The organism is Clostridium sp. TJA085 (assembly GCF_058310235.1).
Genome location: NZ_JBZEEZ010000001.1, coordinates 173014 through 634386, shown reverse-complemented (window position 1 = coordinate 634386; position 461373 = coordinate 173014). Strand labels below are relative to the sequence as shown.

General features: G+C 26.5%; 501 protein-coding genes, 2 tRNA genes, 5 pseudogenes, 3 riboswitches and 3 other annotated features (2 of these 514 cut by a window edge). Of the genes and pseudogenes, 154 read left to right on the top strand and 354 right to left on the bottom strand.

All coding sequences use genetic code 11. The features are described from left to right. From phoU to AC4FQW_RS03290, 24 genes are all read left to right on the top strand, one after another. Positions 1-147, top strand: the end of a protein-coding gene (gene phoU / locus AC4FQW_RS03405; protein ID WP_491147232.1) for a phosphate signaling complex protein PhoU. Its footprint begins 510 nt before the window's first position; only the last 147 of its 657 coding nucleotides appear in the window; its start codon lies off the left edge, out of view; the stop codon is at positions 145-147. 167 nt (positions 148-314) lie between these two features. Next, positions 315-1646 (top strand): DUF512 domain-containing protein, encoded by a 1332-nt coding sequence (locus AC4FQW_RS03400; RefSeq protein WP_303126981.1) that lies wholly within the window; start codon positions 315-317, stop codon positions 1644-1646. A 4-nt stretch (positions 1647-1650) separates the two neighbouring features. Next, positions 1651-2967 carry a ribosome biogenesis GTPase Der gene (der, locus tag AC4FQW_RS03395; RefSeq protein WP_303126983.1) on the top strand — a complete coding sequence of 439 codons (1317 nt, stop codon included), beginning with the start codon at positions 1651-1653 and terminating at the stop codon, positions 2965-2967. 2 nt (positions 2968-2969) lie between these two features. Beyond that, positions 2970-3965: an NAD(P)H-dependent glycerol-3-phosphate dehydrogenase gene (locus AC4FQW_RS03390; RefSeq protein ID WP_303126984.1), complete on the top strand. Its 996-nt coding sequence runs from the start codon at positions 2970-2972 to the stop codon at positions 3963-3965. A 124-nt stretch (positions 3966-4089) separates the two neighbouring features. Next, on the top strand, positions 4090-5568 hold the full coding sequence (spoIVA, locus tag AC4FQW_RS03385) for a stage IV sporulation protein A (protein WP_303126986.1): 1479 nt from the start codon (positions 4090-4092) through the stop codon (positions 5566-5568). Positions 5569-5688: 120 nt separating this feature from the next. Continuing rightward, positions 5689-6084, top strand: coding sequence for a PBECR3 domain-containing polyvalent protein (locus tag AC4FQW_RS03380; RefSeq protein ID WP_491147229.1), 396 nt, complete (start codon positions 5689-5691; stop codon positions 6082-6084). 210 nt (positions 6085-6294) lie between these two features. After that, positions 6295-7293 carry an asparaginase gene (locus AC4FQW_RS03375; RefSeq protein WP_491147227.1) on the top strand — a complete coding sequence of 333 codons (999 nt, stop codon included), beginning with the start codon at positions 6295-6297 and terminating at the stop codon, positions 7291-7293. Between the two features lie 104 nt (positions 7294-7397). Beyond that, positions 7398-7495, top strand: a riboswitch (purine riboswitch). A 75-nt stretch (positions 7496-7570) separates the two neighbouring features. Beyond that, on the top strand, positions 7571-8935 hold the full coding sequence (locus AC4FQW_RS03370) for an NCS2 family permease (RefSeq protein WP_303126992.1): 1365 nt from the start codon (positions 7571-7573) through the stop codon (positions 8933-8935). A gap of 181 nt (positions 8936-9116) precedes the next feature. Then, positions 9117-9998, top strand: coding sequence for a YicC/YloC family endoribonuclease (locus AC4FQW_RS03365; protein WP_303126994.1), 882 nt, complete (start codon positions 9117-9119; stop codon positions 9996-9998). A gap of 14 nt (positions 9999-10012) precedes the next feature. Further along, positions 10013-10282: an extracellular matrix/biofilm regulator RemA gene (remA, locus tag AC4FQW_RS03360; protein ID WP_039316141.1), complete on the top strand. Its 270-nt coding sequence runs from the start codon at positions 10013-10015 to the stop codon at positions 10280-10282. Continuing rightward, positions 10282-10914: a guanylate kinase gene (gene gmk / locus AC4FQW_RS03355; protein ID WP_303127000.1), complete on the top strand. Its 633-nt coding sequence runs from the start codon at positions 10282-10284 to the stop codon at positions 10912-10914. The genes remA and gmk overlap by 1 nt, the downstream gene beginning before the upstream one ends. Beyond that, entirely contained in the window at positions 10895-11107 is a 213-nt protein-coding gene (gene rpoZ / locus AC4FQW_RS03350) for a DNA-directed RNA polymerase subunit omega (RefSeq protein ID WP_303127002.1), read from the top strand. Before gmk ends, rpoZ begins: the two co-directional genes overlap by 20 nt. Before the next feature lie 4 nt (positions 11108-11111). Beyond that, positions 11112-12302, top strand: coding sequence for a bifunctional phosphopantothenoylcysteine decarboxylase/phosphopantothenate--cysteine ligase CoaBC (gene coaBC / locus AC4FQW_RS03345; protein WP_303127004.1), 1191 nt, complete (start codon positions 11112-11114; stop codon positions 12300-12302). A gap of 54 nt (positions 12303-12356) precedes the next feature. Next, a complete protein-coding gene (gene priA, locus AC4FQW_RS03340) occupies positions 12357-14552 on the top strand; it encodes a primosomal protein N' (protein ID WP_491147222.1) in 2196 nt (731 codons plus the stop codon). A 17-nt stretch (positions 14553-14569) separates the two neighbouring features. Further along, positions 14570-15013: a peptide deformylase gene (def, locus tag AC4FQW_RS03335; RefSeq protein WP_303127008.1), complete on the top strand. Its 444-nt coding sequence runs from the start codon at positions 14570-14572 to the stop codon at positions 15011-15013. A 25-nt stretch (positions 15014-15038) separates the two neighbouring features. Next, positions 15039-15968, top strand: coding sequence for a methionyl-tRNA formyltransferase (fmt, locus tag AC4FQW_RS03330; RefSeq protein WP_491147220.1), 930 nt, complete (start codon positions 15039-15041; stop codon positions 15966-15968). An 11-nt stretch (positions 15969-15979) separates the two neighbouring features. Next, on the top strand, positions 15980-16669 hold the full coding sequence (locus AC4FQW_RS03325; protein ID WP_303127012.1) for a zinc metallopeptidase: 690 nt from the start codon (positions 15980-15982) through the stop codon (positions 16667-16669). Positions 16670-16691: 22 nt separating this feature from the next. After that, positions 16692-18005 carry a 16S rRNA (cytosine(967)-C(5))-methyltransferase RsmB gene (gene rsmB / locus AC4FQW_RS03320; protein ID WP_491147218.1) on the top strand — a complete coding sequence of 438 codons (1314 nt, stop codon included), beginning with the start codon at positions 16692-16694 and terminating at the stop codon, positions 18003-18005. 14 nt (positions 18006-18019) lie between these two features. Further along, positions 18020-19051 (top strand): dual-specificity RNA methyltransferase RlmN, encoded by a 1032-nt coding sequence (gene rlmN, locus AC4FQW_RS03315; protein ID WP_491147216.1) that lies wholly within the window; start codon positions 18020-18022, stop codon positions 19049-19051. Positions 19052-19063: 12 nt separating this feature from the next. Further along, on the top strand, positions 19064-19783 hold the full coding sequence (locus AC4FQW_RS03310) for a Stp1/IreP family PP2C-type Ser/Thr phosphatase (RefSeq protein ID WP_303127018.1): 720 nt from the start codon (positions 19064-19066) through the stop codon (positions 19781-19783). Next, positions 19780-21768, top strand: coding sequence for a Stk1 family PASTA domain-containing Ser/Thr kinase (gene pknB / locus AC4FQW_RS03305; RefSeq protein ID WP_491147214.1), 1989 nt, complete (start codon positions 19780-19782; stop codon positions 21766-21768). Before AC4FQW_RS03310 ends, pknB begins: the two co-directional genes overlap by 4 nt. A 118-nt stretch (positions 21769-21886) precedes the next feature. Then, complete coding sequence (gene rsgA, locus AC4FQW_RS03300; RefSeq protein WP_303127022.1) at positions 21887-22750, top strand: ribosome small subunit-dependent GTPase A; 864 nt, start codon at positions 21887-21889, stop codon at positions 22748-22750. Between the two features lies 1 nt (position 22751). Continuing rightward, positions 22752-23402, top strand: coding sequence for a ribulose-phosphate 3-epimerase (gene rpe / locus AC4FQW_RS03295; protein WP_303127024.1), 651 nt, complete (start codon positions 22752-22754; stop codon positions 23400-23402). A 3-nt stretch (positions 23403-23405) separates the two neighbouring features. Further along, on the top strand, positions 23406-24044 hold the full coding sequence (locus AC4FQW_RS03290) for a thiamine diphosphokinase (RefSeq protein WP_303127026.1): 639 nt from the start codon (positions 23406-23408) through the stop codon (positions 24042-24044). Positions 24045-24257: 213 nt separating this feature from the next. Here the strand turns inward: AC4FQW_RS03290 and rpmB are convergent, their stop codons facing one another. Further along, complete coding sequence (gene rpmB / locus AC4FQW_RS03285) at positions 24258-24449, bottom strand: 50S ribosomal protein L28 (protein WP_024614610.1); 192 nt, start codon at positions 24447-24449, stop codon at positions 24258-24260. Between the two features lie 197 nt (positions 24450-24646). Here rpmB and AC4FQW_RS03280 point away from each other — a divergent pair, with 197 nt between their 5' ends. The 6 genes and pseudogenes from AC4FQW_RS03280 (at position 24647) to AC4FQW_RS03255 (ending at position 30422) form a co-directional block, all read left to right on the top strand. Next, positions 24647-24997, top strand: coding sequence for an Asp23/Gls24 family envelope stress response protein (locus AC4FQW_RS03280; RefSeq protein WP_024614611.1), 351 nt, complete (start codon positions 24647-24649; stop codon positions 24995-24997). A 14-nt stretch (positions 24998-25011) separates the two neighbouring features. Then, positions 25012-26649 (top strand): DAK2 domain-containing protein, encoded by a 1638-nt coding sequence (locus AC4FQW_RS03275; RefSeq protein WP_491147210.1) that lies wholly within the window; start codon positions 25012-25014, stop codon positions 26647-26649. A 74-nt stretch (positions 26650-26723) separates the two neighbouring features. Continuing rightward, entirely contained in the window at positions 26724-28754 is a 2031-nt protein-coding gene (gene recG / locus AC4FQW_RS03270) for an ATP-dependent DNA helicase RecG (protein WP_491147208.1), read from the top strand. Positions 28755-28821: 67 nt separating this feature from the next. Beyond that, a pseudogene (gene rsmD, locus AC4FQW_RS03265) lies at positions 28822-29388 on the top strand (16S rRNA (guanine(966)-N(2))-methyltransferase RsmD); the annotation flags it as partial. Beyond that, complete coding sequence (gene coaD, locus AC4FQW_RS03260; protein ID WP_303127033.1) at positions 29388-29873, top strand: pantetheine-phosphate adenylyltransferase; 486 nt, start codon at positions 29388-29390, stop codon at positions 29871-29873. The pseudogene rsmD and the gene coaD, both read left to right, overlap by 1 nt. Positions 29874-29882: 9 nt before the next feature. Beyond that, positions 29883-30422: an ATPase gene (locus AC4FQW_RS03255; RefSeq protein ID WP_303127035.1), complete on the top strand. Its 540-nt coding sequence runs from the start codon at positions 29883-29885 to the stop codon at positions 30420-30422. On the opposite strand, the gene spoVV is transcribed toward AC4FQW_RS03255, so the two are convergent. Then, complete coding sequence (spoVV, locus tag AC4FQW_RS03250) at positions 30419-31603, bottom strand: dipicolinic acid transporter SpoVV (RefSeq protein ID WP_491147205.1); 1185 nt, start codon at positions 31601-31603, stop codon at positions 30419-30421. The two genes, AC4FQW_RS03255 and spoVV, sit on opposite strands and share 4 nt — an antisense overlap. A 48-nt stretch (positions 31604-31651) precedes the next feature. Beyond that, a complete protein-coding gene (locus AC4FQW_RS03245) occupies positions 31652-32857 on the bottom strand; it encodes a nucleotidyltransferase (protein WP_491147203.1) in 1206 nt (401 codons plus the stop codon). Between the two features lie 222 nt (positions 32858-33079). Here AC4FQW_RS03245 and AC4FQW_RS03240 point away from each other — a divergent pair, with 222 nt between their 5' ends. From AC4FQW_RS03240 to rnhB, 20 genes and pseudogenes are all read left to right on the top strand, one after another. Beyond that, on the top strand, positions 33080-33355 hold the full coding sequence (locus tag AC4FQW_RS03240) for a phosphate acyltransferase (protein WP_491148145.1): 276 nt from the start codon (positions 33080-33082) through the stop codon (positions 33353-33355). Continuing rightward, positions 33336-34277: pseudogene (pta, locus tag AC4FQW_RS03235) on the top strand (phosphate acetyltransferase); the annotation flags it as partial. The gene AC4FQW_RS03240 and the pseudogene pta, both read left to right, overlap by 20 nt. Positions 34278-34334: 57 nt before the next feature. Continuing rightward, complete coding sequence (locus AC4FQW_RS03230) at positions 34335-35531, top strand: acetate kinase (RefSeq protein WP_303127043.1); 1197 nt, start codon at positions 34335-34337, stop codon at positions 35529-35531. A gap of 178 nt (positions 35532-35709) precedes the next feature. Next, positions 35710-36216 carry a YceD family protein gene (locus AC4FQW_RS03225; RefSeq protein WP_303127045.1) on the top strand — a complete coding sequence of 169 codons (507 nt, stop codon included), beginning with the start codon at positions 35710-35712 and terminating at the stop codon, positions 36214-36216. 3 nt (positions 36217-36219) lie between these two features. Next, a complete protein-coding gene (rpmF, locus tag AC4FQW_RS03220; protein ID WP_024614622.1) occupies positions 36220-36402 on the top strand; it encodes a 50S ribosomal protein L32 in 183 nt (60 codons plus the stop codon). A 65-nt stretch (positions 36403-36467) separates the two neighbouring features. Further along, positions 36468-37457: a phosphate acyltransferase PlsX gene (plsX, locus tag AC4FQW_RS03215; protein ID WP_491147201.1), complete on the top strand. Its 990-nt coding sequence runs from the start codon at positions 36468-36470 to the stop codon at positions 37455-37457. Between the two features lie 76 nt (positions 37458-37533). After that, complete coding sequence (gene acpP, locus AC4FQW_RS03210; RefSeq protein ID WP_303127050.1) at positions 37534-37764, top strand: acyl carrier protein; 231 nt, start codon at positions 37534-37536, stop codon at positions 37762-37764. A 121-nt stretch (positions 37765-37885) separates the two neighbouring features. Continuing rightward, positions 37886-38584, top strand: a complete 699-nt coding sequence (rnc, locus tag AC4FQW_RS03205; protein ID WP_491147198.1) for a ribonuclease III — start codon at positions 37886-37888, stop codon at positions 38582-38584. Next, complete coding sequence (locus tag AC4FQW_RS03200; protein WP_491147196.1) at positions 38577-39590, top strand: elongator complex protein 3; 1014 nt, start codon at positions 38577-38579, stop codon at positions 39588-39590. The genes rnc and AC4FQW_RS03200 overlap by 8 nt, the downstream gene beginning before the upstream one ends. A gap of 173 nt (positions 39591-39763) precedes the next feature. Further along, on the top strand, positions 39764-43321 hold the full coding sequence (gene smc, locus AC4FQW_RS03195) for a chromosome segregation protein SMC (protein WP_491147194.1): 3558 nt from the start codon (positions 39764-39766) through the stop codon (positions 43319-43321). A 19-nt stretch (positions 43322-43340) separates the two neighbouring features. After that, a complete protein-coding gene (ftsY, locus tag AC4FQW_RS03190) occupies positions 43341-44258 on the top strand; it encodes a signal recognition particle-docking protein FtsY (protein ID WP_303127057.1) in 918 nt (305 codons plus the stop codon). Between the two features lie 95 nt (positions 44259-44353). Continuing rightward, positions 44354-44683 carry a putative DNA-binding protein gene (locus tag AC4FQW_RS03185; RefSeq protein WP_303127198.1) on the top strand — a complete coding sequence of 110 codons (330 nt, stop codon included), beginning with the start codon at positions 44354-44356 and terminating at the stop codon, positions 44681-44683. 16 nt (positions 44684-44699) lie between these two features. Beyond that, positions 44700-46055: a signal recognition particle protein gene (gene ffh / locus AC4FQW_RS03180; protein WP_303127059.1), complete on the top strand. Its 1356-nt coding sequence runs from the start codon at positions 44700-44702 to the stop codon at positions 46053-46055. A gap of 34 nt (positions 46056-46089) precedes the next feature. Then, positions 46090-46335, top strand: a complete 246-nt coding sequence (rpsP, locus tag AC4FQW_RS03175) for a 30S ribosomal protein S16 (RefSeq protein WP_024614630.1) — start codon at positions 46090-46092, stop codon at positions 46333-46335. 50 nt (positions 46336-46385) lie between these two features. Then, the gene (locus tag AC4FQW_RS03170; protein ID WP_491148143.1) at positions 46386-46613 is read left to right on the top strand and encodes a KH domain-containing protein; all 228 of its coding nucleotides are present in this window, start codon (positions 46386-46388) and stop codon (positions 46611-46613) included. 84 nt (positions 46614-46697) lie between these two features. Continuing rightward, the gene (gene rimM, locus AC4FQW_RS03165; protein ID WP_491147190.1) at positions 46698-47195 is read left to right on the top strand and encodes a ribosome maturation factor RimM; all 498 of its coding nucleotides are present in this window, start codon (positions 46698-46700) and stop codon (positions 47193-47195) included. Then, entirely contained in the window at positions 47185-47901 is a 717-nt protein-coding gene (trmD, locus tag AC4FQW_RS03160; RefSeq protein WP_303127063.1) for a tRNA (guanosine(37)-N1)-methyltransferase TrmD, read from the top strand. The genes rimM and trmD overlap by 11 nt, the downstream gene beginning before the upstream one ends. 178 nt (positions 47902-48079) lie before the next feature. Then, positions 48080-48430, top strand: a complete 351-nt coding sequence (gene rplS / locus AC4FQW_RS03155; RefSeq protein WP_303127065.1) for a 50S ribosomal protein L19 — start codon at positions 48080-48082, stop codon at positions 48428-48430. Between the two features lie 71 nt (positions 48431-48501). Next, positions 48502-49344 carry a ribosome biogenesis GTPase YlqF gene (ylqF, locus tag AC4FQW_RS03150; protein ID WP_303127067.1) on the top strand — a complete coding sequence of 281 codons (843 nt, stop codon included), beginning with the start codon at positions 48502-48504 and terminating at the stop codon, positions 49342-49344. 19 nt (positions 49345-49363) lie between these two features. Beyond that, a complete protein-coding gene (gene rnhB, locus AC4FQW_RS03145; protein ID WP_303127069.1) occupies positions 49364-50167 on the top strand; it encodes a ribonuclease HII in 804 nt (267 codons plus the stop codon). Between the two features lie 33 nt (positions 50168-50200). On the opposite strand, the gene AC4FQW_RS03140 is transcribed toward rnhB, so the two are convergent. Beyond that, positions 50201-50566, bottom strand: a complete 366-nt coding sequence (locus AC4FQW_RS03140) for a YraN family protein (protein ID WP_491147188.1) — start codon at positions 50564-50566, stop codon at positions 50201-50203. Positions 50567-50674: 108 nt separating this feature from the next. Here AC4FQW_RS03140 and AC4FQW_RS03135 point away from each other — a divergent pair, with 108 nt between their 5' ends. The 37 genes from AC4FQW_RS03135 (at position 50675) to AC4FQW_RS02955 (ending at position 92281) form a co-directional block, all read left to right on the top strand. Further along, complete coding sequence (locus AC4FQW_RS03135; protein ID WP_491147186.1) at positions 50675-52201, top strand: YifB family Mg chelatase-like AAA ATPase; 1527 nt, start codon at positions 50675-50677, stop codon at positions 52199-52201. A 14-nt stretch (positions 52202-52215) separates the two neighbouring features. After that, positions 52216-53265 carry a DNA-processing protein DprA gene (dprA, locus tag AC4FQW_RS03130; protein ID WP_491147184.1) on the top strand — a complete coding sequence of 350 codons (1050 nt, stop codon included), beginning with the start codon at positions 52216-52218 and terminating at the stop codon, positions 53263-53265. A 41-nt stretch (positions 53266-53306) separates the two neighbouring features. Then, positions 53307-55403 (top strand): type I DNA topoisomerase, encoded by a 2097-nt coding sequence (gene topA, locus AC4FQW_RS03125; protein ID WP_491147182.1) that lies wholly within the window; start codon positions 53307-53309, stop codon positions 55401-55403. 173 nt (positions 55404-55576) lie between these two features. Further along, complete coding sequence (codY, locus tag AC4FQW_RS03120) at positions 55577-56353, top strand: GTP-sensing pleiotropic transcriptional regulator CodY (RefSeq protein ID WP_303127079.1); 777 nt, start codon at positions 55577-55579, stop codon at positions 56351-56353. Between the two features lie 215 nt (positions 56354-56568). Beyond that, positions 56569-57270: a 30S ribosomal protein S2 gene (gene rpsB, locus AC4FQW_RS03115; RefSeq protein ID WP_303127081.1), complete on the top strand. Its 702-nt coding sequence runs from the start codon at positions 56569-56571 to the stop codon at positions 57268-57270. A gap of 94 nt (positions 57271-57364) precedes the next feature. After that, on the top strand, positions 57365-58273 hold the full coding sequence (tsf, locus tag AC4FQW_RS03110) for a translation elongation factor Ts (RefSeq protein WP_303127083.1): 909 nt from the start codon (positions 57365-57367) through the stop codon (positions 58271-58273). 72 nt (positions 58274-58345) lie between these two features. Continuing rightward, positions 58346-59056, top strand: a complete 711-nt coding sequence (gene pyrH / locus AC4FQW_RS03105; RefSeq protein WP_303127085.1) for a UMP kinase — start codon at positions 58346-58348, stop codon at positions 59054-59056. A 16-nt stretch (positions 59057-59072) separates the two neighbouring features. After that, a complete protein-coding gene (gene frr, locus AC4FQW_RS03100) occupies positions 59073-59630 on the top strand; it encodes a ribosome recycling factor (RefSeq protein ID WP_303127087.1) in 558 nt (185 codons plus the stop codon). Between the two features lie 62 nt (positions 59631-59692). Beyond that, entirely contained in the window at positions 59693-60454 is a 762-nt protein-coding gene (gene uppS / locus AC4FQW_RS03095; protein WP_491147178.1) for an undecaprenyl pyrophosphate synthase, read from the top strand. Positions 60455-60473: 19 nt separating this feature from the next. Next, positions 60474-61268 (top strand): phosphatidate cytidylyltransferase, encoded by a 795-nt coding sequence (locus AC4FQW_RS03090; protein WP_303127091.1) that lies wholly within the window; start codon positions 60474-60476, stop codon positions 61266-61268. 88 nt (positions 61269-61356) lie between these two features. Further along, entirely contained in the window at positions 61357-62319 is a 963-nt protein-coding gene (locus tag AC4FQW_RS03085) for an AI-2E family transporter (protein WP_303127093.1), read from the top strand. A 21-nt stretch (positions 62320-62340) separates the two neighbouring features. Beyond that, positions 62341-63498 (top strand): 1-deoxy-D-xylulose-5-phosphate reductoisomerase, encoded by a 1158-nt coding sequence (dxr, locus tag AC4FQW_RS03080; protein ID WP_491147175.1) that lies wholly within the window; start codon positions 62341-62343, stop codon positions 63496-63498. An 11-nt stretch (positions 63499-63509) separates the two neighbouring features. Then, positions 63510-64523, top strand: a complete 1014-nt coding sequence (rseP, locus tag AC4FQW_RS03075; protein ID WP_491147173.1) for an RIP metalloprotease RseP — start codon at positions 63510-63512, stop codon at positions 64521-64523. Between the two features lie 11 nt (positions 64524-64534). Next, positions 64535-65584, top strand: coding sequence for a flavodoxin-dependent (E)-4-hydroxy-3-methylbut-2-enyl-diphosphate synthase (ispG, locus tag AC4FQW_RS03070; protein ID WP_303127099.1), 1050 nt, complete (start codon positions 64535-64537; stop codon positions 65582-65584). A gap of 87 nt (positions 65585-65671) precedes the next feature. Then, positions 65672-70009, top strand: coding sequence for a PolC-type DNA polymerase III (locus tag AC4FQW_RS03065; RefSeq protein WP_491147171.1), 4338 nt, complete (start codon positions 65672-65674; stop codon positions 70007-70009). Positions 70010-70245: 236 nt separating this feature from the next. Further along, on the top strand, positions 70246-70704 hold the full coding sequence (rimP, locus tag AC4FQW_RS03060) for a ribosome maturation factor RimP (RefSeq protein ID WP_303127103.1): 459 nt from the start codon (positions 70246-70248) through the stop codon (positions 70702-70704). Positions 70705-70719: 15 nt separating this feature from the next. Further along, complete coding sequence (nusA, locus tag AC4FQW_RS03055; protein WP_303127105.1) at positions 70720-71826, top strand: transcription termination factor NusA; 1107 nt, start codon at positions 70720-70722, stop codon at positions 71824-71826. Between the two features lie 14 nt (positions 71827-71840). Further along, on the top strand, positions 71841-72107 hold the full coding sequence (gene rnpM / locus AC4FQW_RS03050; protein ID WP_303127107.1) for an RNase P modulator RnpM: 267 nt from the start codon (positions 71841-71843) through the stop codon (positions 72105-72107). Next, entirely contained in the window at positions 72100-72417 is a 318-nt protein-coding gene (locus AC4FQW_RS03045; protein WP_303127109.1) for a ribosomal L7Ae/L30e/S12e/Gadd45 family protein, read from the top strand. The genes rnpM and AC4FQW_RS03045 overlap by 8 nt, the downstream gene beginning before the upstream one ends. A 14-nt stretch (positions 72418-72431) precedes the next feature. After that, positions 72432-74474 carry a translation initiation factor IF-2 gene (infB, locus tag AC4FQW_RS03040; RefSeq protein WP_303127111.1) on the top strand — a complete coding sequence of 681 codons (2043 nt, stop codon included), beginning with the start codon at positions 72432-72434 and terminating at the stop codon, positions 74472-74474. A gap of 17 nt (positions 74475-74491) precedes the next feature. Beyond that, complete coding sequence (gene rbfA, locus AC4FQW_RS03035) at positions 74492-74842, top strand: 30S ribosome-binding factor RbfA (RefSeq protein ID WP_303127113.1); 351 nt, start codon at positions 74492-74494, stop codon at positions 74840-74842. A gap of 3 nt (positions 74843-74845) precedes the next feature. Beyond that, positions 74846-75832, top strand: coding sequence for a DHH family phosphoesterase (locus AC4FQW_RS03030; protein WP_303127115.1), 987 nt, complete (start codon positions 74846-74848; stop codon positions 75830-75832). Beyond that, a complete protein-coding gene (truB, locus tag AC4FQW_RS03025) occupies positions 75820-76695 on the top strand; it encodes a tRNA pseudouridine(55) synthase TruB (RefSeq protein WP_491147167.1) in 876 nt (291 codons plus the stop codon). The genes AC4FQW_RS03030 and truB overlap by 13 nt, the downstream gene beginning before the upstream one ends. Positions 76696-76719: 24 nt before the next feature. Then, on the top strand, positions 76720-77634 hold the full coding sequence (locus AC4FQW_RS03020) for a bifunctional riboflavin kinase/FAD synthetase (RefSeq protein ID WP_491147165.1): 915 nt from the start codon (positions 76720-76722) through the stop codon (positions 77632-77634). Between the two features lie 116 nt (positions 77635-77750). After that, positions 77751-78014 carry a 30S ribosomal protein S15 gene (gene rpsO / locus AC4FQW_RS03015; protein ID WP_491147163.1) on the top strand — a complete coding sequence of 88 codons (264 nt, stop codon included), beginning with the start codon at positions 77751-77753 and terminating at the stop codon, positions 78012-78014. 81 nt (positions 78015-78095) lie between these two features. Then, on the top strand, positions 78096-80204 hold the full coding sequence (locus tag AC4FQW_RS03010) for a polyribonucleotide nucleotidyltransferase (protein WP_303127123.1): 2109 nt from the start codon (positions 78096-78098) through the stop codon (positions 80202-80204). 45 nt (positions 80205-80249) lie between these two features. Further along, the gene (locus AC4FQW_RS03005; RefSeq protein ID WP_491147161.1) at positions 80250-81554 is read left to right on the top strand and encodes a M16 family metallopeptidase; all 1305 of its coding nucleotides are present in this window, start codon (positions 80250-80252) and stop codon (positions 81552-81554) included. Between the two features lie 58 nt (positions 81555-81612). After that, positions 81613-81903 carry a YlmC/YmxH family sporulation protein gene (locus tag AC4FQW_RS03000; protein ID WP_303127127.1) on the top strand — a complete coding sequence of 97 codons (291 nt, stop codon included), beginning with the start codon at positions 81613-81615 and terminating at the stop codon, positions 81901-81903. 18 nt (positions 81904-81921) lie between these two features. After that, positions 81922-83121 carry an aspartate kinase gene (gene dapG, locus AC4FQW_RS02995; protein WP_303127129.1) on the top strand — a complete coding sequence of 400 codons (1200 nt, stop codon included), beginning with the start codon at positions 81922-81924 and terminating at the stop codon, positions 83119-83121. A 57-nt stretch (positions 83122-83178) separates the two neighbouring features. Then, positions 83179-83871, top strand: a complete 693-nt coding sequence (locus AC4FQW_RS02990; RefSeq protein WP_491147158.1) for a ClpP family protease — start codon at positions 83179-83181, stop codon at positions 83869-83871. Positions 83872-83972: 101 nt separating this feature from the next. Further along, complete coding sequence (locus AC4FQW_RS02985; RefSeq protein ID WP_491147156.1) at positions 83973-86354, top strand: FtsK/SpoIIIE family DNA translocase; 2382 nt, start codon at positions 83973-83975, stop codon at positions 86352-86354. Positions 86355-86452: 98 nt separating this feature from the next. Then, on the top strand, positions 86453-87799 hold the full coding sequence (rimO, locus tag AC4FQW_RS02980) for a 30S ribosomal protein S12 methylthiotransferase RimO (protein ID WP_303127135.1): 1347 nt from the start codon (positions 86453-86455) through the stop codon (positions 87797-87799). Then, positions 87783-88373: a CDP-diacylglycerol--glycerol-3-phosphate 3-phosphatidyltransferase gene (pgsA, locus tag AC4FQW_RS02975; protein ID WP_491147154.1), complete on the top strand. Its 591-nt coding sequence runs from the start codon at positions 87783-87785 to the stop codon at positions 88371-88373. Before rimO ends, pgsA begins: the two co-directional genes overlap by 17 nt. A gap of 152 nt (positions 88374-88525) precedes the next feature. Further along, positions 88526-89572, top strand: coding sequence for a recombinase RecA (gene recA, locus AC4FQW_RS02970; RefSeq protein WP_491147152.1), 1047 nt, complete (start codon positions 88526-88528; stop codon positions 89570-89572). 296 nt (positions 89573-89868) lie between these two features. Continuing rightward, positions 89869-91413 (top strand): ribonuclease Y, encoded by a 1545-nt coding sequence (gene rny, locus AC4FQW_RS02965; protein ID WP_303127141.1) that lies wholly within the window; start codon positions 89869-89871, stop codon positions 91411-91413. 185 nt (positions 91414-91598) lie between these two features. Beyond that, on the top strand, positions 91599-91859 hold the full coding sequence (locus AC4FQW_RS02960) for a stage V sporulation protein S (RefSeq protein WP_024614742.1): 261 nt from the start codon (positions 91599-91601) through the stop codon (positions 91857-91859). Between the two features lie 161 nt (positions 91860-92020). Then, positions 92021-92281, top strand: a complete 261-nt coding sequence (locus AC4FQW_RS02955) for an HPr family phosphocarrier protein (RefSeq protein WP_024614743.1) — start codon at positions 92021-92023, stop codon at positions 92279-92281. A gap of 70 nt (positions 92282-92351) precedes the next feature. Here the strand turns inward: AC4FQW_RS02955 and AC4FQW_RS02950 are convergent, their stop codons facing one another. After that, a complete protein-coding gene (locus tag AC4FQW_RS02950) occupies positions 92352-92564 on the bottom strand; it encodes a DUF378 domain-containing protein (RefSeq protein WP_303127146.1) in 213 nt (70 codons plus the stop codon). A 178-nt stretch (positions 92565-92742) separates the two neighbouring features. Between AC4FQW_RS02950 and purB the strand changes: the two genes are divergently transcribed. The 9 genes from purB (at position 92743) to AC4FQW_RS02905 (ending at position 101222) form a co-directional block, all read left to right on the top strand. After that, a complete protein-coding gene (gene purB, locus AC4FQW_RS02945; RefSeq protein WP_303127148.1) occupies positions 92743-94173 on the top strand; it encodes an adenylosuccinate lyase in 1431 nt (476 codons plus the stop codon). Positions 94174-94276: 103 nt separating this feature from the next. Further along, on the top strand, positions 94277-95431 hold the full coding sequence (locus AC4FQW_RS02940; protein WP_303127150.1) for an MFS transporter: 1155 nt from the start codon (positions 94277-94279) through the stop codon (positions 95429-95431). A 58-nt stretch (positions 95432-95489) separates the two neighbouring features. Further along, positions 95490-96590 (top strand): nicotinate-nucleotide--dimethylbenzimidazole phosphoribosyltransferase, encoded by a 1101-nt coding sequence (cobT, locus tag AC4FQW_RS02935; RefSeq protein ID WP_491147147.1) that lies wholly within the window; start codon positions 95490-95492, stop codon positions 96588-96590. A gap of 23 nt (positions 96591-96613) precedes the next feature. Beyond that, on the top strand, positions 96614-97174 hold the full coding sequence (locus tag AC4FQW_RS02930; protein ID WP_491147145.1) for a bifunctional adenosylcobinamide kinase/adenosylcobinamide-phosphate guanylyltransferase: 561 nt from the start codon (positions 96614-96616) through the stop codon (positions 97172-97174). Further along, entirely contained in the window at positions 97161-97913 is a 753-nt protein-coding gene (locus tag AC4FQW_RS02925) for an adenosylcobinamide-GDP ribazoletransferase (protein WP_491147143.1), read from the top strand. Before AC4FQW_RS02930 ends, AC4FQW_RS02925 begins: the two co-directional genes overlap by 14 nt. 11 nt (positions 97914-97924) lie before the next feature. After that, positions 97925-98302 (top strand): bifunctional adenosylcobinamide kinase/adenosylcobinamide-phosphate guanylyltransferase, encoded by a 378-nt coding sequence (locus AC4FQW_RS02920; protein WP_303127158.1) that lies wholly within the window; start codon positions 97925-97927, stop codon positions 98300-98302. Beyond that, positions 98295-98909, top strand: coding sequence for a histidine phosphatase family protein (locus tag AC4FQW_RS02915; protein WP_491147140.1), 615 nt, complete (start codon positions 98295-98297; stop codon positions 98907-98909). The genes AC4FQW_RS02920 and AC4FQW_RS02915 overlap by 8 nt, the downstream gene beginning before the upstream one ends. 104 nt (positions 98910-99013) lie before the next feature. Continuing rightward, on the top strand, positions 99014-99658 hold the full coding sequence (locus AC4FQW_RS02910) for a Dph6-related ATP pyrophosphatase (protein ID WP_303127162.1): 645 nt from the start codon (positions 99014-99016) through the stop codon (positions 99656-99658). A 22-nt stretch (positions 99659-99680) separates the two neighbouring features. Continuing rightward, positions 99681-101222 (top strand): cobyric acid synthase, encoded by a 1542-nt coding sequence (locus AC4FQW_RS02905; RefSeq protein ID WP_491147138.1) that lies wholly within the window; start codon positions 99681-99683, stop codon positions 101220-101222. A 455-nt stretch (positions 101223-101677) separates the two neighbouring features. On the opposite strand, the gene AC4FQW_RS02900 is transcribed toward AC4FQW_RS02905, so the two are convergent. After that, a complete protein-coding gene (locus tag AC4FQW_RS02900) occupies positions 101678-102703 on the bottom strand; it encodes a branched-chain amino acid aminotransferase (RefSeq protein ID WP_491147136.1) in 1026 nt (341 codons plus the stop codon). Positions 102704-102885: 182 nt separating this feature from the next. Then, positions 102886-103695 carry a mechanosensitive ion channel family protein gene (locus AC4FQW_RS02895; protein WP_303127169.1) on the bottom strand — a complete coding sequence of 270 codons (810 nt, stop codon included), beginning with the start codon at positions 103693-103695 and terminating at the stop codon, positions 102886-102888. Positions 103696-104346: 651 nt separating this feature from the next. Between AC4FQW_RS02895 and AC4FQW_RS02890 the strand changes: the two genes are divergently transcribed. Then, positions 104347-105048, top strand: coding sequence for a radical SAM protein (locus AC4FQW_RS02890; protein WP_491147133.1), 702 nt, complete (start codon positions 104347-104349; stop codon positions 105046-105048). After that, positions 105041-105505, top strand: a complete 465-nt coding sequence (locus AC4FQW_RS02885) for a QueT transporter family protein (RefSeq protein ID WP_491147130.1) — start codon at positions 105041-105043, stop codon at positions 105503-105505. The genes AC4FQW_RS02890 and AC4FQW_RS02885 overlap by 8 nt, the downstream gene beginning before the upstream one ends. Before the next feature lie 33 nt (positions 105506-105538). Here AC4FQW_RS02885 and AC4FQW_RS02880 read toward each other — a convergent pair whose 3' ends face one another. Further along, on the bottom strand, positions 105539-105841 hold the full coding sequence (locus AC4FQW_RS02880) for a rhodanese-like domain-containing protein (protein WP_491147128.1): 303 nt from the start codon (positions 105839-105841) through the stop codon (positions 105539-105541). A gap of 345 nt (positions 105842-106186) precedes the next feature. Between AC4FQW_RS02880 and AC4FQW_RS02875 the strand changes: the two genes are divergently transcribed. Then, positions 106187-106675, top strand: a complete 489-nt coding sequence (locus AC4FQW_RS02875; RefSeq protein WP_303127176.1) for a QueT transporter family protein — start codon at positions 106187-106189, stop codon at positions 106673-106675. 294 nt (positions 106676-106969) lie between these two features. Further along, the gene (locus tag AC4FQW_RS02870) at positions 106970-107725 is read left to right on the top strand and encodes an exodeoxyribonuclease III (RefSeq protein WP_491147125.1); all 756 of its coding nucleotides are present in this window, start codon (positions 106970-106972) and stop codon (positions 107723-107725) included. A 309-nt stretch (positions 107726-108034) separates the two neighbouring features. Here the strand turns inward: AC4FQW_RS02870 and AC4FQW_RS02865 are convergent, their stop codons facing one another. Continuing rightward, positions 108035-108319: a hypothetical protein gene (locus AC4FQW_RS02865; protein WP_491147123.1), complete on the bottom strand. Its 285-nt coding sequence runs from the start codon at positions 108317-108319 to the stop codon at positions 108035-108037. 145 nt (positions 108320-108464) lie between these two features. On the opposite strand from AC4FQW_RS02865, the gene AC4FQW_RS02860 reads away from it, so the two are divergent. From AC4FQW_RS02860 to AC4FQW_RS02850, 3 genes are all read left to right on the top strand, one after another. Further along, a complete protein-coding gene (locus AC4FQW_RS02860; RefSeq protein WP_491147121.1) occupies positions 108465-108851 on the top strand; it encodes an NUDIX domain-containing protein in 387 nt (128 codons plus the stop codon). 62 nt (positions 108852-108913) lie between these two features. After that, complete coding sequence (locus AC4FQW_RS02855) at positions 108914-109318, top strand: hypothetical protein (protein WP_491147119.1); 405 nt, start codon at positions 108914-108916, stop codon at positions 109316-109318. Between the two features lie 17 nt (positions 109319-109335). Continuing rightward, the gene (locus tag AC4FQW_RS02850) at positions 109336-109989 is read left to right on the top strand and encodes a cysteine hydrolase family protein (protein WP_491147117.1); all 654 of its coding nucleotides are present in this window, start codon (positions 109336-109338) and stop codon (positions 109987-109989) included. 7 nt (positions 109990-109996) lie between these two features. Here AC4FQW_RS02850 and AC4FQW_RS02845 read toward each other — a convergent pair whose 3' ends face one another. Next, positions 109997-110851 (bottom strand): LD-carboxypeptidase, encoded by an 855-nt coding sequence (locus tag AC4FQW_RS02845; protein ID WP_491147115.1) that lies wholly within the window; start codon positions 110849-110851, stop codon positions 109997-109999. A gap of 102 nt (positions 110852-110953) precedes the next feature. Between AC4FQW_RS02845 and AC4FQW_RS02840 the strand changes: the two genes are divergently transcribed. The 4 genes from AC4FQW_RS02840 (at position 110954) to AC4FQW_RS02825 (ending at position 114821) form a co-directional block, all read left to right on the top strand. Next, positions 110954-112876, top strand: coding sequence for an ABC transporter ATP-binding protein (locus AC4FQW_RS02840; RefSeq protein ID WP_491147114.1), 1923 nt, complete (start codon positions 110954-110956; stop codon positions 112874-112876). 17 nt (positions 112877-112893) lie between these two features. Beyond that, positions 112894-113076 (top strand): hypothetical protein, encoded by a 183-nt coding sequence (locus tag AC4FQW_RS02835; RefSeq protein ID WP_491147113.1) that lies wholly within the window; start codon positions 112894-112896, stop codon positions 113074-113076. 641 nt (positions 113077-113717) lie between these two features. After that, positions 113718-114320: a hypothetical protein gene (locus AC4FQW_RS02830; protein ID WP_491147111.1), complete on the top strand. Its 603-nt coding sequence runs from the start codon at positions 113718-113720 to the stop codon at positions 114318-114320. Positions 114321-114323: 3 nt separating this feature from the next. Next, a complete protein-coding gene (locus AC4FQW_RS02825; RefSeq protein WP_491147109.1) occupies positions 114324-114821 on the top strand; it encodes an RNA-guided endonuclease TnpB family protein in 498 nt (165 codons plus the stop codon). Positions 114822-115702: 881 nt separating this feature from the next. Here AC4FQW_RS02825 and AC4FQW_RS02820 read toward each other — a convergent pair. Then, positions 115703-116143 carry an MFS transporter gene (locus AC4FQW_RS02820; RefSeq protein WP_491147107.1) on the bottom strand — a complete coding sequence of 147 codons (441 nt, stop codon included), beginning with the start codon at positions 116141-116143 and terminating at the stop codon, positions 115703-115705. A 685-nt stretch (positions 116144-116828) separates the two neighbouring features. On the opposite strand from AC4FQW_RS02820, the gene AC4FQW_RS02815 reads away from it, so the two are divergent. After that, a complete protein-coding gene (locus AC4FQW_RS02815; protein WP_491147105.1) occupies positions 116829-117821 on the top strand; it encodes a tyrosine recombinase XerC in 993 nt (330 codons plus the stop codon). A gap of 60 nt (positions 117822-117881) precedes the next feature. On the opposite strand, the gene AC4FQW_RS02810 is transcribed toward AC4FQW_RS02815, so the two are convergent. Together AC4FQW_RS02810 and AC4FQW_RS02805 are read right to left on the bottom strand one after the other, a co-directional pair. Beyond that, positions 117882-118439: a hypothetical protein gene (locus AC4FQW_RS02810; protein ID WP_491147104.1), complete on the bottom strand. Its 558-nt coding sequence runs from the start codon at positions 118437-118439 to the stop codon at positions 117882-117884. A 94-nt stretch (positions 118440-118533) separates the two neighbouring features. Then, positions 118534-118959 carry a hypothetical protein gene (locus AC4FQW_RS02805; RefSeq protein ID WP_491147102.1) on the bottom strand — a complete coding sequence of 142 codons (426 nt, stop codon included), beginning with the start codon at positions 118957-118959 and terminating at the stop codon, positions 118534-118536. Positions 118960-119107: 148 nt separating this feature from the next. Between AC4FQW_RS02805 and lexA the strand changes: the two genes are divergently transcribed. Then, positions 119108-119713 (top strand): transcriptional repressor LexA, encoded by a 606-nt coding sequence (gene lexA, locus AC4FQW_RS02800; protein ID WP_491147100.1) that lies wholly within the window; start codon positions 119108-119110, stop codon positions 119711-119713. Positions 119714-120219: 506 nt separating this feature from the next. After that, positions 120220-120447 (top strand): hypothetical protein, encoded by a 228-nt coding sequence (locus AC4FQW_RS02795; protein WP_491147098.1) that lies wholly within the window; start codon positions 120220-120222, stop codon positions 120445-120447. A gap of 36 nt (positions 120448-120483) precedes the next feature. Here AC4FQW_RS02795 and AC4FQW_RS02790 read toward each other — a convergent pair whose 3' ends face one another. The 14 genes from AC4FQW_RS02790 to AC4FQW_RS02725 all read right to left on the bottom strand — a co-directional run bounded on the left by AC4FQW_RS02790 (position 120484) and on the right by AC4FQW_RS02725 (position 136876). Further along, positions 120484-121770 carry a methionine gamma-lyase family protein gene (locus AC4FQW_RS02790; protein ID WP_491147096.1) on the bottom strand — a complete coding sequence of 429 codons (1287 nt, stop codon included), beginning with the start codon at positions 121768-121770 and terminating at the stop codon, positions 120484-120486. A 54-nt stretch (positions 121771-121824) separates the two neighbouring features. Continuing rightward, positions 121825-122067: an RNA chaperone Hfq gene (hfq, locus tag AC4FQW_RS02785; RefSeq protein ID WP_024613663.1), complete on the bottom strand. Its 243-nt coding sequence runs from the start codon at positions 122065-122067 to the stop codon at positions 121825-121827. A 47-nt stretch (positions 122068-122114) separates the two neighbouring features. Beyond that, positions 122115-123047 carry a tRNA (adenosine(37)-N6)-dimethylallyltransferase MiaA gene (miaA, locus tag AC4FQW_RS02780; protein ID WP_491147095.1) on the bottom strand — a complete coding sequence of 311 codons (933 nt, stop codon included), beginning with the start codon at positions 123045-123047 and terminating at the stop codon, positions 122115-122117. Between the two features lie 28 nt (positions 123048-123075). Next, positions 123076-125070, bottom strand: a complete 1995-nt coding sequence (mutL, locus tag AC4FQW_RS02775) for a DNA mismatch repair endonuclease MutL (protein ID WP_491147094.1) — start codon at positions 125068-125070, stop codon at positions 123076-123078. A gap of 13 nt (positions 125071-125083) precedes the next feature. Beyond that, on the bottom strand, positions 125084-127726 hold the full coding sequence (gene mutS, locus AC4FQW_RS02770) for a DNA mismatch repair protein MutS (RefSeq protein WP_491147093.1): 2643 nt from the start codon (positions 127724-127726) through the stop codon (positions 125084-125086). 222 nt (positions 127727-127948) lie between these two features. Next, on the bottom strand, positions 127949-129283 hold the full coding sequence (gene miaB, locus AC4FQW_RS02765; protein WP_491147091.1) for a tRNA (N6-isopentenyl adenosine(37)-C2)-methylthiotransferase MiaB: 1335 nt from the start codon (positions 129281-129283) through the stop codon (positions 127949-127951). 96 nt (positions 129284-129379) lie between these two features. Beyond that, a complete protein-coding gene (locus AC4FQW_RS02760) occupies positions 129380-130234 on the bottom strand; it encodes a GNAT family N-acetyltransferase (protein ID WP_303130540.1) in 855 nt (284 codons plus the stop codon). Positions 130235-130300: 66 nt separating this feature from the next. Beyond that, positions 130301-132205: a bifunctional 4-hydroxy-3-methylbut-2-enyl diphosphate reductase/30S ribosomal protein S1 gene (locus tag AC4FQW_RS02755; RefSeq protein WP_491147090.1), complete on the bottom strand. Its 1905-nt coding sequence runs from the start codon at positions 132203-132205 to the stop codon at positions 130301-130303. Between the two features lie 19 nt (positions 132206-132224). After that, a complete protein-coding gene (gene cmk, locus AC4FQW_RS02750; protein ID WP_491147089.1) occupies positions 132225-132884 on the bottom strand; it encodes a (d)CMP kinase in 660 nt (219 codons plus the stop codon). A gap of 71 nt (positions 132885-132955) precedes the next feature. Further along, a complete protein-coding gene (locus AC4FQW_RS02745; protein ID WP_491147088.1) occupies positions 132956-134170 on the bottom strand; it encodes a BaiN/RdsA family NAD(P)/FAD-dependent oxidoreductase in 1215 nt (404 codons plus the stop codon). 97 nt (positions 134171-134267) lie between these two features. Further along, on the bottom strand, positions 134268-135167 hold the full coding sequence (locus AC4FQW_RS02740; protein ID WP_491147087.1) for a MurR/RpiR family transcriptional regulator: 900 nt from the start codon (positions 135165-135167) through the stop codon (positions 134268-134270). Between the two features lie 142 nt (positions 135168-135309). Next, positions 135310-135852 carry a tRNA 5-(aminomethyl)-2-thiouridylate-methyltransferase MnmM gene (mnmM, locus tag AC4FQW_RS02735; RefSeq protein ID WP_303130533.1) on the bottom strand — a complete coding sequence of 181 codons (543 nt, stop codon included), beginning with the start codon at positions 135850-135852 and terminating at the stop codon, positions 135310-135312. Between the two features lie 24 nt (positions 135853-135876). Beyond that, the gene (locus AC4FQW_RS02730; protein ID WP_491147086.1) at positions 135877-136587 is read right to left on the bottom strand and encodes a pseudouridine synthase; all 711 of its coding nucleotides are present in this window, start codon (positions 136585-136587) and stop codon (positions 135877-135879) included. Between the two features lie 121 nt (positions 136588-136708). After that, on the bottom strand, positions 136709-136876 hold the full coding sequence (locus AC4FQW_RS02725) for a hypothetical protein (RefSeq protein ID WP_303130530.1): 168 nt from the start codon (positions 136874-136876) through the stop codon (positions 136709-136711). Positions 136877-137006: 130 nt separating this feature from the next. On the opposite strand from AC4FQW_RS02725, the gene AC4FQW_RS02720 reads away from it, so the two are divergent. Then, positions 137007-137396, top strand: coding sequence for a PadR family transcriptional regulator (locus AC4FQW_RS02720; RefSeq protein ID WP_303130529.1), 390 nt, complete (start codon positions 137007-137009; stop codon positions 137394-137396). A gap of 21 nt (positions 137397-137417) precedes the next feature. Here the strand turns inward: AC4FQW_RS02720 and AC4FQW_RS02715 are convergent, their stop codons facing one another. Beyond that, positions 137418-138020 carry a hypothetical protein gene (locus tag AC4FQW_RS02715; RefSeq protein WP_491147085.1) on the bottom strand — a complete coding sequence of 201 codons (603 nt, stop codon included), beginning with the start codon at positions 138018-138020 and terminating at the stop codon, positions 137418-137420. A gap of 338 nt (positions 138021-138358) precedes the next feature. On the opposite strand from AC4FQW_RS02715, the gene AC4FQW_RS02710 reads away from it, so the two are divergent. After that, a complete protein-coding gene (locus tag AC4FQW_RS02710; RefSeq protein WP_303130526.1) occupies positions 138359-138787 on the top strand; it encodes a divergent PAP2 family protein in 429 nt (142 codons plus the stop codon). A 47-nt stretch (positions 138788-138834) separates the two neighbouring features. On the opposite strand, the gene AC4FQW_RS02705 is transcribed toward AC4FQW_RS02710, so the two are convergent. The 4 genes from AC4FQW_RS02705 to AC4FQW_RS02690 all read right to left on the bottom strand — a co-directional run bounded on the left by AC4FQW_RS02705 (position 138835) and on the right by AC4FQW_RS02690 (position 143088). Then, complete coding sequence (locus AC4FQW_RS02705) at positions 138835-139857, bottom strand: 3'-5' exonuclease (RefSeq protein ID WP_491147084.1); 1023 nt, start codon at positions 139855-139857, stop codon at positions 138835-138837. A gap of 18 nt (positions 139858-139875) precedes the next feature. Next, a complete protein-coding gene (locus AC4FQW_RS02700; RefSeq protein ID WP_491147082.1) occupies positions 139876-140790 on the bottom strand; it encodes a hypothetical protein in 915 nt (304 codons plus the stop codon). A gap of 104 nt (positions 140791-140894) precedes the next feature. Further along, complete coding sequence (locus AC4FQW_RS02695; protein WP_491147081.1) at positions 140895-141929, bottom strand: DUF6398 domain-containing protein; 1035 nt, start codon at positions 141927-141929, stop codon at positions 140895-140897. Between the two features lie 292 nt (positions 141930-142221). Then, complete coding sequence (locus AC4FQW_RS02690; RefSeq protein ID WP_491148141.1) at positions 142222-143088, bottom strand: SDR family oxidoreductase; 867 nt, start codon at positions 143086-143088, stop codon at positions 142222-142224. A gap of 172 nt (positions 143089-143260) precedes the next feature. Here AC4FQW_RS02690 and AC4FQW_RS02685 point away from each other — a divergent pair, with 172 nt between their 5' ends. After that, the gene (locus tag AC4FQW_RS02685; protein ID WP_303130519.1) at positions 143261-143497 is read left to right on the top strand and encodes a hypothetical protein; all 237 of its coding nucleotides are present in this window, start codon (positions 143261-143263) and stop codon (positions 143495-143497) included. 29 nt (positions 143498-143526) lie between these two features. Here the strand turns inward: AC4FQW_RS02685 and AC4FQW_RS02680 are convergent, their stop codons facing one another. Next, complete coding sequence (locus AC4FQW_RS02680; RefSeq protein ID WP_303130518.1) at positions 143527-143868, bottom strand: hypothetical protein; 342 nt, start codon at positions 143866-143868, stop codon at positions 143527-143529. Between the two features lie 60 nt (positions 143869-143928). Further along, positions 143929-144219: pseudogene (locus tag AC4FQW_RS02675) on the bottom strand (FAD-dependent oxidoreductase); the annotation flags it as partial. A gap of 167 nt (positions 144220-144386) precedes the next feature. On the opposite strand from AC4FQW_RS02675, the gene AC4FQW_RS02670 reads away from it, so the two are divergent. Further along, on the top strand, positions 144387-144860 hold the full coding sequence (locus tag AC4FQW_RS02670) for a CPBP family glutamic-type intramembrane protease (protein WP_491147080.1): 474 nt from the start codon (positions 144387-144389) through the stop codon (positions 144858-144860). An 81-nt stretch (positions 144861-144941) separates the two neighbouring features. On the opposite strand, the gene AC4FQW_RS02665 is transcribed toward AC4FQW_RS02670, so the two are convergent. The 39 genes from AC4FQW_RS02665 to AC4FQW_RS02475 all read right to left on the bottom strand — a co-directional run bounded on the left by AC4FQW_RS02665 (position 144942) and on the right by AC4FQW_RS02475 (position 173770). Beyond that, the gene (locus AC4FQW_RS02665) at positions 144942-145901 is read right to left on the bottom strand and encodes an alpha/beta hydrolase (protein ID WP_491147079.1); all 960 of its coding nucleotides are present in this window, start codon (positions 145899-145901) and stop codon (positions 144942-144944) included. Positions 145902-146228: 327 nt separating this feature from the next. After that, positions 146229-146366, bottom strand: coding sequence for a hypothetical protein (locus AC4FQW_RS02660; protein ID WP_491147078.1), 138 nt, complete (start codon positions 146364-146366; stop codon positions 146229-146231). A 125-nt stretch (positions 146367-146491) separates the two neighbouring features. Continuing rightward, positions 146492-147400 (bottom strand): GH25 family lysozyme, encoded by a 909-nt coding sequence (locus AC4FQW_RS02655; protein ID WP_491147076.1) that lies wholly within the window; start codon positions 147398-147400, stop codon positions 146492-146494. Between the two features lie 86 nt (positions 147401-147486). After that, positions 147487-147774 carry a phage holin family protein gene (locus tag AC4FQW_RS02650; RefSeq protein WP_491147074.1) on the bottom strand — a complete coding sequence of 96 codons (288 nt, stop codon included), beginning with the start codon at positions 147772-147774 and terminating at the stop codon, positions 147487-147489. Positions 147775-147800: 26 nt separating this feature from the next. Further along, positions 147801-148031, bottom strand: coding sequence for an iduronate sulfatase (locus AC4FQW_RS02645; protein WP_491147073.1), 231 nt, complete (start codon positions 148029-148031; stop codon positions 147801-147803). Between the two features lie 78 nt (positions 148032-148109). Beyond that, on the bottom strand, positions 148110-148301 hold the full coding sequence (locus AC4FQW_RS02640; RefSeq protein ID WP_491147072.1) for a hypothetical protein: 192 nt from the start codon (positions 148299-148301) through the stop codon (positions 148110-148112). 18 nt (positions 148302-148319) lie between these two features. Further along, on the bottom strand, positions 148320-148784 hold the full coding sequence (locus tag AC4FQW_RS02635; protein ID WP_491147070.1) for a hypothetical protein: 465 nt from the start codon (positions 148782-148784) through the stop codon (positions 148320-148322). A gap of 359 nt (positions 148785-149143) precedes the next feature. Continuing rightward, on the bottom strand, positions 149144-150541 hold the full coding sequence (locus AC4FQW_RS02630; protein WP_491147069.1) for a BppU family phage baseplate upper protein: 1398 nt from the start codon (positions 150539-150541) through the stop codon (positions 149144-149146). A gap of 14 nt (positions 150542-150555) precedes the next feature. Then, the gene (locus AC4FQW_RS02625; protein WP_491147067.1) at positions 150556-152259 is read right to left on the bottom strand and encodes a hypothetical protein; all 1704 of its coding nucleotides are present in this window, start codon (positions 152257-152259) and stop codon (positions 150556-150558) included. Positions 152260-152308: 49 nt separating this feature from the next. Beyond that, positions 152309-154561, bottom strand: coding sequence for a phage tail spike protein (locus tag AC4FQW_RS02620; protein ID WP_491147065.1), 2253 nt, complete (start codon positions 154559-154561; stop codon positions 152309-152311). Between the two features lie 3 nt (positions 154562-154564). After that, the gene (locus AC4FQW_RS02615) at positions 154565-155206 is read right to left on the bottom strand and encodes a distal tail protein Dit (RefSeq protein ID WP_491147063.1); all 642 of its coding nucleotides are present in this window, start codon (positions 155204-155206) and stop codon (positions 154565-154567) included. A 34-nt stretch (positions 155207-155240) separates the two neighbouring features. After that, a complete protein-coding gene (locus tag AC4FQW_RS02610; protein WP_491147062.1) occupies positions 155241-158129 on the bottom strand; it encodes a phage tail tape measure protein in 2889 nt (962 codons plus the stop codon). A gap of 15 nt (positions 158130-158144) precedes the next feature. Then, positions 158145-158489, bottom strand: a complete 345-nt coding sequence (locus tag AC4FQW_RS02605) for a hypothetical protein (protein ID WP_491147060.1) — start codon at positions 158487-158489, stop codon at positions 158145-158147. A gap of 161 nt (positions 158490-158650) precedes the next feature. Further along, positions 158651-158956 (bottom strand): phage tail assembly chaperone G, encoded by a 306-nt coding sequence (gene gpG, locus AC4FQW_RS02600; RefSeq protein ID WP_491147058.1) that lies wholly within the window; start codon positions 158954-158956, stop codon positions 158651-158653. 51 nt (positions 158957-159007) lie between these two features. Then, on the bottom strand, positions 159008-159613 hold the full coding sequence (locus AC4FQW_RS02595) for a major tail protein (protein ID WP_491147057.1): 606 nt from the start codon (positions 159611-159613) through the stop codon (positions 159008-159010). Positions 159614-159625: 12 nt separating this feature from the next. Next, positions 159626-159853, bottom strand: coding sequence for a tail completion protein gp17 (gene gp17, locus AC4FQW_RS02590; protein WP_491147056.1), 228 nt, complete (start codon positions 159851-159853; stop codon positions 159626-159628). Positions 159854-159985: 132 nt separating this feature from the next. Then, positions 159986-160441, bottom strand: a complete 456-nt coding sequence (locus AC4FQW_RS02585) for an HK97-gp10 family putative phage morphogenesis protein (RefSeq protein WP_491147054.1) — start codon at positions 160439-160441, stop codon at positions 159986-159988. Beyond that, positions 160441-160812, bottom strand: a complete 372-nt coding sequence (locus tag AC4FQW_RS02580; RefSeq protein WP_491147052.1) for a phage head closure protein — start codon at positions 160810-160812, stop codon at positions 160441-160443. The genes AC4FQW_RS02585 and AC4FQW_RS02580 overlap by 1 nt, the downstream gene beginning before the upstream one ends. Next, positions 160805-161068, bottom strand: a complete 264-nt coding sequence (locus tag AC4FQW_RS02575; protein WP_491147051.1) for a head-tail connector protein — start codon at positions 161066-161068, stop codon at positions 160805-160807. Before AC4FQW_RS02575 ends, AC4FQW_RS02580 begins: the two co-directional genes overlap by 8 nt. Before the next feature lie 7 nt (positions 161069-161075). Beyond that, positions 161076-162227: a phage major capsid protein gene (locus tag AC4FQW_RS02570; RefSeq protein WP_491147049.1), complete on the bottom strand. Its 1152-nt coding sequence runs from the start codon at positions 162225-162227 to the stop codon at positions 161076-161078. A 19-nt stretch (positions 162228-162246) separates the two neighbouring features. Then, positions 162247-162882 carry an HK97 family phage prohead protease gene (locus AC4FQW_RS02565; RefSeq protein ID WP_491147047.1) on the bottom strand — a complete coding sequence of 212 codons (636 nt, stop codon included), beginning with the start codon at positions 162880-162882 and terminating at the stop codon, positions 162247-162249. Then, complete coding sequence (locus tag AC4FQW_RS02560) at positions 162857-163987, bottom strand: phage portal protein (protein ID WP_491147045.1); 1131 nt, start codon at positions 163985-163987, stop codon at positions 162857-162859. Before AC4FQW_RS02560 ends, AC4FQW_RS02565 begins: the two co-directional genes overlap by 26 nt. A 41-nt stretch (positions 163988-164028) precedes the next feature. Then, positions 164029-165654: a terminase large subunit domain-containing protein gene (locus AC4FQW_RS02555; protein ID WP_491147043.1), complete on the bottom strand. Its 1626-nt coding sequence runs from the start codon at positions 165652-165654 to the stop codon at positions 164029-164031. Further along, positions 165644-166144 carry a P27 family phage terminase small subunit gene (locus tag AC4FQW_RS02550; protein WP_491147042.1) on the bottom strand — a complete coding sequence of 167 codons (501 nt, stop codon included), beginning with the start codon at positions 166142-166144 and terminating at the stop codon, positions 165644-165646. Before AC4FQW_RS02550 ends, AC4FQW_RS02555 begins: the two co-directional genes overlap by 11 nt. Before the next feature lie 160 nt (positions 166145-166304). After that, complete coding sequence (locus AC4FQW_RS02545; protein ID WP_491147040.1) at positions 166305-166613, bottom strand: HNH endonuclease; 309 nt, start codon at positions 166611-166613, stop codon at positions 166305-166307. Positions 166614-166769: 156 nt separating this feature from the next. After that, a complete protein-coding gene (locus AC4FQW_RS02540) occupies positions 166770-167318 on the bottom strand; it encodes a site-specific integrase (protein WP_491147038.1) in 549 nt (182 codons plus the stop codon). Beyond that, on the bottom strand, positions 167315-167521 hold the full coding sequence (locus AC4FQW_RS02535) for a hypothetical protein (protein ID WP_024615829.1): 207 nt from the start codon (positions 167519-167521) through the stop codon (positions 167315-167317). The genes AC4FQW_RS02540 and AC4FQW_RS02535 overlap by 4 nt, the downstream gene beginning before the upstream one ends. A gap of 195 nt (positions 167522-167716) precedes the next feature. Beyond that, positions 167717-168190: a DUF722 domain-containing protein gene (locus AC4FQW_RS02530; RefSeq protein WP_491147036.1), complete on the bottom strand. Its 474-nt coding sequence runs from the start codon at positions 168188-168190 to the stop codon at positions 167717-167719. A gap of 203 nt (positions 168191-168393) precedes the next feature. After that, positions 168394-169134: a phospholipase D-like domain-containing protein gene (locus AC4FQW_RS02525; RefSeq protein WP_491147035.1), complete on the bottom strand. Its 741-nt coding sequence runs from the start codon at positions 169132-169134 to the stop codon at positions 168394-168396. A gap of 245 nt (positions 169135-169379) precedes the next feature. Continuing rightward, on the bottom strand, positions 169380-169778 hold the full coding sequence (locus AC4FQW_RS02520; RefSeq protein ID WP_491147034.1) for a single-stranded DNA-binding protein: 399 nt from the start codon (positions 169776-169778) through the stop codon (positions 169380-169382). Continuing rightward, positions 169771-170031: a MazG nucleotide pyrophosphohydrolase domain-containing protein gene (locus tag AC4FQW_RS02515; protein ID WP_491147033.1), complete on the bottom strand. Its 261-nt coding sequence runs from the start codon at positions 170029-170031 to the stop codon at positions 169771-169773. Before AC4FQW_RS02515 ends, AC4FQW_RS02520 begins: the two co-directional genes overlap by 8 nt. A gap of 18 nt (positions 170032-170049) precedes the next feature. After that, entirely contained in the window at positions 170050-170238 is a 189-nt protein-coding gene (locus AC4FQW_RS02510) for a hypothetical protein (protein WP_491147032.1), read from the bottom strand. 11 nt (positions 170239-170249) lie between these two features. Continuing rightward, positions 170250-170417: a hypothetical protein gene (locus AC4FQW_RS02505; RefSeq protein WP_491147031.1), complete on the bottom strand. Its 168-nt coding sequence runs from the start codon at positions 170415-170417 to the stop codon at positions 170250-170252. Positions 170418-170419: 2 nt separating this feature from the next. Then, on the bottom strand, positions 170420-171721 hold the full coding sequence (gene dnaB / locus AC4FQW_RS02500) for a replicative DNA helicase (protein ID WP_491147029.1): 1302 nt from the start codon (positions 171719-171721) through the stop codon (positions 170420-170422). A 15-nt stretch (positions 171722-171736) separates the two neighbouring features. Further along, positions 171737-172498, bottom strand: a complete 762-nt coding sequence (locus AC4FQW_RS02495; protein ID WP_491147027.1) for a conserved phage C-terminal domain-containing protein — start codon at positions 172496-172498, stop codon at positions 171737-171739. Positions 172499-172544: 46 nt separating this feature from the next. Beyond that, positions 172545-172676 carry a hypothetical protein gene (locus tag AC4FQW_RS02490; RefSeq protein ID WP_491147025.1) on the bottom strand — a complete coding sequence of 44 codons (132 nt, stop codon included), beginning with the start codon at positions 172674-172676 and terminating at the stop codon, positions 172545-172547. Between the two features lie 153 nt (positions 172677-172829). Next, positions 172830-172988, bottom strand: a complete 159-nt coding sequence (locus AC4FQW_RS02485) for a hypothetical protein (protein ID WP_491147024.1) — start codon at positions 172986-172988, stop codon at positions 172830-172832. 49 nt (positions 172989-173037) lie between these two features. Next, a complete protein-coding gene (locus AC4FQW_RS02480; RefSeq protein ID WP_491147023.1) occupies positions 173038-173532 on the bottom strand; it encodes a phage regulatory CII family protein in 495 nt (164 codons plus the stop codon). A gap of 52 nt (positions 173533-173584) precedes the next feature. Beyond that, positions 173585-173770, bottom strand: coding sequence for a helix-turn-helix transcriptional regulator (locus AC4FQW_RS02475; RefSeq protein WP_491147021.1), 186 nt, complete (start codon positions 173768-173770; stop codon positions 173585-173587). A gap of 167 nt (positions 173771-173937) precedes the next feature. On the opposite strand from AC4FQW_RS02475, the gene AC4FQW_RS02470 reads away from it, so the two are divergent. From AC4FQW_RS02470 to AC4FQW_RS02450, 5 genes are all read left to right on the top strand, one after another. Next, the gene (locus AC4FQW_RS02470) at positions 173938-174291 is read left to right on the top strand and encodes a helix-turn-helix domain-containing protein (RefSeq protein ID WP_491147019.1); all 354 of its coding nucleotides are present in this window, start codon (positions 173938-173940) and stop codon (positions 174289-174291) included. Positions 174292-174445: 154 nt separating this feature from the next. Further along, positions 174446-176008, top strand: a complete 1563-nt coding sequence (locus tag AC4FQW_RS02465; RefSeq protein WP_491147018.1) for a ParB/RepB/Spo0J family partition protein — start codon at positions 174446-174448, stop codon at positions 176006-176008. A gap of 69 nt (positions 176009-176077) precedes the next feature. Then, a complete protein-coding gene (locus AC4FQW_RS02460) occupies positions 176078-176935 on the top strand; it encodes a DNA adenine methylase (RefSeq protein WP_491147016.1) in 858 nt (285 codons plus the stop codon). A gap of 99 nt (positions 176936-177034) precedes the next feature. Beyond that, positions 177035-177532 carry an ImmA/IrrE family metallo-endopeptidase gene (locus tag AC4FQW_RS02455; protein WP_491147014.1) on the top strand — a complete coding sequence of 166 codons (498 nt, stop codon included), beginning with the start codon at positions 177035-177037 and terminating at the stop codon, positions 177530-177532. After that, positions 177513-179075, top strand: coding sequence for a recombinase family protein (locus tag AC4FQW_RS02450; protein ID WP_491147013.1), 1563 nt, complete (start codon positions 177513-177515; stop codon positions 179073-179075). Before AC4FQW_RS02455 ends, AC4FQW_RS02450 begins: the two co-directional genes overlap by 20 nt. Positions 179076-179134: 59 nt before the next feature. Here AC4FQW_RS02450 and AC4FQW_RS02445 read toward each other — a convergent pair whose 3' ends face one another. Together AC4FQW_RS02445 and AC4FQW_RS02440 are read right to left on the bottom strand one after the other, a co-directional pair. Then, the gene (locus AC4FQW_RS02445; RefSeq protein ID WP_491147012.1) at positions 179135-180676 is read right to left on the bottom strand and encodes an RNA-dependent RNA polymerase family protein; all 1542 of its coding nucleotides are present in this window, start codon (positions 180674-180676) and stop codon (positions 179135-179137) included. Positions 180677-180766: 90 nt separating this feature from the next. Beyond that, positions 180767-180988 (bottom strand): annotated as a pseudogene (locus tag AC4FQW_RS02440) (FAD-dependent oxidoreductase); the annotation flags it as partial. A 47-nt stretch (positions 180989-181035) separates the two neighbouring features. On the opposite strand from AC4FQW_RS02440, the gene AC4FQW_RS02435 reads away from it, so the two are divergent. After that, the gene (locus AC4FQW_RS02435) at positions 181036-181260 is read left to right on the top strand and encodes a helix-turn-helix domain-containing protein (protein WP_491148139.1); all 225 of its coding nucleotides are present in this window, start codon (positions 181036-181038) and stop codon (positions 181258-181260) included. Between the two features lie 141 nt (positions 181261-181401). On the opposite strand, the gene AC4FQW_RS02430 is transcribed toward AC4FQW_RS02435, so the two are convergent. The 4 genes from AC4FQW_RS02430 to AC4FQW_RS02415 all read right to left on the bottom strand — a co-directional run bounded on the left by AC4FQW_RS02430 (position 181402) and on the right by AC4FQW_RS02415 (position 183557). Beyond that, positions 181402-182073, bottom strand: a complete 672-nt coding sequence (locus AC4FQW_RS02430) for a manganese catalase family protein (protein WP_209796520.1) — start codon at positions 182071-182073, stop codon at positions 181402-181404. A gap of 76 nt (positions 182074-182149) precedes the next feature. After that, positions 182150-182431, bottom strand: a complete 282-nt coding sequence (locus tag AC4FQW_RS02425; RefSeq protein WP_491147011.1) for a spore coat protein — start codon at positions 182429-182431, stop codon at positions 182150-182152. Positions 182432-182433: 2 nt separating this feature from the next. Continuing rightward, positions 182434-182649, bottom strand: a complete 216-nt coding sequence (locus tag AC4FQW_RS02420) for a hypothetical protein (RefSeq protein WP_491147010.1) — start codon at positions 182647-182649, stop codon at positions 182434-182436. A 209-nt stretch (positions 182650-182858) separates the two neighbouring features. Then, positions 182859-183557, bottom strand: coding sequence for a PH domain-containing protein (locus AC4FQW_RS02415; RefSeq protein ID WP_491147009.1), 699 nt, complete (start codon positions 183555-183557; stop codon positions 182859-182861). 303 nt (positions 183558-183860) lie between these two features. Here AC4FQW_RS02415 and AC4FQW_RS02410 point away from each other — a divergent pair, with 303 nt between their 5' ends. Both AC4FQW_RS02410 and AC4FQW_RS02405 read left to right on the top strand, forming a co-directional pair. Further along, complete coding sequence (locus AC4FQW_RS02410; RefSeq protein WP_491147008.1) at positions 183861-184334, top strand: CPBP family glutamic-type intramembrane protease; 474 nt, start codon at positions 183861-183863, stop codon at positions 184332-184334. A gap of 217 nt (positions 184335-184551) precedes the next feature. After that, on the top strand, positions 184552-185907 hold the full coding sequence (locus AC4FQW_RS02405) for a putative bifunctional diguanylate cyclase/phosphodiesterase (RefSeq protein WP_491147007.1): 1356 nt from the start codon (positions 184552-184554) through the stop codon (positions 185905-185907). Between the two features lie 66 nt (positions 185908-185973). Here AC4FQW_RS02405 and AC4FQW_RS02400 read toward each other — a convergent pair whose 3' ends face one another. The 41 genes from AC4FQW_RS02400 to AC4FQW_RS02200 form a co-directional block, all read right to left on the bottom strand. Continuing rightward, a complete protein-coding gene (locus tag AC4FQW_RS02400) occupies positions 185974-186888 on the bottom strand; it encodes a GH25 family lysozyme (protein ID WP_491147006.1) in 915 nt (304 codons plus the stop codon). A gap of 44 nt (positions 186889-186932) precedes the next feature. Next, positions 186933-187349: a hypothetical protein gene (locus tag AC4FQW_RS02395; RefSeq protein ID WP_491147005.1), complete on the bottom strand. Its 417-nt coding sequence runs from the start codon at positions 187347-187349 to the stop codon at positions 186933-186935. A gap of 48 nt (positions 187350-187397) precedes the next feature. Beyond that, on the bottom strand, positions 187398-187808 hold the full coding sequence (locus AC4FQW_RS02390; RefSeq protein WP_491147004.1) for a phage holin family protein: 411 nt from the start codon (positions 187806-187808) through the stop codon (positions 187398-187400). 47 nt (positions 187809-187855) lie between these two features. After that, a complete protein-coding gene (locus tag AC4FQW_RS02385; protein ID WP_491147003.1) occupies positions 187856-193120 on the bottom strand; it encodes a hypothetical protein in 5265 nt (1754 codons plus the stop codon). A 36-nt stretch (positions 193121-193156) separates the two neighbouring features. Further along, positions 193157-193537, bottom strand: a complete 381-nt coding sequence (locus AC4FQW_RS02380; RefSeq protein ID WP_491147002.1) for a hypothetical protein — start codon at positions 193535-193537, stop codon at positions 193157-193159. A gap of 65 nt (positions 193538-193602) precedes the next feature. Then, positions 193603-193866: a hypothetical protein gene (locus AC4FQW_RS02375; RefSeq protein ID WP_491147001.1), complete on the bottom strand. Its 264-nt coding sequence runs from the start codon at positions 193864-193866 to the stop codon at positions 193603-193605. Between the two features lie 16 nt (positions 193867-193882). Next, complete coding sequence (locus AC4FQW_RS02370; protein ID WP_491147000.1) at positions 193883-194236, bottom strand: DUF6711 family protein; 354 nt, start codon at positions 194234-194236, stop codon at positions 193883-193885. A gap of 3 nt (positions 194237-194239) precedes the next feature. Then, positions 194240-197440: a phage tail tape measure protein gene (locus AC4FQW_RS02365; protein WP_491146999.1), complete on the bottom strand. Its 3201-nt coding sequence runs from the start codon at positions 197438-197440 to the stop codon at positions 194240-194242. A gap of 44 nt (positions 197441-197484) precedes the next feature. Further along, a complete protein-coding gene (locus AC4FQW_RS02360) occupies positions 197485-197772 on the bottom strand; it encodes a Gp15 family bacteriophage protein (protein WP_491148137.1) in 288 nt (95 codons plus the stop codon). A 34-nt stretch (positions 197773-197806) separates the two neighbouring features. Continuing rightward, positions 197807-198175, bottom strand: coding sequence for a hypothetical protein (locus AC4FQW_RS02355; RefSeq protein ID WP_491146998.1), 369 nt, complete (start codon positions 198173-198175; stop codon positions 197807-197809). A gap of 12 nt (positions 198176-198187) precedes the next feature. Next, complete coding sequence (locus AC4FQW_RS02350) at positions 198188-198649, bottom strand: phage tail tube protein (RefSeq protein ID WP_491146997.1); 462 nt, start codon at positions 198647-198649, stop codon at positions 198188-198190. A gap of 10 nt (positions 198650-198659) precedes the next feature. After that, the gene (locus tag AC4FQW_RS02345; RefSeq protein ID WP_491146996.1) at positions 198660-199046 is read right to left on the bottom strand and encodes a phage tail terminator protein; all 387 of its coding nucleotides are present in this window, start codon (positions 199044-199046) and stop codon (positions 198660-198662) included. Continuing rightward, positions 199046-199429, bottom strand: coding sequence for a hypothetical protein (locus AC4FQW_RS02340; protein WP_491146995.1), 384 nt, complete (start codon positions 199427-199429; stop codon positions 199046-199048). The genes AC4FQW_RS02345 and AC4FQW_RS02340 overlap by 1 nt, the downstream gene beginning before the upstream one ends. Next, positions 199429-199755 (bottom strand): hypothetical protein, encoded by a 327-nt coding sequence (locus AC4FQW_RS02335; protein ID WP_491146994.1) that lies wholly within the window; start codon positions 199753-199755, stop codon positions 199429-199431. Before AC4FQW_RS02335 ends, AC4FQW_RS02340 begins: the two co-directional genes overlap by 1 nt. A gap of 2 nt (positions 199756-199757) precedes the next feature. Then, a complete protein-coding gene (locus AC4FQW_RS02330) occupies positions 199758-200120 on the bottom strand; it encodes a head-tail connector protein (protein WP_491146993.1) in 363 nt (120 codons plus the stop codon). Position 200121: 1 nt separating this feature from the next. Then, a complete protein-coding gene (locus AC4FQW_RS02325; RefSeq protein WP_491146992.1) occupies positions 200122-200409 on the bottom strand; it encodes a hypothetical protein in 288 nt (95 codons plus the stop codon). Positions 200410-200423: 14 nt separating this feature from the next. After that, positions 200424-201386 (bottom strand): major capsid protein, encoded by a 963-nt coding sequence (locus AC4FQW_RS02320; RefSeq protein WP_491146991.1) that lies wholly within the window; start codon positions 201384-201386, stop codon positions 200424-200426. 37 nt (positions 201387-201423) lie between these two features. Beyond that, positions 201424-202026 carry a phage scaffolding protein gene (locus AC4FQW_RS02315; protein ID WP_491146990.1) on the bottom strand — a complete coding sequence of 201 codons (603 nt, stop codon included), beginning with the start codon at positions 202024-202026 and terminating at the stop codon, positions 201424-201426. Between the two features lie 95 nt (positions 202027-202121). Beyond that, a complete protein-coding gene (locus tag AC4FQW_RS02310; RefSeq protein ID WP_491146989.1) occupies positions 202122-203360 on the bottom strand; it encodes a phage minor capsid protein in 1239 nt (412 codons plus the stop codon). Then, positions 203341-204855: a phage portal protein gene (locus AC4FQW_RS02305; protein ID WP_491146988.1), complete on the bottom strand. Its 1515-nt coding sequence runs from the start codon at positions 204853-204855 to the stop codon at positions 203341-203343. The genes AC4FQW_RS02310 and AC4FQW_RS02305 overlap by 20 nt, the downstream gene beginning before the upstream one ends. Positions 204856-204857: 2 nt before the next feature. After that, the gene (locus AC4FQW_RS02300; RefSeq protein WP_491146987.1) at positions 204858-206207 is read right to left on the bottom strand and encodes a terminase large subunit domain-containing protein; all 1350 of its coding nucleotides are present in this window, start codon (positions 206205-206207) and stop codon (positions 204858-204860) included. Further along, positions 206200-206625 (bottom strand): terminase small subunit, encoded by a 426-nt coding sequence (locus AC4FQW_RS02295; protein WP_491146986.1) that lies wholly within the window; start codon positions 206623-206625, stop codon positions 206200-206202. Before AC4FQW_RS02295 ends, AC4FQW_RS02300 begins: the two co-directional genes overlap by 8 nt. Further along, positions 206618-206911: a hypothetical protein gene (locus tag AC4FQW_RS02290; RefSeq protein ID WP_491146985.1), complete on the bottom strand. Its 294-nt coding sequence runs from the start codon at positions 206909-206911 to the stop codon at positions 206618-206620. Before AC4FQW_RS02290 ends, AC4FQW_RS02295 begins: the two co-directional genes overlap by 8 nt. Positions 206912-206970: 59 nt before the next feature. Next, positions 206971-207183 carry a hypothetical protein gene (locus AC4FQW_RS02285; protein ID WP_491146984.1) on the bottom strand — a complete coding sequence of 71 codons (213 nt, stop codon included), beginning with the start codon at positions 207181-207183 and terminating at the stop codon, positions 206971-206973. Between the two features lie 361 nt (positions 207184-207544). Then, positions 207545-208018, bottom strand: a complete 474-nt coding sequence (locus AC4FQW_RS02280) for a DUF722 domain-containing protein (RefSeq protein WP_491146983.1) — start codon at positions 208016-208018, stop codon at positions 207545-207547. A 127-nt stretch (positions 208019-208145) separates the two neighbouring features. Then, entirely contained in the window at positions 208146-208670 is a 525-nt protein-coding gene (locus AC4FQW_RS02275) for a cysteine hydrolase family protein (RefSeq protein ID WP_491146982.1), read from the bottom strand. A 256-nt stretch (positions 208671-208926) separates the two neighbouring features. Continuing rightward, entirely contained in the window at positions 208927-210180 is a 1254-nt protein-coding gene (locus AC4FQW_RS02270; protein WP_491146981.1) for an erythromycin esterase family protein, read from the bottom strand. A 56-nt stretch (positions 210181-210236) separates the two neighbouring features. After that, positions 210237-210596: a helix-turn-helix domain-containing protein gene (locus AC4FQW_RS02265; RefSeq protein ID WP_491146980.1), complete on the bottom strand. Its 360-nt coding sequence runs from the start codon at positions 210594-210596 to the stop codon at positions 210237-210239. Between the two features lie 400 nt (positions 210597-210996). Beyond that, positions 210997-211281: a hypothetical protein gene (locus AC4FQW_RS02260; protein ID WP_491146979.1), complete on the bottom strand. Its 285-nt coding sequence runs from the start codon at positions 211279-211281 to the stop codon at positions 210997-210999. A 252-nt stretch (positions 211282-211533) separates the two neighbouring features. Next, a complete protein-coding gene (locus AC4FQW_RS02255; RefSeq protein ID WP_491146978.1) occupies positions 211534-212010 on the bottom strand; it encodes a Holliday junction resolvase RecU in 477 nt (158 codons plus the stop codon). A 4-nt stretch (positions 212011-212014) separates the two neighbouring features. Next, positions 212015-212302 (bottom strand): hypothetical protein, encoded by a 288-nt coding sequence (locus AC4FQW_RS02250; protein ID WP_491146977.1) that lies wholly within the window; start codon positions 212300-212302, stop codon positions 212015-212017. A gap of 82 nt (positions 212303-212384) precedes the next feature. Continuing rightward, positions 212385-212537, bottom strand: coding sequence for a hypothetical protein (locus AC4FQW_RS02245; RefSeq protein ID WP_491146976.1), 153 nt, complete (start codon positions 212535-212537; stop codon positions 212385-212387). A gap of 1 nt (position 212538) precedes the next feature. Further along, positions 212539-212841, bottom strand: coding sequence for a hypothetical protein (locus AC4FQW_RS02240; protein ID WP_491146975.1), 303 nt, complete (start codon positions 212839-212841; stop codon positions 212539-212541). 7 nt (positions 212842-212848) lie between these two features. Then, a complete protein-coding gene (locus tag AC4FQW_RS02235) occupies positions 212849-213223 on the bottom strand; it encodes an HNH endonuclease (RefSeq protein ID WP_491146974.1) in 375 nt (124 codons plus the stop codon). After that, a complete protein-coding gene (locus AC4FQW_RS02230; RefSeq protein WP_491146973.1) occupies positions 213223-213948 on the bottom strand; it encodes a hypothetical protein in 726 nt (241 codons plus the stop codon). The genes AC4FQW_RS02235 and AC4FQW_RS02230 overlap by 1 nt, the downstream gene beginning before the upstream one ends. 15 nt (positions 213949-213963) lie before the next feature. Continuing rightward, on the bottom strand, positions 213964-214866 hold the full coding sequence (locus tag AC4FQW_RS02225; RefSeq protein WP_491146972.1) for a DUF1351 domain-containing protein: 903 nt from the start codon (positions 214864-214866) through the stop codon (positions 213964-213966). A gap of 12 nt (positions 214867-214878) precedes the next feature. Next, positions 214879-215556 carry an ERF family protein gene (locus tag AC4FQW_RS02220; protein ID WP_491146899.1) on the bottom strand — a complete coding sequence of 226 codons (678 nt, stop codon included), beginning with the start codon at positions 215554-215556 and terminating at the stop codon, positions 214879-214881. 2 nt (positions 215557-215558) lie between these two features. Then, positions 215559-215744 (bottom strand): hypothetical protein, encoded by a 186-nt coding sequence (locus AC4FQW_RS02215; protein WP_491146898.1) that lies wholly within the window; start codon positions 215742-215744, stop codon positions 215559-215561. A 3-nt stretch (positions 215745-215747) separates the two neighbouring features. Beyond that, entirely contained in the window at positions 215748-215990 is a 243-nt protein-coding gene (locus AC4FQW_RS02210) for a hypothetical protein (protein WP_491146971.1), read from the bottom strand. A 184-nt stretch (positions 215991-216174) separates the two neighbouring features. After that, positions 216175-216300 carry a hypothetical protein gene (locus AC4FQW_RS02205; RefSeq protein WP_491146970.1) on the bottom strand — a complete coding sequence of 42 codons (126 nt, stop codon included), beginning with the start codon at positions 216298-216300 and terminating at the stop codon, positions 216175-216177. Further along, positions 216300-216536 (bottom strand): hypothetical protein, encoded by a 237-nt coding sequence (locus tag AC4FQW_RS02200; protein ID WP_491146969.1) that lies wholly within the window; start codon positions 216534-216536, stop codon positions 216300-216302. Before AC4FQW_RS02200 ends, AC4FQW_RS02205 begins: the two co-directional genes overlap by 1 nt. A gap of 121 nt (positions 216537-216657) precedes the next feature. On the opposite strand from AC4FQW_RS02200, the gene AC4FQW_RS02195 reads away from it, so the two are divergent. Further along, positions 216658-216897, top strand: a complete 240-nt coding sequence (locus AC4FQW_RS02195) for a hypothetical protein (protein ID WP_491146968.1) — start codon at positions 216658-216660, stop codon at positions 216895-216897. Here the strand turns inward: AC4FQW_RS02195 and AC4FQW_RS02190 are convergent. The 5 genes from AC4FQW_RS02190 to AC4FQW_RS02170 all read right to left on the bottom strand — a co-directional run bounded on the left by AC4FQW_RS02190 (position 216894) and on the right by AC4FQW_RS02170 (position 218514). Next, positions 216894-217085: a hypothetical protein gene (locus AC4FQW_RS02190; protein WP_491146967.1), complete on the bottom strand. Its 192-nt coding sequence runs from the start codon at positions 217083-217085 to the stop codon at positions 216894-216896. The two genes, AC4FQW_RS02195 and AC4FQW_RS02190, sit on opposite strands and share 4 nt — an antisense overlap. Positions 217086-217104: 19 nt before the next feature. Then, the gene (locus tag AC4FQW_RS02185) at positions 217105-217281 is read right to left on the bottom strand and encodes a hypothetical protein (protein WP_491146966.1); all 177 of its coding nucleotides are present in this window, start codon (positions 217279-217281) and stop codon (positions 217105-217107) included. Positions 217282-217289: 8 nt separating this feature from the next. Then, positions 217290-218021, bottom strand: coding sequence for an ORF6C domain-containing protein (locus AC4FQW_RS02180; protein ID WP_491146965.1), 732 nt, complete (start codon positions 218019-218021; stop codon positions 217290-217292). Between the two features lie 67 nt (positions 218022-218088). Beyond that, positions 218089-218247, bottom strand: a complete 159-nt coding sequence (locus AC4FQW_RS02175; RefSeq protein ID WP_491146964.1) for a hypothetical protein — start codon at positions 218245-218247, stop codon at positions 218089-218091. 60 nt (positions 218248-218307) lie between these two features. Then, positions 218308-218514: a helix-turn-helix transcriptional regulator gene (locus tag AC4FQW_RS02170; RefSeq protein ID WP_491146963.1), complete on the bottom strand. Its 207-nt coding sequence runs from the start codon at positions 218512-218514 to the stop codon at positions 218308-218310. Positions 218515-218736: 222 nt separating this feature from the next. Here AC4FQW_RS02170 and AC4FQW_RS02165 point away from each other — a divergent pair, with 222 nt between their 5' ends. From AC4FQW_RS02165 to AC4FQW_RS02155, 3 genes are all read left to right on the top strand, one after another. Further along, the gene (locus AC4FQW_RS02165) at positions 218737-219090 is read left to right on the top strand and encodes a helix-turn-helix transcriptional regulator (protein ID WP_491146962.1); all 354 of its coding nucleotides are present in this window, start codon (positions 218737-218739) and stop codon (positions 219088-219090) included. 24 nt (positions 219091-219114) lie between these two features. Continuing rightward, positions 219115-219582 carry a hypothetical protein gene (locus tag AC4FQW_RS02160; RefSeq protein WP_491146961.1) on the top strand — a complete coding sequence of 156 codons (468 nt, stop codon included), beginning with the start codon at positions 219115-219117 and terminating at the stop codon, positions 219580-219582. A gap of 83 nt (positions 219583-219665) precedes the next feature. Beyond that, positions 219666-221381, top strand: a complete 1716-nt coding sequence (locus tag AC4FQW_RS02155) for a recombinase family protein (protein ID WP_491146960.1) — start codon at positions 219666-219668, stop codon at positions 221379-221381. On the opposite strand, the pseudogene AC4FQW_RS02150 reads toward AC4FQW_RS02155, so the two are convergent. The 3 genes and pseudogenes from AC4FQW_RS02150 to AC4FQW_RS02140 form a co-directional block, all read right to left on the bottom strand. Beyond that, positions 221364-222149 (bottom strand): annotated as a pseudogene (locus tag AC4FQW_RS02150) (FAD-dependent oxidoreductase); the annotation flags it as partial. The gene AC4FQW_RS02155 and the pseudogene AC4FQW_RS02150 sit on opposite strands and share 18 nt — an antisense overlap. Further along, the gene (locus AC4FQW_RS02145; protein WP_303130833.1) at positions 222146-223135 is read right to left on the bottom strand and encodes a sulfide/dihydroorotate dehydrogenase-like FAD/NAD-binding protein; all 990 of its coding nucleotides are present in this window, start codon (positions 223133-223135) and stop codon (positions 222146-222148) included. The pseudogene AC4FQW_RS02150 and the gene AC4FQW_RS02145, both read right to left, overlap by 4 nt. 114 nt (positions 223136-223249) lie before the next feature. Continuing rightward, on the bottom strand, positions 223250-224335 hold the full coding sequence (locus AC4FQW_RS02140; RefSeq protein WP_303130830.1) for a D-alanyl-D-alanine carboxypeptidase family protein: 1086 nt from the start codon (positions 224333-224335) through the stop codon (positions 223250-223252). Positions 224336-224436: 101 nt separating this feature from the next. On the opposite strand from AC4FQW_RS02140, the gene AC4FQW_RS02135 reads away from it, so the two are divergent. Then, a complete protein-coding gene (locus AC4FQW_RS02135) occupies positions 224437-224988 on the top strand; it encodes a DUF2953 domain-containing protein (protein WP_491146959.1) in 552 nt (183 codons plus the stop codon). Continuing rightward, positions 224985-225458, top strand: coding sequence for a GerW family sporulation protein (gene ytfJ / locus AC4FQW_RS02130; RefSeq protein ID WP_303130824.1), 474 nt, complete (start codon positions 224985-224987; stop codon positions 225456-225458). Before AC4FQW_RS02135 ends, ytfJ begins: the two co-directional genes overlap by 4 nt. Positions 225459-225517: 59 nt before the next feature. Here the strand turns inward: ytfJ and scpB are convergent, their stop codons facing one another. The 44 genes from scpB to AC4FQW_RS01910 form a co-directional block, all read right to left on the bottom strand. Next, on the bottom strand, positions 225518-226111 hold the full coding sequence (scpB, locus tag AC4FQW_RS02125) for an SMC-Scp complex subunit ScpB (RefSeq protein WP_303130821.1): 594 nt from the start codon (positions 226109-226111) through the stop codon (positions 225518-225520). Next, a complete protein-coding gene (locus tag AC4FQW_RS02120; RefSeq protein ID WP_491146958.1) occupies positions 226098-226853 on the bottom strand; it encodes a segregation/condensation protein A in 756 nt (251 codons plus the stop codon). The genes scpB and AC4FQW_RS02120 overlap by 14 nt, the downstream gene beginning before the upstream one ends. A 107-nt stretch (positions 226854-226960) precedes the next feature. Then, complete coding sequence (locus AC4FQW_RS02115) at positions 226961-228142, bottom strand: D-alanyl-D-alanine carboxypeptidase family protein (protein ID WP_491146957.1); 1182 nt, start codon at positions 228140-228142, stop codon at positions 226961-226963. A gap of 140 nt (positions 228143-228282) precedes the next feature. Further along, complete coding sequence (locus AC4FQW_RS02110) at positions 228283-229161, bottom strand: tyrosine-type recombinase/integrase (protein ID WP_303130817.1); 879 nt, start codon at positions 229159-229161, stop codon at positions 228283-228285. A gap of 77 nt (positions 229162-229238) precedes the next feature. After that, positions 229239-229874 carry a stage II sporulation protein M gene (gene spoIIM / locus AC4FQW_RS02105; protein WP_303130813.1) on the bottom strand — a complete coding sequence of 212 codons (636 nt, stop codon included), beginning with the start codon at positions 229872-229874 and terminating at the stop codon, positions 229239-229241. A gap of 114 nt (positions 229875-229988) precedes the next feature. Next, on the bottom strand, positions 229989-230507 hold the full coding sequence (locus tag AC4FQW_RS02100; protein WP_303130811.1) for an NUDIX hydrolase: 519 nt from the start codon (positions 230505-230507) through the stop codon (positions 229989-229991). A 64-nt stretch (positions 230508-230571) separates the two neighbouring features. Then, positions 230572-231669, bottom strand: a complete 1098-nt coding sequence (locus tag AC4FQW_RS02095; protein WP_491146956.1) for a DUF1002 domain-containing protein — start codon at positions 231667-231669, stop codon at positions 230572-230574. 573 nt (positions 231670-232242) lie between these two features. After that, complete coding sequence (locus tag AC4FQW_RS02090; protein WP_491146955.1) at positions 232243-232602, bottom strand: site-specific integrase; 360 nt, start codon at positions 232600-232602, stop codon at positions 232243-232245. Positions 232603-232760: 158 nt separating this feature from the next. After that, on the bottom strand, positions 232761-233579 hold the full coding sequence (gene spo0A, locus AC4FQW_RS02085) for a sporulation transcription factor Spo0A (RefSeq protein WP_303130436.1): 819 nt from the start codon (positions 233577-233579) through the stop codon (positions 232761-232763). Between the two features lie 304 nt (positions 233580-233883). After that, complete coding sequence (gene spoIVB, locus AC4FQW_RS02080; protein WP_491146954.1) at positions 233884-235068, bottom strand: SpoIVB peptidase; 1185 nt, start codon at positions 235066-235068, stop codon at positions 233884-233886. A gap of 161 nt (positions 235069-235229) precedes the next feature. Beyond that, positions 235230-236921 carry a DNA repair protein RecN gene (recN, locus tag AC4FQW_RS02075; protein ID WP_491146953.1) on the bottom strand — a complete coding sequence of 564 codons (1692 nt, stop codon included), beginning with the start codon at positions 236919-236921 and terminating at the stop codon, positions 235230-235232. Between the two features lie 15 nt (positions 236922-236936). After that, entirely contained in the window at positions 236937-237389 is a 453-nt protein-coding gene (locus AC4FQW_RS02070; protein WP_303130432.1) for an arginine repressor, read from the bottom strand. Positions 237390-237411: 22 nt separating this feature from the next. Continuing rightward, the gene (locus AC4FQW_RS02065; RefSeq protein ID WP_303130430.1) at positions 237412-238239 is read right to left on the bottom strand and encodes an NAD(+)/NADH kinase; all 828 of its coding nucleotides are present in this window, start codon (positions 238237-238239) and stop codon (positions 237412-237414) included. A 13-nt stretch (positions 238240-238252) separates the two neighbouring features. Next, complete coding sequence (locus AC4FQW_RS02060) at positions 238253-239062, bottom strand: TlyA family RNA methyltransferase (RefSeq protein ID WP_491146952.1); 810 nt, start codon at positions 239060-239062, stop codon at positions 238253-238255. Positions 239063-239064: 2 nt separating this feature from the next. Further along, on the bottom strand, positions 239065-240939 hold the full coding sequence (gene dxs / locus AC4FQW_RS02055; RefSeq protein WP_491146951.1) for a 1-deoxy-D-xylulose-5-phosphate synthase: 1875 nt from the start codon (positions 240937-240939) through the stop codon (positions 239065-239067). Positions 240940-240957: 18 nt separating this feature from the next. Further along, positions 240958-241827 carry a polyprenyl synthetase family protein gene (locus AC4FQW_RS02050; protein ID WP_303130425.1) on the bottom strand — a complete coding sequence of 290 codons (870 nt, stop codon included), beginning with the start codon at positions 241825-241827 and terminating at the stop codon, positions 240958-240960. Next, positions 241817-242038, bottom strand: coding sequence for an exodeoxyribonuclease VII small subunit (locus tag AC4FQW_RS02045; RefSeq protein ID WP_303130424.1), 222 nt, complete (start codon positions 242036-242038; stop codon positions 241817-241819). The genes AC4FQW_RS02050 and AC4FQW_RS02045 overlap by 11 nt, the downstream gene beginning before the upstream one ends. Before the next feature lie 12 nt (positions 242039-242050). Further along, positions 242051-243247, bottom strand: a complete 1197-nt coding sequence (gene xseA / locus AC4FQW_RS02040) for an exodeoxyribonuclease VII large subunit (RefSeq protein ID WP_491146950.1) — start codon at positions 243245-243247, stop codon at positions 242051-242053. Continuing rightward, positions 243237-244085, bottom strand: a complete 849-nt coding sequence (locus tag AC4FQW_RS02035) for a bifunctional 5,10-methylenetetrahydrofolate dehydrogenase/5,10-methenyltetrahydrofolate cyclohydrolase (RefSeq protein ID WP_491146949.1) — start codon at positions 244083-244085, stop codon at positions 243237-243239. The genes xseA and AC4FQW_RS02035 overlap by 11 nt, the downstream gene beginning before the upstream one ends. A 9-nt stretch (positions 244086-244094) precedes the next feature. Beyond that, positions 244095-244499 carry a transcription antitermination factor NusB gene (gene nusB / locus AC4FQW_RS02030; RefSeq protein ID WP_303130420.1) on the bottom strand — a complete coding sequence of 135 codons (405 nt, stop codon included), beginning with the start codon at positions 244497-244499 and terminating at the stop codon, positions 244095-244097. 106 nt (positions 244500-244605) lie between these two features. Further along, on the bottom strand, positions 244606-244989 hold the full coding sequence (locus AC4FQW_RS02025) for an Asp23/Gls24 family envelope stress response protein (protein ID WP_024615037.1): 384 nt from the start codon (positions 244987-244989) through the stop codon (positions 244606-244608). An 86-nt stretch (positions 244990-245075) separates the two neighbouring features. Then, complete coding sequence (locus tag AC4FQW_RS02020; RefSeq protein WP_303130419.1) at positions 245076-245585, bottom strand: SpoIIIAH-like family protein; 510 nt, start codon at positions 245583-245585, stop codon at positions 245076-245078. Positions 245586-245653: 68 nt separating this feature from the next. Further along, positions 245654-246256, bottom strand: a complete 603-nt coding sequence (gene spoIIIAG / locus AC4FQW_RS02015; RefSeq protein WP_491146948.1) for a stage III sporulation protein AG — start codon at positions 246254-246256, stop codon at positions 245654-245656. Positions 246257-246268: 12 nt separating this feature from the next. Further along, a complete protein-coding gene (gene spoIIIAF / locus AC4FQW_RS02010) occupies positions 246269-246859 on the bottom strand; it encodes a stage III sporulation protein AF (RefSeq protein WP_491146947.1) in 591 nt (196 codons plus the stop codon). A gap of 8 nt (positions 246860-246867) precedes the next feature. Then, positions 246868-248070 (bottom strand): stage III sporulation protein AE, encoded by a 1203-nt coding sequence (gene spoIIIAE, locus AC4FQW_RS02005; RefSeq protein WP_491146946.1) that lies wholly within the window; start codon positions 248068-248070, stop codon positions 246868-246870. A gap of 9 nt (positions 248071-248079) precedes the next feature. After that, complete coding sequence (spoIIIAD, locus tag AC4FQW_RS02000; RefSeq protein ID WP_303130413.1) at positions 248080-248463, bottom strand: stage III sporulation protein AD; 384 nt, start codon at positions 248461-248463, stop codon at positions 248080-248082. A gap of 8 nt (positions 248464-248471) precedes the next feature. Further along, positions 248472-248669, bottom strand: coding sequence for a stage III sporulation protein AC (gene spoIIIAC, locus AC4FQW_RS01995; RefSeq protein ID WP_303130411.1), 198 nt, complete (start codon positions 248667-248669; stop codon positions 248472-248474). A gap of 15 nt (positions 248670-248684) precedes the next feature. Continuing rightward, positions 248685-249203: a stage III sporulation protein SpoIIIAB gene (gene spoIIIAB, locus AC4FQW_RS01990; RefSeq protein WP_303130409.1), complete on the bottom strand. Its 519-nt coding sequence runs from the start codon at positions 249201-249203 to the stop codon at positions 248685-248687. After that, a complete protein-coding gene (spoIIIAA, locus tag AC4FQW_RS01985) occupies positions 249191-250099 on the bottom strand; it encodes a stage III sporulation protein AA (RefSeq protein WP_491146945.1) in 909 nt (302 codons plus the stop codon). Before spoIIIAA ends, spoIIIAB begins: the two co-directional genes overlap by 13 nt. 145 nt (positions 250100-250244) lie before the next feature. Next, positions 250245-250607 carry a CD1247 N-terminal domain-containing protein gene (locus AC4FQW_RS01980; protein ID WP_491146944.1) on the bottom strand — a complete coding sequence of 121 codons (363 nt, stop codon included), beginning with the start codon at positions 250605-250607 and terminating at the stop codon, positions 250245-250247. A 64-nt stretch (positions 250608-250671) separates the two neighbouring features. Beyond that, complete coding sequence (gene efp / locus AC4FQW_RS01975; protein ID WP_303128974.1) at positions 250672-251229, bottom strand: elongation factor P; 558 nt, start codon at positions 251227-251229, stop codon at positions 250672-250674. Positions 251230-251416: 187 nt separating this feature from the next. After that, positions 251417-251791, bottom strand: a complete 375-nt coding sequence (locus AC4FQW_RS01970; protein ID WP_491146943.1) for a hypothetical protein — start codon at positions 251789-251791, stop codon at positions 251417-251419. Positions 251792-251793: 2 nt separating this feature from the next. Next, positions 251794-252186: a hypothetical protein gene (locus AC4FQW_RS01965; protein WP_303128977.1), complete on the bottom strand. Its 393-nt coding sequence runs from the start codon at positions 252184-252186 to the stop codon at positions 251794-251796. Position 252187: 1 nt separating this feature from the next. Next, entirely contained in the window at positions 252188-252739 is a 552-nt protein-coding gene (locus AC4FQW_RS01960) for a hypothetical protein (RefSeq protein WP_491146942.1), read from the bottom strand. Positions 252740-252744: 5 nt separating this feature from the next. Continuing rightward, entirely contained in the window at positions 252745-253251 is a 507-nt protein-coding gene (locus tag AC4FQW_RS01955; RefSeq protein ID WP_303128981.1) for a hypothetical protein, read from the bottom strand. Next, positions 253242-253736 carry a hypothetical protein gene (locus AC4FQW_RS01950; protein ID WP_303128983.1) on the bottom strand — a complete coding sequence of 165 codons (495 nt, stop codon included), beginning with the start codon at positions 253734-253736 and terminating at the stop codon, positions 253242-253244. Before AC4FQW_RS01950 ends, AC4FQW_RS01955 begins: the two co-directional genes overlap by 10 nt. Continuing rightward, positions 253733-254167 carry a hypothetical protein gene (locus AC4FQW_RS01945; RefSeq protein ID WP_303128985.1) on the bottom strand — a complete coding sequence of 145 codons (435 nt, stop codon included), beginning with the start codon at positions 254165-254167 and terminating at the stop codon, positions 253733-253735. The genes AC4FQW_RS01950 and AC4FQW_RS01945 overlap by 4 nt, the downstream gene beginning before the upstream one ends. Next, positions 254148-254591, bottom strand: a complete 444-nt coding sequence (locus tag AC4FQW_RS01940; protein WP_491146941.1) for a prepilin-type N-terminal cleavage/methylation domain-containing protein — start codon at positions 254589-254591, stop codon at positions 254148-254150. The genes AC4FQW_RS01945 and AC4FQW_RS01940 overlap by 20 nt, the downstream gene beginning before the upstream one ends. Beyond that, positions 254588-255619: a type II secretion system F family protein gene (locus AC4FQW_RS01935; protein WP_491146940.1), complete on the bottom strand. Its 1032-nt coding sequence runs from the start codon at positions 255617-255619 to the stop codon at positions 254588-254590. The genes AC4FQW_RS01940 and AC4FQW_RS01935 overlap by 4 nt, the downstream gene beginning before the upstream one ends. Continuing rightward, entirely contained in the window at positions 255591-256163 is a 573-nt protein-coding gene (locus AC4FQW_RS01930; RefSeq protein WP_491146939.1) for an ATPase, T2SS/T4P/T4SS family, read from the bottom strand. The genes AC4FQW_RS01935 and AC4FQW_RS01930 overlap by 29 nt, the downstream gene beginning before the upstream one ends. Before the next feature lie 141 nt (positions 256164-256304). Beyond that, entirely contained in the window at positions 256305-256466 is a 162-nt protein-coding gene (locus AC4FQW_RS01925; protein ID WP_491148135.1) for a DUF4352 domain-containing protein, read from the bottom strand. A gap of 137 nt (positions 256467-256603) precedes the next feature. Next, the gene (locus AC4FQW_RS01920) at positions 256604-257296 is read right to left on the bottom strand and encodes a hypothetical protein (RefSeq protein WP_491146938.1); all 693 of its coding nucleotides are present in this window, start codon (positions 257294-257296) and stop codon (positions 256604-256606) included. A 320-nt stretch (positions 257297-257616) separates the two neighbouring features. Further along, entirely contained in the window at positions 257617-258174 is a 558-nt protein-coding gene (locus AC4FQW_RS01915) for a YcxB family protein (RefSeq protein ID WP_491146937.1), read from the bottom strand. A gap of 267 nt (positions 258175-258441) precedes the next feature. Then, the gene (locus AC4FQW_RS01910) at positions 258442-258807 is read right to left on the bottom strand and encodes a hypothetical protein (protein ID WP_491146936.1); all 366 of its coding nucleotides are present in this window, start codon (positions 258805-258807) and stop codon (positions 258442-258444) included. Between the two features lie 311 nt (positions 258808-259118). Between AC4FQW_RS01910 and AC4FQW_RS01905 the strand changes: the two genes are divergently transcribed. Next, positions 259119-259589, top strand: coding sequence for a CPBP family glutamic-type intramembrane protease (locus tag AC4FQW_RS01905; protein WP_491146935.1), 471 nt, complete (start codon positions 259119-259121; stop codon positions 259587-259589). 479 nt (positions 259590-260068) lie between these two features. On the opposite strand, the gene AC4FQW_RS01900 is transcribed toward AC4FQW_RS01905, so the two are convergent. The 19 genes from AC4FQW_RS01900 to AC4FQW_RS01810 form a co-directional block, all read right to left on the bottom strand. Continuing rightward, positions 260069-260539 (bottom strand): hypothetical protein, encoded by a 471-nt coding sequence (locus AC4FQW_RS01900; protein WP_491146934.1) that lies wholly within the window; start codon positions 260537-260539, stop codon positions 260069-260071. A gap of 24 nt (positions 260540-260563) precedes the next feature. Next, positions 260564-261556, bottom strand: a complete 993-nt coding sequence (locus AC4FQW_RS01895) for a hypothetical protein (protein WP_491146933.1) — start codon at positions 261554-261556, stop codon at positions 260564-260566. A 207-nt stretch (positions 261557-261763) separates the two neighbouring features. Further along, positions 261764-262579: an N-acetylmuramoyl-L-alanine amidase gene (locus AC4FQW_RS01890; protein ID WP_491146932.1), complete on the bottom strand. Its 816-nt coding sequence runs from the start codon at positions 262577-262579 to the stop codon at positions 261764-261766. A gap of 48 nt (positions 262580-262627) precedes the next feature. Beyond that, positions 262628-263116, bottom strand: a complete 489-nt coding sequence (locus AC4FQW_RS01885) for a coiled-coil domain-containing protein (RefSeq protein WP_491146931.1) — start codon at positions 263114-263116, stop codon at positions 262628-262630. A gap of 20 nt (positions 263117-263136) precedes the next feature. Further along, the gene (locus tag AC4FQW_RS01880; protein WP_491146930.1) at positions 263137-263430 is read right to left on the bottom strand and encodes a hypothetical protein; all 294 of its coding nucleotides are present in this window, start codon (positions 263428-263430) and stop codon (positions 263137-263139) included. A gap of 49 nt (positions 263431-263479) precedes the next feature. Then, positions 263480-268888: a phage tail spike protein gene (locus tag AC4FQW_RS01875; protein WP_491146929.1), complete on the bottom strand. Its 5409-nt coding sequence runs from the start codon at positions 268886-268888 to the stop codon at positions 263480-263482. 36 nt (positions 268889-268924) lie between these two features. Continuing rightward, entirely contained in the window at positions 268925-269305 is a 381-nt protein-coding gene (locus AC4FQW_RS01870; protein WP_491146928.1) for a hypothetical protein, read from the bottom strand. A 65-nt stretch (positions 269306-269370) separates the two neighbouring features. Then, positions 269371-269634 carry a hypothetical protein gene (locus AC4FQW_RS01865; protein ID WP_491146927.1) on the bottom strand — a complete coding sequence of 88 codons (264 nt, stop codon included), beginning with the start codon at positions 269632-269634 and terminating at the stop codon, positions 269371-269373. Positions 269635-269650: 16 nt separating this feature from the next. Beyond that, positions 269651-270349, bottom strand: a complete 699-nt coding sequence (locus AC4FQW_RS01860) for a phage distal tail protein (protein ID WP_491146926.1) — start codon at positions 270347-270349, stop codon at positions 269651-269653. A 3-nt stretch (positions 270350-270352) separates the two neighbouring features. Beyond that, on the bottom strand, positions 270353-273058 hold the full coding sequence (locus AC4FQW_RS01855) for a phage tail tape measure protein (RefSeq protein ID WP_491146925.1): 2706 nt from the start codon (positions 273056-273058) through the stop codon (positions 270353-270355). Positions 273059-273060: 2 nt separating this feature from the next. Next, the gene (locus AC4FQW_RS01850) at positions 273061-273201 is read right to left on the bottom strand and encodes a hypothetical protein (protein WP_491146924.1); all 141 of its coding nucleotides are present in this window, start codon (positions 273199-273201) and stop codon (positions 273061-273063) included. Positions 273202-273371: 170 nt separating this feature from the next. Further along, positions 273372-273671 carry a hypothetical protein gene (locus AC4FQW_RS01845; protein ID WP_491146923.1) on the bottom strand — a complete coding sequence of 100 codons (300 nt, stop codon included), beginning with the start codon at positions 273669-273671 and terminating at the stop codon, positions 273372-273374. A gap of 21 nt (positions 273672-273692) precedes the next feature. Then, complete coding sequence (locus AC4FQW_RS01840) at positions 273693-274250, bottom strand: hypothetical protein (RefSeq protein WP_491146922.1); 558 nt, start codon at positions 274248-274250, stop codon at positions 273693-273695. A gap of 1 nt (position 274251) precedes the next feature. Next, positions 274252-274626 carry a hypothetical protein gene (locus AC4FQW_RS01835; RefSeq protein WP_491146921.1) on the bottom strand — a complete coding sequence of 125 codons (375 nt, stop codon included), beginning with the start codon at positions 274624-274626 and terminating at the stop codon, positions 274252-274254. Beyond that, positions 274626-275045 carry an HK97-gp10 family putative phage morphogenesis protein gene (locus tag AC4FQW_RS01830; RefSeq protein ID WP_491146920.1) on the bottom strand — a complete coding sequence of 140 codons (420 nt, stop codon included), beginning with the start codon at positions 275043-275045 and terminating at the stop codon, positions 274626-274628. Before AC4FQW_RS01830 ends, AC4FQW_RS01835 begins: the two co-directional genes overlap by 1 nt. Further along, on the bottom strand, positions 275038-275346 hold the full coding sequence (locus tag AC4FQW_RS01825) for a phage head completion protein (RefSeq protein ID WP_491146919.1): 309 nt from the start codon (positions 275344-275346) through the stop codon (positions 275038-275040). Before AC4FQW_RS01825 ends, AC4FQW_RS01830 begins: the two co-directional genes overlap by 8 nt. A 4-nt stretch (positions 275347-275350) precedes the next feature. Then, positions 275351-275656: a phage head-tail connector protein gene (locus AC4FQW_RS01820; protein ID WP_491146918.1), complete on the bottom strand. Its 306-nt coding sequence runs from the start codon at positions 275654-275656 to the stop codon at positions 275351-275353. A 42-nt stretch (positions 275657-275698) separates the two neighbouring features. Then, complete coding sequence (locus AC4FQW_RS01815; protein WP_491146917.1) at positions 275699-276514, bottom strand: N4-gp56 family major capsid protein; 816 nt, start codon at positions 276512-276514, stop codon at positions 275699-275701. Positions 276515-276531: 17 nt separating this feature from the next. Then, positions 276532-277152 carry a phage scaffolding protein gene (locus AC4FQW_RS01810; protein ID WP_491146916.1) on the bottom strand — a complete coding sequence of 207 codons (621 nt, stop codon included), beginning with the start codon at positions 277150-277152 and terminating at the stop codon, positions 276532-276534. Positions 277153-277335: 183 nt separating this feature from the next. On the opposite strand from AC4FQW_RS01810, the gene AC4FQW_RS01805 reads away from it, so the two are divergent. Then, positions 277336-277521, top strand: coding sequence for a hypothetical protein (locus AC4FQW_RS01805; RefSeq protein WP_491146915.1), 186 nt, complete (start codon positions 277336-277338; stop codon positions 277519-277521). A gap of 25 nt (positions 277522-277546) precedes the next feature. Here the strand turns inward: AC4FQW_RS01805 and AC4FQW_RS01800 are convergent, their stop codons facing one another. The 24 genes from AC4FQW_RS01800 to AC4FQW_RS01685 all read right to left on the bottom strand — a co-directional run bounded on the left by AC4FQW_RS01800 (position 277547) and on the right by AC4FQW_RS01685 (position 291399). Next, positions 277547-278320, bottom strand: coding sequence for a minor capsid protein (locus AC4FQW_RS01800; protein ID WP_491146914.1), 774 nt, complete (start codon positions 278318-278320; stop codon positions 277547-277549). Beyond that, positions 278310-279734, bottom strand: coding sequence for a phage portal protein (locus AC4FQW_RS01795; protein WP_491146913.1), 1425 nt, complete (start codon positions 279732-279734; stop codon positions 278310-278312). The genes AC4FQW_RS01800 and AC4FQW_RS01795 overlap by 11 nt, the downstream gene beginning before the upstream one ends. A gap of 14 nt (positions 279735-279748) precedes the next feature. Beyond that, positions 279749-280963 (bottom strand): PBSX family phage terminase large subunit, encoded by a 1215-nt coding sequence (locus tag AC4FQW_RS01790; RefSeq protein ID WP_491146912.1) that lies wholly within the window; start codon positions 280961-280963, stop codon positions 279749-279751. Next, a complete protein-coding gene (locus tag AC4FQW_RS01785) occupies positions 280953-281834 on the bottom strand; it encodes a terminase small subunit (protein WP_491146911.1) in 882 nt (293 codons plus the stop codon). Before AC4FQW_RS01785 ends, AC4FQW_RS01790 begins: the two co-directional genes overlap by 11 nt. A 16-nt stretch (positions 281835-281850) precedes the next feature. After that, positions 281851-282627: a hypothetical protein gene (locus AC4FQW_RS01780; RefSeq protein WP_491146910.1), complete on the bottom strand. Its 777-nt coding sequence runs from the start codon at positions 282625-282627 to the stop codon at positions 281851-281853. A 335-nt stretch (positions 282628-282962) separates the two neighbouring features. Next, the gene (locus AC4FQW_RS01775; protein WP_491146909.1) at positions 282963-283439 is read right to left on the bottom strand and encodes a DUF722 domain-containing protein; all 477 of its coding nucleotides are present in this window, start codon (positions 283437-283439) and stop codon (positions 282963-282965) included. Continuing rightward, positions 283429-283782 carry a hypothetical protein gene (locus AC4FQW_RS01770; RefSeq protein ID WP_491146908.1) on the bottom strand — a complete coding sequence of 118 codons (354 nt, stop codon included), beginning with the start codon at positions 283780-283782 and terminating at the stop codon, positions 283429-283431. Before AC4FQW_RS01770 ends, AC4FQW_RS01775 begins: the two co-directional genes overlap by 11 nt. A 2-nt stretch (positions 283783-283784) precedes the next feature. Then, positions 283785-283973 carry a hypothetical protein gene (locus tag AC4FQW_RS01765; RefSeq protein ID WP_491146907.1) on the bottom strand — a complete coding sequence of 63 codons (189 nt, stop codon included), beginning with the start codon at positions 283971-283973 and terminating at the stop codon, positions 283785-283787. Positions 283974-284044: 71 nt separating this feature from the next. Continuing rightward, the gene (locus AC4FQW_RS01760; protein WP_491146906.1) at positions 284045-284980 is read right to left on the bottom strand and encodes a DNA cytosine methyltransferase; all 936 of its coding nucleotides are present in this window, start codon (positions 284978-284980) and stop codon (positions 284045-284047) included. Positions 284981-285023: 43 nt separating this feature from the next. Next, entirely contained in the window at positions 285024-285422 is a 399-nt protein-coding gene (locus AC4FQW_RS01755; RefSeq protein ID WP_491146905.1) for a RusA family crossover junction endodeoxyribonuclease, read from the bottom strand. A 2-nt stretch (positions 285423-285424) separates the two neighbouring features. After that, positions 285425-285712 (bottom strand): hypothetical protein, encoded by a 288-nt coding sequence (locus AC4FQW_RS01750; protein ID WP_491146904.1) that lies wholly within the window; start codon positions 285710-285712, stop codon positions 285425-285427. Positions 285713-285791: 79 nt separating this feature from the next. Then, complete coding sequence (locus tag AC4FQW_RS01745; RefSeq protein WP_491146903.1) at positions 285792-286094, bottom strand: hypothetical protein; 303 nt, start codon at positions 286092-286094, stop codon at positions 285792-285794. Between the two features lie 7 nt (positions 286095-286101). Next, positions 286102-286476, bottom strand: coding sequence for an HNH endonuclease (locus AC4FQW_RS01740; protein WP_491146902.1), 375 nt, complete (start codon positions 286474-286476; stop codon positions 286102-286104). Further along, entirely contained in the window at positions 286476-287192 is a 717-nt protein-coding gene (locus AC4FQW_RS01735) for a hypothetical protein (RefSeq protein WP_491146901.1), read from the bottom strand. The genes AC4FQW_RS01740 and AC4FQW_RS01735 overlap by 1 nt, the downstream gene beginning before the upstream one ends. Before the next feature lie 14 nt (positions 287193-287206). Further along, positions 287207-288109, bottom strand: a complete 903-nt coding sequence (locus AC4FQW_RS01730) for a DUF1351 domain-containing protein (protein ID WP_491146900.1) — start codon at positions 288107-288109, stop codon at positions 287207-287209. Between the two features lie 12 nt (positions 288110-288121). Continuing rightward, positions 288122-288799: an ERF family protein gene (locus tag AC4FQW_RS01725; protein WP_491146899.1), complete on the bottom strand. Its 678-nt coding sequence runs from the start codon at positions 288797-288799 to the stop codon at positions 288122-288124. A gap of 2 nt (positions 288800-288801) precedes the next feature. Continuing rightward, positions 288802-288987 carry a hypothetical protein gene (locus AC4FQW_RS01720; RefSeq protein ID WP_491146898.1) on the bottom strand — a complete coding sequence of 62 codons (186 nt, stop codon included), beginning with the start codon at positions 288985-288987 and terminating at the stop codon, positions 288802-288804. 3 nt (positions 288988-288990) lie between these two features. Continuing rightward, entirely contained in the window at positions 288991-289233 is a 243-nt protein-coding gene (locus tag AC4FQW_RS01715; RefSeq protein WP_491146897.1) for a hypothetical protein, read from the bottom strand. Between the two features lie 95 nt (positions 289234-289328). Continuing rightward, positions 289329-289544: a hypothetical protein gene (locus tag AC4FQW_RS01710; protein ID WP_491146896.1), complete on the bottom strand. Its 216-nt coding sequence runs from the start codon at positions 289542-289544 to the stop codon at positions 289329-289331. Continuing rightward, entirely contained in the window at positions 289544-289780 is a 237-nt protein-coding gene (locus AC4FQW_RS01705; protein ID WP_491146895.1) for a hypothetical protein, read from the bottom strand. The genes AC4FQW_RS01710 and AC4FQW_RS01705 overlap by 1 nt, the downstream gene beginning before the upstream one ends. A 20-nt stretch (positions 289781-289800) precedes the next feature. Then, a complete protein-coding gene (locus AC4FQW_RS01700; RefSeq protein WP_491146894.1) occupies positions 289801-289986 on the bottom strand; it encodes a hypothetical protein in 186 nt (61 codons plus the stop codon). 43 nt (positions 289987-290029) lie between these two features. Further along, positions 290030-290356, bottom strand: a complete 327-nt coding sequence (locus tag AC4FQW_RS01695) for a helix-turn-helix domain-containing protein (RefSeq protein ID WP_491146893.1) — start codon at positions 290354-290356, stop codon at positions 290030-290032. Between the two features lie 13 nt (positions 290357-290369). Beyond that, positions 290370-291149: a phage antirepressor KilAC domain-containing protein gene (locus AC4FQW_RS01690; protein WP_491146892.1), complete on the bottom strand. Its 780-nt coding sequence runs from the start codon at positions 291147-291149 to the stop codon at positions 290370-290372. A gap of 19 nt (positions 291150-291168) precedes the next feature. Beyond that, positions 291169-291399, bottom strand: a complete 231-nt coding sequence (locus tag AC4FQW_RS01685) for a helix-turn-helix domain-containing protein (protein WP_491146891.1) — start codon at positions 291397-291399, stop codon at positions 291169-291171. Positions 291400-291623: 224 nt separating this feature from the next. Between AC4FQW_RS01685 and AC4FQW_RS01680 the strand changes: the two genes are divergently transcribed. From AC4FQW_RS01680 to AC4FQW_RS01670, 3 genes are read left to right on the top strand one after another with little or no spacing between them, the layout of a single operon-like run. Next, positions 291624-291971, top strand: a complete 348-nt coding sequence (locus AC4FQW_RS01680) for a helix-turn-helix domain-containing protein (RefSeq protein WP_491146890.1) — start codon at positions 291624-291626, stop codon at positions 291969-291971. Between the two features lie 28 nt (positions 291972-291999). Next, a complete protein-coding gene (locus AC4FQW_RS01675; RefSeq protein WP_491146889.1) occupies positions 292000-292467 on the top strand; it encodes an ImmA/IrrE family metallo-endopeptidase in 468 nt (155 codons plus the stop codon). A gap of 50 nt (positions 292468-292517) precedes the next feature. Continuing rightward, positions 292518-293576 (top strand): site-specific integrase, encoded by a 1059-nt coding sequence (locus tag AC4FQW_RS01670; protein WP_491146888.1) that lies wholly within the window; start codon positions 292518-292520, stop codon positions 293574-293576. Between the two features lie 56 nt (positions 293577-293632). Here the strand turns inward: AC4FQW_RS01670 and AC4FQW_RS01665 are convergent, their stop codons facing one another. The 3 genes from AC4FQW_RS01665 to dapF all read right to left on the bottom strand — a co-directional run bounded on the left by AC4FQW_RS01665 (position 293633) and on the right by dapF (position 296452). Further along, positions 293633-294502: a GspE/PulE family protein gene (locus AC4FQW_RS01665; RefSeq protein ID WP_491146887.1), complete on the bottom strand. Its 870-nt coding sequence runs from the start codon at positions 294500-294502 to the stop codon at positions 293633-293635. A gap of 93 nt (positions 294503-294595) precedes the next feature. Beyond that, entirely contained in the window at positions 294596-295612 is a 1017-nt protein-coding gene (locus AC4FQW_RS01660) for a hypothetical protein (protein ID WP_303128993.1), read from the bottom strand. A 21-nt stretch (positions 295613-295633) separates the two neighbouring features. Next, a complete protein-coding gene (gene dapF / locus AC4FQW_RS01655; protein WP_491146886.1) occupies positions 295634-296452 on the bottom strand; it encodes a diaminopimelate epimerase in 819 nt (272 codons plus the stop codon). A gap of 94 nt (positions 296453-296546) precedes the next feature. Here dapF and AC4FQW_RS01650 point away from each other — a divergent pair, with 94 nt between their 5' ends. After that, entirely contained in the window at positions 296547-298277 is a 1731-nt protein-coding gene (locus tag AC4FQW_RS01650; RefSeq protein WP_491146885.1) for an Rqc2 family fibronectin-binding protein, read from the top strand. A gap of 41 nt (positions 298278-298318) precedes the next feature. On the opposite strand, the gene AC4FQW_RS01645 is transcribed toward AC4FQW_RS01650, so the two are convergent. From AC4FQW_RS01645 to rsmH, 19 genes are all read right to left on the bottom strand, one after another. Next, a complete protein-coding gene (locus AC4FQW_RS01645; RefSeq protein WP_491146884.1) occupies positions 298319-299479 on the bottom strand; it encodes a THUMP domain-containing class I SAM-dependent RNA methyltransferase in 1161 nt (386 codons plus the stop codon). A 24-nt stretch (positions 299480-299503) separates the two neighbouring features. Then, positions 299504-300046, bottom strand: coding sequence for a bifunctional pyr operon transcriptional regulator/uracil phosphoribosyltransferase PyrR (pyrR, locus tag AC4FQW_RS01640; protein WP_303128999.1), 543 nt, complete (start codon positions 300044-300046; stop codon positions 299504-299506). Between the two features lie 10 nt (positions 300047-300056). Then, positions 300057-300974 carry an RluA family pseudouridine synthase gene (locus AC4FQW_RS01635; protein WP_491146883.1) on the bottom strand — a complete coding sequence of 306 codons (918 nt, stop codon included), beginning with the start codon at positions 300972-300974 and terminating at the stop codon, positions 300057-300059. A gap of 109 nt (positions 300975-301083) precedes the next feature. Further along, positions 301084-301683 carry a DivIVA domain-containing protein gene (locus tag AC4FQW_RS01630; RefSeq protein ID WP_303129003.1) on the bottom strand — a complete coding sequence of 200 codons (600 nt, stop codon included), beginning with the start codon at positions 301681-301683 and terminating at the stop codon, positions 301084-301086. A gap of 16 nt (positions 301684-301699) precedes the next feature. Next, the gene (locus AC4FQW_RS01625; protein ID WP_491146882.1) at positions 301700-302467 is read right to left on the bottom strand and encodes a YlmH family RNA-binding protein; all 768 of its coding nucleotides are present in this window, start codon (positions 302465-302467) and stop codon (positions 301700-301702) included. Between the two features lies 1 nt (position 302468). Further along, positions 302469-302744, bottom strand: a complete 276-nt coding sequence (locus AC4FQW_RS01620; protein WP_491146881.1) for a YggT family protein — start codon at positions 302742-302744, stop codon at positions 302469-302471. Between the two features lie 14 nt (positions 302745-302758). Further along, on the bottom strand, positions 302759-303232 hold the full coding sequence (locus AC4FQW_RS01615; RefSeq protein ID WP_303129007.1) for a cell division protein SepF: 474 nt from the start codon (positions 303230-303232) through the stop codon (positions 302759-302761). Positions 303233-303243: 11 nt separating this feature from the next. Then, positions 303244-303906, bottom strand: a complete 663-nt coding sequence (locus tag AC4FQW_RS01610; RefSeq protein ID WP_491146880.1) for a YggS family pyridoxal phosphate-dependent enzyme — start codon at positions 303904-303906, stop codon at positions 303244-303246. A 106-nt stretch (positions 303907-304012) separates the two neighbouring features. Then, on the bottom strand, positions 304013-304744 hold the full coding sequence (locus AC4FQW_RS01605; protein ID WP_303129010.1) for a DUF881 domain-containing protein: 732 nt from the start codon (positions 304742-304744) through the stop codon (positions 304013-304015). Beyond that, positions 304741-305097 (bottom strand): small basic family protein, encoded by a 357-nt coding sequence (locus AC4FQW_RS01600; RefSeq protein ID WP_303129012.1) that lies wholly within the window; start codon positions 305095-305097, stop codon positions 304741-304743. Before AC4FQW_RS01600 ends, AC4FQW_RS01605 begins: the two co-directional genes overlap by 4 nt. Then, positions 305097-305834, bottom strand: coding sequence for a DUF881 domain-containing protein (locus tag AC4FQW_RS01595; protein WP_491146879.1), 738 nt, complete (start codon positions 305832-305834; stop codon positions 305097-305099). The genes AC4FQW_RS01600 and AC4FQW_RS01595 overlap by 1 nt, the downstream gene beginning before the upstream one ends. A gap of 16 nt (positions 305835-305850) precedes the next feature. Continuing rightward, a complete protein-coding gene (locus AC4FQW_RS01590) occupies positions 305851-306624 on the bottom strand; it encodes a cell division protein FtsQ/DivIB (RefSeq protein ID WP_491146878.1) in 774 nt (257 codons plus the stop codon). A gap of 137 nt (positions 306625-306761) precedes the next feature. Further along, on the bottom strand, positions 306762-307910 hold the full coding sequence (spoVE, locus tag AC4FQW_RS01585) for a stage V sporulation protein E (RefSeq protein WP_303129018.1): 1149 nt from the start codon (positions 307908-307910) through the stop codon (positions 306762-306764). 25 nt (positions 307911-307935) lie between these two features. Then, a complete protein-coding gene (mraY, locus tag AC4FQW_RS01580; protein ID WP_491146877.1) occupies positions 307936-308916 on the bottom strand; it encodes a phospho-N-acetylmuramoyl-pentapeptide-transferase in 981 nt (326 codons plus the stop codon). Between the two features lie 46 nt (positions 308917-308962). Beyond that, positions 308963-310321, bottom strand: a complete 1359-nt coding sequence (locus tag AC4FQW_RS01575) for a UDP-N-acetylmuramoyl-tripeptide--D-alanyl-D-alanine ligase (RefSeq protein WP_491146876.1) — start codon at positions 310319-310321, stop codon at positions 308963-308965. Positions 310322-310334: 13 nt separating this feature from the next. After that, a complete protein-coding gene (locus tag AC4FQW_RS01570; RefSeq protein ID WP_491146875.1) occupies positions 310335-311792 on the bottom strand; it encodes a UDP-N-acetylmuramoyl-L-alanyl-D-glutamate--2,6-diaminopimelate ligase in 1458 nt (485 codons plus the stop codon). Positions 311793-311897: 105 nt separating this feature from the next. Continuing rightward, the gene (locus tag AC4FQW_RS01565) at positions 311898-314093 is read right to left on the bottom strand and encodes a stage V sporulation protein D (RefSeq protein WP_303129024.1); all 2196 of its coding nucleotides are present in this window, start codon (positions 314091-314093) and stop codon (positions 311898-311900) included. Between the two features lie 88 nt (positions 314094-314181). After that, positions 314182-314616 (bottom strand): cell division protein FtsL, encoded by a 435-nt coding sequence (gene ftsL, locus AC4FQW_RS01560; protein ID WP_491146874.1) that lies wholly within the window; start codon positions 314614-314616, stop codon positions 314182-314184. A 40-nt stretch (positions 314617-314656) separates the two neighbouring features. Continuing rightward, positions 314657-315589: a 16S rRNA (cytosine(1402)-N(4))-methyltransferase RsmH gene (gene rsmH / locus AC4FQW_RS01555; protein ID WP_491146873.1), complete on the bottom strand. Its 933-nt coding sequence runs from the start codon at positions 315587-315589 to the stop codon at positions 314657-314659. Positions 315590-315863: 274 nt separating this feature from the next. On the opposite strand from rsmH, the gene AC4FQW_RS01550 reads away from it, so the two are divergent. Further along, positions 315864-315960: transfer RNA gene (locus AC4FQW_RS01550), tRNA-Sec, on the top strand. A 68-nt stretch (positions 315961-316028) separates the two neighbouring features. Here AC4FQW_RS01550 and ychF read toward each other — a convergent pair. After that, entirely contained in the window at positions 316029-317126 is a 1098-nt protein-coding gene (ychF, locus tag AC4FQW_RS01545; RefSeq protein WP_303129028.1) for a redox-regulated ATPase YchF, read from the bottom strand. Between the two features lie 162 nt (positions 317127-317288). On the opposite strand from ychF, the gene pdaA reads away from it, so the two are divergent. Continuing rightward, the gene (gene pdaA / locus AC4FQW_RS01540; protein WP_491148134.1) at positions 317289-318092 is read left to right on the top strand and encodes a delta-lactam-biosynthetic de-N-acetylase; all 804 of its coding nucleotides are present in this window, start codon (positions 317289-317291) and stop codon (positions 318090-318092) included. A gap of 26 nt (positions 318093-318118) precedes the next feature. Here the strand turns inward: pdaA and AC4FQW_RS01535 are convergent, their stop codons facing one another. The 17 genes from AC4FQW_RS01535 to ytxC form a co-directional block, all read right to left on the bottom strand. Next, positions 318119-318763 (bottom strand): cyclodeaminase/cyclohydrolase family protein, encoded by a 645-nt coding sequence (locus AC4FQW_RS01535; protein ID WP_303129030.1) that lies wholly within the window; start codon positions 318761-318763, stop codon positions 318119-318121. 24 nt (positions 318764-318787) lie between these two features. Next, positions 318788-319888: a tetratricopeptide repeat protein gene (locus AC4FQW_RS01530; RefSeq protein ID WP_303129033.1), complete on the bottom strand. Its 1101-nt coding sequence runs from the start codon at positions 319886-319888 to the stop codon at positions 318788-318790. Between the two features lie 425 nt (positions 319889-320313). Next, on the bottom strand, positions 320314-320916 hold the full coding sequence (locus AC4FQW_RS01525; protein WP_303129035.1) for a 50S ribosomal protein L25: 603 nt from the start codon (positions 320914-320916) through the stop codon (positions 320314-320316). 77 nt (positions 320917-320993) lie between these two features. After that, complete coding sequence (locus tag AC4FQW_RS01520) at positions 320994-321431, bottom strand: 2-thiouracil desulfurase family protein (protein ID WP_303129036.1); 438 nt, start codon at positions 321429-321431, stop codon at positions 320994-320996. 59 nt (positions 321432-321490) lie between these two features. Further along, complete coding sequence (locus AC4FQW_RS01515; RefSeq protein WP_303129038.1) at positions 321491-322441, bottom strand: carbohydrate kinase family protein; 951 nt, start codon at positions 322439-322441, stop codon at positions 321491-321493. A 172-nt stretch (positions 322442-322613) separates the two neighbouring features. Beyond that, complete coding sequence (locus tag AC4FQW_RS01510) at positions 322614-324974, bottom strand: endonuclease MutS2 (RefSeq protein ID WP_303129039.1); 2361 nt, start codon at positions 324972-324974, stop codon at positions 322614-322616. 3 nt (positions 324975-324977) lie between these two features. Further along, a complete protein-coding gene (locus tag AC4FQW_RS01505; RefSeq protein ID WP_491146872.1) occupies positions 324978-327320 on the bottom strand; it encodes a U32 family peptidase in 2343 nt (780 codons plus the stop codon). A 115-nt stretch (positions 327321-327435) separates the two neighbouring features. Continuing rightward, positions 327436-328713, bottom strand: coding sequence for a cell division protein ZapA (zapA, locus tag AC4FQW_RS01500; protein ID WP_491146871.1), 1278 nt, complete (start codon positions 328711-328713; stop codon positions 327436-327438). Positions 328714-328860: 147 nt separating this feature from the next. After that, positions 328861-331245, bottom strand: a complete 2385-nt coding sequence (pheT, locus tag AC4FQW_RS01495; RefSeq protein WP_491146870.1) for a phenylalanine--tRNA ligase subunit beta — start codon at positions 331243-331245, stop codon at positions 328861-328863. 31 nt (positions 331246-331276) lie between these two features. Then, complete coding sequence (gene pheS, locus AC4FQW_RS01490; RefSeq protein WP_303129044.1) at positions 331277-332296, bottom strand: phenylalanine--tRNA ligase subunit alpha; 1020 nt, start codon at positions 332294-332296, stop codon at positions 331277-331279. A 58-nt stretch (positions 332297-332354) separates the two neighbouring features. Continuing rightward, positions 332355-332585 (bottom strand) — a binding site (T-box leader). Positions 332586-332637: 52 nt separating this feature from the next. Further along, the gene (locus AC4FQW_RS01485) at positions 332638-333414 is read right to left on the bottom strand and encodes a TrmH family RNA methyltransferase (RefSeq protein WP_491146869.1); all 777 of its coding nucleotides are present in this window, start codon (positions 333412-333414) and stop codon (positions 332638-332640) included. A 17-nt stretch (positions 333415-333431) separates the two neighbouring features. After that, positions 333432-334097, bottom strand: a complete 666-nt coding sequence (locus AC4FQW_RS01480; RefSeq protein WP_303129046.1) for a potassium channel family protein — start codon at positions 334095-334097, stop codon at positions 333432-333434. 12 nt (positions 334098-334109) lie between these two features. Further along, positions 334110-335456 carry a TrkH family potassium uptake protein gene (locus AC4FQW_RS01475; protein WP_303129047.1) on the bottom strand — a complete coding sequence of 449 codons (1347 nt, stop codon included), beginning with the start codon at positions 335454-335456 and terminating at the stop codon, positions 334110-334112. A gap of 194 nt (positions 335457-335650) precedes the next feature. Then, the gene (gene rplT, locus AC4FQW_RS01470) at positions 335651-336010 is read right to left on the bottom strand and encodes a 50S ribosomal protein L20 (protein ID WP_024614981.1); all 360 of its coding nucleotides are present in this window, start codon (positions 336008-336010) and stop codon (positions 335651-335653) included. A gap of 27 nt (positions 336011-336037) precedes the next feature. Continuing rightward, positions 336038-336235: a 50S ribosomal protein L35 gene (rpmI, locus tag AC4FQW_RS01465; protein WP_024614980.1), complete on the bottom strand. Its 198-nt coding sequence runs from the start codon at positions 336233-336235 to the stop codon at positions 336038-336040. A 22-nt stretch (positions 336236-336257) separates the two neighbouring features. After that, on the bottom strand, positions 336258-336779 hold the full coding sequence (gene infC, locus AC4FQW_RS01460) for a translation initiation factor IF-3 (RefSeq protein ID WP_491146868.1): 522 nt from the start codon (positions 336777-336779) through the stop codon (positions 336258-336260). Between the two features lie 21 nt (positions 336780-336800). Further along, positions 336801-336923, bottom strand: a sequence feature (ribosomal protein L20 leader region). Positions 336924-336962: 39 nt separating this feature from the next. Then, a complete protein-coding gene (gene ytxC, locus AC4FQW_RS01455; RefSeq protein WP_303131229.1) occupies positions 336963-337850 on the bottom strand; it encodes a putative sporulation protein YtxC in 888 nt (295 codons plus the stop codon). A 146-nt stretch (positions 337851-337996) separates the two neighbouring features. On the opposite strand from ytxC, the gene AC4FQW_RS01450 reads away from it, so the two are divergent. Next, complete coding sequence (locus AC4FQW_RS01450) at positions 337997-338698, top strand: DUF6873 family GME fold protein (protein ID WP_491146867.1); 702 nt, start codon at positions 337997-337999, stop codon at positions 338696-338698. A gap of 81 nt (positions 338699-338779) precedes the next feature. Here AC4FQW_RS01450 and AC4FQW_RS01445 read toward each other — a convergent pair whose 3' ends face one another. Further along, positions 338780-339412, bottom strand: a complete 633-nt coding sequence (locus tag AC4FQW_RS01445) for an HD domain-containing protein (RefSeq protein WP_491146866.1) — start codon at positions 339410-339412, stop codon at positions 338780-338782. A gap of 111 nt (positions 339413-339523) precedes the next feature. On the opposite strand from AC4FQW_RS01445, the gene AC4FQW_RS01440 reads away from it, so the two are divergent. After that, positions 339524-339598 (top strand) — tRNA-Cys (locus AC4FQW_RS01440). Between the two features lie 37 nt (positions 339599-339635). Here AC4FQW_RS01440 and hslO read toward each other — a convergent pair. The 3 genes from hslO to AC4FQW_RS01425 all read right to left on the bottom strand — a co-directional run bounded on the left by hslO (position 339636) and on the right by AC4FQW_RS01425 (position 341611). Continuing rightward, on the bottom strand, positions 339636-340517 hold the full coding sequence (hslO, locus tag AC4FQW_RS01435) for an Hsp33 family molecular chaperone HslO (RefSeq protein WP_491146865.1): 882 nt from the start codon (positions 340515-340517) through the stop codon (positions 339636-339638). Between the two features lie 3 nt (positions 340518-340520). Continuing rightward, positions 340521-341267, bottom strand: a complete 747-nt coding sequence (locus AC4FQW_RS01430) for a class I SAM-dependent DNA methyltransferase (protein WP_491146864.1) — start codon at positions 341265-341267, stop codon at positions 340521-340523. Between the two features lie 92 nt (positions 341268-341359). Further along, on the bottom strand, positions 341360-341611 hold the full coding sequence (locus AC4FQW_RS01425; RefSeq protein ID WP_303127476.1) for an alpha/beta-type small acid-soluble spore protein: 252 nt from the start codon (positions 341609-341611) through the stop codon (positions 341360-341362). 202 nt (positions 341612-341813) lie between these two features. On the opposite strand from AC4FQW_RS01425, the gene AC4FQW_RS01420 reads away from it, so the two are divergent. The 3 genes from AC4FQW_RS01420 to dapB are packed head-to-tail and all read left to right on the top strand — an operon-like array spanning position 341814 to position 344465. Further along, positions 341814-342803, top strand: coding sequence for an aspartate-semialdehyde dehydrogenase (locus AC4FQW_RS01420; RefSeq protein ID WP_303127478.1), 990 nt, complete (start codon positions 341814-341816; stop codon positions 342801-342803). Positions 342804-342825: 22 nt separating this feature from the next. Beyond that, entirely contained in the window at positions 342826-343698 is an 873-nt protein-coding gene (dapA, locus tag AC4FQW_RS01415) for a 4-hydroxy-tetrahydrodipicolinate synthase (RefSeq protein WP_303127676.1), read from the top strand. A gap of 11 nt (positions 343699-343709) precedes the next feature. Beyond that, positions 343710-344465, top strand: a complete 756-nt coding sequence (dapB, locus tag AC4FQW_RS01410; RefSeq protein WP_491146863.1) for a 4-hydroxy-tetrahydrodipicolinate reductase — start codon at positions 343710-343712, stop codon at positions 344463-344465. A 39-nt stretch (positions 344466-344504) separates the two neighbouring features. On the opposite strand, the gene AC4FQW_RS01405 is transcribed toward dapB, so the two are convergent. The 8 genes from AC4FQW_RS01405 to AC4FQW_RS01370 all read right to left on the bottom strand — a co-directional run bounded on the left by AC4FQW_RS01405 (position 344505) and on the right by AC4FQW_RS01370 (position 352934). Next, on the bottom strand, positions 344505-344996 hold the full coding sequence (locus AC4FQW_RS01405) for a GNAT family N-acetyltransferase (protein ID WP_303127482.1): 492 nt from the start codon (positions 344994-344996) through the stop codon (positions 344505-344507). Between the two features lie 86 nt (positions 344997-345082). Next, on the bottom strand, positions 345083-346774 hold the full coding sequence (locus tag AC4FQW_RS01400) for a peptide ABC transporter substrate-binding protein (protein WP_491146862.1): 1692 nt from the start codon (positions 346772-346774) through the stop codon (positions 345083-345085). 74 nt (positions 346775-346848) lie between these two features. Beyond that, positions 346849-347832, bottom strand: a complete 984-nt coding sequence (locus AC4FQW_RS01395; protein ID WP_491146861.1) for an ABC transporter ATP-binding protein — start codon at positions 347830-347832, stop codon at positions 346849-346851. Beyond that, a complete protein-coding gene (locus AC4FQW_RS01390) occupies positions 347819-348838 on the bottom strand; it encodes an ABC transporter ATP-binding protein (RefSeq protein ID WP_491146860.1) in 1020 nt (339 codons plus the stop codon). Before AC4FQW_RS01390 ends, AC4FQW_RS01395 begins: the two co-directional genes overlap by 14 nt. Positions 348839-348851: 13 nt before the next feature. After that, positions 348852-349793: an ABC transporter permease gene (locus tag AC4FQW_RS01385; protein ID WP_303127488.1), complete on the bottom strand. Its 942-nt coding sequence runs from the start codon at positions 349791-349793 to the stop codon at positions 348852-348854. A gap of 13 nt (positions 349794-349806) precedes the next feature. Beyond that, positions 349807-350733, bottom strand: coding sequence for an ABC transporter permease (locus AC4FQW_RS01380; RefSeq protein WP_303127489.1), 927 nt, complete (start codon positions 350731-350733; stop codon positions 349807-349809). Between the two features lie 519 nt (positions 350734-351252). Next, positions 351253-352389: a pyridoxal phosphate-dependent aminotransferase gene (locus tag AC4FQW_RS01375; protein ID WP_491146859.1), complete on the bottom strand. Its 1137-nt coding sequence runs from the start codon at positions 352387-352389 to the stop codon at positions 351253-351255. Then, the gene (locus AC4FQW_RS01370; protein ID WP_491146858.1) at positions 352389-352934 is read right to left on the bottom strand and encodes a cob(I)yrinic acid a,c-diamide adenosyltransferase; all 546 of its coding nucleotides are present in this window, start codon (positions 352932-352934) and stop codon (positions 352389-352391) included. Before AC4FQW_RS01370 ends, AC4FQW_RS01375 begins: the two co-directional genes overlap by 1 nt. A gap of 146 nt (positions 352935-353080) precedes the next feature. Here AC4FQW_RS01370 and dapD point away from each other — a divergent pair, with 146 nt between their 5' ends. Beyond that, entirely contained in the window at positions 353081-353791 is a 711-nt protein-coding gene (gene dapD / locus AC4FQW_RS01365; RefSeq protein ID WP_303127492.1) for a 2,3,4,5-tetrahydropyridine-2,6-dicarboxylate N-acetyltransferase, read from the top strand. A gap of 39 nt (positions 353792-353830) precedes the next feature. Here dapD and AC4FQW_RS01360 read toward each other — a convergent pair whose 3' ends face one another. Together AC4FQW_RS01360 and AC4FQW_RS01355 are read right to left on the bottom strand one after the other, a co-directional pair. Continuing rightward, positions 353831-354484, bottom strand: a complete 654-nt coding sequence (locus AC4FQW_RS01360) for a single-stranded DNA-binding protein (protein WP_303127495.1) — start codon at positions 354482-354484, stop codon at positions 353831-353833. A gap of 109 nt (positions 354485-354593) precedes the next feature. Beyond that, positions 354594-355352 (bottom strand): polysaccharide deacetylase family protein, encoded by a 759-nt coding sequence (locus AC4FQW_RS01355; RefSeq protein ID WP_491146857.1) that lies wholly within the window; start codon positions 355350-355352, stop codon positions 354594-354596. Positions 355353-355471: 119 nt separating this feature from the next. On the opposite strand from AC4FQW_RS01355, the gene AC4FQW_RS01350 reads away from it, so the two are divergent. After that, positions 355472-356008 (top strand): DUF4364 family protein, encoded by a 537-nt coding sequence (locus tag AC4FQW_RS01350; protein ID WP_303127505.1) that lies wholly within the window; start codon positions 355472-355474, stop codon positions 356006-356008. Here the strand turns inward: AC4FQW_RS01350 and AC4FQW_RS01345 are convergent. Beyond that, positions 356005-356895, bottom strand: coding sequence for a YncE family protein (locus tag AC4FQW_RS01345; RefSeq protein ID WP_491146856.1), 891 nt, complete (start codon positions 356893-356895; stop codon positions 356005-356007). The two genes, AC4FQW_RS01350 and AC4FQW_RS01345, sit on opposite strands and share 4 nt — an antisense overlap. A gap of 125 nt (positions 356896-357020) precedes the next feature. Between AC4FQW_RS01345 and AC4FQW_RS01340 the strand changes: the two genes are divergently transcribed. Continuing rightward, positions 357021-357269: a TIGR03905 family TSCPD domain-containing protein gene (locus AC4FQW_RS01340; RefSeq protein ID WP_303127509.1), complete on the top strand. Its 249-nt coding sequence runs from the start codon at positions 357021-357023 to the stop codon at positions 357267-357269. An 18-nt stretch (positions 357270-357287) separates the two neighbouring features. On the opposite strand, the gene AC4FQW_RS01335 is transcribed toward AC4FQW_RS01340, so the two are convergent. After that, positions 357288-358577 (bottom strand): bifunctional folylpolyglutamate synthase/dihydrofolate synthase, encoded by a 1290-nt coding sequence (locus AC4FQW_RS01335; RefSeq protein WP_491146855.1) that lies wholly within the window; start codon positions 358575-358577, stop codon positions 357288-357290. Positions 358578-358781: 204 nt separating this feature from the next. Here AC4FQW_RS01335 and AC4FQW_RS01330 point away from each other — a divergent pair, with 204 nt between their 5' ends. Beyond that, complete coding sequence (locus AC4FQW_RS01330) at positions 358782-360035, top strand: FprA family A-type flavoprotein (RefSeq protein WP_303127512.1); 1254 nt, start codon at positions 358782-358784, stop codon at positions 360033-360035. Positions 360036-360137: 102 nt separating this feature from the next. Here AC4FQW_RS01330 and AC4FQW_RS01325 read toward each other — a convergent pair whose 3' ends face one another. Together AC4FQW_RS01325 and AC4FQW_RS01320 are read right to left on the bottom strand one after the other, a co-directional pair. After that, positions 360138-362783 carry a valine--tRNA ligase gene (locus AC4FQW_RS01325; protein WP_491146854.1) on the bottom strand — a complete coding sequence of 882 codons (2646 nt, stop codon included), beginning with the start codon at positions 362781-362783 and terminating at the stop codon, positions 360138-360140. A gap of 125 nt (positions 362784-362908) precedes the next feature. After that, positions 362909-363134, bottom strand: a binding site (T-box leader). 58 nt (positions 363135-363192) lie between these two features. Continuing rightward, on the bottom strand, positions 363193-367431 hold the full coding sequence (locus AC4FQW_RS01320) for an acyl-CoA dehydratase activase-related protein (protein WP_491146853.1): 4239 nt from the start codon (positions 367429-367431) through the stop codon (positions 363193-363195). Positions 367432-367707: 276 nt separating this feature from the next. Here AC4FQW_RS01320 and AC4FQW_RS01315 point away from each other — a divergent pair, with 276 nt between their 5' ends. Then, positions 367708-368061 (top strand): tetratricopeptide repeat protein, encoded by a 354-nt coding sequence (locus AC4FQW_RS01315; protein WP_303127520.1) that lies wholly within the window; start codon positions 367708-367710, stop codon positions 368059-368061. A 25-nt stretch (positions 368062-368086) separates the two neighbouring features. Here AC4FQW_RS01315 and AC4FQW_RS01310 read toward each other — a convergent pair whose 3' ends face one another. Genes AC4FQW_RS01310 through AC4FQW_RS01300 form a run of 3 tightly spaced genes read right to left on the bottom strand, consistent with a single transcriptional unit; the run spans position 368087 to position 371039 of the window. Beyond that, positions 368087-369145 (bottom strand): transglutaminase-like domain-containing protein, encoded by a 1059-nt coding sequence (locus tag AC4FQW_RS01310; protein ID WP_491146852.1) that lies wholly within the window; start codon positions 369143-369145, stop codon positions 368087-368089. A gap of 1 nt (position 369146) precedes the next feature. Next, positions 369147-369785, bottom strand: coding sequence for a recombination regulator RecX (recX, locus tag AC4FQW_RS01305; protein ID WP_491146851.1), 639 nt, complete (start codon positions 369783-369785; stop codon positions 369147-369149). A gap of 9 nt (positions 369786-369794) precedes the next feature. Continuing rightward, positions 369795-371039, bottom strand: coding sequence for a M16 family metallopeptidase (locus AC4FQW_RS01300; RefSeq protein ID WP_491146850.1), 1245 nt, complete (start codon positions 371037-371039; stop codon positions 369795-369797). 145 nt (positions 371040-371184) lie between these two features. Between AC4FQW_RS01300 and AC4FQW_RS01295 the strand changes: the two genes are divergently transcribed. Beyond that, positions 371185-371856: a response regulator transcription factor gene (locus tag AC4FQW_RS01295; RefSeq protein WP_491146849.1), complete on the top strand. Its 672-nt coding sequence runs from the start codon at positions 371185-371187 to the stop codon at positions 371854-371856. After that, positions 371856-373370, top strand: coding sequence for a sensor histidine kinase (locus tag AC4FQW_RS01290; protein WP_491146848.1), 1515 nt, complete (start codon positions 371856-371858; stop codon positions 373368-373370). Before AC4FQW_RS01295 ends, AC4FQW_RS01290 begins: the two co-directional genes overlap by 1 nt. A gap of 3 nt (positions 373371-373373) precedes the next feature. Here the strand turns inward: AC4FQW_RS01290 and ymfI are convergent, their stop codons facing one another. From ymfI to glyA, 4 genes are all read right to left on the bottom strand, one after another. After that, positions 373374-374111, bottom strand: coding sequence for an elongation factor P 5-aminopentanone reductase (ymfI, locus tag AC4FQW_RS01285; RefSeq protein ID WP_491146847.1), 738 nt, complete (start codon positions 374109-374111; stop codon positions 373374-373376). A 5-nt stretch (positions 374112-374116) separates the two neighbouring features. After that, the gene (locus AC4FQW_RS01280) at positions 374117-375058 is read right to left on the bottom strand and encodes a dipeptidase (RefSeq protein WP_491146846.1); all 942 of its coding nucleotides are present in this window, start codon (positions 375056-375058) and stop codon (positions 374117-374119) included. A 55-nt stretch (positions 375059-375113) separates the two neighbouring features. Further along, the gene (locus tag AC4FQW_RS01275) at positions 375114-376025 is read right to left on the bottom strand and encodes a metallophosphoesterase (protein WP_491146845.1); all 912 of its coding nucleotides are present in this window, start codon (positions 376023-376025) and stop codon (positions 375114-375116) included. Between the two features lie 94 nt (positions 376026-376119). Then, positions 376120-377355 (bottom strand): serine hydroxymethyltransferase, encoded by a 1236-nt coding sequence (gene glyA / locus AC4FQW_RS01270; protein ID WP_491146844.1) that lies wholly within the window; start codon positions 377353-377355, stop codon positions 376120-376122. Positions 377356-377540: 185 nt separating this feature from the next. Between glyA and AC4FQW_RS01265 the strand changes: the two genes are divergently transcribed. Both AC4FQW_RS01265 and AC4FQW_RS01260 read left to right on the top strand, forming a co-directional pair. Beyond that, positions 377541-378305: a threonine/serine exporter family protein gene (locus AC4FQW_RS01265; protein WP_303127543.1), complete on the top strand. Its 765-nt coding sequence runs from the start codon at positions 377541-377543 to the stop codon at positions 378303-378305. A 4-nt stretch (positions 378306-378309) separates the two neighbouring features. After that, complete coding sequence (locus tag AC4FQW_RS01260) at positions 378310-378771, top strand: threonine/serine exporter family protein (protein WP_303127545.1); 462 nt, start codon at positions 378310-378312, stop codon at positions 378769-378771. 495 nt (positions 378772-379266) lie between these two features. On the opposite strand, the gene AC4FQW_RS01255 is transcribed toward AC4FQW_RS01260, so the two are convergent. The 47 genes from AC4FQW_RS01255 to AC4FQW_RS01025 form a co-directional block, all read right to left on the bottom strand. Next, positions 379267-380592, bottom strand: a complete 1326-nt coding sequence (locus AC4FQW_RS01255) for an APC family permease (RefSeq protein ID WP_303127547.1) — start codon at positions 380590-380592, stop codon at positions 379267-379269. 91 nt (positions 380593-380683) lie between these two features. Further along, a riboswitch (Lysine riboswitch) is annotated at positions 380684-380855 on the bottom strand. A gap of 49 nt (positions 380856-380904) precedes the next feature. Next, a complete protein-coding gene (locus tag AC4FQW_RS01250; protein WP_491146843.1) occupies positions 380905-381243 on the bottom strand; it encodes a hypothetical protein in 339 nt (112 codons plus the stop codon). Positions 381244-381266: 23 nt separating this feature from the next. Then, positions 381267-381749: a flavodoxin family protein gene (locus AC4FQW_RS01245; protein WP_491146842.1), complete on the bottom strand. Its 483-nt coding sequence runs from the start codon at positions 381747-381749 to the stop codon at positions 381267-381269. Positions 381750-381839: 90 nt separating this feature from the next. After that, positions 381840-382289 (bottom strand): hypothetical protein, encoded by a 450-nt coding sequence (locus AC4FQW_RS01240; protein ID WP_303127554.1) that lies wholly within the window; start codon positions 382287-382289, stop codon positions 381840-381842. Between the two features lie 162 nt (positions 382290-382451). Continuing rightward, positions 382452-382688 carry a TIGR04540 family protein gene (locus AC4FQW_RS01235; RefSeq protein WP_303127557.1) on the bottom strand — a complete coding sequence of 79 codons (237 nt, stop codon included), beginning with the start codon at positions 382686-382688 and terminating at the stop codon, positions 382452-382454. 77 nt (positions 382689-382765) lie between these two features. Next, positions 382766-383107, bottom strand: a complete 342-nt coding sequence (locus AC4FQW_RS01230; protein ID WP_491146841.1) for a hypothetical protein — start codon at positions 383105-383107, stop codon at positions 382766-382768. Positions 383108-383315: 208 nt separating this feature from the next. Further along, the gene (locus AC4FQW_RS01225; RefSeq protein WP_303127562.1) at positions 383316-384767 is read right to left on the bottom strand and encodes an aminoacyl-histidine dipeptidase; all 1452 of its coding nucleotides are present in this window, start codon (positions 384765-384767) and stop codon (positions 383316-383318) included. A 178-nt stretch (positions 384768-384945) separates the two neighbouring features. Further along, positions 384946-386451, bottom strand: a complete 1506-nt coding sequence (locus AC4FQW_RS01220) for a cobyric acid synthase (RefSeq protein ID WP_491146840.1) — start codon at positions 386449-386451, stop codon at positions 384946-384948. Positions 386452-386463: 12 nt separating this feature from the next. Continuing rightward, positions 386464-387597, bottom strand: a complete 1134-nt coding sequence (locus AC4FQW_RS01215; RefSeq protein ID WP_303127565.1) for a hypothetical protein — start codon at positions 387595-387597, stop codon at positions 386464-386466. After that, a complete protein-coding gene (gene cobD / locus AC4FQW_RS01210; protein WP_491146839.1) occupies positions 387587-388666 on the bottom strand; it encodes a threonine-phosphate decarboxylase CobD in 1080 nt (359 codons plus the stop codon). Before cobD ends, AC4FQW_RS01215 begins: the two co-directional genes overlap by 11 nt. After that, positions 388663-389610 (bottom strand): adenosylcobinamide-phosphate synthase CbiB, encoded by a 948-nt coding sequence (cbiB, locus tag AC4FQW_RS01205; protein ID WP_491146838.1) that lies wholly within the window; start codon positions 389608-389610, stop codon positions 388663-388665. The genes cobD and cbiB overlap by 4 nt, the downstream gene beginning before the upstream one ends. A 10-nt stretch (positions 389611-389620) precedes the next feature. Beyond that, entirely contained in the window at positions 389621-390391 is a 771-nt protein-coding gene (locus AC4FQW_RS01200; protein WP_491146837.1) for a cobalt-precorrin-6A reductase, read from the bottom strand. After that, a complete protein-coding gene (gene cobJ, locus AC4FQW_RS01195) occupies positions 390391-391116 on the bottom strand; it encodes a precorrin-3B C(17)-methyltransferase (protein WP_491146836.1) in 726 nt (241 codons plus the stop codon). Before cobJ ends, AC4FQW_RS01200 begins: the two co-directional genes overlap by 1 nt. Beyond that, positions 391117-392103, bottom strand: a complete 987-nt coding sequence (gene cbiG / locus AC4FQW_RS01190; RefSeq protein ID WP_491146835.1) for a cobalt-precorrin 5A hydrolase — start codon at positions 392101-392103, stop codon at positions 391117-391119. Positions 392104-392105: 2 nt separating this feature from the next. Beyond that, the gene (gene cobM, locus AC4FQW_RS01185; RefSeq protein WP_491146834.1) at positions 392106-392852 is read right to left on the bottom strand and encodes a precorrin-4 C(11)-methyltransferase; all 747 of its coding nucleotides are present in this window, start codon (positions 392850-392852) and stop codon (positions 392106-392108) included. A gap of 13 nt (positions 392853-392865) precedes the next feature. Beyond that, positions 392866-393531, bottom strand: a complete 666-nt coding sequence (locus AC4FQW_RS01180; protein ID WP_491146833.1) for a cobalt-factor II C(20)-methyltransferase — start codon at positions 393529-393531, stop codon at positions 392866-392868. After that, complete coding sequence (gene cbiT / locus AC4FQW_RS01175; protein WP_491146832.1) at positions 393524-394108, bottom strand: precorrin-6Y C5,15-methyltransferase (decarboxylating) subunit CbiT; 585 nt, start codon at positions 394106-394108, stop codon at positions 393524-393526. The genes AC4FQW_RS01180 and cbiT overlap by 8 nt, the downstream gene beginning before the upstream one ends. A gap of 16 nt (positions 394109-394124) precedes the next feature. Beyond that, entirely contained in the window at positions 394125-394727 is a 603-nt protein-coding gene (cbiE, locus tag AC4FQW_RS01170; protein ID WP_303127586.1) for a precorrin-6y C5,15-methyltransferase (decarboxylating) subunit CbiE, read from the bottom strand. Between the two features lie 12 nt (positions 394728-394739). Next, entirely contained in the window at positions 394740-395822 is a 1083-nt protein-coding gene (cbiD, locus tag AC4FQW_RS01165) for a cobalt-precorrin-5B (C(1))-methyltransferase CbiD (protein WP_491146831.1), read from the bottom strand. A 5-nt stretch (positions 395823-395827) separates the two neighbouring features. Then, the gene (locus tag AC4FQW_RS01160) at positions 395828-396454 is read right to left on the bottom strand and encodes a precorrin-8X methylmutase (RefSeq protein WP_303127591.1); all 627 of its coding nucleotides are present in this window, start codon (positions 396452-396454) and stop codon (positions 395828-395830) included. Positions 396455-396483: 29 nt separating this feature from the next. Continuing rightward, positions 396484-397788, bottom strand: a complete 1305-nt coding sequence (locus AC4FQW_RS01155) for a cobyrinic acid a,c-diamide synthase CobB (protein ID WP_491146830.1) — start codon at positions 397786-397788, stop codon at positions 396484-396486. An 11-nt stretch (positions 397789-397799) separates the two neighbouring features. Further along, on the bottom strand, positions 397800-398633 hold the full coding sequence (locus AC4FQW_RS01150) for a sirohydrochlorin cobaltochelatase (RefSeq protein WP_491146829.1): 834 nt from the start codon (positions 398631-398633) through the stop codon (positions 397800-397802). A 144-nt stretch (positions 398634-398777) separates the two neighbouring features. Next, positions 398778-398964: riboswitch (cobalamin riboswitch) on the bottom strand. Positions 398965-399032: 68 nt separating this feature from the next. Then, positions 399033-400079, bottom strand: a complete 1047-nt coding sequence (locus AC4FQW_RS01145) for an aldose epimerase family protein (RefSeq protein WP_303127603.1) — start codon at positions 400077-400079, stop codon at positions 399033-399035. A gap of 437 nt (positions 400080-400516) precedes the next feature. Next, the gene (locus AC4FQW_RS01140; protein WP_491146828.1) at positions 400517-401920 is read right to left on the bottom strand and encodes a glycoside-pentoside-hexuronide (GPH):cation symporter; all 1404 of its coding nucleotides are present in this window, start codon (positions 401918-401920) and stop codon (positions 400517-400519) included. Between the two features lie 3 nt (positions 401921-401923). Beyond that, positions 401924-403327 (bottom strand): glucuronate isomerase, encoded by a 1404-nt coding sequence (uxaC, locus tag AC4FQW_RS01135; protein WP_491146827.1) that lies wholly within the window; start codon positions 403325-403327, stop codon positions 401924-401926. A 22-nt stretch (positions 403328-403349) separates the two neighbouring features. Continuing rightward, positions 403350-404399 carry a mannonate dehydratase gene (gene uxuA, locus AC4FQW_RS01130; protein ID WP_303127609.1) on the bottom strand — a complete coding sequence of 350 codons (1050 nt, stop codon included), beginning with the start codon at positions 404397-404399 and terminating at the stop codon, positions 403350-403352. A 14-nt stretch (positions 404400-404413) separates the two neighbouring features. After that, entirely contained in the window at positions 404414-405022 is a 609-nt protein-coding gene (eda, locus tag AC4FQW_RS01125) for a bifunctional 4-hydroxy-2-oxoglutarate aldolase/2-dehydro-3-deoxy-phosphogluconate aldolase (RefSeq protein ID WP_303127612.1), read from the bottom strand. Positions 405023-405033: 11 nt separating this feature from the next. After that, the gene (locus tag AC4FQW_RS01120) at positions 405034-405885 is read right to left on the bottom strand and encodes an SDR family oxidoreductase (protein ID WP_303127614.1); all 852 of its coding nucleotides are present in this window, start codon (positions 405883-405885) and stop codon (positions 405034-405036) included. 268 nt (positions 405886-406153) lie between these two features. Next, complete coding sequence (locus AC4FQW_RS01115) at positions 406154-406849, bottom strand: GntR family transcriptional regulator (RefSeq protein ID WP_303127616.1); 696 nt, start codon at positions 406847-406849, stop codon at positions 406154-406156. 210 nt (positions 406850-407059) lie between these two features. Further along, on the bottom strand, positions 407060-408859 hold the full coding sequence (gene uidA, locus AC4FQW_RS01110) for a beta-glucuronidase (protein WP_491146826.1): 1800 nt from the start codon (positions 408857-408859) through the stop codon (positions 407060-407062). A 44-nt stretch (positions 408860-408903) separates the two neighbouring features. Then, positions 408904-410658: a glycoside hydrolase family 3 protein gene (locus AC4FQW_RS01105; protein ID WP_491146825.1), complete on the bottom strand. Its 1755-nt coding sequence runs from the start codon at positions 410656-410658 to the stop codon at positions 408904-408906. A 21-nt stretch (positions 410659-410679) separates the two neighbouring features. Continuing rightward, positions 410680-411702: a PfkB family carbohydrate kinase gene (locus AC4FQW_RS01100; RefSeq protein WP_491146824.1), complete on the bottom strand. Its 1023-nt coding sequence runs from the start codon at positions 411700-411702 to the stop codon at positions 410680-410682. Between the two features lie 240 nt (positions 411703-411942). Further along, positions 411943-412794 (bottom strand): HAD family hydrolase, encoded by an 852-nt coding sequence (locus tag AC4FQW_RS01095; RefSeq protein WP_491146823.1) that lies wholly within the window; start codon positions 412792-412794, stop codon positions 411943-411945. Positions 412795-413066: 272 nt separating this feature from the next. Beyond that, positions 413067-413747 carry a pseudouridine synthase gene (locus AC4FQW_RS01090; RefSeq protein ID WP_303127628.1) on the bottom strand — a complete coding sequence of 227 codons (681 nt, stop codon included), beginning with the start codon at positions 413745-413747 and terminating at the stop codon, positions 413067-413069. Between the two features lie 18 nt (positions 413748-413765). Next, the gene (locus tag AC4FQW_RS01085; protein WP_491146822.1) at positions 413766-414980 is read right to left on the bottom strand and encodes a BaiN/RdsA family NAD(P)/FAD-dependent oxidoreductase; all 1215 of its coding nucleotides are present in this window, start codon (positions 414978-414980) and stop codon (positions 413766-413768) included. 197 nt (positions 414981-415177) lie between these two features. Next, a complete protein-coding gene (gene gloA, locus AC4FQW_RS01080) occupies positions 415178-415558 on the bottom strand; it encodes a lactoylglutathione lyase (RefSeq protein ID WP_303127633.1) in 381 nt (126 codons plus the stop codon). A 60-nt stretch (positions 415559-415618) separates the two neighbouring features. Continuing rightward, positions 415619-416233 (bottom strand): manganese efflux pump MntP, encoded by a 615-nt coding sequence (locus tag AC4FQW_RS01075; RefSeq protein ID WP_303127635.1) that lies wholly within the window; start codon positions 416231-416233, stop codon positions 415619-415621. 192 nt (positions 416234-416425) lie between these two features. Continuing rightward, entirely contained in the window at positions 416426-417262 is an 837-nt protein-coding gene (locus AC4FQW_RS01070) for a Cof-type HAD-IIB family hydrolase (RefSeq protein ID WP_303127637.1), read from the bottom strand. A 206-nt stretch (positions 417263-417468) separates the two neighbouring features. Then, positions 417469-418869 carry an FAD-binding oxidoreductase gene (locus AC4FQW_RS01065; RefSeq protein WP_303127640.1) on the bottom strand — a complete coding sequence of 467 codons (1401 nt, stop codon included), beginning with the start codon at positions 418867-418869 and terminating at the stop codon, positions 417469-417471. Between the two features lie 2 nt (positions 418870-418871). Next, complete coding sequence (locus AC4FQW_RS01060; RefSeq protein ID WP_303127643.1) at positions 418872-420062, bottom strand: electron transfer flavoprotein subunit alpha/FixB family protein; 1191 nt, start codon at positions 420060-420062, stop codon at positions 418872-418874. A 13-nt stretch (positions 420063-420075) separates the two neighbouring features. Beyond that, positions 420076-420864, bottom strand: a complete 789-nt coding sequence (locus AC4FQW_RS01055; protein ID WP_303127646.1) for an electron transfer flavoprotein subunit beta/FixA family protein — start codon at positions 420862-420864, stop codon at positions 420076-420078. A 69-nt stretch (positions 420865-420933) separates the two neighbouring features. Then, positions 420934-421863, bottom strand: coding sequence for a glycyl-radical enzyme activating protein (locus AC4FQW_RS01050; protein WP_491146821.1), 930 nt, complete (start codon positions 421861-421863; stop codon positions 420934-420936). Positions 421864-421923: 60 nt separating this feature from the next. Then, on the bottom strand, positions 421924-424335 hold the full coding sequence (locus AC4FQW_RS01045) for a glycyl radical protein (RefSeq protein ID WP_491146820.1): 2412 nt from the start codon (positions 424333-424335) through the stop codon (positions 421924-421926). 56 nt (positions 424336-424391) lie between these two features. Then, positions 424392-425912: an L-lactate permease gene (locus tag AC4FQW_RS01040; RefSeq protein ID WP_491146819.1), complete on the bottom strand. Its 1521-nt coding sequence runs from the start codon at positions 425910-425912 to the stop codon at positions 424392-424394. Between the two features lie 221 nt (positions 425913-426133). Further along, complete coding sequence (locus AC4FQW_RS01035; RefSeq protein WP_303127657.1) at positions 426134-426826, bottom strand: FadR/GntR family transcriptional regulator; 693 nt, start codon at positions 426824-426826, stop codon at positions 426134-426136. A 211-nt stretch (positions 426827-427037) separates the two neighbouring features. Then, the gene (locus AC4FQW_RS01030; protein ID WP_303127659.1) at positions 427038-428015 is read right to left on the bottom strand and encodes a calcium/sodium antiporter; all 978 of its coding nucleotides are present in this window, start codon (positions 428013-428015) and stop codon (positions 427038-427040) included. Between the two features lie 25 nt (positions 428016-428040). Then, a complete protein-coding gene (locus AC4FQW_RS01025; protein WP_303127662.1) occupies positions 428041-428331 on the bottom strand; it encodes a metal-sensitive transcriptional regulator in 291 nt (96 codons plus the stop codon). Positions 428332-428492: 161 nt separating this feature from the next. On the opposite strand from AC4FQW_RS01025, the gene AC4FQW_RS01020 reads away from it, so the two are divergent. After that, entirely contained in the window at positions 428493-430049 is a 1557-nt protein-coding gene (locus tag AC4FQW_RS01020) for an ABC-F family ATP-binding cassette domain-containing protein (protein WP_303127673.1), read from the top strand. 37 nt (positions 430050-430086) lie between these two features. On the opposite strand, the gene AC4FQW_RS01015 is transcribed toward AC4FQW_RS01020, so the two are convergent. The 10 genes from AC4FQW_RS01015 to AC4FQW_RS00970 form a co-directional block, all read right to left on the bottom strand. Further along, positions 430087-430743 carry an ABC-2 transporter permease gene (locus AC4FQW_RS01015; RefSeq protein ID WP_491146818.1) on the bottom strand — a complete coding sequence of 219 codons (657 nt, stop codon included), beginning with the start codon at positions 430741-430743 and terminating at the stop codon, positions 430087-430089. 2 nt (positions 430744-430745) lie between these two features. Next, positions 430746-431345 carry an ABC-2 transporter permease gene (locus tag AC4FQW_RS01010; RefSeq protein WP_491146817.1) on the bottom strand — a complete coding sequence of 200 codons (600 nt, stop codon included), beginning with the start codon at positions 431343-431345 and terminating at the stop codon, positions 430746-430748. A gap of 3 nt (positions 431346-431348) precedes the next feature. After that, positions 431349-432218 carry an ABC transporter ATP-binding protein gene (locus tag AC4FQW_RS01005; protein ID WP_491146816.1) on the bottom strand — a complete coding sequence of 290 codons (870 nt, stop codon included), beginning with the start codon at positions 432216-432218 and terminating at the stop codon, positions 431349-431351. 11 nt (positions 432219-432229) lie between these two features. After that, the gene (locus AC4FQW_RS01000; RefSeq protein WP_491146815.1) at positions 432230-432601 is read right to left on the bottom strand and encodes a GntR family transcriptional regulator; all 372 of its coding nucleotides are present in this window, start codon (positions 432599-432601) and stop codon (positions 432230-432232) included. 751 nt (positions 432602-433352) lie between these two features. Beyond that, on the bottom strand, positions 433353-434981 hold the full coding sequence (locus AC4FQW_RS00995) for an NADH dehydrogenase subunit 6 (RefSeq protein WP_491148132.1): 1629 nt from the start codon (positions 434979-434981) through the stop codon (positions 433353-433355). A 191-nt stretch (positions 434982-435172) separates the two neighbouring features. After that, positions 435173-436366 carry a hypothetical protein gene (locus tag AC4FQW_RS00990; protein ID WP_491146814.1) on the bottom strand — a complete coding sequence of 398 codons (1194 nt, stop codon included), beginning with the start codon at positions 436364-436366 and terminating at the stop codon, positions 435173-435175. A 122-nt stretch (positions 436367-436488) separates the two neighbouring features. Continuing rightward, positions 436489-438240: a C40 family peptidase gene (locus AC4FQW_RS00985; protein ID WP_491146813.1), complete on the bottom strand. Its 1752-nt coding sequence runs from the start codon at positions 438238-438240 to the stop codon at positions 436489-436491. A gap of 144 nt (positions 438241-438384) precedes the next feature. Continuing rightward, positions 438385-439167 (bottom strand): dimethylarginine dimethylaminohydrolase family protein, encoded by a 783-nt coding sequence (locus AC4FQW_RS00980; RefSeq protein WP_491146812.1) that lies wholly within the window; start codon positions 439165-439167, stop codon positions 438385-438387. A gap of 40 nt (positions 439168-439207) precedes the next feature. Beyond that, positions 439208-439876 (bottom strand): PHP domain-containing protein, encoded by a 669-nt coding sequence (locus AC4FQW_RS00975; protein WP_491146811.1) that lies wholly within the window; start codon positions 439874-439876, stop codon positions 439208-439210. Positions 439877-439990: 114 nt separating this feature from the next. Continuing rightward, positions 439991-440437 carry a hypothetical protein gene (locus AC4FQW_RS00970; protein WP_491146810.1) on the bottom strand — a complete coding sequence of 149 codons (447 nt, stop codon included), beginning with the start codon at positions 440435-440437 and terminating at the stop codon, positions 439991-439993. Positions 440438-440575: 138 nt separating this feature from the next. On the opposite strand from AC4FQW_RS00970, the gene AC4FQW_RS00965 reads away from it, so the two are divergent. Continuing rightward, positions 440576-440950, top strand: a complete 375-nt coding sequence (locus AC4FQW_RS00965) for a hypothetical protein (RefSeq protein ID WP_303128606.1) — start codon at positions 440576-440578, stop codon at positions 440948-440950. A 45-nt stretch (positions 440951-440995) separates the two neighbouring features. On the opposite strand, the gene aspS is transcribed toward AC4FQW_RS00965, so the two are convergent. The 17 genes from aspS to AC4FQW_RS00880 form a co-directional block, all read right to left on the bottom strand. Continuing rightward, complete coding sequence (gene aspS / locus AC4FQW_RS00960; protein WP_491146809.1) at positions 440996-442789, bottom strand: aspartate--tRNA ligase; 1794 nt, start codon at positions 442787-442789, stop codon at positions 440996-440998. 52 nt (positions 442790-442841) lie between these two features. Then, the gene (gene hisS / locus AC4FQW_RS00955; protein WP_491146808.1) at positions 442842-444092 is read right to left on the bottom strand and encodes a histidine--tRNA ligase; all 1251 of its coding nucleotides are present in this window, start codon (positions 444090-444092) and stop codon (positions 442842-442844) included. 11 nt (positions 444093-444103) lie between these two features. After that, positions 444104-445531 (bottom strand): coproporphyrinogen III oxidase, encoded by a 1428-nt coding sequence (locus AC4FQW_RS00950; protein ID WP_491146807.1) that lies wholly within the window; start codon positions 445529-445531, stop codon positions 444104-444106. A gap of 9 nt (positions 445532-445540) precedes the next feature. Continuing rightward, a complete protein-coding gene (locus AC4FQW_RS00945; RefSeq protein ID WP_491148131.1) occupies positions 445541-446140 on the bottom strand; it encodes an MBL fold metallo-hydrolase in 600 nt (199 codons plus the stop codon). A gap of 20 nt (positions 446141-446160) precedes the next feature. Next, the gene (gene dtd, locus AC4FQW_RS00940; protein ID WP_303128618.1) at positions 446161-446610 is read right to left on the bottom strand and encodes a D-aminoacyl-tRNA deacylase; all 450 of its coding nucleotides are present in this window, start codon (positions 446608-446610) and stop codon (positions 446161-446163) included. 17 nt (positions 446611-446627) lie between these two features. Further along, complete coding sequence (locus tag AC4FQW_RS00935; RefSeq protein ID WP_491146806.1) at positions 446628-448811, bottom strand: RelA/SpoT family protein; 2184 nt, start codon at positions 448809-448811, stop codon at positions 446628-446630. 115 nt (positions 448812-448926) lie between these two features. Then, the gene (locus AC4FQW_RS00930) at positions 448927-449445 is read right to left on the bottom strand and encodes an adenine phosphoribosyltransferase (RefSeq protein WP_303128625.1); all 519 of its coding nucleotides are present in this window, start codon (positions 449443-449445) and stop codon (positions 448927-448929) included. A gap of 54 nt (positions 449446-449499) precedes the next feature. After that, positions 449500-450357 (bottom strand): DHH family phosphoesterase, encoded by an 858-nt coding sequence (locus AC4FQW_RS00925; RefSeq protein WP_303128717.1) that lies wholly within the window; start codon positions 450355-450357, stop codon positions 449500-449502. Positions 450358-450498: 141 nt separating this feature from the next. Continuing rightward, the gene (gene secF, locus AC4FQW_RS00920; RefSeq protein ID WP_491146805.1) at positions 450499-451368 is read right to left on the bottom strand and encodes a protein translocase subunit SecF; all 870 of its coding nucleotides are present in this window, start codon (positions 451366-451368) and stop codon (positions 450499-450501) included. Between the two features lie 4 nt (positions 451369-451372). Next, positions 451373-452623: a protein translocase subunit SecD gene (secD, locus tag AC4FQW_RS00915; protein ID WP_303128629.1), complete on the bottom strand. Its 1251-nt coding sequence runs from the start codon at positions 452621-452623 to the stop codon at positions 451373-451375. A gap of 233 nt (positions 452624-452856) precedes the next feature. Continuing rightward, positions 452857-453138 (bottom strand): preprotein translocase subunit YajC, encoded by a 282-nt coding sequence (yajC, locus tag AC4FQW_RS00910; RefSeq protein ID WP_303128631.1) that lies wholly within the window; start codon positions 453136-453138, stop codon positions 452857-452859. 113 nt (positions 453139-453251) lie between these two features. Continuing rightward, positions 453252-454394 carry a tRNA guanosine(34) transglycosylase Tgt gene (gene tgt, locus AC4FQW_RS00905; protein WP_303128633.1) on the bottom strand — a complete coding sequence of 381 codons (1143 nt, stop codon included), beginning with the start codon at positions 454392-454394 and terminating at the stop codon, positions 453252-453254. A gap of 36 nt (positions 454395-454430) precedes the next feature. Continuing rightward, positions 454431-455456 (bottom strand): tRNA preQ1(34) S-adenosylmethionine ribosyltransferase-isomerase QueA, encoded by a 1026-nt coding sequence (queA, locus tag AC4FQW_RS00900; RefSeq protein ID WP_491146804.1) that lies wholly within the window; start codon positions 455454-455456, stop codon positions 454431-454433. A gap of 22 nt (positions 455457-455478) precedes the next feature. Beyond that, on the bottom strand, positions 455479-456501 hold the full coding sequence (ruvB, locus tag AC4FQW_RS00895; protein ID WP_303128637.1) for a Holliday junction branch migration DNA helicase RuvB: 1023 nt from the start codon (positions 456499-456501) through the stop codon (positions 455479-455481). A gap of 9 nt (positions 456502-456510) precedes the next feature. Next, complete coding sequence (ruvA, locus tag AC4FQW_RS00890) at positions 456511-457116, bottom strand: Holliday junction branch migration protein RuvA (RefSeq protein WP_303128639.1); 606 nt, start codon at positions 457114-457116, stop codon at positions 456511-456513. A 134-nt stretch (positions 457117-457250) separates the two neighbouring features. Beyond that, positions 457251-457853 (bottom strand): hypothetical protein, encoded by a 603-nt coding sequence (locus tag AC4FQW_RS00885; RefSeq protein WP_303128641.1) that lies wholly within the window; start codon positions 457851-457853, stop codon positions 457251-457253. A 70-nt stretch (positions 457854-457923) separates the two neighbouring features. Then, positions 457924-458934: a tyrosine-protein phosphatase gene (locus AC4FQW_RS00880; RefSeq protein ID WP_491146803.1), complete on the bottom strand. Its 1011-nt coding sequence runs from the start codon at positions 458932-458934 to the stop codon at positions 457924-457926. A gap of 222 nt (positions 458935-459156) precedes the next feature. On the opposite strand from AC4FQW_RS00880, the gene AC4FQW_RS00875 reads away from it, so the two are divergent. Both AC4FQW_RS00875 and AC4FQW_RS00870 read left to right on the top strand, forming a co-directional pair. Further along, positions 459157-460662 carry an ABC transporter permease subunit gene (locus tag AC4FQW_RS00875; RefSeq protein WP_303128645.1) on the top strand — a complete coding sequence of 502 codons (1506 nt, stop codon included), beginning with the start codon at positions 459157-459159 and terminating at the stop codon, positions 460660-460662. Between the two features lie 10 nt (positions 460663-460672). After that, on the top strand, positions 460673-461373 hold the 5' portion of the coding sequence (locus AC4FQW_RS00870; RefSeq protein ID WP_491146802.1) for an amino acid ABC transporter ATP-binding protein. The gene runs 37 nt beyond the window's last position; 701 of the gene's 738 nt are visible here — the first part of the coding sequence; it begins with the start codon at positions 460673-460675; its stop codon lies beyond the right edge, outside the window.

Genomic DNA, 461373 nt, shown 5'->3' with positions numbered 1-461373 from the left:
ATAAAGAATGATGAAAATAGTATAGAAGAGGGAACAAGATTATTATTTGTAGCTAAATATTTAGAAAGAATAGGTGATCATGTTACAAATATTTGTGAATGGATAATTTTTAGTAAAACAGGAGAATATGTAGATTTAAATATATAAATAAAAACCACACAAAGTATTTAGTGTGGTTTTTAATTGCATAAAATTAATTAAATTAATTTTGAATTTATAAAAATTTCCTTTTTGACGAGTTTTGTTGACTAACTACATATATTAATGTAATATAACAAAAGATACACTAGTTTATAAAAAAGGGGAGTGAAAATATGAAGAACTTAATAAAAAGTGTACTTCCTGATAGTATTGCAGAAGAGGTTGGAATAGAGGCAGGCGATTTTCTTATTTCAATTAATAATAAAGAAATAGAAGACATTATTGATTATAGATTTTTAGCTGTTGATGAAGAGTTAACTATACAAATTGAGAAATCTTATGGTGAAGTTTGGGATATAGAAATAGAAAAAGATTATGGTGAAGATATAGGCCTTGAATTTCAAGGTGGTATAATGGATAAAGCAAAAAGTTGCAGTAATAAATGTATTTTTTGCTTTATAGATCAGCTTCCTAAAGGAATGAGAAATACTCTTTATTTTAAAGATGATGATTCAAGATTATCATTTTTACAAGGTAATTTTGTAACATTAACAAATATGAAAGAGGCTGATATAGATAGGATAATTAGATACAAAATAAGTCCTATAAACATATCTGTTCACACAACAAATCCAGAGCTTAGAGTAAAAATGCTTAACAATAGATTTGCAGGACAAATATATGATAGAATGAAAAGGCTTAAAGAAGCAGATATTTATATGCATGCTCAAATTGTATGTGTTCCAGGTATTAATGATGGAGAAGAACTTAAAAGAACTATAAATGATCTTTATAATTTGTACCCACAAGTTAATAATGTGGCAGTTGTGCCAATTGGAATAACAAAATTTAGGGAAAACTTAGCTCATGTAAATACATTTACTGAACAAACTTCAAAAGAAACAATAGAAATGGTTAATGAACTTCAAGAAAAGTTTATGAAAGAAGTATCAGAACCTTTTGTAAGATTATCAGATGAATTTTATTTAGTAGCAAAACAAGATGTTCCAGAGGAAGAATTTTATAATGGTTTTGAACAGTTAGAAGATGGAGTTGGAAGTGTTCGTTATTATAGAGAAGCTATAAAAAGAGATTTGGAATTTTTAGATACAAATAAAAAAGGAAATTATACTGTAGTAACAGGTGCATTAGCTTATGATGAAATAAAAAATGCTATGGATAGTATAATGAAAAAAAATGATAATATAAAAATAAATGTTAAAAAGATAGTTAATAACTTTTTTGGAGAAACTATTACTGTTGCAGGACTTTTAACTGGTACAGATATAATAGAGCAGTTAAAGGATGAAATAGATACACCATATCTTATAATGGCAGATAATATGTTTAGAAGAGGTTATGAATTAGCTCCAGAGGAACTTATAATGTTAGATGACACAACAATCGATATGTTAGAAGAGGCTTTAAATGTTAAAGTTTTAGTTTGTGATTACTCAGGAGATGGTTTTATAGATTTAATAAATAATTATAACGAGGAGGAATAGGAATATGGCAAAACCTATTGTTGCAATGGTTGGAAGACCAAATGTAGGAAAGTCTACATTATTTAATAGATTAGCAGGAAAGAGAATATCAATAGTCCAAGATACACCAGGGGTTACAAGGGATAGGGTTTATGCAGAAGCAGAATGGCTTAACTATAAATTTACTATGATAGATACAGGTGGTATAGAACCAGAAAGAGATGACATTATAGTAAAACAAATGAGAAGACAAGCAAATATAGCTATAGAAACTGCTGATGTAATAGTATTTATAGTAGATGGTAAAGAAGGCTTAACAGCAGCAGATAGAGAAGTCGCAACTATGCTTAGAAAAAGCAAAAAGCCTGTAGTTTTAGTTGTTAACAAAATAGATTCATTAAAAGAAGAAGATAATGCTTGGGAATTCTATAATTTAGGTATAGGAGATCCTGTAACAATATCAGCAGCTCAAGGTTTAGGACTTGGAGATATGTTAGATGAAGTAGTTAAGCATTTTGATGCTTTAAATACAGAAGAAGAGGAAGATGAATACATAAGAATAGCTATGATTGGTAAACCAAATGTAGGTAAATCATCTCTTATAAATAAGCTTTTAGGAGAAGAAAGAGTTATAGTATCTAATGTTCCAGGAACAACAAGAGATGCTATTGATTCATATTTAGAAACTGATCAAGGTAAATTTATTCTTATAGATACAGCTGGACTTAGAAGAAAAAGTAAAGTAAAAGAAGAAATAGAAAAATATAGTGTTGTAAGAACTTACGCAGCTATCGAAAGAGCAGATGTATGTATATTAATGATAGATGCAGAAGAAGGAATTACAGAACAAGATGAAAAGATTGTAGGATATGCTCATGAATTAAATAAGGCTATAATGGTTGTAGTTAATAAGTGGGATCTTATAGAAAAAGATGATAAAACTCTTGATAAATATAAGAAAGAATTACAAGGAAAACTTAAATTTTTAAGTTATGCACCTTATCTTTTCATATCAGCACTTACAGGACAAAGAACACAAAAAGTTTTAGCAATGGCTAGAATGTGCTACGATAACTATTCAAAAAGAATATCAACAGGTATATTAAATGATGTAATAAGTAAGGCTGTTCTTATGAAAGAACCTCCAATAGTAGGACTTAAAAGAATGAAAATCTACTATGCAACTCAAGTAGCAAGTAGACCACCTAAGTTTATATTCTTTGTTAATGATAAAAATGCAACACATTTTTCATATGAGAGATATTTAGAAAATCAACTTAGACAAAGTTTTGATTTTGAAGGAACTGGTATAGAAGTAGAATATAGAGAAAGGAAAATGTAGTTATGAGTAAAGTAACATTTATTGGCGGCGGGAGTTTTGGTACAGCTTTAGCAATTCAACTTGCCAAAAAAAATAATTGTGTAAATATATTTGATAGAGATATTGAAGTTTGTAATGATATTAATATAAGAAAAAGAAATAGTAAATATTTAAAAGAACTTGAAATTCCAGAAAATATAAAGGCATATAACAATTTAGATAAGGCAATACATGATGCAGAATATATAGTTTTAGCTGTTCCATCGCACGTTATAAGAGATGTTACTAGATTATTAAAAGGTAAGATAAGTGAAGATACTATAATAATTTCTATTGCAAAGGGAATTGAACAAGGTACAAATAAAAGATTATCAGAAGTTATAAGTGAGGAAATTCCAGAAAATCCAGTAGTTATTTTATCAGGACCAAGTCACGCTGAAGAAGTTGCTATCGAAATTCCAACAACTTTAGTTTCTACATCAACTAACATGAAATATGCAGAAAAAGTTCAAGAGTTATTTATGACACCAAATCTTAGAATATATACAAATGAAGATATAATAGGTGTTGAAATTGGAGGTGCAGTAAAAAATATTATTGCACTTGCAGCTGGTGTTGGTGATGGAGTTGGATATGGAGATAATACAAAGGCAGCACTTATGACAAGAGGAATGAAAGAGATTTCAAGAGTTGGAATAGCACTTGGCGGTAAGGAAGAAACATTTTTTGGACTTACAGGAATGGGAGATTTAATAGTTACATGTACATCAATGCATTCAAGAAATAGAAAAGCCGGAATTTTAATAGGTAAAGGATTTTCATTAGATGATGCTTTAAAAGAAGTAGGAATGATAGTTGAAGGTGTAAAAGCGTGTAAGGCATTCCATGAATTAAATAGCAAAATAGGAGTTAGTATGCCTATAACAGATGGACTTTATGATGTATTATTTAATGAAAAGTGTCCAAAAGAAGTTGTAAGAGAATTAATGCTTAGAGAAAAAAAGAATGAAACCCATTAAAAAGCAACCTTTTTAGGTTGCTTTTTTATTTATAAAATTATAAGAAAAATATTTTATAAAATAGTATATAAATTTTAAATTTAGAATATATATATACTGTTACAGATAGTTAGGAGGGGATTTCTTGGACAACTTTAAAATTTATAAAGATATATCAGAAAGAACCCAAGGAGACATATATGTAGGAGTTGTTGGACCAGTTAGAACTGGTAAGTCAACTTTTATAAAAAAGTTTATGGATCTTATGGTAATACCAAAGATAGAAAATGAATTTAAAAAAGAAAGAGCTAAAGATGAATTGCCACAAAGTGGATCAGGAAAAATGATACACACTACTGAACCAAAATTTGTACCTAATGAGGCTATTGAAATAAGTCTTGATGAGGAGATAAAATTCAAAGTTAGAATGGTAGATTGTGTAGGTTATATAGTAAAAGAAGCTTTAGGTTATATTGAGGGCGAAAACTTAAAGATGGTAAATACACCTTGGTATGATTATGAAATTCCATTTGAAGATGCAGCTGAAATTGGAACAAGAAAAGTTATAACAGATCATTCAACTATAGGATTAGTTATAACAACAGATGGAAGTATAACTGGTCTTAATAGAGAAGATTATGTTGAGGCAGAAGAAAGAGTTATATATGAATTAAAGGCAATTAATAAGCCGTTTGTAGTAGTACTTAACAGCTCAAGAGGAGAGTCTAAAGAAACAGAAGAAATTAGAAAAGAAATGGAAGAAAAATATGATGTAGAAGTTCAAATTATGGATATTGCTAACATGAATGAAGAAGATGTAGAAAAATTATTTAAAAATGTATTAAAAGAGTTTCCAGTAAAAGAAGTAAATATTGATATGCCAGAATGGCTTGAAAATTTAGAGCCTGAACATTGGCTTAAAAAAGATTTCTTTAACATAATAAGAAGTATGAGCAAAAACATATCAAAAATAAGAGATATAAAAATGTCTCTTGAAACTTTATGTGATGAAGAATTTTTAGGAGAAACTTTAGTAAAAGAAATAGATTTAGGTGTTGGAACAGCAAATGTTTCAATGAAACCTAAAGAAGGAATTTTCTATAAAGTTTTAAGTGAAGTGTGCGAATTAGATGTGTCATCAGAAAATGATTTATTATCAATAATAAAAGAATTAAATGTGGCAAAAAAAGAGTATGATAAAGTAAAAGATGCATTAAAAGATGTTAATGAAACAGGATATGGACTTGTTGCACCTCAACTTAAAGAAATGAAATTTGAAGAGCCAGAAATAGTTAAACATGGTTCACAATATGGAGTTAAATTAAAAGCTAGTGCACCTTCATTACATTTTATTAAGGCTGATATTCAAACAGAAATTAGTCCTATAATGGGATCAGAAAAAGAATCTGAGGATTTAGTAAAATCTTTATTAGAGCAGTTTGAAAATGATCCAGCAACATTGTGGCAAAGTAATATGTTTGGAAAATCATTAGAAGTATTAGTTAAAGAGGGGCTTCAAAACAAACTATATAAAATGCCTGAAGATGTTCAAGTGAAAATCCAAAAAACCCTTCAAAAAATAATAAATGAAGGCAATGGAGGATTAATCTGTATAATCTTATAAAAATATACGGTTAGTATAAAAAGTTGAATACTAACCGTTTAATTATATTATCATATTAAATTAAATTGGAATAATATATATTGAGATATTTAATATAATAAAAAGGCATGGTGAGGTAACATGATTGAAAAATATAAAACTTATAAAAAGGTTGGCTCTATAAATAAAGAAATTGCACAAGGCATAGGGTTTGAGTTTTATGGAAATGTCTATGCTTCACCAGGTGTATTAAAACACATAAAAAAGAAACACGGAAAGCAACTTACTAGAAATATAAAAGATAATTTAACGATAATTATTGAAAGAATAATAAGCAATCCAGATTTTATTGGAATGAATAAGAAAAGAAAAGAATCGGGAGCTTTAGAATTAGTAAAAAAAATAGATGCTTATATTATGCTTATATTGGAAGTCGATTTAGATAATAATTATATTTATGTTTCTAGCATGTATCCTGTAACAAAAAGTAAAATGAGAAATAAAATATATAGTGGAAAGCTTAAAGTTGCAGTATAAATTAAATAGTAATACCTACTTGAAAAATATTTAAATAAATATGTATAATAATATTGATAAAGTTTTTGAGGTGAGAAAAGGCTCCTCATGCGCTAATTTTATTTAGTAAACAGAGATGTAGGATAAATGCCGACCTACCAAAAACTTATTAAAACTTTTGGTTTAATCCAAAAGTTCTTTTTATTACAAAAGAAAGTTGGAGGTATTACTATGAAAAAAGTAGCTGTTATTTTTAATGGTGGAACAATTTCAATGAAAGTTGATGATAGAATAAAGGCAGCAGTGCCAAGTCTTAGCGGAGAAGAGATTATGTCTATGGTAACGGGTATAGAAGGTTATGCTGAAGTTATAAATTATAATTTTTCTTCTTTACCATCTCCTCATATAACTCCGAAACTTATGCTTGAATTATCACATTTTGTTCAGGAGTTGGTAGATAGAGAAGATATTGCAGGTGTAGTTATAACTCATGGAACTGATACATTAGAAGAAACTGCATATTTTTTAGATTTAGTAGTTAAAACTAAGAAGCCTGTAGTAGTTACTGGGGCTATGAGAAGCAGTTCAGAACTTGGTTATGATGGACCATTTAATTTAGCTACTTCAATATGTACAGCTACGGCTGAAGAATCTATAGGAAGAGGAGTAATTGTATGTTTTAATGGTGAATTAAATGATGCTAGAGAGGTTACAAAGGCAAACTCTATGGCTTTAAATGCTTTTAGAACTCCTAATTTTGGACCTGTTGGAATTGTAGATAATAATAAAGTAATTTTTTATAGAAAGGGTAAGAAGGGAGAAAAATTAAATCCCAAAAAAATGGACAAGGATGTGGCGCTTATAAAATGTGTTGCAGGAATGGATTCTTCTTATTTAGATTTTGCAATAGAAAAAGGTTTTAAAGGAATAGTTATAGAAGGTATGGGAAGAGGAAATATACCTCCAGAAATGGTTGATGGAGTTAAGAGAGCTATAGAAAGTAATATCCCTGTTGTTCTTGTGTCTAGATGTTTTGAAGGTAGAGTTTTTGAAAGCTATGGATATGAAGGTGGTGGAAAGCATCTTATGAATTTAGGGGTAATATTTGGAGATAATATGCCAGGACAAAAAGCTAGAATAAAATTATTAGTAGCTATAAACTCTGATAAAAATCAAGATGAAATAAGGGATTTATTTGAACAAGGCTTATATGAGCACGAGCAAATTTAAAAAAGTTATTAACGATTATTAATTAAATTTATAAAAAAATAGTTCGAAAATATATGAATTTTATAATTAAAAACTATTGACTATGTTCGTTAAAATAGGTAAAATTCATATTGTAAATATTAACTCATATATGATGAAAATATGGTTCATCGTTTCTACAAGATACCTTAAATATCTATCTATGGGGAATTTATTTTAATTAATAATTAAAATAAAACTGTTATGAGGTATCTTTATTAAAAATCATAACAGTTTTTTTATTTGTGGGGGGATAAAATTGAAAAAAGAGAAAAAGTTTTTTGAAATCTTAGAGAACAAAAATGTTGACTTTAAGAGAGAAATTATAGCTGGATTTACAACATTTTTAACTATGGCTTATATAATAGCTGTTAATCCTAATATTTTAAGTGCAACAGGTATGGATCAAGGTGCACTTGTAACAGCTACTTGTTTAGCAGCAGCTTTTTCAACTATACTCATGGGAGTTTTTGCAAATCTTCCATTTGCTTTAGCATCAGGTATGGGACTTAATGCATATTTTGCATTTTCTGTTGTTATTGGTAAAGGGATATCATGGGAAATTGCATTAACGGCAGTTTTTGTAGAAGGTATAATATTTATTTTAATGTCACTTTTTAAGATTCGTGAAGCTGTAGTTAATGCCATACCTATGAATATGAAGTATGCAGTTACTGCTGGTATAGGTTTATTTATAGCCTTTATAGGACTTACAGGTAGCAATATTGTAGTAGCTAATAAAGATACTTTTTTAGCTTTAGGAGATTTTAATAATCCAACAGTATTAATTGCATTAATTGGAGTTACAGTAATAGCTATATTAGATAAAAAAGGTGTTAAAGGATCCATATTATATGGTATATTAATATCAACAATTATTGCTTGGGGGTATGCTTTATTTAATAGAGAATATGCTGCAAGTCTTGGGATATTTCTTCCTAATGGATTAATAAAATTTGAAAGTATAGCACCTATTGCTGGTAAATTGGATTTTGGGTATATTATGAATCCGAATAATATAGGGACTTTTATAACTATAGTTTGTACATTCTTATTTGTAGATTTTTTTGATACTATAGGTACATTGGTTGGTGTATCATCAAGAGCTGGAATGCTTGATGAAAAAGGAAATATTCCTAATGCAGGAAAAGCACTTATGGTTGATGCTATAGGAACAACTGCTGGTGCAGTTATGGGAGTATCAACAGTTACAACTTTTGTTGAGAGTTCTACTGGTGTTTTAGCAGGCGGAAGAACAGGGTGGACATCTGTAACAACAGGATTATTATTTTTAGTTTCTATGTTTTTTTCACCTATATTTATAGCGATACCTTCTTGTGCAACAGCACCTGCATTAATGTATGTTGGTTATTTAATGCTTGGAGCATGCAAAAATATTGAATTCGAAGAAATTACAGAAGGGTTTCCTGCATTTATAACAATTATAGCTATGCCATTAACTTATAGCATAGGTGATGGATTAACTTTAGGAGTATTATCTTACGTATTTATAAATGTTTTATATAATGTATTTTTTATAAAAGATAAAAAGAATAAGAAAAAAGTATCAATTGTAATGATTGCTTTAGCTGTTATATTCTTATTTAAATTATTCTTTTTATAAATTTAAAATAATATTTTAAATTTTAGGCTGATAGTATTTTGCTATCAGTCTTTTTGTTGAAAAGAATTATAAAAAATATAAATGTTAATATTATGTAAACAAAGTATTGACTTTAATATTATACTAAAATAATATGTATTTATGCTAATTGAAATATTATTAGTAATGAGGAGGCTTAGAAATGGTTAAGAGTATGACAAGCTTCGGAAGATCAAGAAGCGAAGAAGGATTAGAGAGAATATTTTCAATAGAAATGAAAAGTGTAAATCATAGATATTTAGATATGAACATAAGAATGCCAAAGTCAATGTTTCCACTTGAAGAAAGAATTCGTAAAATTATAAGCGGAAGATTAAATAGGGGGAAAGTTGATGTTTATATAAATATTAAAAATTTTCACAAAGGTGATTCTGTTGCAGAACTTAACGAAGCACTTGCTAAAAGTTACTTTGAATGTTTACAAAAACTTTCAGATGAATTAGGAATAGTAAATGATATAACTACTACAAAAATAGCTAGATTTCCTGACGTTATTTCAATAGTTGAAAAAGAAGAAAATATTGAAGAAATATTTAATGAAATAAAATCTCTTATTGAATCATCATTAGATAAAATGGTTGATATGAGAATAAGAGAAGGAGAAAAATTAAAAGAGGATATATTAGATAAGCTTCTTGTTATAGAAAACTTTGTTGATTCTATAGAAAAAATTGCAGATTTAATTCCAATTGAATATAAGTCAAGATTAGAAGAAAGAATAAAAGAATTGACTTCAGGAGTTGAAATAGATAAAAATAGAATAGCTGTAGAAATTGCTATTTTTGCAGATAAAGCTACAGTCGATGAAGAAATCATAAGACTTAGAAGTCATATAGAACAAATGAGAAATACATTAGAATTAGATGAACCAATAGGAAGAAAGCTAGATTTTATAGTTCAAGAAATGAATAGAGAGGCAAATACAATTGCTTCAAAATCAAATGATATGAAAATGACAAATATAGTCATTGATATAAAAAATCTAATTGAAAAAATTAGAGAACAAGTGCAAAATATAGAATAATTAGGAGGAAGTACATGGGTATAAAATTAATTAATATTGGTTTTGGAAATATAGTATCAGCTAATAGATTAGTTGCTATTGTAAGTCCAGAGTCTGCACCAATAAAAAGAATAATCCAGGAAGCTAGAGATAGAGGAATGCTTATTGACGCAACTTATGGAAGAAGAACAAGAGCTGTAATTATTACAGATAGTGATCATGTTATTTTATCAGCTGTTCAACCTGAAACAGTAGCTCATAGATTATCAAATAAGGATGATCATGAAGATGAGGTAGATGAATAATGAGCAAAAAAGGTGTATTATTAGTAATATCAGGTCCTTCTGGAGCTGGTAAAGGAACAATTTGCAAAGCTTTATTAGAAAAGCATAAAGAAATATATTTATCAGTTTCTGCAACTACAAGAGAACCTAGAAATGGCGAAGTAGAAGGAGTTAACTATTTCTTCTTAAAAAAAGAAGATTTTCTTCAAAAGGTTGAAGAAGGAGATTTCTTAGAACATGCTGAAGTTTATGGAAATTATTATGGAACACCAAAATCAAGTGTTCAAAAAATGATAGATGAAGGTAGAGATGTAATTCTAGAAATAGATATACAAGGAGCTCTTAAAGTAAAAGAAAACTGTGAAGAAGGAATTTTTATATTCATATTACCACCATCAATGGAGGAATTAAAACAAAGAATAATAAAAAGAGGCAGTGAAACACCTGAATCATTAATGAGAAGATTTAAATCAGCGTATAAAGAAATAAATTATATTTCAAAATATAATTATGCTGTAGTAAATGATGAAGTTGATACAGCAGTATCAAAAATAGAAGCAATAATAACTGCAGAAAAATGTAGAGTAGATAGAATGAAAAATAAGATATTAGATTCTAAGGAGGGTATTATACATGAACAACTCTATGATTAATCCATCAATAGTAGACTTATTAAATAAGGTAGAGGATAGATATTCACTAGTTATAGTAACTTCAAAGAGAGCTAGACAAATAATAGCTGGAAGTAATCCACTAGTAGAAATAGATTCACAAAAACCTTTAACAATAGCTATAAATGAAGTGAACGAAGGAAAAGTAACTTACGAAGCTTCAGAAGGAAAGTAATTAGATGTATAAGGATAAATGTGTTGTATTAGGAGTATGCGGAGGAATAGCAGTTTACAAAGCATTAGATGTTGTAAGTTCGCTTCGAAAAAAAGGAATTGAAGTAAGAGTTGTTATGACAGAGTCAGCAACTAAGTTTGTAACACCTCTCACTTTTCAATCAATAAGTCAAAATATGGTTATAACTGATATGTTTGCAGAACCAAAAGCATGGGAAATTCAACATATAAGTTTAGCACAAAAAGCTGATGTTATGCTTATTGCTCCAGCTACAGCTAATATAATAGGTAAAGTTGCAAATGGTATAGCAGATGATATGCTTTCTACAACTATAATGGCAACTAAAGCTAAGGTTATATTTGCACCTGCAATGAATACAAATATGTATGAAAATCCTATAGTTCAATCAAATATTAAAAAGCTTAAAAGTTTAGGATATGAGTTTATTGAGCCAGATTCAGGAAGACTTGCTTGTGGAGATGTTGGAAAAGGAAAACTTCCAAAACCTGATGTTATTTTTAAAAATGTTCTTACAGCATTACATCCGGTAAAGGATTTGCAAGATAAGAAGGTATTAGTAACAGCAGGCCCTACTAGAGCTAACATAGATCCTGTAAGATTTATAACTAATAAGTCAACAGGGAAAATGGGTTATGCAATAGCAGAAGAAGCAAGAGATAGAGGTGCGGTTGTTACACTTGTTACAGGAGCTAAAGGAATTGAAAGACCACATGGCATTAATGTTATAGAAGTAGAAACAAATTCTCAAATGAGAGAAGCTGTTATGAGTAACTTTGATGATTCTGATATAGTTGTAAAATCAGCTGCTGTTGCAGATTATAAGCCAAAAGAATATAGTTTTGAAAAAATAAAAAAAGGCGAAGGAAATTTAAACATTGAACTTGTAAGAGATAATGATATATTAAAGGAACTTGGCGATAAAAAAGATAAACAAATTTTAGTTGGTTTTGCAGCTGAAAGCAGTAATTTGATAGATAATGCAAAAGGTAAATTAAAGAGAAAAAATCTAGACTATATTGTAGCTAATGATATTACACAAGCAGAGACTGGATTTGGTAGTGATAATAATAAAGTATTTGTAATATCAAAAGAAGGTTCTGTTTTAGAATTAGATACAATGAGTAAAAGAGATGTTGCAAGTAATTTATTTGATGCTATTTGTAGAAAGCGCTAAATTGCGCTTTCTTCTGCTATATTGACAAATTTTAAGAAAGGGTGGATTTTATAAATGGAACTATATGCCGAAGTAATTGTAAATAGTGAAGCTGTAGAAATAGATAAGCCATTTACGTATAAAGTAAAAAAAGATTTTAATGATTTAATTAGCATCGGTCATAGAGTAAAGGTTCCGTTTGGAGTTTCTAATAAACTTATAGAAGGATTTGTAATTGCTCTTTCTACAGAGTTTAATGATAAATATAAAGTAAAAGAAATTAGCAAAACATGCGATGATGAGCCTATATTAACAAGAGAAGATCTATTAATGATAGAGTTTTTAAGAAGTAAAACATTGTGTAAATACATAGATGCAATAAGATTATTAATTCCAAAAGGAATTATAAAAGGAATTAAAAAGAAGAAGAAAAATGTTATAAAATTTAATAATGAATTAGATGATAATTTCAAAAAAAAAGAAAATTATTTAAATCTTATAAATTTTATAAAGGAAAATGATTGTATTTATACAAAATCAGAACTTAGTAAAAATTTAAAATTCTCTATATATACTATAAATAAAGCTATTGAAAAAGGATTTTTATCCTTAGAAGAACAGGTTGTATATAGGTATAATAGAAGAATTTATAAAGATAATGATATTAAAAATTTAACAGCTGAACAAATTGAAGCTATATCCAAAATTAAAAATTCTAACAATAAAGGCTTTCTTTTAAAAGGGGTAACAGGCTCAGGAAAAACAGAAGTATATATGAAGTTAGTTGAACATACTTTAAATGAAGGAAAAGGTGCTATAGTACTTGTTCCAGAAATAGCTCTTACACCTCAGATGATAGAACGATTTAAGGGACGTTTTGGGGAAGATGTTGCTTTATTTCATAGTAAACTTTCTGATGGAGAAAGATTTGATGAATGGTATAGAGTAAAAACAGGAAAGTGTAGACTTGTAGTGGGAGCTAGAAGTGCAGTGTTTTTGCCTGTTAATAATCTTGGAATTATAATAGTTGATGAAGAACATGAAGGCACTTATAAATCAGATTATAATCCTAAATATAATACTAAAGATGTTGTTGAGTTTTTAAGTTTTACAAAAGATTGTAAGTATGTTCTAGGTTCTGCAACACCATCAGTTGAAAGTTTTGCAGATGCTATGGTTTCAAAGATTGAACTTGTAACATTAAATAATAGAATAGATAATAAACCCCTTCCAGATATAGAAATGGTTGATATGAGGGAAGAACTTAGAGTAAAAAATTTATCTATGTTTTCAAGAAAGTTATACAAAGAAATAAAAGAAGCTTTAGAAAGAAAAGAGCAAATAATTTTATTTTTAAATAGAAGGGGATTTTCAACATTTGTTTCTTGTAGAAGTTGTGGTTATGTTTTTAAATGTCATAAATGTGACATATCTATGACATATCATAAAAATGGATATTTAATATGTCACTATTGTGGTAAAACAGAAAAGCAAATTCATGTGTGTCCAAAATGCAAGAGCAAGTATGTAAAGTTTTTTGGTGCTGGAACTGAAAAGGTAGAAAGTGAAGTAAAAAAATATTTTAAAGATGCTAAAGTATTAAGAATGGATAAAGATACAACAAGAAATAAAGGGTCTCATGAAAAAATATATAATTCTTTTAAAAATAAAGAAGCAGATATTTTAATTGGGACACAAATGATTGGAAAAGGCTTAGATTTTAAAGATGTAACAGTAGTAGGGATTTTAGCAGCTGATATGTCTTTAAATATACCAGATTATAGATCATCAGAAAAAACTTTTCAAATTATAACTCAAGTTGCAGGTAGAGCAGGTAGAGGAGACAAAAAAGGTAAAGTAATTATTCAAACGTATGATCCTGGAAATCCAAGTTTAAATTATGCAATTAACAATGATTATATTGGAATGTTTAAAGATGAGATTAGTTTAAGACAACAAATGGGGTATCCTCCTTTTGAAAAAATAATTTTAATAAGAGGTATATCTAAAGATGAAAAATCTCTAGAATGTTTTATGAAGGATATAACTAAAAAAATTAGAAGTTTATCAGAGGATAATGTAACTATTTTAGGGCCTACAAAATGTATAGTATCAAAAATAAAAGATAAATTTAGATGGCAAGTTATGATAAAAGGTAAATTTTCAGATGATTATTCTAAAAAAATTAGAGACATACTTTATGAAATGAATAAGAGTGTATATAATGAAATAAGAATAAATATTGATATTAATCCAAACAATTTTTTATAAACTAGGAGGAATTTTTTATGGCAATTAGAAATATAAGAAAAAATGGTGATGATGTATTAAGAAAGAAAAGTAAAGTTGTAGAAAAGATAGATAATAGAACTTTAACTTTAATTGAAGACATGATAGATACTATGTATGAAGCTGATGGAGTAGGACTTGCAGCACCTCAAGTTGGAATACTTAAGAGATTATTTGTTATAGATGTATACGACGGAGAAGGACCAAGAGTATTTATAAATCCAGAAATATTAGAAACAAGTGGAAGCCAAGTTGGCGAAGAAGGTTGTTTAAGTGTTCCAGGTGTATCAGAAGAAGTGGATAGACCAAACTTTGTTAAAGTTAAAGCTTTAAATGAAAAAGGTGAAGAATTTATATTAGAGGCAGAGGAATTACTTGCAAGAGCTGTTTTACATGAAAATGATCACTTAGATGGTATTTTATTTATAGATAAAGTTAAATAAGAAAAATAAAAAAGGAGGAATAGTTTTGAAGATAGTATTTATGGGAACACCAGATTTTGCTGTTCCATCTTTAAAAGCTTTAATAGACAAATATGGGGTTTATGCTGTATTTACTCAACCAGATAGACCAAAAGGAAGAGGAAAAAAATTAGCATTTTCACCTGTTAAAGAAGAAGCGTTAAAACATAATATAAAAATTTATCAACCTGAGAAGCTTAAGGATGAAAAAGAAATGATTCAAGATCTTAAAGATATGGAGCCGGATTTTATAATAGTTGTAGCATTTGGTCAAATTCTTACAAAAGAAGTATTAGACATACCAAAATACGGATGCATTAATTTACATGGATCAATACTTCCGATGTATAGAGGAGCTGCACCTATAAACTGGGCTATTATGATGGGAGAAAAAGTTTCAGGAAATACAACTATGCTTATGGATGTAGGATTAGACACTGGTGATATGCTTTTAAAAGATGAAGTTGAAATTACAGATAATATGACAGCAGGAGAACTTTATGACATATTAAAGGATAGAGGTGGAAATCTTTTAATAGAGACAATAGAAGGAATACTTAATAACACTATAAAGCCTGAAAAACAATCAGATGAAACTTTCTATGCAAAAATGTTAAATAAAAAATTAGCTCAAATAGACTGGAATAAAAGTGCATTAGAAATTCATAATATGATTAGAGGGTTAAATCCTTGGCCTATTGCACATACTTTATATGAAGGAAGTACTATGAAAATATTTGAAAGTGAAGTTTTAAATAAAAATAGTACTTTGGAAAATGGAAGAATAATAAATGTTTCTAAAAAGGGAATAGAAATTTCAACAGGGGATGGTGTTCTTTTAATTAAAAAGGTTCAATTCCCAAATTCAAAGCCTTTAATGGTAGAGCAATATATAAATGGTCATGATGTTAAAGATGGGATTATATTAGGAAAATAGGAGGTATAAATATGTATTATCCATTTTATTTTGATAGAACTATGCTTATATTAGTACCAGCACTTTTGGTTAGTATATGGGCACAAAGTAAAATTAGCTCAACTTACAATAAGTACAAAAAGGTAAGAACTATGAATGGATATACAGGTGAGCAGGTTGCGAGAATGATGCTAAATGAAGCGGGATTATCTTATGTAAATATAGAGGTTGTTAATGCAAATCTTGGAGATCATTATGATCCAAGTAGTAAAGTTTTAAGGTTATCACCTGATGTTTATAGTGGAACTTCAATTGCTTCAGCTGGAATAGCAGCACATGAAGTTGGTCACGCTATACAGGATAAAGAAGGATATAAACCTCTTATATTAAGAAATTCAATAGTTCCTGTTGTAAATTTTAGCTCAAGTATTTCTTGGATATTATTCGTTGTAGGTTTACTTATGGGAAATCATACTTTTGTTAATTTAGGAATTGTATTGTTTTCTGCTGTAGTAATATTTCAATTGATTACATTACCAGTAGAATTTAATGCATCTAATAGAGCGATAAATGTATTAAGCAATAGAGGAATACTTTATGGGGATGAGGTAAATGGAGCGAAAAAAGTTTTAGGAGCAGCAGCTATGACATACATTGCTTCAGCTCTTATGGCTATAGCTCAATTATTAAGATTAATTGCTATAAGCAATAGAGATCAATAAAAACTTAGAGAAGAGGTATTTTATGAACAGTAGAAGCATAGCTTTAAAAATACTAGATAGAGTATTAAATGAAGGTGCTTATTCAAATTTAGTATTATCAAGTGAATTAAATAATTCAGATTTAAATGATAAAGATAAAGGTTTGGTAACAGAAATTGTATACGGAACAATAAGAAGAAAAAATTCACTAGATATGCTTATATCTACTTTTGTTAAAGATATAAGTATAATGGATAAAAGAGTCTTAAACATATTAAGAATAGCAATATATCAATTAAAGTATTTAGATAAAGTTCCAAGTTATGCAGCATGTAATGAAGCTGTAGAACAAGCAAAAAAAATATCAGATAGATGGGGAAAACTTGTAAATGGTGTTTTAAGAACTTATGGTAAAAAAGGTGAATCAGGATTAAAATTCAACAATAAAATAACTGAATTAGAATATAAATATTCTTTTGAACCATGGCTTATAAGACTTTTTATTAAGCAATATGGAGAAAAAGATGCAATAAAAATACTTGATTCACTAAACTTTACACCAAAAGTAACTGTTAGAGTAAATTCTTTAAAATCAGATTATGATAGTGTGTTTGAAGAACTAGAAGAAAACGGATATAATATAGAAGAAGGATACATTTGCCCTGAGGCTATTTCTATAAAAGGTGGAAAAAATATTGAAGGCAATAAGCTTTTTAATGAAGGAAAAATAACAGTTCAAGATGAAAGTGCAATGTTAGTTGCCCCACTTTTAGATTTAAATAGTGGTGATATAGTACTAGACCTTTGTAGTGCACCTGGTGGAAAAACTACTCATATTGCAGAACTTCTTGAAAATACAGGAGAGGTATTAGCTTTTGATTTACATAAAAACAAGTTAGGTTTAATAGAGGAAAATTGTAAAAGACTTGGTATAAATAATGTTAAATTAGAAGAAATGGATGCTACAGAATTAAATGTTAATCTTATAGGCGTTGGAGACAAAATTCTTATAGATGTTCCTTGTTCAGGACTTGGTATAATAAAAAGAAAACCTGAAATTAAATGGAATAAAAATCGTAATGAATTAAAAGAAATAGTAAGAATTCAAAGAGATATTATGGAAAATGCTTGGCAATATCTTAAAAATGGTGGAACTTTAGTGTACTCAACATGTACTCTAAATAAAGCTGAAAATGAAGAAAATATTGAATGGTTTTTAGATAAACATAAAGACTGTACATTAGAAAATATATTTGTAGGAAATGGTGAAAATATAAAATATACTAATGGAATGGTAACAATTATTCCAAATGAATATATGGATGGATTCTTTATGGCTAAGCTTAAGAAAAGTTAATAGGAGAATTAATTATGGAAAATTTATTAGATTTTACACCAAAGGAATTTTCAAATTGGCTTAAAGAAAATGGTGAAAGTGCTTTTAGAGCAAAACAAGTATTTTCTTGGATTTATAAAGATGTGTGGAATTTTGATGACATGAGAAATATTCCAAAAACATTAAAAGAAAAGCTTAATGAAAAATTTGAAATATTAATTCCTAAAGTAGTAAGAGCTCAAGAGTCTTCAGATAAAAGCACTATGAAAATATTATTAGCTCTTAAGGATGGGAATTTAATAGAATGTGTTATTATGAAGTATAAGCATGGAAATACAATCTGTATTTCAACTCAGGTAGGATGCAGAATGGGATGTAAGTTTTGTGCTTCTACAATAGATGGAAGAGTTAGAAATTTAACATCTGGAGAGATACTTGCTGAGATTATGGTGGCACAAAAACTTTTAGGTGAAAGAATATCAAACATTGTTTTAATGGGAAGTGGAGAGCCACTTGACAATTATGATAATGTAATAAAATTTTTAAAAGAAGTAAATTCAGAAGATGGATTTAATATAGGTCAAAGACATATAACTTTATCAACATGTGGAATAGTTCCTAAAATATATGAATTAGCTGATGAAGGAATGACTATAACTCTTGCAATTTCATTACATGCATTTAATGATGAAAAAAGAAAAGAAATAATGCCGATAGCTAATAAATATACAATAAAAGAAATTCTAGATGCTTGTAAATATTATATTGATAAAACAAACAGAAGAGTAACTTTTGAATATGCCTTAGTTAAAGGAGTAAATGATGGAGCAGAAGATGCAAAAGCATTAGCACAATTGTTAAGAGGAATTTTGTGTCATGTAAACTTAATACCAGTAAATGAAGTAAAGGAAAATTCCTTTAAAAGATCATCAAACAAAGCAGTAGAAAATTTTGCAAATATTCTTAAAGATAGAGGTATAGAAGCTACAGTTAGAAGAGAAATGGGAAGCGATATTGATGCAGCTTGTGGTCAGTTAAGAAGAAGTTATTTAGAATCCCAAAATTAAGGGGGAATTAATATGGTAGGATATAAAAGTGATGTTGGAATAAAAAGAAAATTTAATGAAGATAGTGTAGGTCATTTTGAGTGTGATTCATATGGTATATATATAGTTGCTGATGGAATGGGTGGACACAATGCTGGTGAGGTTGCTAGTGAAATGGCAGTATCTAATGTTATAGAATTTGTAAAAAATAATATAAATTCACTTGGTGAGTGTGTTCTTGAAGATGCAATAGAAAATGTAAATAAAAAAATATATGAATATTCAGTTAGCAATCTTAAGCTTAGTGGAATGGGAACAACTATAACAGCTTGTTTAGTATATGATGGTAAAATAGTTATAGCTAATGTTGGAGATAGTTCATGTTTTGGAATTAATAGTAGTGGTTTATTTAAATTAACAAAAGATCACTCTTTAGTACAACAACTTATAGATTCTGGTAGTATATCAGAAGAAGAAGCAATTAATCATCCGAATAAAAATATAATAACTAGAGCGGTTGGAACTCATGAAGATGTTGAAGTTGATATTTTTAAGTTTGATATTGATGAATATGATAAATATCTAATGTGCTCAGATGGACTTACAAATGAAGTACCAATAGAAAGAATAACTGAAATTATACAAAAAGAAGATGATAATGAACTTGCTTGTTATGAGTTAGTAAATGAAGCTAACAAAAATGGTGGGAGAGATAATATTACAGTTATGTTATTTGGAGGAGAGAGCGTATGAATGGTGAAGTATTAGGCGATAGATATGAACTCCTTGAAAAAGTAGGAGAAGGTGGTATGGCTCTTGTCTATAAAGCTAGATGTAATAAGCTAAATAGATATGTTGCTGTAAAAATATTAAAAAGTGAGTATTCAGATAATAATGAAATAGTAAGTAAGTTTAAAAGAGAAGCAACTGCAATTGCTAAATTATCTCATAATAATATAGTTAATGTATTAGATGTAGGAACACAAGATGATATAAACTATATAGTTATGGAATATGTGGATGGAAAAACTTTAAAAGAAGTTGTAGAAGAATTTGGAATGATAAGTTGTGAAACAGCTTTAACTATTGCTATTCAAATTGCTAAAGCTTTAGAGTGTGCGCATAAAAATGGTATAATACACAGAGATATTAAACCACAAAATATATTAGTTACAAGTGATGGATTAGTTAAGGTAACTGATTTTGGAATTGCAAAGATAGCTGATTCTGCAACACTTACAAATACAAGTACTATACTTGGATCCGCTCATTACTTTTCACCAGAACAAGCAAAAGGTGGATTTATTGATAATAAAACAGATATATATTCACTTGGAGTAGTTATGTATGAAATGCTAACAGGAAAACTTCCTTTTGAAGGAGATTCACCTGTAACAATAGCTTTAAAGCATATTCAAGAAGATCCAGTTCCGCCAAAAGAATTAAATCCTAAAATTCCAGAAAGTCTTAATAAGGTTGTTTTAAAATGTATGGAAAAGGATGCAAGCAAAAGATATCAAGATATAAAAGAATTAATCTCAGATCTTGAAAAAATAAAGCAAAATCCTGATATTAAAATAGGGGAAGACATATCAAATGAAAATGATCAAACAGTAGAACATACAATAATTATGGCTCCTGTAAAGGAACCGGTTATTGAAGATTCAGAAGATTTAGATGATGAATATTATGATGATGACGAAGATGCTGAATATTATGATGATGACGACAATTATTATAATGATGCAGATGAAGCAGAAAATAAAGAAGAAAAAGCTAAATCTAAAAATAAAACATCAAGTAAAAAAGGAATAATAATTGGAATTGTTTCTGTATTAGTATTAGCACTTTTAGGTGTTGGAGGATATTTTATGATATCCGGTAATAAGGCTAAAGAAGTTGTAGTACCTAATTTTGTTGGAATGAATATAAAAGAAGCTCAAGAGAAAGCTAATAGTTTAAAAATAAATTTAAAAATAAAAACTGTAAAAAGTGATGAAAAAGAAGGCACAATAGTTAGTTCTAATCCAAAGGCAGGAGAAAAAATAAATGAAGGCTCAACAGTAGAGGTTGAAGTAAGTAGTGTGGAAAAAATTACTATGCCTAATTTAGTTGAAGATAGTTTAAGTGATGCTAAAGCAAAACTTGAAAGCCTTGGAATTAAAAATATTATAATAAATAAAGATTATAGTGATTCAATAGCAAAAGGAAATGTTATTTCTCAAACACCTGAACAAGGGGAAGAAATAACAAAAGAAGTATCAGTTACATTAACTGTTAGTGAAGGTAAAAGGGTTGAAACTGTTCAAGTACCAAATGTAAATGGATTGTCAGAAAGTGATGCTAGAAATAAACTATCAGGATTTAATGTAAATGTAGAAACTAAAGATACAACAGACAAATCATTGGATGGAAAAGTTATTGGTCAAAGTTTGAAAGCAGGAACTTCAGTAAATAAAGGAAGTACAATTATATTATCAATTGGAAAATATAAAGAAGAAAAGATAAATGTAGGCGATATTATATCAAATGGAATGAAAGGTTCAGAAGCTAAAGCTGCACTTGAAGCAAAAGGATTCAATGTATCGCTTGCAGGAGATGGAGCAGAAGGAAATGTAGTTTCTTGGACTCCTAATAATGCAACAAAAGGAAGTAATATTACTGTAACAACAAAAAAAGAAGTACAAAAACCTGAAAAAGAAGATAATGATAAACAGGAAAAACAAAATAAAAAATAAATTTAAAGAGCAAGGTGTATGAATTCACTTTGCTCTTTAAGTTTAATATAAATATTCTTGCAAAAAATAATAAAAAGTGTTTATATTAATAAGAGAGAAGAAAAAATTTGGAGGTAACATGAAAGGAAAAATAATTAAAGGTATAGGTGGATTCTATTATGTAAAAACAGATGAAGGAATAATAGAATGTAAAGCAAGAGGAAAATTTAGACATAAGTCACTTAAACCTATGGTTGGAGATAATGTTAAAATAAAAATAGAAAATGGAAAAGGTACTATAGAAGATATAGATGAAAGAACTTCAGAGCTTATAAGGCCAACAGTTGCAAACGTAACACAAGCTTTCGTTGTATTTGCTGTAAAAAACCCTGATTTAAATTTTGATTTATTAAATAGATTTTTAGTTTTATGTGAAAGTAATAATATAAAAGTAATAGTTGCATTAAATAAAATTGATTTAGTAAATGAAGAAGAAAAAGAAAATTTAAAGAAAAGGATTAACTCTATAGGTTATGAAGTTTTATTTATAAATGCTAAAAGAGGTATAGGTGTAGAAGATTTAAAAGAAAGATTAAGCAATAATGTTACTGTTCTTTGTGGGCCTTCTGGAGCTGGGAAATCAACACTTATAAATACTCTTACAGATAAAGAACATATGGAAACTGGTGAAGTAAGTGAAAAAATAGGAAGAGGTAAACATACAACTAGACATAGTGAACTTATTGAGGTTTCAGATGGATATATAGTTGATACTCCAGGTTTTTCTACTTTAGATGTAAACTTTATAAATAAAGAGGAATTAAGATATTGTTTTCCTGATTTTGAGAAGTTTAATAATAGTTGTAAATATAGAGGATGTCTTCATTATAAAGAACCAGGATGTGCAGTAAAAGATGCTGTAGAAAATGGGGAAATAAATAAATATAGATATGAATTTTATATAAGAACATTAGAAGAAATAATAAATGGGAGGAGATATTAAGATGATAAAAATAGCACCGTCAATTTTATCAGCAGATTTTTCAAAGTTAGGAGAAGAGGTTGAATTATTAGATAAAGGAGGGGCAGATTATATACATATAGATGTAATGGATGGAGCTTTTGTACCAAATATTACACTTGGAGCACCAATAGTTAAGGCTATTAGAAATAGAACTAATAAGGTATTTGATGTTCATTTAATGGTAGAAACACCATCAAGATACATAGATGATTTTATAGATGCTGGAGCAGATATAATAACTATTCATTATGAAGCAGAAAAACATATAGATAGAGCAATTCAATATATAAAATCAAAAGGAGTTAAAGCAGGGGTAGTATTAAATCCTGGAACTCCAACAATTATGATAAAAGATTTAATATCAAAATTAGATATGGTTTTAATTATGAGTGTTAATCCAGGTTTTGGAGGACAAAGTTTCATTGATTATTCTTTAGAAAAAGTTAAAGAAGTAGATGAAATGAGAAAGAAATATAATAAAGATTTAATAATAGAAATAGATGGTGGTATATGCGTAGATAATATAAAAGCTGCTAGAGAAGCTGGGGTTGATGTAGCTGTTGCAGGTTCTGCTGTTTATAAAAATGGTGAAGTTATGAAAAATATAAGTGAATTAAAGAGGAATGCTTAAGAAATGAGAGCGATAATAGTTACTGGAGGGAATGAACCTTCTTATGAATTGTTAAATTCATATATAAAGGAAAGTGACATTATAATAGGAGTAGATAAAGGGTGTAATATACTTAAAAAATACGAAATAATACCTAATATGATTTTAGGGGATTTTGATTCTATAGATAAAGCTGCAATTCAATATTTTAAAAATAGAAATGTACTTATAGAAAAGTTTAACCCGGAAAAGGATTATACAGATACTCATTTAGCCTATAACAAAGCAAAAGATATATTCAATGTAGATGAAATGATTATGTTTGGGGCAACTGGTACAAGGCTTGATCATACACTTGGTAATATAGGTCTTATGATTAATGCACTAAATGATAATATAAAATTAGAGATTGTTGATGAAAACAATAAAATTTTTGCTGTAAATAAAAGTACTGTTATAAAAAGAGAAGAAGGAAAAGTTATTTCATTTCATGCTTTGTGTGATGAAGTTAAAAATTTTAATATAACAGGTGGAAAATATAAATTAAAAAATTATAATATGAAAACATTAGAACCTAGAGCAATTTGTAATGAATTTTTAGAAGGAGATATTGAGATATCTTTTGATTCAGGAATTGTATTAGTTTTATATTCTAAAGATTAAATAAAATTAGAACCAATATTAACTATTTGCATATAATATAAATAGTAGTATTGGTTTTAATAATTTAATTGGAGGATTTATGAAAATAGTAGCTATTAAATTACCTAAATGTATCTCAAATATAATAAGATTTTTTAGGAGAAAGAAAAAAGATACATAAATTTAGACATAAAAAAAATGCATTGCTAGTGCAGTGCATTTTTTTTATTTGAACTATATTGCTCTTTCAACCTTACCAGATCTAAGACATCTTGTACAAACATGAACTTTTTTTGGAGTTCCGTTAACTAAAGCCTTTACTTTCTTTATGTTAGGAGCCCAAGTTCTCTTTGATTGACGATGTGAATGGCTGTATTGTACACCTGAAACAACGCCTTTATTACAAATTTCGCATCTTCTTGCCACTTGAAAACACCTCCTTGTTAAGTGAAGATATAATTCTCTTCAATAGGACAGAATTCATTGTACCATAACAAATAGGTATTTTGCAATAGTATATTTCAAAAAAATATATAATATTTTGGAAGATTATTATATAAATCTTGAATATTAAAGATTTCTAATATAAAATATATGTATGATATGTGTAAGGAGGAATCGTAATGGTAGGATTTTCAAGAGAAAATGGTAAGGTTCATTACTCAGAAGAAGTGTTAGCAAAAATTGTTGGACTATCAACAATGGAATGCTACGGTGTAGTTGGAATGGTTTCAAAGAATGCTACAGAAGGTCTTTGGGAGTTAATTGGAATAGAGCATTTTAATAAAGGCGTTAAGATAAATGTTAATGATGATGATAAATTAGATATTGAATTATTTGTAATGGTTGAATATGGAACAAAAATTTCTGTTATAGCAAATAACATAATTCAAAAAGTACGTTATAATGTAGAAAACTTTACTGGATTAAAAGTTTCATCAATTACAGTAAATGTTCAAGCGGTAAGAGTCTAGGAGGTAAAAAACTAATGGAATTTAATAAGATAAACGGCCGTGATTTTTATAACATGGTAGTAAATGCAAGTAACAGATTAGCTGAAAAAAGCGATTTTGTTAATGCTTTAAATGTATTTCCAGTACCAGATGGAGATACAGGAACTAACATGTCAATGACTTTTAAAGCAGCTGTTAAAGAAATTGAAAATATAGATTCAGATTCTATAGAAGTAGTATCTAAAAAGCTTGCAAAGGGTGCTCTTATGGGAGCAAGAGGAAACTCAGGAGTAATTCTTTCACAAATACTTAGAGGTTTTTCAAAGGGATTAGCAGGACATGAAGAAGTTTCAGTATCAGAGTTTGCAAATGCTATTCAAGAAGGATCAAATTCAGCATACAAAGCTGTAATGAGACCAACAGAAGGTACTATTTTATCAGTTATAAGAGCATCAGCAGAATCAGCAGTTAAGTCTAAAGCTAGAAATATAATAGAGCTTTTAGAAGAAGTTAATAAAGATGCTAAGATTATGTTAGATAAAACACCAGAATTATTACCAGCTCTTAAAAAAGCTAAAGTTGTAGATTCAGGTGGTATGGGTCTTTATATAATACTTCAAGGAATGCTTGAAGCTTTGAAAAATGGTATTGTTGCAGAAGTTAAAGATATAAAAATTGGTGAAGGTGGAGCAGAAGCTACTGGAGCAAAGACAACTCATGATGCGGATATAAAATTTGGATATTGTACAGAATTTATAGTTTTAGGTGATGCTACTAAATCAAACGAATTACAAAATGAAATAGAATCACTTGGAGATTCAATGATAGTAGTTGGGTATGACGATGTTATAAAGGTTCATATTCATACAAATGATCCAGGTTTAGTTTTATCAAAGGCTGTAAAGCTTGGAGAACTTTCAAAAATTAAAATTGATAACATGAGAGAAGAACATAGAGAAATTTTAGCAGCTGAAATGAGAGAAGACCAAGAGAAATCTAAAGAAGTAGAAGAAACTAAAAAATATGGATTTGTAACTGTAGCTATGGGAGAAGGAATTACAAACATATTTAAGGATTTAGGGGTTGATTATGTTATAGAAGGCGGTCAAACTATGAATCCATCAACTCAAGATATTTTAGATTGTATAGAAAAAATAAATGCTGAAAACATATTTATTTTACCAAACAACAAAAATATAATAATGGCTGCATCACAAGCAAAAGATATTTCAGACAAGAATGTTATTGTTGTGCCAACAACAACTATTCCTCAAGGAATAACTTGTGTATCTATGTTTAATAGAGATGCTTCTCCAGAAGAAAATGAAGAAGAATTAAAAGACCTTATGGAGTCAGTAAAAACTGGTTCAGTAACATATGCAGTAAGAGACACTGAAATAGATGGAATTGAAATAAAAGAAGGAAATATGTTAGGCCTAGTTGAAGGTAAAATAAAAGAAGTTTCAGATGATAAATTTGAAGCAGCTGAAAAAGTACTTGATAACATGGTTAATGAAGATAGTGAATTAATAACTATATTCTATGGTAAAGATGTTAAAGAAGAAGAAGCTAATGAATTTGTAGAAAAGTTAGAAGAAAAATATGAAGATTGTGATATACAATTATATAAAGGAGACCAGCCTTTATATTACTTCTTAATGTCAGTAGAATAATAAGTATAAAATTACGTATAATAAAAAGCACCGTAAGGTGCTTTTGCTATTTTACCTATAAAAGAGGTGATTAAATGGATATATATACTACAGTTAATAATATAAAAGGAGTAGGTAAAAAGTCTACAGAAAAGCTTAATGAAGTTCAAATATTTAGTATACTTGATTTGCTTTTATATTTTCCAAGAGATTATGAATTTGTAAATGGTAATAGTAAAATAAATGAGATAGATGAAAATGAAAAGCAAATATTAAAGTGTACTATGATTAAATTAAGAGGAGATTTTAGAACAAAAACTGGAAAAATAATAACAACAATAGAATTTGATTATAATAGTATTAGAGTTTTAGCAAAGTGGTTTAATCAACCATATATAAAAACCAAATTTAAATTTAAAGAATCATATAATCTTTTAGGAAAATACAAAAAAATATCTAATACTTTAGAAATAACAAATCCATTAATAGCATCAAATGAATCTTTAAAAAGTGAAATAATACCTAAATATTCTTTAAAAGGTGAACTAACTAATAATTTTTTAGTTAAAATAATTGGGGAAGTATTAGATAATATTTATGTTAATGAAAATTTACCAGAAGAAATAATAAGAAAATATAATTTAATCTCTTTTGATGATGCTATTCGAGAAATACATTTTCCAAAGGATAAAGAGATTTTAAAAAGATCTATAAATAGATTAAAGTTTCAAGAATTATTTACATATTCTATGAAATTACTTTTACTTAAAAAGAAATCTAGAGTAAAGGATGGAATTGGGTTTAATTGGAGTGAGGAACTTAATGATTTAAGAGAATCTCTTCCATTTTCTTTAACTAATGCACAATCTAGGGTTGTTAGAGCCATACTTAAAGATCAAGCATCTAAATATCCAATGAATAGACTTGTTCAAGGGGATGTTGGGTCAGGGAAAACTATAGTTGCTTTAATTGCTATTTTTAATGCATATAAAAATGGATACCAATCAGCTTTCATGGCTCCAACTGAAATATTAGCAAATCAGCATTATAAAGAAGCTAAAAATATTTTTAAAGGTTTTGATATTGATATTGAACTTTTAACTGGAAGTACTTCTAATAAAGAAAAAAAGAGAATAAAAGAGAAGATAAAGGAAAACAAACCTTTAGTAGTTATAGGGACACATGCTCTTATTCAAGAAGATGTAGAATTTAATAATTTAGCCTTAGCTATAACTGATGAGCAACATAGGTTTGGCGTTGGGCAAAGAAGTAAGCTTATAAATAAGGGTAAAAAAGCAGATGTTTTAGTAATGACTGCAACTCCTATACCTAGGACTTTAGCCTTGTATGTATATTCTGATCTGGATGTTTCAGCAATAGATGAACTTCCGCCAGGAAGAAAGAAAATAGATACAAGATTTTTTAAGGAAGAGGATAGAGATAATGCATATATGCTTGCTTATAATGAAATAGGAAAAGGAAGACAAGTTTATATAGTATGTCCTCTTATTGAAGAAGATGAAAATGAGAAATTAAATTCTGTAGAAAGTGTATATGAAAAATTAAGTCATGGTATATTTAGAAATATAAAGGTTGAATATTTACATGGGAAAATGAAGCCTAATGAAAAAGATGATATAATAAATAGATTTAAAACTGGAGAAACGAAAGTTTTAATATCAACTACAGTTATTGAGGTAGGGGTAAATGTTCCTAATGCTTCGGTAATGATAGTTGAAAATGCAGAACGATTTGGATTAGCACAGCTTCATCAGTTAAGAGGTCGTGTTGGTAGAGGAGAGTATGAATCATATTGTATTTTAATTGCAAAAGCAAAAAGTGAAGTGACTAAAAGAAGAATGGAAATATTAACGGAATCAACTGATGGCTTTTATATATCAGAACAAGATTTGAAGCTTAGAGGCTCTGGTGAAATGTTTGGGGTTAGACAAAGTGGAGATGAAGGATTTTTACTTGCTAATCTTTATGAGGATATGAACATACTTATTAAAGCAAGAGAAGAAGCAAATAATATATTATTTAATGAAACAAAAGAAAATTTAAAATTAATAAAAGAAATAGAGAATAATTTGGAAAAAAGCAGTAAGTATATTTGCTTTAATTAATTATAAATTGTATAAAAAAGTTGATTATGATAGAATGAAATATATATAACTACTTAAGGAGGACAAAAGAGTGAGAATAATAGCTGGAAAGGCAAGAGGACGTAAATTATTATCACCACCAACATATGAAACAAGACCGACTCTAGATAGAGTAAAAGAGGCTATGTTTAGTATGATTCAAGGATACATACCTGATGCTAGCGTTATAGATGTATTTGCTGGAACTGGTAGTTTAGGATTAGAAGCTGCAAGTAGGGGAGCAAAGGAATGTTATTTATTTGACAAAAGCAAGACAACATTTCCTTTACTTAAGAAAAATGTTGAAAATCTTAAATTCAATGATTTTTGTTTCCCGATGAATATAGATGCTTATGATGGATTAAGAAGTCTTGCAAGAAAAGGTAAAAGATTTGATTTAATCTTTATAGACCCACCATATTGTAAAGAAATGATTCCAGAAGCTATAAAAATTATAAAAGAAAATAATTTATTGCTTAATGATGGAATAATTGTAACGAAAATAGATAGTATAGAAGAAATATATGAAGGATATGAAGATATTAAGCTTTTAAAAAGTAAAAAATATGGAAATACAACAGTTTGCTTCTATGAAATAGAAGGAGAAGAGGATTAATGAAAGAAGCTATATATCCTGGAAGTTTTGATCCTATAACTAATGGACATTTAGATATTATAGAAAGAGGCGCTAAAATTTTTGATAAGATAGTTGTTGCTGTTCTTATAAATATAGATAAAAAAGGTTTATTTAATATAGAAGAAAGAGTTGAACTTATAAAACATGCAACTTCTCATATTAAAAATGTTGAAGTTATAAGTTTTGAAGGACTTCTTATTGATTTATTAAAAAAGAGAAATAGTAATCTTATAATAAAGGGGCTAAGAAATAATGTTGATTTTGATTATGAAGCACAGATGGCCCTTATTAATAAAAATTTAGATTCTGATGTTGAGACTGTTTTTATGATATCATCTCCTAACAACTCATTTATAAGTTCATCAGCAGTTAAGCAAATTGGTAAGTTTAATGGTAATATAGATAATTTAGTTCCTGAAAATATTAAAGAGTATATACTAAAGAAAATAAAAAATAATAAGTAGGGGGTATATATGGATAAACAAGAAGCTAACGTTTTAGAATATTTAGAATATTTATTAGATACTATAGAAAGAGCGCCAAAGGTTCCTATGAGCGGTAAAGTTATGGTAGATAAAAAAGAGTTTATGGAAACTATTGATGATATTATAAATTGTTTACCTGATCAATTTAAAAAAGCTCAATGGGTTATGAATGAAAGAGAAAGAATTTTAGCTGAGGCTAAAAGAGAATATGATTCAGTTAAAGAAGAAACTATGATTCTTATGAGACAAAATATTGAAAATCATGATATTGTTAAAGAAGCTAAAATAAGAGCTCAAGAAATATTAGCAACTGCAAAAAGAGAATCTAAAAACTTAAGAGTAAGTGCTAGAGATTATGCAGATGAAATATTAACTGATTTAGATGAACAAATGGAAAATAAAAAAATGGAGCTTATAAAATCGCTTCAAGTAAGCTTTGAGGATACAGCTAGGGAAATTGATGAAAACCTTACAAAAGCATGCTCCATTGTAAAAGAAAATATAAAAGAATTAAGATCTATGGATTAGTTTTTTAGCTTTTTTGAATTATTTTTAGCAATGTATTGAATAATAAAAATAATAATTAAAAATATTAATATTGGCAATAAGTAATTAAGTAAGTAATTAGAAACAAAAAAATTATTAGATGAATATGTTTCTATTGATTTAAATACTATATTTGACAATAAAAAAGTAAAAATAAAGCTAAAAATTCCTTGTATTAATTTTAAAAATACATATCTAAAAAAAGATACATTATGTTTTCCTATAAAGGAAAATGTTTGAGCTATTATAGATATGCCCGAGAATGAAGCTAAAAAGCTTATTATAGCTAATTTAAAGTGTATTGACATGGAACTAGATGAAATTATGCTACAACCATTTGTTAGTTCAATACTACCTAGAAATGTTCCGTACAACATATTTCTTGGTATATTGAATAAATTTTCTATATTAAAAAATATGTCTTTTATGAAGTTTATATTTTTTAATATAGATATAATTACAGAAAATGCTACAACGTACGAGCATACAGATAATGTTGTATTTAATGCATCTTTAATAGATTTATCTAATGCAACACTAAAACTTATTTCTTTAAAAGAAGTCTTCTGCGCATTAAATTGATGCATAGAGGACTTTTTCATTGTTATTATTGCAATGAAAAATATAGATAAATAATTACTTATAAGTAAAAAGTAGCCGTATTTTGGATCTCCAAGTAATGAAGCACCAACAGACCCTATTAAAAATATAGGTCCTGTATTTGATGCTATATTTATAAGCCTTATATAATCTTTTTTTTCAATATCACCATTTTCATATAAATTGCTACTAAATTTAGCTCCTAATGGATAACCACATAAAATACTACCAACTAAAGGAAAAGAACAATTTGATGGTAATTTTAATGGTTTGCATATAAGAGGACCTATTAATTTAGAATATGTTGATATTCCATCATAGCATATAAGTAAATTGCATATAAGAGAAAATGAAAATATAGTAGGAATTATAGCTTTAAAGCAAAGTCTTAATCCATCTAATGCTGCATTAATAGATGCTTCAATATTACTTACAAATAATATTATTAAAACAGTTATAAAAAAACAAAAAATATTGTTTTTATCAATATTACAAAACTTAAATAATAAAACTATAAAAATAAATATAAAGAAACATAAAATAAAAATATAAATATTATTCACGAAATCACTCCCATCAATAATATTTATATGCACATAATATAGCAAACTTTACTTATGTATATAAGGGGTTTTTAAATAATCTTCAATAGGAGATATTGATTTATTTAAAATTGAATAAGCTTTTGTACCAAGCAAGTTTATTTTTAAAATATCATCATCTATATGTTTTGGAATTTTATTTAATATTTTTAAATTAGATTTAGACTTAATTTCTTTTAATATTTTCATACCAGTAGAATTAAGAGCAAGAGGTCTTATAAATTTAAAATCATAATTTTTAATGTTAGTTAAATCATATTGCTCAAGTCCTATGAAGAAACTTGTAAGAATTCTATTTATTCTTGTATAAGTATATCTTTTACTTTTAATATTTAGTATAAGCTCATTTATACATTTAGAATTAATTATTTCTTTTTTTATTTTATTATCTAATCCTTCAGATAAATCATTTATGTTTTTTAATTTAGAATCATTAGTTAAGATTTTATATTTTAAAAATTCAAACATATCATTTTCAAATACAAAATTATAATTTTTATTAAATAAGTTTTCTAATTCTTTATATGTTTCTAAAGGTATAGAATTTTTTAAAATATTTAAATTCATATTTTCTTTTAAACATTTTCTTATAGAAGTAGCTGAAGAAAATGTTTTGCTCAAATTTAAGTCATTATAGTTATTACCTTCACGTTTAAGTGTAAAGGGCTTTATTTTGCTATCTAATTTTATAATAGATTTTATATATTCTATTGCTAATATATTATTTGAGTTTGATAAAATTTCATATACATTGTCATTTGGCAAAATAGAATTTAGAGAATTTGTTCTTGCTGTATGAAAAGGTATACCTTTTTTTATATTATCTTTTAAATTTTCTTTATATTTAGTAGATTCAAAAGCTAAAGAATGTGCTATTTTAAAAAGATTATTTAAATTTCCACTTTCACTTCCGAAATATATATTATTTATACAATTTAAACTGTTTAAAAGTTTGACTCCACCAAAAGCAAAATTTTCTGCAGAAGATAATGAATATACAAGTGGTAATTCTAAAACTAAATCTACACCGTTTAAAACAGCAATTTTAGCTCGTGTATATTTATCTATAATAGCAGGTGTTCCTCTTTGCATAAAATCTCCACTCATTACACAAACTATACCATCAGAATTTGTATCTTTTATTGCATTTTCAAGATGGTATTTATGACCTAAATGGAAGGGATTATATTCAGTTATAATACCTGTTAAATTCATATAAAATCCTCCTTTAATACTAAAATAATACTCATAGTATATCATATAATTTTTAAAGTGGCACTTTTAAAGGGGAGAGGATAAATATTCAGAAAATTTGCAGTATTTCAAATCTAATGAATTCAATGAAACGGCAAAAAAATGTCCTTTAAAGGTTGAAAATTTGCATCAATTAGGAGTATATTAATATGTGAAGATATACACGGATCTTTGAAAGGAGAAATGAACATGGAACTTATGAACAAAATATGGGAGGCTGCAAAGTCTGATAAAAAAAAGATAGTCCTTCCAGAAGGCGACGAGGCTAGAACGGTAGTTGCTGCTAGAAAAATATTTGATGAAGGAATAGCTATACCGGTTTTAATAGGTAATAAAGAAAGAGTATTACAATCTGGTAAAGAGCAAGGTGTTAATCTTGAAGGAGTAGATATAATAGATCCAGAGACATCACCTAAGCTTAATGAATATATAGAAGCNTCCAGAAGGCGACGAGGCTAGAACGGTAGTTGCTGCTAGAAAAATATTTGATGAAGGAATAGCTATACCGGTTTTAATAGGTAATAAAGAAAGAGTATTACAATCTGGTAAAGAGCAAGGTGTTAATCTTGAAGGAGTAGATATAATAGATCCAGAGACATCACCTAAGCTTAATGAATATATAGAAGCTTTTTATGAGTTAAGAAAAAATAAAGGTATGACAATGGAAAAAGCTGAAAGAATAGTTAGAGATCCTCTTTATTTTGCTACAATGATGGTAAAACTAGATGATGCTGATGGAATGGTTTCAGGTGCTGTTCATACAACAGGAGATCTTTTAAGACCAGGTCTTCAAATAATAAAAACTGCACCAGGAGTATCAGTAGTATCAAGTTTCTTTATAATGCTTGTACCAGGATCAAAATATGGAGAGCAAGGTATGCTTTTATTCTCTGATTGTGCTGTTAACCCAAATCCTAATTCAGATCAATTAGCTGCTATAGCAATTGCAACAGCAGAAACAGCTAAGAATCTTTGTAAAATGGAACCAAAGGTTGCAATGCTTTCATTCTCAACTATGGGTAGTGCAGATCATGAATTAGTTGATAAAGTTAGAACAGCAACAGAAAAAGCTAAAGAATTAAGACCAGATTTACAAATAGATGGAGAATTACAATTAGATGCAGCAATAGTTCAAAAGGTTGCAAATCAAAAAGCTCCAAACAGTAAAGTTGCAGGAAATGCAAATGTATTAGTATTCCCAGATTTACAAGCTGGAAATATAGGATATAAATTAGTTCAAAGATTTGCTAATGCAGAAGCTATAGGACCTGTATGTCAAGGTTTTGCAAAACCTATTAATGATTTATCAAGAGGATGTAGTTCAGAAGATATAGTTAATGTTGTTGCTTTAACAGCAGTTCAAGCACAAGCTTCAAAATAGTAATAGCAATTAGTAGTAGAAATTAGACGTTGATAAATTTTTAAGGGGGATCTCAAGATGAAAATATTAGTAATAAACTGTGGAAGTTCATCATTAAAGTATCAATTAATAGACATGACTAATGAAGTAGCATTAGCTCAAGGATTAGTTGAAAGAATAGGAATAAATGGTTCAATTTTAACTCAAAAAGTTGAAGGTAGAGATAAATATATAATAGAACAAGAAATGAAAGATCATAAAGATGCTATAAAATTAGTTTTACAAGCATTAGTTGATGAAAAACATGGCGTTATAAAATCAATGGATGAAATAGCAGCTGTTGGACATAGAGTAGTACATGGTGGAGAAAAATATTCAAAATCAGTGTTAGTTGATGAAGAAGTTATGAAATGTTTAGAAGATTGTGTAAAACTTGCACCACTTCATAACCCACCTAACATAATAGGTATAGAGGCTTGTAAGGCTTTAATGCCAAATACACCTATGGCTGTAGTATTTGATACTGCATTCCATCAAACAATGCCTGAAGAAGCATATATTTATGCTATACCATATGAATATTACAAAAATAATGGCGTAAGAAGATATGGATTCCACGGAACATCACATAAGTATGTATCACAAAAAGTTGCAGAAACTATGGGAAAAGATATAAAAGATTTAAAAATAATAACTTGTCACTTAGGAAATGGTGCATCAATTACAGCAATTAAAGATGGAAAATCAATAGATACATCAATGGGATTTACACCACTTGACGGAATAGTTATGGGAACAAGATCAGGAAGCATAGATCCTTCAATAGAAACTTTCTTAATGTCAGAACTAGGATATTCATCACAAGAAATAAATGATATATTAAATAAAAAATCAGGTATTTTAGGAATTTCAGAAGTAAGTTCAGACTTTAGAGATGTAAAAAATGCTGCTTATAATGAAAATAACAGCAGAGCGCAACTTGCATTAGATATATTTAGTTATAGCGTTAGAAAGCAAATTGGTGCATATGCTGCTATTATGGGTGGAGTAGATGTAGTAGTATTTACTGCAGGAGTTGGAGAAAACTCAATAGAAACTAGAGAAGATATAGTTAAGGGATTAGAATTCTTAGGAATTGAATTAGACACTGAAAAGAACAAAGTGTTTGGAGAACTTAAAGAAATATCAAAAGATGGTAGCAAAGTTAAGATATATGTTGTACCAACAAATGAGGAATTAATGATAGCTAAAGATACATTAGAGTTAATAAAATAGTTAATATTAATAAAAAATCTTGACTTTTTATGTCACCCTTTATATAATAAATTGTGTTTGTTCAGTAAATATTTTAAGCTAAGGGGTGAAAAAGAGCTTTCGCTCGAGCTATGTCGCTAGTTTAGTGATATAATGTGTCTTAGTGGACATGAGGATTTTTATCCAGAGCATGAAATTTATGAAATTACAATTTTCTAGTCTTTTTTCAAGAAAAGAAAGAGAAAAGAATTTTTCTTATGATTTTGATATGAAAAAATTTCACTTTGAAGGAGAAGTAGTTGAACCAGTATCTAAAGTTTTAGTTAATGGAACTATATATTCAAAGGAGAAAGAGATTGTAGTTAGACTACATGTAAAAACAGAGCTTAAGCTTTGTTGTTCAAGGTGTTTAGATACCTTCATCTATCCAATAGATTTTGAAATAGAAGAAAGGTTTACAAATGTTGACGATTCATTAGATAATGATGTAATATTTGTAAAGGGTGATGAATTAGACATCACAGATTTTGTTGAAAGAGAAATAATTTCAACCTTACCAATTAAAAAGCTTTGCAGTAATGAATGCAAAGGCCTTTGCCACAAATGTGGTAAAAATCTTAACATTGAAAATTGTACTTGTGACAATGATGATATTGATGTTAGATTAGCAGGTCTTAAGGCACTGCTTGAAAATAAGGAGGTGTAATCAATGGGATGTCCAGCAAGAAAAACATATAGAGCAAAGAGAGATTCAAGAAGAGCTCAAACTTTCAAAGCGAGCTTACCAGGAATAGTTGAATGCCCACAATGTCATGAAATGAAATTAGCTCACAGAGTTTGTAAGAGCTGTGGATACTACAAAGGTAAAGAAGTAGCAGCTTCAGAAGAATAAAAGAAAGTCTTATGACTTTCTTTTCTTTATATATAGAAAAATATATACAAAAAGGGGTGAGTTAATTGAGAATAGCAATAGATGGAATGGGTGGAGATAATGCACCTAAAGCTGTTGTAGAAGGTATTATAGATGCTTTGAGGGAATATAATGATATAGAAGTATATATAACAGGTCCTGAAGAGAAAATAAATGAAGAATTAAATAAATATTCTTATGATAAAAATAGAGTTAAAGTAGTTAATGCTACTGAAATAATATCTACAAATGAACATCCGGTTATGGCACTTAGAAGAAAAAAAGATTCTAGTATAGTAAAAGCATTAAACTTAGTGAAAGAAGGTAAATGTGAAGCTGTTATCTCAGGGGGAAGTACTGGCGCATTTTTAGCAGGATGTACTTTGATTGTTGGTAGAATAAAAGGAGTTGAAAGACCAGCTTTAGCTCCTATAATGCCAGGCAGAAGAGGTAAGTTTATGATAGTTGATGCAGGTGCAAATGTGGATTGTAAACCTAATTATCTTGTTCAGTTTGCTAAAATGGGTAAAATATATTATGAAAATGTATTTAATAAAAAAGATCCAACTGTTGGTCTTATAAATATTGGTGAAGAAGCTGAAAAAGGTAATGAACTTACAAAGGAAACTTATAAACTTTTAAGCAATGAATCATTAAATTTTGTAGGTAATGTTGAACCAAGAGATATACCAACTGGAGAAGTTGATGTTTTAGTTTGTGATGGATTTATAGGAAACACTGCTCTTAAATTATATGAAGGTGCTGCAATGAATTTACTTGGTATAATAAAGGATACTATAATGGAAGCATCTTTTATGCCTAAAATTGGAGCAGCTCTTCTTAAACCAGTTTTTAAGAAGCTTATGATTAAATTTGATTATAAAGAAGTTGGTGGAGCTCCTTTCTTAGGAGTAGATGGAATTTGTATAAAAGCTCACGGAAGTTCTGATGGAAAAGCTTTTAAAAATGCAATAAAACAGACTACAATTTTTTATAAAGGTAACGTAATAGAGAAAATAAAAGAAGAAATAAAATAAAAATTATTTTATTAGAATATTGACTGTATATTTAATATATAATATTATCTAAGGGAAGGATTCAGGAGGTGATAATATGTTTGAAAAGATTCAAGAGATAGTATCAGAAAAATTAAGCATAGATAAAGATGAAATAACAATGGATTCATCATTTATTGATGACCTTAATGCAGATTCATTAGATATAGTTGAGTTAATAATGGCATTAGAAGATGAATTAGATATGGAAATTCCAGATGAAGATGTTGAGGGATTCAAAACTGTTGGAGATGTTGTAGAATACGTTAAAAATCATGTTGAAGAATAGTAAAATCCCGCCTTTATTGCGGGATTTTATATTTAAAAATATAATAAAAGAATTAATGTAGTTTATTCTTGAATTTGTTTAAAGAGCAAACTGAAGAATAAACTTAGAGGAGTGAGGATATATGAATAAATTAAAGGTAAAAGAGTTCGAAGAAACTCTTGGAGTAAAATTCACTAACCTAAGTTATTTGAAAAAAGCATTAACACATAGTTCATTTGCTAACCAGTATAAGGATACAGAATATAATGAAAGATTAGAATTTTTAGGAGATTCGGTTCTTCAATTATGTATAACAGAATATTTATTTAAGAATTATACTGAAAAATCTGAAGGGGAGCTTACAAAAATCAGAAGTTTAATTGTTTGTGAAAATTCTCTTTTTGAAGTAGCAAAAGGATTAAATTTAGGTAATTACATAAGAATGAGTAAGGGAGAAGAACTTACAGGAGGAAGACAAAGAACTTCAATACAAGCGGATGCTGTTGAAGCTGTCTTAGCAGCTATTTATTTAGATAAAGGATTAGAATTTACAAGAGCATTTATTTTGAATAAATTTAAAGATATAATAGATAAAGCTATAAATAATGAAATAATATTAGATTTTAAAACTAAATTACAAGAACATTTACAAAAAAATGGTGAGGTTCAAATAAAATATGATTTAGTTAAATTTGAAGGTCCTCCACATAGAAGAAAATTTTACACTAGAGTTTTAATAAATGATGAGTGTATGGGAGAAGGTGAAGGATATTCTAAAAAGGAGGCAGAACAAGCTTCTGCAAAACAAGCCTTAGAAAAAATGGGGGTAATAAATGAGTAAAAATTATTATATTATACCTATTTTTGTTCCTCATGAAGGTTGTCCTCATAATTGTGTGTTTTGTAATCAAGATAGGATAACAGGTGTAAGAGATAAGGTTGATGGAACAAAAGTTAAGGAAATTATAGAAGAATATTATCGTACTATAAAAAATAAAGATGCAACTATCGAAGTATCTTTCTTTGGTGGTACTTTTACAGCTATAAAGGAAGAAAAGCAAAGAGAGTTATTATCTGTTGCTAAAAGATATAAAGATTTAGGAATAGTAGATAAAATAAGAATGTCAACTAGACCAGATTATATAAATGATTATATATTAACTTATTTAAAAGAATATGATGTTGATATAATAGAATTAGGAGTACAATCTTTAAATGATGAAGTATTAACTGCAGCTGGTAGGGGACATACGGTAGAAGATGTAATTAATGCATCTAAGCTAATAAAAAAGTATGGAATAGTATTAGGACATCAGTTAATGCCAGGATTACCTAAATCAAATAAAGAAAAAGATATAAATAGTGCTAAATTATCAATACAATTAAAACCTGAAATAGTAAGAATATATCCATCTTTAGTTATTAAAGATACTCCTATGGAAATTATGTATAATAGAGGAGAATATACTCCTTATACATTGGATTTAGCAGTAGATGTTAGTAAACAAATATATTTTATGTATAAAAAAGAAGGAATAAATGTTATAAGAATAGGACTTCAGCCTACAGATACTATAAATGAAGGTGGAGATATTATAGATGGTCCTTTTCATCCTGCATTTAGAGAGCTTGTAGAAAGTAGCCTTCTTATAGATAAAATAAAACAAGAAATTATAAGTGATAATTTGGAAATTTTAATTAATAATAGAGATGTTAGTAAGTTATATGCTAATAAGAAATATTATTTCAACAAGCTAAAAGAAGATGGTTATAATATTACTGTTAAGATAACTGATGATGTTGAAAAGGGAAAAGTATTAATTAGAAATATAGTAGAAAAAATATAGAAATTTAAATAAAACGAGGGTTTTGCTCTCGTTTTGTTTAAATATAATTAAATATAGAGGTGATATAATGAGAAAAAAAACTAGAGAAAAAATGCAAATTGCTCTTGCAGTTTTTTTAGTTTTGGTATTTTTAATATCCTTGATACCAATATTTATATAAAGGAGTGGAATTTGTGTTTTTAAAATCTTTAGAGTTAAGAGGATTTAAATCCTTTGCTGATAAAACAGAGTTGAAGTTTAAAGAGGGAGTTACAGCAATAGTAGGTCCAAATGGTAGTGGAAAAAGTAACATATCTGATGCTGTTAGATGGGTTCTTGGTGAGCAAAGTGTAAAAACTTTAAGAGGCGGAAAGATGGAAGATGTAATTTTCTCTGGAACACAATATAGAAAACCTGTTGGACTTGCACAAGTTTCTCTTACTTTAGATAATTCAAATGAGGTTTTACCAATTGATTATAATGAAGTAACTGTAACTAGAAGAATATTTAGATCAGGTGAAACAGAATATTTATTAAATAATAGTAAATGTAGATTAAAAGATATAAATAGTTTATTTATGGATACTGGTATAGGAAAAGAAGGGTATTCTCTTATAGGACAAGGTAAAATAGAAGCTATTTTAAGTGGTAGACCAGAAGATAGAAGAAATTTATTAGAAGAAGCATCTGGAATTGTTAAATATAAATTTAGAAAAAATGAAGCTGAAAAAAAGCTTTCAAATACAGAAGAAAATTTAATTAGAATAAGAGATATAATTTCTACATATGAAGAGCGATTAGAGCCTTTAAGAATAGAGAGAGAAAAGGCATTAAAGTTTAAAGACTTATCAAATGATTTAAAAGAAAAAGAGGTTTCTTTAATAGTAAATAATATTAAAATTATTGAAAAAGAAATTAAAGGATTTAATAAAGAATTAGATGATAAGAAAAATGAATTAAATGTAAAAAGAGAAGATCTAAATTTAAAAAAGCAAAAATTAAAAGATATAGAACAAAGTTTAGAAAAATTAGAAAGAAAAAGCACTGAAGAAAAGTTAGAGTATTTTAGAAAAAAAGAAGATATAACAAAGGCAAATAGTGATATTGAATTACATAATGAAAGAATTAATAATCTAAATAAAACTATTGAAAAAAATAAGTTTGAGAAATATGGATTAAACAGTAAGATTTTAGATATAAATAAAGAAAAAGAATTTCTAAAAAAAGAACTTTTAGAAAGAAAAGAAGAAGAAAAAATAAAATCATTAGAGATTGAAAAATTAGAAGATGATATTAAATCTATATCTTCAAAAGTAAAAGATATAGAATTAGAAATTAATAATTTAAAAAAGAGTGAATTAGATTTAATTAAAAATAATTCTTCAATAAATAATAAAATAACTGAAATAAAAGGTGAAATAAAATCTAAAGAAGAGAGAAAGTATAAAATTGATGAAGAAGTTAAAAGTATAGATAATAGCTTAGGCATTAATAGATCAACAATTAATGGATTAACATTAAAAATTGAAGCACAAGAAAAAGAATATGAAATACTAAATAATAAATTAGTAGAAAATAAAAATAATTTATTAAAGATAAATAGTTTAATAGCAAATAAAGAAAAAGAATCAAAGTTTTTAAGTATTTCATTAAGTAAATATGAAGCAAATAAATCTATGCTTGAAGACTTGGAAAATGGATATGAAGGCTATAATAGATCATTAAAGAACCTTATGGATAGAGTAGATAGGAAATTAACTCCTCATACTGAAGGTATAAAGGTGTTAGGTGAGGTATTTACTGTTCCTAAAGGATATGAAACTTCTATAGAAACAGCACTTGGATCTTCTATATCTAATGTTATTACAGAGACAGAAAATATAGCTAAAGATCTTATAAATTATTTGAAAAATAATAAATTAGGTAGAATAACATTTTTACCACTTAACATAATAAATGGTAGCAAGTTAGAGGTTAATGACAAAGTTAAAAATATAGATGGATATTTAGGTATTGCATCAGATATAGTTCATTTTAATCATAAATATACAAAAGTAATTAACTATTCTCTTGGTAGAACAATAATAGCTAAAGATATGGATAGTGCTTTCAAAATTGCTAAAATAATAAATTATAAATATAGAATTGTTACTTTAGAAGGAGAAATACTAAATGCTGGTGGAGCATTGACAGGTGGTAGTATAAAGGGAAAAACTACTAACATATTAAGTAGAAAAAGAGAAATAGAAGAAATACAAGAAAAAATAAAAGAAACTAAATTAAAATTAGATGAAACTTCAGATTATATAAAGGAAATCACTAAAAAGAGAAAAGATATAGATGAAGAGGTTTTAAATTTAACAGATAGTATGCATGCTATAAAAATAGAGCTTGCAACAAACAAAAACGAACTTATGAATTTAGAAAATCAGATTAAAAATCTAAAAGAGAATAATTTAAAAGCAAAAGATGAGAAAGATTTAATAGAAATAGATTTGAGTGATTTAAAACTTAAGCTTGAAGAATTAAGTAGTAGTATATTAAGCTTAGCAAGTGAAAATGAATTTAATAAACAAAAAGAATTAGAATTAGAAGAAACATTAAATAATAAAAAATTATATTTAAATAATCTTAATAATAAACTTACAGAAGTAAAGATAAGTATTGCATCGATAAATGAGCTTATTTCAACAAAAAGTGCTGAAATAATAAGAAAAGATTCTGATCTTAAAGAAATTAATTTGAAAATTGAAAAGATTAACGAGGAAAATTCAGAAGCTACTTCAAGTATTTCAATTAGTAAAGAAAAAATTCACTATAATATAGAATTAATAAATAAAAATAATGAAAGAATTGAAAACCTTGAAGAAATTTTTAAGAAAAACGATTTGAAAAGAGGTATGCTTAAAGAAGAATTTAGTAAAATAGATAGCTTAATAAGTGAAATAAGAGATGTTTTAACTAAAGAAGAAGGCGAACTTAATAAAAGAGAAATACTTAAAGCTAAAAGTGAAATGGAAATTGAAAATCATTATAAAAAGCTTAATGAAGAAATGAATTTAACATATGAAGAGGCAAAAGAAATAGCTAAACCTATAGAAGATTTAAGGAGTTTTAAAGATTTTATAAGTTCTATAAAGAGAAAAATATCAGCTCTTGGTATTGTAAATCTTGGTGCTATATCTGAATATGAAGAAGTTAGCGAGAAATATGAGTTTATGTCATCTCAAGAAGAAGATTTAGAAAAGTCAAAAAATGAATTGCTTTCAGTTATTGAAGAAATGACAGAAAAAATGAGAATTTTATTCAAAGAAAATTTTAAAATATTAAATAAAAATTTTAATGAAACTTTTAAAGAATTGTTTAAAGGTGGAAATGCTGAACTTATATTAGGGGAAGGTGATGAGCTTACAGCTAATATAGATATAAACGTTATGCCACCTGGGAAAAAGCTTCAAAATATAAATTTAATGTCAGGAGGAGAGAAGGTTTTATCTGCAATAGCATTATTGTTTGGTATACTTAAAATGAAACCTACTCCATTTTGCATATTAGATGAAATAGAAGCTGCCTTAGATGATGCAAATGTCTATAGATATTCAGAATTCTTAAAAAGATTTTCAGAAAAAGGAATACAATTTATAGTAATAACACACAGAAAAGGAACTATGGAAGTAAGTGATATAATGTATGGTGTTACTATGGAGGAAAAAGGAATATCAAAGGTACTATCAGTTGATTTAAATAAATAGTTATTATGGAGGTAAGATAATGTTTGGAAAATTATTTGATAAACTAAAAACTGGATTAACAAAAACTAGAGATGGGTTACAAGATAAAATAAATGAGGCTTTAAATTTAGCTGTAACTATAGATGATGACTTATATGAAGAATTAGAAGAAATTTTAATAATATCAGATATAGGTATGGACACAACTATAGAAATTATAGATAGATTAAAAGTGAAAATAAGAAAAGAAAAAATAAATGATCCTCAAATGGTAAAACCAGCTTTAAAAGAAGTAATAACAGATATGTTACTTGAAGGAAGTGAAGATGAAGAATCAAATGATTCAAATGAAAAAGAAGTATTATTAGTTATAGGTGTAAATGGTGTTGGTAAGACAACATCAATAGGAAAGCTTGCAGCTAAAAATAAAGCAGAAGGTAAAAAAGTATTATTAGCAGCAGCAGATACATTTAGAGCTGCTGCAATAGATCAATTAGAAGTTTGGAGTGAAAGAGCCTCTGTTGATATAGTTAAACAAAGTGAGGGTTCAGATCCAGCAGCTGTTGTTTTTGATGCAGTTCAAGCAGCAAAGGCTAGAAATGTTGATCTTTTAATATGTGATACAGCAGGTAGATTACATAATAAAAAGAATCTCATGAATGAACTTTCAAAAATAAACAGAATAATTGATAGAGAATACAGTGAAGCTAAAAAACAAACATTATTAGTGTTAGATGGAACAACAGGTCAAAATGCTGTTATACAAGCTAAGCAGTTTATGGAAGCTTGCCCTATAGATGGTATCATATTAACTAAATTAGATGGTACAGCTAAAGGTGGTGTTGTTATATCTATAAAACAAACTCTTAATATTCCAGTTAAATATATAGGAGTTGGAGAAGGTATAGATGATCTTCAGAAATTTGATGCTAAAAGCTTTGCAGAAGCACTATTTTAAAAAATAATAAAATTTTTTACAGGTGTTAAGTAAAAATACTTGACACCTATAAATTTATTTGGTATCATCTCTTTTGTGGTAAGGTGATTATTATGATGGAAGATAGGGTTGAGATTTCATTATTAATGGATTTTTATAAACCATTATTAACTGAAAAACAAAGAAATATTATGGAATTATATTTTGATGATGACTTATCCTTAGCTGAAATTGCTGAATTAAACAACACAAGTCGTCAAGCAATCCATGATCTAATTAAAAGGTGCTATAAGCAACTTTTAACCTATGAAAACAAATTGAACTTACTTCAAAAGAGTATAAATCGAGAAGAAAAAATTATAAAACTTCTTAAAAACTTTAAAGAAAAGTATTCTATTTCTGATAAAGAATATGATATGCTTAAGAAAGAGCTAGAAGATTTATAATATTAGGAGGTTTAGTATGGCTTTTGAGGGATTATCAGAAAAGCTTCAAAATACCTTTAAAAAATTAAGGGGAAAAGGTAAGCTTAATGAAAAAGATATAAAAGAAGCTATGAGGGAAGTAAAGCTTGCTTTATTAGAAGCAGATGTTAACTATAAAGTAGTAAGAAAGTTTGTTAAAAGTGTGAGTGAAAAGTGCGTTGGAAGTAATGTTCTAGAGAGCTTGACACCAGGACAACAAGTTATTAAAATAGTTAACGATGAACTTACTGAACTTATGGGAGGAAGCGAAAGTAAAATAAATTATTCAAGTAGTGGAACTACAGTTATAATGCTTGTAGGTCTTCAAGGGGCTGGTAAAACTACAATGTGTGGTAAATTAGCGTTAAACCTTAGAAAGAATAATAAAAAGCCGCTTCTTGTAGCGTGTGATATATATAGACCTGCAGCTATAAAGCAATTAGAAGTTGTAGGTAAGCAAATAGACATACCTGTATTTTCAATGGGAGATAAGGTTAAGGCTGTTGATATTGCAAAAGCTGGTATAAAGCATGCTAAAGATAATGGTAATAACGTAGTTATTATAGATACAGCAGGTAGATTACATATAGATGAAAGCTTGATGCAAGAACTTAAAGATGTAAAGTCAGCTGTTAATCCTTCAGAGATTTTACTTGTAGTAGACTCTATGACAGGACAAGATGCTGTAAATGTTGCAGAAACGTTTAATAATGACCTTGACTTAACAGGGGTTATATTAACTAAACTTGATGGTGATACTAGAGGTGGAGCGGCACTTTCAATTAGATCTATCACTGAAAAACCAATAAAATTCATTGGGGTCGGTGAAAAGATGAACGATTTTGAAGTTTTTCATCCAGATAGAATGGCCTCAAGAATACTTGGTATGGGAGATGTATTATCTCTTATTGAAAAGGCTCAATCTGCAATAGACGAAGAAGAAGCAGCAGATTTTACAAAGAAAATGATGAATCAAGGCTTAAATTTTGAAGATTATTTAACTGCAATGGAGCAAATGAAAAAGCTTGGACCGCTTAATAAACTTATGGAAATGATACCTGGAGTAAATTCAAAAGAGTTGCAAGGTATTGATTTTGATCAAGGTCAAAAGCAAATGGAAAAAGTTAAAGCAATAATTCTTTCAATGACATTAAAAGAAAGAAGAAATCCATCCCTTGTAATAAATAATTCATCAAGAAAAAAGAGAATTGCAAAGGGTGCAGGTTCAACAATTCAAGAAGTTAATAAACTTATTAAAGGATACGAAATGATGAAAAAGAATATGAAACAAATGAAATCATTGCAAAAGGGAGCCAAAAAAGGTCTCTTAGGTAAGTTACCTTTTATGAGTTAATATATAATTATTTTTTAAAGGAGGTGAAATTAACATGGCAGTAAAAATTAGATTAAGAAGAATGGGAGCTAAAAAAGCACCTTTCTATAGAGTAGTTGTTGCTGATTCAAGAAGCCCAAGAGATGGTAGATTCATCGAAGAGATCGGATACTACAATCCAGTTTCAGAACCAGCAGAAATAAAAATAAACGAAGAAAAAGCTAATAAATGGTTACAAAATGGTGCTCAACCAACAGATGTAGTTAAAAAGCTTTTCGTAAGAGCAGGCCTAAACAAGTAATACTAGGAGGTGAATTCTGCAACTTAGTATATAACTAGATGCAGGACACTATGAAAGAATTAGTAGAAGTAATAGCTAAGTCCCTTGTAGATAATCCAGATGAAGTTACAGTAAATGAGATTAAAGGTGAACAAACAATTATACTAGAACTTAGGGTTGCACAAGATGATATGGGCAAAGTTATTGGAAAACAGGGAAGAATAGCGAAAGCTATTAGAACCGTAGTAAAGGCTGCAGCAATAAAAGAAGAAAAAAGAGTAGTAGTTGAAATTATTTAAAGAGTTAGGTGAAGCCTAACTCTTTTTTATAATAAAATCATATAAAGTATAAAATTTTTAATTATAAAAAGAGGTGATAAAGATATGAGAGAATTTTTTAAAGTAGGGAAGATTGTTAATACTCATGGGTTAAAAGGTGAGGTTAAAGTTATACCTTCTACTGAAGATGTAAATAACTTTAAAAGATATGAAATTATTTTTATTGATGGAATAGAGAGAAAAATATTAGGTGTAAAATTTCAAAAAGATAGAGTTATATTGAAAATTGAAGGAATAGACTTCATAGATGATGCAGAAAAATATAAAAATAAAATTATAGAAGTACCAAGAGATATGGAACCAGAACTTCCAGAAGATACTTTTTATGCTAGAGATCTTATAGGAATTCATGTATTTGATACAGAAGGAAATGATCTTGGACCTATATATGATGTTATAGAAACTAAAAATAATGATGTATATTGGATAAGAGAACCAAAAGAATTATTAATTCCTGTACTTAAAGATATAGTTTTAGATATTAATTTAGAAGATGAAAAAATTATTATAAGACCTGTAGGAGAATGGTTAGATGAAGATTAGTATATTAACTCTTTTTCCAGAGATGTTTTCAATATTTAACCATAGTATTATAGGAAAAGCACAAGAAAAAGGACTTATAGAAATAGAAACTTTAAATATAAGAGATTATACTAAAAATAAGCATAAAAAAGTTGATGATTATCCTTATGGTGGTGGTGCTGGTATGGTTATGGCACCTCAGCCTGTAATAGATACTATAAGAGAATGTAAAAAAGAAAATAAAGGAAAAGTAGTTTTTTTAGGACCTAGAGGAAAGAAATTTAATCATGACCTTTCAAAAGAATTAGCAAAAGAAGATGAATTAATATTTTTATGTGGGCATTATGAAGGAATAGATGAAAGAATATATGAATACATAGATTTAGAAATTTCTATTGGAGATTTTATATTAACTGGTGGAGAAATGGCTGCTATACCAGTTATTGATTCTGTTTTAAGGCTAAAACCTGGAGTTTTAGGTAAAGAAGAAAGCTTTATGGATGAATCTTTTTCAAATGGATTATTAGAATATCCTCAATATACAAGACCTGAAGAATTTGAAGGAAAACGAGTTCCGGAAGTACTTTTATCAGGACATCATGAAAATATTAGAAAATGGAGAAGATTACAATCTTTAATCATTACAAGAGATAGAAGGAAAGACTTATTTGATAAAATAGAATTAACAAAGGAAGATAAAAAAATATTAAAAACTTATAATAAATAAATTATTATAAGTATGCATATTTTATAAAGAAACTATATTTAGGTATATATTTAATAAATAAATTATTGCAAAGAGATATTTTTTATGATAGAATATGCTTTGTGCTAGTACGGGCGGTCCTCTTCTGGATTTTAAGCTCCGGAATGAACGTCAAATTAATTTTAGGAGGGAATGCACAATGAACGAAATTTTAAGAGCAATCGAACAAGAACAAATAAGAAATGATTTACCAAGCTTCAACGTTGGGGACAACATAAAAGTTCACCAATTAATAAAAGAAGGTAACAGAGAAAGAATCCAAGTATTCGAAGGAACTGTTATTAAGAAGCAAAACGGTGGTTTAAGAGAAACTTTCACTGTAAGAAGATTAGCTTACGGTACAGGAGTTGAAAAAACTTTCCCAATGAACGCTCCAATGATTCAAAAAATTGAAGTGACTAGAAGAGGTAAAGTAAGAAGAGCTAAGTTATTCTACTTAAGAGATAGAGTAGGTAAGGCTGCTAAGGTTAAAGAATTATTAGTAAGATAATTAACCATAAAGAAGAGGCTTAGAAGTAAGTCTCTTTTTTTTCTATAAATAAATTAAAGGAGGAATTTTTTATGGCAATAAACTGGTTTCCAGGGCATATGAAAAAGACTCAAAGAGAAATAAAAGAGAATTTAAAAGTTGTAGATGCAGTTATTGAAATTAGAGATGCAAGAATACCAAAAAGTTCTGCTAATCCTGATATAGATAAATTAGTTGGAAATAAACCAAGATTAATACTTTTAAATAAAAGTGACTTAACTGAGTCTAAAGTTACAAGAGAATGGATGAAATCTTTAACAAAAGATAATGTTAAAGTATTAGAGGTAAACTGCTTAAAAGGAAGTGGACTTCAAAAAATAAAGCCTGCTCTTAATGAATTATTAAAAGAAAAACATGATAGACTTAGAGAAAAAGGATTAAAAACAATAATGACAAGGGTTATGGTAGTAGGTATACCTAACGTTGGAAAGTCAACATTTATAAATAAAATGGCTAGAAATAATATAGCACAGACTGGAGACAGACCAGGTGTTACTAAGAGTAAGAGATGGATAAAGACATCTATGGATGTTGAAATGTTAGATACACCAGGAGTTTTATGGCCTAAATTTGAGGATGATGAAACTGCATTAAATCTTGCTTTTACAGGAGCTATAAAAGATGAAATTATGGATATTGAAGATTTGGCATATAGATTAGTTGAAAGATTACAACAGTATTATCCAGATGAATTAATGGAAAGATATAAAATAGATACAATATACGATAATCCATTGGAGACTTTAGATGCTATAGCTATAAAAAGAGGTGCTATAATGAAGGGGCGCGAAATTGATTATAATAGAATAGCTGTTATATTATTAGATGAGTTTAGAGGCGGAAAAATAGGAAAGATATCATTAGAAAGACCTTAATAAAGGAGGTTTGAATTTTATGAATCTTTTAAAAGATAATTTATCAGAATTTAGTTATAAAGATATAAAAAGTGAATTTGATAATTTAGAACTTAATTTTAAAACAGATGATATAAATATTTTAAGTAAAATTTTATTAAATGATAAAAGAAAAAATGTTCAAAGTTTAGGTAATAAAATATTAAAAGAAAAAAAGAAATTAGAAGATGAATTTATAAGAGTAAAAAAAATGTATGATTTTGATAGAGGGTTTGCTAAAGGGAAAGTACTTGCAGGTGTAGATGAAGTAGGAAGAGGACCACTTGCTGGACCAATTGTATCAGCTGCTGTAGTTTTAGATTTAGATTCTTTAGATGATATTATACTTTACTTAAATGATTCTAAAAAATTATCTGAACATAAAAGAGAAGAACTTTCAGAAATAATAAAGGAAAAAGCATTAGCTTATTGTATTAGTGAATGTTCTAATGATGAGATTGATGAAAAAGGTATAGCTTATTGTAATAACAAAATATTTTTAGATGCAACTTATGGGCTTTCAGAAAGACCAGAAATAGTTTTATCTGATGGATACAATATAAAAGGTATAGAAATAGAAAATAAATTTGTTATAAAAGGTGATACTAAAAGTGCTAGTATAGCTGCAGCATCTATAATTGCAAAAGTTTATAGAGATAATCTAATGAAGGATATTTCGAAAAAATATCCAGAGTATGGATTTGAAAGCAATGTTGGATATGGAGCTAAGAAACATTTAGATGCATTAAAGGAATTTGGAGCTACACCTATACATAGAATGAGTTTTTTAAGGAATATACTATAAAAAGTAGTAATAGCAAAAGCTATTACTACTTTTTTATCTAAAAGCATCTTTTGTATAAATGATATTATAATTATTGTTTTTTGTATTAAAATAAACCTCTAAAACGTCAAATCTTATAAAAAAATTTTTATAATTATTACTTAATAGAAAATATTTTGTTAATTTTTTTATGTTTTGAGTTTTTTTATAAGTTATAGATTCTATAGCACTTCCATAATTTTTATTATATCTACTTTTAACTTCCACAAAACATAATATATCATCTTTTTTGCAGATTATATCTATTTCGCCAAATCTATTTGAATAGTTTTTGCAAATTATATTATAACCATTTTTAATTAAATATTCTTTTGCAATATTTTCACCATAATATCCTATTTTTTTATTAAAAGATTTCATATTAAAACACCTCAGTTATGTATTATTGACATGTTAGATTAGATTTATTAAATAAAATTTTGATTAAAAATTTTTTTGTTGTTAATAATCATCTATGAGGTGATTAAAGTGGCAATAAATATAAATAGTGCAACTAATATTGGAATAAATAGTTATGTTATAAATGTTGAAGTTGATATATCAAAGGGGATTCCTAGTTTTTCTATAGTTGGTCTTGCTGATGCTGCTGTAAGAGAAGCTAAAGAAAGAGTTAGAGCTTCTATAATAAATTCTGGATTTGAATTTCCTCTTGGTAGAATAGTTATAAATTTAGCGCCAGCTGATATGAGAAAGGTTGGTACACTTTTAGACTTACCTATAGCTATAGGTATATTAATGGAATCTAATCAATTACCAAAAAAGGACTTAAAAGAACATTTGTTAATTGGAGAATTATCTTTAAATGGAGAACTTAAAAGGAGTAAGGGAATAATTTCCATTTTACTTCAAGGATTAGATGATAACATAAGTAAATTTTTAATTCCTGAAGAAAATTTAAATGAAGTTTTAGAGGTAAGAAAAGGTAAAGTATACTTAATTAAGAATTTAAAAGAAGCAATAAATTATATAAATTATGAGGATATTTTGCCAGTTGATTATGGTGATTATAAGGAAGAAAAAGAAATAGAAAAATTTTTAGATTTTAGTTGTATAATTGGACAACAATCTTCAAAAAGAGCACTAGAAATTGCAGCTTCTGGAAGACATAATATAGCTTTATTTGGTAATCCAGGAAGTGGAAAAACAATGCTTGCAAAAGCATTAAACTCTATATTACCTCCTCTTACAGAAGAGGAAAAAATAGAGGTAGCTAAAATATATTCTATATTTGGAATGATAGATAAATATAAAAGTATAAATATACCATTTAGGCAACCTCATAACACTATAAGTAAAACTGCATTAATTGGTGGAGGAAAAGAAGTTAAACCTGGAGAGATTACTTTAGCTCATAATGGTGTTTTATACTTAGATGAAATTTTAGAGTTCAAGAGAGAAGTTTTAGAAGTTTTAAGAATTCCATTAGAAGAAAAAGTAATCAGAATAGATAGATTAAGTGATAGGATAGAAATGCCAAGCAACTTCCAACTTATAGCTTCTTATAATCCTTGTCCTTGTGGTAGAAAGTCTATATTAGGACATAATGATAAGTGTGAATGCAGCGAGTATGAAGTTAGAAGATATCAAAAAAGGTTATCAAAACCATTAAAAGATAGAATTGATATATTTAATTATGTTCCTTTAATTAATTTAGATGAATTTAATAAAGGAAAAACATCAGAAAATAGTAAACAAATTAGGGAGCGAGTTATTAAATCAAGAGAACTTCAAAATAAGAGATTAAAAAATACAAAATATAAATTCAATTCAGATATACAAGGAAAGGATATATTTGAATTGTGTAAGATAAATAAAAATGCAAAAAAAATACTAGAAGATTATTTTAGAATAAATACTCCTTCACTTAGAGGGTATGGGAAGGTAGTAAAAGTAGCACAAACCATTGCAGATATAGAGTTAGAAGAAGAAATAAAAAGTGAACATATTATAGAAGCAATAAATTATAGAAAGGATATAAATGGTGAGTTTATTTAAAGAGAGGTAGACAAATGGAAAAATATATATTATGGTTAATGTTAATGGAATGTACGAATCTTCAAAAAATTAAACTTATAAAAAAATATAAAGATGAGAAGATGATTTTTCTTCATTTTGATGAAATAAAAAGTGAAATTCCATTTAGTAATAAAAAATTTACAAATTATGATAAATATAAAGAATTAAATAAAACTGAGAAGCTAATTGAAAACTTAAAATTGCTTAATATAAGGTTTATTTCATTTAATGATAGTAATTATCCTGAAAGTCTAAAAAATATAAAGGAACCACCTTACATAATTTTTTATAAAGGGAATATAAATTTATTAAATGAAGAAATAGTTGCTATAGTTGGGGCTAGAAAAAATACTTCATATGGAGAAATGTCAACTAGACTAATAGCTAAAGATCTGTCTAAAAACAAGGTATGTATAGTTAGTGGAGGAGCACTTGGGGTAGATAAAATAGCTCATGATGAATGTTTAAAAAATGATGGAAAAACTATTGCTGTTTTAGGTTGTGGACTAGATATATGTTACCCTTTAAGCAATAAAGAATTATTAAAAAGAATAGAAGAAAACGGTTTAATAATATCGGAGTTTTTGCCAGGAACAAAACCTAATGCATATAATTTCCCAAGAAGGAACAGAATAATAAGTGGATTAGCAAAAGGGGTAATTATAACCGAGGCTAATAAAAAAAGCGGTTCATTAATAACAGCTAGTTGTGCATTAGATCAAGGAAAAGATATTTTAGTTGTTCCTCATGATATATTTTCAGACAGGGGATTAGGATGTAATCTTCTAATAAAAGATGGTGCTTATATATATACTTGCTTAGATGATATATATACTATATTTAAAATAGAAAAGAAGATAGAAAAAACTATAGCTAATTCTAGCAATATATTAAGCATGATTAAGAATGAACCTGTACATATTGATGACATATTTGTAAAATCACAGGTTGACAGAAATACTTTATATGGTTTATTATTTGAACTGCAAATTAAAAATGAAATATTAAGTTTACCTGGAAATTATTATGTAAGAATAACTTGAATCTAAGGGGGTGAAGACTCCAATAAAAATTGGAGTTAATTATGGGCCAAAAATTAGTAATAGTAGAATCACCAGCGAAGGCTAAAACAATAGGAAAATACTTAGGAAAAAATTATATTGTTGAAGCTTCTATGGGGCATGTTAGAGATTTACCTAAAAGTAAGTTAGGTGTTGATATAGATGATGATTTTGAACCTAAATATATTACAATAAGAGGAAAAGGAGATTTACTTAAATCTTTAAGGAAGGCTGCAAAGAAAGCAGATAAAATATATTTAGCTACTGACCCTGATAGAGAAGGAGAGGCAATCTCTTGGCATTTAGCTAATCTTTTAAAGATAGATGATTCCGAGGAATGCAGAATAGTATTTAATGAAATAACTAAATCAGCAGTTAAAAGCTCTATAAAAAATGCAAGAAAAATAAATCAAGATTTAGTTGATGCACAACAAGCAAGAAGAATATTAGATAGATTAGTTGGTTATGAAATTAGTCCAATTTTATGGAAAAATGTAAAATGGGGATTAAGTGCTGGAAGAGTTCAATCAGCTGCTCTTAAATTAATTTGTGAAAGAGAAGAAGAAATCAAAAGGTTTAAAGCAGAAGAATATTGGACGGTTGATTGCTTTCTTAAAAAGGGAAGAAAAAAATTCCCAATAAAGCTTTCAACTTATAAAAATAAGAAAATTGAATTGAAAAATGAAAAGGATTCTAATAAAGTAATAGAAGAATTAAATAAAGATGAATTTTTAGTTGCTTCAATAAAAAAGGGAAGTAAACTTAAAAATCCTTTAGCACCTTTTACTACAAGTACACTTCAACAAGAAGCTAGTAAAAAATTGAATTTTATGACAAAGAAAACTATGTCAGTAGCTCAGGTTTTATATGAAGGTGTAGAAGTTAAAGGATACGGAACAGTTGGTCTTATAACTTATATGAGAACAGATTCTGTTAGAATATCAAAAGAAGCGCAAGAAAGTGCTAAAAGCTTTATTTTAAATAATTATGGAGAGAAGTATTTACCTGAAGAAACAAGAGTTTATAAAGGAAAGAAAAATATCCAGGATGCTCATGAAGCTATAAGACCTACAAATATAGATATAACTCCTGAGGTAGCAAAAGCAAATTTATCACCTGAACAATATAAACTTTATACTTTAATTTGGAAGAGATTTGTTTCCTCTCAAATGGCATCTTGTATTTTAAATACAAATTCTATAGATATTTTAAATGGTGATTACAAGTTTAAGGCTACAGGATCAACAATAAATTTTGATGGATTCATGAAAATTTATGAATATGCTATAAATGAAGAAGATGATACATCTCTTCCAGAATTTGAAGAGGGAGAAGTGTTATCAGTAGCAAATATTGAAGGAAAACAACATTTTACTCAACCACCTGCAAGATATACAGAAGCATCTTTTGTAAAGTTGCTTGAGGAAAAGGGGATTGGTAGACCTAGTACTTACGTTCCTACAATTTCAACATTATTAAGTAGAGATTATGTAAATAGGGAAAAGAAAAATTTAATACCAACAGAATTAGGCTTTATAGTTAATAATATAATATGTGAATATTTTAAACAAATAGCTGATGTGGACTTTACTGCTAGTATGGAAAAAAATCTAGATAGTATAGAAGAAGGAAAAATTAAATGGAAATCTGTAGTTAGAGAATTTTTTGAACCACTTAAAAAATCACTTGATAAAGCTGAAAAAGAAATGGCAAAGGTCGTTATAGAAGATGAAGTTAGTGATGTGCAATGTGATAAATGCGGAAGAATGATGGTTATTAAAAAAGGAAGATATGGAAAGTTTTTAGCTTGTCCAGGATATCCAGAATGTAAAAATGCTAAACCAATAGTAGAAGAAATAGATGCACCTTGTCCAAAATGTGGAGGAAAAGTTTTAGCAAAGAGAAGTAAAAAAGGTAAGAAGTTTTTTGGATGCTCTAGATATCCGGATTGCGATTTTGTAAGTTGGAATGAACCAGTCAAAGAAAAATGTTCAGAATGTGGATCTTATATGGTGAAAAAATATTCTAAAAAATCTGGAGATTATATAGAATGTTCAAATCCAGAATGCAAACATAAAGAGGAACTAAAAATTAACAAAGAAGAAATTAAAGAAGATTAAACTAAAATAATATAAAAGCTTTGTCAAAAAAATTAGAATGATATTGAAATAGATAACTTGGTGTGATAAACTGTATTAGTATTACGGATTTGTTAAAAAATTAAAACAATTTTAAATATTCTAACAAATGACAATATGAATCTGAAATAGTTAGATATCAAGGAGGATTTTTAATGTCATCACTACTTAATAAAGCGAGAAAATTAAATAAAATACTGCAAAAGTCAGGAACTGAAGCAGTAGCATTTGAAGACATATGTGAACTTTTAAGTGATGTTTTAGCTTGTAATGTTTATATTGTTAGCAAAAGAGGAAAAGTTATTGGTCATAGTTTTGCAACTAGCTTTGAATGTGAAATAATGAAAGAGAAAGTTATAGAAGAAAAAAAGTTTCCAAATGATTATAATGAAAAGTTATTAAAGGTTTCAGAAACTTTAGCTAATTTACCAAACAAAGGTGAATGTGTCTTTGATGGAATAGGAATGTGCACTATGTCAGACAAGCTATCAACTATAGTACCTATTATAGGAAATAGAGAGAGGTTAGGCACATTACTTCTAGCAAGATTTGGAGAAGTATTTACAGATGATGATCTTGTTTTATGTGAATATAGCGCAACGATAGTAGGAATGGAAATGTTAAGAGCTAAACAAGAAGAACTAGCAGAAGAAACAAGAAAGAAAGCTGTAGTTCAATTAGCTATAGGAACATTATCATATTCAGAATTAGAGGCTGTAGAACATATATTTAATGAGTTAGGTGGAAATGAAGGATTACTTGTAGCATCAAAAATAGCTGATAAAGTTGGAATAACTAGAAGCGTTATAGTAAATGCTTTAAGAAAGTTTGAGAGTGCTGGAGTAATTGAGTCAAGGTCATTAGGTATGAAGGGAACTCATATAAGAATATTAAATGATAAATTACTTGATGAATTAAAAAAGATAAAGTAGTCAATAATACGAGTAACATTGAATTTTAGTTACTCGTATTATTTTATATAAAAATATAAAAAAAAATAAATTTATGTTGATAGAAAAATTACCTTATGATATACTATCTAAGGTAATAAAAATACACACATTATCGAAATTATGATATAGGTGCCTTTATTTAAGGTTTATTGTAATTATATCGATAGTGGAGGAAAAAACCAGGAGGTAACAATATGTCAGTTATATCAATGAAACAATTATTAGAAGCTGGTGTACATTTTGGACACCAAACTAGAAGATGGAACCCTAAAATGGCTCCTTACATCTTCACAGAAAGAAATGGAATCTATATTATAGATCTTCAAAAAACAGTTAAAAAGGCAGAAGAAGCTTATAACTTCTTAAGAGAAGTTTCAGAAGAAGGAAAAGAAGTACTTTTTGTTGGAACTAAGAAGCAAGCTCAAGAAGCTATTCAAGAAGAAGCTGTAAGATCAAACATGCACTTCGTAAACAACAGATGGTTAGGTGGAATGTTAACAAACTTCAAGACTATCAAAACTAGAATCAAGAGATTAGAAGATTTAGAAAGAATGCAAGAAGATGGAACATTTGATGTTCTTCCTAAGAAAGAAGTTATAAAATTAAAAGGCGAAATGGAAAAGCTTGAAAAGAACCTTGGCGGTATCAAGAATTTAGATTCAAAGAATATCGGAGCTATGTTCGTAGTTGACCCAAGAAAAGAAAAGAATGCTATTTCAGAAGCTAAAATATTAGGAATTCCAGTTGTAGCTATCGTAGATACAAACTGTGATCCAGAAGAAGTTGATTACGTAATTCCAGGAAATGATGATGCTATAAGAGCTGTAAAATTAATCGCAGCTAAAATGGCTGATGCTATAATCGAAGGAAGACAAGGTGAACAAATAGCTGAATAATATAGATGCTAAATAAAAGGTAGGTGAGGGTAACTTCATTTACCTTTTACCCTAGATGATAAGGGTTACTTTTAAAATTTAAGGAGGAATTATAATGATTACTGCAAAGTCAGTTAAAGAATTAAGAGATAAAACTGGTGCAGGTATGATGGACTGCAAAAAAGCTTTAACAGAAACTAATGGAGATATAGAAAAAGCTATCGAAGTATTAAGAGAAAAAGGATTAGCTGCTGCTGCTAAGAAAGCTGGAAGAATAGCTGCAGAAGGTATAGTTAAAACTTTTGTAACTGAAGATAAAAAGAAAGCTTCAATAGTAGAAGTTAACTGTGAAACAGATTTCGTTGCTGCTAATGAAGATTTCATAGCATTTGCTGAAAATGTTGCTAAATTAGTAGTTGAAAGCAATGCTACAACAGTAGAAGAATTATTAAACGAAAAAATGGGAGATGCTACAGTTCAAGAAACTCTTACTGCTTTAGTTGCTAAGCTTGGAGAAAATATGACAGTAAGAAGATTTGAAAGATTAGCATTAGAAAATGGTGCAATCGAAAGCTATATTCACGGTGGCGGAAGAATTGGTGTTTTAGTTGAAGTTTCAACTGAAGGAAATCAAGAAGTAGCTTCAGAAGTAGCTAAAGAAGTATGTATGCAAGTAGCTGCTGCTAACCCTCTATTCTTAAACAGAGATTCAGTAGATCAAGAATCATTAGAAAAAGAAAAAGAAATCTACAGAGTTCAAGCTTTAAATGAAGGAAAGCCAGAAAAAATCGTTGAAAAAATGGTTATGGGAAGAATTCAAAAATACTTCAAAGAAGTTTGTTTAGTTGACCAAGTATGGGTTAAAGATGGAGATAAGACAATAGCTAAGTTATTAGAAGAAAAGTCAAAAGAAGCAGGTGCTCCAATGACTATAACAAAGTTTGTTAGATTTGAAAGAGGCGAAGGAATCGAAAAGAAAGAAGAAAACTTTGCTGAAGAAGTTGCAAAACAAATGGGTAAATAGTGACCTACAAAAGAGAACACCTTGTGTTCTCTTTTTTTGAAAATCAACATATGAATATTTGGAGGGATTTAAATGGCAGATTGTAAATATAATAGAGTAATACTAAAATTATCTGGTGAGGCTCTTGCTGGAACTAATGGTTTTGGATTAGATTTTAATGTAGCGAAAAGAATAGCATTAGAAATAAAAGAATTAGTTAATTCAGGAGTAGAAGTTGGATGTGTAGTTGGAGGCGGAAACATCTGGAGAGGTAGAAGCGGCGAAGGTATGGATAGAACTACTGCTGACTATATGGGTATGATGGCTACTTGTATAAATGCTTTAGCTCTTCAAGATTCACTTGAGCAAGTTGGAGTAGATACTAGAGTATTAACTGCAATAGAAATGAAAGAAATAGCTGAACCTTTTATAAGAAGAAGAGCTATGAGACATTTAGAAAAAGGTAGAGTTGTTATATTTGCAGCTGGAACAGGAAATCCATATTTCTCAACTGATACTACAGCAGCTCTTAGAGCGGCTGAAATAGAAGCAGACGTAATTCTTCTAGCTAAAAAAGTAGATGGTGTTTACGACAAAGACCCTCATAAGTATTCAGATGCTAAAAAATATGATAAACTATCATATATAGAAGTTTTAGAACAAGGATTACAAGTTATGGATTCAACAGCGACTTCTTTATGCATGGATAATGAAATTCCTATATTAGTATTTGGTTTAGATGAACCAGGAAATATTCAAAAAGCAATTACAGGTGAAGAAATAGGTACATTAGTTTCAAAATAAAAAAAGGAGGATATTTATGACTAAGGCGATTTTCAAAACACTAGAAGAAAAAATGCAAAAAACAATAAATGTTTTACAAAGTGATTTATCAACAATGAAAGCAGGTAGAGCTAATCCTACAATGCTTGACAGAATTCAAGTTGAATATTATGGAAGTATGTGTCCTTTAAATCAAGTAGCTAACATATCTGCTCCAGAACCAAGAGTTCTTCAAATAACTCCTTGGGAATCAACTCTTTTAAAAGATATAGAAAAGGCTATTCTTACTTCAGATTTAGGTCTTAATCCTTCAAATGATGGTGCTGTTATAAGATTAATAATACCAGAATTAACAGAAGAAACTAGAAAAAATCTAGTTAAAAATGTAAAAAAAGCTGGAGAAGATGCTAAGATAGCATTAAGATCAATTAGAAGAGATTCAAATGATAAGATAAAGGCTCTTAAGAAAGATGGAGAGCTTACAGAAGACGAAATGAAAAAAGCTGAAGATAATATTCAAAAATCTACTGATAAATTTGTTAAGGAAATAGATAAGTTAATAGAAGCAAAAGAAAAAGAGATAATGTCAATCTAATTTAAACAAAAAACCTGCTCTTTAGCAGGTTTTTTACATAAATAAAGGTGGGGAGGAAACTCATGCTTAATTTTTTAAAAGGGGAAAAAGAAAATATAGATAATAACATAAATATTGATATGGGTAATATTCCTGAACATATTGCTATAATAATGGATGGTAATGGAAGATGGGCTAAAAAGAGAAAATTACCAAGAACTATGGGTCATAAAGCTGGTGTTGAAACTATCCGTAGAGTATTAAAAGAAGCAGATAGACTTGGGGTAAAGTATATGACTTTATACGCATTTTCAACTGAGAATTGGAAAAGACCAAAAGATGAAGTAAATGCACTTATGAAATTATTAATACAATATTTAAAACAAGAAATTAATGAGCTACATAAAAACGGCGTTAAAATAAATGTTTTAGGAGATATATCTAAACTTCCTATAGAATGTCAAAAAGAAATAAAATCATCAGTTGAAAAGACGGAAAATAATACAGGAATAACTATGAATATAGCTTTAAATTATGGTGGAAGAGATGAAATAATAAGAGCTACAAAATTAATTGTAGAAGATGTTTTAAATGGGAATATTAATTTAGAAGATATAAATGATGAGATTTTTGAAAAACATTTATATACAAAAGATATACCTGACCCGGATATTATAATAAGACCTTCTGGGGAACAAAGATTAAGCAATTTTCTTCTTTGGCAGTGTGCTTATTCTGAATTTTGGTATTCAGATATTTGCTGGCCTGATTTTAAAGAGGAAGATTTAAGAAGAGCCATTTATGATTTTCAAAATAGAGATAGAAGATTTGGTGGAATAAAATAATAAATAAGGAGGTTTTCTAGTGAAATCAAATAGCAGATATCTTGGTGCTTTAATGATTGCTCCGTTTATTATATTTGTATTTTTAGGTGGAATTTGGCTAGAATTATTTACTTTAATAATTTCTGCAATTGGTATGCATGAATTTTATAGTGCTTTAAAGAAAAAAGATTTTAATCCTATATCAATAATAGGATATTTAATGCTTTTATTATTTTATGCATTAAATAATAACTTTCAGTATCTAACATATTTAGTTGTATTTTCAACATTTATACTTTTGATAATTCCTGTTGTTAATTTAAAATATACTTTTATAGATGTTTCATTAACATTGCTAGGATTTATGTATGTTGGAATTTTATTTAGTTTTTTACATTTAGTAAATATAAAATATGGTGGTGAATTCCTTGTTTGGCTTATATTTATAGGCTCATGGATGACTGATACTGCAGCTTATTATTCAGGAAAGTTTTTTGGAAAACATAAATTATGTCCTAAAGTTAGCCCTAAAAAAACAATAGAAGGATCTATTGGAGGGATAATAGGAGCAACATTATTTTGTGGTTTATTTGGAATAGTTGTATCAAAATATATTTATATAATGCCAATTTATAATTATTTTATAATAGGTATTTTATGTGGAGTATTTAGTCAATTTGGAGATTTAGTTGCATCTTCAATAAAAAGATATGTTGGAATAAAAGATTATAGTAATTTAATACCAGGACATGGAGGTATATTAGATAGATTTGATAGCATATTATTTTCAGGACTTGTAGTATTTTATTATTTAACATTTATAGTATGTATATAAAGAGAGCTCTAATTTAAATTAGAGCTCTCTTTTTTAAATTCTAAGAGTTTTTTTTTTTGCATATAAATAAAAACAAAGGGGGAGGGTTATGGAATTAAAAAGAGAACATAAGAAGGTTATAGAAGCTATTTTATTATTATTTTTCATTGTTTTTTTTGTGTTTTTTATAAAAATGTATTTTACTCCTTTTTTATGGATATGCATAACATTGTTACTGTCAAATCCCATATATAATTTATTGTTAAAGTTTAAAATTAGTAATAAATTATCAGCTCTTTTAAGTTTGCTTTTATTAAATTTAACATTAGCATTAACTTTATATTACTTAGGTAGAAATATATTTGAATTATTAATGGATATTTATAGAGAAAACATAAATATAATGAATTATTTAATATTAGAATTTAATGATTTTTTGGAAAATGTATTTGGAAATGTAAATATAAGCAATGAAGCGTTAAAACTAATTAGTCCTGATTTTATAACAAAAGGTGCTATAAATACAGGTGAAGGGATAGTTAGTTATTTTATAGGAAATATTTGTACTTTTTTTATACTTGTAGACAAAAAAAAGATAATAAATTATATATTTAAAGCTGTTCCAAATAATACTTTAGAAAGAATTGATAATAGCAGAAAAAATATAAAAAAAATAATAGTTGTTCAATCTGTTCTTGTAATTACATCTACTATTATAACTATAATAGGATTTAAAATATTAGGAATTAAGGAGTCTATAATTCTTGGAATAATATGCGGTATATTAGATTTACTTCCATATGTGGGAACAATAATTGTATTTATACCAATAATAATATACAATATTATTATAAAAAATTACCTAATATCTTTTGGATTAATATGCCTTTATATATTAATACAAATTTTAAGAGAACTTTTAGAAATGAAATTATTAAGTAATAAATTAAATATGCATCCTTTAATAATGTTTATTTCTGTTTATATAGGAATAAAAGTATTTGGTATAATAGGTATAATAATAGGTCCTATATATAGTATTATGGTAAAAGATATATTTTGTAATAGCTAAATTAAATATGGAGGAAAAGATATGAAAAACATTTCGATATTAGGAGCAACAGGTTCAATAGGAACACAAACTTTAGATGTAATTAGAAAATCTAATAATATAAATTTAATTGGAATTACAGCAAATACTTCAGTAGATAAGGTAAAAGATATAATTGATGAATTTAATCCCAAATATGTAGGAATGATGGATAAAAAATCAAAAGATGAAATAGAAAAGTATGTTAAGGAAAAAAAGTTAGCTATAAACGTATTTGAAGGTATAGAAGGATTAAATAAAATAGCATCCTTAGATGAGATAGATGCAGTTGTAACATCAGTAGTTGGAATGATAGGCTTAGAACCAACTATTAATGCTATTAGAAGTAAAAAAGATATAGCTCTTGCTAATAAAGAAACTTTAGTTGTAGCAGGTGAGCTTGTTATGAAAGAAGCTAAAAAGTATGGTGTTAAAATTTTACCAGTAGACTCAGAACATAGTGCAATATTTCAAAGTCTTAGAGGAAATTCTATTAAAGAATTAAAAAAAATAATTCTTACTGCATCAGGAGGTCCATTTAGAGGTAAAAAGATTGAGGACTTAAAAAATATATCATTAGAAGAGGCTTTAAATCATCCTAATTGGAGTATGGGCAGAAAAATAACAATAGACTCATCAACTCTAATGAATAAAGGACTTGAAGTTATTGAAGCACATTGGTTATTTAATTGTGAATATGATAATATACAAGTTTTAGTACATCCACAAAGCATAATACATTCAATGGTGGAATATAAAGACAATAGTATAATAGCACAATTAGGATCAGCAGATATGAGGCTTCCTATTCAGTATGCGCTTAATTATCCAAGTAGAGAAAAATCTATTGCAAATGGAATAAATTTTTATGAAATAGCAAATCTTACATTTGAAAAGCCTGATATAGATACATTTAAATGTTTAAAATTAGCTTTTCAAGCTGGAAAGCATGGAAAATTAATGCCTACAATATTAAATGGAGCAAATGAAGAGGCAGTAGACTTGTATTTGAATAAAAAAATAAAATATCTTCAAATAGGAGATATAATAGAACACTGTATGGAGTATTTTAAGAAAGAAGGGGAAGGAGAAGTAACTTTAGAAAATGTTATTTCTCTAGATAAAAAAGTAAAGGAATATGTAAGGAAAAAATATAGCTAGGAGGAAATTAAATGTATATACTATATGCTATAATAGCATTTGGATTACTTATAATAGTTCATGAGTTTGGTCATTTTATCCTTGCCAAAATAAATGGGGTTAAGGTTGAAGAATTTTCAATAGGTATGGGACCTAAGATTTTTTCTGTAAATGGAAAAGAAACTAAGTATTCTTTAGGGTTATTACCTATAGGCGGTTATGTAAAAATGCTAGGGGAAGAAGAAGAAGTTAAAGATGAAAGAAGTTTTTCATCAAAATCTCCTTTAAGAAGAATTACTATTATATTAGCAGGAGCTATAATGAATTTAATACTGGCTATTGTTATATTTACTACAATTATTAGTAACTTTGGATATGCTTCTACAAAAGTTGATAAAGTTGCAGAAAATAGTCCAGCAGCAAAGGCTGGTATACAGTCAGGAGATAAATTTATAAAAGTTGATGGAGATAAAGTTCATTATTCAGATGATGTAACTTTTGCTATAGCTTTATCTAAAGGTAAGACTTTAGATTTAGAGATTGAAAGAAATGGAGAACTTTTAAATTTAAAAGTTAAACCAGAATATAATAAGGAAGAAAAAAGAGATATGTTAGGATTTTACTTTGAAAAAATAAAAAATCCTACTATAATAGAAAGCATAAAAGCTGGTTTATATAAAACAGTGTCTGTTGTAGATCAAACTTTTAATGGACTTAAGATGATATTTACTGGGGAAGCTAATCTTAAGACTGATGTTGGTGGCCCTGTTACTATCATAAAATTATCAGGTGCAGCGGCAAAGGCTGGTATATGGAATTTATTAAACTTAACTGCATTTATCAGTGTAAATCTTGCAGTATTTAATTTATTACCACTTCCTGCGCTAGATGGTGGATGGACAGTAATTCTTTTAATTGAATTAATAACAAAAAGAAAGGTTCCAGATAAAGTTGTTGGAGCGTTAAATTTTGTTGGATTTGCATTTCTTATGGGGTTAATGCTTTTAGTAACTGTAAAAGATATACTGTTCCCAATAAATTTATAGGAGAATAAAAAATGAAAAGAAAATTAACTAGAGTAGTAAATATAAAAGATTTGAAAATAGGTGGGAATAATCCTGTTATAATACAATCAATGACTAATACTGATACAAGAGATGTAAAAAGTACACTAGAACAAATAAATAAATTAGTAAGTGCTGGATGTCAAATGGTAAGATGTGCTGTTCCTGACATGGAAGCTTGTGAAGCACTTAAAGAAATTACAGAAAAATCACCAGTTCCAATAGTAGCAGATATTCATTTTGATTATAGATTAGCACTTAAAGCAATTGAGAATGGAGTTTCAAAACTTAGAATAAATCCAGGAAATATAGGTGATTACGAGAGAATAAGAGCTGTTGTTTCTAAAGCCAAAGAAAATGGAATTCCTATAAGAATAGGAGTAAATTCAGGATCTTTAGAAAAAGATATATTACAAAGAGATGGAAAGCCAACTGCTAAAGGATTAGTTGAAAGTGCATTAAGACATGTTAAAATATTAGAAGATTTAAATTTTTATGATATAGTAGTATCAATTAAATCATCAAATGTTCCTATGATGATAGAAAGTTATAGATTAATGAGTGATAAATGTAATTATCCATTACACTTAGGTGTTACAGAATCAGGCACTACATTTAAAGGAACTATAAAGTCAAGTATAGGAATAGGAACATTACTTGCAGAAGGAATAGGAAGTACTATAAGAGTTTCATTAACATCTGATCCAATTGAAGAAATAAAAGTAGCAAAAGAAATATTGAGAGATTTAGAATATACAAAGGAAGGAATAGAACTTATTTCATGTCCTACTTGTGGAAGAACAGAAATAAATCTTATAGGTATAGCTGAAGAAGTTGAAAGACGATTAGAAGGAATAAATAAGAATATTAAAATTGCAGTAATGGGTTGTGTTGTTAATGGACCTGGAGAAGCTAGAGAAGCAGATATTGGAATAGCTGGTGGAAAGGGCGTTGGAATAATATTCAAAAAAGGTGAAATAGTAAAAAAAGTAAAAGAAGAGAATTTAGTTGATGAACTTATAAACGAGATAAAATCTTTATAAGGTTTATAAATTTAAATTATCCCCCAAAATTATAATTGTTTTGGGGGTAATATTTTGAAAAAGTAATTAAGGAAAGGAGGAAATCCTTTGAGTGAAGAGTTTATAAAAAATATTAATAAAGAAATTAAGAAAAATGATACTTTAGAAGAAAAAGAAATAAAATTAAGTAGATTTCAATTTTATAAAAAAAGTAATATATTAAAAGTTGTAATAAAATCAAAATATGATTTATCAAATAGAGAAGAAGATTGGATTAAAGGATTAATAACAAAAAACTTAGGAATAAATATTAATATAGAGCTTTTAATATATAAAGATGTAGATGATGCTACAGCTTATGAAATAATAAAAAAATATTGGTCGGATGTAGTTTTAGATATAGTTAAAAAAAATCCATTATCTAAAAACGTCCTTTATTCAAAAAATAAAGAAGTAGTAGATAATAACACTATAATTATAAGGTATGGTAGTGAAGCTATTATAAATCATCTAAAGAAAAAAGATATAGAAAAAAAAGTATCTTACCAAATACGTGATATATTTGGTAAAAAAATAAGATTAGAGTTGATATATGATAGTTCTTTAGAAGATGAAAACTATGAAGAAAATAAAGCTAAAGAAAATAAAAAAATAGTTGATGATGTTCTTCAAGGAAGAATAGTTCAAAAAAGTGAAGTTCCTAAGGAAAGTAAAAAAGAAAAGAAAGAACATCAAAAGAAACAACAAAATGAAGGTTATCAAAAGTTTAAAAAAGAGCCTAAAGGTGAAAATACGATTCTTGGAAGAAATATAAGCCAAGAAGCTATAAATATAAGCGAAATTGATGAGACTTCTGGATATGTTGCAATTATAGGTGAAGTATTTAAAACAGAAATAATAGAAACAAGAACTGGAAAAATGATATTAACATTTTTTATAACTGATTATACAAGTTCGATTACAGTTAAATGTTTTTTAAGAGATAAGGATAAAGAAGAAGTTTTAGATAATGTAAAGAAGGGGCTTTACTGTAAAGTAAGAGGAGAAGCTATATATGATACATATGCAAGAGAAGTTGTAATAATGGGTAGAGATATAGTAAAAATGAAGAAAATAGAAAGAATGGATGGTTCAGAGGAAAAGAGAGTAGAATTACATCTTCATACTAATATGAGTACTATGGATGGAATGGTATCAGCAAGCAAAATGATAGAGAGAGCTTCTAAGTGGGGGCATGAGGCTATTGCTATAACAGATCATGGAGTTGTTCAGGCTTTTCCAGATGCTCAAAGTGCTTCTAAAAAATTTGGAGTTAAAGTTATATATGGAGTTGAAGGATATTTGGTTAATGATGGAATTCCTTTAGCTATAGGTGAAAATGGGGAATCTTTAGATGATTCTTATGTAGTATTTGATTTAGAAACTACAGGTTTTTCACCTAAAAATGATAAAATAATAGAAATAGGCGCTGTAAAAATCAGAGAAGGAAAAATAATTGATAGATTTAGTGAGTTTGTAAATCCAGAAAGAAATATACCATATAAAATAACTGAACTTACAGGAATTTCAGATAGTATGGTAGCTGAAGCAGAAACAATAGATACATTATTGCCTAAATTTTTGAAATTTTGTGAAGGAAGTGTATTAGTTGCACATAATGCAGCTTTTGATACTGGATTTATTAAATACAACTGTAGAAATAAATCACTTAAATTTTCTTTTACTATATTAGATACAGTTCCTCTTGCTAGATTTTTATATCCAGAATTAAAGAAGGTTAAGCTTAATATAGTTGCTAAACATTTAGGCATATCTTTAGAGAATCATCATAGAGCAGTAGATGATGCTGAAGCAACAGCGCAAATATTATTAAAATGTTTTGAAAAATTAAAAGAAGAAAAAGAGATATATGATTTAAAAAGTTTAAATAATCAGTTTTTATCTCATATTGATATAAAAAAGCAACCTACTAATCACATAATAATATTAGCTAAAACTCAAGAAGGACTTAAAAATTTATATAAATTAGTGTCTGAAGCACATCTAGATAACTTTTTTAAAAATGCTAGAACCAAAAAATCTAGACTTCAAGAAATGAGAGAAGGACTTATAATTGGTTCAGCTTGTGAAGCGGGTGAAGTATATAGGGCTATTTTAGATGGTAAAAGTGATGAGGAAATTATTGAAATATGTAGATTTTATGATTATCTAGAAATACAACCAATTGCAAATAATAATTTCTTAATTCAAAAAGGGAATGTAAATGATGAAGAAGAGTTAAGAGATATTAATAAGAAAATATATAATATAGGTAAAAAGTTAAATAAATTAGTTGTAGCCACTGGAGATGTTCATTTTTTAGATCCACAGGATGAGGCGTTTAGAAGAATTATAATGGCTGGTAAGGGATTTAAAGATGCTGATAATCAACCTCCTCTTTATTTAAAAACAACGGACGAGATGCTTAAAGAATTTTCTTACTTAGGTGAAGAAGAAGCAAAAGAAGTTGTTATTTTAAATCCTAAGAAAATAGCATCTGAAGTTGAAAATATAAAGCCAATACCAGAAGAAACTTTTCCCCCTAAAATAGAAGGGGCAGAAGATGAAATAAGAAATATGGTTAATAATAAAGTTCATAGTATATATGGTGAAAATTTACCAGATGTAATACAAAAAAGATTAGATAAAGAACTTAATTCAATAATAAATAACGGTTATGCAGTTCTTTACCTTATAGCACAAAAACTTGTTGCAAAATCTTTAGAAGATGGATATTTAGTTGGATCTAGAGGATCTGTTGGATCTTCTTTTGTTGCAACAATGTCTGATATTACTGAAGTTAACGGATTACCACCACATTATGTTTGTCCAAATTGTAAAAAATCCGAGTTTTTCCTAGATGGATCTATAAGTTCAGGAGCTGATTTGCCTGAAAAAAATTGTCCAAATTGTGGAACCCCTTATAAAAGGGATGGGCATGATATTCCATTTGAAACATTTTTAGGTTTTGAAGGAGATAAAGAGCCTGATATAGATTTAAATTTCTCAGGAGAATATCAGGGAGTAGTTCATAAATATTGTGAAGTTTTATTTGGAAAGGGTTATGTTTTTAAAGCTGGAACAATAGGTACAGTGGCAGAAAAAACTGCTTATGGATATGTAAGAAAATATTTAGATGAAAGAGGAATAAGAGCAACTAGTGCTGAAATTGAAAGATTAACAATAGGATGTACTGGTATAAAGAGAACTACTGGTCAGCACCCTGGTGGTATTATGGTTGTACCTAGCGATAATGAAATATATAATTTTTGTCCAATTCAACATCCTGCAGATGATAATGATACAGATATAATAACAACACATTTTGATTATCATTCAATAAGTGGTAGACTTTTAAAACTTGATATATTAGGTCATGATGATCCGACAGTTCTTAGAATGTTACAAGATTTAACTGGGCTTGATCCTAAAACTATTCCTTTAAATGATGAAAAAGTTCTTAGTTTATTTACTAAACCAGATGCTCTTGGAGTTACCAAAGAAGAGTTAAAATGTGAAGTTGGAAGTTATGGATTGCCGGAGTTTGGTACAAAATTTGTAAGACAAATGCTTGTTGATACCCAGCCAAAATCATTTGCAGATTTAGTTAGAATATCAGGGCTCTCACATGGTACAGATGTTTGGCTTAATAATGCTCAATATTTTATTAAAGAAGGCTATACAACTTTAAAAGATTGTATAGCAACAAGAGATGATATTATGGTTTACTTAATGTACCAAGGTGTTCCACCAAAGGCGTCATTTACCATAATGGAAAAGGTAAGAAAAGGAAAAGGGCTAACTGAGGATGATGAAAAATTAATGAGAGAAAACAATGTACCAGATTGGTATATAGAATCTTGTAAAAGAATAAAATATATGTTCCCAAAAGGACACGCTGTTGCATATGTTATGATGGCTGTAAGAATAGCTTATTATAAAGTTTATTATCCTGAAGCTTATTATGCTACATATTTTACAGTAAGAGCTGATGATTTTGATGCTGACCTTATATGTAAAGGTGAAGGAGCAATTGATGATAAACTACAAGAATTATATAGTTTAGGGAATGCAGTTACAGCAAAAGATAAGGGAATGATAACATCTTTAGAAATGGCATTTGAAATGTATAAAAGAGGATTTAAATTTTTAAGAGTAGATTTATATAAATCAGAAGCAACTAAGTTTATAATAGAAAAAGATGGATTAAGACCTCCTATAAATGCACTTCAGGGAGTTGGAGATAATGCAGCAAAAGCTATAGTTGAGGCTAGAAAAGATGGAGAATTTATATCAAAAGAAGATTTAAGACTTAGAGCAAAAATAACAAAAACTGCTGTAGAAACATTAGATAATCATGGATGCTTAGAAGGAATGTCTGAAACTAACCAGTTATCTTTATTTTAAAAGTTCATTATATTGACAATTTATTTAAAGATACTTGAAAAAAGATAGCTTATATGATAGACTTTATATGAAGAAGATTATTACTAATAGCTAGATTAAAGGAGTGGGAAGTAATTACCCGCTCTTTCTGTTTAGAACGCAACTTAATAATAGGTTGCGTTTTTACTTAGAAATAGAATTTTAGTGTATTGGGAATAATAAGAGCAAAAAATTGAATATGGAAAAGGAGGACAAATATGAAAAAAGATGCTTTAATCGAAAGAATAGAAGAATTAGTTATTCCAATAACTGATGATTTAGGATATGAATTATATCATGTTGAATTCGTAAAAGAAAATGGAGAAAATTATTTAAGAATATATATAGATAATGAAGATGGCATAACACTTACTGATTGTGAAAATGTTTCAAGAAGAGTTAGTGAAATGTTAGATATAGAAGATCCAATAAGTACTTCATATTATCTTGAAGTTTCTTCACCAGGAATAAATAGAAACTTATATAAAGAAGATCACTTTAATAGATTTATAGGTAAAGAAATATTTGTAAGATTTACAAAGACAACAAATGGACGTAAAAATATAAAAGGTATATTAAAATCATGTAAAGATGGTTTTATAGAAATAGATGGAGAAGAAACAGTAAGGATTGAACTTGAAAAGGTTAAATCAGCAAATTTAGAAGGAGAATTATAAAAGGAGGATAAACAGATGAACGAAGAGTTTATAGGTGCTCTTAAAGAGATAGTAAAAGAAAAAGGAATAAGTGAAGATTTAATATTTACAACAATTGAGGATGCAATGGTTGCAGCATATAAAAAAAATTATGCAAATCAATATACATCAGCTCAAAATGTCAAAGTTTCAATAAATAGAAATAATGGAGAAATAGGAGTTTATGCTCAAAAAGTTGTTGTTGATGAAGTTTATGATGAAGTAACTGAAATCAGTTTAGAAGAAGCAAAAGAAATAAATCCTAAATATGAAGTTGATGATGTTGTTGATATAGAAGTTACTCCAAGAAACTTTGGTAGAGTTGCAGCTCAATTAGCTAAACAAGTTGTTACACAAAGAATAAAAGAAGCAGAAAGAAATATAGTTTATAGTGAATATAAAGATCAAGAGTTTGACATAATAACAGGTACTGTTCTTAGAAAAGATAAAGGATTAGTATTCGTAAGCATAGGAAAACTTGAAGGAGTTATAGGACCTAATGAGCAAATGAAAGGTGAAGAATACAATTTCAACGAAAAGTTAAAACTATATATAGTTGAAGTTAAAAACACTTCAAAAGGAGCTCAAATAAATGTTTCAAGAACTCATCCAGGATTAGTTAAGAGATTATTTGAACTTGAAGTTCCAGAAATTTATGAAGGAATAGTTGAAATTAAGAGTATATCAAGAGAAGCAGGATCAAGAAGTAAAATTGCTGTATATTCAAATGATGAATCTGTAGATGCTATGGGAGCGTGTGTTGGCCCTAAAGGAGTAAGAGTTCAAAATATAGTAAATGAACTTAAAAATGAAAAGATAGATATAATAAAATGGAGTAAAGACCCAGCAGAATTTATAGCTAATTCTTTAAGTCCAGCAAAAGTTTTAAGTGTTACAGTTAATGAAGATGAAAAATCAGCAAAAGTTGTTGTAGATGATAATCAACTTTCTTTAGCAATTGGAAAAGAAGGTCAAAATGTTAGATTAGCAGCTAAATTAACTAATTGGAAAATAGACATAAAGAGTAAGACACAAGCTTTAAAAGAAGAGGAAGCAAATAAAGAAGAAGTTATTAATATGGATTCAGAAGAAATATCAGAATAGGAGAGATGTTTTTTATGAAGACTAAAAAAATACCTTTAAGAATGTGCACTGGATGTATGGAAATGAAGCCGAAAGTTGAACTTATAAGAGTTGTAAAATCAAAAGATGGTGAAGTTTCTGTAGATTTAACAGGAAAAAAGTCAGGTAGAGGAGCTTATATTTGTAGATCTACTGAATGTTTAAAAAATGCAGTAAAAACAAGAAGACTTAGTAGAAATTTAGACATTCAAATAGATGAGGCAATTTATGATAGGCTAAGGGAAGAGATGAAAGATGAATAAATTTTTAAATTTTCTAGGATTAGCTAAAAGATCAGGTAGCCTGATAGAAGGATATAGCAGATGCAATGAACTTAGAAATAAGACAAAAATATATCTTTTTGTAATTTCAAAAGATGCATCTGAATCAACTAAGAAAAAATTTAAAAAGCATTGTAATGAAAATGAAATAACATATATTGAAGACTTCTCTAAAGAAGATTTAGGGATTGGCATAGGAAAAGAAGAAATTAAAATTTTAGCAATTAAAGATCAAAATATGGCTAAAAAGTTATTATCTCTTTACGAGGAGGAAAATGTATGTAGAAATTAACCGGGGGTGACTGTATGTCAAAAATTAGAGTGTATGAATTAGCAAAGGAACTTAATATAAGTTCAAAAGATTTAATTGAATTATTAATGGATGAATTTAATATAGAAGTCAAGAATCATATGAGTGTAATAGAAGATGAGGATGCAGAACTTATAAAAGAACTTTTAGGAAACTCATCAGAAGGAACAGCAGAAATCGTAGAAGAATACGAGAAAATTGTTGACGAAGAAGTAAACAAAGGACCTAAGAAAAAGAAAAAAGGTAAGAGAAATTCAAATTCAAATGAAGATAATGATGGTGATGAAGCTAAAATTATTGAAGTTGGTGAAACTATTCTTGTAAAAGAATTAGCAGAAAAATTAAATAAACCATCAGCAGATGTTATAAAAACACTTATATTTACTGGTGTTATGGCTGGAATAAATCAAGAAATAGATTTTGCTACAGCAGAAAAAGTTTGTGAAAAGTACGAAGTTTTAATAGAGAAAAAAGAAGAATCAGCAGAGCTTGATAAATTAGAAATAGAAGATGAAAAAGAAGAAAATCTTCAAAAGAGACCTCCTATAATAACTGTAATGGGACACGTTGACCATGGTAAGACATCACTTTTAGATGCTATAAGAAAAGCTAAGGTTACTGCAACAGAAGCAGGTGGTATAACACAACACATAGGAGCATATACAGTAACAGTAAATGGAGAAGAAATAACATTTTTAGATACTCCAGGACATGAAGCTTTTACAGCAATGAGAGCAAGAGGGGCACAAATTACAGATGTAGTTATATTAGTTGTTGCAGCAGATGATGGAATAATGCCACAAACAAAAGAAGCTATAAGTCACTGTAAAGCAGCAGGGGTTCCTATGGTAGTTGCTATAAATAAAATAGATAGACCAGGAGCTAATATAGATAGAGTAAAACAAGAATTAACTGAGTATGGATTAGTTGCAGAAGACTGGGGTGGAGATACAATATGTGTTCCAGTTTCAGCTAAAGAAGGTCAAGGAATAGGTACATTACTTGAAATGGTTCTTTTAACAGCAGAAATGTTAGAATTAAAAGCTAATCCAAATAGAAAAGCTAAAGGAACTGTAATTGAAGCTAAACTTGATAAAGGTAGAGGGGCAGTTGCTAGTTTACTTGTTCAAAATGGTACTTTACATGTTGGAGATTCAATATTAGTTGGATCAACTTATGGAAGAATAAGAGCTATGTTTGACGATACAGGAAAGAAAATAAAATCAGCTGGTCCATCAATTCCAGTAGAAATTTTAGGCCTTTCAGAAGTTCCAGCAGCAGGAGACAGGTTTAATCAAGTAAAAGATGAGAAAACTGCTAGAAATATGGCTGAAAACAGAAAAGAAAAAATGAAAGCTGAAAGTCAAAATAGACATAGAGTTTCTCTTGAAGATTTATATAGTCAAATAAAAGAAGGTACTGTAAAAGAATTAAGTATTATAGTAAAAGCTGATGTTCAAGGTTCAGTTGAAGCTATAAGACAATCTTTAGAAAAATTATCAACAGAAGATGTTAAAGTAAGAGTTATACATGGAGGTGTTGGTGCTATAACTGAAACAGATATAACATTAGCAACTGCTTCTAATGCAATAGTAATAGGATTTAATGTAAGACCGGATAATAATGCTGTTTCAGCGGCTGAAAAAGATGGTGTAGATATTAAAACTTATAGAATTATATATGATGCAATAGATGATGTTAAATCAGCTATGATTGGAATGCTTGAGCCAGAATATAAAGAAGTTGTATTAGGTAAAGCAGAAATAAGAGAAACTTATAAAATATCAAATGTTGGTACAATAGCTGGATGTTATGTTACAGATGGAAAAATAACAAGAAATTCAGATATAAGAGTTATAAGAGATGGTATAGTAATATTCGAATCAACTTTAGCATCTTTAAAAAGATTTAAAGATGACGTAAAAGAAGTTAAGAGCGGATATGAATGTGGATTAAGTGTTGAAAAATTCAATGACATTAAAGAAGGAGACATTATTGAAGCATATACTATGGAAGCCATCGAAAGAAAAGAACTGTAATTAAGAGGTGAATTAACATGGCTAATTATAGAGGTGGAAGAATAAACGAAGAAGTTAAGAAAGTTGTAAGTAGTTTAATTCAAAATGAAATAAAAGATCCTAGATTAACAGCTATGATTTCAGTAACAGGCGTTGAAGTAACTAGAGATTTAAGTTATGCAAAAGTATTTGTAAGCATATTTGCAAATAGTGAAGAAGAAAAAGAAAGCAATCTAAAGGCTTTAAAAAGTGCAAGTGGGTTTATAAGAAGAGAAGTTGGGCGTAAGGTTAAATTAAGAGTTACCCCACAAATAATTTTTGAATTAGATGAATCAATCGATTATGGAATGAAAATTGATGGATTAATAAGAAAAGCTAAGGAGCAATAATATATGGCACTTAAGGATATTAAGAAAATTATCATTGAGGCTAATAAAATTGGAATAACATATCATACATCACCAGATGGAGATGCTATAGGTAGTGCCTTAGGTCTTCTTAATGGGTTAAGAGAACTTGGTAAGGAAGTGTATATAATATCTAAGGATACACTTCCTGAAGATTTCTCTTATCTTCATTATTCAGAAGAAATTAATGGTACAATTACAGAGCCAACAGAAGGAACGGACTTGGTAATTGTTTTAGATTGTGGGAATTTAGAAAGAATATCTGCAGATTTATCGCAATTTAAAGGAATGATAATTAATATAGATCATCATATGTCGAATGATAATTATGGGTTTATAAATTATGTTGATACTGAGGCGGCTGCTACAGCAGAAATAGTATTTTTATTATTAAAAGAAATGGGATATGACTTTTCAGTTAAAGAAGATATATTGCAAAAAATAGGAAATTGTATATATACATCTTTAGTTACGGATACAGGTTCTTTTAGACATTCTAATGTTACTAAAAGAACACATAATATAGCTGGGGATTTAATTGAAGTAGGAGTTAATAATTCAAGTATATACAATAATTTGTTTGATAATAGAAGTATAAATAAACTTAATTTGATGGGATATGTTTTTCAAAGAGCTAAACTTTATTTTGATGGTAAAGTTGTTTGTGCATCTATAGATGATAATATAATAAAAAAATTTGATGCTGAAAAAGAAGATACTTCAGATATAATAGGAACTCTTTTAAGTATAAAATCAGTTGAAATTGCTATTCTTTTAAAGGAAGTTGAAGAAGGTGTAAAAGCAAGTCTTAGATCAAAAAATGATTTTGATGTTAGAAAAATAGCAGAACAATTTGGAGGCGGTGGACATATAAAAGCTTCTGGACTAATGCAAAGAGGGGTTTTACTTAATGTAGCTAAAGATAATCTTTTAAAGTCTATTGAAAGAGAGTTAATGTCATGCAAGGAGTAATTAATATATTTAAAAACCCTGGAATGACATCTTTTGATGTTGTAAGAATTATAAAGAAGATTTCAAAAGAAAAGAAAGTAGGACATACAGGCACTCTAGATCCTGAAGCATGTGGTGTTTTACCAATTTGTCTTGGAAAAGCAACAAAAATAATAGATTATATAATGATAGCACCTAAAAGATATGAAGTTGAATTTTCTTTAGGATTTAAGACTACAACATATGATTTAGAAGGTGAGGTTCTAGATAAAAAGGATATTTCTCATCTTGAGGAAAATATTATATATAATGTCATAAAATCTTTTGAAGGAACTTATAGTCAAATTCCACCAATGTATTCGGCTATTAAAAAAAATGGTGTAAGATTATATGATTTAGCAAGACAGGGAATAGAAATCGAAAGAGAAGGTAGAGAAGTTACTATATATAACATAGATAATATAAAGATAGATTTACCTAAAATTACAATGTCTGTTAGGTGTTCTAAGGGAACATACATAAGAAGTTTATGCTATGATATAGGTGAAAAATTAGGTGTTTATGGAACTATGTGTAAGTTAAAAAGAACTGAAACATCAGTATTTAAAGAACAAGATAGTATAAATATAGATTTACTAAATGAAGATAATATTAGTGAATATTTAATACCTATAGAAAAAGCATTAAATGCATACCCTTCTGTAACTATAAATAATAAATTTAGAAATCTTCTTGTAAATGGAGCAAATGTATACGATAAGAGGATTTTTAAAAGTGATGTTGAGATAAATACTTTATATAGAGTTTTTGATGAAGATAATATGTTTTTAGGGCTTGGAAAGAAATATAAAGATGGCTTTAAGTTAGAAAAATTATTAATATAACTTAATAGGAGAGAATGCTAAAAGATGAAAGTAATTGATAAAAAAGATACTGGATATTATATTGCATTAGGAAGTTTTGATGGATTGCACAAAGGACATTTGTCATTAATAGAAAAGTGTATAGAGCTTTCTAAAATAAACAATTGCAATAGTATGGTATTTTCATTTAGTAATCATCCAAGAACTGTTATTAATCCAGATAAAAAAATAGAATATTTAATGAACAATAATGAAAAAATTAATATTCTAAAAAATGAGGGTATAGATAAGGTTGTTCTTAGAGAATTTAATAAAGAATTTATGGAATTATCAGCAGAAGGATTTATAGAGAAACTTTGCAATGAATATAATGTTAAAGGTATAGTAGTAGGTTTTAATTATAAGTTTGGACATAAAAATCTAGGAGATACAAAACTTTTAGAAAAACTATCTAAAATTTATAATTATGATTTAAAAATTATGGAACCACTTTTATTTGATGGATATCCTATAAGTAGTACTAGAATAAGAAAAGCAATAAGAGATGGTGAAATTGAATGTGCAAATAAGATGTTAACTAGACCTTATAGTATTACAGGAAAGATAATACATGGTAGACAGTTAGGTCGAACTATTGGATTTCCTACTGCAAATTTAAAAATGAATTTCAATAAAATTATTCCTTGCATTGGTGTATATTATAGCAATGTAAAGTGGAATAATAAAATATATAAGGGAATAACATCAGTTGGTAAAAATCCTACTGTTGAAGGTAAGAGTTTAACAATAGAAACATATATATTAGATTTTGATAAAGAAATTTATGGAGATGAAATAACTTTGTATTTTCTTGAAAGAATTAGAGGGGAAATAAAATTTAACTCTATATATGAATTAAAGAATCAATTAAAAGATGATGAAAAGTTTGCACAATTAAGAAGAATAAATCATATTATATAAATTTTATTTACAATAATAGATTGTTCTGCTATAATAAATAGCGGAAACCTAGTCCTACGTTATAAGGTGCCATCTTATTACGTGGAACTAAGGGGATATTTTACGGAGGTGTAATTATGGATAAGGCAAGAAAGCAAGAAATAATTAAAGAATTTGGAAGAAGTGAACACGATACAGGATCAGCAGAAGTTCAAATAGCTTTATTAAGCGAAAGAATTAACGAATTAACTGAACACTTAAAAGTTCACAAGAAAGACCACCACTCAAGAAGAGGATTATTAATGATGGTTGGACAAAGAAGAGGTCTTTTAAATTACTTAGCAAAGCAAGATATCGAAAGATATAGAGCTATAATTAAAAAATTAGGTTTAAGAAGATAGCTTAGAGCGGTTAAAACCGCTCTATTATTTTAAAATAATTAGAAAAATTTGTAAGAAAACAAGTCGAAAGGAGGGTTCCTTATGAGAAATACAATAGGTACAGTAATAGCTGGAAGAGAAATGAAAGTTGAATTTGGTGATTTAGGTATGTTATCAAATGCTGCTGTGTTAGTAAGCTATGGAGATACTGTAATATTAACTAATGTAAATAAGTCAGAAGAACCGAGAGAAGGTATAGATTTCTTTCCATTAAGTGTAGAATATGAAGAAAGATTATATGCTGTTGGAAAAATACCTGGAGGATTTATAAAGAGAGAAGGAAGGCCATCAGACAAAGCTATTCTTCATGGAAGAGCTGTTGATAGAACTATAAGACCTTTATTTCCAAAGGGATATAGAAATGATGTTCAAGTTGTATGTACTGTAGTTTCAGTTGAAAAAGATAATTTGCCTGAAATATTAGCTATAAATGCAGCTTCAATAGCTTTATGTTTATCAAGTATACCATATAATATTCCAGTAGCTGGAGTACAAGTTGGTTTAGTTGATGGCGAATTTATACTTAATCCTACATCAGAACAAAGAGAAAAAAGCATATTAGATCTTACTGTATGTGCTACTAAAGAAAAGGTTATGATGATAGAGGCTGGTGGAGATGAAATACCAGAAGATACAATGATAGAAGCAATAAACTTTGGATTTGAATCATGTCAACCAATAATAGCCTTTCAAGAAGAAGCTATGGCTAAGTTAGGAAAAGCTAAAGAAGAAGCCGTTCTTTATAGAGTAGATGAAGAAGTAGAAAGAGATGTTAAAGATTTTGCTTCAGATATGGTAAAAGATGCTATGTATATCATGGATAAAGATGAAAGAAATGAAGCTATGAGCAAAGTAAACGAAGCGGTTTATGCAGAGTTTTCTGAAAAGCATGAAGGTAAAGAAGGAGACATAAAAGAAGTTCTTTATACAATGCAAAAAGCAGTAGTTAGAAATATGCTTTTAAAGGATAAAAGAAGACCAGATGGTAGAGCTTTTGATGAAATAAGACCACTTGATTGTGAAGTTTCAATTTTACCAAGAACTCATGGTACTGGATTATTTACAAGAGGATTAACTCAAGTAATGACAGTTGCTACATTAGGATCAATTGGTGATATACAAATATTAGATGGAATAGACGAGGCAGAGTCTAAAAGATATATGCATCATTACAACTTCCCAGCATATAGTGTTGGAGAAGTAAGACCGCTTAGAGGTCCAGGAAGAAGAGAAATAGGTCATGGAGCTTTAGCAGAAAGAGCACTTGAACCTTTAATACCTTCTGAAGATGAATTCCCATATACTATAAGATTAGTTTCAGAAGTTTTAAGTTCAAATGGTTCAACATCACAAGCTTCTGTTTGTGGATCTACTTTAGCATTATTAGATGCAGGAGTTCCTATAAAAAGACCAGCGGCAGGTATTGCTATGGGACTTATAACATCAGAAGATTTAACTGAAGAAGAAGTATTAACTGATATCCAAGGAATAGAAGACTTCTTTGGTGATATGGATTTTAAAGTTGCAGGTACAGAAAAAGGTATAACATCAATACAAGTTGATACTAAGCTTAAAGGGTTAAGTTTTAATGTTGTAAATACTGCAATAAAAAATGCTAGAAAAGCTAGAATGACAATTTTAGAAAAAATACAAGAATGTATACCAGAGCCAAGAAAAGATGTTTCAATATATGCACCAAAAACATCAATTATAAAAATTGATCCAGAAAAAATCAGAGATGTAATTGGAGCCGGTGGAAAGGTAATTAACAAAATTATCGAAGATACTGGTGTAAAAATAGATATAAAAGAAGATGGAACAGTATTTGTATCATCAGTAGATCATGATGGAGTTAAAAAGGCTATTAGCATAATAGAAGGTTTAACTAAAGAGGTTAAAGCTGGAGAAATTTACTTAGGTAAAGTAACTAAGATAACAACATTCGGAGCTTTTGTAGAAATTCTTCCTAATAAAGAAGGGCTAGTGCATATTTCAAAATTAGATAAAAGTAGAGTAAATAAAGTTGAAGATATAGTTTCGGTTGGTGATGAAATCCTTGTTAAAGTTACAGAGATTGATAACCAAGGAAGAATAAATCTTTCAAGAAAAGATGCATTAGAAGATAATGAAGAAAAAGAAGATAAGGAATAATAAAAGGGCAATATAATTGCCTTTTTTTTACTAGAGGAGGCTTTTATGCATAAAATTTTTACACTAGAAAATGGGCTAAAAATTGTTACAGAAAAAATAGATGGGGTTAATTCGGTTAGTGTAGGAGTAATGATTCAAAATGGATCAAGAAATGAAGAATTAGAGGTAAATGGTATTTCTCATTTTATAGAACACATGTTTTTTAAAGGTACGAAAAATAGAACTGCAAAACAAATTGCAGAAGAAATCGAAAATGTAGGTGGGCAAATAAATGCTTTTACAAGTAAAGAGGTAACTTGTTATTATATAAAAACATTGCATACACATATAGATATTTCTTTAGATGTATTATCAGATATGATTTTAAATTCAAAGTTTGATGAAGAAGAAATTGAAAAAGAAAAAGGTGTAGTAATAGAAGAAATAAATATGAGTGAAGATAGTCCAGAAGATGTCTTAGATAATCTTCATTCAAAGGCAGCATTTGAAGGAAATACATTATCTTACACTATATTAGGCAGTATAGAAAAGGTTAAGGATTTAACAAGAGATGAAATTATAAAATTTATAGATGAAAAATATACACCAAATAATTCTGTTATATCTATTTGTGGTAAATTTGATGAAGATCAAATATTAAGGCTAGTAAAAAAGTTTTTTGGAGAATGGGAAAATAAAAGTAATTATTCTCCTAAATATGAACCTTTTGAAATAAAACAAAATTCATATTTTTTAAAAAAAGAAATCGAGCAACTTCATATAAATTTAGGTTTAAAGGGCTTACCAGCAAATGATGATAAAGGATATGCATTAGTATTATTAAATAATATATTAGGTGGTGGAGCATCATCTATATTATTTCAAAAAGTTCGTGAAGAACTTGGACTTTGTTACTCTGTATATTCATATATTCAAGCTTTTCAAGAAACTGGATTAATAAGTATATATATAGGTCTTAGTAAAGAATATGCTTCAAAAGCTTTACAAGTTATAAGAAGAGAAATAGAGAATTTGGTTGAAAATGGTATAACAGAAGAACAATTAAAAATAAATAAAGAAAAGATTAAAGCTAATTATATATTAGGTTTAGAAAGCACTAGTTCTAAAATGTTTGCTAATGCAAAATCATTGCTTTTAAGAAAAAATATTAGAACTGAAGAAGAAGTTATAGAAAAAATAGATAAAATAAGTAAAAATGATATAGATTATGTTATTAATAAGTGTTTTAAAGATGGAGTTATAAACACTGCTTATGTTGGTAGTGACATAGATAAGGACTACTTAGATTCATTTATATATAAATCAACAATAGCTTATAATTATAAAAATGAAGACAAATGTAAAATATAGTAATAAAAATAAATTATACTTCATATATTTATGTATAAATATATAGGAGGTCTTACTTATGTATGTTCAAGGAGATAAAAATATAAAATATCTTAGTGAACTTGAAAAATATGAGCTTATAAATATAAATGATGGTGAAAAATACGATTATCTTCAAAATAATGATTTAGTAATTGATGAAGAAGGAAATATAAGATATTTAATAGTTGATACTACAACTTCTAAGTTTAGTATTTTTGGTGGGGCGAGAGAAGTATTAGAAATAAATTGGAATGCAGTTCAAAAGGTTGGAGCAAAAACAATAATATTAGATGCTGATGAAAGAAGTATAAAACGAGCTAAAGTATAAATTTAAGGGGGAAACGTTATGAAAATTGTAGTACAAAAATTTGGTGGAACATCTGTATCTACAAAAGAAAGAAGACAGAAAGTAATAGAAAAAGTAAAGCAAGCTATTAATAAAGGATTTTCACCCGTTGTGGTAGTTTCGGCTATGGGAAGAAAGGGAGATCCTTATGCTACTGATACATTATTATCATTAATAGAAAAAGATTTTAAAGCAACAAATAAATTAGCTACAGATCTTTTAATGTGTTGTGGAGAAATAATAAGTTCAGTAGTTATGAGTAATGAGTTATTTAAATCAGGAATAGATGCAATTCCTTTAACTGGAGGTCAGGCTGGTATAAAAACTGATAATATTTATACAAATGCTAATCATATAGATGTTAAGCCAGATCAGATATTAGATGCAGTTTCAAAAGGAAGAGTTCCTGTAATAACAGGATTCCAAGGTATGACAGAAGATGGATTTTTCACAACTCTTGGAAGAGGAGGTAGTGATACGAGTGCAGCTATTATTGGAGCAGCATTAAATGCAAATCAAATAGAGATTTATACTGATGTAGATGGAATAATGACAGCTGATCCAAGAATAGTTCAAAATGCTTCAGTTATAAATGTTATAAGTTATAATGAAGTATTCCAATTAGCAGAACAAGGTGCAAAAGTAATACATCCAAGGGCTGTAGATATTGCAATGAAGAGTAATGTTCCTCTTTTAATAAAAAATACAATGAGTGATGCAGAAGGTACTCTTATAAATAATAATGGTGATATAAATAATGATAAAATAATAACTGGTATAACTCATAGAAATAATAGAATACAAGTAAATATAAAATTAAACGAAAATAAAGATAATCAAAAATATAGAGAGGTATTAAGTTTATTAGCAGCAAATAAAATAAGCTTAGATCTTATAAATATATTCCCAGATCAACAAATTTTTACTATAGATAATGAAAGCAAAAACAATTTAGAAAATATATTAAATTCAATTAATATAAAATATTCATTAAATGAAGGATGTAGTCAAATAGCTGTAATAGGATCAAGAATGGCTGGAATACCTGGAGTTATAGCTAAGATTGTTCAAACTTTAACTGATAATAATATTGAAGTTTTACAAACAGCAGATTCACATATGACTATATGGTGTTTAATAAAAACAGAAAAAGTATCTGAAGCTATTAATGCATTACATAAATCATTTGAATTATCATAAACTAAATAAATAGTATAAAATATTTACTCTTGTACAAAATAAAAATGTATAGGAGGAATGGTTATGAGTAATGATAATGAAAAAGATAAAGAAAAGTTAGATAAAAATATTGAGGCTATAAAAGAATTTGGAAATACTGGAATAGTAAATCCTAATGAAAGAATAAGGATATTACCAATAATAGGACAGATAGAAGGACATATTGTTTCACCAGCCCAAAATAAGGCTACGAAATATGAACATGTAATTCCACAACTTATAGAAATGGAACAAAATGAAAATGTTAAAGGCGTTCTTATAGTTCTAAATACAGTAGGTGGAGATGTAGAGGCTGGGCTTGGAATTTCTGAAATGATTAATTCAATTTCAAAACCGACTGTTTCAATAGTAATAGGTGGAGGACATTCTATAGGAGTTCCACTTGCAACTTCAGCAAGTTATTCATTTATAACTCCATCAGCCACTATGATTGTACATCCAATAAGAATGAATGGATTTATAATCGGAGTATCTCAAACTTTTGAATACTTTAAGAAAATGCAAGAAAGAATAAATGATTTTATAGTCAGAACATCTAACATAAGCAAAGAACATTTAGAAAAACTTTTAAAACAGCAAGGAGATTTATTAAATGATGTTGGAACTATATTAATAGGTAATCAGGCTGTAGAATGTGGACTTATAAATGAAGTCGGTGGTTTGAAAGAAGCGATTGCAAAATTAAATTCATTAATAGATGATAATGAGTAATTTTAAAAAATCAGCTATAATATCTTATGGCTGATTTTCTTATGTATTCATAAAGGGATTTTAGTATATTTGTAGAAAATAATAAAGTGAGGTGAGTAAATTTGGGGAAGACTAATAAAAAGAGAAATAGTAAAAATATTAGTAAGAATACAGATATAATTGGACTTATATATATATCTTTAGGAATTCTTCTATCGGTAGCAATATATACAGATTTTGTAGGAATATTATCAAGTATTTCACAAAGAATATTTCACTTTCTAGTTGGTATTGGTATATATGTATTACCATTATATATATTGTATCTAGGTTATCAATACATAAAAAATAAGGGAGTTTTAATATTAAGCAGAAAATTTTATGGAATTACTATATATTGTTTAATACTTATATTAATTTGTTCAACTATATATATTCAAATAAGTGATGATATAGTTTCGTTTAGCGATGGAATAAAAAATATAGCATCTATGAATAGTATACTTAATGGAGGAATAATAGGGTATATTTTTGCTTATCCATTATTTAAATTTTTAGGAGCTATTGGTTCTTATATAGTATATATATCATTATTAATAATAGCTACAATGTTAACTTTTGATATTACATTACATGATTTATGTAAAGAAGTTAAAAATAAGAGTAAAAAAATTAAGCCTATAGTAGATAAGAAAAAGGATGATAATGATTATATAGATGATACATTTATAAAAGTTGTAGAAAAAAATAATAATAAAAACAAAAATAAAGATGAATTTTTAAATGGTGTAAATAATAAAATAAAAATATTAGATTTTATGAAAAATCCAGAAGTTGATGATTTAGATGAACAAACATGCATATTTGATAATGATTATATAAGTAATGATAAAAGTAAAGAACCTTATAATTCAAAAAATTCAAAGATTCAAAAAGTTTCTTTGAATGATGAAAATAATAATAAATATAAAAATGAAAATACGGATAATTTATTTAATGAAAAAGTAAATAAAGAAATAGAAAACAATATAGAAAAAGCAACTAATAGTGAAAATAAGACATATGTATATCCAGGATTAGAATTATTAAAGATAAATAGTTCTACAAATTTAAATAATGATGACAAGCAAGAACTCATGGAAAGTGCTGATAAGCTTGAAAGTACATTAGAGAGTTTTGGAGTTGATGCAAGTGTTACTAGAGTTACAAAAGGTCCATCAGTAACTAGGTTTGAATTGCAACCAAGTCCAGGTGTTAAGGTAAGTAAAATAGTTAATTTATCAGATGATATAGCATTAGGTCTTGCAGCAACAGGAGTAAGAATTGAAGCACCAATACCAGGTAAAGCTGCAGTTGGAATAGAAGTACCAAATAGAGAGCAAACTCCAGTATTTTTAAGAGAAGTATTAGAGTCTGATGAATTTTTAAATACAAATAAAAAATTAGCTTTCTCATTGGGGAAAGATATAGGTGGAAAATGTGTTGTTGGAGATTTAAGTAAAATGCCCCATACATTAATTGCAGGGGCAACAGGATCAGGTAAAAGTGTTTGTATAAATACTTTAATTGTTAGTTTATTATACAAATATTCTCCAGATGAAGTGAAGCTTTTAATGGTTGATCCAAAAGTAGTAGAACTTAGTGTTTATAATGGAATACCACATTTATTAGTTCCAGTAGTTACAGATCCTAAAAAAGCAGCTGGAGCTTTAAATTGGGCAGTTAATGAAATGACTAGAAGATACAAATTATTTGCTGACTCAGGGGCTAGAAATATAGATTCTTATAATACTTTATTTGAAAAAGGAATAATAGAAGAGAAATTACCTTATATAGTAATTATAGTTGATGAGCTTGCTGACCTTATGATGGTATGTCCTAATGATGTGGAAGACTATATAGGAAGATTAGCTCAAATGGCGAGAGCTGCAGGTATGCATTTAGTTATAGCTACTCAAAGACCTTCAGTAGATGTTATAACAGGTGTAATAAAAGCAAATATTCCATCTAGAATATCCTTTGCTGTTTCATCACAAATAGATTCAAGAACAATATTAGACAGTGGTGGGGCAGAAAAGCTTTTAGGAAAAGGAGATATGTTATATTATCCAGTTGGATCTAGTAAACCTCTTAGAGTTCAAGGTTGTTTTATTTCAGAAGATGAAGTTGAGAGAGTTGTTGAATTTGTTAAAAATGAAGTAGAAAAAGTTGAGTATAAGGAAGAAATAATAGAACATATAAATAATGAATCAGATTCTTCCTTAAATAATATTAAAGATGAAGATAGTGATGAACTTATTGATGATGCAATAAATATTGTTGTAGAATATGGACAAGCATCCACATCTTTTTTACAAAGAAGATTAAGAATAGGTTTTAATAGAGCATCTAGAATAATGGATGAATTAGAAGAAAGAGGAGTAATATCTAAAAAGGATGGCAGTAGACCTAGACAGGTATTAGTTAAAAAAGAAGATTTAATTGCTACTGATAATTTAGAGTAACTTATTTAGAATATAGTTTTAATTAAAACTTGTAATAGGATAAAAACAGTTATAAAATAGTTAAGTAAAAGTATTTAAAAACGTAGGAGGAATAAGTTTTGGCAAAATATAAAGTAGGAATGGTTAGCCTAGGCTGCGATAAAAATAGAGTAGATTCTGAAATAATGTTAGGAATAATGAATAAAGAATATGAAATAACAAACAATCCTAAAGATGCAGATATAATAATTGTTAATACATGTGGTTTTATTGATAAAGCAAAACAAGAATCAATAGATACAATATTAGAGATGGCAAAATACAAAAAAGACTATAAATGTAAGATGTTAATTGCTACTGGTTGTTTAACTCAAAGATATGGAAATGAATTAAAAGAATTAATGCCTGAAATTGATATAATGCTTGGGGTTAATGATTATATAAAAATAGCTAAATTAATAAAGCAGTTTATGAATGAAAATGATACTAATTTAGGATTTACTGAAGTTGAGTATTCAGATGATAATATAAATGAAGGAGAAAGAATACTTACTACTAATAAAAGTACAGCATATATAAGAATAGCAGAAGGGTGTAACAATTTCTGTACTTATTGTATAATACCTAAAATAAGAGGAAAATTTAGAAGTAGAAGTATGGAAAATATACTAGAAGAGGCTAAAGCTTTAGTTAATAAAGGTGTTAAAGAATTAATTTTGATAGCTCAAGATACAACTCTTTACGGTAGCGATATATATGGAAAAAAGAGTCTTCATACACTTTTAAGTGAGCTTTCAAAAATAGAAGATTTAAAATGGATAAGAGTGTTGTATTGTTATCCAGAAGAAATATATGATGAATTAATAGAAGAAATTTCTGTTAATGAAAAGGTAGTAAATTACTTAGATTTACCTATACAACATATAAGTGATCACATATTAAAACTTATGGGCAGAAAAACTACAAAACTTGATATAACTAATAAAATAAATAAATTAAGAGAAAAAATACCTAACATAGCAATTAGAACATCTTTAATTGTCGGGTTCCCTAATGAAACAGAAGAAGATTTTAATGAACTTAAAGATTTCTTAATGGAATACAAATTAGATAAGGTTGGAGTATTTAAATATTCAAGAGAAGAAGGTACACCAGCTGCAATTATGGAAGGTCAAATAGAAGAAGATGTTAAAGAAGCACGTGAAAAAGAACTTATGATTTTACAAAGTAAAATATCAAAAGAAATAAATAGTTTGAAAATAGGTAATGTGTATGATATTCTTGTTGAAGGAAAAAATGAAGAATATTACTATGGAAGAAACTTTGAAATGGCACCAGATATTGATGGAAATGTATTCTTTACAAAACATTGTCCTGTAAGTATAGGAGAATTTGTAGAAGTAAAAATTGAGAAGAATACAGAGTATGATTTAATAGGAGTTGGTATGTGTGAATCTTGCAAATAAATTAACAGTTCTTAGAATGATATTAGTACCTGTATTTTTGATATTTATAGCTGTTAAAGGAATACCTTATGGTACATTTATTGCTACTTTTATATTTATTATAGCTTCAATTACTGATAAACTTGATGGATATATTGCAAGAAGTAGAAATCAGATAACTAATTTTGGAAAATTTATGGATCCATTAGCGGATAAATTATTAGTTACAGCAGCATTAATATCTTTGGTAGAGTATGGGGTCGTACCTAGTTGGGCAGCAGTTATAATAATAGCTAGAGAATTTGCTGTTTCTGGACTTAGAACTATAGCAGCTGCTGAAGGAAAAGTAATAGCAGCTAGTTGGTGGGGGAAAATAAAAACAGTAATACAAATAATTGCTTTAATATTACTATTAATTGAAGTTAATATAGCTCAAAGTACAGTTATGTATGAGTTTGTAGTAAAAAGCAATTTCTTAGTAAGCTTTTTTAAATATGTTCCTGATTTAGCTTTAGATTTAGCAGTATTAATAACAATAATTTCAGGATATGATTATTTTAGAAAAAACAAAAAAGTTATATCAACAAAAAAATAAGTTGATTTAAAAAAATAATATATGTCAATAATTATAAAAGTTCCTTCTATGTTAGTTGGAACTTTTATTTGCAGTTTTAGTTGACTATATAAAATATGTTATATATAATTATTTATAGAACATAAGTTCGATGAGAGGATGGTGTATTATTAATGAATATAGATGCAAATAAATTAAAAGCAATAGAAGCTGCTATGGGTCAGATAGAGAAACAATTTGGAAAAGGTTCAGTAATGAAACTTGGTGAGGAATCAACTCTAAATGTAGATTCAATATCAACAGGATGTCTAGACTTAGATATTGGACTTGGAATTGGTGGTGTTCCTAGAGGAAGAATAATAGAAATATATGGACCAGAAAGTTCAGGAAAAACTACGGTTGCACTTCATATAGTTGCAGAAGCACAAAAAAAAGGTGGAGCAGTTGCATTTATAGATGCAGAACATGCTTTAGATCCTGCATATGCAAGAAAAATAGGTGTAGATACAGAAAATCTTATAGTATCACAACCAGATACTGGTGAGCAAGCTTTAGAAATAGCAGAAGCTTTAGTACGTTCAGGAGCTATAGATGCTATAGTAGTAGATTCAGTTGCTGCACTTGTACCAAGAGCTGAAATTGAAGGAGAAATGGGAGATTCTCACGTTGGACTTCAAGCAAGGTTAATGTCACAAGCATTAAGAAAACTTGCAGGAACTATAAATAAAACAAATTGTGTTGCAGTATTTATAAACCAATTAAGAGAAAAGGTTGGTGTTATGTTTGGAAATCCTGAAACAACACCTGGTGGTAGAGCATTAAAATTCTATGCTTCAGTAAGAATGGATGTTAGAAGAATAGATTCAATAAAACAAGGTGAAAATATAGTAGGAAATAGAACAAGAGTTAAAATAATAAAAAATAAAGTAGCTCCTCCATTTAGACAAGCGGAATTTGATATTATGTATAATGAAGGTATATCAAAAGAAGGTAATATAATAGATGTGGGTGTTAAGGAAGAAATAGTTCAAAAAAGTGGTGCATGGTTCTCATATGGAGATATAAGATTAGGTCAAGGTAGAGAAAACGCTAAATCTTACCTAAAAGAAAATCCAGAAGTTGCATTAGAGATAGAAAATAAAATAAGAGAAAAACATAATTTACCATCATCTAGTCCTATTATAGAAAAAAATAATGAGATTGAAAATGAAAAAAAATAAATAAAAAAAACAAGATATATTAAAATATATCTTGTTTTTTTTACTATTAAATCTAAAAGTTAAAAGGTTTACTTAAGTTTTGAAAATTATATTATAAAAAGAGAAAAAAAGAGTATTTTAAAGAAAAATGAAAAAAATAAAAATAAAGTAATTAATATTGCTTAACTTGACATAAATTTATTTTTACTATACAATAATAACAAATACTGGTTTATCATATTCCAAAGATAACAGTGAGAAACAGTATGACACCTACTACGCTTTCTTTAAAGAAAAATAAGCTAGGGGGTGTTAATATGCAACAAATTATGCCGATAATTTTAATTGATATAATTGTGCTGTTAATATTAGGAATAGTACTTTATAAAACTATACAAAGTACATCAAGAAACAAAATAGAATCTCTTGAAAGAGATGCTGAAAAGTTAGTAGAAGATGCTAAAAAAGAAGCTGAAGCTATGAAAAAGGAAGCTATTCTTGAAGCAAAAGAAGAGGTTCATAGATTAAGAAGTGATTTGGAAAAAGATTCTCGTGAGAGAAGAAATGAAATTCAAAGGCTTGAAAGAAGAGTTTTACAAAGAGAGGAAGCTCTAGACAAAAAGAGCGATTTTCTTGAGAAAAAAGAAGAAATTATCAATGGTAGAGTTAATGAAATTAAACAGTTAGAAAAAGAAGCTAATGATCTTCACGAAAAGAGAAGAGAGGAACTTGAAAGAGTTGCTAATCTTTCAAGTGAAGAAGCACGTCAAATTTTACTAGATGAAGTAAAGAAAGAAGTTTCTCATGAATCTGCTTTACTTATAAAAGAAATTGAAAGTAAAGCTAAAGAAGAGGCTGATAAGAAGGCTAGAGAAATTATTACTACAGCTATACAAAGATGTGCAGCAGATCATGTTTCTGAATCAACTGTTCACGTTGTAGCATTACCAAATGATGAAATGAAGGGTAGAATAATAGGTAGAGAAGGAAGAAACATTAGAACCCTTGAAACTTTAACAGGAGTTGACTTAATAATTGATGACACTCCAGAAGCTGTAATTCTATCAAGCTTTGATCCTATTAGGAGAGAAGTTGCTAGAATGGCACTAGAAAAGTTAATAGTGGATGGTAGAATACATCCAGCAAGAATCGAAGAGATGGTAGAAAGAGCTCAAAAAGATGTTGAAAACGACATAAAAGAAGAAGGAGAACAAGCAACACTTGAAACTGCAGTTCACGGACTTCATCCAGAGCTTACAAGATTACTTGGTAGATTAAAGTATAGAACAAGTTATGGTCAAAATGTATTAAAACATTCCATAGAAGTTTCATACTTAGCTGGTTTGATGGCTTCGGAGTTAGGTTTAGATGTTACTCTAGCTAGAAGAGCAGGATTACTACATGATATAGGAAAGGCTGTAGATCAAGAACAAGAAGGACCACATGCTATTATTGGTTCAGACCTTGCTAAGAAATATGGAGAATCTAAATTAGTAGTAAATGCTATAGGAGCCCATCATGGGGATGTTGAAATGCAATCTTTAGAAGCAGTATTGGTTCAGGCGGCAGATGCTATATCAGCAGCTAGACCAGGTGCAAGAAGAGAAACATTGGAGGCATATATAAAGAGATTGGAGAAATTAGAAGAAATTTCAAACTCATATGAAGGTGTAGAAAAGTCATATGCCATTCAAGCTGGTAGAGAGATTAGAATTATGGTTAAACCAGAACAAATTGATGATGCTGGAGCAGTTGAGTTAGCTAGAAATCTTGCGAAAAGTGTAGAAGAACAATTAGAATATCCAGGTCAAATAAAAATCAACGTAATTAGAGAAACAAGGGCGGTTGATTTTGCTAAATAAATAATAAAGATAATTAAAATACATTTTGTTTTAAACAAAGTGTATTTTTTAATTTACTAAAAAATATAAAAAATTACAAGAAAATAAAAGGATTTTCAAAAAAAAAGTAGAATATTATACTTATACGAAAGTATATAAATTTAAAATGTAAACGATTAGTAATATATGTAGGAGGAATAATAAAAATGGAAGTATTAAAGGTTTCAACAAAATCAAATCCAAATTCAGTTGCAGGAGCATTAGCTGCAATAATAAAAGAGAAAAATATAGTAGAAATACAAGCTGTAGGAGCAGGAGCTATAAATCAAGCTATTAAAGCTATTGCTATTGCTAGAGGTTTTGTAGCTCCAAGTGGAAAGGATATAATATGTATACCTGCATTTACGGATATAGTTATAGATGGAGAAGAAAGAACAGCTATTAAATTAATAGTACAACCTAGATAAAATATTATTTTATCTAATATAAATATATTATTTAAAAAAATAATAATAATTTAAATTATTTAAAATAAAAGTATTGAATAGTTGAAATTTTACTAAAAAACATTTATAATGAAATGGTTAATAGGATATTAACTTAAAAAATAGTAAAGAGGTGTATTTACATGGTATCTAAAGAGGTTTTAGTTAAAAATGCTACTGGCTTACATGCTAGACCAGCAACTTTATTAGTAAAGAAAGCTTCTTCATTTAAATCAGACATAAGCTTAGAGTTTAATGGAAAGAAGGCAAATGTTAAGAGTTTAATCGGAGTTCTTTCATTAGCTGTTACTGCTAACTCAGTAGTAAACGTTATTGCTTCAGGAGATGATGAAGCTTTAGCTGCAGAAGAGATTGCAAAATTAATTGAAAACTTAGAAGATTAATTTTAAAGATTAAGGTTCCTAATTTAATTAGGAACCTTTTCTTTTATAATAAATTATGTATTATAATTTATTACTTCTGTACAAAATTACATCTAAATAATAAAGAAATTAGGTTTATTCCTGAAATGGCAACTAATACATATATTATTCTAGATATAATAGGTACACCTAAAGTTAAAAAAGTTACTAAGTTAAAATTAAGTAGTCCAACAAGTCCCCAGTTTAAAGCTCCTATTAACACAAGTAAGAAGGAAAGTTTGTCTAACCAAGTTATTTTACACATAAAAACTCCTTTAAATAAATATTATTTAAAATATATATATGAGGATATAATAAGAATAATTACTTAACTTAATGAGATTTATATAAAAATAAATAAAATGATGAAAATAAATAAAATTTATGTTATAATACGAACTATGTTAAAGTTTAATTATAATATATTCGTGTGGAGGAAAGATATGAGAAACTTATATAGTACACCTTTAAATTCAAGATATGCATCAAAAGAAATGAGTTATATTTTTTCTGATGATATGAAATTTATAACTTGGAGAAAGTTATGGGTAGCACTTGCGGAAAGTGAAAAAGAATTAGGATTAAATATAACAGAAGAACAAATTAATGAATTAAAAAAATATGTTAATGATATAAATTATGATGAAGCTATAAAAAGAGAAAAAGAAGTTAGACATGATGTAATGAGTCATGTGTATGCTTATGGACTTCAATGTGAATGTGCAAAAGGAATAATACATTTAGGGGCGACTAGCTGTTATGTTGGTGATAATACTGATGTAATAATAATGAGAGATGCGCTACTTTTAGTAAAGAAAAAAATAATAACAGTATTAGATAGATTAAGTAAGTTTGCACTTAAATATAAAGATATGCCAACATTAGGATTTACTCATTTTCAACCAGCTCAACTTACTACAGTAGGAAAGAGAGCGACACTTTGGATGCAAGATTTAGTTATGGATTTAGAAAATATAGATTTTGTATTAAGCACATTAAAATTAAGAGGGGTAAAAGGTACTACAGGAACTCAAGCAAGTTTTATGAACTTATTTAATAATGATGAAGAAAAGGTTAAGTTATTAGATAAAAAAGTTGCTGAAAAAATGGGATTTGAAAAAAGTTATGCTGTAACAGGTCAAACTTATCCAAGAAAATTAGATTCAATAGTTTTAAACACATTATCAGAGGTTGCTCAAAGTTGCTACAAGTTTAGTAATGATTTAAGATTACTACAAAGTATGAAAGAAATAGAAGAACCATTTGAAAAGCATCAAATAGGATCATCAGCTATGGCATATAAAAGAAATCCAATGAGAAGTGAAAGAATGGGTGCTTTAGCAAGATTTGTAATAGTAGATTCATTAAATCCAGCAATTACAGCATCTACTCAATGGTTTGAAAGAACTTTAGATGATTCAGCTAATAAAAGACTATCTATAGCTGAAGGCTTTTTAGCTTTAGACGGAGTTCTTAATTTATATATAAACATAGCTGAAAATATGGTTGTTTATGAAAAAGTTATAAAAGCTCATGTTAATAATGAATTACCATTTATGGCTACTGAAAATATAATGATGGAAGCTGTTAAATTAGGTGGAGACAGACAAGAACTTCATGAGAGAATTAGAATTCATTCAATGGATGCTGCAAAAAGAGTTAAAGCAGAAGGTCTTGATAATGATTTAATAAAAAGAATTATTAATGATGAAAATATAAAGCTTTCAAAAGAGCAAATAGAAAATATTATAGATCCTACTAAATTTATAGGTAGAGCGCCAAGTCAAGTTGTAGAATTTATAGATGAGTATGTAAATCCTATAATAGAAAAAAATAAAGATGCAGTTGATATAAAGAGTGAAATTACTGTTTAAAATAAAAAACTAGAAGTGTTTTGCTTCTAGTTTTTTCCTTTAATTATAATTAACTAATATGATATAATAATATTCGGTTTATTATAATTGGAAGGAGAAAAAAATGGATAAAAAAAATAAAATAATAGCTACAACTCTTATATATTTAGTTATGGTAATAGCAGCTATTGCAGAAGGTTTAATAAATATTTTTACTGTTCCAATAAAAAGTGAATTTAATATAACAGATACTAATTTATCAGTTATGTTTATGTTTGGAACATTGGCTTATTTAATATTTAATTATGTAGGTGGAGCTTTATGTGATAGAATAGGACAAAAAAGAATTATATTAGTAGGTTTGTTAGGAGCAATAATAACTAATTTAATTCAAGCTTGGTCTCCTAATTTTATAGTATTTACAATTTCTTTTGCACTTATACAAGCATTTTTAGCTTTAATGTCAATAGCTACTAATACTATAATTCCTGTAATATGGATAACAGGACAAGCTATAGCTATGAATTTGACACACTTTGCATATGGAGTAGGGCTTTCAGCCTCACAAAAACTATCAGGTATTTTAATGGTTGATGGGTTTTCATGGAGAAAAATATATATTGGATCTGCTATATTAACTTTAATAGTTTTTATAATATTTATGTTCATAAAACTTCCAATATATAAACAAGAAAAAGAAGATAAATTACCAATTACTATTATATTAAAAGATAAGTTAGTTTGGTTTTTCTTTGTAGGTCTTGGATTTTACATATTAGCAGAACAAGGAACTGGAAGATGGCTACCAACTTTTATAGAAAGTAGTTATAACAATATAAATGAATCAAAAATAGCATCATATGTGTCAATGTTCTTCTTATTATTAACTATAGGTAGACTTATAGGTGGATTTATAGTAGAAAAGATAGGGTCTATGACGGCTGTTAAATCTTTTTCTCTTATTGGTTCAATTATATTTATTATAGGATTATTTTTAGGGGAAAGTGGATTATACATTATATCAATAGCTGGATTTTTCTTTTCAATAATGTTTCCAACTGTTGTAGTAATAGTTAGTAATACATTTAAAAGAAGTACAGCTTATATTACAGGAATAATAATAGCTCTTGCAAGTGTAGTAAATATGATTGTTAATTTGTTTTTAGGGGTAGTATCAGACTTAATTGGAATAAAATTTGCAATATTTATAGTACCAATATCTATATTTATTACATTTATATTTTTATGCTTAGCTAGTAAAACAATAAAAGAAAGATAATTTATAGAGCTGAATATATTATATATTCAGCTAATTTTATTAAAAGGAGATAAATTCAATGAGTTTAAATGAAAAGAATTTTTATAATATAGTTAATAATATTAGTGAGATAGATGAAAATATAAAACATAAAACTAAAGAAAGGTTAGATTCTTTAGCTAAGCCTTTAGGCAGTTTGGGAAAATTAGAGAAAATAGGAATTAAAATATCGGGAATTACTGGTAATATAAAAAATAAATTTAATAAAAAATGTGTATTAATCTTTTGTGCGGATAATGGATTATTTGAAGAAGGAATTGCAAGTACACCTCAGTATGTAACAGTAGCGCAAACAATAAATTTTACAAAAGGGTTATCAGGAGTAGGTGTTATAGCAAAACAAAATGGTAGTGATATAGTTCCAATCGATGTTGGTATTAATAGTAATTTAAAAATAGATGGTGTAATAGATAGGAAAATAAGAAAAGGCACAAGTAATATAGCGAAAGGTCCTGCGATGAATAAAGATGAGTGTATTAAGGCACTTTTAGTAGGAATAGAAGCTGTAAAAAATGCTGTGGATAATGGATATGAATTAATTGGTGTTGGTGAAATGGGAATAGGAAATACAACAACAAGTAGTTCTATTTTAATAGCACTTACAAATTGTGATATGAATTTAGCAATAGGTAAGGGTTCTGGTCTTACAGATAGTGCATTTAAAAAGAAAAAGGAGGTTATAAAAAAAGCCTTAAATATAAATAAGCCAAATGGTTTAGATCCAGTTGATGTGTTACAAAAAGTTGGTGGGTTTGATATTGCAGCAATGACAGGAGCATTCATTGGAGCTGCTTATTATAAAGTTCCAATAGTAATTGATGGATTTATTTCAGCAGTTGCAGCAGTTACAGCTACAAAGTTAAATGATAAAGTAAGAGAATATACATTTGCATCTCATATAAGTAAAGAATTAGGATATATGAAAGCTATAGAGGAACTTGAATTAGAGCCTATGATTAATTTGGATATGAGACTTGGCGAAGGAAGTGGCTGTCCAATAGCATTTACAATTATAGATACAGCAAATGCTATTGTTAGTAATATGGCTACATTTGAAGAGTCTGGTATAGATTGCGAATACTTAGAGTCAATAAGAGATGAAAAGTGTTATAATATATAATTACTTATTAAAGGAGATAATTTATGAAAATCATTGTAATTGGAGGAACAAGGAGTGGAAAGTCATTTATAGCAGAAGAATTAAGTAAATTATTAAATGAAGAAAATAATATTTTATATTTAGCTACAATGAAACCATTTTGTTCTGAAGATAAAGAAAGAATAAGTATTCATGTAGAAAGAAGAAGAGGAAGTAAATTTAAAACAATAGAAGTATTTAAAGATATTTCTAGTATAAAAAATAAAATAAAGTATAATGATACTATTTTGTTAGATAGCATTACTACATTACTTAATAATGAAATGTTTGGTGAAGAAAAAATTAAAGAAAAAATCCATAAAAAAATATCTAAAGAAATATTGGAAATAAGTAAATTATGTAAAAACATTATAATAGTTAGTGATTATTTATTTAGTGATTCAATAATTTATGATGACTTAGTTATAAAATATACAAAAGAGCTTGCTTATATAAATAGAGAAATAGTTAAAGAGTTTGATTTAGTATTAGAATGTATTAGTAATAATTATATAATTCATAAAGGAAAAGAAGAAGGGAAGAAATTATTAAATGAAATATATTAGAAGTTTTTTTATGTCATTATCAATGTTCTCTGTAATTCCAGCACCTAAATATAAATGGGATGATAAAAATGTAAGACATATATTGAAGTTTTATCCACTTGTTGGTGTCATAATAGGAGTTCTTTGGTATTTGATTTATATGATATTAAATTATTTTTCTATAAGCTATATATTAATGTCAGCTATACTCGTTGCATTTCCAGTATATATAACAGGTATGCTACATTTAGATGGCTTTATGGATGTTAGTGATGCTATTTTATCAAGAAGAGATAGGGAAACAAAGATTAAAATTTTAAAGGATTCTTGTACTGGTGCATTTTCTGTAATAAGTTTAGTTATTTTAATAATGTTTGAGTATGCATCTGTGAATACAATTTTATTAGAAAAAAAAGAGATTATATTTATTATATTCATTCCTATAATATCTAGGAGTTTTTCTGCACTTATGATTTTAATAAATAAAGATCTTAAGGCAAGTACTCTAACTAAATTTTTTAAAGAAAATACAAATAAGTTTGACAGAATATTGCAAATAATAATTATTTCAATATTAATTATTATAATTTATTTATTATTAGGAATTAAATATGATCTTATTTTAATTATTATGTGCATTTGTATGTTTTATAAGACATATAAAAATGTAAAAGATTTAGACGGTATAAATGGAGATGTTGCAGGATATTGTCTTATAACTGGAGAGTTAGTTGGTTTAATAACATTAGCATTAATTTAGGAGGGTATTATATGTTAGTTTTAGGTGGGGCTTTTAACGGAAAGTTAAAATATGTGAAAGATAAATATAGTTTAAAAGATGAAGAAATTTATTACTGTAAATCAGATGAAATAAATCTTGAAAAAAAAGTTATTTCGGGTTTTCATATATTTATTAGAGAAATGCTAATAAATAATAAAGATGCAATAAAATATATTGAAGAGAATAAAGAATTACTTAAAGAAAAAATTTTAATAGCAGATGATATTAATTCAGGAATTGTTCCTATAGATAAATTTGATAGAAAATGGAGAGATGTAAACGGAAAAGCTCTACAAATATTATCAAAAGAAAATACTAAGGTTATAAGAGTATTTTTTGGTTTAGAGATGGTGTTAAAAGATGAATAATTTAGAGTTGTACATTATAAGACATGGAAAAACATATGGAAATGAAAAAAGATTGTATTGTGGAAAGACAGATTTAGATTTGTCTAAAAATGGAATAGAGGATTTATATATAAATAAGAAAATATATGATAATATTAAAAAACAAATTAAATTTGACGGATATTATACTACTGGATTAAGAAGAACAAACAAAACTATGAGTATACTTTTTAGTGATAACTATAATGTTGAAGAAAATTTCAGAGAATATAATTTTGGATCTTTTGAAATGAAAGGTTATGATGAATTAAAAGAAGATAATAATTATATATCATGGATAACAGATGAAATTGGAGATTTTGTAGTACCAAATGGAGAAAGTAAAAATGAGTATAGAAAAAGAATTAAAAAGGCATTTAATAATTTTATAAATAAAATATCATATGAAAATAAAAAAAGAGTTGTATTAGTATGTCATGGTGGTACAATAGGAACAATTTTAGAAGTATTTTATGATAATAGAAAAAGTTTTTATGAGTGGCAACCAGAATGCGGAAAAGGATATATATTAAGTATTAAATTTACTGAAAAAGGATTTAAAATAAATAATATAAAAAATATATACTAAATATGTATCTTTAGTAAATAAATAATAATAAACTTTTACTACTTTAAAATAACATGATAAAATAATTTATGAAATAATTAAAAATTAAGGAGAACAGTTTTAAGATGAATTTTGTATTATCATATAGTTGCGGTAAAGATAGCACATTAGCATTATATAGATTAATTAAAGAAGGTCACAATCCAGTAGGATTAATCGTTACAGTAAATAAAGATGAGAATAAATCTTGGTTTCATGGAATACCAAATGAAATTTTAGAAGAAGTTTCCAAATCACTAGAAATACCTCTAATAAAGGTAGAATGTATAGGCGATAATTATGAGGATGAATTTGAAATGGCTTTAAAAAAAGCTAAAAGTTTAGGGGCTACTAAATGTGCATTTGGAGATATAGACATAGAAGCTCATAAAAAATGGTGTACTGATAGATGTGATAATGTAGATATAGGTTATTTATTTCCCCTTTGGAATGAAGGTAGGGAAGATCTAACAAATGAATTTATAGATAGTGGATTTGAAGCTATTATAAAATGCTGCAATAATAAAGAACTAGATAGCAGTTTTTTAGGAAAAACTTTAACAAAAGATCTTGTATCACAAATAAAAAAAAGAGGTGCTGATCCTTGTGGAGAAAATGGAGAATATCACACTTTTGTTTGTAGTGGACCTATTTTTAAAAATTCAATAGAGTTTAAAATAGTAGATAGAGTTATAGGTAAAAATTATAATCATATATTAATTAGTAAATAGTTTATGAAAGGAGATTATAGCTTTGAAGAGAAATTTAATGATTTTAGGTACAGAATCAGGAGTTGGTAAAACAACTGTTTCAATAGCATTATGTAGGTATTTAAAAAATCAAGGTTATAATATAGCTCCATTTAAAAGTATAAGCATATGTAGAGAAGTTAAAAAAAATGATTTAGGAGAATATATATCAGTAGAAGAATTTGTACAAGCTGAAGCATGTGAAATAAATCCTAGAGGTATATTAAATCCTATATGTATAAAAGAAGATAGCAATAAAATACTTATAAATGGTAAGTTTTATAGAAATAAGGAAAACTTTAAATCAGACGAGCTAATAGAAGATTTTAAAGCCTTTATAACTGAAGATTTTGAAAAAGTATGTAAAGATTATGAATATAGAATAATAGAAGGAAATGGTTCAATATCACAAAAAGGATATGAATATAATTTTATATCTAATGACTTTACAAAAGAAATATCAGATTCTGATATTATATTATTATCTGATAATGAGAGAGGCGCAGCAATACCTTCATTATATGGAACTTTAATGATTATCGATGAGAATATTAAAAAATCTATAAAAGGTATTATAATAAATAAAAATAAAGATAATAGCGATTCTTTTAAAGAACAATTAAAACAATTTGAGGAATATTTCAACATACCGATTTTAGGTACTATACCATATGAAAATATAGAATTAGATAAAGAAAAAACAGTTATTAAAAAGATAAGAAGCACTAAAAGAAGTGGACTTAACATAGCAATAGTTAAATTAGATAATATATCTAATTTAACAGATTTTTATCCATTAGAGTTAGAGAAAAATATAAATATTAGATATGTTAGTTCAGAGAATGAAATAGAAGGTGCTCATTTAATAATAATACCAAGTACAAAAGATATACTAGGTGATTTAAATAAATTAAAAGAAAATGGAATGTATAATAAAATACTAGAATTACATAAAAATGGAGCAACTGTAATGGGAATTTGTAGTGGATTTCAAATGCTTGGAAAACATTTAATTGCTACAGAAGAAAAAATGCCAATAGAAGGTTTTGAAATGTTATCATTTAATACTAAGCTTTCATTAAATAAAAAAACTGCTATAGCACGAGGCATTGTTTGCCCAATGGAAAACGAATTAAAATCTTTATCTAATATAAAAATATATGGATATGAAATTCAAAATGGATATAGTGAGATGTTAGATGGTGGGGAAGTTTTTATTATAGATAAAAACAATAATATAGTTGGTTTATCTAATGAAACTGGAGATGTTTTTGGAACATATATTCATGGTATCTTTGAGGTGGAAGAATTTAGAAAAAAACTTTTAAATAGCCTTAAAGAAAAATATAATGTTGTTATTGAAAATAGTGTAGAAGAAAAAGAAAAATATAAAATTTATAGATTAAAACAATATGATAAATTAGCTAAATTAATTGAAGAAAATGTTGATTTACTTAAAGTAAAAGAATTTTTAGAAGACTCAGAAAATATTATAAATAAAGAGATAGAATTAGAAAATACAAAAGATAATAAGGAAGTAAGATAAATGAATTATGCGTTAAATGTTATATATATAGCTTTGATTTTTTATTTATTAGATTATATTTGGAGAAATAGTAAGGCTTTTAAAAAAATCTCATCTATAAAAGTATTAAACAAAAAATTAATAAAAGTATTATTAATAATTTTATCAATAATACTTATTATTGCCTGTATATATTTAAATAATATTTTAAGTACTTATTTATTAGAACAAAATATAATATCACTAATAATAAAGGGAATTAGTTTAATAATATTATATTTTGTTACATCTTTAATTTTTATTAATAAAACAAATAATAAAAAAGAAGTGGTATAAAGTGCCGCTTCTTTTTATTTTAATTATAAAATTATTTTATAATTAAAACGTATAATATCCTAAAAAGATTTCCTCGTAAATGATAATTAGAAATAATAAAAAAGACAATACTAAAATCAATTTAATATTGTCTAAAAATATTATTTAATCTTATATATCCAATCACTATGAATTGGATCAATATCACCAAATTGAATACCAATTAAAGTATCATATAATTTTTTAGTTATTGGACCAACTTCCGTTTCACTATAAAAAATATGTAAATTATCCTTGTAATATATACCACCTATTGGAGTTATTACTGCAGCCGTTCCACATGCACCAGCTTCTTTAAATATATTTAGATTATCAATAAATACATCTTCTTCTGAAGTTTCCATATTAAAATAATCTCTAGCAAGTTCTAAAAGAGAGTATTTTGTAATACTTGGAAGTATTGAAGGTGAAAGAGGAGTTATAAATTTATTATCTTTAGTAATTCCAAAAAAATTAGCTGATCCAACTTCTTCAATTTTTGTGTGAGTAGCCGGATCTAAGAATATTGCATCAGCAAATCCTAAGCTTTTAGCTTTTTTTTGTGCAATTAAACTACCGGCATAATTTCCTCCTACTTTTTGTGCTCCAGTACCATTTGGAGCAGCTCTATCATAATCAGATACCATAAAGTTTACTGGTTTCATTCCACCTTTAAAATAAGGCCCTACAGGTATACAAAATACTGAAAATATAAATTTATTTGCAGGTTTAAGGCCTATATTATCACCTACACCTATTAAAAAAGGTCTTAAATATAATGTAGCACCTGTTCCATATGGAGGAACAAAATGTTCATTAGCTTTAACAACTTGTATACATGCATCAATAAATTTTTCAACAGGCACTTCTGGCATTAACAATCTTTTGCAACTATTATTTAATCTTTCTGCATTTTTATTAGGTCTAAATAATTGTATATCTCCATTTTTTGTTCTATAGGCTTTTAAACCTTCAAAACATTGTTGACCATAATGTAAAGCTGGTGATCCTTCTTCAATTAAAAGTTTATTATCTTCTATTAACTTACCATCATCCCAGTTACCATTTTCCCATACAGATATATATCTATAATCTGTTTTAATATATTCAAAACCTAAGTTATTCCAATCTATATTTAATTTTTTCATAAAACTTATTATTTTAAGATGAAACTTAAAATAATTTCCTCCCTTCAAATTTTCAATATATTAAACATTATATTATAAATAAAATTTCAAATAAAGATAGAATATAATAATTTTAATTTGAATTTATAATACTATAAATAAAATTATAAATAAAAAGAGATAGAAAAAAATTCTATCTCTTTTTATTTATACATATGTATGTCCATTTGTGGAAAAGGAATTGAAATATTATTTTCATCAAATTTTAGTTTAACTTCTTCTAATAAATAAAAATGAACATTCCAATAGTCTTCTGTTTTACACCAAGCTCTAACTATAAAATCTATAGAACTTGCAGCTTGAGCACTTATAGCAACAAATGGCTCAGGGTCATTTAGTATTAAATTATTTTTAAGTGTTATATTATTTAATATATTTTTTACAGATTGTAAATCGCTTTCATATGCTACACTAAATGTTAAATCAACTCTTCTAATTGGTTTAGAAGAATAATTTATTAAACTTCCATTAGCTAATGCCCCATTTGGTATAAGTATTTCTTTATTATCTGAAGTAACTAAATGAGAATAAAAAATACTTATTTTTTCAACTTTACCTTGATAAGAAGCTGTTTCTATATAGTCTCCAACTTTAAATGGTCTTATAAGTAAAATTATTACTCCACCTGCAAAGTTTGATAAACTTCCTTGAAGTGCGAGACCTATGGCAAGTCCAGCAGATGCTAAAATGGCAGTAAAACTTGCAGTTGGTACACCTAAAAATCCAACGAAAGCTATTATCAATAATATTTTAAGAGCTACATCAGCAAATGCATTAAAGAAGGAAACTAATGTTAAATCAATATTTTGCTTTTTGAATAAAATGTTTAACCAAGCAATTAATTTATTAACAAGTTTCCATCCAATCCAAAGACCAATAAGGCCTATAATTAATTTTATTCCGTTTCTAGAAATCCAATTAAGTACTGAATCAAAAATTAATTCTAAGTTCAAAATACGTCCTCCTTAGTTAAATACATACCAAGCTATTATAATTGCCATTAGGATTTTTAACAATATTTTAAATGTAAAATGAATATTAATTTTATAGTAATAAATAGTTTACATATAATATAAGTACATATGGTAAAATATTCACATAATAAATATGGGGGTATAAGCGTATATGAAGGAGACTAAATTAATTCAAAAAATTGCATTAGTTGTATGTGTAATAATAGTAATAGCTTTTGTTATTATGTCATTTAGAGGAGTATTATTTTAAATATACAATTATGAAAACTAAATTATATTGATTATAAAAAGCTCGTAAAATAATGTATTTTACGAGCTTTTTAGCTTTAATATTCTGATATATTAAATTATATATAAAAGAGAAAAATATTAATTGATTATAAATCTAATAAGATATACTCGTAAATGATTATTTAAAATAAAAAAATAAATAAAAACAAAAACTTTTAAATATTGAAATTTATAATATTAATATATATAATAAAAATATAAATAAATGACAGTTCGTAAGCCTCCTGTCAAAAAACAAAACTAAGGCATCTTATAATATATAATAGATGGCTTTTTGCTGTCTTTTTTTATTGTTATTTTTGCCTTTTAATAACTAAAAATTAAGGAGAGTAATTTTAAATGCAAAGGTATAGTAAAATATTTGGAAAAAATAGTAGGGAAATGGTTATGTTAAAAGCATTTCCTTGTAAATGGGGAAGATGTAAATTTTGTGATTATATAGATGATAATTCTACAAAAACATCAGAAATTATAAAATTTAATCATAATATTTTAAAAAATATAACAGGTGAATTTGGAGTTCTTGATGTAATAAATTCTGGAAGTATATTTGAAGTTCCAGGTGAAACATTAGAAGAAATAAGAAATATTATAAATGAAAAGAAAATAAAATTATTATTTGTAGAATGTCATTGGTTGTATAAAGATAGATTAGAAGAAATTAGAGAGTTTTTTAATATTCCTATTGTGTTTAGATGTGGTGTAGAAACTTTTGATAATAATTTTAGAAATAATGTATTAAATAAAGGAGCAAATTTTAGAAGCTATGATGAAGTAAATAAATATTTTGATTCAATATGTTTATTAGTTGGAATAAAAGGACAAACTAAAGAAATGATTGAGAAGGATATATATATATTAGAAAATTATTTTAAAAGAGGATGTGTAAATTTATATATTGAAAATTCAACTAATATAAAAAGAGATGAAGAGTTAGTTAAATGGTTTATTAAAAAATATGATTATTTAAAAAATAATGAAAATATAGAAGTATTAATTCATAATACTGATTTAGGGGTTGGGAGCAAAGAGAATGAATAGGTCCTATAATCTAAATGTATTTATTAAATTATCATTAGTAGCTGCTGTTTACGTTGTATTAACTGTAGCAATTTCACCTTTAAGTTATGGTCCGATTCAAATTAGATTTTCTGAAATTTTGGTTTTGCTAGCATTTTATGATAAAAGATATATATCAAGTTTAACAATTGGTTGTTTAATAGCAAATTTATTAAGTCCTTTAGGTATAGTTGATATTATAGTAGGTACACTTGGAACTTTAATATCTACATATTTTATAAGCAAAAGTAAAAGTTTATTTATAGCTACATTATGGCCAACAATATTTTGTATTCCAGTGGTGTTTTTATTACATATATTACTTGGATTACCTTTTTGGTTTTATTTATTTGGATTTATGATTGGTGAATTTATTTCAGTTACATTAATTGGATATCCTATTGCTTTAATATTAAGTAAGAAAGTTGAATTAAATTAAATTAAAAATAGTATAGATGCAAAAGCATCTATACTATTTTTCTATTATACCATCCCAACAAAGCATTCCACCTTGTATATTTATTACATTTTCTATATTTAAATTATTTAGCAATGTAACAGCTCTAGCACTTTTATTTCCATGAGTACAAATAAAATAAACATCTTTATTTAATGGTATTTCATCGCTAAAATCTTCTATATCACATAATGGAATATTTTTTGCTGTTGGTATATGTCCAGAATTGAATTCACTTTTATCTCTAACGTCAATTAATAATAAGTCTTTTCCACTTTCAAAAATTTTTCTAAATTTATATGTTGAAATTTGTTTCATAATTCATCTCCTAAAAATAATATAATGATTTTATATTATAACATAATATATGTTAAGTTATTAATAATTTATATCAAATAATATTTAATTGCAATAGTTTTGTAAAAAATAATATAGCAAGAAAAGTTTTCTTTAAAGTAAAGAAGTTAATTAAAAAAATATGTTTTTAAATATACTATATATTTATATTAAAGTTGAAATTAAATAATGTAAATTGTATAATAGCTTTATAAATAAATAAGATGACAGTTCGTAAGCCTCCTGTCAAAAAACAAAACTAAGGCAAATTTTGTTTTTTTATTTGGAATTTGAACTGAAATCTGACTTGAAAAAGGAGAAGATTTCATGAATAAAACACTACAAAGAGTAATTTTATCAGGTATTATTGCAGCTATGTATGCAGTATTAACTCTAGTTTTAGCACCTATAAGCTATGGACCAATACAATTTAGAATTTCGGAGATAATGGTATTATTAGCATATTTCGATCCATTTTATATAATTGGATTAACATTAGGTTGCTTTATTGCAAATATTTTAGGTCCTAATGGATTATTAGATATTATATTTGGTACATTTGCAACATTTTTAAGTGTACTAGCAATATATTTAACTAGTAGATTGAAAATTAAGGATAAGTTTAATATTTTTATTGCTTCATTATGGCCAACAATATTTAATGGATTAATAATAGGCTTAATGCTTAGTTATTTATTAAATTTACCTAAGGGTTTAACTATACTTCAAGTAGGAATAGGTGAATTTGTAGTAGTATCAATAATAGGAGTTCCTATTTTTTATAAGTTAAGAAATGTTATAAGAAATAATATTTAATTAAAAAGAGTATTTTTTGTTGAGAAGAGAATATTAAAAATCTCTTCTTTATTAATATAACTTTAAATATATTAGATTTTTTATAATTAATAAGTTTGTCAAAAATAATTAGCTTAAAGCAAGTTATTTTTGACAAATTTTTTTATTTAAAAAGAAATATTTTTTATTATAATATTAACAAATTAAAAATTATTTTACTGTTAAAGTTAAATAATAAACTAATTTTTTTATGAATTTAAAAATACTATAATTAAATGATATAATTATAGTATTATAATTTGTGGAGGTAATTTTATGAAAAAATTTATTTCTTGGAATGTAAATGGAATAAGAGCTTGTGTTAAAAAGGGATTTTTAGATTTCTTTAAAGAAGTTGATTCTGATATATTTTGTATTCAAGAAACTAAGTTGCAAAAAGGTCAAATTGATATAGAACTTGAAGGATATTATCAATATTGGAATTATGCAGAAAGAAAAGGTTATTCAGGAACTGCTTTATTTACAAAGGAAAAGCCTTTAAGTGTATCTTATGGAGTAGGTGTAGAAGAACATGATAAGGAAGGTAGAGTAATTACCGCTGAGTTTGAAAACTATTATGTAATTACAGTTTATACACCTAATTCTCAAGATAAATTAGCTAGATTAGATTATAGAATGAATTGGGATAATATATTTAGAGAATATATAAAAACTTTAGAATTAACAAAACCTGTTATTATATGTGGAGATTTTAATGTAGCACATATGGAAATAGATTTAAAAAATCCAAAAACTAATAGAAAAAATGCTGGTTTTACAGATGAAGAAAGGAATAAATTCAGTTTATTACTAGAAAATGGCTTAATAGATACATTTAGATATTTAAATCCATCAACAGAAGGGGCATATACATGGTGGTCTTATAGATTTAATGCAAGAAAAAACAATGCTGGGTGGAGAATAGATTATTTTATTATTTCAGAGTCTTTAAAAGATAAATTGATAGATTCAAAAATACATACAGATATTTTAGGTTCAGATCATTGTCCTATTGAGATAAGAATAGATTAAGTTATTTTTTTTAGTAACTTAACTTATACAAAAACTATATTATATTATAAGCTATAATTATAGGGAATGATTATTGTGAAAAAAGTTAAAATTATAGTTTATAAATATATAATAATATTTACAATTATTTTTATAGGGTTTATAATTGCACCTTTTTTATTTAGTGGATTTTCATTTAATTATTTTAAGAGTTTAGTATTTTGGCTAGGGATATTTCCACTTATATTGATATTATCTATAATAATAATTGCTTTATTTGATAATAAAAATTAAGCTAAATGAATGCTAAAATAGCATTCATTTAGCTTTTTATAAATCTTTAAGTATAATATTTAAGTTATTATGAATTTCTTCATGCAGTACATTAAGAGAATTTAATTCATAACTATATTTATCTAACATAAGTTTTGAAAAATTTACACAATTAGTTATAAGCTTATAATATGATTCTAATGGCATAGCATCTAGTTTTTTAGAAATACCTATTGGAAAGTTATACTCATCCTCTATATTTTGGCCAAGCAATTCCTCTTCTTTTAATGAAAGCATAATTTCTTTTATTATAATTACTATTTCATTTTCAGTTAAATTCATATTAGAAAATCTCCTTTTTAATATTTAGCTTAAAGATATTATACCAAATTTAATATGCAAAAGAAGGATATTATATATTTTTGTAGAATTATATTAATGAAAACAGTTTTATATACAAAAGTTAAATATAGGAGGGTATTTAATAATGAGTAATACTATTGGTTGCTATATTATTTTAAAAGATGATTTTAATAATATATTAATAGAAAGAAAAGGTAAAAAATCAGATAAAACGTGGAAATGTATTGGTAGATTAAAAAAAGGAAGAGAAACAGATGAAAAATGTATTTCTAATTCAGTTAAAGAAGATTTAAATACATTAGTATTTGATTTAGAAAACTTAGGTGAAATTCAAATTGATACTAATAGTGATGATATAATAAAATTATACTCTGGTAAAATAAAAGAATATATTAACCTTGGTAAAAATGTTAATGAAATAAGTTGGATAAATGAGAGAACATTTGAAAATTATTTATTTTCAGATATTGATAAAAAAATACTTTTAAAGTATTTTAAAAATATAAAATAGAAAATTTTGAAAGCTAAGTGAATTGTTTCATTTAGCTTTTGTAGTTGTGTGAGGATTAATAAATGATAAAAATACGATTAGAAAAAAATAGACTAGGAGAACCAGAATTTAAAATCCGATTAGATGAAAATATTATTAAAAAAAATAGAATTTTATATAGAGGTGTTTTAGAAGGTAAAAAGATTCCAGGAATATATAATTATAAATTACCAATGAAGTACTTTTTGCCAATTTACAACAATTTAAATAAAGAAAAAATAGTACTAGATACGAGAAGTATTTTAAGTTATCTAGAATTTTCAGACGAAATTGAAGAAAATTATTATTACTCTATAATTGCAACACCCAATTATATGAAAAAGTGGAGAAATTTAAATTGTCAAACTATATATAAAATTACTATTGATAATACTACAAAAGAGCTAAAAAAAGAAGTTGCATTTAAAAAGTTAAAAATTAATTTATAAAGTAAAGGGGATAAGGTATGAGGGCTTTTATAGAAAAATTAATAGGAGAAAATGAAAATTTAAAAGAGATTAATTTATCAAGTATAAGTAATGATATAGCTAAAGATACTGTTATAATAGTAATTGATATGGTAAAGGGTTTTTGCACTGAAGGTATTCTTTCAACTAATAGAGCTAATAGTATAGTAGATCCTATATTAAATTTATTAAACAATATGAAAGAGAGTAATAAAATATTTTTCTTAGATAGTCATACAAAAGATTCTGTAGAATTAAATTCTTATCCAAATCATTGTATTTTAGGAACTATTCAAGAAGAGTTAATAGAAGAATTAAAAGATTTTTGTAAATATGATAATAAATCTGTGTTTATAAAGAAAAATTCTATAAATGGGTTTCATACAGATGAATTTAAGAATTGGTTAAAAAATAACAATAATATTAAAAATTTTATTGTAGTTGGTGTATGTACTGATATTTGTGTTGAAACATTTGTTATATCACTTAAAACATATTTTAATGAATATAATATAAATAAAAATATATATGTTCCTGTAAATTGTATTGAAACATTTGATTCTGAGAATCATAATGCAAACATTATGAATATAATATCAATTAATAAAATGAAATCTAATGGTATAAATATAGTAAAAAAAATAGAGGGTTAAAATCCCTCTATTTTTTTATGTCTAAATATTTGCCTATAGCTATTCCTTTAGAATCATTACTGTGTCCTATATTATCAGTTATAACTAATGAAATATTATTTTCATTACAAATTTTTTTCATAATATTTATTAGTTCATTATATTGATTTTTCATAGATAACTCTGTAAATTGACCAAGTATAATACCATTTATATTAGAAAATACATTCATAAGTTTATATTGAGCTAAAAATGTACGTATTTTAGTTAAATCACCACTATAGCTTTCAAGAAATAGTACTGAATTATTAAAATTAGGAAAATATTCTGTACCAGCTAATTTTAATGTGCAGCGTATATTACCACCTATAACTATACCATTTAAAGAACTACCTTCTATAAAGGTATAATTGGAGATATTAAATAAGGAATTAGAATCATTTACTATAAATGTATTATAAAAATCTTTAAAAGCATTTTCGTTAGTTATATTCTTTAAGTTATAATAATATGAAATTTTATTAGTTTTTTTATATATTGAATTAAGTAAAACTGATAAATCACTATAACCAAAATATATAGCCTTTGAATTTTTTATACAATTAAAATCTAGATAAGGAAGTATTTCATTACATAAATCACCACCTGAAATATCAAATATATATTTTATAGAGTCGTCTTTAAAGAACTTATTTAATTCTTTTCCACGTACCTCACCAGATGAATATTGTATATTTGTTTTAAAAATATTTTTTGAAACTAAAACTTCTATATTAAAGGAATTAAAGATTTTTATTATTTCTTTTATTTTATTCTTAGAAGAAATGTTTAGTTGATTTGAACATGCAACTAATGCAATTTTATCATTAAGCTTTAAATTCATATAAATCACCTCTTATTAATTTGATTATATACTAAAACTTTAATAATAGTCTTAAATTTGATAAAATTAGATTACTTAAAGATAAAAGGAGATAATAAAATAATGAATTTAGTTACATTAGAGAACATAAGTAAAAGTTATAGTGAAAAAACACTATTAAATAATGTATCATTAGGAATAAATGAAGGGGATAAGATTGGTTTAATAGGTATAAATGGAGCTGGTAAATCTACATTTTTAAAAATAATAGCAGGAAGAGATGACTTTTTTGATGGAAATAGAATTCAAGGTAAAAATGTAAGAATAGAGTATTTATCTCAAGATACTAATTTTGATAGTGAATCTACGGTGATTGAACAAGTATTTAAAGGTGATACTAAGGAAATGAAATTGCTTATAGAATATGAAGATATATTAAATAAAATAGAAAATGGGGAAAGTTCTCTTGATAATAAATTAATAGATGTTCAATCAAAAATAGATAATTTAAATTTATGGGCATTAGAAAGTGAAGCTAAAATAATATTAAATAAGCTTGGAATAAATAATTATCAAGAAAAAATGGGTAATTTATCAGGTGGACAAAAAAAGAGGGTATTTCTAGCATCAGCTCTTATAACTCCTTGCGAGTTACTTATTTTAGATGAACCTACAAACCACTTAGATTCAGATTCAATTGAATGGTTAGAAGAGTATCTAAATGCTAAAAATATCGCTTTAGTAATGATTACTCATGATAGATATTTTTTAGATAGAGTAGCAAATAAGATAGTTGAACTTGATAGAGGGAATATATACTTATATGAAGGAAATTATACAAAATATTTAGAAAAAAAAATAGAGCGTATTGAGATTGAAAAAAAGCAAGAATCAAAACGTCAATCATTAATAAGAAATGAGTTAAAATGGGTTAAGAGAGGAGCAAAAGCGAGAACAACAAAGCAGAAAGCAAGACTTCAACGTTTTGAGGAGCTTGTAAATAAAGAATATATTGAAGTAAAGTCTGATATAGAAATAAATTATGTTGGAAGAAGAATAGGCAAAAAGATTTTAGAAATTGATGGATTAAGTAAATCCTTTGGAGATAGAAAGTTAATTGATAAATTTTCATATAAAGTACTTAAAGAAGATAGAATAGGAATAGTTGGAAAAAATGGAGCAGGTAAAACAACCTTACTTAATATATTATTAGGAAAATTAGAACCAGAACAAGGAAAATTCGAATTTGGAGAGACAATAAAGGTTGGATATTTTTCTCAAGATTGTAGTGAATTAAATGATAGTGATAGAGTAATTGACTTTGTAAGAGAGGGAGGAGAATATATACCAACATTTGATGGAAATACTATTACTGCATCTACATTATGTGAAATGTTTTTATTTGACGGAACAATGCAATATTCTAAAATAGAAAAACTATCAGGAGGAGAAAAGAGGAGATTACAACTTCTTAGAGTTTTAATGGAATCACCTAATTTTCTTATATTCGATGAACCTACAAATGATTTAGATATAGAAACTTTAAAAATTTTAGAAGATTTTTTAGATAATTATTCAGGAATAGTTATGGTTGTATCCCATGATAGATATTTTTTAGATAGAATCTGCAATAAGATATTATCTTATGAGAGCAATGGTAAATTAAAGATTTATCATGGAAATTATAGTGATTATTTAATACAAAAAGATATAGAAAATCAAAATAAATGTAATGAAAAAGACAATAAAGATAATATAAATGAAAAAATAAAAAAAGAAAAACCTAAGAGTTTAAATAAAGTTCCTAAATTTTCATTTAAAGAGCAAAAAGAATTTAAAGAAATAGATGATATAATATTAAATCTAGAAAATAAATTAGAAAAAATACAAAAAGATATAGAGGAAAATTCAACTAATTATTCTAAACTTCAAGAATTAATAGAAGAGAAAGAAGAATTAGAAATGATTTTATTAGAAAAATATGAAAGACAAGAATATTTATATAACCTAAACATTCAAATTGAGGAATATAGAAATAAAAAATAAGGAGAAAAATATATTATATGAAAGCTAAAATTTCTATTAAAGGACAACGTGAATTTTTAAGAGTAGAAGCAGAAAGAATTGATATTTTAGATATCCAATTAAATGGAGTAGAATATAAGCAAATAAGAGTATTTGATAATAAGGGATCTAAATCTCAATATATTGAAAGCAATTTAATAAATTGGATAAAAGAAGAATAATAATGAATAAAAAAACAAGTAGATATATTTTACTTGTTTTTTATTTTTAATTTAAAATATATAAATTTGTATTAAAAATCAATATATTTATTAATAGTAAAATATTTATTTAAAATAGATTCAGAACATATGTTCTAAAAGCAAAAAATAGCACTTGCCTATAAAACTAGAAAAAATAAATTTATTTAAATTTAATTATTAAAAAATAATATAAATATATCTATAAAGATATGAAATAAAGGGAAAATTATTAAACTAAGAACATACATTCGTATCATTATGTATATAAATATAATCTTTTATTGCAACATAAAGCCTAGTTAATGTTATCCTAATTTGTAACTATTACTGTTAAAATAGAGTAGCATAATAGTAAATAAACTATTTGTAAATTTATTCAAATAATTTATTGATCTACTAAAATATAGAAATAAATGTTGTATAATATATTTAAAAATAACTTTGGAGAAAATTATGAATATAGTAAAAAAGATAAAGTTAAGAATAATAGATAATGACAAAGAATTATCTAAAAAGAATTTTTAGGATTTACAGAAGAACAAAAAAAGGACTTAATAAATAAACAATATAAATTTATAAGAGATTCACAATATGCACAATATTTAGGATTTAATAGAGCTATGGGTTTTTTAATGGCTGGATATTATGCTAATAATATGGATGTTAAATCAGAAGGGTTTAAAGAATATCAAAAAAATCTAACTAATAGTCTTTATATATTTGAAAATATTACATTTGGGGTTGGAATAGATAGTAAAAGTTTAATTGTACAAAGGGTAAAAAAGGATTTTTCTACAGCTTTAAAAAATGGATTAGCTAAGGGAGAAAGGTCTGTAACTAACTATAAAAGAACATATCCATTACTTACAAGGCATAGAAATATAAAGTTTTTATATGCTGAAAATGAATTAGATGTATATATAGACTGGGTTAATAAAATAAGATTTAGATGTGAGTTAGGAGATCATAAAAATTCTCTGGAATTACAGCATACTTTAAGAAAAGTTATAACAGGTGAATATAAAGTTTCTGATAGCTCTATAGAATTTAATAAAAAGAATGAATTAATATTAAATCTAAATTTAAATATTCCAGAAACAAAAACAGAATTTATTAAAGATAGAACATTAGGTGTAGACTTAGGTATGGCTATACCAGCATATGTTAGTATTTCAGATTCACCATATATAAGAAAAGGATTTGGAAGTTATGAGGAATTTTAAAAGGTGATAAATCAATTTAAAGCTAGAAGAAAAAGAATTCAAAGACAATTAGATTTAGCTAATGGTGGAAGAGGAAGGCGTAAAAAACTTCATAGTATGGAATTCTTAAAAGATAAAGAAAAGCAATTTGCTAAAACATACAATTATAATTTATCAAAAAGAATAATAGATTTTGCTTTAAAAAATGAGTGTGAGTATATAAATTTAGAAGATATTAAATCAAATAGCTTAGAAGATAGAATATTAGGACAATGGGGATATTATCAACTTCAAGAACAAATTGAATATAAATCAAAATTAGTTGGTATTAAAGTAAGAAAAGTAAAATCAGCATATACTTCGCAAATGTGTAGTGAATGTGGTAATATAGATAAAGAAAATAGAAAAAATCAATCTACATTTAAATGTACTAATGAAAAATGTAGATTAAATAAAAAAGCAATAAATGCTGATTGGAATGCAAGTATAAATATTGCAAGAAGTAAGGAGTTTGTAAAATAATTAAAATATTTAACGGTATATTCAAATGCCGAAGAAGGAGAGATGTTTGAATATAAATTAGTTAGGCTTAAAACCAAAAACTATAAATATCTACTCGTTAAAGGTTAATCCAGATGTTGTGTTACTGTCTGGCATCATATAAAAATAAACTATATAATTTGCAGTAAGTCTATATTTTAAATGAATTACCCTTAAAGCAGTTATAATCATGCTTTTCAGGATATTTTTATTTTATTAAAAAATATTACTGTAGGTTTACTGCAAATTATATAGTTTCAATAGAGAGTAAATGGCTTGGTTACTTTGTTTTGATACGGGGTTATAACTTAACTATAATTGATGTGAATTAAGTTTTACTACCCTTAATCCTATCCTCAAATAACGTTATAACTTAACTATAATTGATGTGAATTTATATTATGTGTGTACTATGTAATAGTACGTGATTGTTATAAGTTAACTGTAATTTTATTAAATGAAAAAAGAATGATAAATTAATATAATTTATTTACAAAGGATTATATATACATAAGAGAATAATAAGTTAAATATATTTATAGAAATATAGAGACGTATTATTTTCTTATTTTTGAAACTTTTATTAGTAAATAGGCATTTAAAATTATATATTTAAAGGAAAGTCTTTTATGACTTTCCTTTATTTTATTGATAAAACTATTTAATTAAAAATAATTATTCCTAAAAATATTATATGAATTTATATATTTAAGTGTATAGTTTTATTTCTCGGTTACATTTGATTTTATTAAACAATCAAATTTATAGAAATTATGACGAGTAAATATACTAATTAATAACATTAAAAATGATGCTAAATAAAATAGAAGATATATTTTACTTCCAATTTTATCAAATATAATTCAATATATGAACTGACATAAAGGGGTTGTACACATACTAACGCATACAAAGCATGATACTACTTTCCCAATTAAATCTTTAGGAGTTAAAATTTGTAGATATGACATTAGTTTAATTTGAAATATTGTTGATAATGCTATTAATAAACCGCAAACAATTAATAATATAATATAAATTTGTATTGCTCCTATTAAAACTTGTAGTGCAATTCCAACTAAAAGAATAGATAATTCAAATCCAATTAATATGAAGATACTTGACTTTGGTTTCAATTTCTTTGATAGTACTCCTGCTATTATACCTCCTAATATTGCATCGCCAGCAATTACACCTTGTGCATATCCATATACACGATTAGCGGTATTAGTTGTAAATCCTAAGTATTTTGTAATTAGGACTGGAACTGCAATGAAGAAGAATAAATTAATGATGATTTCCACAGAATTGGACGCTCTTTAAATATAAAAATAAAGATTTCTTTAATATCCAAAAAAAGATATTTTCTTTTACTTTCTTATTTTCAAATGGAATATTAAGAAAAGTTTCCATATATTCAATTATAAAGAATATTAAAATATAAATTCTAAAAAACTAAGCAAAAGATGAGTTGTATAGGGAAAATTTTTATTTTATAATAATATTTAATAATCTTTTTATACTGACCTTTACTGACTATTAATAATTTTTTGTGAAACATATTACAAATTTTATTAATTTTGTAATTTGAATTTATACAAAAAAATTATTTTCAAAATTAATCACATTATGTTTTTGTAAGGTAGATAAAGTTTTAAAAATAATTTAATTTAATAAATCGAAATATAAGTTTTAGACAAATAATATATTATAAAAAATAATAGTTTTAAAATATTGGTTATATATAATGATTTATTTAAAATAAATTATTATTTTATAATTGAAATAATTTAGTGTTTCATTAAATGAATTAAATATGTAATTAAAAAAACAAATTATTTCGCTAAATAATCATTTAGCGAAATAATTTAAGTAGATTTCTATATAATTTCAACAATCTTAAATAAAATATTCATTTAAAATTTAACTTTTAAATAAAATATAATTATGTTAGAATGAACTATAAAATATATTTAAGTAGGTGTAATTATGATTTACGATTTTACTGAGCTTAGGAAAACAAACGAACTCCCGCCTATTGTTATAGACTTTTTAAATTATTTAGAAACTATAAAGGGAAAATCAGAAAATACTATTGAAGCATATAAAATAGATCTTACTATGTTTTTTAGATTCTTGAAATTATATAGAAATGAGATTGAAAATAAAAATATAGAATTTGAAGATATTAAAATAAATGATATTAATGAAATTTCTATAAAAAATATAAAACTATCGGAATTATATGCATTTATGAGTTTTTTAGAAAAATATCGAAATAATAGCTCATATGCTAGAGCTAGAAAAGTTGCTAGTTTAAAGTCTTTTTTTAAGTTTTTGCAAACAAAATTAAAAATAATAGATGAAAATCCAACTTTAGAATTAGAATCACCTAAAATTAATAAAAGACATCCTATTTACTTAAATTTAAATGAAAGTATTCAATTATTAAGGTCTATAGATAACAAAAATAAAAATTATTATAGAGATTATTGTATAATAACTTTATTTTTAAATTGTGGAATGAGATTATCAGAACTTTGCAATATAAAGTTAGAAAAAATATCAGGTGATACATTAACTATCATTGGTAAAGGTAATAAGGAAAGAACAGTTTATTTAAATGATGCTTGTATTAAAGCTATTGATAATTATATAAAAAATAGAGATATTTCTAAAGTTTCAGAAGAAAATAAAAAATATTTATTTTTATCTAATAGAGGAACCCCAATAAATAAAAGAACTGTAGAAATAATGGTTAAAAACTATACAAAAAGAGCTGGTCTTAGAGATGAAAAGTATACTCCACATAAATTAAGACATACAGCCGCTACTCTTATGTATAAATATGGAAATGTGGATATAAGAGCTCTTCAAAATATACTAGGTCATGAAAATATTTCTACTACTCAAATATATACTCATGTAGATGATGATACATTAAGAGATGCTGTTAAATCTAATCCTTTAGCTAATATTTAGTTGTTTAAAATAAAAATGATATTCTATATTCATAGAATATCATTTTTATTTTATTTTAAACTATCCTATTACAGGCATTCCCATAATTTCATTTAAAACATTAATAATTTCTTTATTATCTCCATCATATACTACAACTACTCTGCCTTTACTATAAAAATGTGGTGATTTATTCCACTTTATATCTTCTCCACTTATTGTAGTTCCATTATTTTGAATTGAATTAAGATCATTTTTAAGCTTATCTTTTTGGTTTTTATCATATTCATAAACATATATTTCACCATTTTTTATTTTTAATGTTTTTCCATCAACAGAGAATATTTTTTTCATAGAATTACTATTTTTATCTTCTTCTTGTTTTGGTTCAAAACCTTTTGAGTTTAAAGTGTCTTTTAATGATTGTTTATCAAATTTCATTTCTTCATCATTGAATATATTATCTGCAAGATCCTTTGCTGAATCTACTCCTTCTTTTACTTTCTCTTTAGTTGCATCATAGCCTTGTTCCACTTTTTCTTTTGTATCTTCAACAGTTTGTTTAGGACTACAAGAAATAAATGATGAAAGTGATGTTGCTAATAATCCTATAATAATTAATAATTTAGTTTTCTTCATATAATATCTCTCCTATCATGTAAATTGCTACAATAATAGTATTTTATTAAAATGTATAAATTATACCAAAATAAAAGAAGCAACTAAATTTAATTTAGTTGCTTCTTTTAACCAATCTTCTTACTCCAGGAAATATTTCTTCTGTGTTATCTTCTAAAGAATCATAATCAAGGTTTGCTTCATCTAAATATTCTACAAACTCAAATGCATCTACATAATCTTCTTGCTCATCGCTTTTAGATATAGAATCGTCTAGTTGTCCTTGTATCATTGAATAAGCTTCTTTTAAAGCTTTTTCTAAGTCTTCTTTTTCTAAAGAAGGATCAATATTTTTAGCTTTAGCTATTGTATTTTTAAATTCTTCTTCAAGAAATTTATTTTCTTCTATATTTTTTGATATATCTTCTATTTTTATAGCTCTTATATCAACACCTTCATTTTCTAAACATTTACCGCAATTATCGCAAATTTTATTTTCATATAAATCGCAATAATCATCTTCGTTATATTTGTTTTTCATACATACACCACCTTCTAAAGTGCAAAATCAAATTACATTATAACAAATAAAAATGAATATAGCAAATGGAACTAATGTTCTTAGAACATAAGTTTGATATATTAATAATCATATGTTATAATTAATAAAAAACGTGAGGTGCTATGCAATGTTAGATGGTAAAGATAAACAAAGTCAAATATATGAATTCCTAAAAAATTATACTGAAAATAAAGGTTACCCACCATCTGTAAGAGAGATTTGTGAAGCGGTTAGCTTAAAATCTACATCAACAGTACATGGGCACTTAAAAAGATTAGAAAAAAAGGGGCTTATAAAGAGAGATCCTACAAAACCTAGGGCATTAGAAATCGTTGAATTCTTACAACCAAAACGTGAAATGATAAATATTCCTATAGTTGGAAATATAACAGCAGGCACTCCTATATTAGCTACTGAAAATATTGAAGATACTTTTACATTGCCACTTGATTTTATTAAGCACAACAATGAACTTTTTATGCTTAGAGTAAGCGGTAATAGTATGATAAATGCTGGAATTAATGATGGAGATTTAGCCATTATAGAAAAAACTCAACATGCTTCTAATGGTGATATAGTAGTAGCTTTAATTGATGACTCTTCAACTATTAAGAGATTTTTTAAAGAAAATGATCATATAAGATTACAACCCGAAAATGATGCTATGTTACCTATGATAGTTGATGATTGTAAAATATTAGGTAAGTTAGTTGGGATTTTTAGATCATATTAAGAATATATTAATTAAGAGGTTCATATATAAAAAGTATGAGTCTCTTTTTTATTTTATATTTATAAGGAGTATGAAAAGTGAAAATTTTAATAAAAGAAACTAATACCTATAAAGAAAATTATGCTTTCAATATAAGATTTTTTATATTTATATTAATGTTTTTTTATATTTTTTATTTATTAGGATATAATTTAATAAATTATAATGGAAAATTTATAATAACATTTATAACATATTTTAAATTAATACTACTCTATTCTATTTTATGTTTTATTATTAGAATATTTATAAAATATATTTTTTATTTTGATTTTAAAAATACTTATTTAATATTTTGGAAAGATAACTTACACATTTCTATTGCTAATACTAGAGAACTAAAAAAATATAGACATATTATATCTATTCTTTCTCCTATTATATTTTTAACTATAGTTCCTTTAATATTAGATTACAATAATTTATATATTATTTGTTTAATATCTGTAAATATATTATATTCATCTATGGATATTTATAATTTTATAGTTTTAATATTTTATAAAAAATCTAAATTTGTTTTTAATGGAGTAACTATAGTCAAAGAAGGTCAAATGATTAAAGAGGAAGAATTATATATAAATGAAAAATTAGATAATTTTAATAAAGAGTTTTATTTATTAAATAGAAATTTATTTAAAAATTATAAAGTTAAAATTTCAAATAAATCAGAACTTAAGATTTTAAATAAATAAAAGACTTAGTTTAAAAACTAAGTCTTTTACTTTAAGCTAACTATTTAAAACATTATTTAAAGCTATTAATATACCTATTTTAGCATGATCAAATGTAAGTCCACCTTGAATATATGCTATATAAGGTTCTCTTATTGGAGCATCAGCTGATAACTCTATTGAAGATCCTTGAATAAATGCTCCAGCTGCCATTATAACTTCATCTTCATATCCAGGCATTGGTGTTGGGATACAATGAACAAATGAATCTACAGGTGAACCGAACTGTATTCCTTTTATAAATTCAATTAATCTTTCTTTATTTCTAAAGATTATAGTTTGAACTATATCAGTTCTTTTATCAAAAGCTTTAGGCTTAGCTTCAAATCCTGCAAGTTCCATAACCCTAGCACAAAATATAGAACTTTTAACAGCTTCCATAGTAACATGTGGAGCTAAGAAAAAACCTTGAAATAATGTTCTCATTACACCTAAAGTTGCTCCGCATTCTCCACCTATTCCAGGTACTGTAAGCCTGTAAGATGCATTGTCAACCAAATTTTTTTTACCTACTATATAACCACCAGTTGGTGATATACCACCACCAATATTTTTTATTAATGAGCCTGCCATTAAATCAGCCCCAAAATCTGTTGGTTCTAATGTGTCAACAAATTCACCATAACAATTATCAACAAATATAATTATATTTTCATTTAAGCTTTTTACTAATTCTATAGCTTCTTTAATTTGAGAAAGCATTAAAGAATATCTAGTACTATAACCAGTACTTCTTTGAATATGTACCATTTTTATTGATTTATCATTTAAAATAGCTTTTTTTATTCCATCTAAATCAAAAAATTTATCTTCAATTAAATCAACTTGTGAATATTTAACTCCATACTCTATTAATGATCCCATTCCTCTTTCTTCTGTTAATCCTATAACACCATGAAGTGTATCATAAGGTTGTCCTGATATAGCTAATAGTGTATCTCCTGGTCTTAAATTTCCGAATAAAGCTGTTCCGATTGCATGAGTACCATTTACAAAATGAGGTCTTACAATAGCAGCTTCAGTATTAAATACTCTAGCATATACTTTATCTAATCCTTCTCTTCCAATATCATCATATGCATAGCCTGTAGAATTAGTAAAATGACAATCACTAATTCTTTCTTCTTGAAATGCTGTAAGAACCTTTAATTGATTGTATTCTCTAATTTCATCAAGCCCTTTAAATATTTCCTCAGTATCTTTTAATGCTTGTTTATAAATTTCAAATGCATTATTTTGAATACCGTAATTTTTTATTACTAATTCTTCTGTTGATTTTAACATAAAGTCCTCCTATATATATAAAAACAAAAATAAATAGGCATTTAAGCCTATTTATTAAATATTATTTAATTCATTATTTACAAATAAAATAGGTTTTAATGGAGTAATAGTTGTAATTGCATGTTTATAAACTAACATTTGTTTTCCATCACAATCTAATACAACAGTAAAACTATCAAATCCTTTTACAAAACCTTTAAGTTTATAACCATTTGTAAGATAAACTTCTACTGATATTTTATTTTTTCTAGCACCATTTAAGAAAATATCTTGCAAATTATTTTGTTGTTTATTCATAATATACCTCCTAAAGTTATCAATACACCTTTAGATTAATTATACAACTACTTTGGATTAATGTCATTAATTATTTTATCAATCATAGCCTCTTCTGTTAATATGTCTTTATTTAAAAATCTAACTCTAGGATCTCTTCTAAACCATGTTAATTGTCTTTTAGCATAATTTCTAGATCCTTTTTTTATTAACTCTATAGCTTCATTTAAATTCATCTTACCATCTAAATAATGAAAAATTTCTTTATAACCTATTCCTTGCATTGATTGCATAGATACAGTATACCCCATATTTTTTAAGTTTATACATTCATCAATTAATCCTTTGTTTATCATTATATCTACTCTTTTATTTATTCTATCATACAATTTATCTCTATCCATATTTAATACATAATAATAAATATTATAATTTGACTTATAAAAAGACTCACCTACATTAAATGAACTAAAAGGCTTACCTGTTAGCTTATATACCTCTAAGGCACGTATAACTCTTTTTCTATTATTATAATGTATTTGATTATAACTTATAGGATCTATATCTTTTAGCTTTTCATGTAAATATTCATTTCCATATTCAATTGCTTCTTTTTCTAAAGATTTTCTATATTCTTCATCAGTTTCAGCTTCTGTAAAGTCCATATTGCAAGTTAGTGAATTTATATAAAGTCCTGTTCCACCAACAATGATTGGAAGTTTTCCTCTTTTTATTATATCTTTAATTATTGTATCTCCAAGCTCTTTGTAGTTAGAAACAGAAAATGGAACATCTGGATTAATTATATCAATCATATGATGTTTTATTCCATCCATTTCTTTTAATGATACTTTTGCTGAACCAATATCCATATATTTATATATCTGCATTGAATCTGCAGATATTATTTCACCATTTAATATTTTGGCAAGCTTTATAGAAAGATCTGTTTTGCCAACTGCTGTTGGTCCACCTATAACTAAAATATTTTCTTTTTTCATTTTATGATACATCCTTTACTTATTTGTATTAAACAATTCTTCTAAACCTTTTATCTAGTTCTGTATTAGTAAATTTTATTATTGTAGGTCTACCATGTGGACAATGGAACGGATCCTCAATAAATCTTAATTCATCTATAAGTTTAATCATTTCTTTTTCTGTTAATGAATCATTAGCTTTAACAGCTTTTTTGCAGGCCATAGTAGCAATTTTATTATATTTAATATCTATTGTTTTACCAGTACCTAAACTTTTTAAATCATCTATTATATTTAAAAATAAATCTTTAGAGTCTATCTTTCCAAGGAAATATGGCACTTCTTTTAAAAATATAGAATTTCCACCAAAATCTTCAACCAAAAATCCTGCGTTTTTAAAAATATCTTTATTTTCTATATAATAAGCTAAATCATCAGTTGTTAATTCAATAATTGTAGGTACTAAAAGAGGTTGAACTACTAACGAACCATTTGCTATAGAATTTAAGTATTTTTCAAATAAAATTTTTTCATGTGCTGCATGTTGATCTATTAAATATAAAACTTCATTAAACTCTGCTATTATATATGTTTTATTAAATTGACCAATAATTTTAAGTGGAGGAAATTTTGCAATTTTCTCTTCTTGTTTTTTATTTATTTCTTTATAATTAGTATTAATATTATCTGAAATTTTTTCTACTTTATCATAAAGTACATTATAGTTATTATAAGTAGATTTATCATTTTCAGGTAATACTAATAATTCTTTAGAAGACTTTATATTAATATCATTGTCACTTAAATTATTAATTAATAAGTTATCTTTAGTAAATTTTTCTTTTAACCTATTAAATTCTTCCTTTTCCTTACTTATAGCATCTTTTATTTTTTCAGAATAATCTATAGATTTATCATTTATTATTAGCTTATCATTTTTTTCAAATGAATTAAATTTTATCTCGTTATCATTAAAATTTAAATCCATTTTAATATTTTCGCTAATAGAAGTATTTTTTACATTTTCTTCTTCAGGCAATTTAAAATTATCAAATATATCATTTTTTAATGCAGAGTGTACGGCATCAAAAATCATTTTAAATATTAATCTATCATCTTTAAACTTAATTTCAGCTTTTGTTGGATGTATATTAACATCTATATACTCAGGATATATATCAATAAATAAAGTAAAGAAAGGAAATTTATTAACTGTAGAAAAAGACCTAAATGCATTTTCCACGGCAACAGCTAATGTCCTATTTTTTATATATCTATTATTCACAAAAATACTTTGATTATTTCTAGAGCCTCTAGCTATTTCTTCTTTACCCACATATCCATAGATTTTTATATAGTCATTTTCATTTTCAAAGTAAAGTATATTATCAGTTATTTTTTTTCCGTATATAACTCTTAATACATCCTTTAAATTATTATTTCCAAATGTCTGAAGAACTTTTTTGTTGTTATTAAATAGCTTAAAGCCAATTTCAGGCTTAGAAATAGATATTCTATTTATAATATCATTTATTATAGAGCCTTCTCTAGTAAAGGATTTTAAAAATTTTTTTCTAGCAGGTACATTAAAAAATAAATCTCTAACTTCTATAGTAGTACCATTATTACAAGCACATTCATTTTCATAAATTATTTCGCCACCTTCAACTAAAATCTCTTTTCCAAATTCATCAGATGCTTGTTTAGTTTTTAAAGATACTTTAGATACAGAAGCTATAGAAGCTAATGCTTCACCTCTAAAACCTAAAGTATTTATAGAAAATATATCATTAACATCTTTTATTTTACTTGTGGCATGTGGCATAAATGCTTTTTTTAAATCATCTTTATGAATTCCATAACCATCATCTATTATACGTATTAAAGAGCATCCACCATCTTTTATTTCTATAGTTATATTTTTAGAATTTGCATCAATACTATTCTCAACTAATTCTTTAATAACTGATGAAGGTCTTTCAACAACTTCTCCTGCTGCAATTTTATTTGATGTATTTTCATCTAATAAATTAATTCTATTCAAGTTACATCAACTCCTAAATTAATTTTTTTGCATCTTTAACTAATTCGTATAATTTATTCATAGCCTCCATTGGATTTAAATTTAATATTTCAATTGATGATAAATCTTTTATAAAAGCTTCTTTTTCTATATAAGAAAAATCTAATTGCATATTATTACACTCTTTATTTTTAGAATTTTTCTCTTTTTTATTTATAGCTGAATAATTAATATTATTTTCAAGGGCAATTTCTTCATTTATTGTTACATTACTTGATTCTTTTTCTTCTAATGTAGATAAAATATTTTTAGCTCTATTTATTACACTTTCAGGTAATCCAGCAAGTTTTGCAACTTCAATTCCGTAGGATTGATCTGCACCACCTTTTATTATTTTTCTTAAAAAAATAATATTGTCAGATACTTCCTTAACTGCAACTGAATAATTTTTTACTCCTTCAATTTCACCTTCAAGCTTTGTAAGTTCATGATAATGTGTTGCAAATAGAGTATTACATTTTAAATTATTACTATTTGAAATATGTTCTATAACTGACCATGCAATACTAAGTCCATCGTAAGTCGAAGTACCCCTTCCTACTTCATCTAATAAAACAAGGCTTTTGGGAGTAGCATTTTTTAAAATATTTGATACTTCCCACATTTCTACCATAAATGTAGATTTACCACCAGCTAAATCATCTGAAGCGCCTATTCTAGTAAAAATTTTATCACAAATAGATATATTAGCTTCTCTAGCTGGAACAAAAGATCCAATTTGAGCCATTAATGTTATTAAAGCCACTTGTCTCATATATGTTGATTTACCTGCCATATTAGGACCGGTTATAAGTATAAGTCTATTATCCTTTTTGTTTAATAAAGTATCATTAGATACAAACTCTCCTCTACCTATTACCTTTTCAACAACAGGGTGTCTACCTTCTTTTATTTCAATTAAACCATCTTCATTTATATTTGGCTTAACATAATCATTTTCAAGTGCTATTAACGCTAATGTTGATAAACAATCTAAATTACTAACAATTCTAGCACTATTTTTTAATCTTGAAATTTCTTTAGATACACAATTACGTATATATTGGAATATTTCATATTCTAAATTTATAAGTTTTTCTTCAGCTCCTAATATTTTTTCTTCCATCTCTTTAAGTTCTTGTGTTATATATCTTTCTGAATTGGCTAATGTTTGTTTTCTTATATATCTTCCTTCTGGAATTGAGGAATAGTTAGCTTTTCTTATTTCAATAAAATATCCAAAAACTTTATTGTATCCTACCTTTAAAGATTTAATTCCAGTAACTTCTCTTTCGCTATTTTCTAAAGAAGCTATCCACTCTTTTCCGTGTAATTTAGCCTTTCTTAATTCATCAACTTCGTTTGAATATCCATCTTTTATTATATTACCTTCTTTTACACTAATAGATGGATCATTAGTAATTGAATTAAATAAAAGTTCCTTTATATCATTTAATATATCTAAAGAATTATAATACTCTTTTAATAATTTTGAATCGCAATTAGCTAAAAGTTCTTTTATATATGGAAGTTTTTCTAATGATGTTCTAAGTGATACTAAATCTTTTCCATTTACATTACCATTGGCAACTTTACCTACTATACGCTCTATATCATAAATATTCTTTAGTGCTGAAATTATATCTTCATTTAATGATATAGAATTAAATAATTCATCAACAGCATCTAACCTATTTATTATTTCTTCTTTAGATATAAGAGGTTCATCAATCCATTTTCTAAGAACTCTAGCCCCCATTGAAGTTGCAGTTTTATCCATAACCCAAAGTAAAGAACCTTTTTTGCTTTTTTCTCTTAAACTTTCAGTTAATTCTAAATTTCTTCTTGAGCTTCCATCTATAGTCATATAATTTATTATATTATATACTTCTAAGAAGTTTATATTAGAAAGACTCATTTTTTGTGTTTCATATATATACTTAAGTAAAACCCTACATGCTATTTTACTATGATTAGATAAAGAAGAAACTTCTGCATCACTAAATTGATTTATTAATTCATCTTCACTAACTTTAAATTCATTTAAATCTTTTTTTGTAATAAGTGCTTGGGTTATAGAATTTATATCATTTAATAATGATATATCTGTATTTATATCTACAATTATTTCTTTTGGATTTATTTTTGTAATTTCATCAAGCAATGTTGTTTTTAAAGAATTAAATGAAGTTGTTTTAAACTCACCAGTACTTATATCCGTTAAAGCTATTCCTATTGAATCAGATTCAGAGAAAATGGCCATTAGATATGTATTTAAATTATTTTCATTATTTTGATCTATATAAGTACCTGGAGTTATAACTTTTATTACATCCCTTTTAACTATTCCTTTTGCAGCACTTGGATCTTCTACTTGCTCACAAATTGCTACTTTAAATCCTTTAGTTACAAGTCTTGATATATATGAAGAAGAAGCATGGAATGGAATACCACACATAGGCGCTCTTTCATCAAGTCCACAATCTCTTCCTGTTAATACTAATTCAAGTTCTCTTGATGCTAACTTAGCATCTTCAAAGAACATTTCATAAAAGTCTCCTAATCTAAAAAATAATATACAATCTTTATAATTTTCTTTTATTTCAAAATATTGCTTCATCATTGGGGTTAAAGCCATACATTTTCACTTCCTTTAACTTTAAATATTAAATTTCTATATTAAGAATTACGACATTTTAAATATATTTTAATTACTTTTTTTCAATTTATTATATCTTATAAAATTAAATTTTAAAGACTAATTGATTATATTTACTTATATCTATACGATTATAACATAGGAGTTTATAATTTAAAAATAAGAAAACAAAAAGGCCTTATTTGGCCTTTTTTTATTTCATTATTTAATTAATTTACCTATAAGTGAAAATGGCTGTGCACGAACAATTTTTAAATCTACAAGAGTTCCAATTAAGGATTCATCTCCTTCAAAATTTACTAATTTACCATTTCTACTTCTTCCCATTAATTTAGTATCATCATTTTTACTTTTTCCTTCAACTAGTACTTCAAGTGTTCTACCTTCATATTTTTTATTGTTTTCTATTACGGCTTTATTAACAGCATCAACAAGTCTATTAAATCTTTCATGTTTAACAGAATCAGGTACTTGATTCTCCATTTTATCTGCCGGTGTATGGTTTCTTCTTGAATATATAAAAGTAAATGCTGAATCATATTTTACTTCATTTACAAGACTTAATGTATCTTCGAAATCTTCTTCTGTTTCACCTGGAAATCCAACAATAATATCTGTTGTTATAGTTACATCTGGAATTTCTTTTTTTATTTTTTCTATTAATCCCATGTAATGTTTTCTATCATAATGTCTATTCATTTCTTTTAATATTCTATCTGATCCACTTTGAACTGGTAAATGTATTTGCTCACAAAGTTTATCGCATTCTTTTATAGCTAAAATTACATCTTCATTTAAGTCTTTTGGATGTGAAGTCATAAATCTAACTCTTTCTAATCCTTCAACCTCATTAATCATTCTTAATAATTTAGCAAAATCAATATCTTCTTCTAAGCCTTTTCCATATGAGTTAACATTTTGACCTAATAATGTTATTTCTTTATATCCTTTGCTTACTAAATCTTTAATTTCTTTTAATATTTCTTCTGGTTTTCTACTTCTTTCTCTTCCTCTAACGTAAGGTACTATACAATATGTGCAGAAGTTATTACAACCATACATTATTGTAACATATGCCTTTACATCACTTTCTCTATCTACTGGAATACCTTCAACTATATCAGTTTCTTTATTAAAAATCTCTTTTACTTGTACACCTTCAGTTTTTACTCTATTTAAGTACTCTGGGAATTTATATGCGTTATGAGTTCCAAAAATTATATTAACATATGGAAATTTTGATAATATCTTATCTGCCATTCCTTTTTGTTGCATCATACATCCACAAATACCTATTATTAAATCTTTATTTTTTTCTTTAAGTTTTTTTAATGCTCCAAGATTACCAAAAACCTTATTTTCAGCATTTTCTCTAACACAACAAGTATTAAATAATATTATAGATGCTTCTTCTTTATTTTCAGTTCTTGTATAGCCAATTCTTTTAAGCATACCTGAAAGTTTTTCAGAATCCTCTTCATTCATTTGGCATCCCCAAGTTTCTATACAATATTTTAAATCTTTTGTATTTGACATAATAATCTCCTTTTCAATAAAAATCACTTGTTTAAATAGTCTTATATATTATATTAAATTTTATAATCAATTTAAAGCGTTTTTTAATTTTATGAATTAAGGTCTTATCCAAGTAGCATAATCTCCAATCATTTGAAAACCTATTTTTTTATAAAGATTAAACGCTTTAAAATTATTTTCTTCAACTCTTATAAATATTTCCGATATATTATTTTTATACGCTAAGTTTATTAGATAGATAAGTAAATCTTCACCATATCCTTTACTTCTATATTCACTAATTATACCTAGATTAACTATTGTATATATGTTGTTATTAAATATTATTTGTCCATAACCAATTTCATTATTATTAGAATCTAAAATAAAAATACAAAAATTTTCATTATAGTAAGATTGTTTTTCTTCAAAACGTATATCTTTAGGTTTTAAAGGAAGTCTAGATTTATCATAAAATATAGAATTTTGAATATTGCATCTTAGAAATTCATCTTTATTTTTATTAAATTTTCTAAAGCTAACATTGGAATTTATATTTAATTTAGTTTTTATATTATATTTTAATAATTTTGTTTGTTTAGAACGGATAAACAAATTTGATAATAAAATATTAGTTGTTAATTTATCTTCATATGTTTGATAAATTAATATTTTGCCATTAAGTTTAGGTATATCATTAAATTTTACTAAATCTACATAATTATTTTTTATATAAGTATCATTTATAATTATTGTATCTATATCGTTATAATCAAACCAAATATAACCAATATATTGTTTGTTCAATAAAATTAATATTAAGTTATTTTTAAGAAGTGATTTTTTAAATAAATTTGATTTGAAATAATATTTAATAAAGTTATTTTTATATTTATTAAAATTTAAAGATTCATTTATTAAAATTTCTAACTTAGAGAAATTTTTATTGCTTAATTTCTCATATTGTACCATATAAAAATATCCACCCCATAAATTATTATAAAATAACCCCTTTAATAAAGGGGTTATCATTTACTACTAAATATCTTTTATACTTAAGCTTATACGTTTATTTGATTCATCAACAGATAATATTTTAGCTTTTACATCTTCTCCAACTGATAATATGTCCTTTGGATGATCTATTCTATCATGACTTATTTTTGATATATGAACTAATCCATCAACACCAGGTTCTAATTCAACAAAAGCTCCAAAATCATTCAATCTTACTACTTTGCCTAAAACAATAGATCCTTCTGGATATCTTTCTGTTATATTGCTCCATGGTTCAGGAGTAAGCTCTTTAATACTTAAAGAAAGTTTTTTATTTTCTTTATCTAAATCAATAACTTTAACATCAATTATATCTCCACTCTTTAAATAATCTTGAGCTTTTTTTACATGATTCCAAGATATTTGTGAAAGATGTATTAAACCATCAACCCCATTTACTTCAGCAAAAGCTCCAAAATCAGTAAATCTTTTAACTTCAGCCTTTACAACATCTCCAACTTTTAGTGAATCAAAAACTAAGTTTTCTTTAGCTTCTTTTTCTAATTCTTGTACAATTCTACTTGATGCTACAACTCTTGAAGGATTTTCTTTGTTAAAATCTATTAATTTAACTTTTAAAGTTTTTCCTTTGTAAGATTCTTTATCATTAACAAATTTCATATCAATTTGTGATGATGGAATAAAAACACGTATACCTCCAAAGTAACCAACTAATCCTTTTTCTTTTATTTCTGAAATTTTTAATTCAAATGTAGATTTTTCATCAAACATTTTTTGAAGTGTATTTAGGATTTCTTCTTTTTCATATTCTAATCTTGATAGAACAACAAATCCATTATCATTATTAAGTTTTATAACTTTAGCTTTTAATTTATCACCAACATTTAAAGTTTTTGCATATTCTTTTGGATCTTCTTTAGCAGTTAATTCTTTAAATGGGATAACTCCATCTGATTTATATCCAGTAAGTGAAATAACTACTTCATCATTTAATATTGAAAGTATTTCACCTTCAATTTCACTTCCAGTAAATAATCTTTTATCGATTTCATTCATCAATTGTAATTGTTCGTTATTTGTATTTTCCATAACTTCAATAACCTCCCTTATTATCCATTCTGGTGTAGAAGCACCAGCAGTAATACCAATTTTTTTAAAGTTTTCATTATTTATAAAATCATTTGGTAATGCACTAACGTTTTCTATATGAATAGTATTAATACAATTTTCTTTTGAAATTTGGTATAACTTATTTGTGTTAGAACTATTTTTTCCGCCTATTACAATCATAGCATCTACTTCTCTTGAAAGTTCAAATGCACTTTTTTGTCTTTCTTCTGTAGCTAGACAAATGGTATTAAATTGTAAAAGGTTATCTGTCATTTTTTCTAGATTTGAAACAGTTTTATTCCAATTAGATTCCTTTTCAGTAGTTTGAGATACAACACAAGTTTTACCAAAATGATTTTTGCCTTCAGTAAATTCACCATTTTTCGTTATAGTAGCTTTATTATTACACCATCCATTTATACCAATTACTTCTGGGTGGTTTTTATCACCAAGTATAACTATATCATAACCTTCTTCAGAATATTTTTTAACCTTTTTTTGAATATTAGTAACAAATGGACATGTAGCATTTATAACTTTTAAACCTCTTTTATTTAATTCGTTTAAAGTTTCCTCTGAAACTCCATGAGATCTTATAATAATTACATCATTAGGAGCTAATTTATTAATATCTTCAATATTTATTGAAAATACATCGTTTTTTTCTAAAAATTTAACTACATCATTATTATGAATAAGAGGTCCTAATGTATAAATTCTCTTATTATAATTATTTTTTATTTCAATAGTTTTATCTACAGCTCTTTTTACTCCAAAGCAAAATCCAGAGTTTTTAGCTAGTATAATCTCTCTCATTTTAAATTCCTCATAAATTTTATTTATTAAAATTTTCTCTTATAAAATTATTTATTTTTTCTGTTACTTCTACTATGTTTAACCCAGTTGTATCTATTTCTATAGCGTCATCAGCTTTTCTTAATGGATCTGTAGCTCTATTGCTATCTTCATAATCTCGTCTAATTATGTCTTTTAATATTTCATTATATGAACAATCTATATTTCTATTTTTTAATTCAGTATATCTTCTATCTGCTCTTTCTTCTGGAGTTGCAGTTAAAAATATCTTAAATTTTGAATCTTTTAAAACAACAGTTCCAATATCTCTACCATCCATTATAACATTATATTTTTTAGACATATTTTGTTGAAGCTTTACAAGCATTTTTCTAACTTCAGGTATTGATGCATAAGCTGAAACTATAGAACTTATTTCTGGCATAGTTAGTTCTTCTTGAACATTTTTACCGTTTAAAATTAAATCATCATTTTCAAAATGCATTTCCATAGTTTTTATTAATTCGCATATTTTATCAATATCGTTTGGTTTTAAATTATTTTGTGAAGCTTTTAAAGCTACTGCTCTATACATAGCCCCTGTATTTATATACATCAAATCAAATTCTTTAGCTACTAACTTAGCTATTGTACTTTTTCCTGCACCTGCAGGACCATCTATTGCAACTGAAATTTTCAAAATTTCTCCACCTTTCTAATAAACAATTACAAAACTAATTATATAATTTTATTTATTTTATAACAAGTCTTTTAAATATTGCTACCCGCAACATATCCAGTAGATAAAGCTATTTGTACATTATACCCTCCAGTAAATGCATCTACATCAATAACTTCTCCTGCAAAAGATAGATTTTTTATAAGTTTACTTTTCATAGTTGATGGATCTATTTCTTTTGTATCTACTCCACCAGCAGTAACAATTGCTTCATCAATAGATCTTAATTTTTTTACATTAAGATTAAAATTCTTTATTAGAAAAACAAGACCTTTTCTTTCTTCTTTAATTATTTCATTTACCTTTTTATTTTCATCTATATTAGATAATCTAATTATTACAGGAATTAATTTTTTAGGTAATAGATCATCTAATGAGTTTTTAAAATCTTTGTTTATATATTTTTTAAAATCTTTTTGAACTCTTAAATCTAATTCTTTTTCAGTTAAAGCAGGTTTTAAATCTAAAGAAACCTTATATTTTTTATTATCCTTTATAAATCTACTACCAGTTAAAACTAAAGGACCTGATATTCCAAAATGGGTGAAAATCATTTCACCTATATTTTCATATACTTTTTTATTATCTTCGTAAATCTTCAAAGATATATTTTTTAAAGATAATCCCATTAATTCTGTGACGATAGGTTCTTTTATTTCTATTGGAACTAAAGATGGTTTTAATTCTTTTATATTATGACCAATATTTTTTGCAAATCTTTGGCCATCACCTTTTGAACCTGTTAACGGATATGAAGCTCCTCCTGTTGCTAAAATAAAATGATCTCCTAATATTTCTTTACCATTTTCTAATATAACGGAAACAATTTTATCATCTTTTTTTATTATATCTTTTACTAAACTATTTAACATTATTTTTATATTTTTATTTTGAAGTGCATTTTTTAAACCTTTTATAATATCTGAAGATTTATCAGATTTTGGGAAGACTCTCCCGCCTCTTTCAACTTTTAATTTTATACCTTCTTTTTCAAAAAAATTTATAGTATCTACATTTGTAAATGTATATAAAGCACTATAAAGGAAATAAGGATTTCCAGGTATGTAATCAAAAAATTCAGATATGTCTTTATTATTAGTTACATTACAACGACCTTTTCCAGTTATAAATAATTTTTTACCTAATCTATCATTACCATCTAATAAAATTACTTCATTACAATTACTTGCAGTTATTGCAGCCATCATTCCTGCTGGGCCTGCACCTATAACTACTACTTTTTTCATTTAATCAGCTCCTTAAATTATGCTAAAATCATTTTACTATACTAAAGCATATAAAAAAAGATGTGTACTAAAAAATACACATCTAAATTAAAAACTATTAATTATCATTGTCCCCAATTGTTTTATTATTGATTTGATATACATTATAGTCTTGCCATATAGCTTCTAATGATCCAAATATATCAGCTATATTTTCTTTTTCTCTCATTCCAACAGAAATAATTAAAGCATTAATAAGAGAAAGAGGCGCTACTAAAGAATCTACAAATGATGCCATATTACTTTGAGCAATCAATGTTAAATCAGCTTTAGCTGCTAATGGAGATATTAAGCTATCTGTTATAGCTACAACTTTTGCTCCTTTATTTTTTGAAAAATCAAGAGCAGCTATAGTTTTTGAAGCGTATCTTGGGAAGCCTATTCCTATTACTAAATCCCCCTGTTTAACATTTATCATCTGCTCAAAAATATCAGATATACCATATCTAACTGTTCTCACGTTTTGAAGTATTATATTTAAATAAAATCCTAAAAATTCTGCTACAGCAGTTGAACTTCTTAACCCTAAAATATATATATTGTTAGCTTTAAATATTTCATTTACAACTTCCTCAAATACATCTGGATTAATTTTTTCTAAAGTAGCTCTAATATTTTCAATATCTGCCTTTAAAACACCTTTTAATGAATCACTATCTGATATGTATTCATTAGATAATTCTAATCTTTGAACAGTAGTAAGTTTATTTTTTATTAATTCTTGAAGTGCTTTTTGTAACTTTGGATATCCACTAAATCCAAGTTCATTAGCAAATCTAACTACAGTTGATTCTGACACCCCAACAGATATTCCAAGTTTAGCTGCAGTCATAAAAGCTGCTTTATCATAATTATTTAAAATATATTCAGCTATTAACTTTTGTCCTTTACTTAATCTTTGAAACTTAATTTGTATTAATCGCATTAAATCTTTATTTTCATTCAAATTCTTATCCATAATTATCTACCTACTTATAACAATCTTTAGTCATATAATTTTAACATTAAATGATATATTTTTCAATAAAAATTTCATGTGTGTTAAGTTTATTATATAAAGTTCAAGTCGAATTATATGCTTAAAATTAAGTTTTTAAAAGTTATTTCTTTTCAACAATAACTAGCATTGGTGCAGTCTTGCTTCTGTTTAAGTATTTATGAATCATTACCCCAAACTCATTTTTAGGCAAATTTTCCAAGTAATCTAATATGCAAGTTTTTTCTTTTTTTCCTTCATCATGCCCAGTATATATACATATAGACATAATTCCATTGCTATTTAAAAGTTTTAATCCTATTTTTATACTAAGAAGAGATGTTTCATGCAATGTTGTTATATCTTTTGATGCTCCAGGTAAAAAACCAAGATTATACATTATACAATCTACTTTAGAATTTATATATTTGTCTAGTTTATGATGAGAATCACAAATTACAGTAACATTTGAAATTTTTTTATCTTTGTATCTATCACAAGCATTTTTTTGTATATCAAAAGAATATACACTGGAAAATTGGTCACTTAAAAAATCTGTATCATGTCCATTACCTAACGTAGCATCAATTGCTATATTTTTATTTGTTAAAAAGTTTTTTATTATGTAGTGTGATAGTTCACTAATATCAGATACGTATTTAAACATATTTAACACTTCTTTCTATAATAATTATAATGAATTTATGTAGTTTAATTCTTCTTCAGTTAAATCTCTATACTCTCCCGTTTTAAGGTAACCAAGAGAAATTTCTCCAATAGATACTCTTTTAAGATTTATAACATCATGTCCAAATGCAGAACACATCTTTCTTATTTGTCTATTTTTTCCTTCGTGAATTATTATTTCAACTGTGGAAATATTATTTTTAGAAGAGATTTCTTTGATAGAAGCATAAGAAGTTATATAACCTCCTATATCAACTCCATTACTAAATTTAATCATTTCTTCTTTTGTAAATTTACCCTTTACTGTTGCTATATATTTCTTATCTATAGAAACTCTTGGGTGTATTATTTTATTATATATATCTCCATCATTTGTAAGAATTAACAAACCTGAACTATCGTAATCTAATCTCCCTATTGGAAATATTCTTTCATTAACTTTAACTATATCTAAAATAGTTTTTCTTCCCTTTTCATCTTTTAATGAAGTTATATATCCAACTGGCTTATTTAAAGCAAAGTAAACTTTTTTTTCTTCAGGTACTATTATTTTATTATTAAATTCAACTTTGTCTTTATTTTCAATAATCTTTACTCCTAATTCATTTACAACTTTTCCATTTACTTTTACTTTACCTTCTAATATAAATTGCTCACATTTTCTTCTTGATGCAACACCGCATTTAGCCATAAATTTTTGTAATCTTTCTTCCATAAAATATCACTCCATCTTTCTATTCCTATATGATTATATATATTAAATTAAGGTTTTACAAGAAAATATAGTACTTTAATTAATAAACAAAGCTTAGGTGAAAAACACCTAAGCTTTTTATTTAAAAGAAAAATCCACCATTAAAAAATAATAACAATAACAATGGACTTATTCCACAACCGCCAAATCCACAACCTCTACCTCTACAGTTATTAAAATTATTATAGTTATTATTATATCCACATCTATTGCATCTGTTACAATTATAATTATTACAACATCTATTCATGAGTTTACCACTCCTTTTCTTCTGTTACTATATAATATTCTTTTTTTTCAATTTGTTGAGTAATTTATTTTTGTTTATTTATATATTTTGTTAAAATATAATTATATATTTAAATAAGGAGGTTTAATTTATGGACAAGCGTAATCGTATTATCGCTCCAAGAAATGTTGTTAATACAAAAATGTTATATATGCTTTATATATTAAAGGAACTTTCAAAAGGAGAAGTTGTTTTTGGAAATAAAATTCTTACAGATTTTAGAGATATGTTTGATTCAACTACTATGCCTTTCCCAGTATCTTCTAGTACTGTTTATGAAAGTTTATATGAACTAGAAGATAGAGAGTATGTAGTTTCTAAATGGAGTGGTGAAGATTTATCTAATAAAAGAAGTAAAAAGGTATATCATATAACAGATAGGGGATTAAATTTTTTAAATGCAAATTTAGATGAATATGTTCTCAATTTAGATAAAACGAAATCAACATTAGATAAACTAAAAAAAATGCTATTAAAATAGTACATATTAATATGTACTATTTTAGCATTTTTTTATTTTTGATGTTTTGCTTATAAATTTTTTTCTAAGTATAGCTTCTTCTTTACAGGAACAATCTAATTTAATAAAAATATTTTTATAACCTTCTTTTATGTATGAATTTTTATATAAATCTTCATAAGATAACTTTTCTATGTCTTCTTTTAAAATAGATAAATAATTATAGCCATATATTTTAAATAGTATATATTTAAATCCTAATAATATTTGTTCTTTATTTTTTTTATTTTCAATATCTAAGTTTAAAATATCATTATTTAATTTTTCAATAATTCCATATAATTGATATAGGTAACTAAGTTCTCTTATTGTGTATTTATCACTGAGAGATGCAACAGCACATGAAAAATTTTTATTTATTGGTATAGTGTAAATATAGCCTAATTCATTTTTATTTAATATTGTACGTATGCTTTGATAAATAGATGTACAAATATCTAATCTTATCGTATTAGCGTTTTCACATACTGCTTTTATTTTAAAAAGATTTTCATAATCTCTATTATAATTTATTAAATTAAGTTGTTCTTCTCTTTGAATTTTATGCATTTTATTATTTATAATCCAACTAAACCAAGCTCCCATTGCAGAACCAGCTAATATTGAACATGCAGAAATTATAGATGTAATAACTTGTATTTGTATATTTATCAGCTCCTTAAAAAATAATTCTATCTTATTATTAACTAAAAATATAAAAATATTATTTATAAAGATAAATTTTTTCTATAATTTCAAAAATATTATAATACTTATAAAACAATTAAATTAATTTTATATAGAAATTTTTTAATATAAGTTAACAATATATTGAAAAGTTTTCTTAATTAAATATTTATTTACATCGTTTAATTAAAATTTTATTTTAAAATCTATTATATTTATACTATAAAATTGTATAATAAATATATGGAGTGATAAGTATGATAATAAAAAATCAATTAATTATTTTAAGTGTATTATCTTTAATAATAGCTCAAGCATTAAAAATAGTATTTGGTTATTTTTACACAAAAAAATTTGATTTAAATAGGCTATTTGAAACTGGTGGTATGCCAAGTTCTCATTCAGCTTTTATAGTTTCTTTAGCAATTGGAATAGGAAGAATAAATGGTTTTGACTCATCAATATTTGCACTAGCTTTTGTATTTGCATCTATTGTAATGTATGATGCAATGGGAATAAGACGTGCTGCTGGTGAACATGCAAAACTTTTAAACTTGATTTTATCAAAAGATAATACATTTAAATTAGATAATAAAAAATTAAAAGAATTATTGGGTCATACACCTTTTGAAGTTTTAGGTGGGTTAATACTTGGAATTATAATTGGATGTTTTTATCCACTTTAAAATAAAAAACAAATGCTAATAATTGCATTTGTTTTTTATTTTAAAGTTTAAATCATAGAGTTTTTATATAATATAGATAAATTAATACTATCAAATAAAGAGTTATGTTGATTACCTAAGAATTCAATATTATATTTTGACAAAGCATTTTTTAAAGATAAAGCATTTTCAATTTCTAATAAATCTTTGCATAAAATTTCTTGAAAATCTAAGTTATTTTTTAAAATAGTTTGTAATATTTCTAAATTTGAATTATTTCTAGTTATATCATTTTTTAATACTTTTATATCATTTCCACCCCAGTATATAAATAATTTCTTTTTATTTCCACACCATATTGAAAATTTTTTAAACACTGTTTCAAAGTTATTTGCATTATCTATATCATTTTGATTTAATGATGTTATTTCTATACACTTTGAAGTTAATTTTGAAATATTTTTTGGTTTAATAAGCTCATAAAATTTAGAATTTATATTACCATAAATATGAGTTTTTACAGCACCAATACTTATTATCTCTACATCATTAAAATTTTCTAAGCAATTCATTTCAAAATCGAAAAATATAATTTCTTCTGAGGTTTCTATATTCTTTTTTAACATTACTAAAGTACTGTTTCTATTTATAAGTTTTTTGTAAGTTTTGCCTATGCATTTACATTCATTATATAATGAAAACGATACTCTTCTACTTTTTCTTATAATATCATATACATTTTTATTTAAAATTGCACTATAATCATATATTTGATTTAAGAAAAAGCTTATATATTCCAAATCTTCATTTAATGTAAAATAATTATTGTTTATTTTGTATATTATATCTTTATTATCTGTAAATAATTTTATTTTGCTATATTTATCTATTTTTTTTAGTTCTATTAAACAAACTATATCTTTTAAAATATAATATAATCCATGATAATGTGATGTTTTAAAAGAATCACTCTTTAATTTTTTTCTTATTTTCATTAAGGTTATATTATTAATATCTTTTATTAAATAGTATAATACAAATTTTTCATCAAGTTTTTTTATATGATAGTATATATTTATATAATTAATCATTTGTATAGTATCCTTTCTTTATATATACATACTTATTGGAATTACTTGAAAAGAATTTTCTGTACATTTTATTCTTGGACATTTAGGTGGAACTATACCTATATCTAATAAACAATCAAATTCTTTAATACATTTAGCAAGCATTTGTTCATTAAAACTTTGCTGTCCAGTTTTTCTTAAAAAGTGAATGTTATTATTATTAGAACATTTTTTAACTAATTTACCTAATATATTAACATTGCAATCTATATTATCAAATTTATTAGAATTATTATTAAAAAAATATGAGTTATTAACAGTTAATATAACATCTCTATTATTACATTGTACTATTAAATCAGTAGTATTATTAGCACTTAATTTACTTTGCATCTCAGAAAGGAATCTATCTATAATATTAAAGTCAATTATAGAATCTCCTTTTCTTATGCTATTTAGTTTATCTACACCAAAACAATCTATTATTAATTTAAGAGATGATATATACTCATATAATGACTCATGACATACAAGACCATTTAAACTTATATAGTCCCCCTCTATTATAGAATCATTACATAAGTTTTGAATAGTTTTTAATTGATTATTTTTAGAAAGATTATTTATTAACTTATTATGAAAGCTAAACAAAGTATAAATTCTTTTTTCTTCTTCTTCAATTCTAATTGCACCTCTATTTTCTAGTATTTCATCACTTTCTGATCCTACTGTTCTTGTATTTGCATCAGAATTCGTATATCCTTTATATCCTTCTCTTTTATCTTTTGAAAATCGGTCTTCATAATAATCACTTTCTTTATTTTCACAATGTAATCTTCCAGTTAATGATTTATCACATATTCTCTTACGTGAAAAAATTTCTATGTATCCCTCAGCTGTTATAGAAAAAATTCCTCTAAGCAATAATTCATCTAAATAAAGAAGAAAATCCAAATTATCTACCTCCAAAATTAACTCCTTTATATATATGTTTATGTATAAATGTAATAATATATTAAAGCATAAATAAAAAGCAAGATTTAAATCTTGCTTTTTATTTATTTTATTTTATTTAAAGCTTTAATAATCCATTTTCCTATTTTTTCGTTAGTCCATAATGGTAAACTATACTCTATACATAAACTAGCTTCTTCTAAACTACCTTTTCTATATGATGATATTTCACCATCAACTAGATTTATTTTTCCTACTAAACAATCTATAAAATAATGATTATGTTTTAAAGCTTTTTTTAAGGCTTTTCTAGCATTTTTTCTATCATTTGTATAGTAATAATATAATACTCTTCCATATTTAAAGAATATACAATCTTCATCACTATACTTGTCTAATATATAATTTGCAAATTCATAGTCTTTATTCATTAAAGCTCTAAACACTATTGAATGTCTTACATTTCTAGAATCATAATCATCTAAATTTAATATTTCTTTTTCTATATTAAAACTTCTATCATAATTACCTAAAGCAAATTCATAATTAGATAAAGTTGATAATATTGTTAAGTAAAAATCTCCTTCAGCAGAAAAGCCTATTTGACCTTTAAATTTATCAAAGTAGTCTTGTCCAAGTTGGGTTCTTAGAAGCTCTTCACATTTTCTAAGTTCACTTGCCCCTTTTTCTACATCATCTAATTTTAATGCATTATCGAACAAATCAATAACATTATTTTCAGAATTACATCCTGAACATTCAACATTTGAAGATAAATCTTCTATTTTCCATTCCTTTGAAGTTTTATCTATATTTAATAATTTTCTTATTTCTCTTGATTTAGTACCTATAGTTCCCTCTGAAACTTTAAAATAATCTGCTAATTCATCCATTCTTATACCTTTTTTATTAAGTGTATCATTTACAAAAAAGATTGCATGAAGCACTCCAGCAGACCAAGTATTAACTTTACCTCTTAATAATTTATTTTCATCAGTATTTGCTAAAAACTCTACTAATTTAATGCATTTTTTATAATAATCATCATTTAGTACATTATTACAAAAAGTATCTATACTAATTAACATTTCTTTTGCACGAGCTTCAAATTCAACTGGTACATTTATACTATATTTCATTTATACCTCCTAATAATTTATAGCTTCTGTAGTAAATCACATCTAATTATTATAACTTAAAATTAAAAAATTTTCATTAATAAATTAAATATTATTGAATCATAAATAAAAAAACGAAGAAAAATAACTTTTTCTTCGTTAATATAATCTAATATTGATTATGGTTGTTATTTGTTTTATTTTCATTATTATAATTTTCTCTGTAACTTTTAATCTTAGAATTTGATAATGCTCCACCTTTTTGTATATTCTTCTTATTTTTACCCATTATAAATCTCCTTTTAATGTAAATTTAATTATTAATCATTTCTCCACCATTAACATGTATAGTTTCTCCAGTTATAAAAGAAGCATTTTGACTAGCTAAAAAAACATATGCTTCTGCCAATTCAACTGGTTGCCCTGGTCTTTTTAAAACTGTATTAGCTCCAAAACTTTTAAATTGATCTTTTTTAAATGATGCTGGTATTAACGGAGTCCATATTGGACCTGGCGCAACTGCATTTACTCTTATTCCCATATCTGCTAAGCTTAATGATAAGCTTCTAGTAAGTGATGTTAATGCGCCTTTAGAAGCTGAGTAATCAATAAGTTCCTTGTGTCCATGATAAGCTACAACAGAAGTAGTATTTATTATACAACTTCCAGGACTCATATAAGAAAGAGCTTCTTTAATTAAATAAAAGGCTGAGAATACATTAATACTAAATGTTTTTATTAACTGATCATTTGTTAATTCTAATATTGACTTAACTGGATATTGTTGAGCAGCATTATTAACTAATATATCTATAATGCCATATTTTTCTGATACTGTTTTTATTACTTTTTTACAAAAATTATAATCAGCTAAATCACCTTGTATGCCTATAGAATTATTATTATATCTTTTTATTAAATTTAGTGTTTGGTCTGCATCTTCTTTTTCATTTAAATATACAATTACAACTGTTGCTCCTTCTCTTGCAAAAGCTAAACTAACAGCTCTTCCAATTCCACTATCACCGCCTGTTATTATTGCAATTTTTCCATTTAATCTTTTACCATTATTCATATAATCTTTATGTTCATATACAGGTTTTGGATTCATTTTTTGTTCAATTCCAGGTTGATTTAATTCTTCTTGTAAATCAAAAATTTTAGGAAAAGTATTATCAATCAAATAATCACCTCATTTTATTAAGTGTATTTCATGATTATTTTTTGTAAAACTTAAAATAATATTCTATATTATATTTATAAAAAATTGTGATGTATCATATGTTACAGAAAAAAGATTTAATTTTAAGTATAATAATATCATTATTTTAAAAATTAGGAGGAGATTTAAAATGTCTTGTGGATGTTCAACAATAAATAATGGAAAACAAGTTGCAGATTTAGTTAGAAGTAAGGGATTTGAAAATATGCAAACAAAGAAATTACATAATATAACTTGCTCTTGTGGAAATACTTTTATAATGGATAAGTTAATTTGTAAATGTAATAATTGTAATATGACTTACGCTGTTACACCATGTAGTTCTGATGATATAAATAGTATAAAAGAATGTGGAATTAATTATTAGTTTTTTATAAAGTAAATGAGTATAATTATTTAATTATACTCATTTATTATATCGTTGCTAAATTTTAAAATTAATTTATCATAATCTATTTCATTATACTTTTTTTCTAATATTTCTTTATTTTCTTCAAAATAAATTGCTTTTTCATTTATTATTTTATTTAAGCTATCTATATTAAAATCATTTATATTTTTAGTGTTTATTAATTCTTCTAAATAATTACTTATATTTTCTTTATGCCTGTTAATTTGATCATTTTTCATTGATTCCAAAGCTTCTTTCCAATTGTTAAAACCACCTATTGGCGTATCTTTTTCTTCTTCAATAGGTTCATTATTATAGGTATTTTTAAAAAAATTCATAAGTCCCATAATTTAATCCTCCGTACAATAATTATTTAATAATATTATATTACATTAATTTTTTATAATTTAAACTAATTTTTGATTAAATATATTATCTAAATTTAGTTTTTTAATTTTTTTATTTATTAAATCTATATCAGTTGTATATAATCCTTCTTCTTGCATTCTTTTAAAGTATATAGATCCTGCAAAAGTATATCTACTTTTTCTATCTTTACCTTCTGTAATTCTTTCATTTGAATAAGAAATTATATCACCTATTGCTAAACTTGTAGGTAAAGATAATAAAGGCATTCCCATAAAATATCTCACTGCATTATGACCTGCTAAAGAACCAGTACATATAGCTTCTGTATGATATTCTAAATTGCGATTAATTTAACTTATAGAAAATATATTTAATTTTAAACTATATATCAATACAAAAATATTTTAACATATACGAATATTTTATTTGTAAATAAAATATAAATGTAAATTTTTATAAGTTTATGTATAATTAGTTATATTAAGGGGGAACTAATTTGAATACATTTATAAAACTTAAAGACAAAATAAATAATTTATCTGATTTTAAATTCATTTTATTATCTGTTATATTATGTATGCTATCACACTGTATATTTATATTATTCTATAGTATATTAAATATTTCAAATTCATCTATTGGTGGACCAGTGATTGATTCAGTATATATGATTATTTCTGCTATATTAATAGGACCATTGATTGAAACAGGAATATTAATATTAATAGTAAAAGTGCTTAGAAAATTTATAAAGTATGATCTTTTAAATTGGGTGATTGTATCTTTAATATTTACTTTTCTTCATAACTATAGCATTTATTATATGATAGTAATATTACCTATATCATTTATTTTTAATTATGCTTATATATTTTATAAAAACAAGAAGTTATCTATTTATTGGATTATGGCAATTATACATATATTATGTAATTCAATAGCTATTTTAATTAATTATATTATTAAATAAAGAAAGAGCTATAAGGATAAATTACCTTATAGCTCTCTTTAACATTGTATTTATTATAAATTATTATATAAAATTTAATTATTAATTCTGTTTTTTAAAATAATTTTTAGTTGCATACTTAAAAGCTTTTAATAAAGCTTGAGTAGCATCCTTACTACATTGTGCTTTAGGACATACTATATCAAATCCATGATAGCAACCTTTAAATTTTTTAATATTTGCTTCTATACCTTTCTTTTTAAGGTTATTTATATATGTTATAGTTTCATCATGGAAAGGTTCTATATCTCCTACAAACGTGAAAGCTGGCGGTAAATTAGAATAATCTGTTTCTCTTGCTGGAGCTGCATACTTAGGTACGTTTTCTGTTTTAAACAATTTTCCTAAATATAATTTCCAACCTAAATAATTAATTTTTGAATTACAAATGGGAGCATTATTATCAATTGCTGATTTGGTATTCATTCTATCATCTATCATTGGATATAAAGGCATTTGAAATGCTATATTTACTTCTTTTTTATCTCTTGCATATAATGTTGTTGCTATTGCTAGTCCTCCGCCAGCACTTTCTCCTCCTATAAATAATTGTTCACTATTTATTTTAAGCTTTTTTGCATTTTCTTTCATCCAATATAAAGTTTCATAGCAATCTTCTAAAGCTGCAGGATAAGGTTTTTCTATTGATAAAGTATAATCTGGAGATAAAATTATACAATTTTCAGTTTTTATAAAATTTTCATAAAACCTTATATCTTGCTCAGGGTTTCCACCAAAATATCCACCACCATGAATCCATAATAACCCTGTTACATTTTCTTTTATATTAACAGGTCTATATATGCATACTCTTAATTTCTTTTTATTTCTTGTATTTATATATATTTCTTCAAAAGTAATATTCTTATACTTTTTTGGTGGTTTTATTTTTACTTTTCCTATCTTATATAGTAACTTCTCATTATATAAGATACCAACCTTAGAAAATAAAAATCCTTTAATTCGTATTTGTTTATTTATCATTTTATAATTAATTCTCATATTATTTATCTCCTTATTAAACTATTAAATATTAATAGTTTAATAAGGAGATAAATAATTTATACAATTAACGAAACCGTTAAAGCAAATGATAAACATACCGAAGTTGAGTTTTCTAATTATTCATTTACTACTCCTAAAAAGCCATGAATATATGGATATATTCTTGAAACAACTTGGGATGATAGTCATAATATTAGGTTTATTTTCAAACTTAAATGTAGATAATATTTTTGTATGATTTTCTGTAATACATGATAATATACCGTAAATAAAACAAAGGGAGCAAGATTTCTCTTACTCCCTAAGATAATTACTTAATAAATTCTATATTTCCTTATTTTTTTCATCATTTTTATTACTAGATATTATTGCGTATTTAATTATAAAAAATAACAATATACAATCTAAGACTTTTGGCAAAATCATTTCAAGTAGATCCTTTATAATAATAAATATATACATATTTATATTAACTCCTATAAATAAAATTAATATATTTTATATTGTATGCTTATTTTTTCCTATTATTAAAGTTTTTTCAATAAAGTTTATCCTATTACTATTATTTAATAATCTTTTATTCTTTATTATACACAATGACCATATTTTTTATTAGTAGATAAAACTCTTACAGCCATATATCTTCTTTTGCCACTAGCACCTATCCAACTAATCCATCTATAACCTTCATTGTCTACATAATAATCATATGTTACTTGTTCATCTTCATAATAAGCCCCTACTATATCGGAATCAGTTGAAGGTTCTTCTCTTATATTTAGTTTATCTACAACAATAGTACAAACCCCATTTTGAGGTATTAATTTAGGTTTAGAAGGTCTTGAAACTGGTGTACTTCCGTCTAAGTGATTTAATCCTGCTTCTCTTATTGCTTCAGCAAAACCTCTATATTCATAGTTCATATCTACGCTATTAGTTCCAATACCAGGTATGCTTCCGCTTTCACTATATTGCCATATTTGACAACCATACTCTTTAACTTGACTTTCTGTAGCTCCATACCATGCAAGCCATAAAGAATATCTCTTTAATTCGTCTTGATAAAATTTATTATTTATAAAGTCTGGATTAGCATAATTACCAGCCCAATAGTTAGCATTTTCTATAGTATTACAAAAAGTTTTTACCATATCTGTAGCAAGTCTTTTGCTTATATTTACTCCATTTTTTCTAGCATAATTAAGGGTATCATATTCTAAATCAAAAAAGATTGGATATTCTACTTTATATGGTTTTATAGCTTCTAATACATATTTAGCTTCTTGTCTTGCCATTTCAACTGTATATTCATAACTAAACCAATAAACTCCAACTGGTATTCCTAATCTATTACATTCTTTTATATTCCTTAAGAATTGTTTATCTATATTATTTCTTCCATATCCTGCCCTTAATATAGCAAAATCAATATGATCTTTAACCTTTTCCCAGTCTATTCTTCCTTGATGTTCACTAACGTCTATTCCTTTTAACATTTAATATTACCTCTTTCTTAATTTATTTTATATAAAAAGGTAATAAAAAAAAGACCTTATATGGTCCAGTTCTATTACCTTATCTTTTATTGTTGTTGAGTAGTTTCATCCTTCTTTTTATATTGAACTTTTAATTGATTAGCACCAACTGCTAAAATACCACATGCGGCACCTTGTAAGATTGTAATAACTTCAATATTATGTTGAATACCACAAGAGCATACAGCTCCAATAAGCATTAGAATATATGGAATGCTCCAGTCTTTAATCTTTGGTGTCATTTTTAAGTATGATCCTACTGCATAAAGTACTGCTGCTAAAATTGTTAATACCTCTGGTAAATGTGATTGTAAATAAGTTAAAATTTGTTCCATTGTTAAATTCCTTCTTTCTATTTATTTTATAAAATTTTATCTACTATTTTATCTACTTTATCTTCTAAAGTATCTATCTTTGCATTTATCTTTTCTGCTAATTTACTATTTGTTTCTGTTAACTGGCTATTTGTTTCTGTTATTTTATCTAATGTACTAGACATTTTATTGTACATTTTAGATATAAAAATAGCTAAAAATACACAAGCTGTAACTGGAAATCCAACTACACTTATAAATTCTTCTACTTCCTTCATTTACACTGTCCTCACCTTACTAGTATTTTGGACAATAAAAAAAGACTATCTAAAGTCCTCTAATATTGCCCTTATATTTTATTGTTGACTAACTATTTCTGTTGGTTGTACTGATATAGATTTTGGAGTAATTAATTCTGTTAGTTCTAAGTACTGCTCTTGTGTAATTTGATTAACTGCGAAAAATACATTTAATTTATTTTGCATATCTGCTTTCTCGTAGTTTCCTGTAGTAATCATTCTTTTTAATAATTCATAAATTGTGCTCATTTAAATTCCTTCTTTCTTTTATTTTAATTTTAATATTGCTATATCAGCTGTATTTGTAGTTATTTGTGGTATTAAAATTTCATCTAATAACTTATATATATCATTAATAGACTTAGCATTTTGTTGTATTATACTTCCTAAATTACTTGCTACTTTTAACTTAATATTTGGACTTATAGCATTATTAGAAAATACATAAGTTAAAGCGTTGTAAGTATCTAAAGATAACTTAGTATCAGATATTTTAGTTTCTATTGGTTCAGCTAACTCATAGTAAACTGTAACTGGATTTTGAGATAGCCATTTCTTTAATCCTTCTACATCTGGAGTTTCTAATTTTTCTTTTTTAATTCTAAAATTGAAATCTTCATCCGTAAAACATCCTTCATAATCTACACTACCTAATCCTGTGAAATATTGTACAAATTTATTATTTATAATTTTTGAATAAGATTTCATTCTATTTATTCTTGTAAAAAACATAATTGTTTCTTGTGAAGCATCATATTTATAAATAGTATAATTTTCTACTCCTTTTAAAGTTGTTAAACCTATATTTTTTCTTACATAACAACCATCATCTTTGTTGTATATCAGGTCTTTAGCTCCGTTTGGTAAGCCTTTTAAACCATCTGAAAATGGTAACTTAAGTTCTCTTTTATCATATTTATAAGGTTCAAATGGTATTTCAACATTGCTTATTACTAATTGTGATTTTTCTTTTTCGAAATCTAATTTAAAATAGTAAGAATCATTGGAAATTGTAAATGATTTACCATATCCATTATTTAAATCTATAAGACTCCAATAATCTATTAAATTTTTATTTTCATCGTAGTACCTTATATTATCTGGAATATCATTTTTTTACAAGTAAAAATAACCTTAGTACCTTTAGGAATAAATATTTTGTGAAATTCGTTACTTTTAATTTTTTCGTTCCATAAATTTTTACCACTACTTAAAATATTAATTTTATTTTCTTTTTCACCTGCACTTTTTATACCTTCAAAGTAAGGTTGAATATATTTATTTTTGTAATCTCCCTCTAAAACTAATAAATCAGCTATTTTTATCATTTTCCCATTAGCTGACGGACGTGTATAACTTTGCACTGTAGAAATTTCTGCATCTGGGGTAGTGAAAGTATCTACATATAACCCAGTTTTTGTAGGTGGATTTATGGTAGAATTTAATTTTCCAGGACCATCTCCCTCACCAACCATTAATAAAACAAAATCACTACTTGTCATTGTTATTTCTAGTATATTAGTTATAACAGTATAAGTGGTATTCGGTTTGAAAATAAAGTCTTTAAAGAAAAGGGTTATATATGCACTAGTCCCAGTTATCGTCATTATGCCATCACTAAAAACATAGTTATTTGGTAAATTTTCACATGATTTCCAACCAGATTTAATGCAATTCTGATAAGTCATACCCTCTAAAACTATGTCTTCTATTCTTCCATCTAGCGTATTTTCACATTTTAGATTAGTACCTTGATAGGCTAACTCTTGATTGCTCTTAAGTCCATTCTGTAATGTATCTAAATCCATACGAATTTGAGGTATGTTTTGGCTACCGTCTAATCCATTTATATATTTTTTAGCTTCTTCCAAACTATTATTAAGTGTTGTATTTTTTTCTTCTGCAGTAGCTGTATTTTTAACTAAAGTATCATCTATTGTAGTAGCTCTATTAGTATTAGTTTCTAAATCATTCTTTAAGTTACTGGCTTGGTTTATATCATTTTCCAATGAAACTTTTAATGCAGTACCATTAGTTACTAAAGGATTAAGGTCATTATTTAAATTTGTAGCTTTATCTAATAAAGAAATTAACTCTTTATAAGCACTATTTTCTAATAGTTCTCCACTAACTTTATCAAATATATTTTCTCTAACATATAAATTAAATGTACCAGTATGCTCTAAATAGCCAGTAGAATTATATATTGCAATTCCACAAGAATATAGACCATCTATTTTAGTTATTCGATTGGTAATAGGAAAATCTATTTCTCCTTGTGCTGCATTAGTTACTCTTAAATCATCTATAATATCTCCAAGATGGCTATCACTTTTAACAAAGGCAAATTTAATATTTTTATCTGTTAAATCTAGCCTTTTTTTATTTTCTGTGATAATTAATTTATATGATCCTGTTAAATTATCATTTTGTGTTACTTTTATTGTACTATCAGAGCCATTTACAACATCTATAAATATTTCTCTCATTTAATTGCTCCTTTCTAATAATTTATATCTACTCCCCCTACTATCAAGCATCTTACATCTGAGTTTCTAGGTAATTCACTAAGTTTTAGCCAAGTATTATTTCTACGAAATGCTATCCTTATAGTCTTACCATCTCCGTTTATATCAAAACAAACAGATACTCCTTCTCTAACTAAGTCCCAATCAGGTATTCCGAAGAATGAGGCTACACTATAAAATGGTGTTTTTAGAGTTAGGTTTATCTGATCATTATCTTTCTGAGTAACAGGTTCACTTTCGAACAAACTCTTAAGTGACTGACCTGAACCATTATCCCAGTTCTCAAATATCCATTGATTAGTAGAAGGATCACTATTAAGTTGCTTTAATGTGAATGCAAGAATTTTAGGAACAAGGCATTTAGAGCTATCAGAATTACGATAAATAGCATTATATAAACTGGGAGTGACAAAGTTTTGTGCTTCATTTGTTCTTATTGAATAAATTCTGTTGCTTCCATTATATCCAACTGCAAGATAAGGAGTAGCTCCATCTTTTACTAATGTTATACCTTCACTTTCACCTGCTTTTTTCACACTAAAATGTCCTAATATTTCATGACTTTCTATATTGATACAAGTAATTTTATTATTAGTATAGTAATAAAGAATTCCATTATAATATTCAAGACCTTGAGGAACTCCTTGATTAGCAATTTTAAATTGATTAGCTAAAGAATTACCATTAAAATCTAATATATTAAATATTATTTCTCCATTATCCCCTCTTGGAGAAGTATGAAGAATAAGTCTGTCATTATCGTTGTCTATTGCTAATAATGCAGAAGTTCCGTATTTCTCTAAATTTATATCTCTAGTAACTCTTTTATTATTGAAATCTACTTCATAAACATGAGTTGGGTTAGAACCTCCACCATTTGCTACATATATTCTCCCATTAGATTCTCTAAATCCTAATCCTGCTGCATGACCTATTCCAATGTTTCCAGTTGAATCAACTTTAACACCACTTTTAGTATATTTAACTATATCTCCTTGATTAGAGCCAACATCAAATCCAATATAAAAATGGTCTAATGCATATGTCAATCCTTGTTGATTTCTACTATCATCAACATAAAACATTAAATCCGCTTGAACTCCAGTATCAAAATCTATTAATTTTTTAGGAGCTAAATCGCAATTATCAAGCTTATTTGTTTTCTTTATAGCTGTATTATTTAGATTTATTAAACTTTCCTCTATTTTTTCTTTTTCAGAATTTAATGTTTCTTGAAACTCTACTAACTTACCATCGTATTGATCCATTGTCTTTAATGCTTCTTTAAAAGCTATAAATTCATTAGAACCTTCAATAGCACCATCATTATTTAATCTAGGAGCAACATTTAATCTCATTATTTTAGGTTTTAATTCACCTTGTTGACCAGTAATTTCTAATTGATATTCTGTAACTCCTGGAGTTAATAAAGCAGTAGTTAATTTTAACTGTGCTATTCCTCTTTTACTGTCTACTATAGTTAAGTCATTAAAAACTATATTGCATCTAGAAGTACTCGCATTAATTCTTACTTTACAGTCAGTTAAATCAATTATATTAGCTCCATTCTTAAATTTAAAATTAATGCATCTAGCTGTATCACCTTCCATTGCATATAGCTCTATAAGTTCATCTTCATCAATATCAACTACTTTTAATTTTTCATATAGTTCTTTCATTAAATACCTCCTTTCTAAATAAAAAAGAAGCTATAAAATATAACTTCTTTTAATTAATTAATGTTTCATTTTTATCTTCAAATCCTTTTCTTTTACCTTCTAATTTATATTTAAATTCCATTTCTCTATCACTTTCAATAACAAAATAACCAGGATAAGTTTTAACTTTGTAATCTCCAAACCCAAGTTTACTAATCCAAACATTATAAGATTCTGTAGTATTTATACATTCTTTTAGTAGTTCATTTATTTTAACTATACATTTGTAGCTACCGTTAGATTGTAATGTTGTTTTATAAACTTCATCTACTGGTGTTTTAGTTAAAAGAGAATTTATGTCCTCATTAGAATAAAAAGGTACTTTCCCATAATTTTTAGTTTCTTGTATACAGTTTTTATTACCTAGTACTTGCAAATCCTTCATAACTGACAATCTTCCATTATTAAAATATCCTATTAATTCTCCTCCAACTCTAAACGCCTGTAGTTTATCTGCATTTAAATCACAATTAACTAGATTAGCATTATAAATTTTATTCGTATACATTTCAACATCTTCAAAAATTTTAATAGGTGCTTTTGCTTTATTACTCATTATATTATATTTATCGAATCTTATATAAGGTGAATATATAATCGAATCTTTTCCATTTCTATATGAAATACTTAATGCACTATCTACATCATTGACAAGTGCTATTAAAGGTTTATTTGCATCATCACCTTTTATTAAAGATGTTAATGCTCCTATATAATCTCCATCCTTAGCCCAATTGTATAAATTTAAAGAGTTATTTTCTATTCTCATGGCTAATTTATTATCATTGTAAAAAGATGTTCCACCAGTGCTAGATAAATCTAACTTAAAGCTCCCATCGTAATTTTGTATTTTTATTGCTGTTAATATTCCTGCCCTAATTAAATCAGCATTTAATACTCCTGCAGTTATACAATCAGCTACAAATCCTTGTCCGCTTCCAAACGTTCTCCAATTCCAGTCCTTATCATCTAATGTTCTTTCAGATGCTATCATAAAACCCATGCTTCCTATTGCCATAGCTCCATAAGTTTTACTACCCTCAATCCTATCCTCAAATAACATTGCTCTAACGTGTTGTGGTTGTGCTACATCTCTAAGTGCTTTAAATTTAGTTTTTGTAGCATTCATAACACCTTCTAACATAGAAGGATTAATAGTACCATTTTGATTTAATATGTTATCTAATTGTTCTCTTGCTATATCTTGTTTAGCAAAGTAATTTACTTCTACATCACCAAACTCTACATTTTCATATTTCTTGGTAATTAAGTTCCAATCAATAGCAATAGCTCTAGTTTTCATATCTATGTCTATATCTTTATGTTTAACTATTACTGTATCTCCAATTCCAATGTTAACTAAGCCTTTAAAGTCTTTATACTCTATACTATTTTCTAGCATAGCCACTTTAACATTACCACTTATAGAAGGTTTATCCAATCCACCTTCATAAAGTTTTTTCATTCTTTCTCTCATAGCATTAAACAATTCTTCCTCTGTATCGAATCCTTCATCATCAGAAGTATTAGAATCTTTAAGCTTTAAATCACTCATATCAATATAGTTTTCACATATTATTGGATATTTATTTATAAGTGGGCTATCTATATACTTTTCAGGTAACATTATGCCATCGAAAGCTCTAGGATATGCTCTAGTTACAATATTATCCCTATCTATAACTAAATTAACATCTTCCATATTTCTACTATAATTAACTCTTACTCCATAGTTTCCACCTATTCTATTATTTATATAGATGTTAAAATTATCGAATAAAATTTCTCCACCCCAACGGTTTCTAAATGTATTATCATTATCTCCATTTATAGCTTGTACTATATTAGTAACACAAAAATAACAAGTATTAATTCTATTTATATCAGAATGTCCTTTATACTTAGTACCTTCTAATATCCTATCTAAAGCTTGTTGTCCATTGCAATCTACTGCTCTGGTATCTAATAAATTATGTTTTACTAAATCAAAAAAGATATGTCTTGCTTTTATCTTTAAGCTAAACATACCTTTATCTATGTTATAAATTCTATATAATTGTTTATTTTTAGAATAGAATACTTGTACTTTAATTACTCCCCATTCTTCTATTCTAGTCCATCTTTTTTCTTTATCATAAGGTAATTCAAATTCTATTTCATTAAGTCCAGTATTTAATTCTAATCTTAATTTACCGTCTATAGGTTGTAATTTTATATCTCCATTCTTAGAAAAATTATAGTTATCTATTTTATAATATTGCAACTATTACACCTCCCTCCACCTTGGTTTAATTTCTACCTTACTAAGATTACCACTAAAACTTATGTTATTTTCTCCATATTCTAACACAGGATAATCTCCAGTTTCTATATTTAAACAATCTGTTTTTTCTCTATATGCTATCTCTAATTCACTATCTATATAAAGATAATCTTTAACCATTACAGTAAATATATTGCCGTTTATATTAACAGCTATTTCTCCATTACCTTCTAAATATATTAATGGCTTAGCTTTATCATATTCATTGTAAAGCATATCTCCATTTTCTATATTTATAAAATTATCTCCATCTTCAAAGTATTGCCAACCCCTACAAATGAAATTAATAGTAAATTCACCTTTTCTTTTTAATTTAATATCCATTGTTCCTATTTCTATATCAACAACTTTATAAAACCATCTAGGATCATCTGTAAATATAAGCTTATTATCTTCTATATTATTTAACCAATGTGTAATTCTTCTAAAAACTTCTTTAGGATTATCAGCTATAAAGTTACATTCAACTGGTATTGTAATATCCTTCCTACCTTCTAAATCTTCGTATAAATCTCCATCACCACAAAGTCTATTAATTATATTTTTATTTTTAGAAGAATAGATGTAAGGGGAACGACTAATCATACTTACTCCAAAATCTTTTTTTAATCTTTTATTATTAAATATTAAATCTAGTTTTATTTATTCCACCCCCTCTTATTACTGATCTACTATTTGCATTTCCATCTAGTATATTTCCCATAGAATCTATAACTACTTTAGCAATAGGTTTACCATCAATAGGTACTATAATTTCAAAAATATTATTATGTTTATTATCTTTATTCTCCTTATTAGTATTAAGAACTTTTTCTACACTTCTAGTAACTATTTTATCTAATTTAGATAATGGTATAACTGCTTCATGTTCTTTTCCTTCTCCTACTAGAGCCATTGTAGCCTTAGTAACTATTCCACCTTCTGCAAGTGCTGGTATAGTTGGTAAGTTGATTCCAAAATGTGATCCTCCAATTCCAGGTACCCAACTTGGAACATCAAAACTTAATGTATTTACACCTCTAATAGCTGCATTAATACCACTTATTGCTGCATTAATTGGAGCTTTAATAATTCCAGCAATTGCACCAAAAATAGACTTAACTATATCGGCTAATCCTTGAAATGCTTGTCTCCAATTACCAGTAAATACTCCTTTAAAGAAAGTTATAAGTCCGTTAAATACACCTCTAACACCATTAAAAATTGCTTTAACTGTACCTAGAAAAGAATTTATAGGAACTCCTAAAAGTCCAAATGTTCTAGTCCAATCATGGCTAAATGAACCTTTGAAAAAGTTAGCAAAGCCTTTAAATACAGATTTAACTCCTGCCCATACTTTATTTACTCCATTTCTAAACCATTCGCATTTATTATAAAGTGTTATAAATGTAGCAGCCAAAGCAAGTAAAATTGTTATAACTAATCCTATTGGATTCATTCTCATAGCTAAATTAAGTGCTTTTTGTGCTACTGTCATTGCCTTTGTCGCTGCTGTTACTGCTAATTGAGCTGTTTTATAAGCTAACATTTTAACTTTACTAGCTGTCCATACTACTCCATTTTTAATTAATATAGCTGTATTTTTAATTAAAGATAATGTTAATTTTCCTAATTCTTTAACTACTAATAAAATACATTTACCAAATTCCACTACACCTTTTACAGCTGACTTAACTAAACTAACTGCAAATTTACCAACACTTTTTACACTATTCAAAATAACTTTATTAAATTTACCAATTATGCTAGTACCTTCTTTTGTTGCTTTAGCAAAGTCTTTTAATTTACCAGCACCATTCTTAAATGCTTTTGCTGTGTCTTTGGCAAATTTTATATTGTCTTTTAAACCTTTAGATAATTTAGCAAAACCACCTAATAGTAAATTTGTTCCTACAAATGTTGCTCCAAAACCAACTACTAAATTCTTTTGCCATCCAGACATATCTTGTAGTCCTTTTGTTAATGTACTCAATGCCTTAGCCCCTAGAGAAATAAAAGGTGCTAATACTTCTCCAAATCCAACTAAACTATTCTTAGCCATATTCAAAGAAGTCCTTAAATCATTACCAGTAGTAGTATTAATTTTCTCTAAAGCTTTATCTGTAGAACCTAAAGCATTATTCATAGCTTTTGTTTTATCCTTAAAGCTATTGAATTGTATTCCAGTAAGAGCTGTAACTGCTGTAAGTGCTTCTGTACTACTAAATAATTTACCTAATTTGTCAGATTGTCCACCAGTTTCTTTTTGTAGAATTTTTAAAACTCCAGTAAGACCTTTAGATTTTATCATTGCTTGTCCATTACTATAACCATATTTCTTTATTAGCTTTTGCATATCCGTAGTTGGTTTTATTAAGTTACTAAATACTGCTTTCATCTGTGTACTTACTTCAGCAGTATTACCTGTTACTCCTGTTAAAGTCGCCATAGATCCAAATAGTTCTTGCATACTAATATTTAATGTAGAACTTAAAGGAAATAAAGGTTTCATGCTTGATGCCATTTCTGGGAATGTTGTTACTCCAAGTTTAGCTGTTTGGAATGCTAAGTCAGAAATTTGTTTAGCTGTTTCATTATTTATCTTGTTATATCCTTTCATACCAGCACTAATTAAAGCAACTGCATCATTTGTTTCTGCTCCACCAGCTTTAGCACTCTTAGCCATAGTTTCAAATATTCTTGCGGTTTCTTCTCCACCGTCTCCAATAGAAGAAATACAAGTGTACATACCATCTGTTATATCTTCTAAACTTTTACCTGTATCATTAGAAACTTCTATAACTTTATTCTTATATCCATCAAGATGACTTTGATCATCTAATAATGTATTAATATTAGCAACTCCATCTTGAAATTTCATTTCTGCATATCCTGCCGCAGTTCCAAGTCCAGTTATTGCAATACTAGCTGGTTTCATCTTTTCAGATATTTTCCCAGCTTTTTCACCAGCTTTTTCTACACTCTTTGTAAACTTATCTAATTTACTTTGTCCTAACTCTTTATTAACTTCTTCTAATGCTTTTTTATTTTCTAGTAGTGCTTTCTTACTGTTATTAAGCTTAGTTTCTGCATTGTTAAGTTTAGTAGTGTTAGTCTCTATTGCTTTATTATTTTGTGCATAATCTTCTTTTAATCCTTTAAGCTCCTTAGCTAACTCTTTAGATTCTTTACTATTCTTACTAGTTGCCTCACAACTATCTTTGTATTTTTTAGTTGTAGATTCTATTTTGTTTGCTAATTCTTTTTGACGTGATTTTTGTTTATCTAAGTCACTATTTAATTTCTTAATATTAGTAACTTGAGTTTCTATCATTTTATTTTGTATTTTCATTTTTGCAGTGAGTTCAGCTTGTTTACTTTTAAGTACATCTGTACCATTACCAAACAATTTAGCTTGCGTATTTGCAACATTAAAGCTAGAACTAACTTTCTTTAATTCTTGTGTCATCTGTCGCATTTGCTTTTGAAAATCACTACTATTAGCACCAATCTTAACATTAGCTGCCATATATAATCCTCCTTTCTATTCTTCTATCTCCTCCTCACTTCTTTGATTTATACTAAATTCTATGTAATCTAATAAATCAAAGATATCCATGTTTAAAGTTGCTTCTAAACTATTTTTAAAGTTTTTAATAGAGTATTGTATTATATTATTTATTACGTTTAAGTAATTATCGTAAATATTTTCTTCTTCTAATTCCTCATCTAAATATCCATTTTTTTTGTCATAATCATCAAATGCACTTTTTTCAATTTTTATTTCTTCATTTCCTATAAATATTTCTCTTATTCTATCTTGTATTTTATTTACATACTTTCTAATAAAAATATAAGTTTCAAATAAATCGAATACTTCTAATTGCATTAATTCATTTCTACTTAAATTTAAAAAAATATTAGAAACGATGTTATAACATAGATCAATATCATCATTTTCATATTTTTTAGATAGTTTTATAAAGTCTACATAGTTTTTAACAGTAAATTTATCTAAGTAGTGGCAATTAATAGATAGATTATCAATTTCTATTTCTTGCCATTCGTAAAACCCTTTGTAATTTTTTCAACTTTCTTATTAACTTTTGTAGCTACTTCAAAATCTATAGCACTAAAATTAAATATAATATCACTTACTTCCATATCCTCATTTACATCATCTTCTGTAAATTTATTATCAAATACCTTTACGATTGCAGATACCATATCATCTAAATCAGAATCATCGAATATTTCTTTTTCATTTAACTTATTTCTAACTTTTATAAAATCACTATATTTTTTTCTATGCATTTTCCCACTTTCATACTTTTTCCCTTTAACAGTAATATCCATTGTTTTTCTCTCCTTTCAATATAAAAAGAAGGCAGATAATTCTACCTTCTGCTATTTCTCTGCTAATGGCTCTGGTACTTGAGTAAACCAAGATTCAATAGCACTCTTAGCATCTGAATTAGAATCTATTAAATAAGATTCATCAACTTCCACATGAGTATTTCCATCTTTTTCTCTTGCATAGAATGTACCTTTCATTTTAGCAGTTTGTGTTTTAATTTTATCTTGTTCTGTTTCATAATCTTCTGTCCAACCACCATTGAATTTACCACAATAATGCCATACAAATTCATATTTACCGTTTGTATTTTTAGCTCTCCATCCAATAGCAACCTCTTTAGCTTGATCATCTTTATTGTAAACTAACATTCCATTAATTAATTTAGCACCTCTAAGTATAGCCTTTTGTTCCATGCTTAATTTATTAACATCAAATTCTATTTCTGTTCCTTCATCACTTTCTATAACTTCTTCTACACTATCATCACTTCTAGTTTTCTCTACACTTTTCTTAACTGTTACCTTTGCACTAATAGATCTTCCTAATTTAATAGGCGTTTCTGCTTTATAGCTAGTTGCATTATTTTCTGTTACAACTGCTATAAAAATATCTTTAAGAGCTTTTCTTCTTGTTTTCAATACTGTTTTTTCAGGCATTAATTCCCCTCCTTACAACTGTTGTAAATATGTAAAGCGTAAAGCTTTATGATAAATTTTAGTGTCTTTTTCATAAAAATCTTGACCACTTTCATATTTAAACCCATTATCTTTTAATAATTTTCTTATTTCTTTTTTTAGAGTATAAGCTTCTAACGAATCCATACTCCAAACATCAATTTGTATATTATGTTCTAGCATACTAGCTTCATCATCTTGAAATTCTTCTTCTTGATCCAAATACTCATGTACCGTTATATGTGTCTTATTAAGTTCTTTATCATACCAACCTTCTATAACATCTACATTTAAACTAGATAATATTTCACTAACTAATGCTATAATATCTAATTCTTCCGTAATTCTTACCTCCTATCTTTCTAATTTTTTTATTAAGTTTTCATATTGTTTTTTTGCAATATTATCGTATTGCTTACGTAATATCTTATTAACTTTACCAAAACTATGATGTGGTGGTCTTTGACTAGATCCCCATTCTTCTATTTTCATGTACCAGTATTCACTGTTATCGCTTTTATCCCAACCAATAATTACATATTGCCTACCTTTAATTTTCTTAAATTTAGGTTGAGGAACATTATCAGCAGCATGACCTGGAGGCACTAATCTAGGACCTCCTTTATGTTGTGGTCCACTTTTGCTATTATCTTTACTCCTATGAATAAGAGATTTTACTGTTTTATAAGCTAAATCTCCACACTCTTTAAGAATTTTTTTATTTGTATCTTCAAGCTCCTTTTCAGTCCCTAACTCTTCACAAGTTTTTATAAGCTCATCCAAACCTTCAAAATCTATTTTTATATCCATTAATTGCTCCTATTTGCTTTTAATAAAACAAACTCTCTTGAATCATTCAAAAAATCAATTTTATAAAGCTTATATTCTTTATTATCAAAATAAATTCTAACTCTTTTTCTATTTTCTTCGCTTCTTAATTCTTCAAGTTTTTTAAAGTATCTTAATTCAAATACTAGCGTATCTTTAAGCCCTTCATGCATAGCCGAATAAAACTCTGTTGAATATAATTCTCTTACTCTTGAATAGCATAGTGCAAATTCTTTTTTTTCTTCACCTACACGTCTTCCATTTTTTATGACATCCTCAATTAGTGCAATTTTAATTTTTCTATCAAATATTTTTAATAAATCTTTTTTTCTTTCATTAAACTCTTTAAACATCTTTCTTCACCAAACTTCTTATTTGTAATTGAACTAGTTGACTGTTAAAATTAACTTCAAAATATTCAATAGCATTATTGTAAGTATATCTGCAATATTCAAATAACAACAATTTATTAAAAGAACTACTCTCAAAATCAAGAGTAGTTCCAGCAATTCCTTCTAAATATTCTTTTCCTGCTTCTATACTTCTAATTAATTCAGAATCTTTATCATCCCATGTTATTCCTAAGCGTTCTTTTAACTCTTTTAACATGATCTATTTATTTCCCTTTAGCTGATTTCGGAGCATCTGTGCTTAAATTTGATATATCAAATACTAAGAATGAATCATTATCTTTTGGGTATCCATTTCCGTATTGCTTTACTAAGTAAGTTCTTTCATCTTCTAAGAATTTATATTCATCTGAAAATTCTATTTTTTGAGCTGAACCAATACCCATAAAGTAATCTTTACCCATTCCAGCAACTAATTTACCTTTTGGTACTGCTACAGATTGAATTATTTTAGATGGTATAGGCATAATTCCAAATACATAAGTTCCTTGTTGAGTTAAAAATGTAGTTGCTGAGAATATTTTTTCCCAATAATCCAATGGATTAACTATTATTAGAACAGAAGGTACTGCTCTAGTTCCATTCTTAGTTAATGGAGCCATTATACTTTTACCTAATGTTGCAGGTGTTAAATCAGATAATGCTGTAGCATCTTTATCAGGATAAACTTGTTCTACAACAGCACCTTTTAAATTCTTCATCATTCCAATAGGTTGGTCTTTTCCTGTACCTGCAACTATTGCTAATTCTAAAGCTATTGAAACAGATTCACTTAATACAGTTCTAACAAATCTATCTAACCATTCAGGACCTAAATCAAGCATAGCTTTTGAAACTGGCATAAAGGCTGATAATTTATAAGTATCTGTCTTTGTTTTAGCAAATCCATTTTCTAATTCTTTCTTTATTGGATCTGTTAATTGTCCCCACCAAGCAGCTACACAATTTGATTTTCTTGTAACCCATTCTACTACTGCAGTAGTATTTTGAAAATCTATTTCTGCTAACAATGGATGATTTTGCTCTAAATCTTCAAAAACTCTATCAAATACTGTAGTTGGTAGAGTTACAGTTAAATCAGTAAATCCTCTTTTTTCGATTACTGCATTATAATATTTTCTTTCTTCAGAAGTTAAAGAGTTTATGCCCCTTTTATTTAAAACACTTCTATCATTAATTTCATTATTCATCATAGCTCTTGCTTCTTGTCTAGCTTCTTTTAATATATTATCTTGAATACCTTTAGCCATTCTTACTAAAGACTCTGTTATTTTTTCATTATCATTTCCTTGTAATGCTTCAGCAACTTGTGCTCTTATTTCTTCCATGTTTTGTTGTGTATTATCTAAGTTATTCATTTTTTATAATCTTCCTTTCTTATTTAAATGCATTAAAAAAAGCTGAAATAATTTCAGCACTTCTTTTTTCATTTATTGAGTTTTCTTTTTGACTTGTATCAGACTTATTTTCATTAATTACTTTTTCTCTCAGTTCTTTAATTGATATATCTGAAAGTTCTGAACGACAGTTTATTTCTGTATCTTCATATGCTGGTAGTGGTGTTGCTGTAACTTCAAATAAATCTACTTCTGTTATATCTCTATAGAAATTCCAATCATCATCCCAACGAGTTTTTTGATTCACTATATTAAACCCAAATGAACAACCACGAATTAATCCAAGTCTTACATTTTCTAATAAGTCATTACCATCACTTGTATTAGGTACATTTAATTCAAATCTTAATCCTTGACTATCTTCCTCTAAGGTTAAATTTGAATTTGTTCTACCTACAACCTTGTTCCAATCATGATTTATCAACATAAACTTATCTCTTGTTTTATCAGCAAGAGTTTTTAAAAATGCTCCTGGAGAAACTTTTTCATAAAAAGTATCACCCCATCTATCAGATAACTTAGTATAATCATCTGAAAATATTGCTGCATAACCTTCTAATTTTCTTTCTTCTAAATTTGCATTTCTAAATTCAAGATTTACTGTTCTTTGCTCCATTAGCTTCACCCCCTTTCGCATTTATATCAACTACAGATTGATAATTCTTTGTAACATAATGTTCCATAGACCACTTTTCTTTTAATGGTTCTCTTCCTATAAGTTCTAAATTATCATCAACAGAGTTTACTCCTATTCTAAATAGTAAATCAGCTGACTTTGATAATTTTTCTAAATCTACATTTCTAATTTTTTGTGTATTTACTTTTACATAAGTTCCATTTAAAAACTCTAATTTACTATAGACTTTTCTATTAAATTCAGATGTAATAAGAGTTGCAATTGGATTTATACAAAACATTAAAAAATTATCTGTTTGTCCTTCTACACCAGCTACATTACCTTTTACAATTCCAGTAGGTATATGAAATGCTGAAGAAACAAAATCAATAATATCATCTATTACGGCTCTGATATCTCTACTATCTTTTGTATTTATATTTTTACTTTCTTCAAATTTGTAGTTATTTGATAAAGGTAAAACAGCACTATCTGCATCAAGATACTTTTTAAAATCTTCTTGCATTAATTTATCAAATGCTTCTTTTGCTGGACCTTGTAATGGAGCTTGACCATTTATACCTAAAATTCCTTTTCTACCATTAGCTTTTCTATAAGCTGACATTGAAATACCTAATAACTGACTATAATCTTTGTATAATCCATCTATTAACGATTTAATATTTGCATCATTAAATTTTAAATATGCTACTTCAGATTCTTTAAAGATCTTATTTAAAGGTAAATCTCTTACTACAACATTTTTATATAAATCTTCATAATATACATACTTTGTTTGACTAAAAGAATCAGCAACATAAAAATCATTATCTAATTGAACTATTAAACATTCGTTTTCATATACAAGTTTTGAAATAACTTCAATCCAAAATTCAGTTGCATTTTGATTTTTGTTAGGTTGAATGTTAAAGGCATAATAATTATTTTTCTTAACTTTTTTACCTTTTTCAAAAGTTTCAAATTCTGATAACACTAAAGCCTTGGCCATAATAGATATACAAGACTGAATTGCATATTCTTTATAAAATAATTCTGCTTTTATATTACTTGTTATAGCTTCACCTTTCATTTCAGAACTAAACAAACTACTAAAAAAACTTCTTATCCCTATTGTAATCACCTCCTTTAATATTCATAACAGCCATAGGTTATTGTTTCACAAACACTTTGTGGAATATCTTCATCTTTAGATAAAGCATGAATAAAAGCAAAAAAGCCATCAGTTTTTCTTAACTTAGGCTCAATCTTTTTATAACTTTTATTTTCTTTTTTATCTGTATCTACATAAACGTTATTTGTATACCAACGCATCATAGGATCATCACCAAATATAATATTTTCATTTGCAAATAGCTGCTCTATAAGTGGAGCTAGTTTATTATGTGTAAGATATCCATTACCTACATCACTTAATGGAAGTCCAACTTCTTGAAAAGCACTTGCAAGTAAAGAGCGTCTATATCTATCAGCAACAATATCCAATATGTTATATTTACTGGCTTTTTCTAAAAACCATTCAGCTATATATTTAGGGTCTATTGTATCTTCTCTAAGAACAGTACATACTCCTTTTCTTTTTGCTAACTCTATATCAAATTTTATTTTTCTTCCTGGTATCTTCAAAGCTTTATGACATATAAAAGTATGATGAATCCAAATACGTTTTTCACCATATTTAAATAGTAATCCACATCCAACAAAATCCCTAATACTTGCATAGTCAACCCCACCAATACAAGAACATCCTTCTAATTCTGGAATCTCTTGATCTGTAGCTCTAATCTTTTCCCATTCTGCAACTACTGTATAAGAATCTTGTGCTGGTCTATTCATTCTTTTAGTCATAAAAGTTAGTGCAGTTTGTGGCTGAAATTCCATATCATTATATTCTTCTTCCATTTCTATTTGAAGATCTTTTAAATATCTCAATGATGGATTAGCTTTTTCCCACATTTCTTTGTTATGCACTTCTTCATTAGAATCTAATCTAAATAATAGTGGTAACATTCTAGTTGTTTTATTTTCACCTTTCAATATATTATCAGAAAGCTCTAAATAATCATCTAAAACTCCGCCTCTAACTTCTCCATTAGTTGTTATCATAAAAGTTCTTGAATTAGGCTTTTTACCTAAAGCTGATTTAAATACATTTATATTTTTATAATCTTCATATTCATGTATTTCATCAAAAATTATACAAGCTGGTCTTAAACCATCTTTTGTTTTAGCATTTGATGTTCTATATTTTATATATGATCTAGTTTTTTTAAAAACTATTTTTTCTTTCGTATAATAGAAAGCTCTTTTTAATTTTTTATTATCATCTATAATTTCATATACATCATTGAAACTTGTTTCTGCTTGATCCTCTGAATTAGCAACTATATCAACATTATACTTAGGTAATCCATGAAATTCAGTTGTTAGATACCATGCAACACCACTTATAAAACCATTTTTACCATTTCCTCTACCCATCATTATTAAAAAGGTAGTCCAAACTAGAGTGCCATCATCATAAAAACAATGTATTAATCCTATAACAAATTTTTCCCAAGGAAATAATTTATATTTAAAATATTCCTCTATCTTAGTTACAGCTTTTTCAATTTTCTCATTATCTATGAATACATTAGGCTGTGATAATTTTTCTTTAACTAATTTAATGCTACTTTTTATATCATTACAACTTTTCAATGTACCACTTTCAATAAGATTGATATATTCATCAATATATTTATTAAAGATCATAATCTCCATCACCATCCTTGAAAGATGGTCTTAATCCTAAATCATTTAAAATTTTAAGCATTTGAGCACTTGTTTTATTTAATTCTGAAATACTATCATTCTTTTTCTTTCCTGTTTGCTTTCCATTTTTCCATTCTACAGAAACACCACGCTCATTTACATCTTCTATAAGCCTATTTTTAATAATCCACAATGCCATATAGTCATTTACTAAATCCTCATAGTGTTTTCCATAGGTTTCATTTGATTCTAGTTGCTTTAATAAATCTTCTTTAATTTCATCATAAAGTTTATTTCCCAATTCTTGCACACTTTTTGATTTTGCACCCTTTTTTGTGTGCAAGTTGCGTTGCCAATTAAACCTCCTTTTCCACGACTTAATTGTATTTATAGATACATTATATTTGTCTGCTATTTCAGAATACTTTTTCCCCGAAACGTAGTCTTTATAAGCATTTTCACGAATTATTAAACTTTCCTTTTCATTCATTTTCACCACCTCATTTCTTAAAATAAAAATAAATTTTGCACCCTTTTTTTAAAGGGTGCATACCCCCCTCATGCGAATTTTAAAAAAAGTTCCGTTGTCTCTATCATTACCCGACCGATACAGGTTTTAAAATAATGGATTTTTTTAGAAGGGGGGCTTACTACCAACGTTCTTCATTACTGAATTTTTTCTTTTTAGTTCTATTTAAATGCTTATCATGTATCAGGTTATGGCATCTATTACAAAGGCTTACAAGATTGTTTATATCTAAAGCTAATTCAGGATAATGTTTAAGTTCCTTTTTATGATGAACACATTCAGCAGGATGAAACCTGCCTTCCTTCTTACATATCTGACATTCATAGTTATCTCTAAGAAGAGCTTCTTCTCTTTTCCTTTTCCACTTATAAGTTTTATAGAACTTATTTGTTTCTTCATCAACTATATATCTTTTAAATCTAATAGTCATTACATTCTTTCCTTTTCTAATTTTATAATATATTTAATCAATAATACCTCATAATACATATTGTGTGGCTTTTACTATATTTGCTTTATGCTTTATATAATCAATGTTTAAAGGCATATTAAAAAATAAATGACACCTTATTCTTTTATGTTACATTTAATAGATTTTAAAACCTTTAATCATTCTATTAATATGACTTTGTTCAACACCAATATAATGTAATGTTATTGATGGATCTGAATGATTAAATATTTTCTGAAGAGTGACTATATCTTTATATTGCATATAAAAATGATATCCAAATGTTTTTCTTAATGTATGAGTTCCTAAGTTAAATAATCCAAATATCTCACCAGTTTCTCTAAGAATTGTATAAGCTTGCTTTCTACCAATTGGATTATTATATCCCTTTTGAGATTTTATTAAGAATTCATCTAAATCTTTATCTGCACAATACTTCCTTAATTCTCTTTTTAAAATCGGAGTCATTGGAAATATCTTTTGTTTTTTAGTTTTCTTTTCTCGTATACATATAGTTTCCTTACCTTTTATATCTCTTACCCTAAGCTTTAAAATATCACTTATTCTAAGACCTGAGTTTATACCTATTAAAAACATTATATAGTTTCTTTCACTATATTTTCTTAGATAGTTTGCAATCTCTTGAACTTTTGAACTATCTCTTATGGGTTCAACGTAATTCATTTTTGTCTTAAAGCTCCATTAACTCTTTTAAAGCTGCTATGCTTCATGCATTCATTTATACCTTGGCAAGGATCATATATAACAATTTCTTCTTCACAATTTCCACATTTATAACCATTGCATAAAGGTGAGAAAAATGAACAAGCACATTTTAATCTATTTCCTTCCCACTTCATATACATTGGTAAATTTCTTTTTTTCATCTTCTCACCTCAATCTTAATATAAGTTAATTATATTTTTTATAAAAATAAAAAGCATTTAGACTAATCAATTTATTAATCTAAATGCTTATAAGGGGTTAGTGAAAAATCATAACTTGTACAATATAATAATAGCATCTATATACGTTTTTTTAGTGAACTCATTACGAATGAAAACAATAATAAATCCGTAACTCTAAAAATCTTCAAATTTAAACTGCTTATATGGATTTATAAATAACATATAGTACATATGATTAATAACTTTATTTCTTAATTTTGTTCTGCAATAATCTCCACTAAATCCTAAATTATAGCCTATTTGATCCCAACTAAGTTGATTAAAATTAAAGTATCTTAATCTTACTAATTTCTTTTCACTATCACTTAATATATCTAAGGCATTATCTATCATATTAATCATATTTTGATTAGATAGTAATTCCTTTTGTAATTTTTTTATTTTTCTTTCCTTCTCTAATAGTTCATTTTCTACTGAGGAGGTAATTTTATATGTAGGTCCAGTCTTTTCTTCATATGATATTGTAGAAGCTCCTTTATATGTTTTTGATATAATCTCTATTTCTAACAATTGATTTTTTATAGTTGCTTTTATTGTATTGTAATTACTTAATATATTTTCTACTTTTTTAAAATCTTTTTTATCCATAGTTACCTCCCTAATAGAAAATTATTATATTATTATATTCTGGCTAGGAGATACTATATAAAGTGATATGGGGGATATCACTTCCTTTCATGTTAGCGTTTCATTTCCTAGCCAGGTTGATTCAGATTTTCTGCCTATTGCGAACTAAAATTTAATAAAAAATACCGTATATTCTTAATTGAATAATACGGTATTAACTCAAATTATTTTTCTGTATATAATTTCATAAATTCATCTGCAAATTTTTTCACAAAATCTCTATCTAAAGCTATCGCTAAAGTCTCATTATTGTAAGCTGCAGATTTACTCCAATTATATGATCCATGCATTACAAATTCAAAATCTATTATACAGAACTTATCATGTAATCTATTAAAAAAATATTCACCTTTTAAAGGTATTTTTTTTACATCAAAGTTATCTTCAAGTTTATTTAGTATATACTTATTTGAATCTTCATCAGATGTAATAATCCTTATATTTACTCCAGCATCTTTTCTTAATAATAGCTCTTTAAATATTTCATCATCAGTAAACCAAGCCACAGCAGCCCAGATTGTATACTTAGCGTTTCTTATACCTTGAATTATAGTATCTTTTATTTCGTCGAAAACTACATCATGCTGAATAGTATCATCTATTTCAAGATCTACTGGTTTAGGTCTTATAAATAAACTATTTAAATCGTTATCTTTTGTTTCAATATAAACAAATCTCGCCAATCTTTCAAATTCATCTCTATATTCTTTTGCTTTTCTTAGCATTGGTATCGGAACTCTTAGTAAAATATTTTCCCAACACTGCCATGGTTTCGATGTAAATTTATTTGTTTTGTCATACGAAATCATTGATCTTCTCAGTATAGTCATCATCTCTTCTTTATTATCATAATCTTCATACTTAAGAGTCTCAATCATTGTTTTCAATAATCTTTCTTCGTTCATATAACTCTCCCCTTTATATTAAATTATGATTTAATTATATCATCTTAAGTTTATTGAGAATACCATAATATTCAATTTTAAAAGAACATTTTATTTCATATTTTCCTTATATTGCGAATTATATTGCGAATTAATTTTATTTTCCGATTTTATAATGGTTTCTTATTAATATTTTTTATGATATGTTTTGATTTTGTTTAAGTTTAATTATCATTTACGAGTATATTATATTAGAGTATAAAGTTTTAAAAAGGCATATCTCCATCATCTACTGGTGTCATATCGTCATCAAACTCCTTAAAATTATCAGTCTGATTTGAATTATCTGATTTATTATTCCCTATAAAATTAAATCTTTCTATAATCACATCTGTTGTATATCTTTTTATTCCATCTTTATCATAACTACCTGTTCTTATATTTCCTTCTATCGCTATTTGATTGCCCTTTAATAAATATTGTGCTATTGTTTCTGCTGTTTTACCAAATGCAACACAATTTATAAAGTCTGCTTCTTGATCTTTATCCTTTTGTTTTCTTCTATTAACTGCTAAAGTAAATCTAACTACTGCATTACCTGTATTTGGTGCAAATCTAAGTTCAGGATCTCTTGTTAATCTACCTATTAATATAACCTTATTCATTGTCTATCTCCTCCTTTATCCTTTCAATTTGTCTTTCCATCTTGTAAACTACAGTATCTGTGAATTTATCATAATCAAAAAATTCAAATTCTTTTAATTGCTCCATCATTATATAAACATCAGCCATTTCTTCTATGATTGCTTCTTTATCTTGATGAGCTATTGCTACTGCAAGCTCATTTAACTCTTCAATAGCTTTATGAGCTTGTGCTTCCTCCCCATAATGATTTACTATCTTTTTTATATTATTCATTAAACATCAACTCCTTATTTAATCAGCTATAAATACATGCACAGTATCTTGACAATAAATTTTTTTAACTTCTACATCTGATGCTTCAAGAACATCTCTAAGTTTCTTTTCAGCATTACTCCATGATGATGCAATAACATAGCTTGTACATTCTGACTTTAATATGTTTTTGCCGCTCCACTTTATCTTGTATAATGATTTACTCATATTATTAACTCCTAACATCCACTTGATTTTCTTCTCATCTTACATCTCTTTTTTATATTATCGCTAACCATAAATTGATATGAATTAAGCTCCTTTTCTCTTTTAAGCTGCTTACGCTTTATATCTCTTATTGTCATTTCCATCATTTCATGTGGTGTATATTTTTTTAATAGATTCATATTTATCTTCTCCAATCTAAATTTGCAATTTTTTGAAGTTTATCTATATAAACAAATTTTAATGTTCCTGTTTTACCATTTCTTTGTTTTGCTATAATCCACTCCATTAAATTTTTATCTTCAGTTTCTTGGTTGTAATATTCATCTCTATATGCAAACATAACTAAATCTGCATCTTGTTCTATATTCCCACTTTCTCTTAAATCTGAAAGCATTGGTCTTTTATCTGCTCTCATTTCAACTGCTCTACTAAGTTGGCATAACAATATAACATTTATGTCTAGCTCTTTTGCTAATAATTTTAATTGTCTTGTTATTTCTCCTATTGCATATGTTCTATTCTCTACTATCTTTATATCCATAAGCCCTAAATGATCTATTATTAAAACATCTAATCCATTGGATTTTTTCATTGCTTTTGCTTTAGCCTTTATAGTTAATATATTTTGATAATCTGAGCAATCAGTTACCATATTACCTCTCTTTGATAATTCATTATAAGTTTTACTTATCTTTAAAAACTCTTCATCATTTAATTTTCCTAGTTGCAGCTTATTAGCTTCTATATTGCTGTTATAAGCTAACCTTCTTATTCCAAGACTTTCTTCTGTCATTTCCATCTCTATAAGTCCAACTTTATAATTATTCTTAGCAAGTCCATCTGCCATATTTAAAGCTATAAGAGTTTTTCCCATTGAAGGTCTACCACCGATTACAAATAACTCGCCTTTTTTTAATCCATTTGTTGCTTTATCAAAATCCATAAAGCCAGTTTTCATTCCAGGTATTTCTCCACCGTTTTGAAATCTTTTCTCTATTTCATTTAATGTTTTAGCAAAAAGCTCTTCATCATTTATAATTGTTTTCTTAGAATTATTATTATCTATAAGTTTTTCTTGCATATGCCCAATAATATGATCTGCCTTTTTACTCTCATCATATAAATCTGACATTGAGTTATTAAGCTCTTTAATTGCTTCTCTCCTATATGATTTATCTTTTAAGATATTTATATAGGCATCAATATTTATATTTAATCCTCCTGCTATTAAATCACTTATGTATGTTATTCCTCCAACATCATTTAAATTATCTTTTCCTATACTCTCTATTAAAGTTACAAGATCTATATCGCTTCCATTTGAAAATAACTTACACATATTTAAAAATATTATTTTATGTCTTTTCAAATAAAAGTCCTTTTCATTTAATCTTTCAATACATTCAATTATTTTTGTATTGTTATGAAGTATAGCTCCTAACACTTCCATTTCTGCTTCAATTGCCTTTGGTAATTCTCTCATCTTTATCTATGCTCCTTAATCATCAAAACTAAAAGGTTTATAAACACCTGATTTATTTTCTTTAACTTCTTCATGTTTGCTAATTCTTTGATTTAAATATTCTTCAAATTTGCTTTGTCTAAAAAGTGTTGAAGGTCTTAAATATTTTTCATAGTCTGTACCATTCCATTCAGTGTATTTATTATTAATTACTACTTTCATATCATCTACTGTAAATCCATCATTAAGTCTTGCTGATATTAAACTAACTGTTGACTTACTATTTGATTTATATTTTGTGTTTGCTTTTGAATTTAAAAAGTCAATAACTTCTTTGCAAGCACTATATATATCTTTAATAGATGAATCTTTTAATAGATTAATATTTTGGTTGGACTTTTGAGTAGAAGGGGGTTCAACTTTTGAGTAGATAGGGTTCAACTTTTCAGTAGACTGCTTTTGTGTATCAGTAGCTATAAGTTTTTTGTAATTTTTACCTATCCCATAAAAGCTAAAAGTGCCTCCTTTCTTAACTAACTCAAAATCTAAAACATCAGAATCAACTAAATGTTTTAATCTTCTTCTTAAAACATTCTTAGATGTTATGCCCAATATAGGTAATTCATCTAACAATGTTTCATACTTAAGCCAATAATATGGCTTATCATCTATTATTTTTATTGTCATAGATCCACTATCTTTAAAGTCTATAAAGTATCTTAGAATGGCTAAGTCTTTATCATCTAAACCCATTTCTAATGCTTTAGCTTGGGAAAAGCCCATAAAAGTAAATTTCATATTAGCTATACCTCCTTTGAGGATTTTATGATATAATTAAGGTGCTTTAATAAATTAGGTGGCTAACGCCATCTTTTTTTATATCCTTAATTACTGATCCATAAGCTTCTTTAAAGCTAAGTCCTCTAAAATATCTTTTTTCACTTTCATTAATTAAAATATTTATAGTTTCATCCATAAAATTCTCCTAAAATGTTGATATAACATGTCCATTTTTAACTGTTAAGAACAATCCTTTGCAAGCTAATAAAATAGCTTCTTCAAGTGTTACTTGTTTCATATAATATCCCTCCATAATTTAAATTATGTAATCTAAAAAAATCTAAGGCTATTAAGCCTGTTCTTCTTTTGATTTATAATATTCTTTGACTAATCTTCTACACTCTTCTACACCTAGACGTCTTAAAAGTGATTTAGCTGCAATTTTACCAAAAGCATCTTTACACTTTGCTGATGGTTGATTTTCTTCAATAACTTTTATTTTCCTCATCTAATCCCCTCCATAAAATTAATTTATGCTTGTCCAAAAGAACCTGTTACTAAAAATTTAAGTGTTTTTCTGCAATTATTCTTAGCTCTGCTGCTCTTTTTTCTAACTTACTGAAAAAATCAACAATGGTTTTTAATTCTTCTTGTTCTGAATCGTCAATAACTCCATCTTCAACTATCTTCAATAAAGTTCTTTGAATCTCTTTACTATTCTCTAAATCATTAGTTGCTGATATAGCGAATCTATAAAGATTTTCTATGTTTTCAGCATCTATTGGTTGAGTAATTCTTTTTCCTATTGGACATTCATTACAGCAGTAATTATTTAATAATTGTGGTGCATTATATGCATCAGCCATTATTACTACTTTATCTACTGGAACAACTTTGCATAAATCTAATTCATAATCAGTTAAAGAATCTTTAGATATCCCAAGATATTCTGATGCTCCCTCCCTACTTGTGAATTTAGGATTATACTTTGCTGCTTCTTTTCTTGCTATACAGTACACATTTTGTGCTGCTTTTGTTGGTTGTTTTGCCATGTATATTTTTCTCCTTTCATGAAATAATATAGTCAAGATACTTGAACTCTAACTATAAAAAATTTTTTATATCTATTTTATATAATTCAGAAAGCAACTTTGCTTTTGATATTGAAAGTTTAACCTTACCATTTTCAAGCATAGAGTACCCACTTTTACTGCTATATCCAAGCTTTGAAGCTAGGTAAGTTTGAGTAAAACCATGTTGCTTTCTTAATTTTTTTAATGATATTTTCAAAAAATCACCTCTTTCAAGTTTCTTGAACTTTATATTTATATAATAGTCCAATTTTCTTGGACTGTCAATTATTTTCATTGAAAAAGTACAATTTTTTTGAACTTAATTTATTTAATAATGTAAATAAAGTACAATATAATTGAACTATTGATTAAGGAGATTAAAGTATGGCTAATTTATCAGAAAGAATTAAATCATTAAGAAAAGAAAAACAAATAACTCAATCTGAATTAGGTAAAATACTTGGAATAGGCAAAACTACCATATCAATGTATGAAAATGGGAATAGCACTCCTGATGATGATTTGAAAAAAAAATTATCAGATTATTTTAATGTTTCTTTAGATTACCTTATGGGTAAATCTGATATAAGAGAATCAGCTGAAGAACTTTTAAAAGATCCTAGAACTACTATTGCTCTTCATAATGATAACGGTATTGATGATGAATTACCTGAAGAAGCTAGAAAAGAAATTGAAAATTTTATTGAATATGTAAAACAAAAATATAGCAAAAAATAATTGTGTTTATATAACACTATTATTTTTTAGTTATTACATGTAAATAAATTGTAAATAAACTAATTTAAAACATTTTAATTTCATACTTAAATCATTTATACCGAAAATATACATTAAAACAAAATACAAAAATAATTATTAAGGAGGTAATTTAATGACTACTACATTTATAAATGTTTCAATTAATAAACTTATTGTTAATCCTGAAAATTATAGATTTGAATCTGTAGATAATGAAGATTTAGCAATAAAAATAATGTTAGATAAACATAATAAAGCAATTAAAGAATTATTAAAAGATATTTTAGAAAATGGATTGAATCCATTAGAAAGATTATTAGTATTTGAAAAAAATAATAATTATATAGTATTAGAAGGTAATAGAAGAGTAACAGCACTTAAAATAATTAACAATGTTAATATATTAAAAAATATAGATTCAAAATACTTTAAAGAATACTCAAGGTTAGTTAAAAATACAAAAAATAAATTTTCTTTAGATAAAGTTTCTTGTGCATTAACAGACGATATTCCTGAATCAAATAAATGGATTGGACTTAAACATACTGGATCTAATGGAGGAAGGGGAACAATACCTTGGGATACTACTCAAAAAAGAAGATTTTTGAATAACACTACTACTAACAGTAAATCTAATGTTGTTACATCCTTATATTCTTACATAAAATCAAGCAGTTATTATTGCGACTCAATAAAACAAAATTTAGATATAATCCCAATAACTACATTAGAAAGGTTATTAAATGACCCTTATGTTAGAGATAATATTGGTATTGATATCAAAAAAAATATAATTTACAAGTTATATCCAGATATTGAAATAAGCAAACCCTTCAAAAGAATTTTAAATGATTTGATAAATAAAAAAATTGTAGTAACAGATATTTATACTAAAAGTCATAGAGTAGATTACTTGGAGACATTCTCTGAAGAAGATTTGCCAAATTATTCAACAAAATTAACTCTTCCTAGTGAATTATTATATAATCTAAATATAGATAAATTACCTTTAGATAATACTGATAGTACTACTAGTAGTGACAATACTGGTGTTAATACTAGTAGCAACACTGGTGGTAATACTAGTGACAATGCTAGTAGCAACACTGGTGGTAATGCTAGTGGTAATGCTAGTAGCAATACTGGTGGTAATACTAGTGACAATGCTAGTGGCAATGCTAGTGGCAATGCTAGTAGCAATACTGGTGGCAATACTGGTGGTAATACTGGTGGTAAACGTGATAATAATGACATAAATAAGAGAAAATCTCTTATTCCTAGTACATTTCATGCTAGAATAACTGTACCTAGAATACAGCAAATTTATAAAGAATTAAAAAGATTAGATGTATCTGAATACCCTAATTCAGTTTCAGTTCTTTTTAGGGTATTTTTTGAATTAACTGTGGATGAATATATAGAACAAACTAATTTGCAAGGAATAACAAATAACGATAAACTTAATAAAAAGGTACAAGCATGTATTGATGACTTAAAGGGAAAAAATTTATTTGATAAATACAAAGCAAAACCTATTAATGTTGCTATATCCAATCATGATAGTTTGTTCTCAATAAACACATTTAATAGTTATGTTCATAATAAGCATATGATACCAGACTCTATTAACTTAAAAAATACTTGGAATCAATTTGAATCATTTATTTTAGCTTTACTAAATACAATTAAAAAATAATTTTTATGGCCTATAATATATATTTATGCTAAACTTGTATTATACTTTAATATATAAGGAGATTATTTTATGGCCATAAAAAATTATTCACCTTTAAGATATCCTGGGGGAAAAAATAAATTATCTAATTATGTAAAAAATTTAATAGATTTAAATAATGTAAGTGGACATACATACATAGAACCTTTCGCTGGTGGAGCCGCTGTAGCATTACATTTATTAATAAATGGTTATGTTAATAATATTATAATAAATGATTATGATAGATCAATTTATGCTTTTTGGCGTTGCGTGTTAACATATACTAAGAGATTTTGTAAACTTATAGAAGATACACCTATAACAATGGATGAATGGTATAGGCAAAAAGAAATACAAAATAATAAAGAAACAGCTAATTTATTTGAATTGGGTTTCTCAACATTTTTTCTAAATAGAACAAATCGCTCAGGTATAATAAAAGCCGGTGTTATAGGTGGTTACAATCAAACTGGTAATTATAAAATGGATTGTAGGTTTAATAAATATGATCTTATAGAACGTATAAAATTAATAGCACGTTATAAAAATCATATTAAACTTTATAATTATGATGCTATTAAATTAATAGACAAAATTATAAAACCTAATCCTGATAAAAGTTTTACATTTTTTGATCCCCCCTATTATAAGCAAGGATCAAATTTATATGTAAACTTCTATAAACATGAAGATCATGTTAGATTATCAAATAAAATTAAAGAATTAGATGATAATCACAAATGGATTGTTACATATGATAATAGTCCAGAAATTTTCGATATTTATAAAGATTTTTCTTTTATACAATATCCACTAAAATATACTGTTGAAAAAAAATATTTTGGTGTTGAAGTTTTATTTTATTCAAAATATACTAACATAAATTATTTCGGAAATAATACCTAGATTAATTATTCTAGGTATTATTTTTAACCTTTAAGAACATACGTTCGTATTTTTATGTTATAATTATCCTATAAATATAATTTATGGGGTGATTAACTAATGAAAAATATAACTGATATATATAATTTAATTGAAGAAGAAAATATAATTCTCGAAGAAGTTAACTTCAAACAAATTAATATTGAAGGTATTTATTTTAAAGCGCCAGGACTCTCCCCTACTATAGGTATTAATAAAAATATAGTTCCTGACACTAGAAAATACATATCTGTTTTAGCTGAAGAATTAGGACATCATTTTACTTCTACAGGTGTTCTATCTGCTGAATGTATTACTTATACTCAAAAAATAAATAAAAGCAAACAAGAAAAAAGAGCTCGAATATGGGCAGCTAACTATTTAATCTCTGATGAAGAAATAAATGGAGCTATACTCCAAAATATATGCAGTATATATGAACTCTCAATCCATTTTAATGTAACAGAAGAAATAATAAAATATAAGCTATTATCAATATATCTTAAAGAAGATAAATATAATAATATAAAGATTTCTATTAGAAATAAGGAGGTAGCTTATGACTGTTGCAATTTATAGTAGAAAATCTAAATTTACGGGTAAAGGTGAATCTATAGAAAATCAAATTATAAAATGTAGAAAATTCATTGAGTTTAAATTTACTGATGAAATAACTGAAAAAGATATAGAAATATACATTGATGAAGGCTTTTCTGGTAAAAATGAAGATAGACCTAAGTACCAAGAAATGATTTCTAAAGTTAAAAATGGAGAAATAAATAAAATTATAATCTACCAGTTAAATAGACTTGGTAGAAATGCTAGAGATATACATAATACTATGGAAATGTGTACTTCATTAAATTGTATTATATATAGCGCTACTGAAGGTTTTGACTCCTCTACTTCTTTTGGACGAGCAGTTATAGGTATATTAGCTTCATTAGCTCAACTAGAGCGTGAACAACTTGCTGAACGTATTAAAGATAATATGTATACTCTTGCTAAAATGGGACGCTGGTTAGGTGGTCAATCTCCTTTAGGCTTTAATTATGTTAGAGAAACATATAAAGATGAAAATATGAAAGAAAGATCATTAGCTTTACTTAGGAAAAATACTGAAGAATTAAAGTTAGTAAAAAAAATATATGATAAATATTTAGATGAACAATCATTATCACAAGTAAGTAAGTGGAGCTTAATTAATAATATTAAAGGGAAAAATGGTGGAAATTTAGATAAAAGTGCGCTAAATATAATCCTTCAAAATCCAGTATATGTTCAAAGTAATGATGAAGTATGTAGTTATCTTGAAACACTTGGATATGATGTTTGTGGTGAGGCAAATGGAAATGGAATTTTAAGATATGGAAAAGGTGAAGAAAAAGTTGCTGCTATAAGTAAACATAAAGGAATTATACCAGCTGATAAATGGCTTAAAGTACAAAATATACTTAAAAAGAACAAAGAAAAAGCTCCGAGAATAGGTAGAACTCATACTGCCCTATTAACTGGAATATTAAAATGTCAATGTGGTTCAGGAATGAGAGTAACTCATGGACATATGAAACCTGATGGAACTAAATCATTTTATTATACATGCTGTATGAAAAATAATTCTGGTGGAGTTAGATGTAAATCTAGAAATTTAAATGGTAAAGATCTTGAAGAACTTGTTATTAAAAAAATAAAAATGAGAACAGCTGAAGATATATTTAGCAATTTAAACAACTTAACAAACTCTATAGATAGTGTTGAAAATAATAATAAGATAAATAGACTTAATAAAGAAAAAGAATCCTTAAAAACTAAAATAGATAACCTAATAAATAAACTATCACTTACAAGTGATACTGATATTTCACAATTATTTATTAATCAAATAGCAATATTTAAATCTAAGATAGTTAAAATAGATAGAGAACTTGATGAATTTAAGGATATAGAAGCTAAAATTGCTGCAGCTCATAGGGAAGTTAATAATAATCTTAAAAAACTTGATGATTTTAAAAACAACTTTGATTGTATGGATTTTGAAGAAAAAAAGAAATCTCTAAATAATATTCTTGAAAAAATAACATGGAATAGTGATATTAATGAAATAATATTAAAATATAATTAATAAAAAAGAGTATAATAATAATTTATACTCTTTTTTTATTAATTATTTAAATTAGTGAATTACTCCTCATTCTCTCCAAATACATCTCTTCTTTCGCCTACTTTTCTTTCCATATATGTACTTATATTTTTAGTTATATTTTCTATATCATTTACTATACATTTTTCTAATTCTAAATTTTTCTTATAAAATTCCATATAATTATTATAACTTTTACTATTACATTTGCATTTTGTAGGCATTAAATATTCTACTATACTATTTTCTAAATTATCTTTTAAATCTGAAAATAATATCAAATGATAATTTTGAAACCAATATTCTTCAGCCTTCTTTTTCTTTAATTTATTAATTTCTTCTTCATTAAAAATCAAATCTTTTAAATAATATGAAATTAATACTTGATTATTTGTTTTAAGAACATTATCTTTTGTTTCTTTTAACAAAGAATCGAAACCTAATACTTTTATTGTATAATAATAATATAATTGCTCCTCATGATATGGTTTTTTTAATCTTTCTATATAACGCACTTTTAAAAACTTTTCAAATAGCTCATTTGAAAAAATTTTAAAATATTTAAATTTATTTATAGAATAAATTAATGTTTCAGGTGCAATTTTAAATATATAACATAATTGATGATAATTATATTGCTCAATAAAATGCTTTTCTATGTTTAATTCATAAAAATATGTAGATTTAAAAAATGTATTTAAAAATATTCTTCTAAGTTTATCATCTTTAAGATTTGACATACGATAGATTAATTGATTTATAAAATATAGTTTATTATTATCCTTATCTTCTTTATACCTAAATTTACTTTCAGACATTATTTTTCTCCAATATTTTTCAATTAAATTATAATTATTATATTCTAAGTATGTCCATATATCTTTTTTGCTTCCGTTTCTTTCTAAACCACATTCTTCTAAAGCTTCATCAAATATTCTTATTACTTTTTCATTATCTTCTTTGTTACAAAAAAAATAAAAATCATCTGAAAAATATGAAAACTCACAATCTAATTTATTACTTTCAATTTTTCTAGCTATAGAATTGCTAACCTTTCTTAAATACTTCTCTGCAAAATATAATGATATATAGTTTCCCATTATAATTTCATTTGTATTTCCAGAATTTAAATTTGTTAAAAAGTTCTCATCACCTTCATTTTCGAATTCTATATGATGTGTATATATTCTTCCATAATAGCTTTTTATATCTAATTGAAGTAAATTATCATATATACATAGATTTTGAAAATCATTTTCTAATTGATAATCATAAGCCCCTGCCTCAAAATCTCCCGTTTCTAAATTAGGTATTAATCTTTTATGTTCTTCATCAATTAGAAATGTATTTGTAAAATTTTCATAATCTTTAAATTTTTCATATGCACATAAGAAATTTAAAAGATTAGGTAATTTCAATATTCTATAACTTTCATTATCTTTTTTAACTCTAAAATTTATTGGTGTAGTCCATTGCAAATCCTTTATTGTAAAACTACTAATATTTCTTGGATAAGATAAATTATCTACATTTAAAAAATGTCTAATTGGATTTTTAAAATTATATATATTATTTATTTTCAAAGCAATTCCCCCATTAAAAATTTTCATATATAGTATAACATAATTAAGTATTTATTTTTATAAATGTTATCGCAATTTAGACCATTACACATCTGTATGTCCTACAAACAGTCCGGATTTTTCTCCACCACAAAATAGATTATCTACTCCTTTCACTTGCATAAAATTAGTTCTAGGAGCTACTGATAAATATCTTATAGAATTCCCCTTGCTTCCAGCATAAGGATCTACATATTTTGCATTTTCAAGTCCCTTTACTTCTCTAAGTTTCTCTAAAGGATAATAAGTAGTCATTAATTTAGCATGTACAGTGTAAACAAAAAAATAACCTTTAACCGAGTTTTTAAAGAAGAAACAGCATCTTTTTATCATTATATCCTAATAAAACTATAGGTGATAAAATTAAACTTCTTAGAATTAAAAGCGGACTTACCTATAATCAATTTGCAAAGAAAGCTCAAGTAGCTGTTATGACTATTTATAGATGGGAAAGTAATGAACGTATACCTTCTGATAAGTATTTAAAACAACTAATAAAAAATTTTAATTTAAATGATGATTATTTTAATTTAAATGATAAATAATCTTATAAACAAGAAAAGACTAGGAATAAAAATTCCTAGTCTTTTTTAATTGAATACTTTTAATATTTTATCCTTATATTCATTAAATGTATATTTTGCAGATAAATTTATTAAAAATACCACTTAATCTCACTATAAAAACTATCTTCTTGGATTATCAAAGGATGGTGGTGTAGGCTCTGGATGTTTATGTTCTGGTCCTGGTGTAGATAAATCAAAGTAAAGTTTTGAATCTTCTGTTACACCAAAATCTTTATTTGATCCTGTTTTTTGTACTTTATTTAATGCTTCCCTAAATAATGCATTATGAGCTTCTTCTCTATTAAGTAAAAAATCAATAGTTTCTTTAACATATTTATCATCAATCTGTCTATATAAATATTCATATACAACTTTTGCTCTTTGCTCAGATGCAATATTAGATAATAAATCAGCAACTAAATCACCTGTGACTGTAACATAATCAGCAGTCCATGGAGCTCCTGAAGAATTTATTAATACTGGAGATAATCCAGTAAGTACATGAGTTTCTATTTCTCCAACTTCAGTTTTATTATAATCTACTTCATGCCCGTTTAATAAATTAATTGTTTGAGCTACCATTTCCATATGACTTAATTCTTCTGCACCTATATCCAAAAATAAATCCTTTATCTCTGGATCTTTTATTCTAAAACTTTGAGATATGTATTGCATCGCTGCTTTTAGCTCACCATTCCCACCACCTAGTTGTTCTTGCATTAAAGCTGCATATTGTGGATTTGGTTTTTCAACTTTAACTTCATGTAATAATGCTTTATCATGTTTAAACAAAATAATTACCTCCTAAATTTAATAGATTGTATTATTATTATTTTTATTAAACAAGAAAAGTATTCTTTAATTTTTATTATTTTATTTTATTGTAAGTATCTAATAAATTTTCAACTAATGGTTTATTAGGATTTACCCATTCTTTACTTATATTTAATTCTGTTATAGCAGTATGTCCAGCCACCATTTGTCCTAACCCATTAGAATAAATAAGTCTTAATTCTGAATTACTACTTGTTAATGTAGCATTTAAATACATTTCAGCACCTTCTTTTGCAGCTGCTAGCATACCCATGGATATAATTTCATTACTCATTTCTGTTTTTCCTTGTATTAAGTTTGATATTAAATTTATCATGACTATTCCTCCATAGTTATTATTTCTTTATTTTCTTCAATAAAATTTTTAAGTGCTTTTATTCTTCCCTCAGCTGCAAGTACACTTGCCTCACCTTGTCTTTTTAAATCTTCATCTGTTATTAAGGCATTTATAGCTCTTTGTGCCATAACAGCATCATTCTCCATCTTTAAGATTCCTGTCAAAGATAGAATTTCTACTTCAGAAACTTTTTTCATATTAAAAATCCTCCACATAATAATATATTTTACAATCTTATATTATGTAATTCTTAGTATAAATAAACTATCAATTTACGTGAAAATTTTCAAAATTTATGAATTTTATTTTTATAAATATCTGATTCTTTTTCTATTACTACCGTAGATTCAAAATCTCATCTTTCATCAAGTGATTGCATACTCAATAAAGTTTTTTGTTTATTATTTTATAACTTCCATTTATGTCCACAATTTAAACATTTAACATACCCTTTTTTGCTAGTAAGACCTCCAAGAATAGCACCATCACTACCAAATAATATTCCTCCAGTTACAGCTCTTCCAAGACTTAACTTTTTATTTTGATATGTTAATGATGTACTTTTACATTTAGGACAATAAGGTATATGATCTCTTTTTAATTGTTTTAATCTTTCTTTTTGATATTTCTTTTCTTCTTGTCTTTTAGATAGTTTGCGTTCTATGTTACATTCTATTATTTCATTATTATTTGTTTTAATATTATTATTTATTGCTTCTAAAAATATATTTAAATAAACTGTCCCTAAATTAGTTATTAAAACCTCCTCATATTTTGAAATAATTTTTACTTCTGATAACATCTTTCCTTTTTTACTATCTAATCTTAATACATCCTCTAAGTAAATATATTTTTCATCTATTTCATTACTGAACATCTTTTTTCTTATTAGTATAATCCTAAGATTTGTTATTGCTATTTTCCAGTTGTTATTAAATGCGGTTCCTGATACTATTAAAAAACATTTTTCGTTATCTTTTATTATATTATTTAGTTTTTTTATATCATCTCTATCACTATTTAAAGAATATTCTCCAAGCTTAGATATATCTTCTCTTATTTCTTTTTCTCTTTGTTCAGTAATTTTATCAAATAAAAACCCCATAAAAATCCTCCTTAGTTATTTATAAGGATATTTTAACATAAGGAATTATTTGATTTGTAAATAAACCTTTACTAGAATATGTATAAAATATGTTTTCATGGAAAGTATTATATATGTAAATAAAATCTCATTAATAATATTATTTATCATAACGCCACTTATCATTTATTAGAAAAGCAGTAAGATTAATTTCTTACTGCTTTTTCTAATTTAATCCATACAACTATTTTATTTTGTAAACAAAATATAAATGTAAATTTTTATAAGTTTATGTATAATTAGTTATATTAAGGGGGAACTAATTTGATTAAATTTATAAAACTTAAAGACAAAATAAATAATTTATCTGATTTTAAATTCATTTTATTATCAGTTATATTATGTATGCTATTACACTGTATATTTGCATTGTTCTATAGTGTATTAAATATTTCAGATTCATCTATTGGTGGACCAGTGATTGATTCAGTATATATGATTATTTCTGCTATATTAATAGGACCATTAATTGAAACAGGAATATTGATATTAATAGTAAAAGTGCTTAGAAAATTTATAAAGTATGATCTTTTAAATTGGGTGATTGTATCTTTAATATTTACTTTTCTTCATAACTATAGCATTTATTATATGATAGTGATACTTCCTGTATCATTTATTTTTAATTATGCTTATATATTTTATAAAAACAAGAAATTATCTATTTATTGGATTATGGCAATTATACATATATTATGTAATTCAATATCTATTTTAATTAATTATATTATTACATAAATAAAAATTTATAAAAATAAAGTGTATTATATTTATAATTTTCAAACTCATATACATTCTTATTAATTCTTTATTATTATAGACATCTTAATAGTATTACTTTATAATACTACTGATATTAAAAGGATATTTTGGATTTAAAACCAATATAATACACATTTTTTTTAGATTCTCTATATTATTTTTTTAATCCTACTTTTATAAGGAAGTGTTTTTATTGACTAAAGAAAATTTTGTAATAAACAATTTTAACGGAGAAATCCCTAGATGTATAAAAGAAAAAAAATCTATTGAAGATTTAATATATAGAGATTATCTTACTAATCTTTATAATAGACAAAGTCTTTTTAAACTTTATCACTTACTCAAAGGTGATATTAAAGCAAAAAATTTTACTGTTTTTATTGTAGATTTAGATGAATTAAAAGATATAAATAATTATTTTGGGCATGATATTGGAGATTTAGTTCTAAAGCTAGTTTCAAATGTATTAACTGATATATGTAAAAATACATATATAGCCAGAATTTATGGTGATGAATTTATAATTATCTATGAAAATATAAAAGATATAAAAATAATAAAATCCATTTCTAAAAAAATACTATCACATCTAAATAACATATCTATCGACAAAGTTAATCTTTATGGTATTTCAGCAAGTATTGGTATTGTAATAGGTGAAAATAATGAAAAGAACCTGCGTAAATTACTCATTAAAGGAAGCTTAGCATTATATAAAGCTAAAAATTTAGGAAAAAATACTAGTGTATTATTTACTCCTGACTTAGAAGAGGAAAAAATAATAAATACAGAGATGGTTAACGATTTAATAAGTGATATAAAGACCAATAAAAATGTATGTTTACATTATCAGCCTGAATATACTTGTGATAAAAAGTTAGTAAGTTTTGAAGCTTTATTTAGATGGAGTAATAAAAAATATTCTAATATACCTATATATAAAGTAATAAATGTAGTTGAAAAAACTAAATTTTTTGATGAATTTAATAATTACGTAATAAAGGAATCTTTAAATTTTGCAAAGAAAATAAATAAAAATAGAAAAAATAAAATAATTGTATCTATAAATATTTCTGCCAAACAGTTAATGAAAGATACTTTTATAAATGAATTTTTAAATATGATTGAAAAATTTGATATACCTTATAATATTATTGGAATAGAACTTACCGAAACTGTTTTATTAAATAATTTAAATAAAACTATTGAGAAGCTTCAAAAGTTAAAGGATCTAGGTATACTTATATATATAGATGATTTTGGTACTGGATATTCATCCTTAAATTATCTTATAAGCCTTCCTTTATCTATGGTTAAAATTGATAAATATTTTATATGGCAAACAGATAAAGGGGAAAAATATATTGAAATATTAAAATCAATCATAAAAATATGTCATACATTAAATTTACCAATAGTAGCTGAAGGTGTTGAAACAACTATACAATTGAATTTATTAAAAAAATTAAATGTAGATTATATACAAGGTTATCTATTTTCTAAGCCCCTTCCTGAAAATGAAGCTTATAATCTTGTTGCAAAAAATTAATAGGTATTATTTTATAAATAAGTTTATATAAAATAAAGGCAGGATTTCTCCTGCCTAAATTACTTTCTATACACATTTACCATATCTTTTATTAGCACTTAAAACTCTTACCGCCATATATCTTCTTTTGCCACTAGCACCTATCCAAGATATCCATCTATAACCTTCATTATCTACATAATAGTCATAATTTACACTTTCCCCTTTAGTATAAGAACCTACTGCTTTTGAATCTCTAGAAGGTCTTTCCCTTATCATTAATTCATTAACTATAATTGTACAAGTTCCAGTTTGAGGTATTAATTTCAATGAAGGTTTAGAAGGTCTTGAAACTGATTTGCTATTATCTAAATGATTTAATCCTGCTTCTTTTATTGCTTTAGCAAAACCTCTATACTCATAGTTCATATCTACGCTATTAGTTCCAATACCAGGTATAGAACCACTTTCAGAATACTGCCACATTTGACAACCATATTTTTTAGCTTGGTTTTCTGTAGCTCCATACCATGCAAGCCATAAAGAATATCTCTCTAATTCACTTTGATAAAATTTATTATTTATAAAATCGGGATTAGCATAATTACCAGCCCAATATCCAGCACCTTCTATTTCACTGCAAAAAGCCTTTACCATATCAGTAGCAAGTCTTTTACTTATATTAATACCATTCTTTTCAGCATAATTAAATGTATCATATTCAATATCAGCGAAAACTGGATATTCAACTCTATATGGTTTTATAGCTTCTAATACATATTTAGCTTCTTGTCTTGCCACTTCAACTGTATATGCATAGCTAAACCAATAAACTCCAACTGGTATTCCTAATCTATTACACTCTTTAATATTTCTTACGAATTGTTTATCTATATTATTTCTTCCAAATCCTACTCTTAACATAGCAAAATCTATATGATCCTTAACTTTTTCCCAGTATATTTTTCCTTGGTGTTCTGATACATCTATTCCTTTTAACATAATAAATTCCTTCTTTCTGCTTAAATTCAAATAAAAAAGAGCAACTATTGTTGCTCTGTTGGTACATAATTTGATATTGCTGATAATTTATTTTTTAAATCAATATTTTGAGATTTTAATTCTATATTTTCATTTTGTAATTTTTGTAATAATGTTGAATTATCTAATACAGCTTGTTTACCTTGATTTATTTCTCCAGCTATACTTTGTCTAAGCTCTATTAAATCATCTTTAGATATTTCAGGATATTTATCTAAAAATAATTTATCAAATTCATCTGCTTTAGAGCTTAACTTTTTTTCAACATTTTCTGTAATACGAAAGTTTTCTTCAACTACATTCCAAATTTCTTTAGCTGTTGTTACATATTCTTTATGTTGTAATATCTTTTCCTCTAAGCCACATTTATTTAGTTTGCTTTCTATTAGTTTAACTAATACCTTAATAAGTTCTTTTAACATTTAACTTCCTTCTTTCTTTTTATTTATAAAAATAGAACATAAATAAAATTACCTATGTTCTTCTTTATCTTCTCTTAATTGTATTAATGCATTTTTAAGTTTTGCTGGAACTGGTGCTCCTAATTCTGATGCATTTTCTAATATACTTATCCCTTCATTTGCTATGTAAAAATAGCATACAAGACTTCTAAATACCCAATTTCCTGTATTTAAAAGTCTATCTAACATAACTGCTACAATAAGTATTGAAAATATAACGCCTTTTCTCGCTATACCTTTAAGACCTACTCGACTACTTAAATCTTTATTTACATAACCTTTTGTAACTCCCATTAAATAGTCAATAATCATAAATACAATTAAAACTATTAAAGGTGTATCCCATGCTCCAAATAGCCATGTAAATAAAGAACCTAAAATAACAATAATAACTTTAAGTTTTACTAAAATATCATCCATTCATTTTTCCTCACCTTCCTAATTTATAAAATAAAAAAAGACTAGAATTAACTAGCCTTTAATACTTCTAACCTATCTCTTTCATAACCTTTTTGTTTTGCTGTTATAGTCCAATCAAATAATGTGTTTGGTGTTCCTCTAACTCTAAAATACTTTTCTGTTTTTTCTACCACTCTTACATATGTTAACTTACCATTACTAGCAAATTCACCTATAGGAGTTACATCAATTTTATATTTAAATCTTGTATTTACAGTTTGTAAAAACTTATTATCAAACCATATTATACAATCTCCATTAGAATCTGTTCTGCTTTGCTCTATAAGCATATCTGTGAACCAACATTCTGTACTTTCTATTGCATTTAATTTTAAATCACCATACATAGTTTCAACTATTCTGTTTTTAGATCCCCTTACAGATAAACTTCCTTGGATTTTCATATTTACCCCAACTTTTGTGCATATATCACTTGATCCAGCATCTACCCAAAAATATTTATCTTTATTTCCTCCATTACCACTTGAAAGAGCAAATCCTCCAGGGAAAAATTCAGCATAATAATAAACCTGATTCCATTTACCAAATCCAACCGAATCCGATCCTAATCTTGCTGTATATTTTCCTGTGTCCTTATCCATAATATATACTCCGTGTTTTGCTTCTATGCAGAAAATACCTTCCTTTGATTCGTAAATATCATTTATCTTAGAAGTTGAAAGATATAATAAAGAAGCATTTAAAGCTATATCTTCATTTATTTTTATAGGAACTTTATTACCTAGTATATTATTTTTATCAAAAGTCATAAAAGATGAATATTCATTGCCATTTTCATAAACTATATTAAATGTTGAGTTTACTTTATGCCCTATTGCTAAACCAGGCTTTCTAGCATCTCCATTAGTTCTAGTAGAAAATATTTCTCCTACATATTCTTTTCTTTCACTACCTTCCCAATCATAAAAATTTATACTATTACCTTCTATTTCTATAGCTTTTAACCCTGTTTTACTAGCGAATGTTGTTAATCCATTTATCTTAATTTTTGAAGCAGCTATTTTTATTTCTTCTGCACTTTGGTTTATAGCTGATATAATAGATCCTTTATCTGTCTTTTTAGCTACTTCATTTTTAATACCATCTAAGCCTATATTTATACTAGCTAATTGACTTTGCATAGAACTTACTGTACTTCCATCTGCTTTTGTATTTAATATGCTTTGAACACTACTAACTGCTGCATTTATATTATTTGTTTTTTGAGTTAATGTACTTTCTAATGTATTTATTTTTCCTGTTACTGTTGTTATATTATCTTTTATTTCTTGCCCTATATCTTCTGGAGCAGGTGTCCAATCACCATTTATAGACCCTTTAACTAATTTTATATAAGGAATAAAAATAGATTGACCTTCTTTATTAATACAAAATCTAATTGAATTTTCGTTACCTTGTATTTTAGGTGTAAAAGTAATATTAAATGGAGTATATCCCCAACCATTTATAGTTATAATAGAATCAATTACACAATTTAAAGAATTATCATCAGCAATTTGAAATTCTACATTACCTTTGTTATTAGTCCATATTACACCTTTAATAGTATATTTTTCGTTAACTTCAAATTTGAACTTTTTTGATTTTAAACTTTTATTAGTTAATATACACCATCCACTAGGAAAACTTATATTAGTTAAATTAGGGCCATGATATTCTCCATCTTTACCATTATCTAAAAATATATCTTTGCTAGTCGCTCCACCACCAACATTTTTCCCCCAATATTTTAGATCTTTACAGTAACCACTATTAAGAATTAAATTTCTTCCACCGAACTCAATACTATTAATACTTCTATCGATATCTGATTGACTTACTTTAGTTGATATTTGATTTTTAAGTATGTTAATACTACTTTCTGCGTTAGATACTCTTGTATTTACTGTTGTTATTTGTGCTGTAGTGTATGCATTAGCACTATTTAAAGCATTATTAGCTTTTGCCTGTGATCCTTGAATATCTTCTATTTGTTCCCATGAACTCCAAGTAGTTTCATTTAAACCGTGTCTTTGATAGGTAGGATAATTGCTACTTCTAAAAATTTGTGTAGGATAACCTCCAGAACTATCACCCCAAGGTACTTTTGTTTCAAGAGTTCCATAAGCTGAACCACCGTTTGGTATTTTTATTATATAAGCGTATTTAAATTCTGATATTGTTTGATAAGCATAATTTTTCATATACCAATAGGGAGTTTGGTTATCATTTCTTGTATCTGGTATTTTTCTAGCACCTACTATAGCTTCATTCTTTTTAGTTTCAGCAATATTATTTGCATGAGAATTGGCTGTATCTATAGCTTGTTGTTTGGCAGTATTGGTATAATAATTAGAACTATTTATAGCATCATTTTTAGCTATGTTTATTTTATTACTTAAATCATTATTAGTTTTAGTTAAATTAGTTGTTATAGTTTGTGTTGTGCTATTTAAGCTATTAACACTAGCTTGTAGACTATCTTTAGTTTGAGTTAATTTAGTAGATACATCACTAATTTTATCTGTAACTACTTTAATATTATCTACGATAGTTTGATTAACCTCTAAAGGATTGCTAGTCCAAACATCAGATGAAGTAGCTCCTTCTACCATCTTTACAAATTCAATATATAAATCAAATTCATATCCTAAATTACTTGTAATAAATCTAAATTGTCTTTCATTTCCTTTTTTACTTGGAATAAATGTATATTTAAATATATTCCAATTTGTCGTTAATTCAAAATATGATCCACTAACAAAATTACTACTATCTCCATCTATTATTTGAAAATTAACTGCTTGATTTCTACTAGCTTTTAATTTACATACAACAGTATATTTTTTAGATGTATCTAATGGTATATTTCTTAAACTATCATTTGTTACATAACAACCCCAATTAGCATAATTGTTAAATTTAGCTACAAGATAATTATTTTGTACAAATAAATTTTCAGAACCATTTGTTATACTCCAATGTGAAATATCTTTAAAATTAGCACTATTAAACAACATATTTACATCATTGAATTTAATTTCTTGAACACTTTTATCTATATCACTTTGTCCTACCTTAGTTGATATTTGATTTTTAAGTATATTAATTTCACTTGTGGCTTTACTTAAATTACTATTTACAGTAGTAACTTGTGCATTAGTGTATGCTTTAGCATTATTTAAAGATTCATTAGCCTTATTTGTGGCAACAGAATCTGCATGAGAATTAGAACTATTAATAGCTTCTTGCTTCTTAGAATCTGAATAAGATTTAGCTGTACTCAAACTTGAATTTATTTTACTTACTAAATCAGTATTTAAATTATTAATATTATTATTTATAGTAGATGTAGATTGAGTAAATGTTTGATTATCTACTTTTAATTTAATAGCATTATCTAAAGCATTTATTGTAGCTTTTTGATTACTTAATTCTTTGCCATGCTCTGTGATAGTATTCTTTTGTGTAGATAACTCTACATCTAAAGTTCTATCCCCTACAGTAACCTTAGTACCTTTAATAGTTTCAGTACCTTTATTATTAACTTCCCTAATAACAGAATTTATATCTAATTTATTTCCTGATATATTTGCATTATCAGCTACCTTATTATTATTTATAGCTCCATCTGTAATACCTGCATTATGAACTCCTTCACTATCAAGCATTATAGTTTTTCCATCTTTTGCTCTTATTAGTAATCCATAATCTGTTGTATTATCTTGTTTTCTATATTCTCCTAAAATAACTCTATTAACATTATTTCTATTTATAAGTATTTGATTTCCTACTATTTCTATAGTTCCATCTTCACTAACAATTTTATGTTTACTAGTAATTATATCTCCTGCTTCTAATTTATTTACACTTAAAGAACTTATTTGTGCTGATCCTATAGCACCTTCTGCTATTATTCCACTACCTGCTGTTATAGAATTAGTCTTAAAATTCTTTGCTGTAAGATTACCTGCAAGTTGATTTTCTACACTAAGTGTTTTACCTTCTAAAATCCCAACTCTTTCTACCGCTACATTAAGTTCATTTACATCTGCTTTTCCAATTAAAGCATGTTGTAATTTAGATTCTAAAGCGTTAAATTCTAATGTACTAATTTTATTAGATTGTAAATCTATAATTTTGGCATTTAGTACTTTTAAATCTTGTGCATACAGGTTATTTATCCTAGCATCTATTACATCTAATGAATCTATATCAGCTTTTTTCATTAATGCCTTTTTGATAGATGCTTGCTCTATAGAATAGTTTTCCATAGTCTGTGTTATAGAACCTTTTATATCAAATCTATCAGAACTTTCTGTTTTACCACTTGCTTTTAATTCACTTTTAATTCCACCATTATAAGTAAATTTTTGTTCCATAATTAACGTATTATATACTTTTCCATTTATATCTACTATTTCAACCTTATCACCAGCTTGAACTGATGGATTTCCTTGCCAACTTAAAGTATAAGGTCTATAAGTAAAATCTTTAAACTTATTATAAAGATCATTAACAATTCCTTCTGTAATTACTGGATTATCAATTATTATTTCAGTATTAGAACCTTTACTAAAAGTCTTTTGTCCTTTTTTAGCTGTTATTTTTCCTATAATATAGTCTTTGTCATTTGTTTCAATCTTAAAGAATGTATCTGGTGTTATTCTTAAATCTGTATCTATATAAGATAATATTTCTAATTCTCCAATTCTATTAAATCTAGCAAAACAACCGCAAAGAGTTGCTAAAATTCCTATTGCTTGTCTAAAACTATATCCCTTTATTTCATCTATAGAATAATTAGGTAAAATAGAATTACAAGTTACATTAGATTTTATACAAATTTCTTTTAATATCTGATTGATATTACAAGGATATTTTAAGTCAGAAAAATAAGCTCTTTCTAACTTAATCATATTATCCATACATTCTAATTTAACTTTTTTATCTTTTATTGTTACATTGTCAACAGTAAAAACACCTAATGGAATATATTCTATTTCATCATCAACTATTAAACCTACATACGGTTTAATAGTTGCTTCTTTAAAAATCACACTAGTATCAACATTAATTAAATTTATTTCAAATGTATTAGAAACAACAGAACCTAGTGAAAAATTATCTCCAGGATTAACACTTTCATCTAGGCTCATATCTATAATTACATTATCATTATATTCTTTATCTCTTATTACAACTTTACTTACAAAACTTCTTCCTCCAAGCTTATTTATTTCTTTTTTATATTTTTCTGATACTTTAAACAAATATTAACCTCCTTTCTTTTAAGATTAATGAATTAATTATTCTTCTATCATAAAATCGATACACATCATCTCACTTGCTGTCATATCATAACCATTTAACATATCAATACTAAAAGTATGTACATCAATTTCAACAATAATTTCTTGTAAATCTTGTATATCCTTATTCCATTGTTCTAATTTATTTGGATCTATAGCATAGTTGCCATCTTCTACTTTAAGATTTCCATCTTCATCTTTTAAACAGCATTCTTCTAATATTTTTTGTCTTTCTTTATTGTAGTGCTTTAATTCACTTTCTATTTTTCCAATATTTTTGCCTATTGCATAACTAACCTTAACTGGTAACTTTCTATTGCTTATTTCTCCTAACATACCCACTTTTTCTATTATTTCTTTATTTGTTAATTTTCCCATCTTTAAATCCTTCTTTCTTAAATTTATTTAATATAAAAAGAGCCTACATAATGTAAGCTCTTAAATTAAAATACAAAACAATTTAATCCCTTAGCTACTTCTGTAGCTTTTGTTCTAAACTTTTGTACTTCTGCTGCAACTAAAGTAGAATTAGATTTAAATAAATCCATACTAATTACATAGGTTTGTATATTAGCCACATCATTCTCTTTTAAGGAGCAATTCATATTCATAACTTGCTGTTTCATTCCGTCTTTATCCACTTCAACTACTCCATTAAGATTTGTAGTTTCTGTTATTGTACTTGTTACTTTTATTTCATTTTCCATTTTAAAATCCTTCTTTCTATTTCTCTATTAAATTAAAAGATAGACCTAACCACATATTGCTTTTAAAATCAAAAGCTGGTGCAGATCTATCTCCTGTATAAAATGTTTTTGTTATTTGTCCTTCCTTTGGATCTGGATAAGAAACTTCAAAATATACTCCACTTACTGAATTTAATATTTTCTTTATTTCATTGCCTGTTAATGGACCCCACTCTATTTCTAATTTTCTAGTAACCCTTATTCTATCTCTAAGCATTACACCCTTAGCATTTCTATTTGTATTTTCGCCATCCAAATCCATTATATTTACTTTAAAACTTTTAGGAGCAACAACTGTTACCCCATTAATTGTTAAATTTATTGTTGCCACCTCCTAAATAAGTAATAATTGCTTTCCATAAATTCTATTTAATTTATTTATAGTTTTTATAGCAATTCTACCGAATTCTATATCATCAATCTTTAATACTATATCTCCAGTGTCTCTATCGGTGTTTCCACTATCTTTATACTCATTATCATTTTTACTTTCTTTTATGGCTTCAATTATTGCTTCTTTTAATTTATCTAAATAATTAGAATCATTAATATTTTTATTATCTGTATTAGAATTTTGTCCAAGCATTGTTAAATCTGGTTGCTGTAATAAACTACTAGATGCTAATAACATATTGTTTATTCTTTCTGTAAGTTTATTAGCTAGTAAATCTAATCCTTGTGTATTATTTTCTAAAGGTACTACAGCTTCTGTTCCTGCTTCACCAACTACTGCTTGTGTAGGTTTATCAACTATACCACCTTTAGCTAAGTAAGGCATCTTAGGAATATTAACACCAAAATGTTGTCCTCCTACAACTGGTACCCAACTAGGTGCTGTAAAGCTAATAGTATTTAACCCATCTATAGCCATATTGATAAGTCCAATTACAGCATTAAGTGGAGCTTTTGCAATTCCAGATAAACATTGAAATACTCCCCTAAATATTTCTTTAACCCCATTCCAAGCTCTACGCCAATTTCCAGTAAATACTCCTGCTATAAAATCAATGATTCCACTAAATATTCTTTTTACGCCTCCAAAAATATTACTTACATTTCTTGAAAATGCATTAAGTAAATTTCCTAAAACACCAAAACTTTTAGTCCAATCTCTTTGGAATACTCCTTGTAACCATACTTTAAATGCATAAAATATTTGTTTTATTTGAGACCAAACTACTTTTGCTTTTGCTTTAATAACATCCCAGTTTTTATATAATGCTACACCTATGGCTATTATTCCACCTATTGCTACAACTGCTATTCCTATTGGACTTGTTAAAAAAGCTATTGCTGAACCTAATAACCCTGATCCTATTTTTAGTATATTCATTACATTTCCAAATAAATTAAATGCTTTTGTTGCTAATGATGTTCCAACTTTTACAGCTCCTATAGAACCACCAAGCAATCCAAATGCTGTTATTATTATATCTAGTATTGGTTTTCCGCTTCCCATTAACCAAGTAATAAGTCCACTAAATGCATCTAAAACAGTTCCTACTTTATCTGCAACTTTAGCTATAACTGGAGCTATACTATCATCAAACCATATAACAAAAGGAGCAACAAACTCAGTATAAATATATCCTGCTAACTCAAATATTTTATCTCCTAATCTTATAAGTCCTTTAAATAAATGACTACCTCCATTATCCCAAACATATAATAAATTCTTTGTAGTATTTTTAAGTACTCCAGATATTGAATCCATTATTTTCATAAAGGTTTTTGCAACTCCGGGTCCCACTTCACCCCATACTTCCCTAAATGAATCTCCAATATGTTTTATAAGAGTTAATACATTTATAAATGCGTCTGCTAAAGATTGAACTATAGCTGTTCCTATTCCTCCATCATTCCAAGCATTAGCAAAAGTAACTCCTATATCTCCAATAATATTAAATATATTTTGTAAAATCTGTAGAATAACAACAAGTATTGCTTCACCAGTTCCATTAGTCCATACTTCTAAGAAACTATGCCCTATAGATTTTATTAACTCCCAAATTCCATGTAATGCATATTTAATACTTGCAATAGTTGCAGCACCTTCTCTTGCCCATGCATTTTTAAATGCTTGAAATACCTTTGATATAATATTTTTTAACTTTTCTACCATTGAATTTATTTTTTGCATTGCTGCACTTGTAGGACTTAAATCTATATTAGGTGCAACCATTGGTATTGGATCAACTCCGCCTCCACCAGATTTAGGTGTTTTTGGAGCTTTTTCTTTTGGATCTTTAGGTAAACTTAATTTATTTATTTCATCAAATCCCGCTAAAGCACCCTTTATTTTTTTGGCTGTCTTTGCTGTATTATCTCCTATACCCTTTACTGCTCTGCCAGTTTTCTTACCTTGCTTCTCCATATTTTTCATTGCTGCTATTGAAGCATTCATATGTTTAGCAGCTCCAAAACTAGCTTGATATGTTTTACCGAATATAGCACTTATAAACGCTGCTATATATGCAGTTACAGTAGCTAATGCACTCATTAAAGCATTAAGTGCTGGTAGAACCGCTTGATAAATTGGCATAAAAGCAACCATTAAATTAGTTCTTACTTGAGCTAAACTATTAGCAAACTGTGCATTGGTCATTAAAGCACTTCCAATATATCCTGCAACTGCACTTATCCCCTTCATTACAATAGGGAAAACCATTCCCCACATAAACATACTTCTTATAAACATTCTTGTTACACTTCTTGCACTATTCATGTTATTTCTATATTGTCTTGTTGTATTATTGGAATTTCTTAAGCTTCTACTAGCATTATTAGCAGCACTTGATGTTCTCTTTATACTTTCATTAGCTTGGTTTACTCCACTACTAGAGCTTTTAGCAGCATTACTTAATCTTTCAAACTCTGCATCTAAGTCAGCAAGTTTAAATCCTGCTTTATCACTTTGTCCTATTAATTTATTTATAGTAGCTTCTGTCTTTAATATTTGTTCTTGAATCTTATTTTTTCTAGCTTGATTAAAAGTAGAATTATAAGTTTGTCTTAGACCTGCTAACTTTTCTTGTTGCTGTTCTATCTTTCTATTAGTTATGTCTAAGCTGTTAGATAAATTATCTATCTGTGCTTTAATACTTTCTAAATTAACTGCATTAGTCTTTGGTGGTCCTCTTGAATTAACTGTCTTTGCAGTAGTTTGACTAGGCATTGAAATGTTCTTTGCAGGTTCAAAGTTTAAAGGAATATTTATTTTTTTAGCTTTTGCCATAATACTTTTTATACAATCTAAAGCTCTTTCCTTTATTTCCTCAATAGTCTTTAATATACTTTGTTTACTTTTTTCAAGATTAGAATTTATTGTTTCATTTATACTGTTAAAAGCTCTATTTAAAGAATCTGAAATTCCATTAGTTAATGAGCTAAAATCAAATTTACTTGTAATACCTTCTAATGATTTACTTATTTTGTTTCCTATATTGGAAGCCATCTGCTCTATTTGTTTTTCTATATCACTATCTTGTATCTCTAAATCAAGACCAATTTTACCTACACTATCATTATCTGCCACTAATTTCACCTACCTTTCTCATAAAATAAAACAAGCACCTAGATTTAACTAAATGCTTGTTTAAATAATTCTTGTATTTCTTTTATTTGCTGTTCTTTTTCTTCATCTGTCATTTCTTCTAATTGCTTACTTCTCCACTCATCTCTAATTTTATGTTGTTCTTTGGTGAAACTCTTTAATATTTCTTCATCTTCTTCACTTCTTATAGAAATAATTTGTCCAAGTGGAGTTTTAGGCATTATTCCACTAAGTAAAGTACAGAATTCATCCCAACTCATATCTGATTCATTTCTTAATCTAATACCATATTGAGCGGTAAATGAAGCATCTATAAGCTCCCAATCTTCAATTAAATCATACCATTGATTATTTTTCTTCTTGTTGAAATCGCTCTATTTCTTTTTTACCCATTTCCTCGATTTCTTCAAGTTCTGAATTAGATATTCCAGCCATTATAGCATTAACTATTGTGTTATACCCTTCCATACTTAAATCTAAGTTTTCTATATAGTCAAAGGCATCTTTCCCTAAAGAAGCTTTTATTATTTTTTCTATTAATTCTATTTCGTCTACTTCTTCATTTTTTTCTTTATCTTGCTTATTCTTTTTTACTAAAGATTGAATATATACTGCATTGTTTTTAGTATTATTAATCTTATACTCATGTTCTTCATCTATTTGCACTATTGGTTTTACATTAACTAATTTATCCATTATATTATATACTTTTGCCATTATTTATACCTCCTAGTGACTTAGTGTTGGTGATGCTGGAGTATATGTTGGTTTTCCATCACCTTTTAAATCAAATTCAAGTGGAGCAACCTTTGTACTATCATCTCCACCTACATTTTTAACATCAATTACACAATCAAATGAAAGCTTTGATCCATCTGGAAATTCTATAGCTCCTTTTGTACTGCAATCTAATCCATCTTTCCATGCTGTTGCTGCTACATAATCATTTCCTGGATCACCTACATTTCTTTTTCCTTTTAAAGATATAGAAAAACTCTTTCCAGTCATTAAACTTCTTGCCCATCCCGCTGTGTCCATTGGTGTCCAATCTTCAACCTTGCCATCTATTTTTATACCAAAGTTCTCCATGTCAGCTATAGGCTGCATATCTTTTTCTTGACTTTCTTTTCCTTTTGTACCTATCTTAAATTTAAGATTATATACTGGAAATACTCCTGTAAATCCTGCCATAATATATTACCTACCTTTCATGTATTATATTTACTTCTATCACATATTCATATATACCGTTTTTATCTGTTCCAACACTTATAGGCTCTGTAGTTCTCACATAAAAAGCTATAACTCGCTTTCCGCCTATAATAGCATCTTGTCCAAACAAAGAGTTAAATACTTCTTGTGCTTTTTGTTCTGCTATATTAGCATTCTTTCCCCAATGTATTAATATAGAAATAGCCTTAGTAGAATAGCTTGTATTTTCTAATCCACCTAAGGCTATATGACTTATTGGTCCTCTTATACTATAGATACCTATACATTGTTCTTTAGTTCCATCTATCTTTCCTATATACCATTGAGGACATTCTATTTTAGTTTTTAAATATTCTCTTATTTCACTTAGCAACATTACTTAATCAATCCTTTGCTAAACATTTTTAAAAATTTAGAATAAGTATCTGTTACAAATTCTTTGTTATCTCCATCAATATAAGACTGCATCCATCTTCCTTGTGCATTTATATTTTTATCTTGTCTAAAATTATACTCTGGATGCCAGTATAATCTCCTTGCATATGGTGTACCAAAGATTATAGATGTTATTCCATTATCTAACCTTGATAAATCAACAAAACCACTTCTTTCAAGTTCTCCAGTATCTTTAGGAACTACGGCACTTGTTTTAATATCACTTAAAATAGCTTCTGTAGTTTCTTCTAAAGCTTTGTTTTTAGCATTTATTATTATATTTATCTTTGCTCTATCTAATTTTATTGTTACTTTTGATTTCATTAAATAAGCTCCAATTCAGTACTAAATACAGAACCATCAGGATTACGTGGTCTTGATGATTTATAAATATCTTTTTTTATATCTCCAATTTTAATAAAACCTTCTATTAATTTATTAGGATAAATATCACCTTCAATAATAACTTTACCTGAAAGCGTTACTAGCCTTCTTTCAGCATCAAGTGTTTGCTTACTTTTTTCATTATAATTACATAATCCATCATAAATTAAATACTCTACTGGTTCACCATCTTCATTAATGAATGTTTGGTATACTTTTACGGGAGTATTTAAAATCCATTTAGGAAACGGTAACTTAACACCCATAATTATAACCTCCTACTATTTAAACCAGTTTGAGATATATAATTAATTACCTCTTTAGTTGTAGTTATTCCGTTTACAATACTTCCATTAAAACTAACAGATGTGCCTCCAACACTATAACCACTTAAAGGCATATTAATAAATTCACCATACTGCTCTATAAATTCAGCTTGTAAGCATATTGCTTTTTTAATTTTATCTTGTTGAAATGGAGATAAATTTTTAAATTCTATTCCTATTATTCTGTTATGAGTTAAAGTATCAATCTGATCTGATGCTCTTTCTAATTTATTCTCTAAGTTATCATCATCAATGATTTTACCTTTAAATTCTTCTTTATAATATGAACTATCTACATAAGCCATATTATTCTCCCTGTTGTTCTGCTACTTTAATTTTTTCTATTATTCCACTTTGACTTGTAGCTTTCCCTATATCTATATTATTTTCTTCAGCATAACTTACTAATTCTTCTACTGACATATTATCTATATTTTTCTCTACTTTTTCTACATCTTCTTCTATAACATTATATCCATGTTCTTTAAACCAACTAATTAAATCTTCATTAGTTGTTTCTCCAATTCCATTACAAAAATATACACTAGCACTAATGCCAGTGTATTGTTTATTTGGTGCTATTATTTTAGCCATATTAAAACTACCTCCTACTTAACTTTTATATTTCTAAATACTCCTGCAGCTTTGCTAGCTTTTAATGCTATAGCTGCATTCATTTCAACTTCACCTGTTTTTACTGCTCCTGCTGTTTTAAAATCAGGTAACCATGTTTGTACTGGTGATACTCCAGCCATAGATACTCCATGTAACCCATCTAAACCTAATCTAGCAACATATAATGATGTTGTTCCTTTAGATGAATCAGTGGCAACTACATCTTCATTAGTTCCAGGTTTTGTACCTAAATCTACAAAAGGGATATTTCCGTATTGTTCTACTTGTTGTCCCCAATCATTCTTTGTTACTTGATACATACTAGCTCTTCTAGCACATGCTCTTAATTTAGATATAAGTTTTGTGTTACCTGCTATAAATGATGGTGTTCCATCTAATGTAGTTAAAAATTCATCTAGCATATCTAAAAATGCAACGTAATTATCTGTTACAGCTTTAGAAGTTGATAAATCAATTATATTATCTCCACCAGCATTATATTCAGTAGATGAACCTTTAAGTGCCTTTTCTAATCCATCAAACGCCTTACTATCTGTAGCACTGTCTCCATTTATAAAGGTATCATTAAATAATGCTTGAGCTGCTTTAATTTTTTGACTTTGTTGTAATTCTACTTCTGAAATAATTCCACCCATATTGGCTATAACTCTGTCAATTTGATAACTACCACCAAATATTTTTATATCTACTGAATGTCTTTCTTTAGTAACTTCACTTGGTGAATATTCTGTATTAATATCTCTAAATCCAGCTTTTGGTTGTGTTTTTAATCTAGTGTATGAATAAGTAAGTGTTGCCCCACCACCTGTAGGTGAAACTGCATCATCAAATATTAAATGATCTAAAATCCAATTTGACTTTCTAAATTCATCTATTACTCCCATTTGTAATGCATCTTGTACATTTAATTTTGCCTCTGCTAATGTTACTGGCATATAAAATCATCTCCTAATTAAAATTATTTTTATAAATTTATTTTTGAATTTGTGATTGAATATGAGATGCTATAGCATCTCTCATACTAATACCTGGATCATTATGTTTTTGATTTCCATCATTACCAACTCTAAAACCTGGTAATGGATTATTATTATTGTTTTTTTCTTCACTCTTAAATAAAAAAGCTTTATTTTCTTCTAAACTCTTAACCTGTTCATCAAGTCCTGTAACTTTTCCATCTTCGCTTAATATTAATTTTGTTTTATCAATTAACCCTGCCACTAAATCAGTGTCTTGTGCTTTTCCCGATATAGCTAATTTAATAGCATTAGTTAATTTTAAATCCTTAAGCTCTGCTTGATGATCTTCATCTTTCTTTTTATTATCAGATTGAAGTTGTTCAATTTGCTTTTTAAGTTCTTCATTATCACCAGTTGATTTTTTCAAATCTTCTAATTGTTTATTTCTATCTTTAATGTCCTTTTCTAATTGTTTTTTAGACTGTGAAACCTCATCAAATTTAGATTTTTCAATATAATTAGCACTATCAACTAAATCAATATTTTTGTATTTACTTTTTATATCTTCTGGTAAGCTATTAAAACTATCACCTAATATCTCTTTTAAATTTGCCATATTAATCAATCCTTTCTTAAATATTAATAATTTCATGCACAGTTTAATGTCTTAAGCAAATTTTGGACAAAATAAAAAAGCCTTATTTATAAGACTTAAATTTCTTCTCTATAATAATTTCTTCTAAGTTCTTTATTATCACTTAAAAGGTTTCTCAACATATCTTTATAGTTTTTAATTTTTATATTTGCATTATTTTTGTTGTCTTCATCTAAAGAACCTATATAAATTCTTTTCCACTTTCTTATCTGTCTTTCATAATATCTTTGCTTTTGCTCTGCTTCATATAACTTAATAGCTTCTTTATCATCTGGAACTATTGGCAATCTTGTTATACCTGGAAAGTATGTTATTAATGTATGTCTACAGTTAGGATGTAATAAACCTTCTGTTATAGCTTTACTAAGTAGTGTATATTCTCCATCTTCTTTAGTTCCATTGCTAAATAAATCATCAATAAGTATTTTACCTTGCCAAGGCTCGCACATCTTACAAGTATTAGCATGAGCTGATACAACTATTAAATGTATTCCATACTCATCTCTTTTTTTGCCTTCACCTAAGAATGTAGCTCTTTGACTTGCTGTTCTTAAGCACATCTCTGCATAACTAGCAATATTAACTTTCTTGCCATCTTTATAAACTATACTATTTATCCCTTTGTCTAAGAAATCTTTAGTAGCCATATCTATAGCTTGATTAATAGTCTTAGTACCACTTTGTAAATAAACATGAGTTTTAAATATAGTTTGTCTATAAACATCATCCATTTTCCTTAAAACAGAATATTGAGCCTTTTTCAAATCATTTGTTACAGCTTCTTGTAATGCATCTAGTTTCTTTTCATTAACTCCAAAAAAGTTTTCTTCCTTATGCGGTTTACTTTCTTTTCCTAGTTTATTTGCTATATATTCTTTGACTGTTTGAGATTTCTTTATATCTTCTGGAAACTGTACTTTAACACTATCGACTAAGTTTTCTACATACTGTTGCCCACTAATAAACTTATCTTCTAATTCTCTATATATTGCTTCTTGAATAGGCTTATTATAACTTTCAACTATTTCCTTATTTCTTTTTTTGTATTTTTCTATCTCCCTAAGTTTAGTACGTTGCCATTGTTCCCAATTAAAACCCTCTTCTTGCTGTTGTTTTTTATGAAAATAAAAAGCCCTATGCATAGATGATATTAAGGCAAGTTCCATTTCCTCAAATATCCTTCTTATGTCATAAGACTTATCTCTTTCTTTTTTATGATCTTCTAATATCTTTTTCTTTGTTATACCTTCAAGTATTTTACTTAGCTTTGATGGATTATTGTTGTTCTTGTCCATCTTCATCAACCTCTAAATTCAAATCTTCATCATCTATTGATTTAGGTTCATCAGCTTCAAGGTATCCATTCTGTTCCTTTATTCTTTTAATTTCTTCTTCCTTTTCTTCATCTGTCCATGTATCTCCATACATTTCTTCTATACACTGCTCTATTGACATTACACCATAACTTTTAGCCTTGCCTACAGTTTCTACCTTATCATCAAATGATGGTGAAGCGTACTCTCCAAAATCTACAGTAATATCTATGTCATCAATAGCTTTATTTCTATTCAATATACAATTGACTTTAAGCAATGTATTTATAAGTTGTGGTATAACTTCCTGTAATTCATCTACTATTTTCTTTCTAGTATATAAAGTAGTTTTTTCCTTCTCTCTTTGTGCTTCCGCATTATCCAACTTCTTTAAGTCTATACCTAAAGTTGCAGGACTTAATATGCCTTGTAAACACATATCTAGTGATTTTGCATAACTTTCAATAAAAGCTTCGTATCTTATTTCTGGCTGTATCATATTAATTTCATTTTTAGCATCTTCTGATAGACTTGTACCAATCTTTATAAATTGATTATCAAAAGGATTAGGCTCCATAATTTGCCCTTGAGAATTCTTAGGTAATAAATCCTCTGGTATATATTTTTGTACCCTACCACTTCTTATCGCATCTATCCATTGTGATATTACTTCATCTAAACTATCAAATGCATCTGATTTATTATCAAATAATGATTTACCTCTATTATTCCATTTTTGAGATTCAAAAAACTTTAAAGGTACAGCCATTATAAATTTACTATCATAAGTTACATCTTTTAATTCTGATAATTCAGGAACAGTATTTAATGGAACTTCTGCACCTTTTTGATCTATAAGTTTATTCCTTATATATCCCATTCCAAATGTTTCTATTAATCTATAATTATTATTTCTAACAGAATAATCAGTATAAAATAATACTTCCTGTAATCTACCTCTTTTTATTATATAATCAACTCTTTCTCCAGAATAAAATTCTAAAATAGGGTATGGAGTAATATCAGTATCAATGGTTATCTTATATGCTCCATCACCAGTAACAAGTGTTTCTACTAATGACTTTTTTAACAATTTATCAAACTTATTATCATTACTTATTTTTTCCCATTTATTTAATAATTCCTCATTCTCAATTGATATGTTATTTATATCACTTATAATAATATCTGCTAATGTTTCAACTAATATTGCAGGTAATCCAGAATGCATTTTTCTTATATTTAGTTTATCACTTGGAACTGCTGCCCAAAATCTGCTTTTACTTACTTGATCCATTACTGTTCCTTTAAAAAATTGGTCTAACTCTGATGGATCACCTCTATACCACATTCTATTTTTCATAACATTTCCTTCAAAAGATAAAGGTTCTTTTATAATTACAGGCTTAGATATAGCAGGTTGTATATCTAATAACTTTATAGCTGCATTAGTCAACATACTCTTAATCCACCCCATTTCTATTCCTCCTTATAATCTCCTATCATTTTTCTAAATGGTATCCATGCATACTGACAAGAGTTAATTGTATGGTCGTTTGCATCTTCTGGCTCGTATTTATCTTCTTTCCATGAATAACACTCCAACTCTCTTATATGTTCTTTGCAGGTATCCACAACATAATAAAATATTTTTCCATTAACATTTATCCAACCTAACATTAAATGTATTCTATCTAATATAGATACTTTCTTATAAGAGTTAATAAAGTTATACATACAAGCGTTAGTTCTTTTAAACTTCTTAAGCTCTGTTATTGTTGCTTGGTCAGCACAATCTATAAATACATCTCTAGCGAATCCCCAATCTTTTCTATTCTTCTCTAAGAACTTAAAGTATTTAGGAGCTATATCACTAGGTGCTAAAGGTATTTCTAAATCTTTATTGTTATATACTTCTTCATCTAGCATTACTAACTCTTTCTTATCTGTAATACCTAAGAAAGTAAATGCAAATGTATCTGGACTATTTTGAGAATATGCAGTATCAAGTCCTGCTGTAAATTGAACAAACTTCATTCCTTTAGCTTTTTCTTTAGATATAACATTATTCTTTCTTTCAAAGTTAGAGAATATTAAACCTGTTGCTCTACCTCTTAAGCCTAATATCTTATTTTTATATAATTTAGTTCCCTTAGGAGCACTTGTCTTTTTCTTCTCTATATCTTCATCACTTAAAGATGCATTATCATAAAAAGAAAAGAACCAATAAGTCCAGTTAGGCTTTGGTTCTGAATTTAATTGATCCATTATTTCTTTTGGAACATCACTTTTATATTTTTCTAATGATCTACTACAATTAATAAACTCTGAATAAATAGGTAAGTTAGGATCATCTGGATTAAGTGTTGCCATAAGATAATCATTTCTTGTACATATTTCTCTTACAAACTCTATACTTGCTGTATTAATCTCATCTATAAGTACACAACCAAATTGAGAACCTAGAGCCATTTTCCATTTGTCTGCGTTATCATAACCTAGAATGTATATTACTTTATCTCCTGAAGATGTATGATACAGAATATGTGGTATTTTATTATCCTTATCACCATTACCATTATATTTAACTAAATCTCCAAATACATCAGTAATACCATATTCTTTTTGTATTATATTTTTCTCTGCAACCCCTTTTGTCTTAGATGCTATAACATGCATTTTCTTATTTGACTTAGCAACCTTCAACATAAACTTAAGTATTCCTACTGTTGTTTTTCCTGCTGCTGTTGTTCCTTCAAGAAATTCTACTGGTGCATTATGTTTTAAAAATGCTTTATACTTTGATGATAATTTATATTCATCACTCATTATCTTCATCCTCTAATTGATTTAATATAGAATCTAGTTTAGCTGTTGAATTTACATTTAGGTTTGTATCTTTCTCAACCTTATCTACAAATAACCTATATCTTTTACCTAATAGCTCTGCTGCTTTAGTTCTATCTTGAAGTGATGCATCTAATCCAAATTGGTCTTTTTCTTCTCCTCTCATAACCTTTGTTAAGTATTGAAGGACTTCTTCACCTTTTGCTATTCTCTTATCTTCTATCTTTTTTAGGCGTTCATCTATATATTGTTTTATATTAGGTTTTATTAGGTTCTCTGTTCCTATTACTGCTGCCGTTTTATTACTATATCCTGCTCTTCTTGCTGCTTCTGTAGCATTACCTGTTTCAATATAATAATCTGCAAATGCTTTCTGTTTCGGTGTAAGCTTTCTATCCATCTGCTCCACCTACTTCTTTATATAACTCAACTAATTTTAAAAGTATTTCTTGTTGTTTAAAAGTACTTAATATTTCTACTTTAACTTTAGAACACTTATTAGGATCTTTCTTATTATCTGGATACATATTGTTATAATCTTCAACATCCATTAAGTGAAATAACTTATATACAGTACATACATTTCCTGTTTTATTACTTACAAATTGTTCTCTATTTACTAAGTATATATATCCATAAATATTTAAAGCTTTTATTAATTTATTTATTTTACCTTGTATATTCATTATTTCACCTCATTTCTATATAAAATAAAAAGAACTCTCATCATGAGAGCTCTTAAATACTATTCATACATTTCAATTATTCTCTTACCAAAATCATCTAATTCATTTAAGCAAGCGGATTTAATTTTTTCTTCATATTTTTTATCTATATCCACCCCACAAATTACCTTATTATTTGCCCCATAATAAGTTCCATTAATATTCTTTCCATTTATGATAATACTAAAGTCAACTATATCTTTTGCTAAAACTTCCATACTTAATATTTCCATACATCTCACCTCCATACAAGTATATTCTATAAAGAAATTCAATTTCCTTTTTATTACAATAATATTTTTTAAATAAAAAGAACCTAGTCTAAACTAGATTCTTTAGTAAACTTACTAATAGCACTTGTAATCCCTACTATTAGTCCTATTTAATTATAAAGGGGAACTTATGAGAGGAAGGTGAATGACTTGCACATTCATGTTAACACTTGTCCTTCCACGCTGCAGGGAACTTAATCCCTGCCTAATATGAAAACAGGAGGATTGCGTAATGAACTGACTTCAATCTGCCCACATCTATATTCTAGCACAACATTTTGGGTATTTGTTGGGGGTAAATTGGGTATAAATTGGGGATATTTTATATTATAAATTTTTCTTGTTTACACTTATCTATAAATATAGTTTTACCTAATTTAGTTATTGCATCCTGTCTTATTTCTTTTCTTACATAATCTACATTAAATCCTAGAATAGATGCTACTTGATTCCATGATAAAGTATTTCTATTAGTATATTTAAACTCTATTAACCTTCTTTCATTATCATTCATTCTTTCTACTGTACTATCTATTTGATCCTTAAGTGTTTTCTTATTATTTAATTTTTTTGATAATATTTTTATTTCTTTTTCTTTGTTTATTATTTCATTCTCTACTGAACTATTAAATTTATTAGTAGGTCCTGATTTTTCTTCATATCCTATAGCTCCACAACCTTCATAATTATTCTTTATATTATTTATTTCTAATTCTAAACATCTTATTTCTGCTTCTAATTGTGAGTAACTATAAAGTATTGCTTCTGTTTTTCTGAATATATTTTTATCTATCATTTATATCACCTCTAATTTTTTATAAAAAATACCGCATATTCATTTTTGAATAATACGGTATTTTAAGTAATTTAATATTTAATTTTAGTTTCATAATATATTAAAATTATTCATTAATATACTCTATTTAGCGTTCCAACATATTAAATACCTTATTAATAGACATGCATTTAGCATATCTATCATTCCACATAAATTCATTATAATACTTATAACTTTGCTCTCCACTAAAGAAGTCATTATCAACAGTTGAGTTAGCATAGCTTGGTACAATCATATTAAGTCCATGTTCAAAACCACACTTTATGGTAGCATCAATACATTTATCAGTTTGAAGTCCAACAACAATTATATCTTTTTCACCCTTTTCTCTTAAATATTCTAACAAACCAGTTCCTCTAAATGAACTATTTACATTTTTTACAAACACTTTTTCTTGTTCCATAGGCTTAAATTCTTCGTAAACTTCAAATCCATCTTTTCCTTTTGTTAAATCACTTTCTACTCCATCATCATGTATTACATATAATACTTCAATATTGTTTTTCCTTGATGTATTAATTAATTCCCTAATATTTGTAATAAAATTCTCAAAATTATATAATTTACTATTTACTAATAGTTTTTGTGTATCAACGACTAATAAAACCATTTATGTACGCCTCCATTATTTCATTAAATTCCCATTTATTTATATATTATCAGAAAAATTATCAATTCACATTATATAACAATTACGAATCAATTATAACAAATTTTTACAACACTGTAATATTCAATTTTAGTTTCATAATATATTAATAATGAGAATTAACTATAAAAATGACTGATACTATTTGATATATAGTGCCAGTCATTTTTACTACTTATACTAACAAGTAAATAATCTTAACATAGCCTTTTAATATTTATTTTTCTGTGATTATTTTAGTGGGATTCGCATCTGTTACAAATATCATACTATCGTAAAGTACCGCAGGTGGTTGAAATATTCGGTAACTTGGAGGAATAAGACGCATAAACCAAGAATAACTTTCTCCAAGATTACCCATATAGGTATATTGTGAAATTAATTCAGCCAGCTCAGAATTTTTAGGAACATTTGCAAAGTCCAACCAGCAAATATCTAATCCAGCCATTTTTGCGGTTTTAGCCAATGGATTATGAGAGTAAAACACTTGATTTGTACGCCTTGTAGATGAGCTGGTTGGCATATTACACTTAGTTCTATAAAAATCTGTGCCTATTACATAGTAACCATTATCTGCGTTACTTGAAAGCAACTTGCCCATTGAATCGAAGCTACCCCATTTAGCCACATGACTGTTATGCCCCGTAACAAATATACGCTCATTCCCCCTCTGTTGCTCTTGCTGTAATATCCATTGAACATTCTCAGCCATAAATCTGTCTCTTAATGTACTTCCATCTGTTTCTGTTATGTTTTGAAGTTCACAATATTGCAATAGCATATCTGCAAAATGTATTGCTTTACTAGAATCTTGCTTGCTCTTAAGTTCATTTTTAACTTGAGTTATGATTTCCATTCGATTAAGGTAATTGTATTCACTACTCCATTTTTCGCCATCTATAAGTTTTTGTAAACTATTAGTATCTACCCCTAGTTCTTTGCAGACTTCATTTAAGAATTGAAAACTGTAAGAAGTTCTTTGCATATCAAACCCGTAAAAGCGAAGATCTTCACCTTCCTCTGCACTTTCATTATACTGTTTCATATACGAAATAAGCTCAGCCATCTCATCCGTGCGATATATAGTAAAACCAATAGCCTCCGCTGATTCTTGAGCAGTTCCTTCTCCACCATGTATGTATCGATTTACTTGCTCACAGCCACCATAGTCCCCCTCAAGCACAAACGCTCTCACACCATAGTCTTCCACCATTTTTTTGAATACATCGAGCTTAAGCTGTTGGAATTCTACATTCCCGTGTGTAGCTTCTCCTAAGGCTATTATTTTAGCATTTTCTGGTATTGTGATATCTTCCACAGATTTTGCATATTTAGCAAACTCTTCTGGATTTGCATTTTCTCCTGTACTAAATCCGCCGAAGTGCATAAATATGAATGCTACCAAAGCTATTACTACTAATATTCCAAAGACTATATACCATATCTTAGAGTGTTTTATTCTTTTTTTCATAAATAAGACTCCCCCTTGTTATTAATATGAATTTCTCTACGTCATACTTATCATATCTAGTGCACTTCGTGTAATAGTTCTTCAGCAGAAATTTCAAATAATCTTGCAAGTGCAATTAAATTGGACGTACTTGGCTCAGATGTTCCATTCTCCCATTTAGATACTGCTTGTCTACTTACACCTATTGCCTCTGCAACAAACTCTTGAGTCATATTAAAGTCTGTTCGATGCTGTTTTAAAACTTCACCAAGAGATTTCCTGATGATTGATTTTTCTTTTCTAACATCTCCTGATTTTATATATTTAATTAGTGCTTTCATAATAAATATACCTACACCGATAAAACATATTATCACTGTTAGTCCAATAAGAAGTATGCCACCAAAAATGGCTACTCCTAAAAAATCAAGTTTCATACTATCAACTCCTTTCTTAGATTTACTGTAACAATATTTTGTGTTTGACACCACCAACTATCTCGCTATTTTCAGTTGCACTTTGGTTGCAAGCGTAAAACAGTGTAATTTAGCTATTTTCTATCATACTTAAATTTATACTTTATCAGTGTTATTACTTCGAATTATGAATTAATTATAACAATTATGAATTAATTATAACATATTTTTACAATACCGTAATATTCAATTTTCAAAGAGCAACTTTTCTAAAAAGGTTATTATTTATATCAACATTTGTAATTTCTTAATATTGAAATAAAAAATACCGTATATTCATTTTTGAATAATACGGTATTTGAGTTATAGTTTTAAATATGTACTTAATAAATTGGATTTTAACACATTAAATTTATAGAAACTAATCTAAATTTTCAACATATTGTTTTGCTTCTATTAAAGACATTTGTGTTTGTTCACGAATTCTTTTAATGGCTTCAACTTCTTTCCCAGTTCGTTTTAGATGGATAACTAATTCTTTTAATTCATCAGAAACCCAATAAGAAGATAAATTATCATGTCCTGTTAGCTTACATAATTCATTTAAACGATCTTCTTGTATTTTTATTCTTTTCTTCAATACAGAAATTTCATTAAATGCAAGCATACCAGCTATGATAAATAGTAAAACAATAAAATATTCCATGTGTTTTCCTCCTTATTACAACTTTTAATTTATAATTATAAGTTGATTATAACATATTTTATAAATACCGTATTATTCAGTTTTTAAAGAACATTTTCTATTAATAATTAAGTTTTTATCTCTAATTTTTTAGTTTGTTTGGTTATATTTATATAACCTACATTTTAATTTTTTATGTTTAATATTTGAGATATACTTTGATTTTGTTTTTAGTTATTTAATAATCATTTACGAGTATATCTATTAAGAATATTATTTCCTAAAGAAGTTATCTAACTCGTATCTAAATCTAACTTTCTTTTTAATCCCTTCAATTTCTATTCCATTTTCTATACACCATTTAACTGGAATACTCTTTCTCTCTGCCTTTTTTATAAAGTCTTGTACATTTTCTACTCTAACGGCGTAAACCTTCTGTAATGGTCTAAAATTTAACATAAAATACGTCTCTATGTTTTTATAGTTACTTGCCTTTAACATTTCTTCTAATTGTGTCTTTCTTATACCGCTTAAAGGAATACTCACCCCGTTATAGCTCTTAAGTTCTAACAAGAATAATTTATTTTCTGCAAATACTTCAAAATCACATACATTATGTGCTTGAAATCTTACTTTTTCATTTTTTACATTTCCGATATTTGCAGTTCCATCTTTATACCTATTGCACCAACACCAACTAGGTATTGATTTTTTAAAATCTTCTTCAAACTTTTTACCTTCATTCTTCATTTAATTATCTCCTACATGTTGCAAATGCTCTGTTAGGCTCTAAATACATTACTTTAATCATATGGCTTGATAACATATCTTTAGTTACATCTACCCACTCTTTATTTTGTTTTATTTGCAATTTGCTTGAAGCAGGATTAACTATATCGGATACATTAAAACATTCTGTATAATTATCGAATCCAACAACTATATAAGTTGGATAAATTGATATTACCTTGCCTATAGGATTACTTCTTCCACCTTTACCATCCTTTTTAATAACTTGTATGTTAATTCCTCTCTTTAACATATTTACACCTTCTATCATTTGATTTTCATATGAGAATAAAAAGTTATAACTATAATTCAATTCATTCTCATATTTAGTTAATTTAATAGGTTATAATCTCCGTATTCTTCTCTCTTGCTATACTTTCTCTTGTTTTATTCAGATAAATAATTTCTATCATATATGAATTCATTCCAAGTGCTTCAACATCATAATAATGTGCTATATCATGGTCATTCTTGATAGTAACTTTCATATTAATAATCCTCCTTAATTCTTGAATCTTCCTTTGCACTTTTCCAAATCATTCTGCTAGTAACTGCAATTTCTTTAAGATACTTACACATTTCTTCTAATCTATCTTTTATAGCTGCCTTTTCTCCACGCCCTAATTCTTTCTTAATATCACATTTTATTTTGCTCCATCTGTTATAAGCTTGGAAACTATCTAGCATTAATCTATAAGCTCCTACAACATCATTTTCTTGTATGTTATTGAATCTGTTATAAATGCTATTAAATAATTTTACTTCCTCTTTGTACTGTTCTTCATAATTCATATACACCTCACAGAATTAATTTACCACCCATACAAGCCCTTATAATATCTTCTCCAACATATTTATCATCTTTTGGTAATAAAGTCTTTAAAAGCTTGTCTACTTCTTTTAAACTTATATTTAGTTTTTCTTTTATTTGTTCTTTAGTATAATAAATATTTGCTCCAAACATTAATTTTAAATTATCTTGTAATCTTTTCTTTAACTCTTGGTCTAATTCATGTCCATATATACCATGAATTCCATAATTACCTTTGTGGTGCTCCCAACATAATGGTATTAAATTATATTTGCAATCTATTAATGCAGGAGCTTGACTTCTTTTTATTATGTGATGAACTTCTACTAAGTGATTAGAGCCACACACTTCACATATTTTCATCAAATCACCTCTATTCTTTTATCTAGTTGCCAATCTATTCTAGGTATATAACCAGATATTATTTTTTTATCTATATCATTTTCTGTTTTTATAGATATAATCTTTTCATTTTCTTCTATATTAGAGTTCATAAAAAACCTATAATCATTCTCTCCTAATAAGCTATAAATTTTTCTACAGGTCGGAGTTGGAAAGGATAGTGGTTCAAGTTTAGGTATATCTTCTTTCCTTTCTTCCCCTTCTTTAACTTCTTTAACTTCTTTAATTTCTTTATATTCTTTAATTTCTTCTTTTGTGTACCTTTTGATGTTTTTTTGATGTTTTTCTGCTGTACCTTCTGATGTTTTTTTGATGTCCTTTTCATTGTTTTTTTGTTGTTTTTCTGTTGTACCATCACCTTGGTAAAAGTCATAGTTTTCAAGGGTTAACATTGTTCCTTTTGTTGTACCTTTTTTGATTATCATTCCTTCACTTTCTAATAACTTAAGGTAGTCCCTTATTTTATTCCTACTCCAACCCCATCTTTCAGCTAATTTTAATTCGGAAGTGTAATAACTTCCTCTAGGAATTTCTATAACTTTATTGCCTATTATTAACTTTTCATCTTTCCATCTCATTAATTGGATAAGATCCACAAATGCTTTAAATTTTTCTGCATCTTGAAATATCCAATGTTCAAAGATGGCTCTATCTAGTTTTATAAATCCTTTTGAAGACTTATCCAAATTAATCACCTTTTTCTATTTAACTTTTCCTTTATTGTGAACCTCATAATTATATCCATTTTCTTTTAAGAACTTGCTTAAAGATTGGATCATATCAAAATTATGTTCTACATAAACATCTACAAAGAATTTATCTTCTTTAAATTCATTCTTAGGAGCTTCAACTTTCTTACTAGAAAAATCTAAAGGTACTTGAATAGTTTCTTTTTCTTCTTTGATTTCTTGCTTAGTATTATTTTCTGCTTTTAATATAATGTCAGCTTCTTTATTTATTTCATTAAAAATCTTTTCTAATGGATAATCTTTTAATACATATACTTCAAATTTCTTATAATCTAACTTTGTATTAATATTTTCATTTACTCTATCAATTTCATTCTTAACTGCAACTTCAAGCATTTTAATTCTTGTTTTCTTATCTTCTTGTTCTCTTTTAAGCATCATTGCTCTCATTTCAACATCTTCTTTAATTCTCTTTATACTTCCAGTTAATTTTAAATAGCTATCCTTTAAACCTAATTTATCTGCATAATCTTTTTCTAATTCAAAATTTTCTATTGCTGCATTAATTATTTCTAACACTTTTTGTTTCTTTTCTTCTTTACGTTTATTATCAAAAACTTTTATACCTTCTTTTATTGGTTTCTCCACCTCTGATATGAGACTAATAAGTTCCTTGCAGTTACTCTCAAATTCTTTTATAGGTACTTCCATTTCTCTTTTAACATCTTTTCTATAAGCATCTATCTTATTTCTAAGACTTGCTAAATCTTTTTGAGTTGCTTTACAGTCCTTTAAGCCTTCTTCTGTAACTATAATCCCTTCATACTTTTTCATTGTTTCTTGAAGTGATCCTTTTACTTCCTCAAAGTTCATTGTTATTACTGGTAATTGCTTATTTACTTGTATCTCTTTCATTTCTCAACTCTCCTAAAAATCAAAATCTTCTTGATGTTGTTCTAATTCCTTCTGATGCTCTTCCTGTTGTTTTTTCAAATCAATGTCTTTTTTCTTTTTTTCTTCTAACTTTGCTTTCTTTTCCTTGAAACTCTTAAGACATTCATTAAACATATCATTTGTTATATCTTCAACTTTCTCAACATTAGCCCAAGTCAAAAAGCTTTTAATATCTGTTTTAGTTTCTGCTATTAATTTATTTATAGTGAATACATGAGCTTTACTTATTTTTTGACTAGCAAATGCTGCTTCCTCATCTATTTCACCAGAATCTATCACATCTGATTCTGCTATTTCAAAAGCCATCATATATAAATATCTTCTAGCAAAGCTTTGTGTTCCTCCAATATTTTGTATAGTACTACATCCTTTTAATTGTGCTACTTCTACTGGTGTACTCCACTCTCTTTTAATATCTGGATTATCTGAATCTATTACATAAAGAAACGATTCTTTTTCACCATATTTAAATTCGGTATAAAGTCCTATGTTATTGCAAATTTCATTTATATAAGGTAGAAAATCTCCTAGTTCAAAATATTTATAATTAGAGTACTTATTGTGACCTGTTTTTTTAAGATCCTTTTTTTGAAGCTCTACTCTTGCTATCTGTATCTTTTGAAATATATTCAATTTCTTTTCTTCTGCCATTACTAAACCTCCTGTAGTTCTGCTGTTTTCTTAAAGTAATAAATACAGTCACAGCATAAAACTTGTCCACCAATCTCGTAATATTCTTCTCCTTGATATATACTGCAACCACATTCACTACATGTATCTATCTCTATTTCCTCATTTTCTAATTCTCTATAGTCATAAGAACAATCTGGTAAATCCATAACTTACAACTCCTTTATTGTTTTTTCCATTCCCAATGTCATAACTTCTCCATTGTCTAAATCTGTTTCTGGTGATAATATATTATTAAAAGTAATTTCTTTTGATCCTATCTGTTTACTTTGGTCGGTTACAGATAGGTTCTTTATTTTTATCTGAATTAAATCATTAATATTTTCACCAGTTATTTCTGCCTTATCTTGCACTATATTTGAAAGATCTATTGTAATTTCTAAAATATCTCTCATAAATTAATCCTCCAAAGTTATAGTTTTTATGAAGTTTTCCTTTTCTTTTTTAGTCATTCCCAAACCTAAAAGACTTCTTATAAATTTAATCATTACTACATCAGTCCTTTCTTTCTTAATTTACAAACTTTAGACCTTATAGATGCTTCTGGTCTTTCTAATGCTAAACTCATTTCAGCAGCACTTATTTTTCATACCAGTTTATTAAATAGTATAAATCTTCATCACTCCACAACTCACCTGTTTTACTATGAAATCCTTCTGTGTAGGCTATCCTGCCTTGATTATCATAGTTTAACTCGCCTTTCATTAGCCTACAGCTCCATCATCTAAGTTTTGGATTACCTTTTCTAAAACTAATGTCCCCTCTCTTTTCATTAGTTCACTTATTAATTCATCTGTAGTAAAAGCTCCTGCTCCAAGCATTATTAAATCCATTACTTCTTCTAAAGCTTTTACATCATCTTCTGTACTTTCTACACTTTTATAATTTTTAATATTATGGTGTAGATCTTCTATTTGTCTAAATAATTCTTTTTTATTCATTTTTTAATCCTCCTAAAATTTTTACTTTAATACATGCCATTATTCGACACACTTCTTTTATTAATAGTTTTATAATTAGGTTATCGGCTTGTACGAAATATTTATGAAAGGTGGTGTGAATATGAAAAACATTTACGCTTGCTTAATAGGTAACTGGGTTAACTTATGTGATGATCCAAACTGTAAAGTTGGCTCTAATGCTCAATCTCCTACAATATGGTGGGAAGAAAATGCGGAAATTTGGAGTCCTTTAAAAAAAGAAGAAGAACATACAATGTATCAGTTAGATTATGTTCATATCCATTACTTAGGTAAGGACTATCGCATACACCCAATGTTTATTCAAGTAGTAGATTCTTAATATCCTCTTTTTAAATAAGTATCTACTATAGTCAAGTCGTCAATTTTTAAGTTGGCGGCTTTCTTATTAAAATACATATCTATTCCACCTTTTATATAGTTCCATTCTGAACTATCCAATCCAACTAATTCATTTTTAATTCTTTCAATTTTTTCTTCTGTAAGATTTTTGAATATTTTTTTACACATTTCTTATTCCTCCTAAAAATTAATATAAAAGTACTACTGGATTAGTAAATAATATAAATCCTATTAATCCACTTAGAGCTATTATTAAGTATTCAATTTTATCTCTTTTATTGTTTGATACTATATACTTACTTGATGCTATACAAAATGTTATTATCTGTAATAAAGCTATAATTGATATTATTAGATACTTCATTAAGTGCATTAATTATCACCTCTAAATCTAATTTGGCTATTAGCACCTTTAATCATTAATTCAAGCTCTCTATTTGGCTTCCAATCACTTAATATCTTTTTAGCAAAATCTAAATCCTTAACTGCTGTATTCTTATAAGAATTAACTCCTAAAACTCTTTTATAGTCCTTCCAAATTTGACTAAAAGCTTTCTTGTTAAGCTCTTTATATGCTGGTGTATCTTTACCACCTAATGCTTGTACTACAACTTTTCTTGCTAAACTGTTCAATTCTTCTTGTTGGCTATAATCAATAGTCATAGTATTTTCTAATTTTGTAACTCTGTTATCAATTTCTAATGTTTTCTTATCTAACATTAAAATTGACTTAAGTTCTGGACTTATATTTACATATGGATCATTAGCTTTTTTCTCGCATTCAATAAAATAATTTCTATATTGATGTGACTTTTCTGTCCTTGCCATCATTGCTAAATGTTTTGCAAATTCTAAAGATATTGCAAAATCAGTTGTTTCATTACCTTCAACATATTGTTGAACCCCTATCCAATCTATTCCTTCTTTAAAAAAATCATTTTTAACTATGTTAGTATTGAACCATCTTGCCCATACTGCTTTATTAAGTCCTAATCCTAAATATAATTCTTTTGCACTTACTAATTGTTTACCATCCTCATTAGTTGTAACTTTTATCAATTGTTTCTTAACCAAATCAGTTCCTTTTCTTAAAACTTGTTCCATTACTTTTCCTCCTTACATATGTTCAATTATGTTAATAAATATATGGTGGATTACTCCACATCATTTGTTAATCTAATCTCTTTTCTAATCCTTCGGCTATACTCATACTTCCTTCTGGTCCAAACTTTTTATACACTATGTCTGCTAAAATATTTGCCATATGTTTTTCTAGCTTGTCCATATCTTTAGGAAAGTTTAATTCAACCTCATAAATTTTCTTTGCCATAAAATCACACCTAAAATTTTTTCTATATATTTTATGATTTATATAAAATTTTGTTACTATTTAACCTGTAATATTTAGATCTTTAAAAATATCATCCGTTTTACATGCATATACTCTAGCCATTCTTGCTATAAGTTGAGCACTAGGACTAGTTCTCCCTTGTTCTAATTTATAAAAAGTGCTTTTACTTATATTTAAAGCTTTTACTGCTTCTTCTGTTTCAAAGCCAGCATTAATTCTTCTTAATTTAATTGGTGTTAACTTCATCTATATCACTTCCTTTACTAATTTATTATGTTAGGTGATTAACTTGTCTTAGCTTGTCTTTATTATGTCATAATAACCGACAAAAACCAAATATCTTTAAGTCATAAATAATGACATTTCTTTAAATAAACTCTCTATTCCTTTAAATTTCTTTGAAATTCTTTAATTGCCTATTGTTTTTGTCATTAATTATGATAAAATTGTCATATGAGGTGAATTGTTATGTTAGGTGATAAAATAAAAAAACTTAGAAAAGAACTAGGTATGACTCAGCAAGAGCTTTCAAAATCTATTAATGTTAGTAGATCAACAATAGGAATGATTGAAGCAAATAAACAAGGTACTAGTAATGATACATTATTAAAATTAGCTAAAACCTTAAATACAACTGTTGAATATCTACTATCAGAAAATGAATCAATAGATATTCCTGAACTTAATAAAGAAGAAAAATCGTATAAAGAAAAAGAAATAGAAACTATAGCAGCACATTTAGAAGATAAAAATCTAACACCTAAAAAAGTAAAATTGCTTAAAGATTATATAGATGCATTATTTGATGATGATGAATGGTAATCCTTAAAAGGGGGATTGATTGCTTTGACCTATGATGAATTAATTATTGAAGCTGAAAAGGATGGATTAAAAATAAAAGAACTTCCTTTATCTTACGGATTAAAAGGCTTATATAAAAACGGTAAAATAATACTCGATTCAAATTTAAAGACTAATAATGAACGTAATTGTATATTAGCTGAAGAAATCGGGCATCACTACACTACTTATGGAAATATAATAGATGAAAATGATATATCTAATAGAAAGCAGGAATTATTTGCGAGAAAATTGGCTTACAAAAAATTAGTTGGAATTTTAGATATAATAAATGCTTTTAAAATTGGTGTTAGAAATAGATATGAATTAGCTGAATATTTAAATATTACAGAAGGATTTCTTCAAAGTGCTTTAGATTATTATGAAATAAAATATGAAAATTGGTATGAAATAGATAACTATATAATTAGATTTAATCCACTAGGTGTCATTGAAAAATTTCAAGACTTCTAGTGATTATTTTAAAGCCTTAAAGAACGTACGTTCGTAAATAAATTTTAATACTTTACAATATAATTTTATAAGGAGGGATTAATTTGAAAAAGGTAGCTATATATTCAAGAAAATCAAAGTTTACTGGTAAAGGTGATTCAATAGAAAATCAAATAGAAATGTGTAAAGAACATGTTAGAAACTTTATTTCTAAAGATGTTGAATTCATTATCTATGAAGATGAAGGATTTAGTGGTGGAAATATAAATAGACCTCAATTTAAAAAGTTAATGAAAGATATTAAACATAAAAAGATAAATTTATTAATTTGCTATAGATTAGATAGAATCAGTAGAAATGTTTCTGACTTCTCTTCTGTTCTTGATACTTTACAAGAATATAAAGTTGATTTTATTTCTATAAAAGAACAATTTGATACTTCAACTCCTATGGGTAGAGCTATGATTTATATTGCTTCTGTATTTGCACAATTAGAAAGAGAAACTATAGCTGAACGTATTAAAGATAATATGCTTGAGATGGCTAAGAACGGTAAGTGGACAGGTGGTAAAATACCAGTAGGATTTAAATCTAAAAAAACATTTTACTTAGATGATAATGGGATTAAAAGACAACAAACTATATTAGAGCATGATGAAAAAGAAATTGAGTTTGTTAAATTTTTATATGAAAAGTATTTAGAGCTTGGCAGCCTTCATAAATTAGAAATATATACTCATGAAAATAACATAAGATCTCATAGTGGAAAGTTATTTGAAAAAAGTACATTGAAAATCATTTTACAAAATCCTATATATGTTAAATCAACACAAAACGTAACTACTTATCTTAAAAATAATAACTGGACTATATATGGTGAACCAGATAATATTCACTCTCTACTAACTTATAATAAAACTGAAAGTGTAGTTAAAAAAGGTAAACTTACCAAAGCAAATAAAGATATATCTGAACGTATAGCTTCTGTAAGTAATATAATTGGATATTTAGATGATAAACTTTGGCTTAAAGTTCAATTACAATTTGATAAAAATAAGTCTACATTTCCTCGATTAGGTAAAACTCATAATGCTCTACTTGTTGGTAAATTATATTGTGGCAACTGTGGTAGCCGTATGATTTTACAGCATGGAAAAACATCAATTAAAACTGGAGAAAAACTATTTTATTATGTATGCTCTTTAAAGAAAAAATCAAGAAAAGCTTTATGTAGTATTGATAATGTAAAGTTATCTAAAATAGAACATTTAGTTTTAAAATCCTTAAAAGATTTAAGTTATAATAAAAAAGAGTTTATAGATTCTGTAAAAATAAAATATAAAAAAGAAGCAAATAAATCTATAGAGTTACTTTCTTTAAATAAATCATTAGAAGATAAAAAGCAACAAATTAATATTTTAGTAGATAAACTTGCTCATGATGATAAAAACCTTTTAACAGATATATTATTTGAGAAAATCTCAATATTAAAGAAAGAATGTATTGATATAGAAAATAAAATAGAAACTTTAAATAAAGAAAAAATTAAAATAGAAAATTCATCACTAGAAATATCTTTTATAGAATCTTTATTGAATAAATGTTCCTTTATTGATAAAATTAGTCATGAAGAACAAAAACAAATAATAAATGCATTAATAGATAGTATTTATTATTATAAAGAAGATGATGATAAATATAAAATAAAAATAAACTTTGTTGGATCTATTGAAGAAATAAGTTCTTCAAATTTAGATAGTAATTGTAAAAGGCAGCTTGATAAGTTGTCCTTTTACTTACACGGCATGTCCAGTATCTAACAAGATAATATTTTCTGCAAATTCTTTTAAAGCATATTGCTGACAAACTTTACTACTTAACTTATTATAATTTACATCTTCTTCTGGTATTTTAAGTACTACTACTCCCTTTTCATTTAATTCATTTACTATTTCTTTTGATAAACTATCTTTTGATAATTTACAAGACCCAGAAAAGGCCCCTAATTCATCACTTGCTCTTTCACCTTTTATATCTTCAATATTGCATCTTTCACTTATACTAATTCTTGGTCCAAATGCTGGACATCTTAATACACACATTGAGCATCCATTACCATATCTTAAGCAATTTCCCATAGGTCCAGTTGATCCAGTTGTTTCTATAAATACATCTCCATCTATGCATGTATCATCAGTCAATACTATTTTTTGTATTAATTTATCTTTAAATTCTACATCCTTAACCCTAGTTTCCATATATAAATTAATACCCATATTCTTCAAATGAGATTTAACTAATCCTTCTACTAAATTTACATCATATAAACTAGCATGTTTATGACCTGGAAACTCTATATTTTTATGTCTTGCACAATCATCAGTAATTTTAATTAAATCCCCTGCTCCTAATGCAATTAATTCTTCTGACGCAGTAAATCTTCCATTATTTCTCATTATCCCACCTACATTACCAAGTCCAAGAAGTAAGTCAGTTTTTTCAAATAAATGAACATCTGCACCTGCTTTTTTAGCTGTAATAGCAGCTGCAACCCCAGACCAACCTCCACCTATTATAACTACCTTCATATTAATCTCCTTTCTTCAAATATGTTTCTAGGATTTGTTTGGATTTTACAAAATCTTTTTACCTTATGACCTTTATATCTAGCTGTACATGCTCCACAAACTCCTTCGCCACAACACATTTTAAAATTATTACAACAAGATAATAGTACTTCATCTTTTCCTAACTCATGCAAATAATTTATAATATTATATGTCAATATATCTGCTCCTCCTATGTGTATATAATTAACTCCTTTTTCTATATTATTATATATTCTATATTTCAATTCATCTGTTAATTTTCCATTTACCAATGTATTTATATTTAGACTACTATCAACATATTTACTTACAAAGTTATCTATAAATTCTTCATTTAATGATGAATAATCTAAAATACAATCAATTGAACAATTTTGTAATCTTAATTTTCTTAATATTGGAATCATAGGAGCAATTCCTATCCCTCTTCCAATTATCATGCAATTAGTGTTTACTTGTTTTTCTATATTTTTAATTCCAAATATTCCATTCCAATAAGGTGCTCTTATATTTATAAAATCTCCAACTTTAAAATTTAATAATTTTTTCGTTTTAATTCCTCTTATTTCTATAGCCATAGTTATACAATCATTATTTGTATTAGATTCTAATATTGATATAGGAAAATCAAAATTTTTATCATCATCAGGACATAAAAAAACAAAACTTCCTGGATTAATTAAATCCAAAGCTAGTTTGTGAGTAACTTTTATTTTAATTACTATAACTTTTCCATCATAATTTTTTATATCTAATATATTGCAATTAAACTTTTCTCTTTTTTCTTTTGCTTTATTTCCATTGTTAAAAAATTCCTGATATATACAAACTCCTTTCCAATTTATACAATCACAAAAGCATTTACCTTGTAATTGTGAGCATAAAATACATTCACCCGTTTCTGCTAATTTGCATGGACAATATTCACTCCCAGCATCAATACAGTCTATGTCTTCTCTAATCATTATTTCCCCCTAAAACTTATTTCTCCTAATAAGATATTAGTTAAGTATTTATTTTGTTCTTAATATACAGAAAAAAGTATGATAAAACCAATTTGGTGTTATCATACTTTTTTATTATTTGAATGTTATTATATTATCTAAATCTTCTCTTTTCATATTTCTAGATAATTTTAACTGTTGTTCAATATTATTATTTTTTGATTTTATCTTACTATTTTTAAATGCTCCTATTATATCTCCCTTATTTAAATTTGTATAAGGTTTAAATACTTCTAATTCATATTCTGTATTATCTTCACTATAAGATTTAATTATTTCTTCTTCACTAATATTTTGTGCCAACAAAGGATTTACTTGTTCTAAGACTAGCTGTTTACTATTTAATAAATTAAATGAATATGTATCTTTTATGTAGTTAAATATTTTTTCAGTTTGATTCCACCTATCTGGACAATTTAATACAACTATTATTATATCTCTTCCATCCTTATTCACAGAAGAGACTAGACACTTACCAGCTCCACCAGTATAACCTGTTTTTATTCCATTTGCTCCTGGAATTTTCCAAAGAATTTTATTGATATTATTATAATCTCTTGAAAATCCATATCTTTCTTTATTTATAGACTTAGTTCCTACTATTTCTCTAAAAATATCATAATTCATTGCAGCTGATGATAATATTGCTAAATCATAAGCTGATGAATAATGATCTTCTTTATCTAACCCATGTGGAGTTTGAAAATGTGAATCTAAAATTCCTATACCAATAGCAAAATGATTCATTTTTTCTGCAAATCCTTCTACTGAACCTCCAATACCTTCTGCAATTGCTATAGCTGCATCATTACCTGACTTGTACATTAAGCCATATAATAACTCTCTTAATTTTATTTTTTCACCAGCTTTATAGCCAACCTTTGATCCTCTAACAGATGCTGCATTTTTTGAAATCTCAAATTCTTCATTTAAATCTCCATTTTCTATTGCAACTAATGCAGTAAGTATTTTTGTTGTACTAGCCATTTTAACTATTTCAAAAGCATTTTGTTCATATAAAATTTGTTTACTTTCTTTATCTATTGCTATTGCATTTCTAGCAGATACTTTAAGATTAGTATCAGCAAAAGCATTTATAGAAAATATATTTAAAATAAAACAAATTAGAAGTGCCTGTATTATGTATTTAATTTTTCTCATAAAATCACCTCATTATTATTTTTAAATAATCTTTTTCTAATATTCATAGTATATTTTTCCTAATAATTGCTCAGAATATTAATATTGTAGGGAGGTTTAAAATGAAAGTTTCTAATTTTGTATTATTAATTATAATGCTCATTATATTAACTCCTATTCCAATAAAATTTAGTGTATTTTATGAAGATAAGGTTTTAAATGTAAAATTTTATAATTTTTCAGCAATATCAACTAATAAAAAAGATAAAAATTTACCAAATAAGTTTATTAAAAATTTAAATAAAAAGTTAAATTTAAATTATGTAAAGTTTATAAACAATATTTTTTCAAATATAAATAAATATAATGCTAAACCTTCCATTAAACTTTTAGGAAGTTTAGATTATTCATTAGGAGATGCATGTAAAACAGCAATTACATATGGAATTTTAAGTTCATTTTTAGCATTTTTATATAGATACATTAGCATAATATTTAAAGTTAACAATTCAAATTTTAATATTAATCCTATATTTAAAGAATATTCTTTTATTAATATTCATCTTAAATGTATATTATATTTATCTTTTGGAAAAATTATTTATATATTAGTTTTAATATTAAAATCTTTAATTGAATCTAGGGAGGTGAACCCTGTTAAAGGGGATTTATGAACAAAGAACATCCAATTCAAAATTTAATGAAAAGTACAATGGAAAATATAAGAGATATGGTTGATGTTAATACAATTATAGGTGATGCTGTAGAAACTAGAGATGGAACATATATTATTCCTATATCAAAAGTATCTTTTGGTTTTGCATCAGGTGGTACAGAATTTGATTCTCCAAATAAGGTATCATCAGATTTTGAAATAGACTATCCTTTTGGTGGTGGATCAGGAGCTGGTGTATCAGTAAAACCAGTTGCATTTTTAGTTGTAAGAGAAAATTCAGTAAGGTTATTACCAGTAGAACAAGATAATACATATGATAGGATAGTAGATACTGTACCTCAAGTTCTTGAATTATTTAAAGATACATTCTGTAAAAAAGAACAAAGTAGTTGCGAAAATAAAAAAGAAAATCAAGATGTTAATATAAACATAGATGCAAGCACTAAAACTATAGATGTTGATGATTAAAAAATAAAAGCATAGTTGGATTAACCCTCTATGCTTTTATTTTTTAATTATCTTTGCATCTATTCATTAATATCTTCTATTTCTTCTGTTACAGCTACTTCAAATAATTCTAATGATGGTAATTCTTTTATAGAAGATAATCCAAATTGTCTTAAAAACTCATTTGTTGTTCCATAAAGGATTGGTCTTCCTGGAACTTCAAGTCTTCCAACCTCTTCTACAAGATCTCTTTCTAATAATTTTTGAATTGCGCTTTCTGATTTAACACCTCTTATTTCATCTATGTCAACTCTAGTTATTGGTTGTTTATATGCTATTATAGATAAACTTTCTAAAGATGCTTGACTTAATGATTGTCTTTTATTTTTCTTTAATAACTTTTGAATATAATTTGAATATTCATTTTTTGTAACTAATTGATAAGATCCATTTATATTTATTAACTTAATGCCTCTATTTGATATTTCATATTCTAAACTTAATTCAGAAATTATTTCTTCTAAGTATTTAGGAGTTACTTCTAAATTAATAGCTAAGTCTCTTAATGTTAAAGGCTCTCCACTTACAAATAGTAGTGCTTCTATAGCTCCTTTAATAGGATCTTTTCTAGATATTTCTTTAAATTCAAATTGCCCTACACTAACTTTCTCCATTACCGTCACATCCTTTTATAATTATGTCTTCAAAATTAGAGCTTTGATATATTTTAACTTGTTTTTGTTTAATTAATTCTAATAAAGCTAAAAATGTAACAACACACTCTAACTTATTTTCACATTTATTAATAAACTCACTAAACTTTCTTATATTATTTTTCTTTAAAGATTTAAGTATATAATCATATTTATCTTCTATTTTATATTGATCTGTCTTTATATTTCTTTGAATAATATTAAAATCATTTTTTTTATTTTTGTTTACTTCAAGTAATTTATTATATATATTATATAGGTCTATTAAAGTTAAATCTTTAAATAATTCTTTATTATCGATTTTATTATCACTTATATCTTCTATAATTTCTGGTTTTTTAGAATAACTTATATTATTTTCTAAAGAAACTTTTTTGAAATATTCAGTAGATGCTTTTATTTTTTTATATAATATTAATTTTTCTAAGAGCTTTTTTTCAACATCTTCTTCAACTTCCTCTACCTTTTTTACTTTAGGTAAAAGACTTTTTGATTTTATTTCTATCAAGGTAGCAGCTATAACTATAAATTCAGATGTAATCTCTAAATCCATCTCCTTCATAGTATCTAAATACTGCAAATATTGATTTGTTATTTTATAAATTTCTACATTATATATATTCATCTTATTTTTTTTAATAAGATACAAAAGCAAATCAAATGGACCTTCAAAGTCCGCTACCCTTATTTTTGGTAGTTCCATAAATACACACCTTTCAACTAAAATAACATTATAATTATATAATAAAATTGTATTAATTTAAATTAAAAAATAAAGAAGCTATATAATATATAGCTTCTTTATTTTTATTATTTAAACTTTGGAATTAAATTTTTAATTTTAAACTTAACTTTTTCGAATATGTTAGGATTACTTATTTCTCTATCTGTATATATTTCAACTTCTCCAACTTTTTGATCATCTATATATACTTCACACTTTCCAACAATTTCTCCTGAATCATATTTCTTTTTGTTGTTATCAAATTTAATTTCATTTTTAATTTCACCTTTAGAACCTTTTTCTACAACTACATTTAAATCTGTTTTAGCTTTAGCAATAAAATATTTATCAGTATCAGGTCCCATAAATACTTTACCTATTTCTTCATCTTTACCTAATAATTTTTTACCAGTAAATTTTGAAAATCCATAATTAAGAAGTAAACTTGCATCTCTATTTCTTATTTTAAATGTAGGAGCACCCATAATAACACTTAACATTCTTACTCCATCACGTGTTGCTGTTGCTGATATACAATATTTTGCTTCTGATGTATATCCTGTTTTTAATCCATCACAGCCTTTAAAAAATCTTACAAGCTTATTGTGATTAACTAATTCAATTGGAGATTTTCTTCCTTCTGATATAGTTTCCATGTAAGTTCCAGTATATTTTAATATCTTGTTATGTTTTAATAATTCCATAGACATTAAAGATATATCCTTAGCTGTTGATAAATGTCCTTCAGCTGGTAAACCAGTACAATTTTTAAAGGTAGTATTTTTCATTCCAAGTTCTTGAGCTCTTTTATTCATAAGTTCAACAAAACTTTCTTCTGATCCTGCTAAATATTCAGCCATTGCAACTGCTGCATCATTTCCTGATGCTATTGCTATTCCTTTAAAAATATCTTCTACAGTTCTAACTTCACCTGTATCTAATAACATTGTACTTCCACCCATTTTTTTGGCATTTTCACTACATGTTATTTTATCATTTAATTTAATTTTTCCAGAGTCAACTGCTTCCATTGCTAGTAACATAGTCATTATTTTAGTAACTGATGCAGGAGCGAATTTTTCATCTGAATTTTTTTCATATATAATTTTACCTGTAGTAGGTTCAATTAATAATGCAGATTTAGCTTCTATTTTCATCTTATCATCTGATTTATCATTTGCAATTGCTTGTATTGGTGCGAATGGTAACATTAAAAATGTCATAATTAATAAAAGTATTTTTGAAAATTTACTACATATTTTTTTCATATAAAATCCTCCCTTCGATATTAGTGTTACCATAGAAAGAATAATTAAAGCTGTTATTTATTTCATATTTTAGAAAAATAAAAAACTAGCCAAGTATGGCTAGTTTTTAAATTATTTACCACTAATACTTAATTTAATTTTTATGCTCTTGGATGTGAGTTTTTATATACTAGATTAATTTTATCACTATTTATTATTTCATAATAAGTATCCATATAGGTTAATACTTGATTACCTAATAATTTTTGAACAGCTCGTACATTAGCACCATTTTGTAACATATGAACAGCAAAAGAATGTCTAAAAGTATTAAGATTTACATCTTTTTTTATTCCAGCTTTATGAGAATATTCTTTTACTATTCTCCATATCCCTTGCCTTGTTAATCCTCTTCCATTAAGATTTACAAATAACTTATTAACTCCACTTTCTGCAATTTCATCTCTTACTAATATATATTCTTCAAGAGCTCTAATAGCACTTCGTCCTATTGGAATTAATCTTTCACATTTTTTGTTATCTGTACATTTTACAAATGATAAATCTAAATTAATATCTTCTACATCTAATGATATTAATTCTGATACTTTCATTCCAGTAGCATACATAAGTTCTAATAAAGCATTGTCTCTTATTCCTTTTACTCCATTCTTTTCTACACATTTTATTATTTTATCGACTTCATCTACAGTTAAAATTTGAGGTAATTTTTTATTTGTTTTTGTACTCTTATAAGATATTTTAGGAATATCATCTATCTTACCTTCATTTTTTAAAAAACTATAAAAACTTCTAAGACTAATCACTATTCTATTTATTGATCTTTCAGATTTTCCATTTTTCAAAAGATTATTTATATACTCTATAATTGAATTATTATTTGATGTATATAATGGTTTTTTAGTTGAGTTAAGAAACTTAATAAAAAGATTAACATCAGTTACATATGCATATACTGTATTTTCACTTTTTTCATTATTTAATAAATACCTTTTGTAATTCTCTATAATTTCTAACATTATTCTCTCCTAAAACATTGCTTTATATATTGAATATTTTATACTTCTTTTTTAAAACATCATTAGCTAACCATTATTTATAAATATACATTTTTTAATATTACTTTAATTATATTAGGACATACATATGTTTCTATTATTATTCCAATAATAAAAATACATAGCAATGCAATTATTAAATTTGCTCCACCTTTATTCAACATTAAATTTTTTATAGGTGTTCTTTTTATAAACTTCTCTTTAAATTTCATAGTTGATAAATTAAGTCCTAATATACTTATAGCTATTATACAGGGAATATATATTATATTTTGTGGTATTATAGATGCCAATGCAATTCCAAGCCCCTTACCATTAAAAGTTGTAAGTAAAAAAGTAAATGTATAACCTAATGTGAAGCCTTTAACTAAATTAAGAGCAAGTATTAGTGGTGCTCCAAAAAAAGTGAAACTTAATAAAATTATTGGCGCTATTAAAAATATATTCTTCTTTAATACTTCTAATAACAAAATTCCATAATCTATTGTCTTTTTTTCTATACTATTTACAAAACTTGTATAATAATTAGCTAGGTCTTGTCTATCTATATAATTCATACTTTTTATAGCATATACTCCTAATACAATACCAACACAAAAAAATAATATTACTAATAAATAATATACTTTTTGTTCCTCAAAAGTTTTACTTAATTTATTTAATGAAAAATGCATCTCTCTATCCTCCTAAAGTATTATAACTAATACTATGATTAGGAACTTAAATTTATTCTAAAAATATGTAAAATAAAAAGAAGTAATATTATAAATATTACTTCTTTTTATTAATTATAAATACATAAATGCTGAAATTGTTTTTGTATCTATTATTTTACCTGATTTTATCATTTCTTTTACTTCTTTTAATTTGTAAGGTTCTGCTTCTATAAATTCATCTTCATCTCCACCTTTTATTCCTTTGTAAAGATTTGTTGCTTTATAAAGATGAATTCTTTCATCAGTAAACCCAGCACCAGTAGCTATAGTTCCTAAATATTCTATATTTTCTGATTTATAACCTGTTTCTTCCTCAAGTTCTCTTATAGCACATAATTTTGGATCTTCTCCTGCCTCTAATTTGCCAGCAGGTATTTCAAGTAATATATCATTTAAAGCTACTCTAAATTGTTTTACTAATAATATTGTTTCATCATCTAAAAACGCTAAAATAGCAGCTGCACCTGGATGTCTTATTACATCTCTACTACCTTCATTTCCATCTGGAAGCTTAACATTTATATTTACAAATTTTAAGAAATTCCCCTTATATTTTAGTTCTTCGTTTAATATTTCTTCTTTTAAGTCCATATAATCTCTCCTTTTAATGAATGTATATTTATAGTATATAATTATTAAATTAATTTTACAAATTTTACTCTATATTAAATATACCTTTTATCCATGATACAAAACTGTCAAAAATATTTTTATCACCTGAATTAGAATTGTTTTCATTTGATGAAGATTGACTGTTTTCATTAGAATTATTATTTTCTGTTTTAGTTCCTTCCGTATTGCTTGTTACAACAGTATTTCCTGATAATGCTGAATCGTTAGTTTCATTTATTATACCTGAGTTTTGATTATTATTTTTCTGTTCTGATCCATTAAAGAAGTTCTTTATGCTAGTCCAAATTTTATCAAAAAGCCCTGAGTTTTTTATAGCTTCTCCAGACTCCTTTAATACCTCATTTATATTGTTTCCAATTTCATTTAATGTCTTTTTTAGTTCATCATAATTATAATCTTGTTTCCCTATATTAACCATTAAATCTTGTAATTCTTTTTTATTTTCTGGAGAAAGATTTATATTATAATTATTAGTTATATTATTAATTATTTTAGTAACTGCTTGTTCATCTTTTGCTTTATCTTTAATTACCTCTGTTTTTACATCATTTACAACAGCAGCAGCTTTTTCTTTTCCTATACTAGAATTATCAGCTAAATTTCCTGTTACTATTAACTCTTTATTTGCTAATTCTTTTTTCTTATTATCAAGCTTTTCTCCGGTGGAATCTTCAAATCCTTTTAATATTCCTGTTAAAGCTCCTGTACCTGAAACTTGAAATGGAGCTGCTGCTATTACATTAGCATCATTAACTCCAGCTGTAACCAATGTATTAGTAATCATTGCTGCTGTAACCCAAGTTAAATTAACAGTTTTAACATTTATTCCATTACCTTTTTCTGTAGGTTGCACATATGAACAAGATATAGTTTTATTTCCTATTTCATTTTCAGTAGCTATTCCTTTTAGAGCTTCTCTTTCTTCTTTATTATTTATAGTTATTAACTGATAAGTACCTTCTTTCGCATTAAAATATTTAAGCATTTCTTCTTTTTGCTTTGATGTTAAATTAGCACCTAAAGTTATTACATTAAATTGATCAGCAAATGCTACATTTCCTACTATACCAGTAAAAACAGATGCTATTATAAGAATTTTTGCTATAAAAGTTTTTTTCATTTTAACTCTCCTTTATTGTCTTTAATTAATTTGTACTTTATTATTATAATTTTTTATTCTTAATAGAATATTATTTAAATATTAAATTTTTCTTATCTATTTAATAATCATTTACGAGTATATTATATAAGAATATATATTTTTTTATTTATTTACGAGTATTTCTTTTAAGATTTATTTTATTTTATAAATTAAAGCGTTATAGAGTAATAACAATTAACTAAATTTGAATAATCTCTGAAATATATCTAGAGATTTTTTCATAAAAAGAGCTTAAATTATTTAGAACTTAAATTATTTAGAGTCTGATATAAATAGAAATTAAAATTTAATCATAATATTATTGTTATTAAATTTTAATTTAAAAGTATTTAACTTTATTTTTTGTAAACTCTAAATATTCTTTAATATCTTTTGTTTTAACTTTAAGTGGTGAAAAAATCTTTTTATCATTTTACATATATTTTACAAATAATTTTAATGTACCTTCATAATATTTCAATATTTTTTAGTTAAATTTTTATTAGTACAATAAGTCATAAACTCATTAAATTTTATAATATTCCTTTTATTTTAAATATAGAAAAGAATATTATTGATTGATATAATCTTATATTTGTTAAGTGTTGATTCTAATATTTCTTTACCTATATCTCTTCGATTATTTTGATAAGTTTTATTAAGACTTTTCTCATCAGCCACATAACTATATTTACCTCTCTCTTTAGTGAACTGTAAATATTCCTCAATGACATCTTTATTTACTTCCTCTATACTCATAATTCCTTTTTCCTCTTCAAGGTATTTACAAAATAAAGTTAATGATTGATAATAAGATTTTATGGTTTTAGGTGCTAATCCTTTTAATGTACAGCTATCTATAAAATCTTGAATATATGTAATATAATCTTTTTTTCTTTTAATTCTTGGCATAAAAAATACCTCCTATCTATCAAGTTTATAAACTCAATAAATAGAAGGTATATTTAATACTATCTCTAAATATTTATTGTACTTCTTTTTAAAAAATTAGTAGCTATTTTGTAATGTTTATCGCTATAGCCTTTTCAACTTTGGCTCAACCAAGCTATTTAACTCACTTTATTTTTAAGTCTTAATTTATCTGCAATAATTGCTATAAATTCTGAATTAGTAGGCTTACCTTTATCATTATGAATTGTATAACCAAAAAGCTTATTTATGGCATCTATTTGACCTCTGCCCCATGCAACTTCTATAGCATGTCTTATTGCTCTTTCAACCCTTGATGCAGTTGTATTATATTTTTTAGCTATTGAAGGATATAATTCTTTAGTTACAGCTGATAATAATTCCATATCATTAACAACCATAGTTATAGCTTCTCTTAAATACATATACCCCTTTATATGTGCAGGAACTCCTATTTCATGTATTATACTTGTTATTTCTGTTTCTAAATCTACTGGTTCATTTGATGAAATTGATGAATGAACTGAACTATCATGACTTTGATATCTTGAAGTATTAGATAAATTTTTATTTGTATTTGAACTAAACATTTCTCTAATCCTTTTAGTAAATATATCCATATCAAACGGCTTAACTACATAATAATCTGCTCCTAATGTAATAGCTTGTTGTGTTATTTTATCTTGTCCTACTGCTGATAAAATAATAACTCGTGGCATTTTTTCTAACTTCATATTATTTAACTTCTCTAAAACCCCTAATCCATCTAAATGTGGCATGATAATATCCAAAATTACTAAATCAGGCTTTCTTTCCTCTATTAATGTTAATGCTTCCCTTCCATCCTTTGCTATACCTGTTACGACAATATCTTTTTGATTTAATAAGTAATCATTTAATATACTGCAAAATTCCTTATTATCATCAGCTATAAGTATAGATATTTTTGAATTTTCCATGTATTTCTCCCCTTTATCCATTTTTTATTCTATATATACCCACAAAACAATCACTATATATCAGAATATACTTAAATATTAATTCTTACAAGTAATTTATTCGACATTTCTTTAAAAATTCCTTTTATATAGCTAGTTTTTATTTTAATAAAGTTAGCTTATACTTTTATTCCACTATTTGTAAATTATACACTATCAATCGTTCTTTGTCTATATTTATTGTAAAAAAATACCACTTAATGTATTAAAGAAGCTTTATTTTGCAAAAACAGGCAAGATAAAATTTCTTGCCTGTCTTTTTTACTTATTTTATTATTCCAGCATCTTTTAACATCCAATCTATATATATTCCATACCCTACATCTGGTTTATTTATTAATACATGAGTAACAGCTCCTATTATTTTCCCATTTTGTATAATTGGACTTCCACTCATTCCTTGAACTATACCACCAGTTTTTTGTAAAAGTTCTTCATCAGTAACTTTTATAATCATACTTTTAGGACTAGGACTTTCCTGATTTAATTTTTTTATAATTTCTATATCATATTCTTTAGGTCCAGTTTCATCTATAGTTGTTATAATTTTAGCTTTACCTAAATTTATTTCATTTCTAAATCCTACTGGTAACTTTTCATTTAAATTATTATTTATATTCTTTTTATTTTCTAAACCAAATATTCCACACTCAGTATTTTTTTCTATTTTCCCAATAGGAGTTTCTTCATTAGTAAATATGCCCTTCAATTCCCCAGGAGAACCTTTCTCCCCTTTTCTTAAACTTATTATAGATGCATCTAATAAATCCCCTGACTTAACAGAAAATCTAGTATTAGTATCTCCATCGGTAATTGGATGTCCTAAGGCTCCAAATTTTTTACTTTCTTCATGATAAAATGTTAAAGTACCAACTCCAGCTGTTGAATCTCTTACCCATAGTCCTAATTTAAACTCGTTATTCTCTTTTAATAGTTTCACATTTTTTGTTATTATACTTCCATTTCTGTTTATAGTTAATTTAACTTCTTCATTTTTTGAAGTTTTTATAAAATTATTTAATTCTTTAGTAGTACATATATTTTTACCATTTATCTTTGTTATTAAATCTCCAATTTCTATTTCTGATTTTTTTCCTGGACTTTCACTTCTATTACTATTTACAATAACATCTGAAAATCCAACTACTAAAACTCCATCTGAAGAAAGTCTAACACCAACACTAGTACCACCAGGATACAACTTTAAATCTTTAACATTTTCAACTGAAACTGACTTAAGAGGAATTAAACCCATAAAACTTATATCAACAGAATCTTCACCATAAGTTACATAATTTAATGGATTCATAGAATCAAACATAGAAGTAGTTTCTATAGCATTATTTGTATATATCTTATCTGGCATATCTTTAAGAGTAAATATTGTTGTTGATATTAAAATAAGCATTAAACTAGACATTAAACTTATTGATTTTATAACTTTTTTCATATTATCTCTCCTCCTTTGTCTTTATATTTAAGTTACCCTTAGGACATGCTATGTATTCTATATTAACATTTCTATAATAGACAAAATTTTAAAAAATAAAAAAATAAAACCACGTAATTACCGTGATTTTATTTTTTCCAATTATCACTCTATATATGTATTTATATAGATTTTAATTCACTTTTTTTTATAATAGAATTATTAAACATTTCTCTTACATTTTCCAGTGTTGCATTAGTTACACTATCTCCGCCTAACATTGTAGCTACTTGATATATTTTTTCTTCATTTGATAATAATCTTATATTTGTAAAAGTTTTTTCATTTCTAATTTCCTTTGAAACAAAATAATGATGATCTGAAAGAATAGCTATTTGTGGTAAGTGAGTTATACATAATACTTGATGATTTTTTGATACTTGATACATTTTTTCTCCAACTCTTTGTCCTACTTGACCACTTATACCAGTATCTATCTCATCAAAAATTAAAGTAGGTATATCATCTTTATCTGCAAAAACACATTTTAAAGCTAGCATTATTCTTGACAATTCCCCACCAGATAAAACTTTTTCTAATGATTTCATAGGTTCACCAGGATTAGTTGAAATCATAAATGTAACATCATCAAATCCTTTTTCATCAAAATTTTCTTTAGTTTCTATTAAGATATTCATATTAGATTTATCCAATCCAACATAAGAAAGTTCCGTTAAAATCTTTTCTCTAAGTTCTCCACTATATTTCTTTCTTATACTTGATATTTTTTCACCTAATAATTTCATATCATTATATATTATTTTTTCTTCTTCTTTCAATTCTTTTATTATTTCTTCTGCATTAATTAACTCTTCATATTGCTGCTTTAAATTATTATAAGTATCTAACACAGCTTCAATAGAACCACCATATTTTTTCTTGTAACTATTTATTAAAAATAGTCTTTCATTTATTTTAGATAATTCTTCTTCATCATAATATATTTCTTCTAAAATATCTCTTAATTCTCTAGAAGTTTCTTCTATGTTATAAAAAGCTTCTTCTATTATTTCACGCTTTTCTTTTATTTTAGAAAGATGCTCTTCAACATAACCTAATTCAGTTAAAACTTTAGATATATTTTCTATTATACCGGCTGATTCAACACCATTTAACAAATTATAACTAACACTAACTGATTTTGTTATTTTTTCTGCATTTGATAAAATATTATACTGATCTTTTAAATCTTCTTCTTCACCAATCTTAAGATTTGCTTTGTCTATATCTTCAATTTGAAATTTAATATAATCAGCAAGTTTTTCTTTATCATTATTTCCACTTATAGACTTAATTTTTTCTCTTATATTTAAAAGTTTATTTCTTAAATCTAAAAATTTCTTTATTTCAACTTCAACTTCACTACCTATATAATTATCTAAATAATTCACATGACTACTTTTTTGTAGAAGATTTTGACTTTGATGCTGTCCATGAATATCTAATAACTTTTCACGTATCTTCCTTAATTGAGATACAATAAAACTTTTCCCGTTCACCTTTATTATGGTTTTTCCACTTATTAATGTTTCTCTAGATATTATTAATACATCATCTGATTCAATTTCTAATTCATTTAAAACTCCTCTTAAATCATTTGAATCTATACTAAATATAGCCTCAACTCTTGTTCTTTCTTCACCAGTTCTAATTAAATCTTTAGAAAACTTACCACCTAATACATAATCTATAGCATCAATTAATATTGATTTACCTGCACCAGTTTCTCCTGATAATATATTAAATCCACTTCCTAAATCTAAAGAAATATTTTCAATAAGAGCAAAATTTTTAATATTTAACTGTATCAGCATTTATATCACCTATATTTAATCATTAATTCTACTATTTATTTTTTCTACAAGATTTTCTGCTCCACTAATACTTCTAACCAATATAAATATAGTATTATCTCCAGCTACAGTTCCAGCTATATCATCAAAATCAAGACTATCTATAGCTTCTGCTGCTGCTGAAGCACCACCTGTAAAAGTTTTTACCACTACCATCTTATCTATATTTTCAACACTTACTACTGCATTTTTTAAAATATTTGCAAGTTTATCTGTTATATTTGTAGTATCTTTAGTTGGAACTACATACTTATACTTTCCAAAAGCAGATTGCATTTTCAATAGCTTTAAATTTTTTATATCTCTTGAAACTGTAGCTTGAGTAACATCAAAACCTGATTTTTTTAGTTCTTCTGCAAGCTCTTCTTGTGTTTCTATATCCTTTTCTTTTATTATCTCTAATATTCTTTCATGTCTTTTTGATTTCACTGTACCTCACCATCTCATTCTATTATTTATTTAAAATTTTTGTTCTTAAAACTTTGAAATAATCATAATTATCAAACTGTATAAGCTTAGCTTCTTTATAAGTTTTACTAACCTTTATTATAGAATTTTCATTTACCTTATATACTTTTTGTCCATCAATAGTTAAATAAACTTCTTCATCATGATGAAAAGTTTTTATTTTTATTGTACTTTCTCCTCTTAACACCATAGTTTGCATGCTTTTTGTATGTGGACATATTGGTGTTAAGAGCATAACATCTAAATCTGGATATATAAACGGTCCCCCAGCTGAAAATGAATATGCAGTAGAACCTGTAGGAGTAGCTATTATTAATCCATCACCTTTAAAAGATGTATAATATCTATCATCTACATATATCTCAAAATTTGTCATTCTAGATAATGTTCCTCTGGCTATAACTACATCATTTAAAGCCACTTGATCATCATTAATTATATCATCTATAGAACAACTAAGAAGCATTCTATTTTCTATTTTATATAAACCATTTTTTAATTTTTTTACTGCTTCATCTAATTCTGATATATGTATACTACTTAAAAAACCTAAATTTCCTATATTAACACCTAATAAAGGAATATCTATTTTATTAGAAATAATTCTTGAAACTCCAAGTAAAGTTCCATCTCCGCCTAACACAACAATTAAATCCATATCTTTAGATATATCTTCATATTTTAACTCGTAAGTATTTAATACCTTAAATCTTATATTTTTAAATTCATCTTTTATTTTTCTTTTAACTAAATCAAGAATACTACCATCTGGATCCTTAGATGGATTTATTGCAATACCTATGTATTTCATAAACATTCAATCCTTATATTTCTGAATGTGAAGCTTTAATAACTTTATCTATATCTTCTAAATTAAAAACACTATTTTTGTCCTTATCTTTAGTAAAGTAAACTAAATACTCTATATTTCCTTCTGGACCTTTTATTGGAGAATAACTAACACCCAATACATTAAGATTATTTTCTAATAAATAATTTACTATTGACTCGACTACCTCTTTATGAACACTAGCTTCTCTTACAACTCCCTTTTTTCCAACCTTTTCTCTACCTGCTTCAAATTGAGGTTTTATTAAAGCTACTACTTCACCATTATCTTTTAATAAATTTAAAGTTGCTGGCATAATTGTTTTAAGTGATATAAAAGATACGTCTATTGATGCAAAGTCTAATTTTTCTCCTATATCCTCTGGAGTTACATATCTTATATTTGTTCTTTCCATGCAAACGACTCTTTCATCAGTTCTAAGCTTCCAAGCAAACTGTCCATATCCAACATCTACTGAGAAAACTTTTTTAGCTCCATTTTGTAACATACAATCTGTAAATCCGCCTGTTGATGCTCCTATATCCATGCATACTTTATTCTCTAATGTTATAGGAAATTCTTTCATTGCCTTTTCTAATTTAAGTCCACCTCTACTAACATATGGTATTGTATCACCTTTAAATTCAATATTAGCATCTACACTTACTTTTGCACCTGCTTTATCAATACGTATACCATCAACAAATACTTTTCCAGCCATTATATTAGTTTTTGCTCTCTCTCTTGATGTTATTATTCCTTTTTCTACCAATAATATATCAAGCCTTTCCTTTTTTTCTGCCATTTTTATCTCCTTTTGTTTAATAGTTTTAAAACTTCTTCTTTTATTCCTTTTGGGTCCATATATTCATCGCTATAAAGAACATTTACATCTCCTTGTTCTATAAACTTATCATCATAACCTATAGATTTAAAGTTTCCTTTAAAACCATATCTATTAATAGATTGTAGTATACTAGATCCCATTCCACCTTTTATTATATTGTCTTCAACTGTTATTATATCATATCCATCATTAACTAATTCTTGCAAAATACCTTCATCTAAAGGCTTTATAAATGTGGCATTAATTAACTTTGGATATATGCCTTCTTTATTTAATAAATTTTTTGTTAAAATAGAATGTTGAGTCATCTTACCACATGCTATTATGGCTATTTTATCATCTTTTCCTTCATCTAAAACTTCCCATTTTGAAAATTCTATATTTTTTAATCCATCTATATTATCTATTGTATCTCCACCTCTAGGATATCTTATTGCTACAGGAGTCCCCTTTTTTAATGCCCATCTTAGCATAATATCAATTTCTGATAAGCATTTTGGAGCCATTATAGTCATATTAGGTATTATTGAAAGGTAAGATATATCAAATATTCCTTGATGTGTCTCTCCATCTTCTCCAACCAATCCAGCTCTATCTATTGCAAAAATAACTGGAAGGTTTTGTATGCAAACATCATGAAGAACTTGATCAAATCCTCTTTGAAGAAATGTTGAATACACTGCAAATATAGGCTTTAATCCCGCACAAGCCATTCCTGCTGAAAGAGTAACCGCATGCTGTTCTGCTATTCCAACATCAAAGAACCTATCCTTGAATTTGTCTTTAAACCCATTTAATCCAGTACCATCTGGCATAGCTGCAGTTACAGCAACTACATCTTTATCCTCTTCTGCAATTTTTACTAAAGCTTCACCAAAAGCTTTAGAATAACTAGACCTAGCAGTATTTACCGGTTCACCATTTTCTAAATTAAATGGAGAAACTCCATGATACTTATTAGGATTTTTTTCTGCAAGTTCATATCCTTTTCCTTTTTGTGTTACAACATGTATAATTACAGGCCCATCTATTGTCTTTGCATAGTTTAAAACTTTTGTTACTTCATTAATGTCGTGTCCGTCTATAGGACCTAAATATTTAAGTCCCATATCTTCAAACAACATTGATGGAACGACAAGTTGCTTTATACTATCTTTTATTTTACTTAATTTTTTTGCAATTCTTTTTCCTGTTGAGCTAACATTTAATTTATTATTAACTTCCTCTTTAAATTTATTATAATTAGGTTTCATTCTCATTTTATTTAAATATGATGATAATCCTCCTACATTTTTTGATATAGACATTTGATTATCATTTAATATTATAATCATTTTTGTTTTTCTAAAACCTAAATCATTTAATGCTTCTAAAGCCATTCCACCGGTTAAAGCTCCGTCACCTATAACAGCAACTACATTGTTTTTTTCTCTCTTTAAATCACGTGCTCTTGCAAATCCTAAAGCTGAGGATATTGATGTACTACTATGACCAGTATCAAAAAAATCGTATTTACTTTCATTTCTTTTTGGGAATCCACTCATCCCATTGTGTTTTCTAAGATTTATAAATCCTTCTTTTCTTCCTGTTAATATCTTATGTACATATGTTTGATGTCCAACATCCCATACAATCTTGTCATTATTAAAATCAAATTCTTTAAACAGGCTTAATGTAAGTTCAACTACACCTAAATTTGAAGCTAAATGTCCCCCAGTCTGTGAAACAGATTCTATTAAAAATTTTCTTATTTCCTCTGATAACTCATTAAGTTCTTCAGTTGTTAAATTTTTTATATCATTAGGAGATTTTATTTTATTTAAAATATCCTTCATATCATCCCAACCTTCTTTTTAAAATTCCCTATTTAAAAGGTTATTTGTAATTTCTATTAAATTATTAGCTTCAACAGACAATCCATTTAATAATTCAATACATTCTTCTGTAAGTAATCTACAAATTTCCTCGCACTTTTCTACTCCATATACTGTAACAAAATTTGTTTTTTCTTTGTTTTCATCCGCATGTATTTTTTTACCTAATTTTTCTTCACAACCAATTACATCCAATAAATCATCCTTAACTTGGAAAACAAGACCTAATTTTTTTGCAAATTCATTTAATTTATATAAATCCTCTTCTGGTGCTTTAGCCAATAATGCTCCTGAAATCACTGAACATCTTATAAGCTCTCCAGTCTTTTTTGAATGCATATATTCTAATTCTTCTAAAGATATTTTTTTACCTTCACTTAAAATATCAACTACTTGACCTCCAATCATTCCATCAGATCCTGAAGATTTTGATATTTCAATAGCTGCCTTTAATCCGTCTTCTCCATTTTCTAAGGCACTTTGCATAAGTATTATCATTGCTTCATTTAATAATGCATCTCCTGCTAAAACAGCTATATTTTCTCCATAAATTTTATGATTCGTTGGTTTACCTCTTCTTAAATCATCATCATCCATACAAGGTAAATCATCATGTATTAATGAATATGTATGTATCATTTCTATTGCACATGCCATTTTCATAGCCTTTTTTACATCTGTTTTATAAAGTCCATAAGTAAGAAGTGTCAATATTGGCCTTATCCTTTTTCCACCTATATTCAAACTATAACTTTGAGCATCATAAATTAATTTATTATAACTGCCTTTATTTTTAAAATAATCACGTAAATAAGCATCTATTTCATACTTTAAGTCATTAATATTCATTTATATCTTCAAACCCCGTTTCTTTATCATCTATAACTACAGATATCTTTCCTTCATAATCATTTAATGTCTTATAAAGTTTATTAACAAGTTTTATACCTTTTTCGTATTCTTTTATAGATTCATCTAAAGTTAAATCATTTTCTTCAAGCCTTGATAGTATATCTTTTAAATTAGAAAGCATATCTTCATAACTAACTTTTTTAGCCATATTATTTCTCCTTTATTCAATACTAAATTTACCTTTTAAAGTTCCATCTTTAAATACTATTTCAACTATTTCATTATTTTTTATATCATTTTTACTTTTTAGTATTTTATTTTCATTATTTTTTATAATAGTATATCCTTTATTTAAAATATTAAGAGGATTATTTGCAACTAAAAGTGAAGCTATTTCTTTAAGATTCCCTTTTTCTCCTGAAAGTTTTGTTTTAATTATTGTATTTAGCTTATCACTTATAGAATCTAACTCCATATAATTATTATTTATTTTAATAATTGGTGAATTTAATCTTAATATCTTATCCATTGAATTTAATTTATTTTTTTCTAGCTTTATTATACTATCAATATTTTTATTTAGTAAAGTTTTTAATCCTATAATTTCATTTTTTAACTCTATTTGGTTAATTGCTGCAAGTTCTGCACCTTGAGATGGAGTAGCTGCTCTAATATCAGCAACAAAATCTGATATTGTATAATCAACTTCATGACCAACAGCTGATATTATAGGTATTTTAGACTTAAATATAGAATATGCCAATTCCTCTTCATTAAAATTCCAAAGTTCCTCAATTGATCCTCCACCTCTTCCGATAATTATAACATCAACAGATTTATTTTTATTAAAATATTCTATACCTTTTATTACGGTTTTATATGCACCTTCACCTTGAACTTTTGCAGGGTATAAAACTATATCAACTGAAGAATTTCTTCTTTTGGTTACATTTAATATATCGTGTATAGCTGCACCTGTTAAAGCAGTTACAACTCCTATTCTTTTAATATTTTTAGGTAAAGTCTTTTTCTTTTTATCATCAAAAAGACCTTCTCTTAACAGCTTTTCTTTTAATTTCTCAAACTTTATATAAAGATCCCCAAGTCCTGTTTGAGTAATTTCAGTACAATAAAGCTGTAAGCTCACATTTGCTTCATAAATAGATGCTCTAGCTCTAACAATTACTTCCATTCCATCTTTTAGTTCTATATCCAGACCTAAAGAATCACTTCTAAACATAACACAATTTATTTTACCTTTTTCATCTTTAAGTGAAAAATATATATGTCCACTAGAATGATATTTTAAATTAGAAATCTCTCCTTTTACAGAGAGATTTCTTAATATAAAATCATTGTTTATTACCTTTTTAATGTAGTTATTAACCTCTGAAACACTTAAAACCTTAATTCTCATTTTTCTTAATTGCCTCACAAACATTTTTTATAAGTAAAGTTGTAGTAATTGATCCTATACCTCCTGGTACTTTTGTAATCATAGAAACATTATCTAAAACATCCTCTAAATCTGCATCTCCTGTTATTTTACCATTAAAACTTGAAGTTCCAACATCAAGAACTATAGCATCATCTTTTATGTAATCAGCTGTTATAAATTTTGGCTTTCCAATAGCTACAACTAATATATCTGCTCTTTTACATACACTCTTTAAATCTCTTGTTCTTGAATGACATATTGTTACTGTAGCATTTTCATTTAATAGAAGTTGTAAAGCTGGCTTACCAACTATATTACTTCTTCCAACAACAACAACTTCTTTTCCTGATAAATCTATATTGCTTTCTTTAAGAACAGTCATTATAGCATTAGGTGTACATGGTAAAAACTCAGGATTTCCTGAATATAATCTACCAATATTTTCATAAGTCAAACAATCTATATCTTTTGTGCTTAATATTGTATTTACAACTTTTTCTTCATTTATATGTTTTGGAAGTGGTAACTGAATCATTATACCTTGAACACTTTCATCACAGTTAAGTTTATTTATTATGTCTATTAACTCATCTTCCGTAATATTTTCTTCTAATATTACTTTATCGAATAAAACCCCAAGAGAAGTTGCTATCTTCTCTTGTGAATTCAAATAATATATTGAGCCGCCATCATTGCCAACTAAAATAGATGAAATTTTTGGTACTATTAGACCTTTATTTCTTCTTTCATTTATAAATTGTTTTATATCCTCTTTTAATTTTCCTGATATTTCCTTGCAATTAATAACTTTCCCCAATATAAACACCTACTTATTTTTATATATTTTATCTAATACTCCATTAACAAATGAAACTGATTTTTCATCTGAATATTTTTTTGTTATTTCAAGTGCTTCATTTATAGCAACTTTTTCTGGAACATCACTTACATAATTCATTTCATATATAGCAAGTCTTAAGATTGAAAGATTTACTTTTGATATTCTATCAATCTTCCATTTTTGAAGATTGCTTTTAATTAATTCATCTATTTCTTCTCTGTTTTCTTCAACACCTTTTAGGACTTCTTTTATGTATTCTAAATCTATTTCTTTTATGTTTCCTTCATAGTTATCTACAAATGTTTCAATTGCTTCTCCATGTGATTCCTTAGTTAACATAGTACTAAATATTAATTCCATTGCTTTTTCTCTTGATAATTTTCTGCTCATTTTTTCCTCCTAAAATGCTTTTCTTCTAAATTATAGACTTATTCTAATAGTATTAATCATTATATATTCAAACAAGGAAACACCCTCTGAATATCAGAGGGTGCGATTAAATCTCCTTTGATTCTTTTTCTGAATTCTTTGGTAAATAGATGTTTTGAACATATACATCTACACTACTTACAACTAAACCAGTCATAGCTTCAACAGTCTTTTTAACATTTTCTTGAACTGAACCTATAACATCTAGAATCTTCACACCATACTCTACAGTAACTGCCATCTCTATTTTAGCTCTATCTTCTTCTAACGTAACTTTAACTGCTTTACCAGATGACTTTTTACCTTTAAGTAATTGTGATATGTTGTTTGTAACGCCATGTTGGAATTCCATAACCCCATCAATCTCTTCTGCAGCAATTCCCGCAATAACTGAAACAACTTCATCAGAAATCTTAACAATTCCAATGCTATCATTATTGAAGTTTTCCATCTAATTCGACCTCCTATGTTTTGTATATATCAAAACTATTTATCTTAGAATTATTATATCAAATATGATATGGCATTACAACGGATTTATTTTTTTACTTCTATTGATATATCATTTACATTAGCAACATCTTGTACTATTTCTTGAATTTCTAAACTCATTTTTTGATCTATGCCTTCAGTTTTTACAAATACTTTTGCTTTATCACCATCAACATAACATATAGCATCTTTTATTCCTTTATTTTTTATGTTCATTTCCACTCTATTTTCAATAGAATTTTGTTTAGTTTTTTCTAATAATTCTTTTTGAGCATTTGCTTTTTGCTCTTTTGTTGTATTTTTATCTTCTACAATAGCTTTTAGATTTTGAATTGTTTCTGCATCTTTTTGTTCTTTTTCACCTCTTGCATCATAAAAAAAGTCTTTTTGTGCTGAAGTTTCTTGCTCTTTTTCTTTTTCTTCTTCATTTGCAATTACTTGACTTAAATCACTTGGATCATTAAATCCACCCTCATTTAGTTTACTTGCTAAAAGCCCTACACATATTATTAAGCCAAGTAGAGTAAAAATAATCCCAAATTGTTTTTTGTTCATTTTTTATTACCTCCCATCCTTTACTTATTGAATTATATGCTAAGTATTTTTAATATATACATTAACTTTTACTTTTTCATCGGATGAACATTAACTTTATCCACTGATAAATCATAAAGAGTTGAAACCATCTTTTGAATCTCATATTTAATTTTGCTATTTTCAGCTCCTTCTGCAGCTACTACTACACCTATTACTTTAGGCTTTTTTGTTTGAATTACAAATGGTTCATTTCCATCATCATTAGTACTCATTACAACTTTAGATCCATCATTTTTTTGCTCATTTACCCTCTTTCCACCTTCGCTATCTTCTTCTTCTGTTACTGAAGTTTGAGTATCTTTATCATAAGCTGGTATTTTCACCTCACCACTTTCAAATGTCATCATCACGCTAACTGAACCTACACCACTTATATTTTGTAGTATATTTGTAAGCTCTTCTTTTTGACTTGCCTCATATTCATCCTTACTTTCTTTTGTTCTTTCATTATTTATCTCTTTCTCTAATTCACTGCTTAGAGTTTCTTTAGCTTGATTATTTTCATTTTTACTTATTACACTTAAAGCTGTAGTTAAGAAAACTATAATTATTATTATGACAATTAAAACATTTATATGTTTTTTACTTAAAAATTCATCTAAAATTTCCTTAAACTTTTTTTTATTCATAAATAATCCCCTTTACTCCACTTTATATATATTAATTTTATTCTCATCAATTTGAAACTCTTTGGATATAAAATCTACAACTTCCTTAAACTCACTATTTTTATTTTCTTTCTTTTCTTCTTTCTTATTTTCTTTGTTTATTTCAACTTTTTCTACTTTCTTAATTTTTTTTATATTTTTATCTTTAATAGTTACATTAACTAACTTTATTAAAAATTTTTCATCTTTAATATCTATATCGCAATCTATATCACAAGAAAAATCTAAATCTTTAAATTGTTTTTTTAACATAGACTCACAATTTTTCGAAAGATTTTCTTTAAAATTTTTTTCTTGAATTTTTAAAACATTTTGTTCATTATGTTGATTCTTTTTTTCATTCTCACTATATTGCTTCTGAAATTTATCTATTGAATCTTTAAGCTTAGTTTCTCCATCTAATACTATTGATAAAATAGGGCTTAATATAACTGCAGTTAAAATTAATCCTAATACAAATTTCACATATTTTTTCATACTATTATCTGGAGCTATAATTTCAATTGCTGATATAAATATTAATAATGTCACTAAAATAATCACAAAATTTTTTATTAAATCCAATTATCTAATTACCCTCCTACAATAAATTTACTAGCTGTTGCCATTATTCCAAGCAAAATAAAGAACATAAAGCTAACGCTAATTACACAAGACATTAAAAGAATTAAATAATCTCCTACAGCTGCGATAGAGTTAGTTATTCTTTTATCACTTATAGGCTCTACAAGAGCTGCTGATAATTTATATATAAAAGACATTAAAATTAATTTAATTATTGGATATATTAAAACTAATACTATAACTATAAGACCTATTCCAGTAACTGCATTTTTTATTATTAATGAATATCCAGCAACAGAAGTTATTGCATCAGAAAAGGTTTTTCCTACAATAGGAATAAAATTATCTATTGCAAATTTTGCTGTTTTTACCGCAACCGCATCCATAGTATCTGCCGTTATTCCTCTTATTGTAAGTATTGCAATAAATACAGTTATAATTATTCCTTGTAACCATAAAATAACTTGTTTAAATAATTTACATAAATTGTCTATTTTATGTTCATTAGAAATATTATTTGCAAAAGTCATAACAAAACTTATCAAAATTAAAGGTATTATTACTGTTACATATATTTTTGGAATTAAAGTTACAGATGCTAAAATTATAGGATCTAATGTTGCGGCTTGCATAAATCCACCAGCTAGAGCAATCATAGTAACTAATACAGGCAAAAGAGCTGCCATAAAATTTGCAATTTCATTAATGGCTTCTGTTGCCACAGATATTGATACTATAAAACTTTTAGATAATACCATAATTAATATTGAATAACAGGCAAAAAACGCAATTTGTGATATACTCTCATTTTTAAATGCATCTTGCAAACTCTTAATTAAAGAACAAAGTATTGCTATTACTACCACAGAAACAACTAAATTAAGCACCGTCCTAACTTCTTTAAATAATAAGCTAACTACACTTTTCATTAATTTATCAAAACTTATGTTTCCATGACCTTCACTTATATAACTTTTTATATATTCAGCTGGATTTAATTCGTTTATAAGTTCAACATCTGTTTTCATATTATTTATATAGTTATATAAATTATTTAACTCTTCTTTTGTTTCTTTATTCATAGACTCATCAATTAAGTTTTCTTTAGCACTTACTATTATTTCTCTTGAATTAATAAAAGCTACAAACATAGTAGAAAATAATATAGTAATAAATAATGTAATAGTAATTTTTTTATATTTTAAATTCATATATATCACCTAAATTATTTTTAAAATAGAATCTAAAACAGCCATAAGTATCGGTATTGACATAGTTAAAATCATTATCTTTCCAGCAAATTCAACTTTAGATCCAATAGTAGACGCCCCTGCATCTTTACATACTTCAGATGCAAATGATGCTATATAAGCAATTGCAAGTATTTTCATTATTATCCCTAAATAAACAGTGTCTATTCCCGCTTTATAAGATATTTCCCTAAGAAAATTTATTATTTGCTGAAGCTCTCCTAAAATAAATATAAGCATTGTAGCTCCTGCTATTATAGATATTAAAACAGCTATGTCAGACCTACTATTTTTAAATAAAAGTATAATGAATAATGCAACAAGAGCAAATGATACTACTTTCAAAATAATCATATTGTCACCTATAAAATAAACATAGTTTTAACTGACTGAAATAAATCCCCAATCATTGAAACTATCATAAGTAATATAATAACTACCCCTGCTATATTAGTTATAACAGCAATATCATCTTTACCACTACTTTTCAAAACTTTATCTAGTATTATTAACAATATTCCAGCTCCACCAATTTTAAATAATATACTAATGTTTAACATAAACTCCCTCCCCATTTAAATAAAAAATATAAATATCATAGCACCAACACATACTCCTAAGTATCTATATAGCTTTATATTTTTTTCTGCAATAATTTGTGCATCCTTTATATTAATATTTAAATTAGCTTTTGCTAATTCAAACATTTTTTCTTGTCCATATACCCCTAGTTCTCCAAGAGACTTTAAAAAATCTGATATAATTCTAATATCTTCCTTCTTCAAACATAAATCTTCTTTATATTTTTCGTATGATATCTTAAACATATCAAAAATACTATTTTCTTCTGCCTTATAAATTAATCTAGATACATCCTTTACCAATAAACTTAATGGATCTCTGCATATTTCCGAAACTACATTCAATGCTTCTGGAAGAGCTGTACTATTGTACATAATTTCATTTTGTAAAATATTTATAGCCTTAAGTATTTCTTGTAAAATTTTATATCTATTGTTAAATTTTTCTCCATATATATATCCAGAATAAGAAAATATTAAAAATATTATAGATAAAACAATTAATTTAAACATATAATATCTCCCTCTTTCTTTACAGAATATATATTTTCTATAGTTCCTACTCCACGCTTATTGCTTAAAACTATTACCCTTTCTATAATTCCATTTTGGAAAAGATTCTTAAATATATTTCTTGATTTAATATCATATAGATTATTTCCATGAACTGTAATAATAATATTTACCCCTGAATTAAAAGCTGTATTTAAAGCCTTAACATCATCTTCTGTTCCTATTTCATCACATATTAAAACTTCTGGTGATAATGACCTTATTGCCATTATCATCCCCTCTTTTTTTAAACAATTATCTAATATGTCTGTCCTTATACCTAAATTCATTTGCGGAATACCAAGATAAGATCCTCCTATTTCACTCCTTTCATCTATAACAACTACTTTTTTACCTTTCGTATCAAAGCTTCCATTTGAAATAACCCTAGATAAATCCCTTAGTATAGTAGTTTTTCCACATTTTGGTGGAGATATTATTAATGTATTTTTTACCTTATTTTTATCTACTATAAATTTAATAATTTCTCTTGAGCATCCTATAATTTCTCTAGATATTCTAATATTTATTGAAGATATATTTTTTATAGTTTTCACTTTGTTATTTTCCATTACGCACTCACCAGCAATTCCAACTCTATGTCCGCCTTTTAATGTTATAAAACCTTGCCTTAACTCTTCTTCATATGCATATATAGAATAATTTGATATACGTTTAATAATAAAATTAAATTCCTCTCTATTTATATTAATATTAGATACTACTTCTTCTTTATTTGTATAAATTATTATTGGATTGTTTATTTTAACTCTAATCTCTTGAATCTTATCTTTTTCATAGTCTTTTAAAAATACAACTACTTTAGGAGGAAAGATATTTAAATCACAATTAAGCATTAACGTTCCCCATCCTTTCATACTACAAAAGTAAATCATTCTTTATAATTAATATTTTTATATAGCTTTAAATATTACATATTTTATAAAAAAATATGTAAATTAAAAATAAAAAAAAGAGCTTTGTAATCAAAACTCTTTTTATTTACTCTATTATATTTTTATTGCAATATGGACAAGGAATTTTATTGTTATTTTCTAGTGTAGAAACTTCTATAAATACAGGCTTTTTACAATGACTACACTTTATTTCTTTATACTCATCATTAAAGTCTTCTAATTCATCTAATGAAACTTCTTCAAAAAGTTCTTCCTGAATTCCTGATAAATCATCATCCATATATTCTAAAGTTTCCTCAATTGTCTCTTGGTTAACCTTAATTTCTTCAACCTTTTCAGTTAAATTTTCTAATATATTAGATAACTTTAAAAATAAATCTTTATTTTCAATATCAATAGTATTTATTGTAGCATTTAAGTCTTTAATTGCTTCTTTTATATTATCCATATAAACACTTCCTTTTATATATTAAAATTGCTAAGTTCTAAGAACTTAGCAATTTATAATACTATTAAACTCTTTCCATGTACTCTCCAGTTCTAGTATCAACTCTAATAGTATCTCCTTCATTAACGAACATAGGAACATTTACAACTGCTCCAGTTTCAAGTGTAGCTGGCTTTAAAGCATTTGTTGCAGTATTTCCTTTTACTCCTGGTTCACTTTCAGTTACTAATAATTCTACGAAGTTTGGTGCTTCAACTGAGAAAGCGTCTCCTTTATAGAATTTTATTATAGCAAACATATTTTCCTTTAAGTATTTTATAGCATCTTCAACCTTTTCATAATTTAAAGGAATTTGATCATATGTTTCTTGATCCATGAAGTAATATAACTCTCCATCTGAGTATAAATATTGCATTTCTTTTCTTTCAATAACAGCTTCTTGGAACTTAGCTGTAGGGTTAAATGTTGTTTCAGTAACTCCTCCTGATATAACATTTCTAAGTTTTGTTCTTACGAAAGCTGCTCCTTTTCCTGGTTTAACGTGTAAAAAGTCTACAACTGTATATACTTGTCCTTCGTGTTCAAAAGTTGTACCTTTTCTTAAATCTCCTGCTGATATCATTAAATATCCCTCCAAAAGTATAAATTCAATCCAAATAATTATATCAATTAGAAGTTAATCATATATAATCATAATTTGGTTTCTTCTGACATACAAATTTATTTTATCAAAACTCCTTATTAATTGCAATTATTTAGAGTATTATTTTAACATTATTTTTATATTTAAAATCCTTCTTTAAATATTATTATAATTTTCGTTTAAATTTATACTCTTCAATATTTAATTTTACATTAAAATTGTCATTATCATATTTAACTTCATAATCTTTTATAATATAACCTTTTATTTCTTTCATTGCCTTAATAATAACGTCCTTATTTCCTTCTATAGTTACAAGAGCTTTTATATTTTTAGTTCCTTCTATATTATTTACAATTAGTCCTTTTATGTTGCTTAAATCATTAAATACATTATTAATAGTTTTTATATCTCCATTAAATACATTTATTGCATTATCATAATAACTTTTTTCATCTATTTTAGATGATGATACAAAAAACATTCCCTGAATCAAAATCATTATTATAAGTGATATATATTTAAAATAAATCTTTTTCATAATCATTTTCCTAAAACTTTTAAATAATAACCTTCCTCTCCTTTATTTTCTATACTTTCTATTGTTTTTTCTTTACTTATATAATCTATATATTTTTTATCCATTATAAGCATACTTCCCTCATTATTTTTAATCTCACCACTGCGTGATGTTTTATATAATATATTCATCCAATCTTTTAATTCATCTATATTAACTCCAATATCAGCTACTATATTTTCATTTATTTTTGATTTTATTTCCTTATTATTTATCAAAACTTTTATATTACTAATTGTACTTGGTAATAATATTAAATTAATAATTAAAGTTATTTTAATCATTATATTTAATCTTGTTTTAGTTTCTTTCATCCTTTTATCTATAAACTTTTTAGGTATAAATTCATTGCTCATATCATACCTCCTCTAAAATAAAGCTTTTTTTATTAAAAGGAAAACTTATTTTTCCAACTAGAATATTATCTAACGAATCTTTTAAATTAAAATTACTGTATATTTTATTATTTATTAAATACCCATTTACTACCTCAACAAAATACCAATTTTCATAAACTTTTATTACAGCCTTAAATGTATTTAATTTCTTCATTTTAATTATTAAATTTATTATTTGAAATTGGATTGGTATAACTTTAAGTTTTCTTATATTATTTAATACTTGTGATATTTTATTTCCACCTTTAACAGCATATATATAAGTTTTATTTAGTTTTTTATCAACTTTAAAATCTAATAAATAATCATCTTCATTAAACTCACCCTTTATATCATTATCTATAATATTACTAATTTTCTTTTTATTAATTTCTAAGTATTCTTTTATATAAATTTCTTCATCTAATATAAAAATCTTAGCATTTAATTTATTATGTAAATTTAGTGAATTTTGTTGTCCTTTATAAACATATCCAAATTTATTTATCTCTAATATTTCTTTATTTATCATAAACTCTATACCTTTCTTTTAGGAAACAATCTTAAAATTTTATTTTCTTCATTTTGTAAATCAGCTTTTAATTTTTCATCCTTTTTTAAATTATTCTGACTTTCTTTTTCTATGAAAACTTTTTCTTTATCTTCTATACTATAAAGACAATATAAAGTTTTTTCTTCTTTTTTAATACCATAAGCTATTTTAAATATTTTTTTACTTTTTAAATAATGTAATTTAATATAATTTTCATTTGGTATAACATAAGAATTTTCTATATCATTTATATTTTCATTATTCATATTGTTAATAACTTTATTACTATTACTTTCTAGCCAAGCATTGCATATATTTAAAACTTCAACCTGACTATCTTTTAAATCTAAAAAACTAGAATAAATTTCATAATTTTTTATATATTTAATATTCATGTTTGATATTTTAGCTCCTAAAATTAATATAGTTGTTATAAAAAATATTAATATTATAGAGTTTATAAGTACATACCCCTGTTTTTTTACATACATATTAAGTACTCCTTATCATCAATTCCGAGTTCAACATATATAAGTTTATCTTTTTTATAAACAATAAATTTTGTTACATCATCTAAAATTATATTTGTTGTTAACTCTTTTTTTACTCCACCTATTTCTCTATAATACTTAATTTGTAATGTTTTGCTAACTAAATATATCTTTTTATATTTAACTAATAAATTTTTATCTATTGCATTTTTATCATTTATTTCTTCTAACTTATGTTCTTCCTTTGAAATTTCAATTTCATCACTATTTTTTGAAATTTTATAATTTGTATTATCTACTTCTGAAAATATTTTCTTTATATTTAATATTGCCCTATCAATTTCATTTTCTTTTTTTATTAAAGTATTTCTTTCACTTGAATACTTATATGTATTCAATGTTAACTTAATCAAACATAAAATTATAATTGATGATATAAATATATATGATAAACATTCTATTAATGTAAAGCCTTGCTTTTTCATTTTAATTCCATCCAATACTCTTTTAATATTTCAGTTTCTAAAAATTTTTCATCATTTAAAGTTAAACTTATACTCATTTTAATCTCTTTATCATTTTTGAAAATTTTACTTATTTTTATAAAACTTTTAGAATTAAAATTAGAAAATAAATTTATTATATTTTCATCTTTTAATTTATTTGCATCATTTAAATTAATAAAAATATTTTCTTCAAACTTATTAAATATTCTATCTAATTCATTTATACTAATATTAAACTTAAGCTCACTTATAATATTATTTAAAATAATATTATTTTTTCTTGATTCTTCCCTAATAACAAATGCCTTCAAATCTAATTTATTCATTTTTACAACTACTCCACATAATATAGTTATTATAAATATAGAAACTATACATTCAAGCAATATACTACCACTTTTCTTTTTCAATATTTATATAGTCAACTCCTACTCTTATTTTTAATGAATATTTTTCCTTATCTTTATAATTCTTCATTACAGTTGTTTGAGATGAAATTTGTCCATTAGTACTTATTTGAATAATAGATCCATTTTCAACACTTATATAATCTGGTATTTTAAAAGATTCTATTACGATACCTTCTTGAGTTAAATTAACTTTACTATTTGCTTTGCTAAAGTTAATTTGAAAATTTTTATTCTCTTTTATTGCCTTAGCCTTACTATAAGTTAACATACCTTCAATAGATGTAAGAAAATTTTCTGTTTCTAAATTTCTAATAGCCTTGGTATAGTAATTTATAATACTATTTGAAGATCCTATTATAATAGTTATAATTATAATTACTGCCATAAGCTCAATAAGTGTATACCCCTTCTTTTTCTTTATCAAATTATTCCTCCATAAACACTTTGAAAAATTGGTAATATAAATATTCCAATAAATGCTAATATTAAAATAGACATAATAACAATAATTATCGGCTGAAACATAGCTGTTATTTTTTTAAGTTTATCATTATTTTTCTTATAAAGTCTTGAATATAAATTATCTAAGTTATTATCTAAAGAACCACTTTCTTCACCTAACCTTATCATAGCTAGACTATATTCAGATAAATTTATAGTTTTCTTTAAAGATTCTGAAAGTTCTAATCCACTTAATATATTTTTATTAATATCCTTATAAATTTCTTTATTTAATATATCGTCTTCACAATATTTAAGCCCCAATGATATATTTACCCCACTTAAAACAATTATCTTAATAACTAAAATAACCTCAAGCTCTCTAAATTCTTTAAAAATTTTATTCTTTTTAAATATTAAATTTATTATTTTATTAAAGTTATTTTTAAATAATATGCAAGGAATTAAAATTACCCATATAAACAAAGATAATATAAATATAATTGGAGATTCGTTTATTTTATAGGAAAAATCAATTAGTACTTGTGTTATATAAGGAATAGAATTTCCTATAGATTTATATATATCCTCCAATTGAGGAATCATAAATTTCATTACAAAAATTAATATAAATATCATAGAACTTAATAAAAACATTGGATATATCAAGAAATTTATTATATCTTTAAGTAATTCATCTTTTCTTTTATAATATATACTTAATTCATTAAGAACTTCTTGAAGTCTTCCAGTCTTTTCTCCAATTGAAATCATTCCAACAAAAAACTTAGGATATAAATTATTATTTTTCATAAATCCCTCACTTAAAGATTCTCCTTGCATTATTGAGTTAACTAATACTTTTATACTATTTTTATAATCATTTCTTAATGGAAATTCATTTAATAAACTAATCGCTTTACTTATTTGCAATCCATCTTTATATAAATTAGATAAGTTTTCACATATAATACTTAAATTCTTATATGAATATTTTTTGTTGAAATTCATATTTTACTAATTCCTCTCCATTTATAAATCTTTTATATTGCTTATAGCTTATTTCTCCTTTATACAATAATTCTTTACATCTGCTATACATTTGTTCATTTGACAATATTTCTAAATCTTCATTTATATTTTTAAGCTTACTTCTTATATTTTCATCTATAAAATGTACTGCACATATTAGTCTTCTTCCACTTATACCAGTATAATTACATCTTTTACATCCAACTTCTTTATAAAAATAGTAAATCTTATCATTTATTATTTCTTCTTTTTTAGTTTTACATTTTTCACACAAGCAACCAATTAATCTTTGAGATATAGCCCCAACCATTGAATCGCGTATTAAATAATCTTTTACATTCATATCTTCAAATCTAAAAAATACATCTCTACTTGATTTTGTATGAATTGTAGAATAAACTTTATGTCCAGTAATTGCAGCTCTTATTGCTATATTAGCTGTTTCTTCATCTCTAATTTCTCCTACCATTATCACATCTGGATCTTGCCTTAGTATTTTCTTGATATTATTAAGTATATCCAAATGCTAACAAAATATCGCAAAACTTAGAAAATAAGCCAAATAAAATATTAAATGTAACTTATTATATCTTAATTTTATTTACTTATTTTTGACGAATTTTTGACGACAAAAAAGACCAGATTAAATATCTGGTCTTTTAAATTAATTTAATGTAACTATAACTTGTCCGTTTGAAACTAATGAACTATCAAATTGTAATTCTAATCCTTTTTCTCCTTTTGGTGCTTCAACTATATATTCACCAGTCATTTTTCTTCCAGGAGCTATTTTTCCATCTAATTCACCTTTTTGATTATCAACTATAGCTTGATTACATGATATTCCTCATTAGTATAAATTTCAAAAATATTTTAGCATAAATTTAATTTATTTTATTATATTTTCATAATTAACAGAATATTAAATAAAAAGACTAGGATGTTCATTCCTAGCCTTTTTATTTATTCTTCTTTCAATGTTGATGTAGGGTTAATTCCCCACTCTCCATTTTCATTTATTACATTTGCTGTTATAGTACATTTTTTTACTCCTAAGCTTCCCATATCATATTCACATTCTACACTAACTTGTTTTGCTGTATCATTACCTGATATTTTTATTATTTTGTATGATTTTAAATCCTTGAAATCATACCAAGCTTCTAACAAATCTTCTTTATTTCTTGACTTCCAACTTTCTTGTGATACTTCATACATTTTTGCATAGTCTTTCTCTTTCCAACCTGAAAAATATGTTTTTACTACATTTTTAACTACCTCAGAGTCTTTTGTTGCAATTTCTTTTTGTTCTTCTTTCTCTTTAGCTTCCTTTTCCTTTTCTTCTTTTTCCCACTTTTTAACTTGAATTTCTTCTTCTTTTTCTAGCCTTTCAAAATCTTTTAAATACTCTTTTTTTTCACTATCTGTCATCTTATTAAATTTTTCTTCTATCTCCGCAAATTGCGTTCTTTCGTTACTATCAAAATCATAATATGATTTTTTAAGAAGATTTTTATCTGATTCAGTTAACTTATTTTTAGAAACAGTTTCTTCTTGTTTTTGCATTTCTTTAGGCGTTTCATTTTTACCTCCACAACCTGCAAATAATATTGTTATTACAACACAACTTAACAAAATACTTATTATTTTTTTCATTAGTAATCCCCCTTAATTGATATACAAGAATATTTTACCATATCGTAAATAGGAATTTGTAAATAAAATATGTATAAAATATATCTATATGGAAAGTATTATATATATGAAGAAACAGAGTTATATAAAAATAGAATTAATAACAATATTATTTTTTATTACTATTATGATTGCAATAATACCATTTCTTATTTCATAATTTAAGCATAGTAACATTTATCAAGTTACTGTACTTACATAAACAAATTAGAAAACAAAAAAGAACTGCAAGAATAAATCTCACAGTTCTTTTTTTATTATACGAATACTTTACTTTAAATTTATTTGATATCATTTATTATTTTCTTTTCTAATAAGTTTAATAAATTCATTTTCTCATCTTTGTTAAGAAAAGCATTCTTAGGAATTATTGGTGTTTTTATATAACTTTGATCCACAGCTTTTCTTATTATATATATACAGTCTTCAGTTTCAACTACTTTCTTTATTTTATCGTATTTAATTACTCTTAATTTAGAATTGTATATTTTATATAAAATGTATTCTTCTTTTAATTCTATACTTTTTTCTTTAAATAATGATTTATTGGATTTTAAAGCAAGCTTAAAATCTAATTTAAAAATAAACCATAGAATTTTCTTGATAAATATTAAAAATATTATAGCTAATATACTAAAAATAAGAATATTTTTTAATGATCTATCAAAATAAATTAGGTTATTACTCTTATAATAGTAGTATAAATTTATACATTCATAAATAATACCTATTAAAAATATAATAGGTACTAAAAATTTATTTACCTTAGATAAATTATTTAAATTAAATTCAAAGTAATCATTATAATCTTTTAAATTATTTTTATAAGTTATTTTCAATTCCACACCCCCACAATAAGTAATATATAACATAAAATTACATATAATCAAGGTGGTATTTGTATTTTATAAATATAGAATAAATAATAAAATACATTATAAATTTTCTTTAATTACTATAATTTATGTCACTTTATATCATTTAAATTTTTGTTATTTTATATATAATTATTTTAATGGGTGGGTTTTATGAAATTTAAGTATTTTTTAAAAGTAAGAGCTATAATAACTTCATATGTACTCTCCTTTAATTAATATAAAAACATTTTATTTTTTATTAATTTCTTTAAATATTTTTTGGTCATCTTTAGAAAAATCACTTAAATCTGTACTAATTTTAGATTTAGAAGTATCATAATTTAATTTAATATAACAATCTTCACTTCTTGCATATAAATAAGGTTTTATATTTTTATAGCCAATTAAATCAAAAGCAAGTATTGAATCATTCTTTCTATCTTTTATAGACAGATTATCATTAATTTTGTACATGCAATATCTACCATTTTCTCCGAAGGTTTCTAAGGTATGTTTATCATTATAATATACTTCTTTTTGCTCTTTATTGGAGCATCCGATTAAAATTCCTCCTGTAACTATGCATATTATCATTAAAGATATTATTTTTTTCATTTGGAACTCTCCTTTATAAACAAATACAAGAATATTTTACCATACAATAAATAGGAATTTGTAAATAAAATATTAATCAAATATATAAATACTTTAGGTAAAACACTATACATATGAAGAAACAGGATTATATTAAAATATGTTTACTAAAGAATAGTATTTTTTATCAATATTATAATTTCATTAATACCATTTCTTATTTTATAATTTAAGCTAAGTTTTTAATACTACTCATTTAAATTTAATAAAAAATAGATTGTAAATTTTAGGAAATTAGCTATAATTGGGTATACGGGTAAGGGGGAATTAATTTGAATAAATTCGAAACAATTAAAGAGAAAATAAATAATTTATCTGATTTTAAATTCATTTTATTATCTGTACTATTATGCGAGATATCAGATTTAATATTCACATTTATTTTTAATGTTTTTAATATTACAGATTTAATAATAAGTGGGCCTAATCTTGAAGAATACTCTTTATTAGTTAATATTGTTGATATTATAATTTTAACTCCATTAATTGAAACAGGAATTTTAATATTAATAATAAAACTAATTGGGAAATTTATAAAAAGTGATTTTTTAAATTGGTTGATTGTATCTTTAATTTTTGCAGGACTACATAGTTATAGTATATATTATATTTTAATTATTGTTCCAACAGCATTTATTTTTAACTACGCCTATATATTTTATAAGAGCAAGAATTTATCTATTTATTGGATTATGGTAATTATACATATGCTGTGTAATTTGATAGCGTTTATGTATCCATAATATTTTAATTAATCTAATAAAAAAGACCTACAAAGAATTAATCCTTTCAGGTCTTTTATTATTTTTAATAAAGAAAAAATAAATTTTAACTAATAATTTCCTTTTAATTTATTTATTTTTTATCCATTTTATTATAATAATTACCGCTATTATAAATAATATTATATTAAAAATAAATATTAAAATTTGAGTAAACTCCGATAACATACATCCCCCTTTTAAATATATGATAAAATTTAAAAATATTTTATCATAATTTTAAATTTACTTTGTAAACGTTATGTTAATTCTTTCTATTTTTAACATATAAGTATATTTTTGTTTTATGATGAATAAGTTTTTAAATATAGTTAATAATAAAGATGTATCTGTTAATACTTATCCAATAAAGTTATTAGAGTTTTCCAAATTTAATATATCACTTATTCAAGTCCAATAAAAAAGATAGCAATTTAATTATTGCTATCTTTTTATTTTAACTAATCATTTATTATAGCATTTAACATTTTTAATGATATAATGAAAAATAATATCCCTGTAACAAACGATATAATTATTAAATATAAATATAGCTTAATCCAAACTTCACCTATATTTAATCCTATTATACACATTTTGAATAAATATAAAATTATTGTTATTAAAAAACACATTATTGTTCCACTATAATAATTTTTAACAACACAAAAATTATCAGTTTCCTTTATATCCTTAATCATTTTTGAAGTAGATGTTATAATCATACCTAATCCGGTAAATATAAATCCAGCTAAAACGCCCGATATATTAAACATATCACTAGATGCCAATTCTATTAAGTTTTTCTCGCTTATCTTATCTTTAATAATAATAAATATTAGCATACTTATCAGAAAAATTACTAATCCAATTTTTTTATGTCCATTTTTAGAGTAAAGTGATAATTTTAATTTTCTCATCAAACATTTCATAATATCACCTCTTTAATTTTAAAATCATTTTATTTCTAATTTTACAAAATTGCTGATTTCAAATTTATTAGCATTATACAATTTTGTTAATTTCATGAACATATCTTCAGAATTTATATATTTACTTTTATTAGACAATTTTATCGCAGTCACTTCCCCTACTAAGTAGTCTGAAAATAAATCTATAGGCAATTCTTTAACTTCTTTATTACCTTTCCTTTCTGTAATTTTAGCGCTATGTATATCTAAATTTTTCTTATCCTTAGAATTAAATACAAGATTACAAAGTCTTTTAAACATTCCCTCATCTGTTAATTTAACATCTTTTCTGTTAGCTCCAACTCCTTTTCCACTTATTGTGAATTTGAATTTTAAGTCCGAAGCATCTCTAAATCCTTTATCAATAACATCAGCAAAATTAACTTTCATATAATGCCCTATAGTTTTTAAACCTTGATGCCCGCAACTAATTGATATAGTCTCTATATTCTCCATATTCTTTAATCTATATGCAGTTTCTGTATTTAACACATGCTTCACTTTAAATCCTGTTGAGTATAAAGGACCCAATATTTTATGAATAATAAATACTAATTTGGTAGGATAAGCACCAAAACGATTATATTCACTAATTAATATATTTAACTTTGGTATAACAATGAAATGTGTCTGTTCCATAATTGCATCTGAATCATTTGACTCAATTGGCGTTCTTTTTCCTGTTAATGTATCAAATAAATATGGAAAATCATCACTTCTTAATTTGTATAATATGCATTCACATACTTTAATTTTACTATTGTTTTCTGATTGTTTATATTCTGTAATATTCCTAACATCCAAAAAATACTTTAATCCAGTTTTCTCTTCCTTATAAATCAAACTTCTCTCATCTAGATTAGTAAAATCATTATTTATTCTTTCCTTTACTAATTCAAAAATTTCTAATAAATCTTTTTCAGCTTCTATTCTGTAAGAATAAACCTTCTTAGGTACTGTTTTTTTCTCTTCATTCATTATATAATTCACCTCATATTACCTTTATACTTTAAAAATAACATGATATAATAAACATATGATTATTAAAGTATACCAATTTATTTCAAAAAGAACCTGTGCTGTAACACTTGAGGTTCTTTTTTTATTATAAAAGATTATTTTTAACTGGACAAGTTTTCCTATAAATAAAAATAAAGGCAGGATTTCTCCTGCCTAAATTACTTTCTATACACATTTACCATATCTTTTATTAGTGCTTAAAACTCTTACAGCCATATATCTACGCTTTCCTGAACCACCAATCCAACTAATCCATCTATAACCTTCACTATCAACGTAGTAATCATAATTTACACTTTCCCCTTTAGTATAAGAACCTACTGCTCTTGAACTTGTTGAAGGTTTCTCTCTTATCATTAATTTATCTACAATAACAGTACACTTACCATGTTGTGAAACTAAGCCACTATTATTTGAAGATTTATTATAATTATGTGATGAATTATTTGATTTTGAAGTATTTATTTCTGAATCAACAGCATTTGCAATTCCTAGTGCTAAATCTGCTAAAGTATTTTTATCCCATAATTCTTTATCTTTTTTATTATCACAAAACATTGTTTCAAATATTAATGCTGGGCATGAAGTTCTTCTTACTTCATATAATCCATGTGATGTTTTAACCCCTCTATTTATATATCCTAACTTTGCATAATTACTACAGAATCTTTCTCCAATTTTATATACAATCCCACTTGCATTATAAACCCAAGCTTCTGTACCATGTCCTAATCCATTACTCGCATTCATGTGTATTGAGAAAAATAAATCTGCATTTACTGAATTAGCTTTATCAACTCCCTTTCTTAAATCTGCATTAACATCATATTCATTACTTTCTACTAAATATACTGTATGACCATTTTCTTTTAGTATATCAGATACTTTTCTAGCTAAGTTTCTTACACATACTTGTTCATCTAAATAACCTATAGCTCCCTTACAATTTGGAGAATGTCCACCTCTTAATACAATTTTCATTCTAATTCCTTCTTTCTACTTAAATTTAAATATAAAAAAGAGCAACTATTATTGTTGCTCTGTTGGTACATAATTTGATATTGCAGCTAATTTATTTTTAAGTGCTGTATTTTCTATTTCTAAATCATTATTTTTATTTACTAATTCTGTTGCTTGTTGCTTTAAGTTATCTTCATTTAGCATAGCTTTACCTTTGTTTATTTCACCTGCTATTGCTTGTCTTAACATTTTTACTTGATCTTTAGTTAAATAAGGTATTTTTTCTAATAATAATTTATCAAACATATCAGCTTTACTCTTTGCTAAGTCTTTTATATTATCTGTAATTCTGTATTTTTCTTCTACAATGTTCCATATTTGTTTTGCAGTTTCTATTTCTTCTATATGCTTATCTAACTGCAATCTTTGTTCTACTACTTGCTTTTTCTTTACTATATATTCTATTGCTACATCTCCTACACTTTTAATTACTGCTACTAATATTCCTGTAATACCTATAGCTATTGCTCCTAATATTGGTTCTAAAATCTTATCCATTTTAATTCCTTCTTTCTTAATTATTTTAAATTTTCTTCTATAGTATCTAATCTATGATGTGCTGATTTAGTGCTTTCTTTAAGTTTAGTTATGTCTATTACAATATCTTGTATTTTTCTATCTTGAGCCTTTATATCGAGCCTTATATCATCAACACCTTTACTAATGTAATCAAGTTTTACTATAGCTGTTGTATCTTTAACTGCATCTTCTCTAGTTTCTTTATCGCTATCTCTTTTAGCTTTTATTATTCCAATTGCAATTCCTAGTATTGTTGATGCAAATCCAACTAAAACTGTAATATCTACATTCATATCATTTTTTCCTCACCTTCCTAATTTATAAAATAAAAAAAGACTAGAATTAACTAGCCTTTAATACTTCTAACCTATCTCTTTCATAACCTTTTTGTTTTGCTGTTATAGTCCAATCAAATAATGTGTTTGGTGTTCCTCTAACTTTAAAATACTTCTCTGTTTTTTCTACTACTCTTACATATGTTAACTTACCATTACTAGCAAATTCACCTATAGGAGTTACATCAATTTTATATTTATACCTTGTATTTACAGTTTGTAAAAACTTATTATCAAACCATATTATACAATCTCCATTAGAATCTGTTCTGCTTTGCTCTATAAGTATATCTGTGAACCAACATTCTGTACTTTCTATTGCATTTAATGTTAAATCACCATACATAGTTTCAACTATTCTGTTTTTAGAACCATTGACGCTTAAGCTACCTTGTATTCTAAGGTTTACTCCTCTTTTTGTCCATATATCTGAAGAACCTGCATCTGCCCACAAATACGCTTCACCATTACCACTTCTAAGAGCAAATCCACCAGAGAAAAAATTAGCATAGCTTTTACCACTTCCGGTTCCTAATCTACATTCACCAGGGAAAAATTCAGCATAATAATAATTTTGATTCCACTTTGCAAATGATGTTCTATCTGGACCTAAAAGTGCTGTAATATTTTTAGTATCGACATCTGTAATTTGAACTCCATGCTTTGCTTCTATACAGAAGTAACCTTCTTGTGATTCGTAAATATCATTTATCTTAGATGTTGAAAGATATAATAAAGAAGCATTTAGAGCAATATCTTCATTTATTGTTATAGGAACTTTATTACCTAGTATATTATTTTTATCAAAAGTCATAAAAGATGTATTATTATTTCCATCTTGATAAACTATATCAAAGGTTGAATTCTTTTTATGTCCTATTGCTATACCAGGTTTTCTAGCATCTCCATTAGTTCTAGTAGAATAAATTTGACCTATAATATCTTTTCTTTCGCTACCTTCCCAATCATAAAAAAGTATATTATTACTTTCTATTTGTATAGCTTTTAATCCTGTTCTACTAGCGAATGTTGTTAATCCATTTATCTTAATTTTTGAAGCATCTATTTTTATTTCTTCTGCACTTTGGTTTATAGCTGATATAATAGATCCTTTATCTGTCTTTTTAGCTACTTCGTTTTTAATACCATCTAAACCTATATTTATACTAGCTAATTGACTTTGCATAGAACTTACTGTACTTCCATCTGCTTTTGTATTTAATATGCTTTGAACACTACTAACTTCTGCATTTATATTATTTGTTTTTTGAATTAAATTACTTTCTACATTAGATATTTTAGTTGTTACTGTTGTTATATTATCTTTTATTTTTTGATTTATATCAAACGGACAAATTGACCAACCAGCATCTTTGTTACCTTCAGATAGCTTGATTTTTGTTATCCAAATCTCCCCTGTATCCATTGTTATATATAATTCAGGCGTATTCCCAGTATCAGATGCTTTAAATGTACCTTTATAATAATTCCAACCAGTATTTAGAGCCATTTGTAAATTGCAACCTACTGAGTTTGTTCCATTACCATCCATAAATGCAACGAACATATTTAAATTTCCATTAGCCTTTGCCATGAACGAAATTGTATATTCCTTTCCTACCTCAAATTTATTATTAGGGGTTCTTATAGGATAATTACCTAAAACAAACCAACTTTGAGAATTAGGCTTTACAATATGAATTACATTCCTAAATATAGGATCATCAATAAGATTAATATCTCCATTTTGACCTGGACCTTTTGACAAACTCCAATTACTTAAATTTTCAAATTCAAAAGTATTTGAAAGTAAGTTTACTCCACCAAATTCAATATTATTTACAGTTTTATCAATATCACTTTGGCTTACTTTAGTCGATATTTGATTTTTAAGTATGTTAATACTACTTTCTGCATTACTAACTCTTGTATTTACTGTTGTTATTTGTGCATTAGTATAAGTCCTAGCATTATTAAGTGCTTCATTTGCTTTATTTATAGCAACCGAATCTGCATGAGAATTAGCACTTGAAATAGCTTCATTCTTTTTAATATCAGCATAACTCTTAGAATTGTTAATAGCATCATTTTTAGCTATGTTTATTTTATTGCTTAAATCATTAGTAGAATTAGTTAAATTAGTTGTTATAGTTTGTGTTGTACTATTTAAGCTATTAACACTAGCTTGTAAACTATCTTTAGCTTGTATAAATTTAGTAGATACATCATTAATTTTATCTGTAATTACTTTAATATTATCTACTATTAATTGTTCTGTATCTTCTGGAGCAGCAGTCCAATCCGTAGCTTTAGTTCCTATTTCTAGTTTAGGGTTATATATTATTACTGAATTTCCTTTAGCAACTTCTATATCTACAAAATGATATGTTTCATCACATCTGCTAACCGTAGAAGTTATAATTAGTTTTTTCCATTCTTGTGTAGCAATACAATTTTGATTATTTGCCACTTGGTCACAAATATCAAAATGTACTTGTTGATTATTATTTGTTGCTGATTTATACCAACAAGAAAAAGTATAAACACCAGTTATTTTTACTACATAATGTAAACGGAAAATTTCATTATTAGTTGATTTTGAAGTTGTAAGTTTAATTGCTTTATCATTTATTCCTAATGGTGATTTAATATTTATAATCTCCTTAGTATTATTAGAACCTAAAAAATAATAATTTTTATTTTTTAAATCTTTACTATATAATATTAAATTTCTCCCACCAATTTGAATATTATTTACAGTTTTATCAATATCACTTTGGCTTACTTTAGTCGATATTTGATTTTTAAGTATATTAATTTCACTTGTTGCTTTACTTAAATTACTATTAGTTGTTGTTATTTGTGCTGTAGTAAATTCTTTAGCACTATTTAAAGCATTATTAGCCTTATTATTTGCATCTATACTAGCAGTTTTAATTGCTTCATTTTTCTTAGAATCAGCATAAGCTTGTACATCTTCTGGAGCTGGTGTCCAATCTCCTATTTTATTTCCAATTACAATTTTTAGCTTTCTTATTTTTAAAGTTCCTATAAAATTATCTTTTCTACACATAATTGAAGTAGCAGAAATTTCATTAGGAATATTAATTGTTTTTGTAATATGCCCTTTTTTATTTAAATTTGATACTGTAACTGTATCCGTAAAATTTGTCCAAGGTGTATTATTTAATTGAGTATAAAAAGTTCCACTAATATTTTCACCATCAACACTCCAATCAAAAGAAATTGTAATTTTCTTTCCTTTTAATTCTTCAATGTTTAATTCATACATTGATTGAGTTTGATTAACTGTGTTATTACCAACTTGTACACTTTCTGAATCAGTTTTAAAAGCTAAGTTTCTATCACCAATCTGCAAATTATTAATAATATTTGTAGTATTGTTATTAGCTGTGGTTATAGCATCTTCCTTAGCTTTATTAATATTATTATTTATAACTGTAGTAGATTGAGTAAATGTTTGATTATCTACCTTTAATTTAATAGCATTATCTAAAGCATTTATTGTAGCTTTTTGATTACTTAATTCTTTTCCATGTTCTGTGATAGTATTCTTTTGTGTAGATAACTCTACATCTAAAGTTCTATCCCCTACAGTAACCTTAGTACCTTTAATAGTTTCAGTACCTTTATTATTAACTTCCCTAATAACAGAATTTATATCTAATTTATTTCCTGATATATTTGCATTATCAGCTACCTTATTATTATTTATAGCTCCATCTGTAATACCTGCATTATGAACTCCTTCACTATCAAGCATTATAGTCTTTCCATCTTTTGCTCTTATTAGTAATCCATAATCTGTTGTATTATCTTGTTTTCTATATTCTCCTAAAATAACTCTATTAACATTATTTCTATTTATAAGTATTTGATTTCCTACTATTTCTACAGTTCCATCTGCACTAACAATTTTATGTTTACTAGTAGTTATATCTCCTGCTTCTAATTTATTTACACTTAAAGAACTTATTTGTGCTGATCCTATAGCACCTTCTGCTATTATTCCACTACCTGCAGTTATAGAATTAGCTTTAAAATTCTTTGCTGTAAGATTACCCGCAAGTTGATTTTCTACACTAAGTGATTTACCTTCTAAAATTCCAACTCTTTCTACTGCTACATTAAGTTCATTTACATCTGCTTTCCCAATTAAAGCATGTTGTAATTTAGATTCTAAAGCATTTAATTTAGATGTATCTACTTTAGTAAGAATAGCTTGACCAGCTTTTAACACTGCTACATTTAAATCTTGTATATCACCTTTTATAACATGTATTTCAGCAGCTTCTAAAACATTCACTTTAAAATCTTTTATCTGATTAGTTTCTATTCCATCTATTGTACTTCCGTCTATAGTTCCATTATCTGTTGTAATATTATTTACTGTATCTGTAGTTTCTTGGTTCTCTTGCTGTATATCCTCAAATCTTAAGATAGTATTAGCAATTTCAACTGTATCTCTAGTATGATCCTGCGGATATTCTTTTAGCTTTACTATTCTTTGCTTTTCTTTAATATTATTTTCTTTGCTTAAAATAGTTATAGTATCTCCTAAGCTATAATCTAAAACATCTTTATATTTATCATTTAGTTTTGCTAAGTTTATTAATTCTAAACTATAAGCTCTATAAGGTTTACTAATTTCATCTAATTTAGCAATAGCATCATTTTTTAAATTTTCTTTTATTGTATATCTTTCATCTTTCCAAATAAGTGTTTTTATCTTATTTGTATATTGATAGTTCTCAACATATTTCTTACCATTATTAATATCTTCAATAGTTATTCCATCTTTTCCTACTGGAATTATCCTTGTAACATAATCATAGGAATTTGCTTGTACATTAAGTGATTTTAAATTTAAACTATCTACAAAATAAGTGCCTTTATCTGTACCTATGTGTTCATATAAATTAATCTTTTTATTTATAGTGTCAAATTCTATTTCTACTCTATAAGTCTTTTTTATTTGTTGGATAATATCCCAACTTGAACAATTAGTTACTCTTATAGTTCTTTTCTTTTTTATATCACATTCAGTTTTTCCTATTGTCCAACCAGTTCCTACTATCCCTAAATTTAAAGCATTTATTATTGTTTGCTCTACACTCTCAAATCTATCCCATTCTTTACCTTCTATATCTTCTACATTAAGTTTGCATATAAAGGTAGTATAATTACTCTGTAAATTTTTCTCTTTAACTACATACTCATTTGTTTTAGTTATTATATAACTTTCTTCTACTATTTCATCATAATATTTAGATTTATTAGAATATAAAAAAGAAAGTGTTTTATCGCCAGTTTTTAGAACACTTTCTATACATAAATCTTTATATTCTGTTAATCCTGCTATTTTATTTTTGTTTAAATCTAATAATTGTAACAAACATTAACCCCCTTTCTTTTAAGATTGATGTTTTAATTATTCTTCTATCATAAAATCGATACACATCATTTCGCTTGCAGTCATATCATAACCATTTAACATATCAATACTAAAAGTATGTACATCAATTTCAACAATAATTTCTTGTAAATCTTGTATATCCTTATTCCATTGTTCTAATTTATTTGGATCTATAGCATAGTTGCCATCTTCTACTTTAAGATTTCCATCTTCATCTTTTAAACAGCATTCTTCTAATATTTTTTGTCTTTCTTTATTGTAGTGCTTTAATTCACTTTCTATTTTTCCAATATTTTTGCCTATTGCATAACTAACCTTAACTGGTAACTTTCTATTGCTTATTTCTCCTAACATACCCACTTTTTCTATTATTTCTTTATTTGTTAATTTTGCCATCTTTAAATCCTTCTTTCTTAAATTTATTTAATATAAAAAGAGCCTACATAATGTAAGCTCTTAAATTAAAATACAAAACAATTTAATCCCTTAGCTACTTCTGTAGCTTTTGTTCTAAACTTTTGTACTTCTGCTGCAACTAAAGTAGAATTAGCTTTAAATAAATCCATGTTAATTACATAAGTTTGTATATTAGCCACGTCATTCTCTTTTAAGGAGCAATTCATATTCATAACTTGCTGTTTCATTCCATCCTTTTCTACTTCAACTACTCCAGTTAAATTTGTAGTTTCTGTTATTGTGCTTGTTACCTTTGCTTCATTTTCCATTAAAAATTCCTTCTTTCTATAAAAATCTTGGTTTATATTTTATTGTAATATTACAACTATTTTTATTTAACTTAATTATGTTTGTTCCTGGTAATAAAAAAGGGAACTCCCACATATCAGTATCGGAAAATTTATTTTTCCCTTCCTGTGTAACAGTTCCATCTTCACCATTTAATATTATTTTTTTACCTTGTTTTAAATTTTTTATTATTATTGGATCATTGGCCAAACCATTAATAGTTAAGTCAATTAAATCAATAGTTGGTATAATCTCAACTATGCAAGGAACTTTTACATTACCTTGCATATTGATATTTTTAGTATAATCAGTAAAAGAAACTTTATTTTCATTTAAAAATTTATAAGTTGATTTTAAAGTTAGTTCAATAGTATAAGCAAAATCAGCTATTAATTCTTCCTCATGTGTTTCTATAAAGAAGTTATACGAATAATTAATATCCTTAAATTTAATAGTTCCACTTTTACAGATATTTAAAATCTCACTTATTTTAGTTAAAATTTCATTTTCGTTTTTTCCTTCTATATATAACTTAATATTTATAGAAGAATATTTGCTTTTTTCTGGTGCTAATTTGACTGGATCTAATGAATTATCTAACCAATCATTAAATGTTACTATCTCACATGCTTGTATATTTCTTTCAGTAAGAATAGCATTGTATTTAGTTAAAATATCTATATCATTTACAATCATTATCTATCTTACCCCCTTCAATTTTAAAGCTGCTTGATTTAAGAAATAATCAATATCATTCTTATTATTAAATCCATAAGTACCATTAAAGTTAATTGTAGTTCCGTTACCTTGTCCAGATGAAAAAGCTGCATTTTCTTCTGCTGTTAATACTCTTTCACCTTTGTGTAATCTTGCTATATAGCCATCCCATGGCACATAATCAAGGCCATTATAGTGTGATCCATCTGTTTTTTGCATTGAATCATTGGATTTTTTCCAAAAAGCAACTTTATTTTTTATCCAATTTACTTTATCTACAACCCAATTACAGATACCACCCCAAACAGATTTTATACCATCCCATAATGATCTAAATATAGAACAACCTGCATTATATAAAGCTGATCCTATTCCTTTAATAGTCCTAACTGGATGATGTACTGCTTGACTTAACCAACTTGTTATCATGGCCCATACAGCTTTAAATCCATGAAGTATAAACATAAAAGCACTTCTTGCTGCACTTAATAATTTTCCACCTACTCCAACTATAAGCATTATAATTATGTTTAAGAAGTTTTTAAGTAAAGTTCCTATCATATGCCATACATTTTTAAATATATCTTTTACGCCATTCCAAACTCCTTGCCAATCTCCTTTGAATAAAGCAGCAAATATTTTAAATACATCTGCAATAATATTAAATGCAGTTCTAAATATAACTTCTATATTTGACCAGATAGCACTTATAAAAGTCATAATGTAAGTTCCCCATTCTGCCCATACAACTTTTATTGCAGCAGTTACTGTTCCGATAATACTAGAAATACTACTCATAATACTTGCGACTGTATCTCTACATCCACCAAAATTAGTAGCAAATGCTAAAGCCATTGCAGCAATTATTCCAACAACTATTCCTACTGGTCCTGCAAATCCTAAAAGTGATGCAGCCGAACTTCCCATACTACCAACAACACTTCCAACAATGCTTCCCATTTTTCCAACAATAGTTCCACCTAATTTAACAAAAATACCACCAACTTTAGCACCCATAGCTTTAACTGGACCAGGCACTAAAACTGACATTTTACTAAATGCTTTTAATACTTTACCACCTGTTTTACTTGCTAATGATCCAAATTTACTAAATACTTTACCTGTAGCAGTAAATGGTATTTTTAAAAAACTTAATTTACTTCCTACTGCTTGTATTGGCCCTTTAAGTTTTAATAGTTGAGTTCCTAATAATTTTGCTTTTCTACCTAAAAATGTAGCTCCCTTTCCTGTTTTGGCCATAGCTTTATTAGTTAGTCCTAAAGGATCAACTATTTTTTTAACTCCTTTACCAAAAAAGGTAGCTCCTTTTTGGCCCATTTTTAATGCTTTAGAAAATTTAGAAACTCCACCTTCACCTTTTTTAAAAAATGCATTTAATATTCCTATACCATCTTTAAGTTTACCTGCTCCAGTTAATACTCCACCAAATCCTTTCATTAGTGGGCCTGTAGCTGCTGCTGCTAATGCCATTTTAACTATCATCTTTTGTGTTTCTGGTGATAATGCACTAAATTTATTAGCTAAATCACTAATCTTATTAGCTATATCTGTTATACTTGGTGCTAAAACTTCAAATACTTTAATACAAGATTCTTCTAAAGCTGATTTCATTTCAGCAATAGATCCTTTTGCATTTTTACTCATAGTATCTGCCATTTTTTGAGTAGCACCTTGCGAATTATCTATAGCTCCAGAAAGTTTATCAAAATCAGAACTTGATGCATTTATTATAGATAACCAACCCGACATAGCTTCTTTACCAAATATTGTACTAACTACTGCTGCTTGTGTAGCTTTATCAAGATGACCTAATTTTTTTCTTAGATCAACCATAAGTTGTTTGAATGACTTCATATGACCATTACTATCTTTAATTGAAATTCCATATTTCTTCATAGCTTTAGCCATTTTCTTACTTGGATTAACTAAGTTAGTTAGTCCAGCTCTTAATGATGTACCTGCTTGTGATGCTTTAATACCAGAATTGGCCATAAGTCCTATTGCTAGTGCAGTATCTTTAACTGTATAACCTAAACTTCCTGCAACTGGTGCTGCATATTTAAATGTTTCACCCATCATACCAACATTAGTGTTAGCGTTACTACTTGCAGCAGCTAATACATCAGAAAACATACCTGCATCTTTTGCTTGAAGTCCAAATGCAGTTAATGCATCAGTTACTATATCTGATGTAGTTCCTAATTCTTCACCAGATGCTATAGCTAGATTTAAAATTGGTTCTATACCATTAAGCATATCTCCAGTTTTCCAACCTGCCATAGCCATATATTCTAGGCCTTCTCCTGCTTCTGCTGCACTAAACTTAGTTTTCGCTCCCATTTCTTCTGCTTTTGCTTTTAACTTTTTAAAATCTTCTCCAGTTGCTCCAGATATAGCTGCAACTTTATCCATTTGAGCTTCAAAACCCATACCAACCTTAATAGCTGCTGCACCTAATCCAACTAAAGGCAATGTTACATGGCTTGTTAACTTAGATCCAATTTTAGAAAATGTTTCTCCACTTTTAGTTATCTTATCAAAGCTTCTGCTTATTTCATCTGCTTTTTGTACACCTAAATTCTTAGCTGCTGTCATTTGATTTTTAAATCCATCTAGGTTTACTCTTATTTGTGTTACTAAAGGAGCTAAACTTATTCCACCTACCATAGTTACCTCCTTTCTCCAGATCTAAAATCATTTATTGCATTTTTATCTGCCTTAGTTTGTTGTAATCTCCATAAGTTTTCTAAGAACTCTCGGCCCTTTTCATCTTGTTTTAATCCATTTATCCAGGCATCTTTTCTATACAATAAAAAAAGTGAATATGGAAGGTTTAAAACTTCTATAAAGCTTAACCTTGCATAATCACTTATACTTTTAATATCTGCTGTTTCTGTTATATAATTTTGTTCCCATTCATCAGTAGGAAAATATTTATTAAATATGGCTTTTCCTATTTCACCATCTGGAATGGGCAGCTTTAGTTTGGGGAGTTTTCTATTTCTCCCATTAACTTAGTTACTTCTGTTATAATTGCATTAATCATGCTTTGTGGGTAGTTTTCTACCATTTCTTTAGTAAATTTTTTACTAGAAGTATTATTATTTAATATATCTACAACTATTTCATATTGTCTGTCTAATAGCTTTTCTTCATCTTTTATTTTTTCTAAAGCAGTCATTTTCTTTATTAATTTTGCAGGTGGTTCTTGTACTCTTACCATTTCCCCACCTAGTTTAAAATCTATTGTTCTTGTTGTATAAAAATCTAAATCTATCATATTTAATATTCTCCTTTAAAATTATTCTTTTACTTTTTGAGCTTCTTCTTCTGATAATTCTTCTTCTATAGAAGCTAAGAAGTTCTTAACATATTCGATTGCTTGTAATTCTGCATCTATAGTTACTTCCTTTTCTCCAAAATCTAAAGCAAATCCATTTCCACCTTGGCCAATCATAGTGAATCTTATCTTCTTACCATTATCTTTTTCATGAACGAATCTTATTAATACATTCTTTAATGATACACCTCCACCAAATGTTAATGTTCTAGTTTTCTTAGACTTATCTGCTTTTATTTTAGCAGTAGATAGTAATTCTAATTTATCTAAATTCCATGTTAAAATACCTGTTTTACATGTTATTTCTTCTTCTGTGATAGCAGTTTTAACTATCTTTCCATATTGATTTTTAACTTCATATTTCTTAGGTTTATATTCAAATTTAAAACCTCCAGAACAATAACCTACATTATGTTCGTCTGTTTCTATTTCTCCATGTTCTTGAATAGCTTTACCTGTAAATTCATACATGTAAACTTCTCCTGCTCCTAATAGCACATCTTCTGTCTTATGTTCCATATTATAAGTACCTCCATTTTATTATAAAAATTATATTATCTTCCCACATTTGTATCGCATCATCAAATAAAGGGCCACCTCCTGCAAGGCTGCCCCTAAATGATATATTTTCTATTATTTTGTTAGGTTCGTTTATATCAAAATGCATTAAATTAATAATTTGCTTTTCAATTTCTAAACATAAATCATAATCATTACATATAATATCTAATGTAACTTGATTTTCTTTAACTGGCCCTTCTGATATTCTTTTCATTCTATATGCTATAGAAGGTCTTGTTATATCTGTTGTAAATCCTGGATATATAGAATCTTTTCCTATTAATTCAGTTAATTTTTTATCTGAATTTAAGTAGGTTACTAAAACTTCTTCCATTAACCTATTCCCCCTAATATTGTTTCTACTAAACCTTTACTTTGATCTCTAGCATTTTCTAAAAATGGTTGTGGTCTTTGCCCTTTAGTTATATGTCCCCCTTTGTACTTTCCTGCTTTAACAACATATTTCCATGGTGTTTTTCTTCCATTACCATCTTTAGCATATATACCTGTTCCTTGATGAACATATGGAGCATATTCAGAATTACAACCTACATAACCAATTATTTCTCCTGCTGTAATTTCAGAATCAGAACCTATACTTGCTCTTAATATACCTAAATCTACTGGACAATTTTGCCTTGCTCTTCTTTCTATAATTAAAGTAGCTTTTCTAACATTAACTTCTGTTTTTAATATTACTTCTAACATTGCTTTATCTATACTAGATTTAAATGCATTATTATCATTAGACATTTTCAATCACCTTCAACAATAAAACATTTAATCTTCCAGAAGTAACATCTTCAATATTATAAATAGTTTCATTATCTTTTAATCTATGTTTACCTCTTATAATATTTTCTTCGCTTGTTAATCCTATATGACTACTTTCGTTATATCTTGCATTTGTAGTATTCATTGTGCTATCTGTTTTATATATAGATATTTCTATAGTTTTTACATCTTGCCATTCACTTTTTATAGCTCCAGTTTTAGATCTAATAGTTTTTTCAACCTGCAAAGTTACAGATTTTGTATTACTATTAATGCTCATATTATCACCTCGGAAGTTTTCTGCATTTTTTAAGTTTCTTTTCTATACTCTTTGGAAATCCTTTTTCATAACTTGTAGATATACCACTAAAACTCTCTGAACTTATACCTTCTGTTCCTAATCTATTACACTTAGTAACTACCAGTTCTATTAAAGAACCTTCCAAACTAGGAGGAATATCTTCTCTATGAGTAAATTCTTTTATTTCCTCCTGTGTTTCATCAATTAAATCTAAAACTAATCTATCATCTTGTTTAGCTGCTGATTTACTTCTTCTTTGTATTTTTTCTAGTAATTCAATCTTATTCATATTATCACCTATAAAAATAAGAGTAGATTTAAATATCTACTCTTATGCTGAAGCTTCTTGCTTAGTTATAAGTTTTACGCATTTAGATTCATCTTTTAAGTAAGCAACATAGTGTTCAGTTGAATAGTATTCAGATGTTGCCTTTCCTGCATATCTATCTTCTTCTACTTTAACATTCTTAGCTAATTTGATTCCAAGTGCTCCAGGTTTAACAACAATATTTTCATATTTTCCTGCTTTAGCTTTTACTTTCTTAGATACAACTACTTGACATCCACCATATTCTCCTATAACACCTTTAATCATTCTTTCATCCCCCATTTGAGTTGGTCTAATGAAGTCTTTATCTTTTAATAATTTTACTTTTTGTTTAGGTGCTATAAATAATATTGCTGATTCATCTTCTTCATCATTAAAAGCTCCTTTTGCATCAACTATGGCTTCATAATCAATTTCAGCTGTTGACTTGTCTACACTTATTTTTGTAGATTGTAATGCAACTAAACAATCACTATCAATTTTATCTGAAATAGCTTTTAATAATTGTGATTTTCCTTCATTAACTACTTCTTCTCCTCTAATAACTACATCTTCATCAAGTATTTTAATACCTTTACCAGCCTTAGCTACTGTTACCTCTTGGCTTGTCATACTTAAATCTGAAATTGGAATTTGCTCTCCTGGTGCTACTTTTACTGCTTCACCAATATAACCGTATTTTCCTACAACTATTGTATCTCCTGCAACTTTAGTTAAAGTACTATCTACGTTGGCTAATGGTGCAAATTTTAATTTGGATGGAAGAGTTGCTCCTAGCACTTCTCCCATAACTTTTACATTTAATAAACTATTTGGCATATATTATTCCTCACTTTCTATTTCATTATTTCTGCATATTGCTCTGGATTATCATTAGCAAACTTATTTTGCTCGTAAAAATCCATTTTTAAGAAATCTTCCTTTGTTATTGTTGTTTTACTTGGTTTAGTATCTGGATTAGGTGGTGTACCTCCCCCAAGAGTTACCTCGAATAAATCTTTATAAGTTTCTTTAAACCCTTTAAGTTGTTCATCTAATCCAGTTACAGTCCCATCTTCATTTATTACTAACTTATCTCTATCAATTTTAGATGCTAGTAAATCAGAATGTTTTGCTTTAGCCTTAGTTAATGCACTACTAATAGCACTATCTAAAGTTAAATTTCTTACATTTTTTTCATATTCTGCCTTTTGTGTCTTAATAGTATCTTCATGCTGCTTAATAGTCTTTTGAAGTTCCTCATTGTCAGCATTGTTCTTTTTAAGGTCTTTAATAGTGTTATTGGCAGTATTAAGTTGTTCTTCTAAATCTTCTTTTTTACCTTTAAGTTTGTTATACCTATCTTCTATATTTTCAAGATTAGTAGTATAAATTTTTTCTTTTTTCATAGCTCCTATAACTGATTTAATTTGTTCATCATTTAAACCTTTAGCCTTTAATAATTCTTCAAAATTCATTTATATATCCCTCCATTTACGCTTTTTACAAGTGTTGCTCTTGTAATGTGGTTCTTACCTTTATTCTTTTACGCCTATAAAGTAAGAAAAAAGGCAAAATAAAAAAAGCCTTATTTCTAAGACTTTATTGATTACTTATATTTATTTGAGTAATGATATAATAGAATAAAGAGGTGATTTAAGATGTTTATTTATAAAATAGCATTTCAAAGTATGTCAAATAAAGAGAGGGAGGATATATTTAAAAGTTTTATACAAAGTGGATGGAAATATATTGGTTCTAGTAACCTAGCAAATACTAATTACTTTGATAAGTATTTATGGGACAAAGAAAGTGAACCAATCTACCCTCCAAATATTTCAGTATAATAGAGCCTTACAGTCTCTATTATGCCTATATATTTATATCTATAACTGGTAAATATGTGCACCTACAATTTGCATGAAGTGGTAATATCGGTCTATCATTAATGTTATATATATTACCATGCATAGTACCACATCTAGCACAAACCCTTTCATCTGATGCTGCCCAATACTGTACCTTTTCACACTTAGCATCTTTATACGCTTGAATAGAACTTTCATTTAAATAATGCATTGTTTCAGTTCTAACTAATCTATGAGCTACATTAAATCCTTTATTCATTCTATTATTTAATTGTATAGCCATTTCTGTTATTGTCTTCCCTTGAACTAATCCATTAGTAAGAATATCATTAAGATTCATAGCTAATACTTTTGTATTCTTCCATAGTCTTTCTGAAAAATTACTACCTAACCATGGTTTATTTAATAACTGATCCATTAATTTTCTATTAGGCATAGCAAAATCAATTTGACCTAATGCTTCCATAACAGCTTTATAATTATTGATAAATCCTTCATACATATTCTTCTTACCAAAGCTCTCTAAATTATTTCCAAGCTCTTTAATTATAGAATTTATATTCTCTTGTAATTTAGTAAGCCTATTAAACTTATGCATATCTGAAAGCATTGGAGTTGCTGTTTTCATCTTTTCAGCTAATATATAAAGTTCATCACTAATACTTGCACTTGCTTCTTGATATATTTCTAATAAAGCTTTATTCTTTTGCTCTAAATCATTATAGATATTCCAAGTATTCTTAGCTATTCTTTTTTCCCAGTATTCACTATTCTTCATTACCTTCACCTACTGGTACTTTATCAAAATTTACTCCAAATTCTTCATTCTCTTTATCTATTTGATTTTGTTCTTCTACTGGATCTTTAACCCAAGGATGATTAGCTATAATAGTTCTATTGCTAATTACGCCTTTACTATTTATACAATTCGTTATTGTTTCAGTTTCATTAATCTTTATATTCTTATTAAATATTAATTCTACTGGTACATCTTTATATGATCCTTGATTACTTTCAGATAAATAAATATTTATAAAATATAATAACTCCTTAAAAGCTTTCTTAAATAAAACTTCTAAAGAGTTACACTTTAAATCTATTCCACTATATAAAAATTTTAATGATATACCACTTGGAGAACTTCCAAACTTATCTAAGTCTTTGTTTACCCCTTGACCACACTCATTAATATCTCTTTTTAATTGTTCATAATGTATTTTTATTGCTTCTACATCCATTGTTGGATTTAAGGTTGAAGCATCTCCATCCTCATCTAATACTAATGCTCTATAATAATTTAGGTTATCCATAAATTCTCCTAAATCTTCTCCACCGTATCCTTTAAGAACAAATATTAAATTCTTAACTTCTTCAATAAAGTTAGCTACATCACTTCTACTTAAATCATAATTATCTATAAGAGATTTAATAAACTTAATATCTCCAATCTCTATTCTATTATTTTTAAAAGGAATAAAAGGTATCTTATTCCATACAGCCCAAGAACCATCTTTTAAATAATGTCCTATATTTCCTTCAACATTAAGATACTTTTCAGAATCTAATAATATCTTATCTCCATCTTTAATATAGTACTCAACTTTATCTGGATACCATAATTCAATCTTAGTTACTGTTTTCTTTTTAGTACTTTCATAAACAACTAAATCATAAAGTCTTATTAATCTATCTAATTCCTTATGTCTTCTATCTACCCATATAGGTATTATCTGTTCACTAGGAATAACCATATAATCAAGTTTACCTTGTCCATTGATAAATGTATGTAACCAACCTATCCCTTTATTAGAAGCTTCATATCCTAACTCATTAAATGTATCAAGGAAATCATCACCTAAAGTCCAATTTATTTTATTAAGATATTCTTCATTATCTGATTTTAAGGTATATTCTTTCCCTAATAAGTAATTAACTTTTTCGTCAATTAAGTTTTTATAAAAAGCATGAGCTAGTTTATTATTAGCTTTATACTTTAATTCTTCATTACCACCATCAGATGTAGGTCTAGTTATTTTTCTTTGAAATATATCATTATCAACTTCATAATACTTTTCTCCAGTTATCATTAATTGCCTTGAAGGTGAACTTAGAAATTCATTTATTTCTTCTGATAACCATTGAATAGTATTCATAGGCCCTGTTGATAGTACTGGTTGTCCTAATCCAAACATATTATTCCTCCTTTCTATTTTAATATTCTTATACTTGATCCTTTACTTTCTGTATATATTGCATATCTTAGAGCATCTAAAACATCATCCCATAATTTTATAGGTTCACCTGTTTTTTTATTCCAAGCATACATAAATATCTCTTTCTTAAACAAATCAACATTATCTTCAACTATAAATAACGTCTTAGTTTTAAATCTTTTAGCAACTGATTCTATTCCACTTAATCTAGATTTATCAGCATTCTTAGCCTTTAAACCTTCTTTTCTAAATCTCGCAACATGTTCTGGTCTTGCACTATCACAATAAAACATTATATTGCCATACTTAGCTTTAATCTCTTTTCCTACCTTTACCCAATAGTCTATTTCTTCATATTGCTTAGAATATTCTTTTAATAAATATAACTTATCTTTATCATCTTTACCTATAATAACTATTGAACCAAAGTGATCATATCCCCAGTCAACTCCTGCAAAATATTTTACAAAATTAATATCTTTCAACTTACTAGAACTTATATAATGAATATCTTTTCTAAAGTCTTTATATACAATTCCTTCTGCCGATACCCATAAGCCTTTTATATCTCTATCGTAAAACATTCCAGTTGGTGTTGATGCTTTTATGTTATCTCTATATCTTTCACTTAAAAATGTATTATCATCTAATTCATAATGATAAGCTTGTATTACTTTGCCATCAGCTTTATCAATAAAATTAACCTTTAACCAATGCTCTGGTTGGTCTGGATTAGTATCTATTAATATTCTTGCACCTTCTCCAGAACATCTAGCTTTTATTTCATTAAATACTTCTTCATTAGCCATTGTTCCTTCGTTTATATAAGCTCCAAATGAAGTCATACCTCTAATTCTACCTAAGTCATTTATTTTGCTATGCCCAAAGCAGCATACTTGAACTCCAAATAATATAAATCTGTTATGTTTATCAAACTTAAATTCAATATTATATTTATTTGTAAGCTCATTTAATACATTTCTTTGTATAGCTCCTAAATCTGCTCCTGCAAGAATATATTGTGGAAGAGGTATGTTTAATCTATTAGCTATCTTTCTAACTCTCCTAAGCTCATATAAAAATAAATCATTATCTAAAATAGTTTTTCCTGTTCTTTTAGCTCCATGATTAATAAGCATAAAGTAATCATTAGTCATTGCAAACTTCATTACTTCTTGTTGCTTTTTATGGTATAAATCATTTAGCATTTTTAAAACATTCCTCTAACTTTTCAAAGTATTCATCAATCTTATCTTCTTTACTCTTTTCATTATTTACTATTTTAGATTCTAAAACTTTTATTTCTGCTTTCTGTTTCTCTGTAGCTATTCCAATATGATCTGCTAACCATTGAAGAGCTTTCATTTTATCTTGAAGTTTAATCTTAACTCCATCTTTCCCCTCTGATACTTCTTGTAATATGCTAGTATCTAACTCTTTACTATCATTTAGTTCTACAACATTATATTCAAAGTAATCTTGCTCTCCTGTTTCTGGATTAATAACTGGAATATCTTCACCATCTTTATTCTTAGTCCATTTATTCTTACGAACTTTTTTAAAAGATAAATAATCTCCTATATCACTAAATGCTATATCCATGTATCTCTGAAATATATCTTCTTCACTTAACATTACTTGGTTTAGTTTATACTTTTTAAGTTTTTCTATCTCATTTATAATACTATCATTTTCCATCAATCTATACCCGTTAGATAATGCTGATTCGTAACTACATTCATAGGCTTTCTTATAAGCCTTAGCTGCATTAAAATACTTTATATAATAAATACAAAAAAGCCTTTGCTTATCAGTAAGCTCAGTATTTTCTAATACATCTTTTACTTCTTCTACAATAGGCTCTTTAATATCTTTTTTTATAGTATTATTTCGCTTACTTTCTTTTGCAACGTTGCATTTATTTTTACGTTGCGTTGCACTTTCCCAGTTATATCTTTTCTTCCAACTTCTAACCGTTCCTTCTGCAACTTCTAATTTATTTGCTATATCTTTAAGCTTATATCCTTCTTTAAATAATTCGTAAGCTTTATTTACTTTTTCATTTGGTGCCCTTGCCAATAATCACCACCTCACATTAATCTTCTTTTAATTTATATTCTTTTAAATCTATAAGATATTTATCAGTTGTTCCCCTGTGTTCATAACTCATTTCAGTAATTCCTAAATATGGAGTAAAACTTTTTTGTTCATCTCCAGAATTATGCAAATTATCTATATTATAGATTCCTATATCCATAATATTTTCTCCAACCTTTTTTCTGTAAGGAACAAGTTTAGTAACATAACTTATATTTTTGGCATCTTTCCTAAAAAGTTGACTAAATTCACCGTATCTTTGTCCATTATATAAAGGAAATTCATATTCTATGTTTAATCTCTCTGTATCATCTAAATAGATATCTTCTTTATTCTTAAATTTTTCTACAAATTGATTAATTTTATAACTAGGTACTTTAATAACTTTATTAGAAATAATTATATAACCATAAACCATTTCATTCGCTTTTTTAGCTTCTTCTTCTAATAAAGGTTCACCTTTCATTACAAATAATTCATTATCATCATTTTTATAATGATTAATAACCTCTACTTTTACTTTATCCTTTATTTTTTTATTGCCATTTTCAGTAGCGAAGTTCATATCTCTTGAATATATCCAATAATTCCCAATCTCTAATGGGAAATACTTCTTAACATCTAATTTTTCTAGATCAAATGATTCTCTAATTAAATATTCTTTAGGTTTATCCATTTTAAAAGTAATATAAGACGTTATACTTCCTATAATTATAGGAACCATAAAAGTAGTTAAAATATAACTTAATTTTTTTTCTATAGTTTCTTTTTTCATAATTTCCCCCTTAAATCAATTACAATATTACCATATATTTCTTCAATTAAAAAGAACCTAGCCTAAACTAGATTCTTTAGTAAACTTACTAATAGCACTTGTAATCCCTACTATTAGTCCTATTTAATTATAAAGGGGAACTTATGAGAGGAAGGTGAATGATTTGCACATTCATATTAACACTTGTCCTTCCACGTTGCAGGGAATTTAATCCCTGCCTAATATGAAAACAGGAGGATTGCGTAATGAACTGACTTCAATCTGCCCACATCTATATTCTAACACAAGTTTTTGGGTGTATGTCGGGTGTAAATTGGGGGTAATGTGGGGGTAAATTATATATTAATTCTTTCCTGTATTCCTGGATTATAAAATATAAAATCTGTTATCTGTTTAATTGCATTAGGTGCTAATTCTTTTCTACAATAATCTTTATTGTATCTTAAATGCCTAGCAACATTTCCCCAACTTATTCTTGGACTATTTATATACCTAAGTCTTATTAAGTCTTTTTCTTCTTGTGTCTGTAAACTCTCTATTGCTGCATCAATTCTATTTTTTAATCTTTCTTCATATTCTAATTCTTCTTTTAATTTATTTAACTTCTTTTCTCTATTTATTATTTCATTTTCTACAGAACTATTAAATTTATTTGTTAGTCCTGTTTTTTCTTCATATCCTATAGCTCCACAACCTTCATATGATGTTTTAATAATTCTTATATCTTCTTTTATCATTTTTATTTTAATAATTGATTTATTGTAATTTCTAAGTAAATATTCTGTTTTCTTAAATAAATTCTTATCTATCATTCTTGTCCTCCTTTTTATTTTCTTTTAAAATAACTGCTGCACTTAAAGCATCTATTCCAGCATCATCTGATTTTTCTTTCTTACTTTTACATCTTTCCATTCTTTTATGAAAATTATATTCTGCTCCTGTTTCTATAACTTCTATTAAGTAATTAACTTCTTCTAATTTATCTTTAAACCTCATTTTATTTACTACACTATCTGGTTCAAATGATTCTATATCTTTCTTAAAATTTTCAAGAGCTTCTAAAATTATTACCATTTGTTTATATGGCACTTTAATATGTTTTTCTTCACCACTAAGCATATTAAAATCAAATATACTAGTTTGTCCATCTATCATATTTAACACCTTCTTGTATCTTTTTTATAAACTCCATAGAATGTTTTATCTATTAAGATAATGCAGTAGTTCTCTCTTTCTAAGAAAACCTCATGTATGCTATTTTTAGTTAACTTAGGATGTAATTTTGTCCAATCCTTTAATAACTTTATTTTTGGTTTATCAAATATACTTATTTGTCCTTCTATCATTTCTCCACCTTGGCTTCTTCTACCATATTGCTAATGTCAGCAAAATGGTCGCTTAATCTTGCTATTATGAACTAAATATTTAATAGTTGCTTAAATATACTTTCAAAAATTGTTACTGGAATAGAATTACCTGCTTGTTTATATAACGCTCCATTCAACTTTCCCTTTTTCCCTGGATGTGCTTTTAAAGCTGCATTAAAATCTTCATCTGAATAACCTTGTAATCTCCAACATTCTCTTTCGGTTAAATATCTATATACTCCATTGCCTAAATCTACAACTCCACTATTAGGACACCTCATTTGCTTTGTTGTAATAGTTGTACAAAAATCTTCTATAACTTTTACACGCCCACCAAAACTTCCGTTATTATTATTTATTTTTTTAATCATACTAGGTTGTGTTACTATATATTTTTCTTCTTTTGTTTCCTCCAAAAATTCTTTTATATGTGGTGCTTTAGTTTTTTCTAACGTATTAAAATTAAATAAAGTCCCATCCAACATTGATATTGTAAAGACTCTTTCTCTGCTTTGTGGTAATCCAAAATTAATAGCATTTAAAACTTCAAAATTATTTGTATAACCTAGTTTCTCCATTTCACTTAAATATCTATTAAAGTTATGTCGCATATGTTTTGATAAGACATTTTTAACATTTTCCCAAATAACTACTCTAGGCTTCCATACCCCCATTTGTTTTATAATGTTAAGTGTTTCCCACATTAAACTACTTCTAGTTTCTGAACCTTCATCTGCACCCTTTTGTTTTCCTGCTATACTGAAATCTTGACATGGTGAACCATGTATTAAAATATCAGGCTTTAAATTATATCCAACTACTGATTGAGTTTTATATTCTAAATCCTTTTTGAATATTTCGTTATAACTTCTTACTGCTTTTTCATCTATTTCAACATAATCTATTGCTTTTACTGGAACTCCTAGATTTATTAATGCTTTTCTTGGTGATCCTATTCCTCCAAAAAGTTCTAGTATCTGTAACATCTATTTACCTTCTTTCTTCACATTTTCCCCATACTGCGAATTATTATTTTCTCGTTGATTCAATCATTAATTCAACTCTTTCATTTTCTTCGGTATACTTTTTTAAAACTATCAACTCTATTATTTGAGAATCATCATTGAATGCTATCTTATTTAAGCTATCAAGAATTATTTTTGCTATATTATCTGCATCAGGTTTCTTAACTGGTTGTTCTAATCCCTCTCTTATAGCTTGTACACGCTTTTTAGAATAAGACTTAGGTATTTTATAGTATGCAGTTATAACAGCTCTTATAGGGCCTTCTAAATACCTTCCATCTTGTAATACATAACCCTCTCTTACTAGCTTTTCATATTCTACTGTTTCTTTAGGTGTAAAAGCATGTCCTCTACATACTCTAGGTCTTGCTTTTCCTTTTATCTTTCCTTCTATAACTACCATAATTATCTCCTGCATGTCGCAAATGCTCTGTTAGGCTCTAAATACATTACTTTAATCATATGGCTTGATAACATATCTTTAGTTACATCTACCCACTCTTTATTTTGTTTTATTTGCAATTTACTTGAAGCAGGATTAACTATATCTGCTATATTAAAACATTCTGTATACTTATCTAACTTAACAACTATATAAGTTTTCTTAATTAATATAATCTTGCCTATAAATTTAGTTACTCCACTATTTCCATCCTTCTTAATAACTCTTATATTAAGTCCTCTCTTTAACATATTCACACCTTCTATCATTTGATTTTCATATGAGAATGAAAAGTTATAACTATAATTCAATTCATTCTCATATTTATTATTAATAATCTTCCTTAATTCTTAAATCTTCTTTAGCACTTTTCCAAATAATTCTGCTAGTAACACCTACATCATAAAGATATTTGCACATTTCACCTAGCCTTTCTTTTATAGCTGCCTTTTCTCCACGTCCTAATTCTTTCTTAATATCACATTTAATCTTTGACCATCTATTGTAAGCTTGAAAACTATCTAACATTAATCTATAAGCTCCTGCAACATCATTTTCTTGTATGTTATTAAATCTGTTATAAATGCTATTAAATAATTTCACTTCCTCTTTGTACTGTTCTTCATAATTCATATACACCTCACAGAATTAATTTACCACCCATACAAGCTCTTATAATATCTTCTCCAATATATTTATCATCCTTTGGTAATAAAGTCTTTAAAAGCTTGTCTACTTCTTTTAAACTTATATTTAATTTTTCTTTTATTTGTTCTTTAGTGTAATAAATATTTGCTCCAAACATTAATTTTAAATTATCTTGTAATCTTTTCTTTAACTCCTGGTCTAATTCATGTCCATATATACCATGAATTCCATAATTACCTTTGTGGTGCTCCCAACATAATGGTATTAAATTATATTTGCAATCTATTAATGCAGGAGCTTGACTTCTTTTTATTATGTGATGAATTTCTACTAAGTGATTAGAGCCACAAACTTCACATATTTTCATCAAATCACCTCTATTCTTTTATCTAGTTGCCAATCTATTCTAGGTATATAACCAGATATTATTTTTTTATCTATATCATTTTCTGTTTTTATAGATATAATCTTTTCATTTTCTTCTATATTAGAGTTCATAAAAAACCTATAAGCATTTTCTCCTAATAAGCTATAAATTTTTCTACAGGTCGGAGTTGGAAAGGATAGAGGTTCAAGTTGAGGTATATCTTCTTTCCCTTCTTCCTCATTCTTTATAATTCTTATATCATTCTTTATATATTCTTTATCATTCTTGTTTGTGTCTTTCAGTGTCACCTCACTGTCATCTATGTGGTCTTTCTCTGTCATTTCACTGTCATTTTCGTGGCTTTTTACTGTCACTTCTGAACTTTTGTTATCTTGATAAAAGCTATAATTTTCAATACTTACAACTGTCTTTTTACTGTCACTTTTTACAGTTATCATTCCGTCTCTTTCAAGTTGCTCTAAAAACTTTTTTACTTTCGTTCTACTCCATCCCCAAGATTCACCTAATTGTCTTAATGAAGTTATCCTTGAACCCCTTTTTACTTCAATTAATTCTCCGTTAAACAATATTTTATTGTCTTTATGGTTTACCATTAGTAGAAGGTCTATGAAAGCTTGACCTCTACTGAATGGCTTATCTTCCCATAGCCAATGCCCTTTTATACTTCTATAAAGTTTTAACCAACCTTCTACCATATAATCACCTTTTTCTACTTAACTTTTCCTTTATTGTGAACCTCGTAATTATATCCATTTTCTTTCAAGAACTTACTTAAAGATTGGATCATATCAAAATTATGTTCTACATAAACATCTACAAAGAATTTATCTTCTTTAATTTCTTTCTTAGAAGCTTCAACTTTCTTACTAGAAAAATCTAAAGGTACTTGAATAGCTTCTTTTTCTTCTTTGATTTCTTGCTTAGTATTATTTTCTGCTTTTAATATAATGTCAGCTTCTTTATTTATTTCATTTAAAATCTTTTCTAATGGATAATCTTTTAATACATATACTTCAAATTTCTTATAATCTAACTTTGTATTAATATTTTCATTTACTCTATCAATTTCATTCTTAACTGCAACTTCAAGCATTTTAATTCTTGTTTTCTTATCTTCTTGTTCTCTTTTAAGCATCATTGCTCTCATTTCAACATCTTCTTTAATGCTCTTTATACTTCCAGTTAATTTTAAATAGTTATCCTTTAAACCTAATTTATCTGCATAATCTTTTTCTACTTCAAAATTTTCTATCGCTGCATTAATTATTTCTAACACTTTTTGTTTCTTTTCTTCTTTACGTTTATTATCAAAAACTTTTATGCCTTCTTTTATCGGTTTCTCCACCTCTGATATAAGACTGATAAGTTCCTTGCAGTTACTCTCAAATTCTTTTATAGGTACTTCCATTTCTCTTTTAACATCTTTTCTATAAGTATCTATCTTATTTCTAAGACTTGCTAAATCTTTTTGAGTTGCTTTACAGTCCTTTAAGCCTTCTTCTGTAACTATAATCCCTTCATACTTTTTCATTGTTTCTTGAAGTGATCCTTTTACTTCCTCAAAGTTCATTGTTATTACTGGTAATTGTTTATTTACTTGTATCTCTTTCATTTCTCAACTCTCCTAAAAATCAAAATCTTCTTGATGTTGTTCTAATTCCTTCTGATGCTCTTCCTGTTGTTTTTTCAAATCAATGTCTTTTTTCTTTTTTTCTTCTAACTTTGCTTTCTTTTCCTTGAAACTCTTAAGACATTCATTAAACATATCATTTGTTATGTCTTCAACTTTCTCAACATTAGCCCAAGTCAAAAAGCTTTTAATATCTGTTTTAGTTTCTGCTATTAATTTATTTATAGTGAATACATGAGCTTTACTTATTTTTTGACTAGCAAATGCTGCTTCCTCATCTATTTCACCAGAATCTATCACATCTGATTCTGCTATTTCAAAAGCCATCATATATAAATATCTTCTAGCAAAACTTTGTGTTCCTCCAATATTTTGTATAGTACTACATCCTTTTAATTGTGCTACTTCTACTGGTGTACTCCACTCTCTTTTAATATCTGGATTATCTGAATCTATTACATAAAGAAACGATTCTTTTTCACCATATTTAAATTCGGTATAAAGTCCTATGTTATTGCAAATTTCATTTATATAAGGTAGAAAATCTCCTAGTTCAAAATATTTATAATTAGAGTACTTATTGTGACCTGTTTTTTTAAGATCCTTTTTTTGAAGCTCTACTCTTGCTATTTGTATCTTTTGAAATATATTTAATTTCTTTTCTTCTGCCATTACTAAACCTCCTGTAGTTCTGCTGTTTTCTTAAAGTAATAAATACAGTCACAGCATAAAACTTGTCCACCAATCTCGTAATATTCTTCTCCTTGATATATACTGCAACCACATTCACTACATGTATCTATCTCTATTTCCTCATTTTCTAATTCTCTATAGTCATAAGAACAATCTGGTAAATCCATAACTTACAACTCCTTTATTGTTTTTTCCATTCCCAATGTCATAACTTCTCCATTGTCTAAATCTATTTCTGGTGATAATATATTATTAAAAGTAATTTCTTTTGATCCTATCTGTTTACTTTGGTCGGTTACAGATAGGTTCTTTATTTTTATCTGAATTAAATCATTAATATTTTCACCAGTTATTTCTGCCTTATCTTGCACTATATTTGAAAGATCTATTGTAATTTCTAAAATATCTCTCATAAATTAATCCTCCAATGTTATAGTTTTTATTAAATTTTCCTTTTCTTTTTTAGTCATTCCTAAACCTAAAAGACTTCTTATAAATTTAATCATTACTACATAACTCCTTTCTTTCTTAATTTACAAACTTTAGACCTTATAGATGCTTCTGGTCTTTCTAATGCTAAACTCATTTCAGCAGCACTTATTTTTTCATACCAGTTTATTAAATAGTCTAAATCTTCATCACTCCACAACTCACCTGTTTTACTATGAAATCCTTCTGTGTAGGCTATCCTACCTTGATTATCATAATTTAACTCTCCTTTCATTAGCCTACAGCTCCATCATCTAAGTTTTGGATTACCTTTTCTAAAACTAATGTACCCTCTCTTTTCATTAGTTCACTTATTAATTCATCTGTAGTAAAAGCTCCTGCTCCAAGCATTATTAAATCCATTACTTCTTCTAAAGCTTTTACATCATCTTCTGTACTTTCTACACTTTCATAATTTTCAATATTATGATGTAGATCTTCTATTTGTTTATACAAATCCTTTTTATTCATTCTTAAATCCTCCTAAAAAATTAATATAAAAGTACTACTGGATTAGTAAATAATATAAATCCTATTAATCCACTTAGAGATATTATTAAATATTCAATTTTATCTCTTTTATTGTTTGATACTATATACTTACTTGATGCTATACAAAATGTTATTATCTGTAATAAAGCTGTAATTGATATTATTAGATACTTCATTAATTGCATTAATTATCCTTCCCCTCACTTTGCATATTTTAATTACTTATCTTCATACATTAGCATTACTTAATTGATTCTCTTTTGCTATGTTTATAACCTTAGAAACCTCAATTAATACATTGGTTATAATTACTTTCATATCTTCATACTTCTTCTCATACATATCTCTTTCATTTTCTAGTCTTTTTCTTTCCAGTGGAGAAAATCTTTCTAATTCAGTGCCTTCTAATTTAGATATATAAGCTGGACTAAACATCATACCTGGAACTCCTTCACATGGTGATAAAACCCCGTCTTTAACATATCTTCTTATAGTTCCTTCATCTTTTTGCCATCTTTCAGCTAAATCTTTAACAGTTAATAATTTATAGTTCATATTATTGTCCTCCTTAATTTAGAAACTTATTTAAAAAATATAGTTGTCCTTTTCCTGTAACCTTAGGTGTTTTAGTGATTCTGATGCTGCCATCCGCATTATTAATTGTTCTCTCCTTAGTTTCTATAACTTTAAGATCCAAGCTCTTTTGTGTTGGCATATTATAATCCGTTCCTTTACGTTTTATAAGATATCCGTTATCTCTAAGCCATTTAAATAATCTACGTTCTCCAATATCAACACCATTTTGTTTTATTAATTTAGCTAATTCTCCAACCAATATTGATGTATGACTTGTACTAACAGCATCAGCAAACAGAACCTTTGGTTTTTGTTCTTTTATTAATTTCTTCTGTTCCATATTTTCAAACTTTAAATTTTCAACTTGCTTATTCGCAATCTCTAAAGCTCTTTTCATAATCATTTCTGGACTATTCCATGCTTTTTCAACTTGTAGAAAATAATGTCTAGCTTGTTTTCCTTTTTCACTACGTTGTATCATTGAAATTTCTTTTGCCATATCAATTTTTATTTCATAATCCTTTAATAACTTTTCTCCACCATATTGATTTAGCTGTGTACTTTTTTGTACAGACCTAAAATCTATATTTTCATAAAATCCATAACCTAGCATTCTATCAAACCATTTACTAAATCTTTCGCTAATTTCTAAAAACTTGTGCAAATCTCTAGCACTTAAAGTTATATCCTCTCCAATAGAGTTTATAGGCAATAAATTTTCTATCACTTGTTTTCTAATTAAATTTGTTCCTTTCCTTAAGAATTGTTCCATTACTTTGCCTCCATCCACTTTATATTTGATTTGTATTTCCGTCATTTTTAAGTAAATTCAAATCCATATCTAATAATCTTGAAAGTTTCACTAACTTATCAACACTTGGTACATACCTTCCACATTCAATATCTGAAATGTAATTTCTAGATATTTGAGTTTTACAAGCTACATCTTGCTGTGTTAATTTAGCTTTTTTTCTAGCCTTTTTTATTTCATATCCTAAGCTCTTTGCTATATCTTGTTTCATTACTTCGTCCTCCTTACACACTTATTGTATTGTATTTCCGTCATTTTGTAAAAATTAGTTTCCAAGTATTTCTAAGCATAAATTAGTATTCATTTAAATTATCGAGCTAATTCTCTATTTTGCTTATTATTACTTGTATTTCCGTCACTAATTGCATTGTAAAACCGACATGTGAGGTATATAATTAACTTATAAAGTCGGTATAATCGACAGGAGGTTTTTATATGAGTATAGGTCAAAAAATTAAAAGTTTTAGGAAAGAAAATAAACTTACACAAGTTGAACTAGCTAAAAAATCAAATATATCTAGAAGCTATCTAGCTGATATAGAAAATGATAGGTATAATGCTAGTCTTGACACATTAAAATCTATAGCGACTGCATTAAACGTAAATATTTCAGAATTGATAGAAGATGAAAATCATAAAGAAAAGATACATACTGAAACAGACAAAAATAAAGAGCAAATAAAAACTATAGCAGCTCATTTAGAAGATAAAAATTTAACTGATAAAAAAGTTAAATTAATTAAAGATTATATAGATGCACTATTTGATGATGATGAATGGTAATTCCTTAGCTTAAGGGGGTGTAATTACTTTGACTTATGATGAACTTATCATTGAAGCTGAAAAAGAAGGATTAAAAATAAAAGAAAAATCCTTAAATTATAATTTAAAAGGCTTATATAATAATGGAAGAATAATAATAGATAAAAAGCTAACAAATAATACTGAACGTAGGTGTATACTTGCTGAAGAAATTGGGCATCACTACACTACTTATGGAAATATAATAGACGAAACTGATTTATCAAATAAAAAGCAAGAAATAATAGCTAGAAGATGGAGTTATAAAAAACTAATTGGGTTAACTAGCATAATTCACGCATACAAAATTGGACTAAGAAATAGGTATGAGTTAGCTGATTTTTTAAATGTAACAGAATCTTTTTTACAAGAAGCCTTAACTTATTATGAAATTAAATATAATAACTGGTACGAATTAGATAATTATATTATTAGATTTAATCCACTAGGTGTAATTGAAAAACTTCAAGACTTCTAGTGATTATTTTATAATTTTAAAAGAACATATATTCGATAAGGAGTGATTTTATGGACTATAATGTAACTTATAGAAAGAAGGATAAAGGTTGGCAAGTTATAATATCTTATAAAGATAATTTAGGTAATTGGAAACAAAAATCTAAACAAGGGTTTTCTACTAAAAGGGATGCTAAACCATTTGCAGATAAATTAGTACAAGACTTAAAAAAAAGTACTCCATCTACAATAATTAATTCAAAAGTTAACTTAACATTTGGGTATTTATTTGAAGAATATATTAATTACTCAAGTGCACATAAAGAATACTATACTATAAAAAGCTATAGGAATTCCTCATATAAATTTTCTTCTTTAAATAATATAAAAGTAACTAAAATAGAGAAAAATGATATTCAAAGAGTTATAGATGATTTTATTATTTCTGGATTAAAGAAATCTTCAATTCAAAAACATTTAAGTAATCTAAAAGGATTTTTTAATTATTTAATTGAACTACATTTAATATCATCTTCACCAATATATGATATTAAATTACCCAAAATCAATGAAAAACTCCCTAAAAAAAGCTTAACACTTGAAGATCTTTTTAATTTACTAGAAAAAATTAAAACAAATAAATTTTATACTGTTGCTTTAATAGCCGGAACATGTGGATTAAGACTAGGAGAAATTTTAGGATTAACATGGAAAGATGTAGATTTTGATTTATCTACATTAAGTGTGAATAAACAATGGAAACTACTAGAAAATAAGAAATCTGGATTTGGAAAATTAAAATCTATTAATTCATATAGAACTGTGCCTATTCCTAGGATAACATTAGATTATTTAAAAGAACTTAAACAAGATAATTTATCTGAAAGAATTGCACCTTTTAATGCTTCTTCTATCTCCAAATATTTAAACCCTAAGCTGAGAGAATTAAGTGGAATATCAATACATGAATTAAGACATACATATGCAACTAATTTAATATCAAATGGTATTGATTTTAAAACTGCAGCTAAACTACTTGGACATGATGTAGAACAAACCATGAGAACTTATTCTCATGTAACAGATGAAATGTATCATAAAGCAGCTTGTACAATTAATAAAATTTTTTAAAATTTATTTTTGACGATTTTTTTGACGATTTAATATAAACCCTTTATTTTCAAGACTTATAATCTATAGTGTGTATATTGCCTTAATATACTCCTTAGACCATTTGCAAAATTTAAATTTATTTTATTATTCACATTTATTTGATTAATTCCACTAAGATTACATTCCACCGGATCTTCAATGGTAGTTATATTTATATCATTATCTTTAATTTTTGAAATTATTGAATATAAAGTTGTAGATTTACCACTTCCTGTCGGACCATTTATTATGACTATTCCATTGTTAGCTTTTATAATTTTCTCTAAATTTTTAAACTGTTCTTTTGATAAATTAAGTAATTCCATATTATAATCAGATTTTTCTTTATAAAGTATTCTTATAACCATTTTTTCTCCAAATACTAATGGTATTATAGATATTCTGCAATCAAAATAAATTTCATTATACTTAACAACAATTTTTCCATCTTGAGGTTTTCTCTTTTCTGCAATATCCATATTTCCATTTAACTTTACTCTAGATAATATTTGATTATAATCACATATTCTTATTTTACTAACTAATATTAAGATTCCATCTATTCTTATTCTAACATTTACGAAATCTTCAAAAGGCTCAAAATGTATATCACTGCCTTTTTTAGATATAGTATATTTTATAAAATTTTCCTCTAAAGATTTGCTTAAGTCCGGCTTAACCATATAAAATAAATCATAAAAATCATCCTTACTTAAATAAATAAATTCTACTTTTCTACTAAATATAAATTCTATAAACTCTTTTGAATTATTATTTTTTTCATAAGTTGCAACCTTTATATAATCCTTTTCAATATATAAAGGTAATATTTTGTATTCAATCATCTTATCTTTATCTATTTTGTATACACAATTTAAATCTATATTTAAAATTAAATTTTTCATATCTCCTCCTTAATATTATTCATTTAATTATTTTCCAAATATTTCATATAATATTCAAAGCAAAATAAAAAAGCCTTAATAAAAATTAAGACTTTAATTTATATTTATAAAGTTATAGTTTCCTTCTTTATTACTTATTAAAGAAACACTGTTATCCTTATAAGAAAATACTTCTTCTTTACCTTCTGAAGAATTACTTCCAATAAATAATATTCCACTATTTGAAATCTGAATTCCTTTTTTCATATTTATACTTGATGGAAAAGAAAATACTAATTTTTTAATATTTTTATCTTTTAACTTATATAATGATTTTGTATCATCAAAAGCTTCGCCTAATATATAGTATGAATTATCTTGTTTTTCTAAATCATTTATAGATTTAAAACTATTTGATATATTATTTATATTCTTATTTTCAGCATTTATTTCTAATAAGATTTTTTCATTATTAGCTTTTTGTTGAAACACAAATACACTATTAAGATCTCCCTTTAGAAAATCTACATATCCTCCAGACTTTAGATTGTATAAAAGTTCTTCTTTATTCTCTTTTAAATCGTAAGTAAATATTCCATTTATTTTATCTTCTGAAATTCCATAATAGACAAGTTTATCATTTTTTATAAAATCATATAAATTGCCAGAAATAGCAACCTTAGATTTTATATTTATTTCTTTATCATCTTCTAAAGAAATTACTTTTAAATTATATCCGTTATCATAACTCATATAAGAAACATATCTTCCATCATAAGATATTTTTATAAAGTTATAATTACTATCCTTTATTGGAATTTCTTTACCCTTATAATAAATATAATGTTTTCCATCTTTAACAAAAATATAAGTTCCACTTTCTTTGTTAAAATTTATAATAACCCTATCATTACTTATCCCATGATATTTATCTTCTTGTAAATCAAAAACTTTATACTTTCCATTACTTTCTAATAACACAGAACCTTTTTCTAAGTTTATAGGTTGCAAATTTAAATTTGAGTTTTCTATATTTGATTTACTATTACACGAAATAAATGTCAAAGATAAACTTAAAATAATTAGTATATACATAGGTACTTTGATTGATACCTTTTTTAATAAATGCATTAAACTCCCTCTTATCTATATTTATAATGTTTCACCTTTACATATATACTCAGCATTCCCCGTCATATAAACACCATTATCTAAAACTTCTATAATTAATTCTCCACCTGGTAGCTTTGCTAATACTTTATTATTAGTTAATCCAAATTTATTAGTTACAACAGCAGATGCACATGTTCCAGTACCACAAGCTAAAGTTCTTCCAGCGCCTCTCTCCCATGTATCTACTTTAATTGTATCACTATCAATTACTTTAACAAAATTAACATTTGTTCCTTCTTTAAAATAACTAAACTTCTCTATATACTTTCCTTCTAAAATATCATAATTATTGTTTTTATCAATTACTATAGTATGTGGTACACCCATTAATAATGTTGTTAACTCATATATCTTATTATTTATATTTACCTCTTCTTTTATTAATTCTTTTTTATTATTTAATGGAATTAATTCGCCTTTAAATGATGGCTTACCCATATAAACTCTAGCTCCAATTATAATATTATCTTCACTTATAAGTTCAATTTCTTTTTTTCCATCATCTGTTTCCACAATAAACTTTTTATCTTTAACATATCCTTTATCATAAATATATCTTCCAAAACATCTTATTGCATTTCCACACATATTTGCTCTAGATCCATCACTGTTTATAATAGTCATTTTCATATTTAAATTATTTAATTTTCTAACTACAACTAATCCATCTGCACCTATTCCAAAATGTCTATCACATAGCTTTTTAGCTATTGAAACTTCTTTTTTTAATAATTTGTTATCTAAATCTTCAATAAATATAAAATCATTCCCAATACCTTGCATCTTTGTAAACTTCATTTCTATTCCTCCTGTAACTAATATATATAATTGATTATTATCTTTATTTGGTGTTATACTATCCTTAAATTAAAGAAAAGAAAGGACGATAAACGTGGCATTAGACGGTATATTTTTAAACAGCTTAATCGATAATTTAAGAATTTCTATTATAAATTCTAAAATAGATAAAATAAATCAACCTGAAAAAGATGAAATTATTTTAACATTAAGAAAAGATAGAAAAAATATTAAACTATTAATCTCAGCATCTTCACAATTTGCTAGATTACATATTACCAATACTCAAAAAAATAACCCTCTTAAAGCTCCATTATATTTAATGGTTCTTAGAAAGTATTTACTTGGAGGTACTATAACAAACATAACTCAAAAAGATAATGATAGAATAATAACTCTTCATATTTCTTCTAGAGATGAGTTAGGTTTTGATAGCAAGTACCAATTAATTATTGAAATAATGGGAAGACATTCAAATATAACTTTAGTTCGTGAGCGTGACTTTAAAGTTATGGAATCAATAAAACATATTACTCCTGATATAAATAGTTTTAGAGTTTTATATCCAGGTGTTACTTATATCTATCCACCAAAATCTCAAAAATTAAATCCATTTAATTTTTCTAAGGAAGACTTTGAAAATATTATAAATGCTAACTCTTATGAAGTTAACGAAAATCTATTCTTTAATATATTTACCGGGATTAGTAAAACCTTTTCCAAGGAAATATTTTTAAATATTACTATTGATTATTATAACCCAATAACTTCAGAAAGGTTATACAAATTTGTTACAAATTTATTTAATAATTTAAAAAATAATATTAATTTTAATATATATATAAATGAAAATGGATTATTTAAAGATTTTTATTCAATAGATTTATTAAATGTTTATAAAAACTTAAGAAAAATAAATTATAAAGATCCATCAAAAATGTTAGATGATTTTTATTTTAAAAAAGATAAGCAAGAAAGACTTCATAGCAGATCTCAAAACTTACAAAAATTAATTAATACAAATATAGAACGTTGCAATAAAAAAGAAAAAATACTTAATTTAACATTAAAAGATTGTTTAATAAAAGATGATTTTAAAATTAAAGGTGATTTATTAACTTCTTATATATACAGCTTTAAAAAAGGTGATAAATTTGTTGAAGTGCAAAACTTTTATGATGAAAATTTACCTATCGAAAAAATTAAATTAAATCCAAATAAAACTCCATCTGAAAATATACAAATATATTATAAAAAATATAATAAATTAAAAAAAGCTGAAGAAGAAGCTAAAGTGCAACTTGAAAAAAATAAAACTGAATTAAATTATTTAAATTCAGTTCTTACTAATATTATAAATGCTGATTCTTATGATGAAATTGAAGAAATTAAAAATGAACTTATGGAAACAGGATACTTAAAATTTAAAAAATCAAACAAGAAAAAAATTATTAAGTCAAAGCCTCTACATTTTATATCTTCTGATAATATCGATATATATGTAGGTAAAAATAATTTACAAAATGATTATCTAAGCCTTAAATTTGCAAATAAAAATTTTATGTGGTTACATACTAAAGATATTCCTGGATCTCATGTAATAGTTTGCTCTAATGAAGTTCCTGATAATACATTAGAAGAAGCTGCTGTAATTGCTGCTTTTTATAGTAAAGCAAAAACATCATCAAAAGTTCCTGTAGATTACACTTTGGTAAAAAATTTAAAGAAACCAAACGGTGCTAAGCCTGGAATGGTTATTTATCATACTAACTATACTATGTATGTAGAACCTAAAGATTTTGAAACACTTAATTTAAATAAATAATAAAAAGTCTAGAAACTTATTAAAGTTTCTAGACTTTTTCATTATATTAAACATTGCATCAAAGTATCACCTTGATTTTTTATTAAGCTATTATCAAAATATTGGTAATAATAACATTTTAATTTACCATTATAAAGTTTTCTATTTTTAGTTGATTTTCTATTGAATGACTTTTCAAAATTTTCATATGATGTAAGGATATTAAATTCCCATTCTGAATACTTCTTTTTATATTCTCCAAATATTCTATAAAGCTCTTTTACTTCTCTTTCGTCACTTAATCTTTCCCCATATGGAGGATTAGATATTATGAAACCATATTTATGTTTATTTGAAAATACTCTAAAGTCTCTCTCTTGAAACTCTATATATTCATCCACACCAGCTTTTTTTGCATTTTCTTTTGCAACTTTTAAAACTCTATAATCTATATCATAACCTATAAGCTTTAAAGGCTTATTTTTTATAGCTTTTCTCGCACCATTTCTTACTTGATCATATATATTAGGTGGCATTGTTGGCCATTTTTCTGATACAAACTCTCTATTTAATCCTGGAGCAATATTTTGCATAATCATACAAGCTTCTATAAGTATTGTTCCTGAGCCACAAAATGGATCAATCAATATATACTCCTCTTTCCATCTTGATAATAAAACCATTGCTGATGCTAATGTTTCTTTAAGAGGTGCTGCTCCTGCATGTTCTCTATATCCTCTCTTATGAAGTCCAGCTCCTGATGTATCTATTGTAAGAGTTACTTTATCTTTTAATATAGCAACTTCTATTTTATATACTGGACCATCTTCACTAAATTTACTTATTCCGTAAGCTTCGCTCATTTGAGTTACTATTGCCTTCTTTACTATAGATTGACAATCCGGAACGCTATAAAGAGTTGATTTTATAGATTTTCCAACTACATGCATAACTCCATCTTTAGGAATTATTTTGCTCCAATTTACTTTTTTTGTACCTTGAAATAGCTCTTCAAAACTTCTTGCTTCAAATTCTGCCATTTTTATTAAAACTCTATCTGCCGTTCTTAAATGTATATTTGCTATTGCTATATCCATTTCATCTCCTTGGAAATGAACTTTACCATTTTCTGTCTTTAACCCTTCATATCCTAAAGCCTTAAGTTCTTTTGCAGTTACTCCTTCTATTCCAAAGGTTGTAGTTGCAATTAAATTGTATTCCATTAAATTCGCTCCTTTAAGTTTAAATTAAACTTCTTTTTGATATATTTTTACTGAATCTTCTCCATCAATTTCTTGTATTTTAACTCCAACAACTTCTTCTTTTGATGTTGGTATATTCTTTCCAACAAAGTCTGCTCTTATAGGTAATTCTTTATGTCCCCTATCTATAAGAACTGCTAATTCAATTACTTTAGGTCTTTCCACATCTATTATTGCATCCATAGCTGCTCTTGCTGTTCTACAAGTGTATAATACGTCATCAACTATTATTACTCTCTTATCTTTTATATCAACACCTAAATCAATACTCTTTAACTCTGGACTTTCATTATCTTTGCTTAAATCATCTCTATATAAAGTTATGTCAACTGAACCAACAGGTAATTCTATTCCTTCAATATCTTTTATGAAGTTAGATATTCTTTTAGCTAAAGGATATCCTCTTCTTTTTATACCTATTAAAACTAAATCATCTACGCCTTTATTTTTTTCAATTATCTCATGTGAAATTCTTATTAAACTTCTCTTTATAGCCTTATCATCTAATAAGTTTGCTTTTAATTTCATTTTTATCCTCCTATACATTATCTTTTCTTAAATTATTTAATAACACTTTATAATTTTCTGGAAGCTCTGATGAAAACTCCATATATTCTGAAGTTGAAGGATGAATAAATCCTAATGTTTTAGCATGTAACATTTGCCCTTCAGTTTTAAATTTACCTTTTTTAAAACCATATGTAGGATCTCCAACAAGTGGGTATCCAATAGATGCCATATGAACTCTAATTTGATGAGTTCTTCCAGTTTCTAAAACACACTTTACTAATGTAGAATTTCTAAATCTTTCTATAACTTCATAATGTGTCACTGCTCTTTTACCATCTTTACATATTGCTATTTTTAATCTATCTCTCTTAGATCTAGCTAAAGGCTTATCTATTGTTCCTTCATTTTGCTTCATTCTACCTTCAACCAATGCATAGTATTCTCTTTTCATAGAATGTTCTTTTAATTGTTCTGATAATTTATTATGAGCATCATCATTTTTTGCAATTACAAGTATACCAGTAGTATCTTTATCTATTCTATGAACTATACCTGGCCTTATAATTCCATTAATACTTGATAAATCTTTGCAATGATATAATAATGCATTAACTAGGGTTCCTGTATAATTCCCTGGAGCTGGATGGACAACCATTCCTTTTGGTTTATTTACTACTATTACATCTTTATCTTCATAAATTATATCTAATGGGATGTTTTCTGATTCAACAGCTAATTCTTTTGGTTCCTCAACAATTACCTTTATTTTATCATTTTCTTTTAATTTATAATTACTTTTTATTTTTTTATCATTTACCAATACTTTTTCACGTTCTATTAATCCTTGAATAAAACTTCTTGATTTTCCTTCTAATTTTGTTAAAAGAAATTTATCAATTCTAATGTTCTTTTCTTCATTTGTTATGCTATATATTAATTCATCCATTTTAAAATTCTCCTAAAACTTTATTACTTAACAATTATAATATATAGTATACTTTTACTCAACTATATCAATATATAAAAAAGTCGGCATTACAAAGTAATGCCGTTTTTTATTCTTCTTTATTTGCAAAAAAACTTTTTATCTCATCTAATTCACTTGATGAAACCCCTTCAACTACATTATCAACTATTTCCTCGTTATAATTAACATCTTTAATATCTAAATCTTCTATTGTATTTGTAATTGAATAATTTTTATTTATATCTTTCTCTAAATCATCAAAAGTTTCTAATTGTGTATTCATAAAATTTCTAAACTTAGCTCTAAACTTAATAAATTCCTGTTTTACTCTATCAAATTCATCATTTATTTGAATAACATCATTGTGTGCTTTATCTACTATTCTTTGTGCTGTTTCATTTGCATTCTTAACTATAAGTTCGGCCTCTTTTTGTGCACTTTCTTTTGCTTGATCTGCAGCATTTTGAGCTAAAACTAAAGTGTTTTGAATAGTTGATTCAATTTTAGCATAATGTTCTATTTGTTCTTCTAAAATTTCTAACTTTTCTTTAAGCTTTGAATTTTCTTTATATAGTTCTTCATAATTATCAACAACTTCATCTAAAAATTCATCTACTTCATCTGGAATATATCCTCTAAGACCCCTCTTAAATTCCTTATTATTTATATCCATTGGAGTTAATTTCATTATTTTCACACCTCTACTATGTATATTTTTTTATATCTATTTTACATTTTCCACTCTTTGTATATCCAGTACATTCCCCAAGTATGTACTTTCCATATTTTCTTATAGTTATTCTATCTTCCCTTTTTACCTCAAAACTTTTATCTCTTACTGTAGAATAATTTACAAGTACTAAACCCTCATCAATCATACTTTGAGCTATATTTCTTGATTTATTTATAAGCTTTGCAACTACAGAATCTATTCTCATAGATGAAATATTTATTGTAATATTTTCAAAATTATAAGTTACTTCATTTGTAGTTTTGTCAACTTCTTCTACATTACATTTTGCTTTTCCTATTTGAATTAAATTAGATATTATATAATCTTTTATATCTTCATGAACTACAACATAACAAGTATTATCTTTAACTATTAAATCACCAATCTTATTTCTTTCTAATCCTAATGATAGTATACTACCTAAATATTGATTATGAAATACTTTATTAAATTTCGTGTTTACTGTTATCTTAAGAAGAGCTATTGGAAAAGGTAAATAAAAGTTGTTATTAAAACATATCATACGTCTTTCGGAATCTTCAAAAACTCCTTCACTTTCAACCTTTAATCCATTTATCTTTTCTTCATCACAAAAAAATTTCCATATGTTTGGAGTATAAAATTCACTTCCAAACATAGGAATATCTCTATTATATGAAATTATCATTTTTTCATATAAATTTATTGCTTTATTTTTATCTTCACCTATAAATTTTTTAATTATAGTTTCTTTATTCATACTAAAAAACGCTTAACAATATTGATAAAATTATTGGTCTTATTAAATCTAATATAATAATTGCAAATATAGGTGATAAATCAATTGGTAAATTTCCTAAAAATTTATATTGTATCATTCGAAATGGCTTCAAAATAGGATCTGTAAAACTTGTTATAATACTCATTATTCCATTATTTCTATCTCTTATAACCCAAGATAATATACATTCTAAAATAATGGCTAATTCTATTATACGAAAAAGGGAGTTAATAAAATTAACTAAAAAGCTTTGCATATAATATCCTCCTATTATTTAGACCAATTAAATAAAGCTTTTGAAGTTAACTCACTTTTTAACTCACTAGTTACCTCAACATTTGAAGGTGATAGTAAATATACTCTTTTTTCTATTTCTTGTATATCTCCATGTAATGCATAACAAGAACCACCAATAAAATCTAACAATCTTTGAGCTGTTCTTATATCAAGATTAGTTGTATTAACTACTACTATTCTTCTATTTCTTATAGCATCACATATTTCCATAGCTTCTTCATATGCAGTAGGTTTTGTTATTAAAACTTTAGCTGATGCTGAAGTATGAATATTTACAACCTTGTTTGATCTCTTTCCTGATACTGCAGGTGCTGAAATATTCTCATCTGTTTCAGTAACATCCTCATCTATTTCTTCGATTTCATCTGCAAATCCATCATCATCAAAATCTTCATCAAAATCTCCAAAACCTAAAATATTTTTCATCTTTGATATCATATTTGCCATAAAAATTCCTCCTAAATATTATAATTTCTTTCTCCAAATATTCCAGTTCCTATACGAATCATATTAGAACCTTCTTCTATTGCTATTTTATAATCATGTGTCATCCCCATTGATAATATTTCCATATTTATATTATTAAAAGATCTTTCTTTTAATTTTGAAAATATATCATAAGTTTGCTTAAAATAATACCTATTACTTTCATCATTTCCTTTTGGAATGATAACCATTATACCCTTAACTTTCACAAATTTACATTCTTCAATTTTCTCTATAAGCTCTTCTAAATTTTCAAGTAAAATCCCTGTTTTACTTTCTTCCCTTCCTATATTTATTTGGATTAAAGTATTAGCTACAACATTGCTTTTTCCAAATAATTCTTCTATTTTTTCTAAAAGCTTAATACTTGAAAGGGAATGAATTAAATGTACCTTGCCTACAATATATTTAACTTTATTAGTTTGCAAGTTACCTATAAGATGCCATCTTACATCTTTATGAAATACCTCTTCTTTTCTAATTAATTCTTGAACTTTATTTTCAGCAAAATCTCTTAATCCAAAATCATAAGCCTCTTCCATTTCTTCTATAGTTCTAGTTTTAGAAACTGCTAATAATTTTACGCTTTTAGGTAAATTATTTTCTATGGTTTCTATATTTTTCTTAATACTCATAAAAGCCTCCTTAATTAATAGTTTCTACCCTAAATAATATTATTCTTCATTTATTTTCAAATTCCTCTAATTTATATATATTTTTTTATATATTTCATATTTTTTATCAATTAGCTACATATTCCTTCATATATTCATTGTGCATTATCTTAGATGTAGCTGGCATAACTATATTTTCTTTTATTTCTATATTAACTGATAATTGTCTAATCATAAGTTCTCTAATATGACTTCCTTCCTCTAATAAAGAAGTTTTCATAACTTCTGGATCTCCTATTGCATATATGTAAAATGGTGCATATTCTGTTGTTTCATCCCCAAAACCCAAAAAAGCCCAATTACATATAACACCACTACCTGGTGTAACTCTATGATTATTTATACTTATAGCTTCTGCCCCTGCTTTTCTTAAATCATTCAAAACTAATGCCATATCATTATCATGAAATATTTTTGATTTAGTTTCAAAATCTGTATCCTTATTTAAATCAATATTTCCATCATTTATTTTTATTAAAAGTCCTGGACCTTGAACTTCTGTAAGTCCTGTTATCATACTATAATCTTTAAGCTGTAATTTCATACTATCTAATATTTTATCTTGTTTTTTATCATCATACTTATATTTATTTATAGTTTCTTGAGTTTTAATATTATTTTCTCTTAAGCTTTCAACCTCTTTATATAAATCTCTCTTTTCATTTATTGCATCTTTATATTGTTTTGCACTTAAGCTTAAATTCCTTTCTATTATTTGATTAAAGTTTATATTAAACGATATGAGCATACCTAAAAATATAGCTGCAATAAAAACTATAAATCCGCCCTTTATTTTCATACCTTTTTCTCGCTATGTCTTGATCTAAGTTTTTCTATCAGTAATCTTCGTATTATTGCGAAATTATTAAATATTCTTCCACCAAATACTATTACTGCTGCAATATAAATAGGTATTCCAAGCTTATCTCCAAGATATGCTAAACCAGCAGCCAATAAAGAATTTCCAAAAAAACCTGAAATAAATATATCAGCTTGAAAACTATTTGATAGATTAGCTCTTATTGCTCCAAAGACAGAATCTAAGCACGCCAATATAGCAACAGACATATACGGTGAAAGCTTATCTGGAATATTTATATCAAATATAAAGCCAAATACTATACCTATTAATAGTCCTATAAATGGTACCATTATTTCTCCTCCTTTTTTTCAACTGGTTTTAAATAATCACTTTTTATAGTTTGAGTTGTTTTATCTATAATTATATTATCACTTTGTTCAACCTCACAATTATAATTTTGAAGTGCTCCAAAATCTAAAGACCCCGGAAAATTCAATCCAACATTTAACCTTGCCTTATCCCCTATTGCTTTTATTGTTATAGGTTCCTTAGGACTAACTTTACCAGCACTTCCAATCCATATATAATTACTTGAATTTTTTATACCAGTTTGTGGAGTTATCCTGTATCCATTTACTGAAATTGCCTCAGCCTTTGAATACCAAAGTAAATTAATAATATGTACTAATTCTTCTTCAGTAATCCCTCTCCCCATTTCTTCTGTATTACTTCCAAATATTGATGTCTTTGGAGTTATCTTTATAGTAACTCCTGGTCCTTTTACATCTACAAGCCCTAATTGCATCCTAGCTGAATCTAATTGGTTTTTTATTTCTTTCCCAACATTACCTTCTTTTGAAGCTGATTCTTCTAAATTTTTCAATTCTTCTCCTAATGAATTATTTTTCTTTTGAAGTTCTTCCTTTTCCTTCTTTAAACTATCAATTTCTGCAATTATATCACTTTTATTGTAACTGTCTATTCCTGTTTCATTATTTATTTTTAATATTTTAAACTGATATGCTAATAAAAATCCTAATATAGCACATACAGCAGCAATAGAAATCTGTGAAACTGATTTCTTCATTTATATATAACCTCCTCTATTTTCTCTCTCTAATTACAGGAGCTCCTTCAAAACTTACATCTATATATCCATTTTTCATATCAACTTTTTGTTCTTTTAACCCACTTAAAATATTTAGAGCATCATTCATTTTTTTAACTAAATCATCTCCATTTCCAATCCTTACTTCAGTAGTACCAAAATATACTATTATTGAATTAAGATTTGAAACATTAACATTAGTTATATTATGTTTTGTAGTATTTGCTTGTTTTATCTTATACAATTCTTTTAGAAAATCTTCTAACCTTGTATCATCCTTAGTATCAATATATTTACTTCCTAAAGTTTCATTTCCAGAGTTTAACCCTGTTATTTCTATCAAATTTTTTCCATTCAAATTATTTACTTTTTCTAAAAAAATAAAATCAGAACTTATAATATCGTATCCGTTATTAGATTTTACATAATACGCTACATTCTTTTCTGTAATATCAACTTTAAGTGTTGATGGAAACTTTCTTGATATAGAGATTTCATTTATATATGGATCTGATTTAAGTTTTGTTTTTATATCATTACTTTTAATAAAAAATATATTTTCTTCCTTAACACCTTGAAGTTTATCAACTATAAGATTTTTAGAAATTAATTTATTTCCACTTACTTCTATATTCTTTATTAAAAACATATTTGATTTTGTGATAAATAATCCTAATGCAACTAATATTAAAATTAATATAAAAATACTTCGCTTTATCATCCTTTTCCGTCTAGCTTTTTTTATATATCTATTTTCTGATGTTCCCATACATTTACCTATCCTCACATATTTTATATATACATTAATATAATACCATTGTTCATATAAATTTTCATCAAAAAATTCTTAACAAGGAATTAATTATTTTATATTGCCCATTAAAAAACTTAGTAGTGTTATTACTACTAAGCCTTTTTTTCATTTATATTCTTAATCTTTTCTTTGCCTTCAACTTGTCTTGATATATTAAGTAATATACCCATAGCTATTAAGTTGATTACAAGGGATGTTCCTCCATAACTTATAAATGGTAGTGGAACTCCTGTTACTGGCATTGATCCAGTAACAACAGCTATATTTATTATAGATTGTACTGCTATAACGGATGTTATTCCTATAGCTAAAAGACTTCCAAAAGTATCCCTAGCTTTTATAGCAACTCTTATTCCTCTCCAAACAAATACAACAAATAATAATATGATTACTATACAACCTATTAACCCTAATTCTTCTCCTATTATAGAAAATATAAAGTCATTATGTGGCTCTGGCATATAAAGCATCTTTTGTCTTGATTGCCCAAGTCCTAAACCTGTTACTCCACCAGCTCCTAATGCATAGAATGACTGTATTAATTGATATCCATTTCCTGCTGGATCCTTCCAAGGATTTATAAAATTTAACATTCTTGCTCTTCTATACGGTTCTAAAAATGCAAATGCTGCTGCCGCCGCTCCTAAAGTTGGCATAACAAGGCCAAACATATGCTGATTTCTAGCACCTGATGAATATACCATGATAAACGTAACAATCATAATAACTGAAGCTATACTTAAATTTTTCTCAGCAAGTACTAAACCTGCAAATATACCAGCAATTAAAAAGCAAGGAATTACACCTTTTTTTAGACTTTTTACATAATCTCCTTTTCTTTCTAAAAACATTGCTAAATAAAGTACAACTACATATTTTGCAAGTTCTGAAGGTTGAAATGAAAGTGGTCCAAGTTGAATCCATCTTTTTGCTCCATTAACACCCGGAAAAGCAAAAACAGCTAATAATGCTAATATAGTTATTGGGATTAATGGTAGTATTATCTTCTTAAGCTTATGATAATCTACTGACATCATAATCATCATAGATACAACACCTAAAACACTCCATATAAGCTGTCTTTTCAAATAATGCATACTATCATTATTATGAAACATAGCATAATAAGAACTTGCTGAATATACCATTACAACCCCAACAGCAAGTAATAATATTATGGTACAAAACACACCATAATCAATTTCACCCATTCTCTTCCCTTTGGGTCTTAATTTTCTCATACAAAACTTCCTCCGCTATATATTATTAAAGTGATAAACCTCCTATAATACAAAGGATAATAGTTACTAATGAAAATACAAATACTACTTTCTTTTCTGACCAGCCTAATTGTTCAAAATGATGATGAACTGGAGCCATTTTAAAAACTCTTTTACCAGTTGTTTTGAATGAAACTACTTGTATTATTACTGATAAAGTTTCAAAAACATATATACCTCCAACTATTGCAAGAATGATTGGATTCTTTAAAAGTAATGCTATACTTGCAACAGCACCACCTAATGCTAGTGATCCAGTATCACCCATAAATATTTTTGCTGGATATTTATTATATTTTAAGAAGCCTAAAAGTGCTCCTATTAAAGCTACGCAAAATACTGTTATTTGATAATTTCCTTGTCTATAAGACATTATGCTAAAGAATATTAAAACTATAACTGTAACACTTGAAGCTAATCCATCTAATCCATCAGTAAGATTTACAGCATTTGTCGCTCCTGCATAATATAAAATCACAAATGGAATATATATTATTCCAAGGTTTAAATCTATTCCTAAGAACGGAATTACTATACTTGTTCCAAGAACATTATAGCTATAATAAGCCATTGCTATTGAAAATAATAAAAGTAATAACATCTTTTGCCATGCTCTTAATCCTAAGTTATTTTTGTGTATTATCTTTAACATATCATCTAAAAATCCAATAAAACCAAAGGCTATCATTGAATATAATATTATCATCCCTTCATCTGATAACTTATATCTCATAACAAACATTACAATTGTAACTGATATTATAAATATGACTCCTCCCATTGTTGGAGTACCAGCTTTTTTAAAATGGCTTTTTGGCCCCTCTTCTCTTATATTTTGGCCAAATTTAAATTTGTGTAACATCGGTATAAATATTGGTCCTAATACTATTGATATAACAAAACCTAATATTAACGCTAATGCTAACACCATAAATGGACTACTAAAACTACTTAAAAATTCCCCCATCTTTACTACTAAAGAAATCTACTTTAGTAGTTCACCTCCTTCGTTGTTATTTTATATTTTTTAATTTTTCGACTATTTCTTCGAATTTTTCTCCTCTTGATGCTTTAACTAATACTACATCCCCAGGTTTAATAATTGAATTTAAGTCGTTTATTAAATTTACCTTTGTATTATATAATTTTATTCTATTTTTTTCAAAACCTTCTTTGAAATCATCTATATGTTCACCACATGATATAAGTAAATCAACTCTATCTTTTGCATACTCTCCAACTTCTTTATGACATCTATTAGCTTCATCACCTAATTCTCTCATAGTGCCTAGTATTGCAATTTTTCTTTTTCCTTCTCTATCTTTTAATACATCAAGAGCTGCTTTCATAGAATCTGGACTAGCATTATAACAATCATTAATTATTTCTATTCCAAATTCATTTTCTATAAATTCTAATCTCATAGATGTAGCCTCTAAATTTTTAAGACCTTCTTTTATTTCATCTACTATTAAACCTAATTTATATGATGCAGCAATGCCTAGTAAAGCATTTAGAACGTTATGAATACCTACCATTGGTAATGTTATTGTATTCATTTCTCCATTATAGTTAAAATCAAAAGATGTTGTTTCTTTATCTAATTTAATATTTTTAGCAAAATAATTACAATTTTGATTATATCCAATATTTATTATTTCATACATATTACTATTAACAGTTTGAAGCATATCATCTTCACTATTTAATATAAGAATATTATTTTTATTAAAGAAATCAGTTATTTCCATCTTCGCTTTTAATATATTTTCTCTAGTTTTTAAATTTTCTATATGAGAAACTCCTATATTAGTTATTATAGCAATATCAGGCTTTGCACATTCGGCAAGATTATGAATTTCATTAAAATTACTCATTCCCATTTCAAGAACAGCAACATCAATTGAACTATCAAGTTCTAATACCATAAGTGGAAGTCCTATTTCATTATTAAAATTCCCTTTTGTTTTAAAAACTTTATATTTTCCACTTAAAAACGCACTTACCAAATCTTTAGTAGATGTTTTTCCTGTAGACCCTGTTATGGCAACTACTTTTATTCCTAACTTTTCTCTATATCCTCTTGCAATGCTTAATAAAGCCTTCTTTGTATCTTTAACTTTAATTACAATACCATTTATTTCTTCTTCATTATATAAAACTTCATCAACTATAGCTATTGAAGCACCCTTTTCGAAAGCTTCCTTAACATACTTATTTCCATTAAAATTCTCACCTTTTAATGCTAAAAATATATTATCTTTTTCAATTTTTCTAGTATCAGTTGATAATTTATTGAATTTTTTATTTTTATTATTTAAAATTATTTCTCCTTCGCTATATTTTAGTAACTCCTCAAATGTCATTTCCATAATAACTACACCCCTAGTTCTTTTTTAAAATTTCATCTATTACTTCTCTTTCATCAAAGTGAATTGTTTTATCTTTTAAAATTTGATACGTTTCATGACCTTTACCTGCTATAACAATTACATCATCTTTTTTAGCAATATTTATAGCCTTTTCTATAGCTTCGTATCTACTTGTTATTTTAATAAAATTATCTTTATCTATTCCTTGTATTACATCTTTTATAATTAATTCAGGTTCTTCACTTCTTGGATTATCTGATGTAATTATTGCAATATCTGAATAATCTACACCTATTTTTCCCATTTGTGGTCTCTTGACTTTATCCCTATCTCCACCGCAACCAAATACTGATATTAAATTTCCTTTAGTAAATTGTCTTGCAGTTTTTAATATATTTTCTAATCCATCTGGAGTATGTGCATAATCTATTATTATTTCAAATGGAAGATTATACTTTCTAGCTACCCTTTCACATCTACCTGGTACAACTATTTCTTTTAATCCTTTTTTTATATTTTCTAATGATATACCAAGTGAATAACATGCACCAATAGCCCCTAATGCATTATATACGTTATATTCCCCTGGAATAGGAAGTAGAATATTTTTTTCTCTCTCATCTTTAACTTTTAAATCAAATATTATGTCCATACTTTCTAACTTTTCATTTTCAGCCTTTATATCAGCATTATTTTTTATACTGTAAGTTAAGTAATTATTTATATTTTCTTTTTCTAAATCTTTTGTTATTCTATTACCATATTTATCATCTATATTTATTATACTTACTTCTGTTCTTTCAAACAATTTATATTTTGCTTTATAGTAATTTTCAAATGTTTTATGAAAATCTAAATGATCTCTTGTTAAATTAGTAAAGATTGAAGTTTTAAACTTCACTCCATAAACTCTATCTAATTCTAAAGAATGTGAAGATACTTCCATAACACAATATTTAACACCTTCGTTTACCATATTACAAAATAATTCTTGTAACTCCAATGATTCTGGTGTTGTTCTTTCTGATTTTATTTGCTTATCCCCTATGTAGTTAGCAATAGTTCCTATAAGTCCTACCTTTTCTCCTAAACTTTCTAATATACTTTTTATCATAAAGGCTGTTGTAGTTTTACCATTAGTTCCTGTTATACCTATTATTTCTAATTTTTCAGAAGGTCTTCCATAGTAATTAGCTCCTATACTTGCAAGTGCTTTTCTTGTATCATCAAATTTTATTATTGTAACATCTTCATTTATATTTATATCATCTTGACAAATAATAACTTTAGCACCTTTTTTTATTGCACTATCTACAAATTTATGTCCATCACTTTCAAATCCCTTTATACATACAAAAACATCTTTATCTTGTACTTTTCTACTATCATAGTTAATTTTATTTATTTCTCTATCTATATCCCCTTTTATTAATTTATAATTTAACCCATCTAATAATTTAGCTAAATTCATTTAATCATCTCCTTTAATAATATGCACTTTACTTAGCTATAATTACATTTACTCTTTAAAATAGCATGTAAGGATAACCCTTACATGCTATAACAATTAAAGAATTTAATCTTTATAATCTGAATTTAATGTTAACTTAACACTAGTTCCCTTATTAATTAATTCTCCACTAGGTACATTTTGATCAGTTACTTTGCCTTCACCTTCAAAAATAGCAGATATTCCAAGACCTTTTAAAAGATTTGATGCAGCATCTTTTGAGTACCCTCTAACATCAGGCATTATAACAGCTTCTTTGTTATTATCATTTCCATTAGTATATAATGTTACCTTAGTACCTTCCTTAACTGAATAGCCTGGATATGGTTTAACACTCTTTACTGTTGTTCCATTTCCTTCTATATTATAATCTAACTTTGAATCTTTTAAAATCTTTTTAGCCTCTTCAATACTTTTACCTCTTACTTCTGGTATTATAGCATCTCTAATTATAGCTGAATCATTCTCTTTAGAAAAGTCACTTTCTAAATAATTAAAAATATCAGTAAATAAAGATTTTGCCACAGGACTTGTTACAACCCCAGCATAATATGCTCCATTACTTGGTTCATCAATTGTTATCATAACTGTTATCTTCGGATCACTAACTGGAGCCATACCTACAAATGAAGATATATATTTGCCTTGTTCATAAGTACCATTCTCTGGATTAACCTTTTGAGCAGTACCAGTTTTTCCACCAATATGATATCCTTCTATAAATGTACCCTTTGCAGAACCTGCTGTAACAACTCTTTCTAAGTATTGTCTAAGTTGTGCTGTAGTCTCTTTATCTGAAACAGCCTTCTCTGTTGGCTCAAACTTTCTATCTACTACCTCAACTCCACTATCATCTTTATGAGTTATTTCTTTCATAATATGAGGTTGTATTAATGTACCACCATTTGCAATAGCATTAAAGGCAGACATATATTGAACAGAATTTACAGTATTAGTTTGTCCAAATGATATTGTAGCTAAATCTGTTGCTGAAATATTTTTAGGATTCTTTATTATTCCTGATGCTTCTCCAGGAAGGTCTATACCGCTTTTTTTACCAAATCCATATTTATCAATATATTTATATAATTTATCTTTACCAATCTTTTCACCAAGTTCCATAAATCCTACGTTACATGAATTTTGAATTATTTCAGGAAATGTCAACTTACCATGTCCTGTAGTTTTCCAACATTTTATTTTTCTTTTTCCAAATGTTAAACCTCCGTTACATACAAATGTATCGTCTGGTTTTACAACACCTTCTTGCATAGCAGCAATTGCCGTTATTACTTTAAAAATTGAACCTGGTTCAAATGTATCATTTACAAGTCTATTTCTCCACATTTTTTGAACTTTATCATACTCTGTTTTTCCTGTAAATTTATCAGCACCTTCAAAAGGATTATTAGGGTTAAAATCTGGCTTATTTGCCATAGCTAATATTTCACCATTTTTAGGATTAAATACTAAAACTGATGTTGCTTTTGCCTTATTATCCTTTAAAGCTTTTTCTGCTGCCTTTTCTGCAAAAAACTGAATATTTTCATCTATAGTTAAAACAACATCTTTTCCTTCAACTGGAGGAACAAATTTTGATATTGTATATGGTAAATCATTACTCTTACTATCTAATTCTGCAATTCTCATTCCTGGTATTCCTGATAATTCTTTATTATATTGAAGTTCTACTCCCGTTAATCCTTGACCATCTATATTAGTACTACCTAAAAGATGAGCTGCAAAATTATTATTTGGATAATATCTCTTTGTATCTGGTGAAACTATAACACCATGTATTTTTAAATCTTTAACTTTATCAGCTTGGTCTTTTTCTATTCTTCTCACTAAAGTTGCTGATCCAGCTGGAGCACCACTTGGTAATTTAGTTTCAAGTTTCTTTAAAACATCAGCTTCTTTCATATTAAGAGCTTCTGCTATTTTAGGTGCTATTTGACTATTTGTTAATTCATTATCTTTTAAATATGCTCTTATAGAATTTAAATCAAAATCTACTCTATATACATTTGCTGAAACAGCAAGTTCTGATCCATTTCTATCTAATATTCTTCCTCTTCTTGCATCAATCTTAACTTCGCTTGTCCATTGTTCTTCAGCTCTTGCTTCATAATCTTGTCTTTTAACAATCATTATATAAGATAATCTAATTGTCAAAACTACAAATATTAATGTTAAAAAACCTACAACGACTCCAATCCTTTTTCTAGTTAGAGCTCTATCAACAAAGCCTCTTTTTTTCACTTTAACTCCTCCGTATAATTGCTAAAACACTTTGGATGCACTTTAAAATATTGAAAGTGCATCCAAATATTTTTTAAACTCTTTAAATCTATCTTGCTAGTCCATTTAAACAATCTTTTGATAAATCGATATTTACCTTATCAGCTTTAGCTGGTGGAATCATACCTAATTTACTTTTTGCTTTTTCCTCTATTCCTTTAAGTGATGAATGTTTCAATAAATCTACCCTTAATGCTTCATTTTCATTGTTTACAACTTTTATTTCATTACTTATATTTCCAACCTGTGTTTGTAAATTATAAACTTTTGTATCTCTCCAAATTGTAGCAACCCCTAAAACAAATATAACTAATGCAACTTGAATAGTTGAATTTATTTTTTTCTTTTTTTGTAACGTAGCTAATTTTTTCTTTTTATTGTTTTTTTGATTCTTTCTTTGCTTATCTTTTTTTATGTCATCGTATTTTCTTTGAGGTTTTACTGCAGTATTCCCTCTAACATAATCAAAATCCTTCACTATCACTTTATTCACATCCCCTTAAAATTATAACATAATATTTTAATTATAGCTTTTCAATAACTCTAAGCTTTGCACTTCTACTTCTTGGATTTTCAGTAACTTCTTCTTTGCTTGGCTCTATTGCCTTTCTACTTACTAATTTAACAGTTGGTTTTTTTCCACAAACACATATAGGAAACTCTTTAGGACATTTACATGGATTTGCAAGATCTCTAAATTTCAACTTAACTATTCTATCTTCTAAAGAATGAAATGTTATTATAGCCATTCTGCCACCCTTATTTAATCTTTCAACTCCATCTTCTATAGCCTTATTTAATATTTTTAATTCTCCATTAACTTCTATTCTTATTGCTTGAAAAGTTCTTTTTGCTGGATGAGGTCCCTCTCTTCTAGCTTTCGCTGGTATTGCACTTTTTATTATGTCAACTAATTCTAAAGTTGTATTTATAGGACCTTCTGACCTTCTCTCTACTATAAAGTTAGCAATTCTTTTTGCAAACTTTTCTTCTCCATAATCTTTTATAATTTTAAATAATTCTTCTTCACTATATTCATTTACAACATTATATGCTGAAAATTCATTATCTCTATTCATTCTCATATCTAAAGGTGCATCTTGCATATAGCTAAATCCTCTTTCACCTTCATCTAATTGATATGATGATACTCCTAAGTCCATTAATATTCCGTCTACATTTCCTATATTTAAACTATCTATTATCTCACCTATATTGTAAAAGTTATTGTGAACTAATATTTTATTATTATATTGTTCTAGTCTTTTTGATGCAGCTTTTAATGCATCTTTATCTTGATCTATTCCAATTAAAAGTCCATCTTTATCTAATCTTTTAATTATTTGAGATGAATGTCCAGCTCCACCTAGTGTGCAATCAACATATTTACCATCCTTTTTTATATTTAACCCTTCTAAACATTCATTTAAAAGAACTGAAATGTGTTTAAATTCCATATATTATTCTCCTCTTTTTGCTGTAATTTAAGCTACTAAATTATATAAAATTAATTAACAGTTTATACTATTCTGTTTTAACTTATTTTTAATACATATTTTCACTTTCTCTATTATACTTTACATTTATTTTTATATACTTTCAACTACTATATTCTATTTTTAGCTATTTATTTATAGTTATTCTATAATTATTATTAATTTCCTTCATTTAAAAGTATATTTTTCAATAGTTTGACTTTTAATTATATTTTTTATAAAATAGTTCTATTAAGGGAATAGATAAGTTCTGGTGTACTTACCGGTCTTCAACACCGAGTTGTGGCGCTAATACCGTCATAGGTAGGTTCGATTCCTACATATTCCCGCCATAAATTTAAAATATAACTATAAAAAAAGGTGGATAATATTATCCACCTTTTTTTATAGTTATATTTTATTAAACATTAAATCTAAAGTTTACAACATCTCCGTCTTTCATAACATACTCTTTACCTTCTAATCTGAAAAGACCTTTTTCTTTAGCTGCAGCTTCTGATCCACATTCTACTAAGTCATCATATGAAACAACTTCTGCTCTAATAAATCCTCTTTCAATATCTGAATGAATTTTTCCAGCAGCTTGTGGTGCTTTAGTACCTTGTCTTATAGTCCATGCTCTTACTTCTTGAACACCAGCTGTTAAATAACTTATAAGTCCTAATAATTTATAACCTTCTCTTATAAGTTGATCAAGTCCTGATTCACTTAAACCATATTCACCAAGCATTTCTTCTTTTTCTTCATCTTCAAGTCCTGATAGTTCTTCTTCTATTTTAGCACTTACTATAACTATACCTGAATTTTCATTTGTAGCATATTCTTCTACTTTTTTCACGTATTCATTATGAGTATTTCCACTTACTACGTCGTCCTCTGAAACATTACAAGCATATAATACAGGCTTTGATGTTATTAAGAATAAAGTTTTTATAAATGCTGCTTCATCTTCATTAACGTCTAAAGTTCTAACAGGTAAATTATTTTCTAGGTGAGCTTTAACTTTTTCCATTATCTCATATTCAGCTTTAGCTGTTTTATCTCCTGATCTTACAAGCTTAACAGCCTTTTCCATTCTTCTCTCTAAAACCTCTAAATCTGAGAATATAAGCTCTAAATTTATTGTTTCTATATCTCTTATAGGATCTACTGAACCTTCAACGTGAACAACATTTCCATCATCAAAACATCTAACCACATGAACTATAGCAGCTACTTCTCTTATATGTGATAAAAATTTATTTCCTAATCCTTCACCCTTTGAAGCTCCTTTAACTAATCCAGCTATATCATAAAATTCTATTGAAGTATATACTTTTCTTTTCGTATTATACATTTTTTCTAATACATCTAATCTTTTATCTGGGACACTAACTACTCCAACATTTGGCTCTATAGTACAGAATGGGTAGTTTGCTGACTCCGCTCCTGCCTTTGTTATAGCATTAAATAAAGTACTCTTACCAACATTCGGTAAACCTACGATTCCTAACTTCATTATGTACATTCCTTTCTAACTTTTACTTATACCCATAAATTATACTCTACATAATATTAATTTTCAACTTTTGAATTTTTTATCATTAAATCTTAAATATTACCATGTTTATTTTTTAAAATTTTCCTAATACTAATTATGACCTTTAAGAAAGGAGGTTTTATATTGAAAAAGCATTTTAAAAAGCTTTTATTTATTTTTTCATTTATTTTAACTTTATTAGTAAGCGCTACACCTTTAGCCTTTTCTTCTAATGATAATACTGAATTTAATTGGTACTTTGTTTCTAGAGAAAAAAATAAAACTCCTGAAGCACCAAAAGAATCAGCAACATTTTTAAAAGATAGTAATTCTTTTTATGTTGGAGATACAACAAAAAAAGAATTATATTTAACATTTGATGAAGGATATGAAAAAGGAAACACAGAAGAAATTTTAGACATATTAAAATCCTTAAATGTAAAAGCAGCTTTTTTCGTTGTTAAACCTTATATAACTTCTCATGCTAGTACAGTTACTAGAATGGTTAAAGAAGGGCATTTAGTTTGTAATCATACAAATACACATCCATCAATGGCAAGTATAACAGATGTTTCTAAATTTAATGAGGAAATAAATAGTGTAAATGAAGCTTACAAAGAACTTATTGGTGAAGATATGCCGAAATTCTTTAGACCACCTATGGGAAAATACTCTAAAAGCTCGTTAGATAAAACATCTGCGTTAGGTTACAAAACAATTTTTTGGAGTTTTGCATATAGAGATTGGTTAGTTAATGATCAACCAAATCCTGAATTTGCTATGAAAAAAATTAAAAATGGTGTCCATCCAGGATGTATAATGTTATTACATGCTGTATCTGATACAAATACAAAAATATTGAAAGATTTAATTATATCTTTACAACAAGATGGTTATGAATTTAAAACTTTAAATGATTTACCAGATAAAATGATTATAGAGTGAAGTTAAAACTTCACTCTATAATCATTTTAAGAAAATATATAATTATTTACATCTTTTAATATTTTATTTTTATATTCCTTAGATTTATTTAAAATATCTTCTAACTCTAATTTTATTTCATCAAAATATTCCTCATCCTTTAATGAATTTAAATTAACTTTCACATTTATTATAGAACTTTCTATAGCTGAATGTAATAAACTTGCTGAAACTCCAGCATCTGATATAAGCATTTTATTACCATATTTTATTGCAAATTCTATATTTTCATAAAATTTAATACATTCTCTACAAACTTTAAGAGGTGATATCATAGCTTCATATGTTTTAGCTTTTAATTCAGATTTTCTGTACTCTTTTTCTTCATCTGTATTTTTAGGGAGTTTATAGCATTTCATTAAGTTATTGAAACAAGTTCTATCTTCCTCCATAAAATTTACACAATTTGAAATAAAATTGTTACATTCATTTTCAAATTTTATCATTTCTTGTTTTTTCTCTTCAGTTAATATTTCAAATGACTTTTTATTTATTGTAAGTGAGTATACCATATTATTCAAGCATCCTGCCAATGCTCCTACAAATGCTGCAGTACTTCCTCCTCCTGGAGATGGAGCATCTGAAGCTAATTCATTTACAAATTCTTGTATTTTATAATCTTTAAATAACATTTGACTCCTCCTTAAAAGCTATATTTAATTATCTTTTTCATTTTCTAATAATTTTTCAATCTTTTTAACAATTTCATCTTCACTATTTAATTTTTTTGCAATTTCTAAATGTAATTTTGCTTCTTTAATATTACCAATATTTAAGTAACACATTATTATGTTTGTGCAAATTTCAACTTCTTTTGAAGCTTCAAAAGCTTTTTTAAAATATTGTATTGCTAAATTATATTCTCCTATACAAGCATAATTTAATCCAAGCTCATTTACAACTTCAAGTATTCCGCTTTCTATTTTTATACTTTCACATAAATAATATATAGCTTTATCATGTTTACCTAATTTTCTAAAGCAAACACCTAAGTAATAATATATTAATGGATTACTATCAAATTTATCTACTAATGATAAAAATAATTCAATAGATTTTTCTGGCTCAGTTTCAACTAACTCCACAGCCTTTTCATATGTTGTTACATTTTCTATATCATCCATAAGCATTTCTATTTCAGAAGTTTGTTCTCCACCTCTTCTTAAATACTCATTGATTTCTACCTTAGCTCCAACATAATCATTTTTATCTTTTAATATTATTGCTTTATATAAATAAGGTTCTTTCATATTTCCAAATAGTTTTTTAGCTTCTTCTATATCTTCTAGTAAAATCTCTTCAAAAGCCTTGTCTTTCTCTCTTAAATTAACACCTAGAAGAAGCAACTTTTCCATATATTCTTCCTTTTCTTCAAAATCAAGTAATCCTTTTAATATAAGATAAGCATCATCTAATCTATCCTCTTTAACTCTTTGTGCTACTAAACTTTTTCCACATTCTTCACTTTGAGGTATTTGCATAAGTAATATATTATAATCATCTGCATATTTTATATTTCTATCAGCTCCTAAAGTTAAAAGCATACCTTCTACAAAATAATATATAGGTAAATTTTCTATTTTTATTTTATCATCTATATTACTTGTTATGTATTCAGAACTTATTGGTACAAATAACTCCTTACTATTAAATGAAATATATTCTGGTATATTTAGTATATTTTTAAATCCTTCCTTATCAATCTCTAAGAATAAAAGCTTTCCTAATTTCTCTTTAAATACTGCTTTATAATCCATTTGTTCACCACCTATATAAAAATATCGCTACCACCTATATAAGATGATAGCTTAAATTTCAACTTATTTTTAATTAAGCTTATACATTTTCTTTAAATATAATATATAATTTTACTATATATAAAAATTATTTTTAAAAAACATATTTTTATTACTCTTAATAGTTTTAAATTTTAATATAAAATATAATATATTTTCAAGTATAAATTTTAACATATTTATCTTAAGTAGTTCAATGTTAGTTTTTATATTTTAAATTAAAAGTTTTTAAAACTCTATCTTGAATCATATTTAATATTTATTTTATATAGTAAAAATTTTACTAATAAAATAATAAAGTTATTTTTTATACCTTGTTTAAGTAAAGTAATTTAGTATAAATAAATAAACGGAGGTAAATCCTCCGCTTAAATAAAAATATACTTTTATTTATTTTTTTCTGAATTGTTAGCTTTTTGTTCTTCATCCATTAAATCTGATGTTAACTTTCTTTCATTTGATATTGAAGCCATAACAGAATTTAAATCATCTAAAATATTAAGTTCCTCTGCAATTTCTAAATCACAAACTCTAAATACATCTCCATTCATTCCCTTTGACACATCAAATTTAATTGATTTTGGAATAGAGTTTAAATCACATGAAACTTTTATTGAATCTTTTTCTTTTTGTAAAACTGCCCCTTTATTATTTAAATATTTTTCTCCTAAATATTGTATTGGTACTTCCGTTTCAATATTTTGATTAGAGCTTATAAGTTCTAAATCTAAATGTATTATTTCATGATTTACAGGTTCCCTCTGAACTTCTTTTATTAACGCATCTCTTTTATTTCCATTAATATTTAAACTTAAAACTCCATGTTCCCCAACATTTGCTACTTCTCTACAAAGTTCTAAAGAAGATACCTCAAACATAAAATTTTTCATTTCTTTTCCATAAACTACTCCAGGCACTAACCCCTTATTTCTAGTTTTTCTACCACTATGAGTAACTCTTTTTCTTTCAGTTATATTTAGTTCTGCCATAATAAATACCTCCTATTTTTATTGAAACTCTTTTTAATTATTCCTAAAATAGATAGTATTTATACTACTAATTTATATTAAATATTTTCTGGTATATTATTTTCTGAAAAAACTTCTATTCCATTTTCAATAAATTTTTTTGCTGTAACTCCAAAACCATTAATTTTATTATTTGTAAATGTTCCATCATATATAAAATTACTTCCACAAGATGGACTACCATCTTTTAATATTGCAAATTTTGCATTTATAAGTTTTGCAAGTTTAAAAGCCTCTTCTGCACCTTTATTAAAGTTTTCCGTCAAATCTTCACCTAATTTATTAATAACTGTAAGATTTCCTTCTTTTTTTATAATTTCACAAGGTATTCTAGGAGTGCTTAATCCCCCTAATTGTTCAGGGCATACTAAAATCGCTTTCCCTTCTTTAAATAAATTTAAACATTTTTCATTTTTATTATTTTTACCATTATATTTACAATTACACCCACAAAGGCATGCGCTTATTATAATCACTTTACCACTCTCCTATCTATAAAAATAGCTAAAGGATTTACCTTTAGCTATTTTTATAATTAATATGTATTTTCTTCCCACTCAATTTTGTTCAGATATACATCTACATAGTCATTACTCATTTTAGGATTTATAGTATCTTCATGGGAAATAGTTATTGTTGACATTGCAATTGCATATTTAACGGTATCCTTTAATGATAATCCATTCATATATCCATATCCAACTCCTGCGACAAATGAATCACCAGCTCCAGTTGTATTTTTAACTTTAACTTTTTTAGCTTTTATTTTTCCAACTTCTACTCCATTTGTATAATATATGCCATCTGCATCTAAACTTATAAATATATTTTTTACTCCTTGATCTAAAAAGTATTTTCCTGCTCTTTCTAAATCATCTTTAGTTTTTATTTCAAAACCACAAAGTATTTCAGCTTCATATCTATTTGGCTTTATTGTGTGGAAATATTTAATTAAATGTTTTATATTTCTAGCTTTAGCCGCTGATACTGGATCTAATATAAATTTTGTTTTTCCTTCATATTTTTTAAGTATATATTCAAGTAATTCTGCATCATCAGCATCAAGTATAGTGTATTCTGCAGCCTCTATTATGTGACTTTTAGAATCAATAAAATCAGTATCCATTTCATCTAAACTTTCCATGTCAACTACTGCTGATACCATATCACCTGTATGGTCTAAAATAGCCATGTATGTTGGAGTACATCCGCCTTCAAGTATTAACGAATCTTCCATATTGTAACCTATCATTTTTGAATGTGATAAAATATTTCTACCATTTTCATCATCACCTATAGTTGATATAAACTTAGTTCTAACTCCAACCCTTGCAAGATTTTCTGCAATATTTCTACAAACACCACCAAGTGATATTTTAATATTTCCCGGATTAGAGTCTTTTCCTTTATATGTATTTCTACTAAAGCCTAATATATCAACTATGGATGCTCCAATAACTAGTACATAAGAATCTTTTTCTATCATATTATCTCTCCTGTTTCTATTTCCCATTATTATAAAAAAATCTATCATCATTATAAGTTACAAAAAGAAAAAAATAAAGAATAATTATTTAATTTTTTTTAAATAACACAATGTAAAGGTTTATTTGTATTATTTTTATGTTAAAATCATAGATTATTTATGAACTTAGTGTTTACTTTAATATAACTACAGTTACTCCATCTCCCCCTTCACCATACACTCCTAATCTATGTGACTTTACATGAGGATGTCTCTTTAACATATCATTTATAGCTTTTCTAAGTATTCCTGTTCCTTTACCATGAACTATTGTAACTTCACCTAAATTAGCCATATAAGCATCATCTAAATATTTATCCGCTCTATAACATGCTTCTTCTGCATCTAACCCTCTAAGATCTACTCTTGATGATACAGAACTTAAATTTAATTTCACTTCCCTCTTTTTCTTTTCTTTTTTCTTTGTATTAGGATTATTTATAGCTCTTAGATCTTTAGCTTTAGCTGTTATTTTCATTATGCCTGCCTCTACTAAAACTTCACCTTTATTATCTGGAAGAGATAATACTGTTACATTCTGATTCAATGATGGAAGATATGCCTCCATTCCAAGTTTTATATTTTTTATTTCTTCTCCTTTTTGTTCTTTTTGCTTATAAATTTCATTTTCTTTATTTTCTAAACTTTCTCTAAGTTTTCTTCTCTCTTCTTCAAGCCTACTTCTTCCACCGCCTGATATTCCTAACTTTTCAAGTTCCCTCATAGCTTTTAATATATCATCAGCTTCTTCTTTTGCATCTGATATTATATTTTTCGCTTCTTGCCTTGCTTCCATATAAACTTTATCTCTAGTTTTATCTAACTTCTTAAGTTTTTCTTCAAATTTTTTCTTTAATTCATTAGCTTCTTCTTTTATTTTTAAAGCTTCTCTAGCATCTCTTTTAGCTATTATACTTTTTTCTTGAAGTTCTCTTATTAAATCTTCAAATTGTAGGTTTTCATTAGATATAAATTCTTTTGCAGAATTTATTACATCTTCATTTAATCCTAATCTTCTTGATATTTCAAAAGCATTAGATTTACCTGGAACACCTATTAAAAGTCTATATGTTGGCTTTAATGTTTTTACATCAAATTCAACTGAAGCATTCTCTACATCTTTATTTTTAAGAGCATATCCTTTAAGTTCACTATAATGGGTAGTTGCAATAACTTTAGTTCCTCTAGCTTTTAAATTATCTATTATTGCAGCAGCAAGTGCAGCTCCTTCTGTTGGATCTGTTCCTGCACCTAATTCATCAAAAAGCACTAAAGATTCTTTAGTTGCTTTCTTCATTATATCTACTATATTAGTCATATGCGATGAAAATGTTGAAAGAGATTGTTCTATACTTTGTTCATCACCTATATCTGCAAATATTTCTTTATAATATGCAATAGTTGAACCTTCCTTAGCAGGTATTAAAAGTCCAGACATTCCCATAAGATGTATTAATCCTACTGTTTTTAATGTTACTGTTTTACCTCCTGTATTAGGTCCAGTAATCATTATTACATTATATTCATCACCTAAATATATATCTGAAGATATAACTTCTTTTGGATTTATAAGTGGGTGCCTTGCACTTATAATATCAAATCTTCCATCATCACTAACATTAGGATAAGTCCCATCAATACTAGATGCATATGCACCTTTAGCAAATATAAAATCTAATTTACCTAATATTTCATTATTGCTTTTACATATATTTATATTGTTTGCTATTTTAAGTGACAAATCTTGAAGTATTCTTTCTATCTCAGCCTTTTCTTTTAACATAAGCTCCTTAATTTCATTATTTAAATTAACAAGACTCATAGGCTCTATAAAAAGAGTTGCTCCTGTTGAACTTTGATCATGTACAATACCCGGCACCTGACCTTTATATTCTACCTTTACAGGTAAAACATATCTTTCACCTCTCATAGTATAAAGAGTTTCTTGAAGATATTTTGAATAACTTCTAACAATACTATTTATCTTTTCTCTAACTGAAGAATTTTTTTCTTTTAAATTTCTTCTCAAACTTCTTAAAGTGGCAGATGCCCTGTCACTTATTTCATCTTCTGATACAATTGCTCTTTCTATATAATCTTCCAAATCCTTTAAAGGTTCCAATATATATGCTAAATCTTCAATTCTTTCAAAAGCTAATTCTTCTTCTTCTCTTTTAACATACTCTTTAAATCTTCTAGAACACTTTAACATATTGCCAACTCTTAATATTTGTCCAGCTGATAATACTCCACCCTTTCCAGCTCTTTCTATAGCTTCTCTTACATCATATAACCCTTCAAAAGGTGGTGCTCCCTTTGAAACTAACATATCAAGTGCTTCTTTTGTTTCCTTTAATGCCATTTCCATCTCATATTTAGTTTCATAAGGAACAAGTTCATCTATAATCTTTCTTCCCATTTGTGTTTTAGAATATTTTTTTAAATTTTCCTTTACTTTTTTAAATTCTAACACTCTAAATGTTCTATCATTCATCTTTTATTCTACACCTCTTCTGTAATGACCTTTTGTGTAATCTTTAACATCTATAACTTTTTTGTTATTAAATTCATTAATTACTTTTCTTACTTCATCTATTGTCTCATCTGTAAAATCTAATCTTAAACAATTTATCCCCATATCTTTTAAATCATCGATTTCTTCTATTAAATTTAAAGGAAGAGAATTTAATATATAACTTCTACAAAATACATCTGTCATAATACTAAACTTTTCATTTACTCTATCAATCAAAGTATATATGTCTTTTTCACAAGCTCTATTACAACTTTTATTTGTATCTTTTAAACCAAATGTACTTCCTATAGGACAATATTCACTAACCATAAGTTCAGTTTTTCCATATATCATTTTAGCACAATTATATTTTGAACTCTTTAATAATGCTTTTATTTCTTTTCTATTTAATTCTTCACTAACTGTAATTATATCTAAATCTTCTTTAAAGAAATTTAAAGCTTCACTATTAAATATGTTTAATTTATAGTCACCTATAATTTTCAATTCATTTTTATATTTATTTATTATACCTACATTTGATGTTAAAATACCATAAATATAAGGTTTTACTTTTTCTATAATATTTACAACTGAACTAAATTCACTTTTTATTATATTAGGTAATTTAAGTATTAATTTATTTGTTTTACTATATTCTTTTAAATCATCTATTTTAATTGAATTTTTGTATCTACTAAATATATCTACTGCAATATACTCAAAATCTTTTTTTAATTCATTAAATTGATCTTTTAATATAACCTTCGGCAAAACATCTATAGCTTTAATTTCCTTAGAAATATTTTTAACTTCTACTTCTTTACCATATCTATTTCTTCTATACTTAGAACATTCACCTTTTACTATTTTCTCAAATAAAGCTCTTCTTAATTCATTAAGGTCTCCTATTCTCATAAACCCGTTATCAAAATCAATAAAATTAATTTTATTAAATTTATAAGGATAATCACCAGATTTAAATAATGCTTTTTCAATTCTTTCTTTATCTAAAGGCCTATTTGTAGCTTCTTCAACTATTTCCCCTGAAACTTCATAGTAATTATCATTAAATAAAGCACCTAATTTCAATTTCTCATTAACTTTAAATGTTACATATCCTTCTAATTCTATTTTTCTACCATATGGTTTAATAGTTTCAGAAAGTTCAAGAGTTAATTTTTTATCTGACATTTTATATAAAAAATCACCTTTTTTATAATCTATAGGAAAAAGTTTTACTTTATCACCTTTTTTAGCTTCTTTAATTTCATTTTTATTTTTTATTATTTTACTTAAAGTAAAACCACCATCATTTACTCTTATTCCATCACCTAAAGATATATCTCTTTCTAATATTACTTCTCCATTTTCTAATACTTTCCCTAATATAACACCTGTATTTTTAGGAAAATTATAACTCATCATATCTCTACCAACATCTTTTTTTAAATAAGCCTTAGAAAAACCTTCTCTATTAAAAAGCTGTAATAATTCATCTTTTCCAATCTTTACATCAAATTTTTCATGAAAAAGTTCTTTATCTACTGCTTTTCTGTAATTTCTAACTACACCAGCAACATACTCTGGCCTTTTCATTCGACCTTCTATTTTTAAAGAATACGTTCCACTATTAATTATATCTTTAACATCTTCTATAGTACACATATCTTTTGGAGATAATAAATAGCCTCTTTTTTCTCCAGATTTTCTTGATTTTAATGTATACTCCATTCTACAAGGTTGTGCACATCTTCCTCTATTTCCACTTCTTCCACCAATCATAGAACTCATTAAACATTGTCCTGAATAACATACACAAAGTGCTCCATGAACAAACATTTCTGTTTCTATTTTTAAATCTTTTGATATATGCTTTATTTCTTCAAAAGTTAATTCTCTTGATAATACTATTCTATGAAAGCCTCTCTCTTTAAAGTAAAGCGCACCTTCACCATTATGTATTGTCATTTGAGTAGAAGCATGTAATTCGAAATCACTATATTTTTCTTTTATTAATTTAACTAAACCTAGGTCTTGTATTATAAGTGCATCTACTCCTATTTCATATAAATAACCTGCATATTTTAAAGCCTTTTGTAGTTCTTCTTCCTTTAATAAAGTATTCATAGTAACATATACTTTTACTCCATAGCTATGTGCATAATCTATAGCTTTTTTCATATTCTCATTATCAAAGTTAGATGCATATGCTCTTGCTGAAAATTTATTTCCGCCTAAGTATATAGCATCTGCACCATTATTTATTGCAGCATAAAGACTTTCCATACTTCCTGCTGGTGCTAAAACTTCTATTTTGTTCATTTTCATCTCTCCTAAATTTTTAAAAAATAATTTCTCCTATGTATTATTTTAGTTTAACTTATAAACACACAAAAATAAAGTACTGAGCAAAATTTAGTTACTCAGCACTTTATGATTACTTTCTCTTTAATAAAACAGGCTCATTTTTAGCTTTTACCTTAGTAACTTCTATTTGAGCATCTATAAGCTTCTTTTCTAAATCTAAAATTTTATATTTACTAGTTTGAAGTGCTATTCTTGTGCTTTTTCCAGCTTCCATAAGTTTATTTCTGTCTTCCTTATACTTACAAGCCTTTTCTGTTAACTCTTCTATAATTGATTTCTTATCATTTATATCTTTATTTAAAGTTTCTATTTCTATTTTAAGATTTTCTATCTCATTATTTTTTTCATTTTCTATATTATTAAAGTTATCTATTGTATCACGATTTTTTCTGATCTCATCTTTTAGTGAATTATTTAACTTTTCTTTTTCTGCAATTAGTAAGTTTAACTTTTCCTCGTTTTTATCTAATACATTAGATAAAGTTTTATTTTTATCTTCATATTCATTTATAATATCTTCATTATTTTTTATTTCTACGTTCAGTTCTCTAATCTTTCCATTTAATTTTCTTATATCTTTTTCTAATATATTTTTTTGTTCTGCTTCTTTGTTTAAGTTTTCTAATAAATTAATCTTTTCTTTTTCTATATTTTTAATTTTCTGTTCAAGATTATTATTTATAGTAGAAATATTATTTATTAACTCTTTATTAGTATCATTTTTAGATTCAAGATCCTTTATCTCTCTATATAATATCTTTTCACTTTCTTCTCTTTCTTTTGTTATTTCTTTTATTCTATTTTTATAAGTTTCATTTTCAGATTTTAATATTCTATTTTCTTCTTTAAGCTTATTTACGCAACTCTTTAATTTTTTTATTTCTTCTTCATTTTCTTTTATCTTAATTTCATTTTTTTCTTTTATTCCTTTTAAATCAACATTTGATTTATTTAGTTCATCTCTTTCCTTTATAAGATTATTCCTATCTTCTTTTAAACCATTTATAGTATTTTCTTTTCCATCTATTATTTTAGAACTTTCCTCTTTAAATTTTTCTAAGTTAATTTTTACTTCTTCTAAACTTTTATTTAATGCTAGATTTTCTTTTTCTATACTATTTTTTAACTTTGCTATGTTTCTTAATTCATCATCTGTTTTATATAATATATCTGTAATATTAACAGCTGCTAAAACAGATGCTTGTGAAATACTAAGCATTTTATTTTTAGCTAGTACCTCTTTTATTCTTTCGTCAACATAAGATGCAATATCTCTTAAATATTCTTCACTTTCTTTACCCTTTAAGTTATAATCTACTCCATTTATGTTAACCGTAATTTTTACCATTATGTCCCACCTCTTAAAATATAATCTTCCTATTATATTAATTATATTTGATATTTTAAGTTTGTACAATTATGTATATTAAAAAGGTAATTAATTTTATTATTATTTTAAAGAAAAGAGGTAGTTTAAAAACTACCTCTTTTAAATTTATTGTTCTCTTAAAATAGCACCTAATTTATGTTCAAGTGATCTTAAAATTTTATCATGTACTTTATTTACTTCTTTATCTGTTAAAGTTTTATTTTCATTTCTATATGTTATTGCGTAAGCAATACTTTTCTTTCCTTGTGGAACTTGTTCTCCTCTGTAAATATCAAAAAGTTCTACTTTTTCAACAATATTTCCACCAGCTTTTATTATTGAATCTTCTATATCTTGAACTAATATATTTTCTTCAACTAAAAGAGCTATATCTCTTGTAACAGCAGGGAATTTTGGTAAAGGTTTATACTTCTTTTCAAGTTCTGAATTTTTATATACTTCATCTAAATCTATTTCTGCTACAAAACAAGAAGTTTCTATACCAAAGTTTTCAGCTACATCTGGATGTATTTCTCCAAATACTCCAGCCTCAAATTTTCTACCAACAACAAGTTTTGCTGTTTTTCCTGGATGGAATGTAGGATTTTCTGATTCTCTTAAGAATTTAACGCCTTTAACTCCTAATCCATCAATTAAGTTTTCAACTATACCTTTTAAATCTAGATAGTCTACGTTTCCGTAAATTCCAATAGTTAAAATATTTTTTTCTATTGGTAATTCTGTTTCATCTTCTGAAGGAATATAAACTTTTCCTATTTCAAAAAGATAAGCTTCACTATTATTTCTTGTATAATTTCTTGAAAGTGATTCCATCATTGAAGCTAAAGTTGTTGTTCTCATAACACTATAATCTTCACCTAAAGGATTTTTGATAGTTACAACTTTTCTTAAATCACTATCTTCACTTAATTCTATCTTATCAAATGCTTTCTTTGATATAAATGAATAGCTTATTGATTGATTTAAACCACTAGCTATCATTATATCAACAACTTTTTCATCTAATAATTCTTTCTTATATTTAGCTTCTCTTTCAGTTTGAGCCTTAAATATTGTACCTTCTATGTTATTATATCCATATATTCTAGCCACTTCTTCTGCTATATCTTCTTTTATAGCTATGTCAATTCTAAATGTTGGTATTGTAATTTCTAACATATCACCATTTATTTCAGTTTTTAAATCTACTGAATCTAAACATCTTTTCATTTCCTCTATTGAAATATTTGTTCCTAAAAATTTATTTATCCAAGTAGAATCAACAGCTATATGTCCTTCTTCTTTTACTTCGTTATATACGTCTATAGTTCCATCTATAACTTCTCCAATACCTAATTCACATACTAAAGCACAAGCTCTATCAAGTGCAAGTTTTGCTAAATTTGGATCTATATCTTTTTCAAATCTTGATGAACTTTCTGTTCTAATTCCTAGTTTTTTAGAGTTTACTCTTATATTAGTTCCTTCAAAATTTGCACATTCAAAATAAATATCTGTTGTGTCTTTTTTTACTTCTGAATTTAATCCACCCATTATTCCTGCTATCGCAACAGTTTTATCATCATCCTTTATACATAAAACGCTACTATCAAGTTTTCTATTAACTTCATCTAAAGTTACAAACTCTTCACCATCTTTAGCTCTTTCTACAACTATTTTATTTGACTTAATTTCTCTTTTGTCAAATGCATGCATTGGTTCTCCAGTTTCTAACATAACAAAATTAGTAATGTCAACTATATTATTTATAGGTCTAACCCCTGATTCTAAAAGTCTATCTTGCATCCATTTAGGTGAAGGTCCTATTTTAACATTTCTAACTCCTCTTGCCATATATCTTCTACATAAAGAATCTCTAACTTCAACTTTCAATTCGTCATTTATGTTACTTCCATCTACAGTTTTATATTGAAAGTTTGGCATTTTATAATTAGTTTTTAAAGTAGCAGCTGTTTCTCTTGCCATACCTATCATACTTAGGCAATCTGGTCTATTTGATGTTATATCAAAATCTAAAGTTTCTTTCTTAAGACCTAAATATTCTTTTATTTCAACACCTATAGGAGCATCCTCTTCTAATATCATAAGTCCATCAACTTCTTCTTCACCTTTTAAGCCAAGTTCTGCTTCTGAACAAAACATACCATTTGATACAACGCCTCTAAGTTTTCCCTTTTTAATTTCTGTTCCATCTGCTAATGTTGATTTATGAAGTGCAACAGGAACCTTGTCTCCAACTTTCATGTTAGTTGCAGCTGTAACTATTTGTATTTCTTCTCCTCCAATATCAACTTGACATATACTTAATTTTTCAGCATCTGGATGCTTTTCTATAGAATTGAATTTACAAACAACAACTCTATTTATATTATCTCCTTGAACTATTATTCCTTCTAAGGCTGAACCTGTAAGAGTTAATAAATCCCCAAGTTCTTTAGCACTTACATTTATATCAACATAATCTTTTAGCCAACTATATGGTACTTTCATTTAATTTACCTCCTGATTTATTAAATTTTTACTAGAATTGATCTAAAAATCTCATATCACTTTCATATAGTAATCTTATATCATCTATTCCATATTTAAGCATTACCATTCTATCTACACCGAATCCGAAAGCAAATCCTGAATATTCTTCTGGATCTATTCCACAATTTCTTAAAACTTCTGGATGAACCATTCCACAACCTAGTATTTCTATCCATCCACTTCCTTTACAAACTTTACAGCCTTTTCCACCACAAACAAAGCAAGTAGCATCCATCTCTGCTGAAGGTTCAGTAAATGGGAAATGATGAGGTCTAAATTTAGTTTTTACTTTATCTCCAAACATTTTCTTTGCAAATAATTCTAATGTTCCTTTTAAATCAGCAAAAGTTACTCCTTTATCAACAACTAAGCCTTCCATTTGATAGAATATAGGTGAATGAGTAGCATCAACATCATCTGATCTATAAACTTTTCCTGGTGATATCATTTTTATTGGAAGAGTTTGTTTTTCCATAGTTCTAACTTGAACAGGAGAAGTTTGAGTTCTTAAAACAAGACTATCATTTATGTAAAAAGTATCTTGTTCACTTCTTGCTGGATGATCTTTTGGAATATTTAACGCTTCAAAATTATATTTATCAAGTTCTATTTCTGGACCTTCCTCTATAGTAAATCCCATTGATACAAATATATTTTTCATACTTTGAAGAGTTAAATCTAATGGATGTCTCTTTCCTATTCTATTTTTCTTTCCTGGTAATGAAATATCTATAATTTCACTTGCTAGCTTTTCATTTTTTTCTTTATTTTTTATTTCTTTAGAAACACTTTCAATTTTTTCTTCTAATATACTTTTTACTTCATTAACAAGCTTTCCAACTATAGGTCTTTCCTCTTTAGAAACATCTTTCATACCTCTTAATATAGTTGTAAGTTCTCCTTTTTTTCCAAGAAATCTTACTCTTATTTCTTCTATTTGAGAAGAAGTATTAGCAGTTTCAATTTCTTTTAATGCTGCTGCTTGAATATTTTTAAGTTTTTCTTGCATATTCAAAATCTCCTTTCTTTAAAAACAATATTTTTTTACAATAAAAAAACCGCCCCTAAAAAGGGACGGAATATCCGCGTTACCACCCTAATTGGTTTAATAAAATGAACTTTACTAAACCCAACTCGTAAATATAACGGTTTTAACCGCTAACCACTACTTTAATTAAATTTCGCAGTTAGAACTCCAGAGTGAACTTCAGAATAAAACTTTTAAAATAGCTTACAGTCAACGGCTATTTCTCCCTTAAAAAGTTATTTATACCTACTCTCTCTTTCTTAGTCTTTTAATGTAATTTTATACTATTAGATTATACATATTATTAATCAAAATTTCAATAGTTATCTTATTTGTCTTACTCTTTCATAAATAATAATAGATGCTGCCACTCCAACATTTAAAGATTCTGCTCCGCCAGGCATAGGAATTTTTACTTTTTTATCAGAAATATTATATATCTCTTTTGATACACCATTTCCTTCATTTCCAACAGTAATTATAATATTTCCTGTCAAATCCTCATTAAAAAAATCTTTGCTTCCTTCAAGTGAAGTAGAAACAATTGAAAATCCTTTATTTTTTAAATTCATTATATTTTTCAAATCTTCATCTTCTTGAATTATTGGTATATAAAACATAGAACCCATTGTAGATCTTATAGTTTTATCATTATATATGTCTACAGTTCCTTTAGTTAATATAATTCCATCTATATTAGCTGCATGAGCTGTTCTTATTATAGTTCCCAAATTTCCAGGATCTTGAACTTTATCACAAAGCAAATAAAAACTACCATTTAACTTTCTATCATTGTTATCCATACATATAACTGCAAGTATACCTTGAGGGTGTTCTGTTTGAGTACAGTCTAAAAATAAATCATTATTTAATCCAAAAATTTTACCTTCATAATTATATTTTTGCAATAATTCTTCTGCTTTATATTTAGCACCTTCTGTAAAAAATATACAATCTATTTTTGTATTAGCTTTTAATGCTTCCTCTACAAGTCTAAAACCTTCGATTAAATACTTTTTTGCTTTATTTCTATTTTTTCTCTCTTTTAATTTTTTTATTTCTTTATATATAGCATTTTCTTTACTTTCTATATAAATCAATGTAATTACCTCGTCAATTAAAATTTAACTATCATACCTTCTAACTTACTTAAGTCTTCAGCAGATCCTATTGCAACTATAATATCTTTACTATTAATCACAAAGTCAGCAGGAGGTGAAAGATTTATTTCATCATCTCTCTTTATAGCCATAACATTTATCCCGTACTTACTTCTAAGTTTTAACTCTCTTATAGTTTTATCGTTCCAATCTTCTGGAGTCTCTATCTCCATAATACTATAATCAGGAGATAACTCTATAAAATCTAATATACTTTCTGATACCAAATTGTGTGCAACTCTAACTCCCATATCCTTTTCTGGTAATATTACTCTGTCTGCACCTATTTTATATAGTACTTTAGCATGTAAATCACTATTTCCCTTTGCAATAATATATTTAACTCCAAGTTCTTTAACTAAAAGAGTAACCATTACACTTGCTTGTATATTAGAACCAATAGTAACTACTGCAACGTCAAAATTTCTAAGTCCTAATGTTCTAAGAGCACCTTCATCTGTTGCATCCATTTGAACAGCATGAGTTACCTTATCTGATATATCTTGTATTAAATCTTCATCTTTATCTATTACTAAAACGTCATTGCCTAGTCCATATAAAGTTTCAGCAACTGATGATCCAAATCTACCAAGACCAATTACTACAAATTGCTTTTTTACCATATAATTCATCCCCTAACCGATTAAAATCTTACCTTCTGGATATTTATGTGTTTGCTTTTTCTTATTTCTTATAAATGCTAATGCTACAGTCATAGGACCAACTCTACCACAATACATAGTTATCATTATAATAATTTTTCCAGCAGTACTTAGCCTTTGGGTAACACCAGTTGTAAGACCAACAGTTCCAAATGCTGATGTTGCTTCATACAAAATATTTATAAATGATTCATTTGGGTCAGTTATAGATAATAAAAGTGTAACACCTATAACTAAAGTCATTCCTATAATTAGTAAAGCAAATGATTTATAAACTAAACTTTTTGAAAATCTTCTTCCAAAAACTTGAGTATCTTCTCTACCTCTTATAACCGAAATTACTGTTAAAATTATAATTCCAAATGTTGCTGTTTTTAATCCACCTGCAGTTGAACCAGGCGATCCACCAATAAACATTAATATTATAGTTAATAACTTCCCTGAATTTGTCATTCCATCTGTAGAAACACTATTAAAACCAGCTGTTCTTGGTGATACAGATGCAAAGAAGGAGTTTAAAACTTTATCATCAAAACTCATATTACCAATAGTTTTTGGGTTATGCATTTCAAATAAATACATAAAAATAGTTCCACCAATTATAAGAACAACTGTAATTAATATAACTATTTTAGAATGTACAGATAATTTCTTAAGTCCTCTATAATTATAGACTTCAAGCCATACTGTAAAACCTAAACCTCCTATTATTATAAGAGCACTTATAGTAAGTAAAACTACAACATTACCTGAATATGAAACAAGAGAACTAAATCCTCCAAATAAATCAAATCCAGCATTACAAAAAGCCGAAATTGAATGGAATATACTATAATAAATTCCTTTTGCTAATCCAAACTTCGGAACAAACTGAGTAGATAATAACAAAGCTCCAAAAAATTGTACTGCAAATGTAAATCCAAGAACATATCTAACCATTTTAACAAGACCTTGAATATTAAATGTATTCATAGCTTCTTGCATTATAAGTCTATCTCTTAATGTTATTTTTCTTCCAAGAAGTACAGCTATAAATGTTGCAAAGGACATAAATCCTAATCCACCAATTTCAATTAAAAACATTATAACTATTTGCCCAAATTCGTTCCAATGCGTACCAGTATCTAAAGTAATTAATCCTGTTACACATACAGCTGATGTTGAAGTAAATAATGCATCTAAAAAGTTTGTACTTTCACCACTTGCAGAAGATATTGGTAAACTTAATAATACACCACCAACAAATATTACTATAAAAAACCCTAGTGCTAATATTTGTACGCCACTCAACTTCATTTTTTTAGTAAAAAATTTTTTCATTTAATCACCTCAAAGGTTTATATCCAATATAATATCTAATATTTATTATACACCCTTCAATAAAAATATTAACGTGTAAATTTTATCAATACTCTGTTAAAGATTTATTATACACATATTAATAAATTATGAAAACAATTTTTGTTTAATTTTATCTATATATAAAGAAAATGCGACCTAAGTCGCATTTCAAATTAAGCGTTTATATGTTTTTTAGCTACTTCAACTAACTCAGCGAAAGCTTTTGGATCATTGATAGCTATTTCTGATAACATTTTTCTGTTTATATCTATACCAGCTAATTTGATTCCATTCATGAATCTTGAGTATGAAAGACCATTCATTCTTGTAGCTGCATTTATTCTAGCTATCCATAGTCTTCTGTAATCTCTCTTCTTTAATCTTCTTCCAACATAAGCATTTCTTAATGCTCTGATTACTGATTCGTTAGCTGTTTTAAATAACTTGCTCTTTCCACCGTAGTATCCTTTTGCAAGTTTTAATACTTTTCTATGATTCTTACGAGCGTTAACTGCTCTTTTAACTCTTGCCATTTAACAAAACCTCCTGCGTCTAAACTCTTATAGGTATGGTAATAATTTCTTAATTACTTTTTCTTGTGCTACTGATACGTATCCACCTTTTCTAAGTTTTCTCTTAGTTTTTGAACTTTTCTTAGTTAAGATGTGGCTTCTGAAAGCTTTAGCTCTCTTAAGTTTTCCTGTACCTGTCTTTCTGAATCTTTTTGCTGCACCTCTGTGTGTCTTCATTTTTGGCATGATAAAATCCTCCTCTCAAAAGTTATGCCTTTTTTGGACCTAAAATCAATGTCATGTTTCTGCCTTCTCTTTTTGGTTTCTTTTCGATAACACAAACATCTTCAAGTTTTCCAACGAAGTTATCTAGAATTCTTTCAGCTATATGACCTAATTCCATTTCTCTTCCTCTAAATCTTACAGTGACTTTGACTTTATCTCCATCTAATAGGAACTTTCTTGCTTTTTTAGCTTTAATTGCAATGTCATTTTCTTCAATTGTTAAACTTACTCTGATTTCTTTAACATTAATGACTTTTTGTTTCTTCTTAGCTTCTTTTTCTTTTTTTGATTGCTCATATATGAACTTACCTAAATCCATTATCTTGCAAACTGGCGGATTAGCATTTGGTGATATCATAACTAAGTCTAACTCTTGCTCTTCAGCAATTTTAAGAGCTTCCTTACTTGATAATATTCCAAGTTGTTCTCCATCCTTTGATATTACTCTGATTTCTTTCTTTCTAATATCTTCGTTTATTATATAATTTTTACTAATAGCTTCCACCTCCGGATTTTAACAATTAAAACATATAAAAAAGGACGGCTTTAGCCGTCCTGTTTAATCCAATAACTTAAAATCGAAATAAACTAACCTTACTTGCTACACTATCGCGCTCGTAGGTGAGAAACGGCGTTTCTACTTTGCTTTATTATAATATCTAATTATTTTATCTTTGTCAATACTTTTTTATTTAACATCTAAATTCTTAGTTAAATTCACTTCGCTAATAAAATTAACTCTATTTCCAAAGACATTTATTATTGTATCAATAAATTCTTTGTTTGTACAGTATTTTTTTTGATAAATATTTATTTTTTTTGGAGCATTTGTTATTAACCCGCTTATAATCACGTCTTCAACATTTGCATCAACACCTAATTTGCAGTCTGATAACTCTTTCATAAATTCACTAAATAAATTACTATTATTTTCATTTAAAACAGTATACTCTCCTGAATTATTTATGAAAATATTAACTGTATCTATTCTACTATCTTGTATATCAACAAAATACCTTAGTAATTTTATAAACTCTTTATATTCTTTTTCAACCATATATTTCTCTATTATTTTATCTATAATAGATTCTATATAATTTCTTAGTTCTTTCATTCTAAATGTAATAAATCCATTTATATTAAATTCATTGTTTTCTTCTAGACATTCTTTTATTTTAGTTATTATTGTATTTATTTTATTTTCACAATAAACACTTGTTTCATCTCTTATGGAGGTTCTTCTAAAAAACACATCCATAATTATAGTTTCTACCTCTAATATTTCTTCTTGTTTTAAAAAGAAATAGGTATCTGTTATAAATTCAAATAATTCTTTTTCTTTATAGTTTTTTATGACCATTTCATATAAAAGTTCACTTATATATATTTTAATCTTTTCAAAATTTTCTTCACTATAACACTCTTCTTCACACAAAACTTTTACAAGATGAGTTTTACCTTCAATCTTTTCAACTAAACCTATTACTATATTCTTCTTTTTTAGTAGGGCTTTTAATTCTTGTAACTCTTTTATAAAGTCTAAATCTCCCATATAAGCTAATTTCAGCACAAGCATATCTTTCACTCCCTTCTTAGTAATAGTATGTATTGAATATATAATCCCTATACTAAAAATAACTTTGTAAAACTTCCTAATTTTATTGCTTTTTTTACATATTAGTAGTAATTTAAATATATATTTATAATATTAGGAGGATATTTATGTATTCTTTTGTTGATTACAGGATTACCTGTGAAGAATTTTCTAATTTAATAAAAGAAGGTGTAATACCTATAAAAGTCCCAAAATCACCATTGCTTTATGAAGCTATAAATGGTCATGTTGATATTCAACTAAATATATTAGATAAAAAATCAAAACTTATAGTTGTCCATAAAGATATTGATACTAATTTTTTAAATATCTTAAAAAATTATTCTATAAATTTTATATTTTCTGAAAGCTCTTTAGATTCTAAATATCCTAAAGATATAATTTTAAATGCATTAATTACTGATGAAATTTTAATGCATAATCTTAAATACACAGATAAATCAATATTAAACAACTCACAAAACAAACTAAACTTAAATGTTTCTCAAGGCTACACTAAATGTTCGGTTGTTAATATTTATGATAAAGCATTTATAACATCAGATAAAATTATTTATAATACTTTAGTAAAATCTGGCTATGATACTTTATTTGTTCCACCTGGTGACATAATTTTAGAAGGTTTAGATTATGGATTTATTGGTGGTACTTGTGGCATGATAGGTAAAAACAAATTAGCTTTTTTTGGAAACTTAAATAAATACAAATACGGGAAAGAAGTTCTTTCATTTTTAGAAAAACATAATGTAATTCCAATATTTTTAAAAGATTCAAAACTTATAGATCGAGGTAGTATTTTATCTATATAATCTTCTCTATATAGTACGTTCTTAAATACAAAATGTTTCTTTTTATAGAATAAAAGCTATAAAATTTAATATTTATAGCTTTTATTTTAAATTTACATTTAGGTTATACTTCTTCATAAAATCTTCTATGCTCTCTGTTATTTTGTTTTTATCCTCTTTATTTAATCTACCTCTCCCTAACCTATCACACAAAAAAACTAATGATATATCATTCAAATTAACTTCTTCAATCATTTTAATTTCATTTCCAAAAGGTAAATTCTTAGTTATATATAGAAAATGCATATGGTATTTTATAAGTTTCTCTACTTTATCTATAAAATCATAATCCTTTACTTTTAGACTAATTAAAAATTCTCTACCATCAATTGCCCCAACTTCATCATGATTATATGATGTCCATCTCCCTTTCCTAAGTTTAGTTGTTTTTAATTTTCCTATATCATGTAACAAAAGTGCCCACATAAAACTTTCTTTATCATTAACATACTTTTTATAATATGCACCATTATCTATAACTAACATTATATGATTCCATACATTTCCTTCTGGATGATATTTAAATGATTGAGGTACATCTTTCAATCTTTTTAGTTTAATAAAAGGTTCTTCATCTAATTTCCCACTTAACAGAAACTCTTCAAAATACTTTGATGGCTTTTGGCTATTTATTAATATTTCACTTATTTCATTAAAACTTAAAAATTTACTCAATTAAATCCTCTCCCTTCGTAAAATATTTTATCCATAAATATATTTTAAATGTATTTATTTTTTTAATAATTAGTAATCTTTTATATGTTTTTGCATATAATTTAATTATAAGGCGCTATAGCCAAGTGGTAAGGCAGAGGTCTGCAAAATCTTTATTCCCCAGTTCAAATCTGGGTGGCGCCTCCAATAAAAAAGGAGAACTATAAGTTCTCCTTTTTTATTTCTATTTAATTTTTTCAATTAATTCTCCAATTTCATCATGAGTTATTTTATACTTTTTGTTACAGAAATTACAAACTATTTCTTCATCTTTTCCTTCATCATATATTTCATTTAAATCTTTTGATCCAATACTTATTAATGCTTTTTCTATTCTTTCTTTTGAACAATCACATTTATACTCTGGTTCAATTTCTTCTAATATTTTAGGATCCATCTCTTCAAATATTTCTTTTATAATATCTTCAATTGTTTTTCCTTCTTCTATAAGTGCTGTTATAGGTTTCATATCTTGAAGTCTATATGTTATAACATCAGCTAAAAGTTCATCTGCATCTGGCATCATTTGAATTATAAATCCGCCTGCTGCCTTTATTGATAAATCTTTATCTACTAAAACTCCAAGTGCAACTGCAGATGGTGTTTGTTCTGATACAGTGAAATAATAAGCTAAATCCTCTGCAACTTCTCCAGTATATATAGGAACCTGTCCAACATATGGATCTTTAAGACCCATATCTTTTATAACATATAATAATCCATTTTTTCCAATAGCTCCACTTACATCAAGTTTTCCATTTTCTTTTAATGGAATATCAACTTTTGGATTGCCAATAAATCCTTTAACAGTTCCATTTGAATGAGCAGTAACAGTTACTCCATTAACCGGTCCTCCTCCATTCATTCTTAAAGTTATTGCTTCTTTTTCTGATTTTAGTTGAACTCCCATTAATGATGCAGCTGTAAGCATTCTTCCAAGAGCTGCTGATGCAACTGGTGTACATTCATGAAGTGCTGTTCCTTCATTTACTAAATTAGTAGTTATACCCCCTATGAATCTAACCATTCCATCTTTAGCTGTACCTCTTATTATTTTATCTTTCATGTACTATCCCTCCACATTCCTTTTAACTACATATAATATTCTTTCAGATAAATCTGAAACCGCCTTATCTGTATATCCTTCAAATTTATCTAATATACAAAATCCAGTCTTATGAACAAGATCTTCTATAAATTTTTCTTTATAAGCTCTTTCAAAATGCTCTTCTTCAAATCTTTCATATAACTCCCCATCTTTAATAAAAAATGTTAAATACATACTTGTAATATCGTCTTCAAAAGTATTTTCCCATGAATAAAAAACATCTTCTGAATTATATGTATAAATATTATTTCCTAATATAGTAGAAAGTTTATAATATGAATTTATATCGAATATAAATATACCATTATCTTTCAGATGATTATAAACACTTTTAAAATAATTTTCAATATCAGAATCTTCTAATATATAATTTGTTGAATCTAAAACAGAGGTAATAAGATCAAATTTATGATTTAAAGAAAGCTCTGTCATATCTTGGCATACAATTCTACTTTTAATACGCTCTTTTTTGAATTTATCAAAAGCTTCTCTAAGCATATCTTCTGATAAATCAACTGCAAAAGAATTTTTAAACTCTTTTGCTAATCTTAAAGAAACGTTTCCTGTACCACATGCTAAATCTAAATAATCTTCATTATTAATTTTATATTTAGCTAATAATTCTTTAACTCTACAGGCTATTTCATCGTAATTAATATCTTCATTTATTAATTCATCATATATTTTAGCAAACTCTCCATATGCCATAATATTCCCCCATTCACTTATATAAACATTATAACTTATATTATAATTATTTATAAATTTAGTCAAACTAATTAATTACAATTTATGAGGATTTACCTTCTACCTAATATTTGATCATTTGTTGGTATATGTAGCTTTTTCTTTCTGCTAGTCATTATACCTCCAATTCTACCTGTTTCTTCAGCAGTTAATGAGCCCCATCCACCTTCATCAACTTTATCTTTAAGACCTAATTCTTCTGCTATTTCATATTTTATTTTTTCTCTAAGTTTTTCAGCTTCTGTTAATTCTCTATTAGATTTTAATTTAGATTTTATAATTTTTTTTAAAGGCGTTTTACTCAAATTAAATCCCTCCATTCTTTAAAATTATTTTATCCAAATTATATTAAAATAATGTATATATCCTTAATATATTTATTAAGACTCTTTTAATAATGTATATTTTAAATTTATTTCTTATTATAAAACTTGATATTTTTTTAATAAATATTTATAGTTATTGTATACATATATTGAATAGATATATAAAATTGGAGGGATTAAATTGTATAATGTCGCAGTAGTCGGTGCTACCGGAAATGTTGGTAGAAAAATGCTAAGTATTTTAAAGGAAAGAAATTTTCCTATAAATAATCTTTATCTTTTTGCTTCAAAAAGATCTGCAGGTAAAAAGATAGAATTCAAAGGAAAAGAGTATGTTGTAGAAGAAACTTGTGATTCAAATATATTATCAAAAAAAATTGACTTTGCTCTATTTTCAGCTGGAGGAGATACTAGTTTAACTTTCGCTCCTGTATTTGCTAAAAATGGTGCTATAGTAATTGATAACAGTAGTGCTTGGAGAATGGATCCTAAAGTACCTCTTGTTGTTCCTGAGGTAAATCCTGAGGATATAAAGTGGAATAACGGAATAATAGCTAATCCAAACTGTTCAACTATACAAGCTATGCCTGTATTAAAAGCTATAAATGATAAATACGGATTAAAAAGAGTTATATACTCTACTTATCAAGCTGTTTCAGGTGCTGGTATGCAAGCTATTGAAGATTTAGAAAATGGTGTTCAAGGAATAGCCCCTAAAAAATTCCCAAAACCTATATTTGGTAACGTATTACCTCACATAGATGTATTTTTAGAAAATGGATATACTAAGGAAGAAATGAAGATGATAAATGAAACTAAAAAAATCCTTCATCTTGATGATTTAAAAATAACTGCTACAACAGTTAGAGTTCCTGTATTAAATTCTCATAGCGAAAGTATAAATGTAGAAACTTTAAAACCATTTGACTTAAAAGATATAGTTACTGTTTTAGATAATCAACCTGGAGTTAAGGTTTGTGATGATGTTAACAACCTTGTATACCCAACTCCCCTTGAGGCATCTGACAAAGATGAAATATTTGTTGGAAGAATAAGAAGAGATTTTAGTGTTGATAATGGTTTAAACCTTTGGGTTGTAGCTGATAACATTAGAAAAGGTGCTGCATTAAACGCAGTTCAAATTGCTGAATTAATAATAAACAATAAATAGATTGGAGGATTTTATTATGTCAATTTTTGAAGGATCTGGTGTTGCTTTAATTACACCATTTACAGAAACAGGCGTGGATTATGATAAATTAAAAGAAATTTTAGAATGGCACGTTAAGGAAGGTACTGATTCTATAATAATATGTGGTACTACTGGTGAAGCAACTACAATGACATTAGATGAGAAAAAAGAAGTAATAAAATTTACAGTTGATACTATAAACGGAAGAATTCCAGTAATTGCAGGTACTGGTTCTAATAATACAAAAGCTTCTATCGAAATGAGTAAATATGCTGAGAGTGTTGGAGTTTCAGCAGTACTTGTAATTACTCCATATTATAATAAAACTAATCACAAAGGTCTTTTAAAGCACTTTGAATCTATAAATAACGCTATAAATATACCTATAATTCTTTATAACGTACCAAGTAGAACAGGAATGAACATTACTCCTGATACTTTAAAAGAATTAAGCAAGCTAAATAATGTAGTTGCTATAAAAGAAGCTAGTGGTGATCTAAGTCAAGTTGCTAAAATGGCTGAAGCTTGTGGAGATAGAATAGATATTTATTCAGGAAATGATGATCAAATAATCCCTATTATGTCTCTTGGCGGAAAAGGTGTTATTTCTGTTCTTGCAAATGTAATTCCAAAAGAAACTCATAACATGACAAGAATGTATTTGGATGGAAAGTGTCATGATGCTTCAAAAATGCAATTAGAGTATTTAACTCTTGCTAATTCACTTTTCTTAGAAACTAACCCTATCCCAGTTAAAACTGCTCTTAACTTAATGGGATTTAAAGTTGGTCCTTTAAGACTTCCTTTATATGAAATGGATGATGCTTTAAAGAATCAATTAGAAAATACCCTAAAAAAATATAAATTAATCTAAGGAGATTTTAAATGACTAAAGTAATAATAAATGGTATATCCGGAAAAATGGGAACTGTTATATGTAATGTAGCAAAAGATTTTAAAGACATTGATATAGTTGCAGGTATAGATAAATTTCCAAAAGAAAATTCTAATATAAAAATATTTTCTTCTCCTTCTGAAGTAAATATTGATTATGATGTTTTATTAGATTTTTCAAGAGCTGATGCATTAAAAGGCTTATTAGAACTTACTGAAAAAACTAAAAAACCTCTTGTTATATGTTCAACTGGATTTTCAGAAGATGATTTAAAACTTATAGATGAAAAAAGTAAAAGCTTGCCATTATTTAGATCTGCTAACATGTCTCTTGGAATAAACTTAATAAATTCTTTATTAAAAAAGGTAGCTCCTTTATTATACGGAAATTACGATATAGAAATAATAGAAAAACATCATAATCAAAAAGTAGATGCTCCAAGTGGAACAGCTCTTCTTTTAGCTGATACTATCAAGGATTCTTTAAAAGATGATACTAAATATGTATATGGAAGAGAAGGACAGCACAAACGTGAAAAAGAAGAAATAGGTATACACGCTATACGTGGCGGTTCAATTGTCGGAGATCATGATGTAATATTTGCTGGTACTGGAGAAGTTATAGAACTTTCTCATAAGGCAATATCAAGAGATGTATTTGCTGTTGGAGCTTTAAAAGCTTGTGAATATATGAGCAATATAAAAGAACCTGGACTATATGATATGAATGATGTTATAGGATTATAAATTTCAAAAAAATAGGCAATTTTTTATTTGCCTATTTTTTTATAATAACTTACTCATATAATATTCATCATAATAAAGCCCATCCTTGAAAATAGCTCTTTTCTTCAACCCTTCAACTTTAAATCCAACTTTTTTATATAAATTTATTGCAATAATATTATTGCAAACTACAGTTAATTCAAGTCTCTTTATATTATTTTCATATGCCCAAATAAATAATTCTTCAAATAATTTTCTTCCTATTCCTTTGCTCCTATATTTTTTTCTAATTCCAACTACACTATAAGATACATGTCTTATTCTATTGTACTTACCTCTAAAAGAACTTAAATAACCTATAAGTTCCTCACCATCAAATGCCCCAATAAAAACTAAATCTTCTAAGCTACTTGATAACATTTTATGAACTTCTTCTTCTGTTATTTTTCTTTCTCCTTCTTCAAATAGCAGAAATTCACTTTCTTTATCTAAATTATAAAAAAGTTTATGAAGCTTTTTATAATATCTTCTATTAAGTCTTCTTATTTCCAAATATTAGACCTCCTTATAATAAATGCTTTATATTTATATATATAAAAAAGAAGCAAGAATTATATCTCCTTGCTTCCTTTTTTATATTAATGAGCTTCTACATATGATTTATCAAAATAAATTTGTCCAAGTGATGATGATTGATAACCCTTAACATATGATTGAATTCCATATACTTTAGTATAATCATATAATGGAATTATAGGCATTTCTTCTAGTAATATTTCTTCTGCTTTTTTCATTAATTCAAATCTTTTATTATTATCAGCTTCAACCTTTGCCTTTTTAATTAACTCATCATATTCTTTATTTGAAAAATGTGAATCATTATTTCCCCAACTATTTTTATCTCCATCATTTCCACTAATCCACATATCTAAAAATGTCATAGGATCTATATAATCTGCAGACCAACCATGTCTTGCTATTTCATATTGACCGTTTTGTCTTGTATTTAAAAATACTGCCCACTCTTGATTTTTAAGTTCTACATCAACCCCAATTTCTTTCCAATTTTGTTGAACAACTTCCATTATAGCTTTATGACCACCTTCTGAATTATACATTAATTCTATAGTTGGAATACCTTTACCATTTGCATATCCTGCTTCCTTTAAAAGCTTCTTAGCTTCTTCAACATTTTCTGATTGTTTTGTTGGGTCAAACTTATTATTCTTAAAATCCTTTCCATTTGAATCTTTTATTCCTTCTGGAACATAACTAGCTGATGCTACTTGACCTGCTTTAGTAACATTTTCAACTATAGAAACTCTATCTATAGCTAAAGAAAGTGCTTGTCTAACCTTCTTATCTGAAAGTACCTTTTGAACTTCTTTATCTAACTTATCAAATTCATTATTTACATTTACACATAAGAAGTATGTTCCAAGATTCGGATAAATTTGTACTAATCCACTCGCCTTCCCATCTTCTATTCTTTCAGTTGGAACATTACTTATAATATCAAAATCCCCTGATTCTAATGATGCATATGAACTTGTTTCATCCATAGCCATCTTATAAATTAATGTTTCAAGCTTTACGTTATCCTTATTCCAATAATTATCATTTTTAATAAAAGTATAAGAATCCTTCATTTGAAAATCATTTAATTTAAAAGGTCCATTTGATACATAGGTTTCAGGCTTATTTGTCCACTTATCACCATGCTCTTTTATTATATCTTCTCTTACTGGCATATAAGTTGGAAATGACATAAGTTCTATAAAATAAGGAGTTGGTGAATTTAAAGTTACTTCTAAAGTTTTATCATCTATTACTTTAACTCCAAGTTTATCCTCTTTTACCTTACCCTCATAAAATTCCTTTGCATTTTTAATGTAATAAAGTTGATATGCATATTCTGCTGCTGTTTCTTTAGAAAGTGCTCTTTTCCATGCATATGCAAAATCTTTTGCTGCAACAGACTTACCATCTGACCATTTGGCATCATCTCTTAAATTAAATGTATAAGTTAATCCATCATTTGATATTTTCCATTCTTTAGCGACTCCAGGTATAGCTTTATCATTTTCATCTAATCTAGTTAATCCTTCAAATGCATTCCCAATTATAGTAGATCCATCTACAGCTGTATTTAAAGCTGGATCAATAGTTTCTACAACTGCTCCAACATTATAAGTAATTTTTTGTTCTACCGCTTCACTATTTCCCCCATTACCTTGATCACTTGAACCTCCACATCCAGCAAAAACAGATGCACTTAACGCTACAGCTAATGCTACAGCACAAAGCTTTTTGATTTTACTTAATTTCATTTTTTATCCCCCTTTTTATATAGAGTTATAATTAAATTATCAATTAGATAATAAATTATCTTAATATTATATTATTAATTATTAAATAAGTGACAAGAAACAAAATGTCCTTTTTCCACTTCTTTGATAGATGGTTCTACCTTACTGCATATATATTTGGCATAAATACATCTTCCACAAAATCTACATCCTGGTTTAGGGTCTATTGGAGATGATATATCTCCTGTTAGTACTATTCTTTTATTTTCTTTAGCAATTTTAGGATCTGGTATTGGTACTGCTGATAAAAGAGCTTTAGTATATGGATGCTTTGGCCTTAAATAAACATCATCACTAGGACCTTTTTCAACCATTTGACCTAAATACATAACTCCTATATGTGTTGATATATGCTTAACCATTGATAAATCATGAGCTATAAATAGATAAGTAAGCCCTAGTTCATCTTGAAGTTCCTCTAACATATTTATAACTTGAGCTTGAATAGAAACATCAAGTGCTGATATTGGTTCATCACAAACTATAAATTCAGGTTCTACTGCAAGTGCTCTAGCAATTCCTATTCTTTGTCTTTGTCCACCTGAAAATTCATGTGCATATCTATTTATATGGCTTCCATTTAATCCAACTTTATCTAGTAAATATCTTATTCTATTTTCCCTTTCTTTTCCTTTATATAATCCATGAATATCAATAGCTTCACCAACTATATCTCCAACTGTCATTCTTGGATTTAACGATGCATATGGATCTTGAAATATCATTTGCATTTTTCTTCTTAAAGCTATCATTTCTTTTTCAGATTTATTTGTTATATCTTCTCCATTAAAAATTATTTTTCCACTTGTTGGCTCATATAGCTTTAATATAGTTCTACCTGTTGTAGTTTTTCCACATCCTGATTCTCCAACTAAGCCTAACGTTTCTCCTCTTTTTATAAAAAAAGATACATTATCAACTGCTTTTACATAACTTTTCTTTGAAAAAATCCCTTTGCTAGCTTGAAAATATTTACAAAGATTTTGAACTTCTAAAATAATATCATTATTTTTCCCCATATTGCTTCACCTCTATTTCTGATGTAACTTTAGGTGCATTTTCATGACATAGCCAACATGCTGAGTTATGATTTTCTCCCAATTTAAATAATGGTGGCTTTTTATCTAAGCAAATTTTCATTGTATATTTACATCTTTCTGCAAAAGGACATCCTGTTGGTGGTTTTAAAAGGTCAGGTGGTTGTCCTTCTATAGGAATTAATTTTTCTCTAAGTTCACTCAATGGATTAGGAACACTATTTAATAATCCCCATGTATAAGGATGTTTGCTTCTATAAAAAATATCCTCAGCACTTCCTGTTTCTACTATTACCCCTCCATACATTACATTAATTCTTGAACAAAGATCTGCAACAACACCTAAATCATGAGTTATAAGTATTATAGATGTATTTAGTTTTTCTTTTAAATTTTTCATAAGGTCTAATATTTGTGCTTGAATTGTAACATCTAATGCTGTTGTAGGTTCATCAGCTATTATAAGACTTGGCTCACATATAAGACTTATTGCAATCATTACTCTTTGTCTCATGCCTCCTGAAAATTCATGAGGATATTGTTTCATTCTACTTTCAGGACTAGGAATACCAACTAAATCTAATATTTCTATTCCTTTAGTCCACGCATCTTTTTTTGATAATCCTTTATGTTTAATTAAATGTTCAGTTAATTGAGTTCCTATAGTATATAAAGGATTTAAAGAAGTCATAGGATCTTGAAATATCATACTAATTTTATTTCCTCTTATTTGTTCCATATCTTTTTCTTTATATTTACTAATATCATCTCCATCAAATAAAATTTCATCGCATTCTATATTTGCATTTTCTGATAATAATTTCATAATTGACATCATAGACACAGATTTTCCACATCCTGATTCACCAACTATACCTACTGCCTCTCCCTTATCAACATAAAAAGAAATTCCTCTTACTGCTTTTACATCTCCTAAATGTGTTTTAAAGGAGGTTTTTAAATTTTTAACTTCTAATAATTTACTCATATTTTTCCTCCTACTATCTTTGATGCTTTGGATCTAACGCTTCTGTTAATCCATCACCAAGCATATTAAACGAAAGTATTATTAAACATATCATTGCTGCTGGGAAGAATAGCTGATAAGGATTTGTATATATAGCTGGCATTGCATCATTACATAAAGTCCCTAATGATGCAAGAGGAGCATTAAGGCCTAATCCTATAAAACTTAAAAAGGCTTCAGTAAAAATAGCTTGTGGAATTAAAAGAGTCATGGTAACTATTATTGACCCCATACAATTTGGTATTAAATGTCTAAATAATATTCTTTTTTTAGATGCTCCTAATGTTTTAGCTGCAAGTACAAATTCTTGTTGCTTTAATTGAAGAATATCTCCTCTTACTATTCTTGCCATTCCAACCCAATATGATATAGAAAGAGCTAATATAATACTAAGTATTCCTGTTTTATCAAATGCAGTATCTTTTAATACAGCCATTATAATTACAACATATATAGTTGTTGGAATTGAATAAAGGCAATCAACTATTCTCATCATTATATTATCAATCTTTCCACCAAAAAAACCTGATATTCCACCATATATAACTCCTATAAAAAGATTTATAATAGCTGCTGCACCACCAATAACTAATGAATACCTTGCCCCCATCATAACTCTTACAAATAAATCTCTACCAAGTTTATCTGTACCGAAGAAATTAGTTTTATTAGGCCCCAAGTCCTTTAATGCTAAATTTTGAGAATCATATTTAAAAGGAGATACTATAGGAACTACTATTGCAAGTATAACTAAAGCAATTATAATTATTAAAGAAATTAATGCTACCTTATTTGACTTTAACCTTCTCCAAGCATCACTCCAATAACCAACACTTGGTCTTATATTTTTTTCGAAAGCTTTTTCTTCTTGCGATACAGGAGTAAACATACTTTTATCAAATTCTAAATTTTCCATAAATCTGCCTCCTTTATCCTTCAATATCATCCAATTTTATTCTTGGATCTATGATTACATATAATATATCAACTAATAAGTTACTTATTACAATTAATGTGCAGAAAAACACTACTACTCCAAGTAAGGAAGTATAATCTCTATTTGTTATAGTTGATACAAATTCATTTCCAAGCCCAGGTACAACAAATATCTTTTCAACTACAAATGATCCTGTTAAAATTGATGCTATAAGTGGTCCTAAATAAGTTACAACTGGAATAAGTGAATTTCTCAAAGCATGTTTAAATATAACAATTTTGCTACTTAAGCCTTTAGCTTTTGCTGTTCTTATATAATCTGATTTTAATACATCAATTAATTTGCTTCTTGTAAGTCTTGTTATAAATGCCATTGAACTTCCTGCAAGCGCAATAACTGGCATAATATAACTACTTGGCCCCTTCAATCCAACTGCAGGTAGTAACTTCCATTCAACAGTAAAAAAATATATAAGTACTGCACCTATTACAAAACTAGGTACTGTTATGCCTAAAGTAGATATAAACATACATAATTTATCTGGTAATTTTCCTGATTTTAATGCTGATACTATTCCAAGTAAAGTTCCAACTGCTAAAGAGAAAACTACTGCAACAACTCCAAGTTTTGCTGATTTAGGAAATGAGTATTTTATAGTTTCTTTTACTTCCCTTCCTCTAAACTGCATTGATTCACCTAAATCACCTTTTAATAAATTTTTCATATAGATTTCATACTGCTCACTTAACGGTTTATCTAATCCATATTTTTCATTTAATATAACCTTCATTTCAGGTGTTACTTTTTCACCATCAAATGGTCCTCCTGGCATTGCCCTTACCAAAAAGAATGTTATAGTAACAACTGCCCATATTGTTAAAATACTAGTAAAAATTCTTTTTCCTATGTACTTTAGCATTTTACCCCCTCCATTCTATTTTTGTAATATTTTTTACATTTATTTATTGTTATTAATTATATTATATATAGTCATTTTGCTAATTTATTATAACAATTTTTATAGTAATTTATTATTAACTTATCAATAATATATCAATATTTTTAATATTAACTCAAAATTCCTTTATCTTTTTGAATACGTTTACTTTAGCTTATACTGTTAATTTATGGATAAAATTTAAATAAAATAAATATCTTTTTTTTATCGTTTTTATTGAAATATTTGTAAAAAACTTTTTTTATTTTACTATTCTTTTTTAAATACATTTCTTTATTTTTGTTCGCATTAAACAAACATTTTGAAAGTTTAATTTTTTAACTTTTATTTTTTATATTAAAAATAAAGAAAATTTATAGTATTAACTAGACTTTTTGAAGTAAAATTTAATCTTTCCTTCATTTTAATTTTTTTCAAAATAAAAATACGTTTGTTACTTTTTGTATAACAAACGTATTTTTTATAAAATTTATATATTATTTATTTTATGTTATTAATAAAATTTTCTATTTTATTCAGTGCTATTTCTAATTCTTCCATTGAATAACAATAAGATATTCTAATATAACCTTCACCGTTACTTCCAAAAGCTGTTCCTGGTACACAGGCAACCTTTTCTTTTTCAAGCAATTTATCACAAAACTCTTCTGAAGTTAAATTAAATTTTTTTATAGATGGAAAAACATAAAATGCACCTTTTGGATTATTCACATCTACTCCCATTTTTCTTAATCTTTCCACTACATAATTTTTTCTTCTTAAAAATTCATTTTTCATAAATATAACATCATCAAATCCATATTTTAATCCTTCAATCATACCATATTGTACAATAGATGGAGCACATGAAACACCATATTGATGAACTTTCATTATCTCATTCATTATTTTTTCTTTACAAGCTATATATCCAATTCTAAGACCAGTTGCTGAAAACATCTTAGAAAACCCACTTATATATATTATTTTATCTAATATAGATTCATCTTGAGCTACTGAATAATATGTATCATATATAATTGAAGCATATATTTCATCTGTAATTACTATAATATCTTCTTTCTTTATAAACTCTACTAGCTTATCTCTTAATTCTTTATTTAAAATAGCTCCAGTTGGATTTGTTGGAAAAGACAATACTAAATATTTACTTTTAGTTTCTTTATATTTATTTATTAAATTATCTATATTTATATTAAAGTTTTCATCTAACTCATAATTATTAACTTTCCCACCAATCATTTTCACAATACTTTCATAAGCTGGGTATGCAGGGTTTGGAATTAGAACTCCATCCCCATTATTTAAAAGTGCCATAAAACAATCAAATATTGCTTCACTTCCACCAACAGTAATGCAAATATTGTTACTATTATATTTAATGTTTAAGCCATTTAAATATTTTGCTATTTCCTCTCTTAATTCCATTATTCCAGCATTTTCAGTATACACAGTTTTATTTTCATCTATAGCTCTTTTAATTCCATCTTTAACAACCTTAGGTGTATTAAAATCCGGTTGACCAAGAGTTAATGATATAGCTCCATCAACTTTCTTTACTTTATTATAAAATTTTCTTATTCCTGATATTTCTATTCCTAGTACTTTATTATTCATTAAAACTCTATCCCCTTCCTAGCTGGAATACCTTTTTGATAATAATGTTTAACTAACTTCATTTCAGTTACTAAATCTGCTTTTTCAACTATTTCTTTTGGTACATTTCTACCAGTCATTATTATTTCTACATGTTTTCTCTTTCTATCAATTATATTTATAACATCTTCAACTGTTAAAAATTTATTTTTTAATACTCCCATTATCTCATCAATAATTAGAACATCACATCTATCATCTTCTAAAAGACTTAAAAGAAAATCATAAGAAGCTTTAACTTCCTTTTTTACTTCTTCTTTTTCTTCTTCACTTAAAGTCCAAACGAAACCCCTTCTCTTTTTAAATCTAAAAATTTCAAAATTTTCTCCAAGCTCTTTTACTGTTTGAAGTTCTCCTGTTTCTCCACTTTTTAAAAATTGAATCATAATAACCTTTAAACCATTTCCATAAGCTCTAATCCCTTGACCTATTGCTGCTGTAGTTTTTCCTTTTCCATCACCTGTATATATCTGAACAAATCCTTCACTTAGTTTCAAACTTATCATCTCCTTATTAAAAATATTTTACATTAAACTTTTAATACTAGCAAATATTACTCTTTTTTACTCTAAACTCTTTTATTATTAAACTTTTTTTATTATAATTAACTTGTTATTTATAAATAATAGTAACTGTTAGAAAGGATGATATTATGGAATATAATTTAACTGATCCATATGAAATAGCTAGATTTATAAAAGAATCTAAAAAGTCAACACCTGTTAAAGTTTATATAAATGGTGACTTAAGCGAAGCAAACTTAGAAAATATAGAATGGTATGGTGCTAATGGATTTTACATATTAGCAGGTGAATCTGATTCAATACTAAAAGTTGTTTTAGATAACAAGCATTTAATTAAACACTTTAGAGTAGAAAATGATAGAAGAAATTCAGCAATTCCAATGCTTGATCTTCTTGAAGTAGAAGCTAGAATCGAACCAGGTTCAATAATTCGTGATAGAGTTAAAATTGGTAAAAATGCAGTTGTTATGATGGGAGCTGTTATTAATATAGGAGCTGAAATTGGTGAAGGAACAATGGTTGATATGAATGCTGTAATAGGTGCTCGTGGAAAACTTGGAAAAAATGTTCACTTAGGTGCCGGTGCTGTTGTTGCTGGTGTTCTAGAACCACCTAGCAAATCACCATGCGAAATTGGAGATAATGCTTTAATTGGAGCAAATGCAGTTATATTAGAAGGCGTTAAAATTGGTAAAGGTTCTGTTGTTGCAGCTGGATCTGTTGTTACTGAAGATGTTCCAGATGGAGTTGTTGTTGCAGGTTCTCCAGCTAAAATAATTAAATCAGTTGATGATAAAACAAAAGATAAAACTCAACTTCTTGATGATTTAAGAAAATAATAAAAAAGGTATTTGAATTTTCAAATACCTTTTTTAATATTAAACTGCACCTTCTTCGTGCTCACAAACCTCATCTTTTTTTACTCTTTCCATTTTAGAAATTGAAACTTCATAAGCAATTTTCTTTACTACTTCTGTTTCTGATATTTTCTTTTGATATTCTCTACTTTGTAATCTACCCCATACTTTAATATTATCTCCAACTTCTAAACTCTTGCAAAATCTTGAATTTCTTCCCCATGCAATTGTTGGAATATAATCTGACTTATTATATGCTCTGTTAACAGCTAGTAAAACATCTGCTATTTCTCTTCCAAATGGTGTAGTTCTATATACTGGTTCTTTACATATGAACCCATCTAAATATATTTCATTTGGATTTTTGCTTTTTTCTATACATGGTTCAATATTTCTAGCAAATACAGTAAGTATAAGTTTATTAGAACCATCTACAAATTTATTGTATGATCTTAATTGTCCTTCAACTATAACGTCTTTTCCTAAGCTTACATCAAAATCAGCTAATAATCTTTCTGAAATCGTTATATTAAGTAAGTCTGTTGAATCACTTAATCTTTGAACTTCTAGATTAAAAGTATAAAAACCTTCCCCATACATTTCATGACTATACTCTAATTCTGAAACTACCTTTCCTTCAAGATAAATTTTGTTGTTTAACATTAAGTTATCCATTGTAACCCCTCTCTCCCTTTATAATTAAGTATTTTATAAATTTTAATGATCCCCACACCAGTACATTTCCATTATAATACATAATTTATTGCTTTTTCAATATAATTTATTATTTTTTATGTTGTATGCCTTGAGAATCTATATAATAACTATCTTTATAAATCATTTCACCAACCTTTTTAAATGAATATCCATCCTTTTTTAGTTCACTTATTAATCTATCTAAATTTTCTACTGTATACTTTGCATTATTATGATAAAGAATTATGGATCCTTCCTTTATTTTATCTTTAACCCTTTTATATTCCTTTTCTTTTCCATCTTCTCTCCAATCTACAGAGTCTATATTCCATTGTATTGGTATATAACCCATACTTTCTACTTTTCTTAATGAATTATTCGAATAATCTCCACTTGGAAATCTAAATAAAATAGTTTTTACTCCCGTAGCTTCATATATTACTTTTTCTGTTTTAATTATTTCCTTTTCAATAAGCTCATCTCTAAGACCTGAAAAATTTGGATGTATATAACTATGATTTCCTATTTCATGACCTTTCTCATTTATAATTTTTAAATTTTTTAAATTTTCATCTGTATAATTAACCCATTTACCTATTATAAAAAATGTAGCTTTAACATCGTATTTATCTAACACATCTAATATATTCTTTAAGTAATCTTTCTCAGCCCAATTTATATCAAATGTTAAAGCTATTTCCTTCTCTTTAGTTTCTATACAATGTATAGGTAATTTTTTTTCAGTTGCTATAGTTTCTAATGATATTTTTTGATATTTTACATATACAAAACTCATAAGTAAAATTATAGCACCTATAACTAAAAAAATATTCCTTTTTCCCTTCATACCCTCTAAACCTCTATCAGTGTTATATATCATTTATATTTTATTTATAGTCACTATATTCATTATTTAAAAATTTATGCTATAATTAAAAATATATCTAGATAGATGGAGGCTTAATTATGTACGAAGAAAATTCATTAGAATTAGCAGAAAATAAATTATTGCTTTTATATATTTTAAAATCTTTAAAACATCCTATTTCTAATACACAACTTACAGAAATAGTTCTTGAAAATAGCTTTATTAACTATTTTACTCTTCAACAATACATAACAGAACTTAATGAAGCAAATTTTATAGAGTATGCTGAAGTAATGGATAAAAAATTATTAAAAGTTACAAATGAAGGTGAAGGAGTTCTTTCATTTTTTCAAGATAGAATATCCCCTTCGAAAATATCACTTATAAATGAATATATTAAGTCACATATAGATTTAATAAAAAAAGAATTAACTATACATAGCGATTATACAATTGGACAAAATGATAGCTTTATTGTAGATATTAAAGCTTTAGAAGATGATTCTCCATTGATAGAATTAAAATTACAAGTTCCTACAAAAAAACAAGCCACTTATCTTTGTAACAAGTGGCAGGAAAATCCTTCTGAAATTTATAATCAAATTATAAATCTACTTTTTGATGATTTAAATTAAACTATAATCATTGCATTAGGCTCATTTCCTATTGCAATGATTTTTAAATTTTCAAGCTCCTCATCTATTTGATATAAATTTCCATTAAAGTAATCTGTAACATATAGTTTATCTTCATGCTTCAATATTCCGTTTGGCATCCCACCTAAAAATAATCTTTTTTCTTCTTTTTCTTCTTTTTCATTTATTAAATTTATACTACCACCTTCAAAATCTGAAACATATAAAATTCCTTTATCTTCATAAATATCAATAGGTGTCTTCCCCCCTCTTATTCTACTCTCTAAATTAAAATTACTTAAAGAATAAATACTTATATATCCATTATTATCATCTTCTAAATTGCTTTCACAAACATATAGTAATTTTTTATCTTTAGATAATTTTATTTTTATAGGATAATTTCCAACCTTTATATTTCTTATAACTTTATTTTCTTTTAAATCTATAACTGTTATTGTATCTTCTAATATATTAGCACAAAAAAGCTTACTATCTTCCTCACATAATACAATACTCCCTGGCGAAATACCTGTTTTTAATTGCATTTCTATTTCTTCTTTTATTATATTGTACATTATTATTGAATTTGTTTCATTACTAGATATATAAGCGTAATCTCCATATATTTTTATATCCCTAGGTGCTGGACATATATATTTTCTATTATTCTCAACAAATGATTCTAAATCAATATTTGATATAGTCCCATCTAACTTATTCACTACAATACAATTATTTTCTTTTATATCTATAGAAATAGGTCCTATAGATTTTTTATCTATTAGCTTTAAATGTAAACTATCTATTTTAAAATTATCTATGTTTAGTTTTTTAATACAGTCGTCTATAGTATTACAAACATATATATTATTTATAGGTAACACCTCCTTAAAAGACTTACCTATATATAATATGAATTATTTATAGAATTAGCGACAAATTACACTTTATTTCTTTATAATTTACAAATATAATATACTTGTACACTTTATAATTGGAGGTAAACTTAATGTACACTTATAAAACAACTGGTGTTTGTTCAACTGAAATACACATTGATGTAGAAAATAATACAATAAAAACTGTTGAATTTGTTAGAGGATGTCCTGGAAATCTTTTTGGAATTTCTAAATTAGTAGAAGGTATGAATATTGATGATGCTATATCAAAACTTGAAGGTATAAAATGTGGCAATAAAGATACATCATGTCCTGATCAATTATCAAAGGCATTAAAAGAATATAAAAATAAAAAGTAAGCTTATTTAGCTTACTTTTTATTTATTATTTATTATTTTCCTCATATCTCCTATCATATAAAGAGAGCCAGTAACTAAAATCAAATCATTTTCTTTAGCATCTTTTAAAATTTCCTCTAACCCTTCCTTATAATCTTCAAAACTTAATACATTTTTATTTACCATTTTTATATGTTCTCTTAGTTCACTAGCAAGTTCAGCTCTGTCACTATGTGGAGTTAATGCAATTACTTTTTTACTTAATGGAACTATCTCCTTTATCATATCATCAACTTGCTTATCACTTAAAATACCAATTAATAAATACATATCATCGTAATCAAAATATTCTAGTATATTTTTTTTAAGCATTTTTATTCCTTGTATATTATGAGCTCCATCTATAACAATAAGAGGATTTTCTCTTAGTACTTCTAATCTACCTATCCATTTAGCATTAAATACACCTTTTTCAATATTATTAATATTAAAATCTTCTATTTTAGATAAAACTTCAACTGCATTTATAGCTACATTACAATTTAATACTTGATGCTCTCCTAAAAGCCTAAGCTTTAATTTATAATCTTTTTTTAATCCTTTCACTTCTATATTCTGATAAAATTTTTCTTTATTTATGCTTATTAATTTAGAATTTTTTTCGTTTACTATATAAATTTTTGAATTTTTTTCTTTTGCTATTTTTAAAATCTCTTTTTTAACGGATTCTTTTTGAGGATATAATATTAAAGGAACATTATTCTTTATAATTCCTCCCTTTTCCCTTGCTATTTCTTCAATAGTATTTCCTAATAAATTTGTATGATCTAATCCAATTGAAGTTATAACAGTTAAAATTGGACTTACTACATTAGTAGAATCAAGCCTTCCACCAAGACCAACTTCTATTACTGCATAATCAACTTTATTTTTATAAAAATACTCAAACATTACACAAGTTATTATTTCAAATTCTGTTGGATGGCTGTACCCTTCTTCAATAACTTTATCTACTGCTTCTTTTACAGTTTCTACAGAGATTGCTAAATCTTCCTTTTTAATATTTTCTTTATTTATTTGAATTCTTTCTTCAAATTCCTCCAAAAATGGTGAAGTATACATTCCTACTTTAAATCCTTCTTCAATTAATATAGAATTAATAATAGATGTAGTAGACCCCTTACCATTTGTTCCTGCTATATGTATACATTTTATTTTTTTATGCGGATTTCCCAAAATCTCTAAAATTCTTTCAGTTCTTTCAAGACCATAATTTGATCCAAAATTGCCTACTTCTTTTATATAATCCATTGCTTGTTTATAATTCATCCATCTTCTCCTGTTAATTTTATTAATAATTATAATAATATTTTATAATTAAAAGTTAATACTACAATTATATTATATTTTTCTAAATTTATCTAATAAATGACGTTTTATCATTTACATTAAATTGTTTTTTTGATATCATAAAAATAGTCGGATTAATATTTATTATTTAATAAAAAGTATTGTTAGTAAGAGGTGTTCAAAGTGAAAAATGTTGAGATTAAAAAAGACATCTACTGGGTAGGTGCATTAGATCCAGGTTTAAGAGTATTTGATATTATTATGTATACTCCATATGGAACAACTTATAATTCATATGTTGTTAAAGGAAATGAAAAAGTTGCTTTATTTGAAACTGTAAAAGAAAAATGTTTTGATGAATATTTAAAGACTCTTGAAACTTTAGATATAAAACCATCTGACATAGATTATATAGTAGTTGATCATACTGAACCAGATCATGCAGGATCAGTTGGTAAAATACTTGAGCTTGCTCCACATGCAAAAGTCGTTGGTTCAATGCAAGCAATTTCTTTCTTAAAAGAAATTATAAATAGAGATTTTGACCATATAGTCGTTAGAGATGGTGATACTTTATCTCTTGGAAATAAAACATTAAAGTTCATTTCTGCACCATTTTTACATTGGCCAGATTCAATGTACACTTATGTAGTTGAAGATAAAGTCTTAATGACTTGCGATTCATTCGGAAGCCACTACTCATGTGAAGAAGTATTTAACGATTTACTTCCTAACAAAGATCATTATTATGATGCATTAAGATATTATTATGATTGTATATTCGGACCATATAAGCAATTCGTATTAAAAGCTATCGATAAAATAAAAGACTTAGATATTGATATTATTTGTCCAGGACATGGACCTGTGCTTAGAGATAATCCATGGGAAATAGTTAAAACTTATAAAGAATGGAGTACTCCTGTAAAACCTAATATAAACGGAGACAAAAAAGTTACTATTTGTTATGTTTCAGCATATGGATATACTAAGGAATTAGCAAATCACATTGCTGAAGGTATTAAAAAAGATCATAATGTTGAAGTTAAAATGTACGATGTTATAGAACATGAAACAGCAGAAATACTTAAAGATATAGAAGAATCAGATGGTATATTATTCGGTTCTCCAACTATAGTAAATGAATTACTTCCACCAATTAGAATATTACTTGCAAACTTAAACCCTATTATTCATGGTGGTAAATTTGCTGCAGCATTTGGTTCATATGGCTGGAGTGGTGAAGCTGTTCCAAGAATAGAACACAGATTAGAAGAATTAAAAATGAAATTAGTAAATCCAGGATTAAAAGTTAGATTTAGAGCTTCAGAAAAACAAATTCAAGAAGCTATAAACTTTGGTAATAGTTTCTCTAAATCTATGTTTGGCGAAATTGATCTAAAAGCCATTGATCACGGAAAATGTGATGTTAAATAATATTTTAGATTAAAAAAGAGGCATTAGCCTCTTTTTTATTTAAATTTATATTTTCTATGAAAAAACGCTGGTAATTAAATTACCAGCGTTATAATAATTAAATTATTTTAATGTATCAATTCTGCCTTTAACAGCTTCTAACATTTCAACATATTTAACTCTCTTTTCTTTTTCACCAAGAACTACTTTTTCAGGAGCTTTAGCTACAAATCCTTCATTTGAAAGTTTTTTATCTATTCTTTCAATTTCTCCTTCTAATTTCTTAAGTTCTTTATTTAATCTTTCAAGTTCCTTTTCTCTATCAACTAAATCAAGAAGTGGCATAAATAATTCTCCACCTTTAACAACTAATGATACAGCATTTTCTGGAACTTCATTTTTGCTTTCTATAAATGAAACATTTGATGCTGATGCTAACTTCTCAATATAAGCAGCTCCATTTTTAAATGCATCTTTAGCTTCATCTGATATATAACATATAACATTTGCTTTTCTTGAAGGCTTAACATTCATTTCAGCTCTTAAATTTCTTAAGTTTTTAATAGCTTCTATTATAAATGCCATATCATTCTCGGCTTTTTTATCATTTAATTCTTCTTTATATTCTGGCCAATTAGATAAAGTTATTGTTTCTTCTTTATCATTTAAATGCGTAAATATTTCTTCTGTTATAAAAGGCATTACAGGATGAAGTAATTTAAGTCCTGATTCTAAAACATTAAATAATACATTATAAACTATACCTTTCGCCTTTTCATCTTCTCCATATAATACAGGTTTCACAAGCTCAATATACCAGTCACAGAATTCATTCCACATGAAATCATAGATTTTTTGAAGAGCTATTCCAAGCTCAAATTTATCCATATTTTCTGTAACTTCTTTAATTAAAGTATTTAAGTTTGAAAGTATCCATCTATCAGCTAAACTATATTCATTTGAATCTTTATATTTATCCATTAATTCTCTATCTAAATTCATCATTACAAATCTTGAAGCATTCCAAATTTTATTTGCAAAGTTTCTTGCTGATTCAACTCTTTCTGGATAATATCTTATATCATTTCCTGGTGCATTACCAGTAACTAACATAAATCTTAAAGCATCTGCTCCATAAGTATCGATAACTTCAAGTGGATCTACTCCATTACCTAATGATTTACTCATTTTTCTTCCTTCTGAGTCCCTTATTATTCCATGAATTAATACATTTTCAAATGGAGTTTCTCCCATATTATGTATTCCACTAAATATCATTCTAGCAACCCAGAAGAATATAATATCATATCCTGTAACTAATGTATTAGTTGGATAGAAATATTCTAAATCATCTGTTTTATTTGGCCAACCAAGTGTTGAGAAAGGCCATAGCGCTGAACTAAACCAAGTATCTAAAACATCTGTTTCCTGTTCTAAATTACTGCTATTACAAGCTTCACATGTTGTTACTTCTGATTCACTTACGTTTATATGTCCGCAATCATTACAGTACCACACTGGTATTCTATGTCCCCACCATAACTGTCTTGATATACACCAATCTTGTATATTTTCCATCCAGTTAAAGTATGTTTTATCAAATCTTTCTGGAACAAATTTTGTTTTTCCATTTTTAACAACTTCTATAGCTGGTTCTGCTAAAGATTGCATTTTTACATACCATTGTTTTGATATTATTGGTTCTATTACTGTACCACATCTATCATGTGTTCCTACATTATGGCTATGGTCTTTTACTTTAACTAATAGTCCAAGTTCTTCTAAATCTTTAACTATTGCCTTTCTAGCTTCATATCTTTCAAGACCTTCATATTTTCCACCCTTTTCATTTATGAATCCTTTATCATCCATAACTCTTATTTCAGGAAGTCCATGTCTTTTACCTACTTCAAAATCATTTGGATCATGAGCTGGAGTTATTTTTACTGCACCTGTACCAAACTCTAAATCTACATACTCATCTGCAACTATTGGAATTTCTCTATTTACTAATGGAAGTATTAAAGTTTCTCCAATAAGATGCTTAAATCTTTCATCATTTGGATTAACTGCAACTGCTGTATCTCCAAGTAATGTTTCTGGTCTTGTTGTTGCTATTTCTAAAAATCCTTCTCCATTTTTAAGAGGATAATTTATATGCCAAAAATGTCCTGCTTTTTCTTCATATTCAATTTCTGCATCTGAAAGAGCAGTTTGACACTTAGGACACCAATTTGTTATTCTATTTCCTTGATATATAAGTCCTTCATTATAAAGTTTAACAAATACATGCTTAACAGCTTTATTTAAATTTTCATCCATAGTAAATGCTTCTCTAGTAAAGTCTGCTGAACAACCCATTTTTTTAAGTTGAGTTCTTATTCTCTCTCTATATTCATCTGTCCACTCCCAAACTTTTTCTAGGAAAGCTTCTCTTCCCATTTCTTTTTTCTTTAAGCCTTGCTTAAGCAATTCATTTTCAACTTTAACTTCTGTAGCTATTGAAGCATGATCTTCTCCTGGAAGCCATAAAGTTTCAAATCCTTGCATTCTTTTAAATCTTATAAGCATATCTTGAAGTGTATTATCAAGTGCATGACCTAAGTGTAATTTACCAGTTATATTTGGTGGAGGCATAATAATGGAATATGGCTTTTTATTTTTATCTACTTTTGGAGTAAAATATTTTTTTTCTTCCCAAGTTTTATAAATTCTATCTTCAAATTCTTTTGGATTATACGTTGTCTCAATATTTCTTATATCTGACATTACAATCTCCTCCTTTAATAAATTTCTAAAAATTATTTATATTTAAGTATAATTACTATTTTTATAATTTTATATAAAGATAAATTTTTTTGCTTTTTTATAAAATAAAAAAAGAGCCTTCATCCTAAAAGGACGAAAGCTCGTGGTACCACCTTTATTCTTATAATAACTAAATATTTATTATAAGCACTTAATTCAATTAACGATTATTTTAAAACCGTCTTTAGTTACTACTATTTCACTAAAGAAGCTCCAAAGCTACCTTCAAAATATTCAGTATAAAGGGCTCTCACCTAATCCCTTTTCTCTTTGATACTTAATAAATTTACTCCTCTTTTTCTAAGCCTTTAATATATGATTTTCGTATATATATGTTATAGTAATATTTGTTTTTTGTCAAATATTTAATTTATTTTTTATTACTATCCTCTTTCATCTTTTTAAATGCAACTGAAAGCATTAATTTTATTCTATTTACTTGATTTACAACTGATGCACCTGGATCATAATCTACAGCAACTATATTAGCATTTTTATATCTTTTTTTAAGTGCTTTCATCATACCTTTTCCTGTTACATGATTTGGTAAACAAGCAAATGGTTGCATACAAACTATGTTATCAGCACCACTTTTTATAAGTTCTATCATTTCAGCTGTTAAAAACCAACCTTCTCCAGTTTGATTTCCAAGTGAAAGTATTTGTGAAGCCATCTTACCTAAATCTCTTATATTTTTAGGTGCTTCAAATCTTTCACTTTTTTCTAGAGCTTCATTCATTGATTTTCTATAACTATTCATGTATTTCATTGCTAAATTGGATAGGTTCTTTGACATCTTACTAAATGCTAAATAATCAGCTTTAAATTCACTATCGTAAGCTGAATAAAAGAAGAAATCTAAAAGATCTGGAACAACAGCTTCTGCTCCTTCACTTTCTAAAAGACTTACTATATCATTATTAGCTGTTGGATGATATTTTACTAATATTTCACCAACTACACCAACTCTAGGTTTTTTAATATCTAATAATTCTAACTCATCAAATTCTTTTATTATATTTTTAACATTTTTATTAAATTCTCTCTTGCTTCCATTTCTAACATTTTCTTTAGCAATTTTTTCCCATTTTTTATGAAGTTCATTTGCTGAACCTTTAACTTTTTCATATGGTCTAGTTCTATATAAAACTCTCATAAAAAGATCTCCATAAATAAGCGCCATTAAAGCTCTTCTTATAAGTCTTATAGTTATTTTAAACCCTGGTTGCTTTTCAAGCCCAACTGCATTTAATGAAAGTATAGGTACATTATTAAATCCAGCATTTTTCATAGCTAACTTCAAAAATCCTATGTAATTTGTTGCCCTACATCCACCACCTGTTTGAGATATTATAACAGATGTATTATTTAAATCATATTTTCCTGATTTTAAAGCCTTTATTATTTGTCCAATTACAATTATTGATGGATAACATGCATCATTATTCACATATTTTAACCCTTCTTCAACTGCACCTGGATCTGTTGATGGTAATATTTCAAGGTTATATCCAGAAGCTCTAACTGCCTCTTGTAAAATATCAAAATGTATTGGAGACATTTGTGGGCATAATATTGTATGTTTTTTCTTCATTTCTTTAGTAAATGTAGGATTTTTATATTCTATATCCTCTGTTACTGGACTATAATTATTTCTATCTCTTTCTTCAATAGCAGCTTTTAGTGATCTAATTCTTATTTTTGCAGCTCCTAAATTATTTCCTTCATCTATTTTTAATACAGTATATATCTTACCTTTTTCTTGAAGAATTTCATTTACTTGATCTGTTGTTACAGCATCTAATCCACATCCAAAAGAATTAAGTTGAATCATTTCTAACACTCTTGAATCTCTAACGTATGCTGCTGCTCTATATAGTCTTCCATGATAAGTCCATTGATCAACTACTCTTAAAGGAGCATTTAATTCACCTAAATCACAAATGCTATCTTCTGTTAATACTGCCATCCCAAATGAAGTTATAACATCTGGTATTCCATGATTTATTTCTGGATCTATATGATAAGGTCTTCCTGTAAGAACTATACCTTTTTTATTATTTTTTTCAAGATATTCAATAACTTCTTTTCCCTTATTTTTTATATCAGCTCTATATTTATCTCTTTCTACATAAGCTTTTCTAACTGCATCTTTTGCTTCATTTAATGTTATTTTAAAGTCTTTAAACTCTTCAACTATTCTTTTAACCAATACTTTTTCATTATCTAATGAGAAAAATGGTGCAATATATTTTATATTTTTTTCTTCTAATATATCCATATTATTTTTAATTACTTCTGGATATGAAGTTACCATAGGACAATTATAATGGTTAGTTGAATCACTAAATTCTTTTTTCTCATATGGTATACATGGATAAAATATTGTATCCACTCCAGATTCTATTAAACTCATTATATGACCATGCACAAGCTTTGCTGGGTAACAAGCTGATTCTGATGGTATCGTATCTATACCTTTTTCATATAATTTTTTTGAAGAAACAGGTGATGCTATCACTCTAAATCCAAGCTCTGTAAATAAAGTAAACCATAAAGGATAATTTTCATACATATTTAAAACTCTTGGTATACCAATAGTTCCTCTTTTGGCTTCTTCTTTCTTTAATGGTTTATATCCAAACGTTCTTTTAAATTTATATTTATAAAGATTTGGGACTTCATCTTTTTTTATGTGAATTCCAAGTGGTCTTTCACACCTATTACCTGATATAAATTTTTCATCTGTAGAAAATGTATTTTCAGTTAACAAGCAATTATTTCCGCATAAACCGCATCTTCTAAATTCAGATGTCATTTTAAATCCTTTTATATCTTCTTTTTTAAGTAAGCTAGATTCTTCACCTTCTACATATCTTTCTTTTGATATAAGAGCTGCTCCAAAAGCACCCATAAGTCCTGCTATATCTGGTCTTATAACTTCTCTACCTGATATCTTCTCAAAGCTTCTTAAAACTGCATCATTATAAAAAGTTCCGCCTTGAACTATTATTTTTTCTCCCATTTCTTTTTCGTCTCTAATTTTTATAACTTTATATAATGCATTTTTTATTACTGAATATGAAAGCCCTGCTGATATATCACCAACACTTGCACCTTCTTTTTGTGATTGCTTAACTCTCGAATTCATAAATACAGTACATCTTGAACCAAGATCTACAGGAGAAGTTGAAAATAATGCTTCTTTTGCAAAATCTTTAACTTCCATACCTAAAGATTTTCCAAATGTCTCTATAAAGGAACCACATCCTGATGAACAAGCTTCATTAAGTAATATACTATCTATTACTCCGCCTTTTATTCTTAAACACTTCATGTCTTGTCCACCTATATCAAGTATAAAATCAACTCCAGGTAAAAAGTATTCAGCTGCTTTATAATGGGCTATTGTTTCTATTTCTCCAAGATCCATATGAAGTGCAGATTTTATTAAAGCCTCTCCATATCCTGTAACAGTACTTTTTGCAATCTTAACCCCGTCTGGTAATTTGCTATATAAATCATTCATTATTTCTACAATAGTTTTTAATGGATTACCCTCATTACTACCATAAAATGAATATATTATTTCTCTATCTTCATTTATTAATACAACCTTTGTAGTAGTCGAACCAGCATCTATACCTAAAAATACATTTCCTCTAGTATTTTCTAAATTTCCTCTTTTAGCTTTAGCTTTATCATGTCTTTCTTTAAACTTTTCAAACGCTTCTTTATTTTCAAATAATGCTGGTAATCTTTCTATATTATCATCTTTTGCATCACTAATATGTTTAGTTTTATCAACTAATTCTTTAAAGGATATACATTCTTGTTCTTCTGATAAAAGTGCAGCTCCCATTGCTACAAATAACTGTGAATTATCTGGAAATATAATTTCATCTTCTTTTAATTGTAATGTTTCTATAAACCTTTTTCTAAGCTCTGATAAGAAATAAAGTGGCCCTCCTAAAAATGCCACATTTCCCTTTATAGGCTTACCACACGCAAGTCCACCAATTGTTTGATTTACAACAGCTTGTAACACCGAAGCTGCGATATCTTCTTTTTTAGCACCTTCATTTATTAATGGCTGTACGTCTGTTTTAGCAAAAACACCACATCTTGATGCAATTGGATATATAATTGTATGTCCTTTTGCAAGTTCATTTAATCCTTGTGCATCTGTATTTAAAAGAGCTGCCATTTGATCTATAAATGCACCTGTTCCACCTGCACAAGTACCATTCATTCTTTGTTCTATCCCATCTCTTAAATATGTTATTTTTGCATCTTCTCCTCCAAGTTCAATTGCAACATCTGTTTCTTTTATAACTTTTTCTATAGTTTCTGTACAAGCTATAACTTCTTGCACAAAGTTTACTCCAAGCCACTCTGATAATGATAATCCTCCTGAACCTGTTATAGTTACAGTAATTTTTCTATCTCCAATTTTTTCATAACATTCTTTAATTAATTGTATAATTGTATTTTTTATATCTGAAAAATGTCTTCTATACTCTGAAAAGACTATTTCATTATTAGTATTTAAAACTACTATTTTTACAGTAGTTGATCCTACATCCAACCCCATTTTATAATTATTCATTAATTACACCTACTTATCCATTTTAAATAAAACACTTATATATGTATTATATATTAACTAATTGTCAAATCAATAATAATTATATTATCACATTATTATTTATCAAAAATTTAAGGTTAAGTTAAATCTTTATTAAAATTTCAGTATATATTTGGTAAGTTTCGTATATAATATTAAAACTATGTATATAATGTAAATGTTTAATACTTTTATTCATTCACTTTTAAAAAAATAAATTTTAATTTGTTAATTTTTTTTAAATTTAAGGAGGAATATATGAATTATTTTAGCGAAGCTAATAGATTATATAATACAAAAGATTATGAAAAAGCTATAGAATTTTATCAAAAAGCTGTTGAATATAATGAAAATGAAGCATGTTCTTACTATAATTCAGGTGTTTGCTTTATAAAGCTTAAAAACTACGATAATGCTATATCTATGTTAAAAAAAGCAATAACTTTACAAAGGGATAGTAAGTATTTTTTTAATCTTGGATACTGTTATGCAATGAAAAATGAAAATAATAAAGCCTTAATATATTTCAATGTATCTTGGTCTTTAGACAACAAAGATAAAGATTGTGAAAAGGCTATTGATTTAATATTATCTAAACATAAAAAAAGTTAGAATGAGATAAACACTCCTTCTAACTTTACCACTCTCCAGCAATGCTCTTACTTTTATGATCATTATTAAAATATTTATTATCAAAGTAATTTCCTGCTGAATAAAATGTTGGATCTACATTAATCCACTTTCCTTCATTACTTAAATATACTTGATTCCATGCATGATTTATGTATTCATGTCCATTATAAGCTTTACCAATTATCATTCTAACCCTTATATTATTAGCCCTACACATCGCTACAAAAAGACATGCATAATCAAAACATATTCCTTTCCTTTCATTAAAGGCAACTATAGCTCCACTACTATTTAAACTACTATTTTGAATATTTTCTGCCTTTCCAAAATCATACTTTATATTACTTCCAATCCATTTATAAAGCTCTTTGGCCTTTTCTCTATCTGTTTTTAAGCCTTTTGTTATTTTTATAGCCTTACTATCTATAAAATTGTTAGATTCTATCCCCTCATCTAAAGTTACACCATTATAATAAATTATTGTTTTTAATGAATTATCTTCAAATAATCCATTTTTTATTTTATCTACAGTTTTATTATCAATAGAAGATGCTATTTTACTATAAATATTTAGTTTATCAAAAAAATTTATTTCAAATTTTTTATCAACTAATCCATTATAAAAGATTATTCCTATTAAAAGGCTTATAACTATTAAAAAACCTCTTAAAATACCAAGAAAGGAACTTAATGTTATAAGTAATGCTTTTTGAGAATTTGAATTTCCATTAAATTCAAAATTAAAAAACATTCTATCTATAAAATTTAATATAAAATATATAATACACTTTATAGTCCAAAATATTATTATAAATCCTATTAATCTAAATAATACTAACAAACTTTTCCCACTATAAATATTAGATAAAATTATACTTACTCTCTCGTAAAAATAATTATAAAAATAAAATATTATAAAAAAGCTTAAAATACTTGATGAACTTCCTATTATAGAATTTTTCACATAAAAAAGACTTTTATTTAAAAATGAATCCTTTATACTTTTTAATGTAATCATAAAAATTATAGTAAAAATAACTAATTCAGGTAGAGTAAAATTCATATTATTCTCCCTTGTATTGTAAATAAATTTTAGACACAACATTTCGTGCTACTTCATATTCATATCCTCTTCCTAACATATATCTTATAAGCTTATTTTTTATTTTGAAATCATCCTCCTCTCTTTTACATATTGATAAATATTTTTTTTCGCATATTAAAAGTGCTCTCTCTTCTTCATCATTTCTATCTAACTCTTCTAATACTTCATCTACTAAATATTTATTAACACCTTTTTGTATTAATGCATATTTAATTTTATTTCTTCCTTGAGTTCTTATTCTATCTTTAACATACATCTTAGTAAACTTTAAATCATCAATAAAAGTGTACTCTTTTAAAAAATTTATTGTTTTTTCAACAGTTTCTTCATCGAATTCTTTATTTAAAAGTTTATCTCTAATCTCTTTCTCTGTTTTATAACTTCTTTCTATAGTTTTTAAAGCACTATCTTTACATTTAGATAAATTTTCAACCTTTGCAATTTCTATAAGTTTTTCTTTATCTACTTCTTCATTTACCTTAAGATTAAATCTATATACAAGTTCCATATATATTGCAAAAGCAAATTCTTCATCTATATAAATATTTACTCTCTCTTTATTTCTTTTACACTGTTCTATTTTTGTTATCTTGCTCAAAATTTCACCTTATTTCTCTCTTCTTAAAATATGAATTGTTGGATTTTTAAGAACTTTTTTGGAAACCTCATAAATTTCATTCTTTTCTATATTATTTATTCTATCCATATCATCAACAAATTCTAGTAAATTTTCATTTTCAAGTTCTTGATGAAGGATATAATTACAAAGATCTGCTGAATCTTCAAGTGTACTTATAACTGCTGTTTTATGAACCTTTTTCATAATATTTAAATCTCTATCTGTAAACTTTATTTTGTTATTTAATATTGAAGATATAACACCATCTATAGCTTCTTTTGCTTCTTCTACATCTTCATCACCTACTGAAGTATATATATATAATGATTTATAATCTTTATTTATATCTAAATGTGTAAATATATCATAAGCTAATCCTCTATTTTCTCTAACCTCTCTAAAAAGCAGTGAGTTAGCACTTTCTCCAAGTCTATGATTTAATATTCTAAGTGGAAGTTCATCATCTTTTTTAAGGTTATCAAAAGTATATAAGTATACTATTGTACTTTGTTCAATTTCGTTTTTATAACTTGTAACTTCTTCATTTTTATTTTTTTCTGATATTACTTCTTTTTTTCTAGTTTCTTTCATTTTCCAATTAGAAAAGGATTCTTTTATTATATTTAATGCTTCATTATGTTCAAAAGAAGATACCATTACAATAACAGAATTATTAGGTCTATAATTTTCTTTATAATATTTATATAAATCTTCCCTATTAAATCTATTTACATTTTCTTCGAAACCTATAACATCAAATTTTAAATAACTTTTATCAAATGCTACTTCACTTGTTTTTTTAAAGCTTAAATCCTCTATATCATCTTTGCTAGTTCTTATTTCAGCAAGTATTACACTTCTTTCTTTTTCTATTTCATCTTCTGGAAAATTTGAATTTATAATCATATCACCAAGTAAAATAGTAGCATCTTTAATTTCATCTTCTAAGCAACTTATAGTGTATACTGTTGATGCATAGTCAGTATATGCATTATATTCTCCTCCTAAATACTCTAATTCTTCATTTAATTCTTCATTTGATCTAGAGCTTGTACCTTTAAACAACATATGTTCTATAAAATGACTTATTCCTTTTTCATCCATTCTTTCATACATTGCCCCAATATTTACTCCAATATTTATTGATGCTATCTTTGTATCTTTTTTTACTGTTATTACTTTTAATCCGTTTTCTAATACTTTTTTATTTATATCGAAATTTAATTTAATCATATCCATCTCCTATTTGTAATTTAATTACAACCTTTAATATAATATGTTTTCATAAATAATACAACATAAACCTTGTGAAACCCTTCAAATATTTTTATATTTGTATATAATGTAATTAGGTTAAATAAAATGGAGGGTTAATATTATGAAAAAATCAATACTTATTGTAGAGGACGAAATAAGAATTAGATTTTTAATTAGAGATTATTTCATAAATGAAAATTTTAATGTATACGAAGCTGAAGATGGTGAAAAAGGTATTGAAGTATTTTCTAAAGAAAAAATTGATTTAATAATTTTAGATATAATGATGCCTAAAATGGATGGAATATCTTTTTTAAAGAAAATCCGTTTTGTATCATCAGTTCCTGTTATACTTCTTACAGCTAAAAGTGAAGAAGATGATAAGTTGCAAGGTTATGAAGTTGGTGCTGATGATTATATGACAAAACCATTTAGCCCTAAAGTATTAGTTGCAAAAAGTAAGGCTTTATTAAAAAGAACTAGAACAGATATAGACTCTAGTTCACAAGATTTTAATGGACTTACTATAAATAAAATGTCTCATGAAGTTAAAGTAAATGAAACTGAAATATCCCTATCTCCAAAAGAATATGAACTATTATTATATTTAATATCTAATGAAGGAATTGCACTTTCTAGAGACACAATTTTAGATAACGTATGGGGAATAGATTACTATGGAGATATACGTACTGTTGATACAAATATAAAAAGGCTTCGTGAAAAACTTTTAGATAAAGCAAATTATATAGTTACAGTTCGTGGTAGTGGATATAAGTTTGAGGTAAAGTAATGAAAGAAACTTTATCAAAAAAATTATTTATAATAACAGCTTCATTTTTAGTTTCTTTTATGGCTTTAAGTTTAATTTTTCAAACCTTTATATTTGAAGACTTTTATGAGCAAAAAAAAATCAAAGATTTAACTTACGAAATTGAAAACTTTTCTAAGGCAAATTCTTTTCAATTAAATAATTTGCCAGGCCTTTATAAAGCACTAAAAAACTTTGAAAATACAAACAATGCAAAAATCGCAATATTTTCAGTAGATGGAAGCTTAAGATATATATCTAATAATTTAGAAAATGATAAAGATGATATAAAAATACTTAGTGATTTTTGTTCTACTTTGATAAATAACAAAGATATTTTATTTAAACTTCTAGCAAGTAATAAACCAATATCAACTATATTTTCAACTGATAATAGTCAAATTAAAAACATAGGCGTTGCCTCATCAATGTCTTTAAATTATAAGCATGACTCTATAGTGCTTGCTGTATCATCAATTCAACCAATAATAGAAGCTGGAAATGTTATAAGTGAATTTTATATTTATGTATTTATAGGAATAATGTTTATTGCTTTAATTATTTCATTAATTTTTGCAAAATTAGTTACTAATCCATTAAAAAAGATTAATCATGTAGCTACAAAATTATCTAATATGGATTTTTCTGAAAAGTGTACTAATATAAGTGATGACGAAATTGGTAATTTAGGAAAAACACTAAATTTCTTATCTGAAAATTTACAAAAATCATTAAATGATTTAAAAATGCAAAATAAAAAACTTGAAAAAGATATTGAAAAAGAAAGACAATTAGATATTATGAGAAAAGACTTTGTTGCTAATGTAAGCCATGAATTAAAAACGCCTATAGGTATAATAGAAGGATATGCAGAAGGTATTAAAGATGGTATTGTTACTGGTGATGATTTAAAACTTTATCTTGAAACAATAATAGATGAATCTAAAAAAATGGGAAAATTAGTTGCTAATATGCTAGAGCTTTCAAAACTTGAATCAGGAGTTATAAAATCTAATTTTGAAATATTTAATATAAATAGACTTATTAATAAAGTTGTAAAAACACTTAAACATGAATGTATAGAAAATGGACTTTCTATAGAATTCAATCCTAAAACTGATTATTCATATGTTAAAGCTGATATTTTTCAAATGGAACAAGTTTTAACTAATATTATTACCAACGCTATAAAATATACAAGTGAAAATAATTCAATATATGTATCTATAGAGGACTTTGATGAAAATAACTTTAAAATTTCTGTATTAAATACAGGTTCATCAATACCAGAAGGAGAAAATATAAATTTATTTGATAAATTTTTTAGAGTAGATAAATCAAGAAATAGAAAAGATAATAGTACTGGACTTGGTCTTGCTATAGTAAAAAATATATTAGATCTTCATAATTCAAAATATAGTATTAAAAATGTTAAACTTGGAGTTTTGTTTGAATTTACACTAAAAAAAGCTGAACAAATTGAAATGGAGGAATGATTTTTAAATCATTCCTCCATCTATTCTAATTACTTGTCCTGTTATATATGATGAATCTTCAGAGCATAAAAATAAAACACACTTTGCAACTTCATTTCCTTCTCCAAATCTTCCCATTGGTATTTCATTTTCTAGTTCTTCCTTATCTTCATTAGTTAAAAAAGTATTCATACTTGTATTTATAACTCCTGGAGCTATAGCATTTACTCTTATATTAGATGGCGCCATTTCTTTTGCTAAAGCCCTAGTAAATAAATTAATTCCACCTTTTGATGTAGAATATATAACTTCACAAGAAGCCCCTACATCTCCCCACATAGATGAAATATTTATTATACTTCCCCCATTATTAAGCATATACTTAAGTCCATGCTTTGATATATACATAGCTCCTAAAAGATTAGTTCTAATAAGATTATCTATGTCCTCTTTAGTTGAATCCATAAATAACCCTATATTGCTTCTTCCCGCATTATTTACTATAATATCTAATCTTCCAAAAGTCTTAACTGTTTCATCAACTAATTTTTTTGAATCTTCGTAATCTCCAACATCAGCCTTAATTTTTATTGCGAAATTACCATTACTTTTTATTATATTTAATGTGTCACAAGCTCCATCTTCATCTTTTGAATAATTTATAACAACACTTGCTCCATTTTTTGCAAGTTCTATTGCAATATCTCTCCCAATACCTCTTGAAGCTCCTGTTACTATTGCAACCTTTCCCAATAATTTCATTTAATTTACTCCTTATTACATTCTTTTAATACTCTTATTATGTTCTTATAAAATATCTTTTCTATTTCATCATCAGTAAACCTTTCTTTTTTAAGAGCATAATAAAGCTTGTTCATTTCACTAGTATCTTTAATCTCTACTTCATTTTCTATTCCATCAAAATCACTTCCTAAAGATAATACATCTATTCCTCCAACATTTTTTATATGTGTTGCATGTTTTACTAAGTCATCTATCTTTGTTATTTTGCTTTCTCCTACAAAATCACTACAGAAGTTTAGTCCCATAACTCCACCTTTTTCTGATAATTTTTTAATCATATTATCAGTTAAATTTCTAGGATGATTTTTAATTTCTCTTGCATTAGAGTGAGTTGCTATAAATGGCTTTTTACAAATTCTTAAAAGATCATAAAATCCACCATCTGACAAATGTGATGCATCTGGAATTATATTATACTTTTCCATTTCCTTTACTATTTCTATTCCTTTATCTTTAAGACCTTTATCTTTAAATTTAAAATTGTAGTTTGGATATCCAATAGTGTTTTCATAATTCCAAGTTAATGTTATTATTTTGATTCCGAGATCTGAAACTTTAGACACATTATTTATATCCCCTTCTAAAACTTCTCCCTCTTCTATTGATAGAATTGCACCTATCTTTGAATCATTTTCTATAGAATCTAATCTTTTTATATCTTTTATTACTTCTATTTTATCCTTGTTTTTATTTATTTCTTTCATAAAATTATTATACATTTTATGAAATTCCTCAAAAGGACTTCTTTTTATTTCTTCTAAATCTATAAAAAACGCAAATATTTGTGAAAGTGCCTCACCTTTTTTTAATTTATCTAATGTTACTTTACATATACTATCTTTAAGTTCTAGATTTTCATTTAACATTCTATATGCAGTATCGCAATGTAAATCTATATATTTCATAAGCTATTCCCCCAATCACAGATAAACTTTATTACTAATAATTATATTATAACTTTTAGTTATTAACAAAATTTAAATAACTATCTAACCTTTCAGGTCCTTCTAGAAAACTTCTTTTTATATAAAGATTGTTATTTTTCCCAATATCTATATTCCATTTAACTAAAGCTATAAGCCCTTTATTTATTTCTATTGATGTTATACTATGTGGAAGTACACAAGAACCATCATTAAAATAAGTTCCTTCTCCAACCTTAGGAAATCTCACTCTATGAGTATGTCCACATATAAGTATTATTTTATTTTCACTTGCCCAATCATTTAGGTCTTTATCTATTTTATTTCCTTTTTTATAACTGCTTGCTGGACTATTAGGAGCTTTAAAACCAAAAAATCCTTCCATAACTCTCCAAAAATATCTTACTAAAAATCTACTAAAAAAAGCTAATTCATTATTCATAATATCAAGTTGATGTCCATGAACTACTAATCCTTTTTTATTATAAGGCTTAAAATTTATTACTAATCCTTCATAAAACTTAGTTTTGGATATAAGATTAATAAAATCTTCTCCAAAATCCCCTCCAATTTTTTGAAATTTTTTTCTTTGCTGTTCTTTAAAATCTTTTTTACTTTTAATTTTATCATGATTTCCATATATCATATAAAGTCTATTATCACTGTTAAATCTATTATATATGCTAAATACATCTTTATAATTATATGCTATATCTTTGCAATCTTTATTTTTCCAAAGCTCATCTCCATCTCCAACTTCAATTAATGTATATCCTTCTTTATAATAATAATTTATAGCCGCTAAATATATATTTTTATTTCCTACTAGAGAATCTGATGTTCCAGCATCCCCTCTATGAACATCACTAATAAAAACTATTTTAGAATTTATACTAATATCTAAAGTTTCGCATTTTTTTAATATTCTTTTTAAGTCCCTCTTTCCCATAATACATCCTACTTAAATTATTTTATAATATATTATATTATCAGTGTTTCCTAAAAAATTAAGCGAGTAGAAAAATCTACTCGCTTAATTTTTATTAAATATACATTCTATGTTTAGAGCTTAATTTCTTAACTCTATTAATTAATTCTTCATCACCATAAACTTTTTTATTTATAGCATCATTTATAATTGATGCTATTTCTTTAATATCTTCTTCTTTATATCCTCTTGTAGTTACAGCAGCAGTTCCTATTCTAACTCCTGATGTTACAAAAGGACTTCTTGTTTCATTCGGAACTGTATTTTTATTTAAAGTTACTCCTATTGAATCTAAAAGTTTTTCAGCATCTTTACCTGTTAAATCTTTATTAGTTAAATCAACTAATATTAAATGATTATCTGTTCCTCCTGATACTAATTTGAAACCATATTTAACAAGTTCTTCTGCTAATACATTACAATTTTTAACTACTTGCTCTATATACTCTTTAAAACTAGGTTCTAAAGCTTCTTTAAAGCATACAGCTTTTGCTGCTATTATATGCATTAAAGGTCCACCTTGCATTCCTGGGAATATATTTTTATCTAATTCTTTAGCATATTTTTCTTTACAAAGTATAAGACCTCCCCTTGGTCCTCTTAAAGTTTTATGCGTAGTTGATGTAACAAAATCAGCATAAGGTACAGGTGACATATGTAGTCCTGCTGCAACAAGCCCTGCTATATGTGCCATATCAACCATAAAATATGCCCCAACTTCATCACAAATCTCTCTAAACTTTTTAAAATCTATTTCTCTTGAATAAGCACTAGCTCCAGCAACTATAAGTTTTGGTTTATTCTCTAATGCTATTTGTCTTACATTTTCATAATCAATTACTTCTGTTTCTTTATCTACTCCATATGATATAAAGTTAAATAATCTTCCTGAAAAATTTACAGGTGAACCATGAGTTAAATGCCCTCCATGACTTAGATCCATTCCTAAAACAGTATCTCCTGGCTTAAGTACTGAAAAATACACAGCCATATTAGCTTGTGAGCCTGAATGAGGTTGAACATTAGCATGCTCTGCATTAAATAATTTTTTAGCCCTATCTCTTGCTATATCTTCTACTTTATCAACTATATGACAGCCTCCATAATATCTTTTGTCTGGATAACCCTCGGCATATTTGTTAGTAAGATATGATCCCATAGCTTCCATTACTGCTTCACTTGTAAAATTTTCTGATGCAATAAGTTCTATTCCTTCTTCCTGCCTTTCAACTTCTTCCATTATTAATTCATAAATATCATTATCTTCTTCTTTAATTTTTTCAAAGTTCATTATAACACCCCAATTTTATTTATTTTTATTAGATTATACGGTTCTTCTTTAATTTTTTCAACATATTTTTAATAAATTTATACGTATATATAATAAATATCACATTTTATTAATTATATATACAATATTTATTTTATATATTTATGCTATAATTTATTTATAAATTTACACAAGGAGTGATTATATTGAACGTAAATAAATTGCTTCATCTATCTACATATGCAGGTATTGTTATGCTTCAAAGTGGTGCTGAAATATATAGAGTTGAAGAAACTATTTGTAGAATTTGTCAATCCTATGAAATTGATGAAGCTAATAGCTTTGTTACTCCTACTGGAATAATGGTGTCTATTTGCTATAAAAATCAAACTTACTCTATAGTAAAAAGAGTAACTATACGAGGAGTAGATTTACATAAAATCGAAAGAATAAATGACTTATCAAGAAGAATTGCAAGTACTAAACCTCCTCTTGATAAAATTGAAGCTGAATTAAAAGATATAGATAATACTGAAAGATATTCTTTATTATCAACTTTATTTTTTTCTGGTATAGCAGCAGGATTTTTTTCAATACTTTTTGGTGGAAACTTAAAAGACTTAATTGCATCTTTTTTTATAGGTGCATTTATTAAATATCTTTCAATGATATTCACTAAAATGTCAATTAACGACTTTTTTATAAATACTATTTGTGCTGCAGCTTCTGCCGCTTTTGCAATATTATTTTTACACTTAGGATTTATAGATAATATTGATGAAACTATAATAGGTGCAATAATGATACTAGTTCCAGGACTTGCTATTACAAATGCAATAAGAGATACAATAGCTGGAGATTATTTAGGTGGAATTATAAAAGCTAGTGAAGCTTTTTTAGTTGCTATTGCAATTGCTGTTGGTACAGGTGGCGTAATAAGTTTCTGGCTTAAGATATTAGGAGGTATATAATAATATGACTATATTTATTCAAACACTTTGTTCTTTTATTGCTACTATTGGTTTTGCTGTAATATTTAATATTCATGGTAAAAATCTAATTTTTGCTGGTATAGGCGGTGGAATAAGTTGGTTTGTTTATAGTTTATGCTTAAAAATTCACTTTTCTCAAACCACATCTTTTTTTATATCTGCTGTTATTTTTAGTATTTATTCTGAAATACTAGCTAGAAAATTAAAAACTCCTGTTACAACATTAGTAGTTTGTGCATTAATCCCTTTAGTTCCTGGATCTGGAATGTATTATACAATGTATGAAGCTGTAACTGGAAATATCATCCATTCAATAGAATTAGGATTAAATACTTTATCAAGTGCAGGAGCTTTAGCTCTTGGAGTTATATTTGTCTCTACAATTACTAGACAGTATTATTTAGTTAAAAATAAAAGATATAAAAAAAAGATTGAGAAAATTTAATTCTCAATCTTTCACTTTTTATTTTAATATTAATAAAATTACTCACTATATAAAACAAATATATACTTTACTATTAGCTTTTTATAATTTCATTTATTAATTATGAATAATTTCCTTCAAATTTATTATTCATAATTACAATATAATATTGTTTTTATAACTTTTTTACTTCTTCTTTATTTTATATATTTGAAATTATTATTTCATCTAGAATACCTTTAGTACTTTCAATAGCTTATTTAATAAAATTTGTATTATCTTTAAATATAATACAACCACTTATAAAGATATCTTTCATAATAATTCTTTTTATAATATAAAATCCTTCATATTATTTATATTATCTTTTTTTACCTTTAATTATCTTATAATTATAAAATTCTAATTTTATATATTCAAATAAATATTTTTGTATTAATTAAATATTTATTTGATAACTATTAATTTATTTATAAACTAAAAAACTAGCCTTTAAATTTAAAGGCTAGTTTTTAATTAATTAATTTCAACTTTATTTTTATGATAATTATATATATAAAAAGGAACGCCTATAAGCATTAATATAAATCCCCACATTACAGTTTCTGCACCTGAACCATATATTGTCCAAATTGAATATATAAATGCTAATAATGGAACTATAGCTTTTTTTATGAAAATTCCAAAATTAAATTCTTTTGTTCCTTTAAACATAAGCATTATTTCTGCTGCTGCTGTTAAAAGATATATTGGTAAAAATGAAAGTGTTGCAAGTATTGTTATAAATGTAAATGCTGATACCATACTCTTTTGATAATTCATTATTAAAAGTATATTTACTAAAATTGATCCAACTATTAAAGCATTTGCTGGAGTTCCATACTTAGGATGAAGTTTTCCAAAGAATTTAGGAAAAACTCCATCTTCTCCTGCCGCAAAAGCTACACGTGCTGTTGATAAAAGCCATCCAATGGTTGTACCTAAAATACATATTACAACTGCAATAGTAATTGGCTTACCAATTGAACTACCTAATATTCTAGTTAATATATCAGTTAAAGGTGCTTGACTATTTGCAAGTTCTGAATTTGGCATAGCACCCATACTAGCTACACTTATTAACATATATATAACAGATGCTATAATCATTCCATAAATTGTACTCTTTCTTACATTTTTCTCTGGATTTTTAATTTCCCCAGCTGTAACAGTTGCACTTTCAAGACCTACAAAAGCCCAAAGCGTTGATGTTGCTGCAAGTGATATTGTAGAAAGTCCCTTTCCTTGAGGAAGTAATGGCATTATATTTACAGTATCAAAATTAATTAATGCTACTATTATGAATATAGCAAAAAATGCAATCTTAAATACTGTAGCTACCGTTTGAATCTTTCCTGCTTTTTTTACTCCAATTATATTTATAATTGTAAAGAACCAAAGTATGGCACTTGTATAAATTATAGAGATAAGTGGATCTCTTAAAGCTGGTATAACTGCTGCACTATAACTTGAAAGTGCTACTATTATTGCTGCATTTCCTATCCATGAACCATTCCAATATAACCATGCACTTAAAAATCCTGCAAATTCTCCAAAAGCAATCTTAGTGTATTGATATGCCCCTCCAGTTGAAGGATATTTAGATCCTAAGTTAGCAAATGACATTGCAATAAGTATTGATCCTGCAGATGTTAATATCCATGCAATTATTGTTGCAAGTGGTCCTGAAAGCTGTGCAAGTGTTGCTGGAAGCATAAACACACCTGATCCTATCATATTACCACACACAAGCATAGTTGCCATGAAAAGACTAATTTCCTTTTTTAAATTTCTCTCTTCCATTTAGTCCTCCTTAAAGTATATCTTTATAAAGGTAAAATAAAAGCTCAGAGAAGTATTCTAATCTCTGAGCCCGAATAACTAAAATTCAAAACACAAAGATAGCTCTCCACAAAACTTGTGACAGTTTTACATATATTTTATGTAAACCCAACATACAATTTTAAAGCTTCCATTGTACATTTCGGCAATAATACCTTTCCTTAAAAATCATCGTGCTTACCTCATTAAAAGTACTGATTATTATTGCAACCTCTATCTTACCTATTTTTTAGTGACTATGTAATTGTAGACAAAATTTTTAATAATGTCAATTTATTTTATATTATTTTTTATATTCATATAAGTGCTTTTTTTTATATTTATACTATCTATATCAATATTATTGGGATTAGTAGTTAATTTATAATCTTTTATCCAATAATTTCCGTCAATATATGTACCTTCTTCAACTAATTCGCTTGGATTTTCATCATATACTTCTTCAATATTATTATCAGGTGTTAATATAACCAAACGTCTACACGCTTCCTCAGCATCATCAAATATATTATAAAATGCATTATAATTATTAAAAGATCTTACTGATGTAACTACTTTTATATTCAATCCTAATTCTTTTGCAACATCTGTTAATTTAATTGTATCTTTCATATTAAACTCTCCTTTTATTATAATTAAAATAGTTCTTTAACTTTCTTAGCTATTCTTTCTCCAAATATCATAGGTGTTTCTTTGTCTTCATCATTAACACCATTTACACTAACATAACCTAAATGTATAAAAGGTTTACCATGTGCTGACCCTCCAGAATATAAAAGCATTCCTTTTACAATTAAATGATTCATTAATGTTAAAATAGCAGTATCTGCTCCTCCCCATATGTAATCAGCTGTAGCATACATAGCTCCTATCTTACCTTCTAAATTAATATTATGTGAATTATCTAACCAATTCTTAATATTAGAAGTAGTGTTAGCTAAATATGTTGGTGTACCAAATATTACCGCCTTACTTTCATTTAAAAAATTTATATCAATGTTATTAATATTCATACATTTTACTTCAATTTCACTTACTCTCTCAGCACCTAGCTTTATTGTTTCTCCAATTCTTTTAGTATGCCCACTTTTTGAATCATATAATATAGAAATTTTCATAAATTTACCCTCCAACCTTTATCTTTTGTTTTATATAAAATAGGTGTAAGCATTAATCTTACACCTATTTTTAAATTAAAAATTTTTTAATTAAATTTCTTCTATCTCATCAATAGATTCAATTTCTTCTAAATTTTCTTCTTTTTCTTTTGAAGCAATAAATGAGCTTAAATCATTATATGTACTTTTAGCAAATTCTAAAAATAACTCTTCATCAATTTCTTTAAATTCTCTGCTGTTAACTACAACTAAATCTCTCATTAAAAGATTTACATCTATTCTACCAACAACTTTAGCAAGATTTGCTGAAGTTATAGCATTTAATATTCCTTCACATTCGTTTCTATTATTTATGATTGCGTTGTTTGATTTTGGTAAGCTTTCTTTATAATCTAGTGTAACACACTCATAAAATTCACCGTACTCATCATATACCTCTAAAGCTATATTATTAGTATCTAAATATCTTTCCATTACACAAGTTAAATTTAAACCATCCCAGTGTATTTTTTTATTAAATACTTTTATAGTTTCCATCATTTCTACCTTCTTCCAAATATACTTTTATTAAGTGCATATAAATACTATAATATGTCTAACTGTAAAAGAAGTTAGCTTATTCACTTAAAATAAATTACTTATATATTATACATTAAAATATATGTTTTTTGAAATATTTGCTGAAATTCTTAAATAAATATATTAATTTTGCTCATTATAAACTATTTTATCTAATATATCTTTTCTATCTTCACCTAAAAAATTAGCTAATTTTGATGGCATATGTCCATCCTTATAAACAGCATTTTTATTTGCATCTACTATTCTTAGTACTTTTTGTGCTAATTTTTCATAAGTAATAAGGTCTTCTAAATATTGGTCTATTAAGTCTTTTAAACAAGTTGCTAATTCCTTAGGATTTCTATAAACTGCTCTCATAATTTACTCCTTTGTACTAATAAATTTCTTAAATATATAATACCATATTTTATTATTATTTCAATCTTACATTTAAACTACTTTATCTTTATTAAATTATTAGGATTTAAAATATCCATTTCATAAAGATTACCATCTACTGTAACATAAAAAAATCCTAATGATGATGTATGCATATCCATTATAACCCTTGGATTAAAGCCATAAGCTTTTTTCCCATTTAATTCAATATCATCAATACTATCAATAATTATTTCTTCTTGAATATTATTGTTTAATTTCACATATTCATAAACTATATTTTTAGCTTCATCTTTTGATATTTCACTTTGAAATTTGTTAAAAGTCTCTTTACTACAACCAACAATACTTAAAGTAATTATTAAAAAACTAATTATTAAAAGGTTTATTTTTCTCATAGTTACTCCTTAAATATTAATTACTTATAACTATGAGTATTTTTTTATTTAAATACTATTTATAATCATTTTAAAAATTAAATTTATTTAAACCTATTTTTATTTTTATATAATTATAAATTTAATAATTAAATTATAAAAAGAGAGCAATTTAAACTTTAAAATTACTCTCTTTAAATATTAATAAATTTATATTCCTAAAATATATTTAATTGATTTCCTTTAAAAGTTCTACTAAGAATTTATACATTCTTTCAGCTGATGATATACTTAAATGTTCTGTTGGAGTATGAGCATTAAATATATATGGTCCAAAACTTATCATATCAGTATCTTTCATAGTTTCTTTAAATAATCCACACTCAAGACCTGCATGAATTGCTGAAATTTCAGCTTCTTTATGGAACATATCTTTATATACCTTCTCACAAAGCTTTCTTATATTTGAGTTTGGATCATATTCCCACTCAGGATATTCACTGACCTTTTCTATTGAAGCACCTGCTCTTTCAGCTATTACTGATAATTTATTAAATACTTCATATTTTAAACTTTTAATTGAACTTCTTATAGAAGTGATTATAGAAATATTATTTTTAAAAGTCTCTATAACTGCAACATTTAAACTAGTTTGAACTAATCCTTTTATATCTTCACTCATATTTTGAACTCCATTTGGACACATAACTAAGAAATCTATTAAGTTAGAAGTTGTGCTTAAATTAAATTGTTTATCTACACCTTCATTATAATCATAAACTTCAACATTTAATCCTTTATCTGCTATTCTATATTCAACCTTAAAATCTTTTGCAATATTTTCTACTATTGCTTTTACTTTGTTAATATCATCTGAATTATTTAAAGTAAGTAGAACCTCACATTTACGTGGTATAGCATTATGTTTTGTTCCACCATTTATACTTACTAAATTAAATGGTACTTCTTTTCTTAATTCAAATAATATTCTTCCTATTAGCTTATTGGCATTAGCTCTTTGTTTTATTATTTCTAATCCTGAATGACCACCAAGTAAACCATTTACTTCTAATTTAATACACCTTCCATAAGCTTCTTCTAATTCACCTTCAAATATAACTTTAGTATTTATTCCGCCAGCACAAGCTGTTAAAAATATTCCTTCTTCTTCTGAATCAATATTTAATAATATCTTTCCTTTTAAAAGACTAGTATCTAATGCCATAGCACCATCCATACCAACTTCTTCTGATGTAGTAAATACTGCTTCTATTTCAGGATGATTAATATCATCTGAATCTAATATAGCAAGTGTATATGCAACTGCTATTCCATCATCTGCACCTAGTGTAGTATCATTTGCATATAAAAAATCACCTTCTACTTTTAATTCTAAAGAGTCTTTATCAAAATCATGCTTACTATTAGCTCCTTTTTCACAAACCATATCCATATGTCCTTGTATTATTACAGGTGTCTTATTTTCATAACCTTTAGTTGCAGGTTTTTTTATAATTACATTTAATGCATTATCTTGTATTACCTCAAGGCTTCTTTCTTTTGCAAAATTAACTAAGTAATCACTTATTTGTTTTTCTTTATATGAACCATGAGGAATTTTAGTTATTTCTTCAAAAAACTTAAATACTTTTTTTGGCTCTAAATTTTTACATACTGACATAATAATCGCTCCTTCTTAATGTCAAATTTTATTAAATTTATTTTACTTATAAAAAAATTGTAATTATTTTTAAATTAATAATCAATATATTATTATAAATTTGATAAAATTTATATTTTAATAATAGTTTTTTTATAAAATAAAGAGCACTATAATAATAGTACTCCTTATTTTCTAGTTAATTATTATTTATTATACTTTCTATCTTACTTACATCTATATTTTCTTCTAAAATACTAGATATTCTATCATATTCTTTATTTTTATATTCTCTATAAGATTCTTCTTCATTTAAATTGAAATCTTTTATATTATTCTTATTGCAAATAACCTTAATAAGATTTTCATTAAATTCATCAGAATCAAATATACCATGAAGATATGTTCCTATTACAGTACCACTTTTATTTATGGAACCAACTATTCTATTATTTTCTCCATATATAAATGGAATTACATTTTCATTATATTCATTAAATCCATTATGAATTTCATATCCATTTACATTCAAATCTTTAAAGTATTCATTAATTGGATTATCAATATTTATTTTTCCTTCTGTTTGAATCGTAGTTTTCTCTCTGCTAAATTTAGTCTTAAAATTTAATAAATTAAAACCTTCTTCTCTCTTAGAGCTTCCTTCTATTTGCATATCATCTAAAATTGCCTCTCCTAGCATTTGATATCCACCACATACTCCAAATAAAATAGTTCCTTGTTTATTTAAATCTTTTAGCCTATTAAAAAATCCTTTTTCTTTAATAAACTTTAAATCTTCTATACTATTTTTACTTCCTGGAATAATTATCATATGAGGATTATTTAAATCTAAAACATTATCTACATATCTTAAATTAACATAATTAATCCTTTCTAAATTATTAAAATCAGTAAAATTGGACATGTGTGGAAGCTTCAAAACTGCAATATCTATTTTATAATTATCACTATAATTATTAGTAGTTTTATCTGTTACACCATCTTCATCTTCAATATTTAACTTAGTATATGGCATAACTCCAAGGACAGGTATATTTATTATTTTTTCTAAATCTTTCATTGCTCCTTTAAAAAGATCTACCCTACCTCTAAATTTATTTATAATTACACCTTTAACTCTTTTTCTATCTTCTTCATCTAAAAGCATAAGAGTTCCAACTACAGAGGCAAAAACTCCTCCTCTATCAATATCTGCAACTAATATAACAGGTAAATCTGCCATTCTTGCCATTTCCATATTAGCTATATCTGTATCTTTTAAATTTATCTCTGCACAACTACCTGAACCTTCAAGAACCATTAAATCATAATTATTTTTTATGTTATTATATGTATTTAATACTTCTTTTTTTAATTCTTTATTTATTTCTTTGTATTTATAAGCATCCATTATAAATTTAACTTTTCCATTTACTATAACTTGAGTTTTTCCTCCATTTGGCTTTAAAAGTAATGGATTCATAAAGCTTTCTGGTTCAATATTACATGCTTCAGCTTGCACAACTTGAGCTCTTCCCATTTCATCTCCTGATTTTGTAACAAATGAATTTAAAGATATATTCATAGCCTTGAAAGGGCAAACCTTTAAACTTTTATTTGTAAAATATCTGCATACAGCTGTTGCTAAAGTACTCTTTCCTACCGATGAAGCCGTTCCAAGAAACATTATCCCTTTAGTTTTCATTTTATCATTCCTTTATTTAAATATATTTATAAGTGAATTATCTAATGCTTTATTTTTTATTTTATTAGATGATAAGATAAAATAACATGTTTCACCTTTCTTATGTTTACCAGTTATAGAATCAGTTATATGATCTCCAGTTATAATTATAGAATAATCTTTATAATTTTCTTTAATATGATTTGCAAAAGGAAAAATAAATTCATTAAAGCATTTATTTATAAAGTTAGCTTTTCCTTTTAAATCATAAATGTGAGCTAATTCATCACAACCATTTATATGAATAAATAAAAAATCTTTATCTTTTATTTCTTCTTTTGATTTAATTAATTTTTCATCTAAAGAAGTATCAAAGTTTCCAGTAGCTTTTTTTAAGTTAACTGCCTTTAAACCTAATGCTAACCCCATACCTTTTATTAAATCTATTCCTGCTACAACAGACCCACTTAAAAAATATTTTTTGTATAAAGTTTCTATATTAGCCCTTTTAGATAATCCCCATGGAAATAACATAAGACCATCATAGCCTTTTATTTTAAAATATTTCTTTGATAATTCCATCATTAAAGTTATTTTATAAAATATATCATTTTTAATATTACTTTTTGGTAATATAGCATTTATTTTCTCTCCAACATTTTCATGTGGTTTAAAAAAATTTATTTGTTTAATATTTTCATACTTTTCTTTTATAAATAGTAAATTTCTATAATGACTACAATTCACAAGCTTAAAGTAATCTTTAAACTCACCTTTTATCATTATATCTTCTATAAAATTATTTATTAACTTTTCTTCACACTCTTTATCTAATCCACCAGTAAAATCATGTAATTTATTTTTATGTACTTTAATTAAATTGCATCTAAGAACAGATTCATTATCATCTATATTATATCCTTTTGATAACGCCTCAAAATATGCTCTTTCATATATTTTTTCTTTATTAAGTTTGTATCCTAATATATTAAAAATACAACTTAAGCTATCAACATCATATCCATCTATTGAATTGTCTATATATCCTTTTTTAGTAAATGATGAAAATCCTATTAATTTATCAAAGTTCTTATTTATTTCTTCTTTAATAATAGTATTTTCTTCATAGTATCCATCTAAAACAATCAGTATTTTTTTACTTTTCATTTAAGACCCTATTTAATACTTTTAATATTTTATCATTTTCTTCTCTTGTTCTAACTGCAATTCTATAAAAACTATTATCTAATCCATTATAATTACTGCAACTTCTAATTATTATTCCATGTTTTAATAATTCTTTTTTTAAATCAATATCTTTATCTATACTAAAAAATATAAAATTTACAGAAGGTTCAAAAATATTTATACTTTTTATTTTACTTAAATTATTACATAAATACTCTTTTTCTTTTTGTACGTAATCTATAGTTTCTTCTATGTATTCTTTATCTCTTAACCCACTTATAGTGGCTTCTGAAGCTAAACTATTAACATTCCAAGCCATAGTTACAGAATCTACATTTTTTAATAACTCTTTATTTTTTGTAATTCCAAAACCCATTCTAAGTCCTGGTATTGCATAAAATTTAGTTACTGATTTTATTATTATTAAATTAGTATAATTATTTAGCAATTCCTTTACTGAATACTTATATCTATCTTTAACAAAATCCATAAATGACTCATCTACAACAACATATATATTATTTTGACTTGCTTTTTTTATTATTTTTTCTAAATGTATTTTTGATGTTAAAACACCTGTTGGATTATTTGGATTACATATAAATAAAAGATCTATATCATTATTTAATTTATTTAATATTTCATCATCTATTTTAAATTTATTTTCCTTTTTTAAAAAATAATATTCTATATTAGAATTTATACTTTTTATTGCTTCTTCATATTCTGAGAAACTTGGTGCTAAAAGAAGTGTATTTTTAGGATTTATAGCTCTTACTACATTAAATATACACTCAGCAGCTCCATTACCTAAAAATAAATTTTCCATATTTATATTTTCATAATTACTTATTTCCTTTTTAAGATTATAATAAGTTATATCTGGATAATTAACTATTATATCTATACTTTTTAATATAGATTCTTTAACACTGTTACTTAATCCTAAAGGGTTTATGTTAGCTGAAAAATCTATAATATTTTCTCTATCTATACATAGTTCTCTACAAACTTCATCTATATTCCCACCATGAGTAAATTTTTTCATAAAATCACCTCAATAAACTTATTTATAATACAAGCTAATATGATACCTAAAAAAGAACTTAAATATAATATTTTATTTACTAAATAAACTTTATTTAAAGTTATTTTTTCTATATCATCACCTATTTTAGGCTTTTGAACTATTTTACCAAAATAATAATTATCTCCTCCAAGCATTATATTTAAAGCTCCAGCTACTGCCGCTTCTGGATGAGCACTATTAGGACTTGTATGATTATTTTTATCTCTTTTATATATGTATAAAGCTTTTTTATAATCTAATCTAAGTACAAATGATGATATTATAATTAAATAAGCTGTAATTCTTGCTGGTATATAATTAAATACATCATCAAGTTTTGCTGGAAAATATCCAAAATCTTTATATTTTTCATTTTTATATCCAAACATAGAATCCATTGTATTTACAGCCTTATATACAAAAATTAAAGGTGCACCACCAATTCCTGCAAAAATTATAGGTGCGATAACTCCATCAGACATATTTTCTGCCACTGTCTCAATAACAGCTCTTATTATTGAAGTTTCATCTAAATTTTCAGTATCTCTTCCAACTATATAAGATAATCTATGTCTTGCTCCATTTAAGTCATCTTTTTTTAAATATTCTATTACTTTTAATCCTTCATCTTTAAGAGATTTTGTTGCTATACAAAAATATATAGCTAAGGCTTCATAAATAAAAGCTAAATATACATTTATATTTCCTAATAATTTTATTATTATAAAATTAATAAAGAAAGTTATTAATATAACAAATATCCAAGTTATAAGTCCAGCTAACTTTAAACTATTTTTAAATATTTTTCTAAATAAATTTTCACTAAACTTTGCCAAAGCTCCTATAAATCTAATTGGATGATATGGATTTTGTGGATCCCCTATTATTAGGTCTAATATATATCCAAGTATTATTTTAAACATATTAAAACTCCTAAACTAAATTATATTTATGTATTAAATAATCTACTAGTTCTTTTTCATCTGAAAATGTTATTCCATATTCTATCTTAGGCTTATCTATAACTATAATATCTATATTTTCATCCATACAAGCTTTAAGCTTTTCAATAGTTCCACCAGCTTTTCCGCTGTCTTTTGTTATTAGTGCCTTTGCAGAATATTGATTTATAAAAGCTCTATTTAATTCATAACCTATAGGTCCTTTTATAGCTATAACATCTTCTACCTTAACTCCAATATTTAAAACATCTTGAAGTATTTTTGCGCTTGGAAGTATTCTATGTATTATTCTATTTTTTATATTAAGATTATAAATTGTTTCTATGTTTCTACTACCTGTAGTATTTAAAATATTTCCATCAATATTTTTAATTGTATCTTTTAATTCATCATATCCACTTATATAAGAAATCTTTTTATAATTTGATTCTTTTAAAACTCCAAGTCTTTCATATCTTATATAATCTATATTACATTCTTTAGCACTATCTATAGCATTTTTACTAACTTCCTTAGCGTAAGGATGACTTGCATCAACTAGAACCTTGATATTAAATTTATTTATTAAATTAACTAAGCCATCTTTATCAAGTGGCTTAGTGTTTAAATGTTTAAATTTATATTTTTTAAGTAATTCTCCACCATATTCTGTTGCAGTTGAAACTACAACTTCATCAGTAAATCTATTAATATATTTTAAAATATTTTTACCTTCTGATGTTCCAAGTATAAAACCTATCATTACTTATCACCTATTTTATATCCTCTTGGAGTTATAAATTTTCCATCCTTTATATAACTTTTTGAATTCCCAACTATAACAATACTCATCATGTCTACTATTTCTACATCAAATTTTTCTAAAGTAGTTATAGTATAACTCATATCATCTCTTAAGGCATTTCTAACTACTGCAATTGGAGTATTTCCATTTCTATAATTTTTAATTATATCTAAACATTCCTTTAAATACTCTGGTCTTCCCTTACTCTTTGGATTATATAAAGATATTATAAAATCACCTTCTGCTGCAAGCTTTACTCTTTTCTTAATATCTTCATAAGGAGTCATTAAATCACTTAAACTAATATTACAATTATCATGCATAAGTGGAGCACCTACAACTGAACCTGCTGCACTTGATGCTGTAAGTCCTGGTATTACTTCAACATTCTCATCTTCTCTAAGCTCTAATATAAGTCCTGCCATTCCATATATGCCTGAATCTCCAGTACTTATTAAAGCTACATTTTTATCTTTTGAAAGTTCTAAAGCTTTTTTACATCTTTCAACTTCCCCCCTCATACCAGTCTTAAATACTTCTTTTCCATCTACTAATTCTGAAACCATATCAATATACTTAGTATATCCAACTACTATATCTGCATTTAATATAGTTTCCTTAGCTTTTAATGTCATATGTTCTAATCCACCTGGACCAATTCCTATTACATATAATTTTCCCATTTATTCTTCTCCTTCACTAATTATCTCACCTATTGCTAATGTCATTCCATTAAATTTTATTTTCTTAACCGTAACAAAGCTATTTAATAAAGAAATTACCGGTTCACAAACTCCATAAACACCTAAAGTTTTAAATACAAAGTCACTTTTTTCATAATCTAAATTAACACTATTTATACTATCTCTATTAAATGTTATAAAATCACAGTTTAACTTTTTAGAAAGTTCTTTAATTGCTTTTTCATCTTTTTTTATATCTACAGAACCTATTTTACATACAGCCCTATAATCATAACCATGATTTTCTAATGTCTTTAACACGAATTTTTCTAATTCTTTAGGATTTGTTTCTTTTCTACAACCAATTCCTAAAACAACATCACGTCTTATAAGTTTTAAAATATTTTCTTCATTATATTTTTTATTTTTATTAGTAATTAAAACAGTGTTGCACTTTATATCTTCTGAATTAATATATCCATTCTCATTCTTTATAATATTTTTTTCATCTTTTATGAATACTTTTTTATTATTTACAAGTAAAGAGGCTATATTTTTACATATTTTAAAATTATCAATTATAAATCCATTTTCTTTTGCAATAACGTCTGGAGCTTTTATATTCATTCCATCAGTTGCGGTTGTAATAACTGGAGTATTTTTTAATATATTAGCTACCTTTAAAGTTAATTCATTAGCTCCACCTAAATGTCCACTTAATAAGCTTATTGTAAAATTATTATTTACATCAACAACAACTACTGCAGGATCCTTTGATTTCCCTTTTAAGAGATTTGCAATCATTCTTATAGCTATTCCTGTTGAACTTATAAAAATGATTCCATCAAATTTTTCAAAATAATCACAAGCTACGCTTTTAATATCTAAATCTTCCTTAGATTTTAAAAATATTTCCGAACTTAAATTTTCTTTTAATTTATTAGCTAAAATATCTCCCTTTTTAGTAACACTAATAATTCCAATCATTTTTATTCCTTTGCATCTCTAAACATATGTGTAAATGACTTATCATATAATTTACTTTTTTCATAATCACAGTTTATAAAATCTCCAACTAATATTTGAGCACATTTTGTAATTCCAGCTTCTTTAACTTTTTCACTTATATCGTCAAGTGTTCCTAAAATTATTCTTTCATCTTCCCAAGTTGCTCTCTCTACAACAGCAATATTTACATTTCTTCCATAACCATTTCTTAACTTTTTAACTACTTTATCTATCATTGATATAGATAAGAATATAGCCATTGAAGCTCCAATACTTGCAAGCTTTTCTAAGTCCTCTCCTTCTGGAACCGGAGTTCTTCCTTCAACTCTAGTAAGTATTACTGTTTGAGTTACACTTGGAAGAGTAAACTCTTTTTTTATTGAAGATGCAGCTGCTGTAAATGAACTTACACCTGGAATAACTTTATATTCTATATTAAGTTTATCTAACTCATCCATTTGTTCTTTTATAGCACCATATATAGCTGGATCACCTGTATGTAATCTAACTATAATCTTATCTCTATTTTCTTTCATAACTTCTATAACTTCATCTAAAGTCATTTTAGCTGAATTATATATTTTTGCTGAACCTTTGCAAAACTTTAAATGTTCATTTGATACTAAAGAACCTGCATATATAACTACATCAGCACTTTCTAAAGTTTGTCTTCCTTTAACCGTAATTAAATCAACATCTCCTGGACCTGCTCCTATAAAATAAACCATAAATTATTCCTCCTTAGTCTCTACTTGCTATTATTAATGACATATATTCTCTTGAATTTATAATATCATCTCTATTTTCTAAAACTCTTTCTCCATCTCTACCAACTTTTTGAACACAAACATAGTCAAAACCTTTTTCTTCTAATAAATTTAAAACTTCCTCTTCTTTTTTATATACCTTCATTATTACAACATATTTTTCATCTTTAATATCAGAAATTCTTGCTGCTGGAAGTATTAGTAAAGGCTCATTTCCTATTACTAATGTTCTATTTACAAGACTTGCTGCTGCACAAAATGATGTTACTCCTGGTATAGTTACAACTTCTATTCCATTTTCTTCCATGTGTTTAAGCATATGTATGTATGTACTATAAACGTATGGATCTCCTATAGTTAAAAAACCTACAGTTTTTCCTGAATTTATTTCGTTTTCTATGTATTTATAAGCATCTTTTGCTTTTTCCACTCTATCTTTTTTTCCCATTGGAAAATGTTTAAGTATTACTTCTGTATCTTTACCTATATATTCTTTTGCTGTTTCATAAGCTACACTTTCACCACCTTCAACAGCCACTGGTGAAACTATTATATCACATTGTTTTATTGCATTTACTGCCTTTATAGTTAAAAGTTCTGAATCTCCTGGTCCTACACCTATTCCATATAACTTAGCCATTTATGTCTTCCTTTCTACACTCTACTATAAATATTGGATTATTTGCTATAAGCATTAAACTTTTACCTTTTGATTTACTTACTTGTAACATTGTTACATCTACTTTATAATTCAAGTTTTCTATAACTTTAATTGCATCATAAACATTTTTTAACGTTATAAAATTCATTACAAGTTTTCCAGAAGATTTAATTAATTTATTAGATAGTTTTAATATTTCTTCTAGTGATCCGCCACTACCTCCAACAAATATAGAATCAAACTTAATATTTTCATTTAAAAGTTTATTTAAATGTTCTACTGCATCTCCTTCTAAAAACTTTATATTATTACAATTAAACTTATTAAAATTTTTCTTACTTACATCGATAGCATCTTCATCTTTCTCAATTGAATATACAGTTCCCTTTGGGCAAAGCATTGAACACTGAACTGTAATTGAACCTGTTCCACTTCCTATATCTAATACATTAGAATCTTCTTTAATATCTAACTTACAAATAGAGTTTATTCTTATGTCCTCTTTTGTCATAGGACAATTTCCTCTTATAAACTCTTCATCTTTTATAAATTTCATTTCATCACTATCCTCTTTAAATATGCTCTATAATTATTACAGATAATTTATCATAATCTCCATTTTTTAAATCATTAGGATTACCTATAGTAATTTTTTCATCTTCATATGATAAATTTTCTCCAATATACACTTTTGAACAAACTTCATTTTCACTTAATAAATTGCATAATTTTTTTGGAGTATTTATAGTATCAGTTAACCAAACTGTTATTTTATTTTCTAATACTTTCTTTAAAAACTCATCTTCTCTTCCGTGTAAACTACTAAGATAAGCCTTGCTCCACATTATACCTACTTTACTTGCGAAGTATTGAAAAGAGCTTATTCCAGGTATAACTTCTATATTTTCATCTATATTTTTCTTTAAATAATCTGTTATTCCATAAAATAATGGATCTCCTGATGCTATAACTGATACTACTTTTTCTTTATTTTTATTTATTTCATTTATTATTTCCTTAATTGAACTTACACATATAAAATCTTTTTTTAAAAATTCTATTGATTTTAAAGCTCTAGAAAATCCTATAATTATATCACTTTCATTTAAAGTAGAAATAGCCTTTGGTAATATATAATCCTTATTTCCAGGACCTATTCCAACTATATAAACCATAAAATCCCCTCCCTATATAGAGCTCCATAAAACTTTAGGACTTAATGGATCATAATACATAATAGCTTCACACTTCATTTCATTATAAGTGTAAATTTCCATTCTCTTTTTTATTTTTTCTACTATATTTTTGTATAATTTATTGTATCCATCACCTAAAAATTTAACTGCGCCTTCTGATGTTTTTTGTTCTAAAACTTCTTTAACAAAATCTATATCATAACCTAATAATGCAAGCTCTAATCCTATTACTTCTAACCTTACATCGCTAACTCTACTATGAGTATTAAAACATCCATAAGCAATTTTACTAACTTTTCCTATATGACCAACTAAAATTACTTCTTTTATATTGAGATTTCTACAGCAGTCAAGTGCGTATCCTACGAAATTAGATATTATAACTATTTCACTTTGTTCATATCCAAGTTGTTTACAAAGTCTTTCACCCATATTTCCAAACGTTAATATAAGTCTTTCATTATTTACAGCCTTTTGATTTATTTCTAGATTTATAGATGCTTTTAAAGCATCTTCAGACATTGGATATACTATTCCTGTTGTTCCAAGTATAGATATTCCTCCAACTATACCAAGTCTAGGATTAAAAGTTTTTTTACTAACTTCTTCTCCTTTTGGTATAAAAATTGTTATTTCCACCCCTTTATCTTTAGGCTTAACTTTCATAACTTCTTTTTTTATACAGTTTCTTGGTACTTTATTTATTGCAGGTTCTCCTTTTGGTATAAAAAGGCCATCTAAAGTAACCTTTCCTACCCCTTCTCCACCTTTTAATTTATATCCATTATCAATAATTTTAGCTCTTGCCCAAATATCTAAACCACTTGTTACATCTATGTCATCTCCACCATCTTTAATAATAGAGCATTCCACATAATCACTACCAAATTTTATATCATTTATTTCTAAATTTAATTTTATTCCTTTTGGAGTATCTATCTCTATATTTGTAATTTCTTCTTTATTAAAAAGCATATAAGTAGCTGCCTTTGCAGCTGCTGATGCACAAGAACCCGTTGTATATCCACATCTTAGCTTTTTTCCATCTGGACCTTCAACATACAAATCAAGCATATTAATTACTCTCTTTCATAAAGCATATACATAATAGCATTAACTATTGCTGTTGCAACTGTACTTCCACCTTTTCTTCCGTTTACTCTTATAAAAGGTATATTTAAATCCTCAAGCCCAACTTTACTTTCAGCAGCACCAACAAAACCTACTGGAACTGCAATTATAAGTTTAGGATTAGCTTTTCCTTCTTCTATAAGTTCTCTTAATTTAAAAAGTGCTGTAGGTGCATTCCCAAATACAAATATATCAACATTTTCTATTGATGCTCTCTCAACTCCAGCCATAGATCTAGTTATTCCTTTTTCTTTTGCTTCTTTGTGAACTTCCTCTAAGTTAACATAACATTTAGCTTCAGAATTTAAACTATTTAATGCTCTTTTATTTATTCCAGATACAATCATATTAGTATCTGTGTAAAGTTTTGCTCCTTTTTTAAAAGCTTCTTTACCAGCTTCTATTGCACCTTCACTTATATCTAATAAATTTTTGTACTCAAAATCAGCCGTTGTATGAATAACTCTTTTAACTATAAGAAGTTCCTCATCAGAAAAGTTATGGTCTCCAAGTTCTTCTCCAATTATTTCAAAACTTCTTTTTTCGATTCCCATAGGATTTTTTATATAACTCATTAAATTTACCTTCTTTCAAAACAATATCTTTAGTAATTTTTATATCCTATAATTTCTTTTAAAAATTCTATATTTCCTAAAAAATTAACATGAGGATATCCTGCTATAGTATTATTTTTTTCATACCCACATGTCCACTCAACTTTTTTACCTAAAAAATTCTCTTTAGTAATTTTATAAACTTTTTCTTCATTTAAGTTAACTTTAGATTTATGGAACTCATGACAATTTATAGTTAAATTTTTATTATCCTTTAGTATAAGATTTGCATATCCAAATCTTTGTAATTTCCCAGTCATTTCACTATTACCATCAAAAAAACCTATCATATCATACCCATCAATATTTTTTGTTAAATACATAAGTCCACCACATTCAGCAAAACACCTCAATCCACTTTCTAAAGATTTTTTAATACTATCTCTCATAGACTTATTTTTAGAAAGTTTTTCTTTAAATACTTCAGGATATCCTCCACCTAAATACAAGAAATCTAAATTTTTTGGTATTTCTTTATCATGTAATGGACTAAAATATATTAAGTTACCTATTTTTTTTAATATTTCTATATTTTCTTCATAATAAAAGCTAAATGCTTCATCTAAAGCAATACCTATATTTATGTTTTTATATTCTATATTTAAATTTTTATTTTCACTTTCAATACTCTTAAATTCATTTAATAATGCATCTATATCAATATTTTTTTCTATAATACTACTACAATAATCTATTTTTTCTTTTAAGTTACTTACTTCAATACTTTGAACTAAGCCAAGATGTCTACTTTCTAAGGATAAATTCTCATCCTTTTCTATGTATCCAAACACCTTAATATTACAATTTTTCTCTATAGCAGCTTTTAAAAGCATATAATAACTTTTACTTATTGAATTTAATATAACTCCTACTACATTAGCCCCTTTAAAATTAATTATTCCATTAATCTCTGCACAAAGAGTTACACTTTGTGCTCCTGGGGTAATAACCAAAAGTATTGGCATATCTTCAAGAACCTTTGATACATGATAAGTTGAAGCAAATGTGTCTATTCCTTTTCCATCATAAAGACCCATAACACCTTCTATTATTCCTAAATCTCCAGAGCCTTTTGAGTAAGTATATTTAACACCATCTTCTCCAATCAAAAATAAATCTAAATTTCTAGATGGTTTTCCTGTAATAAATTTATGAAAAGCTCCATCAATATAATCAGGACCAACTTTATATCCTTGTACATCAAATCCCTTTTTCATTAGCAAATTCATAAGTCCTAATGTAAAAGTTGTTTTGCCACCACCACTTTTATTTGAAGAAATAATTAAAGATTTCATACTTTAATCTCCTATCCTTTAAGTTTCTTAGTTTCTCCGATACCTTTAAACTTATCTTCTATTGCATCATTAATATGTTCTATGTATATGTTTCTAAAGCTTTTTTCTTCTCCTAAACCTTTCATATGTATATCTACTTCTATACCTTTACTTTCTAATATAGTTTTCCATGAATCTTCTTCATCTGATGCCATATCATTTTTAACATGATCTCCTGCAACTACCATAAGAGGTGCAAGCTTTACTTTTCTTATATTGTTTCTTTCTAATCTACTTATAACTGTATCTATTGTTGGGTAACCTTCTACTGTACCAACAAAAGCTCTTTCATATCCTTCATCATAAAGCATTGATTGAAGTGCCCCATATACAGCATTTGAATAATGCATACTTCCATGACCAAATAAAACTACTGCTTCATCTTCTTTTGAATCTAATACATGCTTTATACTATCTATAAATATAGAATAGTCATTTGGTGCTTCTTCTTCTCCTTGATAAAAGAATATTGGTCTTCCAAATTTTAAAACTCTAAAATCATCTTTAAATTTTAATACATTTCCTTTTACATAATCATATTCTTCTCCAGGTATAATATGAAGTGGTTGTACTATTACTTCCTCATAACCTAATTCTTTTAATTTCTCAAGTATAAACTCTGGTTTATCAACTTGTATATTATGTACTCTTTTTAATTTATTAATTATCATATGAGAAGTAAAAGCTCTAAATATATCGTATTCATTAAAATTTTCTTTTATTTCTTTTTCTATTTTTTCAATTGAGTTTTCTAATGCATCTAAATAACTTGTACCAAAACTAACTACTAAAATTGCCTTTTTCATTTTTCACCTCTAAACTTATTTTTAAAAACAAAAGCACCTTTACCTCAAAGGATAAAAGTGCTAATAAATTGCAACATATAAGTAAAAAATTAAATATCATCTTAAATATTACTAAATATAACCTATATTCCTTCCCTCCGAAGAATAGATACTTATTTATAGGCAGGTTTCCTGACTTAAGGGTCACTCTTGTTTAATCCTTCCCGAAAAAATTCAGTGGTTATATTAAACTTGTCTCCTATTCACAGTAGCGGGGGCTGTAATGGTCTCACACCATTTTCCCTTTTAAAATATAACTTTATTTATATTCACCTATAAAATATTTATTTACTTTTCTCGTTCATTAATTATATATTAATTTTTAATAATATTCAACTTTCTTTACTACTTAATTTTAAATTATTCTTTTATATAAAATTTATATATAGTTTGCTTTTTATATTCATTATCTTTAAGAAGTATAGAGTCTTCTATAAAGGAATTATTTCTTCCAATTGGAGGACTTTGCGTTTCTATAGCTATCCCACTTCTAATATTTGCACACTTTCCATTTTCAATAACTCTATCATCTGGAAAGTTTAAAGAATATAAAACTACTGCCTTTTGATTTGTATAAACATCCATGCATCTTCCTGAAGTCTCATCCCAAAGCCTTACTTTAACATTATCTCCTTCGTGAAGTAGCCAAGGGTGATCATATCCTGAACCAATTTTTAATTGATAATTATTTTTTTCTATATCTCTCCCTATAGTTTTTGGTATTATAAAATCAAATGGAGAATAAGTTAAATCTATTAAATTTCCAGTTGGAACTTGTGTATTATCCAATTCTATTAAATAATCACTATCTACATATAAACAATGATTTAGTACAGTTTCTTTTTTATATCCAGATAAATTAAAATAACTATGATTAGTTAAGTTTAAAAGAGTATCTTCATCTGAAATTCCTCTATAATCAATCTTTAATGAACAATCTTCTGTTACTGTATATCTTACAATAACATCTAAATTACCAGGATATCCTTCTTCTTTGTTTTTACTTTTAAAAGAAAATTCCATATAACTTTCTTTTGGGCCAATATTTGTTTTTACATCCATTACTTTTTTATCAAAGCCCTTGTCCCCTCCATGACCTTGATGAATTCCATAATTTTTATTAAACTCTAAAACCTTATTATTAAATAGTACTTTTCCTTCACAAACTCTTCCAGAAGTTCTTCCAATTAGAGCACCAAAATAAGATGGATTATCTTTATAGTCATTAATATCTTTGTATTTCAGAACTACATTTTCTAACTTGCCATTTTTATCTTTCACCATAATATCTGTTATTATAGCTCCATAATTAAGAGCTGTTACAGAAAAACCTTTAGAATTCGTTATAGTATAACTTTTAATTTCATTTGAATCAAACTTTGCAATTACCTTTTTATCTAATTTCACCTTTTCACCCTCACAAAATAAAATTTATATTACATCCCATACATATTTATTAATTTTTCGTAATGAATAGTCCTCTTTTAAATTTAATTCTAGAAATTTATATAATTATCAAAAGCTAACATACCCTCCTTAAATAATTTTAATTTAAATATATTTTTAAATTATAGAAAATGTTTTCATAACTGTGATTTAATTTTAGTAAAATATTATCTTAGTGTCAATTACATATAAATGTTTTTTCACAAAACTTTTTTATTTAAATTAATTAAAATTTATTTATTATTTAAAGCAAATTTTGCCAAAAAGTAAATATATATATCAAAAGGACTTTTTCTTTTATGAAAAAGTCCTTTTAGTTAAAATCTAATCTCTACTTAACTAAATAGTATTACTTTTAAAATTAAATATTTTTATTTAAATCTATATATAAATTATTTTTATTCTGCACATGCTTCCATTCTCTTTTTATTTAATTCTTCATTTACTTCTAAAAGCTTATTTTTAGAAAGATTATATACAAAAATTAATATTAATGTTGTAAAAGCTAGTCCAACAAAATTTGCTCCACAAATTATATTTTTTATTCCAACACCTACTGCCTCAACTTGAGCAGAAGCGCCTGATTCATACCCTAAAAATCCTAAAGCAAATCCTCCAACACCACCAGCAATTGCTTGTGATAATTTTCTACATAATGAGTAAGAAGAATATACTATTCCCTCATTTCTTTCTCCACTTAAATATTCTTGATAGTCAATAACATCTGAAACTAATGCCCATATTAATGCATTTACAAGTCCTGTACCTAATCCAGCTATCATAGTTAATCCAATATATAAATAAGGATTAGTTATTGGCATAATAAATAATACTAAATAAACTAACATTGCTAAAATTGAACCACCAATTGTTGCCTCTTTTTTTCCGAACTTTCTCACTATTATTCCAACAAAAGGTAATATAGCAAATGTAGGTAATATAGTAGCTATTCCCCCTAAAGTAATAAGCCCTGCATTATGAAAATATTCTTTATATAAATATGCATTTAGTGAAGCTCCTGTGAACATAGCAGCAAGCATAGTAAATGATGCTAAAGTTACTCCTATAAACGCTCTATTTTTTATAAGTATTTTTATTGTGCTACCTACATTTACCTTTTTACTATCATTTGCTTTATAAACTATTCTTTCTGTTGTTAATCTAAACGTTATCATATAACTTATAGAAGATATTATTGCAAATATTACTGCACATTTAAAGAATCCTCCTGCTGTTACTACACCATCAGTAAATACTATTTTAGGAACTACTAACATTACTAATAAATTTGCTCCAATTGAACCAATATTTCTAAATGTTGAAAGTGCTGTTCTTTCATTTGGATCTGATGTCATAACTGAAGCTAAAGATCCATATGGTATATTAACAGCTGTGTATAACATACCGAAAGCAATATATGTTACATAAGCATATAAAACTTTCATATTATCTGGAACACCTGGAATAGCTGTAAATGCTAGAACTCCAACTAAACTCATAGGTATTCCAAACTTAACTACATAAGGTTTAAATTTTCCATGTTCTGTATGTTTGTTTTTATCAACAATAATTCCCATTATAGGATCGTTTATAGCATCCCATATTCTAGCAACTATAAACAAAGTACCTACGGCCGTTGCACTTATTCCTAATACATCTGTATAAAATAGCATTAAGTAACTACTAACAAACATAAAGAATGCTCCACACCCAAAATCTCCAAAAGCATATCCAATTTTATCCCCATTATTAAATTCTTTTGTTTTGTTTCCTTTTGCACTAATAATATCTAAAACGCTCATATGTTAACCCCTTCCAAAATACTTAACAGAATTTTTATAACAAATATTTTCTACTATTTCACCTAATATTTCTTCATCATAAGGATATTGTCCACTTTCAACTAATGCTCCAATGTAATTGCATAATATCCTTCTAAAATATTCATGTCTTGTATAAGACAAAAAGCTTCTTGAGTCTGTAACCATACCAACAAATTGACTAATAAGCCCAAGTTGTGATAATGCAGTCATTTGTCTTTCCATTCCATCCTTTTGGTCATTAAACCACCAACCTGATCCAAATTGTATTTTCCCACAAATATTTTGACCTTGAAAATTTCCAATCATAGTTCCTATAACTTCATTGTCCTTAGGATTTAAACAATACAAAATTGTCTTTGGTAGATTATCTTCTTTATCTAATTCATCCAATATTCTTGAAAGTGAATATGCTATTTCTCCGTCATCAATACTATCAAATCCCGCATCTGCTCCCACTTTATTGAACATTTTAGTATTATTGTTTCTTAAAGCTCCTATATGTAATTGCATTATCATATTTCTCTTTGAGTACATTTTTCCCAAAGAAATTAATAGTGCTATAGAATATATTGATGCTTCTTTTTCAGAAATTTCTTTACCATCTAATGCTTTTATAAATATCTCATTAACCTCTTCATATGAAAACTTCAAAAAGTTTATTCTCTCCAAACTATGATCTGTAATCATACAACCATTTTCATAAAAATAATCTAATCTAAATTCAAGTGCTTTTTCTAAATCATTAAAACATTTTATTTCTAAATTACTTACTTCTGATAATAATTTTATATATTCTATAAATCCTTCATTTTTAATCTTCATAGCCTTTTCAGGTCTAAATGTTGGTGCAACAATACATTTAAAACTACTATATTCTTTAATTTGCTTGTGAAACCTTAAATCATCTATAGGATCATCTGTAGTACCTATATACTCTACATTTGCCATTTCGATAAGCTTTCTTGCTGTTAATTTATTATCTTTTATTGACTTATTACATTTATCCCATATAACCTTTGCTGTTTTTTCACTTAAAATTTCTTCCACACCAAAGAATCTTTTAAGTTCTAAATGAGACCAATGATAAATTGGATTTCCAATTAAATATGGCATCATTTTAGCAAATTCATAAAATTTTTCATAATCACTAGCATCACCAGTTATATACTTTTCATCTATACCATAGCTTCTCATAGCCCTCCACTTATAGTGGTCATGGTATAGCCACATTTCAGTAATATTTTTAAACTCATGATCTGTGGCTATTTCCATTGGGACTAGGTGACAGTGATAATCAAACACTGGCACCTTTGAAGCATAATTATGATATAAAACTTTTGACACTTCATTTTCTAGTAAAAAGTCTTTATTCATAAATTTCTTCATATTAAAAAACTCCCCTTAAATTTTATTTTTCCCCTTTATTAATTGCTTCTATTAACCCATTAATATAAACTGCTCCTAAAGCTCTGTCATATAGTCCGTATCCTGGTCTTCCAGTTTCTCCCCAAATCATTCTTCCATGATCTGGTCTATATGGTCCATCAAAATCATAATCACAATATGCTTTCACAATTTTATAAAAATCTAAAGAACCTGATTCTGATAAATGAGAAACTTCATTAAAGCTGCTATCTCCAGTTATCTTAACATTTCTAAGATGGGCAAAATGTATTCTATTTCTTTCTTTACCAAAATAATTTATCATTTCAACAATATCATTTACCTTTGTACAGCCTAATGATCCTGTACATAAAGTTACTCCATGATATGGACTATCATATAAATCTATAAATCTCTTTAAATTTTCAAAATTTGTTATTATTCTTGGAAGACCAAATATTCCCCATGGTGGATCATCTGGATGTATAGCCATTTTCATTTTAACTTCATCAGCTACTTTCATTATTCTTTGGATAAAATAATTTAAATTTTCCCATAAAGCTTCTTCATCTATATTTTTATATTGATCTAATAACCCTTTAAGTCCACCTTCACCATAAGATGTATCCCAACCAGGTAATTCTAATTCACCTAAAGCAGGATCCATTTTCTTTACTTGTTCTTCATCATATATTAAACATGTTGAACCATCTTCTAATTCATAATTTAAATCAGATCTTGTCCAATCAAAAACTGGCATGAAATTATAGCATATTGTATCTATACCTGCCTCTGCTAAATTTCTAATAGTTTGTATATAATTATCTATATACTTATCTCTTGTAGGTAATCCAAGTTTTATATCTTCATGAACAGGTACACTCTCAATTACTGAAAGCTCTAATCCATGACTTTCAACTTCATTTTTCAATTCTAAAATTCTCTCTAATGGCCATACTTCACCAACTGGAATATCATAAATCGCTGTTACTATACCTTTCATTCCTGGTATTTGTTTTATGTATTCAATTTTTACAGGATCATCTTTGCCATACCACCTAAATGTCATTTTCACGATTTTATCACCTCTTACCCTTTAATTTTTTTAAATTTTGAAATAAACTCTTTTGCTGTGTTTTCTATATCATTAAGAGATCCTTTAATTAATGAACTACCAACTCCAACACAAGCAACCCCATTCTCAAACCATTCTTCAATATTATCTACTGATACTCCACCAGTTGGCATTACTTCAACATTTGGAATAGGTGCTTTTATTGCCTTTACAAATTTTGCACCAAATAAATCTCCTGGGAATAACTTAATCATTTTATTTCCAGCATCCATAGCTTTCATTATTTCTGCAACAGTCATACAACCTGGTAAATATAAAACATTCATTGCTTTACAAACTGTATTTATTTCTTCGCTATAACCTGGACTTACAACATATTTTGCACCTGCTTCAATTGCATCAGAAGCCATTTTTCCATTTAAAACACTACCAACTCCAATTAAAGCTTGTTCATTTGAACTATATTCCCTTATAAGTTCAACTACATTAGGTATAGTGTAAGTAAGCTCTAATGATTTGATTCCACCTTTTAAACAAGCTTCCATATATCCTTTTGCTTGTTCATGGCTTTCTCCTCTAATTACTGCTACGATACCATTAGCTTTTAATTCATCTAAAATCATTCACATTCCTCCTAAACCCCTGAGTAAGCTGAAAATGCTCCATCAACTGGAATAACAACTCCATTTACAAAGCTTGATGCTTCTTCAGATACTAAGTACAATAATGTTCCTATTAACTCATCAGCTTCACCAAATCTTTTCATTGGTGTACTATTAAGTATTTTTTCTGTTCTCGCAGTTGGTGTTCCATCTTCATTAAATAATAATTTTCTATTTTGATCTGTTACAAAAAATCCTGGTGCTATTGCATTTACTCTAACACCAACCTTTGACATATGAACTGCAAGCCATTGAGTAAAATTACTTACTGCTGCCTTTGCACCTGAATATGCAGGTATTTTTGTAAGAGGTGTAAATGCGTTCATTGATGATATGTTAATTATTGTTGCACCTTTTTTATTTATCATATCTTTACTAAACTCTTGTGATGGAAGTAAAGTTCCTAAGAAATTTAAGTTAAATACAAATTCTACTCCTTTAGGATCTAAATCAAAAAATGTTGTTAAACTCTCATTTTCTATATCCTCTGCATCTAAGTACTCCTTAGTAGTAGTTCCCTTTGGGTGATTTCCACCAGCACCATTTATTAAGATATCAACTGTTCCAAATTCATTAAGTATTATTTCATGAGCTTTCTTTAAGCTTTCTTTATCTAAAACATTAGCTTCAATTCCTATTGCAATTCCGCCTTTTTCATTTATCTCTTTTGCCTTGTTATCGCAAGCTTCTTGACCTAACGCTAATATTGCAACTTTAGCTCCACATTCTGCTAAAGCATCAGCCATAGCCCCACAAAGAATTCCTGTTCCACCTGTAACAACACAAACTTTATCTTTTAATTCAATATTAAATGGTAATTTCATTCTTATTCCTCCCCACATCTGTTATACTTGTATACTAGCATATTAATATATGAATTTCAATAGTTTTTTGTATACATTTTCATAAATATTATAATTTTTTTTAATAAAGTTTATATAATATTAATAAGTAACTAAATTGAATACTATTATCTATTTACAATAAATCATTTAACATTGTAATCTAAGCTATTTAAAATACATTTTTATTTATATAAAATAAAAGCACTTAAAATTATTTTTTAATCAATAATTTTAAGTGCTAAATAATTTATTTTTTATTTTTTATATAACATGCTACATCACTATTTTCTTCTATTAACTTTTCCCACTCCTTAATTGGAGACTTTATATGATTAAATACAAATTCCTCAATTACGTCCTTATTTTTATTTTTTATAATATCTAAATACATCATATGCTGATCAATTAAAAACCCTTTATCAACTTTCATTTCTGCTAATAATCTCATTCTATTATAATGGGTGCTTATATTACTTATAGATTCCCATATATTATTTTTTGATACTCCTTTAAAAAGTAATCTATGAAATTCATTATCCAAATTATGAAATTCAAGTAAATTATCAGCCCTATTTTTAGTTATCTTTTGAGCAAATAAACATTTCTCTAATTCTATTAGAACATCTTCTGAAAAATTATCACAAGCTTCCATTAATACTTCTTTTTCCAAATTATATCTCATAAAAACTGCTTCCTCTATTATTTTCCAGTCTATTAATGATACATATGTTCCAGCTTGAGGCTTAACTTCAATTAATTTTTCTCCTTTTAATTTTATTAAAACTTCTCTTATAGGCGTTCTTGAAACATTTAATTTTTTTGCTAAATCTGATTCACTTATTAATTCTTCTGGCTTTAATTCTAAACACATTATATTATCTTTTAATACTCTATATACATACTCCTTCCCCGTCTCTTTATCTAACTTTTTATAAATAATCAATTATAATACCCCCTATTATAGTATCTAAATTATTCAATACTATCTCCAGTATACTAGTATGATAGCTATTATACCATAAAAACTTAGATATACATAATATTCATACGTTCAGAATATTTGAAAATTTTATATATTTTAAGGCAAATTTTTAATTATATAAATTATAAAAAGGACTTTTTTTATTAAAAGTCCTTTTTATATTATTTAAAATTATTTTTTATATCCAAACTCTGGAATATTTATCCATCTCTCACGTAATGAATGGGCTATCATTTTAGGTCTTCTTTCCCTTGTAAATATACCTTTTTTATTTCCTTGAACTCTTATAATCCCCTGACTTGTAGCAAAGTCAGCAAAATTCCATACTTGTTCCCCAACAAAGTTTTTGCATTTATCTACTACTTCATGGTTTGCCTTATAGTATTCTACTTGATATTCTTCAGTAAACATAACTGGAAGTGTATCATGCATCCCAGCAACAGTATCAGCTCCATATTCAGTGAACATAATAGGTTTATTTGGGCATCTTTTTTCCCAACCATTTAGTTCTTCTTGAAGCATTCTCTTAGCTTCTTCTAAATCTCCACCTGCAACATACCATCCATAGTATCTATTAAGACATAATACATCTACAATATCTCCAACTTTACATCTATCTGGAGTAGACATTAAATATGTTACCACTGTAACAGGTCTCTTTTGTGGATCTAGTTCCTTTGTTAATTTAATTAATGGTTCAAAATATTCCTTTGCACCTTCTGAATCTGAATCTGGCTCATTTGCTACAGACCACATTACTACAGATGGATGATTTTTATCTCTTTTAACTAGTTCTTTTAATATTTGTTCATGTGCTTCTTTAGTTCCTATTTCTTTCCATGTATCTCTTTTAACACTTTCACCAAATAATCCTGTAGCCATAAAGTTTAAATGTAATCCAACTGCTGGAGTTTCATCTATTACAACTATTCCTTCTCTATCTGCAAGTCTCATTATTTCTTCTGAATATGGATAATGTGAAGTTCTAAATGAATTTGCACCAATCCACTTCATTAAATTAAAGTCTTTTACATTAATAGCTTCATTAAATCCTCTTCCATTAACATGTGAATCTTCATGTTTACCAAATCCTTTAAAATAGAAAGGCTTATTATTTATTAAAAACTTACCCTCTTTAACTTCTACTGTTCTTACTCCAAACTCTTCTGAATATGTGTCAATTAAAATATTATCCTTAACTAAATCAACTTTTAATTTATATAAATAAGCATTCATTGGTTCCCATAATTTAACGTCTTTTATAACAACTTGTCCATTTTTCCCTTTAGAAGTTGCTACTATATTATTATCTTCATCAATTATTGATACGTTAATATCTGCTTCTCCAATAAAATTAACATCATAGTCTACATAACCATTTGTATCTTCAAATTTAGTTACAATAGTTAAATCATCAACATAAGTTTTTGGTGTTGTATAAATTTTAACTGGTCTATGAATTCCTGCGTAATTGAAAAAGTCAAAATTAACAAGATTTTTCATAACCTTTTTACCGTTAACTTCAGTTTCTTTTAACATTCCAACTGGTAGTGTAGTTTCATCAATTATATTGTTTACAGCAACAGTTAATCTATTTTCACCAGAAACTAATAGTTCATTTATTTCAGCTTCAAAAGGAGTAAAACCACCTTTGTGTTCAACTAAAAATTTACCATTTAAATATACTTTTGCTTCATGTGTTGCTGAACCAAATCTTAATACTATTCTTTCATCTAATAAGCTTTTATTAAGAGTAAAGCTTCTTTCGTACCAAACCCAACCAACGTGATCTCTTACTTCTTCAGCTTCAACTAAATCATTATATGATGATGGTACTGCCATTTTTATTGTATCTTTTAAGTTTGATTCATACCATTTTTCAGTAAATCCATTTCCCTTATCTAATTTAAAATTCCATATACCATTTAAGTCTATAACACTTCTTGATTCTGTCATTATTGGATATAACATAATAAAAAACCTCCCAAATTTTCTTTATTTATATAATTTATTTATTATAATCTAGTTTCCCATCTTCCGCAGAATACAGTATCATTATATTCTCCTTCAAATTCTTCTTCACCTTTTATTTTCTTTATAGTTTCTTTTAATACAGTTCTTGTTGAACCATATGCATTTATAAATGTTTTCATCATAGGTAAATCAAACAAATTAGTAGTTTGATTTAATGATACACATATTGTTGGAAGTTCCCTAACATACCAAGGTATTTCATTACCATGTCCTATTGACCACTGAACTCTAACAACATTTTCTTGACAATATCCTTTCATATTTACAAACATAATAACTGCATCATAATTACTTTTCATTTCTTTTACACTTTCGCTAAACATTGAATTCATTATATCTTTGATATTATGACCATTCTTAGCTGATAAATCATGATAAGATTCATGCATATCAACATTAAATCCAGCTTCTTCAAGTTCTTCTTTTATAGCTTCTCTTGTAGAATTATTTCCCATAATCATATCAAGTGGTTGAGGATTAGTTATATAATAAACTTTTAATCTTTTATGAGTTTCTGGTTTTAAAGGAAGATTATTCTCTGTATCTTTAACTAAAGTTACACTTCTTTTTGCTGCATCAACAGCTAAATTTTTATGTTCTTCACAACCTAATAAATTTAAATCTTCCTTAGGAGGCATCATTTCTCCTCTTTCTTTTTCTTTGTGTAATCCTATTGATGCTTTTAATCCTAAAATTCTCTTTAAAGCATTTTCAAGTCTTTCCTCTGTAATTATTCCTTCTTTATATCCATTCATCATATATTCAAAATCTTCTTCTGGATGATGGAAGAATAAAAACATATCACACCCTGCAGCAATAGCTCTTGGAACTTGCTCTTTTCTTGGCATAGCACTTGTTAAACCTAGCATATGAGATGCATCAGTTACTATTAGCCCATTAAATCCTAATTGATCTCTTAATAAATTTTGTAATATTTCTGGTGATAGTGTTGCTGGTTTTATTTCAGCATCAGTAATTTCTGGAATAAACTTTCTTGAATATGAAGGTAAAGCTATATGTCCTATCATTATACTTTTAAGACCATCTTCTATTAATCCTTTATAAACCTTTCCAAAACTATTATCCCATTCCTCACAACTTTGATCATTTACTCCCATAAGTAAATGCTGATCTCTTTCTTCTACTCCATCTCCTGGAAAATGCTTAGTACAAGCTATCATTTTACTTTCTTCAAGTCCTTTTATATACGCTCTTGAATATTCTAATACCATATCTGGATCATTTCCATAAGATCTAGTATTTATTATTGTATTTCTCCAATTTAAAAATATATCTGATACTGGCCCAAACGCCCAGTTACATCCTACTGCTGCAGATTCTCTACCTGAAACATATCCTACATTATAAGCTACTTGATTGTCTTTAACAGCTCCAGCGGCTGCTTGAGTTGCTATATAAGTCCCTCCTTGAGCTGCCCCATCTCCACCTGATTCGCAATTACAAGCTACTAATAAAGGTAATTTAGATGCTTCTTTATATTTCTTTATTTGCTCATATACATCAGAAGCTTTTCCCCCCATATATCTTGCAGCACCAGGTTGATATTTCTTTATTGTTTCTACAGCTGATTTGCCTCCATCTAGAGTTTTATCCATTATTACAAATAATTGACCTATTTTCTCTTCTATTGTCATATTACTTATAGTATCTTCTACCCACTTTATATCTTCATCTGATAAATAAAATGGTTTTCCTTTTAAATCTACTTCTCTCATATGTTATTCCCCTTCTTTAATTTATCTTTTTATATTACATATCCCACTATCCATTAATGATTCTACTGTATACTCATCAACAAGATTTATATCGCCTAATATTGAATGTTTTAATGAACTAGAACATATTCCAAATTCAATAATTCTTTCCTCTTTCATCTCTTTTAAAATCCCATGTAAAACACCTGCTGTAAATGCATCACCTCCACCAACTCTATCTAAAATATCAAAGGTATATTCATTAGACTTAAAAAGCTTCTTCCCATTAAATAAATATCCTTTTAATGTATTATTATTTATTGAATTTACTTTTCTTCTAGTACATGCAGTATATTTTAAATTTGGATATTTTTTAAATAATTCTTTATAAAGCTCTTCTAAATTTTCTTCAAATTCTAAATTTTTATCTTCAAATTTTAATATATTAATCATATCTAGATGACCTAAAAAAGCAAAATCAATATATGGTAATATCTCTTTTAAAAAATTTCCCGCTTCTTCAATAGACCATAATTTATTTCTATAGTTAGAATCATAGGATACTAGTATACCCTTTTCCTTACAAGCTTTAATAAAATCAATTAAAAATTCATATAATTCATTACTTAAAGCTGGAGTTATACCAGATAAATGAACAATTCCTACATTTTCTAACATTTTATTTATATTAAACTCATCCTTAGAAGCCATAGATATTGCTGAATACTTTCTATCATATATAACTTCTGTACTCCTTAATCCATGTCCTATTTCTGAATAATATATACCTAATCTACCTTCACCTAAAATAATATCTTGAATGTCAACATTATATCCTCTAAATTTATTTATAACCTTTTGTCCTAAATAATTATTAGGAAGCTTTGTTACAAACTTAGTATTGTGTCCAAACATAGCAAGACTAGCTATTACATTAGCTTCTCCTCCTGAATAAACTGCATCAAAAGAATTTGCTTGGATTATCTTTTGATTATTTGGAGGTGTAAGTCTTAGCATTATTTCACCAAAACCTAAAACTTTTTTATCCTTTAAAGATAACTTCATCATATTTCCTCCCACCAAACTTTATTAAAGTTTTGTATTCCTTATTTCACAAAATATATTATCTCTTTAATTGTTTTAACAAAATTTTATATATTACTTTTTAACTTGCTATTTATAGTTTTATAAATAATTATCCAAATTTTTCTTTATAAAATATACTTTAAATTATTCTTAAATACATTTATAAACATTTAACATAAATATTTTAAAAATAATATTTTTTTATTTTGTCTATAATTTTTATTTATCCTTTGATAAATTTCTTTCAAATTCTAAAATAACAGTTTCTTCATATTTACCCTTATATGTATTTTTAATAAATTTATCTATTACTTCATCATGAAACCTTTTCCATGACTCTTTTTCTTTTTTAACTAATATTGGGTAATATAATACTTCATTTAATTTAGCTGCATCATAATCACCTAATGCATCTCCAACCATTAGAATATTATCTCTTCTATAGCCCTTTTCAATAAGCTTACTTATGCAATAAGCTTTAGACCCAATATTTTGAGTTAATACTATATCAACATTTTCTAAAAGATTATGTTTTTTCCATTCATCTAAGACAGCTTGTTCATTTGCAGAAGATACTATTGCTATATCAGCAAATTTTTTAGCTTCCTTGATTCCTTCAGCAACTCCTTTAAATGGAATTTTTTCATCATCACTTAATAAATTAATTGCTTCATTAACATTTTTAGACCAATCTAAAGCTTTCTTTAAACAAATATTATAATTTTCTCTTATTTCAGCTTCTAAAGCTTCATTAGAAAGCTCTTTTGTTTCATTAGTCCATTTTACAAAATCATCAATACCGTCTATATTTTTATATTTTTCATTAACTTCAGTAAGTGCTAAAGCCAAACCTTTAAATCTATTTATTCCTCTAGTTATTGTATAAAGATTAACCTCATTCCATCTATTTAATATTGGAATTTCCCACTCTTGAAGATTCCATTCTGTTATCATACATGGTCCAAAACATTTAATATGTTTAATATCCATTGTATCTATTGCACATCCATCAGAATCTATACAAATAAGAAAATCTTTATTTTTAACAAACCCTTCTAAAACATTTCCCACACCTTCACCTACTTTTATATTTTTTAATAATTATGTCTTTTGAATTAAAATATATAACTAATATACTTGTATACTAGCATATTAATATAAACATTTCAACTATTTTTTGAATACCTTTTCAAAAAATATGTATTTTATTTATTAATTAATCTCCAATTTTAATCTTTTTATAAAAATATGTAATTTAAAAGGCATAAGTTTTAAACTTATGCCTTTTAAATAATTACTTTATTTAACTGTTTTATATACTTTAACCATTATATTACTTAATATTAATAATTTATAATTTCTTTAACTTCTTCTTTCGTTAAACTTCTGTATTTACCATACCCTATTCCATCTATAGTTATATTCATTATTCTTATACGTTCTAATTTTAAAACTTTATATCCAAAAGCTAAACACATTCTTCTAATTTGTCTATTAAGACCTTGAGTTAATATAATATTAAAAGAATTACTATTTATTTTTTTAATTTTACAAGGTCTTGTTATAGTGTTTAATATCTCTACACCACTTTCCATTTTCATAATAAACTCATTATCTATTTCTTTATCTACAGTAACTATATATTCTTTTTCATGATTATTATCAGATTCTAAAATCTTATTTGAAAACTCTCCGTCATTAGTTAGTATTATTAACCCTTGAGATTCTTTATCTAATCTACCAACTGCAAATATATAATCTTCATAATTTACAAAATTTATTATATTATTTGAAACATCTAAAGAAGCTGTGCATGTTATTCCAACTGGCTTATTTAATGCTATATATATCTTTTCTTTTTTCTCGATTTTTTTACCATCTAAGCATATAAAATCAGTTTCTTCAACCCACTGACCCTTTTCAGCTAATTTGCCATTTACTAAAACTCTTTTTTCTTCAATCAGCTTATTAGTTTCTTTTCTTGAACATATACCATAGTTACTAAAAAGTTTATTTATTCTCATTTATTATATCCTTTCAATTTAACAATCTAGACCAGCTAAATACCCTGTTGAATATGCTATTTGTAAATTATAACCTCCAGTTTCAGCATCTATATCAATAACTTCTCCAGCAAAAAATAAATTTTTTATTATTTTTGATTCTAATGTAGATGAATTTATCTCCTTTACACTAACTCCTCCACTAGTTACCATAGCAGCTTTTATAGTTAATGTTTCTATTACCGTAAGATTCATTTCTTTTAAACTATTTATTAATTTATTTTCATCTTCTTTTTTAAGCTCTGAAGCTTTAATATCTGTTAAACTTAAATTTTCTAATATTTCTTTAATAAATTTTTGAGGTAATAAACCCTTTAAATTATTAAATATTGTTTTATTATTATTTTCTCTAATTATTTTAGATAATTCTTCTTTTGTTTTGCCCTTAAGAAAATCTAATGTTATTAAAACTTCTTCATTTTCTAATATTTTATTTATGTAAGATGATAACTTTAAAACACCAGGACCTGATATACCAAAATGAGTAAATATCATATCTCCTTCTATTTCTATTTTTTTCTTTTTTATCTTAGTTTTTAAAACTACATCTTTTAAAGAAATTCCTTGTAGATTTTTTACAAATCCCTCTTTTATTACCAATGGTATTAATGCCGGATAAAATGGTTTTATATCATGTCCATACTTCTTTAAAATATCAAACATACTTCCATCAGAACCCGTTACTGGATAACTTTTTCCACCTGTAGTAACTATAACTTTATCCCCATAAATCTTTCTATTGTCTTCAAGTATAACTCCTTTAACTTCACTATCTTCAATTATAAGATCTATAACCTTAGAATTATATATTAAATTAACACTATTCTTTTTCAAATCTTCTTTAAATACATTTATAACATCTTCTGCTTTATCATTTTTTGTATAAACTTTATTATCATTATCATATTCAATTTTATATTCTAAATTATGTTTTTTAAAATATTCTAAAATATCTAAATTAGAAAAAGTATAAAAAGCACTATATAAAAACTTTTTATTTGTAACAATTTTATCAAAAAATTCTTCTATATCTCTATTATTTGTTATATTGCATCTACCACCACCTGTAAGTTTTAACTTTTTACCTATTTCATTATTTCTTTCAAGTAAAGTTACTTTATTTCCTGACTTTGCTGAACTTAAAGCTGCCATTATACCCGATGGTCCAGCACCAACAACTATTACATTTTTCATAAAATTAATCTCCAATCTATAAATCAAATTCCATTTATTTTTAGTAAAATATATAATATTATACTATATAATTATTATCTAAATAAACAATAAAGAGTATTTTACTATGATATAAAATTTTAATATTTTATATTATAATATTTTCAAAGTTTTTAATAATAAAAAAGATACAGTAAATTACTGTATCTTTTTTATTATTAGCATCTTATTACTTCAATCATATATCCATCTGGATCTTTTACAAAAAAATACTTAGGTGCTTCTCCTGGTAATCCCTTTAAATCTGTAACTTCATATCCTAATTTTATATGTTTGTCTCTCATACCTTCTAAATCTTTAGTACCAATTGCTATGTGACTAAATCCATTTCCAAGTTCATAAGGCTTTTCAGGATTATAATTGTAAGTTAACTCTATTTCATATCCATCTTTTTCATTTGATAAATATACTAAAGTAAACTTATGCTCTTTAAAATCTTTTCTTCTAGTTTCTATAAGCCCTAAAGCTTCCTTGTAAAACTTTAAAGACTTTTCTAAATCCATTACTCTTATACATGTGTGTAACATTTTAACTCCCATATTACTCTCCTCTTTTTTAAATTATTTATACCAAAATTTATACAATACTATTATTACACATTACATTAAAATTTTAAATCCTATAATAATTAATATTATTCCGCCTAATAATTCAGCATATTTACTAAATATACCTCCAAGTTTTTTGCCAAGTATAACACCAAATAAGCATATTATAAATGTAACTAAAGCTATTATTGATATAGCAACTAATATATTAACTTTTAAAAACGCAAAACTAACTCCAACTGCTAATGCGTCAATACTCGTAGCAATTGCAAGTAATATTATACTTTTAGTTGATAGCTCATCATTACTTACATTTTTTATTTGCTCTTTATAATTAGTATTTATTTCATAAGCTAATTCTTCTTCAACATTTTTTAATTCTCTATCTCTTAAGCCTTTTATAAACTCATAAATCATTTTTCCTCCTATAAATAATAGAAGTATAAAAGCTATAAGTGTACCAAATCTCCCCATATATTCAGTGAAATATCTTCCACCAATCCATCCTAAAAAGGGCATAATACCTTGAAAAATTCCAAAATATAATCCTATTTGTATAGCTTTTTTCTTTAAATTTTTCCTTATTGTCATTCCTTTTGCTAAAGATACAGCAAATGCATCCATAGCCAATCCTATACCTGTAAAAATAATAGAAAAAATACTCATTACAAAACTCTCCTCTTATATAAATTACAAAAAAATGAGACTTATGAACAGCAAAAGCTATACGCAAGTCTCGTTATTTAATATTAAGTAATAGAAAACCTATTTACCTAATAACTCATCCTAATTTGTTTAAATATTCTCTTAACACACAAATTAAATACTTAAATATGATATCAAATACACTTAATAAAATCAATATTTTTTATCTAGTATAAACTTTTCTATGACTTTTGAAACTCCGTTATTCTCATTTGTATCAGTTACATAATCTGCATATTTCTTCACGCTATCTTCCGCATTACCCATAACAACTGCAAATCCCGCCTCCTTAAGCATTGATAAATCATTTTCACTATCACCTATACACATAATCTCTTCTTTTTTTATATTAAGTCTTTTTGCAATAAGCTTTACAGCTTCACCTTTTGAAGTTCCCTTTGCCATTACTTCTATAGCTCCATTCCATGAATGTACAATATCAATATCTTCTTTTAAACTTTCCACATCCCCTTTAATTTCATCTATTTTACTACTATTCTTAGTCTCTATAATTATTGCTTTTAATATATCATTTTTATAAAGATTAAAAGCTTCTTTAAAATCAGAAAACTCATAAAACTTAATCTTGTCTTCATTCTTTACCAACTCATTCATAATTCTATGACTATCATTTTCTGGTATTTTAGTATCACTTATTATTCCATAAGGAGTGTCGAAATAAGCTAACAAATTATGTTTTTTTATTATATTATAAATACTATTTAAAACTTCTTCATTTAATACCGATTTAAATAATATTTCATCATTATCTTTTTCTCTAACATAAGCTCCATTAGAACATATAAGTGGAGCTTTAATTCCTGTTACATTTGCATATATTTTAGCTGATGCAAATATTCTACCTGTTGATATAGCAATATTTACTCCTAATTCAGTAGCCCTTTTTAAAGCTTTTTTATTTTCTTCACTAACAAAATGATTTTTATTTAATAATGTTCCATCCATATCTATACAAACTAATTTATACATTCTTAAAAATACTCCTTTTTAACTCAAATTATCTTCAAATTATATCACCTTTATAAAAATTAAAATAGAATTAATTTTTATTTAAAAATTTAATTTTATAAATTAAAAAGGCTTTTCCAATTAAGGAAAAGCCTTTTTTCTTAAAATCTTATACCATTTAAAAAATATCCCAAATTAATAATTAACATCTTTATTTTTAAATTTTATTATTCACATACCTTACCTGGATTTAAAATATTTTTAGGGTCAAAAGTTAATTTAATACCCTTCATAATGCCAACTAATTCATCACTTAATGATTCATTTAAATATTCTTTCTTAGCAAATCCGATTCCGTGTTCTCCAGATACTTGTCCTTTTAATTCTTTTGATTTATCATACATACATTGCATAACTTTTTGAAGTTTTTCACCCCAAGTATTTTCATTTAACTTATCTCTTAATATATAAATATGAAGGTTTCCATCACCAGCATGTCCAAAACTCTTAATTCTAATATCATATTCTTTTTCTAACTTATTAGTATACTTAACAAATTCAGCAACTTTATTTCTTGGTACAACTACATCAACTTCATCCATTTCAGTAGTTGAAGCTTTTATAGCTTCTAAGAAAGCTCCTCTTGCAGACCAAATTGATTCTTGTCTTTCTTCAGTATCTGATATAAATGCATCTATAGCACCTTCTTTAAGACATATATCCGCAACCTTTTCATAATCTTTTTCTATTTCTTCTCTTGAATTTCCATCAAAAGTTAAAAGTAAATATGCATCTGAAGTATGATCTGGGAATTTCTTTCCTAAATATTCTTCTGCTGCAACTATTGCTTCTTTTTGCATAAATTCTACAGCTGTTGGAATTGATTTTGATTTAATTATCTTAGGAACTGTTTCTATTGCAGTTTCTAAGTTTTCAAAAGGAACAAGTAAACTAATTGCCTTTTTAGGTAATGGTAATAATTTAAGTGTAGCTTTTGTAATTATTGCTAAAGTACCTTCAGCACCTACAATTAAATCTTTAATACTATATCCTGAACTATTTTTAACAACTTTACCACCTAAATTCATTACATGTCCATTAGGTAATACAACCTCTAAACCTCTTACGTAATCTCTAGTTACTCCATATTTAACAGCTCTCATACCACCTGCATTTGTACTAATATTTCCTCCGATAGTTGCTGTTTTTTCTCCTGGATCTGGTGGATAAAATAAATCATGTTCCTCTACAAACTTTGCAATTTCCATTAATAACACACCAGGCTCTACAGTTAATGTTAAATTTTCTTCATCAAGTTCTAATATTTTATTCATACCACTTAAATCTAAAACTATTCCTTTATGAATAGCAACTGCTGCTCCAACAAGTCCTGTTCCTGATCCTCTTGCAGTTACTGGAATGTTATGTTCATAAGCATATTTCATTATTTCTGATACTTCTTCTGTAGTTAAAGCTTTAACTACTATATCAGGAAATTCTTTTATAGAGCCTAATTCATCGTGACTATAATCTTCACTTATATTTTCCCCATAAAATACTCTATCACTGTCATTAATTATATTTTCAATATCTTTTATAGTATTTTCTGTAACTTTTCCGTAACTCATGATTATTCCCCCTTGCTTTCCTTTATTTCTTCTATTAATTTTGGAACTATTTCATATATATCTCCAACTATTCCATAGTGAGCTACTTTAAATATTGGTGCCTTTTCATCTTTGTTTATTGCAAATATATAATCTGAATTATTCATACCTGCTGTAAATTGTACAGCTCCAGATACACCACAAGTTATTATAAGCTTTGGTCTTACAGTTCTACCACTTAATCCAACTTGCTTTTTAGCATCTTCCCATCCAGCTTCTATTAATGGTCTTGTTACTGCAACTTCTCCACCTAATAAATCTGCAAGTTCTTGTATCATTTCCATATCCTTTTCTGATTTTACAGCTCTACCTGCAACTACTAATACATCAGCTTCTGATATACTATGTTCTTTTTCCTTTTCAACAACTTCTTTTACTTCTATATTTGAATTTAATTTTGAAGAATCTATATCACATATTGTTAATTTACCACTAACATTTTCACTTCTTTCAGGTGCTGACATTACTTTATATCTAACTGTTGCAAGTTGTGGTCTTGAATTTGGAGTTACTATTTGGGCCATTATATTACCACCAAATGCTGGTCTTATTTGAACTAAATCTGTATTTTCTTTTATATCTAATATTGTACAGTCTGCTGTTAACCCAGTTCTACATCTTGCAGCAACTCTTGGAGCTAATGATCTACCAACTGTTGTTGCACCAACAAGAAGCACAGCTGGTTTAACCTTCTTTATAAAGTCATCAACTACTGCTGCATATGGTTCTATTCTGAAGTTTTTAAGTTCTTTTTTATCATATACCATTACTTCATCTACACCATAGTGTAATAATTCTTCTGCTTTTTCTTTTATATTACTTCCTATAAATAAACAATAAACTTTTTGATTTACCTTATCTGCAAGTTCTTTTGCCTTACCAATTAATTCAAATGTAACTGGGTGTATATCTCCATCTACATGGTCTACATATACAGCTACTCCATTCCATTTGCTTTTATCTATTTTAACTACTTCTTCCTCTACGTATTCTACTGCTCCTTTAGGACCTTTTCTTACACACATTTTACACATTTTACAATTTGCATTTATTTCAAGTTTTCCGTCCTTTTCTTCTAAAGCACCAAATGGACAAATTTTTATAATTTCTTCTATGTTGCCTACTTTATCTTGATTTATTACTAACTTTGCCATAATTTACTCCCCCTTAAATAAACTTTAATTCCTTTAATTTTTTAGTCATTTTTTCACTTATCTCATCTGAACTACCTGTCCACATTTCATGGTCATCATTTGATTCTGGTGGGAATATTCTTTCAACTTGAGTAGGAGATCCATTTAATCCATATTTTTTTTCATTTTTATCTTCAAAATCCTTTAAAGATATAACTCTTATTTCTCTATCCTTAGACTCTAAACTTCTTTTATATGAAGGTAATCTTGGTTCAAATATATCTTTTTCTACTGTTATAAGACATGGGTATTTAACATCTACAATTTCTATTGTATTTGGCATGTCCATTTCCACTGTTATAAAATCATCACTTACTTTTAATATTTTTCTTACATTTGCAACATGAGGAATTTGTAGATATTCTGCCATTTCAGGTCCAACCTGTGCTGTATCTCCATCAGTTGTTTGTTTACCACAAATTATCAAATCAAAATCTCCACATTGTCTTATTCCTTGTGATAGTGTATAAGATGTTGCAAGTACATCAGCTCCTGCAAATTTTCTATCTGAAACTAAAGTTCCTTCATCAGCTCCCATTGCAAAAGCTTCTTTTATTACTTCCATAGCTTGAGGTGGTCCCATGCTTATTACCTTTATAACTCCACCTTTTTCTTCTTTTATATTTAATGCAGTTTCTAAGGCATATAAATCATAAGGATTCATTTTTGTATCTATTCCATCCCTTTTTAATACTCCTGTTTTTTCATCAACTTCAACTTTTGATGTTCCTGGTACTTGTTTAATACAAACTATAGTATTCATAAATTTTCACACCTTTCTATTTTAAAGTAATATACAAGCTACTAATAACGTTTACAGTAATATCAGATTTTAAACAGCTCCTATATTACACTTTATACCTTCTTTTTCTACAATATTTTTTAGTTTTTCCATAGTTTCTTTATTAGGACTAACTATATTTTCTGACATTTTATAATCTATTCCTAAACATTCATATTTATTTACTCCTAATCTGTGATAAGGTAATATATGAATTTCAACTAAATTCTTTATAGATTTTGAAAACTTAGCTATTTCTCTAACACTTTCCTCATCACAATTAAAATTTGGAATTATAGGAACTCTTATTATTATATTTTTGCATAAATTATCTATTAACCTTATATTATTAAGTATTTTTTTATTACTTTGTCCAACAAATTTTATATGTTTTTCATCATTTATGCTTTTAATATCTATTAATGCTAAATCCACAAAAGGAAAAACTTCATTTATAGCAGATTCATCCGCATAAGCAGTTGTTTCTATTGCTGTATTTATTAAAGATTGCTTACAGCATTTAAGTAATTCTCTTGCAAATTTAGGTTGCATTAAAGGCTCACCTCCTGATAAGGTAATTCCACCTCCTGATCTCCTAAATTGTACAAAATCTTTTTTTACTATATCTAATACTTCTTTTATAGTTTTATATTCACCAACTTCTACTAAAGAATTAGAATAACATACATCTAAACATTCCTTACAGTTGATACATTTTTCTTTATTTATTATATAATTATTTTTAAAATCTATAGCATCATGCTCGCATGTATTTTCACAGTTATGGCAACCTATACAGTTTTTACTATTAAACATCAATTCTTCAAATTTATGTTGAGACTCTGGATTACTACACCATAAACATCTCAATGGACATCCTTTAAAGAAAACAATTGTTCTAAGTCCTGGTCCATCATTTACTGAAAATCTCTGTATATTAAATATTAAACCTTTTTCTTCATTGTTAAGTATATTGCTCATATTATTTACCCTTCTTAAGTAAATTTTTATATTTAATTTATAAAATTAATATTATAAAACTTATAATTCTAATTCTGTTCTTTTTATAATGTCATCTTGAACACCTTTATCTAAGCATATAAATTGAGCACTATATCCTGCAACTCTAACTATTAAGTCTCTATATTTTTCAGGATGCTTTTGTGCTTCAAGTAAAGTTTCTTTACTTATTATATTAAATTGCATATGCATTCCCTTTTTATCAAAATAGCTTCTAATTAAATTCATTAAATTTTTAAGACCATTATCACCTTCAAGTGTTGAAGGATTAAATTTTTGATTTAGTAATGTTCCACTTGGAGCACTAAAATGATCTAATTTTGCTACTGAATTTGCAGCTGCTGTTGGTCCATTCACATCAGTTCCTCTAGTTGGAGAAACTCCATCTGCAATTGGTTCTCCTGAATTTCTACCATCAGGTGTTGCACCAACTAATGAACCTAAATGTACATTATTTGATACTGGATATAATCCTGGTAAAAATCTTCCACCACGTTGATTATAATGTTTAAGAACTTCTTCACAATATATAAGAGAACCTTCCCTTGTATATTCATCTACTTCGTCTATATCATTACCAAACTTAGGTGCTCTATTTAAAAGCATTTGTCTAATATTTTCATATTTCATTTTTTTGTCTTTATCTTCTAAATCTTTACCAAAATTACTATTAAGTGCTTCTTTTAATTCTTCTAAAGAAATTTTCTTTTCATCAAATACTAATTTTTTTATTGCCATAAATGAATTTCCGACATTAGCTACACCAACTCCTAAAGGACCTGAGAAGCGATAATGTCCTCCACCTTCTTGTATTGATTTTCCTAAAGAAATACAATCATCTAACATACATGATAAAAATGGAAGTGGAGCTCTTTCTCTATGTGCAATATCTACGCAGTTATCTGCTGCTACCATATGGTTAACAAAGAAATGTATTTGTTTTTTATATGCTTCAATTAAATCGTCAATACTTTCAAACTCAGCAAAACTTTTAGTAGTTGATCCAACTTTCTTTCCATTTTCAGTTCCATCATTAATTGCAATTTCTAATACTTTAGCTAAGTTAAAGAATGCTGCATCATACCATCCATCTGTTTTACCAGGTTTTTGTGGCTCAACACATCCAACTATTCCATAATCTCTTGCATCTTCTAAAGTTAATCCTTGATTTACAAGCATAGGAATTATTACTTCATCATTATAAAAAGCAGGTAATCCAGTTCCTAATCTAGCTACTTCGCATGCTCTTATTAAAAATTCATCAGGTGAATTATTCCAAACCCTAACTGATAAAGATGGCTGTGGTAATTTTAAACTTCCTGTTGCATCCATACACAAATAAGTTAAATCATTTGTTGCATCCTTTCCATCAGGAGTTTGTCCACCAACAATTAAATTTTGGAACATTGAATATCCACTAAAGGCTTTAGTTGTAGTTTCATCACGAACTTTTGTTAATTCATTAAACTTAACCCATAAGCAATGAAGCACTTCTCTATCAAAATCTTTTAATTTTTCTGAATTTTCCAAATCTTTTTTGTAAAAAGGATACATATATTGGTCAAAACGTGCTGGAGAAATAGCATGGCCATTTGATTCTAAACTAATTATTAATTGAATGAACCAAAAAGATTGACAAGCTTCATAAAAAGTTTCAGCTGGATATTCAGGAACCTTATTACAAATTCTTGATATCTCTAATAATTCTTTTTTCCTTGTTTCATCTTTTTCTTTACTTGCTAATTCTTTTGCAAGATTTGAATATCTATGTGCATAATCAATTGCTGCATTACAACAAATTAAAATAGCATCCCAAAACATTTTCTTATGAATATATTCTGGATCACTTTCTTTTGACTTTTTAATTTGTTCTTTTACCTCTTTAATTATTCCAGAAAATCCGTTTTTCAAAACTTTTTCATAATCAACTGATATATGACCAAGACCATTAAAATGATAATTTGCAACAGTAAATACATTAGCTTTCATTGCATTTTTTGTTGATTCTGGCATATAAGCTGTAGCGAGTTCACTAACAGTTTTACCATCCCAGTACTTAAATATTTCTTTCAATTCACTTTTAGTTTCTTCTGAAATTTTAAATGCATCTGATGTTCTTTTCTCTAATTTATCGAATTCATCTACAAGCCATTTGTTTGAAAATTCTGGATAAACTTGAGCTGATCTTGGATTTTTAGTTAAACTTCCAACAATAAGTTCTCCATTTCTTATTGTTATAGGCATTTTTTCTAAAAGAGCTTTTAACGCTTTTGCTTTTCTTATTATTATAGGTTCATTTTCTGTTTTCTTGAAAGAATCAGTTAAAATTCTAGCTCTATCTACTTCAATTTCAGGAAAAGCAGATAAAATTTCTTCTTTTAAAATTTCCACTCTCTTTGTAGGTTTTTCAAATCCTCTTTGTAAAGTTTCCACTTAAATCTCCCCTATCTTTTAAAATAATTAATTTTAATTATTTTTATTTTTTTAAATTAAAACCCAAATACGGGACCTAATAAATAAGTTAAAAGTCCAAACAATATTACAAATACCAAGCAAAACTTAAGTGTTGAATTTAATATTTTTCCTTCTTCTCCAACAAGACCTGTTGCAGCAGTAGCAACTGCTATACTTTGAGGAGATATCATTTTACCAGCAGTTGCTCCGCAAGTATTTGCTGCAGCAAGCCAATATGAATTCAAGTGTAAAGTTTTTGCAACTTCAACTTGAAGCTCCCCAAATAAAACGTTTGCAGAAGTATCGCTACCTGTTACAAAGGTTCCAAGTGCCCCTATTAATGGTGCAATTATTGGATAAAATCCTCCTGTTATTGCTACTAATACTATTGACATTGATTTAATCATTCCACTATAGCCCATAACTTTAGCTAAAGCTACTATAGACATTATTGTTATGGCCGTTTTACCCATTTGTTTACATGTTTTGAGAAGAACTAATGATATCTCTTTAAATTTTGCACCTTGAATTATTCCTCCTATGTATGTTGCTATTATTATTAGTGTTCCTGGAGTTGCAAGCCATAAAAATGTATAAGGCTTTGCACCAGTTCCTCTGTAAATTTTTATTGATGTTTTCACTAAGGATAACTTTTCATTAATAAATGGGAAAAGTGATGAAGTGAAAAATATAAATAAAAATACTAATATAAATGGCGTCCAAGCCCAAATCTTCTTTTTTGTAGTTAAACTATGATTTTTACTTGCTGATTCTTTATAAAATAATTTAGCAACTAAAACCGTTAAAGCCATTGAAAGAATTGAGCCTAATATAGCTGGTAATTCAGCTCCAATATACTTAGCAATTAAAACTTGTGGTAATGCAAAGGATATTCCTGAAACTAATGAAATTCCTAAAACTCCTTTTATTGCCTTAACCGACTTTCCTGTTATCATAACTAATATAATTGGAACTACAATAATAAATAGAAATAATTGAATACTTACTGCATAGGATAATTCGTTTACATTTAAATTAGCTACTTGAGCAAGAGTTGTTACTGGAAGCCCTATAGCTCCAAATGCTGTAGGAGTTGTATTTGCTATTAAACAAATTATTGCCGCAAAAAGTGGATTAAATCCAAGCCCAGCCATTATACTAGCTGGTATAGCAACAGCAGTTCCAAACCCTGCAATAGCTTCTAAAAATCCTCCAAATCCCCATGCAAGAATTAATACCAGAATTCTTTTATCAGTAGTTATTTCCATCATCATTTTTTTAATGATTTCCATACTACCAGTATGCAACGACAAATTATAAGTAAATACCGCAGCTATAATTACTATCATTATAGGCCAAATAGCAAGTGCTATGCCTTCTAATGCTGCTGATAATGACATATCAAACGGCATTTTCCAAATAGTAATCGAAAGTATTATAGTAACTATTAAAGTTATAGGACAAATTTTATATCCTGCAACTTTAAATACACCAAGTGCTACCATAAGCAGAATTATTGGTAATAATGCAATTATAAATTTTAAATAAATATTCATCATTTCCTCCTTCATTATATATACTAACTAGGTGGTATGACCAATTTTCAATTTTATTGTACTCCTTTATTCTAGGTATTTCCAGTATTGTTATTTTTTTAACACATATTTTTTGTAAACGTATTAACAAAAAATAAGGGAGTCATCAAATATGACTCCCTTTTAAGAACAAATTATTAACTTTTAATTTCCATTAGTTTCCTTATTACTTTGTTAATTATTTAACACTTTATATATTCTTTTATTAATTTAAAGTGTTCTTTAAGTGCTATATACGCTTTATAATCATCTTTTGCCTCAAGTGCAAGATAAATTCTTTCATGTAAGTCTAATAATTTCTCTTTATTTTCACTACTTTCTAATATATTTTTTCTTAAGTCAGTTATAAACTTGTCCATTAATTGTGATACTACATTTAAAAGATTTGTTATAAGTTCATTGTTAGCTGCTTTTACTATAGTATAGTGAAATTCTTTATCTATAATTACATTGTTCGATTCTATATCACTTTCCTTAAACATATTAATTAAATTCTTTAATTTTTCAAGTTCTTTTTCATTTATTCTTTTAGCTGATAACATTATAGTAGAAAGTTCTAAAACTTCTCTAAGTTCATATATATCCATTGATGATCCTTGTTTTAACATAAACATCATTGATAATGGCTCTAAAAGTATATCATTAAAATCTTTTTTTATATAATTTCCCGCACCTTGTTTGCTTTCTATTAAACCGATTACTTCAAGAGATCTTATAGCTTCTCTTATTGAAGCCCTACTTACACTCAGATCTTCTGCCATAGCTCTTTCTGTTGGTAACTTTTCTCCCATTTTAAGTTCACCATCTTCAACCATATTTTTTATATGTTCTACTACCTGCTCATAAACCTTTGTGCTTTTTGTTGAACTATTCATCCTTATTCATCTCCTTTATTATTTATTATTTTAACTTATTTTATATTCTATAAATATATTAATAGCATAAATGTATATATAATGTATATACATTTACCTTTTAATCTAATATTTAATATATTATATACTTTGTTTACTAAATCATTTAAATGTATAAATATAATTAAAAATTACATAATAAAAAAAGCTTGCATAAAATGCAAGCTAAAATTTAGTTTCTTATAATTATATAGGATAGATATCCTACATATAAAAGAACTAAAAATGTTCCTTCTATTCTATTTAATTTTTTTATATTTTCTTTATTATTTATAAATATAATAGCCCCTATTATTAAAGTTGATATTATTAAAAATAATAAATCTATAGATAAATTTCCAGAAGCAACAATTGGGTTTATTGTAGAAGACAGTCCTAATATTAAAAGTATATTAAATATGTTAGATCCTAATACATTTCCAATTGCTATCTCTGTTTCTCCTTTAAGAGCTGCAACTATTGATGTTACAAGTTCTGGAAGTGATGTTCCTACCGCAACAATTGTAAGTCCAACTAATTTTTCACTCATCCCTATAGAGTAAGCTATTTGAGATGCTGAATCTACAACAAGCTTTCCTCCTAAAATAATAGCTAAAATTCCAACAATAACTTTTATAACATTAGGTAAAGTTTTAATATTGTTAAATTCTTTAATATCTTCAGAATTTGATCTTCCTTTTTTTGCACTTAATATTAAAAATATTGTATAAATAATTGCAAATATCAATAAAATTATACCATCTAATCTAGTTATAATTCCGTCTTTTCCATCAATTGAAAATCCAAAGCAAACAAAATATAAAGCTAATATTACTAAAATATTTATAAAAAAATCTCTTCTAATTACATTTTTCTTTATTATTAAGGTTCTAGCAATTGCAGTTCCACCTAAAACTACTAAAGTATTAAATATATTAGAACCAAGTACATTACCAATTGCTATACCATTATTACCTTGAAATGCTGAAATTGAACTAACGGCAAGTTCAGGAGCACTTGTTCCAAGTGACACTATCGTAAGCCCTACTATAACAGAAGGTATTCCAGCTTTTTTTGCTATACTAGATGCTCCATCAACAAATATATCTGCTCCTTTTATTAAAAGGATAAACCCTACTATTAATAACACCACATATATAAAATTTGTCATATTAAAATTCCCTTTCTAATAAAACTTATTTAACAAAACTATTTATTTTTTTAACTAAAACTTTTACTTTTTTTTGCTCATCTTCATCATCTAATCCTAAGCAATTTATTGCATAATTTTCTATAATAAGTCCACCAACATTATTAATTGCAGATCTTATAGCTGCTATTTGAACAAGAACATCACCACAGCAAGCATTCTTTTCCATCATACCTTGTATCCCTTTAACTTGCCCTTCTATTCTTCTTAATCTGTTCATTATATCTTTTCTAAGCTTTTCATTATGCTCATCAAAAGTTAATATATCATTATCCATACGTTGTCCTCCTTATACCTCCCTACGGTATTTATTCTTATTATAATATAATACATTATTTTTCTATTTTTTGAAAGTCATTAATATTGTACACTTTTTCTTTACAAAATATTATACTACCATTAAACTTATTGTTAGCAATATATTTTTAGGAGGAAAAAATGAGTATAGTTATTGTTAAAAATATGAATCATGGCTTTGGAGATAGAGCTATATTTGAAGATGTTTCTTTTAGATTATTAAAAGGCGAACATGTTGGACTTATCGGAGCAAACGGAGAAGGTAAGTCTACTTTTATGAATATAATTACTGGTAAACTAATGCCAGATGAAGGTAAAGTTATATGGTCTAATAATGTTAGAGTTGGTTATATGGATCAACACGCAGTATTAACAAAAGGTACATCAATAAGAGATGCACTAAGAGATGCATTTAAATATTTATTTGATTTAGAAGCTGAAATGAATTGTTTATATGAAAAAATGGGTGAAGTTTCAGAAGATGAACTTAATAAAATGCTTGAAAGAACTGCAACAATTCAAGATATGCTTGATAATAATGGTTTTTATATGATAGATGCTAAAGTTGATGAGGTTGCTAAAGGTCTTGGTCTTTTAGATTTAGGTCTTGATAAAGATGTTGACGATTTATCAGGAGGACAAAGAACTAAAATTCTTTTAGGTAAATTACTTCTTCAAAATCCAGATATATTACTTTTAGATGAGCCTACTAACTACTTAGATGAAGAACATATATTATGGCTTAAAAGATATTTACAAAATTATGAAAATGCATTTATACTTATATCTCATGATATTCCATTCTTAAATGATGTTGTAAACTTAATATATCATGTTGAGGAAAGAAAACTTACAAGATATGTTGGGGATTACTATGAATTTAAGAGAATTTATGATGAAAATAAAAAGAGACTTGAAATAGCCTATGAAAAACAACAAAAAGAAATTGCAAGACTTGAAGATTTCGTTGCCAGAAATAAAGCTAATGTAGCAACAACTGGTATGGCCAAATCTAGACAAAAGAAACTAGATAAAATGGAAAGAATAGAACTTACTAAAGAAAAACCAAAACCTGAATTTAATTTTAAATATGGAAAAACTTCTGGAAAAGTTATATTTGAAACTGAAGATTTAGTTATAGGATATGATAAACCTCTTACAAAACCACTTAATCTATATATGGAAAGAGGTCAAAAAATAGCGTTAGTTGGAGCTAATGGTCTTGGTAAATCTACTCTTTTAAAAAGTTTACTTGGAAAAGTTAAGCCTTTAAGTGGTAAAGTCCATTTAGGTGATTATCAACAAATAGGATACTTTGAACAAGAAGATAGAGAAGATAACAATAATACTTGTATCGAAGAAGTTTGGGAAGAATTTCCAAGCAAAACTCAATATGAAATAAGATCAGCTCTTGCAAAATGTGGTCTTACAACAAAACAACTTGAATCTAAAATTAGAGTTTTATCTGGTGGTGAAGCTGCAAAAGTTAGACTTTGTAAAATATTAAATACAGAAACAAATATTTTAATATTTGACGAACCTACAAACCACTTAGATGTTGATGCAAAAGATGAACTTAAAAGAGCTTTAAAAGAATATAAAGGAACGATACTTTTAGTATCTCACGAACCTGAATTTTATAAAGATATAGTTACAGAAATTTGGAATTGTGAAGATTGGACTACAAAAATAATATAAAATTTCAAGAGTTAGCTAAAATTTAGCTAACTCTTTTTTATAAATTTAAATTATTAAACTTTTTTGATACAACTTTATATGAAATAATAGATAATACAATTAAAATTATTATTAAACATAAAGCAATAATATTTAAATTATTTACAATAAATAGCGTATTTACTTCTATATCACTTGATACAATATTCCCAATTAAAAATATAGATATTAAAACTGAAAATAACCTAATATAAAAATTTATATTACTATTTGGAAATAGTAAAGCTGAAAATAAATTAGTCAATGCAACTATATAAAATATTATAAATGAAAATATCATAATATACATGTTACTTAAAAAACTTATATTTAATATATTATTTACTATCACTTGGATTAACAAAACAGGTATATAGTATATAAAAAATATAGATATAGTTGTTTTAATTTTACCAAGTACAATTTCTTCCGCTTTTATTGGTAATGATTTTAAAAGCTTGTTTATATTATTCCCAGAAGTTTTCGCTATTATAAAACTTATACTTAATAAAGAAAAAGAAAAAGAAAAAACTATAGTCATAATAGCATGCAAATTAACATATAAATTATTTTCTCTATTTTTTATAATTAAAGCTATTAAAAATATTAAAAATAAAATATACACTATATATATTTTAGTCTGTATTTTTATATCTTTTAAAACTAAATTATTCATTATTAAACATCCCTTCTTTTAAAGATAAATATTGAAAGCATTAAAGATATTAAAAATACTATTATACTAAAAATTAAAAATTTAAAATTATTTATAAATAAGGTTGTTTTAATTTGCATTTCCATTAAGAATATTACTGTAATCACCGAAAATGCTACATTAAAAAATTTTATATATTTATAATTTATATTTATAAAAACTGGAAGTATAATTGAAGCATACAAAAATTGTATTGAAAGGGTTGTAATTATATTTGAAAAACATGTAGACATAGTTCTATTAAAAATAAAATTAAAAAACAATGATATTATAAGAAAAAGTATATTAGTTAATATAATATAAATAATAGAACTTAAATATTTTGATAAAACATATTTCTCTTTTTTAATTGGCAAGGAATTTAAATAAATATTGAATTTATTTCTTTTTTCTATTTGAATTGAAACTATTATGAAATAAAAAGTAAAAAATATAGACATAAACTGAATATTATTTATAGAATTACTTAAAGTAAAACTGCATAAAATTACAATAATGCTTATAACTAAGCTTTTTATATAGTTCTTTTGAATTAAAAATTCTATCCTTAATAATTCGCTCATAAATTACACCTCTTTATGTTTAGAATAATAAACTATTATATCGTCTAAATTAGCCTTTTCTAAAATAACTTTATCCCCTAATTCTTTTACACATATCTTATTATCTGTTAAACCTTCAAAATTATATTTATTTCTCTTAACCCCTATAAACTTACTTTCTATACTTTTATCTAATATATCTAAAGGCCCTTTAACTAAGAAATGATTATCCAAAAGAGTATCTTTTTCTATAGAAAATTGTAATTTTCCATCATTTATAAATGTTATATAATCAGCTAATTTTTCTAAATCATTAGTTATATGAGTAGAATATAATATTGAAATTTCTTCTTCTCCAATAAGATTAAATAAAATATCTAAAAGCTCACTTCTAAATACAGGATCAAGTCCTGATGTTGGTTCATCTAATATTAAAAGTTCTGCACTATGTGAAAGTGCAATAGCTAAAGAAAATCTCATCTTTTGTCCCTTTGATAATTCTTTCAGCTTCTTTTTACTATTTAAATTAAATATTTTTATATAATTTTTATATTTTTCCTCATTCCATTTTGAATAAAATGATGATATTATTTTTTTATTTTCTTCTAAAGAAAATTCTTCAAAAGCATAACAATCATCATAAACAAAACCTATCTTATCCTTTATAAAAATTTCATTATCTTTAATATTTTTATTAAATACTTTTATATCTCCAGAATTCACCTTTAAAAGTCCCATTATAGATTTAATTAATGTTGTTTTACCTGCTCCATTTGGTCCAATTAATCCCATTACCATTCCTTTTGGTAGATTAAAGGTTATATCCTTTAACGAAAAATATTTGTAATTTTTAATGACATTTTTTAACTCTAATATATTATCATAATTTTCCATAAAAACTCTCCTTAAATTTCTTTTAATGTTTTAAGTATTTCTATTAATTCATCAAATTCTAACCCTATGCTATTTGAAATATTAATTGCTTCAATAAATTTATCTTCAATTTCTTTAAGCTTTGCCTCTTTTAAAAATTCTCTATTTTGCTCTGCAACATACGACCCCTTTCCTCTAATTGTGTATATATATCCATCTCTTTCAAGTTCCTCATAAGCTCTTTTTGTAGTAATAACACTAACTCTAAGTTCTGCTGCTAAACTTCTTATTGATGGAAGTAATTCATTTTCTTTTAAATTTCCTGATATTATTTCATTTTTAATCTCTTTTGCTATTTGTTCATATATTGGTATTCCTAAAGTATTCGAAATTATTATGTTCAAATTTTCACCCCTCTTTATATATACTGTATATATACTTTATATACAGTATATACACATTGAATAATTTTGTCAATTATTTTTACAAACTTTCAGTATTACATTACAGTATTATACTTAAATGAATAAACATATTTCATTTATTGCATACATCTTAAAATATATTGCTATATTAACAGGTAAATCAAATGTAAATCTTAATAAAATCAATTTATATTATGATTAAATATAATTTATACCAATCTTATTATAAGTTACATTTAGGTTTTAATATTACTATTTAAAATTTAGTAGCAATAGCAATTTGAATTTTACACAAAGGAAAAAATTATATTGAAGTAATAGGTAGAATTAGTCTTTCATTCTTTTTATAAATGACTCTTAAAATGGATCTTATAAACTTAAAATTATGAGAGCTTTTTGATTTAATAATGATTGTTGTACAAACTATACTATAGTATTGTTCAATTATTTTATAACATTTAATATAAATATTAAAATTTTATTATGTAGTTTTATTTGCATCATCAAAATTCGGACTTGTAATGAGTGAGACTATACAGGCTTTCGCAAATACGAATGCATTAACAAATAAATTTGACTTTGCAAAAACTCCATGTATTACTGTCTCTATAGTAAGATATCTATTAATTCTTCTATTATTAAATTATTTATAAATATAATAAATTAGTTAATATTTAATTTATAAAAAAGTCTATGCGAAATATTCACATAGACTTTTTCAAAATTAATATTATTTATTTATTTTTCCGTTAGTAAATGAATTTACTATTATATATTTACTATCTCCTACATTCATATACTCTATTTTGACCTTATCACCAACACTACTTAAAGCTACTTCTCTAGCTGTTTCTGTTGATACTGAATATATATTATCTGAACCTTTAAGCTTAATATCATATATACTAGTTCCTTCTTTTATAACAAGACCTATTCTTTCTATTTCTCCTTCTATAACTTTAGCGCTATTACTTCCTTCCAAAGAAATGTTTGTGTTAGTTAAAACTTCTAAATATTTATTTAATGTTGCTTGAAGAGAATCTCCAACTGCAACAGTATTGTAATTTTTAACATTAACCATAGCATAATTTTTAACTAATCCATTTGCATCTTTTAATGTCATAAAATACGTTGGTTCATTCTGAATATTTATTAAATAAGGGAATGTAGCTGTATATTTATATTGCTGAACTTTTCCTTCAGCGGACTTCATTGCAGCTGTTTCAGTTGCACCTGATGTTTTATACATAGTTGTTTTTCCAGTTCTAGTGTTAGTTAAAGTAAACCCTACTAATCCCTCATCATTTCCAACAGAAGTTATACCAGTATAATAATAACATTCATTTTTGTTATAAATAAGATTCATTCCATCTGTTGATACTAATTTATCTTTATCACTAAAATTAAATACTCCATGAACTAATGTACCCCATTTATCAATATAATTTTTTATAAATCTATCTGGTTGTATTCTATCAACCCATTTTGGCATATTATCTATATCATAAACTTCTGACTTACCACTTTGTGCATCAATTATTAAAGCACCTATTGCTTTATATTCTGTAATTCCAATAGCATTATCATATCTTGTTATTACCCAGTATGGCTTTCCACTATCATCTAATTCAAAAGTATAATCTGTATGGGCTTTCTTCATGTCCCTTAAAAAAGCTGCTCTATTTAAATCTGAAAAAAGATATGCTGAATCTAAATATTTTATCTTTAATGGTTTTCCATCAAGTTCTGTTACAAGCTGTACATCATTTTGATTAGTTGCACTAACCTTTACATACCCCGCAGTTCCTTCCATATTTGATAACCATTTAAAAAGTGATGAATGTTCAAGAGGTGCTACATAACAAAGTTCTCCATTGACACTTTGAAGAGTTAAATCACCTACATAAACTTGGCTTCCAAGGCTTGGTATTTCACCAAGTTTTTTGTCAGCTAATTTATCTGCTAGCTCTTTATCTATTGTAGGAAGTTGTTTTAAATCTATGTGATCTATTTGACTTGAAAATTCAACTGATTCAACCGGTCCAATTAAATTTCTATGATTTTTATAACTTATAACTGGACTAAAAAATACCATAAGTCCTACATATATTAAAAATACAATAACTCCTGACATAATGTATTTTTTACTAAAATGTGTAACTCCATAAATTATGCTACAAACTATAAAGGGAAGTATTAATACAAAAAAACTTAATGATAAATCAAGTATAAGCTTACTTTGAAATAATAATATTACCCCCAATAATAAATAAGCAATTAAAAGCCATTTTAAAAATTGATTAAATTTAGCAGTTTTATTTTTAATATTTTCCGTAAAACTATTTTTTGCATTTTTCATTTTAGATATATTTTCAAATATATCTTCAAAATCACCTCTACCATTCATGGTATATTCCTCCTTTTATTATATTGTTACAATTATATCATAATGTAATATTTAATACTATATATTAATAAAATTTATTCATTATTTTTTTAAAATATATAAAAAAAAATAATAGCTATGTTATCTTTTAGATAACATAGCTATTATTCAAAATTTTCTATTCTTATTATATTTTTTATTTTTATAGATTTTCTTAACTCATATATATAATCTATTGCATCAATTATTTGTATTTCTTTGCATTTATCAGTAATTATTATGACACTACTAATATTATCATCTATAAAACTACTTTCTATATGCTCTATATTTATATCATATTCTCCTAAAATAGATATTACACTTCCTATAATATTTTTATTTATATTTATTCTTATATAATATTTGTTATAAGTCCCTTCAATATTTCTAAAATTAATATTTTTATTTTTTATATTATTTAAATTAATATTTTTTATATTATTTATAATTAATTCTGCTTTTATTTTATCATTTTCTATTTCATTACAAATCATAAAATTACCATAATCTTTATGATTAATTAATAACCCAATTTCATGCTTTAATATATTGCATAATTTATTGTTTTTTGAGATAAGACAAGGATGTACTTTAAATTCTAATTTATTATTTTTAAATTTTAATATACTTAAAAGCCTTATGGCCATATTAAACTTTTCAGCATATTCAATATCTAATTTACTTATATTTTCTATACCTTCAACATATATTTCTTCATCTTCAATATCAATATTTAATACATTTGATGAAATAAATTTTAACTTATTTTTTGAATATTCCCCTTCAATATGTTTTAATAAATCAAATTTTTCACTATAATTATTCTTATAAGTATTTATTGCATCAATTAAATCTATGTTATTATTTTCCATTATATTAATTATATTATTAGATATATTATCTAATATACCAAAAATACTAATTATTTTATTTTTATCAAAATTTAATCCATCAATTAAAGAATCTATACTATATTTTACAGTAACATTTAATTTATTACCTATCTTTTTTAATAATTTATAATCTTTATAATTTAGACTATTTTCTAAAATAATTAAATGCTTTCTACTCTCTATACATTTTATTAAATTATCTAAAGTTAAAATACTCTCCTCTAAATACACAACTAAATTTATGTCATCATCTTTTAGTATTTCATTTATATTTGTAATTAAAATATCTTCTAATAAACTAATATCATACTCCTTTATTGAATTAATATTTTTAACTAAAATTTTTGATATTTCTATATTTTTATTAGATAAAAGCTTTTTTGTAATATTATTAAAACCTATTAATGCAATTTTATTCCCCATATTTATCCCCCTTAATTTAAAAACATTCCCTTACACAATATTATATATTCTAATGTAATTTTTTTCCATATTTATATATGAAAAAAGCTTAGTTTTTTATTTACAAAACTAAGCTTAATATTTTAATTTAATATTCTTCTTGCTCTACCTATACGGCTCCAAGGAACACTTGCTATTTTAACATAATCATGTGATTTTGGAGCTTCAATCCATTGACCATTTCCTATATACATACCAACATGTTGAAGATTTCCATAAAATAATAAATCACCTGGTCTTACATCATTTAATGATACTTCTCTACCAGCATTTATTTGTGAATATGTTGATCCTCCAATATTTATTCCAATTTGTCTAAATCCCCAATATAATAATCCTGAACAATCAAATGCTCTATATCCATTATTTATATATTTAGAAGGTATATTATATTTTCCAGCAGCTGCTGCATCAGGGAACATATTTTTAAACATTTTCAAACTGTCATGTGTTATTATTTCCCCTTTACCTCCCCATATATATGGAGATCCTATCTGTTGTTTTAATATATTAAACACAGTTTCAAAAGATGCTGATGTTGATGTAGATCCTGAACTATTAACTTCATTTTTATCAATTATTTTTATATATTCTGAACTTGCATAACCAACTTTTCCATTTGCATTTACTTTATACCAGCTTCCACTTCTTGCTGTAATTTTAAAAGTTTCTCCTGGGAATAAGTATCCAACAACAGAACTACTTGTACTTGGTGACTGTCTAAGTCTTAAACTTGTTGATACATTTACTACTTTTCCATATTCACCTAAAGCCTCACTGCTACTATTATTACTTGAATTACTATCTACTGTTGAATTTCCAACTATTTTTACATAATCTTGATGAACATATCCAGTTGTTCCGTTATGTTTTATTTTATACCATGAACCACTTTTTCCTAATATATCAAAAGTTTGTCCTGATAAAAGATACGCAACAACAGAGCTACTTGTACTTGGTGCATTTCTAACTCTTAAGTTAGATGAAATATTTATAACTTGTCCTCTTTTTCCAGCTACATTGCTATTGCTTTCACTACTATTATTACTTGATGAATTATCTTCTCCTTGGCCTACTATTTTTACATAATCACTATGAATATAACCACTTGTACCTCTTGAATTTATTTTATACCAAGCACCACTTTTTCCTGTAATATTAAACTTATCTCCGTTATATAAATATCCAATAACAGAAGTATTAGTTCCAGCACCACTTCTTATTCTAAGACTTGATGATACATTAACTACTTGTCCAACTTTTCCACCTAAAGATTCATTACTTGAACTATTACTACTATTATTACTACTATTATTGCTTCCTGATACTTTACTTACATAATCTTCATGAACATATCCAGTTATTCCATTATGCTTTATTTTATACCATGAACCACTTTTTCCTAATATATCAAAAGTATTTCCTTCATATAAATATCCAACTATTGAATTATTAGTTCCAGCACCACTTCTTATTCTAAGGCTTGATGATACATTAACCACTTTTCCTTTTCCTGATTGTGATGATTCTGGACTTGAATTATTTGAACCTTCTTTTATATAATCTCCATGTGCATAAGCTTTCTGACCTCTAAAGTCAATTTCATACCATGCTCCTACTTTTTTAATAATATTTACTTTTTCTCCATTACGTAAATATCCTAATATATTTGAATCTGTATTTGGTTTAGATCTTACTCTAAGATTAGTTTCAACATTTACAACATAACCTACTTTATGTTCATCTGCATGAGCAGTAACTCCATCATGAAGTAAAATAGTTCCAGCACTAGCTGATGTTGCAAGCATTAATGCCACAATTTTTTTCTTATCCATTATATCACTCCCATATAACCAAGTATAACACCTTACAAATTAATTCTACTTTATTTTAACATATTTTTAAAGAAATTTTTATTTCTTTTTCCAATTTAAAACATTTTGTTAACTTATTAACCTAAATTACTTATTTTTTGCAAATTAAAGTCTCATTGGTAATGTACTACAGCAAACACTCCCACCTAATTTAATTATTTCATCATATTCACAAAATATAACTTTATAACCTGCTTTTCTTAATATTCTTGTAACTTCTATATCTGTAGCTATTATTCTCTTTTTATCTAAAACTACAAAATTAGGCCCTAAGTTATCTGCACTCTCTTTTGATATATAATATAAATTTTTTATTCTACTTTTTATTTCATCAATATCATATACATAATCACTTACTACTGCTGACTTTCTATCTATAGAATTAAATACACAATCTAAATGTAAGTTATTTTCACTATCAAATCTTATTGGAACTATTTCATATTTTAAATTTTTTTCTTCTACATAGTCTCTTAATTCATAAACTGCAGCTTCTGTTGTTCTTTGACTTATTCCAACAAAAACTGTATTACCACATATAACAATATCCCCGCCCTCTATATTATTTTCAAATATATAGTAATTTGTTCTATTTCTTTCTATATAATTTATTAATTTTTTAGTTTCACTTTTTCTAGATGCATTTCTTAAATTGCATATAAACATAATATTACCTAAAGAAAATCCTAAATCTCTAGTAAATAACTCACTAATACATCTTTCTGTATTTAAAAACTTAAATTTAATATTTTCTTCAGTTAATATATTAAGTAAATTATTATAGTTATCTAATGCCCTTTCTTTACTAAAATTATTTCTATATCTATTATTATTATCTATATCTATAAAACTTGGATATCTCATTAAAATATAATCTATTTCTCTCATTTTTACCTTCCTCTTCTGTCTAGTATTACTAATTATTCTTTCAAAAACCAAATAATTTGTCAATATTTTTTAATTCTAAATAAACGTTTCCTATCATCCCATGCTTATCATGACTATCAAATAATTTATGAAAATCTGAACCCGCTGTATATATATACCCATTTTCCTCTGCCAAATTCAAAAAGTATTTTGTATCTTTAATAGTATTTCTAGAGTGTATTGCTTCTATTCCATCAAAGTCAAACTTTAAAACTTCATTTAATATTCTTTTTCTCAAACATGCAGGATGAGCTAATATAACTTTACCATTAAACATTTTTAAAAACTTAATTCCATCCTCTAAAGAAATTTTACTCTTTTTCTTAGAAATGACTTTTTCATTAAAAATTTTATTTTTAAATTCATTTATTTTTTTAAGCTTTAAAAGTTTTAATCCATCTAGGAACTTTTTATTTTTATATATTTTTGAATTAAAATATCCAAGTATATGAACTCTATTCCCTTTATATCTAGTAGATAACTCTATAGCTGGAACAACTTTAATATTTACTTTTTTAGATTCCTTAATAGCTTCCTCTACTCCATCTACAGTATTATGATCAGATATTGATATTACATCTAAACCAACTCTTTTTGCTAATATAACTATTTCTTTTGGAGATAATTCTCCATCTGAATAACTAGAATGTATGTGAAAATCTCCTTTCAAAACAATTTCTCCTTATAAAATTACATATACAATTAATTTATTCATCTATATATAAAATTGTACATATAAAAAAGCTATAAAGAAACATCTTCCTTCTAGCTTTTTTGTTAATTTTTATTTTTCTATTTTATTTATATCTTTTTCATCTATATCCTCTTTACTACCTGTTTCCTTTTCTAATCTTATATTACTTTTTGATATATAAATCTTCTTTGCATTTACTTGAGGTGGATTTGATTTAGTCATCTTTTCATCTAATGAAGCACATATATAGTCTCCAACTTCGCACTTTACAGAATCACACTTTGTATGTTTATTGCACTCTGTATAAATTTTAGTATCTTTATTTATTAAAAGAATAACCTTTCCTTTGTATATATTGCATCCTTTTAAATATCCATCAATAAGTACTCTAACATTTTTAGTATCTTTACATTCTTCTACCTGTTTAACTTCTCCTATAATAATAAGATTTTTAAATTGGTTAGCAGATGCAGAAATACTAAACATACTTAAAAATAAGGCTATAAATACTATGTATTTTTTTAACTGTTTTCTCATATATTTTCCTCCTAACTTAATAATACAAAAGTTATTTTTACCTTAAGTTTATTTTAATATTCATCCCTATCATAGGAAACGTTTACTTACCAAATGTATATAATATACTAATATTACTTTTATGGAGAATAATTTAATATGCAAAAATATGAAATATTTCAAAGAGGTAAATGTTTAATTTTATACTCTTTAATTTTAATTTTTTTAGCATTTTTTATATCAATCATTTCTAATTTTGTATATTCTGATGTACTTCTTATATTAGGAATTATTTTCTCTATAATTGGTGGTTTTTCTATTTCTGGTGGATTTCATATTGGAAACGGTATTAACACTTTAGGTCAAAGCAATTCTCAATACGTATCTAAAACTAATTTAGAAATGGTTCACCATGAAAAAGAATCACTTGATAGGGCAAATAATGCTCTAAGAACTACTATATTTGATGTTAAATTCCATAGTGCTGAATTAATGCTTAGTGGAATACTATGTATTATAATAAGTTTAAGTTAATATAAAAACACCCAGAAAATTAATATTTTCTGGGTGTGATTTTAATTATTCTTCATTCTCTTCTTTTAAATTTATTGATATTCCAAGCTCATTTAATTGCTTTTCATCTACAATGTTTGGAGCTTCACTTAAATAACAATATGCATTTTGGTTTTTAGGGAATGCTATAACATCTTTTATATTATCAGTTCCTGCTAAGAACATTATCATTCTATCTAATCCAAATGCTAATCCGCCATGTGGTGGTGGACCAAATTTGAATGCTTCTAGTAAGAAACCAAATCTCTTCCAAGCTTCTTCCATTGTAAATCCTAAAGCTTTAAACATTCTTTCTTGAAGTTCAGTGTCATGAATTCTTATTGATCCTCCACCTAACTCTTCTCCATTTAAAACTAAGTCATATGCAATTGATCTTACTTTTCCTGGTTCAGTTTCTAAATACTTTAAGTCTTCTTCCATTGGTGCTGTGAATGGATGGTGACATGCAGTGTATCTTTCTTCTTCTTCACTATATTCAAATAATGGGAACTCTGTAATCCAAGTGAAATTAAATTCATTTTTATCTTTTATTAAATCAAGCTTTTTAGCAAGTTCTAATCTTAATGCTCCTAAGCTTTGGAATACTACTGAATTTTTGTCTGCAACTATTAAAACTAAATCGTTAGTGTTAGCTGAAACTTTTTCTAAAAGATTAGTCATTTGTTCTTCTGTTAAGAACTTAGCTATTGGAGATTGTATTCCATCTTCTTTAACTTTAATCCATGCAAGTCCCTTAGCTTTATAAGTTTTTACAAATTCACCAAGTCTATCAATATCTTTTCTTCCCATAGAAGCTCCACCTTCTACACAAAGACATCTAACTGACCCACCATTTTCTAAAGGTTCTTTAAATACTTTAAAATCAACATCTTTAACTACTTCTGATATATCTTGTATCTTCATTCCAAATCTTAAATCTGGTTTATCTGATCCGTAGCTTTCCATTGCTTCTTTAAAAGTCATTCTCTTAATTGGAAGTTTAACTTCATGACCTAAAACTTCTTTAAATACATGAGCTATTAATCCTTCATTTAAAGCCATTACATCTTCTTGCTCAACAAAACTCATTTCTAAGTCAACTTGAGTAAACTCTGGCTGTCTATTTGCTCTTAAATCTTCATCTCTAAAACATTTAGTTATTTGATAATATTTATCAAATCCTGAAACCATTAATAATTGCTTAAATATTTGAGGTGATTGTGGAAGTGCATAAAACATTCCTGGATAATTTCTTGAAGGAACTAAGTAATCTCTTGCACCTTCTGGAGTACTTTTTGTAAGTACTGGAGTTTCAACTTCTAAAAATCCACAATTATCTAAATAATCTCTTATTGCCTTAGTAGTCCTATTTCTTATCATAAATATTTTTTGCATATCTTGTCTTCTAAGGTCTAAATATCTATACTTTAATCTTATATTCTCAGCTGCATCTAGTCCTTCTTTTATATATATTGGAGGTGTTTCTGATTCTGAAAGAATTCTTATATCCTCACATTTTAATTCTACAAGTCCTGTAGGTAATTCTTTATTTGGAGCTTCTCTAAGTACTACCTCACCAGTAACTGCTATACAATATTCTGGTCTAACTCCTTTTGCTTTTTCGAAAACTTCTTCAGTAACATCATCTCCAAATACTACTTGCATTATTCCAGTTCTATCTCTTAAATCTATAAACTGTAAGCCTCCAAGTTTTCTATTTCTTTGAACCCATCCCATTAAGGTAATTTTCTTACCTACATGCTCTTCTCTAGGTTCACCACACATCATTGTTCTCTTTAATCCACTAAGTGATTCTGCCATATGTGATTCCTCCATATCTATATTATTTTTTCTCTGCAAGCTAAAACAAATTTTAAGCTTTAATAAGCTCTTTTATTTTTTCTAAATCATCTAAGCTTAATTCAAATTGTTCTCCATCACTCATTCTCTTAAATTTAGCTTTTCTATTTTGAAGTTCATCATCACCTAAAACAACATTGAATTTTGCCCCTATTTTATTCGCATATTTCATTTCTGCTTTAAAGCTTCTTCCTGCATGATTTATTTCTGAACTTACTCCAATTTCTCTTAAAGCATGAGCTAGCCTAAATGCTTCCTTAGCCCCTTCTTCTCCCCTAGCTGCTAAATAAAGTTCTACTGTTGGATCCTCATTTATAACTATACCTTCTTTTTCAATAGCAAGTATAAGTCTTTCTATTCCCATACCAAATCCAACTGCTGGTGTTTCTGGTCCACCAATTTCTTCTATTAGCTTATCATATCTTCCCCCTCCACATACTGTGAAGTCTGAATTTAATATTTCAAATATTGTTTTTGTATAATAATCAAGTCCTCTAACAATTCCTGGATCAACTGTATAAGGTATACCTAAAATATCTAAATATTCCTTTACCTTATCAAAATGATCACTACATTCATCACAAATATAATCCAATATTATTGGAGCACTTTTAGTTATTTCTTTACACTTATGTTCTTTACAATCTAATATTCTCATTGGATTTTTGTTAAATCTTGTTTTACAAGTTGGACATAAGTTATCATAATTTTCTTTTAAAAATTTCTTTAATGCATCATTATATTTAGGTCTACAATTTGGACATCCTAAATTATTTATATTAAGACTTAATCCTTTAAGCCCTATCTTTTTTAATATAGTCATAGCAAGAGCCATAACTTCTGCATCTATTGAAGGCTTTTCACTTCCAAACATTTCAATTCCATATTGATGGAATTGTCTATATCTTCCTTTTTGCGCTTTCTCATATCTAAAACATGGTGTTATATAGAAAAGTTTTGTTGGTTGTGCTTCATTAAATAATCTATTTTCAATAAAAGCTCTAACAGCTGGAGCTGTTCCTTCAGGTTTTAAAGTAATACTTCTACCACCTTTATCTTCAAAAGTATACATTTCCTTTTGAACTATATCAGTTGTTTCTCCAACACCTCTTAAAAATAACTCAGTATGTTCAAATATTGGAGTTCTAATTTCTCTTATACCAAAATTTTTTGATATTTCTCTAAATATATTTTCAACGTAATGCCATTTATAAGCATCAACTGGTAACATATCTTTAGTACCTTTAGGTGCCTGTATTTCCATTATCTTTCCTCCTACTTATACAACGTATTTAGTAAATCTATTTTACCTTCAATCATTTCATCTATTCTATTTATATATTCTCTAACATCTTTAACATTTGGAAATCTTTCAATTCTATTTTCTTCTCTAAATACAACTTTAGATACAGCATCAGCTCCAAGTGCTATTATACTTTGAGTATCTTCAATCATTTGCATATTATATATACATTCTTTTCCCGCTTTAGAATATCCTATATTCTCCATATTTCCAACCATATTTTTTTGTCTATACATATAGTAAGGTATAAGTTCTAAATCATTTGCTAGCTTTCTGCTTTCTTCATACATTTTTGAAATTTCATCTTGTGGTTTAATTCCAAGTCCTTTTTTAAGTATGAAATTTTCATAAAGTCTAGAGCCTCTTTTTAATGAAAGTCCATGAACTGTTAAACTATCTGGATTAAGTTCTTTTATTTCATTTGCAGTTTTTATAGCTTCTTTAATACCTTCTCCTGGAAGTCCTATTATCATATCCATATTAATATCTTTAAAACCTAATTCTCTTGCAATTTTAAATTTTTCTTTTACATCTTCTGAATTATGATTTCTTCCAATTAACTTTAATGTTTCATCATTCATAGTTTGAGGATTTATACTTATTCTAGAAACATTATATTTTTTCATAGTTTTAAGTTTTTCTAAAGTTATTGAATCAGGTCTTCCACATTCAACAGTAAATTCTAATATACCTCTATTTACCACAAATGCATTATAAACCTTATTCATTATTTCTTCAAACTCTTCATTAGATACTGATGTAGGAGTTCCTCCACCAAAATATACTGTTTCTATCTCTAATCCTTTTTTATCTACATATTCTTTAATTTTCTCTATTTCATAAGAAAGTGCATCTAAATATGGTTTTACAAGTTTTTTATTTCCTGATATAGGATTTGATGCAAAAGAACAATATAGACATCTAGTAGGGCAAAATGCCATTCCTATATATATAGCTATTTTTTTATTATTTATATCTAAAAACTTTTCTTCTACCTTTGCAATATCAATACAAAGTTTTGCTTTTTCTTCTAAAGCCATATGTTTTTCATAAAAATATTTTATTATTTCTTCTTCGCTTTTTCCTTCATTTAATAGTTTTAATGCAATTTTAGAAGGTCTTATTCCAACTAAAGTTCCCCATGGATAAATATCTCCCGTTAAACTTTTAAGTCCTTTAAAAATAGTTTTCTTTATTATATCTTTTATATTTTCTTCTATTTTATCTTTTTCTTCAAAATTACCACTTTTAAAAACAACTTCATCTTTATTAATATCTACAGTGTAATCAAATTCATTTTCATTTTCAAATTTTATTTCATCTAAAGGAAAATATAAATTAAACATTTGATATACATCATATCTGTATTTTAAATCATTCAATCCTATATTAATTTTCATATTTTCTCCTTACTTTAAAAATGGATTGTTTTTCTTTTCAAATCCTATAGTTGTTTTTGGTCCATGTCCTGGATATACAGTTATATAATCTCCAAGTGGCAATAATTTAACCCTTATACTATTAATTATTTTTCCAAAATCTCCACCTGAAAAATCAGTTCTTCCTATTGACCCTTGAAACAATGTATCTCCTGAAAACAAATCATCTCCAATTAGAAAACAAACTCCACCTTCTGTATGACCTGGAGTACATATAACATTAACTTTAGTTTTCCCTATATAAAGATTAGAATCTTCTGTTAAGAATCCATCTGGCTTTCTTATATTTCCAAATACATAATTATCATTTTCTACATATTTCATTTCTGCTTCATTTACATAGAATGGAATATTAAATGATTGACTTAAGTATTCAACAGCTCCAACATGATCTAAATGAGCATGTGTTAATAATATAAATTTTGGCTTTATATTAAGTCCTTCTATTATTTGTTTTAACTTTAGTTCATCTCCACCTGGATCTATAATTCCTGCTTCTTTAGTATCATTATCTATTATTAAATAACAATTTGCATCATATATACCTGCTGGTATTGTTTTAACTATCATCAAAAATCATCTCCTTATTATTAAAATTGTTTGAAACTATCTAAAAGTATTGTTACAGGTCCATCATTTTGTATATCAACTTTCATATCCGCTCCAAATTCTCCAGTTTCTACTTTTAATCCTGTTTCTTTTAACATATTTACAAACTCATTGTAAAGAATTTTAGCTTCTTCTCCACCTTTAGCATTCATAAAATTAGGTCTTCTACCTTTTCTACAATCACCATAAAGTGTAAATTGTGATATAACTAAAATTTCTCCTTTTATATCTAATAAAGATTGATTCATTTTATAGTTTTCATCTTCAAAAATTCTAAGATTAACTACTTTATCTTTTATATATTTTAAATCCTCTATAGTATCTTCTTTTGATATTCCAATAAGAATATTTAATCCTTCATTTATTTTTCCTACTACTTCACCATCTACTTTTACACTAGATGAAGAAACTCTCTGTACTACAGCTCTCAAAATGAACACGTCCTTCTTTAATTATTAACTCTATATATATCAATTACCCCTCTAATTTTTCTAATAACCTTCATAAACTCCTTTAATTGCTCTATTGAGTTTATTTTTATTTTTATATTTATAGTTGCAACATTTCCTTTAGATGAATTCGCATTTAATGAATTTAAAGGTAATCCTTTTTCACTAATAACACTCATTATTTCAGCTAATATCCCAGTTCTATCTTCTGTTCTTATTTGAACCTCTGCTATATAAGCTGAGCCCTTTGCCTTTCCAAAGCTAGCTTCAACTATTTTTTCAGGTTCATTTTTAATTAATGCTTTTACATTATTACAATCTTTTCTATGAACAGATACTCCTCGCCCTTTTGTAATATATCCAACTATATCATCACCTGGCACTGGATTACAACATTTTGCAAATCTAACCATTATATTACTAAGGCCTTTTACAGTAACACCATAAGTTTTTTGGTTATCTTTTTCATGTTTCTTTTCTTGCTTTTGTATTTGTTCTTCAATATTTTTTTCTAAAGCTTCTTTAGCTGCTTTATCATCTATATTATCTTCTTTAAGCCTTGATACAAACGATGATGCTGTTATTACTCCAACACCTATATTAGCATATAAATCCTCTAAATTATGTATATTGTATCTCTTAAGAAGTTTGTTATAAACATCTCCCTTTGCAATATCATTAAATACAACACTTTGTTTCTTAAGTTCTTTTTCTAGGATTTCTTTTCCTTTTTCTATATTTTCTTCTTTTTTTATCTTTTTAAACCATTGTCTAATTTTACTCTTAGCTTGATTACTCTTTACAATATTTAACCAATCCATCTTAGGACCTTTTGTACTTTTAGAAGTAATTATTTCAACTATCTCTCCAGTCTTTAACTTATAATCTAAAGGTACTATTTTACCATTAACTTTTGCACCAACACATTTATTTCCTATATCAGTATGTATTCTATAAGCAAAATCTATTGGTGTAGAACCACTTGCTAAATTTATTACTACACCTTTTGGAGTAAATACAAATACTTCATCAGAAAATAAATCTATTTTAAATCCTTCTATAAATTCCTCAGCATCTGATGTTTCTTTTTGCCATTCTAACATATCTCTAAGCCATGCAAGCTTCATTTCAAAGTCAGCACCCTTATCATCTTCGCTTCCTTCTTTGTATTTCCAGTGAGCTGCTATACCATATTCTGCTGTTTTATGCATTTCAAAGGTTCTTATTTGAATTTCAAAAGTTTTACCTTGCGGTCCTATGACGGTTGTATGCAGTGATTGATACATATTAGGCTTTGGCATAGCTATATAGTCCTTAAATCTTCCTGGTATTGGTTTATAAATAGTATGAACTATACCAAGTACTCCATAACAATCTTTTACTGAATCAACTAAAATTCTTATTGCAGTTAAGTCAAATATTTGTTCTATATCTTTATGTTTTTTTACCATTTTTCTATATATACTATAGAAATGTTTTGGCCTTCCTTCTATATCAGCATCAATTCCTGCATCATCTAATTTTCCTTTAAGATCCTCTATAACAGAATCAATGTAAGCTTCTCTCTCTACTCTCTTTTCAGCAATTTTATGTACTAAATCATAATATTCTTCTTCATGCAAATATCTAAAACTTAAATCTTCAAGTTCCCACTTAATTTTAGACATACCAAGTCTATGAGCAAGAGGTGCATAAATATCTAAAGTTTCTTTTGCTTTTTGTTTTTGCTTCTCTTTTTTCATATATTTAAGAGTTCTCATATTATGAAGTCTATCTGCTAATTTTATTATAATTACTCTTATATCTTTAGCCATAGCTAAAAGCATTTTCCTTACGTTATCAGCTTGCTGTTCTTCTTTTGTCTTATATTCTATTTTGCCAAGTTTTGTTACACCTTCAACAAGATTTGCTATTTCTTCATTAAATTCATTAGCCATATCTTCATATGTATAATCTGTATCTTCTATAACGTCATGTAAAAGACCTGCAGCAATAGTGCTAGTATCCATACCAAGTTCAGCTAATATACATGCTACGTCTATTGGATGTATTATGTAAGGTTCACCTGATTCTCTACTTTGATCTTTATGAGCTTCATTAGCTAAGTTATAGGCTTTTTTTATCGTTTCAATGTCAACATTATTGCAATTTTTTTCTATATAATTAACTAAATTCTCTATCATTAGGAATACGCCCCTTAAAATAGTATTAAACTATAATTATTTAAAATCAAAGGCTGGTTTTTTAACCAGCCATTATCTATTATTATATAATACCGTCAAAACATTTTCAATGATTTTAAACATCATACTGTGTTAATGACATTACATCGTAACCTTTAAGTTTATCTCTTCCTTTTAATTCTGTAAGTTCTATTACAAAATCTAATGAAACAACTTCTCCACCAGCAAGTTCTACAAGTTTTGCTACTGCTTCTATTGTTCCTCCAGTTGCTAATAAATCGTCAACTATTGCAACTCTTTGTCCTTTCTTTATAGAACCTTTGTGTAATTCTAAATTATCTGTACCATATTCTAAATCATATGCTATTGATATAGTTTCTCCTGGTAGCTTACCAGGTTTTCTAACTGGAATAAATCCAACACCTAATGCATAAGCAACAGGAACTCCAAATATAAACCCTCTAGCTTCTGGACCTACAACTACATCTATCTTTTTGTCTTTTAAATGCTCAACTATCTTATTAACAGATTCTCTTAATCCTTCTCCATCTGAAATTAATGTAGTTACATCTTTAAAACTTATTCCCTCTTTAGGAAAATCTTCAACTATTCTTATTTTTTCTTTTAAATCCATTTTGATTCCTCCAATATTTTAAGAATTACATCCTAACAATACATTATAATGCATTTAAAACTGCCTTATTCTTGTATTATATAAATATTTTGCTATTTGCTCTGCTCTATCTTCATCATCAGTCGTAATTAGTTCTAGAACTATTCTAGCATTATTTAATTTTCCAACAGCACTTGTAGTTGGAGTTATTAAATTTATAATTTTCTCTATATTCTCGTCATCAAGTTCTTCTATATTATTAAAGTTAATTATAGCTCTTAATCCAATGTTATTTGTATTGTCTAAAAATTTCTTACCTTCTTTTAGAAAAATAGCATTTTCTCCACTACCTTTAGAACCTGCCCACTTTGTACCAATTAAAATCAAATCCAAATATTTATTAATACTTTTCATATTGTAATAAATGGCTATAGCTTGCATTAATTTAAATGTTAAAGCACTTAATGATAAATTTTTATATCTATATTGACAACATTTTTGATTAGGATTTATATAAATATAATCTTTCTTTTCATTAATAATTTTATTCTCTATAACTATTAAATCTATTCCAAGCCTATCACAAAGTTCAACCTCTTCTTGTGATGCTAAATCCACTCCTAATGTAATTAGTAATTCTCCCCCTAAAAAATCTATTTTTGTTTTTATATCAAAAGAATCTACCTTTTTACATTCGTCTCCACCATCATGTATTAAATATTCTACATCTGCATTTAAGTATCTTAAAACTAAGCTTAAGGAAGCAATTGCACAAATACCATCAACAGTGTTTATTCCATATATAATGATCTTTTCCCTATTATTAATTGCTGTAACAAGACGTTCTATTGACTTGTTCATATCTTTCATAATAAAGGGATTATATCCTTTTATGTAATTAGGGCAATATATACTCTCCCAAAACTTACGCATCACTTACTATCTCCTCCACAAAATTAGAAAACAATAATATTATAATTTAAAACAGAGCATTTGACAAATATTTATGTAAAAAAGTTAAAAAACCTTCAAATTTATTTTGAAGGCTTTTATATTTAGACATAATCTTATAAGTTATGCTTTTGTTTTTTTATTATTATTTCTTCTTTTTTGAAGAGCAACCCATAAAGGTGATGCTATAAATATTGATGAATAAGCTCCTGTAGCTATACCAATTATAAGTGGAAGAGAAAATTCTCTAACAGTTGGCACAAAAATATTAACTGCTACAATTGTTATAAGAGTTGTAATTGTTGTATTAATTGATCTTGACATAGTTTGTGTTAAACTCTTATCAGCTATTTCAGTTGGAGAACTTCTTCTCATAATCTTTGAATTCTCTCTTATTCTATCAAAAATAACTATAGTATCATTTATTGAATAACCTACAACAGTTAATATAGCCGCTATAAATGGTGAGTTAACTGTTATATTAAATATAGCATAAAAACTAAGAGTTACTAATATATCATGAATTAGTGCTACTAAAGCCGCAATTCCAAATCTTATTTCAAATCTTATTGCTATATATATAAGCATGCACACAAATGCTATACCAATTGCTATAATAGCTTTATCTGTTAATTCTTTACCAACTGATGCACCTATTTCATTTTGAGAAACTAATGCTTTATCACCAATTTTAAAATCTTTCTTAAATTGATCATAAATTTCATTAACTTCTTTTGATGGTAAATTAGGTGATTTTATTTCATATTGTGTTGAATTTACAGTATTAGTTATTGCATCTTTATCATATTTTTTAACAATTTCATCTGCCTTTTGTTTATCAAATTCTTTACCAAAATCAAATACAACTTGTGTACCACCTTTAAAATCTATACCAAAATTAAGACCTCTTGTGAACATAAAGCCTAATCCCACAACTATAAAAATAAGGGATAAAGTAATCCATATTTTTGCATGTTCTATTATTTTCAACATAGCTCTACCCCCTTTTCACTTTCACTCTAAACAGAGATGGTTTGCTTAAGAAGCCAGCAGCTAACGCTTGATTCATTAAGAATTTTGTTACTATAAGAGCCGTAAATAAACTTACAACTATACCTATCATTAATGTTATAGCAAATCCTTTAACTGATCCAGACCCTACAAAATAAAGAACCAATGCAGCTATTATTGTTGTTACATTTGAATCAACTATTGATGAAAGTGCATTATCAAAACCTTTCTTAACTGCTGATTTTGGTGAAATACCATTTCTAAGTTCTTCCCTTATTCTTTCAAATATAAGTACATTGGCATCTACTGCCATACCTATAGTAAGTAAGAATCCAGCTATACCTGGAAGTGTAAGTGTTGCTCCAATTTCAACAAACACTAGGAGAACTAATGTAACATATAATGTTAAAGCAATTGATGCTATTATACCTGGAACTCTATAATATAAAATCATAAATATGAATATTAAACTTATTCCAATCACTCCTGCTTTAACGGCATTTGGTAATGCTGTTTCACCAAGTTGTGCTCCAACAGTTTGTTGTGATAAAGCTTTTATACTAACAGGTAATGCTCCTGAATTTATAAGTCCTGCTAAATTTTTAGCTTCTTCAACACTACTCATACCAGTAATTACAGCTTCACCATTTGTTATTTGGCTTTGAACTGTAGGATTTGTAAGTTGTTGATCATCCATATTAATTGATATTTGTTTTCCTAAATATTTTTGAGTAGCCTCTGAAAATAATTTAGTTCCTTCATTATTTAATTCAAGTGAAACAACAGGCTTTCCATTTTGTTGATCAAGCATAGATGTAGCTTTTTTTACATCCTTACCAGTTAAAATTACCTTTCCATCTGGCGCCTTAAAAGTAAGCTCTCCTGTTTTACTTAAAGCATCTACTATACCTTGTGAATTATATTCTCCAGGTATATCAACTCTTATTTTATTATCACCTTCTGTAGTAACTACAGTTTCAGCTACTCCAAGCTTATCAACTCTTAATTTTATTAAATCTTTTGTTTTCTGTAAATCTTCATGACTTACATTTTCATCTTGAATTCCTAAAAGCACAGAAACTCCACCTTGTAAATCCAACCCTTTAGTTATAGCTTGATTGAAAGATTTTATCTCCCAGCCTCCAATTTTAACTCCTCTGAAGCAAACTATTGCTAAAACTATTATAACTAGGGTACAAAGCGTAAAAATAAATGTACTTTTTCCTTTTCCTTTCATTTTTATCCCCCTTCGGTTCAGTATAAACACTATTGTATAGTGCCCAAACTAATACTTAAATATTCTTTTTATAATTTTACATTTATTGGTATAAATTTCTATAAATCGCTTTTAATTATACCATAATATAATATCATAATAAAGTATTATGTAAACATTTCACTTTGTGATTAATTCAATCTTATTAAATAAAAAACACCACTTTTGTGGTGTTTTTACTTTTTAAATTATTTTTATTTAACTTCAGCTTCCTCTTTATTTAACTTAGTTGCAATTGAATTTTTAACTAATTTTATTTTTGTTCTATCTGAGCTTGTTTCTATTACTACATGCTCATCTGACATTTTAACTATTTTACCAACGATTCCGCCTCTTGTCATTATTTCATCATTAACTTTTAATGAATCCATCATTTGTCCATATTGCTTCTTTCTCTTCTTTTCTGGAAGAATTATCATAAAGAAGAAAAGACCAAATATTAAAACCAATGGTAGTATTTGATATAAAATTGGCATTTTGTACACCCTTTCCTTGTTTAAGTATCATTTGGAACTTATATCCCTAAAATGAGTTTACATTTATTTCATTTTGTTGTCAACAAAACATTTAAAACTATTATTAAATACTATTATTTTTTATTTCTATTCCACTCACTTAATTTTTGTTCTTTAAACTCTTTAAATCTATCTTCATCAATAGCATTTCTTATATCTTCCATTAACTTATTATAAAAATAAAGATTATGAAGTACACAAAGTCTCATAGCAAGCATTTCCTTAGCTTTAAATAAATGTCTTATATATCCTCTTGTGTAATTTTTACATGTAGGACATTGACACCCTTCATCTATAGGTCTTTTATCTAATTCAAACTTTTTATTCATTAGATTAATCTTACCTTCTCCTGTAAATACATGACCATGTCTACCATTTCTTGCTGGAAGAACACAATCGAAAAAGTCTACTCCTCTATCTACAGCTTCTAAAATATTTTCAGGCGTTCCAACTCCCATTAAATAGATAGGTTTATCTTGTGGAAGGTGTGGTACAACTGCATCTATTGTTTCATACATTTCTTCATGAGTTTCTCCAACTGCAAGTCCTCCAATAGCATATCCATCTAAATCCATCTTTGATATAGTCTTTGCATGTTCTATTCTTATATCTTTAAATGTGGCTCCTTGATTTATACCAAATAACATTTGTTCTTTGTTTATAGTGTCAGGAAGTGAATTTAATCTATCCATTTCTTTTTTACATCTTTCAAGCCATCTTGTAGTTCTTTCAACTGATTGCTCAACATATTTTCTAGGTGATGGTATCTCTATACATTCATCAAATGCCATAGCTATAGTTGAGGCTAAATTACTTTGTATTTGCATACTTTCTTCAGGTCCCATAAATATTCTCTTACCATCTATATGAGAATTAAAGTATACACCCTCTTCTTTAATTTTTCTAATTCCTGATAATGAAAATACTTGGAAGCCACCTGAATCTGTAAGTATAGGTCTATCCCAATTCATAAATTCATGAAGTCCACCCATTTCCTTAACAACTTTATCTGATGGTCTTAAATGAAGATGATATGTATTTGAAAGTTCAACTTGACATCCTATTTCCTTTAAATCCATACTTGAAACCGCGCCTTTAATAGCAGCTAATGTTCCTACATTCATAAATACTGGTGTTTCTATAGTTCCATGTGGTGTTACAAATCTACCCCTTCTTGCTTTCCCGTCCTTCTTTAACAAAGTATATCTTTTGCTCAAAAATTTCACTCCTTTAGTTTCTAAGTCAATTGCTTTTTATTTAATAAACATAGCATCTCCAAATGAGAAGAATCTATATTTTTCTTTAACTGCTTCATTATAGGCATTTAATACATTATCTCTTCCTGCTAATGCTGAAACAAGCATTATTAATGTTGATTCTGGCAAATGAAAATTAGTTATTAAATTATCTACCAATTTATATTTATATCCTGGATATATAAATATATCTGTCCAACCACTTGCTTCCTTAACTGTACCATCATCTTCTGCTATAGTTTCTAATGTTCTTGTTGATGTAGTACCTACCGCTATAACCCTCTTGCCATTTTTCTTCGTATTATTTATTATATCAGCTGATTCTTTTGATAATTGATAAAATTCTGAATGCATAATATGATCATTTATATCATCAACTTGAACTGGTCTAAATGTTCCAAGACCAACATGTAAAGTTAGATAAACTATATTTACTCCTTTTTCTTTTATTTCTTTAAGTAATTCTTCTGTAAAGTGAAGTCCTGCAGTTGGTGCAGCGGCTGAACCTTTTTCTTTAGAATATACAGTTTGATATCTTTCTCTATCTTCTAATCTTTCATGTATGTATGGAGGAAGTGGCATTTCTCCTAATGAATCTAGAACTTCTTCAAATATTCCATCATATTCAAATTCTATAATTCTATTACCTGTATCTAATACTTCTAAAACTTCACATTTAAGTTTTCCATCTCCAAACTCAAACCTTCTTCCAGGTTTTGCGCTTTTTCCAGGCTTAGCTAAACATTCCCACTTATCTCCCTCAAGTCTTTTAAGAAGTAAAAATTCTATTTTACCACCAGTACCTTCTTTAGCACCTATAAGTCTTGCTGGCATTACTCTAGTATTGTTTAAAACAAGAGTATCACCTTCATTTAAATATTCTATTATATCCTTAAAAACTTTATGTTCTATATCACCTGTTTTCTTGTCAAGAACCATAAGTCTTGAAGTATCTCTTTTTTCTAATGGATGTTGTGCTATTAATTCTTCTGGTAAATAAAAATCAAAATCGCTTACTTTCATTTATTTCGTCTCCTTACTATATTTAAAAAAACTTTTTTTGTTCTCCTTTATTATGAGCACTAATACTTCTTCCTAAGTGCTTATATGCTTTTTCAGTTGCTACTCTTCCTCTTGGTGTTCTTACTATAAATCCTTTTTGTAACAGATAAGGTTCATATACATCTTCTAATGTTCCAAGTTCTTCTCCTATAAAATAAGATAAGGTTTCTATACCAACAGGTCCACCTTTAAAATTATCTATTATAGCTTCTAATATTTTATTATCAACTCTATCAAATCCTTGACTATCTACTTCTAAAAGTTTAAGAGCTTCTCTTGCTTCTTTATAACTTATTAAATTATCAGATTTAACTTCAGAATAATCTCTAACTCTTTTTAATAATCTATTAGCTATTCTTGGCGTACCTCTTGATCTTCTAGCTATTTCAAAAGCACCTTCCTCTGTTATAGAACAACCAAAAACTAAAGCACTTCTAACTATTATATCCTTTAGTTGTTCATCTGTATAATATTCCATAGAGCATAAAACCCCAAATCTATCTCTAAGAGGTGATGTTAACATTCCTATTCTTGTAGTTGCACCTATAAGAGTAAATTGTGGCAAATCAAGTCTAATAGATTTAGCAGCTGCTCCTTTTCCTATAACTATATCAAGAGCATAATCTTCCATGGCAGGATAAAGAATTTCCTCAACATTTCTATTTAATCTATGAATCTCATCAATAAATAAAACATCATTATCTTGAAGAGTAGTTAATATTGCAGCTAAATCACCAGCTCTTTCAATTGCTGGACCAGATGTAACCTTAAGATTTCCACCCATTTCTTTAGCTATAATGTTAGCTAATGTAGTTTTTCCAAGTCCTGGGGGGCCATATAATAAAACATGGTCTAATGCTTCATTTCTATTTCTAGCTGCTTTTATAAATATATCTAATCTTTCTTTAACTTTATCTTGACCTATATATTCATTTATTTTTTGAGGTCTTAAACTTAATTCTCCAAAATCTTCATTAAGTTCATTAGGTGTAATAATTCTTTCCAAAAATCTCACCTACCCCATTAAAACTTTTAAGCAATCTTTTATCATTATTTCTACAGTATTTTCTTTACTTATATTTTTAATAGCCATATTTGCTTCTTTTTCACTGTATCCTAATGCTAAAAGTGCTCCTAAAACTTCTGAAACTTTAAATGCATAATCATCATCTACTGAAGGTATATTTTCATTTATATCTCCATCTTCAAATAATTCATCTGGTTTTAACTTATCTTTAAGTTCTAATATTATTCTTGAAGCAGTCTTTTTACCTATTCCAGGAGCTCTACAAAGATGTTTATCATCTTCAGTCATTATTGCATACTTCAAATTATTTATTCTACTAATTGATAAAAGTGAAAGTGCAGCCTTTGAACCAACTCCATTTATTCCAAGTAATAATTTAAACATATTTAATTCTTCTTTTGATAAAAATCCATATAATCCAATAAAATCTTCTCTAACTATTTGTTCTAAATAAAGCATAACTTCTTCACCAATAGATGGCATTTCTGACATAGTTATTCCTGAAGAAAATATTTTATATCCTATACCATTATTTTCAATGATTAAATAATCTTTTATTATTCCTATATATTTTCCTTTTATATATTCATACATTTATACTCCCCCTTTCCAATATGCTGGATGAAAGTATGTTCCCATACAAGTCTACTTATTACTTTATCATTTTAATTAAAATCTTTCAAGAAATGATAACAATAAAAAAAGGACTATATAATTAGTCCTAATTTTTACGTAATAAGTTCCATTATTTTATTTTCTACTTCTTCTATATTTTTGCTACTAAAATATTTAAAATTTTTAATTTTTTCAGCATCAGTATCTCTAAACATATCTATAGACATTTCATCTGAATAAACTTTTTCTTTTTTAAGTTCCCCATTATTATCAGCTTTATATATAGCTAAATATCCATCACTTTCACCAATATAATAAGTATCTTTCTCAAAATCACTACTAACTTTATCTTGACTATTTCTTCTATATATAAATCTATCATTTGATTTTTCTACTAATTCATATCCGTCTTTCAATGCTTGTTTTGTTAGTAATTCTTCTGTTAATCCATCCTTCAAATTATTAATTTTTATTAATTCTTTAACAGTTGTTGTTTTATCTCTCTTTTCATTAGTATAGAAAGAAATAATCAAATCATCTCTAAGTGTTCTTCCTTTTGCTATACTAGATGAATTAACTTCTTCTACCTGCATACTATTTTGCTTTTCAAGTTCTCTATTTTTAATACTTTTTGATGTTAAATAATATGTTCCACTAAAAAGAATTATAATACCTAAAAACACTATACTTAAATAAATTTTTCTTTTATGTTTCATTCTTATCACTCCTTATTGGGTATTTTTACCACAATAAAGAGTTTTATTCATTTTTTATAAAAATTTATTTTTATTTATACATATAAAAATCTTTTAATTCTTCCAAATCAAAAGAAGTTAGTCCATACTCTTTTTCAAAGTAATTCTCATAAGTTTCATATTTATCTTTTATAGCATTTAAACTTAATTGTATAAACGACCTATTAACCCCTAAAATTTCTTCTATTAACTTCTTTGTTTTTTCATCTTTAATATAATTACTACACATATTAATTACTTTTTTATTAAATTGCTCTCTATTCTCATTACTTTGTAAATAATCTTCTATTACTGTTTCTTCATCTATTCCTAATGCTAATAATAAAAGAGCAGATCCTATTCCTGTCCTATCCTTTCCTGCAGTACAATGCTGTAATATAGCTGTATTTTTTGGGTTTTTAAAAAGCTCAAATAATTCTTTGTATGCAGGATTATTAATTGGCATATTTTTATAAGCATCTTTAAGTAACTGTTCTGGAGTTATTGTAATTTCTTTTCCTTTCAATATTTCGGAAATATAAATTATCATATCTAAATTTTCACTTTTGCTAATTTTTTCTTCAATATTCATTCCAGATATATTTATATTCTTAACTCCTTTTACTTGTATATCTGGATTTTCAAGTACTTCCTCTTTTGATCTATAATCCAATACATATTTTATTCCTAAAGTCTCAAAATATTTTAAATCATCATTTTTTAAATTTGAAAGATCTTCTGAACGATAAAATAATCCCCATTTAATCATTCTTCCTTTTTTATCTATATATCCTCCTAAATCTCTAAAATTACTAAATTTTTCAAGTGGTAATATTCTTTCTGCAAGAATAAGTTCTCCACTTTTGCATACAATTTTATAAAAAGTTCTATTTAAAGGTTTTGGATCTTTAAATTTTATTGTATTTTTATTATAAAAATCCATTAAAAATATTTCTTTTTCTTCTAATTTATTTTTATAAAATATTTTTCCACTTTCTGTTTTATTCAGTTTAATTTGTATATAATCTTCTTTTCTAATTAAAATTCCACTTATATTATTCATACGTACCTACCCTCTTAAATTTTTCCTATATATACCTAATATAATTATATATCTAATAATTTATTATATTTATGTTTACTAATTATTTTATTGAAAAATAATTATTTATTAATATTCTTCACATAATAATCCTATGTTTTTATAAAAGTATTAATCTTGACAATTCAGATAGGAATTCTTATAATTTTAAAAAAGAATTTATTTATAGGAAGAGGATTTCAAATGAAAAAACGTTTTACATTGCTTATATTATCATTGCTAATTATAGTAATATCATTAGTATCATGTAGTAATTTAAATAATAAAACTAATTCTACAGATTTAAATAAAAAAACTATTACTATAGGTACATCAGGTACATATTATCCTTTTACATATTCAAATAACGGAAACCTTGAAGGATTTGAAATTGACATATGGAATGAAATAGGGAAAAAATTAAATTACAATATAAAATTTAAGACCGCTTCATTTAGTGGGCTTTTTGGTATGCTTGAAAGTGGAAAAGTTGATACTTTAGCTAATCAAATAACTTTAACTAACGAACGAAAAGAAAAATACTTTTTTACTGATCCTACTGTATATAGTGGTGCACAAATAATTGTAAAACAAGATAATAATTCAATTAAATCATTTGATGATTTAATTGGTAAAAAAGTCGGTGTGGACCTTGGAAGTAATTATGAGCAAATAGTCAAAGATAAAGATAAAAATGGTAATATAAAAATTATAACTTATCAAAATACTGATGCTGCTTTTAATGAGCTTTTACTTGGTAGAATTGATGCTGTTGTTATAGACAAAGTTTCAGCAATAGCTGCAATTAAAGAAAAAAATTTAAATTTACAGCTTGCAGGTAAGCCTATTGATAAAATAGAAAATGCTTATCCATTTTTAAAAACAAAAGAAAATGAAAATCTAATAAAAGATATAAATTCAGCTTTATTAGATATGAAAAATGATGGATCTTTAAAAGCAATTTCAGAAAAGTGGCTTGGAACTAATGTTACAACTCCAAATAATAACGAATCTGATACAGAATCTTTAAAAAGCTCTAAAGGAACATTATCCTTTGACTTTATGTATTCATTAAAATTAATTCCTATGCTAATTAAAGCTATGAAAACTACTATTTCATTATCAGTATTTGGTATGATTTTAGGACTTATTATTGGAATAGCACTTGCAATAATAAGAATTTACAAAATCCCAATAATTAAACAGTTAGCCGAAATATATATTTCATTTTTTAGAGGTACTCCTCTTTTAGTTCAATTATTTTTATTATATTTTGGTATTCCACAAGTTATACCACCCCTTCAAAATATGACAGCTTATACAGCAGCTCTTATTGGGCTTGGATTAAATGCATCTGCATATATTGCCGAAATATTAAGATCTTCAATAAATGCAATAGATAAAGGACAAATGGAAGCATGTTTATCAGTGGGAATGACAAAAGGAGAAGGACTTAAAAGAATAATACTTCCACAAGCATTCAGAATAGCTATCCCACCTCTTGGTAATATATTTGTTGATACTGTAAAGGGATCTTCACTTGCTTTCACTTTAGGTGTTGTAGAACTATTAGCAAAAGCTCAAATGGCTGCATCATCTAGTTACAAATTTTTCGAAAGTTATATTGTAGTAGCAATAATGTACTGGATAATCATAGAGTTCTTCAGTTATTTACAAAAAGTTTTAGAAAGAAAGATTTCAGTATATTAGAGGTGATATTATGATAAAAATAGAAGGCTTAAAAAAGAAATTTAATAATATAGAAGTTTTAAAAAATATAAATTTAAATGTTAAAACAGGAGAAGTTGTAGTAATTCTTGGACCATCTGGTTCTGGTAAATCAACCTTTCTAAGATGCTTAAATTATCTTGAATCTCCAGATGAAGGTAAAATAACAATTGGTGATATTTCTTTAGATACAAATAAAATAAATAAAAAGCAAATTCATTTATTAAGAAAACAATCTGCTATGGTTTTTCAGCATTATAATCTTTTTAATAACAAAACTGTATTAGAAAATGTAACAGAAGCATTAATAGTGGTAAAAAAAATAGACAAAACTAAAGCTTCAGAATTAGCTTTAGATGCACTAAGAAAAGTTGGAATGGAAAATAAAAAAGATGTATATCCAAATACTTTATCAGGTGGGCAAAAACAAAGAGTTAGTATAGCACGTGCTATGGCTATAAATCCAAATGTTATACTTTTTGATGAGCCAACGTCAGCATTAGATCCAGAACTTGTTGATGAAGTTTTATTAGTAATAAAAAATTTAGCAAAGGAACATAGAACTATGATAATTGTCACTCATGAAATGTCATTTGCTAAAGATGTTGGTGATAGAATTATCTTTATGTCAGATGGTTTGGTTGTTGAAGAAGGTACACCAGATGAAATATTTAATAATCCTAAAAATGATAG

Coding starts and splice junctions, on each gene's coding strand:
- AC4FQW_RS03000 (WP_303127127.1), top strand. CDS start 81,613: ATGTATGTTCAAGGAGATAAAAATATAAAATATCTTAGTGAACTTGAA.
- dapB (WP_491146863.1), top strand. CDS start 343,710: ATGACTAAAGTAATAATAAATGGTATATCCGGAAAAATGGGAACTGTT.
- AC4FQW_RS02305 (WP_491146988.1), bottom strand. CDS start 204,855: ATGGGGTGGATTAAGAGTATGTTGACTAATGCAGCTATAAAGTTATTA.
- AC4FQW_RS02465 (WP_491147018.1), top strand. CDS start 174,446: ATGACTACTACATTTATAAATGTTTCAATTAATAAACTTATTGTTAAT.
- AC4FQW_RS02225 (WP_491146972.1), bottom strand. CDS start 214,866: ATGAAAGAGATACAAGTAAATAAGCAATTACCAGTAATAACAATGAAC.
- AC4FQW_RS01005 (WP_491146816.1), bottom strand. CDS start 432,218: ATGGAAAATTATGATAATATATTAGAGTTAAAAAATGTCATTAAAAAT.
- spoVE (WP_303129018.1), bottom strand. CDS start 307,910: ATGAGAAAATTAAGACCCAAAGGGAAGAGAATGGGTGAAATTGATTAT.
- AC4FQW_RS01215 (WP_303127565.1), bottom strand. CDS start 387,597: ATGAAAAGTAAAAAAATACTGATTGTTTTAGATGGATACTATGAAGAA.
- nusA (WP_303127105.1), top strand. CDS start 70,720: ATGAACGAAGAGTTTATAGGTGCTCTTAAAGAGATAGTAAAAGAAAAA.
- AC4FQW_RS02340 (WP_491146995.1), bottom strand. CDS start 199,429: ATGAAATCAAAAGTAACAATAAAATTAGATAGAGCAAAGATAAATATA.
- AC4FQW_RS01765 (WP_491146907.1), bottom strand. CDS start 283,973: ATGATAGAAGGACAAATAAGTATATTTGATAAACCAAAAATAAAGTTA.
- AC4FQW_RS02265 (WP_491146980.1), bottom strand. CDS start 210,596: ATGAAACTTGATTTTTTAGGAGTAGCCATTTTTGGTGGCATACTTCTT.
- AC4FQW_RS00985 (WP_491146813.1), bottom strand. CDS start 438,240: ATGGATAAGAAAAAAATTGTGGCATTAATGCTTGCAACATCAGCTAGT.
- pknB (WP_491147214.1), top strand. CDS start 19,780: ATGAATGGTGAAGTATTAGGCGATAGATATGAACTCCTTGAAAAAGTA.
- AC4FQW_RS02065 (WP_303130430.1), bottom strand. CDS start 238,239: ATGAAATACATAGGTATTGCAATAAATCCATCTAAGGATCCAGATGGT.
- hisS (WP_491146808.1), bottom strand. CDS start 444,092: ATGGAAATACAGGCACCTAAAGGTACTAAAGATATGTTACCAGTTGAT.
- AC4FQW_RS02240 (WP_491146975.1), bottom strand. CDS start 212,841: ATGAATTATGAAGAACAGTACAAAGAGGAAGTAAAATTATTTAATAGC.
- AC4FQW_RS01795 (WP_491146913.1), bottom strand. CDS start 279,734: ATGTTTGGATTAGGACAACCAGTACTATCAACAGGGCCTATGAATACT.
- nusB (WP_303130420.1), bottom strand. CDS start 244,499: ATGAGCAGAAAATTATCAAGAGAAAAAGCAATGGAATTAATATTTAGT.
- secF (WP_491146805.1), bottom strand. CDS start 451,368: ATGTTGAAAATAATAGAACATGCAAAAATATGGATTACTTTATCCCTT.
- gpG (WP_491147058.1), bottom strand. CDS start 158,956: ATGGATATTACTGTTAAAGGGAAAAAGTATGAAAGTGGGAAAATGCAT.
- AC4FQW_RS01020 (WP_303127673.1), top strand. CDS start 428,493: ATGAGTATAGTTATTGTTAAAAATATGAATCATGGCTTTGGAGATAGA.
- ruvA (WP_303128639.1), bottom strand. CDS start 457,116: ATGTATGAATATATAAAAGGAAAATATATAGGAATAATAAAAGATTAT.
- AC4FQW_RS01355 (WP_491146857.1), bottom strand. CDS start 355,352: ATGAAGGGAAAAAGGAATATTTTTTTAGTTATAGGTGCTATAATTTTA.
- zapA (WP_491146871.1), bottom strand. CDS start 328,713: ATGGTAAAAATTACGGTTAACATAAATGGAGTAGATTATAACTTAAAG.
- AC4FQW_RS02100 (WP_303130811.1), bottom strand. CDS start 230,507: ATGGACTTAAAAGAAGAAATATTAAACGAAGAACTAAAATATAAGGGG.
- AC4FQW_RS02760 (WP_303130540.1), bottom strand. CDS start 130,234: ATGGTACAATATGAGAAATTAAGCAATAAAAATTTCTCTAAGTTAGAA.
- cobM (WP_491146834.1), bottom strand. CDS start 392,852: ATGGTTTATTTTATAGGAGCAGGTCCAGGAGATGTTGATTTAATTACG.
- rpoZ (WP_303127002.1), top strand. CDS start 10,895: ATGAACAACTCTATGATTAATCCATCAATAGTAGACTTATTAAATAAG.
- efp (WP_303128974.1), bottom strand. CDS start 251,229: ATGATATCAGCAGGAGATTTAAGAAAAGGTACAACTTTTGAACACGAA.
- AC4FQW_RS01705 (WP_491146895.1), bottom strand. CDS start 289,780: ATGAATAAAAAGGATTTGTATAAACAAATAGAAGATCTACATCATAAT.
- AC4FQW_RS01890 (WP_491146932.1), bottom strand. CDS start 262,579: ATGAAAATTGTATTAAGAGGTGGACATTCTCCAAATTGTAAGGGAGCT.
- cbiE (WP_303127586.1), bottom strand. CDS start 394,727: ATGGTTTATATAGTTGGAATAGGTCCTGGAAATAAGGATTATATATTA.
- frr (WP_303127087.1), top strand. CDS start 59,073: ATGACTAAGGCGATTTTCAAAACACTAGAAGAAAAAATGCAAAAAACA.
- AC4FQW_RS02390 (WP_491147004.1), bottom strand. CDS start 187,808: ATGGATGATATTTTAGTAAAACTTAAAGTTATTATTGTTATTTTAGGT.
- AC4FQW_RS02920 (WP_303127158.1), top strand. CDS start 97,925: ATGTTAGTTTTAGGTGGGGCTTTTAACGGAAAGTTAAAATATGTGAAA.
- AC4FQW_RS02455 (WP_491147014.1), top strand. CDS start 177,035: ATGAAAAATATAACTGATATATATAATTTAATTGAAGAAGAAAATATA.
- uppS (WP_491147178.1), top strand. CDS start 59,693: ATGCTTAATTTTTTAAAAGGGGAAAAAGAAAATATAGATAATAACATA.
- AC4FQW_RS02695 (WP_491147081.1), bottom strand. CDS start 141,929: ATGAAATATAGTATAAATGTACCAGTTGAATTTGAAGCTCGTGCAAAA.
- AC4FQW_RS00935 (WP_491146806.1), bottom strand. CDS start 448,811: ATGATAGAGAATTTAGTTAATTATATAGAAAAAAATTGCAATAATGTT.
- ftsY (WP_303127057.1), top strand. CDS start 43,341: ATGTTTGGAAAATTATTTGATAAACTAAAAACTGGATTAACAAAAACT.
- AC4FQW_RS01820 (WP_491146918.1), bottom strand. CDS start 275,656: ATGAATAAGATTGAATTACTAGAAAAAATACAAAGAAGAAGTAAATCA.
- AC4FQW_RS02950 (WP_303127146.1), bottom strand. CDS start 92,564: ATGTGTAAAATAACTTGGTTAGACAAACTTTCCTTCTTACTTGTGTTA.
- AC4FQW_RS02705 (WP_491147084.1), bottom strand. CDS start 139,857: ATGATTAATTATATAAATATATACTATCATATAAAAAAACTTGATGAA.
- AC4FQW_RS01955 (WP_303128981.1), bottom strand. CDS start 253,251: ATGTATGTAAAAAAACAGGGGTATGTACTTATAAACTCTATAATATTA.
- AC4FQW_RS01800 (WP_491146914.1), bottom strand. CDS start 278,320: ATGAAGAATAGTGAATACTGGGAAAAAAGAATAGCTAAGAATACTTGG.
- trmD (WP_303127063.1), top strand. CDS start 47,185: ATGAAGATTAGTATATTAACTCTTTTTCCAGAGATGTTTTCAATATTT.
- AC4FQW_RS01665 (WP_491146887.1), bottom strand. CDS start 294,502: ATGAAAAATTTAATTTTAAATATAGATTTAAATTGTGTATACAAAATA.
- AC4FQW_RS00930 (WP_303128625.1), bottom strand. CDS start 449,445: ATGGATTTAAAAGAAAAAATAAGAATAGTTGAAGATTTTCCTAAAGAG.
- AC4FQW_RS02580 (WP_491147052.1), bottom strand. CDS start 160,812: ATGTTTAAAGAGTTTAATGAAAGAAAAAAAGATTTATTAAAAATATTT.
- AC4FQW_RS00995 (WP_491148132.1), bottom strand. CDS start 434,981: ATGAAAAATGCAAAAAATAGTTTTACGGAAAATATTAAAAATAAAACT.
- rnpM (WP_303127107.1), top strand. CDS start 71,841: ATGAAGACTAAAAAAATACCTTTAAGAATGTGCACTGGATGTATGGAA.
- AC4FQW_RS01920 (WP_491146938.1), bottom strand. CDS start 257,296: ATGAAAAAAATAATAAGTATTTTGTTAAGTTGTGTTGTAATAACAATA.
- AC4FQW_RS02175 (WP_491146964.1), bottom strand. CDS start 218,247: ATGGCAAAGAAAATTTATGAGGTTGAATTAAACTTTCCTAAAGATATG.
- cbiG (WP_491146835.1), bottom strand. CDS start 392,103: ATGATTGGAATTATTAGTGTTACTAAAAAGGGAGATATTTTAGCTAAT.
- AC4FQW_RS00980 (WP_491146812.1), bottom strand. CDS start 439,167: ATGAGAGAAATAGATTATATTTTAATGAGATATCCAAGTTTTATAGAT.
- AC4FQW_RS01370 (WP_491146858.1), bottom strand. CDS start 352,934: ATGATAAGTTTGAAACTAAGTGAAGGATTTGTTCAGATATATACAGGT.
- rsmB (WP_491147218.1), top strand. CDS start 16,692: ATGAACAGTAGAAGCATAGCTTTAAAAATACTAGATAGAGTATTAAAT.
- AC4FQW_RS02485 (WP_491147024.1), bottom strand. CDS start 172,988: ATGAGGAAAATAAAAGTTATTGAAGAAAATCAACCATCAGCAAAGTGT.
- AC4FQW_RS01870 (WP_491146928.1), bottom strand. CDS start 269,305: ATGGCAAAATTAACAAATAAAGAAATAATAGAAAAAGTGGGTATGTTA.
- AC4FQW_RS02520 (WP_491147034.1), bottom strand. CDS start 169,778: ATGAATAAGGTTATATTAATAGGTAGATTAACAAGAGATCCTGAACTT.
- acpP (WP_303127050.1), top strand. CDS start 37,534: ATGTTTGAAAAGATTCAAGAGATAGTATCAGAAAAATTAAGCATAGAT.
- AC4FQW_RS01400 (WP_491146862.1), bottom strand. CDS start 346,774: ATGAAATTAAGTAAAATCAAAAAGCTTTGTGCTGTAGCATTAGCTGTA.
- AC4FQW_RS03255 (WP_303127035.1), top strand. CDS start 29,883: ATGGATAAACAAGAAGCTAACGTTTTAGAATATTTAGAATATTTATTA.
- AC4FQW_RS01235 (WP_303127557.1), bottom strand. CDS start 382,688: ATGAGAGCAGTTTATAGAAATCCTAAGGAATTAGCAACTTGTTTAAAA.
- rnc (WP_491147198.1), top strand. CDS start 37,886: ATGAATAAATTAAAGGTAAAAGAGTTCGAAGAAACTCTTGGAGTAAAA.
- AC4FQW_RS02525 (WP_491147035.1), bottom strand. CDS start 169,134: ATGAACGAAGAAAGATTATTGAAAACAATGATTGAGACTCTTAAGTAT.
- AC4FQW_RS01790 (WP_491146912.1), bottom strand. CDS start 280,963: ATGCTAAATGATTTATACCATAAAAAGCAACAAGAAGTAATGAAGTTT.
- AC4FQW_RS01750 (WP_491146904.1), bottom strand. CDS start 285,712: ATGTTAAAGAGAGGACTTAATATAAGAGTTATTAAGAAGGATGGAAAT.
- AC4FQW_RS02550 (WP_491147042.1), bottom strand. CDS start 166,144: ATGAATGAAAAGGAAAGTTTAATAATTCGTGAAAATGCTTATAAAGAC.
- AC4FQW_RS01970 (WP_491146943.1), bottom strand. CDS start 251,791: ATGAAAAAGATTTATTTTAAATATATATCACTTATAATAATGATTTTG.
- AC4FQW_RS02740 (WP_491147087.1), bottom strand. CDS start 135,167: ATGGATAAGAATTTGAATGAAAATAAAGATTTAATGCGATTAATACAA.
- AC4FQW_RS02470 (WP_491147019.1), top strand. CDS start 173,938: ATGGCTAATTTATCAGAAAGAATTAAATCATTAAGAAAAGAAAAACAA.
- purB (WP_303127148.1), top strand. CDS start 92,743: ATGAGAAACTTATATAGTACACCTTTAAATTCAAGATATGCATCAAAA.
- AC4FQW_RS02280 (WP_491146983.1), bottom strand. CDS start 208,018: ATGATAGATAAAAATATATTCAGAAAAACAGAAGCAATACTTTATAGT.
- AC4FQW_RS02575 (WP_491147051.1), bottom strand. CDS start 161,068: ATGTTAAAAGAGTTAAAAGAACGCTTAGGAATAACATGGGATGATAAA.
- AC4FQW_RS01060 (WP_303127643.1), bottom strand. CDS start 420,062: ATGGCAAAGTTAGTAATAAATCAAGATAAAGTAGGCAACATAGAAGAA.
- rimM (WP_491147190.1), top strand. CDS start 46,698: ATGAGAGAATTTTTTAAAGTAGGGAAGATTGTTAATACTCATGGGTTA.
- ffh (WP_303127059.1), top strand. CDS start 44,700: ATGGCTTTTGAGGGATTATCAGAAAAGCTTCAAAATACCTTTAAAAAA.
- spoIIIAB (WP_303130409.1), bottom strand. CDS start 249,203: ATGTTTAAATTAATTGTTTTATCTATAATATTTTTAATATTTTCTTAT.
- dnaB (WP_491147029.1), bottom strand. CDS start 171,721: ATGAGAGAATTACCAAAGGCAATTGAAGCAGAAATGGAAGTGTTAGGA.
- AC4FQW_RS01340 (WP_303127509.1), top strand. CDS start 357,021: ATGTACACTTATAAAACAACTGGTGTTTGTTCAACTGAAATACACATT.
- der (WP_303126983.1), top strand. CDS start 1,651: ATGGCAAAACCTATTGTTGCAATGGTTGGAAGACCAAATGTAGGAAAG.
- dapD (WP_303127492.1), top strand. CDS start 353,081: ATGGAATATAATTTAACTGATCCATATGAAATAGCTAGATTTATAAAA.
- AC4FQW_RS01810 (WP_491146916.1), bottom strand. CDS start 277,152: ATGAATTTTGAAGAATTATTAAAGGCTAAAGGTTTAAATGATGAACAA.
- AC4FQW_RS01755 (WP_491146905.1), bottom strand. CDS start 285,422: ATGGTAGTTATAGAAGGAAAGATAAAAGGAAAAGCAAGACCTAGAGTA.
- cobT (WP_491147147.1), top strand. CDS start 95,490: ATGAGTTTAAATGAAAAGAATTTTTATAATATAGTTAATAATATTAGT.
- AC4FQW_RS02915 (WP_491147140.1), top strand. CDS start 98,295: ATGAATAATTTAGAGTTGTACATTATAAGACATGGAAAAACATATGGA.
- AC4FQW_RS01735 (WP_491146901.1), bottom strand. CDS start 287,192: ATGGTAGAAGGTTGGTTAAAACTTTATAGAAGTATAAAAGGGCATTGG.
- AC4FQW_RS01825 (WP_491146919.1), bottom strand. CDS start 275,346: ATGAGCATTAATAGTAATACAAAATCTGTAACTTTGCAGGTTGAAAAA.
- AC4FQW_RS02050 (WP_303130425.1), bottom strand. CDS start 241,827: ATGAATATTAATGACTTAAAGTATGAAATAGATGCTTATTTACGTGAT.
- rpe (WP_303127024.1), top strand. CDS start 22,752: ATGATAAAAATAGCACCGTCAATTTTATCAGCAGATTTTTCAAAGTTA.
- AC4FQW_RS01760 (WP_491146906.1), bottom strand. CDS start 284,980: ATGTTACAGATACTAGAACTTTTTGGAGGAATAGGATCACCAAGAAAA.
- AC4FQW_RS03085 (WP_303127093.1), top strand. CDS start 61,357: ATGGAATTAAAAAGAGAACATAAGAAGGTTATAGAAGCTATTTTATTA.
- pheS (WP_303129044.1), bottom strand. CDS start 332,296: ATGCAAGAAAAACTTAAAAATATTCAAGCAGCAGCATTAAAAGAAATT.
- AC4FQW_RS01035 (WP_303127657.1), bottom strand. CDS start 426,826: ATGAATAGTTCAACAAAAAGCACAAAGGTTTATGAGCAGGTAGTAGAA.
- codY (WP_303127079.1), top strand. CDS start 55,577: ATGTCATCACTACTTAATAAAGCGAGAAAATTAAATAAAATACTGCAA.
- AC4FQW_RS02680 (WP_303130518.1), bottom strand. CDS start 143,868: ATGGGACTTATGAATTTTTTTAAAAATACCTATAATAATGAACCTATT.
- AC4FQW_RS01840 (WP_491146922.1), bottom strand. CDS start 274,250: ATGGAACATAAGACAGAAGATGTGCTATTAGGAGCAGGAGAAGTTTAC.
- AC4FQW_RS01040 (WP_491146819.1), bottom strand. CDS start 425,912: ATGAATATTTATTTAAAATTTATAATTGCATTATTACCAATAATTCTG.
- AC4FQW_RS01615 (WP_303129007.1), bottom strand. CDS start 303,232: ATGGCAAATATGATATCAAAGATGAAAAATATTTTAGGTTTTGGAGAT.
- AC4FQW_RS01860 (WP_491146926.1), bottom strand. CDS start 270,349: ATGATTGTAAATGATATAGATATTTTAACTAAATACAATGCTATTCTT.
- AC4FQW_RS02650 (WP_491147074.1), bottom strand. CDS start 147,774: ATGGAACAAATTTTAACTTATTTACAATCACATTTACCAGAGGTATTA.
- AC4FQW_RS02615 (WP_491147063.1), bottom strand. CDS start 155,206: ATGATTAGTCGTTCCCCTTACATCTATTCTTCTAAAAATAAAAATATA.
- AC4FQW_RS02310 (WP_491146989.1), bottom strand. CDS start 203,360: ATGGACAAGAACAACAATAATCCATCAAAGCTAAGTAAAATACTTGAA.
- AC4FQW_RS03010 (WP_303127123.1), top strand. CDS start 78,096: ATGAGAAATACAATAGGTACAGTAATAGCTGGAAGAGAAATGAAAGTT.
- cbiB (WP_491146838.1), bottom strand. CDS start 389,610: ATGTTTAAAATAATACTTGGATATATATTAGACCTAATAATAGGGGAT.
- AC4FQW_RS01300 (WP_491146850.1), bottom strand. CDS start 371,039: ATGATTAAATTAAATTTCGATATAAATAAAAAAGTATTAGAAAACGGA.
- mraY (WP_491146877.1), bottom strand. CDS start 308,916: ATGGGGGAATTTTTAAGTAGTTTTAGTAGTCCATTTATGGTGTTAGCA.
- AC4FQW_RS01010 (WP_491146817.1), bottom strand. CDS start 431,345: ATGAGCGAATTATTAAGGATAGAATTTTTAATTCAAAAGAACTATATA.
- AC4FQW_RS00885 (WP_303128641.1), bottom strand. CDS start 457,853: ATGAAACATAAAAGAAAAATTTATTTAAGTATAGTGTTTTTAGGTATT.
- AC4FQW_RS02625 (WP_491147067.1), bottom strand. CDS start 152,259: ATGAAAGAACTATATGAAAAATTAAAAGTAGTTGATATTGATGAAGAT.
- AC4FQW_RS01625 (WP_491146882.1), bottom strand. CDS start 302,467: ATGAATAAAGAAACTATAATTAAAAAATTTATAGGTGAAGATAAAAAT.
- AC4FQW_RS02605 (WP_491147060.1), bottom strand. CDS start 158,489: ATGCAATTAGAAGTATTCGATTTATTTGAAACTTATATTTTTATTAGA.
- AC4FQW_RS01160 (WP_303127591.1), bottom strand. CDS start 396,454: ATGAGTTATATAAAAAATCCTATGGGAATCGAAAAAAGAAGTTTTGAA.
- AC4FQW_RS01105 (WP_491146825.1), bottom strand. CDS start 410,658: ATGAGAGAAGTAGATTTAAAAGGAAAACCATTTTATTTATCAGATGAA.
- AC4FQW_RS02635 (WP_491147070.1), bottom strand. CDS start 148,784: ATGTTTTTTACAAGAATAAATAGAATGAAATCTTATTCAAAAATTATA.
- rpmF (WP_024614622.1), top strand. CDS start 36,220: ATGGGATGTCCAGCAAGAAAAACATATAGAGCAAAGAGAGATTCAAGA.
- rsmH (WP_491146873.1), bottom strand. CDS start 315,589: ATGGAATTTAAACACATTTCAGTTCTTTTAAATGAATGTTTAGAAGGG.
- xseA (WP_491146950.1), bottom strand. CDS start 243,247: ATGAGAATTAAGGTTTTAAGTGTTTCAGAGGTTAATAACTACATTAAA.
- AC4FQW_RS01605 (WP_303129010.1), bottom strand. CDS start 304,744: ATGAAAATAAAGGGCGGATTTATAGTTTTTATTGCAGCTATATTTTTA.
- gloA (WP_303127633.1), bottom strand. CDS start 415,558: ATGGGAGTTAAAATGTTACACACATGTATAAGAGTAATGGATTTAGAA.
- AC4FQW_RS02425 (WP_491147011.1), bottom strand. CDS start 182,431: ATGATAAATTTAATATCAAACTTAATACAAGGAAAAACAGAAATGAGT.
- AC4FQW_RS01680 (WP_491146890.1), top strand. CDS start 291,624: ATGAGTATAGGTCAAAAAATTAAAAGTTTTAGGAAAGAAAATAAACTT.
- AC4FQW_RS01980 (WP_491146944.1), bottom strand. CDS start 250,607: ATGGATAATATAAAAGAAGCAATTAAAGACTTAAATGCTACAATAAAT.
- AC4FQW_RS01745 (WP_491146903.1), bottom strand. CDS start 286,094: ATGAATTATGAAGAACAGTACAAAGAGGAAGTGAAATTATTTAATAGC.
- mnmM (WP_303130533.1), bottom strand. CDS start 135,852: ATGTTTAAATACGTATCTGATATTAGTGAACTATCACACTACATAATA.
- AC4FQW_RS01575 (WP_491146876.1), bottom strand. CDS start 310,321: ATGGAAATGACATTTGAGGAGTTACTAAAATATAGCGAAGGAGAAATA.
- spoIIIAG (WP_491146948.1), bottom strand. CDS start 246,256: ATGAATAAAAAAAAGTTTAAGGAAATTTTAGATGAATTTTTAAGTAAA.
- AC4FQW_RS01385 (WP_303127488.1), bottom strand. CDS start 349,793: ATGGAAAATTTAGAATTTGATAAAAGTATGTTTACTCCTGTATCGCAA.
- AC4FQW_RS02960 (WP_024614742.1), top strand. CDS start 91,599: ATGGAAGTATTAAAGGTTTCAACAAAATCAAATCCAAATTCAGTTGCA.
- AC4FQW_RS03045 (WP_303127109.1), top strand. CDS start 72,100: ATGAATAAATTTTTAAATTTTCTAGGATTAGCTAAAAGATCAGGTAGC.
- AC4FQW_RS01780 (WP_491146910.1), bottom strand. CDS start 282,627: ATGAAAAAAGAAACTATAGAAAAAAAATTAAGTTATATTTTAACTACT.
- AC4FQW_RS01960 (WP_491146942.1), bottom strand. CDS start 252,739: ATGATAAATAAAGAAATATTAGAGATAAATAAATTTGGATATGTTTAT.
- AC4FQW_RS01685 (WP_491146891.1), bottom strand. CDS start 291,399: ATGAAACAAGATATAGCAAAGAGCTTAGGATATGAAATAAAAAAGGCT.
- AC4FQW_RS02755 (WP_491147090.1), bottom strand. CDS start 132,205: ATGAGAGAGATTATACTAGCTAAAAACTCTGGATTTTGCTTTGGAGTA.
- AC4FQW_RS01015 (WP_491146818.1), bottom strand. CDS start 430,743: ATGAATAATTTAGTTTTAAAAGATATAAAAATACAGACTAAAATATAT.
- AC4FQW_RS02450 (WP_491147013.1), top strand. CDS start 177,513: ATGACTGTTGCAATTTATAGTAGAAAATCTAAATTTACGGGTAAAGGT.
- mutS (WP_491147093.1), bottom strand. CDS start 127,726: ATGGCTTTAACCCCAATGATGAAGCAATATTTTGAAATAAAAGAAAAT.
- AC4FQW_RS03005 (WP_491147161.1), top strand. CDS start 80,250: ATGCATAAAATTTTTACACTAGAAAATGGGCTAAAAATTGTTACAGAA.
- AC4FQW_RS01855 (WP_491146925.1), bottom strand. CDS start 273,058: ATGGTAGGTGGAATAAGTTTAGCTCCTTTAGTAACACAAATAAGAGTA.
- AC4FQW_RS03140 (WP_491147188.1), bottom strand. CDS start 50,566: ATGAAATCTTTTAATAAAAAAATAGGATATTATGGTGAAAATATTGCA.
- AC4FQW_RS01715 (WP_491146897.1), bottom strand. CDS start 289,233: ATGAGAGATATTTTAGAAATTACAATAGATCTTTCAAATATAGTGCAA.
- AC4FQW_RS01310 (WP_491146852.1), bottom strand. CDS start 369,145: ATGAATTTTACTCTACCTGAATTAGTTATTTTTACTATAATTTTTATG.
- AC4FQW_RS02685 (WP_303130519.1), top strand. CDS start 143,261: ATGTCTTGTGGATGTTCAACAATAAATAATGGAAAACAAGTTGCAGAT.
- AC4FQW_RS01075 (WP_303127635.1), bottom strand. CDS start 416,233: ATGAGTATTTTTTCTATTATTTTTACAGGTATAGGATTGGCTATGGAT.
- def (WP_303127008.1), top strand. CDS start 14,570: ATGGCAATTAGAAATATAAGAAAAAATGGTGATGATGTATTAAGAAAG.
- AC4FQW_RS03280 (WP_024614611.1), top strand. CDS start 24,647: ATGGTAGGATTTTCAAGAGAAAATGGTAAGGTTCATTACTCAGAAGAA.
- AC4FQW_RS02395 (WP_491147005.1), bottom strand. CDS start 187,349: ATGTTAAAAGAACTTATTAAGGTATTAGTTAAACTAATAGAAAGCAAA.
- AC4FQW_RS01630 (WP_303129003.1), bottom strand. CDS start 301,683: ATGAAATTAACTCCAATGGATATAAATAATAAGGAATTTAAGAGGGGT.
- AC4FQW_RS01290 (WP_491146848.1), top strand. CDS start 371,856: ATGAAAGAAACTTTATCAAAAAAATTATTTATAATAACAGCTTCATTT.
- AC4FQW_RS02290 (WP_491146985.1), bottom strand. CDS start 206,911: ATGAATATACAAGGTAAAATAAATAAATTAATAAAAGCTTTAAATATT.
- rbfA (WP_303127113.1), top strand. CDS start 74,492: ATGGCTAATTATAGAGGTGGAAGAATAAACGAAGAAGTTAAGAAAGTT.
- AC4FQW_RS02845 (WP_491147115.1), bottom strand. CDS start 110,851: ATGAATTTAAAGCTTAATGATAAAATTGCATTAGTTGCATGTTCAAAT.
- rimP (WP_303127103.1), top strand. CDS start 70,246: ATGAAAAAAGATGCTTTAATCGAAAGAATAGAAGAATTAGTTATTCCA.
- rplS (WP_303127065.1), top strand. CDS start 48,080: ATGAACGAAATTTTAAGAGCAATCGAACAAGAACAAATAAGAAATGAT.
- AC4FQW_RS02570 (WP_491147049.1), bottom strand. CDS start 162,227: ATGAATAACTTAGATAATACACAACAAAACATGGAAGAAATAAGAGCA.
- AC4FQW_RS00965 (WP_303128606.1), top strand. CDS start 440,576: ATGCAAAAATATGAAATATTTCAAAGAGGTAAATGTTTAATTTTATAC.
- glyA (WP_491146844.1), bottom strand. CDS start 377,355: ATGAACTTTGAAAAAATTAAAGAAGAAGATAATGATATTTATGAATTA.
- secD (WP_303128629.1), bottom strand. CDS start 452,623: ATGAAAGGAAAAGGAAAAAGTACATTTATTTTTACGCTTTGTACCCTA.
- lexA (WP_491147100.1), top strand. CDS start 119,108: ATGTTAGATGGTAAAGATAAACAAAGTCAAATATATGAATTCCTAAAA.
- AC4FQW_RS01240 (WP_303127554.1), bottom strand. CDS start 382,289: ATGATGGAAACTATAAAAGTATTTAATAAAAAAATACACTGGGATGGT.
- AC4FQW_RS02710 (WP_303130526.1), top strand. CDS start 138,359: ATGATAATAAAAAATCAATTAATTATTTTAAGTGTATTATCTTTAATA.
- aspS (WP_491146809.1), bottom strand. CDS start 442,789: ATGGCAGAATCACTTAGTGGATTAAAGAGAACAATGATGTGTGGTGAA.
- coaD (WP_303127033.1), top strand. CDS start 29,388: ATGAAAGAAGCTATATATCCTGGAAGTTTTGATCCTATAACTAATGGA.
- AC4FQW_RS02875 (WP_303127176.1), top strand. CDS start 106,187: ATGAATAAAACACTACAAAGAGTAATTTTATCAGGTATTATTGCAGCT.
- AC4FQW_RS01690 (WP_491146892.1), bottom strand. CDS start 291,149: ATGGAACAATTCTTAAGGAAAGGAACAAATTTAATTAGAAAACAAGTG.
- AC4FQW_RS01090 (WP_303127628.1), bottom strand. CDS start 413,747: ATGAGAATAAATAAACTTTTTAGTAACTATGGTATATGTTCAAGAAAA.
- spoIIIAE (WP_491146946.1), bottom strand. CDS start 248,070: ATGAATTTAAAATATAAAAAAATTACTATTACATTATTTATTACTATA.
- rpsB (WP_303127081.1), top strand. CDS start 56,569: ATGTCAGTTATATCAATGAAACAATTATTAGAAGCTGGTGTACATTTT.
- miaA (WP_491147095.1), bottom strand. CDS start 123,047: ATGAAAAAAGAAAATATTTTAGTTATAGGTGGACCAACAGCAGTTGGC.
- dapF (WP_491146886.1), bottom strand. CDS start 296,452: ATGAAGTTTACAAAGATGCAAGGTATTGGGAATGATTTTATATTTATT.
- AC4FQW_RS03365 (WP_303126994.1), top strand. CDS start 9,117: ATGGTTAAGAGTATGACAAGCTTCGGAAGATCAAGAAGCGAAGAAGGA.
- dprA (WP_491147184.1), top strand. CDS start 52,216: ATGGAAAAATATATATTATGGTTAATGTTAATGGAATGTACGAATCTT.
- AC4FQW_RS01865 (WP_491146927.1), bottom strand. CDS start 269,634: ATGGAAAATGAAGCAAAGGTAACAAGCACAATAACAGAAACTACAAAT.
- AC4FQW_RS03390 (WP_303126984.1), top strand. CDS start 2,970: ATGAGTAAAGTAACATTTATTGGCGGCGGGAGTTTTGGTACAGCTTTA.
- AC4FQW_RS01100 (WP_491146824.1), bottom strand. CDS start 411,702: ATGAAGTTATCTTTAAAGGATAAAAAAGTTTTAGGTTTTGGTGAAATA.
- AC4FQW_RS01380 (WP_303127489.1), bottom strand. CDS start 350,733: ATGCTAAAGTACATAGGAAAAAGAATTTTTACTAGTATTTTAACAATA.
- eda (WP_303127612.1), bottom strand. CDS start 405,022: ATGATTTTAGATGAATTAAAAGCTAATGGTATCGTAGCAGTAATTAGA.
- AC4FQW_RS02640 (WP_491147072.1), bottom strand. CDS start 148,301: ATGAGCACAATTTATGAATTATTAAAAAGAATGATTACTACAGGAAAC.
- uxaC (WP_491146827.1), bottom strand. CDS start 403,327: ATGAAGAAATTTATGAATAAAGACTTTTTACTAGAAAATGAAGTGTCA.
- AC4FQW_RS03225 (WP_303127045.1), top strand. CDS start 35,710: ATGAAATTACAATTTTCTAGTCTTTTTTCAAGAAAAGAAAGAGAAAAG.
- rnhB (WP_303127069.1), top strand. CDS start 49,364: ATGAATCTTTTAAAAGATAATTTATCAGAATTTAGTTATAAAGATATA.
- hslO (WP_491146865.1), bottom strand. CDS start 340,517: ATGAAAGATAAAATAATAAGAGGTACAGCTAAAGATGGAATGGTTAGA.
- AC4FQW_RS01880 (WP_491146930.1), bottom strand. CDS start 263,430: ATGAATGTAGATATTACAGTTTTAGTTGGATTTGCATCAACAATACTA.
- AC4FQW_RS02180 (WP_491146965.1), bottom strand. CDS start 218,021: ATGGAACAAGTTTTAAGAAAAGGAACTGATTTGGTTAAGAAACAATTG.
- ylqF (WP_303127067.1), top strand. CDS start 48,502: ATGGCAATAAACTGGTTTCCAGGGCATATGAAAAAGACTCAAAGAGAA.
- AC4FQW_RS03325 (WP_303127012.1), top strand. CDS start 15,980: ATGTATTATCCATTTTATTTTGATAGAACTATGCTTATATTAGTACCA.
- spoIIIAD (WP_303130413.1), bottom strand. CDS start 248,463: ATGATTATTTTGAAAGTAGTATCATTTGCTCTTGTTGCATTATTCATT.
- AC4FQW_RS02925 (WP_491147143.1), top strand. CDS start 97,161: ATGAAATATATTAGAAGTTTTTTTATGTCATTATCAATGTTCTCTGTA.
- yajC (WP_303128631.1), bottom strand. CDS start 453,138: ATGCCAATTTTATATCAAATACTACCATTGGTTTTAATATTTGGTCTT.
- AC4FQW_RS01695 (WP_491146893.1), bottom strand. CDS start 290,356: ATGAACTATAAATTATTAACTGTTAAAGATTTAGCTGAAAGATGGCAA.
- AC4FQW_RS01505 (WP_491146872.1), bottom strand. CDS start 327,320: ATGAACAAAATAGAAGTTTTAGCACCAGCAGGAAGTATGGAAAGTCTT.
- AC4FQW_RS01390 (WP_491146860.1), bottom strand. CDS start 348,838: ATGAGTAAATTATTAGAAGTTAAAAATTTAAAAACCTCCTTTAAAACA.
- rpmI (WP_024614980.1), bottom strand. CDS start 336,235: ATGCCAAAAATGAAGACACACAGAGGTGCAGCAAAAAGATTCAGAAAG.
- AC4FQW_RS02190 (WP_491146967.1), bottom strand. CDS start 217,085: ATGTGTAAAAAAATATTCAAAAATCTTACAGAAGAAAAAATTGAAAGA.
- AC4FQW_RS02665 (WP_491147079.1), bottom strand. CDS start 145,901: ATGAGAATTAATTATAAAATGATAAATAAACAAATACGAATTAAAGGA.
- AC4FQW_RS02535 (WP_024615829.1), bottom strand. CDS start 167,521: ATGAAAAAAAGAAATTTACCAATGTATATGAAGTGGGAAGGAAATAGA.
- AC4FQW_RS01320 (WP_491146853.1), bottom strand. CDS start 367,431: ATGAATAATTATAAAATGGGGTTGGATGTAGGATCAACTACTGTAAAA.
- AC4FQW_RS01295 (WP_491146849.1), top strand. CDS start 371,185: ATGAAAAAATCAATACTTATTGTAGAGGACGAAATAAGAATTAGATTT.
- rseP (WP_491147173.1), top strand. CDS start 63,510: ATGTATATACTATATGCTATAATAGCATTTGGATTACTTATAATAGTT.
- AC4FQW_RS02830 (WP_491147111.1), top strand. CDS start 113,718: ATGGGTTTTTTAATGGCTGGATATTATGCTAATAATATGGATGTTAAA.
- AC4FQW_RS02260 (WP_491146979.1), bottom strand. CDS start 211,281: ATGGAATATTTTATTGTTTTACTATTTATCATAGCTGGTATGCTTGCA.
- AC4FQW_RS02345 (WP_491146996.1), bottom strand. CDS start 199,046: ATGTTGCTAAGTGAAATAAGAGAATATTTAAAAACTAAAATAGAATGT.
- AC4FQW_RS02545 (WP_491147040.1), bottom strand. CDS start 166,613: ATGACTATTAGATTTAAAAGATATATAGTTGATGAAGAAACAAATAAG.
- AC4FQW_RS01200 (WP_491146837.1), bottom strand. CDS start 390,391: ATGATAGGTTTTATACTTGGAACATCAGAAGGTAAAAATATTTTAAAA.
- AC4FQW_RS01395 (WP_491146861.1), bottom strand. CDS start 347,832: ATGGGGAAAAATAATGATATTATTTTAGAAGTTCAAAATCTTTGTAAA.
- AC4FQW_RS02900 (WP_491147136.1), bottom strand. CDS start 102,703: ATGAAAAAATTAAATATAGATTGGAATAACTTAGGTTTTGAATATATT.
- AC4FQW_RS01935 (WP_491146940.1), bottom strand. CDS start 255,619: ATGAATTTCAACAAAAAATATTCATATAAGAATTTAAGTATTATATGT.
- AC4FQW_RS01720 (WP_491146898.1), bottom strand. CDS start 288,987: ATGGATTTACCAGATTGTTCTTATGACTATAGAGAATTAGAAAATGAG.
- ytxC (WP_303131229.1), bottom strand. CDS start 337,850: ATGCTTGTGCTGAAATTAGCTTATATGGGAGATTTAGACTTTATAAAA.
- AC4FQW_RS01230 (WP_491146841.1), bottom strand. CDS start 383,107: ATGAGAAAAATAAACCTTTTAATAATTAGTTTTTTAATAATTACTTTA.
- AC4FQW_RS03200 (WP_491147196.1), top strand. CDS start 38,577: ATGAGTAAAAATTATTATATTATACCTATTTTTGTTCCTCATGAAGGT.
- AC4FQW_RS01770 (WP_491146908.1), bottom strand. CDS start 283,782: ATGATAGATGGACAAACTAGTATATTTGATTTTAATATGCTTAGTGGT.
- dxs (WP_491146951.1), bottom strand. CDS start 240,939: ATGAAGGATATTTTAAATAAAATAAAATCTCCTAATGATATAAAAAAT.
- rplT (WP_024614981.1), bottom strand. CDS start 336,010: ATGGCAAGAGTTAAAAGAGCAGTTAACGCTCGTAAGAATCATAGAAAA.
- AC4FQW_RS02655 (WP_491147076.1), bottom strand. CDS start 147,400: ATGTTAAAAGGAATAGACGTTAGTGAACATCAAGGAAGAATAGACTGG.
- AC4FQW_RS02565 (WP_491147047.1), bottom strand. CDS start 162,882: ATGGAGCAAAGAACAGTAAATCTTGAATTTAGAAATGCAAATTTAGAA.
- rny (WP_303127141.1), top strand. CDS start 89,869: ATGCAACAAATTATGCCGATAATTTTAATTGATATAATTGTGCTGTTA.
- AC4FQW_RS02870 (WP_491147125.1), top strand. CDS start 106,970: ATGAAAAAATTTATTTCTTGGAATGTAAATGGAATAAGAGCTTGTGTT.
- AC4FQW_RS01830 (WP_491146920.1), bottom strand. CDS start 275,045: ATGTCTAATGATAATAATGCATTTAAATCTAGTATAGATAAAGCAATG.
- AC4FQW_RS02095 (WP_491146956.1), bottom strand. CDS start 231,669: ATGAAAAAAACTTTTATAGCAAAAATTCTTATAATAGCATCTGTTTTT.
- AC4FQW_RS02630 (WP_491147069.1), bottom strand. CDS start 150,541: ATGAGAGAAATATTTATAGATGTTGTAAATGGCTCTGATAGTACAATA.
- AC4FQW_RS02020 (WP_303130419.1), bottom strand. CDS start 245,585: ATGAACAAAAAACAATTTGGGATTATTTTTACTCTACTTGGCTTAATA.
- AC4FQW_RS02045 (WP_303130424.1), bottom strand. CDS start 242,038: ATGGCTAAAAAAGTTAGTTATGAAGATATGCTTTCTAATTTAAAAGAT.
- AC4FQW_RS03400 (WP_303126981.1), top strand. CDS start 315: ATGAAGAACTTAATAAAAAGTGTACTTCCTGATAGTATTGCAGAAGAG.
- AC4FQW_RS02120 (WP_491146958.1), bottom strand. CDS start 226,853: ATGGAACTACCAAAAATAAGGGTAGCGGACTTTGAAGGTCCATTTGAT.
- AC4FQW_RS03290 (WP_303127026.1), top strand. CDS start 23,406: ATGAGAGCGATAATAGTTACTGGAGGGAATGAACCTTCTTATGAATTG.
- AC4FQW_RS02420 (WP_491147010.1), bottom strand. CDS start 182,649: ATGAAAAAAGTTTCTGAAGTAGAAATTCTATCTTTGACAGGAATCTTA.
- AC4FQW_RS02660 (WP_491147078.1), bottom strand. CDS start 146,366: ATGTATATATTTATTATTATAAAGGATCTACTTGAAATGATTTTGCCA.
- AC4FQW_RS01450 (WP_491146867.1), top strand. CDS start 337,997: ATGTATTCTTTTGTTGATTACAGGATTACCTGTGAAGAATTTTCTAAT.
- AC4FQW_RS00970 (WP_491146810.1), bottom strand. CDS start 440,437: ATGAGAAAACAGTTAAAAAAATACATAGTATTTATAGCCTTATTTTTA.
- AC4FQW_RS02245 (WP_491146976.1), bottom strand. CDS start 212,537: ATGAAAGTTACTATCAAGAATGACCATGATATAGCACATTATTATGAT.
- spo0A (WP_303130436.1), bottom strand. CDS start 233,579: ATGGAAAATTCAAAAATATCTATACTTATAGCTGATGATAATAAGGAA.
- AC4FQW_RS02145 (WP_303130833.1), bottom strand. CDS start 223,135: ATGATTAGAGAAGACATAGACTGTATTGATGCTGGGAGTGAATATTGT.
- AC4FQW_RS00945 (WP_491148131.1), bottom strand. CDS start 446,140: ATGATAGTTAAAACAATACCAGCAGGTATATATGATGCAAATTGTTAT.
- AC4FQW_RS03230 (WP_303127043.1), top strand. CDS start 34,335: ATGAAAATATTAGTAATAAACTGTGGAAGTTCATCATTAAAGTATCAA.
- ymfI (WP_491146847.1), bottom strand. CDS start 374,111: ATGAAATTATTGGGAAAGGTTGCAATAGTAACAGGAGCTTCAAGAGGT.
- AC4FQW_RS01315 (WP_303127520.1), top strand. CDS start 367,708: ATGAATTATTTTAGCGAAGCTAATAGATTATATAATACAAAAGATTAT.
- AC4FQW_RS02505 (WP_491147031.1), bottom strand. CDS start 170,417: ATGAATCTATTAAAAAAATATACACCACATGAAATGATGGAAATGACA.
- AC4FQW_RS02060 (WP_491146952.1), bottom strand. CDS start 239,062: ATGGCAGAAAAAAAGGAAAGGCTTGATATATTATTGGTAGAAAAAGGA.
- infB (WP_303127111.1), top strand. CDS start 72,432: ATGTCAAAAATTAGAGTGTATGAATTAGCAAAGGAACTTAATATAAGT.
- AC4FQW_RS02195 (WP_491146968.1), top strand. CDS start 216,658: ATGAAAAACATTTACGCTTGCTTAATAGGTAACTGGGTTAACTTATGT.
- AC4FQW_RS01260 (WP_303127545.1), top strand. CDS start 378,310: ATGACTATATTTATTCAAACACTTTGTTCTTTTATTGCTACTATTGGT.
- AC4FQW_RS01660 (WP_303128993.1), bottom strand. CDS start 295,612: ATGCATTTATTAAAAAAGGTATCAATCAAAGTACCTATGTATATACTA.
- AC4FQW_RS02295 (WP_491146986.1), bottom strand. CDS start 206,625: ATGGATAGAAAGCTTACACCGAAACAGAAAGCATTTGCAGATTATTAT.
- AC4FQW_RS01070 (WP_303127637.1), bottom strand. CDS start 417,262: ATGTATAAATTAGTTTGTATAGATATGGATGGAACATTATTAAATAAA.
- AC4FQW_RS01025 (WP_303127662.1), bottom strand. CDS start 428,331: ATGGATAATGATATATTAACTTTTGATGAGCATAATGAAAAGCTTAGA.
- AC4FQW_RS01645 (WP_491146884.1), bottom strand. CDS start 299,479: ATGGAATACAATTTAATTGCAACTACAACCTTTGGAATAGAAGGAGTA.
- AC4FQW_RS02805 (WP_491147102.1), bottom strand. CDS start 118,959: ATGAAAAACAAATATAACGAAGATGATTATTGCGATTTATATGAAAAT.
- recN (WP_491146953.1), bottom strand. CDS start 236,921: ATGCTGATACAGTTAAATATTAAAAATTTTGCTCTTATTGAAAATATT.
- AC4FQW_RS01740 (WP_491146902.1), bottom strand. CDS start 286,476: ATGAAAATATGTGAAGTTTGTGGCTCTAATCACTTAGTAGAAATTCAT.
- AC4FQW_RS01535 (WP_303129030.1), bottom strand. CDS start 318,763: ATGTTATTTAAAGATTATAAAATACAAGAATTTGTAAATGAATTAGCT.
- priA (WP_491147222.1), top strand. CDS start 12,357: ATGGAACTATATGCCGAAGTAATTGTAAATAGTGAAGCTGTAGAAATA.
- recA (WP_491147152.1), top strand. CDS start 88,526: ATGAATATAGATGCAAATAAATTAAAAGCAATAGAAGCTGCTATGGGT.
- AC4FQW_RS01845 (WP_491146923.1), bottom strand. CDS start 273,671: ATGATAGATTTAGATTTTTATACAACAAGAACAATAGATTTTAAACTA.
- scpB (WP_303130821.1), bottom strand. CDS start 226,111: ATGGAGAAAGTTAGTGTAGGGCAATTTGAATTTAAAGAAATATCTAGA.
- AC4FQW_RS02350 (WP_491146997.1), bottom strand. CDS start 198,649: ATGGCAGGATTTACAGGAGTATTTCCAGTATATAATCTTAAATTTAAG.
- AC4FQW_RS01475 (WP_303129047.1), bottom strand. CDS start 335,456: ATGAAAAAATTTTTTACTAAAAAAATGAAGTTGAGTGGCGTACAAATA.
- AC4FQW_RS02315 (WP_491146990.1), bottom strand. CDS start 202,026: ATGGCAAATTTAAAAGAGATATTAGGTGATAGTTTTAATAGCTTACCA.
- pyrH (WP_303127085.1), top strand. CDS start 58,346: ATGGCAGATTGTAAATATAATAGAGTAATACTAAAATTATCTGGTGAG.
- AC4FQW_RS02555 (WP_491147043.1), bottom strand. CDS start 165,654: ATGATCTTTAATAAATATATTGATGAATATATCAATCTTATTGAAAGT.
- AC4FQW_RS02480 (WP_491147023.1), bottom strand. CDS start 173,532: ATGGCAAAACAACCAACAAAAGCAGCACAAAATGTGTACTGTATAGCA.
- AC4FQW_RS02855 (WP_491147119.1), top strand. CDS start 108,914: ATGATAAAAATACGATTAGAAAAAAATAGACTAGGAGAACCAGAATTT.
- AC4FQW_RS02200 (WP_491146969.1), bottom strand. CDS start 216,536: ATGAATAAAAAAGAATTATTTAGACAAATAGAAGATCTACACCATAAT.
- AC4FQW_RS02840 (WP_491147114.1), top strand. CDS start 110,954: ATGAATTTAGTTACATTAGAGAACATAAGTAAAAGTTATAGTGAAAAA.
- AC4FQW_RS02115 (WP_491146957.1), bottom strand. CDS start 228,142: ATGAAAAAAATATGTAGTAAATTTTCAAAAATACTTTTATTAATTATG.
- rlmN (WP_491147216.1), top strand. CDS start 18,020: ATGGAAAATTTATTAGATTTTACACCAAAGGAATTTTCAAATTGGCTT.
- AC4FQW_RS01220 (WP_491146840.1), bottom strand. CDS start 386,451: ATGAAAACTAAAGGGATAATGTTTCTTGGAACGGCTTCATCGGTAGGA.
- AC4FQW_RS02170 (WP_491146963.1), bottom strand. CDS start 218,514: ATGAAGTTAACACCAATTAAATTAAGAAGAATTAATGCTGGCTTTGAA.
- AC4FQW_RS01965 (WP_303128977.1), bottom strand. CDS start 252,186: ATGAGCAATGAATTTATACCTAAAAAGTTTATAGATAAAAGGATGAAA.
- cobD (WP_491146839.1), bottom strand. CDS start 388,666: ATGAAAAAATTTACTCATGGTGGGAATATAGATGAAGTTTGTAGAGAA.
- AC4FQW_RS01910 (WP_491146936.1), bottom strand. CDS start 258,807: ATGAAAAAAATAATATCTTTAATGATAATATGCATAGTTACAGGAGGA.
- AC4FQW_RS01620 (WP_491146881.1), bottom strand. CDS start 302,744: ATGCAAAGCTTTTTAGTTAATTTTATTAACTCCCTTTTTCGTATAATA.
- AC4FQW_RS02285 (WP_491146984.1), bottom strand. CDS start 207,183: ATGGAAATATTAAGTATGGAAGTTTTAGCAAAAGATATAGTTGACTTT.
- AC4FQW_RS01570 (WP_491146875.1), bottom strand. CDS start 311,792: ATGAATTTAGCTAAATTATTAGATGGGTTAAATTATAAATTAATAAAA.
- uidA (WP_491146826.1), bottom strand. CDS start 408,859: ATGTTATATCCAATAATGACAGAATCAAGAAGTGTTATAGACTTAAAT.
- ispG (WP_303127099.1), top strand. CDS start 64,535: ATGAAAAGAAAATTAACTAGAGTAGTAAATATAAAAGATTTGAAAATA.
- pyrR (WP_303128999.1), bottom strand. CDS start 300,046: ATGAAATTAAAAGCAAACTTATTAGATGATAAGGCTATAAAGAGAAGT.
- rpsO (WP_491147163.1), top strand. CDS start 77,751: ATGGATAAGGCAAGAAAGCAAGAAATAATTAAAGAATTTGGAAGAAGT.
- ytfJ (WP_303130824.1), top strand. CDS start 224,985: ATGAACAAAGAACATCCAATTCAAAATTTAATGAAAAGTACAATGGAA.
- dapG (WP_303127129.1), top strand. CDS start 81,922: ATGAAAATTGTAGTACAAAAATTTGGTGGAACATCTGTATCTACAAAA.
- AC4FQW_RS02110 (WP_303130817.1), bottom strand. CDS start 229,161: ATGTTAGAAATTATAGAGAATTACAAAAGGTATTTATTAAATAATGAA.
- AC4FQW_RS02215 (WP_491146898.1), bottom strand. CDS start 215,744: ATGGATTTACCAGATTGTTCTTATGACTATAGAGAATTAGAAAATGAG.
- hfq (WP_024613663.1), bottom strand. CDS start 122,067: ATGAATAAACAACAAAATAATTTGCAAGATATTTTCTTAAATGGTGCT.
- AC4FQW_RS03020 (WP_491147165.1), top strand. CDS start 76,720: ATGAAAGTAATTGATAAAAAAGATACTGGATATTATATTGCATTAGGA.
- AC4FQW_RS01120 (WP_303127614.1), bottom strand. CDS start 405,885: ATGAAATTACCATTTAATATTGAATTAAAAGATAAAGTTTGTGTTGTT.
- AC4FQW_RS00950 (WP_491146807.1), bottom strand. CDS start 445,531: ATGAAAATTAATATAGGATTGAATGATTTAAAATACAGATATGATGTA.
- AC4FQW_RS03380 (WP_491147229.1), top strand. CDS start 5,689: ATGATTGAAAAATATAAAACTTATAAAAAGGTTGGCTCTATAAATAAA.
- AC4FQW_RS02585 (WP_491147054.1), bottom strand. CDS start 160,441: ATGGATATAAAAATAGATTTTGAAGGTTTGGATGAGCTTATAAAAACT.
- AC4FQW_RS01895 (WP_491146933.1), bottom strand. CDS start 261,556: ATGAATGAAGAGAAAAAAACAGTACCTAAGAAGGTTTATTCTTACAGA.
- AC4FQW_RS02490 (WP_491147025.1), bottom strand. CDS start 172,676: ATGGATGAAACTATAAATATTTTAATTAATGAAAGTGAAAAAAGATAT.
- AC4FQW_RS02610 (WP_491147062.1), bottom strand. CDS start 158,129: ATGGCAGCTAATGTTAAGATTGGTGCTAATAGTAGTGATTTTCAAAAG.
- AC4FQW_RS02530 (WP_491147036.1), bottom strand. CDS start 168,190: ATGGATAAAAAAGATTTTAAAAAAGTAGAAAATATATTAAGTAATTAC.
- AC4FQW_RS02515 (WP_491147033.1), bottom strand. CDS start 170,031: ATGAATAATATAAAAAAGATAGTAAATCATTATGGGGAGGAAGCACAA.
- AC4FQW_RS01085 (WP_491146822.1), bottom strand. CDS start 414,980: ATGAAAAATGTAATAGTTGTTGGTGCTGGACCATCGGGTATAATGGCA.
- AC4FQW_RS02220 (WP_491146899.1), bottom strand. CDS start 215,556: ATGGCAGAAGAAAAGAAATTGAATATATTTCAAAAGATACAGATAGCA.
- AC4FQW_RS02135 (WP_491146959.1), top strand. CDS start 224,437: ATGAAAGTTTCTAATTTTGTATTATTAATTATAATGCTCATTATATTA.
- AC4FQW_RS01700 (WP_491146894.1), bottom strand. CDS start 289,986: ATGCAATTAATGAAGTATCTAATAATATCAATTACAGCTTTATTACAG.
- AC4FQW_RS01325 (WP_491146854.1), bottom strand. CDS start 362,783: ATGTCAGATATAAGAAATATTGAGACAACGTATAATCCAAAAGAATTT.
- AC4FQW_RS02495 (WP_491147027.1), bottom strand. CDS start 172,498: ATGAAATTTACTTTTATGGGCTTTTCCCAAGCTAAAGCATTAGAAATG.
- AC4FQW_RS02275 (WP_491146982.1), bottom strand. CDS start 208,670: ATGGTTTTATTAGTCGTTGATACACAAAAACTATTAGTAAATAGTAAA.
- AC4FQW_RS02165 (WP_491146962.1), top strand. CDS start 218,737: ATGTTAGGTGATAAAATAAAAAAACTTAGAAAAGAACTAGGTATGACT.
- AC4FQW_RS02880 (WP_491147128.1), bottom strand. CDS start 105,841: ATGAAACAAATTTCAACATATAAATTTAGAAAAATTTTTGAAAGTGGA.
- AC4FQW_RS02645 (WP_491147073.1), bottom strand. CDS start 148,031: ATGAAGGAAGTAGAAGAATTTATAAGTGTAGTTGGATTTCCAGTTACA.
- AC4FQW_RS02790 (WP_491147096.1), bottom strand. CDS start 121,770: ATGTTAAAATCAACAGAAGAATTAGTAATAAAAAATTACGGTATTCAA.
- AC4FQW_RS02810 (WP_491147104.1), bottom strand. CDS start 118,439: ATGAAGAAAACTAAATTATTAATTATTATAGGATTATTAGCAACATCA.
- AC4FQW_RS02090 (WP_491146955.1), bottom strand. CDS start 232,602: ATGCCAAGAATTAAAAGAAAAAAAGATTATATTACATATATTCAAGAT.
- rsgA (WP_303127022.1), top strand. CDS start 21,887: ATGAAAGGAAAAATAATTAAAGGTATAGGTGGATTCTATTATGTAAAA.
- rpsP (WP_024614630.1), top strand. CDS start 46,090: ATGGCAGTAAAAATTAGATTAAGAAGAATGGGAGCTAAAAAAGCACCT.
- recG (WP_491147208.1), top strand. CDS start 26,724: ATGGATATATATACTACAGTTAATAATATAAAAGGAGTAGGTAAAAAG.
- AC4FQW_RS02205 (WP_491146970.1), bottom strand. CDS start 216,300: ATGAAAGGCGAGTTAAACTATGATAATCAAGGCAGGATAGCCTACACA.
- AC4FQW_RS01900 (WP_491146934.1), bottom strand. CDS start 260,539: ATGAAATGTTTGATGAGAAAATTAAAATTATCACTTTACTCTAAAAAT.
- AC4FQW_RS01065 (WP_303127640.1), bottom strand. CDS start 418,869: ATGAGTTACGGAAAAGTTACAGAAAATACTATAAAAGATATTGAAAAT.
- AC4FQW_RS01150 (WP_491146829.1), bottom strand. CDS start 398,633: ATGAAAAAGGCAATTTTAGTAGTTAGTTTTGGTACAAGTTATTTAGAT.
- AC4FQW_RS02140 (WP_303130830.1), bottom strand. CDS start 224,335: ATGAGAAAAATTAAATACATAATACAGGCACTTCTAATTTGTTTTATT.
- AC4FQW_RS00875 (WP_303128645.1), top strand. CDS start 459,157: ATGAAAAAACGTTTTACATTGCTTATATTATCATTGCTAATTATAGTA.
- AC4FQW_RS01350 (WP_303127505.1), top strand. CDS start 355,472: ATGTACGAAGAAAATTCATTAGAATTAGCAGAAAATAAATTATTGCTT.
- AC4FQW_RS02540 (WP_491147038.1), bottom strand. CDS start 167,318: ATGAATTACGTTGAACCCATAAGAGATAGTTCAAAAGTTCAAGAGATT.
- AC4FQW_RS02270 (WP_491146981.1), bottom strand. CDS start 210,180: ATGAAAAAAAGAATAAAACACTCTAAGATATGGTATATAGTCTTTGGA.
- AC4FQW_RS03245 (WP_491147203.1), bottom strand. CDS start 32,857: ATGAATTTAACAGGTATTATAACTGAATATAATCCCTTCCATTTAGGT.
- AC4FQW_RS03310 (WP_303127018.1), top strand. CDS start 19,064: ATGGTAGGATATAAAAGTGATGTTGGAATAAAAAGAAAATTTAATGAA.
- AC4FQW_RS02335 (WP_491146994.1), bottom strand. CDS start 199,755: ATGGGTGTTAAGTTACCGTTTCCTAAATGGATTTTAAATACTCCCGTA.
- AC4FQW_RS01775 (WP_491146909.1), bottom strand. CDS start 283,439: ATGATAGATAAGAATTTATTTAAGAAAACAGAATATTTACTTAGAAAT.
- AC4FQW_RS01335 (WP_491146855.1), bottom strand. CDS start 358,577: ATGAATTATAAACAAGCAATGGATTATATAAAAGAAGTAGGCAATTTT.
- AC4FQW_RS02865 (WP_491147123.1), bottom strand. CDS start 108,319: ATGAATTTAACTGAAAATGAAATAGTAATTATAATAAAAGAAATTATG.
- AC4FQW_RS00990 (WP_491146814.1), bottom strand. CDS start 436,366: ATGGGGAATAAAATTGCATTAATAGGTTTTAATAATATTACAAAAAAG.
- AC4FQW_RS02910 (WP_303127162.1), top strand. CDS start 99,014: ATGAATTTTGTATTATCATATAGTTGCGGTAAAGATAGCACATTAGCA.
- AC4FQW_RS02210 (WP_491146971.1), bottom strand. CDS start 215,990: ATGAGAGATATTTTAGAAATTACAATAGATCTTTCAAATATAGTGCAA.
- AC4FQW_RS02745 (WP_491147088.1), bottom strand. CDS start 134,170: ATGAAAAAAGTAGTAGTTATAGGTGCAGGCCCAGCAGGAATGATGGCT.
- miaB (WP_491147091.1), bottom strand. CDS start 129,283: ATGTCAAATACAAAAGATTTAAAATATTGTATAGAAACTTGGGGATGC.
- AC4FQW_RS02730 (WP_491147086.1), bottom strand. CDS start 136,587: ATGGAAGAAAGATTACAAAAATTTATGGCTAAATGCGGTGTTGCATCA.
- AC4FQW_RS01245 (WP_491146842.1), bottom strand. CDS start 381,749: ATGAAAATTTCTATATTATATGATTCAAAAAGTGGGCATACTAAAAGA.
- AC4FQW_RS03170 (WP_491148143.1), top strand. CDS start 46,386: ATGAAAGAATTAGTAGAAGTAATAGCTAAGTCCCTTGTAGATAATCCA.
- topA (WP_491147182.1), top strand. CDS start 53,307: ATGGGCCAAAAATTAGTAATAGTAGAATCACCAGCGAAGGCTAAAACA.
- AC4FQW_RS02815 (WP_491147105.1), top strand. CDS start 116,829: ATGATTTACGATTTTACTGAGCTTAGGAAAACAAACGAACTCCCGCCT.
- AC4FQW_RS02185 (WP_491146966.1), bottom strand. CDS start 217,281: ATGAAGTATCTAATAATATCAATTATAGCTTTATTACAGATAATAACA.
- AC4FQW_RS02510 (WP_491147032.1), bottom strand. CDS start 170,238: ATGAGTAAATCATTATACAAGATAAAGTGGAGCGGCAAAAACATATTA.
- AC4FQW_RS02990 (WP_491147158.1), top strand. CDS start 83,179: ATGGTTATGAGTAATGATAATGAAAAAGATAAAGAAAAGTTAGATAAA.
- AC4FQW_RS01815 (WP_491146917.1), bottom strand. CDS start 276,514: ATGCCAAATAGTTTATTAAATGTAAAAGTTATGGGAGAAGTGCTAGGA.
- AC4FQW_RS01250 (WP_491146843.1), bottom strand. CDS start 381,243: ATGAAAGATACAATTAAATTAACAGATGTTGCAAAAGAATTAGGATTG.
- AC4FQW_RS01725 (WP_491146899.1), bottom strand. CDS start 288,799: ATGGCAGAAGAAAAGAAATTAAATATATTTCAAAAGATACAAATAGCA.
- AC4FQW_RS02720 (WP_303130529.1), top strand. CDS start 137,007: ATGGACAAGCGTAATCGTATTATCGCTCCAAGAAATGTTGTTAATACA.
- AC4FQW_RS00880 (WP_491146803.1), bottom strand. CDS start 458,934: ATGAATAATATAAGTGGAATTTTAATTAGAAAAGAAGATTATATACAA.
- AC4FQW_RS02940 (WP_303127150.1), top strand. CDS start 94,277: ATGGATAAAAAAAATAAAATAATAGCTACAACTCTTATATATTTAGTT.
- AC4FQW_RS00925 (WP_303128717.1), bottom strand. CDS start 450,357: ATGCGTAAGTTTTGGGAGAGTATATATTGCCCTAATTACATAAAAGGA.
- AC4FQW_RS02415 (WP_491147009.1), bottom strand. CDS start 183,557: ATGGGGTTTTTATTTGATAAAATTACTGAACAAAGAGAAAAAGAAATA.
- AC4FQW_RS01835 (WP_491146921.1), bottom strand. CDS start 274,626: ATGGAAGAAGTTTTAGTAACCTACTTAAATTCAGATAAAAAATTAACT.
- AC4FQW_RS01280 (WP_491146846.1), bottom strand. CDS start 375,058: ATGAAATATATAGATTTACATTGCGATACTGCATATAGAATGTTAAAT.
- AC4FQW_RS02795 (WP_491147098.1), top strand. CDS start 120,220: ATGGATATTTATAATTTTATAGTTTTAATATTTTATAAAAAATCTAAA.
- AC4FQW_RS01730 (WP_491146900.1), bottom strand. CDS start 288,109: ATGAAAGAGATACAAGTAAATAAACAATTACCAGTAATAACAATGAAC.
- AC4FQW_RS02595 (WP_491147057.1), bottom strand. CDS start 159,613: ATGCCTGAAAAAACAGTATTGAAAACAAGAAGAAAAGCTCTTAAAGAT.
- AC4FQW_RS01225 (WP_303127562.1), bottom strand. CDS start 384,767: ATGTCAGTATGTAAAAATTTAGAGCCAAAAAAAGTATTTAAGTTTTTT.
- AC4FQW_RS01255 (WP_303127547.1), bottom strand. CDS start 380,592: ATGGAAGAGAGAAATTTAAAAAAGGAAATTAGTCTTTTCATGGCAACT.
- AC4FQW_RS02300 (WP_491146987.1), bottom strand. CDS start 206,207: ATGAGTGATGAATATAAATTATCATCAAAGTATAAAGCATTTTTAAAA.
- AC4FQW_RS02930 (WP_491147145.1), top strand. CDS start 96,614: ATGAAAATCATTGTAATTGGAGGAACAAGGAGTGGAAAGTCATTTATA.
- cbiT (WP_491146832.1), bottom strand. CDS start 394,108: ATGAAATTTATAAAAGATGAAGAGTTTATAAGAGGAAATTGTCCTATG.
- coaBC (WP_303127004.1), top strand. CDS start 11,112: ATGTATAAGGATAAATGTGTTGTATTAGGAGTATGCGGAGGAATAGCA.
- ychF (WP_303129028.1), bottom strand. CDS start 317,126: ATGAAGTTAGGAATCGTAGGTTTACCGAATGTTGGTAAGAGTACTTTA.
- AC4FQW_RS02355 (WP_491146998.1), bottom strand. CDS start 198,175: ATGGCAAAAGTATATAATATAATGGATAAATTAGTTAATGTAAAACCA.
- AC4FQW_RS02885 (WP_491147130.1), top strand. CDS start 105,041: ATGAATAGGTCCTATAATCTAAATGTATTTATTAAATTATCATTAGTA.
- spoIIM (WP_303130813.1), bottom strand. CDS start 229,874: ATGCATTTTTCATTAAATAAATTAAGTAAAACTTTTGAGGAACAAAAA.
- AC4FQW_RS02850 (WP_491147117.1), top strand. CDS start 109,336: ATGAGGGCTTTTATAGAAAAATTAATAGGAGAAAATGAAAATTTAAAA.
- AC4FQW_RS01530 (WP_303129033.1), bottom strand. CDS start 319,888: ATGGATTATAAAGCAGTATTTAAAGAGAAATTAGGAAAGCTTTTATTC.
- AC4FQW_RS02375 (WP_491147001.1), bottom strand. CDS start 193,866: ATGGAAAATGAAATAAAAGTAACAAGTACAATAACAGAAACTACAAAT.
- AC4FQW_RS02025 (WP_024615037.1), bottom strand. CDS start 244,989: ATGGAAAACTTCAATAATGATAGCATTGGAATTGTTAAGATTTCTGAT.
- AC4FQW_RS01515 (WP_303129038.1), bottom strand. CDS start 322,441: ATGATAGAAAAAGATTCTTATGTACTAGTTATTGGAGCATCCATAGTT.
- dxr (WP_491147175.1), top strand. CDS start 62,341: ATGAAAAACATTTCGATATTAGGAGCAACAGGTTCAATAGGAACACAA.
- AC4FQW_RS02715 (WP_491147085.1), bottom strand. CDS start 138,020: ATGGGAGCTTGGTTTAGTTGGATTATAAATAATAAAATGCATAAAATT.
- AC4FQW_RS01050 (WP_491146821.1), bottom strand. CDS start 421,863: ATGAGCAATATACTTAACAATGAAGAAAAAGGTTTAATATTTAATATA.
- AC4FQW_RS01180 (WP_491146833.1), bottom strand. CDS start 393,531: ATGGCTAAGTTATATGGAATAGGTGTAGGACCAGGAGATTCAGAACTT.
- AC4FQW_RS01275 (WP_491146845.1), bottom strand. CDS start 376,025: ATGGGAAAGAGGGACTTAAAAAGAATATTAAAAAAATGCGAAACTTTA.
- AC4FQW_RS02860 (WP_491147121.1), top strand. CDS start 108,465: ATGAGTAATACTATTGGTTGCTATATTATTTTAAAAGATGATTTTAAT.
- AC4FQW_RS01950 (WP_303128983.1), bottom strand. CDS start 253,736: ATGAAAAAGCAAGGCTTTACATTAATAGAATGTTTATCATATATATTT.
- AC4FQW_RS02725 (WP_303130530.1), bottom strand. CDS start 136,876: ATGAATAGATGTTGTAATAATTATAATTGTAACAGATGCAATAGATGT.
- AC4FQW_RS01525 (WP_303129035.1), bottom strand. CDS start 320,916: ATGGCAGAACTAAATATAACTGAAAGAAAAAGAGTTACTCATAGTGGT.
- spoIIIAC (WP_303130411.1), bottom strand. CDS start 248,669: ATGTTAAACATTAGTATATTATTTAAAATTGGTGGAGCTGGAATATTG.
- AC4FQW_RS01610 (WP_491146880.1), bottom strand. CDS start 303,906: ATGAGTATTAAGAAAAATATAGAAACCATAGAAAATAATTTACCTAAA.
- AC4FQW_RS01140 (WP_491146828.1), bottom strand. CDS start 401,920: ATGAGCGTTTTAGATATTATTAGTGCAAAAGGAAACAAAACAAAAGAA.
- AC4FQW_RS03185 (WP_303127198.1), top strand. CDS start 44,354: ATGGAAGATAGGGTTGAGATTTCATTATTAATGGATTTTTATAAACCA.
- AC4FQW_RS01055 (WP_303127646.1), bottom strand. CDS start 420,864: ATGAATACTATAGTTTGTATTAAACAAGTACCAGGAACATCAAAAGTT.
- AC4FQW_RS03030 (WP_303127115.1), top strand. CDS start 74,846: ATGGCACTTAAGGATATTAAGAAAATTATCATTGAGGCTAATAAAATT.
- AC4FQW_RS02250 (WP_491146977.1), bottom strand. CDS start 212,302: ATGTTAAAGAGAGGAATTAACATACAAGTTATTAAAAAGGATGGTAAA.
- gmk (WP_303127000.1), top strand. CDS start 10,282: ATGAGCAAAAAAGGTGTATTATTAGTAATATCAGGTCCTTCTGGAGCT.
- tsf (WP_303127083.1), top strand. CDS start 57,365: ATGATTACTGCAAAGTCAGTTAAAGAATTAAGAGATAAAACTGGTGCA.
- spoIIIAA (WP_491146945.1), bottom strand. CDS start 250,099: ATGCTTAATTGTGATTTAAATATCTTTCCTCCTAAAGTAGTTGTATTT.
- AC4FQW_RS01635 (WP_491146883.1), bottom strand. CDS start 300,974: ATGGATGAATTAATATATAGCATAACAAATGAAGAAAAGAACATTAGA.
- AC4FQW_RS01430 (WP_491146864.1), bottom strand. CDS start 341,267: ATGGCATATGGAGAGTTTGCTAAAATATATGATGAATTAATAAATGAA.
- cobJ (WP_491146836.1), bottom strand. CDS start 391,116: ATGGGAAAATTATATGTAATAGGAATTGGTCCAGGTGGATTAGAACAT.
- cbiD (WP_491146831.1), bottom strand. CDS start 395,822: ATGCTTGATTTGTATGTTGAAGGTCCAGATGGAAAAAAGCTAAGATGT.
- AC4FQW_RS02320 (WP_491146991.1), bottom strand. CDS start 201,386: ATGCCAGTAACATTAGCAGAGGCAAAATTAAATGTACAAGATGCATTA.
- AC4FQW_RS02955 (WP_024614743.1), top strand. CDS start 92,021: ATGGTATCTAAAGAGGTTTTAGTTAAAAATGCTACTGGCTTACATGCT.
- AC4FQW_RS02235 (WP_491146974.1), bottom strand. CDS start 213,223: ATGAAAATATGTGAAGTGTGTGGCTCTAATCACTTAGTAGAAGTTCAT.
- spoIVB (WP_491146954.1), bottom strand. CDS start 235,068: ATGAAAAAAGTTATAAAATCAATAAGTTTAATGTCTAGTTTAATGCTT.
- AC4FQW_RS01710 (WP_491146896.1), bottom strand. CDS start 289,544: ATGAAAGGAGAGTTAAATTATGATAATCAAGGTAGGATAGCCTACACA.
- AC4FQW_RS01595 (WP_491146879.1), bottom strand. CDS start 305,834: ATGAAGAAATCAGTTTCACAGATTTCTATTGCTGCTGTATGTGCTATA.
- truB (WP_491147167.1), top strand. CDS start 75,820: ATGCAAGGAGTAATTAATATATTTAAAAACCCTGGAATGACATCTTTT.
- AC4FQW_RS02835 (WP_491147113.1), top strand. CDS start 112,894: ATGAAAGCTAAAATTTCTATTAAAGGACAACGTGAATTTTTAAGAGTA.
- AC4FQW_RS01480 (WP_303129046.1), bottom strand. CDS start 334,097: ATGGTAAAAAAGCAATTTGTAGTAATTGGTCTTGGTAGATTTGGATCA.
- AC4FQW_RS01510 (WP_303129039.1), bottom strand. CDS start 324,974: ATGAATGATAGAACATTTAGAGTGTTAGAATTTAAAAAAGTAAAGGAA.
- AC4FQW_RS01885 (WP_491146931.1), bottom strand. CDS start 263,116: ATGGATAAGATTTTAGAACCAATATTAGGAGCAATAGCTATAGGTATT.
- AC4FQW_RS01805 (WP_491146915.1), top strand. CDS start 277,336: ATGTTTATTTATAAAATAGCATTTCAAAGTATGTCAAATAAAGAGAGG.
- AC4FQW_RS03375 (WP_491147227.1), top strand. CDS start 6,295: ATGAAAAAAGTAGCTGTTATTTTTAATGGTGGAACAATTTCAATGAAA.
- AC4FQW_RS02380 (WP_491147002.1), bottom strand. CDS start 193,537: ATGGGAAAATTAACAAATAAAGAAATAATAGAAAAAGTGGGTATGTTA.
- AC4FQW_RS01030 (WP_303127659.1), bottom strand. CDS start 428,015: ATGACAAATTTTATATATGTGGTGTTATTAATAGTAGGGTTTATCCTT.
- AC4FQW_RS02330 (WP_491146993.1), bottom strand. CDS start 200,120: ATGGCTTATGTAGATAGTTCATATTATAAAGAAGAATTTAAAGGTAAA.
- pheT (WP_491146870.1), bottom strand. CDS start 331,245: ATGAAAGTACCATATAGTTGGCTAAAAGATTATGTTGATATAAATGTA.
- AC4FQW_RS01155 (WP_491146830.1), bottom strand. CDS start 397,788: ATGAAATCTTTAATTATTTCTTCAAATAAAAGTGGTGGTGGCAAAACA.
- AC4FQW_RS02890 (WP_491147133.1), top strand. CDS start 104,347: ATGCAAAGGTATAGTAAAATATTTGGAAAAAATAGTAGGGAAATGGTT.
- AC4FQW_RS02400 (WP_491147006.1), bottom strand. CDS start 186,888: ATGTTAAAAGGAATAGATGTATCAGAACACCAAGGAAAAATATACTGG.
- AC4FQW_RS01600 (WP_303129012.1), bottom strand. CDS start 305,097: ATGGTACCATTTATAGGACTATTAATAGGTATAGTATTTGGCTTTATA.
- AC4FQW_RS02460 (WP_491147016.1), top strand. CDS start 176,078: ATGGCCATAAAAAATTATTCACCTTTAAGATATCCTGGGGGAAAAAAT.
- AC4FQW_RS01375 (WP_491146859.1), bottom strand. CDS start 352,389: ATGAATAATAAAGTACTAGGAATAGAAATATCAGGAATAAGAAAATTT.
- AC4FQW_RS01360 (WP_303127495.1), bottom strand. CDS start 354,484: ATGGATAACTTAATGTTAAACAACAAAATTTATCTTGAAGGAAAGGTA.
- remA (WP_039316141.1), top strand. CDS start 10,013: ATGGGTATAAAATTAATTAATATTGGTTTTGGAAATATAGTATCAGCT.
- AC4FQW_RS02255 (WP_491146978.1), bottom strand. CDS start 212,010: ATGAAGAATGAAGGTAAAAAGTTTGAAGAAGATTTTAAAAAATCAATA.
- AC4FQW_RS03275 (WP_491147210.1), top strand. CDS start 25,012: ATGGAATTTAATAAGATAAACGGCCGTGATTTTTATAACATGGTAGTA.
- AC4FQW_RS01590 (WP_491146878.1), bottom strand. CDS start 306,624: ATGGGAACATCAGAAAATAGATATATAAAAAAAGCTAGACGGAAAAGG.
- queA (WP_491146804.1), bottom strand. CDS start 455,456: ATGAAAGTAAGCGATTTTGATTTTTATTTACCAGAAGAATTAATAGCA.
- AC4FQW_RS02325 (WP_491146992.1), bottom strand. CDS start 200,409: ATGGCTAAAATAATAGCACCAAATAAACAATACACTGGCATTAGTGCT.
- AC4FQW_RS01670 (WP_491146888.1), top strand. CDS start 292,518: ATGGACTATAATGTAACTTATAGAAAGAAGGATAAAGGTTGGCAAGTT.